We start from the raw sequence: 461,373 nt of genomic DNA on the forward strand, positions 1-461,373 counted from the left end.
AGCCGTGCCCGAGTGGCATCGGCCAGGCATTTGAACAGGGTGGGCGGGGAGAAAAGATCGGACATGGCCGAGGCCTTGAAATATATGGAAATACGAATATACGGATATCCAAATATGTAGGTCAAATCCTGAATTCGATTGATGTGGATCAAAACCCGGCAAATCAGCCACAAGTGACTGAAATTAAAATGAAACACGAATGTCCTAAAGTGCCTGCCCATTGCTGAAGAAGGAAGAACCCGCGTGACCCGTGCCACTCGCAACCTGCGCAAGACCCTCGATTCCGTCGCGGACAATAACGAAACCGCGGCGTTTGATTTGATGCGCGCGGTCGAAAAACTCAGCGATGAAGTGCTGCGTCAACGCCTGCTCAACACGATCCACCGGCTTAACCAGGATGCCTACGAGTTGCGCGAAGCGCGTGATGCGGTGGAGCAGGTGTCGGTCAAGCTGGCCTGAGCACGATCGTTCAAGACAAACTTCCCGTGACGCTGGCATGCTTGTCGACTGTCTGTCGATGAGCTGTCTCCATGCCTACTGCCGTCCCTTATCACGCCTTCGCTCGCGGCGCGATTGCCGTCATCCCTTTATCCCTGGCCTGTGCGCCGTGGGGGTTGCTCGCCGGCTCCATGGCCATTGATGCGCAGTTCAGCCCGCTGGAAGCCCAGGGGCTGTCCGCCATCGTATTTGCCGGTGCTGCGCAGTTAGTGGCCATCGGCATGGTCAAGAGCGGCGCCAGCCTGATATCCATTGTGCTGACCACATTGCTGCTGACGTCGCAGCACCTGCTGTACGGCATGCACATGCGCCCGACGCTGTCCTCGCTCAATACCCGCTGGCGCATGAGCCTGGGCTTTTTGCTGACCGATGAGTTCTTCGCCCTGGTCAACCACTACGACCGCGAAACCTTCAACCGCTGGTACGCCCTGGGCGTGGGCCTGACGTTTTATATCGCCTGGAACCTGTTCACACTGGCCGGCATTGTGCTCGGCAAAAGCATTCCCGGCCTTGACCAGTTGGGGCTGGAGTTTTCCATCGCGGCCACCTTTATTGCCTTGATCACGCCGGTGGTGCGCGACGTGCCCACGGTGGTGTGTGTCGCGGTGTCCTTGCTGTTTTCGGTGTGGCTGAGTTACCTGCACTGGGAATCGGCGGTGGTGGTGTCGGGTGTGTTGGGCATGAGCGCAGGCTATGCCTGCAAGCGGTTGGGGGTAGGCCAACAATGATTTACATCATGATTGTGACCATGGGTCTGGTGGTGTTTTTCAACCGCTACCTGTTTATCGAGCCACGTCTGCCGGTGCGCCTGAACCGTGGCGCGCGGGAGTTTCTCGGCTTTGCGGTGCCGGGCATGCTCACGGCGATTTGCGGGCCGATCATCTTTCTGGCTGATCACACACTGAACCTGAGCCCTGCCAACCCGTACTTGCTGGCGGGTATCAGCGCGGTGGCCTTGATGTTCTGGACGCGCAGCGTATTGATCACCGTTTTGCTGAGCATGGCGCTGTTCTATCTGTTTCGCTGGTGGCTTTGAAACGCAGGCGAAAAAAAGCCCGCGGGAGAGCGGGCAGAAGGGAGACTTCTTAAAAATGAGCCTGCCGACTATAGGCGCCGTGGCCTGGCGTCACAGTGAAAGAAAGTTCATGCATGCGCCAGCCGACGCCCCAGCGGTGGTAGAGTCGCGTTTTTTTCCAAGGAAGTAATGGCATGCGAAAGGTAGTCATTGGCGCGTTGGTCCTGGCAGCACTGACTGGTTGCGCGGGCTCGAAGATGAAAGAAGCACGCGCAGGCACGCCGTACAAAACCCTCGCCTCGGACAAGGCGCCGTTGGTGGTTGCGCAGTGCATCCAGTTCGGCTGGCAGGATGAAGCGGTGTTTGGCGTGGATGCCGGCGGCTTCAAGGAACCGCTCGAAGGCAGCGGTTTTACGGTGTACACCACCGGTGGTGACTACTTCGCCGACGTGCGCAGCGCGGGCGCTGGCTCAACCGTCAAGTACTACGCGGCCGAAGACACGATGCCGGCCAAGCGTCGCCAAGCGGCATTGGCGACCTGCCTGTAATCCTTTGCCTGGGTAAAATTCGGAAAAGCCCGGCGGGACAGCCGCCGGACATTGGCTTATCATTCTTTCGCTCGCTCGAGGTGATGGCTCTTTACCGGTACACGGACGTCGAGGCCGGATCGTCGGGCGAGCAACCCTCTCAACTCCCCACATTTTCCGTCGGCGCCAGGCGCCAGCCTTCAGCGTGCCAGTCCAACGTGTGGGTAGGCTTGATGGCCTGCAGGAATGCTTCGTCATGGGAAACCACAACGATTGCTCCGGTAAAGCCGCGCAACGCTTGCTCAAATGCCAGCACCGACTCCAGGTCCAGATGGTTGGTCGGCTCATCAAGCAACACCATCTGCGCCGGCACCTGGCGCCACAGCGCAACGGCCATCGCCGCCTTCAAGCGTTCACCACCACTCAATTGGCCCGCGGGCCGGGTTACGTGCAGTGCATCCAGTTGCAGCAAGGCCAGGCGCGTACGCAGTTCGGCTTCGGCCAGCGGTGTGCCCAGCAGGTTGAGCTGTTCGACGAGGGAGCGCCGGCCATCCAGTAAGGCCAGGCGTTGATCGAGATAGGCACTCGGCACCCGCACCGAGCACTCCCCGCTGATAGCGTGCCATTGCCCGGCGAGCAATTTGAGCAGTGTGGACTTGCCGCAACCGTTCGGGCCGCGCACGGCAATACGCACTGGCCCCATCACATTCAGCGTGACATAGCTCGACGGGGCCAAAGGATCCAGCCAGGGCAGTTGCGCTTTTTCCAGGTTTATGACCTGCCGCCCCCTGGGCACTGCCGAAGCGGGCAGGGCCAGCAGGGTCGGCGTTTCATCCATCACGTGTTCATAGGCTTGGCGCACCTGGGCGTCGAGGTGTTTTTTGTGCGCGTGGTGGGCGCTGCGCACCGTGCTGACGATTTGCGTGGCAGCGCCTTTCCAGCGCGCCTTGGTAAACCGGTCGACGTTCGCGGTTTCAGCGTGTTTGCGCGAGTGGGCAGCACTGCGTTGCAGGCTGTCGTGGTCGCTCTGCAGGCGCCGGCGTTCGCGGCTGCGCTCCAGGCGCGCGCGTTCCAACGCTGCGACGGCAGCGTGTTGCTCGGTGTCACGCTGATGGCGATAGGCTGTGTAGTTGCCGCCATACACACGGGCGCCGAGGGGCGACAGTTCAATGATGCGCTCCATCGTGTTCAGCAACTGCCGGTCATGGCTGACCACGACCAGCCCGCCGCGCCACCTCTTCAGTTGCCCCAGCAGCCAATCACGCCCGGCGTTGTCGAGGTGGTTGGTGGGTTCATCCAGAACCAGCAACTGCGGCGGTGCCAGCAGCGCGCCGATCACTGCGACCCGCGCCAGTTGGCCGCCGCTGAGTTGATTCGCCGTGGTGGCGGCCGTGAGTTCTTGCAAGCCTGCCGCATCCAGAGCGGTGCGCAGGTGCTTGGCCAAGTCCCAGCGATCGCCGATCCGTTCAAAATCATCGTCCTCAAGGCGATCAAGGGCAGCCAACACGGCGGCAGTGCCGGTGATGTCTGCCACGGTGTCTCCCGGTTGCAAGGCCAAATCCTGAGGGACGTAAGCCACGCTCGCCGAACACTTCAGCGTGCCGGAGGAGGGCGCCAGGCGCCCGGCAATCAATTGCGCCAGGACGCTTTTGCCGCACCCGTTGCGGCCGACAATGCCGGTGGGTGCGTGGTCAATCGAAAAAGTCAGGTCTTCAAGCAAGGTATCGCCATCGGCGAACTGGAAAGCCAGGTGTTGCAGGGAAACGAGTACGGGCAGCCGGTTGACGTCAGTCATCAGCACCTCCAAACAAATGTCGAACAGGCCAACAAGCGCGCCAGGCGGCTCGTTGCAGGTACATTTTGGAAGGCTTAGGTGTTCACGTCGGCGGTCATCCCGTGAGTCAGAAGGGAGGCAAAGGTTAACTCGCCCTGGCGTGCTTGGGCAAGTCGGCGGCCAGTTGCTCCAGAAACATCGCCAGCGCGACTTCTTCAGCTTTCAGACCTTTGCGAACGCGAGGCTTGGGCAGTTTGGACAACTCGCCAAGGCTGAAATGCTCCAACACTGCGGGGTGGATATAGCACTTGCGGCACACCGCCGGGGTGTTGCCCAGTTGTTTGGCCACATCCTTGACCATTGCCACCACATGGCGTTTGGCGTCCGATTCGGGTTGCCATTCCAGTTCGCGCAACACGGCCAATGCCATGGCGGTGCCGGCCCAGGTGCGGTAGTCCTTGGCGGTGAAGTCGGCGCCGGTGAGGCTGTGCAGGTAAGCGTTGACGTCGGAAGAACTCACTGTGTGCCGCTCGCCGTCTTCGTCCAGGTACTGGAACAGGTTCTGCCCCGGCAGTTCCAGGCAGCGTTTGACCACCGTGGCCAGGCGCCGGTCCTTGACGGTGATTTGATGCTCCACGCCACTCTTGCCGCGAAACTGGAACTTGATCGCGCTGCCTTTGACGTCGACATGCCGCGTGCGCAAGGTGGTCAACCCATAGGATTTGTTATCGCGGGCGTACTGCGTATTACCGACGCGGATCAGTGTGGCGTCGAGCAGCATCACCACCGTGGCCAGCACTTTGTCGCGGGTGAAACCGGGCTCGGCAATCTGCGCTTCCAGCTGTTTGCGCAGCGCGGGTAAAGCGTTACCGAACGCTTGCAGGCGCGCGTATTTATCGGTGTCGCGCACTTCGCGCCAGCGCGCGTGGTAGCGGTACTGCTTGCGGCCCCGTGCATCAAGGCCGGTGGCTTGCAAATGACCGTGCGCGTCAGCGCAGATCCACACATCGGTATAGGCCGGCGGCACCGCGAGGGCGTTCAGCCGCTGGACGGTGTCGGCATCGGTGATGCGCTTGCCCTCGGGGTCGAAGTACTGGAACTTGCCGCGCAGCCGTTTGCGGCTGATGCCGGGCTGGGTATCGTCAACGTAATGCAGGTCACGGGGCAGCGCAGAGTCAGGCATTTGGCGAATTCCTTGACAACAAATCAGGCCGGTCTATCTGATTGACCGCAGCCATTTGCGGTCGTGCCAAAAGGTTTCTACGCCAGCACGGCCACCGCCTTGATCTGCGCCCACAGCCTCTGGCCGGGGTGCAGTTGCAACTGGTCACGGGAGAACCGCGTGATGCGTGCCAGCAACGGCGTGCCGCCGGCGTCAAGGCGCACCAGTACATGGGCGTTGTTGTCCGCCGAAATCTCCTGAGTGACTGTCACCGGCAAGCGGTTGAGGATGCTGCTGTGTTCTTCACCCTGCAGGCTGAGGCTCACATCCCGCGCCTGAATCTTCACGCGCAATTGTTTGCCCAGCGCCAGCGGCGCATGGGCCACGCGGATCTGCAGCGGGCAGCCCGGCAGTTGCAGGGTCAGCAGTTGATAGTGCTCATCGTAGGCACTCACGCTGCCATTGATCACCACCCCGGCGTCGTCGCCCAAGGCCATCGGCAGGTCGAGCCGCGCCAGGGTTTCACCGATGGGGCCGCTGGCCAAGGCCTTGCCGTCGCTGAGCAGCACGATGTGGTCGGCCAACCGCGCGACTTCGTCCTGGGCATGGCTGACATAAAGCACCGGAATGTCCAGCTCGTCGTGCAGGCGTTCCAGGTACGGCAGGATCTCGCCTTTACGCTTGCTGTCCAGCGCCGCCAACGGCTCGTCCATCAGCAACAGTTTCGGGCTGGTCAGCAGTGCGCGGGCGATGCCGATGCGCTGGCGCTCGCCGCCGGACAAGTGCTGCGGATGGCGCTCAAGCAGGTGGCCGATGCCCAGCAGCTCGGTGGCTTGGGCCATGTCCACCCGGCGTTGCTGGCGCGGGATGCGTTTGAGGCCGAACTCCAGATTGGCACGCACCGACAGATGAGGAAACAGGCTTGCTTCCTGAAACACATAGCCCAGCGCGCGTTTATGCGGCGGCACAAACAGCCCATTGCGGCTGTCCTGCCAGACGTCATCGTTGATCTGGATAAACCCGTCTTCGGCTTGTTCCAGCCCTGCAATACAACGCAGGCAGGTGGTTTTGCCGGAGCCTGAATGCCCATAAAGCGCCGTCACACCTCGGCCGGGCAAATGCAGGTCCACGTCCAGCGCAAAGCCGGAATAGTTCAGCTGCAGGCGTACATCAATCATCGCAATCAGCTCCAGCCCATTTTGGTTTTACGGCTGGAGTAGAGCGCCAGCAATACAAGGAACGCGAACACCACCATGGAACCGGCCAGCCAGTGAGCCTGGGCATATTCCATGGCTTCGACGTGGTCGTAGATCTGCACCGAGACCACGCGGGTTTTGTCCGGGATGTTGCCGCCGATCATCAGCACCACGCCGAACTCACCGACGGTGTGGGCGAAGCCAAGGATTGACGCCGTGATAAAACCCGGGCGGGCCAGGGGCAGGATCACGGTAAAGAAGGTGTCCCACGGATTGGCGCGCAGGGTGGCGGCGACTTCCAGCGGGCGCGTGCCAATCGCAGAGAAGGCGTTTTGCAACGGCTGCACCACAAACGGCATGGAATAGATCACCGAGCCAATCACCAGCCCGGCGAAACTGAAGGTCAGGGTGCCCAGGCCCAGCCATTGGGTGAACTGGCCGAAGTAGCCATTAGGGCCCATGGTCAACAACAGGTAGAAGCCAATCACCGTGGGCGGTAGCACCAACGGCAATGCGACGATTGCGCCAATGGGGCCGCGCCACCACGAGCGGGTGCGCGACAGCCACAGGGCAATCGGAGTGCCGATGACCAGCAGGATCACAGTGGTCAGTGACGCCAGTTTGATGGTCAGCCAGATAGCGGAGAAATCGGCACTCGATAGCGGCATTTACAGCTCGTAACCGTAGGATTTGATGACGGCAGCGGCTTTTGGACCTTTCAGGTATTCAACCAGCGCTTTGGCAGCAGCGCTGTCTTTGCCCTTGTTGAGGATCACCGCGTCCTGCTTGATCGGGTCGTGCATGGAGGCTGGAACGATCCACGCCGAGCCGCTGGTGACTTTGCCGTCTTTGTAGATCTGCGACAAGGCCACAAAGCCCAGTTCGGCGTTGCCGGTGGAGACGAACTGATAGGCCTGGGTGATGTTCTGGCCTTCAACCAGTTTGTCCTTGACCTTCTCGGTCAAACCTTCTTTGGCCAGCACTTGCGTGGCGGCGAGGCCGTACGGCGCGGCTTTCGGGTTGGCGATGGAGAGGTGCTTGAAGTCGTTTTTCTTCAGCACGTCGCCTTTGGCATCCACGTAGCCTTCTTTGGCCGACCACAGGGCGAGGGTGCCCACGGCGTAGGTGAAGCGCGAGCCTTTGACGCTGTCGCCTTCGGCTTCAAGTTTTTGCGGGGTGGTGTCGTCGGCGCTCAGGAACACTTCGAACGGCGCGCCGTTTTTGATCTGGGTGTAGAACTGGCCAGTGGCGCCGTAAGCGGCGACCAGCTTGTGGCCGGTGTCTTTTTCGAAGTCGGCGGCAATCGCCTGGATCGGCGCGGTGAAGTTGGCGGCTACGGCGACCTGGACTTCGTCGGCGTGGACGGTTGCGCTGACTGCGAGCGCAATAACGGCGGCTAGGCTTGGAAAAGTCAGGCGTGGGACGCTGAACATCATGAACAACTCCAGTTGGGAAGGAGAGAGGAAGGCCTGTCGTTTTTGGGGTTGGGGCAGGCGGTGTATGTATAGGTATATAGCGAATAAATGGCAAGTGGAATCACTGTCGATGTTTCCGCGCCTCACAGGTCAGTGTGCTGACATTCGTAGCCCGGCCTTTCCTTGATAGTGGCGTCGTCAGGGCGTGCAGTTGCACGCAGCCAATTGGAAAGGAAAGAGCGTCTTGGACAAGGAATACGCCTACATTGTTACCGGCGCGAAAGACTTCAGAAGCAGTGAAGCCTCCGTAACGGCGTGGCTGGAAAAGGAGTTGAGCGCATCCGACCTGGACGCCGATGCAAAAGCAATGATCACAGGCCAGTCGTTGGTGCTGGTGGAGTTCAGGGTGCTGGAAAACGAAGAGCCAGCATTGATTATTGAGCGTGAACTGATGCCTCTGTGGCAAATCCTCGACAACCGCTTCAGTTGGAAGGCTGATGCAGGAAAGGGTCAGTCGAGCAGCAAGTTAACGGTCACGGTTCTGCACCCGAAGTTTTACCAACACGCTGCCCGTCGCCTGCTACCCCACCGGTATTTTCTGAATAGCCTGCGGGCCGCTGGGCAGGTGCGCGATACACCCTGGGTGAAATGCAATCTGGAGTTGCCGCAAAGAAGTTTGCTCAAGACCGAAGTGGTGTTGTTTTCCGTGTGGGGCGCCAGTTTGCGCGTGCTTGCGGAAATCTGGCTGGACGTGCCGTTGATTGCATTGGGGCCCCGTGATTGGCCCAAAGCCATTGCCAACGCCTGGCCGGGTATGCGCATAGGTGTTCGCTCGGGGGATCGCATCCGTTATTCCGACAGCCCCGGCAAGAACGAGCTGTGGGTCAAGGGTTTCGATGAGTCGATTATTGATGCCGATTTCAGTATCTATCCACGCTGGAAACTCAGCACTCTGGAACCGCCGGACGAGGCGCTGGATGCCGATCAGGTGATTGAAGTCAGCCTGCGCAATATTCCCGGCAACGCGACTGACGAACACTATGTCCTGGAGATTCCGCACCTGCGGCGGGAAACCCCGGCCGATTGGCACTTTTATGTCGGCGTCTACATGAGCTACCGCAGCCCATTCATCCATTACGGTGAATTGATGGAGGACGGCACCATAGCGCCGCAGGCCGGTAAAACGAACCAATGGTTTGTTCGATGTGATGCTTCACAGCTACAGATTGAACTGCACGTCAGCGCGCGTGAACTCACGCGCTGGCGCAGCGCATTGAGGGTTGACGCGCCGGCGCAGAAAGCGCCCGTCGCGTGGCGCAAATGGAGCAACCTGATGAGTAGCGCCAGCAAACTCGAGCTCAACAAGACCTACATCCAATCACTTGTCGAGCGTTGCCTGGTCAAATCAGGTTTGCCTGAGGCAACCCGCAATGAATTCAAAAATGAGCGCAGCTTCCGGTTCAAATACCTGATCGGTTTGCCTGTCTATTCGCCGAACGTCACGGCTTACGTGCCGCCGCGCTACAAATATTTTTCTTTCGAGCAGGTGTTGTTGGGTGAGCCGCAGCGGCGTGCGTATTTTCAGGAGGTTGTCAGTGCGGTACACGTGCGCGGTGAGGCCTTGTCTTCTGTGCAGGTCGAAGCGTTGACGGGGTTGAGAGATACGTTGCTGGCAGACTTCGTTGCGGATATCGACGCGTTGTCCAACGCCCCGGATTACGCAAAGCTCTTCGCGGATACCTGCCAGGCGCTCGCCCGCGTCAGAGTGGGGCGTTATCTGGCGGAAGGTGATGGCACCGATAATGATTTGTGCAGCTGTGCTTTTCGTTACTTGCGTGGCGAGTTGAAACCTCGGTTGTTATTGTTCAATAACGAAGTGGTTCCGAATGTGATCGTGCTCAAATTCGATTCGCAGAAGGCTTTGTTGGTATCGCTGAACGCAGCCGAGTTGAAGTGGGTGGCTTGGCAGCCCAGCAGCGCCAAGGGGCAACCTTCGGATTTGCTGATGCGGTTTATTGTCGAGCACATGGCCAATCGCCAAGGGAGCATGCTCGAGCGCGCTGATTTTCTCCCGCAAAAGAAGCGTTACGCTTACCACTACCGGCGATTTCCACCTGAGCCTATTTCGTTCCGTGAAACACGGGATGTCAACGATGAGCTGCGTCATGCTGCGTTTATGGAAATAAGACAACAGGTCAATTATGCGGTGTTCTCCTCTGATGAAGAACGGCGTAGAGCGCAGTTGGGCATGTTCAAGAGCGCGACGCGTGCCGTCGCAGCGCTGGTCGTGGCTGCCGTGGGGCCTGTGAGTGCAGTGGGGGGCTTGCTGCTGTCAGGTGCGGCGCGCTTTTTGGCCAATATCGCCGATGTCGGCCTTAACTATGCCTTGGCGCAGGAGGCGGATCGGCCAGAGGACTTTGCCGCTTATGCCCATGAATGCAAACTGGGTGTGCTCTTTGCAATGGTTGATCTGGGGGCGGATATCAGCAACGCAAACGCCAAGCTGCGCGTACTCCTTAAGCAATCCACACTGGCCGGCAAGGCGATTGTGCCAGTCCTCACGGCTCCCAGGTCCTACGATGTGCCGATCAAGCTGGAGCGTGTCAGTGAGTCGGACGCCTTTCTACCGGTGTCTTTTTGGCTGGCTGACCTGCGCAGACGTTTGGAGCAGGCCTATAACGCTGACCGCAAACAGGCTGAATACGCAGGGTACCTGAGCGCTTCGGTCAGTTGCGGTTACGCTGAATCCAAAAGCTGCTCGGACTTTCTGCGCAGCAAGTATTGGGAAACCCAAGCCATTGGTGTATTGATTTTTGCCGAACCCAGTGACCCTTTTCCCCAGAGCCACTTTGCGTTATCGGTGAGGAATCAGAGCGATGCTGCGGTCGTTGATTTCACCCTGGGCCACCTGGATTCGACGATGGTTGGACGTGCGTTTTTAGGCTCGGTTGACGAGTGGGTATCCTGTTTACGCAGCTTGCCCGCGCTGGAAGGCAAACTGGTGATCTACAAATGTTACATAACCTTCAGCCAGGCGAGCGTTGAGGTCGATACGTTGTTCCCGCTGGGCGTCAGTTGGGGAAGCTTTTTCGGCCGGGACGGTTACAGCGTCATAGCGTTGCCATCGCGGATGATCAACAGCCTGCGAGATCAGATTCAGCGCGTATGGAGCGCGGTTTTTTTGCAAATGCAGCCTGTGTCGGTGCTTTCTTCAAACGAACCGGGTGGTTTTGACCAGGCCGACCTGCTGACCCAGGTCAGTAACCTCGCCGGGCTAGTTGATGTGACTGAGGGCTTGTTGCGGCAAACCATCGGCGTACCGGCGATTGGTGAGTTGCGAGCGACAATGCTGAGCTTTCTGCGGGCCTGGCAACAGGAGTCGCTGGAGGGGTATCAAGAGTTGATGGACGGGGTGCTGACTGAAGAGGCGGAGATGGTGGCGCACACCCTGGCTCATCTGGAAGCCTTGCAGGAGGGCGTCATTAGCCCGTTAGCCAGCACCAACAGCGCCCAGGAAGACTGCATTGACTGGGTTGCCAGGCGCGCGGGCATTGAGGACGACGCATGGCCTCCACTGATGAAGGCACAACTGCAACACTATCTGTCAGGTGATCAAGCCACTGCTGAGCTCTGTGACATGCAGGTGTTGACGCGCCTTTATGAAACCCTGGCCCGGCACCAGGAGCGCAAAGCGCGCCACAAAGTGGCTTCCAAATACGAGCGGCTGACCCCAAGCACAGCTCGCGCGCTCTTCAGAGTCGGCCTGAAGTTGATTCGCTCCATGGATACTGTGCGACAACCTGAGTGTTTTTTTTCGTTGATCATGGCGTGCCGTCCGTATGAAGACAGCAATGAACTGTTCGCCAGGATCGTATACAGCATCACTGCCTTGCGCCGCCAGCGTTTTGCGGTGCTGGCGCCGGTTCAGGAACATCGGCTCAGCGGCCTTGCACTCACTGAGCCTGCACTGGGTTAACCTCGCTGCCTGCCAAGTTGCTCAAGTGTTTTCGCTGCCAGCCAGGAGGTTAATTCGGCGCTGGTAAAATTGTGCCGCAAACCCACGGCCTGGCCCGACCACAGGTTGCTGAAACCGGCTTCATCCTTGGCTTTGAGTGGCATCAAGGCGCCGCCGGAGGTTGGAAATGCCGGCGCCGCAGGGTTAATCGCGCCCAATTCACGCATCACCCGGTTGACGATGCCCCGGGCCGGGCGGCCGGTGAACAGGTTGGTCAGCGCGGTTTCGCTGGCCTGGGCAGTGCGCAGCGCATGGTGATGGGAGGCGGTGACGTTGGCTTCTGGTGTAAGCAGGTAAGCCGTACCAATCTGCACGGCCGAAGCCCCCAAGGCAAAGGCCGCGACGATGCCACGTGCGTCGCCGATACCCCCGGCCGCAATCACCGGCACACTCACGGCGTCGACGATTTGCGGTACCAGCGCCATCAGGCCGATCTGGGTGTTGAGGTCGTCAGTCAAGAACAGGCCCCGGTGCCCGCCTGCTTCAATACCCATGGCGATAATCGCATCGCAGCCATGCTGTTCCAGCCAGACGGCTTCTTCCACCGTGGTTGCCGAGGACAGTACCTTGGCTCCAGTGGCCTTGACCCGCTCCAGCAGGGATTTCTCCGGCAGGCCAAAGTGAAAGCTCACCACCTCGGGGCGGAATTCTTCAATCACCTTGCACGCATCATCGTTAAACGGCGCGCGGTTGGACACGGGCGTGGGCGCGTCAAAGTCGGCGCCCAGTTCCCGGTAGTAAGGTTCGAGCAAATCCTTCCAGCGACGCTCACGCGCTTCATCAACCGCCGGCGGTTGATGACAGAAGAAATTGACGTTGAGCGGCTTCGCGCCCGCCTCGCGCAGGGTGGTCAGGGCTTCGCGCAATTGTTCAAGGGTCAGCGCGGCCGCTGGCAATGAGCCGAGTGCGCCGGCCTTGCTGGCGGCGATGACCATTGCGGTGGTCGTGCCCACCGCCATGGGGGCCTGGATGATGGGCAGGTCAATGCCCAACAGGTCGAGAATTCGGGTGTCTGGCCAGGTGCTGCTCATGGGATCCGTCTCCAGCGTTAGTAAGGCGTTTCGCTGTTTTAACAGGGCCCTTGGCACCCGGCCAGTCTGTTTTATTCACTGGACGAAGGTCGCGTTTCGTGCGCTGCCGTTAGTCGATTTTCGAACCGAGTACGGCATGAATCCGTTCGGCGATATGAGCGGCGTGGGTTTCCAGTGCAAAGTGGCCAGTGTCCAGCAGTTCGACGACAGCATTTGCATTGTCGCCTTTATAGGCATGGGCGCCCGGTGGAATGAAGAAGGGATCGTTCTGACCCCAGATCACCAGCGTTGGCACTTGTGTGGTGTTGAAAAACGCCTGGAATGCCGGGTAGAGCGTGAGGTTGTTGCGGTAATCGAGGAACAGGTCCAGCTGAATTTCGTCATTGCCAGGGCGTTGCATCAGCAGTACATCGAGCATGTACGACTCGGGTGCGACCAACTCTGGCTGGTTTACACCGTGCAGGTATTGATAGCGCGTTCCTTCAAGGCTGATCACTGCGTTGCGGATGACCTCGCGATTGGCCTGGCTCGGTTCGGCCCAATAAGCCCGGATCGGCGCCCACGCATCGCCAAGCCCCTCCAGATAAGCATTGCCGTTTTGCGAGACCAGCGCGCTGACCCGCTCTGGATGAGCCACGGCCAGACGCAAGCCGACCGGCGCGCCGTAATCGAAGACGTACAAGGCATAGCGTGTGAGCTTCAACGCATCGACGAAGTGGCCGACGGTGATGGCCAGGTTGTCGAAACTGTAGTGGTAACCGCGTTCTGCAGGCACTTCGGTGAAGCCAAAACCCGGCAAGTCCGGGGCGATGACGCGAAAGCGCGTAGCGAGCAGCGGGATCAGGTCGCGGTACATGTGCGAGGAGCTGGGGAAGCCGTGCAGCAGCAATATGACAGGGGCGGCAGGGTCGCCGGCCTCGCGATAAAACAGGTTTACGCCATCGACATCGACGTGGTGGTAGCGAACAACCGGGGTTAGGAGAGACATGATTTGCGCACCTTTAGTAACTTGATAAGTGGGTATTACGGGTTACTGGTTTTAAAAGCTGCGCTGAATTATGTAACCTGTCAAATCAATTTATCAGGTTATAAAAAGTTGTCACGTAACTGGTCACATCCAGCAATAGCGGTTACCATTCGCTAGCGCTCAAGAGGACCCGCCATGACCACTACACTCTCCACAACCACGCCGCTGGACCCGTATGTCCTGGCCGATGATCCTGTACTGGACATGCTCAACACCCTGGCAAATATCGACGGTGTGCCGTGGGACTTCTGGAAGGTCGACGCGGATGTTGAGCGCTGGCTGGTGCGCCTGGAGTGGGTGAAGGAGGGCGACATTCCTCCATTCGAGGAGGGCGATTTGCTCAGCGCTGCGCGGACGTTACGTGAGGTGGTCCGTGAACTGGTGGCAGCACGCAAGGCCGGCCAGCCGGGTAACCCCGCAGCCCTGAACAGTTTTTTACGCAAGGCCGTCAGCCATCCGCAATTGGTGTGGCCGGCAGCCGGCGCGCCTCAGCTTGAGCGCCAGCGCAAGCAGCAGACGGCTGAACAATTTTTGTCGCCGATTGCCGAGGCAGCCGCTAATTTATTGGTGGCCGGGGATTTCAATTTGATTCGCCGCTGCGAACACCCGGAATGCATCCTGTGGTTTTATGACCGGACCAAGGCTCACAAGCGCCGCTGGTGCAGCATGGCGCTGTGTGGCAACCGGCATAAGGTCGCCGAATTTCGAAAACGCAAGCTGATGCTTTAAAAGGAGAGACGCTTTGCCAACCATCAAGGAACAGAAAGTCGCGGCGATCCGGGTGTCCGGGTTAAAAGTGCGCACGCGCAATGCCGACGAAATGCAGGTGTCGAGCGCGAAAATCGGCCCGATGTGGCAGCGTTTTTTTGGTGAAGGGGTTTACGAGAAGATCCCCGGCAAGCAGCCCGAGTCGCCGGTCTACGGGGTTTACAGCGGCTACGAATCCGATGCGCACGGCCTGTTCGATGTGACCGCCGGCGTATCGACCCACGCCCCGGCGCAAGGTTTTGAGAGCCTGGTGATCGAGCCGGGACGTTACCTGGTATTTGAAGCCCAAGGGCCGATGCCCGACGCCATCATCCAGGCCTGGCAGCGGGTCTGGGCGTATTTCGAACAGCCGGATGTTGAGGCGCGTGCGTTTGTCACCGACTTTGAGCTGTACCAGGCGGACAACCAGGCACAGGTTTACATCGGTATCCGTTAGGGCGTTGTTTCCCGCTCCAGCAGTTGCCGCTTGCGCTCCACGCCCCAGCGGTAGCCCGACAGCTCGCCGTCGCTGCGCACCACGCGATGGCAGGGAATCGCTACCGCCAGGCTGTTGGCGCCACAGGCCTGGGCCACCGCTCGAAAGGATGTGGGCGCGCCGATGCGTTGGGCAATTTGCGCGTAACTGGCGGTGCTGCCCACGGGGATTTCACGCAGCGCCTGCCACACCCGTTCCTGAAACGCCGTACCGCGCAGGTCCAGCGGCAGGTCCAGGCCCAGGGCTGGCGCTTCGATAAAGCCCACGACCTGGGCGATCAACTGTTCGAAATCCCGATCCGCCCCCACCAGTTCGGCTTTGGGAAATTGGTCCTGCAGGTCGCGCAACAAGGCGTCCGGGTTATCCCCGAGCAGAATCGCACACACACCTTTTTGGCTCTGCGCCACCAGAATCGCGCCCAATGAGCATTGCCCCACCGCAAAGCGAATCTCGTTATTGACACCGCCGGCCTTGTAATCGCGGGGCTTCATGCCGAGCAGTTGGCCGGCGGACTCGTAGAAGCGGCTGTTGGAGTTGAAGCCCGCGTCATACAGCGCATCCGTCACCGAATGCGCGCCTTTGAGGTTATCGCGCACCTTGCGTGAACGCAGGGCGCTGGCGTAGCCCTTGGGCGTCAGGCCGGTCACCGATTTAAATATGCGATGAAAATGGAAGGGGCTCAGCCCGGCTGTACGAGCGAGTTCTTCGAGAGGGGGAGGTGTTTCGGCGTGTTCTATTTGCCGACAAGCGTTGGCCACGATTTGCGCACGGTGTGCTGCCAATTGAGTCTGATCGCCCGCAGCGCGTTTACTGGGGCGATAACCCGCCGCTTCGGCCTGCGCAGGGCTGTCGAAAAACTCGATATTTTCCGGGCGTGGCAAGCGCGAGGCACTGCTGGGGCGGCAATAAACCCCAGTGGTTTTCACGCCATAAACAAATAACGCATCCGCTTTCACGTCACGGGCGACAATGGCGGCCCAGCGTGGATCTGTATCGTTGCACATGGCCTGCACTCTGTTGGATTCACCGGCAGATTATCTGCGCTGAGGGTTTGCGGCACTCTGAAGCTTGCGGTCAAATTAACCGGCAGTGCGAAACGTCAGGTTGATGCGTTGCGGCCCCATGACCGAGTGCACGCCTTCTTTGATCGGCATGACCCCATGAAAGCGCAGGCGATCGACGCCGCCCCAGACCACGACGTCGCCGTGAAACAGTGAAATCTTTTCGGTTTTGTCACTGCGTGCATGGCCGCCGAACAGAAAAATCGCCGGCAGGCCCAACGAGAGCGAGACCACCGGAGCACTGTAGATCCGTTCGTTTTTGTCTTGATGCAGCGACATCTTCGCGCCGGGCACATAACGATTGATGAGGCAGGCGTCGGGAGAAAAACCCGGGAAGCCGGCTTCCATTGCCGCCAGTGCCGCGAATTGGCGCAAGGTATCGGGCATTGCCGGCCAAGGCTGCTGGCTTCGTGGATCAAGAGGGGTGTAACGGTAACCGGCGCTGTCAGTCGTCCAGCCCAGCGCACCGCAACTGCTCAGGGCCGCCGACATCGTGAAGCCGCCGGGCGTGACCATCTGCCGAAAGGGTGATTGGGCCAGCACCCGCCGTAGTTCAGGCAGAATGCGCTCGATCCAGGGGAGGGCGTAGCCGCGAAGTACGCAGGCCTCTTCGCCAATGTGTTCGCGCCCTGCAGGTTGCTGCAAGGCAGCCTCGGCGAACAAATCGGCAGTCGGGCCGTGCATGGCTTACAGCGCCTTGCTCACATTGATATCGGTAATTTCGTCGCTGGCATCGTGAATTTTCGCCAGGGCTTGTTTGGCTTCTTCCACGCTGTTGCTCTGCAACTGGGCGAACTCAAAGCGGCGTTCGCCGTTGAGCTTGTACTTGATGACGTATTTGGTGGTAGTGGTCACAGCTTTTTTCCTGTCGGGTGTGCAGATCAGCTCAGTTTGGAGCTGGTGCGACGAACGATGCGGATTTTGTGGGACAGCGCCGGCTTGCGGGTAACGCTGATGGCGCGGCGCGTGACGACGTCGAGGGTAATGTTCCAGAAACCGGTACTGGGTGCGGTAATCTTGGCCGGGAACTGATCGAAAGCGCCGCCGTGGTAGGTGTGGCGCCCACCGTTCTTGAAGCTTCGAAAGTTGGCGTCGCTCATCAGGCGAATGTTGCAGGTCTGCGAGCATTCGATGACAACGATGTCGCCCTCGTTGAGGTGCTCGCGTTGGTGGATGAATTTCATGGGAGGTCTCCAGAAGGGCTTTTTTCTGAAAAATCAGAACAATACGTAGGATAAGATGGAGTTTATCAGCCCCAGCGCGTTTATTATCGCGCCGCCGTCGATGACATCGACAATTTAAAACAGTTATTTTCCAAGTTTTCAGAGATAAATCCTACAGAGGCGGGAGAAAAGTACTCTCTACGCTGTCGTAGGATCTTTATCGGAGGTTTAAGTATGAAGTGGAGTGTGTTGGTTCTGGCCCTGGCGATAGGTGGATGTGCTTCGGTTGCAGATATCAAGCAGACCCCGCCCACCTTGGTGGTCATCTCTGGGAAAAAACCACAGGAATACGCCGCCTGTGTGGTGCGCAAGCTCGCTGACACCCGCCGCCCGCCGCAGATTGAACCGCACAAGGATGGTATTCAGGTGATCGTGCCGCAGAAATTCTCGGCCGACCCTTCAGCGATTTTTGAAATCGAGGAACGCTCCAGCGGCAGTAGCATCAAGCTTTATGAAAGCATGTCCAATGTGCCGATCCGCCCAGGCGACATCAAGAAAGCCGGCGAGGATTGCATTTCCGGTTGAGCCCTCAGGCTTATCCCATGCACCTGAATCCGATAAAAAAGCCTGGTCCTGCGTTTGCAGCGCCAGGCTTTTTTTGCCTGCGCGGCATTTGTCTTTATCTGGAATGCGCTGATGAAACGTGAAGTTGTTAAAGCCCGCCATGCCGAAGGGCAGATCTCGGCCACCCATGTCATCCAGAACCCGGCTGACCTGGGCGAGTGGATCGTATTTTTCAAGAAGAGTGGAGGGCGCAGTTACTTTCTGGTGGATGAGCAGGATGAGGTCGAGTCTTTCCCGCGCCTGGACGACTTGATCGAAATCCTGCGCGGACTCGGCATCAAGTTCGCCGAAATCCACCTCTAGCCTGGCGGCCTACTTGCAAACCACCACGACGCTGCGGCTTTTGTAATTACCCACGTCTTTGCCCAGGGTTTTGTCATCTTCTTTCAAGGACGGCGTGCCCTCGGTGCCGACGATGCGGTAACCGGTGCCTGCGCAGGACGCGTCGGCTTTTTCATAGCAACTGGCCCATGAATTGGCTTCGCCCGAGCAATCGATGGTCAGGCCTTGCTCGCCATTTTTAAGGTAGGTGTCGGACGTGGTGGTACAGCCGGTCATCAGTACCAGTGCTGCGGTCAGTGCCAGAATCTTGTTCATGGTGAGGTCGTCGTCGAGGGTGTTGGAGGGGCGCTGACACTGTCGTGGGGCGGTTGCGCAAGATTATAGCCATCTGCCAGCGGCACAGTCTCGGAGAATAAACGCCTCGACTGCACCGCTTTATCCGGAACCTGGTTTACGGCACGCCCATGACCAGAACACCACTCCCGCTGACCGCCCCGGCGGCAGGCAGTGAGCCATTTCGCCGCACCAGAGAAAACGTCACGTCGTCCCCGCCGGTGCTGTTGGTGATTTGGGTCACGAATCTGCCGTTGACTGGAACCGCAGCCCCCGCACGGATCATCGCCGTGCCGACGTCCGCATTGGTCATGCTCAACAGACGCGAGTCAAATGAGGACGGTGTGCCTTTATAGGTGATGGTGATGGGGCTGGTTATTCCGCCGTCCGGGCACGAGTAAGTGAGCCTGCGGTTACTGCGAATCGGGCTGGTCAGCGGGTCAGTGCCTATCTGGCGTTGATGGACGTTGTTGAAGTCAACCACAATTGGGCTGTTGTTATTGATCGTGCAGGTCGATGGGGAAACGGTGAAGTTATTGTTTGCGGTATAGGTCACAGTAAGTTGCGCCGAACCACTGCCTGTGTTGTTTGTCTGGACCATACGCAATACTCCGAGGTTATCGCCTATCCGTATATCGATAGGACTACCCGGCGTGTTACGCATTAAAATATAAGGTGTTATATCGATCGGATAAGTCACCGCGTTGTCAGGCATGGTGGCTGCCCGGATTCCGATCGGAACTGGGGTGTTGCGGAACGTCCCGTTTATGCGCAAGCCGGTACCCTCTTGAGTGAATTTGGGCCCTGGCGTCCAGGGTGAACCGTTGCCCGTTGCCCAATAGTCCTCTGCCCAGGAGGGTGTTTGAGGGCCAATGGTATACCGGCATTCCAGCCTCGCCCCTTCGAGCAGGATTCGGTTTTGCGCCGTGTCCAGTCGCACGTTTACAGGCACCTGCAAATTGATTACTCCACCACCACCTACCGTTATCCATCCCCCGCCATTAACACGGCAATCAACTGCTTTTGCTGTTGTGGATATACTTGTCAGAACGAGAAGCGCAATCGCGCCATAGAGTTGTTTCATTTTGATCTCTCGTTACACCTCACCCAAGCGTTGCTCTAAAATATTCAGGAAATACTTTAAAGCCGCCCAGGCAGAGGCATGAAGTTTGTCTGGGACTGTTACGGGTAGTCCAGAGTAAAAGTGGAGGTCACCGTGTACCTGCCGTGCCCGATGGTTTGATCCCTGATCGCATCCGGCTCACCCTGCACGTAGGCCTTGAGCTCAATCACGTTGCTGCCGGTGCTCAACACCTGCTTGTCGCTGACGGTATTGACGGGTAACGGTTTGTTGTTCGGGGTTTCTATGCCGAGCCCGACACCTGTGGCGCCACTGCCACCATCCAGCGCGAACAAGCCAGGCAACTTTGTGTTTTCCGTGCCGCCGAGCATGATGGTGACCGAGTCTCCAATCGTGGTGTCACAGTTCTCCAGATGCACCTTGAACCCCTTACCCTGTGTGCGCGTATTGATGTAGAGGTGCTTGCTGGTCACGTCCCAGAGTTCCAGCGTGATCGCATCGTCACCGGGGCGAATCGTGCACGCCTCTTCAACCAGGTTGCCCTTGAAACTCAAGTTGTCTGCTGCATTGCCCTTGGGTGCCAACCCGACAGTCAGCAGTAACACCAGCCAGGCACATGCCCATCTTTTGTGATCCATTTCATGTCGCATAGACGTGGCTCCTACAGGTATTCAGCCAACAGCGTGGCCACCGCTGCAAACCGTGCGGGGGCCAGCGTTGCACCGGCTTGTTTGACGGGTACCACTTCCAGCGTCGGTGGTGACGACAAGACGATGTCCATTGGCGTATTGAGCGGGAACGGCACGTTATTCTGAAAAATCCGGATACCCAGCGCTGCCACGTTGGTCTGCACCGCTGCGCCATCAAACGCCGTGGGCGTCCCGTTGATGCTCAGCTTCAGCTCCCAGGGGAGGGTGGCCGCGCCACAGTTGATCGTGTAAGGCACCGCCTTGCGGTACTTCACGCCGTCCACGCGCTTTACGCCCACATCGCCAAAATCGACCTCAATCACGTTGCCTGCATCAATGGTGCAAGGCGGAGGTTCGTTCAGCGTTCCGCTGAACGTCAGGTTGGCCGACGCACCACTGCACAGGCCGATGGAACACAAGGCGAGCAATGCTCGCCGCTGCCAGCATCTCATTGGTCATTCCTCTTCATTGATAATCGACCACCAGCGTGGCGGTCGCATCAAATGCCCCTCCCGTCAGCGTGCTGCCCGCCCGTTTGACGGGCACCGCCTGTACGACCGGGAAGTTGGGATAGGTAAAATTCACCGCCCGGTTCAACGGCCAGTCAGCGCCATTGACGAACAGTTTTACGCCGAGGTCGGCCTTGCGCGTCATCAGCACCGTGCCGTCAAACGCAGCGCCTGTGCCCTTGAGCTCCAGCGTCAGTGCATTGCTGAAGGGGGAATCACAGGTGACGGTATAAGGCACACCGCGCCGGTAATTGACCCCATCTACCCGCGATGTCAGCAGATCATTGCCAAAAGGCACGTCCAGCGTACTGCCGCCGTTGATGACGCAGGGCGGAGGCGCAATGATGACCGCGCGAATGGTCAGGCTGGTCTCAGCCAGTACACCTTGGCTTGCGGCCCACAACAGGCCGCCTCCTATAAGAACGGCCCGCGGGCCGGTTGACTTCACCATCGTTGTGCCCTTACTCATAATTGAGCCTGAAATCCACCACGGCCCGAAATGCCCCGCTGGTCAATTGAGCGGAAGTGCGTGTGGGCTGGACCTTCCAGGTCTGGGTATTACTGCCCAGGGGAAGAAACAGGGGTTCACCCCTTGAGCCCAGCTGTACATCTCGCCCCAAGGCATCGGTAAGGTGCAGGCCCATACCGGTGATGCCCTGCACCTTGACCAGCCGTGTGTCATCGGCATCGGCGGGCGCGTAAAACGCCACTGAGACCACGGGTTGAAAGGCGCTCCACACCAGGTTCCCGGTACGTTCACTGCGGATGCCGCCTGCCTTGCGCTGGCAATCGGCAAAGCGCAGTTGAAAGGCCACCGGGCTGGCCTGATCACCAGGGCGTCGCAGTTGGCTGGTCGAAACGGCGCCGAGATCGATGGTTTGATGCAGCGATGTCATTTCCAGGCTGCACGGGGTTTCATGCATGGACCCGCTGATGTTCAGCATCCCGCTCATGCCCTCGACATCCTCTTCAGCGTGCGCAGCCCCCATCGTGGCCAGTAGCAGTGCGCCCAAAACCTTCAAATTGTGCGACTTCATGTCTTTCTCCAGCAGCAGGCACTACTTGTTGGGCGTCGAGGCTTGCGCGTTGACTTTGCAGGTGTCGCCACTGCAGGTGAAAGCCATCAGCGGGCGTCCGCCGTAATCGTTGACGTAAGCCAAGTGTGGGGTTGCGCCGAGTTCTTTCACCGTGAGCCCCAGGGGCAGCGAGCCTTTCGGTGGAACCATCAAGGGTTCAAAGCCGGGCACGGTTTTTCCGTCCTTGCTACTGCGCGCATCCACGAGGGTGACGTAGTAGGGCGTGGGGTTGTTCACCTGATAACGTTCGCCTTCGCGAACGAGCGTCAGCTTTTCCTGCCACGGGTTGGACAGGTCTTGCTGACTTGGCGCAATGGCTTGCGGCCGGTAGAACAATTTGATGCGCGTCTGCAGGGCAATTTGCAGGGTGTTGGGCTTGTCACTGCGCGGCGGAATTTCGCGCAAATTGAAGTAATAAACCGTCTCCCGATCCTGCGGTAACGACTTGGCGGCCGGTAACGCCTGCACTTTCAGCTGGCTTTGTTTGCCAGGTTCCAGGCGTTGTACCGGTGGTAGCACGATCAATGGCGAGGTGATTTTTTTGCCTGCTTCGTCCTCGATCCAGCCCTGAGCCAAATAGGGCAATTGGGTGTTGTTGTTGGTGATGTTCACGCTGGTAGCCTCTTTGCCACCATCAAAAATCACGCGAGTGCGGTCCAGGCCCACGGCGGCGTTGGCGTTCTGGCTCAAGCCCAGAACCAGCAAGGTGAGGGCCGTGAGGGTGAAACGTGTGTTCGGCATCATGAGGATGTTTTCTCCGTATCGGTACGCTTGCCGGTCAATGTGGCGGGCTCGGTCAAGGGTTGTTCAGTGGCTACCAGTTGGCAGCCCAGTTGCAGGGCGTCAGTCAAACCATCAGCCGGCAACACGTCGGGCAGAGTCAGGATGCAGCGTTCGGTGCCGCCCCAACTGACGACCATTCGTTCGCCGGCCTGAATGCCGCTCAGGTAGACGTTGCCGCCATCGTTCACAATGCCGGTGTCCTGCTGTTTCACGTTTTTCACCGTTGCGCCGAAAGGTGGTGAACTGCCATCGGGCAGGCGCAGAACGGCCATGGCTTTCTCGCCGGCAATCACCGCCAGCGACCGATAACCGATAGCGCCTTCGGTGAGCGTCAGTTGCGTAACGGATGAGGTGGCTTCGATATTGCTCGGCAACTTCTCCAGGTCGACACTGGCGGCCGTACGCAGGTAGCTGCCGACGTCGGCAATCACCGCTTTGCCGAACGCATTGCTGCGGGTTGGTGCGCCGTAACCGCGCACCGGCACATCCGGTACACCGCCGGTGTCGACCATCAGGCGGGTTCCGCCGGTACTGTTGGTACGATGCAGGGCCGCGCCATGAGGCGTGAGCGTGCCGCCGCCACGAGCCGATACGCTGAGCGTGGAATAACCGCCTTCCTGCTTGCTGGCGGCAAGGTCGATGTCAGCCTGGTCGCCGACATGGTTCAGGTAACCACTGGCGGCCTTGTCGCTGGCGCTGATCTGGTAACTGTTGCGCTCATCCAGGCGGTCGCTGTAACGCGTGCCGAAACCGTTCTTGCCTGAGGTTCGGTTGGCGTCCATCGACAGTGTGCCGGTGGGCCCAAACGGCAGGCTGACCGTCAGCGAGAGACCGTTATCGCGGTAGTTGTACTCCTGAGTGCGGTGCAGGTTCAGGGACAGGTTCATGTTTTTGACGCTGCCCATATTGAAGTAGCGTGACGCCGACAGGTTCCAGCGCTGAGTGGCGGGGCGCCCCCAATAGGTTTGTTTGTTGTAGCTGGCGTACACCGTGGCCCCCAGATCACGGAACTGCTTGTTCACAGTCGCGGTATAGAGCGCCTTGCTGTCGCCGATCGGTCGCCAATCCCTTGGAAGCTCACCGTTGGGGTCACGCCCGGCGAGTTCGCCGTTCATGCCGTAATGACGAGCATCCAGGTATTCACTCATGCTCAGGTAGTTCTTCTCGGAAAACCGGTAGCCGGCGAAAGTGACTTGGCTGTCGTACTCTTCGAAGTGCTTGGAATATTGAAGGCGGTACGATTTGCCCGAGAGCGTTTCGCCCCACAGCTCGGCACGGGATTGAGTAACATCCACCGAGAGCGCACCGAATGCCAGCAGGTCGCGGCCCACACCGGCCGACAGGGCGCCGTAGTTGTTGTCCGTGATGCCGCCGCCATACAGCGACCAGCCGTTGCTGACCCCCCACGAAAACTCCCCGGTTCCGAAAAAGTCTCCGTCGGCGCCGTATTGAAGATTGGACGGTCGCCCTGCGGACACCTTGTACCGAACGTGCCCGGGGCGCGTGAGGTAGGGCACGCCAGCGGTATCGAACTGGAAGGTGTGCACCGAGCCATCCTGTTCTTCCACCCGCACATCCAGCCGCCCGGTCACCGCATCGTTCAGGTCTTGAATGCGAAAAGGGCCTGCCGCAACCAGCGTTTCATAGAGCACGCGCCCTTGTTGGCTGACGATGACCTTGGCGTTGGTTTTGGCCACGCCAACCACTTCCGGGGCATAGCCGCGCAAGTTGGGTGGCAACTGGCTTTCGTCCGAGTTGAGCGCGGCACCGGTAAAACGGAAGCTGTCAAACAGGTCCGAGTACAGATAGTTTTCGCCCACGATCAGCCGTGCCTGCAGTTGCGGAATAGCGCGGTAGGCGTAATAGCGGCTCCACTCCAATTGCTGCCGGCGCCCGGACGAATCCGAGCGGTCCTGGTCAACACGGCCCTGCCAATCCGCCCTCAAGCGCCAGGCGCCGGCATTGGCCCCGACGGTGCCGTTGCCACTGAGGTTGTTGCGCGTGCGGTCATTTTTCTGGTGACTGGTTTGCGCCGTCATGTTGTAGTCAATCAGCAACCCTGGTACTCCGTCATCCCAGCGTGAGGGCGGGTCCCAATTGATGGCGCTGTATTCAAGGTAGGCTTGAGGCAAGTTAATGTTGAGGGTGGAAGTGGCCAGATCGCCACTGACTTCCATCCCTGGCAAACTTTGAGTCTCCAGACACTCGCCCTCTTTCCACCACACCAACTTGGCGGCACCGGACTTCTTTAAACCCAATTGCTCTACAAGGTTTCGGGATAAACAGGCCTGGCTGCCTTTGGGGTCACCGTCGGGCGGGTAAAACGCCACTGAGTGTTCTGAAATGGGCTGGTTATTAATCTGTATAACCATTGAATACGTGCCCGGCAGAATAAAGCCGCTGCGTGCAAACTGGGACAAATCAATATTAGAACGATCATTAAGATCAAGAACGTCGGTATTAAATTCGATATCTCCGGCAGCCAGCGCGGTGCCTGCCACAGACATTAAGCTGCCCACCAATAAACGAGGGCGCATTGTTTTTTTGATCTTCGACGCATTCAGCATGAAAGCAACCCATCAATGTTCAAAAGTATTCCAACTTGAACCGCACCGCAGCACTGTGAGCGCCTGGCAACATCTGCAGCCCGTTGCCGACCAGGCGAAGTGTGTAGTTCAGCGTCATGTCACCTTCATTCAACGGATGCGGAGTCATCCGCTCGCCCGGGACACTTTCCTCGCCCCTGGAGTCCCAAATATGCAAAGCCACCCCCTGGGACAGACCTGAAGCCGCAAAGGAACGGCCGTCCCTGTCGCGAGCGCCGTCAAACGTCACCCTCAGGTGTTCCCAGTCAGGCAACGTAGCGCCAGGGCGATTCGGGTCAGGGCGGGTCAATGAGCAATTGATCAACCGCAGTTGGAAGGGGTGGGGGGCGCCCAGCGCATTGCGCAAAAGCCGGCCGATGGGCTCGGCAGGCATCTCGATCGTTTGATCGACACTGGACAGTTCCAGCCCGCAGGCGGAATCAATGATTTGTCCGCCGAGTGTGACAACGCCATCGCCTTGATTTTGCGCAACCGCGCAGGGGCTGATGAGCGTCATCAGTGAAGTGGTAATAGCGAGGCTTATGAATGTTTTCACTGTGGTCTCCCGCCAGATTTCCCCCGCCACTTGAACAAGTGGCGGGGGAATCACTTACTGATAAGCCAGGGTGAAGTTGGTGACTGCAGTGAAATCACCCGGAACGACAGCACCGGTCGCAGCACCTTGCACGTAGGCACCGAACTCCAGAGTGTTATCACCGGCGACAATGGCTTGTGGGGTGGTCGGCACGCCGAGTTCAATCGGGCTGCCGCCATGGGTCATCATCACGCCGATGTTGCCCGCGCCCCCGACGGTGCCGATCGCACCCGGTACCACGGTCGACGGTGCAGCGGTGAAGGTGGTGGTGACGGTGTTGTCGGTAAGGCCAGTCAGATCACAGCCCTCAAGTTCGATTCGTACAGGCCGTGGGTTGGATTTGCCGCCATTTTGCAATTGGTGCTTTGCAATGGCCCCCAGGTGAACTGACTGATCCACGGATTCAGGCTTGATGGAACAAGCGCCCGAGTGAACCGACCCCAAAAACGTAACCGTTCCATCCGCTGCCTGGGCAGTGGAGATCGAACCCACGAGCAGACTGATAGCCAACAGCGCAGTTTTCATTTCAGTTTTCATTTGCAAAGACCCATCTATTAGTAAAAGTCATGAATAAATCCCGTCACAGTTGCGTGCAGGATTTTCCAGGCGTGCAAGAATGGCCAACGCCATTGCGAACCTGTTGTTATCGCTTCGAGTTTTCCAAAGTTGCAGTGTGACGCAGTTGGTTTTTCCAACTATTTGCATTGCAAAATCCGGTTTGTTCGAAGCCCGGCAATTGTCCGGTCTGTGCGAGAAAAAGTAAGTCGCCGGATTCGTTTAGTTGCGTAGTTTGGGTGTGTCGGAATGTGTAAGAGAGTTATGGCTATTTGCAAAAAATAGAAATGCGACTGTAGGAAGTTAACTACATGACGCTTAGTGAGAATGTTTTATACTTGGCGATATCTGTAAGACTAGGATTACAGCGCCACAAAAACAATGGTGGCTATTGTGGTTTCGACCAACTAACGCAAGGCGCAGGGCAATAAGTGTCCCGACTGAAAATATCAACGCGCACAAAAAAGCCCCGGTCAACGGGGCTTTTTTGGGGAGCAGTGCGCGGCTTACTTGCCTTTGGGTCGTTTGCTCGACGCGTGGCCTGCTTCATCCACAAACACTTCAGCCACTGCAATGGCTTCGCGTTCGGTTGCGAATGCGCCGGCAACGCTGTCGCCGTGGAAGTTGATCAAGTGCCAGCCGTCCGCTCGCTGTGTGATCAGGTAGCCGTTTACGCCTTTTGGTTCCGACATCTATCAATCTCGTGGTGTGGTTCAAGCGGGCCATGATAGCGCCAAATACCCTGCAGGCGGGCAAGTTGTTACAGGTCAGTGCCCAGCAGGAAAAACCGTGCTAAAACGGTAGAAGCCCTTTGAAACGGGGCGGGGCAGGGTGTGGGTTGTGGTGCCGCTGGTAAGGCCGTGTGCAGGATCAGCGGAACTTACGCCGACATTTTTTCTCTATGTTGACATCGCAACGCCAGCAGGACCCATTGTAAGGTGACTGCGGCCTGATTAGACTGCGCCGAATTCCGTACGCACAGCCCTTTGTAAGGACTCATATGATCAAGAAATGCTTGTTCCCAGCAGCCGGTTACGGCACTCGCTTCTTGCCAGCGACCAAAGCCATGCCCAAAGAGATGCTGCCGGTGGTGAACAAGCCACTGATTCAGTACGGCGTCGAAGAGGCACTGGATGCCGGCCTGAACGAAATCTCCATTGTGACCGGCCGTGGTAAGCGCGCGCTAGAAGATCACTTCGATATCAGCTACGAGCTGGAAAACCAGATCAAGGGCACCGACAAGGAAAAGTACCTGGTTGGTATCCGTAAATTGCTCGACGAGTGCTCGTTCTCCTACACCCGTCAGACCCAGATGAAAGGCCTCGGCCACGCAATCCTGACCGGCCGCCCGCTGATCGGTGACGAACCGTTCGCCGTGGTATTGGCGGACGACCTGTGCGTCAACCTGGAAGGCGACGGCGTACTGACCCAGATGGTCAAGCTGTACCAGAAGTACCGCTGCACCATCGTTGCGGTCATGGAAGTGAACCCGACTGAAACCAACAAGTACGGCGTGATTGCTGGCGACGACATTGGCGACGGTCTGATCCGCGTACGCGACATGGTTGAAAAACCGGCACCGGAAGACGCGCCTTCGAACCTGGCGATCATCGGCCGTTACATCCTGACCCCGGACATCTTCAAACTGATCGAAGAAACCGAGCCAGGCAAAGGCGGCGAAATTCAGATTACTGACGCCTTGTTGAAGCAAGCCAAAGACGGCTGCGTGATTGCCTACAAGTTCAAGGGCCAGCGTTTCGACTGCGGTGGCGCTGAAGGCTACATTGAGGCGACCAACTTCTGCTACGAGCACTTCTACAAAACCGGCAAGGCCTACTGATCCAAAGTAGCCCTGCTGTGAAAAAGCCACCTTCGGGTGGCTTTTTCGTTTTTCAGCCCCATGTAAGTCGGTATGCTGATGTTCTGCCGAGGAGAGTGAAATGGCCTACGATTTTGACCTGTATGTAATTGGCGCCGGTTCCGGCGGTGTTCGGGCGGCGCGCTTTGCCGCGGGCTTTGGTGCCAAAGTAGCAGTCGCGGAAAGCCGCTACCTGGGCGGCACCTGTGTAAACGTTGGCTGCGTGCCGAAAAAGCTGTTGGTGTATGGCGCGCATTTCGCTGAAGACTTCGAGCAAGCCAGCGGTTTTGGCTGGTCATTGGGCGAGGCGAGCTTTGACTGGGCGACGCTGATCGCCAACAAGGACCGCGAAATCAATCGCCTCAATGGCATCTACCGCAACCTGTTGGTCAACAGCGGCGTGACACTGCATGAGGGGCATGCACGTCTGGTGGGGCCCAATGAGGTGGAAATCAACGGCGAGCGCTTCACTGCCAAGCATATTCTGATCGCCACGGGCGGCTGGCCGCAAATTCCGGATATTCCGGGGCGTGAGCACGCGATTGGCTCCAATGAGGCGTTCTTCCTTAAGGAGTTGCCAAAACGTGTTCTGGTGGTGGGTGGTGGTTACATCGCTGTTGAGTTCGCCGGTATTTTCCACGGCCTGGGCGCGCAGACCTCACTGCTGTATCGCGGCGACCTGTTCCTGCGCGGTTTTGACGGATCGGTGCGCACCCATCTGAAAGAAGAGCTGACCAAGCGTGGCCTGGATCTGCAATTCAACGCCGACATCGAGCGCATCGACAAACAAGCCGATGGCAGCCTCAGGGCAACCTTGAAAGACGGCCGCGTGCTGGAAGCCGATTGCGTGTTCTATGCCACCGGCCGCCGCCCGATGCTGGATAACCTGGGGCTGGAAAACACCGGCGTCACACTGGACGAGCGCGGCTTTGTCAAAGTGGATGAGCAGTACCAGACTGCCGAATCCTCGATCCTGGCCATCGGCGACGTGATTGGCCGCGTGCAATTGACGCCGGTGGCCCTGGCCGAAGGCATGGCGGTTGCGCGTCGCCTGTTCAAGCCCGAGCAGTATCGTCCGGTCGATTACGCGATGATCCCGACGGCGGTGTTCAGCCTGCCGAACATCGGTACCGTGGGCCTGACGGAAGAAGAAGCGAAGAAGAGCGGGCACAAGGTGCAGATCTTCGAAAGCCGTTTCCGCCCGATGAAGCTGACCCTGACCGAGTGCCAGGAAAAAACCCTGATGAAGCTGGTGGTCGATGCCGACACCGACAAAGTCCTGGGCTGCCACATGGTCGGCCCGGACGCCGGCGAGATCGTGCAAGGTCTTGCAATCGCGCTCAAAGCGGGCGCAACCAAGCAACACTTCGACGAAACCATCGGCGTGCACCCTACGGCGGCGGAAGAATTCGTCACCATGCGCACGCCAAAGGCCGATTGATCAGGTTGCAGGCGTTGCCTCTGGCGCCGCTGCAATGGCGGCTGCCAGGCGCAATGCCTCGATACTGGAATGGGCCTTGATCAGGTCCAATTCCTGCGCCTTGTTGGCCTGCTGCTGAAGCTCCAGCGTTTCCAGGCGTGACTGGCTTTCCACTGTCGCAACGCGCAAGCGTTCCTGGAGCAGGGTGCGTTCGTTTTCAATTTGGCTGATGTGCTCGCTCAGCGTTGACTGCTGAGCCTGGTCTTTGCGGGCTTGCTCCAGCGCAGCAGCCAGCTCTTTTGCCGTAACGCGGTGCTCAATCAACAGACGCTCGTTGTCTCGATGCAGCTGGGTGATCTCATCCTGACGCACGATCGCACTTTGTTGGGCTTGGCGGATCTCTGCCTGCACCTGTTGCAACTGGCTTTCGTGGCGTCGCTGCTCTTGTTCGCGCTGTTCCTTGACCGCATTTCGGTAATGCTCCAGGGCATCCCGAGCGTGCAAGTGCTTGTCTTCCAGCGAGCGAATCTGCTCGTCCTTGTCGTTGATCCTCAGTTCGTAATCATTGCAAGCCTGGCTGAGTCCCGCATTTCGGGTTTGCTCGGTTTGCAGGCTGGTGCGGGTGGTTTGCAGCGCGGCGCTTTCTTCCGACAGAGCGGCAGTCTGGATCTCAAATTGTTGCTTGAGTTGGCCGTGTGCCTCTTCAAGTGCTTCGACTTGGGCGAGCAGGGCGGCTTTGTGTTGCTCGAACTGCTGCAGCGCCAAGTCAATGGGCTCCTGAGCCTTCTCCTTCAGGCGCTGGGCGAGTCGTGCCACCAGTTCGCCGAGCTCGTCGTCAATCGGCGCTTCAGTGATGGTGAGGCGGGTTTCGCTCTCGTCCAGTTCTTTCAAATAGCGGTGAATCGTGGTTTTCGAACCCGTGTTGCCCATTTCGATGCGGACTGCATCGATGCTGGGGTTCTCGCCTCGGGCAAGGATCGCCAGGCGTGCCGTCTGAACTACTGCTTTATTTATGCCGCCGCGAGCCATGGGGTCTCCGTCGATTTAGTACTGTGGTACGTGGTATGTAGATACATACTGTAACACGGATAAAAATGCGTTTAAATTCATGATTTAACAGATGGGATATTGGCGTATTATCCCGTATCAGTCGGTTTTAAGCGCCGGTATTCCCTTCAGCAGTATGAATGAGCGCCCTCATGAGCGATCTGGATCGTTATCTCAATGCAGCCACCCGCGATAACACGCGGCGCAGTTATCGCGCAGCCATCGAGCATTTCGAAGTGAATTGGGGCGGGTTTCTGCCCGCGAGCAGCGATAGCGTGGCGCGTTACCTGGTGGCCCATGCGGGCGTGCTGGCCGTGAACACCTTGAAGCTGCGGCTCTCGGCATTGGCGCAATGGCACACCAGCCAAGGGTTCCCGGACCCGACCAAGGCGCCGGTGGTGCGTAAAGTGCTCAAGGGCATCCGCGCCGTGCACCCGGCGCGGGAAAAACAGGCAGAGCCGTTGCAGCTCAAGCATTTGGAGCAGGTGGTTGCATCACTTGAAACCGAAGCGAAGGAAGCGGCAGAGGCTCAGGACCCACCGCGCTTGCTGCGTGCCAAGCGCGACACGGCATTGATCCTGCTCGGCTTCTGGCGCGGCTTTCGTAGCGATGAGCTGTGCCGTCTGGATGTTCAGCACGTCCAGGCTGTCCCTGGCGCCGGCATCAGTCTGTATCTGCCGCGCAGCAAAAGTGACCGCGATAACCTCGGCAAAACCTATCAGACCCCGGCATTGCTGCGCCTGTGCCCCGTGCAGGCCTACAGCGAATGGCTGAGTACCTCGGCTTTAGTGCGCGGCCCGGTGTTCAGAGGCATCGACCGCTGGGGCAACCTGAGCGAGGAGGGGTTGCACCCCAACAGTGTGATCCCTTTGTTGCGCCAGGCGTTGGAGCGTGCGGGCATCCCTGCCGAGCAATACACCAGCCATTCCCTGCGCCGTGGCTTCGCCACGTGGGCCCATCGCAGTGGCTGGGATTTGAAGTCGCTGATGAGTTACGTCGGCTGGAGCGACATGAAATCGGCCATGCGCTATGTTGAAGCGACGCCCTTTCTCGGCATGACATTGGCCAGCCCGCCGCTGATTTGAGATTTCTTCTATTAATACAGATACCTGATAGGGAAAACCAATCGTCAGCATCAGGTTTGCCAATGAGCCATCGCCGGAAAGAGTGGGTAGGATTCATCTCATCAACTTCTTAACCCTGACGGAGAGTCAACGATGCCTATCATCAACAGCCAAGTAAAACCGTTCAAAGCTACCGCGTACAAAAACGGCAACTTCGTAGACGTGTCGGACGCTGACCTGAAAGGCAAATGGTCCGTTGTGTTCTTCTACCCAGCTGACTTCACCTTCGTTTGCCCAACCGAGCTGGAAGACCTGGCCGACAACTACGCCGAATTCCAGAAGCTGGGCGTCGAAATCTACAGCGTTTCCACCGACACCCACTTTGCTCACGCTGCCTGGCACAACACCTCGCCAGCCATCGGCAAAATCCAGTACACCATGATCGGCGACCCAACTCTGACCATCTCCCGCAACTTCGACGTGCTGATCGAAGAAGCTGGCCTGGCAGACCGCGGTACTTTCGTGATCAACCCGGAAGGCCAGATCAAAATCGTTGAACTGAACGACGGAGGTGTTGGCCGTGACGCTTCCGAGCTGCTGCGCAAAATCAAGGCCGCTCAGTACGTTGCTGCTCACCCAGGCGAAGTGTGCCCAGCCAAGTGGAAAGAAGGCGAGGCCACCCTGGCTCCGTCCCTGGACCTGGTCGGCAAGATCTAAGTCTGTGAAGTCTCAAGGGCGGGTTTCCGCACCTAAGTAAGCTGCAACCGCCCCCAAAACGCCCGGGCGAGATTCGCTCGGGCGTTTTTTTGTCTGCAATAAACCGAATGAACAGGAAATCGCCCGTATGTTGGACGCCAATCTTAAAGCTCAGTTGAAGTCATACCTGGAACGGGTCACCCAGCCGATCGAGATCGTCGCCTCCCTCGACGACGGCGCGAAATCCCAGGAAATGCTTGCCCTTTTGCAAGACGTCGTCAGCCTCACCACGCTGATTACGTTGAAAACCGATGGCGATGATGCGCGCAAGCCTTCGTTCTCCATCAACCGCCCGGGTGCCGACATCAGCCTGCGTTTCGCCGGCATCCCCATGGGCCATGAATTCACTTCGCTGGTGTTGGCCCTGCTGCAAGTCGGTGGCCACCCGTCGAAGGCCAGTGTCGAAGTGATTGAACAGATCCGCGCCCTCAAAGGCGAGTTCAGCTTCGAGACGTACTTCTCGCTGTCGTGCCAGAACTGCCCGGACGTGGTCCAGGCGTTGAACCTGATGGCCGTACTTAACCCGAACATCCGCCACGTCGCCATTGACGGCGCGCTGTTTCAGGCAGAAGTCGATGAGCGCCAGATCATGGCGGTTCCGAGCGTTTACCTCAACGGCGTGAACTTCGGCCAAGGTCGTATGGGCCTGGAAGAAATCCTCGCCAAGCTCGACACCAGCGGCATCGAAAAAGCCGCCGAGAAAATCAGCGCCAAAGACGCCTTTGATGTGCTGGTGGTTGGTGGTGGTCCCGCCGGTTCCGCTGCTGCGATCTACGCTGCACGTAAAGGCATCCGCACCGGCGTGGCCGCTGAGCGTTTTGGCGGGCAAGTGCTGGACACCATGTCCATCGAGAACTTCATCTCGGTGCAGGAAACCGAAGGCCCGAAACTGGCCAGCGCCCTTGAAGCCCACGTGCGTCAGTACGACGTGGACATCATGAACCTGCAACGTGCCAGCAGTTTGATCCCTGCGAAAAACGCCGGTGAGTTGCATGAGATTCGCTTCGAAAGCGGTGCCACGCTCAAGTCCAAGACCGTGATTCTGGCTACCGGTGCCCGCTGGCGCGAAATGGGTGTGCCGGGCGAGCAAGAGTACAAAGCCAAGGGCGTCTGTTTCTGCCCGCACTGCGATGGTCCGTTGTTCAAGGGCAAGCGCGTGGCGGTGATCGGCGGCGGTAACTCCGGTGTTGAAGCGGCCATCGACCTGGCCGGTATCGTCAGCCACGTCACCTTGCTTGAGTTCGACAGCAAGCTGCGCGCCGACGCGGTGTTGCAGCGCAAGCTCTACAGCCTGCAGAACGTAGACGTGATCACCAGTGCGTTGACCAGTGAAGTGAAAGGTGATGGCCAGAAAGTCACCGGCCTGGCCTACAAGGATCGCGACAGTGGCGAGTTCAAGACCATCGACCTGGAAGGCATCTTTGTGCAGATCGGTTTGCTGCCTAACACCGACTGGCTCAAAGGCACTGTGGAACTGACACCGCGTGGTGAGATCATTGTCGATGCGCGTGGCGAAACTTCTTTGCCGGGTGTGTTTGCCGCCGGTGACGTGACTACCGTGCCGTACAAACAGATCGTGATTGCAGTAGGCGAGGGCGCCAAGGCTTCCCTGAGTGCTTTTGATCACCTGATCCGCACGTCATAACTTCAGCCGCCATAAAAAAACCCATGAGCGATCATGGGTTTTTTATTGGGCGATACGTTTACAGCGGCGCTGGTTGAATAATCTCAACCCAGTACGCATCCGGGTCCTTGATGAAGGCCAGGCTTTTCATGCGCCCATCACTCAGGCGCTTCTGGAAGTCGCAACCCAAGGCTTCGAAACGCTCGCACGCCGCCACGATATCCGGCACCGAAATGCAGATGTGGCCGAAGCCGCGCGGGTCGGTGTTGCCGTTGTGGTAGGCGAAATCGGCGTCGTTTTCGGTGCCGTGGTTGTGGGTCAGTTCCAGAATGCCTGGAATCGACTTCATCCACTGAGTGCGCGCGGCGGCGTCGGCCGGTATCTGGGCCTTGTCCACCAGGGCCAGGAAGTACAGGCTGAATTCGGCTTCGGGGAAATCGCGCTTTTCAACCAGGGAAAAACCGAGGACGCGGGTGTAAAAGTCCAGCGATTTGGTGATGTCCTTGACCCGCAGCATGGTGTGGTTAAACACAAAGTTCGCGGTAGCGGTGTCAGGTTGGGCAGTGACGCCCGCAAAAGTGTTCAGATCGTGCAGGCTCATGGGCCCTCCAGAAAAAAATGGGGCAAACGCGACTTGAAAAATGAGGCGCGGTCCGTTGGCTTGCGGCAAGCGTCCATGCAGCCAGGCCATGATACGCAAGGCCTGCCCGCTGCGCCAAATGAAAAAGGTCACGCGGGCCTTGCGACCAGCGGGTGCGGGGGCTCAAACTTTGCCGCTTGAACCTTGGGTGTTTTTCGCAATGATTGAATTTCGTAAACCGCTGTTGAGTGCCGTGTGTTTGCTGTTGGGAAGCCCATTCGCGTGGGCGGCTGACCCGGAAATTCACTGGCCCAGCGGCTGGCAGGTCGAAGAAGTCGTCCCCGACGGCGAGGCGCCGGTAAAACCTCAAGCTGTTTCCCGCCAGCGCGCGATCAAGAATGATGAAAATGGCAATACCTTGATGGTCATGGAGTTGACCGGCACACCGATTGAGGCCGGCCATAAAGTTAATCTTCAGGGGGTATTGCTGGAGATGCGCAAATCCATCCAGAAGGATTTTGCCGGTGGTGGTTATCAAAGCGTGTGCAGCAAGATGCACCCAACGACTTTAAGTAAGCTTGACGCGCTGGAAACTACTTGCGTGATTACGGAGAACGGACGCCACGTGTTGTCGCAAACATTGGTGGGCGCGGTTGACGCTGATAAAGCCTATGTTTTTTCGTACGCAGGCCAGGCCGATGCCTACGAAGCCAGCAAGGATGAAGTCAATTCGGTGCGCGATAGCCTGAAACTTTAAATCTGGCGAGCGGGTCGATTTTGAACAAAATGAAACGTTGGTTAAGTTCGTTTTGGAACCCTGAAAAAAAGCCCCGCATTCGCGGGGCTTTTTTTTAATCCAGTCGGATCACTTGCGCAACCAGGACTCTACGGTGTCCGCACCGTGCTCTTCTTTCCAGGCCTTGAGGCCGCGGTGGTTGCCGCCTTTAGTCTCGATCAGCTCGCCGGTGTGCGGGTTGTGGTAAACCTTGACTACACGTGCGCGGCGTTGTTTTGGTGCGGCAGAGGCCGCAACACCGGCCTTGCCAGCGTTGGGGTCAAGAATCGAGATGATGTCGCGCAGGCCCTTGCCGTAGCTCTTCATCAGCGCTTGAAGCTTTTCTTCGAATTCGATTTCTTTCTTCAGGCCGGCGTCGTTCTTCAAGGACTCCAGCTGGGCCAGCTGTTCTTGAAGGGCTTTTTCTGCTGCGCGAAATTCGGCGAGTCTGGACAAAATCTGTACTCCAATAGTGTAGTTTGCTGATATCAACTGCAGACAAAGCTATAAGCCAGGCGCTTATAAAACAACTCAAAGAAAGAGGCCTTTCTGCGAGTCTGCTCAGGCAGGAAAAATTGTAGTAGTTAATGCGCTACGAGTAAATCACGTCTTTTGTCTCAATAAGATATTTCATCCAGCACCGTAGCTGGCTATTCAATGGCTTGCCAAAGATTTAATAAACTCGGCACACGGCAATGGCCGACCAAACAGATACCCTTGCAGGAAATCTACCCCCTGCGCCGCCAGATATTCGCACTGTTCGGCGGTTTCGACGCCCTCGGCCACAATGCCCAGGTCCAGCTTGCCGGACAGTTCTATGATGCTGTCCAGAATATGCCGCGAGAGTGCGTCAGCCCCAATCATGGCAACGAAACTTTGATCAATCTTCAAGTAGTCCACATTAAAATTGCGCAAATAACCCAGACTGGAATGGCCGGTTCCAAAGTCATCGATTGCGATCATGACCCCCAGTTGATGCAAGGCGTCGAACAGGCTGCGGGTGATGTCGGTCGGTTCAATCAACTCGCGTTCGGTCAACTCCAGCACCAGCGTGACCTGGCCTGGCGCGAAGGCGGCGAGAAACTCCCGGCAGTCGTCCACCAGCGCCAAATCCTGGCAATGGCGCGCGGTAATGTTCACGCCAATGTGGAAGCCCGGCGAGAAACGCCCAGCATGAGGCGCAAGTTGCGCAGCTGTCTGGCGCAGCAGCGCCCGGGTCATGGGCACGATCAACCCTGAATGCTCGGCCAATGGAATGAACAGGTCCGGGCGCACCAGGCCTTCTTTCGGATGCTGCCAGCGCATCAATACTTCGCACCCGGCCCATTCTCGGGTATCGCCGCGCACCACCGGCTGGAAATACGGAATGAACTCATTGGCACCCAATGCACGCTGCAGCTCGTGGGTCGGGGCTGATGAGCGCTTTTGCAGCCAATGCGCCAGCGTGCCTGCCAGCACGCCAAAAAATACCAGCAAGCTGAACAGCGCCGGGTAGCGAGCTTCCATATAACGCCACACCTCACCGGAGGGCATGCCGGCATCGACGCTGTAGTGATAGCGCGCGGAAGCCAGGTGATGATGGGCCACCGGGAATTGCGGCACGGCCGCTTCATGGACTTTCCCGTCGGCATCCAGCCAGTTCGGCCCGACTTGCAGAACCAAGTGGGCGTAGCGGCTGATAAGGCGCAAAGCGTTGGTCAGATGGTAGCCGTCAATGGATGCAAACGCGGCCTTGTCGCCCTCGACCAAGCGGTAGACCAGCAGCGCCGTATCCGGCGTTACCGGGTTGCCATTCATCAACCACAGCGTGCCATCTACATAATCATCCGGGTTCACCGGTGACTGGTAATGGTCGCCGAACAGCGAACTGCAATAGATGTTCTTTTGCCAGGACAGTGTTGTCGCTCGGACAAAGGGCCGGCGCGTCACTTGTTCGCGTAGCGCCAGTTGGGCGCCGTTGTCGCATGGCTGGCCTGCCAGCGGCAGTAAGCTTTGAGCGGCGAGGGCCGTGTTGTTGAGCATCAGGTCAAACTGGCGCACTGCCTCCTGAGCGGTCTGCGCGGTGCTTTGCTCCAGGGTCCGCTCAGCTTGCCAGTGCAGGATGACCACCCCCAGCGCAATCGGCAGCAGGCCGCTGAGGCCGGTTATCAAATAGCGGGTGGCGCGTTTTCGCGGGCCGTTGACAGTCAGGGGCATGGGTATAACGGCCTGTTGCAAAGTGAGGAAAGCGCCGAAGGGCCAATCAGATGAATCGATGATAGATGGCCCGCAGGAAATAAGCTCGCCGCACCTGACCGTTTGGTGGGGGCGGTGACTAGAAATCCATGCCTTGTGCCAGCGTGATGAACGCCCGCGCTGCCGGCGTTGATTCACGCTGGTCCAGCACCGCCAGGCCGATTTCACGGTTCACGGGGGGGGAGAGTGGCCGCACCTGGTAGCGAGGGTCAGCTGCCTCGGGCAATGACGCCTGCGCCACCACGCTGACGCCATCGCCCCGGCTTACCGCCGCCACAGTGCTGAGCAACTGCGAATAGCGGTAACGCACGTTCGGTGTGAGCCGCGCTGTACTGAACAATCGTGAAACCAGCTCCAGCGAGCCCGCTTCAGTCAGGATAAAGGGGCCCTCACACAACGCCTTCAGCGTCACGTTGGGCTGTGCGCAAAGAGGGTGGTCAGCGGGCAGCAAGGCAACCATCTGGTCCTTGAACAGTGCAAACGTATCGAAACGCTCCTGCTCCAGCACCACAAACCCCACGTCAATGCGCCGTTCTTCCAGCCACTGGATCACTTGGCGGTCCGGGCCTTCGTCCACATGCACTTCGATGCCGGGGTGCTCGTGCCGAAACGCCTTGAGAATGCGCGGCAGCAAGCGGTTGGACGATGTCGGGCCGAACGAGCCGATGCGCAGCGTGCCACGCTTCATCCCGCGCGCATCGGAAGCTTCTTGTTGCAGGGTGCTGACCACACCGAGCAGGGTGCGTGCGCGCATCAGCAATTGCTGGCCGATGTCACTGAGTTCAACCTGGGTTTGATGCCGGCGAAACAACTCGACGCCCAGTTCCAGCTCAAGTGCTTTGATGGCATGGGACACCGCGGACTGGCTGATCCCCAAACGATGGGCAGCACTGGTAAAACCCTGCAACTCGGCCACGCGCGAAAAGATTTCCAGCTGGGTAAGTGTCATGAGTGTTTACTCATTTTACGATGATGGATCATTAGCTGGAGGATACGCCAATCCTGATCCCAAAAGAGCACGTTTTGATGACGCATTCCTCTGACCGCCTGACCTACATGAAGCTCGCCTCGGTCACCATGATCTGGGGCGCCACCTTTGTTGCCGGCCGCTACCTGGCATCCGGCGTGGATCCGCTGCTGGCGTCGACGTTGCGCTTTGCGCTGGCCAGTGCGGCGTTACTGGTATTCATGGCATTGGCCCGTATTCCTCTGGTTCGGCCCAGCGCAAGGCAACTGGTGCAACTGGCGATGCTGGGTTTCTTCGGCATTTACGTTTACAACCTGTGCTTTTTCTACGGGCTGCATTACATCAATGCATCCAGGGCTTCGCTGATCGTGGCGTTGAACCCGGCCGTGATCGGGCTGGCGTCTTGGTTGCTGTTCAAGGAACGCTTGGGGCAGGCCAAACTGATCGGCATCGCCTTGTGCCTGGGCGGTGCAGGGGCGGTCATTTTCAGCCGTAACCCCAAGCTTCTGGACGGTGCCGCGCATGCCTGGGTCGGCGATGTGCTGATTTTTGGCTGCGTGGTGGGGTGGGGCGCGTACTCGCTGTTTTCCCGTGGCCTTAACCAGTCGCTGGGTGCGTTGCAGACGGTGACCTGGTCAATCTTGCTCGGCACCTTGATGCTGACAATGACCAGCGCACTCAGTGGCCGGCTGACATCTGCCGCTGTACACGCGATCGAGCCGGCACAATGGCTGAGCCTGCTTTATCTCGGCGTGCTGGGCTCGGCAGTGGCTTACATCTTCTGGTACGACGGCATCCGCCACATCGGCGCAACCCGGGCAGGCGTCTTTATTGCCCTTAACCCGCTGACGGCCGTCGTCTGTGGCGCGGTGCTGCTGGGCGAGCAACTGACGCTGCCTATGGCCGTGGGCGGGGCGCTGATCCTGCTCGGCATCTACCTGTGCAACAAACCCCTTGCACAGCCGCAGGCAATGGGGATTTGATAAGAGTACGGACAAACGCTGTTACGCTGTGTAGAATCGATTTACGCATACAAGAATATGGACTTGCGCTCACGCAAGCCTCGGCCGTCAGAGACTGATGACACCATGAAGCTACTCGGCTCCCCCCTCATCTTTGGTGACTTCCTCGCCCGCAGCGTGCGAGGGCTCTCCTGTGCGCCACCCTGCCACCTCATCCTTGCTCGCAAATAACTCTTTATTGACTACAAGAATGAGGCGCCAACATGGCCGACCAATATGAAAACCCAATGGGCCTGATGGGTTTTGAATTTATCGAATTCGCATCGCCCACCCCGGGCACCCTGGAGCCGATCTTCGAGATCATGGGCTTCACCAAAGTCGCGACCCACCGCTCCAAGAACGTGCACCTGTATCGCCAGGGCGAGATCAACCTGATCCTCAACAACGAGCCCGACAGCCTCGCGTCCTACTTTGCGGCCGAGCACGGCCCATCGGTGTGCGGCATGGCGTTCCGCGTCAAAGACTCGCAGCAAGCCTACAACCGCGCGCTGGAACTCGGCGCCCAGCCCATCCATATCCAGACCGGCCCGATGGAGCTGAACCTGCCGGCCATCAAGGGCATCGGTGGCGCACCGCTGTACCTGATTGACCGTTTCGGCGAAGGCAGCTCGATCTACGACATCGACTTTGTCTACCTCGAAGGCGTCGAGCGCAACCCGGTGGGTGCGGGCCTCAAGGTCATCGACCATCTGACCCACAACGTCTATCGGGGGCGCATGGTCTATTGGGCCAACTTCTACGAGAAGCTGTTCAACTTCCGTGAAGCGCGCTACTTCGACATCAAGGGCGAATACACCGGCCTGACGTCCAAAGCCATGAGCGCCCCGGACGGCATGATCCGTATTCCGCTGAACGAGGAGTCGTCCAAGGGCGCGGGCCAGATCGAAGAGTTCCTGATGCAGTTCAATGGCGAGGGCATCCAGCACGTGGCGTTCCTCACCGACGACCTGATCAAGACGTGGGACGCCCTGAAGAAGATCGGCATGCGCTTCATGACCGCGCCGCCCGACACCTACTACGAAATGCTTGAAGGCCGCCTGCCAAACCACGGCGAGCCGGTGGACCAACTGCAGGCACGTGGCATTCTGCTCGATGGCTCCTCGATTGAAGGCGACAAGCGCCTGCTGCTGCAAATCTTCTCGGAAACCCTGATGGGCCCGGTGTTCTTCGAGTTCATCCAGCGCAAGGGCGACGATGGATTTGGCGAAGGCAACTTCAAGGCCCTGTTCGAGTCGATCGAGCGTGATCAAGTGCGTCGGGGTGTATTGACCGCCGACTGACCCAATAAAAAGCCCGGCTTCGGCCGGGCTTTTTATTGCCTGATATTCAGGCCTTGCGCTGACGTACCAGATGCTTGAAGCCTTCGTACACCAATACCATCACCGCCAGCCAGATCGGTATATAGGTCAACCATTGGCTGCCCTTGATGCCTTCGCCCAATATCAACGCCACCGCCAGCAACAGCACCGGTTCGACGTAACTGAGCAGCCCGAACAGGCTGAACGGCAGCAAACGGCTGGCGACGATATAGCTCACCAGCGCCGAGGCACTGATGACGCCCAGCATCGGAATCAGCGCATACAGCTTCGGATGAATGTCCATCACCGCAAAGCCTTGCTCGCCATGTTGCACAAACCACCACGCCACCGGCAGCATCAGCGCCATGTCCAGCCATAGGCCGCCCAGATGGTCGGTCGTCAGGCGTTTGCGTACGACAAAGTAAATCGGGTAACCGATGATGACCACAAGGGTCGCCCAGGAAAAGCCACCGGCCTGATACAGCTCATTCAGCACGCCGAGCGCGGCAAAAAACACCGCGATCTGCTGCAAACGCGACAAGCGTTCGCCGTACACCAGGCGCCCGGTCAGCACCATGGTCAAAGGCAGCAGGAAATACCCCACCGACACATCCAGGCTGCGCCCATTCAGCGGCGCCCACATGAACAGCCACAACTGCACGCCCAGCAATGCCGATGACACCAGTACGCCGCCGATCAAGCGCGGCTTGGCAGCCAGCATCCGCAGCAATTCCCAGACCCGCCGCCATTCGCCGCTGACCATCATGAACACGGTCATGCAAGGCACGGTCAGCAGCATGCGCCAGCCGAAAATTTCCAGGCCACTCAGCGGCGTCAACAATGATGTGAAGTAATACATCACGGCAAACAACACCGAGGCCAGGACCGATAACACAACACCTTTAGACACACTGTCCTCGCGAAAACGATTGATTCAGAAGAGTGTGGATTATGGTGCTTTTGGCGGGGGAAGGTTGCGCTGTTTTGTGGTGAGCGGGCAAGCCCTGCGCCGGAGTGCGCAGCGCTCCCGTTTTTGAGACCGCTGCACAGGCCGGCGCGGGGCAAGCCCGCTCAATACAAAGTTTCTCAATATCGGTAGCTTTTGGCCTGTCAGCGCGCCACGCGCCCGGACACAAAATGGCTGACATCATTGAACCCCGGCGTGGACGAATGCCCCGGCGTCACCAGCGAATCAATAAACGCCTCATCTTCGGCCGTCACCTTCACCTCCAGCGCGCCCGTGTAGGCATCCCACTGCGCCTCGGTGCGCGGCCCGACAATCGCCGAGCTGACGGCCGAGTTGTTCAGTACCCAGGCAATCGCGAACTCCACAATCCCCACGCCGCGCCCCTGGGTGTACTGCTGAATCTGCTGGGCGATGCGCAGCGATTCCACACGCCATTCGGTTTCCAGAATACGCTTGTCCTGGCGTGCCGCGCGGCTGCCGGCTTCGGGGGTGACATCCGGCGCATATTTGCCGCTGAGTACGCCACGGGCCAATGGGCTGTAAGGCACCACACCCAAGCCGTAAGCAGCGGCAGCGGTGATTTGCTCGACCTCGGCCTGACGGTTGACGATGTTGTACAACGGTTGGCTGATAACCGGACGGTCCACACCCAGACGTTCGGCCACTCGGATGATTTCGGCAATGCGCCAGCCCCGGTAGTTGGACAGTCCCCAATAACGAATTTTGCCCTGGCGGATCAGGTCGCCAATCGCCGACACCGTGACTTCCAGCGGTGTGTCGTGGTCTTCGCGGTGCAGGTAGTAGATGTCCAGGTAGTCGGTATCGAGGCGTGACAGGCTGGCTTCCAGCGCATTGAAAATACGCTTGCGGCTCAAACCGCTGCGGTTCGGCAGGCCGTCGGTTGGGCCGATGGCAACCTTGGAGGCCACCACCCAGTCTTCGCGATGACGGGCAATCGCCTCGCCGACGATTTCTTCGGAACGCCCGCCGGTGTAGACGTCGGCCGTGTCGATGAAATTGATGCCCTGGTCCCAGGCCTTGTCGATGATGCGCAACGAGTCTTCGGTAGTGGTTTGTTCGCCAAACATCATGGTGCCCAGGGTCAGCGCGCTGACCTTCAACCCGGACTGGCCCAATGTGCGGTAAATCATGGAAAGCTCCTCATGGCAGGGAAACGTGGGTATGCAATAGCAGACTCAACCGCTCTGGAACAACCCCTTGGCGTGTTTCTTCATTCACACAGCAAGGCCTGGCAGCGCGCCTGTAAAAATCGGTGCAGCACTTTCACCCGCTCCGACACTTGCAGGCGGTGAGGGCACATCAGGTTGAAAGGCGTGGGTTCGCCTTTCCAGTCCGGCAGCAAGGGCACCAGCCGCCCGGCCTTGATATCGCGGGCGACATCCAGGTTGGCTTTGTAGGCAATGCCATGCCCGGCCAAGGCCCAGCGCCGCACGATTTCACCGTCGTCACTCAGGTAATCGCCCGACACCTCGACCTCTTGCAGCAGCGTGCCCTGGCGAAAGTACCAGGTGTTATTGGCCTGCCCCCGGCGCAGGTAGCGCAGTGTGCTGTGGTGCGCCAGGTCAGCCGGTGCCTGCGGTGTACCGTGGCGCGCCAGGTAGTCGGGGCTGGCGCAGGGAATGCGGTGGTGGTCGGGCACCACCGGCAGCGCCACCAGGCTGGAGTCCCTCGGCACACCAAAGCGCAGGGCGATGTCGACAGTGTCGCGGAACAAGTCTGCATTGCTGTCGTTGAGCAACAATTGCAGGCGGATATCCGGGTGTTCGAGCTTGAACTCATCCAGCCAGCCCAGCAGCACATTGCGCCCGAAATCCGAGGGCGCAGCCAGTTGGAGCAAGCCGCTGAGGCTTTGGCCTTGCTGCTTGATGGCGTGCTCGCCTTCCGACAAGGCTTCCAGCGCAACGCGCACGCTGTCGAGGTAGCGTCGGCCTTCTTCGGTCAGGCGCATGCTGCGTGTGGAACGAGCGAGCAGGCGAATGCCAAGGCGGGTTTCCAGGCGTTTGAGGGCAATGCTCGCGGCAGCGGGCGTCAAGCCAAGCCCGCGCGCGGCGGCTGAAAGGCTTGCGGTGTCAGCGGTGCGCACAAACACTTCCAGATCAAGGATTGAGCTCATTTGTAAAAATCCTTTAAAGATCTTGTCGTTTTACCGGGATTTTTCGCCGATTGCCAAGCGTGGAAGATGAACGCTCACTTTCTGATTCAGGTTTTCTCTCATGACATCGTCCCTCAGTGGCAAAACCGTCATCGTGATCGGTGGCAGCAGCGGCATTGGTGCTGCCGTGGCAGAGGCAGCGGCGGCCCGTGGTGCCCACGTGGTGCTCGCCGGGCGCCGCCTGACCTCGGGTGTCGCAAACGGTGTGCGCAGCGAACCGGTCGATGCCACCGACAGCGCCTCGCTGCAGCGTTTGTTCGAGACGGTAGGGCGCTTTGACCACCTGGTGTACACCTCGGGCCCGACAGTGCGCGCCAAGCCCTTGGCCGAAACCGACCTGGCCGAGGCGCAGGACAATTTCAACGTGAAACTCTGGGGTTCGCTGCGAGCTATCCAGCTGGCGCTGCCGTTTCTGGCCGAGCACGGCAGCATCAGCCTGACCTCGGGTCAGTTGGGTCGTAAATGCGTGCCTGGCCAGTTCATCAAGACCGGCATCAATGCGGCCACCGAAGCCCTCGGCAAACAACTGGCCAAGGAGCTGGCACCGCGCCGCGTGAATGTGATCAGCCCGGGGGTGATTGATACGCCGGCGTATGCCGGGTTGGCTGAAGACCAGCGCCAGGCGATGTATGCCAAGGCCGGCGGGGCGTTGCCGGTAGGGCGTGTGGGGCAAGCAGAGGAGGTAGCGGCGGGGTATGTGTTGGCCATGGAGAATGGCTTTATGACCGGCGCGATCATCGACATCGACGGCGGCGGTTTGCTGTAAACACAGAGCAAAGTGTGGGAGCTGGCTTGCCTGCGATAGTGGTGGTGAATTCACCGCCGCTATCGCAGGCAAGCCAGCGCCCACATTGCTCGTGTTACACCTTCAAGGTACGGGTCATACGCAGCGCCAACACACTGCCGGCCACAATCACCGCGGCCAACAGATACAACGCCATATCCGTAGACCCGGTCGCATCCTTCACAAAGCCGACGATGTAGGGGCTGAGGAAACCCGCCATCTGCCCCATGGAGTTGATCAACGCCAAACCACCCGCCGCCGCACCTGCGCTGAGCAGGGCGGTGGGCACCGGCCAGAACATCGGCAGGCCGGTGAGGGCGCCCATGGTGGCGATGGTCAGGCCCAGAATCGCGATGGCCGGGGTGGTGGCGAAATTCACGGCGATCACCAGGCCAATGGCGCCCATCAGCATCGGCACGACCAAATGCCAGCGGCGCTCTTTGCGCAAGTCCGCCGAACGGCCCACCAGCAGCATGAACACCGCAGCCAGCAGGTAGGGGATCGCGCTGAGCCAGCCAATCACCAGGTTATCGCTGAACCCCAGGTTCTTGATGATCGACGGCAGCCAGAAGTTGATCGCGTACACGCCGCTCTGGATGCAGAAGTAGATCAGGCCGAACGCCCAGATGGCCGGGTTTTTGAACACTTCACCCAGCGAGTCGCTGGTGGTTTTCGGTTTGTTGGCCAGGTCTGTCGCTTGGTCGGCTTCCAGCACCGCCCGTTCGTGAGGCTTGAGCCATTTGGCGTGGGCAAAGCTGTCGCTGAGCAAGAAGTAGGCGAGGGCGCCGAGGATCACGGTCGGGATACCTTGCAGCAGGAACATCCACTGCCAGCCCGCAAGCCCGTGCTGGCCGGCGGCAAAGTGGTTGAGAATCCAGCCGGAAAACGGGCTGCCGAGCAAGCCGGATACTGGAATTGCCGACATGAACAGCGCCATGATCCGCCCACGGCGGAAGGTCGGAAACCACTGCGAGAGGTATAGCACCACGCCGGGGAAGAAGCCGGCTTCCGCCGCACCGGTGAACAGGCGCAACGTGTAGAAATGCGTGGGCGTGGTCACGAACAGCAGGCAGGTGGACAGCGTGCCCCACACGATCATCATCAAGGCAATCCAGCGCCGTGGGCCGAATTTGGTCAGTGCCAGGTTGCTTGGTACGCCACACAGCACATAGCCGATAAAGAAGATCCCGGCACCCAGGCCGTACACGGTTTCACTGAATTTCAAGGCATCGAGCATCTGCAACTTGGCGAAGCCAACGTTTACCCGGTCGAGGTAGTTGAACAGGTAGCAGATGAAAATGAAGGGGATCAGGCGCAGGGTGATGCGCTTGTAGATGGCGTTTTTATCGTCATCGGTGGCCAGTGTGGCAGCGGCGCTCTGTGACATGGCAGTCTCTCTTTATTATGATTTTTTGCGATGCGAGGGTAACGTCTATCGCCAGACGAGTCTCGGCCACCTTGCCCGGTGCTGTCTTTGTGCTCGCGCACAGTGAAGCATGATTTGCGCTGTGCCTATGAACAACCCCGCCTTTTAAGGAAGTTAGCTTCATGTTCGAGCTGGATCATGACCTGGCGCAGGATATTGTCGATCGCACCATGGCCATCCTGCCCTACAACGTCAACGTCATGGACAGCCAGGGGCTGATCCTCGGCAGCGGCGAGCCCGAACGCATCAACACCCGCCACGAGGGCGCGCAGTTGGTGCTGGCCAATGGTCGGGTGGTGGAGATCGACGGCCAGACCGCCAAGCACCTCAAGGGCGTGCAGCCCGGCATCAACCTGCCGCTGATGCACGACCAGCGCCTGATCGGCGTGCTGGGCATCACCGGCGAACCGGAGCTGCTGCGCACTTATGCGGAACTGGTGCGCATGACCGCTGAAATGCTGGTCAGCCACCGCCACCAGCAGGCCGAGCAGCAATGGCGGCGCCAGCGCTGCGACGACCTGCTGGCATTGCTGCTGGCCGACGGGGGTGATTCACCGCGCCTGATTGATGAAGCGCAGCAACTCGGGCTCAAGCCGCAACTGGCGCGCACGCCGTACCTGTTTGAACTGGGCGCCGGCCAGTCGGCGGACGCGCTGAGCGCCTGGCTCAGCAGCCGGTACCCGGACAGCTGGTGCGTGAGCTCCGCGCAATTTTCCCTGCTGTGGTGCCGACCGGCCGCCGTGCAAGTCGACAACACCAAGCTGCTGGAAAAAATCGCCGGTCTTGGCTGGAACATCTTGCGTGTGGCTGTCGGCGGGCAGGCGGAGGGTTTGATGGGGCTGCGGCGTTGTTACCGCAGGGTCGGTGATTTACTGGCTTACGGGCGCGACATTCTTCCCGGTTCCCGCTTGCTGACCCTCAATCGGTATCGCCTGCCGGTGATGCTCTGGCGCCACCGTAATGACGATGCCCTCGACGAATTGCTCAGCCCGTTGCGCAAGGTGCTGGCCAAAGACAGCAACGGCCAACTCCTTGCCACCTTGCGCAGCTGGTGTGAGCACGATGGCCAAAGCCAGGCCTGCGCCGACGCGTTGGGCATTCACCGCAACAGCTTGCGTTACCGCATGGAGCGCATCGCGGAGCTGAGCAGCGTCGACCCGCTGACCCTGGACGGCATGCTCGCGCTGTACCTCGGCGTACAGCTATTGCCCCAGGCTTTGTCGGAATGAACAACAAACCTGCACCGTACTTGTGCATCGGACCGGCGTCATTATCCCGGCCAACTGGCAGCATGGGCGTTATAAAAACCGGAGAAAGCCCATGAAAATCATCATCGCCCCCGACTCGTTCAAGGACAGCCTGAGTGCCGAAGGCGTCGCCCAGGCCATCGCCCAAGGCTTGGCCGAGGTATGGCCGGATGCGCAGCTTGTTCAGTGCCCGATGGCCGATGGTGGTGAAGGCACGGTGGATTCGGTACTCGCCGCGTGCAATGGCGAACTGCGCCGGCAAACCGTGCAAGGGCCATTGGCTGGCACGGTACAAGCACGCTGGGGCTGGCTGGCCGACAGCCACACCGCGATCATTGAAATGGCCGAAGCCAGCGGCTTGCAATTGGTGCCGCCGGGCAAGCGCGATGCCTGTATCAGCAGCACTTATGGCACCGGCGAGTTGATCCGGGCTGCGTTGGACCAGGGCGCCCAACGCATCATTCTTGCAATTGGCGGCAGTGCAACCAACGACGCGGGCGCGGGCGCCCTGCAGGCACTCGGCGTACGTTTGTTCGACGCCGACGACCAGCCATTGCCACCGGGCGGCCTGGCCCTTGGGCGTTTGGCGCGTGTCGACCTTGAGCAGCTCGACCCTCGTCTGGCACGCGTGCGTTTTGAAATTGCCGCCGACGTGAACAACCCCCTGTGTGGCCCTCACGGTGCATCCGCCATTTTCGGCCCGCAAAAAGGCGCCAACCCCGAGCAAGTCCGACAGCTGGACGCCGCCCTTGGCCACTTCGCCGACAGATGCGCCCAGGTGCTGCCCAAAGACGTACGTGACGAACCCGGCAGCGGCGCCGCTGGTGGCCTGGGTTTTGCCGCCAAGGCGTTCCTGGGCGCGCAGTTTCGCGCCGGAGTGGAGGTGGTCGCCGAACTGGTTGGCCTGGATGAGGCCGTTTGCGGCGCCGACCTGGTGATTACCGGCGAGGGCCGTTTCGATGCCCAGACCTTGCGTGGCAAAACTCCGTTCGGTGTGGCCCGCATTGCTCAACAGCACAACGTGCCCGTTATTGTGATCGCCGGGACCCTGGGTGACGGTTACGAGCAGATGTACGCCCACGGTGTGGACGCCGCGTTCGCCTTGCCCTCCGGGCCGACGACGCTGGAGCAGGCCTGCGCCGAAGCCCCGCGCCTGCTGCGTGAACGCGCAGCGGATATCGCGAGGGTCTGGCGCGTAGCCGTACGGCGTTAGCCTGTACCGCGTTCAAACACAGAGGGTTCAGTCTGAGGCGTAGCAAATCGACAGGCGCCCGGGTTTGAGCCCATACGCCAGATAATCGCCAACAGTGCGGTTCACGCAGGCGCTGAGATCCGAAAAAGAAACCCCATGTTGATAGGCTCCCTTGAGCAGGATCATGTGGGTATTCGGCACGCTGCGAAACGCTTTCAACGCCCCATCCGCCGGGGTTTGATCATCAAACTCGGCTTGAACCATCACGATGCTGCTCGCCTTTGCGAGGTTGCGAACGGGCACACCGGGCAAGGTCTTGCCGCTCCAGGCGGCGCAATGTCGTGCCTGGAAGTAGCCGCCGCCCACCGGGAGTCGGGTTGCATACTCGTCTTCCCGCTCGGTCCAGAATTTTTCGCCGCTGGCCGCCGTGTCGTTGCACAAAAGGGTGCTGCGTACGGATGTGGCCGGGTCCAGCTTCAGAGGGCCTGGCGCGATGCCGTTCCAGGGGGCGGGCTGCCGAGTCACCGAGAGCAAGTGCGCAAATGCACGTTTAGCCGATTGGTCAACCTCAGTGTCCGGGCTGAATCGGTAGTCTTGTGCTCTCGCCTCAAGCGCAGCATCTTCGAGCGTGGGCGAGTCGCGCAACCATTGGCTGAGTGCGCGCGCAGCCATCAGGTAGGCAATGGAGCTGTAGAGTTCGTTGTCAGAACGCAGGGCAACGCGAACCTGCGGCAACAGGTTCAGAAAAACCTCGCGCACGGCCATTGGATCATTGCCCATCTGATAGGCTTGTGGGTTGTCGGCCGCAGGCTGCGCAACGAAACGGGTGAAAATGCGTTCCTTCTCGGCGGCCTGGCTCAACGAGGCATTCTGAAACGTCGAGGTCCAGTCCGTATTGGAATCAAGCACCATACGACCGACGTTGCCCGGGAACAGGCCTGCGTACCAGGCTCCCAGCCAGGTGCCATAAGAGTTGCCGAAATAGTTGAGTGTTTTCTCATGCAGTTGAACACGCACGAATTCCATGTCGCGTGCGGTTTGCTCCGTGCTTATGTAGGGCGCCAAACGCTGGCTTGCACAACCACGGGCCAAAACGCCGACGTTATGCCGCAAGGCCTCCAGGTTGGCGGGGCTGCGGTCTTCGGTGAGGTCATTTTGCGCAACCATCATCTCATCGGATTGGCAAACCAATTGTGAATCAGGCGAACTGCCCATTCCCCTTGGCGTTATGCCAATCAGGTCATACGTATTGGTCAGGTGGCGATAAGCCTCGCCTCCCGGTTTATCCCCGTAGCCCTTCCAGATTGCCGCAAGCAGCACGGTGAAGCCGCTGCCATCGGCACCGGGGCCGCCCGGGTTGGTGAAGATCGAGCCTTCACGCTTGTGTGGCTGCAAGGCTGCAACCCGTGTGATGTCGAGGCTGAGGGTGCCTCGAGAGGGTGTTGAATGGTCCAGTGGCACGGTCACGATGCCACACCGGGTTCTGGCGACGACTTCAGGGTCCAGCCCGCTGATAGGGCGCCCCTCGCAGTCCGGCAACCAACGGATGCCCAATACCGGTGGCTGTTTGGTCGCGCATGCGCCGATGGCTAACAATCCCGCGACACAAATGCCGACAGCCAATGCCCGTTGCTTTATCACGTGTGGGTCCTTCATGTGTTTCAAGAGAATCCCGGATATTGCACGCACGGCTTCATCGGCAACGTAGGACACGTTTGATTTTCACGGCTGAAAACGCGCTTTCCATGGCACGCGCGTGGCCTCTACACTGGGCCGCCACGTGTTTTTCAAAGGATGAAACACAATGCACGCACCCGAACTCTCTATCGTGATCCAGCGCTTCACCGAGGCCCACCTGGAAGGCGTCGCCGCGCTCTACAACGAGCCGGCGGTGTGCCGTCAGGTGCTACAGATGCCTTTCCAGTCGGTGGAGGCATGGCGCAACAAGCTGGAGCTGGATAACGAGCGGCGGCTGCAGCTGGTGGCAGTACATGGCGGCGAGGTCATCGGCCAGCTCGGCCTGGAGCAGTTCTCCCGCGTGCGTCGCAGCCATGTTGGTTCGTTTGGCATGGGCGTGGCGACAGCCTGGCAGGGCAAGGGCGTGGGGTCGAAGCTGCTGTCGGCTGCGCTGGAGGTAGCCGACAACTGGATGAACCTGCACCGCGTCGAACTGACGGTGTACGCCGACAACGAAGCCGCGCAAAACCTGTACCGCAAGTTCGGCTTCGAGGTGGAAGGGCGGCTGCGCGATTACGCGGTGCGCGATGGCAGGTTTGTCGACACCGTGAGCATGGCGCGCCTGCGCAAATCGGGTTAACCCCCCAAAGCAAACGCCACCGCAGCCTGCGCATGCAGCTCGGTGGTGTCCAACAGTGGCAGGTCACTGTGTTCGGGCTTGATCAGCAAGCCGATTTCCGTGCACCCCAGAATGATCGCCTGGGCGCCGCGCGCCGCCAGGGTTTCGATCACGCGCTGATAGACCTGGCGCGAAGCCTCGCTGATCACACCGACACACAACTCCTCATAGATGATCCGGTGCACGGCCTGGCGCTCGTCAGCGTCGGGCACCAGCACGGTCAAACCCTGCGCGGTCAGGCGCGACTTGAGAAAGTCCTGCTCCATGGTGAACGCAGTGCCGAGCAAACCGACCGTCAGCGTGCCGGCTTCCACGGCGGCCGCCCCGGCCGCGTCAGCAATATGCAGAAACGGTATCGACACCGCTGCTTCAATACGCGGCGCCACCAAATGCATGGTGTTGGTACACAGCACCACGCAGTCGGCACCACCGGCTTGCAGGCGGTGCGCGGCGTCTTCGAGAATCAGCGCGGCGTCATCCCAGCGCCCGGCGTGCTGGGCCTGTTCCACCGGGCCAAAATCCACGCTGTACATCAGCAGTTGCGCCGAGCGCAGCGGGCCCAGCCTGTCGCGCACGTGTTGGTTGATGATGCGGTAATACTCGGCGCTGGACTCCCAGCTCATGCCGCCGATCAGGCCGATGGTGCGCATGTGATGCTCCGGACAAGGAATGTCGCCTCACCTTAACCACTGGCCGCAGATTCGTCAGATGCAGTTGCACGCCAAATCACCGGTGCAGTTGGCCTATCGGCGTTAATCCCACGGCGCACCGCCGCATCTGCCATGATCGGGCTTCGCAATCTGGCTCACCCAAGGAAATCCGCAATGGACGACGTACAACAACTGGGCGAGATGCTTCGTCACTACGCCGACAGTGAAGCGCACAAGAAACAGCAATTCGATGTTCAGTCCGCGCGCTGGGCGCAGAAGCTCGGGGAATTGTTCGGGCAGATTGAACAGTGGCTGGAGCCGGTCAAAAGCGTGGGGCTGCTGGAGGTTCACCGCGAGGCCTACGTTGCCAGCGGCCCCGGCGCTCCACTGGAGACGTCGACCTTCAAGACTGAAAAGCTCAACGTTCAGATCACTGGAAAGTCCGTGGAATTCGTACCGGAGGTGATGGGGCCGGGCGGCCTGATTTCGGTGTCCGTCATGGGCCTGACTGCCGCCCGCCACGGCAGTGTTTCACTGGTGTTGCCCGCCGATAAAAACGACTGGCTCTGGAAGAAAACCAACGGTCTGAAAGACCCGGACACCTTCGGTTTCGACGCCAATTTCCTGGCCGCGCAACTGCAAAGCCTGATCCCCCGCGAGCGTGCCTGAGCCGCCTATTTCAACGCGGGGTCACCGGGGTTGAGCCGCTTCCAACTCTGCATGACGGCCTGCGCCTTTGGTTCATGACCGTTTTCCAGGTAGTACTGGATCAGCGTCAGCCGCGCATTGCGGTGGTACGGTTGACGTTGCAACAGGCTTTCCAGCTGGTTGCAGGCTTCATCCACCTTGCCACTGTCATGCAGGGCCACCGCCAGCACAAACGAGAACTGGCCATTGGCAGGGTCAAGTCGTGCTGCGTTGCGCAGGTGGGGCATGGCGCCGGCCACATCACCCGCACGGATCAGCATCAGGCCCTGGGTGTGTTGCAGCAGCGGCGCATCGGGCTGGCGGGCGAGTTGTTCGGTGATCAGGTTGCGCGCTTGCGCGGCGCGGCCATTGGCCTCCAGCCACTGCGCCAGGGTGACCAGCGCCGGGTAGAAATCAGGGTCGCGCAGCAGGGCGGTGCGCAATTGCGCTTCGACCTTGTCGCCACGGCCACTGGCCTGGTAAAGCATCGCCAGGTTGAGATTGGCCTCGGCGCGCTCCAGCAGGCTCAGTTGTACCTGCTCATAGTCGGCGATGGCGCTTTCCCAGGCGGGGCCGAGCCCCTGGGCGCCCAGCAAGTCCCGCGCCGCCACAATGCGCACGGCACGCACCGGGTCTTTGAGCAGTGGACCGTAGAGCGCAAGCCGTTCTGCGGGCGGTAGCAGGGCACTGACTGCGCGCACGGCGCTTTCGCGCACTTGGGGCGCCGGGTGGGCGAGGTCTTTGGTTGCCAGTTTCAATGCCTGTTCGCTGGGATAATTAGGGAGTTCAACCAGCAAGGTGGCACGCTGGATGGCCGGCAGGTTACCCCGTGCCAACTGGTCATACAGGGCCTGGGCCGCACCTGGCTCACCGTTTCGAATCAGCGCCATGCTGTCACCGTAAGTCGGCGCCCGGAGCACAGACTGCGCGGCCGGCGGAATACTGAAGCTGTGGTCATGCCGAAAGTCGTTGCCCATATAAACTTTGCCGGGCATATGGCAATCGACACAGAACGAACCCGGCTGGCCGACGTCGAGCTTGGTGTGTTTGCGGGAGTTGTAGTCTTTGGCCTGCAACCCGCGCCCATCCACCGTGGCGATCGGGGTTTTGCCTGCCGGGTTATGGCATTGCACGCACACCGCATTGCCCGGCGCCTTGAGTCCAGCGCTGTGGGGGTTGTGGCAGTTACTGCAACGCACGCCTTTCTCGGCCATTTTGCTTTGGGCGAAGGAGCCGTGTTCGAACACTTCATCCTTGATCTTGCCGTCCAGGGTGTACAACTCGCGGGTCAGTACGCTTGGCAGGTAGTCGTCCATCAGGCGCTTGCCCACGGTAAACCCATCGCCCAGCGGGGCGCGGCGGGCGTGGCAACGGGCGCAGGTTTCCAGTTCGACGGTGGCGTTTTTGTCTTTCAAATCCACGGCGAAACCGGCGTGCAGCAAATCGCCTTTTTTTGCCGCCCACTGCACATGGTTTGATGCCGGGCCATGGCAGGCCTGGCAACCGACGCCGAGGCTGTTCCACTGGCTGTCGAAGCTGCTTTTTTCCGGGTTGAAGTTACGTGTGTAACCGGTGGTGTGGCATTCGACGCACATGAAGTTGGCGTTCTGGCTCGGTTTGCTCCAGTGCAGCGGGTTCTTGAAGTTGACGCCCTGGCCCGGGTAGAGGTGGAACCAGCGGTTTTTCTGGGTATCCCACGCCACGCCCAGTGCTTGCAGGCGGCCGTCACCGACCTCGACCAGGTATTGCTGCAACGGCGCGATGCCGAAGGTGTACGCCACCTTGAAATCGGCGTTTTGGCCATCCACGCCTGGCGCATTCACCCAGAATTCGTCGCCCCGGCGAAAGAACCGCGTGGTTTCGCCTTCGCCGGTAAAGGTCGCGTCATTGAAGTCGGCGGGCACTGTCTGTGGCGTGGCCCTCTGCATCGCAAGCTGGTGGTGGGAGCCTTGCCAATCCCTGGCCTGGGCCTGGTGGCAGCCCTGGCACTGTTGCTCATCGACCATGCTTGCTGGCGCGATAACGGCCGCCGGCTTGGTCGTCACCACCGGCGCCGGTACACGCAACTGAGGCGTGGAGGTTTGCAGGAACACCCAGAGCCCGGCCATGGCCGACAGCAACAGTGCGATCAATACAGGGTAGAGGTAACGACGAGGTGCAACTTTATGGCGCTCAGGCTCTGGCATTGCGACTTCCGTTGTCTTGATGCGTGGACGCTCTGCGGCGTGCTTTGGCTGTGTGCAGCTTTGACGCTGCCCCCGTGTCTGTCAAACCGATGGCCTGAAATAACGGCTATTTTCCCAGAGTTGGCTATACCTACAGCTCAGTGTTTCGACGATGATCGCCAGGGAGTTCAATGATGAAATCAAGGCTAATGATCAGCACGCTCTGTGTTGCCTCACTCGCAATGGCAGGCTGCGCCAGCAAGGTGACCCAACCGGACGAATACTCCGGTTTCCTCTCGGACTACAGCCAGCTCAAGGAGGCTAAGTCACCTTCGGGTGCCGAGGTGATGCGCTGGGTCGATCCCAACCTGAACCTCAACAACTACAACGCAGTGTTTATCGAACCGACCCAGTTTTACCCCAAGCCGCAAGCCACCACGAAAATCCCGGACAGCACCCTCAATGGCATCAACGCCTACTACAACCAGGCGCTCAAGCGTGAGCTGGTCAAGTCGTTACCGTTGGCCAGTGCGCCGGGCCCGGGGGTGATCGTGGTGCGCGCGGCGATTACGGCCGTGAGCAGCAAGACCGAAAGCCTCAAACCCTATGAATACATTCCTGTGGCGCTGGTCGCGGCGGCGGTGAGTACCGGCACCGGCATTCGTGATCAGGAAACCACACTGGGTACCGAAGCGCAGTTTCTCGACGGCGCCAGTGGCAAGGTACTCGCCCAGGTGGTGCGTAAAGGCACCGGCAAGCCGCTGTCGAATGACTCGCAGGTGATGAAGGCCGATGACGTCAAAGGCGTGATCGACGGCTGGGCATCGGACCTGCATCAATCGTATGTGAAACTCAAGGGCAAGTAAGGCCCGTTGCGACGAGGGTGGTTGCACCCTCGTCGTGCTTCACTGGCCACCAAACCAGCGGTAATACGGGTTGGCGGCATCCTCACGCAAGACCTCGCGAAGATCCCGCCCCCAGGCCTCCCGGTCACCGTCGTAGGCATGCAGGCTCGCACGGTAAAACTGCATCAGGCGCTGCTGTTCGGCGGCCTGGGTCCTGATGAAAGACGCGTGCGCGTTGACCAGCGGCGCGGGCACGCGCAGGCCCAGCAGGGCCGGCAACACCCGGGTGATTTCCTTGCTGCGCACCCAGGGCGCGTATTCGATGCGCGGCCTGTCGTCGGTGACCGCCAGCGCGTTGGCGGCAAAGCGCTCAAGCCCTTCACGATCCGTGACCCAGGTGGCGAGCAGTGTGGCGGCCGAATCAATGCCGACTTCGGCCAGGGCGCTGCGCACCGTCGGCTGTTCGAAGCGCTGGCGGATGCGTTCGACGTCCAGCGCCATGGGTTCGCGCGAACCTACCAGCAACATCTCGTGGAACTCGCTGGTCCACAGCGAGGCATACGGGAACACGTTGAGGAAGCTGCGCACCAGCGCGCGGGAGTCGTCGATGTTTTGCGTGGGTAATGGCAGCCATTGGGCCAGCACACCGTTTGTTTCCAGGCGCGCGGCGGCCAACCGGTAAAAGTCCTCGGAATACAGGTTGACCACACCGGCGGCGGAGGGCGGCGGCGGCTCCAGGGTGATCAAGTCGTAGGTGTCGGGGTTGCGCAGCAACTCTTGGCGGCCATCGCGCAGGCGCAGGTCGATGCCGGGATCGCTGGCCGCGTTGAAATTGCCTTTGAACAAGGGCGCGGCTTGCACCACCGAGGGCAGCAGCTCGGCGACTACCCGGCGCTCCAGGCCCGGGTAACGCAGCAAGGCGCCTGCCGTGATGCCGGTGCCGAAGCCAATCACCAGGGCCGATTTGGGCTCTGCGTTATGAATCAGCAAGGGTAACAACGCTTGAATACGCATGTAGCGCAGCGATGGCATGGCGTCGCCAGTGTTCGACACGCCCTGGATATACAAACGCTGAAACGCGCGCGCGCCCTGGCCTTGGGTGACCACTGCCACGGTTGCTCCACGACCTTCCTGGTAAAACGCCAGGCTGGCATTGCGTGCACCCGGCAGCAATTTGGCCAGGCGATCCACAGGGGTCAGCAGCGCCGCGGCCAGTGAGAGCAACCCCAGCGCCACCACCGCCTGACGCCGGCCTTGCTTCACCCCATGGCCACGGCGCACCGCCACATAGCCCACCCCACCGGCAATCACTGCCAGCAGGCCCAAGGTGCGCACCAGCCCCAGCCACGGAATCAGCACAAAGCCGCACAGCATCACACCGAGAATTCCGCCCAAGGTGTTGAACGCCACGACGGCGCCCACATCCCGGCCGACATGGCGGTCGCCGACACTCAATCGCAACGCCAATGGAAAGGCTGCGCCCAGCAACAGCGTCGGCACAAACACGATACACAGCGCCGCGACGGCAAAGCGCGCACTCATGCCGGGCAGTTCACTGCCGCCCAGGCTCAACACCAGGGCTTCGGCCTGGGTTTGCAGCAGGATCAACCAGCGGCCCAGCAGGGCAATTTCCAGCAACGCCACCAAACCTGCGCACGCGATCAGCAAACCAAACACACCCCAGGGATCGCGAATGCGTTCAACCCGGTGCGACATCCACTGGCTGCCGATAAACAATCCGGTCAAGTAGGTGGCCAGCACCACCGCAAACGCATAGGTGCGCGTGCTCATGAACTGCACGATGGACTGCGACCACACCACTTCATAACCCAGGGCGACGCCCCCGGCGATGGCGTACAGCACCAATGCCAGCCTTTTGGGTTGTGCCTTGCGTGCCTGTTCGATGGTCACCGGCAACTGATGGCGAACGTACAACAAGGCGCCCATGGCGGCGGCCAGGTTCAAGGCGGCGGCGACCAGCGCACTGCCGCGCACGCCAAACTGGGCGATCAGCACAAAGGCCGTGAGCAAGGTTCCGGCAATCGCGCCGGCGGTGTTGGCCGCGTACAAACGCCCACCGGCCTGGCTCAAGCCCTTGGCTTGAGGGTTCAGCGCGCGCACCAGCACCGGCAGCGTGCCGCCCATCAATAAGGCCGGCAAACCCACCAGCACAAACGGCAACACCCAGGCCAGCAACCCGGCTCGCTGCTCCAGCCAGGCAAAGGGTTCGGCCGCCACGCCCAGGGCCAGCGTTGCGCCGACTCCGAACACAGCCACCAGTAATTCCAGCCCCGCATACAACAACAGAGGCCGCGCAAAACGGTCTGCCAGGCGCCCGAACAGCAAGCCACCCAGCGCCAGCCCGGCAAAAAAAGCGCTGATGCCGGTGGTGATCGCATACACCTCCACGCCCACCACCAGCGACAGCTGCTTGATCCACAGCACTTGGTACACCAGGGCTGCGCCGCCGGAGATGAACAGGAGGAGGGCGGGGATCAGGGTTGAGGGGGTGGCGATTTCAAGCGGCTTACTGGCGGTACGTGAGGTCATTACCCGATTCCAAATAATGCGCAAAACCCTGTGGGAGCTGGCTTGCCTGCGATAGCGTCGCTGAATTCAGCACCGTCATCGCAGGCAAGCCAGCTCCCACATAGGCCTTGTGTCGAGTCAATCAGGAGGCAGGCGCCGCCTTCATCTTCGCTTCAATCTTCTTGTCCACCGCCTCGCGGATCTGATCGATGCTGAAGCTCGGCGGTTTCTGGCTGGGCGGGTACTCCACAAAGGTTTCGAGGAATTTTGCCGCCTTCGTTACCGCCACCGCGCCCAGGTAGACGTTTTTGGTGGTCCAGTCGTAATACTGGTCACTCACGACGTCGGCGCGCTCATACGGGTCCATCCTCAGGTTGAAGATTTTCGGCACCCGCAATTGCACGAAAGGCTCGCTCCACACGCGAAAGCCACCCGGCTGGCGTTGTTCGGCGAACACCACTTTCCAGTTATCGAAACGTATCGACACCAGCATGCCGTCATCGTTGAAGTAGAAGAACTCGTTGCGCGCGCCTTTGGGCTGCTGGCCGGTCAGGTACGGCAGCTGGTTGTAGCCATCCAGGTGCACTTTGAAGGTGGTGCCGCCTGAAGTCGGCGCCCAGCCTTTGAGCAGCTTGTCTTTTACGTCGGCATCCCCGGCGGCGGCGAGCAACGTGGGGAACCAGTCCATGCCCGAGACCATCTCGTTGGAGACTTCGCCCTGTTTGATCTTGCCCGGCCAACGGATGATTGCCGGCACCCGATAGGCGCCTTCCCAGTTGGAGTCTTTCTCGTTGCGAAACGGCGTGGTCGCCGCGTCCGGCCAGGAGAACTGGTTCGGCCCGTTGTCGGTGGTGTAGACCACGATGGTGTTGTCGGCGATTTTCAGGTCGTCGAGGGTTTGCAGGAGTTTGCCCACATCGCCGTCGTGTTCGAGCATGCCGTCGGCGTACTCGTTGCCGGGCATGCCGCTCTGGCCCTTCATCGAGTCACGCACGTGGGTGAACACGTGCATGCGCGTGGTGTTCATCCACACGAAGAACGGTTTGTTGGCTTCGGCCTGTTTCTTGATAAACGCCTGGGCCGCTGCGGTGGTTTCGTCGTCAATGGTTTCCATGCGCTTGGTGGTCAAGGCGCCGGTGTCTTCAATCTTGCCGTCGGCGAAGCTGTGGATCACGCCACGGGGGGTGTTGGCTTTGACGAACTCCGCGTCGTCCTTGGGCCAGTAAGGGCGTTCCGGTTCTTCTTCGGCATTGAGGTGATACAGGTTGCCGAAGAATTCGTCGAACCCGTGGTTGGTCGGCAGGTATTCGTCGCGGTCACCCAGGTGGTTTTTGCCGAATTGCCCGGTGGAATAGCCCAGGGACTTGAGCGCCTGGGCAATGGTGATATCACGCTTTTGCAGGCCGACCGGGGCGCCGGGAATGCCCACCTTCGACAGGCCGGTGCGCAACGGCGTCTGGCCGGTGATAAAGGATGAACGCCCAGCCGTGCAGCTGTTCTCCGCGTAGTAATCGGTGAACATCATGCCTTCTTTGGCGATTCGGTCGATATTCGGGGTCTTGTAGCCCACCACACCCATGGAATAGGCGCTGATATTGGTTTGCCCGATATCATCGCCGAATATCACCAGGATATTCGGCTTCTCGGCGGCCCAGGCGGATGCCGAGACCCCCATCACCGAAACAGCCACCAGGGCGAGCTTCGGCAGCCACTTACGCATGCGAGTCATAAGACTTGCTCCTTTCAGGGCTTGGGTCGCAGTGTCTGCGACCAACGTTTTTTTACAGTCCGTCGTGACGTTTTTCTTATTGCACCTTCGCTTGCACAGCCGGCTCGAAGGGGTAGATACGGTTCCACTCGGTCGCCATGTCCACCACGGTCCAGCCTTTTGTTCCGGCTTCATCCAGCGCCTTGTCCAGGCGGCCGATTTGAGAGTTACGGTCATAGGCCCACTCGCGCTTGGCGTCGGTGTGGTGCACCAGGCCCATCAAGCGTTGACCTTGACCTGCGGCGGTCCACTGCAGCATTTGCAGGTCGCCGTCGGAGTTGCCGAAGGCCAGGATGGGCCGCCGACCAATGATCGCGTCGATACTTTCCGGCTTGCCCGGGCCATCATCGTTGTGGGCCAGCTTGGCAGTGCGCAGCACTTGAGGCTGGCCGTCCTTGAGCTGGAATTGGGTGACAAAATTCGACCCGATGACCTGTTCCGGCGGCACGCCATAGACCTCCTCGGCAAAGGCGCGCATGAACGCGGTATCACCGCCGGACACGATGTAGGTCTTGAATTGCTGGCCGCGCAGGTAATCGAGCATTTCCAGCATCGGCTGGTAGATCATCTGGTTGTAGGGCTTGCCGGTTTTCGGGTGGCGGGCTTGTTTGAGCCAGCTTTTGGCATTGTCGATAAACGCCTGGGTACTGATGCCGGTATGGGTCGCGCCGATGATTTCCAGCAAGCCTTGCATCCCCGATGCCGCGAGTGCCTGGTGGTCACCTTCGAGCACGGCCTTAAACGGCTGCGTGGTGTTCCATTCCGGGTGTTGCGGGGCGAGGCGCTTGACTTCATCGAAGGCGAACAGCACTTCAAAATAGGCCGGTTGTTCGGTCCATAACGTGCCGTCGTTATCGAAGACGGCGATGCGCTCGGCAGGCTTGACGTAGTCTTGGGAGCCTTCGGTGGTGACGGCCTGGACGAACGCGATGATCTGTTTTTTGCTCGGGCCTTCGTTCCATGAGGGCAGTGGGTCGGCCGCAAGTGCCGGCAGGCAAAACAATAAAAGCAGGGGCAGGGCAGAACGCAGCGACGTCATGGGAAGTCCTTTTCTTGACGAGGGTTCAGTGGGAGCAAGCGTAGTTGACGACAGGCCCAGCGCAATGCTGGCCACACCTCTCGCCACAGTGCCACCATCCGCGGCCACAGTAGGCGAATGCAATAACCCGCCAGGATCAGCACGACCATGGCTGCCATCCAGGCAAACAGATGCGTGGATAACGGCCACCGAGTGCGTTGCCCGAGGGCCTTGAGGTCGGCGGCGATGGCGAACGCCGGCGTGTAGGCGCTGGCGGCTTGCGCTTCCACCGTGAGGGCCGGCAGTTGGGTGGTTTGCAGGCGATGGTTGCGGCTGTCCCACCATTTCACGCGGATGGCCGGCAAGGTGTAATGCCCGCCCTGTTCGATGCGATACACCAGCCGGTCGATGCGCTGGCCACCGGTGATATGGCCACGGCCGTCGTCCAGGTCGCTGATGGCGGGCGCTTGCGGATACAGACGCAAGCCCTTGATGACACCCGTGTTGGGGGGCGGCAGCGAAAGGCCCGGGGTGTCGTCGGCTTGCAACGTCAGGGTGCGTGTAAGGCTGTCACCCACTTTCAGGTCCGTGGCCACCAGGGTTTGGCTCAAGCGCAGCCCGCTGGCGACCACGACAGGCTCGTCGGGGGCAAACCCCACAGGCTGGGTCGCCTGGAATGACAACGGCGCACTCGTGGCACTCAGGGGCGCCTTGGCCTGGCCCGGTTGGGCGCTGACGGTCAACGCAGGCACCGTAAAGCGTTGCGCCGCAACGGGCGTGATGCGGTAGGCGTAGCGCATGCCGTAGAAGGTTTTGCCGTCGATCAATTGCGTGGTGTGCTCAGCCTCGCCACTGGGCGCTTGAACACGTGCACCGGGCAGCTTCAGCACGGGCAGTGTTGCACCGCCGGTAAACCAGGTGTCGGTCAGCACATCCACCTGGACCTGCAATTGTTCGCCCACCACCACTGCGGCGCCGGGCTGCAACTGCGCCTGCACCTTGAGCTGAGGCTCGGCAGCCCACAACGGCCCGGCCAGAAACAGCCATACGGCGCAAGAACGGTTCATCGCTGCGCCTCCTGATCCTGCAGGCTGAATTTGCGTTTCAGGAAGTTTGCCGGCGATGTCGTGAGGTTCTGCAACCACAGGGCGTCACTGCTGGCCTGCCGGATCTGGACCGCCTTGCTCTGGCCTTTGCCTGGCGCCTTATCGAACTTGATCTCGTCAGGCTTGACCTCGGGCGTGTTGTTCGCGGCGCTTTCGGTGTCTTTCTTCAAGGCAATGGCCAGGGCCAGGTTGGCGCTGGCTTCGGGGAAGACCGGTTGCAATTGCAGCGCGCGCTGGTAGTCGGTGATGGCGTCGTCGAATTTGAATTGGCGAACATGGATGTTGCCCAGATAGAAAGCCGCTTGCGCCGTATTGAGCGGCGTGAAGGTCGTCTCGGCCAAGGCGTAGTCGGCGGCGTTATAGGCGGCGATGCCTTTCCAATAAGGGTCGACAAACCGCGCGGCCGCTTCTGGGTAGTGATGATGCTCGAAAGCCCAGCGGCCTCTCTGGTCGGGCGTCATAAAAGGGTTGGCTTCGGCCTGCACCGGTTGCAGCAACACGCCGAGCAGCAGCACGGCCGTCCAGTTCAGGCTCCAGCCACGTCTGACGCTGAGCAGTGCGATCAACAGCAACGGCCAGCACAGCCAGTAACCGGCGTCTTTCCACTGCAACAGGCGCTGTTGTTCATCGGCGTTCTGGAAGTGCTGTTGGGCGTGGAGTTCGATCCAGTCCAGGTCATCCTCATTGAGCGTCAGGCTGCCCAGCGGGGCGTCTGTCGCTGAGGCCAGTTCCTTGAGCGTGGGGTTGCTGCCGAGTGCCAGCACCAGCACTTGTAAAGGGCTGTTTGCCAAGTGTTGTTTGAGGGCGGGCAATTGCGCGACATCCGCGCCGTCGGTGACCAGCAGCAAGGTGCCGGGCGTGCCCTCCAGAAGGCGTTTGGCCTGGTCGATCACACCCGCGACGTCCTTGCCCGGTTTGCTGATCAAGTCGGTCCCCAGCGCCTGAATAAAGGTGTCGAGCAAGGCCGGATCATCGGTCGGCGGCAACACCAGGTGGGCACTGCCGGCGTACACCAGCAGGGCGGTGCGTGCGCCTTTGCGACGCTGGATCAGGTCATGCAGTTTTTGCTTGGCGGCAGTCAGGCGCGTGGGCGGTACGTCGGCGGTGTCCATGGAGGGCGACAGGTCCACAGCGATGATCAGTGGCGCGCGGTTCTCCAGAAAATCCGGGCGGTCCTGCTCCCAGGTTGGTCCGGCGGCCGCCACCGCGCCGATCACCAGCAAGGCGCTGGCCAGATGCACCGGGCGCAGGCGGTGCGGGTCGATAGGTGTGAGCAGCAAATACGGCAACAGATGCGGGGCGATGTTGCCGCGCAACCGGCGTTGCAGCTCACGGTTGCGGTGCCAGGCCATTGGCAGCAGCGCACCGAAGAGGGCGAGGAGTAGCCAGGCGGGGCGCAGGAAGTGGAAATCATTGAAGTCCATCAGCCGGCTCCCGCTTGAATCGGTGGGACCACAGCGCTGCGATCAAGTGATACAGCGCCAGTAACGTCAACGCAGCCATCAGCGGCCACCAGAACAGGTCACGCTTGGGCTGATGGCTGAGGGTTTTCACCTGGTGCGGGGTGATGGTGTCGAGGGTGGTGTAGACCTGGCCCAGGCTGTCACGGTCTTCGGCACGGAAATAGCGGCCGCCTGTGGTAATGGCGATGTCCTGCAAGGTGCTGAGGTTGACCTTGGCTTCGCCGGTTGCCTGCGGGTCGCCGATACCGATGGTATGAATGACCACACCCTTGGCGGCGGCCATCTCGGCGGCGTGGTCCGGGGTGATCGCACTGCTGGTGTCGTTGCCGTCGGTGAGCAGGATCAGCACTTTCTCGGGTTCGTGGGCCTGATCCAACAGTTTGAGGCCCAGGCCGATGGCATCGCCAATGGCGGTGTTCGGCCCGGCCATGCCGATGCCACTGTCGTCCAGCAGCAGCGAGAGGCTGTTGTGGTCCAGGGTCAGGGGCGCCTGGGGATAGGCGCCGCTGCCGAACAGGATCAAGCCGATGCGGTCGTCCTTGCGGCGCTGGATAAAGTCATGGACCACTTGTTTGACGGCCGCGAGGCGGTCGATCTTCTGGCCGTTGGCGTCGGTGAAATCCGGGGTTTCCATGGATTGGGAAATATCAATGGCGAGCATCAGGTCGCGCACTGGCTGCTGACGCTCGATAGGTTTTTCTACCCACACCGGGCGGGCGATGGCCAGTACCAGCAGCGCCCAGACCAGCAGGTTGAGCAGCCGTTGGCTGCGGTTGTTACGCACGCCACTGACAGCGGGTGACGCGCCAACCGCCTGGCTCATGCCGCCGAAAAACGGTACGCGCACGGCGCTGCGGGCTTCCCTGTAAGGCGGCAGGTACCGGTAAGCCAGCCATGGCAGCGGCAGCAACACCAGCAGCCAGGGGTATTCAAGCTGCCACATGGTGGCTCTCCACCCAGGTTTTGCACTGGGCCCGTAATTGCGCACAGTGCGCGGCAGGCATCGGCGCGCCATACGCGAGTTGCGCCAGCCGTTGGCTCAGGTCTTCGGGCACGGGTGCACCGGCATGAGTTTGCAGAAAGGCTTGCCACTCGGCGCCGCTGAGGGTCGGCACGCGTTGGCGTTCCTCTTGCGCCAGTGGCATCGACAGCGCGACACGTTTGAGCAGCGCCGGCAGTTCGCGCATGTCTTCCAGCGCGTTCAACTGCGCCAAGGCTTCGCGCCGATATGCATCGCGCCGCCAACGCAGCCATTTGCGCGCGGCCACTATCAACAGGCCTAGCACCACTGCACCGAGCAACACCCCCCACCCCCACGTCTGCGGCCAATAGCTGACGGGCGCAGGCAAACCCAACTCCTGCAGTTGTTCGATGCTCGGCACCTGCGTGCTCACCGGCGTCTGCCTAACGCGTTGCGTAGTTGGTCGGCAGCGGGCAGGGCGGTACTGATCATCATCAGCGGCACCTGGCTGCGCTGCAACAAGCGGGTGACGTCCTTGAGGCGGCCGCCGAGAAAGTCCCCCAATGGCTGGCGCACCTGGCGTTTGCCTACCACCAGCTCGGCTTGCAACTGGCCCTGGGTGACCCGTAACCGGCCGCTGCCGGGCACGTTGAGCGCCAGGGGGTCATATACCTGCAGCGCGACCACATCGTTGTGCGCCGACAACTGCTGCAGCAGTTGCACCGTGCGCGGGCCTGCACCGGCAAAGTCACTGACCAGGCAGATCAAATGATCGTGACCCGCGAGGGCCACACACTGCTGCAACACTGTGTCCAACTGACTGTCGCCTTCGTGGTCCGGCTGGGTCGCGTTCAATTCAGCGTTTTGCCGGGCGATGCGGCTGCACAAGGCCTCGACGCGCTTGCGGCTGCGCAACGGCGCCACACGCTCGATTCGCTGGTCGTTGAACACCAGGCCGCCGACCCGGTCGCCGGCGTTGAATACCATCCACGCGGCCAGCGCGCCCAGCTCGGCGGCGATGGCTGATTTGAAGCTGCGCGCCGAGCCAAAAAACATCGACATGCGCTGGTCCACCACGATCAGCGCCGGGCGGTCGCGCTCCTCAGTGAAGGTGCGTACCACCGGCTTGCCCGTGCGTAAAGACGCGCGCCAATCCAGATGGCGCAAGTCATCGCCGGGCTGATAACGGCGCAGCTCGTCGAAATTCAGCCCGCGCCCGCGCAGCCGCGAAGCATGGTTGCCGGCGAGGAGGCTGCCCTGCGGTTGGCGCGCGACAAAACTCAGGTCACGGGCCTGAAACTGCAAGGCGATCAATTGCGCCAGGCTGACGTAGACAAACCCGTCGGCGTTCATGCAGGAATCGCCACGTTGCTCAGCAGGCGGTCGAGCACTTGATCGGCCGTGACGCCGTCCGCCACGGCGTCATAACTGAGTTGCAGCCGGTGGCGCAGCACCGGGTGGGCAACGGCGCGCACGTTGTCGGGGGTGACAAAGGTTTGGCCCTGTAACCACGCGTCGGCCCGTGCGCAACGGTCCAGGCCGATGCCGCCACGCGGGCTGGCGCCGAGGCTGATCCAGCGCGCAAGGTCAGGGTCGTAATCGGCGGGGTGGCGGGTGGCGTTGATCAGGTCGATCAGGTAGCGATCGATGGCGGGCGAGACTTGAATCGCGCTGACTTCCTTGCGCGCGGCGAAGATCACGTCCTGCGCCAGGCTAAAACCCTGCACGGCCTGGCGGGTGGCGGCGTGTTCCTCTTCACGCAGCAGGCGCAACACCTGGCTTTCATTCTCGGCGCTGGGGTAGTCCAGCAGCAGTTTCATCACAAACCGGTCCATCTGCGCTTCGGGCAGCGGGTAGGTGCCTTCCTGTTCGATAGGGTTTTGCGTGGCGACTACGACAAACAGTTCGGGCAGCGCATGGCTGGCGCCGGCGACGGTGATTTGCCGTTCTTCCATGGCCTCCAGCAAGGCCGCCTGGACCTTGGCCGGTGCGCGGTTGATTTCATCGGCGAGGATCAAATTGCCGAACAGGGGGCCGGGCTGGAAGCGAATCTGATTTTGGCCGTCAACTTGGTGCAGCACTTCGGCACCGGTGATGTCCGAGGGCAACAGGTCCGGGGTGAACTGGATGCGGCTCATCTTTGCCTCCAGATGCCGGGCCAGCGCCTTGACCGTACGGGTCTTGGCCAGCCCCGGCAGGCTTTCGAGCAACAGGTGGCCGTTGGCCAAAAGGCCTACGAGAATCTGGCGGATCACCTGATCCTGGCCCAGAACACTTTCGGCCATGCTGGCTTGCAAAGCTTTCAAATCGTTGAGCGCGGTCATGTCGATCGTCCTTGAGTCAGTGGAAACGGCTGCCAGGAGGCGTCAAAGCATGAAGGTTGGGATCACCGGAATAAACGACACACGGAAATTCCAGCGGCTGCTGATCAAGTCATCAGCATGGATCACCGAGTACTGCACTTCGCCGGATATGCGCACCGGCAGCTTGCCGAAGTTGACGATGCGCCCGGCGCCGAGGCCGATGGGGAAGTTGACCCGGTTGCCGCCCTCGGCCTTCCAGTTGACGGTGACGTTGGGCGTCATGCCCACCCGCCATTGGCCGGGGCCCGGGATGGAGCGCTGGATGAAGTATTGGATGTTGGTGAGGCTGACGTCCTTGCGCCTGGCGTCACCGCCTACCGACCACCAGTGTTGGGGGAACACGCCGAGGGTCCAGTCTTCGCCCAGGTAGGCGGCCACAAATGCCGGGCCGAGCGAATACTTGCCGGTGCCGAGCACATCTTTTTCAGCGGTGGGGAACATCGCGGTGGGGCCGAACCCCCAGACCAGCTTGCCGCCATTGGCAAAACGCACCGGCTGTTTGGGCGAGAACACGCCGACGTAGGCCAGGTCACCCAAGCCTGAGGTGCGATCGAACGGATCGTTGACCACGGAAGGGAAGTCGCGATCGGTCAGCACGCCATAGGGGCTCATACCTGCCAGGTCGCCCGCCTTCTGGTTGATCGGCGCGCTGACATAACTCAGCGGAATCCGGTTGATCAGGTTCCAGTCTTCTCCGAGGGAAATCGGGAAGGTCGGCATAAAGCTGTATTTGCCCAAATAGCGCGTGCCATTGCTGTGCGGGCCTTTGAGGGCGCTGTAGTCAAACTGGTTGAATAACAACACCAGGTTGCCCACCGGGTTGTCCATCAGCTTGGCGATTTGTTCAGTCGACGGCTCACAACCGGCCTTGACCACTTGCTTGAGGTCGATATCGAAGTTCTGTTGCAGGCGGTGGCAGGTTTCTGCGTCGGCCTCCGGCTCGGCGGTGTGGCTGCCCAGCTCCGGCAAACTGGTGGCCGATACACCGCAGCTGGCGAGCAAGCCCGCAGCGCAAAGCCCTTTTAATCGAGCAGATGAAATCATGGCGTCATCCATCCTTGTATCGGCCTGATATCAGGGGGTTACGTGCCCGGTCTAACCCTGTTGCGACCGGGCACGTGGTGTCATTTCAGCGGGGTCAACGGCGGCAACTTCCATTGGCCATTACCCACCTCAGGCTTGGGCAGGTAAATACGCAGCACGGCATAAAACGGACCGGGCGGTGCCGGCAACCAGTTGCTCTGTTCGGCTTTCGGCGGCTCGTGGTGCTGCAACGCCAGGGTCAGGCCGCCGTCGGCGTCCAGCTTGAGGTTGGGCAGCATCCGCGAATTGATCAGGTAGCGTTTTTTCAGGTTGGGCGCCAACAGCTTGGTCTTGGCGTCATACATGGTCAGCGACCAGAACGCTTCGGCAGGCGGCAGCTGGTCTTTGGCAAAGTGCACGGTGTAGCTGTGACGTGCACCGTTGGCAGGTTTACCTTCGCTGTCGACAAAATAGGTCAGGTAAATGGCTTCGTCGGTGGAGTTGCCGAAAATCCCCAGGTCGGCGCCGGCGTAGCGGTACAGGTAGTTGTTTTTCAGGCGGTCACGGCTGCCGAACAGGTCGCCGCTGGACACCTGGTGGGTGTCGATCTTGTCTTTCTTGAAGGCGGCAAACTCAGCCCGGGCGTCGGCGATGCCGTCTTCCAGGGCCTTGCGTTGCTCGGCGGTCAGCTCTTTGACTTTGAACGGCGCGCCGGGGGCGATGCCGATTTTGGCAAAGCGTGCCAGCACGTCCTTTTCACTGTCCTGGGGCGCGGCAAAGCTCAGCATGAAGTTCAGGTAGCGGAACAGCTGCGGGCCTTCGGTCATGGTGGCCATGGGCTTGGGCCACTCGATCTTCGGCACCTTGGCCGGCGCCGGTTGTTTCACGTAGCTGCTCAACGGCTGCACTTTGTAGCCGCTCTGGATCTGCTTGACTTTGCCCAGGTCTTTCTCATCAAACAACTGCGTGCGGTACAGGGCGTAGGCAATGTTGCTTTCGCTGTAGACCACACGGTCGATGTCCACTGGCTGCTGACCTTTCCAGTCAGGGCCTGCAATCATGTAGTGACCGCCGTTGTTACCCGTACTGCGGGTGCCCAGGTAAGCAATATTCTGCGTGTAGAGGTCGATCAACTGCACCGAGTAGTAACGGTTGTCTTCGATCTTCGGCAGCGTCAGCACCAGGGGTTCTTTGCGCAGGTCCATCCACACGAACGAGTAGGGTGTGTCCGAGTTGGGGGTGACGAAAGCGGTGTCCTTGGGGGTAAACACTTGCGCGGTGTTGCCGATGTGGTTGAACGGCGCCTTGAAGTTGGCACCGCCTTTATCAACGGCCTGGGTGTAGAGCGTCTTGTACATCGCCACCACCGGGTAGCCATACAGGTAGGCTTCCTTGGCAATGGCCCGGGCTTCGGCGGGGGTGGCTGTGAAGTCGGCCCAGGCGCCGGTGCTCATGAGTATCGAGAGGCTCGCCAACAGCAGGCGCGTCGGTTTTCCAATCATGTTGTTGCGTCCTTCCTGAGTTCGTATAAACGGGCGTGGGGATCAAAACGCCGAGTTTCCTGTTTTATTTGCCGAACGTCACGTTAATCCCTGCAAACAAGGTGAACTGAGGCAAACCATCGCCCTTGCGCGCCACTGTCCACTGCGGCTCAACATAGGCGTTGACGATATTGCTGCCGGCTTTCCACGCTTTGCCGGCGCCGAAACCGACAGGAATGTAGTGGGTGTCATTCTTCAAGTCGAAGGTCCAGGTGCCGGTGGAGCGCAGGTACCAGCCTTTGGGCAGGTTATGAATGATAAACGGTTGAAACGTTGCGCTCTCCACATGGGCACGGTCGCGGTCGCCGGCAAACGAGCTTTGGTATTGCACCAGCGCGCCGAGCAAGCCGCGTGGAGAGGCGTCGATGGCGATCGCGGCCAGCCCGGCCTGCCATTTGCCGGTGCCCAGCTCATCGTGTTCAGCGGTAGGCGCGGTAATTTGCGGGCCGATGCCCAGTTGTACGCCTTCGGTCTTGAGCAGGAAGATGTCGAACAGGTTCAGGTCACCGATACCGGTGCTGTAGCCGCTGTGGGGATCTGGGCGCGTGCTGAGGGGCAGGGTGGCGCGCAACAATTGCGGCACGCCGATAAAGTCTGAAGGCGCGATGGGCAACGTGCCCCGCAACAGCAGGTCATTGGTGTGGGCGTTGGTGTCGTAAAGCCTTGGCGTGTAATAGTCCTGCAGGTTGGCGCCCGGCGCCAGGTTGAGCGGGTTGTTGCTCTTGTTTGCGGTGTCGGCGTTATCCGCCCGGGCACAAATTGCGGGCAATACAACAACGGCCAGCACAAGTGCCGGGGTGAACAATGACCTGGACATTGAAGTGCTCCAATTCCCTGGAAACCGCCCGTTCAAGCAACTGTCGGGCTGTCCTTTTTCACAAAATTGTGTAGGACATGTCGATTGAAGCTAGCAGTTAAATCGAGACTCGCTAGCTCAGCGAAGGAATTAGTCTGTTCGTGCAAGCGCCGTCACGGTTTTTCAGGCGGGCGGGAGCATCAATTTGACCTTGTCGCGCAGCTGGTCGATGGAGAAGGGTTTACCGATAACCTGCATGCCTGCCGGCACGTCGATATTTTCGGCATAGCCGCTGGCAAACAGAATAGGCAGGGCGGGGCGCAGTTCACGCACTTTGGTCGCCAGTTGCTTGCCGTCCATGTCGGGCAGGCCGACGTCGGTCATCATCAGGTCGATGGCCTGGCTGGCGTTTTCGACGATTTTCAAGGCGTCTTCAGCGTCTGCCGCTTCGACTACCTCAAACTCCAGTTCTTCGAGTACGTCGACGATCAACATGCGCACGATGGCGTCGTCTTCGACTACAAGGATGGTGGAGGCGATAGCGGACATAGTGAAATTTCCCGAAAAGTAAAGGGGCAGGTCTTTAGCGGTTGAAAGACCATCCTCTAATGAGTCACGTCAATCCCGGCAAGTTCCGCTGGCGGGCGCATTGTGAAGGGAAAGGGGGCAAATGTCTCGTAGCATAGGGGGGCAGAGCTGCGCCAGAGACGGCCCTGGCGCTACACAAACGACAGTGCCCACTCAGGCAGGCACTGCGCTCATTGAGCAATCAAGTCAGATCGTCATAGTCGTCGAAGTCCACTTTGGCGTCTGCGATTTCGTTGTGGTTAATATCGACTTTATCTGCCGTATAGGATTGCCGAAGTGGTTTTGCCTCCAACAGTCGGCCCTCAGCGTCGAAGCGAACCGGGTTGTAGTCCGGGTGGTGCGTATACACACCTCTGTGTTCCGAATCCACGCCGGTGAGTTTGAATTTATCGATGGTTTTCTTTTGGCCATTCACGGTCTCATCAATAAACTCGCGTTGCTTGGCGCCACCATTTTTGAACATCCGCGCCGCGACATCCTCGACCTCGGTACTGGTATACATCACCCCCTTGAAGCCTTCAGTGGGTTTATGAGTGAGTTTTGCCAGTGTTGCAGCAAACGATTGTTCCGCGCCCGTTCCGGAGTTGCACATGGTCAATCGAATATCACTGTATTTACTCAGGTCAACACCGGATGTTTTCAGTTGGTCTACCAGTTCATACGCCGAGATGTGTTGCCCATCCACGGTCATCAACGCTGAGCTGCTCCCCTCGGGAATCACTCCGTGGGCATCCAGTGTCAGTCGAAGACCACGCTTGGTCGTGTCTTCGGACATGCCGAGGCCATTGTTGAGAATCCTGAAGTTTTGCATCTCACCGCCCATGGCGACGCTTTTGGCAGAAAACAGGGGCAATGGAGGGCCATAAGGGCGGGCGGTGACAGGGTCATAGGCATACCACTTACCCTCGTGCAGCATGGCACCGGCTTCGAAAGAGTTATCGCCCACTTTGTAGGTGCCCGTTGCCAGAACCCCATATTCTTTGCTGGCGGCCTTGAGCAGGTTGTAACTTCCGTCAGCGCCTTTGAGTTTATTGACCGCCTCAATCCCTTTGTCCAGCAGGTAGCGGGTGCCTTTTCGCAAAAGATCCGCACCGCCGGTTGCCAGGCTGTTCAGACCACTCAAAGGGTTGAACTCGCCAAGGGCCGCAGCGCCGATAATTTTTGTTGCTTTTAACGCCTTTGTGCCGCGGGAAAGAGCGGAGCTGCCTATCTTGAGCAACTTCCCTGCCGTTGCAGCACCGGCGGTTAGAAAGCCAAACACATCCAGTGTGAGATCAAATAAACCGTCGCCGATATTGCCGCTCTTGAAGTTGGCAATAGCTGACCTGAAGGGAATCAGGTTGAGCAAGAAGTCACCCAGTGGTTTGGGACCACCTTCCAGTTCGTCCAGAGTGGTTTGCCCACGTGCTTGTTGTTTTATCGCCGGATCGTCGAGGTTGAGATGCTCGACGAATGCGCGACCTATCTTCAGAGAGCGGGCACTGCTGAAGTTATCCAATAGCTCCCCATTCGGTGTGCGTTCTACCGCCAAATCGGCGTTGTCATCGCCCGGCTTCCCGGGGGTGAATGCTTTGGTTTGATAAATCCAGCGGCCTTGAGTTGAGTTCTTGACTTTTGCATTGTTCAAATGGGTGTGTTCGATGCTGCCTTTGTTGAAATCTATTTTGTACGCACAGGATTTGCCCTCGCGCTCAACGTTCACCAACAGCCCGGGTTTGTTGGGGTGTTGCGTCCCCCCCCACAGCCCAAGGCCTTGCTCGTAAGTACTTTCCTGAAAAAAGCTGATTTTTCCATATTCAAAGTTTTTTCGATCCTCCAGCGGGAGCTGAGAGATCAAATGTCTGATATTTGTGTTGATGGCCGCCTTTTTGTTCTCGATGGCCGTTTCAAATTGTTGGTCGAAAGCCTCTCGAACGCCGAATTTCAAGTTGTTATTCAGCGTCGCCAAGGGAATACGCGGGTCATCCGATTTGAAGGGGCGCACATCCGGCCAGTCCATCATGGCGACGTCCAGCAACGAATGTTTTCCTGCCAGCCCTGTTTGCGTGTGCGTTCCCAAATAGGGGTCGGTGCTCAATACTTTTGCTTCGAACAGTGCCCCCAGGTCACCAAACCGTTCTTTTAGAACGGCCAACGCGATCTCTTTGCGCGTGGGGATTTCTTTGTCCAGCGACCGGGAGGCGGTTTGCAAAAGATCGGCACGCTGGGTGAACGCAGTTCGCAATTGATTGATTTGGACGGAGGTGTACCTATCCTCACTGTTGTATTGCAACTTGCCGTTGGCCACGCCCCAATCCACGATTGCATCGTTTACCGCGAATTGAGGGGCAGGGGATGATGTCGTGACTCTCGACGAATAACTCATCACGTCGGCAAAGGTCATGTTCGCGACGGCCCCCGGCTGGTCGGCTTCGATTGCCGCAGCGGCAATCGTGAGGTTTACCCACGCCACGCTACCGATCGTCACCCTGTCAGGAATGTCTTTGATCAGGTACTGGGGGGCCTTGCTTGCTAACAGAAGATAGGCGGCGAGGGGGGCAGTGTCGTCTGTCGCCCGGTATTTCCCGACAAGGTGCCTTTTGAGACCTTCGACAACCGAGGAGGGCGACTTGCCCCAATTGTCAGGCTTTGCCAATTCAAAATCGGCGATGCAGTTGCGCTTGGGTCTTACGGTAGACTCCCGATCAATTCCCGTCTGCAAGGCTGTCAAGATGTAGTCGTAGACACTGGCGGGTGATGAGATTCCGTGCAAATGCGTTTGCAGCGCTTTTCCCAATGCCTGAGCCTTGGGGGTGTCGAGCAGTTTGTGCACTGCATTCAACGGATCTTTCAGGTCGTTTTTTGTGACTGAGCTACCGCTGAGCAGATAGTCCAGCGCCGTTTTGGTGAAGTCCGTCAAAGGCAGGCCGGGCAGGGGGATGCCTTGAAGCCGCACGAACAAACCGCTTGTGTGTTGGTCCTCTTGCGACATCGGAATCGGCCAGGAAAGTGCGCCACCCAAATTGCCCAGAGGTGGCACAGAGGCTCTTTGCTCGATTGTTTGCCTCAACTTCTCGAGTTCATCGGGAGTGCGCGGCACTTCAAAACCAAGATCAGTGATGGCGGTAGCCAGGGACGTGGGTGTGTCGCGCTTTTGCGCGATGGAGGAGCCGATAAAAGGCACCAAAATACCCTCGTTCAAACGGTAGGCAATTTGCGCCGGGTTCAGCGGTCTGCCATAAGACCGGGTATCAACGCCTCGAAGCTTACCGGCCAAGTCGTATAAATCTTGCTGGTCTGCCAGCAGTCGCTGCAGCGTACTGGTGGCGAGGGGCTGATCAGGGGCGGTTAGGTGTGCTGAAGAGCTTGAACCGCCTTGTGTGAGAGATTGGGTGTCCGGGTTAGTGGTGTCTTGAGCGGTGATCAACACGTTCTGTGCTGCGTTTGTACTAATCATTTGGCTTACCTTGACGTGGCAGAAAAGCACCTTCCAAAAGATCTTCCGTGTTCCTGAGGTGCAGCCCTGAGTGTGGAAGCCCTGAAGGTCCGTTCCGCCTTCGCCGTAGGAAGTTGTTTTGAGTTGTGTAAACAAGCAGATTCATCCCACATGAATAAGTGAGCGATTCGCGCGTAGCGCACAGGCTTTTGCAGCTAAAAAAACGCAGAAACATAGCCCTGGCCCCCGACATTCGGGCAAACTCCCCCTTTTTCCGCACTTGGCCAAGGCACGCCCATGACTCCCGCTTCGTCCGTCGATGAAAAGAGCTTCCGTAAACTCCTGAGCCGTAACGTGGCGTTGCCATTGGGTGTGGGTGTGCTCAGTGCGGTGTTTTTTGTCGTTCTGATCACCTACTTGCTGTCGGTGATCCAGTGGGTGGAACACACCGACCGGGTCATCAACAACCTGAATGAGTCGTCCAAGCTGACGGTCGATCTGGAAACCGGCATGCGCGGTTTCCTGATTACGGGCGACGAGCATTTTCTCGACCCCTATGAAGTGGCCAAGCCGCGGATCGTTGCGGATCTGCGCAATTTGCAGGAGCTGGTAGCAGACAACCCTCAGCAGGTTGACCGCCTCAAGCGCCTGGAAGCCTTGCAGATTGAGTGGAACAAGTACGCCCAGGCGATGATTGATATGCAACGCGAGGCGGGTGATTACCGCAGCGCAGTCAAGGCTGGCCGTGGCAAGCGCCTGACCGACGAGATTCGCAAGGAATATGGCGACGCGGTTGCGATGGAGCAGCAATTCCGCATCACCCGCAACGAAGAAGTGACCCGCACCACCGTATTGAGTGTCACGCTGTATCTGGCTTTCGTGCTGGGTTTGAGTGGTTTTCTGGCCTATGTGGGCAGGAAAAATCTTCTCGCGCTTTCAGAGAGTTACAGCGACAACCTCGCGTCACAACAGAAGATCGCCCGCCGCCTGGAGCAACAGGCTTGGTTGCGCAACGGCCAGACAGAGCTGGCCGAGCAGGTACTTGGGCAACTCACCTTGACCATGCTCGGTCGCAACATCCTGCAGTTCTTCGCCCAGTACATGGGCTCGGCCGTTGCCGCGCTGTATGTGCGTGAAGAGCACGGCGGCCTCAAGCGCGTGGCCACGTATGGCTTCTCCCGCGAGCAGGAACAACAGGAGCAGTCGATCTACAGCGACGAAGGGATCGTCGGGCAGGCCGCTCAGCTCGATCGCCTGATCCGCCTGGACGACGTGCCGGTGGACTATTTCAAAGTCAGCTCCGGCCTGGGTGAGGGCCCGACGCGCAGCGTGCTGGTGATGCCGACCAGCGACGACGACCGTGTCAATGGTGTAATCGAACTGGGCTTTTTGCGCCCGCTGCAAGAGCGCGACGTTGAGTTGCTGGAGCTGATCGCCGGCAACATCGGCACCTCCATCGAAGCCGCGCGCTATCGTCAGCGCCTGCAGGAAGTGCTGGCCGAAACCCAACAGCTCAACGAAGAGCTGCAAGTGCAGCAGGAAGAACTCAAGACCGCCAACGAAGAGCTGGAGGAGCAGTCACGCATCCTCAAGGAGTCCCAGGCCCACCTGGAAACCCAGCAGGCGGAGCTTGAGCAAACCAACGAGCAATTGGCCGAACAGACCCAGACCCTGGCTGAGCAACGCGACGCCATGGACCGCAAGAACGTCGAGCTCAACCAGGCCCAGTTGGAACTCGAAGACCGCGCCGACGAATTGCAGCGCTCCAGCAAATACAAGTCCGAGTTCCTCGCCAACATGTCCCACGAGCTGCGCACGCCGCTGAACAGCTCGCTGATTCTCGCCAAGTTGCTGGCCGAGAACCCCCAGGAAAACCTCAGCGCCGAGCAGGTCAAGTTTGCCGAGTCGATCTATTCGGCGGGCAATGACTTGCTCAACCTGATCAACGACATTCTGGATATTTCCAAAGTCGAGGCCGGCAAGCTGGAAATGCGCCCGGAGAACTCCAGCGTGGCGCGTTTGGTAGACGGCCTGCGCGGGATGTTCGAGCCGCTCGCGGCCGATCGCAAGCTGGGCTTCCAGGTTGAAGTGCACAAAGATGCGCCGGCGATGCTGTTTACCGATCGCCAGCGCCTGGAGCAGATCCTCAAAAACCTGTTGTCCAATGCGATCAAGTTCACCGAGCAGGGCGAAGTCAGCCTGTCGGTCGCCCGCGCGTCAGGGGAGGGCATTGCCTTCACCGTGCGCGACTCCGGCATCGGCATTGCACACGACCAGCAGGAAAGCATTTTCGAAGCGTTCCGCCAGGCCGATGGCACCACTAACCGCCGCTACGGCGGCACCGGCCTGGGCCTGTCGATTTCCCGTGACCTGGCCACCTTGCTCGGTGGCTATATCAGCGTGACCAGTGAGCCCGGCAAGGGCAGCACCTTCACCCTGGTACTGCCGGAGCACTATGTGGAGCGCGATGAAGACGCAGCACCCATTGAACAACCGCGTCAGGTCGTGGCTGCTCCGGCACCCAAACCGGTCGCGATTTCGCCCCTGCCGGTCGCCGACGCCAAGCAGATCCCGCGCTTTGCTGACGACCGTGACAAGGCGCCGTTCACCAACCGCTGCATTCTGGTGGTGGAAGACGAACCGAACTTTGCGCGCATCCTGTTCGACTTGGCCCACGAGCTGGGTTACCACTGCTTGGTCGCCCACGGTGCCGACGAGGGCTACAGCCTGGCCGAAGAGTTCATTCCTGACGCGATCCTGCTGGACATGCGCCTGCCGGACCATTCCGGGCTGACGGTACTGCAGCGCCTCAAGGAGCACGCGAACACCCGTCACATCCCCGTGCATGTGATTTCCGTGGAAGACCGCGTCGAAGCCGCCATGCACATGGGCGCGATCGGGTATGCGGTCAAACCCACCACCCGCGAAGAGCTCAAGGATGTGTTTGCACGCCTGGAAGCCAAGCTGACCCAGAAGGTCAAGCGTGTGCTGCTGGTGGAAGACGATGACCTGCAGCGCGACAGCATTGCCCGCCTGATCGGCGACGATGACATTGAAATCACCGACGTCGGCTACGCCCAGGCCGCACTCGACCTGCTGCGCACCAATGTCTATGACTGCATGATCATCGACCTCAAGTTGCCGGACATGCTGGGTAACGAGTTGCTCAAGCGCATGGCCACCGAGGACATCTGCTCGTTCCCGCCGGTGATTGTCTACACCGGGCGCAACCTGACCCGCGACGAAGAGGCTGAGCTGCGCAAGTATTCGCGCTCGATCATCATCAAGGGCGCGCGCTCGCCTGAACGCCTGCTGGACGAAGTGACACTCTTTCTGCACAAAGTCGAATCCCAGCTGTCCCATGACCGCCAGAAGATGCTCAAGACCGCACGCAGCCGCGACAAGGTCTTCGAGGGGCGCAAAATCCTGCTGGTGGACGACGATGTGCGCAACATCTTCGCCCTGACCAGCGCCCTGGAGCACAAAGGCGCCGTGGTGGTGATCGGGCGTAACGGCCGTGAAGCCATCGATAAACTCAATGAAGTCGACGATATCGACCTGGTGCTGATGGACGTGATGATGCCGGAAATGGACGGTTACGAGGCCACCGCCTTGATTCGTCAGGACCCGCGCTGGAAGAAGCTGCCGATTATTGCGGTGACGGCCAAGGCCATGAAGGACGATCAGGAGCGCTGCCTTGCGGCCGGCTCCAACGATTACCTGGCCAAGCCAATTGACCTGGATCGCCTGTTTTCACTGATTCGCGTCTGGCTGCCAAAGATGGAACGCATTTAAGTGGAGCGCAGTTTTTTGGACAAAAGCAGCGATATTGAGCTGCGCCTGTTGATCGAGGCGATTTACCTCAAGTACAGCTATGACTTTCGCGACTATTCCGGCGCGTCGGTGAAGCGTCGCGTGGCGCATGCCTTGCGTCAGTTCGACTGTGCAACCATTTCCGCATTGCAGGAGCGGGTATTGCACGATCCGGCAGCGTTCATGCAGTTGCTGCAGTTCCTGACGATTCCGGTCAGCGAGATGTTTCGCGACCCCTCGCACTTCCTGGCCATCCGCCAGGAAGTGGTACCGCTGCTCAAGACTTATCCGTCGATCAAAATCTGGATCGCCGGGTGCAGTACGGGGGAGGAGGTGTACTCCATGGCCATCCTGCTGCGCGAGGAGGGCTTGCTGGAGCGCACGATCATTTACGCCACCGACATCAACCCGGCGTCTCTGGATAAAGCCAAGCAGGGTATTTTCTCGCTGGAGAACGTGCGCGCCTACACCGCCAATTATCAGCAGGCCGGCGGCCAACGTTCATTTGCCGACTACTACACGGCGGCATACGATTACGCAATCTTCGACAAAACACTGCGCGAGAACGTGACCTTTGCCGATCACAGCCTTGCGACCGACAGCGTATTTTCAGAAACTCAATTAATTTCATGCCGTAACGTACTGATTTATTTCAATAAAAAGTTGCAAGATCGAGCGTTCGGATTGTTTCATGAGTCGCTGTGTCATCGCGGCTTTCTGGTATTGGGCAGCAAGGAAACCCTGGATTTTTCCGCCTACAGCAAGCAATTCGAGCCCCTGGTCAAGCAAGAACGGATCTACCGCAAATCATGAGCGACCTGCACGCCAACCCGGTTCGCGGGATTGAAGCCATCGTCGTCGGCGCCTCCGCCGGCGGTGTCGAGGCGTTGCTGAGTATTTTTGGCGACCTGCCCGAGGGGTTCGGGTTGCCAATCATTGCCGTGCTGCATCTACCTGATGAGCGTCGCAGCCAACTGGCGGAAGTCTTTGCGCGCCGCCTGCGCGTACCGGTGAAGGAAGCACGGGACAAGGAAGTGATCGAGGCGGGCACCCTGTATTTCGCCGGGCCGGGCTATCACTTGTCGGTGGAGCTTGACCGCAGCCTGTCGCTTAGCCAGGAAGACCGCGTACACCATTCCCGGCCCGCTATCGATTACCTCTTTGCCTCCGCTGCCGATGCCTATGGCACAGGCCTGCTGGCGATTCTACTGACCGGCGCCAATCAGGACGGCGCCCAAGGGCTGGCCCACGTCAAGCAGTCGGGCGGCACCACCGTGGTACAGGACCCCAGGGAAGCGCGGATTGCCGTGATGCCGCTGGCGGCCCTGGCCCTGCACACACCTGATCATATTCTCACCTTGGGCCAGATCGGCTCATGGTTGGCTTCCCTGGAAAACTCACCATGTTAAGTACTGTCCAGGCCAAACTGCTGATCGTCGACGATCTGCCGGAAAACCTGCTGGCCCTCGAAGCGCTGATCAAGCGCGAGGATCGCCAGGTCTTCAAGGCATTGAGTGCCGACGAGGCGTTGTCCCTGTTGTTGGAACATGAGTTCGCCATGGCGATTCTCGACGTGCAGATGCCCGGCATGAACGGGTTCGAATTGGCCGAGTTGATGCGCGGCACCGAAAAGACCAAAAATATCCCGATTGTGTTCGTCAGCGCCGCTGGCCGCGAACTCAACTATGCCTTCAAGGGCTATGAAAGCGGCGCGGTCGACTTCTTGCACAAGCCACTGGATATCCACGCGGTCAAGAGCAAGGTCAATGTGTTTGTCGACCTGTACCGCCAGAGCAAGGCCATGAAGCAGCAGGTCGAAGCTCTGGAGCGCAGCCGTCGCGAGCAGGAGTTGCTGTTGACGCGTTTGCAGGCCACCCAGGCCGAGTTGGAGCAAGCTGTGCGCATGCGTGACGACTTCATGTCGATTGTCGCCCATGAAGTGCGTACGCCGCTCAACGGGCTGATCCTGGAGACCCAGCTGCGCAAGATGCACCTGGCCCGCGATAACGCCGCTGCGTTCACCCTGGACAAGATGCACGCCATGGTCGATCGCGATGAGCGCCAGATCCAGAGCCTGATCCGTTTGATCGAGGATATGCTCGATGTGTCGCGCATTCGCACCGGCAAGTTGTCGATTCGCCCGGCGCGTTTCGACCTGACGCAATTGGTCCGCAACCTGGTGGAAAACTTCGCGCCACAGGTGGCCGCCGCCGGCTCGTCCATGCAGCTTGTCGCTGAGCAGCCAGTGGAAGGCAACTGGGATGAGTTTCGCATTGAGCAGGTGGTCACGAACCTGCTGACCAACGCTCTGCGCTACGGTGCCAAAAGCCCGGTGGATGTGCGGGTTTATACCGAACATGGCGAGGCGCGGGTCGAGGTACGTGATCGCGGTATCGGCATCAGTGAAGAGAACCAGAAACGTATTTTCCAGCAGTTCGAACGGGTTTCCGCCAGCCAGGTAGCTGCGGGCCTTGGGCTTGGGCTATTTATTTCCGAGCAGATCGTGGCAGCCCATGGCGGCACCATCGAAGTCGAGAGCCAGATAGGCGAGGGCGCCTTGTTCCGGGTGTGTCTGCCCCTTGAGGTGCCGGTGTGAATTCAATCGTCAGCTCGACGCAACCTCTGCGTGACCCCATGGTCGTAACTGCAGCAATTGACCGGACAAAGGCTTCCCATGAGTGAAGATGCGCAAGACGTTGTACTGATCGTCGAGGACGACGAATCGATTATGTTTGTGCTGGGTGAATACCTGGCTGGCCTGGGCTATCGGGTCTTGAAGGCGATTGACGGGGAGCAGGCCTTTGAAATCCTTGCGACCAAACCGCACCTGGACCTGATGGTCACCGATTACCGCTTGCCGGGCGGGATTTCCGGGGTGCAGATCGCCGAGCCTGCGATCAAGCTGCGCCCGGAACTGAAAGTGATCTTTATCAGCGGTTACCCGCAGGAAATTCTCGACTGCAACAGCCCGATCACGCGCAACGCGCCGATCCTGGCCAAGCCGTTCGACCTGGATACGCTGCAAGAGCATATCCAGCGCCTGCTGGCTTGATGTGAGGCGGCGCACTTTCAGGGCGCCGCGTGTTTCAATCGATCAAGGTTAGAGCTTCTCGACATTGGCTCTCAGTGTGCTGGCGGGCGTATAGGCAAATTGCCAACCTGGCTTGGCGTCGAGTCCGTCGAGGAAGTTTTGCAGACCTTTGTGTTTATCATTCCCGAGGGGGTAGACACTCATCCCTGCGCTGATCACAGGCGGGTTACCATTTCTGATCATGGCGAGGTCAAGATCGGGGCTATTGGTGTTGAACAGAAATAATTCGCCGTCGTTGCTTTTCTGGATATAGACAGTGTGAGCAAAATCGCCATCGGGAGTGGCGTGTTTGAAATTAAGCAACCCGGACTCGGTGATATCAGCGGGATTGAAGGTGGTTTTGAGACTGCCAGGCTCGATTCCCATGTACGCCAGGTAGCGAGGGGAGTAGTTGGTGCCTCCTTTACGATTAGTCGCCGCCACGACAGCGTCATATACATCGGCGGTTAAATTTTTTTCCGCCTGCCCTACACGCATCGAGGCCTCGTAACAGATCAAACCTTGATTGCCCGGCGCCTGATGCAAGGTTTCCCAGTTACGCTTCAGTTGGTCATGAGACAGGCTGGAGGATGCATGCTCATCCAATGGCAATTGATAGGTTTTTTTAAACTTCACTTCGTCAATGCTGTTCAGCGCTTTCCATTGATCGTCATGATCAAAAATTTTGAATTCCAGGCTTTTGGCGTTTGCGCTGTGCGTTCTATAGGGCGTGGGGAGATGCTTGTCATTAAATAACCGGGTCAATCCCGCCTCCATGGCTTCTGAAGTTTTGAAATAGGCAACGCCGACATTAGGGTCGTAGAAATAAAACTGCTTGTCTGTACCCTTCACAATAACCCCTGCCGCCATCGCATGGCCTGGGGAGTCGATCATGATGGATTTAGTGACGCCTGAATCAGACAGTTCCTGGACCATGCCCTGGCAGGAGACCTGCCGGGAAACTTTCTGCGCATAAAAGGCAGCTTTACCACCCACCTGGGTCTGAAGACCGCTGATTGACTGCATGAATTCTCTGGAAGCGGCCGTATCAGCACGTGCGGAAGCTTTGTACAGGTTGTTAATAAAAACGGTGTCTTTTCCTTCCTCTATGGCGGTGGCAAACGTACGCGCCAGAGCGGCACACTGGCCGTCGGAAAACTGCGCCGTTGAACTAAGATAGCTGGCTTGTGGCATGGGAAACACCACACCAAATTCAGGGTCAATGGTGTCGATGAACCTGGCGGCGCCTTTGTGACCCTGCTTGAACGCCAGGTTATCGTATTGCCTGACAAGCGCGCCCACCGTGCTGGCAGTGATATGTTGTTTTTGCGCTTGCTTCATCAGCTCCAGTGAGTTCATTTTCTTGATGTTTTTGCTGAGCCCTTCTGGCAGGGCCGTACCGTAGTAAGCGGCTTCAAATTCAGCTTTTTTATCTCCAAATTTATAGCGCTTGACGACCTTGTCCCAATTTTCTTTGATGGCTTTTGTCTTCGGATCAAGTACCCGGGTGCCAACGGCCCAGTCACCAAACGGGTTCTGTATAGACGGAACAAAGTCGCTGAGCGCTGAACCAAAGGGTTGGCGCAAGACGGGATCATAGGCGTGCCAGACCCCACCGGTAAGAACCGCCGGGCCTTGTATAAGGTTGCCTTCATGCTTGAACGTTCCCAGGGCGGATGCGTCAAACTTTTTAGCCGCTGCGATCAAGTCATAGCTTCTGACTGAGCCGGGTAGTTTCTCAATGAGTGTTTTACCTGCACTACCTATCTTGTATATCCCGCGCGCAGTGCCTTTGAGTAAACCTGTGATCAGATCAACAATACCGTCCAGCGGATTGAGCAAGCTAATGGCCGCTCGCCCGACAATTTTGGCCAGAGACAGTGCTTTGGAACCGACAGCCAAACCTTTCAGTGCTTTTCCTGCGATGCTGGCGCCTGCGGTTACAAAACCAAGAACATCAAGGGCCAGATCGCCTATGCCCTCTGCGAAGTTACCGTTCGAAAAACTTTTGATGGCGGAGTATAGAGGAACAAAGTTAAGAAGGAAGTTACGAAATTTTGCGTAGTCCGGCACTTCCGTATCAAAGGTTGTTGCCCCCTTGGAGAACACTCTTAATTTTTCCGTGACGCCAGCATACACATGGCGGGTCACCAAGTCGGCAATGGCACTGATACGTCCGCTGTTGTAAGTATCATGAATGCCCGATGTAGAGCCCACGTCGAGCTTGCCGAGTTCGTAGGTATATTTGAGTGTGTTCGGCAGTTTTGCATAGTCGGGTACTGCTATATCGTCAGTACCGTCTCCTGCAACAATTGTTTTGCTCTGGAGATGGCCGAATACAAATTTCTTCTCCAGGTCTACTCGCCTTGTTACATGACCTTTCTGTGGATTAAGTTCATAAAACCTGACGTTCGAGCCCATTTGGCTGCGTACGACGACAGGTTTGTTGTCGACCGGTTGAGCTCGGTAAAGGTGATTGCTCCCGGGGGTGGGGTCGTAAATAAGCTCTTCACAATAAAAAGTCAGCTGCCCGTTATTTATAAACTCAAGGTCTTCCGCCGGCAGGCGCGATATCAGATATTTAACAGCTGTTTTTGTGCTGGATTGCAGATTATCAATGTGACTTTCAATTTTTTCCTGGTACGCCTTGGCGACCTCGGGAAACCCAGAGGACTTGCCGAATATTTCAGCAAAGTCGATGGCGTGACGACGTGGCACCACCCATTTATTTTTGTACGTATGTTGCACTGTCGTCCCTTTTGTTACCGAAGGCGGGTTGAACAGACGATTCGATGTATGCAGGTCCAACAGTGAGTAAGGGCCAGGAAAATCTTTATGGAGGAGTTTGAGCACGATAAACCGGGTATTGATGAAGTCATAAAAAGCCGCTTTATCTCCATGCTCTTGACGGTATTGCTCTGTGCTGGCCCCGGGAATTCCTGCTTTGCTCATGAGCGCGTTCAAGTAGGGTTGATTCTGAATCTGGTTGAAACCGAGCGCCTCGTACAGTTGCTCGGCTGCGACGTTTTTTCGGAGGAGGAGCGGCGTATTGCCGGTTTCGACAACATGAAGGAGTTCCGTCATCTGTTTCTGAAACGCCGCCAATACCGACTTCATTTCATCCGCGCTGTAATCGTCCGAGGGGCTGAGGGTAATCAGCCTGTTGGCGACGCCCCAGTCCATGAGCGCATTCATCTTGGCGCTCTGCTCGAGCTGCTGTTGCTCGGGGTTGAGCGGCGCAATATCCCCCTGACGCAGGATGTCTATATACCTCATGGTGGCGGTGGCGCCCGGCGTTTGTGCTTCAATTTTTGCGACGGCGGTGCTGAACGTCAGCCAAGCCTGCGAGCCATACGTCACTGCTGCGGGAATATCACGGACCAAAAACTGCGGCGCACGTTTTGCCAGGAGCAAGTGAGCAGTGACGAGGGCCAACTCGTCAGTGGCATACGAACGGCCTTTTCCATGGCTTGACGCCACGAGATGGTCTGCCATCCGCTTTACCACGGCCGAGGCGGTGAGGCCCGAGTTACCCGGCTGGGCGAGTTCAAAACCGGCTACCTTGGTTCTGCTCAAGGGTTGAGATTCACGGGGTTCAAACGCTTCATGGATAGCGGCCAGCACGTGATCACTGGCGCTTGTGGCAGTCGCCACGCCACGCAGGCTTTCTTGCAACGCCTTACCCAAGCCTTGTGCCTTGGGTGACTCAAGCATCTGCTCGATCATTTGTCGCGGTTTGCGTGGCGGATTGCCGGGCTGTTTACCGAACAGGTAACCCACCAGAACGAAGGGGTTCGCTTCGCCTGTCTGGCGTGCGGTCACTCTATAGATCCAATTTATATCTGAATCTGACAGTGGAACCGGCCAGTTTGTGGCGCCGCTAAAATCCCCGTACGGCGGGGCCTCTGGTGTGGAGGTTTCCAGAGCGGTGACTAAAGCATCAAGCTCTTCACCCGTGGTGGGTAACGTCCAGTGTTGGCCCCTTAGATAGTCGCCAACGCTAATCCGCTCTGAGGCGCCTGTTGAGTCGGCGTCATCGGAAACAGCGGTTGAAGGCAGGCTGAAGGTTGTATTTTCCAAACGCTCGCTGAGTGATTGCGAGCCGTCTTTGGCAAGTACTTTCAAGCGCCAGATCAGTGCGTTTCTGTCATTGATTTCGTCCACCGCGCGGTGGTGCAGCAGCAGTTGCGCGTCGGTGTGTAACTGGCCAGGGTCGAAATGGCTGAAGGCGGTGCCATCCTCCAACTCGGCTGCGCTCGCCCGAATTCGATCTTCAAGCGTGCTTTGCGGTGCCTGGTCAGGTGTGTTCTTCCCGTAAAACTTTGCGATGTCCCGTGCATAGACAGTGTTGCGGTAATACTGGATATCAGCAGTTTGCCCGAACGCTTTTGCTGCCTTGATAAGAAGAGGAAAAGCCAGAAAGCCGGCATTAGGGAAGTGCACGGGCTTGCCGTTGACGACGGCTACAATGCAATTATCTTTGGGCGAAATCGTGATGCCGTGCGACAGGTCGATATCGTTGTGCGCTACCCAGTCTTTAAAGCTGCCACTCTCTACAATCCGAGTGGTCAAGGCCCGCCACAGTCCATAGTTCGAGTCTTCGGGGATGTCGGGAAGCCAAGTAATGCTCTGGTAATAAGGGGCGACAGGGTTTTCGCCATCCGCCGTTTTCAATAACAGCTGGCGGTACACGTGGGCCAGTTGCTTATCCGCCTCTTGCCTGGGCGAGGAGGGCCTGGCCAACGCTGACCCTTCTGTCGAACGCGCCGGATCAGAACGTTTCACGCGTTCATTGTGAACCGCCGCGTTGCGGGCCTGGTTTCGAAGGTTTAACGGGATGGAAAGCAGCGAAGGGGGGCTCGATATCATTATGCGTACTCTCGAAACATATAAGCGAACCGTCTGCATCAGACGTGGAACACTTATTCAGTGGCGAGAGGTTAAGTTTCGATCCCTGGGTTCTGAGGCGGCATGTTACTTCAAGTTTTAATGAGTGCTCAGACAGCGGTTCGTAACAGTGAGGTCGTGACCCGGTCATTTGAATTACGTCCGGATCATCTCCCGCACCTTTGCCGTGAGCAGATCAAACGTAAACGGCTTGGTGATCAACTGCATCCCCGGGTCCAGGAAACCACCCCGCACCGCCGCGTGTTCGGCGTAGCCGGTAATGAACAGTACTTTCAGGCCAGGCCGTATCTGCCGGCCAATTTCCGCCAGTTGACGGCCATTCATGCCGGGCAACCCCACATCACTGATCAGCAAATCAATCCGCTGCTCCGATTCAATGATCGGCACCGCCGTGTTGGCGTCGCCGGCTTCTACAAAGCCATAGCCCAACTCCTTCAACACCGCACTGACCAACACCCTGACGGCTGGGTCGTCCTCGACGATCAGCACGGTTTCCCCTGCATTGGCGAACGGCAACAACGCCGGGTTGACGGCTTCCTCCTCCTGCATTTCACCGATAAAGCGTGGCAGGAACAGACTGACCGTGGTGCCTTTGCCGACTTCACTGTGGATCGTTACATGGCCGTGAGACTGGCGGGCAAACCCGTAGATCATCGACAACCCCAGCCCCGTGCCCTGGCCAATCGGTTTGGTGGTGAAAAAGGGGTCGAAGACCCGTCCCATCACGCTTTCCGGTATCCCGCAGCCGTTGTCGCTGACGCTCAGCTCGACGTAGTCACCGGGTTTAAGGGTGCCGTAGGCAGCGGTGAACACACTGTCGAGATGGCGGTTGGTGGTTTCCACCACCAGTTGGCCCCCATTGGGCATGGCGTCCCTGGCATTGATGACCAGGTTGAGCAGGGCACTTTCCAGTTGGTTCGGGTCGGCCTCAGCGGTCCACAATGAATCGGCCAGGCGCATGTCCAGGCCGATGCTTTCATTAATGCTGCGTTTCAACAGCTCACCCATCGAGCTGACCAGGTGGTTAATCTCCACCGGTTTGGAGTCCAGTGACTGGCGGCGGGAAAACGCGAGCAGGCGATGGGTCAGGCCAGCCGCGCGGTTGGCCGAAGTAACGCCCAGATCGATCAGCCCATCGAGGTCATCCAGCTTGCCGCGGGCGATACGCCTGCGCAGCAATTCCAGGCTGCCTATGATGCCAGTGAGCATATTGTTGAAGTCATGGGCAATGCCGCCAGTCAATTGGCCGACCGCTTCCATTTTTTGCGACTGGCGCAAGGCATCTTCGTTGTTACGCAGTTGCGCGGTGCGCTCTTCGACTTGCTGCTCAAGGGTTTCCAGCGTGCGTTGCAGGCGCAATTCGCTCTGGCTCAAGTCAACCAGCCGTTCCCGAGCGTCATATTGGCGCCGCCGTCCGCGCAGCGCGGCGCTGACCAGGCTGATCAGCGTCACGGGGTGAAAGGGCCGTTCCAGAAACGTCACGTTACCCAAGAGCCCGCTCAAGTGGGTAGAACCGTTTTGCTCGCTGCCGCCATGATGGGTCAGCAACACAATGGGCAGGTCGGACCAGGCCGGCTGCTGATGCAAATGCTCCAGCAGAGGCTCAAGGTCGACGCCGCGCAATGCCTCGGCTGCAATAATCAACAAACCGGCGCCGTCTTCCAGTTCCTCACACAACGTCACCAGGCTATTGGCCACGATGCCGCTGTAACCGGCCTCATTGAGCATCATCAGCGCCAGGGTGCTGTCGCGGCCCAGTGGCGCGAGGATGATTGCGCGCTCGAAGGCGGGGGCAAGGTCAGTCACTAGCCCTCATCCTTGAGCAGAGGCGAGCCGGCGCCCATGTAGGTAGGAATGCCGCGCAATACACCCTGGAAGTTGTCCAGAGGCTCGCCGACGGTCATGCCGCGACTGCCGATGCGGTATTCGCGAATGGTCGATTCATGTGAGCCGGTTCTTTTCTTGATGATCGAGATTGCCCGACGCACTTGGCCGAGTGCTTCAAAGTAACGCAATAGAATCACGGTGTCGGCCAGGTAGGTGATATCGACCGGCGCTTGCATGTCACCAACCAGGCCATGCTGGGCGACCGTCATGAAGGTCGCCGCACCCCGGCGGTTGAGATAGAGCAACAGTTCGTGCATGTGCAGAATCAGTGCATTTTCTTCCGGCATCGCCGCCTGGTAGCCGTTGATGCTGTCGATGACCACGGTCTTGATGCCGCCTTCATCCACGGCGCGGCGCACACGGTGGGAGAACTCGCCCGGGGACAACTCGGCGGCGTCTACCTGCTCGATAAACAGGTTGCCGGTAGCCCGTAGGGCTTCCAGGTCGATGCCCATGTTTTTCATGCGCTCGAACAGCAAGCCCAGCTCTTCGTCGAAGATGAACAGCGCGGCTTTTTCTCCGCGCATTACTGCGGCAGCGGCGAAAATCATCGAGATCAGCGATTTGCCGGTACCGGCAGGGCCCAGGATCAGGCTGCTTGAGCCGGTTTCGATGCCACCGCCCAACAGCATGTCCAGCTCTTTAATGCCGCTGGTCAATGTCTGGCGGTCGTATCCACCTCGATGCTCGGCAGCCACCAAACGCGGGAACACATGCACACCGTCTTGCAAAATGGTGAAGTCATGGAAGCCGCCCCGGTATTTCTGCCCGCGATATTTGACGACGCGTACCCGGCGGCGCTCGGCGCCGTAGTTGGGCGTCAGTTCTTCCAGACGAATGACCCCGTGCGCCACGCTGTGCACGGTTTTGTCGAGGGATTCAGTGGTCAGGTCGTCGAGCAGCAACACCGTTGCGTCGTAACGCACGAAGTAATGTTTGATCGCGAGGATCTGCCGGCGATACCGCAGGGAGCTTTGCGCCAGCAGGCGAATCTCCGACAGGCTGTCAACCACTACACGTGTCGGTTTGACACGCTCGACCACTTCGAAGATCTGCCGCGTCGCTTCACCCAGCTCAAGGTCCGAGGAATACAGCAGGCTCTGCTGATGTTCGGCGTTGAGCAGGCTTTCCGGCGGGGTGAGTTCGAAAATATGGATATTGTCGTCCAGGTCCCAGCCATGGGACTTGGCGCCCTGGCGCAATTCGCGCTCGGTTTCCGACAGGGTGATATACAGTGATCGCTCGCCGTTTTTTGCGCCGGCCTGCAAGAAGTGCAGCGCCACGGTGGTCTTGCCGGTACCCGGTTCACCCTCCAGCAGGAACAGATGGCTGCGCGATAGCCCACCGGAAAGGATGTCATCAAGACCCTCAATGCCGATGGCTGCCTTTTCACTGAACAGCGTATTGGATGTAGACAAGGTGTGCCCTCAGGTCACGTACAAGTAGAGGTGCGCACCCGGCTTGGGTGCGCCATATTTACTTGACCGTTACAGCCTGTGGCGGTTCAACGTTTTGAAATATTTGTACAAAGCGGTGGTTTTTCGACAAGTTTTAACGCGCCATTACAGACCTTGCTGCAGTGCCGGATCATCCGGATTTTGCTGTTCAAGTTGCGCCAGCAGCACTTGGACGTTCTGTAACTGACCGCTTTCTTTCCAGTAATTGACCAGCAGCACGCGGGCTTTGCGGTTGGCCGGATGGCGCTGGATGATTTCTTCCAACTGGCGCTGGGCGGCTTCCAACTCTTCCTGCGCATGCAGTGTCGTGGCCAGGTCGTAGCGGTAATCCTGATCGTCCGGCTCCAGCTCCACCGCTCTGGACAAGCCGAGCAAGGCATAAGGCCGTTCGCCATGGTGCAGCAGCCACATGCCGAGGGCGTGCTGCAGGTAGGCCGATTCCGGATGCGCCGCCAGCTGACGCGCGAGCAACTGGCGGGATTCTTCTGACTTGCCTTGCTTGTCGAGCAACTCGATTTGCGCGACCACCGCTTGCAGATTGTCCGGCTGCAGGCGGATTGCCTGTTCCAGTGCGTTTTGCGCGTCCGCCAGCAAGGCGCTGTGGATGTACAGGCGCGCCAGTTGAATCCAGTTTTGCGCTGACTCGGGCTGCGCCTTGATGTTTTTGACGAATTCATCGAGCACTTGCTGCAAGGGGCCGAAATACAGGCCAAGGGTGTCCGGCGAAAGGCCGAGCAGCGCGTTGGCTGCGCTGAAGCGAACTTCCTGCTCCGGGTCGTCAAGGGCAGGGCCGAGCAACAGTGTGCGTTGGCCCGTGGGCACCAGGCCGACAATGCTGTGGATCGCCGCTTCACGCACCAATGGCGATTCATTGGCGAGGTCTTTATCGGCGAGTTTCAGCGCCTGCGGGCTTGGGTAATTCGGCAGTTCGGCATGCAGCGCGGCGCGACGTTCAGGGGACAGGTCCGGACGGCCCAGCTGCTGATACAGCACGCGCGCAGCGCCCGGTTCACCGTTATGGGCCTGTTTAAGGGCTTTGGCGTAGCCGTGGGCAATGGCTGGCGGCACAGCCACCGGGGTGGAACGGGAGAAAAACCACGTGACCGAAACAATCAACAGCAGGGCGCACAGGCCGGCGAGGGAGTAACGGCGTGACTTTGACATGCAGGCGTCCAAAAGCTTAGGCAGCTATCGCAAAGCCATCAGCTTCGGTCAGACCACCGCGAGTGTCAAACCCGCATCAGGTCAGCACGTACTCCACGGGCTCCAGCACCGGCGGCAAGTCGGTTTCGCCAAGGGCAGCGAGGATTTCACGTTCCAGGGTACGCAGCAGCGCGTTGCACGGCAGGTCGTTTTCGTCGAAGCCGAACGGGTCTTCCAGGTCGTCACCGATTTCATCCAGGCCAAAGAAGGTGTAGCTGACGATGGCGGTGAACACCGGCGTCAACCAACCCAGCGGCTCGGCCATGGCAAATGGCAACAGGATGCAAAACAGGTAAATGGTGCGGTGCAATAACAGCGTGTAGGGGAAGGGCAGCGGCGTGTGCTTGATCCGCTCGCAGGCGGCCTGCACCTGGCTGACGCTGACCAGGCGGGTTTCCAGCTGGGTGTAGCGCCACTCACTGATCACACCGCGTTCGGCCAGCCCGGAAAACCGCGCGCCCAGCTGTTGCAGCACGGTGTCCGGCAAGTTGGGGTGGCCGGTGTTCACGGCTATCCACGGTGTGATCGCCCGTGCTTCGTCTTCATGGCGCAGGCGCGCGATCAAACCATGGGCGAAACCACACAGCCCGCGCAACAGGCCGGCGCGCTCGGGTGAGTCGCCGAGCACCTGGGTCTCGCGAATCAGCGAACGCACCTCAATGATCATCTGCCCCAGCTGCTTGCGGCCCTCCCACCAGCGGTCGTAACAGGCGTTGTTGCGAAAGCTCATGAAGATCGACAACGACAAGCCGAGCAGGGTGAAGGGCGTGGCGTTGACCTTGGAGAAGTAGGCCGGGTGCCAGGTTTCCACCAGCACGATCACCGAAGCCAGCAACGTGACCAGCAGGCTGCGCAGGGCAATGCGCTTGGCAATCGAACCTTTGAGGGAAAACAGGATGCCCAGCAGGTTAGGTTTGGGGCGAACGATCATCGCGAGGGGGCTTCTTCTGTGGCGCAGGCCTCAAGGTTAGAAGCTGCGGCGCAGGGCGTCCAATCACTTGGGCCGACCGGTTGATCGGCGCAGTCAATGATTGGCCAAACCAGTCAGCGAGGTTGAAGGCTTTGACCATTGCCGCTGCGCCGCTCTAGAGCGACTATTTCCGTGGTTTGCGTCCTGAAAATAAAAAACACAGAAGGATTTGAAACGATGCGTGAGTATTTGGCTGCCACGACCGGGTTTGATTACCAGCACACTGTTGATGCCGCTTTGGCGGGAGACCTGCAGGCGCTCAACGCCTGTGTGGAGTGCTGCGACCGCCATGCGCTGCCGGGGCGCATCGCGTTGTTCTGGGAAGGCAAGGACGGGCGTAGCGCCACCTCGACCTTTACCGAGCTGCAGGACCAGGCCGCCCGTTTCGCCAATTTCCTGCTGGCCCAGGGCGTCAAACGGGGTGACAAAGTCGCCGGCCTGTTGCCTCGCACCGCCGAACTGCTGGTGGTGGTCTTCGCCACCTGGCGCATCGGCGCAGTTTACCAGCCTCTGTTTACCGCCTTCGGTCCCAAAGCCATTGAACATCGCTTGAACAGCTCCGGCGCGGCACTGGTGGTCACCGACGCGGTGAACCGGCCCAAGCTGGCCGACGTGGAGGGCTGCCCGACCATCGTCACAGTGGCAGGCGCCAAGGGCGAAGGCATTGTGCGCGGCGATTTCAGCTTTTGGGCCGAGCTGCCCAACCAGTCGAATGTTTGCGAGCCCGTCATGCTCGGCGCCGATGATCCGTTTTTGCTGATGTTCACCTCCGGCACCACCGGCCCGCCCAAAGCGCTGTCGGTACCGCTCAAAGCCATTGTCGCGTTCCAGAGTTATACCCGCGATGCAGTGGACCTGCGCCCTGAAGACGCGTTCTGGAACGTCGCCGACCCCGGCTGGGCCTACGGCATCTATTTCGGCGTGACGGGGCCGCTCTCCATGGGCCATCCGATCACCTTCTACGATGGCCCGTTTACCCTGGAAAGCACCTGCCGGGTCATCAACAAATACGGGATTACCAACCTCACCGGCTCGCCGACCGCGTACCGCCTGCTGATTGCCGGCGGCGAGCAGTTTGCCCAGTCGGTCAAGGGCAAGCTGCGCATCGTCAGCAGCGCCGGCGAGCCGTTGAACCCGGAAGTGATCCGCTGGTTTGCCGACAACCTCGGCGTGACCATCCACGATCACTACGGCCAGACCGAACTCGGCATGGTGCTGTGCAACCACCATGGGCTGGAGCATCCGGTGCGCGTGGGCTCGGCCGGGTTCGCCTCGCCGGGCCACCGCATTGTGGTGCTTGACGACAACCATCAGGAATTGCCCGCCGGCCAGCCCGGCATTCTTGCCATTGACCGCGAGCAATCGCCCATGTGCTGGTTTGCCGGCTACGACGGCGTGAAGACCAAGGCCTTTGTCGGCAAGTACTACCTGAGCGGCGACACCGTGGAGCTGAACCCCGACGGGAGCATCAGTTTTGTCGGGCGCAGCGACGATGTCATCACCACGTCCGGCTACCGTGTGGGCCCGTTTGACGTGGAGAGCGCGCTGGTAGAGCACCCGGCCGTGGTCGAGGCAGCCGTCGTCGGCAAGCCTTGCCCGGAGCGCACCGAACTGGTCAAGGCGTTTGTGGTGATCAACGCGCAATACCGCGCCACCCCGGAGCTGGCCGAGGAACTTCGCCTGCACGTGCGCAAGCGCCTGGCCGCGCATGCCTACCCACGGGAAATCGAATTTGTCAGTGACTTGCCCAAGACCCCAAGCGGCAAGCTGCAACGTTTTATTTTGCGTAACCAGGAAATCGCCAAGGCAGCGGTCGCCTGATCCACTTTTAAGGACACAACGATGCAGATTGAAAACAAGGTATTCCTGGTCAGCGGCGGTGCTTCGGGCCTCGGCGCGGCCACTGCTGAAATGCTGGTGGCGGCGGGCGCCAAGGTGATGCTGGTTGACCTGAACGCCGACGCGGTTGCCGCCAAAGCCAAACAGCTGGGTGACAACGCGCGCAGCGCCGTGGCGGATATCAGCCAGGAAGCCGCGGCCGGGGCTGCCGTAGAAGGCGCCGTCGCTGCGTTTGGCGGCTTGCACGGGTTGGTGAACTGCGCCGGTGTGGTACGCGGCGAGAAAATCCTCGGCAAGAATGGCCCCCACGCCTTGGCGAGTTTTGCTCAGGTGGTCAACGTCAACCTCATCGGCAGCTTCAACCTGCTGCGCCTGGCCGCAGCGGCCATCGCTGAAACCGAGGCGAATGCCGACGGTGAACGCGGTGTGATCATCAACACCGCCTCGGTGGCCGCATTCGACGGGCAGATCGGCCAGGCAGCCTACGCCGCGTCCAAAGGCGCGATTGCCAGCCTGACCTTGCCCGCCGCCCGTGAATTGGCGCGCTTCGGCATTCGCGTCATGACCATCGCCCCCGGCATTTTCGAAACCCCGATGATGGCCGGCATGACGCCTGAGGTCCGTGACTCGCTGGCCGCCGGTGTGCCATTCCCGCCACGCCTGGGCAAGCCGGCCGAATACGCCGCGCTGGTACGCCACATCATCGAAAACAGCATGCTCAATGGCGAGGTGATCCGTCTTGACGGCGCCTTGCGCATGGCTGCCAAGTAAGGAGAAATAACCATGAATGACCCCATCGTTATCGTCAGCGCCGCTCGTACGCCCATGGGCGGCTTCCAGGGTGACCTCAAGGGCCTGACCGCGCCGCAACTGGGCGCAGCGGCGATTCGCGCCGCCGTCGAGCGTGCCGGTATCGCCACTGACGCGGTGGACGAAGTGTTGTTTGGCTGTGTACTGCCAGCAGGCCTTGGCCAGGCGCCTGCACGCCAGGCCGCCTTGGGCGCCGGGCTGGATAAGGCCACGCGCTGCACCACGCTTAACAAAATGTGCGGCTCGGGCATGGAGGCAACGATACTGGCCCACGATTCGTTGTTGGCCGGCAGCGTCGACGTGGTGATTGCCGGCGGCATGGAAAGCATGTCCAACGCGCCGTACCTGCTGGACCGCGCGCGCAGCGGCTACCGCATGGGCCACGGCAAGGTGCTGGACCACATGTTCCTTGACGGTCTCGAAGACGCCTACGACAAAGGCCGCTTGATGGGCACCTTCGCCGAGGATTGCGCCGAGCACAACGGTTTCAGCCGTGAAGCTCAGGATGCTTTCGCCATCGCGTCGCTGACGCGGGCGCAGGAGGCGATCACCCACGGCAACTTCGCCGCCGAAATCGTCCCGGTGCAAGTCACCGTCGGCAAAGAACAAAAGACCATCCTGCATGATGAACAACCGCCAAAAGCCAAACTGGACAAGATCACCGGCCTGAAACCGGCGTTCCGCGAAGGCGGCACCGTGACGGCGGCCAACTCCAGCTCGATTTCCGACGGTGCAGCGGCACTGCTGCTGATGCGCCAGTCCGAGGCGCAAAAACGCGGGCTCAAACCCTTGGCCGTCATCCATGGCCACGCGGCCTTTGCCGATGAGCCGGGGCTGTTTCCGGTGGCGCCAGTGGGCGCTATTCGCAAGCTGATGAGCAAAACCGGCTGGAACCTGGGCGAGGTCGACCTATTCGAGATCAACGAAGCCTTTGCGGTGGTCAGCCTGGTCACCATGAGTAAGCTGGAAATCCCCCACGAGAAGGTCAACGTGCACGGTGGCGCCTGTGCCCTGGGGCATCCGATTGGCGCGTCCGGGGCGCGTATTCTGGTGACGTTGCTTTCGGCCTTGCGCCAGAAAGGCCTCAAACGCGGCGTTGCCGTCATCTGCATCGGCGGCGGCGAAGCCACGGCCATGGCCGTTGAATGCCTGTACTGAGGAGCCTCCATGCTGCCAGATGAAGAACAACTGCAAATCCGCGAGGCGGCCCGGCAATTTGCCCAGGAACGCCTGAAACCCTTTGCCGCCGAATGGGACCGTGAACACCGCTTTCCCAGGGAAGCCATCGGCGAAATGGCCGAACTGGGCTTTTTCGGCATGTTGGTGCCGGAACAGTGGGGCGGTTGCGACACCGGTTACCTGGCTTATGCCATGGCCCTTGAGGAAATCGCCGCCGGCGACGGCGCCTGCTCGACCATCATGAGCGTGCACAACTCGGTGGGGTGTGTGCCCATTCTGAAGTTCGGTAACGATGCGCAGAAAGAACAGTTCCTCAAGCCCCTGGCCAGCGGCGCCATGCTCGGTGCCTTTGCCCTGACCGAGCCACAAGCCGGTTCCGACGCCAGCAGCCTGAAAACCCGGGCGCGGCTGGAGGGCGACCATTACGTGCTCAACGGTTGCAAACAGTTCATCACGTCCGGGCAAAATGCCGGCATCGTGATTGTGTTTGCGGTCACTGACCCGGCCGCCGGCAAGCGCGGGATCAGCGCATTTATCGTGCCCACGGATTCGCCGGGCTATAAGGTGGCGCGGGTCGAAGACAAACTCGGCCAGCATGCCTCTGATACCTGCCAGATCCTTTTCGAGGATGTGAAGGTGCCAGTGGCCAATCGTCTGGGCGAGGAGGGCGAAGGCTACAAGATCGCCCTGGCGAACCTGGAAGGCGGCCGTGTCGGCATCGCCTCGCAATCGGTGGGCATGGCCCGCGCCGCCTTTGAAGCCGCCCGCGACTATGCCCGTGAGCGCGAGAGCTTCGGCAAGGCAATCATTGAGCACCAGGCCGTGGCCTTTCGCTTGGCCGACATGGCCACGCAAATCGCCGTGGCGCGGCAGATGGTGCATTACGCCGCCGCCCTGCGTGACAGCGGCAAGCCCGCGTTGGTGGAAGCGTCCATGGCCAAGCTGTTTGCCTCGGAAATGGCCGAGAAAGTCTGTTCAGCCGCCTTGCAAACCCTGGGCGGTTACGGTTACCTCAACGACTTTCCCCTGGAGCGGATCTACCGCGATGTGCGGGTCTGCCAGATTTACGAAGGCACCAGCGATATTCAGCGCATGGTCATCTCACGCAATCTTTAAGGAGCCAACCCATGAGTTACGAAACCATTTTGCTCGAAATCCAGGGCCGCGTCGGGCTGATCACGCTCAACCGCCCGCAAGCCCTGAACGCTTTGAACGCGCAGTTGGTCAGCGAATTGAACCAGGCGCTGGATGGCCTGGAGGCCAACCCGGAAATCGGCTGTATTGTGCTGACCGGCTCGAAAAAAGCCTTCGCCGCCGGCGCCGACATCAAGGAAATGGCCGAACTGACGTACCCGCAGATCTACCTCGACGACCTGTTCAGCGACAGCGACCGCGTGGCCAACCGCCGCAAGCCGATCATTGCCGCCGTCAACGGCTTCGCTTTGGGCGGCGGCTGTGAGCTGGCGTTGATGTGCGACTTCATCCTGGCCGGTGACGGTGCCAAGTTCGGCCAGCCGGAAATCAACCTCGGCGTACTGCCGGGCATGGGCGGCACCCAACGGCTGACCCGCGCCGTGGGCAAGGCCAAGGCCATGGAAATGTGCCTGACCGGGCGCTTTATCGACGCGGTGGAAGCCGAACGCTGCGGGATTGTGGCGCGTATCGTGCCCGCCGATGAATTGCTGGAAGAGGCGTTGAAAGTGGCGACGTTGATTGCCGGCAAGTCGGTGCCGATCAGCATGATGGTCAAGGAAAGCGTGAACCGCGCGTTTGAAGTCAGCCTGTCCGAAGGCGTGCGCTTTGAGCGCCGGGTGTTCCATGCGGCGTTTGCGACGCTGGATCAGAAGGAAGGCATGGCGGCGTTCGTGGCCAAGCGCGCGCCGGCGTTCAAGGATAAGTAAGTAATCCTCTAACGCTGAAGATCAAAAGGTGGGAGCTGGCTTGCCTGCGATGCTGACACCTCGGTTCACCTGCCTGACCGAGGTGATGCTATCGCAGGCAAGCCAGCTCCCACCTTCGACCGCATTCCAAAAGATGGACCCGGTTCCCTGTGGGAGCTGTCGAGCTTCAGCGAGGCTGCGATGGCGGTGGCTCTGACGGCGTCTATGTTGGCAGTGCCGACGTCTTCGCAGGCAAGCCAGCTTCCACCTTTGACCGCATTCCAAAGGATGGACCCGGTTCCCTGTGGGAGCTGTCGAGCTTTAGCGAGGCTGCGAAGGGATCGCCTCGGTTTCACTGACAAACCGAGGTGCCTGTATCGCAGGCAAGCCAGTTCCCACATGGGTTGTGCTGTGCTCGTTAGAGCGAGTAGTTCTTGAGTTCCCGCGCAATCACCATCCGCTGAATCTCGCTGGTGCCCTCGTAGATCTGCGTGATCCGTGCATCCCGGTAGTAACGCTCCACCGGGTAATCCTCCAGATACCCATAGCCGCCGTGAATCTGCATCGCGGATGAGCAGACTTTTTCAGCCATTTCCGAGGCAAACAGCTTGGCCTGTGAGGCCTCCGACAAGCACGGCTTGCCCGCACTGCGCAGTCGCGCGGCGTGCAGGATCAACAGGCGTGCGGCGTTCAGTTGCGTTTGCATGTCGGCCAGCAGGTTGGCCACGCTCTGGTGCTCGATGATCGCTTTGTTGAATTGCACACGGTCCCGCGCATAGACCAGCGCCGCCTCGAATGCCGCGCGGGCAATGCCCAAGGCCTGGGCGGCGATGCCGATGCGGCCGCCTTCGAGGTTGGACAGCGCGATGGCCAGGCCTTTGCCGCGCTCACCCAGCAGGTTGGCTTCGGCAATGGTGCACTGGTTCAGCGTGACGGCGCAGGTGTCCGAGGCGCGAATGCCCATCTTGTGCTCGGTGCGATCCACCACAAACCCCGGCGTATCGGTCGGCACGAGGAAGGCCGAAATGCCTTTCTTGCCCAGCTCCGGGTCAGTGACCGCGAACACAATGGCCAGTTTGGCGCGTTTGCCGTTGCTGACAAACTGCTTGGCACCATTGATCACCCATTGACCGTCTCGCAGTTCGGCACGGGTGCGCAGGTTATGCGCCTCGGAACCGGCTTGCGGCTCGGTCAGGCAGAAGCAACCAATCGCCTGGCCGCTGGCGAGGTCCGCCAGCCAGGTTTGTTTCTGTTCATCTGTGCCGTAGTTGAGAACAGGCCCGCAACCCACTGAATTATGGATACTCATCAGTGCGCCAGTGGCACCGTCACCGGCGGAAATCTCTTCAACCGCCAGTGCATACGCCACGTAATCGACATAGGTACCGCCCCATTCTTCCGGCACCACCATACCCAGCAAACCCAACTCGCCCATCTTTGCCACCAGCGCGTCATCGATCCAGCCGGCTTTTTCCCAGGCTTGGGCGTGGGGTGCGATTTCGCCACGGGCAAAGTTGCGTGCCATGTCGCGGATCATTACTTGTTCTTCTGTGTATTCAAGGTCTTGCATGGCTTATCTCGCAACTGGCTTGAAGCTATGGAAGAAGCTTTCGACGTGCGCCGTATCCAGTTCATGGACGGTGGCCGGGTTCCAGCGCGGGGTTTTGTCCTTGTCGATGATCAGCGCGCGGACGCCTTCAATCAGGTCGCCACGTTCGAACCATTGGCGATCCAGGTGCAGCTCCAGGGCAAAGCACTGTTCCAGCGACAGGCGACGGCCCCGGCGAAGCATCTGCAGGGTCACGGCCATCGCCAACGGCGAACGGGTTTGCATCAGGCTCGCAGTGGCCAGCGCCCATTCATGGCTGTCGGCGACGGTGACCTGCTGTAGCTGCTCGACGATGCTGGGCACATCCGGCAGGGCGAAGAAGTGGTCGATGGCGGGGCGCAGGGCGGCCAGTGGTGCGTCGGGTAATTGTTGCACGGCCAGCTTGGCGAGCACGCCTTGCAGGTCTTTGAGCGGCGAATCCTGCCACTGCAGGCGGTCGAGTTTCTGGTCGAGTTCGGCGAGTTTGGCGCTGTCGATAGACCAGTCCGCCAAACCGCAATACAGCGCATCGGCGGCGCGAATCTGCACGCCGGTGACGCCCAGGTAGATCCCCAATTCACCGGGAATGCGTGGCAGGAAGTAGCTGCCGCCGACATCCGGGAAATAACCAATTGCCACCTCTGGCATCGCCAGGCGGCTGCGTTCGGTGACCACACGCAGGTCGGCGCCTTGCACCAGGCCCATACCACCGCCCAAGACAAAACCGTCCATCAGGGCGAGCACGGGTTTGCGGTAATGGTGAATGGCGAGGTCCAGCGCGTATTCCTCGACGAAGAAATCCTCGTGCAGGGTGTCGCCGTTTTTGAAGCTGTCGTACAGCGAACGGATGTCGCCACCGGCGCAGAAGGCTTTTTCGCCCGCGCCGCGCAGGACCACAGCGTAAATCGCCGGGTCATCCGCCCAAGCTTGCAACTGCGTGGTAAGGCTGCGGACCATATCCAGCGTGATGGCGTTCAGGCCGGCGGGGCGATTGAGGGTGAGGTGGCCGATGTGGTTGCGAACCTCGGCCACGACTTCGTCCTGAAAGATATCGGCTTGGCTTGCTTCGGATGAAACCTGAGCAGTCATCTCTAACTCCCTGCTTTTATTGTTCTTTATCAAGATGTTCGCGGGCGAACCATCTCGCGATCGTACCAGTGCAAATTTGCCCAGTACAACCCGGAATCCTGCAGGTCGTTTTTGCATTTATGCAGCGCGGGTCAAGCCGCGCGGCTGGCCAGGACTTCACCGATGCTGCGGCGGCGCGCATGGCCTTCGGCGGCGTGGATCAGTTGTTCCAGTTCGTTCGGTTCCACATCGTAGAATTGCTCCATTTCAGCCAGTGCCAGCTTGAGGTCAGCGGCGGTGACCGTCGGGTCGGTAACCAGCGCAGTGCCGCCGATCACCCGCGCTGGCGACTCGGCCGCGCCCTTGGGGTAACGCGTACGAGTGGCATTGTTGTAGGCCAGCGCACACGCGAGCAACGCGCTTGCACCCAGCATGACCGGGGCCATTTCATGCCAGCCAAGGGCAATTGACGCGGGGTCGGCCAGAACCAGGGTCATGGCCAGGCCGCCGGCCGGTGGATGCAGGCAACGCAGCCAGCACATCAACACAACGCTCATGCCGGCCGCCAGGCACGCACTGCCCAAGGTGCGCCCCAGTACCCGGGCGACCAGCAGAGCAACCACGCCCGCACACAAATAGCTGCCAATGATTGACCACGGCTGCGCCAGTGCACCGGAAGACACCGCAAACAACAGCACGGCCGACGCACCCAGCGGGCCCAGCAAGTGCAGCGCGACGTCTATACCAAAGGCCTGGGCACACAGCCAGACGCTGAACAGTGTGCCCAAGGCCATGCCGATCGCAGCGCGGCTCCATTCGGCGGGGCGTGTGTTGATGGCGGCAGGGACAAGGCGAGCAAACATTATTGAAGGGGTCCTGAAACAGCGGGCGAAAAAAAAGGCCGGCCTGGTTTCCCGAAGCAGCCCTTTGAAAGTTCCAACATTTGGGGGAGGAACGCTGCGCAGTGTGCCGACCTTGAACGCGTGGCACAAATGCATATTAATGAAGGTTGAATGCAAAAATAATGCGCTTAATAGGTGGGCGGCCGTTTCACGATGCATGCACTGTCTTTTATCGGCTCCTCATCCATGAACAGGCGTCTAAGCAGGCTGTCGTAGAATGCAGGGTTGTCCGCCAGCGGGCCTTTCAATGCAACCAGTGCATTGCGCAGGTCCATCAATCGATACAGCGTCGGCCCCGGGATACCGGTTAAATCCTCTCGCACGGCAATGTCCTTATACGGCAATGGCGACGCGGTGGTAGATAGTTATTGTGCTTGGCAAACGAGTCTACATTTGGGTTCCGGGTACAGGAAGGCAAAGTGCGCCAGCCATTACGTATAGCGATGTAGGTAGTTTCTTGCAGCCAATAACGAAAAACGCCCACTCCTTGCGCAGTGGGCGTTGCTTCTTACATCGTTGCTCAAAGTGCTATCAAGGTGCGGCGGCTTTGGCCAGATGCAACAGCACATAGGGGTCTTTATCAAACGTGCCGGTGAGCGTCGGGCTGATCGAACGCAAGCGCGGGTCTTGCAGTTTTTCGAAGTCCTGCGCACTCATCACCAGCCAGGCGGGCGCTTGCAGCGGCGCCAGGTCAGCGGTCGACTGAGTAAACAGCGGCACTTTATCGCAGTTGAAATTGACCATGAACTTGATGGCCTTCGCATCCTTGCCCAAGCCGTGCAAGACCACCGGGGCTGGCTGCTCAAGTATTTGCGCTTTGACGGCGAGGGTGAAAGCACGGGTGTCGTAGAGCGCACGCTCCAGCGGCTCGACGACCACGATATAAGTCGACCAGAGTGCCAGCACCGCAGCGAACGCCGGTGCCAGTGGGCGCAGCCGGGCGTTCAGCAGGCCCAAAAGCGCGAGCACTTGAAGCACTGCAAGCACCGTAAAGATCAGCCCCAGGCTATTTAACTGCTCCGGATACCGTCGCTGTGCGACCACCAACCCGACCGCCAGTAGTGCCGGCAACAGCGTCCACAGGGCCAGCATCAAGCCACGCAGAAAACCGAACAACCGCCCTTGGCTCACCTGGAAGGGATAGGCTGCAATGATCGCCGCCATCGGCAACATCGGCAGTATGTAGCGCGCTTTCTTTGCCTGAGGTACAGAGAGACCCAGCATCACCAGCACACCGGCGGCTGCGCAATACAACACCAACTGCAGGGCCGGGCCCGGCACACGCCGCCCGCCAACCGCGACGGCCAACAACACCAGCAGCGCCAACGGATAGGCCAAGGCGTAGTTGCCCAGGGAACTAGTGAAGTAATACAACACGCCGCTGGAACCTTCGGTGCCATCCATGCGCCCCAGGAACTGCATGCGGATCACGTCCTGCATGAATTCCTCGCCACCGCTGAGCTTGGCCAGCAGCAGCAACAGGCCGACGCAGGCCGCCAGCAATGCCAGCGCCAGCAACCCGAAGGTGAACAACTGGCGCCACTGCCGGTTCAGCAAGTAGTAGCTGCACAACACACCCGTTGGAATCACCAGGCCGATCGGCCCACGGATGGCGAACCCGAGGATCAGCAACAAGAACAGCCAGTGCAGGCGCTTGGGGCTGGCAAAGTGATCATGGGCGTAACCCAGGTAGAACACCGCCAAGGCGACTGCCGCGAGCATCTGGTCGAGTGACACCGCGCGGGTTTCACTGATGAAGGTGCTGCTGAGCAGCAGCATCGCGATGCTCAACAGCCCCCAGCGCGTGGAGTAGGGCGCCGTGAGGCGATACACCAGTGTCACGATACAGGCCGATGCGATGGCCGTCGGCAACCACGCAGTAAAGCTGCTGACCTCACCCACAGGCAAGGAAAACAGCCAGGTCAGCAGGGTCGAGGTCGCCAGGTAGTCCGCGTAGGGCTGCCCATAGGTCGTGGGGAAAAAGCTCGGCCCGTGGCGCAGCATTTCCTGGGCGAACAGTACGAAACGCGAGTCAAAGCCGATAATTGCCTGGTGCCAATTACCGACGATGAACAGCACCAGCCCCAGGAGCCCAAGCGCCAGTGACTGGTGACGGATCGTTGCGGTGAGCAGGGGTGGATGCACTTTGTTCACGTATCAGGCTTCCTTCGCCTGCGAAACCCAGTTTTGCTGAGGAATCGGCAGTTCACAGGAGTCGCCACGGCCCATCGGGAAGTACTTGAAGCCTTTGCGCGCCAGGCGCTCGCCGTCGTACAGGTTGCGACCGTCGAAGATCACCGGGTTTTTCAGGCGATCGTGAATCAGGTCGAAATCCGGTGCCTTGAATTGCTGCCACTCGGTGCAGACGATCAGCGCGTCGGCGCCGCTCAGCGCAGACTCGGGCGTGCCCAGCAGGGTCAGGCGCGACTCGTCACCGTAGATGCGTTGGGTTTCCTGCATGGCTTCCGGGTCGAAGGCGCGCACATTGGCGCCTGCTGCCCACAAGGCTTCCATCAGCACACGGCTGGGGGCGTCGCGCATGTCGTCAGTGTTGGGTTTGAACGCCAGGCCCCACAGGGCGAACGTCTTGCCCTTGAGTTCGCCTTTGAAGTAGGCATTGATACGTTCAAACAGCTTGCTCTTCTGGCGCTGGTTGATGGCTTCCACCGCTTGCAGCAGGTCGCTGTTGCAGTTGGCTTCCTTGGCGCTGTGGATCAGGGCGCGCATGTCTTTGGGGAAGCACGAACCGCCGTAGCCGCAGCCCGGGTAGATAAAGTGGTAGCCGATGCGCGAGTCGGCGCCGATGCCCAGGCGTACGGCTTCGATGTCCGCGCCCAAGTGTTCGGCCAGCTCGGCGATCTGGTTGATAAAGCTGATCTTGGTGGCCAGCATGCAGTTGGCGGCGTACTTGGTCAGCTCGGCGCTGCGCAGGTCCATGAAGATGATACGGTCGTGGTTGCGGTTGAACGGCGCGTACAGGTCGCGCATCACTTCACGCACTTCTTCGCGCTCGCAGCCGATGATGATACGGTCCGGGCGGCGGCAGTCGGCAACGGCCGAGCCTTCCTTGAGAAATTCCGGGTTGGAGACGATATCGAACTCCAGATGGCGGCCGGCCACCCGCAGGTTTTTCTCGATATGCGCGCGCAGGGTGTCGCCAGTGCCGACCGGGACGGTGGATTTTTCCACCAGGATCACCGGCTCCACGCGATGGCGGGACACGGCATCGCCCACCGACAGCACGTATTTCAGGTCAGCCGAGCCGTCTTCGTCGGACGGCGTGCCCACGGCGATGAACAACACTTCGCCGTGTTCAACGGCGAGCTTTTCATCATGGGTGAAGTGCAGGCGGCCGCTTTCCAGGTTTTCCTTCACCATCGCAGCCAGCCCCGGCTCGAAGATGGTCACATGGCCTTTTTGCAGCGATTCGACCTTGTTCTTGTCGACATCCATGCAGATCACATCGTGACCGACTTCGGCCAATACGGTGGCCTGCACCAGACCGACGTAACCACTACCAAATACACTGATTTTCATGGGGCATTCCTGGGACTTGTGGTGCTAGCACGGCGAGAGTTAATAACCAGTACTCCGAGGATGACCAGTGCCACCCCCAGGGTTTTTGAAAGCGAGAAATGTTCGTTGAACGCCGGCAGGCTGGCAGCCAGCAGGTAGACCAAGGCGTAGCTGATGCTGAGCAGCGAGTAAGCACGGCCCAGCGGCAAATGTTTGAGTGCGCCAAGCCAGCAGAGCATCGACAGGGCATAGGCAATGATCGCCAGAATCACCACGCCCAAGGCGGCCAGGTCGATGGCGCTGCTGTTGAAAGCGTTGAGCCATTCGGTGGGCAACGGCAGGCGCGTCATGCTCCAGCGCATGCCCAACTGAGCCGCACTGACCAGGCCGACACTGCCAAGGGCCAGGGCGAAGCCTTGAACCCGGCTCATACGTGACGGCCCAACAAGACCACGCCGCCGATGACCAGCGCGACACCCAGCCAGTGACGGCCATCGATGTGCTCATGAAATACAAAGCGCGCCATCAGCGTGACCAGCACAAAATTCAGACTCAGCATGGGGTAGGCGATGCCCACCTCCAGGCGCTGCAGTACCAGCAGCCAGACCAGCAGGCCCAGGCCCAGGCATACCAGCGCCGACCACAACCACGGCGAGCGCAATTTCGGCGCCCAGCCATCGGGCTGGTCGCGCCAGCTTTCTACGGCAAACTTTTGTGAAACCTGGCCCATGCAGGTGAGCAGGCAGGCGCCGAGCAAAAGAAACAACGTGATCATTGCGCGGCCTGTGGAAAGATCAGGATCACCAGGTTGCCTTGCTCGTAACGCTTGCCGTCCTGGGGCAGCAGATTCAATTCGGCCACTTCATCGTCGCCCTTGACCCGCATGACCACGCCGACCGAGCCTTTCTTGCGGGCGTCGCTCATCCATTGCTGGACGGCGTTGGTGTCGATCCGGCGGTGGGCGGTGTCCGGGTAGGCGATGCCGTATTTCACTTCGCCAACGGTGTTGTAGAGCGCAACGTCCGGTCGCCCCACGCGCCATGACAGCGCCGAAGCGGCACCCAGGTCATTGCTGAGCAAGGAACCGGTCGCTTGTAATTCCTGCTGGTGGTCGATGATGAACTGATCCGGGATCTTGTTGTAAACCACCGAATGCGGCAGCGCGGCCGGCACCAGGGCCACCAGCAGCCAGCTGCCGATGACCGGCGCGGCCCACAGTTTCAACGGGCGCGCGGCTTGCAACAGGTTGGCGATAATCCAGCCGATCAGGAACACAAACACCAACACAAGGCTGAAGGTTTCCTCGCCGTGTTCAAACACCGGCTTTTTCAACTGGAACCAGCTTATTGCCAGCAATGCCAGCACGCCCGCTACCAGGTTCAACCAACCGTTGAGGCGCAGGGCGCGGCCATGCCCCTGGGCGAGCTTGTCGCTCAGGGTCGAGCCCATCAGCAACGCCAATGGCAGCAGACACGGCATGATGTAGGAGGGCAATTTGCCTTTGGCCAGGCTGAAAAACGCCAGGGGCATCAGCAGCCACAGCAGTATGAAAGCGGTTTTGGGCAAGCGCTTTTCCATCCACGCCTGTTTGACCGTGGACGGCAACAGCGCCATCCAGGGCAACGAAAACGCGACCAGCAGCGGCAAGTAAAACCAGAACGGCTCGGCATGCTGGGCATCTTCCCCGGCGAAGCGCTGGATATGCTCGTGCCAGAAGAAGAAGTTCCAGTAATCCGGCTCTTGCAGGTGCACCGCCAGCGCCCATGGCACGCTGACGACAATCGCCACGACGACCGCTACCACGCCATAACCGAGCAATTCACGAAAGCGTTTCTGCCAGATGGCGTAGGGCAGGGCGATCAGCACCGGCAACAGCCAGGCCAGGAAACCTTTGGTCATGAAGCCCATGCCACAGGCAAAGCCGAGCAGGGCCCATGACCACAGGCGCCCACCGCGCGTGGTGCTGTCGAAACAGAACCACAGCGCTACGCCGGTCAGGTTGACCCAGAAGGTGAACTGCGGGTCCAGGTTGGCATAGCCGCCGAGCAGGGCCACGCTGACAAAGCTCATGTACAGCACGGTGCTGACCAGGCTTTTTTGCGGGTCGTTCCACAAACGGCGCGACACCAGGTACACCAACACGATACTCAGCCCGGTGCTCAGCGCCGACGCAAAGCGCACGCCAAACAGGTTTTGCCCGAAGATCGCCTGGCCCAGCGCGATCATCCAGTAACCGGCCGCCGGTTTTTCGAAGTAGCGAATGCCCATGAAGTGCGGCGAGGCCCACTTGCCGGTCAGCAGCATTTCCTGGCTGATCTGCGCGTAACGGGTCTCATCGGGAATCCACAGGCCGTGACTGGCCAGCGGCAGCAGGTAAAACACGCCAAAAGCCAGCAGGAGCAGGGGTAATGCCAAACGCCGGATCATGCCTGCTGCACTCCGAGCCAACCCTCGCGGCCAGGCAAGGCGCCACGCACCAGCTGTTGCTGGGGCAGGGTGGTCACGTCCGCGGGCAATAGCTCGCCCAGGGGTTTGAAGTCGATACCGCGCTGCCCGGCCTGGGCCAGCAGTTGGCGAAAATCTTCAGCCATCAGAATCCCTTCTACTTCTGCGTGGATCGTGTAGACGTTCAGCTTCGACTCGGCGAACCGGTCAAGAATAAAGCTGTTGAAGTCTTTGGCAGCCACTACCGGCCCGACGACTTCGTCGAAGGTCGGCAGGTCTACCGGAATTTGTGGGGTGCCCGCGCTGCCATCGGCCAAGGTTGGACGAAACAGGCTGGTGCCCCGGCAATCGCTGTTGTAGCGAAAATTGAAACCTTGCTTGGCTTGCACCACCCGCTCGTCGGCACGCCAACCGGCGGCCGCTGAACAGTCGATGCGCTCACCGAGGATGTCGCTGAGGGTGTCGACGCCACGGCGGATCTGTTCGATCAGCTGTGCTTCGCTCCAGCGCCCGGTGTTGGCCTGCCAGCCGTGGTGGTCCCAGGCATGCAGGCCGACTTCATGGCCCGCGGCCTTGGCCTGGCGCATCAAGTGCCCCAGGTCACGGCCGATCGGCTTGCCTGGCCAGGCGGTGCCGGCCAGCAGGATGTCCAGGCCATACAGGCCTACTGCATTGGAACGCAGCATCTTCCACAGAAATTGCGGGCGGATGAGGCGCCACAAGTGGCGCCCCATGTTGTCCGGCCCGACGCTGAAGAAGAACGTCGCTTTTATCCCGGCTTCGTCCAGGGATTCGAGCAACCGCGGCACACCTTCACGGGTGCCACGGTAGGTGTCGACGTCGATGCGCAAGCCTGCCTTCATTACTTTTTATCCGCGATTTCGAGCATGGCTTCACGCAGGAAGAAATCCAGGGTGTTGCCGATGGTTTCGCTCATCTCAACGGTAGGCTCCCAGTTCAGCAGGCGCTTGGCGTTTTCGATGCTTGGTTTGCGGTGTGCCACGTCCTGGTAACCGGTGCCGTAGAACGCCTTGCTTTCCACGTCGCGGAAACCGGCGAACGGAGGGAAGTTGCCACGCAGCGGGTGAGCTTCGAACTGGCGCAGCAGCTCTTCGCCCAGTTGGCGGATGCTGGCCTCGTTTTCCGGGTTGCCGATGTTGACGATCTGGCCGTCGCACACACCGTTTTCGTTATCAATGATGCGGGCCAGAGCCTCGATACCATCAGCGATGTCGGTGAAGCAGCGTTTTTGCTCGCCGCCGTCGAACAGGCGGATCGGCGTGCCTTCCACCAGGTTCAGGATTAGCTGGGTGATGGCGCGGGAGCTGCCGATACGGGCCGAATCCAGGCGGTCCAGGCGCGGGCCCATCCAGTTGAACGGACGGAACAGGGTGAACTTCAGGCCTTTGTCGCCGTAAGCCCAGATCACACGGTCCAGCAGTTGCTTGGAAACCGAGTAGATCCAGCGTTGCTTGTTGACCGGGCCCACCACCAGGTTGGAGGTGTCTTCGTCGAAGTACTGGTCCTGGCACATGCCATAGACTTCGGAGGTCGACGGGAAGATCACGCGCTTGTTGTACTTGACGCAGTAGCGAACCAGTTTCAGGTTCTCTTCGAAGTCGAGTTCGAACACGCGCAGCGGGTTACGGGTGTATTCGATCGGGGTGGCGATGGCCACCAGCGGCAGGACCACGTCGCACTTTTTGATGTGGTACTCGATCCACTCGGTGTGAATGCTGATGTCGCCTTCCACATAGTGGAAGTTCGGGTGGCTGCGCAGGCGCTCGATGGCGTCGGAACCGATGTCCAGGCCGTAGATTTCGTAGCGGTCGTCACGCAGCAGGCGCTCGGACAGGTGGTTACCGATAAAGCCGTTCACACCCAGGATCAGTACGCGGGTACGGCGTGGCTTGCGGCCGGACTCGGCGCCACGCAGCACGGAGCCGTCTACCAGGCCCAGTACATCCGCCAGGGCAGGGCCGGCCAGGAACAGGCCGTCGGCGTTGCGCTGGCCGAACTTGACCACCAGGGAGTCTTCGCCGCACGCAATGCGCAGCGGGTTGACGCTGATCACACGGCCTGGCGCCAGGCCTTCGTTGCCCTTGACCACATCGGCTTGCCAAACGATGAGTTTGTGCTCGCCCACGGCGCAGAAGGCGCCCGGGTAAGGTTGGGTCACGGCGCGAACCAGGTTGAACAGCTCTTCAGCCGGTTTTTTCCAGTCCAGCTTGCCGTCAGCCGCAGTGCGGCGACCGAAGTAAGTGGCTTGGCTTTCGTCCTGGGCGGTTTCGCTCAGCTTGCCGGCAGCCAGTTGCGGCAGTGCGTCGCGCAGCAGGTTGGCGGCGGCTTCACGCAGTTTGGCGTGCAGGGTCAGGCCAGTGTCGGTGCGGTCGATAATGACTTTCTGTTGAGCCAGGATCGCGCCGGCGTCAGCACGTTTGACCATGCGGTGCAGGGTCACGCCGGTTTCGGTTTCGCCGTTGACCAGGACCCAGTTGGCCGGTGCACGGCCACGGTACTTGGGCAGCAGGGAACCGTGCAGGTTGAACGCGCCTTTGCTGGCGGTGGCCAGCAACGGCTCGCTCAGCAGGTTGCGGTAGTAGAAGGAGAAGATGTAATCCGGGTTCAGCTTGGCGATGCGCTCGATCCACAGCGGGTGGTTGGCGTCTTCCGGTGCGTGTACCGCAATGCCGTTGCGTGCGCACAGTTGGGCGACGGAACCGTAGAAATTGTTTTCCTTGGGGTCGTCGGCATGGGTGAACACGGCAGCAATGTCGTAGCCGGCAGTCAGCAGGGCTTCAATGCCTGCACAGCCAATATCGTGATAAGCGAAGACAACAGCTTTTGAATTCATGACGAAACCTGATCGGAAGGAGAAGTAGAGGTATGGGATGACACCAGGCCGTCAACAACGACGACTGGAGCCGGTGCTGCCGGTTGGTTGCGCAGCACTTTTTCAATAAAGAAGCGTGGGCGGGCCCGCACATCACTGTACATGCGGCCCAGGTATTCACCCAGGAGGCCCATGCCGATGAACTGGCCACCGGTGAACACGAACAGCACCGCGAACAACACGAACATGCCGTCACCGGCCCATTGCGCGCCAAAGGCCAGACGCAGGATGACCAGCGCAAGGGCGAACAGCACGCCCAGGGCGGCCAGGCTGAAACCCACGATGCTCAGCAGGCGCAGGGGCGTGGTGGTCATGCAGGTCAGCAGGTCGAACATCAGGCTGATCAAACGCATCGGGCTGTATTTTGACTCGCCATGTTCACGCTCGGCGTGATGCACCAGGATCTCGGTGGTGTGGCGGGCAAAGCCGTTGGCCAGGATCGGGATGAAGGTGCTGCGCTCGCGGCAGGCGAGCATGGCGTCGACGATGGTGCGGCGGTAGGCGCGCAGCATGCAGCCGTAGTCGGTCATGGCTACGCCGGTAGAACGCTGCACGGCCAGGTTGATCAGGCGCGAAGGCCAGCGGCGAAAGGCCGAGTCCTGGCGGTTGTTACGCACGGTGGCAACCACGTCGTAGCCCAGGGCGGCTTGCTCGACCAGGCGCGGAATTTCTTCGGGCGGGTTTTGCAGGTCGGCGTCGAGGGTAATCACCACTTCGCCCCGGCACTGCTCGAAACCGGCCATGATCGCCGCATGCTGGCCGTAGTTGCGGTTGAGGATCACCGCCACCACGTTGCTGCCGTCTTCGGCGGCGGCGTCTTCAAGCAATTGGGCCGAATTGTCGCGGCTACCGTCATCCACCAGGATGATTTCGTATTCGTAGGCCAGTTGCTTGCAAGCTGCCGTCGTGCGACGCAGCAATTCAGGCAGGCTCTCTTGTTCGTTGTAGACCGGGATGACGATCGACACGCAATGAATAGGGTAGGGTTTCAAAGATTCATGACCTCGGGGCTAGAGCAGGTTGGAGCGTGAAAACAGCAGTCATCAGTGGCTGAGCGTTCAGTAACACTGATTACACATAGCGTGGGGTTGCGGTATTCATTCGACTTTCCTGGGACGGGCAATGGTTTCTTCCATGGTTGATCGTAGTAAAGACGATAAGTGTGAAAGGTAAAGCGTAATCAACAGGTTAGTCGCAGAACGCGCGGTTCGTTCTCAGGTCCTGCGGCCAAGATTAAGCGGAAAAATGTTGAACGAATATGAAAGGCTGATGAAAAACTCGTTTATTTGACAGGTAGACAGCTAGGGTTCAGCTAAGTAACTGACCTGCCAAGAGATACCGATTGCGAGCAAAAAATTACCGTTTTTTTCGAGAGTGCCACCAGACACCGATTTAATTCAACAAACTTCTCTGCATTGGCCCTCAAGTGCCGGTAAAGTAAGCCATCTCTTGCCAGGGTGATCGGATGAATAGTGTGCAGCTGTTGCGCGGCCAGATACGGCCCGCGTTGATGGGATTGTTGATGGCCGTGGCCTGTGTCACCACCGTACGCGCCGATGACGGCGTCGCGCTCACCAGCATCGATCAGGTGCCGGAAGGCGTTGAAATACGCGGCAAACAAGTCGCGGCCTACACCTGGGACGATCACCAAGGTAAAAACCTGCTGGTACTCGCCGAGCAAGTCAGCGAGCGCGACGACGACGGCACCCAATCGGCCTTTGTCTACGCGGCGCAATACCTGTTGGGTGGTGATCACCCCAAGCGTGTGTGGATGCTGTATGACGACGTGCAGCACTGCCAATTCGACGCCTCGCTGCGTTTTGACATGGCGGCCACCAAGGTCACCGACCTGACTGGCGACGGCATTACCCAGGCAACCGTGGGGTACTCGCGCACCTGCACCAGCGATGTAAGCCCCAATGAATTCAAGCTGATCATGCACGTCGGCAAATCCCGCAAATTCCGCCTGCGCGGTGTAGACCGTGTCGGTGCGAGCTGGTGGGACGAGGAAGCCGGGGCCTTGCGTGGCATGCCATTGCCCAAGGATTGCAGCGTTGCTGCGCAACAGGCGCTGGTCAGCCAGTACAAGGAACAGGGCACCGAATTGCCGTTGCCGGGCTGCTATGGCGATGAGGATGACTTTGCCAAGGCGCCCGACAGCTACCTGGCGTTCATGCGCCAGCACTGGTTTGCCTTGATGCAGAAGCAGGACAGCGATTGGAGCCAGTCCCAGGTTCAGCCGCAAGACCCGGTCGATGACGAAGAGTGAATAGCCGGTGATTTTGTGCAAGGGCCGAACGTGGGTTAGACTCGGCGCTTGCCAAATTCACTAAATACCTAGATTAATCAATTAGTTGCTCTAGGTATTTAATCTAAAGGCTGATCTACCTTGACTGAGTCTATCCGCAACCCGCTGACCCTCTATTTGACCCGCCTGGCGCCCTCCAGCCAACTGACCATGCGTTATGTGCTGCAAGACGCCGCCGACCGCCTGGGCTTTGAAGACACCAACCTCGAAGAGATCGACTGGCACCTGCTGCAGCCCGAACAGGTGATTGCCCTGGTCGCCGCGCTGCGCGAAGACGGCTATGCGCCGAACACCTCGTCGCTGTATGTGAATGCGGTGCGCGGGGTGATCAACGAAGCCTGGCGCCTGAGCCTGATCAGCCAGGATCATTTGCTGAAAATGCGCTCGGTCAAGGCGGCCCCGGGCACACGCCTGGGCAACGGGCGTAACCTGCGCCGCACGCTGATCCGCGAAATGATGGAAGTGTGCGCCGCCGACCCTCGACCTCAAGGCCTGCGTGACGCTGCGGTGATCGGCATTCTGTATGGTTCGGGCATGCGCAAGTCAGAGTCGGTCAACCTCGACCTGGCGCAGGTCAACTTCGCCGAGCGCAGCTTGCGGGTGACCGGCAAGGGCGACAAGGAACTGCTCAAATACGCGCCGGCGTGGGCATTCGCCAAGTTGCAGGCCTGGCTGGAATTTCGTCGCGAGCAGCTCAAGGAAGGCGAGCCGGACGATACGTTTCTGTTCAACCGCATTCGCCGGGGCAGCCATATCACCCGAGAACGCATCACCAAACATGCCATTTATTACATCGCCCGCCAGCGCGGCGAACAGGTGGGTGTGAAGATCATGCCCCATGACTTTCGCCGGTCCTTTATCACCCGGGTGATTGAAGAACACGACTTGTCGATTGCACAGAAACTGGCGCACCACACCAATATCCAGACCACCGCCAGTTACGATGTGCGCGACGACAATGAGCGGCGCAGGGCCGTGGATCGCTTTGATTTGTAGGAAACGTCAGCTGTGCGAGCAGGGGTCGCCGACTCGTACGTAATCCAGCTCGTGGCGTACGCCCTGGCTGTCAACGTAGACCACATGGCCCTTGACCGGCCCGCAGGCGGTCGTCGCAGCCTGGTTATTGCGCACGGCCTTGGCAATGTCGAGGTCTTCGGTGTAATCATCGGCCTGGCGGGCAGGGGTATTAGCCCCAGGGTCGGGGGCGCCCTGAGCGGCAGCGAAGGTGCTGAACAGGCTCAGCACCGCAATAAGCAAGTAACGCATGGCAACCTCCAGCACCTTTGAGCAATGGCGTGACTGTGGTTGCCATTCTATTGAGCCCGGCATCGGGCCAGAACGGATTCCTGCCGATAACGGACATCAGCCAAAACAATAATTGGGCAGTGCTCAGTAGGAGGGCGGTGCACTTGCGGGATGAGTCGACAGCCGATGCAGGGTCCACAGACTGACGAGCATTGCGGCCACTGCGCACAACGCAATGCCGACCAGCATCGGCGCGGGAGTGTGGTCGGCAAACACACCGACAAGGCTCATGGACAACGCGGCCGTGATCATCTGAATGGCGCCCAACAGGGCCGATGCGGAACCTGCCACGGCGCCATGGTCCTCCAGGGACAGCACACCCACCGCGGGCAACAACAAACCGAGACAACCGAAGCCGATAAACAGCAGCGTCATCATCACGATCAAGTTGTTGCCCCAGAACGTGGTCGCGCCCAGCACCGCCATGACCGTTGCCGTGGCGATCACGGACCAGCGAATGACAGGAGCCAGGCCAAACCGCCGGCTCAGGCGCGCAGTCAGTTGGTTCATGGTGAAAAACGACGCGGCGTTCAAGGCAAAACACAGGCTGAATTGGGTGGGTGTCAGGCCGAAATATTCGATGTACACGAACGGTGCGCTGCCAATAAACACGAAGAATGTCGCCAGGCCAAACCCGCTGACCACCGCTAAGCCGATGAATACCGGGTCGCGCAATAACCCGCCATAGCTGAGGATCGCCGAGCCGATCGTTTTGCCCAGACGGCGCTCGGCAGGATGGGTTTCCGGCAGTTGCACGGCGGTCATCACCAGGCACAACACCGACACAATCGCCAGTGCAGCGAACACTTCGCGCCAGCTCCAGATAGAGATCAGCACACTGCCGGCCAGAGGCGCCAGGATGGGCGACACACTCATCACCAGCATCAGCAATGCCATCAGGCGGGCGGCTTCATGGCCGGTGTACAGATCGCGCACAATCGCCCGGGGAATCACCATTCCGGCACATGCACCAAATGCTTGCAGGGCACGAAAGCCGATCAACACCTCGATGGTCGGTGCCAGCGCACAGCCAATGCTGGCCACGGCAAAAATCACCAGGCCCGCATATATCGGCGGTTTGCGCCCGAAGACATCACTGATCGGGCCGTAGAACAGCTGGCACACGCCGATGATCATGAAGAACACCGTCAGGCTCATCTGAACGGCGGCAGGCGAGGCCTGCAGGCTGGCGCCGAGGGTCGGCAAGGCGGGCAGGTAGCTGTCGATGGCGAACGGGCCGATGGCGGTGATCAACCCCAGCAGCAAGGCGAGGTGGGCGATACTTCGAGACATGGATATTCCGGGGTACGGCGAAAGAGCGGCCAGCTTAGAGAGTGGCTTGCGGGTGTACAAGGTGGCCGTTACACAGCCCCTACATTTTCAGCCTGCGTTTCAACACAGACACCCGGATGTAACGGGGTAACAAAAGAAAAAACCGGCCTCAAGAGCCGGCTCTGATACCGGTCAAGCAAGGCGCACGTTGAGATGGTTCGACTGTGAGCCCAGCGTACTCGCGTCGTCTTTTGGCACGACATAGCCCTGACCGTCGCCCACCGCTGAGCGGTAGTAGCTGACCACCGAATCGTTGATCACTTCGGCGTTCGTGGTTTTCTTCAGGCCGTAGACGTTACCGTGTTCATCCCGCGCCTTGATGCTGTCCGGGGCGCCGCTCACGATGTCTTTCAGCGTGCCGGACACCGGGCCACCCGCGCTCGGCTCGATGGTCATGCGGGCGTTGTTACCTTCGATATAGCTGACGTCGTAGAACGTCTGCTTACCGTCCGCGCCACCATTGAAAGCGACTTCACCGAGCGTGGCGTTGGCGCCATCTCCCGTGGTCGAACGGAAGTTGCCGGACCAGCCTTCGGGGAAGGCTTGCGCCAGCGATTCGCCGGGCTTGAGTGTGATGGAAGGAATAGCCGCCTGGTTGGCATTGGCGGTGAACACGATCGTCATCGGCGTATCGCGTTCGTTGGTGAAGTTCAACGTGTTGCCTGCAGGCGCATCCTTGGGGCGCTCTGCGGAACCGGGGGAGGAGGCCGCAGGCAAGGTGTCAGGAGTGGGGGAGGCGTCCGTCACCGAGCTTTTCGCCGGCGGCGATTCGCTGGCACGCACCGGGGTTGGCATTGCACCGCTCGGCACGCCCTCAGGCATCATCAGTTTCAGCACGTCCAGTTCGTTCTGAAAGTGTTGCGCCAGAGCCTCATTGCCCGACGCCGTGGCCTGGTCGCGAGCTTCCTCGCGGCGCGTCCATTCGTTTTTCCAGGCGCTGTTGAGTGCCGCATCGAATACCGAGCCGCTACCGCCTTGTTGCGGCACCGCATTTTGCCCCACGCTTGCAACTGACATGGCTCGCTCCTTCAACAACGTTAAAGACTGCCGGGATGATACTCACAGGCAGGTCCTGGACGGTTGTGAAAAGCTGTTAAACAGGCGAGGGGCGCCAGGGTGCTGCCTTCGATCCAGCTCAAGGTTTGAGACCACCATATATAACTAAACTAAATGATTGTTTAGTTTAGTTATAATATATTTGCATATTAATCGATTCAGTTCGGGGCGAGGGTGGGTGTACGCCGGTCGCGGATTCGCTCGACTGTCTGCCGATGTTCGGTGCCCCAAGAACAAAGCGCGCCCAGTGCCATGGCCAGGGAACGGCCGAAAGGTGTCAGCGAATATTCAACCTTCGGCGGTATCTCCTGAAAGTCATTGCGCGAAATGATTTCATCGCGTTCCAGCTCTTTGAGCTGCTGAATCAGCACCTTATCGGTCACGCTGCCAATTGCACGCCGGAGCTCACCATACCGGTGAACATCTTGTGCCAAATGGAAAAGGACCAGCGGCTTCCACTTGCCGCCAATGACTGCCAGGGCGGCTTCGAGCCCGCAATTGAAACTGTTATTGGCCATGGTTTACTCGTCAGATCAGGTACTTACTAAAAGGTGCATACTATTCAAATAGAAACCGCAGATCTACAGTCGGGCCTCAACTTTTACGAGGCAACCCTCATGAGCAGGCTAAACGCAAAGATTGCAGTAATCACAGGCGGCAACAGCGGTATCGGCCTGGCCGCCGCCATACGTTTTGCGGCGGAAGGCGCACAGGTGGTTATCGTTGGGCGCCGGCAAGAGGAACTGGACAAGGCACTGTTACTGATCGGCGCTGGAGCCATCGCCATTCAGGGTGACATTTCCAGCCTGGACGACCTTGATCGTATCTACGCACGCGTTGCAGCCGACAAGGGCCGGATCGACATCCTGTTCGCTAACGCAGGGCTTGGCGACTTCCAGCCGATCGGTTCAATTACCGAAGCATCGTTTGATCGCACCTTTGGCATCAACGTGAAAGGCACACTGTTTACCGTGCAAAAAGCGCTGCCACTGATGCACAGCGGCGGCTCGGTGATCCTCACGGGCTCGACGACCGCCACCATGGGCACGCCAGCGTTCAGCGTGTACAGCGCCACCAAGGCGGCATTGCGTAATTTCGCCAGAAGCTGGGCGCTAGATCTGAAAGGCACCGGCATTCGTATCAACGTACTGTCGCCCGGACCGATCGCAACACCAGGCCTGGATTTGGCGCTTTCAGGTACCGGCCAGAAAGATGCAATCATCACCGAGATGGCTGGGCAGGTTCCACTGGGGCGCATCGGCCAGCCGGAAGAAGTTGCTGCTGCAGCGTTGTTTCTCGCATCGGATGAGAGCAGCTTCATAAACGGCAGCGAAATGTTTGTTGATGGCGGGTTTGCTCAGGTCTGACATTGAAGGGGTTTTGCCTGTTGAAATCTGACGGGGACTGCCCCTGATTATGTAACGCAATATTACGCATAATGTATATTATGTTAAATTATGTGTCAGGCGGTATTTTACTAACGCTGTCCAATGCCACTCACCCAAGGTCTCATTTGCACAAAACCCGTTTCTCGTATCGGCATCGGGTGACGGGCACTGTTTGCCCGTCACCCAACGGGCATGGACCTCGCGTGCAGCGTATTAATCCACCACGGGCGTGCCCAGTGATCGCCCGGCGACAAACCAGTCCGTGGGAGGCACGTCCTGGAACAGCACGATCACCTCATCCGGCCTGGACGCCAGTTGCTCAACGAACTGCTGGGTAATCGCCTTGGCCAACCGGGCTTTTTGTTCGTCGCTACGCCCGGCAAACAACTCGATTTTTACGATAGGCATACGCCCTCCTCACAGCACCAGGCCGCGTGGCCAGGTATCGGAAAGCTGATAACCCTCGGGGTAAGGGTCGCTTGGGTCCAGCATCAGTTGAGCGGTACCGGTAATCCACGCGCGGCCGGAAATGATCGGCACGATGGCTGGGCGGCCTGCCAGGTCGGTGGTGCTGTCGATGCGACAGTGGAATTCCGATCCAATGATGGAGCGGCCAATAAACGCTTCGCCCACCGCCAGTTGGCCTTTGGCATGCAGCACCGCCATGCGCGCCGAGCAGCCGGTGCCGCAAGGTGAGCGGTCGATTTTGCCCGGGCGGATGACCACCGCGTTTGCCGCACTGGCCACGCCGCTTTCACGCGAGAGCGGCGCGGCGATCTGGCAGAACGAAATGTGGTTCCAATCTTTGTTCAGCGGGTGGGTGAAACCCAACTGCTCGTTGGCCGCCTTGGTGATCTTGAGGCCTGTGGCAACAAGGTCCGCCGCCTCGTCGCTGGTGAGTGCAAAACCCAGCTGGGTGGCGTCGCAAATGGCAAAGCTGTCACCGCCGTAGGCCGTGTCGACCTGGATCGAGCCCAACCCTTCCACTTCGATCCACGCGTTTAGTTTGTCGGCGAACGAGGGATGGTTTTTCACTTCCACCCGTTGCACTTTGCCGTCGCGGCAATGCGCGGTGGCTTCAATGACACCGCCCGGTGCTTCAAGCACTAAACGGGTGATGGGCTCCACCATCGGCACAATGCCGCTGTCCAGCAGCACGGTGGCCACGCACAGCGAGTTGGAACCGGACATGGGCGGCACGTCGGCCGGTTCCATGATGATGAAGCCCATTTGCGCGCGCGGGTCTTTGGCTGGCACCAGCAAGTTGACGTGGCGGAATACGCCGCCGCGCGGTTCGTTAAGCACGAAATTGCGCAGCACATTGTCGCGCTCGATAAACCGCGACTGTTCCCACAGGGTATCGCCCGGCGGCGGCATGACACCGCCGACGATCACATCGCCCACTTCGCCTTCGGCGTGGCAGCCTACAACGTGCACAATTTTTGTCGATCTCACGGGATGTTTCCCTCTCGATTCAGCTGGCTGGGTAAAGGGTGCGTTGGGGCGGCGCCGATGCACCGCCCTGCCCGCTTTAGGCGCTGGCCCACTGCGCGTACCACGCGCGGAACAAGGCGAACTGGGTTTCGGCGTAACGGCGCTGCGAGTCGCTCAGCACGTCGGTGTCGTAGAAGTGCAAGGTGTATTCCAGATCGCCGTTGAGCACCATCAGGTACTTGTAATACAGCACAAGATCGGTGCCCTCATCGAACGAAGACAATACCGCCAACGCCGCTTCCAGCTCTTTGGCCTGCTGGCGTGCCTTGGCATCGCCTTTGGCCGCAGCCTTGCTCAGTTGCACCAGGTGCAGCACTTCACGCGGCAAGGCATTGCCGATGCCGGTGATGGCGCCGGTGGCGTTGCAGTTGACGAAACCGTGCACCACTTGGGTATCCACGCCCACCATCAGAGTGACCGCGTCATCTTTGGAGGTGATGAATTCCGCCGCGTAGCGCAGGTCTGCCGCGCCGCCGAACTCCTTGAAGCCGATGAGGTTCGGGAACTCGCGACGCAATTCGAAGAACAAGTCGGCACGCGTGGCAAAGCCGTAGTACGGGCTGTTGTAAATCACGGCCGGCAACTGTGGCGCTGCATTCAAAATAGCCGCGAAATGGGCTTTCTGCGCGGAGGCCGAGGCACCGCGCGACAATACGCGTGGAATGACCATCAACCCGCTCGCGCCCACTTTCGCCGCATGCGCCGCGTGCGCAACCGCTTCACGCGAGTTCACCGCCCCGGTGCCGACAATGGTCGGGATGCCTGCCGCCACCAGGCGCGCAACGCCTTCCTGACGCTGGGCTTCGGTGAGCAGCGGCCAGTCGCCCATGGAACCGCAGTAAACGACGGCACTCATGCCGATTTCGATCAGCTCGCGGGCTTTGGCCACCAGTGCGTCAAAATCCGGCTGACGGTCCGCGGTGCAAGGGGTCATCAGGGCTGGCATGCAGCCAGAAAAAATGTTGTTGCTCATGTGCGCTCCTACAGGATGCAGTGCTGGGTTAAAGGGATTATTGGATATGGTATACGGTTGATTTCAGGCGTAATCCCGCGTCAAACAGGCCGGCTAACCGGCCCGTTGCATGGGCTTACACCACAGACTTGAGGAACTCGATCGTCTCGGGCTTTTGCGGGTTGCCGATCACCTGCTCCGGCGTACCGATCTCATGCACGATGCCGTTGCGAAAGAACGCCACGCGGTCGGAAACATCCCGCGCAAAGCGAATCTCGTGGGTCACCAGCACCATGGTCATGCCGTCTTCGGCCAGCATGCGCATGGTGTCCAGCACCTCGCCCACGAGCTGTGGGTCCAGGGCCGAAGTGGCTTCGTCAAACAACATGTAGTCGGGCGACATGGCCAGGGCGCGGGCAATGGCCATGCGTTGTTGCTGGCCGCCCGACAGCTTGCCGGGGAACACCTTGAGCTTCTCGCCCAGGCCCACATGGCGCAACTGCTGCACCGCAATCGCCTCGGCTTCGGCCTTGCCGAGGCCCAGCACCTTGCGCGGCGCCAGCATCACGTTTTCCAGCACAGTCAGGTGCGGGAAGGCGTTCCACTGCTGGAATACGATGCCCACCTTTTGCCGCAGCTTGTTCAGGTCGGTGCGCTTGTCGTGCACCTCGATGCCGTCCACGCGGATGCTGCCTTTGTGGATGGGCTCCAGGCCGTTGATGCACATCAGCAAGGTGGATTTGCCCGAGCCTGAGCCACCGATAATGGACACCACCTCACCCTTCTGCACCGTCAAGCTGACGCCTTTGACCACTTCAAGGTCGCCAAAGGATTTATGAACGTTGCTGATCTCAATCATTTTCCTGCCACCTTTTTTCCAGCTGTGCGCCCATACGGGAAATCACCCAGCTCATGACGTAGTAAATGAGGCCCACGATGCAGAGCACCAGCAGTGGCTCCTGAATGCGGGTCACGATGCTTTGGGAGGCGCGAAGCAATTCGACGATGCCGATCCACATGACCAGCGAGGTGTCTTTCATCAAACTCAGCAGCAAGTTCAACCACCCCGGAAACGCCACGCGGCTGGCCAGCGGCATCACGATGTAGCGCAAATCCTGCCAGTAGCTCATGCCCAGCGAGCGGCTGGCGCGGCGCACGTTTGGCGGCACGGCCAGGATGCCGGCGCGGACGATCTCGGTGCAGTACGCGGCCGCGTAGATGCCCAGCACCAGGCAGCCGATGGTGAACACGCTCCAGTTGAGGCCGACCATGCTTTTCATCGAGTTGAACAGCACGAACTGAATCAGCAGCGGCACGCTTTTGAACACATCCAGGATCAGCGCCAGCGGCAAGGTGGTGCGCGGCGCCATGGCGCGCAGCCAACCGAAGATCACCCCCACCAGCGTGCCCACGGCAATGGCCGCAAAGGTCAGCTCGAGGGTGGTCCAGGCACCTTGCAGCAGGTACAACAGGTCGTTTTGCGTCAAGCTTGTGTTGAACATGTGTGCACCCTTAATAACGGAACAAGCGCCAGCCGACGATGCGGGCACCGACCACGATGGCTTTGGCGATGAGGTAATAGAGCGCTGCCGCCATGGCGAAGAACTCGAACGTTCTGAACGTGCGCACGTTCAGTTCCTGGGTGACGCCCGTGAGGTCGTTGTTGAGGCCCACCACCACGCCGGCCGAGGTCATCAACACCGACCAGACCATCTGGTTACTCAAGGGGTGAAACACCACACGTAACAGTTGCGGTACCACAATCAGGCGATAGGCCTGGAAGGCACTCATGCCCAGCGAGCGCGCAGCGCGCACCTGGGTGTGCGGGATGGCTTTAAGGCCGCCGCGAAAGATTTCGGCCAGGTACCCCGCGTTGTTGAACGTGATACCAAACACCAACGCGGCCCATGAGCTGACCTGAATGTTGAAAGAGCCCAGGCCGAAATACAGGATGTAGATCTGAAACAGCGACGGCGTATTGCGTGCGACAGACACCCACCCTTGCGCAAAACCACGCAGCATCGGGTTCTTCATAGTGCGCATGGCCGTCAGCAAAAACGCCAGCAGCATGCCCAGCACCATCGCCAGCACGGCCGTCTGCATCGTGACCCAGGCCCCCGCTAACATGTCGGGCAGCGCGTTAAAGGCGCTCCTCCAGTGGAAGGTGTAATCGAGCATCAAGGGCACCTCATCAGACTGAATCAGGCTTATCAGATTTCGTATACGTTATACAAAGCAATAGCAGTGCCACTTATTGTGTCGCGCCGCCAAAATAGAGCCAGGCCCCGCCCTGCAAGGGGTCACGCGCAAATGCAGTCCGGTGGGCTCGCCAAACATCGATCTGCACGCTGCTACATTCGGGAACATTTTTTTGATGCGCTCCCCAAAATGCAGCGTTACGTGCCTGTGCAGTAACCATGCCCCCCAACAAAAACGCCCGCATCAGCGGGCGTTCAGGTTCACGTGTGCACGCAAAGCTTAGTAGTACACACCCGGTACGGTGAGGGATTGCGGTTCGCCACCCAGCCACTTCTTGTACAGCTCGGCATAACGGCCGCTGCGCACTTGCTGGTTGATGAACAGGTTCAGGTAATCGCGCAGGCCAAGCTCGCTGCGCTTGACCGCCAGCGACACATAGTCGGGGGTGTACGGCGCATTACCGGCCAGCTTCAAGCCTTTATATTTGCCAGACTTGATCGCCGAGGCGCCCACGGCACTGGTCACAATGGTTGCGTCGACGTGGCCCTGGGAAACGGCCAACAGGGTGTCGTTCTGCGACTGGTAGGTTTGCACCGTTCCGGTGCCCCACTCCTTGAGGGTTTTGCCCAGGGCGTTGGCTTCATAGGAACCGGTGGTAGCCGCCAGTGTGTGGCCCTTGAGGTCTTCGAATTTAGTGATGTTGGTGCCTTCGTGGGTCATCACCTGCACGGAGAACACGAAGTACGGAATAGTCATTGCCACTGTTTTTGCGCGCTCCAGAGTGTCGGAGGTGGACGCCACAATGATGTCCGCGCGGTTGGACACCAGTGCCGGAATACGGTCGGGGAACGGCGTTTCGACGATCTCTGCGGTTACACCCAGTACTTTTGCCAGGTCATTGCAGTAGTCAACGTCAAAGCCCACCGGATTATTGGACTCGTCACGCATGCCCATCGGTGGGAAGTCGAGGGTGACGGCGCAACGCAGTTTGCCGGAATCAATAATGTCATCGAGCTTGTCAGCCTGGGCGGCACTCATGAAACCAGCGGTAAGGCAGCCCAGCAAAGCGATCGTTAAGGCGGATTTATTCACGGAAAACCTCGGAACGTTACGTGGTTGGGATTTCGTATACGGTATAAGCATTAAGCATGCCGTGATTTCAAATCACTGGCACACCGCTCTGGATCGGGTTTCCTGCACGATCAAACATTTCCGGGTTGCGCCAGGGTGTTACGAAATGGAGCGCAAAAGCCGTGAACGACCCAAATTCGGGCGGTTTCGTGTAATTGCAGGTAAGCACACAAAACCGTCGACAGAAAAATAAGGCGTGCTATATGGTATACGAAATACTTTGAATCACTTTCCGTCACTGCGCCCGGAGCTCCAGCCATGAACATCCTCGGTCACAACTTTATTGCCGGTCAGCGCAGTGCGCTGGGAAGCACTTCTTTGCTGAGCTATAACGCAAGCACCGGGGAAGCCCTGCCCTACACGTTCTTCCAGGCCACCGAGGCTGAAGTGCACGCAGCCTGCGTGGCGGCGCAAAACGCTGCGCAGGCGTTTCGCGACACCTCCAGTACCCTGCGGGCTGACTTCCTCGACGCCATTGCGCAGGAAATCGATGCCCTGGGCCCAGCCTTCATTGAATTGGTGTGCAGCGAAACCGCCCTGCCCTCCGCTCGTATTCAGGGCGAACGCGGGCGGGTGACGCATCAACTGAGGCTGTTTGCGACCGTGCTTCGCCGTGGCGACTTTTATGGCGCGCGCATCGACACCGCCTTGCCGCAGCGCCAGCCCGCGCCACGCCCCGATCTGCGTCAACTCAAAATCGGCCTGGGCCCGGTAGCGGTGTTTGGTGCGAGCAACTTCCCGCTCGCGTTCTCCACCGCTGGCGGCGACACCGCTTCGGCACTGGCCGCCGGTTGCCCGGTGGTGTTCAAGGCACACAGCGGCCATATGGGCACCAGCGAGGTGATCGCCGCAGCCATCAGCCGCGCCGTCGAAAAACTCGCCCTGCCTGCCGGTGTGTTCAGCATGATTTATGGCGGTGGCGTCGGCGCGCAGTTGGTCAAACACCCGGCGATCAAGGCGGTTGGTTTTACCGGCTCGCTCAAAGGGGGCCGCGCGCTGTGTGACATGGCTGCGGCGCGGCCCGAACCGATCCCGGTGTTCGCCGAGATGTCGAGCATCAACCCGGTCATCATCTTGCCGCGCGCAGCCCGGTTGCGTGGCCAGAAGATTGCCGAAGAGTTGGCCAACTCGGTGGTGCTGGGCTGCGGGCAGTTCTGCACCAACCCGGGCTTGATCATCGGCCTGGCCAGCCCGGCGTTCTCCGAACTGACGGCGGCGCTCACGTTGCACATGGCGCAAAAACCGGCGCAGGCGATGCTCAACGCAGGCACCTTCGCCAGCTATCGCGCGGGTGTGGAGCGTCTGCACAAAAGCTTTGGCGTAACGCATCTGTGCGGACGCGCCCAAACCGCCCTTGCCGAGCCGCAATTGTTCAGTGCCGATGAAGAGTTGTTGATCGGCGGGGAAGAAGCCTTGCAAGAGGAAGTCTTTGGGCCTGCGAGCATTGTGGTAACCGCCTCCAGCACCGAACGTCTATTTGAAGCACTGGACAACCTGCAAGGCCAATTGACTGTCACGCTGCTGGCCGAACCCGAAGACATTCAGGACTTTTTGCCCCTGGTCACGCTGCTGCAAACCAAGGCTGGCCGCCTGCTCGTCAACGGCTACCCCACGGGTGTGGAAGTCACCGACACCATGGTCCATGGCGGCCCCTACCCCGCCACCTCCGATGCACGCGGGACCTCGGTGGGCACACTGGCAATCGAGCGGTTCCTGCGCCCGGTCTGCTTTCAGAACTTCCCGGACTTCGCCCTGCCGGATGCACTCAAGAACGCCAACCCGTTGAACATTCAGCGGCTGGTTAACGGTCACTTCACCGATGGCGCTGTGCAGGAGCAATAGCGGCGCCTGCAAACATTCGTATAACATATACGTCGTCGCCTGCTCAGGAGAGCCACCGTGTCACTATCCCTGTCCAACGCCCCTAACCTCGGTGTAGCCCCCTCGACTTCGGAAGTCATCGCAAAATACCTGCGAAACGCGATCATCTCGGGCGAAATTGCCGAGGACGATCCGATTCGTCAGGACGACATTGCCAAGTCCTTCAACGTCAGCAAGATCCCGGTGCGCGAGGCCCTCAAACGCCTGGAGGCAGAAGGTCTGGTCGAGTTCCAGCGCAATCGCGGCGCGATGGTCACACGCATCAGTGAAGCGAAACTTGCGCAGATTTTTGAGGTGCGGGTGCTGCTGGAGGTGGAAATCACCCGCTACGCCGTTCCCAATCTCACCGAAGAACATTTCACCCGCGCTTATGCCATCCTCGATGACTTCCTGACGGGCGAAGATGCGGGCCGTTGGGCGGAGATGAATTGGGCGTTTCACGCGTGCATTTATGAAGCGGCGCAGCGGCCGTTCATGTTCAACCTGATCCGCTCGATCCACGACAAGATCGAGCGTTATCTGCGCATGCAAATCGTGCTGTCCGACGGCAAGGCGACCGCCGATGCCGAGCATCGCGCCATCGTCAAAGCCTGCCAGGCGAGGGATGTGGAATTGGCGGTCAAGCTGATTGAAGAACACATCCATGGTGTGTGCTCCACGCTGTTCGAGCACCTGCCCAAGTCGCGGTAACGGCTCAAGGCGCAACTCCTTATACATTGAGCCGTGGAGATTCTCCCTTGGACTACTTCACCGCCCTCACCGCTTTCGTCGAAGCTGCCGAAGGCAATAATTTCTCCCGCGCCGCCGAGCGGCTCGGTATCAAGGCGTCCACGGTTTCGCGCTACGTGAAGGACCTTGAGCAGGATCTGGGTATCGCGCTGTTCAATCGTTCGACCCGTACGCTGCATTTGACCGAAGGCGGCCAAACCTTTCTGATGCATGCCCGTCGCGTGCTGGACGAACTTGAGCAAGCCAAGGCCGCCACGTCTGCGTTGAACCTGCATCCCCGTGGCTTATTGAAACTCAACCTGCCGCCAGCGTTTGCCCGCCACCATATTCTCCCGGCCTTGAACGACTTCCTGCTGCGCTACCCAGAGATCACGGTTGAACTGGTCCTGGATAACACCCAGGTGAACCTGATCCATGCCGGTGTCGATCTGGCGATCCGGATTGGCGCGTTGGCTGACTCGACGTTGAAAGCGCGCAAACTGTGCGACGGCCAATACCACGTGGTCGTCAGCCCGGCGTTTTGTGAGCTCCACCCGCCTGCGGCCACCCCGGCAGATTTGGCGGCGTTGCCGGCGATAGTGGGTACGCACGCCATGGGCGACATGACGTTTACGCGCGCCAACCAGGTTGCACCGCTGGCATATGGCGGTTGCATCCGCATCAATGACCTGGACGCGCAGTTGCTTGCCGTACGCCAGGGCTTGGGCTTCGCCTTGCTGCCGGACTGGTTGGTGGCCCGCAGTATTGACGCGGGCGACCTGGTGGTCTGGCTGCCTGAGTGGCGTATCCAAAGCACTGAACGGGCGTTTTCCGTGTGGTTTGTCTACCCGCCCAAGCGCATCGTGTCGTCAAAAGTGCGGTGCTTTATCGACTTTATCGTTGAGCGCCTGGGTGAGACACCGGATTGGAAATGACTCAGCTGAACCGGATATCCAGCGCTCGCAGGTAAGTTTGCAGCCCCGCATCCTGGATCGGAATCAGGAACGCCTCGGTGTCTGATTCATTGAAATGTGCGTGCCAATACCCCGGCGGCGTCACAAATGCCAGGCCGGGCGCCCAGTCCACCCGCACCGGGTTGCGGATTTGCCCATCCGCCTCCAGCTCGGTACCAACCAGCGAGTAACAGCCCACCGGGCAATCAATGATGAAATCCAGCGCAATCGACTGATGCCGGTGGGGTTTCTGCACAGAGCCTGCGGGCAGGATTCCATACATGGCCCACAACACATGGGTCACCGTGCGCGTCTGGGGAAAGTTGCGGTTGCCCAGCAGGATACTGATGCGGCTGCGGTCCTGTGCACGGGGATCGTCGGCCGCTTCACGCAGTTTCGCGTTGGCCAACGCTGCGGGGTATAGGGTTGGCGCAAAGCGATCGGTGACGGGCTTCACCCCCAGATAACGCAGCAGCGGCTCGTCGTGCACGTAGTAAAGGCGCGCATCCTGCAGGGCGCGCCAATGCGCCGCCTCCAGACCCGGCAGCGCGATAAAGCAGCCTGTGGACCAGTGAACCTCATGCTCGCCCTGCACCACTGCGCCCTCCCCGGAGATCACGTAAAACACCTGTGACGTCGCGTTGGGTTGCAAAGTGAGGGCGTCACCCGCGTTCAGGCGGATGAAATTCGCGCAAAGCCCGGGCCCTGTCGCCGGCCCCTCACAGCCAAGGGCGTCGCTGAGGTCCAGCGGTACGACCCGCGAGGGCCCACGGTCGTACAGCGAGGCGGGAAAGCTGTGATAGGGAATGCGCGTCGTCAGGTTCGCACTGATGGGGTTGGCCGCCTTGCTGTATTCGAAGTACTCGGCGTCCAGTTGATTTGCATCAGTCGGTTCTGGCTTGAATTCACGGTTCATCGGGTTCACCTCAGGCTTCGTCTGTGGCTGAACTATAGGCATTGAACTTCAGTGGATTAAGCCCTGCCCCCGCACAGCAGTTGTGCCGAACGGGGATCTGTACTTTTACCCAAAGCGCGGAATATCCAGCCCCAGGCTCTCACGCAACGTGGTGCCTTCATAGCGCGTGCGGTATACGCCACGCTCCTGCAATAGCGGAATGACTTCCTGGGTAAACCGCTTGAACTGCCCCGGATGCCCGATATAGATGTTGAACCCGTCCACCGCCCGCGCCTCGAACCAGTCCGCCATCTTCTGTGCAACCGTGTCCGCCGTGCCGACAAACGCCCCCGGCCTTAATTGCCGTCCAAACTCAACCGCCTGGCGCAAGGTAAAGCCTTTTTCCAGCGCCTGATCGGCAATGCGTTTGGCATTGGTGAAAAAGCTGCTGCGTGCAGCCTCCAGGCTCTCCTGTGGAAACGGCGCATCGAGGTCGTACTGGCTGAAATCATGCCAGCCGAAATTCCGCCCGAACTCCTTCAGCGCCAGCTCAAAACTATGGTCGGCGTGATGGTAGTGCTGCTCGATTTCACGGGCATGGGCGTCGGTGTCGCCCACGTAGATTTCCGCGCCCGGCATCACCAGCAATTGCTCTGGATCACGGCCATGTTGCACGGCCCGGCCCTTTATATCCCGGTAGAACGCCTGGCCCTGCTCTTGGCTGGCGGCGTGGGTAAAGATGACGTCAGCGGTGGCGGCACCGAGGTCGCGCCCCTGCTCCGAGTCGCCGGCCTGGAATATCACCGGCTGGCCCTGTGGCGAGCGCTGGATATTCAGCGGGCCGACCACGGAAAAATGCTCGCCCTTGTGGTTCAGGCTGTGCAGCTTGTCAGGGTCAAGAAACTGGCCGGTGGTTCGGTCGCGTACGAAGGCGCCCTCCTCGTACGAGTTCCATAGCCCTTGCACCACCTGAACGTGCTCTGCCGCACGGCCGTAACGGGTGTCGTAGTCGTAATGCTCGTCGCGGCTGTAATTGCCGGCGGTACCGGCATCACCGCTGGTGACCACGTTCCAGCCCGCGCGGCCCTTGCTGATCAGGTCGAGTGAGGCTAGGCGCCGCGCGACGTTATAAGGCGAGTTGTAAGACGTCGTCAGCGTGCCGACCAGGCCCAAATGCCGTGTGCTCACGGCGAGCGCCGACAGCAGCGTCAAGGGTTCCAGGCGGTTCAGATAGTGGGAGGGCGAACCCGGTGTGATGAACTGGCTGTCGACGATGAAGATGAGATCGAACAACGCCGCCTCGGCCTGGCGGGCAATGTCGATGTACCAGTCCACGTTGACGCTGGCATCGGCCGGCAACTCGGGGTCAAGCCACAGGTTGTGGCGGCCCGGACCGCCGCAGCCCATCGTCAGGGCGCCGAGTTTAAGCTGTCTTTTAGTCATTTCGAGCGTATTCCTTGGTGCGTTCAGGGCTGGGTTTTGGCGACGGCAGGCTGCAGGGACGCCGCGAATGAAGCGTCAAACAGCGATGCTGCGGGGTAAGACTTGACCAGCCCCTGGCTCGCGAAAAAGTCCACCGTCTGCTGCGCTTGTACCGGTGACTGATCCGTCACCGGCTCCACCGACGTGCGCGCACGGGCAAACCAGGCCCGCGCGATGTCGGCATCGGCCCGGGTACGTTTGGCCCATGCATCGGCATACGCATCGGTATTGGCCGGGTTCTGGCGCGTCCAGTCACGGGCCTTTTTCAGGCGTTGGAGAAAATCACTGATCTGCGCGCGCTTGGTCTCGACCGCCTTGTTGCTGGCGGCGACGAAGCTCTGGGCCGGGATCAGGCCTTCAGCCGTCGCCAGCACTCGCGCGCCCTGGCGTTCCTGCTGGGTCACGTAGGGCTCCCATGTGGCGATGATATCAACGGACCCGCCTTCCAGCGCATGGGAGGCATCCAGTGCGCTGAGGTAACGCAACTCCAGCGAGTCCTTGGGCACCCCGGCCTTGTCCAGCGCGGTCAACAGCAGTTGCTGGCTCCAGGAACCTTTCCAGATGGCTGCGCGCTTGCCTTTGAGGTCCGCGAGGCTGCGGATCGGGGAGTCCTTGCTCACCAGAATGGCCACGCCTTCAAGGTTTTGCCGGCTGATGGCAATCACCTTGATCGGTGCGCCCAATGCCCCCAGGAACAGCACCGGCGCATCACCGAGCAAACCCAGGTCCAGGCTGTTGCTGTTGAGCGCTTCGGCCACTGGCGAACCGGCGGTGAACTGCTTCCATTCCAGCGTATAGGGCAAATCATCCAGCACCCCCGCCGCTTCCATCACGGCCTGGGCGTTGTAACTCTGGTCACCGACCACCAGTGTTTGCGCACTCACGGTCAGGCTCAGCAAGGCGGCAGCCAACCCGGCCGCCAGTTTTGTCAGGTAACGCACGTTCGTCTCCAGATGCCTTCGCAGGCATTTCAAGTCGATCCGCGCGCGCGGTCTCGGCATTTAGGTAGGTGGCGCACAATGAGCGCCCGACGCTCACAAGTAAAATACTGATAACGCATAACGTAATTCTATAATAATGCAAACCACGCATCACAAAGGCGTCACCACCTGTGTTGAACAGCGCGGCTGACATTGCGCAGTTCCAAGCACCACCTACACTGATTTGAACCTCGCCGTTGTTGCGGTCCGGCCCTCGGCATGCGCACGTATTGCTCCACGATAAAGTCTGTCAACCCGCTGATTAATCAGAGTAAATATGAAAGAGCAGTCTCGCCAGCGTGCTTCAGGATCGCATCGGGTGACGCACACCCGTACCCTTGTGCGAGAACTCCAACTGCTGGGTGCGCTGTGTCTGGCCCTCACCGGCTGCACCGTCGGGCCTGATTTCGTTCGCCCCGATGTGCCGGCGAATGCCGATTATTCAAAGGAAAAACTCACCACCACCGCCAGCGCTGATATCACCACGGGTGGCGCTGCGCAGCAGTTGATCGCCGGGATGGATATTCCCGGGCAATGGTGGACGCTGTTTCGTTCGCCGTCACTGAACGCGCTGGTCGATGAAGCCCTGCGTGCCAACCCGGACGTGGCGGCCGCTCAAGCGGCATTGCGCCAGGCCAATGAATTGGTTTACGCCGACCAGGCGTCGCTGTTTCCTTCGGTAAACGCCAACGCGTCGAAAACCCGCGAGAAAGTCTCCGGGGCGCAAACCGGCTTGCCGACGTCGCCCATTCTTACGGTCAGCTCCGCATCGCTGAGCGTTTCCTATGCGCCAGACGTGTTCGGTGGCACGCGCCGGCAGATCGAAGCCTCCACGCAGCAAGCCGAGTACGAGCGCTTTCAGTTGGAGGCCACTTACCTCACCCTGACCGCGAATGTGGTCAACACCGCGATCAGCCTGGCCTCCCTGCGCGATCAGGTGGCGGCCACCGAGGAAATCATCCGGCTTCAAAGCGGCCAGCTTGATCTGCTGCAAGCTCAGCGGCGGCTGGGTGCCATCGCCGACACCGACGTGCTGACGCAACAGACCGCACTGGCGCAAACCCGCGCCACGCTGCCGCCGCTGCAAAAGCAGCTGGCGCAGACCCGCAACCAATTGATGGCCTACCTCGGCCGGTTTCCCAACCAGGACCGTGGCGAGGCGTTTAGCCTGGCGTCCCTGCAACTGCCGCAAACGTTGCCGGTCAGCCTGCCTTCAGCCATCGTCGGCCAACGGCCGGACGTGCGTTCCGCGCAAGCGCAGCTGCATGAAGCCAGCGCCAATATTGGCGTGGCCGTGGCCAATCAATTGCCCCAGTTCAGTATCACCGGCTCCCTGGGTTCCACAGCGCTCAGCGGCACCCGACTGTTTTCCTCGGGCACCGGTGTCTGGAGCCTCGCCGGGTCGATCGCACAGCCGATATTTGACGCCGGCGCACTCGAGCATCGCAAACGCGCAGCCGTGGCCGCCTACGATCAATCGGCGGCGCTGTATCGCGGCACCGTGATCGCCGCGTTTCAGGATGTCGCCAATGCGCTGAGGGCGCTGCAAGCCGATGCCGACGCGCTCAACCAGCAAGTCGTGGCGGAACGCTCCGCGCAAGCCAGCCTGGATCTGGTGCAGGCCCAGTTCAAGCTCGGTGCCGTGGCGTACATCAACTTGCTGACGGCCCAGCAAACCTACCAGAACACCGTGGTCACACGGGTCAAGGCGCAGGCCGCGCGCTACAGCGACACCACGGCCCTCTTCCAGGCGCTGGGTGGCGGCTGGTGGAACCGCACCGACGTGGCCCCCGCCACCCAGGGCAAACCGGACCGCTTCGGCTTGCCGTCGTGGCAAGAAATCATGCCGGCCAAACAGGCGGCGCGACTGAACTGACCCATTGAAACAGCGAGAACAGCATGGCTGACGTCAAGACTGAACAGAGTGCTCCGCGCAAGCGCCGGCTGTGGCGGCCCATGCTCATCATGATCGTGGTCGTGCTGGTGATTGTCGCCATCATCGCCGGGGTGAAGTTCGTGCAGATTTCAGCGCTGATCGCTCAATCGAAAGTGCCCTTGCCCGCCGCCGTGGTGACGGCCCTGAAGGTCCCGTTTGAAGCGTGGCAGCCCAACGTCTCCGCCGTGGGTTCAATCAAGGCAGTCAGGGGCGTGGATGTCACCACCGAAGTGGGCGGCATCGTGCGCACCATCGGTTTCAAGCCCGGACAAGAAGTGACGGCGCAGGCGTTGCTCGTGCAACTGAATGCCGACTCGGACATCGCGCAACTGCACTCACTGGAAGCGACGGCTGACCTGGCGGCCCTTGTGCTCAAGCGTGACAAGGCTCAATTGGCGGTGAATGCCGTGTCCCAGGCTCAGGTCGACACCGACACCGCTGACCTCAAAGCCAAACTCGCCGCCGCCGAGCAGCAACGCGCGCTGGTCGAGAAAAAGTCGATTCGTGCCCCCTTCGCCGGGCGCATCGGTATAACCGGCGTCAACCCCGGCCAGTACCTTAACCCGGGTGACAAAATCGCCACGTTGCAGACGTTCGATCCGATCTACATCGACTTCAGCGTGCCGCAAACCCAGCTGGAAGCCATCGCCATCGGCCAAACCGTTGCAGTGACCGCTGACGGCCTGTCCAATCAAACCTTCAAGGGCCGCATCAGCACGGTCGATACCCAGTTCGATGCCACCACGCGCAACGTTACCGTCGAAGCCACCGTCGAAAACCCCAAACAAAGCCTGGTGCCCGGCATGTTCGCCCGCGCCGTGGTGAGCGCCGGCAGCCCGCAACGCTACCTCACGGTTCCGCAAACGGCGGTCACCTACAACCCCTACGGCACCACCGTGTTTATCGCGACATCGAGCAAGAACGACAAGGGCGAGGAAGTCCTCACGGCGCAACAGACCTTCATCAAAACCGGGCCCACCCGTGGCGACCAGGTGGCGATTGTTGACGGCGTGAAAGAAGGCGACCTGTTGATCACCAGCGGCCAGATGAAGCTCAAGAACGGCTCACCGGTGAAGATCGATAACAGCGCCGCGCCGCTGAACGACCCCGCTCCGACTCCCCAAGAACACTAAGGGTGTCCCATGAAGCTTACCGATACCTTTATTCAGCGACCGGTCTGGGCGATTGTCGTCTCGTTGTTCATCCTGATTCTGGGGTTGCGCTCGATCTTCGAACTGCCGGTCAACCAGTGGCCACGCACCGAAAACACCGTGGTCACCATCACCACCGCCTACTACGGCGCGGATGCGTCCACCGTGGCGGGCTTTATCACCCAGCCGCTTGAGTCGGCGATTGCCCAGGCCCAGGGCATCGATTACCTGTCTTCGACCAGCATCACCGGGGTGTCGACCATCACCGCCACGCTGCGCCTCAATTACGATGCGAGCAAGGCGCTCACCGAGATCAATACTCAGGTCAACTCGGTCAAAAACCAATTGCCGGCCCAGTCCCAGGAACCGGTGCTGACCATCGCCGTAGGCCAGACCACCGACGCCATGTACCTGGGCTTTTACAGCGACACGCTGCCCACCAACAACATCACCGATTATCTGGTGCGCGTGGTCAAGCCCAAGCTGGATTCACTGCAGGGCGTGCAAACCGCCGAAATCCTCGGCGGCCGCCAATTTGCCCTGCGCGCCTGGATGGACCCGGACAAACTGGCGGCGCACAACGTCAGCGCACAAGACGTGTCCACCGCTCTGGCGAACAACAATTACCTGTCCGCCGTTGGCTCGACCCGTGGCCAGACCGTCACCGTGGACCTGACCGCCGGAACCGACCTGCACACGGTGGATGAATTCAAGCGGCTGGTGATCAAGCAGAAAGGCGATGCGCTGGTGTACCTGGAGGATGTGGCGAACGTCACCCTCGGCGCCGAAAGCTACGACAGCAGCGTGGCATTTTCCGGCAAGCGCTCGGTGTTCATCGGCATCAAGGTTGCGCCCACAGCGAACATCCTCACCGTCGCCGACAGCGTGCGCGCGGCCTTCCCCGAGCTGCAATCGCAACTGCCCAGCGGGGTGCGCGGCGACATCGTGTATGACTCCACCGAGTTCATTAATACCTCGATCTACGAGGTGGTGAAGACCCTGGTGGAGGCGATGATCATTGTGTCTGTGGTCATCTACCTGTTCCTCGGCTCGTTCCGCGCGGTGATTGTGCCGCTGGTGGCGATTCCGCTGTCGTTGGTGGGCACCTTTTTCATCATGTATCTACTGGGATACTCCATCAACCTGCTGACCTTGCTCGCGCTGGTACTGGCGATCGGCCTGGTGGTGGACGACGCGATCATCGTGGTGGAAAACGTCGACCGGCATATCAAGGAAGAAGGCAAAGGCGTGCTGGAAGCTGCGTTGGTGGCAGCCCGCGAATTGGGCGGACCGATCCTGGCGATGACCGTGGTGCTGATCGCCGCCTATGTGCCCATCGGTTTGCGCAGTGGTCTCACGGGCGCGCTGTTCAAAGAGTTCTGCTTCTCACTGGCGGGCGCGGTGACGGTGTCGGCTGTGATTGCCTTGACCCTCTCACCCATGATGACCTCCCGGCTGTTCAAGCCCGGGCAGGAAGAAGGCCGTTTCGCCCGCAAGCTGGACCAGTACTTCGACTGGCTGCGCAAACGCTACCACCGCGTGTTGTCCGGCGGGCTGGACATCTGGCCGGTGCTGGTGACGTTTGGTTTCGTGCTGTTCCTGCTGGTGGCTGCCAGCGGCATGACCGCCAAGAGCGAGCTGTCGCCCACCGAGGACCAGGGCCTGGTGTTCATGCAGATCAAAGGCCCGCCCACCGCTTCGCCCCAACAGATGGAGCGGATTGCCGACCAGGCCTTTCAGATCGCCAACAAGGAAGCCGAATACGCGCAAATGTTCCAGCTGACCGGGCTGCCGATCCTCAACCAGGGCCTGGGCGGCGTGCTACTGAAAACCTGGGGTGACCGCACACGCTCCCAGGCCCAGTTGATTCTGGACCTGCAGCAAAAATGGAACCAGGTGCCTGGCGCCACCATCGCAGCGTTTCCGTTGCCCTCGTTACCAGGCGCACAAGGCTTGCCGGTGCAGTTTGTGATCACCACCACCGACTCGGTGGAAAACCTCAATGAGGTCGCGCAAGCCGTGATGGCCGAGGCACAAAAACAGCAACTGTTCTGGTTCGCCGACATGGACCTGAAACTGGACAAACCCCAGGCGCGCCTGGTGGTGGACCGGGAAAAAATCGCCGCCCTGGGCATGACCCAGGCTGACGTCGGCGCTGCGTTGTCTGCGGCATTGGGTGGCAATTATGTGAACTACTTTTCCACCGCCGGGCGGTCCTACAAAGTCATTCCCCAAGTGCTGCAGGTGGACCGGCTGAACCCGGAACAAATCCTCGATTACTACATTCGCACGCCCTCCGGGACGATGATCCCGGCGCGCACCGTGGCGCATATCGAGACCTCGACGCAGCCCGAATCGATCAACCACTTCCAGCAACTCAACTCGGCGACCCTCTCCGGCGTTAGCGGCGTGGCCCAGGGTGAACTGCTGGCCAAGCTGAACACCATCCTCGCCAATGTAGCCCCCTCGGGTTACACCTCGGACTTTGCCGGGGAATCACGCCAATTCATTCAGGAATCCGGCGGGTTTGTCGGGCTGTTGCTGTTCTCGATCCTGATTGTCTATCTGGCGCTGGCCTTCCAGTTTGAAAGCTTCCGCGACCCGGTGGTGATCCTGTTCTCGGTGCCACCGGCGCTCTTCGGCGCGCTGGCGTTTATCACCATGGGTTACGCCTCCATCAACGTGTACACGCAAGTCGGGTTGGTGACGTTGCTCGGGTTGATCACCAAACACGGGATTCTCATCGTTCAGTTTGCCAACGAGCTGCAACGCGCAGGGCACAGCAAACGTGAGGCCATTGAAGAAGCGGCGGCCGTTCGCTTGCGCCCGATCTTGATGACCACCGCCGCCATGGTGCTGGGCGTGGTGCCGCTGGTGTGGGCGTCAGGGGCTGGCGCTGCAGGGCGGCATGACATGGGGTTGGTGATCTTCGCGGGGCTGTCGATTGGTACGCTGCTGACGCTGTTCATGGTGCCGGCGATGTATATGTTTATCGGGCAAACCCATCACCGGGAAGCCGAACAGCCGTTGCCGGAATATCAGGTGTGAAGGCATCGTTGCCCTCGAACCCTGACAGGTTCGAGGGCAACCGTCCCCGCGCCTATTTTTTGGGCGGTGGTACTGCCAGCGGCACGGTATCAGAGCCGTCTTTCGCGGGCTCCAGACTGGGAATGGAGAACCGAATACCCTTGTAGCCGATGGCAACCGGTGTGCTGAACGCCTGTCGCAGGGTTACGCTGGTCGCCGATGACCTCACCACAGACCCGGTCACGCCCGGCACATTCGGGGCGACCTGGCTGGCCTTCGCGCTCATCTGCGCATTCACCTGCGCCAACTCGGCCTGAAGTTGCGCCACTGTCCTTTTATCGGCGTCACTAAGCGGGCCTGGCTGCTGCGGTGCGGCGGGCGTGCCGTCACCCGCCAATGCCGCGGCCTGGGGGGCCGGGGTTTGTTTTTTACTCAGCGCCAACAGTTTTTCTTCGATTGCAGCCTTCTTCTCGCTCAGTTCCACCATCGACAAGGTCAACGCGGAGAACTGCGCGCTACTCGCGTCTGACGCGGAGATGACCACATCCAACGCTCGGGCAAGGTACAGCTCGGTGATCAGTACCAGCACGGTATCTGTTCCCGTTGCCCTTGCCGAGGGTGGCAACGCCAATGAGGCGGCCGCTTTACTTAGCACCTCCAAATCAGCGGTTGAGTAGCCTGCAAACGCGTGTTTGGCGGCCAGATAGGGCACGCCGTAGGTTTCTGCCGCCGGCACCGAGTAGGCCACGGTATAGGCCGACTTGCGTGCCCCGCCAAATAGCGCGCCAAACGCACTGCTGGCAACGTTGACGCCCAGTTCGCTTTCAGCCAGGGACGCAAACGTAAAACCCGGAAATGCCACAAGGCTATTGATTTTGACCTTGTCATTGCCTTGCGTCAGTTCCAGGTCGGGCGTTTGCCAGGCGCTGGTTTCCTTGCCCGAACTGTCGGTGACTTTCAGGGTGGGGGTGAAGTGAATGGGTGACGCCTTGCTCACGAGCAAGTCATTCAGGTTGATCCGGTCAAACCAGATCGAACTGTGCACGTAGTCTTCGGTTTTCAGATCGGTGCCGCTCTTGGCGGAGCGCACGATGTAAAGGTCACCCACGACCATGTTGGCCCTGGGCGGATAGATCGCCTTGATTCCCAACTGCTCGGTATTCTCCGACCAGTTTTTCGCCACAATGCCGGGTTTGGGGTGGGTGGCGCCGCAAGCGGCCAGCCCCAGGCAAAACGTCCCCACCACACATTTCTGGATAGTATCCATTGGTCCATCTCCTTTCATAGCGCTCAGCTCAACCCGCGACGCCCATGCGCCCCGGGCCCTTGGCCTAAACGATCACCGGGCATTGAACCCGCAGGGTTGGAAATGAATGCCGCAGATGGACGCTGGAACAGCGCTGCCAGCCTTGCCTATTTCTTCTTCCATGGAACGTAATGGCAGTTTGACTATAGCTGCTTGCGGTGACGGAGGTCGGGCAACTGATGGGGAGCTGCACGCAATGGCTAACGGCAGTAGCGCTGTCATCGGCCCGCAACAAATGCCTGCCTAAAATCCTGGCCGGAGACCCGCCACGCAGGTCTGCACTGACGCCAACACAAGAACACCGCCCCACCGATTTTCAGCATCGGCCTTTGAGGTTTATCTTCGGGCCGTTTTTCAAGGACTGGAATCTACGCGCGTAGATAGCTGTGGAACACAGGGACCCGGTGGTGCTCGGCACATCCTCAGATCGGGAGTTTTTTTGATGTCCACGCTTGAAAGTACCCCCCACCCCGCCGCTTTCGCGGGCCGTGGCGCGGCGGATGAAAGTTTGGCGACGCCCCGCGGGCGCCGTGAGATGTACCGCGCCACCCTCGCCTGTTGGCTGGGCACGGCAATGGAATATGCCGACTTTGCCCTGTATGGCCTGGCCGCCGGGCTGATTTTCGGCGACGTGTTTTTCCCCAATGTCACACCGGCGATGGCCCTGCTGTCGACATTCGCCACTTGGTCGGTCGGTTTTATCGCGCGGCCCATCGGTGCGTTGTTCTTCGGCTGGCTGGGCGACCGCAAGGGTCGCAAAGTGGTGATGGTGTCCACGGTAATACTGATGGGCGCATCCACTACGTTGATCGGCTTGATCCCCAGCTATGCCTCCATCGGCATCTGGGCGCCGGTGTGTCTGGTATTGCTGCGCTTCACCCAGGGTTTTGGTGCGGGTGCCGAGTTGGCGGCGGGCACCGTGATGCTTGGCGAGTTTGCACCGGCCAAACGTCGCGGGCTGGTGTCTTCGGTGATCGCGCTGGGCTCCAACAGCGGCACGTTATTGGCCTCGCTGGTGTGGCTGGCTGTTATACAAATGGATCAACAACACCTGCAGGATTGGGGCTGGCGTATTCCGTTCCTGTGCAGCTCGCTGATTGCGCTGGCCGCGTTGTGGCTGCGGCGCAACCTGCGTGAAACGCCGGTGTTCGAGCAGCGCAAGGCCGAGTTGCAGGCCCGACGTGACAGCAGCAGAGCCGCTCTGCCCCACACACCGTCAACCGGTTTCTGGAAAGGCAGCCGCGCATTCCTGACCATGGTCGGTCTGCGTATCGGCGAAAACGGCCCGTCCTACCTGGCCCAGGGTTTTATCGTCGGCTACGTGGTGAAAGTACTGACGGTCAACAAGTCGGTCGCCACCCAGGCGGTGTTGATCGCTTCCCTCCTCGGTTTCCTGATCATTCCGCTCGCCGGCTGGTTGTCCGACCGCTTCGGCCGCCGCGTGGTGTACCGCTGGTTTTGCCTGCTGCTGATGCTCTACGCATTTCCCGCATTCATGCTGCTGGATTCACGCGACCCGCTCATCGTGACCGCCACCATGGTGGTCGGCATGGGCCTGGCATCCCTCGGCATCTTCGGTGTGCAAGCCGCCTGGGGCGTGGAGATGTTCGGCGTGAAAAACCGCTACACCAAGTTGGCGATGGCCAAGGAAATCGGCTCAATCCTTTCCGGCGGTACCGCCCCATTGATTGCGGCGGCGCTGTTGTCGTGGAGCGGCCATTGGTGGCCCATCGCAACCTACTTCGCCGCCATGGCCGGCGTCGGTTTCTTCACCACGTTCATCGCGCCGGAAACCCGTGGTCGCGACCTCAACGCCGTGGAAGACGCCCTCTAACGCAACCCCCTCGCTTAAAAACCAGCACTGCCAACGCCTCATAGAAGGCGCCAACCCGCACGACTGTGACGCCACAGCCGGGCAAAGCCATGCCTGAAAAACGGCCATTTGATAGGAGCGTCGCCATGAAAAGATCCACCTTCGCACTCGCTGTAACGGCAACTGCGCTGACCCAGCAGGTGCTGGCCGCAGGTTTTATCGATGACAGCAGCGCGGCCATCAGCGCGCGCACGTTTTACCTGCGCAGCGATAACCCGAACACACCCGGTGTCGATCAGAACGAACTGACCCAGGGCTTCAAGCTCGACTACCTGTCGGGGTTCACCCAGGGCACCGTGGGGTTTGGCCTTGACCTGCAGGCGATGCAAGCATTCAACCTGTCGGGCGGTACCCAACACCCGAATGCCACGACACAGAACTCCCTCGCCCCGGTCAGCTCCGACGGCAGCCCGGTGGACAACTGGAGCCGCCTGGCGGGCAATGCCAAGGTGCGGCTGTCCAAGACCGAATTTCATGCCGGTGGCGCGCTTTCCCCCAACCTGCCCATCCTCGTTGCCAACGATGGCCGGCTGCTGCCGCAAACCTTTGAAGGCGTGACCCTGACGTCCAGGGAAATCGACAACCTGACGATCAACGCCGGGCAACTGGACCGCTCCACCGGGCGCGCTTCGTCCAACGCCACGCAACTGGCCGTTGCCGGCGGCACCGAAGGCAGCAAGTTCACTTACGCCGGTGCTGACTGGAAGCTCAATAAAGACACCACGGTGCAGCTGTACCGCGCCAACCTCAGCGACTACTACAACCAGACCTTTCTGGGCCTGTTGAACACCACGCAACTGGACGGCAACTCGCGCTTCAAAACCGACTTGCGTTACTTCAACAGCACCTCGCAAGGCAAAAACGGCCAGCCCGGCTACGTGTTCAACAACAACGGCGGTTACGCCAGCAAGCCCGGCGAAGTCGACAACACCACCTGGAGCGCCGCCTTCACCTATTCCCTGGGCGGCCACGCGTTCATGCTCGGGCGCCAACAAGTATCGGACTCGGGCGGCGTGGTGTACCTGAACCAGGGCAGCGTGCTCGGTGGCGCCGGCAACAACGAGGGCAATGGCGGCGCGAGTGTGTATTTGATCACCGACGTCATGGACAACTCCTTCATTCGTGCCGGCGAAAACACCAACTTTGGCCAGTACTCCTATGACTTTGCGGCGCTGGGCATCCCCGGCCTGACGACCTCGGTGCTGTACCTGCATGGGGACAATATTCGCTCTGCGGGCGGCGAGCGCTACTCGGAATGGGAGCGCGATGCGCGCATCGACTACGTGGTGCAGAGCGGTGCGCTCAAAGGCCTGGGTGCGTCCCTGCGCGAGGGCAGTTTCCGCAGCGGCATCCCGAACGTGGGTGCGGTCGATCAAGCGCGGGTGATCTTCAGCTACACCTACGCCCTCTTCTGAACAAGGGTGCGGGTGATGGTGTGCGCCAGCCGCCGTTCATCAAACTGCAATAAAACCGAAGGGATAATGTCGTTTACGAAAAGCCGGTTACGCCCCTCGCCTGCCCACCCTTTTCTATTTTTTTAACGCCGGGGTCTACGCGGGTAGACCTTTGGCCTTGCCCCTCTGAATCGGAAGCTTGCCTTGAGCAGACAACACACAAGCCGCGCCACGCGTGATGATGTCGCCCGTGAAGCCGGGACATCGGTGGCGGTCGTCAGCTATGTGATCAACAACGGCCCCCGGCCCGTCGCCAAAGCCACCCGCCAGCGTGTACTGGACGCGATAAAAGCCACCGGCTACCGCCCCAACGGCGTGGCCCAGGCGCTGGCATCGGGCAAGACCAAAACCTACGGGCTGATTGTGCCGAATATCTCCAACACCTTCATCGCCTCGTTTGCCCATGCCCTGCAACAAGAAGCGTTGGACAACGGCCTGGTGATCCTGCTGGGCGACTCCGGCGATTGCCGCACCCGCGAACTCAGCCTGATCAACAGCCTGCTCAGCCAGCGCGTCGACGGCCTGTTCTACACCAGTGTCGACCGTCACCCGCATATCGACCTGATCCAGGCCAGCGGCACCCCGTTTGTGATGCTCGACCGCGTCGACCCCGAGTTGCGCGTCAACATGCTGCGGGTGGACGAGCGCGCCGCAGCCAGGCAAGTCACCACGCACCTGCTCAGCCATGGCTACCGCGACGTCGGCATCATCAGCGGCCAACCGCAAATGCTCAACGCCCAGGACCGCCTCAACGGTTGGCGCGACGCGTTGGCCGAAGCCGCGATTGCCGAACGCCCCGAATGGATCTTCCCTGCCAGCTACACCCGCCAGGGAGGGTATGACGCGGCCCAACAGATGTTGGCCAACGGCCGCCCGCCCCGCGCGGTGTTCTGCTCCAACGAAGCGCAAGCCATCGGCTGCGTGCGGGCGTTGTCGGAACACCGCCTCAAGGTGCCTGACGACATCGCCGTGGTGTGCTTCAACGGCACCGAAGCCTCAGCGTTTTGCACCCCTTCATTGACCACGGTGTGCCAGCCCGTCAAGGAGATGGCCAAGGCGGCCATTTCAATGCTGCTGGCCTGGGATGGCAATGTGAAGTTGCAGGAGTTCTCCCATCGCCTGGTCCTCGGTGAATCCTGCGGATGCACGCCTGTAAAAACCGTATAAGCCTGAAAACAAGAAGGTGAAATGAAGCGTTTAATCATTGATTGCGACCCCGGCAACGGGGTTGCAGGGGCCAATGTTGACGATGGCCTGGCACTGGCGCTGGCATTGGCAGCGCCCGAACTGTCGCTTGAGTTGGTCACCACCGTGGCCGGCAACACGCCGAGCGCCGTGGGCTACAACGTCGCCCGAGACTTGATGGCCCGGGTTGGCCGCGCGATACCTGTCGTACAAGGCAGCACCCAGCCACTGGCAGAACCCGACGCCCCGTGGCGCGAAGCACTGGACAACGGCGTGCACAGGCGCCAGCTCGCACATTTGTGGCAAGACGTGCGCAAGCCCCAAGCGTTTCAGGCACCTGCGCTGCAAGCCGCTGACGCCATCGGCCAGTTGATCTGCGCCAACCCCGGCGAAATAACCCTCGTGGCCATCGGGCCCTTGACCAACGTCGCCCTGGCGCTGCAACGCTACCCGGGCATGGCCGCTGCAGTCCACCAGATCGTGATCATGGGCGGCGTGTTTGCCCTGGACGACTACATCAAGGACACCAACTTCGGTTTCGACCCCGAAGCCGCCCATCAGGTGCTCACCAGCGGGGCAAACATCACCCTGGTGCCGCTGGATGTCACCACCCAAACCCTGCTGACCCACGCCGACCTCAGCCGCATCGCTTCGCCGGGAACACCGCTCGCTGCATTTATCCGCGAAACCTTCCGGCCGTGGATCGATTACTCGATGGCCACCCGCGGCCTGGCGGGCTGCTGGATTCATGATGCGTTGGTGATCGCCTGGCTGCTTGACACTGGCGTCGCCAGTGCAACTGAGTATTTTGTGGAAGTGGAGCTGCGTGAGGGCCGCACGCGGGGTAAAACCTGGCGTTACAAGCAGCCGTTGCGGCTGGACGTGGGAATTGCCGCGGCGGTGGGCAAGCCGGTTAACGTGTTGCAAACCGTCGATAACCGCCGACTGCTGGGGTTGATAGAGCGGTATCTGCGTGGGGTCCAATAAAGAAGTGTGCAAGCACAATCACAATGCCCTGCGCATTGACGTCCAGAGCGTTTGTTTCCTCACACACTCTTCGCCGCGATCCTTTGCCACTATTGCGAGCTTTCCAGAATCAGAAATTTCGATGTAGGGCCCACCAAACGAATCAGATCTGCTCATGCTTATACTGAGCTTTTAATTACAAATCAACCAAACATATTCTGCACAACTTTAAACCCGCCTTCATCGTTCAATACATATACACCTTCATACTGGAAAGACAGCACAAACTTAAAGTCGAGGTCATTGGCAAGCGCAGCTACAAAAGCCTTAATATCTTCCCAGCTTTCCTCCATTGCACTATTAGGCGAGTTAAATGAGCCTCGAACACCAACTTTCCATTCTACAGCCACATGCTCAGCGAGCACTTCAAAGTGTGGGGAGGCGCGCTCAAACACAAAGAAGCAATTTGAACGAAAAAGATTACCAAACAATTTACCTTCTTCCTCGGCATAACGTGCTTTCACCTTGTAGAGCACAGAAGCTATATCGCCATATGAGACACCCTCTTCAATCTCTAAATTCATCGTTATGCTCATTTTGAAACCTCAATCACTCTAAATTCGTTATTCTTCATTATGTAAAGCTTCTTCAAGCCGGTTATAGGGTTTGCGGCCAAAGCCTGTGACAGCTCATCAAAGGATATTGAGGAATCCGCCAGGTAAACAACGATATTGGGAGCTTGTTTAATCACTTTACCTGCTATCGTTTTCAACACTGAAATAGGACTGTTGGTTATCGGAGAATAAATATCAGCCAACTCACCATTGATCTTGAGGTCAGGATTTGCCCCGCTACGTTGAGTTTCGGGTAATTGCTCCACATCATACCCTGCCTGCGCCAATTTTCTAGCCGCCTCATTCTGTCGCTCGATGGAACGAACATAATCTTGCGATCCATTTTTCTTGGGGACCTCAGGCTCGCCTGTCAATGATCCGATTGGCGGGAGATCACTAACGCCTGCTTGTGAATCTGTGACGTGGCTTGTCGAATTTGGATTGTTTGGAGTCTCGGTTTGCGACAGTTCCTGAAGTTTATCAATCCGCCCCTGAATCCCGGCTGGGGTGGCCTCTGCTGCAATAGCTTCATAACTGCTGGCAGAAACATCAACCCCCGCTTTGGACAGTAGCGAAGCACCTTTGGCGAGACTGGCTTCACTCCCCGCTACAGCACTGACGAATACCCCAAATACACCACCGAGTTGCCTTCCCAACTGCTCCGATTGCGTATCACCGCCTTTTTCAAGCGCATCTGAAACCAGGTCTAGCTGTTGCTTGAACTGATCAAGCTTATCCCCAAATATTTTTTGCGCGTCGGCAGTTAAAATGAATGCATTCATTACCGCGATGCTGTCCATCGGATGCGCCATGAATCCTGCGGCACCGTCGAGCGTAGCGATACCTGTTGATGCCATTTCCTCGGTGAAGCCTTTGCCAAAACCTGTCAGCGACTCATAGCCTTGCTTGGCACTGATACGGTCCCATTTGCCCAGAATAGAGAGCCACTCACCAATAGAGGTAGCGGCACTCAGCTCTTTGTTTCTCTGAGCCTTTTGCGCATCCGCAAGCCAATTGTTATCAACATTCGCAGTCGCCGTATCGTTGGCGGTAGCGGCCGCATTCGGATCTGTAATTGCGGCAATTCCGGTGACCAGGCTGGTAATAATGTTGCGCTTGGCTTCTCGCTCTTCGTTGGTTTCATCTGGGCGTGGCGTAGCGAATAATCCAGCCAGTACGCTGCTCGCAGAGCCCGCCAACGCGCCCGCAGAACAACTCTGATTGCTTGCCGCTGCCCCTGCGCAGCCTAAAATGGCATGCAGCGCGGTGTGTTCAGGGCTCCCCTCCGGTAGACCTTCAGCGACCAGTTTGCCGATGTAACCGGAGCCCTGTTGCTGGACATAGTTGACCAGCATGTTTTGCGCAAACTGCGCGGTACTTCCGCCGACATTTGCGCTGACACCCGCTACCAGAGCGGTAGCTATTTGACGGTAAGTGCCTCCCGCGCCCCAATCGTTCTCGATGTCCCTGGCTTGCTGATCAAGGCTCAGGTATTTGTTTTTGTGAGCCTGAGGGTCACTTTCATTAGGGTTGTCCGCCAAGGCTTTTTCTTTGTCCGCCTCTGATCGCAAAGTGTCGGCTTCACGGGATTTCGATTCAATGTAAACCCCCACGTTCTGTACAAACTTCGCCGTAATATCAAACCCGGCCTGAAGTTCCTGAGGGTTAAAAATCGTCTTGAGTTTGTTGCTGCCGTCCCTGTCGCTGGAGACGTCGGTGTTGATCGCGGCAACCGCCTCAGCGGCTGTTTGCCCTGTAAGCGTCTGCTGCTTGGCGTCATCAATGATCTTGACCGTCGCGCCACTGATGCCGCTTTGAGTGACGCTGCTCGCGTCGCCACTGGCTGACAACGCAATGGGCGCGTTGGCGCTGACCTTGCCGTTATTGGGCACGGGTGTGCCCGGTGCACCAGCCTGTTGATTGCCTTTGGCGTCACGCCCAATGTGCTCGCCAATACCACCACTCAAGCCGATGCTACTGGCGTCATACGCGGCTTTGTTGTTGATATCGGAGCTGGTGAGTGTGCCGGTGGTGAGGGTGTTTTTACCGTCCTTCACTGCCTGGTCCGAACTGGCAATGATGGCGCCATTAAGGCCCGTATTGCCCTTTACATCGACCTGGAAGCCCCCATCGCCTGCCTTGATACCCGTTTGCTCACTGACGCTTGCATAGTCGCTGTTCATCTTCTGCTGGTTGAACGACGCAGTGCCACTGACGCCGTAGCAGAACGGCGGAATACAGATGCTCACGCCGACGCTGGCATCGACTTGTTTGGAAGTAAACTTGCTGGTGTCTTGCAGGCTCGACAGGTTCAGATCACCGCCGACATTCGCCTGCACCTGATTGGCGTTGACCACCGCGCCCTTGAGGTTGGTGTCGTTACCGCTATCGAGGCTGGCTTTGTTGCCCGCTTTGACCTGGGTATTGGTTTGGGTAACGTCATGCCCGTCGGACATGCCCATGCCTTTGTTCGCAGCCAAGTCCAGCGAGAGGCCGTTCTGCGCGCCACCGACGGTAAAACCAATGCCGACACTGCCGCCGCTGTTACCGTTGGTACTTTTTTGCACGGCGGTGTTTTGGGCGGACAACAGATTGATGTCGCCGTCTGCTTTCAGGTTGACGTCGTGCCCGGCATCAATGCGGCTGCCCACAACATTGAGTGTGCTGTCTTTGCCTGCTCCGGTGGCAGTGACATTAATGTCACCCCCGGCCGCCAAACTGCTGGACACCACGTTCTGACCGGATTGGCTGCTGTCGCTATGGCTTTCGCTGTTGCTCAGGCTGACGCTGACCTTGAATCCGACGCCATTTTTGAGCACGTCCTGCGCGGCGTCGTAGGTTTGCTTGCCACTCATTGCAGCGTTGGCGGCGGCCAGACCCTGCATCCGAGGGTCGGACGTTTTCCCCGAAGATTCAACGGCTTGTTGAACCCCGCGTGCCGCATCAAGCAACGGGATATCAATGCTGCCACCAATGGCGGTACGGCTGGCACTCGCCGTGTGATTGGCATTCAACACATCAAAGCCGGCCTGGATATCCACATCCTTGGCGGTAATCGAAATGTCACCTTTGGGGGCGATCACCTGGCTGGCAACCTGATTGTAATGCTCGCCCGCCTTCAGGTTGACGTCACCGCCCAGGGATGCAACCTGGCTTCCAGCTTGGCGAGTGCTGTCGTTCTGATCACCGTCCTTGAGTTTGGCGACCCCCATTGCGTCCTGCCACCAGGAGCCGATTTCACCCGCCTTCTTGCTGCTGGACTTGCTGCTGGAGGTGCTTTGATCCTCGGCACTGACGATGTCGAGATTGCGCCCGGCGTTAATCTGCAACCCGTTGTCGGTTACCAACGTGCTGCCACGAACAGTGGTGTCGCGGCCGCTCTCGATGTCCAGACTGTCAGCGCTGATGCTGGTGCCAATGCTTTGGCTGCTGCTCTGCTGCCCTGCCTGAGCTTTTTGGGTCAGCGAGGGCGCGGCGACGATGTTGAGCCCAAACTTGCTCGACTGACTGGATTGACTCGCTGTTTGCTGCTGCTCAGCCGTGCTGATATCAATATCTCGGCCAGCACTCAACTTCACCGCCTGCTGCGCATTCAACGCAGCGGCATTCAGGGTGATGTCATTGTCCGCCTGCACGTTGATGCTATCGCCACGCAACTCGGTACTGGTTACCGTCGATTGACTGGATGACGAACTGCTGCTTTTGCTGGAGAACCAACCCTTTTTGGACGAAGCATCGGCTTGGCTGGTGTAGTTATCCGCCGTGTCCAGATTAACGTCATGCCCCGCACTGACCAGCAATGCCCCGCCACTGCTGACATCAGCACCCTTGGCATTGAAATCCTGGCCGGCAGACAGTGCGACTTTTTTCCCGGCATCGACAGATGAGCCAACTGCCACATCATTTTCACTCTCGCTCATCGTCGAGCTTTTTTTGCCCCACGAGCCCTTCTTCGTTTTCGAGTAATACGAATAATCGCTGTTTTCGGCTGCTGCCAGGTTCAGGTCTTTGCCGGCATACAAATACGCCTCGTCCCCCGCCGTCACCCGGCTCGCCGTCAACGCCAGGTCCTGCCCGGCGCTCAGCGCTACGTCGCCACCGGCCTTGACCGTGGTAGCCACCTGGCTGACGTGGTCGTCCTCGCTCTTGACCTTCTTCGAGGTAAACGAGGCATGGGATTCGTCCGCTGCCGATGACAGCGACAAATCGCCGACCGCCGACATCGTCACATCGCGCTTGGCATCGATTTCACTCGCCACCGCGCTGATGTCGCGCCCGGCCTGGATTTTGAGATCACCACCGGCGTCCACGCGGCTGCCGTACTGGGTCATGCTGCTGTCCTTGAACAGCCCGCTGACCGTGTTGCCGTTCTCGCCCTGGGCCGCGATCAGGTTGACGTCACGCCCGGCCTTGATCGTGATGTCGGCGCCGCTGCTGGCGACTCCACCCACGCTGTCGACGTCGCGGCCGGCTTGCAGGCTCAGGTTGTTCGCGGCTTCGATACGCGCGGCGCTGTCCACGGAGTCGGTGTGTTCGGTACGGTAGCCGCTGCTGCTGTCGTGGCGGGTGACGCTGCGCTCGTTGAGGATGTCGCCGTTGGTGGCGGTCAGGCTCACGTCGCGACCGGCGATGATGCCGCCGGCGGTGTTGACGATAGTGTTGCCCGCCAGCAGGTCGAGGCGGTTGCCGGCCTGGATCAGGCCGCTGTTGGTGAGGTCGTTGCCGGCCTGTGCCGAAAGGTTGTTGGTGGCGCGCAAGGTGCCGACGTTGTCGAGGTTCTGGCCCGCGATCAGGTTGACGTCGTTACCGGCAATCAACGCACCATCCGGGGCCAGGCGGTTGTTGGCCTGGGCCAGGTACACCACGGGCACCAATACGGTTTCGCCGTTCACTTGCTCGTTTTCGAGCCACACGATGTCGTGGGTCAGCGCCGCAACCTGGGCCGACGTCAGGCTCACGCCGACGCTGAGGCCGAGCTGTTCTTTGCTGCTGATGGCGTTGTCCATCAGGTACTTGAGCATGCCCGAATCGGTATTCTGCCCGTCGATGAAGCGTTGCCCGGTACGGGCGACCACGGCCTGGTCGACCAGGCGTTGCTCGTACAGCCCGTCGCCGAGGCGCTTGGCGCTGTCGTCGGGGTTGTAGCCGAGACCGGCGAGCAGGTAGTCCGAACTCATGAACTGCTTGAGGTCGGTGAGAGCCGGGTTGGTTTCGATCAGGTACTTCTGCGGCTGCGACACCGCCTTTGCGTCAGGCAGGCCTTGCACGCGGGCGATGCTTTGGCTGGCCGTGTTGACCGGTTGGGCAGGCTGCAACACCGGCAGGACAGGCGGCGGCGCACTGGCATTACCAGCCGCCACTTGGGTGGCATCGGTTGCGCTGCTGCGGCTCGGGGTTTGAAGGCTGACGGCGCCGCCATCGGCGAGGGTGCCCACTGCGCTGCCACTGGCAACAATGCCGCTGGCTTCGCGGGTGGCCAGGTTCAGTGGGAGGTTGTCCGCAGCGGTTTGGGCCACCGCGCTCACCTGTATCACCCGGCCTGTGTTGGCGGGCGCGCTGATCTGGTGCGCGTCAAGTTGCAGGCTGGCGCCACTCACCGACCAACCCGGCGCCTGGTTGCCCTGCGTCGCAACACTGCCGGCCTGCCCGCTCAGGCGAAACAGGCCGTTTTGCCCGGTGGGCAGGCTGAAGCCCGGCAACGTCAGGGGGTTGATCTGCTGTTGAGCGAGGTTGGGCGGCAGTTGCCCGTTGACGGTAATGCGTGTGGAGAAGGTGCCCGCACCACTGGCACCCGCCGCCCCCGTACCGGTCTTGGCGCCCGCGCCTACGTAGGTAAAGCCCGGGCGGACCACGCTGTTATCGATGTTGGCCTGGGCCTTGATGTTGACCGCGCCGCCCGCCTGGATCACCCCGGCGTAGGTCTGGTCGCCGGTGCTGATCTGGGTGACACGGCGCAACACGGTGCGCTCTTGCTCGGTCGTGCCGATAAACCCGGCCATGGCGCCGGCCAGGCCGCTCAAGTCACTGGCGTTGTAGGCAGCGCCGCCTTCGGAGTAACGGTTGTTGAACGCCGCCGCAGCGTCGTACCACATCTCGGGGTGCCGGGTACGCTCGGACACGAACAGGCGCCAGGTCTCGGTTTCACCGGTTTCCACGCCGCTGTTGACCAAGTTGTTGGCGGTGACGCTGAGGTTGCCGCCCGCGCCCAGGGTGCTGCTGGCATTCGTCACGTCACCGCCGGCAATGCTCAGGTTTTGCCCTGCGGTGATGCTGGAAGCGGCGCTGGAAGCGGTCACCTCAAGCTTTTCGCGCTGGTCGATTTGCCACAGGTGGTTCTGCTTGCCGCTGCAATCGCCCGCGTAATTAGGGCCTTCAATACACGGAAACTCAGTGATGGACGCGGTGTAGATACCACCCGCGCTGGTGGTCAGCACTGCACGCACGTTCTGGAGGGTGCTGGCGGCCAGGCTCATGTTGCCGTCGCTTTGCAGGCTCGACGAACTGTTGAGGATGCCCGTGGCGCGGCCGCCCAGGCCGTCGCGGTCGATGCTCAGGTTGCCCAGGCTGTAGACGTCCGCGTAGCTGTTGGTCAGCGTGTCGACGCGCAGGCTCATGTCGCCGCCGCTGAAGATCAAGCCATGGTCATTGAGCAGTGCGCCGGTGGTGGCGGTAAGTTTCTGGCCGCTGCCCAGGGTGGCCGTGTTGTTGATCGTGGCGGCGTTGATGATCAGGTCGTTGGCCGAGGTCAAGCGCCCGGCGTTGTTCAGCGCGCCGGTGATGTTGGCGGTGGTCAGGCCGCCGCCGGCCACGCTTGCACCGCTGCTCAGGTTCAGTTGCGCGGCGCCAAGGCTCAGGTCGCCCTGGCTGGTGATGCGCCCTGCGCCGTTGAGCGTGCCGCCCAAGTGCACATCAAGGCTGCCATCACTGGCGATCAGGCCGCTGGTGGTCCAGTTGCCACCGGTGCCGGTCAACACGCTGCTGGCCAATAACTGGCCGTCGGCGGTCTGGTTGAGGCTGTTGACGTTGACGGTCAGGCGCCCGGCCTGGATCACGCTGCTGTTGGTCCAGGTGTCCTGGGCGATGGTCAGGCCACCGCGTGTGACCAGGCTGCCGCCCACACTGTTGAGGTTGCTCGGCGCAATGCTGAAGCTGCCGTTGCCGACGTGCAGCACGCTGCCACCGACGTTTTGCAGGCTGCCGGCGCCCAGAATCAGGTTGCTGTTGGCGGTTTCGAGCACACCGTTAGTGTTGTCCAGCAAGCCGCCGATGGCGAACTCGGTGGTGCCCGTATTGCCCAGCGCGCGCAAGCGGCCGCTACCGTTGTCGACACGGGTGGCGCGGACATTGAGCGTGGTTTGGCTTTCGACAATGCCCAGGCGATTGTTCAGCGCGCCGCGCAGGCTCAGGTCGATCTGCTGGCCGGCGATTTGCCCGTCGTTGTCGCCGCTGTTGTCAAAATCGTTGGCACTGACGCTCACCAAGCCCTTGGCGTAGAGCCCGCCATTACGGTTGTCGAAATTGCCGGTGGTGACCTGCGCATCACCGCTTTGCGCAGAGACGCGCCCCCCGTAGTTATCGATCATCGCCGCCAGCAGGTTGACGCGCTGGCCTTGCAGGATACCGCCCTGGCGATTGTTGTTGAGGTCGTAGCCGTTGCGCAGCACGCCCATCACCTGGGCCTGCAACGCGCCGTTGAGGCTGGCGAGTGTGCCGCCACGGTTGTCGGCGTTGTTGGCGTTGAGCGCCAGGTCGCCGGTTTGCGCGATGAGTTTGCCGCTGCTGTTGTCCACGTCACCGCCGATGTTCAGGGCCAGGCCGTTCTGGCCCTGCACCACACCGTGGCTGTTGGCCAACGTCGCGGCCTGTAACTGCACGTCAGCGCCCTGGCTGTAGATCAAACCGTCAGCGTTGTTTTGCACGCTGCCGGTGGCGTTGATCGCTACGCTACCCGTGCCCGCAAGGGTGCCATGGCTGCTGTTGTCGATCGCGCCGGCAAACAGGCTCAGCAGGTTCTGGCTGACAATCTGCCCGCCCTGGTTGCTGACCTGATCAGCGCGCTGCAACAGCAACGGGCCTGCGCTGGCCAGTTTGCCGTTGGTATTGATCAGGTCGCCCAACAGGTTCAGGGTCACCGCGCCGTTACCGGCCAGGGTGCCCGCTGCGTTGCTCAGGTCGCTGGCATTCACCGCCAGTGCCTGTTGCGCGTTGACTGTGCCGGCGTCGTTGCTCAGGGTGGTTGCCTGCACGTCCAGCGCCGCGCCGCTGTCGATCAAACCACCACTGCTGTTATTGAGCAGGCCGTTAACCGTGAGGCCCTGCCCTGCGGCGCTGGACAGGATCCCGCCGCTGCTGTTGTCCAGGCTGGCGGCATGAATATCCAGGCGCCCCTGGCTGACCAACGCACCCGCGCCGCTGTTGAGCAGCGCGCCGCTGAGGTCTACCGCAATCGCGCCGCTGCGGCTGGAAAACGTACCGTTGTTGCGGTTGTCGAGGTTGGCGCCGCTCAGGCTGAGGTTCTGCCAGCCGGACACCAGGCCCTTGGCGTTGATCAGGTTCGCCGCGCCCAGCGTGAGTGCCTGGCTGCTGATCAGTTTGCCGGCGCTGTTGTCCAGCGCGCGTGCAGCCAGCGTCAGGTTCTGCTGGCTGGAGATTTCACCGCTCTGGTTGTTGAGGTCGCGCAGGTGGTTGATGGCCAGCGGGCCTTTACCAAGGATCAGGCCGCTGTGGTTATCCAGGTCGCCGTTGTTCAGGTCCAGGGTCACGCGTTGCTCACCGGTCACCCGGCCGTTGGCCGAGGTCAGCGCACCGGTACTCAGGTCCAGCGTGCCCAGCGCCGACACTTCACCGCCGCTGCCGGTATTCAGGCTGCCGGCCGTGAGGTTCAGGTTGCCCTGGCTGTGGATCAGGCCAAGGCCTGTGTTGTTGAGCAGGCCGTCGCTGCTCAGTTGCAGGTCGCCCCGGCTGTTGAAGGTGCCGTCGCGGTTGTCCGCCGAAGCGGCGTGGGCATCGAGGCCGGCAGCGCCGATCAAGCCTTTGATGTTTGTCAGGGCTTGGCTGACGCGCAAGACCAGCCCTTGGTTACTCAGCAGCTTGCCGTTGCTGTTGTCCAGGTTGCGCGCCGCCAGCGTGAACGCCTGGCCGCTGGAGATTTCACCGTTCTGATCAGTGACGTCGGTGAGGTGGTTCAGTTGCAGATTACCGGCCGCATTGATCAGGCCACTGCTGTTGTCCAAAAGGCCATTGTTGACGTCGAGCGTCAGCGCGCCATTGCTAAATAGCTTGCCGCCTTGCTGGCTCAGGCCGGTCACGCTTGCGCTCAGCGCGTTGTTACTGCCAATGCTGCCGCCGTTGTTCAACTGGCCTGCGATGAGGCTCAACGTGTCGCCGCCGCTGATGCTGCCGTGCTGGTTTGTCAGATCGCCCGTGGCCAACGCCACCGCGCCTTTGCCGCTGATACTGCCGTGCCCGTTATCCAGCCCGGCGCTGTGCAGGGTCAGGGCGCCGTCGGTCACCAGTTCGCCGCCGAGGTTATTGACCTGGCCACCGAGCCCCAGCGTGAGGTCTTTTGCGCTGGAAATACTGCCCTGTGCATTGACGAGGTTGGCGGCGTCGAGGGTCAACTGGCTTTCGCTGCTCAACAGGCCCTGGGTGTTGTTCACATCTCCGGTGAGGTTCAGCACCAGCGGTTGCTGGCTGAACACCTGGCCGCCGCTGTTATCCAGCGTTGAGCCAGTGAGCGTCACGCGCTGGCCGTTGAGCTGTCCGAGGGTGCGGTTCAGTAACTGGTCGACGGCAAGGTTCAAGGCATTGGCGGCGAACAGCTTGCCGCCGTCGCTGTTGTCCAGTTGTTGGCCGTTGACGTTGACATCGGCGCTGCCGGTCAACTCGCCCGCACGGTTGTCGGTGCTGCCCACGGCAAGGTTCAGCGCGTTTGTCGCGCCGACCAGACCCGTGCGGTTATCCAGGCTCGTACCGCGCAGGCGCAAGGTATCGGTGCTGACCAACTGGCCTTTCTGGTTGTTGATCACTCCGGCATTGAGTGTGGTGTCGGCTTTGCCGGCGACCTGCCCCGCGCGGTTGTCCAGGTTGGCAGTGGTGAGCAGCAGCGAGCCATCACCGACCAGGCTGCCGCGCTGGTTTGTCAGCCCGTCCCCGGCAGTAATGTCCACGGCACCATGGCTGCTGATGATGCCGTCGGTGTTATCCAGCTGCACGCTGCGTGTGGTCAAACCCACGGCGCTGATATGGCCATTGACGTTGCCCAGTTGCTGGTCCGCCGTCAGGCTCAGGGCCCCATTGCTGATGAGTTTGCCGTTGTTGTTGTCCAGGGTGCGCGCCGCCAGCGCAAACGCATTCTGGCTGGAGATTTCACCGCCGTTGTTGCTGAGGTTGCCCAGGCCGCTGAGCAACAGGATCGGCGCGTTGATCAAGCCGATGTTGCTCAGGTCACCGCCATTGAGGTTCAGGTTGAGCCGGGTGTTGCTGAACAGTTGGCCGTTTTGTTGGTCGAGCCCGGTGACGCTGGCGCTCAGCATATCGGCGCTGGCGATACGCCCGCCGTTGGTGACCTGGGCTGCGCTCAGGTCGAGCTTGCCGGTGCTGGTGAGCTGCCCGCCCGTGGCATTATTGAACTGGCCGGTGGCGATGCTCGCTGCGCCGTCACTTTTGATCAGGCCTTGCCCGCTGTTGTCGAGGTTGGCGCTGGTGAGCGTCAAGCCTTGCGCCGAGTCGAAGGTGCCGCCCAGGTTGAGCAGGCTGCCGGCGCTGGTCACGCTGAGCATGCCCGCGCTGGACACCTTGCCGCCGGTGTTGTCGATGCGTTGGCCGAGTAACGTCAGGTCGCCTTCGCTGCTGAGCGTGCCGCCGATGTCAGTCAGGCTGCCCGCCAGTTGCATCGCCAGTGTGTGTTGGGCCGCGACGCTGCCCTGGGTGTTGTCCAGGCTCGTGCCGACCAGGTGTGTGTCTTGCGCAAACACCAGCCCTTTGGCCTGGTTGATCACCTGGTCTACCGCCAGTTCCAGTGCAGTCGCGGCAAGCAGCTTGCCGCCGCTGTTATCCAGATGCTGCCCGGTGAGGGAAACGCTCTGCTGGCTGGAAATTTCCCCGGCACGGTTATCGGCGCTGGCGACATTCAGTTTCAGCGCTTTTGTAGCCGCCACGAGCCCGCCGTTGCTGTTGTCGAGCGTGCTGGCATTCAGCGTCAGGTTGCCCTGCGCCACCAGCTCACCGCCCTGCTGAGTCAGCGCGCCCGACGTTGCATCGAGGTCGCCCTGGCTGGCAATACGGCCCTTGTCATTGCTGATGCTATCGAAAGCCAGATGCAACGGGCCGGTGGCGCTGGCCAAGCCGTTGCCGTTGTCCAGCGACTGGCCGACAAATGCCATTGCCTGCTTGCTGTTGATCACGCCCTGACGGTTGTCGACCTGGCCTGTGTGCAGGCTCAGGTTCTGGTTGGCGCGTATCGCTGCGGCACGGTTGTCCAGGCTGGCGGACTGAATGTCCAGCGCGCCATTGGCCTGCACGCTGCCTTGCCCATGGTTGTCGAACAGGCCACCAACGGTGGCACTCAAGCTGCCATCGCTGACCAGGCTGCCAGACAGGCTGTTATCAAGGCTGGCGGATTTGACCTGCAAGCGTTGGCCGGCGCCCAAGGTACCGCCCTGATTGCCGAGTGCCCCGCTTATATTCAGATCAAGGCTGCTGTCGCCCAGCACCCGGCCGCCGCGGTTGCTCAGTATCGCCGCACTGACCACATCGGCACCGGCGCTGGACACCTCGCCGTTGTCGTTGGTCAGGTTGCCGGCCACGGCCAGCCCGAGGTCCGTCGAGCTGCTCAGCAAACCGTGGGTGTTGTCCAGCGTCCCCAGTTGCGCCTTGAGCCCGGCCGCGGAAATTTCGCCATTGAGGTTGCTCAGCAACTGCGCAACCGTGAGGGTCAGTGCTTGCTCGCTGATCAGCTTGCCGCCGCTGTTGTCCAGGTTCTGCGCCACGAAGGTGAAGGCCTGCGCGCTGGAGATTTCGCCGCCGCTGTTGCTTACCGTGGCGAGATTGTTGAGCAACAGTGCGCCCGGTGTGTTGATCAGGCCACCGGCGTTGTTCAATTGCGCGTGGTTCAAGTCCAGCGTCAGGCCGGTGGCGCTGTACAACTGGCCGCCCAGGTTGCTGACCGTGCTCTGGCTGGCGAGCGCCCAAGGGCCGGCACTGCTGATGCGCCCGCCGTCGTTTATCAGGCTGCCCGTTTGCGCGTTGAAGCTGGCGTCGCTGCGCACCACACCCTGTGCGTTATTGAGCTGATCGTGCAGCCGCAAGGCCAGGCTGCTTTTGGCGTAGACACTGCCCTGGCCGCTGTTGTCCAGGCTGCCCGCACTCAGATCCAGGGCTTGGCCGGCGGCCAAGGCACCTTGGCGGTTATCCAGCGCACCCGCACCCACCAGGCTCAGGTTTGTGTCGCCCTGTACCCGGCCGAGGCGGTTATCCAGGGCCCCCACGGTGACCGACACGGTGTGCGCCAGAACCTTCCCGTTGCGGTTATCCAACCCACCGTCAACCTGTACAGCCAGCCCGTCCGTGGCGCTGAGGGTGCCGCCGGCATTGCCAAGGCTGGCAGCGCCAACCTGTAGACCATTGGCTGAAATCAACCCGGCGCCGTTGTTCAGCACCTGGGCAATCTGCAGCGCCAGCGCCTGATCGCTGAGCAACTTGCCGGCGCTGTTGTCCAGGCTGTTGGCGGCGAGCGAAAAGCCGTGCGCGCTGGACATTTCGCCCTGTTGGTTGTTGACCGTATTGAGGCCACTGAAGGCCAACTGGCCGCTCGCATTGATGAGCCCGCCACGGTTGTCCAGCGAACCCTGATTGAGGTTCAGGCTGATGTCACCCGCGCTGATGATCCGGCCTTGAGTCTGGTTTATCAGTTGGTTGGCATTCACCTGCGCCTGACGCTGGGCACTCAATGTACCTTGGCTGTTGACCAGCGCAGCCGCATTCACCGTCAGGTCACGGCTGGCGATAACACTGTGGCCAGCGTTGTCGAGGGTTTGCGCGCTCAGGCGCACATCCCCCGTGGCATTGCGGCTGTTATCCGCATTCACGCCCGCTTCGATGATGGCGCTGTTGCTCAGGCGAGCGCCGCTGTCCAGGGTAATGCTGTCGCGGGCCGCCAGGTTACCGGTGGTGTTGAGGTCAGCCTGGGCCTTGATCGCCAGGTCCGTGCCGGCGTACACGGCGCCCCCGGTTTGCGCGCTCTGGGCCGTTACGGTCAACGCACTGCCGGCCGAGGTTTGGCCAAGGTTCACATGGCCGTTGGCATCGATCCGGATATCGCCCCCGGCAACCATGTTGCCCGCAAGCTTGACCCCCACGCCGGCTTCGGTGCCTACCAGCCGGATCGTGCCGGCGTACATCCCGCCCAGGGCGGAAGAGTCGATGGCCAGTTCCGGTGCAACACTGGCGTCTGCTGCCCGCGCGGTGGCGTTCAGGGTGCTGGCATCGACGTCGTTGCGCCCGGCCACGATGCTGAGCTTTTGCGCCTGGATCTGCGCGTTGATGTGCGCGGCGCGGGTAATGATTTCAAACTCGCCAACGTTGCTGGCGTTCAAGCCGTCGCCATCAACCGAGACACTGCCCTGGTCCACCTGATAGCGGCTGACCTTGCCGTTTTCAATCACCGCTTGCCCTGTGGTCAGCGTGGCCTGGGGCGTGTTGATAAAGCCGCAACCGTTGCAGCTCACGCCATAGGGGTTGGCCACAATCACATGGGCGGCCTGCCCGGCCACTTCGGTGTAGCCGCGCAACTGGCTCGGGCTGCCACCGTTGACTTCGTTGAGGATGGTGCTGGCGGCCTGCCCGTTGAAATTCGGGTTGCCGACAATGATCCCGCCCAATTGTGTGCTCTGGGTGCGGTCGGTGACGTTGTTGAGGATCAGCCCCGGCGCACCGACGTTGTAATCATGGAACTGGTTATGGGACAGGCCCGCCGCATTCGGCGCGGCGATGTTGACGATGGGCACACCGTTGCCCGCTTGCGCCAGGGAGGTGCCGGGGGCATTCACCACAATGCCGTCCGCCTGGGCCAGCAACGGCTGCCAGAACAGTGCGTTGGCCAGAATCAGCGCCAGCCCGCGCTTGGGCAGCCCGAGGAACGTCCGGCGGTTTTTCAGCGCTGCAGAAGGTTGACGCGCAAGAAAGGCGAACTGGCGGACGTCCATGTGAGGTCTCGATGCACGAAGGCGAAAAAGTTAGAGGAAGAAATCCAGGCGCAAGTAAATCGGCGCCTCACGCTCGGTGATGGCGTCCGGTCGTTCCAGGGAGTGGGCAAAGGTCACGGTGGCGGCGACGTGTTGGCCACGGGCAAACACCTCCAACGCGTCACTGGACATGCGCCCGTGCTGGTCCGGGTTGTAGCGCCCGTGGCTGATCACACCCCTGTCGTAACCGAGGCTGCTGCCGTACTCGGCGAAAACGCTGTGCATCCAGTTCCAGGTGACAGGGCGGGTCCAGCGCAAGTCATTGCGCCAGTATCCGCCGCTGTCACCGGTGAGGGTCTGGTCCTGGTAGCCGCGAATCGACGATTGCCCGCCAAGGCTGGTGCGCTGCGGGCTGAACAGCACGTCTTCACTGTGCTGACCGGTCATCAGGCTGCTGAAGCTGAATGACTCGTCCCACAGCTTGAACGGCTGCAGATAGCTGAGCGTTGCGGTGTATTTGCGGTAACGCGCGTCGGGCTGGCCAGCTTTAACGTCGCGATTGCTTTGGGCATCGAAAGCGCCGATGCCGTCCTGCATGCCCAGGTCGATGTTGAGAAACGCCCCGCCGATGCGTCGGCCGTGGTTGATGCCGAACTGGGCTTCGCTGATGCGGTTGCTGCTCAAGGCCAGCTTGCTGTCTTCGATGTAGTTGTGGGTGCTGAGGTAGGACACACCGCTGCTGAGCGAGGTTTTGCTCAACGCGTCGCGGTAGATCACACGCTCAAGGCGCAACTGATGGTTTTGGCTGTCGCCGCTTTGCTTGAAGCTGAAACCGTTGGCCTGGGCCTGAGAGCGGTACTCGCTTTCGCTGTAGCTATAAGTGAGGTTCCACCAGCCGAACGGCAGGTTGTAGTTGAGCATCGCGTTGCGCGAATGCTTGGTGGTATCGCTGACCACATCGTGCCCGGCGCGCAGGGAAAGTTGGTCGGCCAGACCCAGCGGGTTGTCCCAGTCAAAGCTAGTGCCCGCTTGTTGCCGGCCCGTGCTGCGCTGGCCGTCATTGCCGTAGGACAAACCGGCACGCCAGGGCTTTTGCGGGGTGTTCTTGACCAACACTTCACTGCCGCCCACCGCCGTGCCGGGCGCCAGTTCCATTTGTGCCTGGTTTGATGGCAAGCGATTGAGCTGGTCAACCATCTGCTCTATTTCCCGCAGGTTGAGCAACTCACCCGGTTTGCCGGGAAATACCTGCGCCAGTTGGCGCTCGGAAAAGCCACTGCCCTCGGCGCCCTTCAAGCCTTCAAGCCGGCCTTCCACCACTTGAATCTTCAAGGTGCCGCTGGACAGGTCTTGTTGCGGCAAATAGGCGCGGCTGGTGACCAAACCTTTTTCGATGTAACGCTCGGTGATGACTTTGAGCAGCGCATTGAGCTGCGCCACACCCAGACATTGCCCGGTATAAGGCGCCAGCATCTGCGCGCGCTCATTGGCGCCAAGTGCTTGCGCGCCATTGAGTTCGAGGGTCTTGATCGGGAAACAACGGTTATCTGCGCCAGTGCTCGGGGCTTGCGACGGTGCGGCGTTGCCGGGCAGGTCCTTGAGGTCGTCCAGGCGTTTGCGTTGTTCTTGAAGGAGGCGGTCCTGGCGGTCGCGAATCAGGTCGGTATCACCCGGGCTGGGAGCCGCCTGAGCGGTGAAGGCAGCCGCGAGGCTTGCCAGTACCAGCGCACGGCAACTCACGGTCAAGATTGAAACGCGCATGGCCACTCCATTGACTAAATGGCTTAGTGCCATCATTGGGCGGCGATACTATTGATACAATTTTTTGGCGTCAATTTGTCAAACATGAAACATTTACAAGATGTTTCATGTTTGAAATCTAGTTAAAAGATTCGGATTGGTTTATTCGCGCGAACGGGACTGACGCTTTACCTTCACGCACTGTGAACCCAGGGTCCATGTGCCTGACGCATGCCTAATGCTCAAACGTCATAATCCCCGGCCCATCTGCGTGGTAATCTCGCGCCACCACGAATAGACATTGATCGTCACAAGACGATGACCAGAGCCAGGAAAGAACATGCCGAAAATCTCTCACTCAGCGTTGCGCCGCAACTTCCGTGAACTGCTTGCAAAGCCCATCTGCGTAGAAACCGCCTCCGTTTTCGACCCCATGTCCGCGCGCATCGCCGCCGACCTGGGCTTTGAAGTCGGCATCCTCGGTGGTTCCGTCGCCTCCTTGCAGGTACTCGCGGCCCCCGACTTTGCGCTGATTACCTTGAGTGAGTTTGTCGAGCAGGCCACCCGCATCGGCCGCGTCGCCCAGTTGCCCTTCATTGCCGATGCCGACCATGGTTACGGCAACGCACTCAACGTGATGCGGACCGTCGAAGAACTTGAACGCGCCGGCGTCGCCGCGCTGACGATTGAAGACACGCTGCTGCCCGCTCAATTTGGGCGTAAATCCACCGACCTGATCTCCATCGAGGAAGGCATCGGCAAGGTCAAGGCGGCCCTCGAAGCGCGGGTGGATCCAGAGCTGTCGATCATTGCCCGCACCAATGCCGGCGTGCTGCCCACCGAAGAAGTGATCGAACGCACAAAGGCCTACGAAAAAGCCGGTGCCGACGGTATCTGCATGGTCGGCGTCAAGGACTTCGACCACCTCGAGCAGATCGCCCAGAACCTCACCGTGCCATTGATGCTGGTGACGTACGGCAACCCGAAACTCAACGACAGCGAGCGCCTGGCCAAACTCGGCGTGCGCATTGTGGTGGCCGGCCATGGCGCCTACTTTGCGTCGATCAAGGCCACTTACGACAGCCTGCGCGCCCAACGCAAACTGACCCACAGCACCTCCAACCTCGGTGCTACGGAACTGACGCACACCTACACGCGGCCTGAAAACTACGTGGCCTGGGCTGAAGAGTTCATGGACGTCAAAGAGTAAGCAGCCCTCGCTGCATGCCCCCTGCAACTCTGCGAGTTGCAGGGTTGGGTTACCCCGGCCCGCCCCGTCGCACATCCCTCGATCTATCGATATTCCCCAAAGATATTTAAATAATATTTCTTATAGCTATAGAGTCTTCCTCACGCTTAGGAAAGCCTCGCGCGCCTGACTCCAGCCGCCGTGACATCTCGCTGTCGCCAGCACGGACCCTCCCCATTTCCCCGTCGAGTTCACCATGAAAGGCATCCACCTTCGCTCGTTGTCCGTCACCTTGGGTTGCGCCGCGCTGCTCAGCGCTTTATCTACCTCATCGGCCATGGCCGGTTTGCTGGAGAAAGGCCGCAGTAACGGGCTGGTGGCGGGCATCGCCAATGAACAGCCTTATGCGTACATCGGCACCGACGGCAAGGTTACCGGGGCTAACGTCGAAGTGCTGCAAGCCATTCTGAAGCCCCTGGGCATCACCAAAATCGAAACCCCGATCACCGACTTCGGCTCCCTGGTGCCGGGCCTTGCCGCCGGCCGGTTCGACCTGATCGGCGCAGGCCTGTTCATCAACCCCAGCCGCTGCAAAGTGATCGGCTATTCCAACCCCGTCACCCACTCCGGCGGTGCATTTATCGTCAAAGCCGGCAACCCGCTGAAGCTGCACAGCCTCAAGGACGTGGCCGCCAATGCCAAGGTGCGCCTGGCGACGCAAACCGGGACCAATCAGGTTCAGGAAGCCAAGGACAGCGGCATCGCCGCAGGCAATGTGATCCTGTTCGACAAAGACACCGAAGCCCTCGCGGCCCTCGAAGCCAACCGCGTTGACGTGGTGTATTTCCCGGACGCCGAGATCATCAGCCTGGTGAAAAAAGCCAACAGCACCGACATCGAACGGGCCCTGCCCTTTGAGCAAATCCCCGACGCTCAAGGCAAGCCGACCTGGAATTACCACGCCTACGGCCTGCCGAAAAACGACCCCGAATTCACCCAGGCCTTCAACGAACAACTCGCCAAGCTGCGCGCCTCCGGTGAGCTGCTGAAGATCCTGCAGAAATACGGCTACACCGAAAATGAACTGCCGCAAGCAGGTGTGACCGCCGCCCAACGCTGCGCACTCTGAGGGCCAGCCCTTTCAAGGTCTTTGAAAAACCGATCCTATCTGAATGGCTGATCGGCCTCGCACCGTTGCCTGCCGGCACGCCTTGACCCCGCGCCCGGCAAGCGGCCTAAACCCACACGAGTAAGGCCATGTTTGTCGACCCCGCAACGCTGGATAGCGCAGCGTTCATCGCGCTCCAGTTGGCCCATGGTGCGCTGACCACCTTGCACATCACCGTTCTCGCCGAGCTGGTGGTGCTGGTGCTGTCGTTCGTGATCGCGCTGATGCGCCTGTCGCCTTCACGCACGCTGCGCTGGATCGCCACGCTGTATGTCGAAGTGCTGCGCGGCATCTCGGCGCTGGTGCTGCTGTTCTACCTATTTTTCATCCTGCCGCTGTTTGGCATCAGCCTGTCGCCGATGACCACCGGGGTGCTCGGCTTGGGCCTGACGTTTTCGGCGTATGGCTCGGAGATCGTGCGCTCAGCGCTGGTCAACGTCAGCCGTGGCCAGCGGGACGCGGTTCGCGCCCTCGACTTTGGCCCTGTCACTGCCTTTCGGCGCATCCTGCTGCCGCAAGCGTTGCCGTTCATGCTGCCGCCGTTGGGCAACCAACTGGTGGAGTTGATGAAAACCACCTCGCTGGTGTCGCTGATTACCTTAAGCGACCTGACATTTGCCGGCGGCCAACTGGTCACCACGTTGGGCCAGCAGACCCTGATCTGGAGCATCGTGCTGGTGTGCTATTTCGTGATGGCCTGGCCGTTGAGCTGGCTGGTCAAACGCTACGAGCGGCACGTCACCGCCTGGCGTCAGGAGCCAGGCACATGAATTTTGATTACGCCTTCGCCTGGTCCATCCTGCCCGACCTGTTTCACGGTTTGCTGGTCACCTTCCAAGTGGTGGTGCTGGGCTTTTTGCTCGCCGTGCTGCTGGGCCTGGTGCTGGCCATCGCACAACGCTCGCGCGTCGGCCTCGTGCACGCGGCCAGCAGCGCCTACCTGAGCTTCTTTCGAAATACACCGCTGATGGTGCAGTTGTATGTGCTGTTTTTTGCCTTTCCGTTGCTGGGCATCACGCTCCCGGCGATCTCCACCGGCGTGATCGGGCTGGGCCTGTATTACGGCGCCTACATTGCCGAGGCCTATCGCGGCGCCATCGACGGCGTGCCTGCGGGCCAGTGGGAAGCCGCCAGGGCCCTGGACTTCGACACGGCTACCACCTGGCGCCGCATCGTGCTGCCCCAGGCGTTGAAGCCGATGCTGCCGATTCTCGGCAATTACTTGATCGGCATGTTCAAGGAAACCCCGTTGCTCGCCGTGATCACCATTCCGGAGCTGTTCCAGGCCGCCAAGCAGATTGCGGGCATGACCTACCGCTACAACGAGCCCTACACCGTCATGGCCTTGATGTTCCTGGCGATCAGCGTGCCCACTTCACTGTTTTTCAACTACCTCGAAAGGCGCCGCCATGACTGATCTCTCCCACCCCTTCAGCCTGGCGCCGGCACAGATCCAGCTCACGCAAGTGGTCAAGGATTTTGGCCGCACGCGGGTGATCGACCACCTTGACCTGAGTATCCCTCAAGGCCAGAAAGTCGCGTTGATCGGGCCAAGCGGCTCCGGCAAATCCACCGTGTTGCGCTTGATCAAGGGGCTCGAAACCTACCAGCACGGCACGATTGAAGTCGCAGGTGCCGCCGTGCCCGACACGCAACGACGCTGGCATTGGCCGGGCGCACACAGAAGGCCGGTGGTGCATCGCGTCGGCATGGTGTTCCAGCAGTTCAACCTGTTCCCGCACCTGACGGTGCGTGAAAACATCACCGAGGCGCCGCTCAGGGTAGTCAAGCTCTCGCGTGACGAGGCCAACGCCCGCGCCGACCAATACCTGAGCCTGGTGGGCTTGAGCCACAAGGCCGATGCCTATCCCGGCCAGCTTTCCGGTGGCCAGCAACAGCGCGTGGCGATTGCCCGCGCCCTGGCCATGCGGCCGCAGGTGATGCTATTCGATGAAGTCACCTCGGCCCTGGACCCGGAGTTGGTCGGCGAGGTGTTGGCGGTGATTCGCGCCATTGCCCACGAGCAGCAAATGACCATGCTGCTGGTGACCCACGAAATGCAGTTCGCCCAAGACATCGCCGACCGCGTGTTATTCATGGAAGCCGGAAAGATCGTCGCCGACGGCTCGCCGCAGCAGATTCTGGTGAACCCCGACAACGATCGCACCCGGCGCTTTCTCAACCGGGTGGAGCAACGCTAGCGGAAAAACCGGTTGGCAGGCCGTGGCAGCCCGAGGTTTTCGCGCAACGTGCTGCCCTCATACTCACGGCGGAAAATCCCGCGCCGTTGCAGCTCGGGCACCACTTTATCCGCGAAGTCATCCAGCCCGCCCGGCAGCCAGGGGAACATGATATTGAAGCCGTCACTGCCCTCGGTGTCCAGCCACTGTTGCATCTCATCGGCGATGCTTTGCGCTGTACCGACAAACGACAGGCCGGCATAGCCACCCAAGCGCTGGGCCAGTTGGCGCACGGTCAGTTGCTCGCGGTCGGCCAGGGCCAGCACGCGCTCACGGGAACTCTGGCTGTCGTTGGTTTCAGGGATCGCCGGTAGAAACTTGTCGGGGTCGAATTTCGACGCATCCGTGCCCAGGGCCACCGACAGCGAAGCGATTGCGCTTTGCTCATGCACCAGGCTGTCGAGGTGCGCGCGGATACGCTTGGCGTCTTCCCGCGTGTCCCCCACCACCACAAACGCACCGGGCAAAATCTTCAAGTGCCCGGGGTTGCGCCCGATCAGGCGCATACGGCGTTTGATGTCGGCGTAGAAGGCTCTGCCCTCCTCCAGCGTGCCCGGTGCGACAAAGATGACTTCAGCGGTTTCGGCAGCCAGTTGCCGCCCGGGCTCGGAAGCCCCGGCCTGCACGATCACCGGCCAGCCCTGCACCGGGCGTGCGATGTGCAGCGGGCCGCGCACATTCAGGTAGCGGCCCTGATGGTCCAGGGTATGCAGCTTGTCGGGATCAAAGTACACGCCACTGTCGGCATCGCGAATAAATGCGTCGTCCGCCCAGCTGTCCCACAGCCCCGTGACCACCTCGTAAAACTCGCGGGCGCGGGCATAACGCTCGTCATGGGCGTACGCCTGCTTGAGGCCAAAGTTCAACGCGGCATCCGGGTTGGCGGTGGTGACGACGTTCCAGCCGGCGCGGCCGTTGCTCAAGTGATCCAGCGAGGCGAAGCGGCGGGCGATATGAAACGGCTCGTCGTAAGTGGTCGAGGCCGTGGCGATCAGCCCGATGTGCTCGGTGGCCTGGCTGAGTGCGGACAACAGCGTGAACGGCTCGAACGACGTCGCCGTATGGCTGCGTTTCAGCGCCTCGACGGGCATGTTCAACAATGCCAGGTGGTCCGCCATGAAAAACGCGTCGAAGCGCGCCCGTTCAAGCGTTTGCGCAAACCGCTTGAGGTGAGTGAAGTTAAAATTGGCGTCGCGAAATGCGCCTGGATACCGCCAGGCACCGGTATGGATGCTGGCTGGACGCATAAAGGCGCCGAGCTTGAGTTGACGTTGAGCGGTCATGGGGCACTCCCGGAAGATGACTGCCGAGCATCGACCGGGCGCCCATGGCCTGTCCAATAATCAAACGTGCTGGCTTATACCCGTCAGCTTGTTGATGTCCTGACGGGGCGGCAGGCCGAACATCCGCGCGTAGTCGCGGCTGAACTGCGAGGCGCTGGCGTAACCGACGGCGTAGGCCGTGGCTTCGGCTGATACCCGCTCGGTGATCATCAGCCGCCGTGCTTCCATCAAGCGCACTTTTTTCTGATAGTCCAGCGGCGTCATGCCAGTCAGTGCCTTGAAGCTGCGATGGAAGGCCGAAATACTCATGCCGGCCATGTCCGCCAGCGCCTCCAGGGATTGGCTCTGAGCATAACGCACACGCAGCGCCTGCAAGACCTGCATCAACTTCTGATTGCGCTGCGTCGAGACGATCTGGCCGGCCAATACGTCGCCCCTCGGGCCACTGAGCAACAGGTAACACAGCTCGCGCATCAGCCCTGGAAACAGGATATCGGCGGCCAGCGGCTGGTCGAGCAAATCGACGATACGCCTGGCGCAATCGAGCAATTGCGCATTCAGGTCAATGGCAAATGCGGGCACGGGCGCACCGGTGCACGGCGTGATCACACCGGCCAGCTTTTCGTACACCTCACTCAGGATGGCTTGGTCGAACACCACGACCAGGCTCAGGTACGGCGCATGATTATCGCCCTCCACCACCTGGCTCGACCCCGGCACCGTCACGTTGACTATTCTTGCCTGGCCCGCCCGGTATTCCTGGCGCTGCTCGCCGAATGCGGTCCACTTCGCGCCTTGCAGCACCATGCAGATGGCAGGCTGATGCACCAGGTGCGTCGGGTGCCGTTCCGCCTGGGCACGCATGAGGACCACGCCGTCGATGCCGGTGAGGCAGGGGCCGGAATCCGGGCTGCGTGATAAATGACGGCTGACGGCATCGCGTAACGCGTCGAGGGCGTGCATGGTGTTCTCCCGATGCCCTGACAAGATCAGGCAAGAAATGGCCGGATCCAGGCATGTCGATTGCCGCAGGTTAGCCGTATCGTTTTCAACCAGCAACACTCCTTTAAAGAGGCTGGAACCATGTCTGATACCCCCATCACTATCCGTCCATTGGCCCTCGTCACCGGCGCCTCTTCTGGCATCGGCCGCGCCTTTGCCGTGCAGCTCGCAGCACTGGGCTATGACCTGATTGTGGTCGCGCGCCGTCGTGAACGGCTCGAAGCACTGGCCAGCGCCCTGCCCCAGGTCAGCGTTCGCCCGCTGGTTGCCGACCTCGCCACCCGCGCCGGTATCGATACAGTGGCTGCCGCATGTGCGAACGAACCCCTTACCTTGCTGGTCAACAACGCGGGCGTCGCCCATTACATGCCATTCGCTGATTTGCCCACGGACAAGGCCAGCGAACTGCTGCACGTTAAAGTCCTCGCCCCGACCCTGCTGGCCCACGCCGCCGTGCCCGGCATGCTGGCACGCGGCGGCGGAACCGTGATCAACGTGGCCGGCATGCTCGCCTACAGCGGCCCGGCGCCCCTGGAGCAACTGCCCGTGCGGCGCGCGGTGTATACCGGGACGCTGGCGCATTTAGTGGCGTTTTCGCAGACGCTGCACGAGGAACTCAAGGGTCAGGGCCTGAAGGTGCAGGTGCTGTGCCCGGGCGTAGTGGCTACCGAATTCCATGAACGCCAGGGTATGGACTTGAGCGCCGTGCCACGCATGGCCGCCGATGATGTGGTCACCGCCAGCCTGCGCGGGTTGGCGCTCGGGGAAGTGGTCTGCGCACCCGGTGTGGAGCATGCCGAACTGCTCGGCATCGCAGCGAGTGCCAGCCTTGGCGCTTTCGCAGGGCAATCACCGCAACTGGCCCGGCGTTATTCTGAATAGTCCGGTACGGCAAACCCCTCCACGCGGGAGGTGTTTACCGTTCAGGTGGGTTGTTACTGCGTAAACAATTGGGCGACGCTGGTGATATTCGCCTGGCCCAGGCCTTCGATCATGCCGTGCTGAAACACCCCGTGCGCCGCCGCAATGGTCGGCGCAGCGTCAGCGGAGCCTGCTGCGTCGAGGGCATACCCGAAGTCTTTTTCCATCAATTCCACCGGGAATCTCGGTGCGTTATCGCCCGCAAGCATCAAGCCGACCATCTGCCGCGCCGCCGCACTCGACACGGGCGTGCCGCCGATCACCTCGAACACCCGCGCCGCATCCGCGCCGGCGCGCTGCAGAATGCCCATCAACTCCGCCAGCACGGCCACTTGCACGCCGAGCAACGCATTGGTGCCCAATTTGGTCAGTGCGCCTGCGCCCAACGGGCCGACAAGGTGCAGGGAAGAACCGAGTACATTCAACAAGGGCCGTGCGCGCTCAAAGGTCTGGGCATCACCGCCCAACAAATACACCAGCTGAGCAGTTTCAGCCTGTGGGCGGGAGCCCGACACGGGTGCTTCGAGCAACGACACGCCATGCGCGGCGGCTTCGCCACCCAACTCACGCACCCAATGTGGCGACAGGGTCGAGCTTTCAATTGCCACCGCGCCTTTGGCCATCCCCGCCAACGCGCCCTTCAGCGGGTCGAGCCACACCTGGCGCGATGCACCGTCATCACGCACCATCGAGAACACAAACTCGGCGCCTTTGGCCGCGTCTTTCGGGCTGCTGGCGTGCTGTGCGCCCTTGGCCACCAGTTCATCGGCCGCCTCAGGCGCACGATTCCATACGGTTACCCGGTGGCCGGCATTGAGCAAATTCAACGCCATGCGCGACCCCATGGCCCCGATACCTAAAAATGCTACGTTCGACATGGCTAAAACCTCGTGGAAGGGTTGGGGGTTCAGTCAGATGCCCTGGCCGCCGGACACTTCAATGCGCTGGGCATTGACCCAGCGGTTGTCCTCGGCCAACAGGCTGGCAATCATCGGGCCGATATCGTCCGGCACACCGGCGCGGCCCAGGGCTGTCATGTCGGCAAAGATCTTGTTCACGTCGGGGTTATCGCGCACCGCGCCGCCGCCAAAATCAGTCTCGATGGCGCCCGGTGCCACGGTATTCACCGCAATGCCACGGCTGCCGAACTCCTTGGCCATGTAGATCGACAGCACTTCAACGGCGGCCTTGACCGCCGCATAGGCAGCGTAGCCCGGGAAGGACACACGGGTGAGCCCGCTGGACAGGTTGACGATACGGCCACCATCGGCGATCAGCGGCAGCAAGGTCTGGGTCAGGAAATACACGCCCTTGAAATGCACATTCACCAAACCGTCGAACTGCGCTTCGCTGGTCTGGTCGATCAGGGCGTAGTCGCCATGACCGGCGTTGTTCACCAGGTGGTCAAAGCTTTCGCGCTGCCAGGTATCGCGCAGTACGGCGCGCAAGGCGGTGGCGAACGAGGCAAAGCCTGTCACATCGCCGGTGTCCAGTTGCAAGGCCACCGCTTTGCGGCCCAGGGCTTGGATTTCGGCGACCACGGCCAGTGCGTCTTCGGCACGGCGCTGGTAGGTAACGATCACATCCCCGCCACGGCGGGCAATGCTCAAGGCGGTGTTGCGGCCGAGGCCGCGGCTGGCGCCGGTAACGATAGCGATCTGGGTCATGGCAAAACTCCTCAGTGGGTGTGAGGCCATGATAGGAAGGGGTGCGCCGCAGAGCGTTGCCGGAAACTGGGTGTTGTTTGCCCAATCCTCCCAACTGTGGCGAAAGGGCTTGTTGTGGCAGCAAGCCCGGCTGATGCGTCAGGCAGACGCTTTGGCCCAACCTTTGAACGCTTCAACGTCCTTGATCGGTGGCAAACCGAACATGCGTGCGTATTCGCGGTTGAATTGCGAGACGCTTTCATAGCCGACATTGAATGCGGCGCTGCTGGCCGAGGCGCCTTCGGCCAACAGCATTCGGCGCGCCTCGATCAACCGCAGGTTCTTCTGGAATTGCAGGGGCGACAATGACGTGACTGCGCGAAAATGCCGGTGGAAGGATGACGGGCTCATGCCGGCGGTAGCCGCCAGTTGGTCAACCGGCAATGGCCGCTTGTAGTCGGCCCGCAACACCGCCACCGCCCGCGCCACACGCTGGGCCTGACCTTCAACACAGCCCAACTGACGAATCGCCGCGCCATGGCGACCCACCAGCAACCAGTAGTGAAGTTCACGCACCAACTGGGCGTGCAGGACCGGGCCGGACGCCGGGAAATCCAGGATACGCATCAGGCGCAGTGCCGCGTCCACCACCTGGGCGTCGGTGCGCTCGGCAGCCTTTAGCGCCAGGCCGGGCAACGCCTGTTGAGGTTTGATCTGCAGCGACAACTCGGCAATCACCGTCGGGTCCAGGTCCAGCACGATAGACAGGTAAGGTGCCTGGGGGCTGGCCTGGGTGATCTGGCTGACCGTCGGCACATCGGCGGTAATCAGCAACGAATCCCCGGCGTGGAAGGTGAACGTCTGGGTGCCCATGGTCACTTCCTTGGTGCCTTGCAGGATCAGGCAGATCAAAGGGTTGGGCATCGAATGGAGCAAGCCGCTGGGGGTGTTCGAACGAATCGTGGTCAAACCGGGCACCGGCGTCTGGGCCACGCCGTTGGCATCGGCGTTGGCCTCAACGTAGGCGCGAACCGCGTCGAGCAATGTGGGGGTCATGGAGGGCGGTCCGAGGTCGGTCAGTCAATTGCGGGTGAATTTCATCCTACTTCAGTAACACCCAGGGAATAAAGATGTTGTCCGTACGTCACACCCAAAACGGTATGTAAACATTATTTAAATTGAACGTTCTTATACAAAGTAACGAATAGTTTAAGTTGGCCGGCAGGTCGGTTATCTAGACGACCCTTATCACTAAACCGTTAACAGTCTGAATATAAACTGAATGCCCCCTGCTTCAAAAAAGATGTACTTGACGGCAATTAAAGCGACACCCTATTGTCAGAAAAAAGCGTTACACAGTTTCACTTGTTTTCAGGAAATACGGGGCCTTCAGCCCTCCCATCAAGGAAAACGAATAACTATTCAACCGAACCACGGTCTGCAAATTATTCGTGTCGATATGCCTTAAAAGTGTCCCGGCTTACAGCGCCCGCGTCCCGGCCGGAATGCTCACTCACTCTATGCCAGCGAGATTAAACACTGAAGGTACCCCCATGTCCCCAGCAACTGTTTCCCGAACGGCTGATGTACTCCTGATCGGCGCCGGCATCATGAGCGCCACCGTCGGCACCCTGCTCAAGGAGCTGGAGCCCGGCCTTGAAATCGCGATGTACGAGGCGCTGCACGACTGCGCCCAGGAAAGCTCCGACGGCTGGAATAACGCCGGCACGGGCCATGCGGCCAATTGCGAGCTCAATTACACACCGCTCAAACCCGACGGCACGGTAGACATCGCCAACGCGCTGGAAGTGAACGTGGAATTCGACATTTCCCGCCAGCTCTGGACCTACCTGGTGCGCAAAGGCGCGATTGCCGACCCTGGCGCGTTCATTCATGCCTGCCCGCACATGAGCTTTGTGACCGGCGAGGAAAACCGCGACTTCCTGCGCAAACGCTTCCAGGCCATGTCGGCCCACCACTGTTACCACGGCATGGAGTACAGCGAAGACCCGCACGTCATCGCCGGCTGGGCGCCTTTGGTGATGGAAGGGCGTGACCCCAAGGAAATCGTCGCCGCCACGCACATGATCAGCGGTTCCGATGTGGACTACGGTGCCCTCACCCACTTGCTGGTCGCCCAACTGGCCAAACAGCCGGGTTTTACCGTGCAGTACGGGCATCAAGTGGTAGGCCTCGGCCGCAGTGACGACGGTCAATGGTTGGTCAAGGTCAAAGACCTGGCGAGCGGCGCCACGCAAACCACCCAGGCCAAATTCGTGTTTATCGGTGCAGGCGGTGCGTCCATCGAACTGTTGCAGAAATCCGGCATTCCCGAGGGTCACGGTTATGCGGGCTTCCCCGTCAGCGGCATCTGGCTGCGGTGTGATGTAGCCGAAGTGGCCGCGTGTCACCAGGCCAAGGTCTATGGCAAAGCCCCCCATGGTTCGCCGCCGATGTCGGTGCCGCACCTGGACACACGCATCATCGGCGGTAAACGTTCGATGCTGTTCGGGCCGTATGCCGGGTTCTCCAGCAAGTTTCTCAAGTCTGGTTCCTACCTGGACCTGTTCAAGTCGATCCGCCCTGCCAACCTTGCGCCGATGCTCGACGTGGCCGTGCACAGCTGGGACCTGGAAAAGTACCTGATCAGCCAGGTCACCCAGACCGCCGACGAGCGCTTCGCCTCGCTCAAGGAGTTTTTCCCCAACGCCACCCAGGCCGACTGGAAAGAAGCCGTGGCCGGCCAGCGCGTGCAGATCATCAAGCCCACCGGCCATGGCGGCGGCCAACTGGTCTTCGGCACCGAGCTGATTGCCGCGCAGGACAAGTCCATCGTGGCTTTGCTAGGCGCGTCCCCGGGCGCCTCCACTGCCGCGCATATCTCGCTGCAAGTGCTGCAAAAATGCTTCGCCGACAAGCTCACGCCAGACGCCTGGCTGCCGCGCTTGCAGGCCATCATTCCCACCTATGGCGTGGATTTGAAAACCGACGGCGATGCTTGCCACGCATCCCGCGCCGACACGGCACAGGTGCTGGGCTTGCAGAATGTCTGAGGTGCCACTCGAGCGCGTGGCCCATCTGTGCGCGCGCATCGGGCGGATGCTGCTGACCCACGGCGCCGACACCCGGCACACGCAACGCATTGTGTACGAGGTGGCCCGCGCCCTGGGCCACCCGGTGCAGGTCCTGGTCACGGCCGAGGCACTGTTGGTCACGGTGGGCGACGAGGCGCAGTTCCAGACCAAAGTCGGCCATGCCCTGAGCGCGATGACCGTGGACATGGGCACGCTGATGGCCTTGCAGCGCGTGGTTGACGGCATTTGCCTGGGCACGCTCAAAGCGCAAGCGATTGATACCCGGCTCGATGCTGTGGAACGCGCACCACGCGAGCACTCGGCGCCGGTGATGACGCTGGGCATTGCCATGACGGCGGCATCCTTGGCCCGCCTGTTTGGCGCGCAGTGGTCAGTGGTGGCGGCGGCGTTTGTCGCCGGGTTGCTCAGCGTAGTGCTGCGCCGGCTGCTGGGCCGTTACTCACTCAATGGCGTGGCGACGGTGTTTGTCACCGCGTTACTCAGTGGCGTGGCCAGCATCCTGGTGTTGCGCGCATTTCCAGGGGTTTCTCCCGTGCTGTGCCTCACCGCTGCCGGGATGATCCTGGTGCCCGGCGTGCCGCTGATCAACGGCGTGCGCGACCTGGTCAGCGGCCATCCCGACAGCGGCCTGGCGCGGATTGCCAGCGGGGCGATTACGGTGCTGGTGATCAGCTTTGCACTGTTCATCGCCGCTGCCCTGGCCGGCGACAGCGTGCCGGTCGGTAGCGGGCCGGGCTCATTGCCGTTGGGCCAGGACGTCGTGTTTGCAGCCACCGCTGCGGCCGGTTACGCGCTGTTTTTCAATGTGCCCTGGCGCGCGCTGTGGGTGTGCGTGCTGTGTGGCATGGCGGCCCATGGCCTGCGCACGCTGGCGCAGCACCACGGGCTGGACCTGGCCTGTGCATCACTGCTCGGCGCGTTCGCTGCCGGCCTGGTCGCACTGATCGCCGGGGCCCGCCTGCGGGTACCGCCGGTGGCGTTTGCATTTCCCGGCATCGTTGCGCTGGTCCCGGGCTCCTATGGTTTTCGCGCCGGTATGGGCGGTTTGCAATTGATGTCGCTCGGCGCCGATTCCCCCGTGGTTTTGATCGCTGACACCACTTCGCTGGCCATCACCACGGTGATTGTCAGTGCTGCCATCGCCGTGGGCTTGTTGCTCGCGCTGGCAGTTCAACCTGAACGCCATTTATCTGATGAGGGTTAAGAGATGACAGACATTCCAATCGGCCTGGAGGCCACCGGCAACCGCAGTGAATTCGACAGCATGGGCAGCGTTGAGGTGCCCGCCGACAAATACTGGGGCGCGCAGACCCAGCGTTCCCTGCAGCATTTTTCCATCGGCAATGACCGCATGCCCAAAGCGGTGTATCACGCCTACGGCGTGGTGAAAAAAGCCTGTGCGCTGGTCAACGCCGCCGCCGGGCGCCTGCCGCAACACAAGCGTGACGCCATCGTGCAGGCCGCCGACGAAGCCATCGCCGGCAAGCTCGACGAGCACTTCCCGCTGTACGTGTGGCAAACCGGCTCGGGCACCCAGTCAAACATGAACGTCAATGAAGTGCTGTCCAACCGCGCGATTCAGTTGCTCGGCGGCACCCTCGGCAGCCAGCAGCCCGTGGGGCCGAACGATGACGTAAACATGGGCCAGTCCTCCAACGACAGCTTTCCCACCGCCATGCACATCGCCGCCGTGACCCTGATCGATGACCGCCTGGTGCCGGAACTGAACCACCTGGCCGCAACCATCGAGGCCAAAGCCAAGGGCTGGATGGACGTGATCAAGGTCGGCCGCACCCACCTGCAAGACGCCACGCCGCTGTCGGTCGGCCAGGAATGGAGCGGCTGGGCCGCACAGATTCGCCGTTGCACCGCCGAGATCGAACACAGCCGTGAAGGCCTCTACGAACTGGCGCTGGGCGGCACTGCCGTCGGCACCGGCTTGAACGCGCCGGCTGGTTTTTCGGCAACTATCGCCGCAAAAATTGCCGAACTCACCGGCAAGCCCTTCGTCACCGCGCCGAACAAATTCATGGCCCAAGGCTCGCTCGACGCCATGGTCAGGGCCAGTGCAGCGTTGCGCGGTGCTGCGGTGGCGCTGATGAAAATCGCCAACGACATGCGCTGGCTCGCCTCAGGCCCGCGCTGCGGCTTTGGCGAACTGCAACTGCCGGCCAACGAGCCCGGTTCCTCGATCATGCCCGGCAAGGTCAACCCGACCCAGTGCGAAGCCATGGTGATGATCGCGATTCAGGTGATCGGCGACGACACCGCCATTGCCTTCGCCGGCAGCCAGGGCAACTTCGAACTGAACGCGATGCGCCCGATCATCATCAACAACTTCCTGCACTCGGCGACCCTCCTCGCCGACGGCTGCGAGAAATTCCGTACCTATTCGGTGGAAGGCACGGACCTCAACCGCGAAAAAATCCAGGGCTACCTGGACAACAACCTGATGCTGGTGACGGCGCTGTCGCCGGTGATCGGCTACCAGAACGCGGCGCACATTGCCGAAGATGCCCAGGCCACGGGCTCGACACTCAAGGCCGCCGCCTTGAAATCCGGCAAAATCAGCGAGCAGGATTACGACCGGATCATCGTTCCCGGGGACATGGTCGGCAAAGGTGTAGCAGGCGCCTGACAGCCAGAAACCTGTGCCGGGTTCCGGCACAGGTGTCTATCACTCAGTAGTTGGCACTCGGATTACCCACATCCACGTAGCCATTTTTCGGTGCGGTAATCACATCCAGCGGCGGCGGCGTGACGCCAAACCCCTTGAATTGATCCGTGAGCCCCTTGTACCAGTCTTCTTGCTGTTTCTTGCGCGCGTTGTCGGCCTTGATGTCGGCAATGATCGCGTAGATCAGCCCGCCCACCGCCGCCACACCACCCACCGCACCGGCCAGCGCGCCCGCCGCCCCGCCGATGACGCCTGCGGCTTCGGCAACGCCTGCGGCCACGGTGGTGATGCGCGGCACCACATAGGTGGCGACTTCCACGGCCCCGGCCACGGCAGACAAACCATTGAGGCCGGCAAACGTTCCCTGAAAGCCCGCAGCGACTTTATCGCCACTCTGCGCCGAGTTCTTCGCCGAAATCGCCCCGGTGACCAAACCCAACACGTTACCGGTGACGCCCCCCAGGCTCTTGCCGACGTTCTCCACATCCTTGACGAATTTGGGCGCATCAAACTTGTACGTGCCCTGCTTGGTGCGGTCGAACTGGTCCTGGACGAACTTGGCCCCGCCCTCCATCAACAGCCCCGCCGCCTGAAACGACTGGCCGACCGTCTGCGCCGTGCTGCCACCCTTGCCGCTGGCGATCCGCGTACCGATGGCGCCGGCCAGCAACACGCCGGACACGCCGTGCATCACCCCGGCCTTGTAGGCTGCGCTCACCCCGGCGGGCAGCTTGCCACCCCAGCTGCTTTGGACTTTCTTGATCGCGTCATCAAACTTGGCGCCGCCACGCATGGCGTCTTCCACCGCGCGAATGCCGCTGATGATGTCGGCGGTTTTCGGTGGCGCTTCGCCGGGCACGGTGAACGCGGCAATGTTGTCGTTGATGACCTGCTCAAGGCGCGGGTCATTGGCGCCAGTGACGCCCAGGCCCCGGTAGAAGTCGTCGATGGTCTGGCCCTTGAGCAAGTCCTCGCGACCCAGCTTGGCGGCGGCATCGTTGAAGGTCGCACTGCCCGCCTGCACGGTTTTATCGTCGAGCACGGCGTCGAAAACAGCCTTGTTCACACCGGACTGAATCACCGCCTTGTCGGCTGGCACGCCGCTGGCGATCAGGTCGTCGATTTCCTTGCCGGAGGTGATGTGCGCGTATTCGGCCTTGACCTTGTCCTTGATTTCTTGCGGGGCATTTTCCAGGGCTTTTTTGTAGTCCGGCTGCTTGCCGAGGGCCTGGGCGTAGAAGTCCGGGTATTTGATAAAACTCGACAGCGCGTCCGTGGTACTGGCGCCCTTGGTAGCAAACGCACTTTCCAGCGCATCGGTGCTGGATGAGGCTTCGAGGCGCCGCTCCATCTCGGCTTTCAGGGCCGGGTCGGCGGCGACGGTTTTCTGCAGCTGCTCGATGCCCTGGGTGTTGAGGAACTGTTGGACGTCCGGGTCCTTGCTGAGCGTGTCGATACGGCTTTGTACATCGTTGATGAAGTCTTCGCGCTGCTGGCCCGGCGACTTGCCGTCACCGGCCCACTGATTGGCGCCGTCCGGGCCCTGGTGCGCGAAGGCGTCGGCGCCGGCCTTGTAGTTGGCCAGGCCCGTGGACAATTGAATGATGGCTGCGGTCTTGTCCGCGCCACTGGCACTGCTGTTGCCGCTGACAAAGTAGTCGGCGCCAACCTTGGAGGCATCCCCACCGGCGGCTTTCACCGCGTCTTCGGTGGCCTTGGCGTTGAGGTCCTTGATCTGGTCGTCGGCGCTGTTGCCGTCCAGGCCCTTGAGGTTGTCGTAGCCGTATTTGCCGAAGTCCTGCAGGCGCCCGGCCTCGGTGCCGTGGCGCGCTTCGCCATCCTTGGTAAACCCGTCGATGCGGCCATTGCCCACCTCACCGCCTTCGATGTGTTTGCCGGTCTCGTCATAGTTCTCGACGTAGTTGAGCACCTGGGCCGCGCGCCAGGCGGCGTCCGGGTCATGCTCAAAGTCACCGACGCGTTCACGCAGCTTGTCTTTCACGCCGCTCTGGTTGCCGAGGTTCTTGAGCAGCGGGTTGTCGTCGATGATTTGCTGCGCGCTGCGCGTGTCGCCCACCGGGCGCCCTTCACCGGGCAATGGCAAGTGGTTGGAGGGTGCATCACCCTTTGGCGGGGCCTTGGGTTTGCTCACCGGCAGCGTGCCTTTGAGGGTGTCCCAGCCGTACTTGCCGAAGTCCTGCAGGCGCCCGGCTTCGGTGCCATGGCGTGCGTCACCGCCCTTGGTGAACCCGTCGATCTTGCCGTTGCCGGCGTCGTTGAGTTCTGCGCGTTTAACCGTGGGTTTGCCGTTTTCGTCGAGTTTTTCGACGTGCTCCAGCACGCGGCTGGCACGGTAGGCGGCGTCCGGGTCGTGCTCGAAATCCCCCACGCGCTCACGCAGCTTGTCTTTCACGCCGCTCTGGTTTCCGAGGTTTTTCAACAGGGGGTTGTCATCGATGATCTGTTGCGCGGTACGAAAGTCACCGGGCGGCCGCTTGGTATCCGGCCCGAGGCTGTTGTCGCCAGACGGGTTGTCCACTGCCCTGGAAACCGCCTTGTTCCAGTTGGGGTTATCGCCCGCCTTGGGGGTGCTGTCGACCGGGTTCACCTGCATGACCTTCTCCTGTTACGGCATGGGAGCCGGATTATTGGACGGCAAGTGCAACAGTCTTGTTACATGCGGACAATTGGTTGCGGCGACAGAAATAATGAACTTTAAGCTCGCAACTCGATGAGTTTTACGTGGATTATCGGAGGTAATTCTTCACCGTAACCTGTGCCCATAGCGCAAGCACACCGCCTTGCGCCGCACACGAACGGAGCTTCCCATGACCTCATCCACTGCCCGCCAACTCGAAGGCAAAGTCGCGCTGATTACCGGCGCCAGTTCCGGCATCGGCCGTGCCACCGCCCTTGTGCTCGCCCGGCGCGGCGCCAAAATTGTCGCGGCGGCGCGCCGTCAAAGTGAACTGGACGACGTGGTGGCCCAGATCACCGCTGAAGGCGGGATTGCCGTCTCCATCGTGGTCGATGTCACCTGCGAAGCCGACATCATCGCCATGGTCCAATTTGCCGTGAGCACCTACGGCAAGCTCGACATTGCCTTCAACAACGCCGGCACCGAGGGCGTATTCGCGCCACTGATCGAGCAGGACAACGCGCGCTTCGACCTGGTGTTCGAACCCAATGTGCGCGGGGTATTCAACTGCATGAAATACGAGGCCAAAGTCATGCTCGAACAGGGTTTTGGCAGCATCATCAACAATGCATCCATGGGCGGCGTGATCGGTTTCGACACGGCGGCGCTGTACATCGGTACCAAGCATGCGGTGGTCGGCATGACAAAAACCGCGTCCATCGAATGGTTCAAGCAGGGCGTGCGGGTCAACGCGCTGTGCCCGGGGCTGATTGAAACCCCGTTCCACCATCGCGGGATCTGGCCTTCGGTGGAGGCCCAGCAGGCGTTTGCCGCCAACACGCCAGCCAGCCGTTTTGGCACGGCTGAAGAGATGGCCACCGTGGTGGCCTTCCTCGGCTCGGAAGATTCGAGCTACGTGTCGGGCCACGCCCTGTTGGCCGATGGTGGTTACTCGGTGGCCTGACGGTTGGAGGCTTGAAAGAAGTCGATAAATGCCCGGAGCTTTCCGGGCATTTGCGCACGGTTGGCGTAATACAGATGGAAGGTTTCAGCGGGCGCTGCGTACTTTTCCAGCAGCGCAACCAACTGGCCGCTGGCGATTTGTTTTTCGGCAAACGGCCGGAACACCATGGCCAGGCCACAGCCCAATTGCGCCGCCGACAAGGTGGTGCGCATTTCATCCAGCACCAGGCGCCCTTTCACCTCGATCTCGACATTGGCCTTGCCGATGCGAAACGTCCAGTCCATGAACGGCCCGCGGCTGCTCAGGCGCTGGCGGATGCAGTCGTGTTCCAGCAAGTCTTCGGGCGTATTCAAGGGTGCTGATTGCGCCAGATACTGCGGTGTGCCGACCACCACCATCGGCTGTGACGCGCCCAGCGGTACCGCAATCATGTCGCGCTGCAAGGCCTGGCCCAGGCGAACACCGGCGTCAAAGCCCTCGCCGATGATGTCGTTCAGGCCATTGTCGAGTGAGATATCCAGCGTGATGTCCGGGTAGTGCGCGAGAAAGGCCGGCACATGCGGCTCGATCAGCGAGGCATAGGCGACGTAAGAACTGTTGATTTTCAGCGCGCCGTAGGGCCGCGTGGCGGTGTCGTGGACCTGCTGCACCGAGAAGCGGATCTGCTCCAGCGCCGGCGCCAGGGTGTCGAGTAACTGGCTGCCGGACTCGGTCAAGGCCACGCTGCGGGTGGTGCGGTTGAACAGGCGCACGCCCAGTTGCGCCTCCAGTTGCTTGATGGTTTTGGACATGGCGGTGGGCGTGACTTCAAGCTCGGCTGCCGCCCGTGCAAAATTCATGTGCCGCGCCACACATTCAAAGGCGATCAGCGCGGGCAGGTGCACCGGGCGAGCGCCGGGAATGGCCTCGGGCAGCGTGGTTTTCATGCTCATGGGGCGTCTCGACTAAAGTGTTCACACCGATACACAAGCATAAATTAGTTCAACTAACCCGCGCATTAAAAATACCGCCCACGAAAAAATCCGCCGCAGAGCCTGCGGCGGCAAACCAAAGGTTTTTGTCGAAGCAGAGCGGCTAAGACAGGAACAACGCTACGCCTGCCGGCGATTAAACAATGTGAAGTTTAATTAATCGAGTTTAATCAGTTTCATCGCTGCAGCCCGCGCGAACTGTGCTTAGAATCAGCTTCGGCAAACACGCCGAACACAATAAAAACGGCAACGCCTCACTTCAAACCCTGCCCATAAAACCTAATGCATTGTCCAAATAAAGTGCGGTGTTTCTGTGCGCGCGTTAATTATTCCGGGGAAGTAAAAACATGAACAAACAGTTGAGCCTGTTAACACTGGCACTGTGCGCCGGTATCAGCCAGGTCGCCCTCGCCGAGTCGGTGTCCGACCAAGCCGATTCCAAGGGGTTCATCGAAGGCAGCAGCATCACCGGCCTGCTGCGCAATTATTACTTCGACCGCGACCGCCAAAGCGGCAAGGCCGACAACCGCGACTGGACCCAGGGCGCGATGCTCAACTACGCCTCGGGCTTCACCCAGGGCACCATCGGGTTTGGCGTGGACGCCTACGCTTACGGCGCCATGAAGCTCGACGCGACCCACGAAGACAACAACACCGGCAACCTGCCGACCGACCGCAATGGCGACCCCAAAGACGGCTACGGCTCGGTGGGCGCTGCGGTGAAAATCAAGATTTCCAAGACCCAGCTGAAATTCGGTGACATGCAGCCCACCGCGCCGGTCTTCGCCACCGGCGGCACGCGCATACTGCCGCAGACCGCGACGGGCTTTGACCTGACCAGCAGCGAAATCGCCGGGCTGGACCTGGAAGCCGGGCACTTCACCAGTACCAACAGTGGCATGACCAGCAACCACGACCACGATATCTACGCGACCTACGCCAACGTGGCCGCCAACAGCGCCAGTTTCATCGGCGGCAAATACACCTTCACCCCGTCCCTGAGTGCAACGGTGTATGCGGGCGAGCTGGAAGACATCTGGCGTCAGTACTACACCAACCTTAACTACGTGTTGCCGCTGGGTCATGACCAGTCGCTGGCGCTGGACGGCAACCTGTACCGCACGCTCGACACCGGCAGCGCCAAGGCCGGTGCGATCAACAACACCACGTACTCGTTGGCGGCGGCCTATTCGTTCCTGCAGGCCCATACGCTGACGCTGTCGTTCCAGAAAGTGCACGGCGACACGCCGTTCGACTACATCGGCACCGGGAGCAACGGCGCGGGTGAAGGTGGCGACTCGGTGTTCCTGGCCAACTCGATCCAGTGGGGTGACTTCAACGGCCCGGGCGAGCAGTCCTGGGGCATTCGGTATGACCTGAACATGGCCAGCTTCGGCGTGCCGGGCCTGAGCTTCATGACCCGCTACGTCAACGGCTCGGGCATCGATGGCACGCACACCCCGGCCAACAGCGCGTATGTGGGTGATTACGGTGCCAACGGCGACCACCACGAGACCGATGTGGAAGCCAAGTACGTGCTGCAAAGCGGCCCGGCGAAAAACCTGTCGTTTCGCGTGCGCGACGCCATGGTGTCATCAAACGCCGACCAGCGTGACGGCAAGCTCAATGAGCTGCGGTTGATCGTCGACTATCCGTTCACTCTGCTGTAACTGACCCCAGCCGCTGGCGCATTCCCGCGCTGGCGGCTGGACCGGCCTGCAACCTGCAGCGGTCCAGCGTCACCACCTCGCCCTCAGCGTTGGCCAGCATCGGCTGCACCGTGCAGCCAGTCTCGTGATCGACCAGCTCGACGCTGGTGCCCTCCTCGGCAAAATGCCGATTGCCAAACGCAACCATCGCCATCAGCACCATACGAAAATCCTCGCCTCTGGCCGTCGGCACATATTCGTAGCGCGGCGGCCGCTCGCTGTACGGCCTGCGCTCGAGCATGCCCGCCTCCACCAGCGCGTTCAGGCGCCGTGTCAACATGTTCGGCGCGATGCCCAGGCTGCGGGAAAACTCATCGAAGCGGCGCAAGCCCTGCAACGCGTCGCGCATGATCAACATGCTCCACCATTCGCCGACGCGTTCGAGGCTGCGGGCGATGGGGCATTCGTCGCTGGTAAGGGATTTGCGCTGCATGGGGATTCCCGTGGGTGATTACACAGTTGTGTGACGCCATGTTACTTTCATGATGATAGTGACGTCCACAGGTGTGTATCCCTCAACGCAACAGGAGTCGATTGATCATGAGTAAACGTATTGTCGTGACAGGCATGGGCGCGTTGACGCCACTCGGAGCGAACGTCGAAGCCACCTGGCAACGCCTGTTGAACGGGCAATCAGGCATCCGGCGCCTGCCAGAAGACTTGATCGGCGATCTGGCCGTGAGCATCGGCGGCCAGGTGCAGAGCGTGGAGCAGGACCCTGAAGCCGGTTTCGACCCGGACCGTCTGTTGGCCGCCAAGGAGCAGCGCAAGATGGACCGTTTCATTCTGTTCGCCCTGGCGGCGGCGGATGAAGCGTTGAAGCAAGCCGGCTGGGCGCCGAAAACTCTTGAAGAACAGGAACGCACCGCGACGATCATCGCGTCGGGCGTCGGCGGGTTCCCGGCCATCGCCGAAGCCGTGCGCACCACCGACAGCAAAGGCCCGCGGCGTCTTTCTCCGTTCACCATCCCGTCATTTCTGAGCAACATGGCGGCCGGGCATGTGTCGATCAACTACGGTTTGAAAGGCCCGTTGGGCGCGCCGGTCACTGCCTGTGCGGCCGGCGTGCAGGCGATTGGTGACGCGGCGCGGATGATTCGCGCCGGGGAAGTCGACGTGGCCGTGTGCGGCGGTGCCGAAGCGGCGATTCATCGGGTCAGCCTCGCCGGGTTTGCGGCGGCGCGGGCGCTGTCCAGTGACTTCAACGAAACGCCGGAGCTCGCTTCACGGCCTTTCGATCAGGCCCGCGACGGGTTCGTGATGGGTGAAGGCGCAGGGATTCTGGTGATTGAAGAGCTGGAACACGCCCTGGCCCGTGGCGCGCAGCCGATTGCCGAGTTGGTCGGTTATGGCACGAGCGCCGATGCCTATCACATGACCGCCGGCCCTGAAGACGGCGACGGTGCACGCAGGGCCATGGTTCAGGCGTTGCGTCAGGCGGGGATCAAAGCATCGCAGGTGCAGCACCTGAACGCTCATGCCACCTCTACGCCCGTGGGTGACAAGGGCGAACTGGCGGCGATCAGGACAGTCTTTGGAACCGGTGGCACTCCGGCGATCAGCTCGACCAAATCCGCGACAGGCCATCTGCTCGGTGCAGCGGGCGGCATTGAAGCGATCTTCACCGTGCTTGCCCTGCGTGATCAGGTTGCGCCCGCCACGCTGAATCTGGAAAACCCGGACGCCCTGGCCGAGGGTTTGGACATGGTGCGCGGTGAAGCGCGGCATTTGCCGATTGAATACGCATTGTCCAATGGCTTCGGCTTTGGCGGGGTGAATGCCAGCGTGCTGTTCAAGCGCTGGCCATAACCGGCGGTTTGCCCCTGCGGGCATTTTCGGGGACCATGGGCGCCTTTCTGTTCCTGCCAACAAGAGGCGCCCATGGCCAACCACGACCTGTCCTTCACTCCCGATCCCGACGCAGACTCCATTTCTTCCGACGTCATCGGCTTCAACGGCATCCTGGTTTCCACCCAAGTCCCGACCCGCGCCGACGGCAGCCTGGAACTGGGCGATATCACCCTGCAAAGCGAATGCACCCTGCAAGCGCTGAAAGTCGCGCTGGAAAAAGCCGGCAGCTCCATGGACCGGGTCATGCACCTGACCATCTACCTGACCGACATGGCTGACCGTGCGGCGTTCAACGAAGTCTACAAGCGCTTCTTCGCCAAACCATGGCCGGTTCGCGCCGCCGTAGGCGTGGCCGCACTGGCCGTCGAAGGCATGCGCGTGGAAGTCACCGCAATGGCCGCCAAAGCCTGAGTTCGCCCCTGCAACACCGTTCAAATGTGGGAGCTGGTTTGCGATACAGGCACCTCGGTTTGTCAGTGAAACCGAGGCGATCCCTTCGCAGCCTCGCTAAAGCTCGACAGCTCCCACAGTAAACCGAGTCCATCCTTTGGAATGCGGTCAAATGTGGGAGCTGGCTTGCCTGCGAAGGCGGCAGCACTGCCAACAGATATGCCGCCTGCCCCACCGCCATCGCAGCCTCGCTAAAGCTCGACAGCTCCCACAGGGAACCGGGTCCGTCCTTTGGAATGCGGTCAAAGGTGGGAGCTGGCTTGCCTGCGAAGACGGCGGCACTGTCAACAGAGAGGTCGCCTGCCCCACCGCCATCGCAGCCTCGCTAAAGCTCGACAGCTCCCACAGGGAACCGGGTCCGTCCTTTGGAATGCGCTCAAATGTGGGAGCTGGCTTGCCTGCGAAGACGGCGGCACTGCCAACATAGACGCCGTCAGAGCCACCGCCATCGCAGCCTCGCTGAAGCTCGACAGCTCCCACAGGGAACCGGGTCCGTCCTTTGGAATGCGCTCAAAGGTGGGAGCTGGCTTGCCTGCGAAGGCGGCGGCACTGCCAACACAGATGCCGCCTGACCCACCGCCTTCGCAGCCTCGCTGAAGCTCGACAGCTCCCACAGGGAACCGGGTCCAGCCTTTGGAATACGGTCAAATGTGGGAGCTGGCTTGCCTGCGAAGACGGCGGCACTGCCAACACAGATGTCGCCTGACCCACCGCCTTCGCAGCCTCGCTGAAGCTCGACAGCTCCCACAGGGAACCGGGTCCAGCCTTTGGAATACGGTCAAATGTGGGAGCTGGCTTGCCTGCGAAGACGGCGGCACTGCCAACACAGATGTCGCCTGACCCACCGCCTTCGCAGCCTCGCTGAAGCTCGACAGCTCCCACAGGGAACCGGGTCAAGCCTTTGAAATGCGGTCAAATGTGGGAGCTGGCTTGCCTGCGATGAAGGCGGCGCGGTGGTTCAGGAAGACCGCAGTGACGCCATCGCAGGCACGCCAGCTCCCCCATTGAATCGGCTTCGCTCTCTCGCATTACGCCCGACAGCCCTGCGGTAGATGCCGCTCAGGCATTTCACGGCTACAATGCGCGCCTCAACCGTGACAAGCCTGACTAAAAAAACTATGTCCTTGCCCAAGCATCACCTTGAATTGCTCAGCCCTGCCCGCGATGTTGCCATCGCGCGCGAGGCCATCCTGCATGGCGCCGACGCCATCTACATCGGCGGCCCAAGCTTCGGCGCCCGCCATAACGCTTGCAATGAAGTCAGCGATATCGCGCAACTGGTGGAATTCGCGCGCCGTTACCACGCCCGTGTCTTCACCACCATCAACACCATCTTGCATGACAACGAGCTGGAACCCGCGCGCAAGCTGATCCATCAGCTGTACGACGCCGGCGTCGATGCATTGATCGTGCAAGACCTGGGCGTGATGGAGCTGGATATTCCGCCCATCGAGCTGCACGCCAGTACCCAGACCGACATTCGCACCCTGGCCCGCGCCAAGTTTCTCGACCAGGCCGGTTTCTCGCAGTTGGTGTTGGCCCGTGAGCTGAACCTGCAGGAAATCCGCGCCATCGCCGATGAAACCGACGCCGCCGTCGAGTTCTTCATCCACGGCGCCCTGTGCGTGGCGTTTTCCGGGCAATGCAACATTTCCCACGCGCAAAATGGCCGCAGCGCCAACCGTGGCGATTGCTCCCAGGCGTGCCGCCTGCCGTACACCTTGAAAGACGACCAGGGCCGCGTCGTGGCCTTTGAAAAACACCTGCTGTCGATGAAAGACAACAACCAGAGCGCCAACATCCGCGCCCTGGTCGAAGCCGGTGTGCGTTCGTTCAAGATCGAAGGCCGTTACAAGGACATGGGCTATGTGAAGAACATCACGGCCTACTACCGCCAGCGCCTCGACGACGTGCTCGAAGACCGCCCGGACCTGGCCCGCGCGTCCAGCGGCCGTACCGCGCATTTCTTCCTGCCGGACCCGGAAAAAACCTTCCACCGTGGCAGCACCGACTATTTCGTCACCGACCGCAAGGTCGACATCGGCGCCTTCGACACTCCGACCTTTACCGGTTTGCCGGTGGGTGTGGTGGAAAAAGCCGGCAAGCGTGACTTGCAGGTGGTCACCCATGAGCCGCTGTCCAACGGTGATGGCCTCAACGTGCTGGTCAAGCGTGAAGTCGTCGGGTTCCGCGCCAATATCGCCGAGCCAAAGGGCGAATTCGAAGAAGACGGCGAGAAACGCTACCGCTACCGTGTCGAGCCGAATGAAATGCCGGCCGGCCTGTACCAGTTGCGCCCGAACCATCCGCTGAACCGCAACCTGGACCATAACTGGCAACAGGCGCTGCTCAAGACCTCGTCCGAGCGTCGTATCGGCTTGTCCTGGGCCGCACGTTTGCGTGAAGACGAGCTGCACGTCACCGCCACCAGCGAAGAAGGCATCAGCGCCAGCGTCACCCTGCCCGGCCCATTCGGCGTGGCCAACAAGCCGGAACAGGCACTCGATACCCTGCGCGACCTGCTCGGCCAGCTCGGTACCACCGAGTACCACGCCACCGATATCAAGCTCGACGCGCCGCAAGCATTCTTCGTTCCCAACTCGCAGCTCAAGGCTTTGCGCCGCGAAGTGATCGAGGCGCTGACCGCCGCCCGCGTCGCGGCTCACCCGCGTGGCGGGCGTAAGGCCGAGACCACACCGCCGCCGGTGTACCCGGAGGCGCACCTGTCGTTCCTGGCCAACGTTTACAACCAGAAAGCGCGCGACTTCTACCACCGTCACGGCGTGAAGCTGATCGATGCGGCCTTCGAAGCCCACGAAGAAACCGGCGAAGTGCCGGTGATGATCACCAAGCACTGCCTGCGTTTCTCATTCAACCTGTGCCCGAAACAGGCCAAGGGTGTGACGGGCGTGAAGACCAAAGTGGCGCCGATGCAGTTGATCCACGGCGACGAAGTGCTGACCCTGAAGTTCGACTGCAAACCCTGCGAAATGCACGTGGTCGGCAAGATCAAGGGGCATATCCTTGGCTTGCCGCAACCGGGCAGCGTGGTCGGTTACATCAGCCCGGATGACCTGCTCAAGACCATTCCGCGCGCACCGCACTGACCCCCTGCCGTTTGCGCACCGAGAGGCACCACAGCGGAAACGGCAAGGTCACCAGCAGCAGCAACCAGAGCAAGGCGTAGACACTGTCTACGCCTTCGTTTTGCAGGTTGACGAACAGCTTTACCGGTATGCCCTGCGGAAAGTAGGCAAACACCATCACTATTCCGAACTCGCCGATAACCCGCACCCAGACAATCGCCAACGCGTTGGCCAGGGCGCGCCGGGTGACCGGCAAGGTCACGCGCCGAAACACCTCAGCGGGCTTACAACCCAGGCTTCGCGCGGCGTCTTCGACCGAACGCGGCACCGATTCGAAGGCGGTGCGTGCACACAGGATGTAATACGCCAAGCCGCCATAAAGCTGCGCGAGGATAAACGCCGGCAGGTTGTTGTTCAGGGTGACGCCCAAATAGCCGAGCGCTTCGCCCAAGGTGGCGTAGGGCCCGTAGGCGGTGACCAGCAGAATGCCCATCGCCAGCGGCGGCGTCAGCAAAGAGACCAGCAGCAGCGCCTGCAAAGCGCCGCACCAGGCTGATTGGCTGCGCGCGAGCCACAGGGCCAGCGGCGTGCCGAGCAGCACGATCAACAGCGTCGACACACTGCTCAACCCCAACGACACCGCCACCGCCGTGCCATCGCCATAAGCCAGGTGCAGATGCGCCCATGAAGTGGCGCCCACCAGCGCCACGAAGGGAACCGCCAACAGGATCGTCGCCGGCACGGCCAGCCACAGCGCTCGGCTCAAAGCACCCCGCCTTTCGGCTGACCATACCCATTGGCTTGGAACAGCTTCTGGCCTTCCGCCGATTGCAGGAACTTCACAAAGTCCTCAGCCTGTTGTGGGTGCGTGGCGTTTTTCAGCACCACGGCGTAGAACACCAACGGTTGTGGTTTGAGGGTTTGCGGCTGGCCGTTTTTGTCCGGCAGTTGCAGATCAACCGTGTCATACCAGTCTTTTGCGAAGGCCGGATTGCTCAGGTTGATTTCATCCGGCAGCGCCACATAGGGCAGCTTGGCGGAAATCGTTGCGCTCTCGTAGCCGGAAGCGGCATCGATTTGCCCGGCTTGCAGGCGGGTCAGCAAACCACCTTCGCCGAAGACCTGCTGCGGGTTTTGCACGTCACCGAGGATGTGTTGAGCCAGGCCCGGTTGCCCGTAGTATTTTTCCGCCAGTTTCATCGTGAACACGATGTTCTGCCCTTGGGGATCGGTGCCCGCATCCGTGCGCCCAAACCGCAGGCCGGGTTTTTGCAGCACCTGCCACCAGATACCGCTGGCCAGTTGCGGCGCAAAGCGGCTTTTGGGGTTATAGGCAATGACCATCCGCGTGCTGGCGACCGGGATCGCGTGATCGGCCAGGCCGGCCTTTTGCAGAATCTCGATCGGCCCCGGCGTGATGGAAACGAACACATCCGCCTGCAACTTCTTCGACGCCAGCAGGCGCGCCAGCCCGTAGGCGCCCTCGCCCTGCCCCTGATACGTGAGCTTTTCTCGTTCGGCAAACGCCGGGCCCAGCGCCTTGTCCATCACCACGCCCATGGAGCCGGCGTAGGTCACATGAATTTGCCCCTCGGCCTGTGCCGACAACGCGCTGCTTAACAGCAGGCTACCGAGTAGCCATCCCCTGGTTTTGCTCAGCATCAGCTCGCTCGCTATAACAATTTATATATAGCGTCGAATAGTAGCGAAGCTGTCGCGGGTGCTTCATGAAACCTGTTGCAGCGCGGCTTTGGAGCGCCACCACCAACCGCGCTGCAACCCGGCCGCCGCCAGCAAGATGGCCGCCACGCCCAGCCATTGCAGCCAGCCCAGGCGGTGGCCGAAGGCAAACCAGTCGACGAAAATGGCGGCGATGGGGTAGATAAATGACAACGCGCCAGTGATGGCCGTCGGCAGTTTCTGGATCGCGCCGTACAGCAATACATACATCAAACCGGTGTGCACCACGCCGAGGGCAACCAGTGCCGCCCAGGCATCTGTCGAGGCTGGGAGACTGCCCCAGGGCACCAGCGGCGCCAGCAATACTGCGCCGGTCGCCACTTGAATCAATGCCATCAAATGCGGTGGCACCTCTTTTAAACGCTTGATGATCAGCGCGGCGATCGCGTACAAAAAGGCTGCGCCCAACGCCAGCGCGATCCCCGCCAGGTAATCGTTGCCACCGCTTTGCTCTTCGCCGTGCGCCGTCACAATGGCCAACATGCCCAGGAACGCCACGCTCAGCCAGGCGATTTTCTGCACGGTGATCTTCTCGCCAAGAAACACCGCCGCCAGCAACACCAACATGAACGGCTGCACGTTATACACCGCCGTGCTGATGGCAATCGACGCGTGGGAATAGGATTCAAACAGCAACAACCAATTGCCGACGATGGCCACGCCGCTGAGCATCGCCAGGCCGAATGTGGCCCAGGTGAGAGAGTCCAGCCGCAGGTAACCGAGCAAGGCGCACACCAACAGCAGCGTCAGCCCACCGATCACGCAGCGCCAGAACACCACTTCGATCACGGACACACCTGACACCAGCACAAACCAGCCGATGGTGCCCGAGATCAGCATGGCAGCGACCATTTCCCACGACCCGCGACGGATAGATGTGTCCACGTTTAATGCTCCTCAAGTGAGGCCCAATTATGGCAACCTGCCCGGCAGCGGTTCCAGCCGCTAAAAAAGGCAAAACCCGGCATTCACCTTTTCTAATTAGGTGCACAGCATGATTGACACTATCGACCAGCAACTGATTGCCGCCTTGATGGACGACTCGCGGCTGTCCCTCAAGGCCTTGGCCGGCATCACCGGGCTGTCCTCGCCCAGTGTCGGCGAACGCCTGCGCCGTCTTGAAGAACGGGGGGTGCTGACCCACTACACCGTGGACATCGACGCCAAACACTTCGGCTATCTGCTGCAAGCCATCGTGCGCATCCGCCCGTTGCCCGGCAAATTGCAGGAAGTGGAGCGGCAGATCCAGGCGATCCCGCAGTTCACCGAGTGCGACAAAGTCACCGGTGATGACTGCTTCATCGCGCGCTTGCACGTGCGCACCATGGAACAGCTGGACACCCTGCTCGACCGTCTGAATGTCTATGCCGAAACCAACACCGCCATCGTCAAGAAAACCCCGGTAAAACGGCGTTTGCCGCCGTTGGCGGATGAGTGATCGGCAAGGCTAGTTACGCCCGGCCGTCACGCCACCGTCTACAGGCAACACCGTGCCGGTGATCCACGATGCCTCCGTCGAGGCCAGGAATAGAATCGCCTGGGCGATATCCGCTGGCTGGCCATTGCGCCCCAGTGGGTGGAAGGCATTGAACGTGGGCAGCACTTCCCTGACTTGGCTCGGCTCCATGAACGTCCCGTACACCGGCGTCTCGACCACCGCAGGCGCCACGGTATTGATACGGATATTCGAGGCGGCCAGTTCGATGGCGAGGTTGCGCGTCAGGGCGTGCACACCGGCGTTGGCTGCCGAATAAGCGGCTGACGGCGTCGCACCGATGGCCTGGATCGCCCACAGCGAGCCGGTCTGGACAATGGCACCGCCGCCGCGCTGGAGCATGGCTTTGGCGGCCGCCTGGGCCATGAAGAATTTGCCCTTAAGGATGGTGTCGAGGAACCAGTCGTATTCTTCGGCACCCACGTCCAAAAAGGGTTTAGGACGGAACACGCCGGCGTTGTTCACCAGAATGTCGACACCGCCGAATGTTTTGACCGCTTCGTCCACCAAGGCCTGAGCGGTCGCCGGCTTGGCGATGTCGCCCGCCAGTGCACGGATGTGCGTGCCGCTCGGGTCGATTGCTTGGGCGACTTCGCGCAGTTTTGCCGCGTCACGGCCGCCGATGACGACGCGCGCGCCCTCTTCCACGAAGCGGCGCGCCACTTCTTTGCCGATCCCTGAACTGCCGCCGGTAACGATCACAACCTTTGAAGAAAATCTTTGCATGGCATCTACGCTCCGAGTGGTTTTTACCAGTCACAGTGGCTGGAATGCTTGCTATTCTTCGCGTCAGCTGCGCTGGCGACAAACCAGATCTTGTTTCCCACCCTTAAAGATTTTCTTTAAATGAATTCACTTGGTTACCTGAACGCGCTGCGCGCCTTCGAGGCCGCTGCCCGGCATCACAGTTTCTCCGCCGCCGCCGAGGAGCTGAATGTCACCTCGGCGGCGGTTGGCCAGCAAGTGCGCGCCCTGGAATCCTGGCTGGGAGTACCGCTGTTCACACGGGCCAGCAGCGGCAATACGCGCCTGCTGATGACAGACATCGCCCGCAGCGCGTTGCCGGATATTCGGGAAGGGTTTGATCGACTGCGCGTAGGCCTGGCGCGAATGAAAGCTGCGTCGCTGAGTTGCGACCTGACGGTGACGGTCAGCCCGGCGTTTGCCGGCAAATGGTTGCTGCCACGCCTTGAGCGCTTCCAGCAGGCTCACCCGCAGCTCGATGTACTGCTCAACACCAACCTCAAGCCCCTAGACTTTCTCGCCGAGCACATCGATATCGGTGTGCGTTACGGCGCGGGGCATTGGCCGGGGCTGACCGCTGTAAAACTGATGGATGAGGACGTGTTTCCGGTGTGTTCACCGCACCTGGCCGGGCTGCACCAAGGCGAGCTTGCCCTGGAACAGTTGGCCGGTTGCACGTTGATTCATGATCTGTCGATGGCCACAGACCCGGGCTTCCCCTCGTGGCGCACCTGGCTGGACGCCGTAGGGCAACCGGATACGGACGCCAGCCATGGGCTGCGGATCAATAATTCGGCGGCTGTCGTACAGGCGGCGATTGAGGGCCAGGGCATTGCGTTAGGGCGCAGCGTGATGGTGCGCGACGACTTGGCTTCAGGGCGCTTGATCCGCCCGTTTGGCCCGCTCAAAAGCGCATTGGCGCTCGCGTACTACGCGGTGTACCGCCCGGAGTGCGAAGGGTTGGCCAAAGTCCAGGCCTTTCGAGACTGGCTTTTGGAGCAAGCGCGCCAGTAGTGTCAGTCATGCAGTGCCTTGGCCGCTGCGAGCAAACCCTGGAATTTGCGATACCGCGCTTGCAGCCCCGGCTGTTGCGTGGCATCCGGCAAGTAGCGCGCTTTGACCGGCATGCCCGCCGCCAGTAAGCCCGCGCCCTGCCCGATCGACAGGAACCCCAGCTTTGCGGCGCCAATGCACGCGCTCAACTCACTGCCGTGCAGCGTGAAAATCTCGCGCTGCAGGATGTTCGCCAGCAACTGCGCCCAGTAGTCGCTGCGCGCGCCACCGCCCACCAACGCGCAAGCCCCCACGCTCGCACCGGCTGACTGCACCGCGCGCAAGGCATCCAGCAACCCAAAACCGACCCCCTCCATCACCGCATAACCGAGCATCGCCGGCGTGCAGTCATGGCCCAGGCTCATGAACCCGCCACGCAGCAAGGGGTCGTTGTGGGGTGTGCGCTCCCCGGCGAGGTAAGGCAGAAACAACGGCGTGTCCAACGGCACAGGCCGGTCTATCGGCAGTTGCGCCTGTACCTGGTTCAACAACGTTTGTTCGTCCGGTGTGCCGGTCAAGCCTGTGACCCAACGCAAGCAACTCGCGCCGGCGAGCATGGCGCCCATGGTGTACCAGCGGTCTGGCAGCGCATGGCAAAAACTGTGCACGGCGCTGGCCGGGTTGCCGGCGGCGTGGTCGGTGATCGCGACAATCGCGGCGCTGGTGCCGAGGGTGATAAAACCGTCGCCCGCGTTGATCGCGCCGATGCCGACGGCGGCGACCGGGTTATCGCCCCCGCCGCCGGCGATGACGACTTCGGGCGACAAACCCAAACCGGTCGCGGTTAAACGAGCACTTGCCGCGCCGCCCTCCACCAGCGTCGGCATTTGCGCCGGCGCCAGGCCCGTGGCCCGCACCATCGGCGTAAACCATTCACGCCGCGCCACATCCAGCCACAACGTGCCGGCGGCGTCCGACATCTCGCTGATGCGCTCGCCACTCAAGCGCAAGCGCAGGTAATCCTTGGGCGACAGCACGCAATCAATCGCCTTGAACACCTCGGGTTCATGCTGTTGCAGCCACAGCAGTTTCGGCGCGGTCAGCCCGGCCATGGGCAGACTGCCGGTGACGTCGGCAAAACCGGGCCCGAGTTGCTCGGCTTCGGCAACAGCGCGGGAGTCGTCCCACAGGATCGCCGGGTACAACACGCGGTTGTCATCGCCGAGCAATACCGCGCCGTGCATCTGCCCCGACAGGCCGATGCACGCCACACGGCTGAAAGCGTCGTGGGCACGCAGCACGTGCAGCGCCTGCAAACAGGCTTGCCACCAGTCTTGGGGGGCTTGCTCGGACCAGCCGCTGTGGCGCCGCGAAACGCTCAAGCGTACGCCCGTGTGGGCCAGTACGGCGCCGTCGGCGTCCATCAGGATCGCCTTGAGTTCAGAGGTGCCGAGGTCAATGCCAAGGGAAACAGGACGGCTCATACGCGTGTCATTCCAGTCAGATACAGCCACATGAATTACGCACTTGCAGGGCCGGCGCGAGCCGCACGCTTTGCGTCGGCGCGCCCGGCGTGGCCATGCGTTGCAACAACAGGTGCACGGCGCGCGCGCCCAGCGCCTTGACCGGCTGGGCGATCAGGGTCAGGCGCGGCACAAAAAAATCGGCCCAGTCAAAGTCGTCAAAACCCACCAGGGCCATCTGCCCCGGCACCTCGATTTGCGCATCGCGCAGGGCGTGCATGGCGCCCAGTGTCATCAGGTTATTACCGGCCATGATTGCCGTCGGAGGCACCGTCAGGGCCAGCAGTTGCGCGGTTGCAGCGCGCGCCGGCTCACTGTTGGAGCCGCCGTTGACCAGCAACTGCGGATCAAACGCCACACCCGCCGCCTGCAACGCAGCGCGATAACCGGCGATGCGCTCATCGCTGGTGCCCAGCCCCGCACGCCCGGCGATAAAGCCGATACGCCGGTGCCCGTGTTCAATCAAATGCGTGACCAGCGCCTGGGTGGACTGGGTGTTCTCCACCCCGACCTGATCAAACCGTTCACTCATCATGCGGTCCACCAGCACCGTCGGCATTTCATTGGCCTGCAAATACTCCAGCGCCAACGAGCCGGTGGACGGCGCCAGCAAAATCCCATCAACGCGCCGGTGATGCAGCGCCGTGACCACCCGCAGCTCCTGCTCCGGGTCGTCGTGGGTGTCGACAAACAGCATCATGTAACCGTGCTTGGCGCACTCGGTTTCAATCGCGTGCACCGTCTCGCTGAAGTAATGGTTGGACAGCGCCGAAATCGCCACGCCAATGGTGTTGGTGCTGGAACGGGCCAGCGAGCGTGCCAGGGTATTGGGGATGTAACCCAGTGCCTGAATTGCTTGCTGCACCGCCTGCACAGTGGCCGGGCTGACTTTGCGGGTGCCGTTCAACACATGGGACACCGTCGACGTCGATACTCCCGCCCGGCTTGCCACGTCATCCATGGTGACCACAGCGCTGCTCTCCTTTCAGTGGATCAATGTTTGCTCGACCAGCCGCTGTACGACCCGACGTTGTCACGGGTGATCAGTTTTGGCGTGAGCAGGGTTACCGCGTCGGCCGGGGCCTTGTCATTGAGAATGTCATTGCCCACGTTTACCGCGGTCTGGGCCATGGCCCACGGGTCCTGGCTGGCGGACGCATGGATCTGGGTGTCGGTTTTCAGTGCGTTCTCGATGTCCGGCGCGCCGTCCACGGAAGTGATCAGGATGCCGCTGCGTTTAAGCTGCTTGGCCGCCAGGTCGCTGCCGATGGCTTGCGGGTCGTTGATCGCGAACAGGCCGTCGATTTTCGGGAAGCGCGTGAGGTAACCCTGCATCACGTTCAAACCGCCTTCGCGCGAGCCTTTGCCGTCCTGGTCATCGGACAGCACCTTGATGTCCGGCGCAGCGGCCAATGCCGCCTTGCAGCCTTTGACACGGTCGGTCACGGCCGTCACTTGCGGGCCGTTCTGGATGATCACATTGCCCTTGCCCGAGAGCTTGTCCACCAGGAACTGGCAGGCCAGCTTGCCAGCTTCGACGTTGTCGGTTTGCACCGTGGCGTTCACGCCTTTGGCGTCCACATCCACCGCCACCACGACGATACCGGCGTCGCGGGCTTTCTTGATCGCCGAGGCCATGGCGGACGGGTCAACCGCGTTGAGCAGGATCAGGTCGACCTTGGACGAGATGAAGTTGTCGATCTGCGAAAACTGCTTGCTCAGGTCATAGTCCGCCGACACCGACGTCACCTTGACGTTGGGGTTCAGCGCCTTGGCCCGCGCCGTGGCGCCGTCGGCCAGGGTCACAAAATACGGGTTGCCCAGCGAGCCCATGCTGATGCCGAGGGCTTTGAGTTCACGGGCTTGGACGGCTTGGGACATCAGGGCAGCCAAGGCAATAACGGGAAACAGGCGTTTGACGTTCATGCAGGTCTCTCTTGTGATTGTTGTGTGAGTGAATTCAGGTCCGTGCGCCGGACTGGCGATAGCGATCCAGCGCCACCGCGCCAATGATCACGATGCCCTTGATGATGTACTGCCAGATGTCCGACACCCCCAGCAGCACCAGGCCGTTGGTGAGGACCGCGATAATCAGTGCGCCGATCAGCGTGCCGCCGATGGTGCCGACGCCGCCGGTAAAACTGGTGCCGCCGAGGATCACCGCCGCAATCGCGTCCAGCTCGTAGGACTGCCCGAGTTGCAGGCCGTTGGCGGCGAACAGGCGTGACGCGCTCATGACCGCGCCGAGCCCGGCCAGTGCGCCGGACATGGCGTAGACGAACAGCAGCACTTTCCACACCTTGATCCCCGACAGCCGCGCCGCTTCCGGGTTACCGCCCACCGAATAGATCTGCACGCCCATCACGGTGCGGCGCAGGATGAACCACGACAACACCACCACGGCCACGGCGATGATCACCAGCCAGGGCACGCCGAGCACTGAGTCATTGCCGATAAACGCAAACGGCAGGTCCGGGTTGAACACGGTTTTGTCATCGGCCAGCAAACGCGCCAAACCGCGCATGGCGGTGAGTGCGCCAAGGGTGACGATAAACGGCGGCAGGCGCATGAAGGCGATCAGGCCGCCGTTGACCAGGCCGAGCAGCAGGCCAAAACCGATACCGGCGGCAATCCCGAACATGCCGAACTGCGGCGACATCGAGGCTTGCAGGGCCACCACCGCCGACGCGGCCAGAATCGCCCCCACCGACAGGTCGATGCCCGCCGTGAGAATCACAAAGGTCATGCCCGCCGCCAGCACCACGTTGACCGAGGCTTGCTGGGTGATGATCGACAGGTTCTGCACCGTCAGGAAATTCTCGCTGGCCAGCGCAAAGCCCACCAGCAGCAAGACCAGCACCGGCAGCATGCCGACCGTGCGCATCAGCTCGCGAACCCGCTGTGCCTTACCCGTTGTTGCCACATTCAACTCAGCCATTGGCAGCCACCTGATCGCCACCGGTGGCGAGGTCAATAATACGTTCCTGGGAAATGGCGTGGCCGGAAGCCCCGCCGACTTCGGCCACCAACTGGCCCTCGCGCATGATCAACACGCGGTCGCATGTGCCGATGATTTCCGGCAGTTCGCTGGAGATCACCACAATGCCGACACCGGCCAGCGCGAGTTGATTGATGATGCGGTAAATCTCGGATTTTGAGCCGATGTCCACGCCGCGCGTGGGTTCGTCGAGGATCAGCACGTGGGGCTTGACCTCCAGCAGGCGGGCCAGCAGCACTTTCTGTTGGTTGCCGCCGGACAAGGCACCGACATTGACCTTGCCCGACGCCACGCGAATCGACAGCGACTTGATCGCATCGTTGGAGCGCTGCGCGGCATGGCCACGGTCCAGCACACCGCCCGCATGGGCATCGGGCACACAGGCGCAGACGTTGATGTTGTCGGCCACGCTCATGTCGAGGAACAGGCCCTGGGCCTTGCGGTCCTCGGTGAGGTACACCACGCCGGCGCGAATCGCATCGGCCGGGGTGCGCAGTTGGGTGACGGTCTTGCCGACCACCTCGAGGGTGCCGCTGGTGCGCGGGTCGGCGGCAAAAATCAGCCGCGCAAGCTCGGTGCGCCCGGCCCCGACCAGCCCGGCAATGCCCAGCACTTCACCGGCATGCAGGTCGAAACTGCAATTGTGCACACGCTTGCCATCGGCCATGTCGCGCACACGCATCACCACGTTGCCGGGGTTGTAGGCGGCGTGTTCTTTCTTGTAGAAACCGGAGAGGTCGCGGCCGACCATCATCTTCACCAGCACCTCGGCCGACAGCGCATCGCGGGTCAGTTCGCCGATGTACTGGCCGTCGCGCAGCACCGACACGCGGTCCGACAGCTCATAGATTTCCGCCATGCGATGGCTGATATAGATGATCGCCAGGCCCTGGCCGCGCAGTTGTTTGATCAGCGCGAACAGGCGGTCCGTCTCGCGCGATGACAGCGGCGTGGTGGGCTCGTCCATCACCAGGATTTTCGCGTGGCCATGCAGGGCACGGGCGATTTCGACCAGTTGGCGCTCGGCAATCGACAGGCTGCTGACAAGTGTCGACGGTTTGAATTCGGCGCCCAGGCGCTGCAACACTTCCACGCAACCGGCTTGCATGCCTTTGCGGTCGATGGTCCAGCCGCGCCGCAGTTCACGGCCCAGGTAGATATTCTCGGCCACGCTCAGGTTCGGGCACAGGCTCAGTTCCTGATAGATCACGGCGATGCCGAGGGCTTTGGCGGTGGCAGGGTCAAACGTGGTGACGGCTTGGCCGCTGATGCGGATTTCACCGCCGGGGTCGGCCTGGTACGCGCCGGAGAGGATTTTCATCAAGGTCGATTTGCCGGCGCCGTTCTCCCCCATCAAGGCGTGGATTTCACCGGGGTAGACCTTCAGGCCGACATTCTTGAGCACGCGCAAACCATTGAAGGTTTTGCTGATGCCCTGCATCTCAAGCAAGGGTTCAAGGCTCATGGATGAGCTCCTGGAATTATTATTTTTGTAATCGAGTGCTGCCGACTCTAAGCCAGATGCATTTTGCTGCGCAAGCGCTTGCGTCTACCGTTTATCGATGGGTTAAACGTTTCACCAAGCGCAAATCTCTGAAACCTGCCGATTGTGCCCGCAGATGAAATGAATTTTAAAAGTCAGCGGAATAAAACGGTCCGCCAGGCCGTTTCTCCTGCATTCACTGGAAGCCATCAGGATGCGTCATGACCTCACCCTCAAGCGTTGTCGTTTACATCTGGTATCCCCATGGCGCGGATGTCGGCCATGCCGCCATGTACATCGGCGACCCCGTGATCGGCAAAATGATCGAAGTGCGCTATGACCGTTATCGCAACGAAGGCGAACGTGATCGCGACCGGGCTTTTATCGAGCAGTACAACACCGCGTATGTGAGCTGGTGGCCGGAGGGCCGAGCCGCCATGACCGGCAAGCAGCCGCAGGAGCGCAACTTGTTCCTGGAGTCGGACATCCGTGCAGAAGGCTGCAAACCCCATGTGGTCTACACGATTACCGGGCTGAACATGCAGGCGATGCAAGCCGAGTGGTACAACATCCGCAGCAAGCCCAACGCCAATTACCAGATGCTGCGCAAGAGCTGCTCGACCATCGTGCTGCGCGTGCTCAAGGCCGGTGGCGCGATGGAAGAACTGCCGTTGATCAAGCGTGCCTGGTTCTCCAACAACCTGTATGTCACCCCGAAAAACATCGCGCAGGTCTGCAACGAACTGCGTGACAGGGGCCTGGCAACCAAAGCCAAAAGCGCGCTGTGCCCGGAAAAAGGCGCCTTCATGTTCGGCCTTCGATAGAGGCGCAAAGCGCTATAACCAAATCAAATAGTGTGAATAAACAGATACGCCTTCCACGTTGGCAGGCGCTGGTGAATGATCCGCTGAAAATTCCTCCCACCACCCTGCAGGTCGCACCATGAGTACACAGCAAAACTTCACCTTGCTCCTTGGCCGTGCTTTGCTGGTCGCGCTGTTTTTATTCAGCGGGATCGGCAAGCTGATGGCGCCCGACGCCACCATCAGTTACATCGCGGCGTCCGGTGCACCCTTCCCCTCCCTCGCCTATGGCATTGCGCTGATCGTCGAATTGGGGTTGGCCACCGCGTTGCTGCTGGGCTATCGCGTGCGCCCGGTGGCGCTGTTGATGGCGGCATTTACCTTGCTGACTGCGTTGCTGTTCCACAACCACTTCGGTGACAAGGGCCAGTTGATCAACTTCCTGAAGAACCTGGCGATCACCGGCGGTTTTCTGCAAATTGCCGTGTTCGGCGCGGGAACGTTCAGCCTGGACCAACTGCGTGCGCAGCGTACAGCCCTGAACTGACGCATTCGATTGAGGGCTGAGCGCTTCCGGGGGGACGCGCTCAACCCTCAAAACGCCATAATCTCTGCTATTGTCCAATCACCTCATCTCCTCCTCGTCGCCTCTGCGCGATCTTCTGTGAGCATGCTCTGCGCCTTTGTCTGTTGACGACGGCGGGCCTGAAGTTCACGGATGTCTTGCGATGGATACACGCTCAACCGACCAACCGCCCGAGGCGCAATCGCGGGCTGAAAAAATCGTCGAATTCAAACGCCAGAAAACCCTGCTCAAGACCGGCGCCCTGCAAGACGCGATTTTCAACAGCGCCTACTTCTCCAGCATCGCCACGGATGAAAAAGGCGTGATCCAGATCTTCAATGTCGGCGCCGAACGCATGCTCGGCTACTCCGCCGCCGATGTAGTGAACCGCATCACACCCGCCGACATTTCAGACCCCGTAGAGCTGATCACTCGCGCCGCAGCCCTTAGCGCGGAGCTGGACACGCCCATCACGCCGGGCTTCGAAGCGCTGGTGTTCAAGGCCTCGCGCGGCATCGAAGACATCTACGAACTGACCTATATCCGCAAGGACGGCAGCCGGCTGTCGGCGATGGTGTCGGTGACAGCCTTGCGCAACCGCCATGACATGATCATCGGCTACTTGCTGATCGGCACCGATAACACCGCGCGCAAACAGGAGGAAGCCGAGCGCAAAGGCTTCGAGCGCGCGCTGGAAGAAAAGAACCTGGAGCTGGAACACGCCAGCCACATGAAGTCGGAATTCCTCGCCACCATGTCCCATGAGCTGCGCACGCCGCTGAACGCGGTGATCGGGTTTTCCGAGGCGCTCAAAGACGGCCTGGTCGGCGACATGAGCGACACCCAACGCGAATACATCGGCGACATCTTCACCAGCGGTCAACACCTGTTGTCGTTGATCAACGACATTCTCGACTTGTCCAAGGTCGAAGCCGGCATGATGGAACTGGAACTGGAGCCCGCCGAGCTTGCCGGGCTGTTGGCCAACAGCTTGTTGATCGTGCGCGAAAAAGCCGCCCTGCAACGCATTCAGCTCAAGCTCGACTACGAAGACGACGTTGGCCGCCTGGAACTGGACCTGCGCAAGACCAAGCAAATCGTCTACAACTTGCTGGCCAACGCGGTGAAGTTCAGCGCACACGGCAGCCGCGTCACGCTGGCCGTGCGCGAAGTGGACCGTGAGCAGGTCGGGCGGATCAGCGGTGATTGGCCCACCCACAGTTTTGCCTTGCAACCCGGCACGCACCTGCGCTTTCTGGAATTAAGCGTGAGCGACACCGGCATCGGTATCGCCGCCAGCGACATGGGCAAGCTGTTCAAGGCGTTCAGCCAGATCGACAGCAGCCTGGCACGCAAATTCGAAGGCACGGGCCTCGGGCTGGCGATGGTCAAGCAACTCACTGATCTGCATGGCGGCAGCGTTGCGGTGGCCAGTCGCGAAGGCCAGGGCACGCGGTTTGTCGTGTGGTTGCCGTTGCGCCGTGCAGCGGAGGCCCCATGGCCGAAATCCTGATCGTCGAAGACAACGAAGCCAACATGCGCCTGGCGCGCTTGTTGCTGCTCAACGCGGGACATAGCGTGTTGTGGGCCGCCGATGCCGAGGCCGGCCTGACCCTTGCGCGCGACAAACAGCCGGCGCTGATCCTGATGGACATTCAACTGCCTGACATGGACGGCCTGGCGGCTACCCGGTTGCTCAAGCAAGACCCCGTGACCGCGCATATCCCGGTGATCGCGCTCACCGCGATGGCCATGAAGGAAGACCGCGAAAAAACCCGGCTGGCGGGCTGTGATGCCTACATCATCAAGCCGCTGCGCTACCAAGAGCTGTACCAGGTCATCGACACCTTGTTGAACACACACGTCAGCCCTCTCGCATGAGTCCTCTCCATGGCCAGCCAACCCGCAATGCTGTTGATCGTTGATGACGAACCCCAGGTTCGCAAACTGCTGGAAACCTTGCTGCAGCACGAGGGCTACCAGACCCTGTGTGCGAGCAGCGGCGAAGAAGCCCTGCAACTGGTGGCGCAACAGCCACCGGACTTGATTCTGCTGGATATCATGATGCCGGGCATGGACGGCTACGAAGTCGCCAGCCGACTGAAAAACGATGAAAACACGGCGAACATTCCGATCATCATGCTCTCGGCGCTCAGCGAGCCCGGCGCGCGCGTCAACGGGCTGGAAACCGGCGCCGAGGAATTCATCAGCAAACCGGTGGAGCGTGTGGAGTTGTGGCTGCGCGTGCGCAACCTGCTCAGGCTGAAGGCGCGCGGCGACCAGTTGAAAAAACACAGCCTGATGCTGGAGCAACAACTGCAACGGCAGACCGGCGCAGTGGCCGGCATGAACGTGCATGACCTGGCCCGCCAGGACCTGGAAACGGCCCTGCGCCTGGCCGTGCAACAGGGTGACTTCACCGTGCATTACCAGCCCAAGATTGAACTCGCGAACGGCCAGATCTGTGCCCTTGAGGCCTTGCTGCGCTGGGAACGCCCGGGCTACGGCGCAGTGTCTCCCGCCGTGTTCGTGCCGGTGCTGGAGAGCCTGGGGCTGATTGTCGAGGTGGGCCGCTGGGTCATCGACACCGTGTGCCAACAGATCGCCGAGTGGCAGCGCGGTGCAATCGGTGCCGTTGAAGTCTCGGTGAACGTTTCCGGCCATCAATTGATTGAGGGCGACCTGATCTCGGATATTTCGCGCATCCTCGCGCAGACCGGGGTGGACCCCCATTGGCTGGAGGTTGAACTGACCGAAAGTTCGCTGATGGAAAACACCCAACACACCATCGCCAGCTTGCAGCGGCTGCACGCCATGGGCGTGAAAATCTCCATCGACGACTTCGGCACCGGCTATTCGAGCCTGGCCTACCTGCGGCGTTTTCCCATCGACACGCTGAAAATCGATATCGCGTTTATCCGCGAAGTCACCAGCAACCCCCAGGACGCGGCGATCACCCGCACCATCATCGAGCTGGCCCACAGCCTCAAGCTGCGCGCGGTGGCCGAAGGCGTCGAAACCCAGGCGCAGCTGGCGTTTTTGAAGGACGCCGGCTGCGATCAGATCCAGGGCTATCTGTTCAGCCGCCCCTTGCCCGTGGACACCCTGGAACGTTTGTTACTGGAGCGTTTGCAAGGGCCGTGAGATGTCCTCGCGCAGGCACTCGATCAACCCATGATGGGTCGCGTTCAACCGGTTTGTGCCGCTGACCAGCGCCAACTCCGAGGGCGGCACCGGCGGCAACTCCATGCAGATACGGTGGCTTGGCAGCACAGCACTTTTGGGCAGGATACTGATGCCCAGGCCGGAGGTGACCGCCGCCTGAATGCCCGTGAGGCTATGGCTGCCAAACGCCACGCGCCAACTGCGCCGGGCCTTGTCCAGCGTACGAATGGCGCGCTGACGGTAGATGCAGCCCTGGGGGAACAACGCCAATGGCAGGGTTTCCACGCGTAGATCCTGGTGTTCACCACACACCCACACCAACGGCTCCGGCCAGCTGGCATGGCATTCGCCGCTGCCGGCTTCGCGCTTGATCAGGGCGATGTCGATCTCGCCGCTTTCCAGCTGCCGCCGCAGGTCGGTGCTCATGCCACTGACCGTTTCCAGCCGCGCTTCAGGCCGGGCGCGCACGAACCCGGACAGCATGGAGGCCATGCGGGTTGCGTCGAAATCCTCCGGCACGCCCAGGCGCACAGGTACCACGCTGGCCTCATTGTTCAAGGCATCGCGCGCTTCCCGGGACAGGTTCAGCAGGCGGCGCGCGTAGTGGGTCAGCAGTTCGCCGTGTTCGGTGGGGCTGACCTGTTGGCCGGAGCGATCACGTACCAGCAACACCTGGCCCACGCTCTCTTCGAGCTTGCGAATCTGTTGGCTCACGGTGGATTGGGTGCGGTGCACACGCTCGGCAGCGCGGGTGAAGCTGCCTTCGTCCACCACGCAGACCAGGGTTTGCAGCAGTTCAAGATCAAACATGGTGGCGGCCTTCTTATCGATAATTCAACTGTGCAAAAGAGATTAATTTAATTTCCAACTAACAGCCAGGCTTCCTATGCTCTCTGTGTCGCTCACTATCGCCTGCAGGTGCCCCATGTCGCTTGATAACTCCCCTCGCCCGCTGTGGCTGACCTTCGATTGCTACGGCACGCTGATCCAATGGGACGAAGGCCTGCGCGCGGCGGTGGACCGCATTCTTGGAGAAAAAGGCGAGCATCAGGTGGACCGCGAAACCCTGATCAGCGTCTACGACCACCACGAACACGCGCTGGAACAAACCCCGCCCCATCGCAGCTTTCGCACCCTGGCCGGTTTAGGCTTGCAACAGGCGCTGAAAGAACTCGGCCTGCCGGCCGACGAACACGACGCTGCGATCCTGACGGACAGCATCAGCGCCATGCCACCGTTCCCTGAAGTGGTCGGCACGCTCAAGCAGCTAAAGGAAATGGGTTACAACCTGTGCATTGTCTCCAACACCGACGATGACGTGATCGCCGGCAATGTCGCGCAACTGGGCGGCCATATCGATCGAGTGATCACCGCGCAACAGGCCGGGGCCTACAAACCCGACCGGCGCTTGTTCGATCATGCCCATGAGCAGTTGGGCGTGAGCCTGGACCAGGTGGTGCATATTTGCGCCAGCCCGCACCTGGATCATGCCGCCGCGCGGGATATCGGCTTTCGCTGCGTCTGGATCGACCGGGGTACCGGGCGCCCGTTGCTGGCGGATTACACGCCGGATGCGATTGTGCCGACGCTGGACAAGGTGCCGGGTTTGTTCAAGTCACTGGGTTGGTAGTCGTACACATAAAAAATGTGGGAGCGGGCTTGCCCGCGATTGCGGTGAATCAGTCAACACTTCAGTGGCTGACATTCCGTCATCGCGGGCAAGCCCGCTCCCACATTTTGAGCAGAGTCCATTCAGTTACGGCGTATTGGCCTTGGCCGCGTCGTTGATGATCGCCACGACCCGAGCCGGGTTGGACACCATCACCACGTGGGACGCGCCTTTAACGTCCACGGTTTCCTTGGACCCTGCCCGGTCGGCCATGAATTTAAGCGCGGCCTCGGGAATATTTTTGTCCGCTGAACCGTATATGAAGTAGGACGGTACGGTTTTCCACGCCGGGTCGCCGGACGGCTCCTTCAGGGCGGCTTCGGTAATCGGGCGTTGACCCACGGCCATCAGTTGCGCCTCCTTGGCGGGCACGTCGGCGGCGAACTGGCTGTTGAACTTGTCTTGCTGGATATACAGGTCGGTCACGCCGTCTTTGGAAATCACAGGCTTGTCCAGGGTCGGCCCCAGAGTGCCGCCCGGATAGCGGCCGGAGAGTTCAAACGCGGTCTCGCCTTGTTCCGGGGCAAACGCGGCAACATAGACCAGCGCCTTGACCTTGTCTCTGCCATGCACAGCGTTGGTGATCACCGAACCACCGTAGGAGTGGCCGACCAAAACCACCGGGCCCTGGGTGTGTTCAACGATGTCAGCGACGTAATCCGAGTCGGTCTTCACACTGCGCAGCGGGTTGGCCACGGCGATGACCGGGTAGCCTTCGGCTTTGAGGCCCGCGATCACGCCGTTCCAGCTGGAGGCGTCGGCAAATGCGCCGTGCACCAGCACCACGGTGGCTTTTTGTGTGTCGGCGGCGGCTGAGGTGATTGCACCCAGGGCCAATGCACCGGTCATGAGGGCGGCGGCAATGCGGGAAAACGTGAAAGCTTTCATGGAAGTGGCTCCGTCAGGTTAGCGCTCAAGGCGTTGAACGTGGAGCCATGATGCCGAAGTGGATTTTACAAATGGAGGCTAATAGTCGAGGATATGGCGCAGATCGTCTAAACAGAGCGTATTTAATCAGCAGGTGATTCATGGATCGTTTGTCCACGTTGCTCGTGCACTTCGGCATTGGCGCCGATACCTTTCACAGCGGCCCGCTGCAGGGCGCCCTCGACACGCGCGACCTGCAGCAACGCGGGCGGGTGTATGTGCTCAAGGAAGGTCAAGCCAGCCTGGAGATGCCCGGCGGTGTGCTGGCGATTCCCGAGCCCAGCCTGATCCTCGTGCCCCGCCCCCTGCCCCATCGGCTGGTTGCGAAAAAGGCCGATGGCGCACAGGTGGTCGCGGCCTCGCTGTGCTTTGATGGCGGCCTGGATAATCCGTTGTCGGTGGCGCTCACTGATTCCATTGTCATGCCGCTAGAGCAAGTCCCGATGATCGCCGGCACGCTGGAATGGCTGTTCAGTGAAGCCTTCGCCGAACACTGCGGGCGCGAGGCGGTGATGAACCGGTTGTTCGAGTTGATCGTGATCCAGTTTCTGCGGCACATGATGGCCTATCACAGCATGACCACGGGCATGATGTCGGGGCTGGCGGATTTGCGCCTGGCGCGCGCCATGACCCTGCTGCACAACAGGCCCGAGCGCCCGTGGACGGTGCAGGAAATGGCCATGGAATCGAACATGTCCCGCGCCAGTTTTGCCGCACATTTTCACAAGGTGGTCGGCCAGACGCCCGCCGACTACGTGCTCAGCTGGCGCGTGAGCCTGGCGCAAAAGCGTTTGCGCGAAGGCCGGCCCATCGCCTTGATTGCCGACGAAGTGGGTTATGAAAGCCCCTCGGCGCTGGCCCGTGCATTCCGGCGCAAGATCGGCACCAGCCCGCGCGAGTGGCTGCAGCTGCAGGCGCCGCTACGGGTCCAGCACACCGCCGCTGTAGCTGTCGGATAGCCGTGTGCCGGTGAATTTGGCCACCACGGCGCCCTGGGCCACCAGCCGTTCGCGGTGGCCGGTGACCAGGCGGCCGGTTTGGGCGGCGTGCAGGATGACTTCCGAAGCGGCGTCGCCGGGGCGTCCGATAATCCGCGCGAAACGCTGCCCTTGCTCGACGTGATCCCCCAGGCCTTTTTCGAACACCAGCACACCGGCGCACGGTGCGAGGATGGTTTCCATGCAGCCCATGTCCACCACGTCGCCCTGCCACGCCTCGATCACGGCCACTTCATCGATCACGCCATTGACGCACAGCCACGCCCACAGGCCATCGGCGTCCTGCCGGGCCAGCGCATCGCTCACGTCGGCCTGCCCACGCAGTTCAATCGTTGCAGCCAGTTGCGGTGCGGCGTGATTGATGATGGTTTCTTCAAAGGAACCATCGCCGCCCTCGTCCCACACAATCACCACCTCGGCCTTCAACGCGGCTGCCAGCGCCAGGCCTTGCCCGGGCCAGAAACTGCGGTGGATATAGAGGTAGGGCAAGGCTTCGTCGTCGGTGTGCAGGTCCAGCACCAGGTCGGCATCGGCCGCCAACTGCACCAGGCTTTTTTGCCATTGCGCGAGGTTGCTGGCCGGGCGCTCCATGGCCAGGGAATGGTCGAAGGCGCGGTTGAAATTCTGCCCGGTGGCTTCGTGGAAACGCCCGAGCAGTTTGCCTTGGCGAAACTGGCCGATGCCGAACGGGTTGGCTTGCGGCACGACGGTCACGCTGCCACGCAGCCGGCCCTGATCCTGGCAGGCCTGCAGGCGCGGCAGCAGTTGGTGCAGCACCAGCATGCCGGCGATTTCATCCGCGTGCACACCGGCTTGCAGGTGCACCGAGGGCCCGCTGCCATTGCCTTCAAAGCGCCACGCGCCGATGTGCAACGGGTTGCCGGCGTCGCCGGGCACCTGCCACGAAAGGTCTTTTGCCATGCCTTGCCCTCCTCTCATCATTTAATCGCTAGAGATTGAACACACGTTCAATTAACCTGACCGTCCCGGTTTTCCATCAAAGGCATTCCCGTGAGCACCGACCTTCCCAAACTGCGCCGCGCCGGCCTCGACGAGCGCCGCGACCTGCTGATTGCCGCCACCCTCACCTGCCTCGCCCGTGACGGGCATGCGGGGATTTCCGTGCGGCGCATCGCGGCCGAGGCCGGGGTGTCCGTGGGGCTGCTCAACCATCACTTCGGCACCATCGATGCCTTGATTGCCGAGACCTATCACAAGCTGGCGGACGAGTTGACCACAGCGCTGTGGCAGCAGGTCGAAAGGGCCGAAGGCGCCGCCGCGCGCCTGGATGCCTTTCTCAGCGCGTCGTTTTCGCCAAGGGTCATGGACCCCGACCTGCTGGGCGTATGGGTGGTGTTCTGGAGCCTGATCCGCCATTCGCCCCACGTAAACAGGTCCCACGAGAACAGCTACCGCGCCTACCTGGCTTTGATCCAGCAACTGCTCGACGACCTGGCCCGCAGCGAAAACCTCGTTATTCACGACAGCCACCTGGCCGCCATCGGCCTATCGGCGATGCTCGACGGGCTCTGGCTCGAGGGGTGCCTCAACCCCGGTACGTTCAGCCCCGCCAACGGGTTGCACATCTGCCGCTGCTGGGTACAAGGGCTGCGTCACGGAGCATTCGGCGCCGACCACGTCTTGTGATTCGGGGTGGCGCGCGCTGAGCATCGCCAGCGTGCCGCTCACGGCAATCAGCACCGCGCCAATGATCAGGGAGGTGTCCATCCGCGTGCCCCAGATCAGGCTCGACAAGATGAACGCCCAGATCAACCCGGTGTATTCGAACGGCGCCAGCAACGTGGCGGTGGCGCGGCGGAAACTGGCGAACAACAGGAACTGACCGATGCCGCCGACCAAGCCGGCCGCCAACATGCCCAGCCACGCCGGGGTTGGCGCCGGGGTGTGGGTCCAGGGCAAGGTCACCGCCATGCAAATCACAAACACCACATTGGTGATCAGCATCTGCTCCAGTACCGAGGTGGTCGGGTCGACCTGGCGCAGCTGGATATAGGTAAACGCCCAGCACAGCGCGGCGGCCAGCGTCAGCGCGATGGGCAACGGATCGACCATGTTGCTGGGGCGACAGGCGATCACCACGCCGACAAAGCCGATGATCAAGGACACCCACTGGCCACGGCTGGCGCGCTCCTTGAGGATCAGTGCCGCGAGCAAGGTCACCATGATCGGCGCGGAGAAATACAAGGTGGTCATTTCCGCCAGGGTCAGGTCTTTGGCGGCGGTGTAATACAACAGCCACGCGAGCAACGACAACAGCCCGCGAATGATCAGCAGCTTGCGGCTGACCGACGTCCAGGCGCGGCGCAACAGGCCCATGCGCCCGGCGATCACACAGGCACCGACCACCACCAGGCTGCGCCAGAACAGGATGGTGAACACCGAGTAATCGGCCACCAGCCATTTGATCACCGCGTCCTGCAACGCCAGAAATGCGTAGGCCAGTGAGCACAGGGCAATCCCTTGCAGCGCGCGCTCCTGCTTCATCCCGCGGACCTGCGCAGCGGCGTGCCGCGCCGTTCGGCAATGGCGTAGACGCCTTCAATCAGGAACGTCAGGCACAGGTACACACCGGCCACCAACAGCAACGGCTGATAGATCTGCAAGGTTTGCGCACGCACCACGTTGGCCGCGCCGAGCAGGTCGACCACGGCGATGGTCGAGGCCAGTGCGGTGGACTTGAGCAGCATCACCGTCTCCCCCGCCAGGGTTGGCAGCAACAGGCGCATCGCCCGCGGCAAACGCACGCGCAACAAGGCCTGGCGCGGCGTCATGCCAAAGGCCGACGCGGCCTCCATCTCGCCCTTGGGCACCGCAAGCAAGCCGCCGCGAATCACTTCACCGACATACGCGCCCACCGACAGCACCAAGGCAAACACGATGTACCAGTAACCGTCGCGTAAAAACGGCCATACAACGCTGCCGCGAATCATCGGGAACTGCGCGAACAAACTGCCCAGGCCGTAATAGAAAATGTAGATCTGGATCAGCAGCGGCGTGCCGCGCAACACGCTGGTATACGCCAGCGCGCCTCGGGCCAGCCACTTGCGCCGTGACAGGCGCGCCAACGCCACCAGCACCGCCAGGGCAAAGCCCAGCACCGCCGAAATGGCCAGCAGCGACAAGGTGGTCTGCAGCCCTTTGGCGATCAGCCCGGCGTAGTAACTTATCCAATCAGGCATGCGCCCCTCACTCGACAACCGGCATCCAGCGACGAATACGTCGCTCCAGGCGCCCGGACAGGTAGTTGGAAGCCAGCGTCACCAAGTAATACAAGGCGGCGGCCGTGAGGTAGAACAGCAGATATTGCCGGGTCGAGCCCGCCGCCTGCTTGGCGGTGTACAGCAACTCGTTGGTGCCGACCACGCTTATCAGCGCGCTGTCCTTGATCAGGTTGATCCACAGGTTCGACATACCCGCCAGCGCGTACGGCGCCATGATCGGCAACGTCACGCGGCGGAACAGGCCGAACCCGCTCAAGCCAAACGCGCGTGCGGCTTCAATCTGGCCGTGGGGTATCGCGAGGATCGCCGCGCGGAAAATCTCCGAGGCATACGCGCCCTGCACCAGCCCCAATACCAGGATCGCCACCAGCGGCCCGCTGATATTCACCTGCTCGAACCCCAGCCACAGCATCAACGCATTGAGGCCCATGGAGCCGGCGTAATACAGCAACAGGATCAGCAGCAATTCCGGCACTGCGCGAAACACCGTGGTGTAGCCGCGCATCAGCATCGCAATGGGCCGTGGCGCACTCAGTTTGGCGCAGGCCACCACCAGGCCGATCAGCAAGCCCACCGCGAAAGAACCGGCGGAAATTTGCAGGGTCATCCATAACCCTTTGAGCAGCGCGTTGCCCCACCCTTGTTCGTCGAAGCTTAAGAGCTCGAGCATTATTCGCTCTTCTGGGCGATTTGCTGGTAAGGGCTGTCACAGGTCTTGCTGACGAACGCCGGGGTGTCGCCGCGTTTGCAGGGGCTGACCGACAGGCCAAAGTAGTGTTGGGACAGGTCGTCGTAATCTTTGCTCACCAGCAACTCACCGATGGCTTTGTCCAGGCGGGCCTTGAGCGCAGTGTCTTCCTTGCGCAGCCCGGCGCCGACGCCACGGCCGATGATCGGGTCATACGGCACGCTGGCAATGTGGGCCAGGCCGCTGGCTTCCGGGGTCTTGACCATCATCGCAATGGCGGTGTCGTCAGCCATCATGTAGTCGATACGCCCGGCAATCAGGTCGGCGTTGGCCGATTCCTGAGTGTCGTAGTATTTAAGATCGGCGATGTTTTCGTAGTACTTCTTCAGGTAGTTGGCGCTGACGGTGGAGATCTGCACGCCGATCAACTTGCCCTTCAGGCCTTCGGGCGTAATGTCCACGGTGGCGCCCCTGGGGCCCGCCACACCCAGCAACGAGTCGTAATAAGCGCGGCTGAAGGCGATCTGTTTTTCACGCTCGTCGGTGACCGACATCGAGGAGAAAATCACATCGATCTTCTTGGCCAGCAACGACGGGATAATCCCGTCCCACGCCACTTCCTTGATCTGGCATTCGGCTTTCATGCCCTCGCAGAGCTTGTGGATCAGGTCCACTTCAAAACCGGACCACTGGCCGTTGCCGCCTTTTACGGTGAACGGTGGGTAAGGTTCCGCTGCCACCGCAAACACGATGGGCTTTTCCGCCGCCTGGGTAAAACCTGCCACCACCATCAACACTGCACTGCTCAACCACGTTGCCATGCGTTTGGATTTCATGATGTGCCCCGTCTTTTTTGGAATTAGCGAGTTTGATGCGCGTTGACGAATTGCCGGCAACGCTCACTGCGTGGGTCGATGAACACCGAGTCCGGCGTGCCGCTTTCCTCGATCATGCCTTGGTGCAAAAACGCCACTTTGGACGACACATCCCGCGCAAATGCCATTTCATGGGTCACCAGGATCATGGTGCGGCCTTCCTCGGCCAACGAGCGGATCACCCGCAGTACTTCGCCCACCAGCTCAGGGTCGAGCGCCGAGGTGGGTTCGTCGAACAGCATGACTTTGGGGCGCATGGCCAGCGCGCGGGCAATCGCCACGCGCTGTTGCTGGCCACCGGAAAGGAACGCCGGGTATTCGTCGCGCTTGGCCGCAAGGCCCACGCGGTCGAGCAAGGCTTCGGCGCGCTCGATGGCTTCGGCGCGGCTTTCACGCAGTACCTGCGTGGGGGCTTCGATGAGGTTCTCCAGCACGGTGCGGTGGGGCCACAGGTTGAAGTTCTGGAACACCATGCCCAGGGTCGAGCGGATGCGTACCAGTTGCTTGGCGTCCGCCACCAGTGGCGCGCCGGGGCGGCCGTAGTTGAGCTTGATGCTTTCACCGTCGACCTGAATGCTGCCCTGGTCGGGCACTTCTAGCATGTTGATGCAGCGCAACAAGGTACTTTTGCCCGAGCCGCTGGCGCCGATCAGTGAAATGACATCGCCTTCGTGGGCCGTCAGGGAAATGCCCTTGAGCACTTCGATATTGCCGAAGCGTTTGTGCAGGTCGATGACTTCGATCATCTTCCTGGCTTGCACCGGTTGCACGGTTTCGAGTGTGGCCGCAGCCACGACACGGGGCTCGCCGGCCAGCTTGGCGACGAATGCAGCGATGCGTCGGCAGGCCTCGGCCAAGCGCTCTTCGCCCAAGGTAAAGGACAACCGCACAAACCCCTGGGCGGGCTCACCGAAGGCGGCCGCATCCAGCACGGATACCCCGGCCTCGCGAAACAACCGCCAAGCGAAATCCAGCGAGCCCAAACCGGTGCCACGCACGTCCACCAGCACAAACATTCCCGCCTGCGGCGCCTGTACTTTAATGCCTTGACAGGCGCCGAGCCCCGCCACCACCAGGTCACGTCGGCGGCGATAGATTTCACGCATGCCCACCGTCACTTCGTCATGGGCCAGCACCGCGGCCGTGGCGGCTTCCATCACGAAACCGGGCAAGCCATAGAGCATGCTCAGCACCAGGGTTTCGGCGTGCACGATCATTTCGGGCGCGGCAACAATCCAGCCGATCCGCCAGCCGGTCATCGCATGGGATTTGGACAAGCTGCCAATGACGATGCAACGCTCGGCCATACCGGGCAATGCCGCCAGGCTGTGATAGTCACCGTCGAACACCAGGCTTTCGTAAACCTCATCCACCACCACCCACAGGTTATGCGCGATGGCCAGGTCGGCGATGGCTTGCAGCTCTTGCCGGTTGAGTACCACACCGGTCGGGTTGTTCGGGTTGGAAAAGAAAATCGCCCGGGTGCGCGGGGTGATGGCTGCGGCGAGTAACTCGGCGTCGAGGCGAAAACCTGATTCCGGCGAACACGGCACGCGCACCAGCGTCGCGCCACTGGCCTTGAGCGTGGCTTCATAGGTGACGTACATCGGGTCGAGCACCAACACTTCATCACCGGCTTGCAACAGGCACAGCGAGCTGATGAACAAGGCGTTCTGCGCGCCGGGCACGATGATGACGTTGTCGGGGGCCAGTGGCCGTGCCAGGGTTTTGCGGTAGCGCGCGGCAACGGCATCGCGCAGGGAGGGGCGGCCGGGAATTTCCGTGTAGTGCGTGTCACCGGCGTGCAAGGCACTGACGGCGGCGTCGGTGATGAAGGCTGGCGTGGCGAAGTCAGGATCGCCAACGCTGAGGATGATGATGTCTTCGCCCTGGCTTGCGGCATGGTGGATGTCCCAGGCGGCGACGCCCTGCCCTGCAATTCGTTCGACGAAGGGGGAAAACCGCATGCCAGAGCCTCTCGTTCAAGAAGAAAAAGCGCGAGCCCGCTCTCGTGAAAGCGGGTGGATGCGGTCAACATAGTTCAAACTGAACAGTCGTTCAATGGATAAGTTTGAGGGGGTGTCGTTTATCGTCCAAACAGGTCGTGAATGAAATTTCTCAGCCGTATCACATCCCAATGTGGGAGCGGGCTTGCTCGCGAATGCGGTGGGTCAGCCGATGAATCTGTCGACTGACACTCCGTATTCGCGAGCAAGCCCGCTCCCACACGTTGCTCTGGGTTCGACCTGGAAATTAACGAGCTTTCAGGCCGATCGTGCCAGCCGCCTGGTCATACAGCACTGCGTTATCGAAGTAGGTGAGCAAGCCCGCATTGATGCCGTGGAAGTTGCGCGGGCCCTGGGCGGTGATGTAGCGCACGTAGCGCCCGCCGCCATTATCAACCTTGAAGTGCTGCCCCAACTGGCTGCCGTCGGCCATCGTCAGGCTGAAATGCGCTGGCGTGCCCACCGGCCAATTGGGCTGCAAGGCATCGGCGTAGATATGAAAACCCGCCGCGCCGGTGTCCAGAATGCTGTCGCCGCACACCTGTTGGTGTGTGTCCAGACGCTGCAGGCACCCTCTCACGCCATGGTCCTTCCAGTACGCGCTGGCATCCCCGGGTTTCACCGGAAACTGCTGCAGGCTGATGGTGCGAAAGCCCTGTGTTTCGGCCGCCGTAGGGTTAAGGATCAATTGCCCCGTGCTCTGCCCGGGCCGTGGCAGCACCACCAGCCAGCGTGCGCCCATGGCCGCTAACGGGTTGGGCGCGTCATTGCGCAACATGCCCACGCCCATGATCGCCTTGAAGCCTTCGCCCCGTTCGGGGTTGCCGCCCATGAGGAAGTCCTTCGGGCCGACCTTTGAAGCCGGGCATTTGGGCCGCGCGTCACTGCAACTGATGCTGTCCACCAATTGCAGCGGCACTTGCGCCATGGCATTGCCCAGGCTGACGCTGGCCAGCGCCAGCTTGCCGTTCAAACGCACGCCACTGCCGTACTGCACCCCGGCGGAGGTGTTTTGCGCCACGGCATCCTGAGGTTTCAAAACCCCAGGCAATACGCGCAATCCTACGGAGCCGGTATCGAACTGGGTTTCCACCGAGGTGCTGCCGATTTTCAAGGTGACGCTGTAGCGCAGGTCACCATTGGCCATGGTGGCGCTGTGGATGGGGATGACTTCACGGGCCGCCGCATGGGCGACACCGGCACACAGGAACAGGGAGGCCAACACAGTCAAGCGCATGGAGAAAGTCCGGATCAGGTTGAGGGAAACTTATAGCTGGTTCATCAAGTCGCAGCGGTAGTCCTGCAGTTCACCCGCAGAACCCAGGTTCAGGCCGGTCAATGACAAGTGCGTGGTCAGCAGCACCAGGCTGCCGTCGGCACGCGGCGTCATCAGCAAGCCGTAATTGCTCATAACGTCGGCTTGGGCATCGACGTACTCACGCAACACTTCCAGGGGGTCGAGCGCATCGGCGTCGGCTGCCGACAGGATGCGGGCCGCGTACAGGTGCCCTTTCAAACGGGTCGGCAGCAGGCGCCACTGATCATCAAGGGTATTGGCTTGCTGATTGAGGGCCGTGAAGACGTCCGGGCGCAGGCAAGCGATGTGCACATGCAGTTGGTTCTCGGAGCGGCCATAACGGGAATTGATCGCCACCGAGACGAACTGATCCGGAATCGGCCTTTTCAAGCCTTCGGACAGGATGCTGCGGTGCCGCCAGGCTTGGGCAAAGTAGTGCGGCAGCAAATGCCGGCCGAGGGCCGGGTCTTCAATGCCGCTGACCTTGTCCACCGGAATCAGCAGGTCATGCAGCGGGCCGTTCTGGTCCTTGAACAAGGTGTAGCCGCGGTCCAGGTCCACCGTCAGGCACGGGCTGGGGTTTTGCCGTTGTTGCTGGTCGGGCACGCATTGCTGGCTGACGATATGCCACAGCGCGTCGGGGTTGCCGCGCCATTTCCAGGCTGCGGCCAACAACAGCCCACAGAGCAAAACACCACTGATTGTGAATACGGCACCGCGCTTCATGCAAAAACCTCAACGTACAGAAATGTCAGTTATTTTTATCGCTGACATCCCTGTCGCTAGGGTTAACGTTTTGCGGGCGCCATAAATTCCGGCCCGATCGGATCTTTTATCGTGCTGGCCAAAATACGGTCGATATGGGACAGGTCATCGGCGCTCAGGTGCCAGCCAAATGCCTCTTCATAGCCTTTCAATTGCTCCGGCCGGCGCGCGCCCCACAGGGCAATGGTCGGGCCCTGGTCCAGCACCCAGCGCAGGGCCAGCGCCAGCACCGACTTGCCGTGGCACTCGCGGGCATACATGTCCAGCGCTGCCACGGCGGCCAGGTATTGCTCGAAACGTGGCGCCCTGAACTTGGGGTCGAGCTTGCGCACGTCATCCCCGGCAAAGCTGGTGGCCGAATGCATGCTGCCGGTCAACAACCCACGGCACAGTGGGCCATAGGCCAACACCACCAGGGAGTGCTGCCGGGCATACGGCAGAATGTCGCTGTCGATGGCCCGCTCGAACAGGTTGTAAGGCGGTTGCACCGTGGCCAATGCCGTATGGGCGCTGAATTCGTCCATCTGGGTACTGGAGTAATTGCTCACCCCCACGGCAAGGATCTTGCCCTCACGGCGCAGGCGCTCAAGGGTTTCGGCGGTTTCTTCCTGGGCCACCAGCGGGTCGGGCCAGTGGATCTGGTAAAGATCGATGTAATCGGTCTCCAGGCGCACCAGGGAGTCTTCAACTTCCTTGCGGATACGCTGGGCCGTAGCATTGCGCCGCGTGGTGCCGTCGTCCCATTGCAGGCCGGCCTTGGTCGCGATCACCGCACTGTGGCGAACCCCGCGCAGGGCCTTGCCGATCAGTTCTTCGGACAAGCCCAGGCCATAGACCGGCGCGGTGTCGATCAAGTTGATACCGCAGTTCAACGCATGGCGAATAGTCTTGATCGACTGTTCGCTGTCCGCGCCGCCCCACAGGTGACCGCCCATGGACCAGGTACCGAGGGCAATCCGCGAAACCGCTTTTTGGATACCGGCAATCCGGATCGTCTCGATACTCATAAAAAAAACCCTCTGCCGACACTATTGCTTAGAAAAGCAATTACTCTAGATCATCCGAGGTTGAATAGGGCTCAACGCCCCGTGCAGCCGAACCCCTACAAAAGAGGCTTGATATGGCGGCGTTCAACCGTTCTGAATTGGCAGATTTGAATGTGTTCATGGCGATCATCCGCCGGCGCAGCTTCCGTCATGCGGCGCATGAACTGGGGGTGACGACGTCGGCGCTGAGCCACACCATGCGCAACCTGGAAACCCGTTTGGGCGTGAAACTGCTCTACCGCACCAGCCGCGCCGTGGAGCCCACTGATGCCGGCAGCCTGCTGGCCGAAAAATTGACCCAAGGGTTCGCCACGATCCAGGACGGGCTCGACACCCTGGAGCTGCACCGCGAAGCGCCGATCGGCCGCCTGCGCCTGAATGTGCCCAGGGATGCGGCCGTTCTGCTGGTCTCGCCGATTCTGGGGGAGTTCACCCGCGCCTACCCGCAATTGCGCCTGGATGTGATGGTCGAAGACCGCATGATCGATATCGTCGCTGAAGGCTACGACGCCGGTATCCGCTATGGCGCCACCGTGCCCCAGGACATGGTGGCCGTGCCACTGACGGGTGAGTTGCGCTGGATCATGGTCGCCTCCCCGTCCTATCTGGACAGTGCCGGCACGCCGAAAGTACCTGCAGACCTGCTGCAGCACGCCTGTGTACGCATGTACCTGGGCGATAAAACCACTTACAAATGGGAATTGGGTAACGGCGCCCGCCAACAACGTATTGATGTGCCCGGCCATTTCAGCGCGGCGGACACCCAGACCATCGTCGACGCGGCGCTGCAAGGCGTGGGCATCGCCTACTGCCTGCAGAACCGCGTGCAACAAGAGCTTGCGGACGGACGCCTGATTGAGGTGTTGCCCGATTGGGCCTGTGTGGGTGCCCCGCTGTGCATGTACTACCCCAGCCGCCGCCAGTCACAACCGGGGCTGCGTCAGCTGGTGGAGTTGATTCGCCTGCGTGCAGCTCAGGCTCAGGCGTAAAGCAAGGCGCCAGGTCAGTCCTGACGCTCGGTGTTGCCCACATCCGCCGCCTCATCCAGATCATTGAGCGGCACCTCGGCATCATCCATCAGCGAGCCGGGGTCTTCATTGCCCGGGTCGTTGAGTTCCTCGTCCAGCGTTTCCTCACGTTCGTCTGACATGACCGTCTCCTCTAACCGCCTTGGGTATCGATATCGGCATCGGTTTCAGGCTTGGGCTCGCGCTCAGGCTTGAAGTCAGGACTGTAGTCGTTTTCCCGTGCCTTCGGGTCCTTGACGGGTTGGGGATCTTTAGGCGCGTCGGCTCCGGTGGCGGGTTGATTGCTTTTGCTCATGGTTTACCTCCTCGCAGCGTCAGAAAAATACAGCTGCCTGAAGTTAAGGTCGCGCTCAGCGCCCGGAAGTTCCAACTGTTCAAGAACCGGGGTTATCCACCTGGATATAAAACGCATACGCCCCCAGCAACAGCCAAAACACCATGAACAGCCACGGCGCGCGCATGGAAAACAGCAGCGACTTGCGATAGCCCTTGTGGGATGACTCGGTTTCACAGAACAGCGGGGAATCGTCGTACGCCAAGCCCATCACCGGCTCGCTGCGCAGCAGTTCGCTCTGTTTGTAGTGCCAGTGGTCGATGATTTCATAAGCCGCGCGGATGCCCGGCCACGCATTCAACGAACTGAGGATGCCGAGCATGACCAGGAACACCGGCACCACCAGGGTAAACAGCTTGCCCCACTCGGGGTTGAGGTTGCCCATGCCAGAGACAAACGCGATCACCAGAAAGGACTGTGCGGTGAGGTAGGCGTCGGTGCGGTTCGCCAGAATGCTGGTCTCGTACTGGATCTCACGGCGATAGAAGTCGAGGCGGTCCTTGGGCGAGCCGAAGATCTTGGCGTTGTGTTCGCTGTGGTCGGTCAGCGCCGCTTCGGGGGTGTTGGGTGAAATGATTCTGGGCACGGCAATGCTCCACACAGGTTCGAATTCCGTTAGAAGAACATGGCCTGAATGAAGTTCAAGTTTGTTCATGCACCAATCTGGAACACTGCCTGCACTTGTGGGGAGCGGGCATGCTCGCCACGGTGAGCCCTCCGTTGCCCTTGCAAGCCCCCTCGCCACAGGGAATTGCGCAGCCACAAGCATTCCGGCACAACCATTGCTTTATCCATTCATCTGCCCGCAAACAGGAGCATTCGTTACCCCCCGACCCAGAGCCGACCCCATAAGAAAGTAAGGACCAGCCCCAGTGGCACCCTGCGCCACGGGCTCATAAAAAAATGCGTTTTTTGCGGCAGTGCCACCCAAGCAAGCTGCCAACCAAGCAATGCAGGCACTGACAAGGTACTGGAATGGCTCGATCTTTCTTTGATGAAATGAATGACGCAGACGGCGCATGCCGTGCGCATTATCAGGATTTCTCCCGCTGGCTGGCCAACACGCCGCCGGAACTGCTGGCGCAACGGCGCCGCGAAGCCGATTTGCTGTTCCACCGCGCCGGGATCACCTTCACCCTCTATGGCGACGAACAGGACACCGAGCGCCTGATCCCCTTCGACATCATCCCGCGCAGCATCCCCGCCAGTGAGTGGGCCGTGATCGAACGCGGCTGCATCCAGCGCGTGAATGCACTGAACATGTTTCTCGCCGACATCTACCACGACCAGCGCATCATCAAGGCCGGGATCATTCCCGCCGACCAAGTGCTGGGCAACGAGGGTTACCAGAAGGCGATGGTCGGCCTGGACCTGCACCGCGATATTTACTCGCATATCTCGGGTGTGGACCTGGTGCGCGACGGCGACGGCACCTATTACGTGCTCGAAGACAACCTGCGCACCCCCAGCGGCGTGAGCTACATGCTCGAAGACCGCAAAATGATGATGCGCCTGTTCCCCGAAGTGTTCGCCAAACAGCGCATCGCGCCGGTGGACCACTACGCCAACCTGCTGCTCAAGACCCTGAAAAGCTCAAGCCGCCTCGACAACCCGAATGTGGTGGTGCTGACCCCGGGCCGCTTCAACAGTGCATTCTTCGAACACGCGTTCCTCGCCCGGGAGATGGGCGTGGAACTGGTGGAAGGCGCGGACCTGTTTGTGCACGACCTCAAAGTGTTCATGCGTACCACTGACGGCCCCAAGCCGGTGGACGTGATTTACCGGCGTATCGACGACGCCTTCCTCGACCCCAAAGCCTTCAACCCCGACTCCATGCTCGGCGTGCCTGGCCTGGTTGCCGCGTACTGCGCCGGCAATGTGGTACTGGCCAATGCCATCGGCACCGGCGTGGCGGATGACAAATCCATCTACCCTTACGTACCGGAAATGATCCGCTTCTACCTCGACGAAGAACCGGTGCTGCAAAACGTGCCGACCTTCCAGTGCCGCAAGCCTGACGAACTGTCCCACGTGCTGGCGCACCTGCCGGAACTGGTGGTCAAGGAAACCCAGGGCTCCGGCGGCTACGGCATGCTGGTCGGCCCGGCTTCGACCGCTGCTGAAATCGAGGACTTCCGCCAACGCATCAAGGCGCGGCCTCACGCCTACATCGCCCAACCGACCCTGAGCCTGTCCACCTGCCCCACCTTTGTCGAAAACGGCATCGCGCCACGGCATATCGACCTGCGGCCTTTCGTGCTTTCCGGCAAGGAAACCCGCCTGGTGCCCGGCGGCCTGACCCGCGTGGCATTGAAGGAAGGCTCGTTGATCGTCAACTCGTCGCAAGGCGGCGGAACCAAGGACACCTGGGTGGTGGAGGGCTGAGTATGTTGAGTAGAACCGCCGCAGATCTGTACTGGATGTCCCGTTACCTGGAGCGTGCCGAGAACCTGGCGCGCATGCTGGAAGTCAGTTATTCGCTGTCGTTGATGCCCCAGGCCGGGCGCAGCGATGGGCTGGACGAACTGGCCATGTCGTTGCTCAGCAGCGGCACCCTGGACAGTTACCTCGAACGCCACAAGCAACTGGACGCCGAGCGCATGCTGCACTTCTTCGCCCTCGACGAAGAAAACCCGGCCAGCATCTACAACTGCCTGCGCGCCGCCCGTGGCAATGCCCACGCGGTACGCGGGCGCATCACCGCCGACATGTGGGAAAACCTCAACGCCACCTGGCTGGAAATGCGCAGCATCGCCGCCGGCGGCCTGGCGCGGCATGGCATCAGCCACTTCTGTGACTGGGTCAAGCAGCGTTCGCACCTGTTCCGGGGCGCGACCTCGGGCACCATCATGCGCAATGACGCCTACCGGTTCATTCGCCTGGGCACCTTTGTCGAGCGCGCGGATAACACGTTGCGCCTGCTGGATGCGCGCTACGAGATGTTCGGCGAAGAGTCCGAAGAAGTCAGCGACTTGTCCGCCCGTGGTTACTACCAGTGGAGCGCCCTGCTGCGTGCGCTGTCATCGTTCGAGGCGTATACCGAGCTGTACCCGAATGCGCTGAATGCCCGTTCCGTGTCCGAACTGCTGCTGTTGCGCAGTGACGTACCGCGTTCGCTGCACGCGTGCATTGAGGAACTGAGCCATATCCTCGCGGACTTGCCCGGCAGTTATGGCCGCACGGCGCAGCGCCTGGCGGCCGAGTTCGAAGCGCGGTTGCGCTACACGGGCATCGACGAAATCCTCGAAGACGGTTTACACAGCCGCCTCACGGACTTCATCGACACCGTGCGTGAGCTGGCGCGGGCGATTCACAGCTCGTACCTGGAAATGGTGTGAGTGCATTGCAGTCACTTATCTGTCATTTCGGGTGATTGACCCCTCTTCTGTACCGCTCTTATGTTGGGCAGGTGAAATGCCTTCCCCTCATAAGAACAGGTACAGAGCATGTCCGAGTTAACCTTGGCCCCGGCCGCCGCCCATACCCTGCAACGTTGGCACGCGATGTTGGCCAACCGCGATCTCAAAGCCCTGCCCGAACTGCTGGCACCCGACGCCGTATTCCGCTCGCCCATGGCCCACACGCCCTACCCTGGCGCGCCCGTGGTGTCGATGATCCTCAATACCGTGATCACTGTGTTTGAAGACTTTGCCTATCACCGTGAACTGGCGACGGGCGATGGCCTGAGCGTGGTGCTGGAGTTCAGCGCACGGGTGGGCGACAAGCAGCTTAAGGGCATCGACCTGATTCGTTTCAACGAACAAGGGCAAATCATCGAATTTGAAGTGATGGTCCGCCCGTTGAGCGGGTTACAGGCTTTGGGGGAGGAAATGGGCCGACGCCTGGCGCCGTACCTGGCCAAGGCCAAATCCCAAGCCTGACACAGGACCACTGTGGGAGCGGGCTTGCTCGCGAAAGCGGTGGGTCAGTCAATTCATATGTATCTGACCCACCGCTTTCGCGAGCAAGCCCGCTCCCACACAGTGGTTTTGGGGTGGTTATTGGTTTTTCACCAGCACCGGCTCGGCACGGTATTGGTCCGGGAACAGCTTTTTAAGCTGCGCCACTTTCGGCAGGTCGTTGATCACGATGTAGGGGTAAGACGGGTTCTCGGTCAGGAAGTCCTGGTGGTAGGACTCCGCCGGGTAGAACGCCTTGCCCATTTCGACCTTGGTCACGATCGGCTTGTCGAACGCCTTGGCCGCATCCAGCTGCGCGATGTACGCCTGGGCGACTTTCTGCTGCTCGGCATTCTGCGCAAAGATTTCCGAGCGGTACTGGGTGCCGCTGTCCGGGCCTTGACGGTTCAGCTCGGTGGGGTTGTGCGCCACCGAGAAGTAAATCTGCAACAGCTTGCCGTAGCTGACCTTGCTCGGGTCGTAGGTCACCGACACCGACTCGGCGTGGCCGGTATCGCCTTCGCTGACGGACTCATACTGCGCGGTGCCTGCTGCACCGCCGTCGTAGCCGGACACGGCGTTTTTCACGCCTTGGACGTGTTGAAAAACGCCCTGCACGCCCCAGAAGCAACCGCCGGCAAAGACCGCCGTTTGCAGGTTACCGGCCTCGGCCGGCAGGTCGAATGCCGGCGGCGCGATCATCACCGCGTCTTCAGCACCACCGAAGGAGAACGCCGAGCTTTGGCCGACAAAAGCGGCAAAGGCGAGCACAGGTACAAACTTGAGTAATTTCATCACAGTCACTCCAGAACCTCTGAGTAAACAGGGTCAGAAATGTGGGAGCGGGCTTGCTCGCGAAAGCGGTCTGACAGTCACAGATGTATTGGCTGATCTGCCGCATTCGCGAGCAAGCCCGCTCCCACAGGGGATTGGGGTTTACTTTAAATTTGGTTAGCCGAAAGTGAAGGCATACGCCGATACGTTCGGGTCCAGAAATTCAATGCTGAAGGTCCGGTCCTGCACGGCACCTGGCTGACGAACCAGCTGATACAAACGCTGCTCGGTCACCGTGCCGCTGCCATCCGGCGCCACGTCGGTACCGTGGGCGTCGCCTGGGGCCTGGCCGTCGATGCTGACTTTGAAGCGCACCGGCTTGCCATCGGCGCCCGGGCCCAGCACCAGGTGCAGGTCACGGGCATGGAAGCGGTAGACGATGCGCCCGCCCGCCTGGTCGAGGGTGGCTTGCTGGCCACCGACGTTCCATTGGCCTTCCAGGGTCCAGTTGTTCAGGGCCAGCTTGCCCGCCACCGGGTAGTTCACCACCTTGTCGGTAGCCAGGGTGCCGGTGGTCACGAAGTTCTCGGCGCGCTGGAAGCCCAGGTAGGTTTCCGGCGATTGCACTTCATTGCTGTCCGGCGCCTGCTGCACGCCCTTGGCATCGGCTTCGATCAGGCCGCCTGCGACGTTTTTCGCGCCGGCTTCGCGCAACAGCTGCTGGATCACCCGCTCCGACTCGGCGTAGTCGCCCTCGCCAAAGTGGTGGTAACGAATCTGGCCCTTGGCATCGGCAAAGTAATGCGCCGGCCAATACTGGTTGTTGAAGGCGCGCCAGATTTTGTAGTTGTTGTCGATGGCCACCGGATAGGTGATGCCCAAATCCTTCATGGCCTTGGTGACGTTGTTCACATCGCGTTCAAACGCGAATTCCGGGGCGTGCACGCCAATCACCACCAGGCCCTGGTCGTGGTACTTCTCGGCCCAGGCTTTCACATAGGGCAAGGTGCGCAGGCAGTTGATGCAGGAGTAGGTCCAGAAATCCACCAGCACCACTTTGCCTTTCAAGCCCTCGGCCGTCAGTGGCGGGCTGTTGAGCCATTGCACCGCGCCATCCAGCGGCGGCAACGCGCCTTCGATCGGCAGCGAATTGCCGTGGTCCGCCGCCGCCATCATCGCGCCGCCGGCCATCATTGCACTGCCCTTCTGTTCAGGCTTGGCGTTCAGGTGATCGACCAGGCTTTGCTCCAGGCCGCCCGTGGATGCGGTGGACAAGCGCGACAACACACCGGTGTCCAGACCCAACGCGATGGCGGCTACACCGGCCAGCATCAACGCGCCCAAGCCACGGCGCAGCCATTCACCGGCACCGAGGGATTTTTTCATGAAACCAAAGACTTTACCGCCGACCAGCAGCGCCAAGGCCAGGGAGGTCGCAGCACCGGCGGCGTAGGCCAGCAACAGCAAGGTAGTGCCGATACTGGCGCCCTGCAGCGCGGCCCCGGTCAACACCAAACCGAGAATCGGCCCGGCGCATGGCGCCCACAGCAAACCGGTGGCCACGCCGATCAGGAACGAAGCGCCCGGACGGGGTTTGGCATCGGCCCCGGCGGCTTCCGACAGACGACTGCCGGCGGCCACCAGCGGCCGCGTCAGGCGTTCCGAGAGTTGCGGCAGCAACAGCGTGAGTCCGAACAGGGCAACGCACAGCAACGCGAGCCAACGCCCGTACTGATTGACTTGCACCACCCAACCGCCGCCCACCGCCGCCAGTGAGGCCACCAGGGCGAATGTCACCGCCATCCCCGCTAACAGCGGCAAGCCACTGCGCATAAACGGCTGCCCGGTGCGAGCGAAGACAAAAGGCAGAACAGGCAGGATGCACGGGCTGACAATTGTCAGCACGCCGCCCAGATACGCGAGAACCAGGAGCCACATGGGATCGTCCCTTATAAGAATTGATAAACATCGGCTTAAGCCGCCGTAAACGTCATGGCCGTGCCATTCATGCAGTAGCGCAGACCGGTCGGCGCCGGGCCGTCGTCAAACACGTGGCCTTGGTGGCCACCGCAACGGCGGCAGTGGATTTCCTTGCGCACCACGCCATAGGAGGTGTCGGTGTGGCTGGCCACGGCGTTGTCCAGCGGCTGCCAGAAACTTGGCCAGCCGGTGTGGCTGTCAAATTTGGTGGCCGAGGAAAACAGCGGCAAGGCGCAACCTGCGCAAGCGAAAGTGCCGGTGCGGTGTTCGTCATTCAGCTTGTTGCTGTAAGGGCGTTCGGTGCCCTCCTCGCGCAGCACGTCGAATTGTTCGGCGGTGAGCAGGCTGCGCCATTCGGCTTCGGTGTGGTTGACCTCAAAGGTCTCGGCAGCCTCGGCCTCGGTGATCATGTTGAGCTGTTTCAGCAGGCCACCGGCCAGAACGGCGACGCCCAGGCCACCACCGGCCAGCAGCATTTGTCGACGTGAGTACATGGCGTTTTCCTCAATGAGCGATAACGCCATCCTGCGCGCCGGGCGGTCGCGAAATCCTCACGCAGAGTTAAACAATTCGTGATAACTACACTGTGTCAAAACCCGCACAATGCGCGCACCACAAGCAAAGGTTTTCTGCATGGAACAGCCCAAACGTGTCCTGGTGGTCGAGGACGATGCGCATATTGCCGACTTGATCTGCCTGCACCTGCGTGACGAACAGTTCGAGGTGGTGCACAGCGCCGACGGCAACGAAGGGTTGCGCCTGTTGGAGCAAGGCGGCTGGGATGCCTTGATCCTCGACCTGATGCTGCCCGGCGTCGATGGCCTGGAGATCTGCCGCCGCGCCCGGGCCATGACGCGCTACACGCCGATCATCATCACCAGTGCGCGCTCCAGCGAGCTGCACCGCATTCTCGGCCTGGAACTGGGCGCCGACGATTACCTGGCCAAGCCGTTCTCGATGCCGGAGCTGGTGGCAAGGGTCAAGGCCCTGCTGCGCCGGGTCGATGCCATGGCACGCAACCTGAAAATGGACGCCGGCAGCCTCGACCTCAACCACTTGTTCATCAACCCGCTGACCCGCGAAGCCACCCTGCAAGGCCAGCGCCTGGACCTCACGCCGCGTGAGTTCGACTTGCTGTACTTTTTCGCACGCCAGCCGGGCAAGGTGTTTTCGCGCATGGACCTGCTCAATGCCGTGTGGGGTTACAGCCACGAAGGCTATGAACACACGGTCAACACCCATATCAACCGCCTGCGCGCCAAGGTCGAAGCCGACCCGGCCAACCCGGCGCGCATCCTCACGGTGTGGGGCCGTGGCTACAAGTTTGCCGAGGGCCCGCCATGAAGCTGACCCTGACCCAACGCCTGTCGGTGGTGTTCGCCGTCTTGCTGGTGATCTGCAGCGGCACCTCGGCGTGGCTGCAAGTACGCTCCAACCACATGCATGAGCTGGAAGTGGTGCAAGGCCTGTCCCGCGACCTGGCGGCGCACATTGCCCGTGACACCCAATTGATGGACGCCGACGGCCTCAAGCCCGACGCGGTGCGCAATTTGTTCAGCCAGTTGATGCTGGTCAACCCAAGCGTGGAAGTGTACTTGCTCGATATCGACGGCCGCGTGGTGGGCAATGCCGCGCCCAGCGGGCATTTGTTGCGCGATCACGTGGACCTGGCGCCGGTGCGGCGTTTCTTGAGCGGCGCCATGCTGCCGATCCTCGGCGATGACCCGCGCAGCGTCGACGGGCGCAAGGTGTTCAGCGCCGCACCGCTCAAGGCCAACGGCCAGCAAACCGGTTTCCTGTATGTGGTGCTGCTCGGCGAGGCCCATGACGTGTACGACGCCAAGGACGCTACCGGTATGGCGTTGAAAATCGCGTTGTGGTCCATCGGCCTGGTGGCGTTGCTGTGCCTGATGGCCGGCCTGATCGCCTTTGCCTGGATCACCCGCCCCTTGCGCCAGTTGACGGACAAGGTCGGCCGGTTCGACATCAATGGAGCGCCAAAACCCGTACAAGTCCCTACGCCGGAACTGGACAGCAGCGACGAAATCGCCGTGCTCGACCATGCCTTCGTACAAATGGAAAACCGCCTGGGTGAACAGTGGCGGGCCATCACCCACCAGGACCAGGAACGCCGGGAGATGGTCGCAAATATTTCCCATGACCTGCGCACACCCCTGGCCTCGCTGCATGGCTACCTGGAAACCCTGTCCCTCAAGGACGCCAGCCTCAGCCCCGAAGAGCGCCGCCGTTACCTGGGCATTGCGCTAGACCAGAGCCGCAAGGTCGGCGGCCTGGCCCAGTCATTACTGGAACTGGTGCGCCTGGAACACGGTTTTGTACAGCCGGTGATCGAAGGATTCTCGCTGCCGGACCTGGTGCAGGACATCTTCCAGAAATTCGAACTGACCGCCGAAGCCCGCGGCATCACCCTCACCGCTACCCTGCCGCCGCAGGTGCCGACGGTGCTGGCGGATTTGGGTTTGATCGAGCGGGTACTGACCAACCTGCTGGACAACGCCTTGCGCCATACGCCGGTCAACGGTGAGGTCGAAGTGATCCTGGCACCGACGCCCCATGCCGTGGGCGTGACCGTCAGCGACAGTGGCCCCGGCATCGACACCGAACTGCGCGAAGGCCTGTTCCTGCGCGCCTTCACCATTGGCGGCGCACGCCGTGATGGCGGCCTGGGCCTGCGTATCGTGCACCGCATCCTGCAATTGCACGGGCGCAGTATCCAACTGGTAGACCGCCCCGGCCATGGTGCAACCTTTACCTTTTCCCTAGAAACCCGAGCATCAGCGCGTTGACCTGCGCCCCTTGCTCGTTCTGGATCCAGTGACCGCAGTTGGCCAACACATGCTGTTCCAGGCGCGGCACTGTATCGGGCATGCGCTTGAGGGTGTGAGCCTCGAACACGCCCACCGGGTCGCGGTCGCCAATCAGGAAGAGTGTGGGCTGCAGCACTTGCCGGCCCGCCAGGAACTCGGTGCGCTGCCAGTTGCGTTCGAAGTTGCGGTACCAGTTCAACGGGCCGCGAAAGCCGTGTTGGGTAAAGGTCTGCACGTACACCTCCAGGTCCGCTTGGCTGCACCAGCCCGGCAAGGCTTTCGGCGCAGCAACGCCCTCAAGCAACGTGGCGCTGGGCGGTTTCTTTTGCAAAAACACGTCCTGATCCTGCATGAACAGTCGCAGCGTGCGTTCGATATCGGCATTCAACTCCCGCTCGGCCACGCCGGGTTCCTGGAAATACAGGATGTAATTGAATCGGTCGGCATACAGCTCGCGCAGAATCTCGATCACCGGCCGGCGGGCGCGCCCGGCAAAAGGGACGGACATGGTGATCAAGTGCGTCACGCGCTCGGGTTCCAACAACGCCAAGTGCCAGGCCACCACGGCGCCCCAGTCATGGCCGACCATCACCACCTGCTTTTGCCCGAAGTGATCCATGGCCTGCTGGATATCGGCGCATAAGGTCAGCACGTCGTAATCGGCAACGCCCTCGGGTGAACCGGATTGACCGTAGCCGCGCATTTCGGGGGCGTACACCCGATAACCTGCGGCCACCAGGGCAGGCATCTGCTCGCGCCAGGAATGCCAGCACTCAGGAAAACCGTGCAGAAGCCAGATGGGCTGGCCGTGTTCGGGGCCGGCAATGTGGACACATAACGCGATACCGTTGACGGTGATGGTCTGCTCGGTCATGGGCGTGGCCTTCCTCAAGGTTTTGCCCAGCGTGCAGGATTGCGCAGGTTGCAGCCAGCATCATTGATGGCCGGAATGACTCAGGCCAGCGCCCACCAACGGGGCAATAACTGCCGCACCCGCGCCTCGCCAAAGCGGTCGTCAATCAGCATCACCACGCCTTCGTCCTGTTGGCTGCGGATCACCCTCCCCGCCGCCTGCACCACTTTCTGTATGCCGGGGTACAGGTAGGTGTAGTCGTAACCGGAACCGAAAATCGCGGCCATGCGCGCTTTCATCTGTTCGTTCACCGGGTTCAGCTGCGGCAACCCCAAGGTGGCAATAAACGCCCCGATCAGCCGCGCCCCCGGCAGGTCGATACCCTCGCCAAACGCGCCGCCCAACACGGCAAAGCCGATACCCCGGCTGTGCTGGGTGAATTGATCGAGAAAAGCCTGGCGCTCGGCCTCGGCCATGCCGCGTGATTGCAACCACAGCGCGACCTGCGGATGCCGCTCGGCCATCAACTGTGCCACCTGTTGCAGGTAATCGAAGCTGCTGAAGAACGCCAGGTAGTTGCCCGGCCTCTGCGCAAACTGCTGGGCGAGCAATTCGACAATCGGTTCCAGCGAAGCCTGGCGATGCACAAAGCGCGTGGATATCTCACTGACGATGCGCACCTGCAATTGCTCGGCCTTGAACGGTGACTCCACATCCACCCACGCGGTGTCTGCCGGCAAGCCCAACAGGTCAGCGTAGTAATGACGCGGGCTCAGGGTCGCGGAAAACAGCACACTGCTGCGCGCGGCGGTCAACCTGGGCCGGATGAATTCGGCCGGCACCACGTTGCGCAGGCACAGGGTCGAAGCACTGCGCTTGCCACCGAATTCGCGCTTGCTGATATCGAAGATGAAGTGCTCGTCGAACAGCTCGGCCACCTTGGCAAATTGCAGGGCCTCGAAATAGAAGGCTTGCAGGTCGCCGCTGAGGGCTTCGGGGTGATCGTTGAAGTAATCGCCCATGGCGCTGGCACACAGGCTCAAGGCCTGAAGTAACTTGTCGGGTTTGCTGGCGTAGGCCTGGTACGGCGAGACCTGTTCCTTGTGCAGGGCATTCCATTCGCGGTTCAGGCGTTGCAGGGGTTTCTTCAGCGGCTCGGGCGCGCTGTCGCGCAAGGTCTTGAGGCTGTACTGATCGAGGCTCGCGCTGTACATCGAGCGTGCGCGCTCCACCAGGTTGTGCGCTTCGTCCACCAGCACGGCGGCGCGCCACTGATTGAGCTGGGCGAGGCCGAACAGCATGGCGCCGAAGTCGAAATAGTAGTTGTAGTCAGCGACGACGAGGTCGGCCCAGCGCGCCATTTCCTGGCTCAGGTAATAGGGGCAGACGTTATGGGCCAGTGCGACTTCACGCAGGTTGCGCTGGTCCAGCAGGCGCACATTGGCGGCAGCCATGCGTGCGGCGGGCAGGCGGTCGTAAAAACCCTTGGCCAGCGGGCAGGAATCACCGTGGCAGGCTTTATCCAGGTGTTCGCAGGCTTTGTCCCGTGCCACCAGTTCCAGCACGCGCAAGGGCAAGTCGGGGCAGCTGTCGTACAAAACCTGGGCGGCATCCAGTGCCAGCTTGCGGCCCGGGGTCTTGGCGGTGAGGAAAAACACTTTGTCCAGTTGCTGGGGCGCCAGGGCCTTGAGCATCGGGAAGATCGTGCCGACGGTCTTGCCGATGCCGGTGGGCGCCTGAGCCATCAGGCAGCGCCCGGTGCTGACCGCCTTATAGACCGTTTCGGCCAACGAGCGCTGGCCGGGGCGAAAGGCCGCATGGGGAAACGCCAGGCCTTGCGCAGCGCGGTTGCGCGCGTCGCGGTGCTGCATTTCGCGTGTGGCCCAGCCGAGGAACAGCGCGCATTGCGCGTGGAAAAACAACTCCAGCTCGGCCGCCTGAAAACGCTGGTTCAACAGCGTTTCACCCTCGCCGACGATATCGAAATACACCAGCGCCAAGTCGATTTCACTGAGCCCCAGCTTCTGGCACATCAGCCAGCCATAGACCTTGACTTGCGCCCAATGCAATTGGCGGTGGTTGGCGGGCTGGGCGTCGAGGTCGCCGCGGTAGGTTTTCACCTCTTCCAGGCGATTGCTGTCGGGGTCGTAGCCGTCCGCCCTGCCCCGCACGGTGAGCTGCCGGTATACGCCTTCCAGCGCGACTTCAGGTTGATAGTGCGCGCTGCGCCGCGAGGCCACCGTGCGATGGCCGACAATACCTTCCTGGGCGCTGGGTGACGGCGTAAAGCGCAGATCAAGGTCACCGACCTTGGCCGTGAACTCACACAGTGCCCGCACGGCCACGCTGTAGCTCAAGCGGACTCTGCCCAGCGCACATAGCAGACGGTGACCGGCATCTGGTACTCGGCGCAGAATTCCAGCCAGCGCAGTTGGTTGTCTTGCAGGCGGTCACCGGGGCCTTTGACCTCAATCATGCGGTAGGTTTTCTGCGCGGGCCAGAACTGGATCAGGTCCGGCATGCCGGCGCGGTTGGCGCGAATGTCCAGCAGCAAGCGTTCAAACCAGTAACGCAGGTGGTCGGCGGGCAGGCACTCCAGGGCTTGTTCCAGCAGCTCTTCACTGAGCAGGTTCCAGAACACGAACGGCGACTGGATGCCCCATTTGTCCACATAGCGCTGGCGAATGGTGGCTTTGTAATGCTCGCCTTGCAGTTGCTCGAAGCACGCGGTGAACAAGGTGGCGCGGCGCTGGTGAAAGTCTTCGCTGTGCAGGTCCACCGGCCCGCGCTGGAACGGGTGGAAAAACGCGCCGGGCAAGGGCGCGAAGATCGCATCCCAGCACAGCAGGCCGAACAACGAGTTGATCAGGCCGTTTTCGACGTAATGCACCGGCCCTTGCGGCTCGCTCAAATGGGCCTGCACGCAATACTCAACCGACACCAGCGGCTCAGGCAAAGCCAACGCCAGATCCAGGCGCGGGACTTCCCGGGGCTTGACCTTGGGCAGCGCCGGCTCGCCCAACTTACGCCGCAGGCGTGGCAGCACGCGTAATAAATGCTGGGCTTCGGCGGCGCTTTCCGGAGCCTGTTGGGCGGTGCACGCCAGCGCCATCGCCTGGGCGTAGTCTTCCTGGCGCTCCAGCACGCGGATCAGCCGTGAGCGTGCGCCAGGGTAGGCACACTGGCGGTAAATCTGCGCTGCCAGCCCCAATTCAGCACTGCGCTCGCAATACTGGCCGACCTGAAACAACAGCTTGGCGCGACGTTTTTCCAACCAGGGGTTGTCGGTGTGCAACGTGGCAATCTGCGCCAGCACGCCTTCCAGCGCTTCACCCGCCTCGTACGCTTGCTGACACTGGTGCAGGAACAGAAACCCCTGCACGTCCTCGCGATTGCGCAGGCCACGGGACTCGGCGCAGAACGCGACTTTTTCGTAGGTGTAGATGCCCAGGTCGGCCAGCACGAACTCCGACCAGTCCTGGTACAGGTTGCCGAAAAACATCAGGCGCAGGCGGTCGCACAGGTCCATCACCGTGAGGCTGTAGAGCGCATCGTTCAGTTGCGGGCACCAGTGGGCAAAGCTGCGGCGCTCGGGGAACTGCGCCGCCAATGTCTCCAGCCAGTCGGCCTTTTTGCCTTTGGGTTGCTCGATCCATGGCTTGAAAGCCCCAAGGATTTCGCCTTTTTGCAGCAAGGCGAACAGTTCTTCAAACGCGAGCAACCCCTGAGTATCGACCCACCCCTGCTCCACCAACGCCAACGCGGCCGTGTGGGTGCAACCGATCTCGAGATAATTGAGCTTGCTCGCCCGAAAATGCACACCCTTGCGCATCACCATGCGCACCAAAAGGGCCTGGGAGGCCTGCGGCAACCTGTCGAATTGCTGAATAAACTGCAATTCGTCGGGGTCGAGCAAATCGGCATAGCGTTGCCCCAGCCACAGCAGCACTTGGCGGAAGTTATGCAGGTAATACAAGGGGTCGTCGAGGGGGTTGGCCATGTCGCGCGCCGATCAAATACTGGTTATGCATACAGAGTGCCGTCGCAAATGCCTTGTTGCAATCGGTAATAGATAAATGGCGCACGCAACTTTCCGTATAAAAGTGATCAGATGAGGGTGTCGATCGCGTAACATTTGCTGCCCGCAGCCCATTGCGCGGGACTTTCCAGGGTTAAAGGTAAGGGTTATGAACATGAAGAATTTGGGTCTGCCACTGGTTGCACTCACTTTTCTGGTATTGGCCGGTTGCTCGACGCAAACGGTGGTGACGTTGCAAAACGGCACACAGTATTTGACCAAGGATTCGCCGAAGACCAAAACAGCGGACGGGTTCTACGAATTCACCGACATCGCCGGCAAGCACATCCGTGTCAAAGCCGATGACGTGGCGACGGTACGCAGCGAAAAATGACAACAAAAAAGCCCCGCAAATGCGGGGCTTTTTTTGGCGGTTCATCACCGGTAGTACGGGTGGTAGTAATACGGATGATAGTAGGGATGGTAATAGTACGAATGGTAGTACGGGCGGTAGCAGCACGGGCCCGGATAGGCCGGGTACACCGCACACCCGCCGAGCCCCAGCAGCACCAGGGCACACAGCAGCAAACGAATTCGGAACATGCTCGGCTCCTCACACATGACGCGCGAAACATCTCGCAGGTAGTCATTGAACGTTTGAGCCGGTGCAATCCGTCGTCGTGTTCAGTGAAGATTAATTTACCGAAGGATTTGCCTCGCTATGGCGTTTAACCGGTAAGTCGCTTTCATCTCTGAAGGCGCAGCACGGAGAACGACAGCCATGGCACGCATGCCCCGAGCACTACGCGCGCTTTTCCTGATCCCCCTGACACTGGCAGCGCTGGCTAGCGCGCCAGCCTTTGCCGACACCATCATCATTCGCCAGCCGCCACGGGTGGTCGTGGTGCAAGCCCCGCCGCCGCCGGTGTATTACGGGCATTGGGGCTATGCGCCACGACCTTACTACTATCCGCATCATTATTACGGCTACGGGTATGGCTACCCTCGGCCGTACTGGCACCGCGGCTGGTAAAGGCAGCGCGTGGCGTCAGCTGATGGAAACACCATCGGCCCACAGGCCGCCATGGCCGACGCCCACCAGCGTCACCGAGTCGGCGCCAAAGGTGAGCACCGTATCGGCGCCGACCACCTTCACGTGGTCACGCAGGTCGGTGCTGCCTTGCACGTCCTTGAACACCAGTTTGTCGCTGGTCTGGTAGCCAATCACGCGGTCATTGCCGAAGTGGCCACTGAACAGAAAGGTGTTATGCCCACTGTTGTCGCGGATCGTGTCGTTGCCCTTGCCGCCTTCGATAAAATCCGCGCCCTTGCCGCCCTGGATCAGGTCGTTGCCGTCGCTGCCGATAATGAAGGTGTTGCCTTTGTGGGGCTCGGCATTGCGGTTCAGGTCCTGTACCCAGGTGTTGGCCCGGGCCGGGTCGGACAGGTTGGCGACGATCACCGTGGAGTCGCGGGTCATCTGGTCGTAGAAGCCGGATTCAAGAATGCGCGTCATGCCGTCGCCATAACCGGTGGGCAGGTGCGACACCCAGGTCGGCAGGTTGACGATGGAAAACGGCAGCACATTCCACAGCGACGAGGCGTAGTGGTCGTTGAAGCTGACGATATTGTCGGTGGTCGACTCGTGGGGTTTGTCATGCACGCCCAGGGACGACAGGTTGAAGGATGAACCGTCGAGCGCGCGGAACACCGGGTCGTTCTCGTAGCCGATATTCAGCACCTTGTCGCTGGCGCTCTGGGTGGGCGAAGCGTAGGCCACATAGTTGGAGTCCTTGTAGAACCCCGACCATTTGTTGGTACTCAGGTCCGCCATGCTGTTGACCGCCAGCCCGCCGAGGCTATGGCCGCTGACCACCACGTCCTTGCCGGTCAGACCATGGGCGCTGGCATAGTCAGCGACGTTTTTGAGCAAGCCGCCAAAGGCTTCGCCGGAGTAATTTTTTGCATAGTCCTTGGGGCCGAGTGCGGCGAGCAAATCACTGATGATGTCGCCGATGGAGTCGCTGATCAGGGTTTCCCGTGGCCCGGACGTGCCGCGAAAACCGATGCCGATTTCGAGCAACTTGCCCGCATCATCGTATTTGCCCAGCACCTCGACCTGCGCCGTGGTGTAGCCGGCTTTTTCACCGAAAAACGTGCCCCGTGCATCCACCTTGCCGCTGTAGCCCAACGTACTGGCGCTGATCGGCGTCCACCCGGCCTTTTGCACCGCTTCAAGGGCGGCTTTTTCCGAATCAGGGTTCCACGGAATGCCGGGAATCACACCCTGTGAGTCCGTGCTGCCCAGCAGCGCACTCACCAGCGTGGCCGGCAAGCCAAGCCCCAGGCCGTTGTGCTGGTAGCCCACGGCAAAGCCGTTATCCAGGTTGTGGTAGGAATACAGCGTGATCGCCATGGCATCGGCAAACAACGCTTTGGAGCCCTCGGTGCCGAGGTTTTTATAGTCAAAGATACCCATGGTAGTGCCTCTCTGTTGTTGGATTTGTAGAGAAAGCCGAAATACTCATTAGCCTGTTTAAGCGCCGAGCTTGTGTGGGAGCTGGCTTGCCTGCGATGCGGGCGCCTCGGTGAGTCAGTCAGACCGAGGTGATGCCATCGCAGGCAAGCCAGCTCCCACAGAAGCCAGCGCCCACACAAACCCTGTCCCATTCAAGGGGTGCGTAAATCTTTAGAACGCCCAGTCGAGGCTCAACCCCACCCCGTGAACCTTGTCTTTACTGGCCAGCAAGCCGTTGTAGTCAAAATTCACCCGTGCATCCTTGCTTAACGCCAGGCTGACCCGCGCGCCCACCAGCGCCGCGTCACGCACCATCGGCGCACTTTCCACGGCAAACGAAGGACCGCCCGAAGCAAACGCCAAGTGCCGCTCGGAATCGGTGCTGCTCAGGTTGTGCTGCCAGCCCAGGGTGCCGGACACCTCGAGTTGCTGATGGTCATTCACGTTGAAGGTTTTCAGGGCACGCACGCCCAAGGTACTCAGCACCACGTCGCGGGTGTCGTCGTGGCCCTTGAGCGCGGCAGCATCGCCCTTCTCGGTGAACCCATCACTGTCCAGGTGCACATAGGCCAGGTTGGCGAAGGGTTCCAACGCCAGGGGTTGCAGGTTGACGCGGTACGCGGCTTCGCCGAACACCTGAGTGCTGGTGGCATCCACTTTGACTTTTTGCTTGCCGGCCACATTGCCGTATTGCAGGTCACGCTTCACATCTGCACGGTGCCAGCTGTAAGTCGCGCCGCCGCTCAAACGCAAGGCGCCGATTTCATGCCCGGCGTACGCGCCGAAATGGTAGCTGTCCACCGAAGCACGGCTGTGGGTGTCATTGCCCATGTTCAGCGAAGTATCGCTGTAGCCGGCGACCAGGCCGATGCGGGTGGACTCATCGAGCGCACCGTCCACACCCGCCAACATGCCGCCGAGGGAGGTGGTGTAGCCCGCCGTGTCACTGCGGCTGTCAGTCTTGCCCCACGCGCCCAATGCCTTGACCCACACGTTGCCACGGCTGTCGACGGTCTGGCTGGATGCGCCCATCTCACCGTTGCGCAAACGCTCGCCTACGGCCTCACGCACGTAGCGGCTGTCGTTGATCAGTGCGGTTTCCACGGCCGGGTAGATTTCGCCGGACAGTTGCTGGAACGCGCCCTGTGCCGAGGCCGCCGTTGGCGCCAGCAGCAGGCTTTCATACACCGCGTTGCCCGCGCCCAACCTGTCGGCTGCGGCCGCCACGGCACGCTGGTTCGGCGTGGTGGCCACACTGGCAAAGCTGTTGGTGCGCACCACATCCAACTGCACACCGGTCGGTGCATAGTTCAACGTGCCGCCGACAAACAGGTAGTTGGGCACCACCGCGCCAAAGCTGCCGGTGATGCCGCCCGCCGCTTGCAGGATGTTGTACTGGCGGCCGATCAGGCTTTGGGCTTGGGCGTTGGTCAGCAGCGTCGGGCTGTTTTCCAGGGCCAGGGTCACGGTGCCGCCGTTGAGCGCGGCAGTGCCGCCAGCGACGATGCGGTCGCTACTGGTTTGCGACAATTCAACCGCATAGGTCGAACCGGCATCGAAGGTCACGTTACCGGCCACATTCAGCGTGCCGATGGAATTGCCCGGCGCCACGGTGCCGCCACTTTTCGCCGTCAACGAGCCGATACGCCCCGAGCCGCCCACCACGCCGCTCTGGCTGACGGTGACGTCAGAGGTGACCGAGCCATTGACCGCCAGCAGGCCTTGATTGACCAGGGTCGGGCCGCTGTAGGTGTTCGCGCCGGTCAGCACCAATGTGCCGATGCCCTGCTTGGTCAGGCCGCCATGCCCGGCGATGTCGTTGCTCCATACATCGCGCCCGCAATGGATATCATTGCATAGGCGCTGGGTCGGTTTACCGGCGTCCACCACCGCGCCCACGCCTGGCAAGTCCGCCACAAACTGCCCGCTGCCGTAGGCGCCGTCGATGCGGAATTCAGCCGGAATATCTTCAGCCGTAATGAACATCCCCGGCCCATTGACCGCCTTGCCCAGGTTGATCATGCCCCAGCCATAAAGGGAGTCGATGCCCGGCGCACCGAGGTCGGTGGCCGTGGTTTTGAGCAGCGTGGAGATCTGGTCACCGCTCATGTAGGGGAAGCGTTCCATCAGCACGGCTGCCGCACCGGCTACATGGGGCGCGGCCATGGACGTGCCGTTTTTGTTGGCCCAGTCGGTGGTGAGGTTGCTCAGGTCGGTGCCGTTGATGATCGAACTGAAGATCTTGGTACCCGGTGCCGACACGCAAAAACTCGCCGCATAACCGCAGCGCGACGAGAAGGTGCTGATCACATAGGGATCGGGGCTCGCGGTGTTCGGGTTTTGCTGCAATGCGGCGACCGACAGCCAGTTCGGTGCAATCTCCGGCACAAAGTACGCCAGGCCCGACATGGCGTCCGGGTTGTTGCGGTTGTAGTCGTTGCCCGCCGCAAAAATCGTCAGCACGCCACTGCGCGCTGCATCGATTGCGCCTTGATAAGCGCCTCCGGCAAGGGTGCCGAGGATCGGCCGGATGGTATTGAACTGCGCCTGGGCTTCATTGACAGTGAAGTTGGGGAACGCCGGATCGCGGCCGCCCTTGGCGTACTGATCACCGATGCCGATGCCCCAGCTGTTGTTGATGATGCGTGCGCCGCTGGCGACCAGCCCGTCCCAACCGGCTTTGTACACCGCGCCGTCGTTGCCGAGGATGATCCCGTCTTCGGGCCCTGGGTCGCCGTTTTCCGCCGTGATGATTTGCGCGTTGAACGCCACGCCATGCATAGGCCCGCCGTCTCGGTTGCCCGCGGCAATCCCGCCGACGTGGGTGCCGTGGTTGCCCAGCTTGCCGTTGGAATCCTTGGACGGCGTACCGTCATAGCGGAACGCGTCGCCCGCCTTTACCGGGATATACGGGTCGGTGTATTGGCGAATGCCCTCGGTGACGATCGTCACCACCTTGTTGGGGCTGGCGAATTCCGGGTGCTGGGCGTACACCGGCTGGTCAAAAATCCCCAGCTTCACGCCTTTGCCGGTATAGCCGGCAGCGTAGGCCGTGTCGGCCTGGATGGCGCCCAGGCCCCAATCGGCCTTGAACTCGTTGCTGCGCCAACTGGCGGCGTCGCCCACTTTGCCGGTTTCCACGTAGGGTGCGGCCTGGGCGGTCCCCAGGCTTGCCAGGCAGCACAGCAGCGCGCCGTATGGCACGCAGCTCAAGGCCTTGAGCGGGTAGCCCGGGCCTGTGTGAGTGGCGGTAAATAACCCTGACTTGCGTTTTTTCACGGTGACCTTCCTTAGTTTTCTTATTGCACTTATTTGAAAATCATCTCCACCCAACACCCTCGATCACCTGTGGGAGCTGGCTTGCCTGCGATAGCGGTGTACCAGCCAGCACCTTCGCCACTGACCGACCGCTATCGCAGGCAAGCCAGCTCCCACACTTTTTTGATCGATGGTGTTCTTTAGAACTGCCAGTTCAGGCTCAGCCCCACGCCCTGGGTTTTCTCGCGGCCACCCAACTGGCCGTTGTAGTCGAGGTTGACCCGCGTGGTCGGGCTCAGTGCCAGGCTGGCCTGCACGCCCACCAGCGCCGCGTCACGCAGCAATGGCGTGCTGCGCACCGCAAACTGCGGTCCACCGGCGACAAACCCCAGGCGCTCTTCGGACTCAACGGCGGTGAGGCTGTGCTGCCAACCCAGCGAGCCGGAAAGCTCGAGCTGTTGGTGGTCATTCAGCGGCAGGGTTTTCAGGGCGCGCAGGCCCAATGTGCTGAGCACCGCGTCGCGTCGGTCACTGCCGCGCTCCAGTGCTGCGGCGTCGCCTTTTTCGTGGAAGGAATCACTGTCCAGGTGCACGTAGGCCAGGTTGGCGAACGGCTCCAGGGTCAGGGGTTGCAGCCGGATGCGATAGGCAGCCTCGGTAAACAGCTGGGCGGTACGCGCATCCAGCTTGGCTTTTTGCTTGCCGCTGACTTCACCGTATTGCAGGTCGCGCTTCACATCGCCGCGATGCCAGCTGTAGGCACCGCCGACGCTGACACGCCAGTCGCCCAGTTCACGCCCGGCGTAAGCGCCGAAGTGGTAGCTGTCGACGGAGGCCGATGAGTGCGTGCCGCTGCCCATGTTCAACGAACTGGCGCTGTAGCCGGCGACCACACCCACACGGGTCTGCTCGTCCAGTGCGCCGTCCACACCGGCCAGCAGGCCGCCGATGGAGCTGGTGGTGCCGGCCGTTTCGCTGCGGCCGTCGGCCTTGCCCCAGGCACCGAGGGCCTTGAGCCACAGGTTGCTTTCACCGGCCACCGGCACATGGCGCAGGCGCTCACCCACGGCGTCACGCAGTTGCAGGCTGTCGTTAATCAGCATGGCGCCGATTGCCGGGTAGATTTCGCCGGACAGCTGTTGAAAGCCTTGCCGCGCAGCCGCTACCGACTCCGCCTGCAGCACACTTTCATACACCGGGTTGCCCGCGCCCAATTGTTCGGCGGCCGCAGCAACATTGCGCTGGTTACGGTTGGCAGCAACGCTGGCGAAGCTGTTGTTGTTCCGACCCACGTCCAACTGCACGCCATTGGCGGCATAGTCGAGGGTGCCGCCGAGGAACAGGTAGTTGGGCAACACTTGCCCGAACTGGCCCTGAACCCCACCCGCCGCCTGCAGGATGGAATACTGCCGGCCGATCAGGCTTTGTACCTGGCTCTGGCTGAGCAAAGTGGGGCTGTTTTCCAGCGCCAGGGTCAGGGTGCCGCCGCCGAGGATGGCTTTGCCGCCGGCCACAATGCGGTCGCTGCTGGTGGGCGTGAGTTCCACCGCGTAGGTGGAGCCCGCGCCCAGGTTCACATCGCCCGCCACCTGCAAGGTGCCCACGGAATTGCCCGGGGCCACGGTGCCGCCGTTGTTCACCGCCAACGCGCCAATCCGCCCGGAACCGCCGAGGGTGCCGCTGTTGTTGACGGTCACCGCCGAGGTCAGTGAACCATTCACCGCCAACAGGCCGCCGTTGACGGTCGTTGCACCGCGATAGGTGCTGTCACCGCTGAGCACCAGGCTGCCGGCGCCGGACTTGATCAGGCTGCCTTCATACACCCGGTTTGCCGCAGCGGCGTCACGCGCGCTGCCGACCGCGTAATCGGTCTTGTCTTGCTGGCTGGCACCCGCCGCCACGCCGTTTTGCCAGCCCTTGTCGATCAGGGTTTGTTGCCACGCCGTGTGCTCGGCACGGTCTTCGGCCTGGCGCTGAATCAAGGCCTGGTCGGAGATGCCGTTGCTCCACACATCGCCCTGCCCGGCGGCCAGGCTCACATTCATCGCGCCGAGCAATTGCCCAGGCCCGTGCATCGCACGGCCCAGGTCCGGCACGCCCCAGCCGACAATGGCATTGGGCGCCTGGGTGATCGAACCGTCGAGTTGAGTGGCGGTGGTCAACAGCACCTGCAACGCCTGCTCGTTGGTCATATACGGGTAGCGCTCCATCACCAGCGCCAGCGCGCCGGTGGCATGGGGTGCCGACATCGAGGTGCCGGATTTCACCCCATAACCGCCACCGGGCACCGTGCTGTTGATCAGCGCGCCCGGGGTGGAAATGCACCAATATTTGGCGATGCCGCACTTGTTGTACTTCTGGTTATTGGCTTTATCCAGCCCCGACACGGCGAGCCAGTGCCCCTCCAGTTCCGGCTGAAAATACGGCAGCGCCGAACGCACGCTGGCGTTCGCGTAGCCACTGTTGCCCGCACTGAACACGTTGATCACGCCGGCCTTGGCCACGTCGGCCGCCGCGTCCAGCCAGGTGCCTTGGTTGTAGTGCTGGGCATAGGCGGCGTGCAGGCCGCCGAGGGTCTGGTAACTGACATCCGGCGGCTGGCTGCCCCAGCTGTTGTTGATGGCGCGCACGCCGGAATCCACCAGCGCCGTGTACACCGCTTTGAAGTACTTGGGATCTGGCGTTGGGCCGAACAGAAAGCTGTCGTTGGCGTTGGTGTTGCCCACGTAGAGTTGCGCGTTATACGCCACGCCATGCATGCCCACGCCGTCACGCGCGGCGCCCATGGTGCCGGTGACGTGTGTGCCGTGGGAGTCGTTGTTGGGGTTCAGTGCACCGGTGGTGCTGAACGGGCTGCCGTTGACATAGCTGCCGGTGGCGGTGACCGCGTGGTAGCGGTCTTTGGACGCTTCGGGGTGCTCGGTGTCGAAACCCGAGTCCAGCGCGCCGATTTTTACCCCGCTGCCGGTGATGCCGGCGGCGTAGGCTTCATCCGCCTTCATGCGGCCAAGGCCCCAGTCGCTCTGGAACTCGGCGGAACGCCAACTGGCGGGGTTACCTGCTTGGCCGGTCTCGGTGTAAGCCGCCTGCGCCGCAACGGACAACAGCAGCAAGGAACCTGCGGTAAAGGGTTTGAAGCGGGATGAGTCGGTGATCATTTAAACCATCCTTATTGTTTTTATCGGTGCTCATTTCGTCGGGCCAAAGGCCTCGTCCACCTTGGCCAGGTCGGTGTCGCGCAAGTTGCCCGCGTAGTAGTGCAATTTGGTCCAGGCCATTAAATAGTCGTAACGCGCCTGGGCCAGGTCGCGACGGGTGCTGTACAGCTGCTGCTCGGCGTTCAGCGCGTCGAGGTTGACCCGCTCGCCGCCGAGGATGCTTTGCTGGGTCGACACCACCAGCGCTTCGGCGGAGGTCAGGGCCTTTTGGTAAGCGCGCAGCTTGCTCACGCCCGACAGGCAGGCGCTGAACTGGCGGCGCAGCTCGATCAGGGTTTCGCGGGTCTTGCCTTCCAGCTCGTACTCGGCCTGCTCCATGCCGCGGCTGGCCTGGCGCGTGGACGCCGAGATGCCGCCACCGGCATACAGCGGCAAGCTGACTTCAATGCCGATGGTGTTGGTGTCGTAGCGCTGGTTGTAGGTGTTGCCACTGTCCGACTCCTGCTTGCGCGAGCTGGCATAGGCAGTGACTTTTGGCAGGTGCCCGGAACGGTTGCGCTCCACTTCATAACGCGCCACTTCCACGGCCTGGCGTTGGGACGCGAGCGTGGGGTTATTGCTGATCGCCAGTTCGTGCCAGGTGTCGTAGTTGGCGGGCGTGAGGGAGAACGCCGCAAAGTTCTGATTCAGCGGCGCCAGGTCATTGATGTTGACGCTCTGCACGCCAATCAACGCACCCAGCTCGCGCAGTGACGCATCCTGCTCATCCAGCGCCTGAATCTCTTCGGCGGTGGCCAGCTCATAGCGTGACTCGGCTTCCAGAATATCGGTGCGCGTGCCCTCGCCTCGCTGGAACAGGTGCTGGTTTTGCTGGAACTGCTGCTCGTAGGCTTTCTTTTTGGCGCGGGCGATGTCGATCTGGTCTTGGGCAAACAGCGCCTGGGTGTAATAGCTCAGCACGCGCACCAGCAAGGCCTGGCTCTTGTCACGGAAACTTTCATCGGCAAACAGCGCCTGGGCCACGCCCTTGCGGTAGTTGGCGTAGGCTTCGTAGTCGAACAACGGTTGTTGCAGGCTGAAGGTCGAGCCGTAGCTGTTGTAGTTGCGGTCGTCGCGGTAGCTGCCGCCGCGTCCGTCGGGCAAATGCGCCTCGGAGTTGTTGCGGCCCTTGTTGTAGTTGTAGGACAGCTTGGGCAACAGGCCGGCGCGGCCAATGGCGCGGTTTTCCAGGCCGGCGTCGCGCTCCTTGATGGCCCCCAGAAACACCGGATCGTTACGCAGGGCCTGCTCGTACACATCGAACGGCCCCATAGCCGCCTCGGCCCCGCCACACACCACCATCAACGCAATGAACACTGACTTCATGCTCATTCCTCAGTCAACGCAGAGCCGGCGCGATCGAGCAGCGGCTTGAACAGGTAATTGAGCAACGAGCGCTCGCCGGTGCGCACGAACATCTCGGCAGGCATGCCCGGCTTGATCACCAGACCGTGAAGTTTGGCCAGCGCCTCTTCGCTGACACTGGTGCGCAGCACGTAATACGGCTGGCCGGTCTTTTCATCGAGCATCTGGTCGGCGGAGATCAGGCTGACTTCCCCCGGCACGCGCGGGGTGCGGCTCTGGTTGAAGGCGGTAAACAGAATGTCCACCGGCAAATGCGTGCCCACCTTGTCCACCAAGTGCACGGGCAAGTGCCCTTCCACCTCAAGGCGCGTGCCTTGGGGCACGATTTCCAGCAGGGTTTCCCCGGCGCGCACCACGGCACCTTCGGTGTGCACGCCCAGGTTGACCGCGATGCCGTCAGCCGGTGCGTTGATCTCGCTGTGTTGCAGGTCGAACCCGGCCGACGTCAGTTGTTGTTCCAGGGTCAGGCTGCGCAGTTGCGCGTCAGCCAATTGGCTGCGCACTTCCTTTTGATATTCCTCACTGTGCTGCTGCAGCTTCAGACGCGATTCAAGAATGCCCTGCTCCACACGGCCACTTTCGCCTGCGTTCTGTGCCAGATCCTGTTGCACCTGAGACAGTTGACGCTGGTAGTCGAGCAAGCGGTTACGCGGGATATAGCCGTTGTCGGCCAAGGGTTGCAGGTTGGCCAGTTGGTCGCGCAGGGATTGGGCCTGAGCGGTCAGGTCGGTGCGGGCACGCCGCATACCGCCCAGTTGCGAGGTGGCCCCTTCGATATTCGCGCGAATCCCGGCCTGCTCACGGGCAAACGCTTCGCGGCGGCTGCTGAACAGTTGACGTTGCCCTTCAAGCACCAACGCCAGCGCCGGATCAGGATTGGCGCTCAGTTCTGCGGGAAAGGTCACCGCCGATTGGTTGTCACGTTCACTCTGCCAGCGCGCCACGCTGGCCCAGGCCATGCGGTACTGGGCTTGCAGGGATTGCACGTCGGCCTGGTTCCGGGTCTGGTCGAGGCGGAACAGCGGCTGGCCTTGCTTTACCAGCTCGCCCTCCTTCACCAGAATCCGGCTGACCACGCCGGGGCTGAGGGTTTGCACGGCCTTGCGCTTGCCCGACACCACCACCGTGCCTTGCACCGGGATGCCTTGGTCCAGCGGGGCCAGGCTGGCCCAGAGGAAGAAACCGCCAGCGCCAACTACTGTCAGCAACCAGCCCATTTTCACGAAAAAACCGGCGTCACGTTCTTTAACACGAGGTTCAACAGTAAGGCTGCTCATGCGCCTGGGTTCCTTCCGGCTTGGTACTGACGACTGAAACTCACCCCGGTTTTTTCCTTGGGTGCTTCCTGCTGGCCCGACAAGGCGCGCAGCACTTCCTGGCTCGGGCCGAATGCCTGCAGGCGCCCTTCATTGAGCACCGCCAACTTGTCGGCCTGGGCCAACGCCGAGGAACGGTGGGTGACCAGCACCACACTGCTGCCCTGGGCTTTCATCTGCACAATGGCACTGGCCAATGCGGCTTCGCCGACCGTGTCGAGGTTGGAATTGGGTTCATCGAGCACAATCAAACGCGGCGCGCCGTAGAGGGCGCGGGCCAGAGCAACGCGCTGTTTCTGGCCTCCGGACAGGCCGCCGCCGTTGTCGCCCAGCACGGTGTCGTAGCCTTGGGGCAAGCGCAGGATCAGTTCGTGCACGCCGGCTTGTTGTGCGGCCTGCACCACCCGTGCCGGGTCAGCGTCGCGAAAACGCGCGATGTTGTCGGCGATGCTGCCGCTGAACAGTTCGATGTCTTGTGGCAAGTAGCCGATGTGCGGGCCAAGGTCGTCGCGGTCCCAGCGATGGATGTCAGCACCATCCAGCCGTACGGTGCCGGCCAGGGTTGGCCACACACCGACCAGCACGCGGGCCAGGGTGGATTTGCCGGAGCCGGACGCGCCCAGCACGCCGAGTACTTCGCCTGCGCCAAGATGGAAGCTGACCTGATGCAACGTCGCCATCCGCCGCCCCGGCGGGCCCGCGCTGACTTGCTCGAAGCTCACCTGGCCTTTGGGCGCCGGCAAGGCCATCTGCTCGGCCTGGGGCGGGAACTCGCGCAGCAACTCATCGAGGCGCTGGTAGGCCAGCTTGGCCGAACTCCACTGCTTCCACACCGCAATCAACTGGTCGATGGGGCTGAGCACGCGGCCCATCAGGATGGAGCCGGCGATCATCATCCCGGCGGTCATGTCGCCTTTGATCACCAGCAAAGCGCCCAGGCCCAACACCAACGATTGCAGGCACAGGCGCAGGCTTTTGCTCAGCGAAGTGATGACCGAGCCGGTGTCGCTGGCCTTGTTCTGCAAGCCGAGGAATTGCGAATGCACAGCGAACCAGCGTTTGCGCAGCGCACCCAGCATGCCCATGGCCTGGATCGTCTCGGCATTGTGCAAATGGCTGGTGGCCAACTGGGTCGACTGCTGGGAAAACCCGCTGGCCTCGCCCAAGGGCTTTTTGGTCAGGTATTCATTGAGGCACGCCAGCGCGATCAATAGCACCGCGCCCGCCGTGGCCAGTACGCCCAGCCACACGTTGAACAGGAAAATCACGAACAGATAGATGGGAAACCACGGCGCGTCGAAAAACGCGAACAGCGCGGGCCCGGTGATGAACTGGCGGATATGGGTCAGGTCGCCCAGGGATTGCCCGGCGTGGCCTTGCCCACTTTTCAAGTTGCGTTCAAAGGCGGCCTTGTACACGCGCAAGTTGAAGCGTCGCTCCAACTGGCTGCCGATACGGATCACGATAAAACTGCGCACCACTTCCAGCGTGCCGATAAACGCGAAGAAGCCCACGACCATCAGCGTCAACATCACCAGGGTGGTTTCATTCTGGGAGGACAGCACGCGGTCATACACTTGCAGCATGTAAATCGACGGCACCAGCATCAACACGTTAATCAAGGCGGTAAAACAACCGACGCTGATCAAAATACTCTTGTATTCACCCAACGCCCTGAATAAGGGCGCAACCGCATGGGACTTCGCCATAGTGTTAGATCTTCCCTGGAGCGAATAATGCGCAATAGTTGCCCTGCCCCCTGAATCGGGGACGGCCAACTAATCAATCAAGCTATATGCCTATAACTTTTTATTAGTGAGTGCGTTGCAATGTCACTTCCGTGCCCGACGGTGTGCGCCCGGTGTATTCACCTTCTTTCTGGCGGTTCAAATGGGTAATGCCAGTGCCTTCGGCATTCATCAGCCAGATGCCATCCGGGGTAGGTGACCAACTCAGGGGTTTGTCGCCCAGCCATTGTTCGGCGCATGCCACATCACCGGCCAAAGCATTGGCCTGTTCCAGCAGGTCCAGCGCGCAAACCTGATCCTGTTGCTTCAACTCCCAGTGCCCGGCCAATTGGGCGGTGCTGGGTAACACGAGACTGCTCGCCATTGCTTGGGCTCCTGCCGACACGAACAACACCTGCGACACACAGGCGATCAAATGGGAAAAACGCGGCATTTCAGGCTCCGTCCTGGAACGCGGCGCCGAAGCGCCGCGCGTTTTACATCACGCCACGATGTCGCTGGCGACGGCCTGGCCGACGGTGGTGACGAGGAAATCCGCCACGCCGTGACCCGAGAAGTCGACAGCCAAGGTGCCCAGGTTGGTCCCCGAGGCGTAGCTCAGCACAGCATCGCCGGCATGCCCGGTGAACGCATTGACGAAGCTCAAGCCTGCACCTTTGGTGATACCGGACAGGTCGATCTTGTCCGAACCTGAGGTGAAGTCAAAGATCTTGTCGGCCGCGCCCGGACGCGAGTCGGAACTGGCACCGTACACGAAGGTGTCGTTGCCCGCGCCGCCCCACAGCTGGTCCGCCCCGCCACCGCCGTAGATGATGTCGTTGCCGGCACCGCCTTTGATGATGTTGACGGCGTTGTTGCCGATGATCAGGTCATTGCCCGAACCACCGAACGCATTCTCCACGGTCACGCCCTTGGCGATGGACACGTTGCCCACCAGGCCGCCAACGTCGGAGAACGAGCCTTCAGTGAGGTTGATCTTCTGGTTCTGGGTAAAGCCGGAGAAGTCCAGGGTGTCGTTGCCGCCACCGTCCCATACCGAGAACACCAGCTTGTCGGCATTGGATGTGGCGCTGTAGAAATCACGCCCGGTGTTGGAGTTGAACCCGTAGGTGGTGTCGCCGGCGCGGGTGTTGTAGTTGGCGCCGTAGAGCTTCTGGATCGCGGCAATGTCGTCGATCAGCGGGCCCGACGCGTAAGCCTCGACGCCGCCTTTGCTGAAGTTCTGGTTGGTGTTGCTTTCGCTCCAGTAACTCATGACGCTGTAGCCACGCGTGTCCTGTCCATAGTCCGCGTCTTTGTAGGTCGGGTTGCCGGTCCCGGCGTTGTAGTCGCCAGGGTGCGCCAGGCCCAGGGTGTGGCCGATTTCGTGGGTCAGGGTCTGACGGCCGTAGTTGTTCACGTCCGGCGTCTTGTTGACCGTGTAGCTGCTGTTGGTCAGGTACCACGAGGTGCCGTCGTAGCCTGCGCCGGTGCCGGGCAGGTAGGCGAAGGCCGCTGCACCGGCCTGGCCGCCGCTGTAGTTGGCGAAGGTCATGTGCGTATCGCCGCCCGACGCGCTTTCGGTAAAGCTCACGTTGGCGACATCCGACCAGGATTGCATGGCCAGTACGGCCTGTGCTTTCTGCTGGGCGTTGAACTGGCTGAACCCGGAGATGCCATGTTTGTTCATGGTTGCCGTGGTAGCCGAGGTGAGGAAGGTGTAAGTCAGATCGATCTTGCCGTTGTGGTTCACATCTTTGTACGAGGCGCCATCACGCAGCAGGTGGTCCGCTGCCTGGTCCACCGTCCAGGACGGTTTACCATTGACCGTGAGGTTACCGCCACGGTCGTAGAGATGGCTAAAGCTATCGATTTGCGAGTAAGCAGTGCTGGCTTGCGCGGCAGATACAATAGCTTTGTCTTTTACTTTTGACATAAACGTACTTCCTTGTTTGCAAGTGCATCAGTCTTTGTTCGACAGGAACCTCGCGGGCGAGATAGTCCTATCACTCGCCTCTTTTGAAGGCGTATCGAAACTGACACAACTTGAAATCTTTCGTCTACAAATATTTCCGCACTGAAAATGTGACGTAGATTCAACTTGAGGAAGTGCTGCACAGCGTTTATTGGGGGCGATTGCCTTTGCCCGGTAAAATTCCCCACGGTGATATTTAAATATTAAATAGCAGTAAAGCCGCCCAACTCTGGCGGCACTGTTAAATAATGGATCCAATATATTGTCACGGTGTCATTGGCAACATTAAAGAGCCACTACTTAAACTATTAATTAGAGTTGCCCCCTATTACCGGGACACGCGCCAGCCTGATGTGTGCAGTGCGTCCAATAATGTTTCGCCGGCCAAACCTGGCACCTTGATGCCCTCGTCCGTGGTCATATCCTCCCCGGCCAGCAGCGCATTGATGATCGCCTCCTCCACGGCCTCTGCTGCGGCACTGAACAAGGGTGAAATGTGGTCGTTGTTGACCATCTGCACTGCGCTGTTCAGCGGCAGGTTCTTGCGCCCGTAATCGGCGGGCGGCAAGTCTCGATTGCCGGTGGCGAATACCAGGAACAGGTCACCGCTGGAGTCCTCGGTACCGCCGCCTGTGCGTGCGATGCCAATGGATGCGCGCTGCGCCAGGCGCCGGCACTGGTGCGGCAACAACGGTGCGTCGGTCGCGATGATCACCACAATCGAGCCCATGCCTGGCGTGCCCCGCGCAGCGAAAGGCGATGCAATGCCCGCCAACTGGCGGCCGACCGGGTAACCGTCCACGCGCAGTTCCTGACGCTTGCCATGGTTGGCCTGCACCAGCGCGCCGACAGTCCAGCCGCCCTGCTCCGCCGGCAGCCGGCGTGATGAAGTGCCGATGCCGCCCTTGAACTCGTGGCAGATCATGCCGGTGCCGCCGCCCACCGCACCTTCCTCGACCGGGCCGGCTTTGGCGTCATCCAGCGCCTGGCGCACATGCTCGGGTTTTACGTGCTGGCCCCAGATGTCGTTGAGCGTACCGTCGTAGGTTTCCATGACCACCGGCATGCACCAATACACCGCCGGGTCCGCCAGGCGCTCGCGCTCCAGGGCCACCAGGGTATCGCGCACGATGCCGATGCTGTGGGTGTTGGTGATCGCAATGGGCGTCGTCAGTAGCCCGGCCTCGCCTATCCACTCAAGGCCGGTGGCATCGCCGTTGCCATTGAGCACGTGATACCCGGCGAAGCACGGTTGCTGCCGCGCCTCGCCCTCGCGCGGCTGAATCAAGGTAACCCCGGTACGCACCTGCTTGCCGTCGACGCACGCCTTGAGCGTGCTGTGGCCGACCCGGACACCCGGAACGTCGGTGATGGCATTCAATTCACCGGGCGTCCCCAGCCCCAACGTGATACCCCATTGCCTGGCGCGCATAACCACTCCTCGAAGGTCGCTCAAATGAGGCGACGTTACTGCCCGGGCGCTGAACAGCCAATGCCCCTATTGGCGTACTCCCCTTGACGATAGCGGGTAAAAGCCGAACCCTTGGCCGGTCTTTTGAAGGTAGGAGCCTGTTACATGAGCCTGTTCAAAGAGGTCGGCATGCACGCAGGCCTGGGCCGCACTGTTGCGCATATCGGCACTGAGCGGTTCTGGAAGCAACTGGTGCTGTTGCTGAACCAATGCCTGCCTTTCGATAATGCCCTGGCGATTTTCTATCCCCTGGACGGCCAACCTCTGCCCCTTGAGGAGTATGACGCGCAGCCCGGCAGTAAACCGGCGTCGATGCCGGTGTACCTCGATGGCCTGTATGTGCTCGACCCCTTTTACCAGGCCTGCCGCGAGGGGTACGCCAGCGGCCTGTACCGCCTGGAGGAAGTCGCCCCGGACCATTTCCGGCACAGTGATTACTTCCTCAGCTACTTCCACGACAACGTGCTGGAAGACGAGGTGCAATTCATTCTGCAATTGCCGGGTGCGGGAACCTTGTCATTGTCACTGGGCATGCAACGCCGGTTCAGCGTTGAAGAAACCGGCTTGATGACCCTGCTGGCGGCGTGGGTGCTGCCGTTGATGCAACTGCATTGGCAGCAGCGTACCCAACAGGTTCCGGCCATGAGCAGCCAGATACGCGACGCGCTGAGCCAATTCGGCTGCGGCGTGCTCTCGGAGCGCGAACTGGAAGTCGCCCGCCTGGTGCTGCGCGGGTTCTCCTCCAAGGCCATGGCCGAGCGCTTGAAGATCTCGCCGGACACCGTGAAGGTGCACCGGCGACATCTGTACGCCAAGCTGGATATTTCGTCACAGCCGGAGCTGTTTTCGCTGTTTATCCAGTCGTTGGGGCATGATCTGCAAAACCCGTGATTCGTGGGTTGATGCTGTCCCCTGTGGGAGCGGGCTCGCCCGCGATAGCGGTGTATCAGCCACCACACAGGCCAGCTGGCATACCGCTATCGCCGGCAAGCCAGCTCCCACATTTTTTTCAGCGCCCGGTCCGAATGGTGTTCCACACCCGCGTACGAATCCGGTCGATGTTCAGCGGCATGGCTTCCAGCGCGAACAGCTTGCCCATCATCTCCGGGCTCGGATACACCTTGGTGTCCGCCTTGATCGCCGGGTCTACCAGGCTGTCTGCGGCGCTGTTGCCATTGGCGTAGTGCACGTAGTTGGTGATGCTCGCCATCACTTCCGGGCGCAGCAGGTAGTTCATGAACGCGTAGCCGGCTTTTTCATCCGGGGCATCGGCGGGCATGGCCACCATGTCGAACCAGATCGCGGCACCTTCCTTGGGAATGTTGTAGCCGATGTTCACACCATTCTTGGCTTCCTTGGCACGGCTTTCGGCCTGCAGGATATCGCCGGAGAAACCGACGGCCACGCAGATGTCGCCATTGGCCAGGTCAGCGGTGTATTTGGAGGAGTGAAAGTAGGCCACATACGGCCGCACTTTCATCAGCAGGTCTTCGGCTTTCTTGTAGTCCTCAGCCTTTTTGCTGTGGTGCGGCAGGCCCAGGTAGTTGAGCGCGGCGGGCAGCAGCTCCGGGCCGTTATCGAGGATCGCCACGCCGCATTTCTGCAACTTGGCCATGTTCTCGGGCTTGAAGATCAGGTCCCAGGAATCCACCGGCGCGTTGTCGCCCAATACGGCCTTGACCTTGTCAATGTTGTAGCCGATGCCGGTACTGCCCCACAGGTAAGGGAAACCGTGTGCATTGCCCGGGTCGTTGTTTTCCAGGGCCTTGAGCAGCACCGGGTTGAGGTTCTTCCAGTTGGGCAACTGGCTCTTGTCGAGCTTCTTCAAGGCGCCGCCCTGAATCTGCCGGGCCATGAAGTGGTTGGACGGAAACACCACGTCGTAACCGGATTTGCCGGTCATCAACTTGCCGTCCAGGGTTTCGTTGCTGTCGTACACGTCGTAAGTGAAACCGATGCCGGTTTCTTTCTGGAAGTTCTTGGTGGTGTCCGGCGCGATGTAGTCCGACCAGTTGTAGATCTTCACCGTCTCGGCGGCCTGGCTGATAGAGGCCACCAACATCAAGGGCAACAGGGCAATGGCTTTCATGGTTCGATTTCCTGGCGGTTTTAGGGCTGTTTTTATGGCAGGCGATCAAGGATCAAAGCGTTACAGAATCAGTACGTAGGTTTTGCGCACGGTTTCCTGGATATCCCAGATACCGGTGCTGTTGGCCGGCAACATCAGTGCATCGCCGGCTTCTATGTGAACCACTTCACCGGTGTCGGGGGTGAAGGTGCAGCGGCCCTGGATAAAGTGGCAGAACTCCTGGGATTTGATTTGCCGGCGCCAGCGGCCCGGGGTGCATTCCCAGATACCGGTTTCAACACCGTCAGTGCGCTCGACACTCAAGGTCGATGCAACGGCGACCGGCTCACCGAGGGGCACGGCCACGGGTGACGAGTCCGGCAGGTGGGCGTTCAGCGTGTCTTTGAATTGAGTGATGCTCATGGGTTTTCCCGTGTGAGTGAAACAAGTCAATGCATGAAACCTTCCATGAACCCGGCCACGCCGGTCGCCAGCTTGCGGCGCCAAGGGGCGGTGTTGGGGTCTGCCAACACCTGGTCTTCATGGACAAAGCTGCGAATGATCGCGTTATAGCCCAGCCAGCGGCACGGCTCGGGTTCCCAGGCCTTGAGCGCGTCCAGGCCGCGTTCACGGATGACCCAGGGTTGGGTGGTCAACGGAGTGTCGAGGCCGAGGATCAAGTCGGCCAGGGTGCGGCCGCCCAGGTTGGTGGCACCCACGCCCTCCCCGCCATAGCCACCGGACAACGCGATGCCGGTCTTGTGGTCACACAGCATGTGCGGCCGGAAATTGCGCGACATGCCGAGATTGCCGCCCCAGGAATGGGTAATCCTGACCTTCTTGAGTTGTGGGAAGAGTTCGCCGAACAGGTAGCGGCGCAGTTCTACTTCGCTGGCGGTCAGATCAAAGTCATGGCGCAATCGGCCAGCGAACTGATACCCGCCGCGAGCGCCGAACACCAGGCGGTTGTCTGCCGAACGCTGGCCGTAGGTGACCTGCCGGCTGCTTTCACCAAAAGCCTGGCCATGGCTCAGGCCGATTTCATCCCAGGTGCTTGCGGGCAGCGGTTCAGTGGCGACGATCAGACTTTGTACCGGCAACTGATAACGGCCCAACGGCGGCAGCGTAGTGGCGTAGCCTTCGACGGCAGGCACCACCCAGGCGGCGCGAACGCTGGCTTTGGCCGTGCGCAGGCTGCCGGATTGCCAACGGGTGACCGGGCTGTTTTCGTAGATCGCGACACCCATGCTCTCCACCACCCGCGCCAGCCCCCGCACCAACTTGGCCGGGTTGATGGTTGCGACATGGGGTGCATAGATACCGCCATAAGGCCTGGCGATGCGGATCTGCTCAGCCAACTGTTGCGGGCTCAGCCAGCGATAATCGTCTTCGGTGAGGCCCTGGGCGTGAAGTTTGTCCAGGTAGCGGCGCAGGCTGCCTTCCTGCTCGGGGTAACGCGCGGCGCAATACAGGGCACCGCCTTTGCGGTAGTCGCATTCGATGCCTTCACGGGCCAGCACTTGGGCGACTTCATCGGGAATGCCATGTAACAGGTCATATGAGGCCCGGCGCTGCTCGGGGTTGAGCCCGGCCAGCAAACGGTCTTCGCCCAGCAGGTTGCCCATCAGCCAGCCGCCGTTACGCCCGGAGGCACCGAAGCCGGCAGTCTGTGCCTCGATGATCGCGATTTTCAGCTCGGGTGCCTGGCGCTTCAGGTAATACGCCGTCCACAAACCGGTGTAACCCGCACCGACAATGGCCACGTTGACGTCCACGTCATGTTCCAAGGCCGGCCGCGCCAGCAGCGGGTCGTCCAACTGGTCCATCCATAAACTGATGTTGCGCCATGCCGGCATGCCAAGCTCCCAACCCGATTTCGATAGGCTGGATCCTAGTGCGCGCCGTCAGCGGCTGTCTTGCGCGCGTGCACGCAGGGAAATTTGTTTGACGTAGGCCTTGGGCGACTGGCCCGTGTGCTGGCGGAACGCGCTATAGAATGCAGACAGGGAATTGAAGCCGGCGGCGAAGGCCAGGTCGTCGACTTTGATCGGCGGCAACGCCTTGTCCAGTGCGGCGAGCAAATGCTGGAGCCGGGCCTGGTTGACGTAGCGATAGAAGCTCTGCCCCAACACCTGGTTCAACAGATAGGAAATCTGGTTGCGGCTGTAGCCACACTCCTTGGCCACCCGCTGCAGGTCCAGCTCCGGGTCGAGGTAAGGTTGCTTGAGCTGGAAATACTGCTGCAGATCATTGGCCATATGCCCCAATTGCTGGGGCGACAGGCCCAGGCGGCTGACCGTAGGGCGCGTCGCCTGGGCCGGCTGCTCATGCACCAGCGAGGCATATTCGTTGACACGCCAGATCAGCCCGTCGCGCACAGTGATGGCTTCGCTGGTGCGAAACGACACCAGCCCCTGGCCGCCGCGCAAGGTGATGCGGTACTGGATAAAGGCGGTATCACCGTCGGCGCGAATGCGGTCTGTGTGTTCGATCGCCTCGTCGGCGCCCCGGGGCATGCTGGCTTGCAGGTACTCGCGCAGCTCGGCGTAACCCACCACACGGTTCTGGAAGAAATCGTGATACTGGATATCGGGGTGGTAATAGGACATCACGCCGTCCAGGTCGCGATGGCGCCAGCACAGGTGATGACGCAAGACCAGCTCGCCGGTGGCTTGGGAGTGTTGGCAATCATCGGCCGGGGCGATGTCTGGCATGTAAGACTCTGAGACGGATAAACGGCTGAGATTGCCGAATTTTACCGGCACCTTCAATGGCCAATCGGGACTTCTGACTAATGGCCTTTTGCCTAACTTTTAACAGGGCATGACTCACATCAAGTTATCGGAAAAGAACTGCCGAACGGAATGAAAAAACTCACCTTGGGCTTGCGAACGGATGCTATTTTGACTTTCTTCGATGCCAAGACCAGTGAAGGTCATGGCCCTGCCGCGAGCTAAAGGAAGCGCTCAATGAAACAGGTGGGCAACATGAACAAAGTGACGTTCCCCAACGCTTGCCAGCTGATGCGCTGGCATTTTCATCCGATGGGCTTCGAGGGGAGCATGGATGCCCCCGGCAGCATGATCGCCCGTCTGTTTGACCGTGCCAGCGGGGAGACGTTGATCGCCATCGCCGGTATCCCCTGCGCGACGGTGATGAACGCCGCCGATGTGGAGCGGATCATCGAGGCGGTTGAGGATGAATTGGAAAGCTTTGTGCCGCCGCTGTCGTTGCGGGCCTGAGCGCCCCGCAACTCCCAGGGAAACACCGCTTTTTGTGGGAGCTGGCTTGCCTGCGATACAGGCACCTCGGTGTATCCGCTTCACCTCAGTGATGCCATCGCAGGCAAGCCAGCTCCCACAAAAGCCTGTGCCCACACAGGCAAAGCGTTTGGGTTCTAGCGGCGCTGATCATCAAAAAACGCTTTTTTCCCGTCAACCCGCTCCGACGCCCGGGGCACATTCACGCCCTGACCCTCCGGCTTTTCCACATACCAATAGCAGTGGCTTACGGCCCGGGTAATACCGACATAGGCGAGACGCAGCACCTCGTCTTTTTGCGCGGTGTCATACGGCTCGCTGTCGCCGTCATTGCCCAGGCCGGCCATACGATAGACCTGGTTCTTGTAAGGCGAGCTGGTGACGTGTTGGCAATCCCCAAGCAGAAAAACCGCGTCCGCTTGCAAGCCCTTGGCGCTGTGATACGTCAGTTGCTTCAGCCGGCGAGACGCTGGCGGCAAGCTAGAATCTGCATTAACTACGGATTGAATATGCTCCTGAATCAATAACTTATCGCTACTTTTTCGATAAAGCATTAACACCGTCTGGCCTTTCTGATAATGCTCAAGCAGCCTACGACCCAGCGCCGACTCATCACGCTCGAGCACCGCCACTGGCACCAATGCCTTGGGTTCACCACTGGCCTTGGCTTTTTTGCCGGGGATCGCAGGCGCAGCACGCACGATATGCTCGGCAGCGTCGATGATGTGCTGATGGCTGCGGTAATTCTCAGCCAGCATCACGCGGGTGGTGCTCGGCGACACAAACTCCTTGTTGAACGCCATAAAGTACTTGGGCGAACTGCCGCGCCAGCCATAGATGGACTGCCAATCATCCCCCACACAGAGCAAGGATGAGCGCTGTGCACCGCGGCCCACATGCATGGCCGGGCCACGGCTGCGGATTTCGCGAAGGCTGGCGCGAATCCACGAGACAATCTGCGGCGACACGTCCTGGAATTCGTCGATCATCAGGTGCGACATCGGCCGCAGCAAAGGGTCGCTGAGCAACTTGAGGTTTTCCGGGGTGTTTTCGCCGAACAACGAGAACATACGGTTGTAAGTCATGACCGGTGGCGACTGGTCGAGCAGGTGGTCTTCCAGGGCTTTCCAGAAAATGCTCAGGGCTTCAAAGAAGAAGCGGTCCGGGTCATCCTTGGCGAACGTCATCTGGCCCACGGCGGTGGGCACATCCAGCCCGAGGTTTTCGATAAAGCCCGCAGCCGTGACGAAACTGTCCAGCAACGGCGCCGACGCGAGCTCGCCCTTGACCTTGTAATCAAAGCCGGGCCCGGCTGCTGCATCGCCAGCCAGGCTGCTCAAAAGGCGCTTTGATGATTCGTAACTATCTATCCATATCAATGGTTTACGACAGAAAGCTTGAAACAAGGTGCGCTTTACCGCCCACTCTGCACGTACCGACAGCTTTGAATTGGGACGGCTGATTTGCGCGTTTTCCCGCGGATCGAAACCCAGCACCACCCAGGCGTCCAGCTCCGGGATATAGCCGTGGCAATGGAACTGCGCGCCATTGATCTCGAAGGTCTGGCGGCTCGGCTCAATGCCCTTGATCGGCCAGGCGCCGGCGCGAAACCACAGGTCCTCGATCACATCGCAGAGTTCTTCGTCGCGCTTGGCCGCCAGTTCAGTCACCGCAATGCGTTTTTGCACATCCGGATGGTCGCGCTCCAGCTCCTTGAGCTGCAGGCCATGGCGCGCCAACGGCACGATCAATTCACGGAACCGCTCATGGCGGGCATGCAAGCGGTGATAGCAGGCGTTCATCTGCTGGCGCTGGGCATCACTGATGCGCAGGTCAAACGGGTTGCTGTCGGCGTCTTCGAACCCGCTGCTGAGGTTTTCAAAGGCCTGCAATCGTTCAAAGCCTGGCAGGCTGCGGACCATCGGCAGAATGCGCGAGTGAAAGGTGCGCACCACGGCCTGGGCTTCTTTGATTCCAAGGGGTTGGCCCCACAGGCCGAGAATCTCCATGAGCTTGTTGATGAAATCCTTGCGCGACTCACGGGTGAAGGTCACCACCGTCATCGAGCTGAGTTCGAAACCCAGGTAATGGGTCAGCAGCAGGATTCGTAGCACCAGCGAGGTGGACTTGCCCGCGCCGGCACCGGCAATCACTGAGGTCGAGGGGGTGTCGCTGAAGATCATCTTCCATTGCGCGGCGCTCGGCTGTGCCTGTGCCGGCAGCAAACGCGCCACGTCAGCCTTCATGCGTTTTTTCATGTCGCTGGTCAGCGGCAGGCGCCAGTCGTCGAACAGGCTGTCATCCACGCCCGGCGCGCGGTGCTCGTCGGGGCGGAAGTCGCGAATCAGCAACACTTGTCGGCCTTCCTCGATACCGTCCGCCTTGCCCTCACGATAGCCATACTCCACGCCCGCTTCGTGGCCACTGCGAAAACCGTCGGCCTGCCCGTGCAACCAGGAAAACCTGTGCTGCGCACGCAAACGGGTCAAGCCGTGACCAAACAAACGGGCAGCCAAGCGTTTCAACAGCGGCATTTCTGCCAGGGGAAGCAGTTCGGGGGGCAGATCAGGCTTTTGTTGCGGCACGCGGACTCCAGCGATGAGGATGGTTTTGGCGAATGCGCCATGGTCGCCGGAATCGGCGCTGAGTTCCAGCCAATTACTTTCACATCATACAGTTAGGCGATGAAGTGAAAGTCAAAGCGCCACTTATCAATCGAAATAATGGATAAGAATACGGCAGGTTTTGCGCTTTTTATCGATCATCCACTGCTGGATCATGGCTCCATCCACAGGAGACGATCATGCTTGAACTTCGACCTTTCAACACCCTGGGCGGCGCCCACCACGGCTGGCTTGACGCCCATCATCATTTTTCCTTCGCCGAGTACCACGACCCCAAGCGCCTGCACTGGGGCAACCTGCGGGTATGGAATGACGACATCATCGCCCCCGGCACCGGCTTTCCACAGCACCCGCACCGCGATATGGAAATCATCACCTACGTGCGCGAAGGAGCTATCAGCCATGCCGATAACCTGGGCAACAAAGGCCGTACCGAGGCTGGTGATGTACAGGTGATGAGCGCGGGCACCGGAATTGCCCACAGCGAATACAACCTGGAAGCCACGCCGACCAAGATCTTCCAGATCTGGATTATCCCGAATGAAGCCGGTTTGCCGCCTTCCTGGGGTGCCAAGCCGTTCCCGAAAGGTGAGCGAGAGGGCTTTGTGACGCTGGCCAGCGGCAAGGCCGGCGACAGCGAAAGCCTGCGCATTCGAGCCGATGCGCGCCTGGTGGCGGCCAACCTGAAAGCCGGGGAAAGTGCCGAGTATCGGCTGGACAGCGGGCGCCGCGCGTATCTGGTACCCGCGACGGGGGTGATCGAGGTCAATGGCTTGCGTGCGCAAGCTCGAGACGGTGTGGCAGTTGAGGATGAGCAGGTGTTGCGGGTGACGGCGATTGAGGACAGCGAAATTGTCTTGGTCGACCTGGCCTGACGCTATCCCAATGTGGGAGCGGGCTTGCTCGCGAATGCGTACTGCCAGTCACTGAATAGGCTGACTGAACCACTGCATTCGCGAGCAAGCCCGCTCCCACACTTTGTTTTGCGGCGTTATTGAGAGATGGCGCCGTCGACCAGCACCTGCGCCTCTTCCACCAATTGCTTGAGGTGATCTTCGCCAATAAAGCTCTCGGCGTAGATCTTGTAGATGTCTTCGGTGCCCGATGGCCGTGCCGCGAACCAGCCGTTTTCAGTCATCACCTTCAAGCCGCCAATCGCCTGGTTGTTGCCCGGCGCATGGCTGAGGATCTGCTGAATGCTTTCGCCGGCCAGTTGGGTGTTGGTGACTTGCTCCGGAGACAGCTTGCCCAGCAGCGCTTTCTGCGCAGGCGTGGCTTTGGCGTCGACACGAATCGCGAACGGTTCGCCCAAAGCGTCGGTCAGGCCACGGTAAATCTGGCTTGGGTCCTGGCCCTTGCGCGAGGTCATTTCGGCGGCGAGCAAGGCCGGGATCAGGCCGTCCTTGTCAGTGCTCCACACGCTGCCGTCTTTGCGCAGGAACGAAGCCCCGGCGCTTTCTTCACCGCCAAAGCCCAGCGAACCTTCAAACAGGCCATCGGCGAACCACTTGAAGCCTACTGGCACTTCGTACAGACGACGCCCGATACGCGCGGCGACGCGGTCGATCAGCCCACTGCTGACCACGGTTTTGCCCACGGCCGCATCGGCGCGCCAGTCAGGACGGTTCTGGAACAGGTAATCGATGGACACCGCCAGGTAGTTGTTCGGCGCCAGCAGGCCGCCGGACGGGGTGACGATGCCGTGGCGATCGTGGTCCGGGTCGCAGGCGAAGGCGACGTCGAAACGCTCCTTGAGGCCGATGAGGCCCTGCATGGCGTAGCTGGAAGACGGGTCCATGCGGATCTGGCCGTCCCAGTCCACGCTCATGAAGCGGAAGGTTGAATCGACCTCGGTATTCACCACGTCCAGGTTCAAGCGGTAATGCTCGGCGATCGCCGACCAGTAGCGCACCCCTGCTCCGCCCAGCGGGTCGACGCCCAGGCGCAAGCCAGCGCTGCGGATGGCGTCCATGTCGATCACGTTGACCAGGTCGGCCACGTAGCTGTTGAGGTAATCATGGCGGTGGGTCGTGTCAGCCTTGAGCGCCTGGGCGTGGGTCACGCGCTTGACGCCGGCCAGCTTGTTGGCCAGCAGTTCGTTGGCTTTGGCTTCGATCCACTTGGTCACGTGGGTGTCGGCCGGGCCGCCGTTTGGCGGGTTGTATTTGTAGCCACCGCTTTGAGGCGGGTTGTGGGACGGCGTGATCACGATGCCGTCCGCCAGGCCGCTGGTGCGACCACGGTTGTAGCAAATGATGGCGTGGGAAATCGCCGGGGTCGGCGTGTACTCGTCGCCTTCGGCCAGCATGACGTGTACACCATTGGCCGCCAGCACTTCCAGGGCGCTGGCACCGGCCGGCGTCGACAACGCATGGGTGTCCAGGCCAACGAATAATGGGCCGTTGATGCCTTGGGCTTCACGGTACAGGCAAATCGCTTGGCTGATGGCAAGCACATGCCATTCGTTGAAGCTCAGCTCGAACGAGCTGCCACGGTGCCCGGAAGTCCCAAAGGCCACGCGCTGGGTGGAGATTGCTGCATCAGGCTGGCCGGTGTAATAGGCCGTGACCAGTCGCGGGATATCCACCAGCAACTGGGCTGGCGCTGGCTTGCCCGCAAAAGGACTGATTGTCATGCATAAACCTCGAAAAGAAGGGTTTGGAAAAAACGACAGTTTACTGAGAGTTGGACTGTTGCGCGACGGTATCGATCCCACATTGCATGGAGAAATTTCATACACTCAGACTATCTGCGCCTGGTGCAGCGCTTCGCTCAAGGTCGCCAGGGCAATCTCCAGATCAGGCTGACCCAGGAATGGATCGCCAATACGCAAGTGCTGGCCGTGCAGGCCGCTGACACTGAACAACTCACCCGGTGCCACGACGATCTGGCGTGCCAGCAAATACTGGAACACCTCGTGCATATCCACCTCATGAACAGCGCCCAGCCAGAAAGTCGCACCACCGGCAGGCATTCGGTAAGTGACCTGCGCGCCCACGTAGCGCTCCAGGCACTGGCTCATTTGCGTTGCCTGTTCCTGGAGCAACTGGCGCAAGGCGCGCAGGTGCCGGTCGATACGCCCGCTGTGATACAGGCGCGCTATCGCCCGCTGGCGAATGGCTGACAAACGGAATGAACGCAGCAGAAACTGACGCTGCAATTCGTTGTTCAAGTGCCGGGACACTACATAACCATAGGGCGCTTCCGGGCCGAGCACTTTCTCGAACGACGAAAATACAACTACGCGCTCAGGGTTCATCAGGTCACGTAACAAGGTATGGGGCGACATGAAACTCAGCTCGCCACAGGTATCGTTTTCCAGCAACCAGCAGCCGTGCAGGTTAAGTAAATGCGTCACTTCCATACGGTCACGCGCCGACATGGCAACACCTGACGGCTGACTCACCGCGGATGACAGCAACACCAGACGCACCGGCATCTCGCGCAGCGTCCTTTCGAGCGCCGACAAGTCCACACTGCCATCCGGCGCCCACCCCCACTCAATGATGTGCACACCGGCATCCTGCAACAACCGCAGTATCAGCCAATCGCAGGGCGACTCGACCACCACCGTAGTCCCCTTGAGGCCCAGCACGTCAATGAGAATATCCAGGACGCCATGCAGGTCGGCGCCGATATAGACGTCATCGGCATGCCAGCAGTGCGTCGGCGACGAGGTATAGCGCGCCGCCAGCGCTGCCCGCAGCTCCCAGACGCCGCAGGGCTGAGACCCTGGCTGCGTTTGACGCGGATACTGGCGTACCAATTCACGCTCCAATCGCAACAGCGTACCGTCCAGTGATGCCAGCAACGTCGGCTCGTCCCCGCTCAGCACCACCATGCCCGGGCGCCGGGACGCCACATAAAGGCGTTCGAGCAAATCCCCACCCGGGCATGCCGAGGCGTTCAGGGCAAGCGGCCACGCGTAATAACCTGACTTCGCTACCGAATACACCCGCCCCTCTTTCTCAAGGAGCGAGTACGCATACTGGATCGTGGAAATGGACACATTCAGGCGCAGGGATAGCTGGCGCAAGGACGGCAGCTTGACTCGGCTGTCAGTACCCACTTCGTTAATCAGGTTGATCATGTAGCGATAGACCGTCTGGTAGGCAAAGCCTGCCTGGCGCGCACCCCGCGGCATCATCGCCCAGACGGCTGGCAGACCATTTCAACAGCGGCCATGGGCCGCCCGCCAGGACGATTACGCCGGCTATTGAAGGGGGCGTGGGCAAGCGGGCGTTTGTGATACAGGTGTTGCAGCAGGGGCAGTGGCAAGCCGCTGGCGTCGTTGAGCCACTGCTGCAGCATCTCGGCGGCAGGCTTGCCCTGCAACACTTTATGCAGTTCAGGCAGAGCGACCAGCATGCCCGGGTGGCACTGGCGCAGGTAGCCTTCAAGCCGTTGACCGTGATGGATGAAAGGTGAAAACAAGAGGCAAATGAGCTGCCCCTCATCCAGCCCGAAGAACTGCTGGGCATAATTGGCTGACAATGCGCGCCCTTCACGACTGACTGCCTGGGTCAACAACGTTGGCGGAGCCTGAAGATGACGCAGGTACGTTTGCGCCTGCATGAAGAGCTCTTCAACGCCCGCTTCATACTCCAGATCCCGCAGGCATTCGGCCTGCAGGCCTCGCAGGTGCGCCGTCAGCGGCACAATGGCGAAGTCGGGTTGGCTCAAATGAAAACCCAGCGGGTCGGGGGCATGCACCATGAATTCGGTGAGTAATGACGCACGTGCGCGGTCATCCCCCTCCAGCAGGTCGGCGATTCCGATATAGGCCAGGTGGCGGTGTGAGCCCGGGCTGACGTCGGTCTTGGGCGCAAAATGCTCGCCGTACAGGTCCTGCTTGATTTCGTCGCTCCAATGGCACATGCGTGCGAACAACCCGTTAAGCGATGAAAGCTTGGCTGTCGGCAGTTCCACGCCTGTCGCTTGAGCAGTCCTTTTCAGCCAGGCGAGAAGCTGGCTTTGCTTACGCACAGAATCGCCACTGACCACCGCGTGCACCCCGCCGTTCCAGGCGGTGACACGCTGGAAGAAATCACCCAGGCTCAGGTAAGTGTCATTGCACAGTGTTGCGCGAATATCCCCCGATGCCAGATGGCCCACCATCAACATGTTGCGCTGGCTGGTCTCGCGCCCGGCGGCGGATGCCGGGCGCTGGTGATTGAAGGGCAGCACTTCATTGTTTTCCACCATCAGTAATTCAACCCGGGGATCGTCGTGAAAGAAGAGCCGGCCGTAACCACGATGGAGCATGTCGAGGGTAGCCTGGGTCATACCGGTGTGGCGCAACGTAGCGACCCGCAACTGGAACGTCCTGGGCGCCCGCCCTGCGATGGTCAATTGGGCTGCACGCAACATCGCCAGCGTGTAGCTGCTGACTTCTCCGCCGCCATGTGCCACCAGTATTTTGTAATCGCCCACCTGCTCCATGCCGCCGGCAGCCACGACAATACGCTGGATCAATAATTGAAGGGCCGTGCGCTCTGCACGGTTGAAATAACCAACCAAGCGTTGCAGAACTTGCTGGTAAACATAATTCATCGCTTGTTCGTGAATAGCGCTCATCATTCGACTACCTGAGTTGTAATATCAGTTTCAAGCAACTGCTGACAGTATTTGCTCGTTATATTGCGCCGGTAAGAATGTCGCTGCGCCACAGTGCGCCAATAATTTAGACACTAGCACTTCGCAACAATCCGACACGGGCTACGGACTGCGCCGCCCCTGATGCGGCGTGCTCCGCTCCAGGCGCAAGGCTATTGCAGCGCCAGCGCCTAGGAAGGTTCCGACAACTTCCTACGGTGCTTTAACTCTAATCTCAAAGATCGCTCCGACAAACAAAATCGCCAAGCTTTGGCATTTGCCTTTTTATTGTTTGAAACTTCTTCTGAACGTATCTGCTTTCTCGTGCGCATACGAATGCAGCATTAAAAGCGCCTGAAGAAACCGGCAACGGTGTTAGAGAGTCAATCATTGCTCAATCCTTGAGATGAAAGTGAAGTCACAATTATCGGGACAGAAATCCTGATTAACAGACACAGAAGTTGGCCAAAAACCAGTTCAGATAAACGTCAGGCGGTCTATGGATGATGCACACACGAAAACGCCGCACTGAAATTCAGGGCGGCGCCAAGGGGAAAGGTACTTTTTACTGGCCGAAACAGCGCCGGCGAACGCCAAGCAGCCTGCAGCTTAAGCCCTGTCAAATGGCGCATTCGCCCCATTTGCCCAGGGTTTGGAATACTCGTTTACGAATATTCCTACACGTCAAACAGCTTCAACCTGCAACGCAACACGCTCACGACACGGGCATTCATCCATATACCGGTGCGCTTCCACGAATTGATTGAACGGAAACACCGTGGTTTTCAGCGGTATGAGCACACGGTCGGCCGTCAGTTGATTGATATCACGCAAGGCGCGCTGCAATGCAACCTGATCCTGGATGATGCCCAGTTCCGGTTTACCGGTAAAGTTACCGATGCAGTGCACAAAGAACTGAATGTTCTTCTGGAACGCTGCACAGGCCGGGAACGGCGTCTGGTTGCCGCCCTGCAAACCGTAGAGCACCAGGCTGCCACGGGGCGCCAATACATCACCGAGCAGCGACATCTGCGGGCCGCCCAAGCCATCGAATACCACGTCAACCCCACGGTTATCGGTGAACTTGTTGATCTGCATCAGCAAGTCCTGCTCTTCCGTGACAATGACTTTTTCCGCCCCCAGCGACAGCAGGTATTCACGTTCGGCGCTGTCTTTGGTTGCAGCAATCACCCGCGCGCCAAGGGCTTTGCCCAATTGCACAAAGGATGGCCCTGCGCAGTGGCTGGCGTCGGTAACCAGTGCAAACTGGCCGGGTTTGACCCTGGCCAGGTCAACGTAGGCAAAGTAAGCAATCAGCAACGGTGTGTAGTGCACACTGGCTTCAATCGGGCTCAAGACATCCGGATACCGGGTCAGGGCCGAACGGGGCAGGACGATCTGCTCGCCATACACCGGATAATCATTGGGGCTCTCGGCCGGAAAACTGGCCACTTTATCGCCCACGGCCAAATCATCCACGCCGTCGCCAAGGGCGACAACCACCCCCGCCATCTCATGGCCAAGGCCGGACGGCAAGCGTGCATGGGAAGACGCCAGGTTCTGGCGCCACAAAATGTCGTACCAGCTGATGCCAATCGCATCGACACGCACCTGCACTTCGCCCGGTGCAGGCTGCGCGGCTGCATGCTCTTCGCACTTGAGCACCTCGGCCGGACCAAACTTGTGAAAACGAATCGTGCGGGACATCGCAAACCTCGTCAAAGTAACCTCTAATGCCATGAACTCTATCTGGGCTTTCCGGGTAAGACCACCGGTCGCCGTTAATAGTCGACATGCCTGTCATTGATTCCGCAACTGAGGAACAGACCTCAAGTGTCGTAGGAAAACTCAATTATCTTGTGCAGAGTACCAGCCTTTCCCCGTAAGATTCATGCTGGTCATCGATTCTACGTGGCCGCTCTCGTCAAGTTTGCTGACTCTTCCAGGACACAAGATGAACCGTAACGACCTGCGTCGTGTCGACCTTAACCTCTTGATCGTATTCGAAACCTTGATGCATGAGCGCAGTGTGACCCGCGCCGCCGAGAAGCTATTCCTCGGCCAGCCGGCCATCAGCGCGGCCCTGTCACGCCTGCGCGGGCTGTTTGATGACCCGCTGTTCGTCCGCACCGGGCGCAGCATGGAGCCGTCTGCGCGTGCGGTGGAAATCTTCGCCCTGCTCTCCCCGGCCCTGGACTCGATTTCCACCGCCGTCAGCCGCGCCGCCGAGTTCGACCCGGCAACCAGCACCGCGGTGTTCCGTATCGGCCTGTCCGACGACGTCGAATTCGCCCTGCTGCCGCAACTGCTCAAACGCCTGCGCGCTGAAGCGCCCGGCATCGTGCTGGTGGTACGCCGCGTCAACTACATCCTGATGCCGGGCTTGCTGGCTTCTGGAGAAATCTCCATCGGCGTCAGCTACACCGCCGACCTGCCGGCCAACGCCAAACGCAAGGTACTGCGCCGCAGCCTGCCGAAACTGTTGCGTGCCGACAGTGTGCCGGGCTCCTTGAGCCTGGATGATTTCTGCGCACGCCCACATGCCCTGGTGTCCTTCGCGGGTGACCTGAGCGGGTTTATTGATGAGGAGCTGGAAAAGCTCGACCGCAAACGCCATGTCGTACTGGCTGTGCCGCAGTTCAACGGCCTCGGCACATTGCTCGCCGGCACCGACATTCTGGCCACCGTGCCGGACTATGCGGCGGACGCACTGACATCTGCAGGTGGTTTGCGTGCTGAAGACCCGCCGTTGCCGGTGCGCTCGTTTGAACTGCACATGGCCTGGCGCGGTTCGCAGGACAATGATCCGGGGGAGCGTTGGTTGCGGTCGCGGATTCAGATGTTTTTTGGCGACCCCGATAGCCTCTGAATAAACCTGCGCGCTCCCCATCAAACCAATGGCCAACCCCCTCGACCCGTATAAATGAGCGAATCGGCAGGCTATTTGATCGGCTGGGTCAAAACGCGAACAGGCCGCCTGCCTAGAATGAGCCCTCACTTATCACGCCGGGCTCGACCATGAAACTGAGCAGCACTGCCTTCGCCGACAACAGCCCCATCCCTGGCGAATACGCCTTCGCCGTCCCCGATGCGGCCAATCACTACGCGCTCTCCAGCAACCGCAACCCCCATCTGGCCTGGGCCGATGTGCCGGCGGGTACGCAGTCATTTGTAGTGGTGTGCCACGACCCGGATGTGCCCAGTGTGGGTGATGACGTGAATCAGGAAGGCAAGCGCGTGGCCTTCGACCTGCCCCGTGTGGACTTTTACCACTGGTTGCTGCTCGATATTCCCGCCGGTGCCCGTGAAATCAGCGCCGGCAGCCACAGCGCGAGCATCACCGCCCATGGCAAAAGCGGCCCGCACACGGTCGGCGGCCTGCGCCATGGCCTGAATGACTACAGCGCCTGGTTCGCGGGCGACCCACAGATGGCCGGCGACTACTTTGGCTACGACGGTCCTTGCCCACCGTGGAACGATGAGCGCCTGCACCACTATATTTTCACACTGTATGCACTGGACGTTGCGCGCCTGGAGGTACAAGGTGCGCTCAATGGCGCCGCCGTGCTGGCCGCGCTGCAAGGCCATGTTCTTGCCCAGGCCAGCCTGGTCGGCACGTATACCCTGGCCCCCGAAGAGCTGCTCAACGTTGACTAAACCGCTCACCGAACTGCCCGCCCAATGGTTGCTGCCATCGGGCGCGCGGCTGCAACCTCAAGGCATGTGCAGCCTTGCCCGGCCGCAGTTGACGCGCGGGCATCAGGCGCGGGACTTTCGATTCTTCGACGCCACGTTGCTGCTGGTGACCTGCGGCACGCTGTTGGTGGAAAATGCTGCCGGGCGCTGGGCGTTGGCGGACGCCTGCAGCCTCATGGCCGTGGCAAAAAACACACAGGTCAACGTGCACAAGGCGCCCGCCCTTGACGGTGCGCCCTACACTGCGTTGTTCCTGACGTTTTCTTCGGCGCTGGTCACTGAGTTCCATCAGCGCTACGGCCACCTGCCAACCTCTTCATCTGCCGTCGAAACCTGCAAGCAAGCTGCGCTGGATGACGAGCTCAATGACTCCTTGCAATTCTGTATTCGCGGTATCGAGTCACCTGACGTCTCGGCGTTGCAGCAGACCCACCGCGCGCTGGGCTTGCTCCTGGCCTTGCACGAACGCGGCGTTGTCTACCCGCGCCCCTCTCCGGCAGGCCTGGCAGAGCGCTTGACCCAACTATTGGCCAAGACGCCCGAGCACCCCTGGACGGCCGCACTTGCGGGTCGCGAGTTGGCGGTCAGTGAAGCCACGCTGCGTCGCCGGCTGGCGGGTGAAGGGGTCAGTTTCAGCACATTGCTGACGGAGATCCGTATGCACCACGCGATGATGTTGTTGCAGACGACCCACCTTGGGGTCTCGCAGATTGCGGATGCCTGCGGGTATCGGGCGTTGTCGAGGTTTTCGATGCGGTTCAGGCGCCGGTTCGGGCTGTCGGTGCAGGATATGCGGTGAGCATAGAGGCGGTCCTTGAAAAGGGCGCGGGCCAGCCCTCTTGTCCCCCATGTCTTGAGCCCCCGCTAACCCTCGCGGGAGACCTGGCTTACCCAGTCCTCTCTAAGCCCCACCAAAATATTCAACACATTGGAGTAAGCCAGAAACGGCACAGACAGCGGCACATTGGATGATTCAAACCTCACCTCCAAAGGCAGGTAAAAATCCAGCTTGCCTGAGCGACCCGCCTGCGAAAACAACGGCGCATTCAAGTGGCTGGTGACACTGAAAACATCAACAAAGAGAATCCTGGACAGTGGTTCTCTTCCTCCAACGGCAAACCCGTCGATATAGATGTCCAACTGTCCATCTTCCAGGTCGGTGGAAAATACGACCTGCCCTTCTTCCGCATCAGGATGAAAGCGCCCACGGCCCGCCGCTTCCATGAGATTCATCCTTCTTACAAGAGACCGCCGAATCTTCATTTTCCAGTTCCCTTTAACACGCGCTTAAGCCATGTTGGACAGCACAGCGGCCCTTATCAACCCTAACAGGTCAACCCCAAACAGGCGGGCAGCCCGCCCATGCCTCGCAGAGCGGGCAACGTTCTTTGCCGTGCGCGCAACAGTCTATTGTCATCACGCCCATTGATAGCCCCCTAACGAAACCCCCATGCTAGAGGGCTAATCTCGCGCTTATATCATTCCGAATGATAGTTACCTTTGTTTCATTCGATTCGTGACATAGCACATCGCCGCGCATGATCCGCCCATCTCAAATACATTGGCGGATGCACCTCATGGAACAGTCACTCAAACATTTGCGCTTCCCCCTGGCGATATTGGCCGTGGTGGTGATGAGCGCATGCGGCAAAGCCCCGGAGCAAGCGGCCGCCATGCCCCCTGCGAAAGTCAGCGTGGCCAAGGTGCTTGAACAACCGGTCAACGAGTGGGACGAATTCACCGGTCGCCTGGAAGCTCCGGAAACCGTGCAGATTCGTCCGCGCGTGTCGGGCCAGATCGATCAGGTGGCCTTCACCGAAGGTGCCCTGGTGAAGAAAGGCGACCTGTTGTTCCAGATCGACCCGCGCCCGTTCCAAGCTGAAGTGCGCCGCCTCGAAGCCCAGCTCTCCCAGACCAAAGCCGCCGCCAGCCGCAGCGATAATGAAGCGCAACGTGGCGAGCGCCTGCGTCAGAGCAACGCGATCTCCGCCGAACTGGCCGATTCGCGTACCACCGCCGCCCAGGAAGCCCGCGCGGCTGTCGCCGGGATCCAGGCGCAACTGGACCTGGCCAAGTTGAACCTGAGCTTCACCCGCGTAACGTCGCCGATCAGCGGCCGTGTCAGCCGTGCCGAAATCACCGCCGGCAACCTGGTGACCGCCGACACAACCCCGCTGACCAGTGTGGTCTCAACCGACAAGGTCTACGCCTACTTCGACGCCGATGAGCGCGTGTACCTCAAGTACACCGAGCTGGCGCGTGAAGGCCGCCGTGGCGCAACCACCCCGGTGTACCTGGGCCTGTCCAACGAAACCGGCAACCCGCACCTGGGCCAGATGAACTTTGTCGACAACCAGGTCAACCCGGCCACCGGCACCATCCGTGGTCGCGCCGTGTTCGATAACAGCAAGGGCGAGTACACCCCGGGCCTGTATGCACGCCTCAAACTGGTCGGCAGCGGCACCTACTCCGCCGTGCTGATCAACGACGAAGCGGTCGGCACCGACCTGGGCAAGAAGTTCGTGCTGGTGATGGACGGCGACAAGCCGGCTTATCGCGCGGTGGAACTGGGGCCGAAGATCGAAGGCCTGCGCATCGTGCGCAGCGGCTTGAACAAGGACGACACCATCGTCGTGAAGGGCTTGCAGCGCATTCGCCCGGGGTCGCCGGTTGCACCGGAAACCATCCCGATGGCCAGCAAGGAAACCCTCGCCGCCTTGGCACAACAACGACAAGCGCTTGAAGCCAGCAACCTGGAGCAAGTGGCGCCGGAAAAAACCGCGCCCAAGCTCGCAGCCGTTGCGACTCCACGCGGTTAAGGGATACGACTCAAGATGAATTTTTCCAAGTTCTTCATTTCGCGGCCGATCTTCGCAGCGGTGCTCTCGCTGCTGATCCTGATCGCCGGTGCGATCTCGCTGTTCAAGCTGCCGATCAGCGAATACCCGGAAGTGGTGCCGCCGACCGTGGTGGTGCGTGCCAACTTCCCGGGCGCCAACCCCAAAGTCATCGGTGAAACCGTGGCTGCCCCTTTGGAGCAGGCCATCACCGGCGTCGAAAACATGCTGTACATGTCTTCGCAGTCGACCGCCGATGGCAAGCTGACCCTCACTATTACCTTCGCCCTGGGGACTGACCTGGACAACGCGCAGGTGCAGGTGCAGAACCGTGTGACACGGACTCAGCCGAAACTGCCTGAGGAAGTGACGCGCATCGGTATTACCGTGGACAAGGCCTCCCCCGACCTGACCATGGTGGTGCACTTGACCTCCCCGGACAAGCGTTACGACATGCTCTACCTGTCCAACTATGCCTTGCTCAACGTCAAAGACGAGCTGGCGCGTTTGGGCGGCGTGGGTGATGTACAGCTGTTCGGCATGGGCGATTACTCCCTGCGTGTATGGCTGGACCCGAACAAGACCGCTTCACGCAACCTGACCGCCACCGATGTGGTGAACGCGATCCGCGAGCAGAACCGCCAAGTGGCGGCCGGTGCCTTGGGTGCACAACCTGCACCGAATGCCACCAGCTTCCAATTGTCGATCAACACCCAGGGCCGTCTGGTCACTGAGGAAGAGTTCGAGAACATCATCATTCGCTCCGGCGACAACGGTGAAATCACGCGCCTCAAAGACATCGCACGGGTGGAACTGGGCTCCAGCCAGTACGCCTTGCGCTCGTTGCTCAACAACCAGCCGGCCGTAGCGATCCCGATCTTCCAGCGCCCGGGTTCCAACGCCATCGAGATCTCCAACGAAGTACGCGACAAGATGGCGGAGCTGAAAAAGAGCTTCCCGGAAGGCATGGACTTCAGCATCGTCTATGACCCAACCATCTTCGTGCGCGGCTCCATCGAAGCGGTTGTTCACACCCTGTTCGAAGCGTTGATCCTCGTAGTACTGGTAGTAATCCTGTTCCTGCAAACCTGGCGCGCCTCGATCATTCCATTGGTGGCGGTACCGGTATCCTTGATCGGTACGTTTGCGGTGATGCACCTGTTTGGCTTCTCGCTCAACGCGCTGTCGCTGTTCGGCCTGGTACTGGCGATCGGTATCGTGGTGGACGACGCCATCGTGGTGGTGGAAAACGTCGAGCGGAATATCGAACTGGGTCTGGAACCGTTCCCGGCCACTGAAAAGGCCATGAGCGAAGTGACCGGCCCGATCATTGCCACGGCCCTGGTGCTGTGTGCGGTGTTCATCCCGGCTGCGTTCATCAGCGGCTTGACCGGGCAGTTCTACAAACAGTTCGCCTTGACCATTGCGATCTCGACGGTGATTTCGGCCTTCAACTCGCTGACCTTGTCCCCTGCTCTGGCGGCGGTATTGCTCAAGGGCCACGATGCACCGAAGGATGGCTTCTCGCGCTTCCTCGACAAGTTGCTGGGTGGCTGGTTGTTCCGCCCGTTCAACCGCTTCTTCGTCAAAGCCAGCCACGGTTACGTCGGCACCGTTCGCCGAGTGATTCGCGGCAGTGGTATCGCGCTGTTCCTGTACGCCGGCCTGATGGTCCTGACCTGGCTGGGCTTTGCCCAAACGCCAACCGGTTTCGTACCGGCCCAGGACAAGCAATACCTGGTGGCCTTCGCCCAATTGCCGGACGCCGCGAGCCTGGACCGCACCGAAGACGTGATCAAGCGCATGTCCGACATCGCGCTGAAGCAACCGGGCGTAGAAAGCGCCGTCGCATTCCCGGGCCTGTCGATCAACGGTTTCACCAACAGCCCGAACAGCGGCATCGTGTTCGTGACCTTGAAGCCATTCGACGAGCGTAAAGACCCGAGCATGTCCGCCGGTGCGATTGCCGGTGCACTCAACGGCAAATACAGCAGCATCCAGGAAGCCTACATGGCGATCTTCCCACCGCCGCCGGTACAGGGCCTGGGTACGATCGGTGGTTTCCGCCTGCAGATCGAAGACCGTGGCAACCTGGGTTACGACGAGCTGTACAAAGAAACCCAGAACATCATCACCAAGAGCCGTACCACACCTGAGTTGTTTGGCCTGTTCACCAGCTACACGGTCAACGTGCCGCAGGTCGATGCTGCCATCGACCGCGAAAAGGCCAAGACCCACGGCGTGGCGATCAGCGACATCTTCGACACCCTGCAGATCTACCTGGGTTCGCTGTATGCCAACGACTTCAACCGCTTTGGCCGCACCTACCAGGTCAACGTTCAAGCTGAACAGCAGTTCCGCCTCGATGAAGACCAGATCGGCCAGCTGAAAGTGCGCAACAACAAAGGCGAGATGATCCCGTTGGCGACCTTCATCAAGGTCAGCGACACCTCAGGGCCAGACCGCGTAATGCACTACAACGGCTTTATCACCGCAGAAATCAACGGCAACGCCGCACCGGGCTACAGCTCGGGCCAGGCTCAGGCCGCGATTGAAAAACTGCTGAAAGACGAACTGCCCAACGGCATGACCTACGAGTGGACTGACCTGACGTATCAGCAAATCCTCTCGGGCAACACTGCGCTGTTCGTGTTCCCGCTCTGCGTACTGCTGGCGTTCCTGGTACTGGCCGCCCAATACGAAAGCTGGAGCCTGCCACTGGCGGTGATCCTGATCGTACCGATGACGCTGCTGTCGGCCATCACCGGGGTGATCATCTCGGGCGGCGACAACAACATCTTCACCCAGATCGGCTTGATCGTACTGGTGGGCCTGGCCTGTAAGAACGCGATTCTGATCGTCGAGTTCGCCAAGGATAAACAGCAGGAAGGCCTCGACCCGCTCGCTGCGGTACTGGAAGCCTGCCGTCTGCGTCTGCGGCCGATCCTGATGACCTCGTTCGCCTTCATCATGGGTGTGGTGCCACTGGTGTTGTCCAGCGGTGCCGGTGCCGAGATGCGTCATGCCATGGGTGTGGCGGTGTTCTCCGGGATGATCGGTGTGACCTTCTTCGGCCTGTTGCTGACGCCAGTGTTCTACGTACTGATCCGTCGCTATGTCGAGCGCAGCGAAGCGCGCAAAGCGGCCAAGGCCTTGAAGCTGGAGACACAGCAATGAGCGTAAAAGTATTCCTGCCGAGCTTGCTGGTACTGGCGTTGAGCGCCTGTGCCGTGGGCCCGGACTACAAAACCGAAAAACTGGAGGCGGCCAACATCACGGCCGCCGCCGACACCAAAAGCTACGACCATGCCAAGTACGAAGGCATCTGGTGGCAGCAGTTTGACGACCCGACCCTTAACCAGCTGGTCACCCAGTCGCTGCAAGGTAACCGTGATTTGCGTGTCGCTTTTGCCCGCTTGCGGGCAGCCCGCGCCATCCGTGACGACGTGGCCACCGACATCATGCCAGTGGTCACCACTCGCGCCAGCAGCGACGTGGGCAAGGGCCAGATCCCGGGCCAGACCACTAAACGTGTGAACAGCGAACGCTACGACCTGGGCCTGGACATGGCCTGGGAAGTCGACTTGTTCGGCCGTATCCGCCGCAACCTGGAAGCCAGCGACGCTGACCAACAAGTCGCCGAAGCCGATCTGTACCAACTGCAAGTCACCATGATTGCCGAACTGGTGGACGCCTACGGCCAACTGCGCGGCGCTCAACTGCGTGAACGCATCGCCCTGGACAACCTGAAGAACCAGCAGGAATCGCGCACTATCACCGTCAGCCTGCGGGATGCCGGCGTGGGTGATCAGCTTGACGTTGAACGCGCCGATGCACGCTTGGCCGCCGTTGAAGCCAGCGTGCCGCAACTGCAAGCCGAACAAGTGCGCGAGCGTAACCGCATCGCCACCCTCCTCGGCCAGCGCCCTGACAAACTGACCGTGGACCTGAGCCCCAAAGACCTGCCGGCGATTGCCAAGGCGTTGCCGATTGGCGACCCGGGGCAACTGCTGCAACGGCGCCCGGACATCCTCAGCGCCGAGCGCAAACTCGCCGCCGCCACCGCGCGGATCGGCGTGGCCAAGGCCGACCTGTTCCCACGGGTCAGCCTCAGCGGGTTCCTCGGCTTTACCGCCGGGCGTGGTTCTCAGATTGGTTCTGCAGCGGCGAATGCCTGGTCTTTGGGCCCGAGCATTACCTGGGCAGCGTTTGACCTGGGCAGCGTGCGTGCGCGGTTGCGTGGCGCCAACGCAGAAGCTGACGGCGCTTTAGCGACTTATGAGCAGCAAGTGCTGCTGGCGCTGGAAGAATCGGAAAATGCTTTCAGTGATTACGGTAAACGCCAGCAGCGTCTGGTTTCGCTGATCCGTCAGAGTGAGTCCAGCCGTGCGGCGGCTGATCTGGCGGCGATTCGTTATCGCGAAGGGACGGTGGATTTCCTGGTGCTGCTTGACGCGCAGCGTGAGCGCCTGGCCGCCGAAGATTCGCAGGCCCAGGCCGAAGTGGATTTGTATCGTGGCATCGTCGCGATCTACAAGGCGCTGGGCGGTGGCTGGCAGCCGGACACCGTGGTGGCCAGCGCCAAGTGATGTAAAGAGCTCCTTTGGTTGGTCGCATCCAGCCAATTTTTAGCCCTGCGGTCCATTCGGTCGCGGGGCTTTTTTTCGCCCGCTCAAATCATTCGAACACCCACCGCTTGACTGGCTGCTGATGCTTGCCATTCATCGCCACTGTCAATTCTGACAGTAGATCCAACCCCTGCCCCAAGCGTTTGATTCACCTTACCCGACGCGCGGTGTCCGCGCGCTCACTCAGCAAGGTGATGATGATGACAACGCCAACCAGCCCCGGAGCTGACGTAAGCCTGGATTCGCCCGAAGCGAGCTTTGAAACCCAACTGGGAAGCACCCCTCCAACCCCTGAAGTGGCTGACAAGGGGGAGGGCATACGCGGGTTGGAGCCTGACGCCTGGTTCTGGCTCGAAGCGTGGTTTCGTATCGCGATCGGCGATGAATATTCTATGTTCGTCAATGGCAGAGAAGTTGCCAAAAATAAAGTTGGGAGCCTGACAAATCGTTATTCCCTAAGGGTTGCCTCAAGCGACATGCCGAACGGTGTGGTGACTACCTACGCGATGGTCAAGCGCATCGGTAGTGGGCAGCTCAGCTTCTCGCCCCTCGTAACGTATCTGAACAAGAGAGACACACCGGGTGGTATTGACCGCATCGTTGATGACCGGGGCCACAGCGGTTTGACTGTGGTGGCTGAAAATCTGCCGCAATTCTCGTCGATTGGTCGCGATGTGTTAACAAACGGGCTATGGGCCCTGATTTCCGCCTATGCGAATCGAAGGGTAAACGACAGGATTACAACGTTCTTCGCAGGGGTGCCCACCTACAAGACATTGACGCCTGCAGACATCGCCGGGCCCTGGCCGCTTCGCATGTTCATCCCCCCATCGGTGATCGCGCAGGCCGCGGACGTCGAAGAACCCGTGCTTATTACCACAGTAATTGATGTCGTCAACAACACCCCCGCCGGGCCGGATAAGTTCTCCGCACCTTACATCTTGTACAACAGCCTGATTCCAGGGCTGTTTTTACCTCCACTGTTGCTGATCAACAATCTGGACGTAGATCGAGTGAATTGGGCGATCCACGGCACTCTGCTCTTTAGCATCGAGGCGGTACCTGATCGCGCAATACGGCCCGGCCAAGGCAACCAAATTGTGGTAACGGCTATCCTCACCGACTTGAACAATAAGAAGCAGACGGTGCGCTTGCCGGCAAAGGCTCATCAGAACGTGCGCGGCGAGATTATAGATGCGACTGCGCTCAAGAGCTCGCTCCTTCAACTGGCTCAGAACGGTGGGGGGTTTCTTGCCATCTCGTTCGAGTTACTCGACTCCACTGGAAGACAGATTGGAAGATCGGGACGCAATTCGTATCCGATATTGGCCGTGCAGTTGCCGACGACCTATCCGGCGCCAGAATTCAACAATGTGGCAGGGCCTCAAACAGTCAACACGCAGAACTATCCGAATGGGGCCAACGTGAGAGTGGCGTTCGCCAATATGAATGCTGCGCAAACGATCAGGCTCAGTGCGGTCCTTGCAAATGGCAGCTCAGTCGTTTTGGGCACGGTGACTGGGTCGAGCACCGGCGCTGTGTCTTTGCTCTTCAGCGCGCAGCTTCTCACCCAAGCCGCCGGCCAACTGGTCAAGCTGATTTATGAGGTGACGGAGGGAGGCATTACAACACCATCGCTTGCTCAGGAGCTGACCGTTCAAGCACAGAGCGGTGGAGTGAGCCCGACGGTTGCCGTGGGCTTGGGGCCGCACGCCATCAGCGTCACTCGAGATGGGCAAAAGGCCTTTGTACCTTGCCGGGACAGCAATTCGATTTCAGTGCTTGATACCCTCACGAGGCGGGTCATCACGACCATTTTCGGGGTGTCGTCACCTTTTGGATCGGTATTGAGCCCGGATGATAGCCGCTTGTATGTCGGCAGTTTTCTTGGCGGGTGTTACTACGTTATCAGTACAACGACCTACCAGATACTCAAGACCGTTCCGCTCACGGGCGGCGGCAATGTATCGGCGCTCGCACTCACCGAAGATGGTGCGCGATTGTTTGTGGCCTGCACCAACACTGGCGTCGTGCATGTCTATGAAACGGCAATGAATACCAACATTAACCGTATTCCCACGGCCAGTGCGCCCTTTGGTTTGACGGTCAACCCGGAGCAGACCCAGGTCTGGATCGCCTTTCAATCGGCGGTGGGGATTATCAATGCCAATGGCTATGGCGGCCTGTTGGCAAAAATCCCGGGGGTCGGTAGAACGGTGCATATCGCGTTTAATCCGGGTAACCTGCCTGTCGCTCGCGCCTATGTTGCTGACGAGAGTGGTATTTCCGTGGTCAACCCTCTGACAAACGCCATTGTCGGCAACAAGATAATGGTCCCTAACGCTTGGGGCCTTGCGCTAAATACGAATGCTCCAGAACTCTGGGTGTCAGGCAGTGACCCGGGAGCAGTAGGCGCATCGGCCTATCGCAGTTCGGTTTACGTTATCGACACCAATACGCTGCAAGTCACCAAACGCCACACGGGCTTCGGCAACGCGGCAAATATGGCCTTTGTGCCCAATTCACGGGTGGCGCTTGTCGCCAACCAAGCGACAGGGCAAGTGAGCTTTGTTCCAACATAAGGGCCAAACCTGAAAGGTTGACGGGACAGCACCATTAACCCTGGGCTGTCCCTTTTTTTGCCCGAATGTTCACCCGGCCTCGTTGAGAATCAAACTGCGGTAATGCCCCGGATTCGACCCCGACCACTTACGAAACGCCTTGTAAAACGAACTGGCATCGGCAAACCCCAAGCGCGCCGCGATCTCGGCAAAGCTAATGTGCGGTTCCGCCAGCCACACAATCGCCAACTCCTTGCGCACGCTGTCCTTGAGCCCCTGATAGGTCTGCCCTTCCTCGGCCAACCGGCGACGCAACGTCGACGCGGAAATGCATAAGGAGGCCGCGAGCCCCTCGGTTTCCGGCCAGGTCTCGGCCGGCAGTTGGCGCAAATCGTGTTTGATCCGCGTTGCCAGGCTTTGCGGGTCGCGGTACTTCACCAGAATATTGGCCGGTGCCTGCGCCAGAAACCGCTTGAGTTCATTGGCACTGCGCTTGATCGGCACGTCCAGGCAATCGGCAGAAAAGATCATTCGCGTACGCGCACGATCAAAGCGCAGGTTGTCGGAAAACATCACCCGGTAGTCATCACAGAAATCCGGCTGCGGGCAGCGCAGCTCAATGGCGAGAATCGGAATGCGCCGCCCTGCCAGCCAGCACGCCACGCCGTGAACAATCATCCAGTAGGCAAAGTAGGTGAATGCGCGCCGGGGCGGCACCTCGGGCTCCAGCAGCACGATTTCCGCCAGGCTCTGCTGGCGTACCAGTTGTGCAGGCAGCTGGTCGAGCATTAATGACATAAACTGCAGGCCCGTTTGAAGGCTGGCGCCCAGATTCGGCTGGGCCATGGCGCTATGACACAGAAACTCGAAGCTACCGGACTTGAGCTTGCGCGGGTCCATGCCGAAAAACTCATCGTCCAGGCGCCGGGCGAGCAGACGCCACAAACGCGCATACGCCGTGGCCGGTACGCGGCCATGGGGCTGCGCCAGCAACGCCGGATCGATGCCGGCCTTGCTCAGGGCTTCAAGTGTCGGAGCGCCGGGCGCGCAGCTCTGCAACAGGGCTTCGCGCACCAAGTGGATGGAAATGGTGTCTTTTTCCGCCATGGGAAGTCGGCTATTGAGCTCTACATAAACATGGCATGCATCATAAGGGCGGTTGCGATTCGCCACCACCGTTCAGCAGCAGTTCAGCAAAGGTCAACATTCACTGTTTAGTAATGAGTATCATTATGTTACAAATTAGCATCCTATCCAGTCTTGATGCGGTGCTGAATGCTTGTTCCCTTTTTAATCATGCTGCGCGAAGGCATTGAAGCGGCATTGATCGTTGGCATCATCGCCAGTTACCTGCAACAGACCGGCCGCGGCCAGTGGATGCCCGCCGTGTGGATCGGCGTATTCCTTGCCGCCGCCCTGGCCCTGCTGGTCGGTGGTGGCCTGGAACTGGTCAGCGCCGAATTCCCGCAAAAACAACAGGAACTCTTCGAAGGTGTGGTCGGCCTGGTGGCCGTGGGCATCCTCAGTTCCATGGTGTTCTGGATGCGCAAGGTGGCGCGGTCCATCAAGCATGCCCTGCACGAATCCCTCGACCACGCGTTGGCCGGCTCCAAACATCAGGTGTTCGCATTGATTGCCATGGTGTTTTTCGCCGTGGCCCGTGAAGGCCTGGAAACTGTGTTTTTCCTGCTCGCCGTGTTCCAGCAAAGCGAAGGCCCCGGCGCGCCGATTGGCGCCCTGCTCGGCCTGATCCTGGCCATTGTGGTCGGTTTCCTGATCTATTCCGGCAGCATGCGCCTGAACCTCGGCGCGTTCTTCCGCTGGACCGGCCTGTTCATCCTGGTGGTGGCTGCCGGCATTCTCGCCAACTCGGTGCAGGCCTTGCACGAAGCTGGCGTGTGGAACCACCTGCAAACCGTGCTGTTCGATTTCAGCGCCGTGTTGCCGATGGACAGCCCGCTGGGCTCGGTACTGGCCGGGATGTTCGGCTACCAGGAAGCGCCGACCGTAAGCACCCTGGGTGCCTATCTGATTTACCTGGTAGTGGCCCTGGTGATGTTCTTCCTGCCCTCGGCCCCCGCCAAGCCTGTCGCCAAACCTTCCTCCGCTTCCAGCCAGTAAGGACCGTCTCTTGTCCAACCCAACCCCTCAACCCGCTCCGCCATCGCGCGCCTTGCGCTGGGCGGTGGCCGGGTCGGTGGTCGTGATGATCGCCGCCGGTGCACTGTTCTATTACGCCTCGCAGTTGGCTGCCGCCAAGCGCCAGACCAACCACAATGAAATCGCCGTGACCATTCATGCTCACGCCTGCGAGCCCAACGAACTGACCGTGCCCGCCGGGCGCGCCAGCTTTCGCATCATCAACCGTTCCGACCGCGCGGTGGAATGGGAAATCCTCGACGGCGTGCTGGTGATTGAAGAGCGCGAAAACATCGCCCCGGGCTTGAGCCAGGTGATCAACGCCAACCTGTCGCCCGGCGACTACGCAATCACCTGCGGGCTGCTGAGTAACCCGCGTGGCACCCTGCATGTGACGCCGACTGCGGAGTCCGACGCCCAAGCCAAGGCCAAACCGTCGATGGTGGCGTTTATCGGCCCGCTGTCGGAATTTCGCGTGTACCTGAGCGGCCAGGGCAGCGCCCTGGTCAAGGCTGCGACGGCGCTGCAAAACGCTATCGACGCCGGTGACCTGGCCCAGGCCCAGGCGCTTTACGTGCCGGCCCGCGAGGCCTACCAGCGGCTGGCGCCGGCATCGCAACGCCTGGCCGAGCTGGACAACGCCATTAATGCCCGCGCGGATTATTTTGAAAAACGCGAACAGGACCCGGCCTTCAGCGGCTTCCACCGCATCGAATACAGCCTGTTCCAACAGCGCAGCCTTGATGGCCTGAGCCCGGTCGCCCAGCGCCTGGTCAGCGACGTCACCACCCTCAAGCAACAGTTGCTGTCGCAGTCGCTGCCACCGGAACAACTGGTGGGCATTGTGGTGCGTAACCTCAACAGCCTCGCCGACGTGCGCGCGGCCAGCGGTGAAGAAGAGCGCTACAGCCATATCGACCTGAACGGCTTTGCCGCCAACCTGGAAGTCGCGCACAAAGTGGTCGAGCTGATGCGTCCTTTGCTGACCAAGTCCGCCGCCGACCTGCTGCCGAAAATCGACAGCGCCCTCAGTGCTTTCGATGCTGAACTCAATGGTTTGAAGGTCAATAACGGCTACAGCACGTACGACAGCGTTACCGCCGATCAGCGCAAGCAGATCGCCGACAAGGCCAAGGCTCTGGCCGTTGCACTCGATGGAATCGACCCCGCCCTTGGCCTTTCCGGCCTGCAGTGAAGACGACCGCACAGATGAGTGATTCAGAACAGCTTAACCTTCAGCGCCGCCGTGTCCTGCTGGGCATGGCCGCCACCGGCGCAGCCATTGCCGGCAGCACCCTGACCTGCCCGGCCATGGCGGCCGCCGCCGAACAGGTCACCACCGCACCGCGCAGTGACAAGACCCAGGACCACCACGACTTTTTCGGCAAGCACCAGACCGGCATCGTCACACCGCGCCCCGCCTGCGGCATGCTCGTGGCGTTCGATGTGCTGGCCAGTGACCGTGAAGACCTGGAGCGCCTGTTCCGCACCTTGAACGAGCGCATCAGCTTTCTGATGACCGGCGGCACCGTGCCGCAAGTCGACCCAAAGCTGCCGCCCACCGACTCCGGCATCCTCGGCCCGGTCGTCACGCCCGACAACCTGACCATCACCGTGTCGGTCGGCGAGTCGCTGTTCGACGAGCGCTTCGGCCTCACCGCCGCCAAACCCAAGCGTTTGAGCCGCATGGTCGGCTTTCCCAACGACGCACTGGAACCGGCGCAGTGCCACGGCGACCTGAGCCTGCAATTTTCGTCCAACACCCCGGACACCAATATTCACGCCCTGCGCGACATCGTGAAGAACCTGCCGGACCTGCTGCTGGTGCGCTGGAAGCAAGAAGGCAGTGTGCCGCCCCAGGCCCCGGCCAAGCCGGGCGAGCCGGCGCAAAGTGCACGCAATTTCCTCGGTTTCCGTGACGGTTCGGCCAACCCGAACTCCAACGACGACAAGGCCATGGACCAAATCGTCTGGGTGCAACCGGGCAGCGACGAGCCCGCCTGGGCTGCAAACGGCAGCTACCAGGCCGTGCGCATCATCCGCAACTTCGTCGAGCGCTGGGACCGTACCCCGCTGCAAGAGCAGGAAAGCATCATCGGCCGCGTCAAACCGACCGGCGCGCCCATGGATGGTGAAAAGGAAACCCAGGTTCCCGACTACAGCAAGGACCCGGAAGGCAAGTTGACCAAGCTCGATGCCCACATCCGCCTGGCCAACCCGCGCACCCCGCAGACCCAGGCCAACCTGATTCTGCGCCGGCCGTTCAACTACTCCAACGGCGTCAACAAAAACGGTCAGCTGGACATGGGGCTGTTGTTCATCTGCTACCAGGCTGACCTGGAGAAAGGTTTTATCAGCGTGCAAACCCGGCTCAACGGCGAGCCTCTGGAGGAATACCTCAAGCCGGTCGGCGGCGGGTATTTCTTCACCTTGCCGGGGGTCATCGGGCCCAAGGATTTCCTGGGGCGCACGCTACTCGCTGCAACGCACTCCCAAACCACTGCCAAAGCTTAAATAAAACACACCTCAGAGCGGATACCGTCCCATGAAGAAGTCGACTATTGCGTTGTCGTTGTTAATGACCCTTTCGCCGCTGGCAGCCTTCGCCGCTACCGCGCCGCTGGACCTGGTAGGCCCGGTTTCGGACTACAAGATCTACGTAACCGAAGAAATCGGCGAACTGGTCACCCAGACCAAAGCGTTCACCGACGCCATCAACAAAGGCGACCTGGCCACCGCGCAGAAGCTCTACGCACCGACCCGTGTTCACTATGAGTCCATCGAGCCGATCGCCGAGCTGTTCAGCGACCTCGACGCCTCTATCGATTCGCGCGTCGACGACCACGAAAAAGGCGTGACCGCCGAAGACTTCACCGGCTTCCACCGCATCGAATACGTGCTGTTCTCCGAGAAGACCACCAAAGGTCTGGAAACACTGACCGCCAAGCTCAACAGCGACGTCAACGATCTGAAAACCCGTGTTGACGGCCTGACCTTCCCGCCGGAAAAAGTCGTCGGCGGCGCCGCAGCCCTGCTCGAAGAAGTGGCTGCGACCAAGATCTCGGGTGAAGAAGACCGTTACAGCCACACCGATCTGTATGACTTCCAGGGCAACATCGACGGCGCGAAGAAAATTGTCGACCTGTTCCGTGGCCAGATCGAAAAACAAGACAAAGCCTTCCTGGCCAAGGTCGACAAGAACTTTGCCACCGTGGACAAGATTCTGGCCAAGTACAAAACCAAGGATGGCGGCTATGAGACCTATGACAAGGTCAAGGAAAACGACCGCAAGGCCCTGGTCGGTCCGGTCAACACCCTGGCTGAAGACCTGTCGACCCTGCGTGGCAAGCTGGGCTTGAACTGATAAAAAAGCCCCGGCCATGCGCTCATGCATGGCCGGGGCTTTTAAGGGCTTACCGGCTGCTTGCAGCTGCCCCATCAGGGTCTGCAGGCGCAACCGTTTCGCTCAGCGGCTCAAAACCGTCCAGTGGTGTTCCCGTCGGCAAACCGGTTTTCGGGTGGGCCGCGTACCAGTTTTGCCCCACTGCTATCGCTTGAACCGGCACCGAGTGGTTATGCCCGTTGGCAGCAGCCTGCTTGCTGCCGCCCTGGGTAGCAAAAAACTGGCTACTGCCGGCTTCAACACCAAGGAATGCACGCAGCTTCTCCTCCACGCTCACTACATTGGTCAAGTGCGATAATTTCGGCGCCCCGCTCAGTACTTTGGGAAACGCGATGAGACGCTTCGCGGCACCGGCGAGCAAATCTGCAGAGCTATCCAGCGGATTTAAAAAGGCACTGACGACCCTGACGCCCGATTGCAGCACACTAAAGGCCTTGGTTCCGAAAGGAGCGACGACCTTTGTAGATTTGGCAAAAGCCTTCAGGGACTGGCCGGCGCCTCCCAGCAAGGCCCCACTCAGGTCAATAATCAACCCCCGTGTACCGTCGACGATATTGCCTTCGGTCAGATCCTTGATTGCACCTACAAAAGGGATCATGCCCAGCAAAATGCGTTTATTGTTTTGCAAAAGTTCACGCTGCTGCTCCAGCGGCAACTTGCCACGGGCGTTATCCAGTACGGTGTCGCGGTGATGAACAAAGTTGCCTTGCATTATGCGGTCGACAATCGCCTGGGTTTGAGTCGAAGAAAAACTGTTCGGGACAACGTCATCGGTTGCCCTGCTCGCCGCGTCTGCGTCAGGAACGAGGGTATCCCCGAGTTTTTCAATAATGACGCCGGTCGACTTTGCGTCCGGCCTGGGCATTGCATCGCTGGTGTAAGCATTGAAATCAAAGGGCTCAACCCGCCCGTTTTGCAATTGCGTGTTACTGGGCGCCCAAGGTCCATACGTCTTTGGATGGGTTTGCATCACACCGTCAAGGCTCAGTTGAGCCGCCAGGTCTTCGCGCTTGACCATCAGCATTTTGTCGGGGAACACCTCGAAATAGCGGATCACGCCCTTGTATTCACTGCGTATCAAGGTGCCTTTGCGCCCGCGCCGTTCCTCCACGCCTTGGGCAGTCTGTTCCACCGTTGGCACGTCAGTTTGACCACGCAAGGCAAACAGCTCCACGTTGCCAAACTCGAGTGACTGGCGATCAGCCAATGGCAAGTCCGCAATCATTCGTTTCGTGACGCTGCCCAAACCCTGCTTGAGATTGCCCAAATAAGTGTCGACCGCATCGACCAAGTTCTCATCCAGCGTCGACGGGACCGTGATCCGGGCATCCAGGGCCTTAACGTTTGCGTCAATTTCCTGTTGTTGCTTGGCACTGAAAAACCGGTGAACGTCATAAGGTGTCTTGTGTTCAGCGGGTACAGGCAGCGGCTGCCCAGGTTCCAACAACATCCAGCGGCCCTTGATCAGATCGCCGGTCATGTAGGTCTCAAGCAACGAACGTGTACGCGGTTCCGAAGGCAGCATTTTGCGGCCTACATCCGGGTCTGCGATGTGCACCCTTAATGCTTTGATTTGTTCAATGCTGCGCTCCGGAAACATTTTATGCAGGTGCGCAATCGCTATATTTTCTCGGGTAGGAAGCGGCGCAATAAACGTTTTGGCGGCCGTGGTCATCTCTTCCCGTTCGGCTTCAAAGGCTTTGACCGTCTTCTGGTAGATCTGTGGTGTATACCGACCGTCAGCCGGCTCTGTGTAGACCCCGCGCATCAGCCCCCAATCGAGCAATGCATTCATCCCGTAATTTTCAAACAGAGCAGCCTCGTCCGGCGTACGCGGGTGCAGTCGGGAAAGCCCCATGATTTGGGAATCACTCATGGCACGGGAAGCGCCTGGCCCTCCCAAATGCTCAGCAATGGCAACCCCCAAGCGCAAGTCTGTCCATTGCGCAGAGCCCATGCGTATTTGCGAGACACCCTTGACCAGGAACTCAGGCGCCACACTCGCCAGAAACAAGTGGGCAATCAAAGGCGCGGCTCGGGGATCGAGTAACTTGTTCTGCTTGAGATGGGTTTCAATATCTGCACGCACCTCACCCACGGTACGCCCACTGTTGGCAGACTGATAAATATCGTAGCCGGCAAGGGACCCGGCACGCCCCGGAGAGTCAGAATCAATCTGCAGTTTGATGGCCGCGAGCAGCCACTGGCCGCGCTCATGATCCGACATGTCCTTGGTGCCTGACGCCCCGTGGTATCCCTGCTCCTGGGCAAAGACTTCCCCCCAGTACAAGGACGATGAGTCACTGAGCAACTGGCCCAGAAAACGATCGGCTTCAGCACGCAGAACCTTATCGGAATACCGATCAAGAATATTCCCGTTATTCAGCATCGCCAGGAGGTTGTACGCGCTCGATTTGCTGGGAACGTCATGGTTGTTTAACTGGATCAGATAAAGCTTGTCGGTGATAGACAGGCTTCCCGGGGCCCATTTCGTCGATAGCAAATGGGAGGTGTAATTCCCGTTGGGTACAGGCGGTGGCAACGCTGTAGTGAGCCAGCGTACGGCGTTTCGAACATCGCCCACCGTCTTTGGCAACGGTACGCCATAGTCGTGCAACACGTCACCGATAAAGACCTTGCCGCTGCCGTTGCGCACCAACGTCGAACGGCTGCTGACCTCAACGTCCAGGTCGGCCAACGACACTGTTTTGTCATCGTCCTGGCCTGCAATAAGCGCTGTCAGCGTTTTTGCCAGGCTGGCACGCTGATCCAGAGCATCAATGCTGTTCCTGACGGTGTTTATCTGCGCCTCAAGCACAGCCTTTCGTTGAGGGGACAGCGCAACCACGCCAGCAACCGACGCAGCATTGCCTTCACTGGCCGGGGCTTGGCTTGCATGCCAGCGCAACGCTGCATTGTAGTCAAAGGTATCGGCGTTCTGTTGAACATAGGGCAAGCCTTTGCCTTCGGGATCAAGCGCCTGCACGGCGGAGCGCAGCCTTGCACTGATCTGCCACCAGCCGGACCCGTCGTGGGTATTGAATGTTTGCAGGCTCGTCACACCCTCACGGCTTACGATGCCACTGACCGAGTCCGGCTTGACCACCACGGTTGACATCGCAATGCCATGTTTCTGGAACCACGCCCGCAGCTCCGGCGTATTAAACGCAGCTCGATAGGCCTCGAAGAGTGGAAAAATTGTCGTGGCAGGGTCAATGACGATTCGTGTGCGTACGCCAGGCTGAATGGACGACGCGTCCAGCGACCTGATTAACGCACTGTCAGCGGCAGAGGACGCTTCGGCGCTGGGGGGAGATAAGGGTTCAAGTGTCCATGAAGACTTCTGCCTGGAAGACGTTGAGTGTTCCGGGCTGCGCCTGGCGCGAACTTCAGTATCAAGTGAGGGGTTGGCTGCGACAGCAGGGATAACCGAAGGTCCCCTCGCAGAGCCGGCCTGAAACGCATTATGGGACGAAACGTTCGACATTTCTGGTTCCTCTGTACCAGTGGAGGGCAAGAGTTCTCTTCCCTAAGAACTGTCGAACGCAAATGTACGAAGCAGGGCCAGCTTCAGAAGTAAGTATTTTCTCAAGAGGGTGCGAAAAGTCAGAAGCTTAACTCAGAAAGTTCTGTGTTCTACAAAATCCGGTAAAGCAACCGCTCAATACGCACCCGGCTGACCCGCCGCAGGAACTTGCTGACCGCTGGCGGATAATCCACCAGCGTCTGCAGCTGTTGGTAGCCTTCGATGCGCGTGGTGTGCTGGAAAATCTGCGCCAGCTCGGTGCGCCGCGGCCCCAGCCATTGCCCCTGCGGGTCATCGATCAGCAGGCCGTTTTCCAGGTCCAGGCGGAACGCGCGCGGGTTGAGGTTGTTGCCTGTGAGCAAGGTGTAGCGCTGGTCAACCCACATGCCTTTGAGGTGATAGGTGTTGTCGCCGTCGCGCCACAGGTGCAGGTTCAATTGGCCGCTGTCGATCACGGGCTGATGGCGCTTGGCAAAACGGCGCAGGCTGATTTCATACAGGTAGGGCAACGCCGAGATCACCTTGAACGGCTCGCTCGGCGGGATGTAGAAATCGTTGGCGGTTTTGTCGCCGACGATGATGTCCACTTTCACACCACGCGCGAGCGCCCGGTTGACTTCCCGGGTGACCGGCAACGGCAGGTTGAAGTACGGCGTACAGATGGTCAGTTGATGCTGAGCACTGGCGATCAGTTCCAGAACAACCCGGTTCAGCGGATTGTTCTTGCCCACACCGAGCAACGGGCTGACGGCCAGGTGGCCATTGGGCAACTGCCCCGCCGTGGTGTCGTAAGCCGCGTGCTTCAGGCGGCTGCGCAGGTCGCCGATATCGTTACGCAGGCTGCGGGTGGTGGGCGGGTTCGGCAGGTCCAGGCGGTGGACGGCCTTGGAGGCGATGAGACCATGTTCAACCAGATGCTGCATCGAGTCCGCCAGCGGCTGGCTGTGGATCAGGTGATAACGGTCAAACCGGTATTTGTCGAACTTGTGCAGGTACACATTGTTCAAGCTTGCGCCGCTGTACAGCACGCTGTCATCGATCACAAACCCCTTGAGGTGCAGCACGCCAAACAGTTCGCGGGTTTGTACCGGCACGCCGTACACTGGCACTTCGCTGCTGTGGGACTGGGTCATGGCCTGGTACCAGGCACTGTTACCGGGTTGCTTGCCGGCGCCGATCAGACCGCGCTGGGCACGCAACCAGTCGACCACCACCACGATATCCAACGCTGGCCGCGCGGCCTTGGCCGCATGCAAAGCGTCGTAAATCTCCTGCCCCGCCTCGTCCTGCTGCAAATACAGCGCAACAATGTAGATACGCCGCGTGGCCTGGGGGATTTTCTCCAGCAGGCAACGCCGGAACGCATCGGCGCCGGACAGCACGTCAATGGCGTCGCTGGAAAGTGGGAAACCGCGCAGTTTTGGCAACAGAGAGCGTTTGAAGAACGACGGCATAAGGCTCGCAATGGGTCGAATCCGAAGAGGCCCAGAGCTTACACCATGGGGGTCCCAAGGTCTCGCTGTTACAGATGGAAAAATTTTAATTGACCATGGAGAACGGTCGTTCTACTGTGCAATACATGAACGACATGATCAGTAATGAAACCCGCGACATCATCCTCGACGTCACCGAAAAGTTGATCTATCGCCATGGCATCGCCGCCACCGGCATGGACTTTCTGGTGAAAACCGCCGGTGTTTCGCGCAAAAGTATTTACCGCTATTTCGCCAATAAAGACGAACTGGTGATAGCCGCCCTGCAACGCCGTGATGAACGCTGGATGCAGTGGCTGCGCACCGAAGTAGAACGCAGCGAGGGCAGCGGTGAACGTCTGCTGGCGTTATTCAGCGCACTGAAAAACTGGTTCGGCTCGGCGGATTTTCGTGGCTGCGCCTTTATCAACACCAGTGGTGAAACCGGCGATGCGCAAGACCCGGTGCGCCTGCTGGCCAAGGCGCATAAACAGAAACTGTTCGAGTACGCGCTCGAGCTGTGTGAAGCACATGGCACCCCCGACCCGCAGCAGCAGGCCGCGCAACTGCTGATTCTGATCGATGGCGCCATTACGGTTGCGTTGGTAATGGGTGATTCAACGGCTGCCGATAATGCGCAATGCATGGCGCGAACGTTATTGGGACTTTGAACGCATTCAACTTGCAACTTTCGATTAAACCTCATTGTGTTAAGGAGCTGCCGAATGACCTCGACAACAGAAACTCGCCCGCCACTGCCGCCGTTTACCCGCGAAACGGCCATTGAAAAAGTGCGCTTGGCCGAAGATGGCTGGAACTCACGTGACCCGCAACGCGTTTCTCTGGCCTATACCCTGGACACGCAATGGCGTAACCGCGCCGAGTTCGTGCACAACCGCGAAGAAGCCAAGGGTTTTCTCACCCGCAAATGGGCAAAGGAGCTGGATTACCGGCTGATCAAGGAACTGTGGGCATTCACCGACAACCGCATTGCAGTACGTTATGCCTACGAATGGCACGACGACTCGGGCAACTGGTTCCGTTCCTACGGCAATGAGAATTGGGAGTTTGACGAGAATGGCCTGATGGCGAACCGCTTTGCCTGCATCAACGACCTGCCGATCAAGGAAAGCGAGCGCAAGTTCCACTGGCCGCTGGGGCGACGCCCGGATGATCATCCGGGGTTGTCGGACCTGGGTCTCTAAGCACTGCACGAACAAAATGTGGGAGCTGGCAAGCCAGCGCCCACACTTTCGGTGCTCTTCAGTCCTGATTCAGACCCACGCGGTACAACGTTCCCTTGTCTTCATCCGTCAGCACATACAGGTAGCCATCCGGCCCCTGACGCACATCGCGGATCCGCGCCTTCAAGTCGCCAAGCAGACGTTCTTCATGGATCACCTTGTCGCCGTCGAACTGCAGGCGAATCAACTCCTGGCTGGCCAAGGCACCGATAAACAGGTTGTGCTGCCACGGCTTGAAGCGGTCAGCGTCATAAAACGCCATGCCACTGATGCCCGGGGACTTTTCCCAAACGTGATGCGGCGCCACCGTGCCTTCCACCACCTTGCCCTTGGCCTCTGGAATGGGCGTCAGGGAATAGTTGATGCCGTGGGTGGCGAGCGGCCAACCGTAGTTTTTGCCGCGCTCGATGATATTGATTTCATCGCCGCCACGCGGGCCGTGTTCATGTTCCCAGATCGTGCCGCTCCAGGGGTTCAGCGCCAGCCCTTGCGGGTTGCGCTGGCCGTAGGACCAGATTTCGGGACGCACGCCTGGCTGGCCCACAAAGGGGTTGTCATCGGGCACGCGGCCGTCCGGGAAGATCCGCACCACCTTGCCTTGCAGTTTGTCCAGATCCTGGGCGGTCGGGCGGTCGTTGTTTTCGCCCAGGGTCACAAACAGGTAGCCGTCACGGTCGAACGCCAGGCGTGAACCGAAATGGTTACCGGTGGAGAGCTTGGGCTCCTGACGCAGGATGACCTTGAAGTCCTTCAAACCGCTCAAGTCATCGGCCAATCGCCCACGGCCCACGGCGGTCCCTGCGGTGCCGCCCTTGCCGCCGCCTTCAGCGTACGACAGGTAGACCATACGGTCCTGTTTGAAGTCGGGCGACAGCACCACATCGAGCAAGCCGCCCTGCCCTTTGGCCCACACGTCGGGCACGCCCGTCAGCGGCGTCGACAGCTTGCCGTCCGGGCTGACAAAGCGCAGGTGGCCCGGGCGCTCGGTCACCAGAAAACCTTGTTTATCCGGCAGAAATGCCACCGCCCAAGGGTGATCCAGGCCTTTGGCAATTGGCGTGGCAGAGATGCTGCCTTGCTCACTGGGGAACTGCTGGGCATCGGCGGCATACGCTGCCGACAAGGGAAACATGACAGAGGCGCAAATGGCAGCTAACAGGGTTTTGCGTGCAAACATAAGGCAGAGTCCTTACCGGCGATTGCCGTTGGCATCATAGGTGGGCGCTTTGGTTTCGGTCGCTGGGCGGCTGGGGGCGGCATCGCGTTTTGGATAGCGGTTACCGATGCCGCCGTTTTCTACTGTCGGCGCCGGGCTGGTCGGCCCGGTCTGGATCCCGCGAGTAGCCGGCGCATTGGGCTGGGTGCCCTGCATGCTGTTGGGGTTCGCCCGATGGATAGGGCTGTTGTTGGAGTCGCTACGGCCAGGCAGGCTTTGCGCCTGGGCCAATGGCATGAGTACCAGGCCCAACGCCAGCACTGCAAGGTGACGCACACAGCTGTTCATGACATAGCCTCTCGAGGACAAGGAGTACGTGCTTTCGATAACACGCTACGCCTTGGGTTCGGCCTGCGACACTAAATAGTTTCTCATCAGGTGTAACACGATCTGTCCGCGCATCTGCCGGCCGAAACTTTTGCCTGCGCCTGCGAGTCACCAGAACACAGGCTCCTCTCAAGGAAACGAACCTATGCCACGGGCAATCTGGAAAGGCGCGATCAGCTTCGGTTTGGTCCATATCCCGGTTTCACTGGTGTCGGCGACATCGTCCCAAGGCGTCGATTTTGACTGGCTGGACAAGCGCAGCATGGACCCGGTGGGCTACAAACGGGTCAACAAAAAGACCGGCAAGGAAGTCACCAAAGACAATATCGTCAAGGGTGTGGCTTTTGAGAAAGGCCGTTACGTGGTGCTCAGCGAAGAGGAAATCCGCTCGGCGCACCCCAAGTCGACCCAGACCATCGAAATCATCGCATTTGTCGACAGCGAGCAGATCCCCCTGCAAAACATCGACACGCCCTACTTCCTCGCCCCGGACAGACGCGGCGGCAAGGTCTACGCCCTGCTGCGCGAAACTTTGAAAAAAACCCGCAAGGTCGCCCTGGCCAATGTGGTGCTGCACACCAAGCAGCACCTCGCGGCGCTGATGCCACTGGAGTCCGCCCTGGTACTGGTGATGCTGCGCTGGCCCGCCGAGGTGCGCAGCCTGGAAGAGCTGGAGTTGGGTGCCGACGTCATCAAGCCTTCCCTGGCCAAGGGGGAATTGGAAATGGCCAAGCGGCTCGTCGATGACATGAGTGCCGACTGGCAGCCCGAGGATTACCGCGACAGTTTCCAGGAAAAAATCATGGCGCTGGTGAAGAAGAAAGCCAAGGCCGGCAAGATTAAGGACGTGGAAACCAACCAGGGCAGCGAAACGCGCAAATCGGCGGACGTGATCGACCTGACGGAGCTGCTCAAGCGCAGCCTGGCCGGCAAGCCCGCCAGAAAACCTGCCGCGAAGAAATCCACCAAGGCCTCCTGAGCCGGGGAAACCTCCATGCCCAAGCCCTTGAGCGAATACAACCGAAAACGCGATTTCAAGATCACCGCAGAACCTGCGGGCAAAGCACCCGGCGCCAGGCGCAAGGCTTCGGCCTTGACGTTTGTGATCCAGAAACACGACGCACGCAACCTGCACTATGACTTTCGCCTGGAACTGGACGGCGTCCTCAAAAGCTGGGCGGTGCCCAAAGGCCCCAGCCTGGACCCGGCCCAGAAACGCCTGGCGGTGCACGTCGAGGACCACCCTTTGAGCTATGGCAATTTCGAAGGCACTATCGCGCCCGGCCAATATGGCGCCGGTGACGTGATCGTGTGGGACCGTGGCGTGTGGCAGCCTCATGAGGAGCCGCACAAGGCGTACGCTGCCGGCAAACTCAAGTTCACCCTGATTGGCGAAAAACTCTCTGGCGACTGGGCGTTGGTCCGCACGCGCCTCAAGGGCAGCGGCGACAAGGAGCAATGGCTGCTGATCAAGGAAAAAGATCAGCAAGCCCGGCCTGCTGCCGACTACGACATCGTCACGGCAGAGCCGAAAAGCGTGTTAAGCGACGCAACTGTCGGCAAACCCAAGGCGCGTGCAAAACCGGGCAAAGCCTTCACGCCCCTCCCCGAGCAGCTCACGCCACAACTGGCGACGCTGGTCGACCAGGCACCGGACGGTGATTGGCAATACGAGATCAAGTTTGACGGCTATCGCATGCTCGCGCGCATCAAAGCCGGTGAAGTGCGCCTGTTCACGCGCAACGGCCATGACTGGACCGAGCGCCTGCCGCGTCAGGTCAAGGCCCTGCAAGCGCTCAAGCTCAAGGACAGTTGGCTGGACGGCGAAGTGGTCAGCCTGAACGGTGACGGTTTGCCGGACTTTCAGGCGCTGCAAAATGCATTCGATATCGGACGCAGCCTGGACATCGTGTACTACCTGTTTGATGCGCCCTTCCTCGACGGGCAAGACCAGCGCAAAGCCCCCGTGCAAGAGCGCCGCGCGGCGCTTAAATCGGCACTGTCCGGCAGTCGGAGCAGACTGCTGCGGTTTTCCGAAGCCTTCGTCGCCAACCCGCGCGACATCGTTGAAAGCGCCTGCGACCTGGCCCTCGAAGGCGTGATTGGCAAACGTGTGGGCAGCCCTTATGCCTCCACCCGCAACGCCGACTGGATCAAGCTCAAGTGCCGTTTGCGCCAGGAATTCGTCATCGTCGGCTACACACGCCCCAAGGGCTCACGCAGCGGATTTGGCGCCTTGTTGCTCGCGGTGAATGACGATACCGGGCTTGTGTATGCCGGGCGCGTGGGCACCGGGTTTGATCAGACCTCGCTTGAAACCCTCCATGCCCGGCTGCAGCCGCTGGCGCGCAAAACCTCACCCCTGGAAAAACCGCTGACCCGTGGCCAGGCTCGGGAGGTGCACTGGGTCGAGCCGCGCCTGGTCGGCGAAGCGCATTTTGCCGAATGGACCCGCGAGGGTGTGGTGCGCCAGGCGTCGTTTATCGCGTTACGCACCGACAAGCCGATATCGCAGATCATTCATGAACAACCGCGCACGGCCAAGTCGCTCAAGCCCGCGAAAACCAACAGTAGTGTGAACATCACCCACCCTGATCGTGTTATCGACCCGCAGAGCGGTACGCAAAAACAGCAACTGGCTGCGTTCTATGCGGGTATCAGCGAGTGGATCCTGCCGTTTCTGCGCCATCGCCCGGTGGCCCTGCTGCGCGCACCGGAAGGTATTGAGGGGGAGCAATTCTTCCAGAAGCATTCCGAGCGACTGGCGATCCCCCACATCAAACAGCTGGAACAGGCGCTGGACCCCGGGCACGCACGGTTGATGGAAATAGACACAACAGCCGCGCTGGTCGGCGCCGTGCAAATGGGTACGGTGGAATTGCACACTTGGGGCGCGACCTCGGACAAGATCGAAACGCCCGACCTGTTCGTGCTCGACCTCGACCCGGACCCCGCGCTGCCCTGGAAAACCATGCTGGAGGCCGCGCAACTGACCTTGTCAGTGCTTGATGAACTGGGCCTGGATGCGTTCGTCAAAACCAGCGGCGGCAAGGGCCTGCACATCGTCGTTCCATTGGCACGCCGCGATGGCTGGGAGACGGTGAAAGCCTTCGCCAAAGCCATCGCGCAGTTTATGAGTGAACAACTGCCCGAACGCTTTACGGCCACCTCAGGCCCGAAAAACCGTGTGGGCAAGATTTTCGTCGACTACCTGCGCAACGCGCGTGGCGCGAGCACAGTGGCGGCGTATTCGGTGCGGGCACGCCCAGGCTTGCCGGTGTCGGTGCCGGTCAGTCGCGAGGAATTGAGTGGATTGCGTGACGCCCAACAGTGGACGGTTGCCAACCTGCAGCAGCGCTTGCAGGCTTTGAAGGCCGACCCGTGGGCCGGATATGCCAACAGGCAGAAGATCAGCAAAAAAATGTGGGACCGGCTGGGCGCGAAACCACCGGAGTGATTCGCGCCAGGGATTGGCGTCAGATCAGGATAAAAATCAGCGCCAGACCCGCAAAAATCGCCCACTTTTCCAGGTAGTAACGCGCACGATTGCGCTTTTTCAGCTCTTTGCCGCGCAGACGAATCTTGTACAGGCGGGTAAAGGCACGGTTCAGGCCACCGGTCTTGTCGCCATCATCATTGGGTGAACCTGCTGCGGCCATCACGTTGCGGCTGAACCAGCGGTTGAACGCCGCCGCCCAGCGATACTTCATCGGCCGTTCGATATCGCAGAACAGAATGATGCGGTTCTGCTGCGTGGTGTTTTCTGCGTAGTGGATGTAGGTCTCGTCAAACATCACCGGCTCACCGTCACGCCAGTAATAGCTTTCGCCGTCCACGTTGATATAGCAGCCAGGATCGTTGGGAGTATCCAGGCCCAAGTGGTAACGATAGGAACCGGCGTACGGATCGCGGTGGCGCACCAGCTTGGAGCCCGGTGGCAACTCGGCGAACATCGCCGCCTTGATCGAGCCAATGCTCTGCACCAACTCAGTGGTGCGCGGGCACAGCTTCATCGCCGAAGGGTGGCTGTCGCCGTACCACTTGAGGTAAAAGCGCTTCCAGCCCGACTTGAAGAAAGAGTTGAAACCCACGTCGTTGTATTGGTCCGAACGCTTGATCTCCCCTGCCCGCATCAGGTTCTGGCCTTCCTGGCGGATTTCCTCCCAATGCTCCTGCAAGGGGCTCAGGTCTGGAAAATCGCCGGGCGACAAAAACGGCCGGCTAGGCTGCCGGGAGAACAGGTAAAGAAAACAGTTGATCGGCGCCAGGAACGTCGAGTGATCGCTAAGCTGGCGGCCCAGCTTGTGTCGCACCCGACCACGCAGGTGTACATACGCAATGGAGGCAACGTAGAGAGCAACAATGATGAGTTTCAAGGGATTCGTCACAAGTCAGTAGAGAACAGGCTGCTCCTGCATGCCCACAACGGCCGAGGATTTATAAGCAGCACCTGAAATCACAGTTACACATTGGCGCCCGGGCGGTTCGGAAACAAACCGGCCCAGGGTCATTGGCAGTTATTTAGCCACAGTTTGTAACTAAAGGTTAACTAAGAATTGTGAAAAGCTGTCCACCGAAGGGATTGGCAGCCTGGAGGGGGCGGCATTCAACACATGCGCTCCCCCTGCCCTTCGCTACTGCAGCGGCATGTCATCCTTGCGCTCTCGCCGGCCGAAAGAGCTGTGCTCCAACGACGAGAACGCGATGGCAGCACGCGGCTTCAACACAAAGTAACGAACCAGTGCAATCAGCAGCCCCAGAAACAGGCCAGCCATCAGGCTGAGCGCAATAACGAATATTTTCTTCGGTTTGACAGGGCTCAGCGGCTCTTGGGCGCGACGATCAACCGTCACCAACTTGAGGTTGCTCATATCGATATTCAGCGCGTGCAACCTTGCGACTTCTGCGCGCAACGGCTCTACGTCCTGCAGGAAAATGTCTTCATTGCCGCGCTTGCGCAATACTTCAACCTCACGGTTGGTTTCCAGCATCTGGAGTTCTTTGCCGATCTGGGCAATTCGAGGGTTGGTGAAGTCATCATTGGTACGCTGTTGCAAAGCGGTGCGCTCAGCTTCCAGAGCCTCGGTCCCCAGGAAATACAGGGGGATTTTCTGATTATTGACCTCGGTACGCATGACTTGACTGGATCCACCGCGAGTGGCGTCCGCCATGGATGAGGGTGTTGTCGGCGTCTTGATGCCCATGGACTTGGCAATGGAAATGGCTTCGGCAAGTTCTGCCAGGCGATCGGTACGCTCAATCTTCATCTGCAAACGCAGGGCGCCCAGCTCATCCTGCAACTGAGCTCGCTTGAGCCTGTCCGCTTCCAGCAGTTTGGCGATCTTCGACTCTTTTTCGGTTTCGTAGTTGGAACGGGCCGCGTCAATCTTCCCCTTAAGCTCGTTCAAACGGTTATTGACAATCACTTTAAGGTCCGCGCCCACCTGATCACGTTCGGCAGCAATCGCGTAATCGACAAACCCGTTGAGGATGGTCACGCCATCAACGTCCTCGGGGTATTGCAGTTCCAGGCGAATATAATTGCTCAGCGAGTCGGACTTCTTGGGATCAGGCAACGTCAGGCTGACGGAATTACGGTTGAACGCCTCAAAACTCTGCTCAAGGGTCTGGCCCGGTTTCTGGAAGGCCTTGAACAGTTGTTCATGGGATTTGAAAAAGCCCAGTCGCGCCTCATAGGAATCCAGTTGCGCCCCCACTTTCGACAATGCGTCAGCAGGCGGCAACTTGTAGACCTCGGATCGGTTCAGCGCATCCAGTTCGTTGATGGCGGCCGGGCGCACAACACTGCTGACCTCATAGACCTTCGGCGCCAGGAAGGCATAACCCGTTCCGAGAATCCCCGCAAATATCGTACAGCCCACTACGATTCTTTTTTGTCTCCAAACGGAGTGAAACAATTCAAACAAGTCGATTTCATCGGACGCTGCAGAAACAGTATGCGGAGCGGATTGGTTCAAAATTAAAACACCTAGAAGTTAATACTAAATAGCCATCACCCATCGGACCTGAATGACAGGGACAACGCCCTGAGTCCGGCTCACCAATGGCCATCTGACCATCCGAGCGCGGGAAAAGTCCGGCAGCCTATTGAGATTGTTTCTATTTCATTTCTGCAGGTATCGCTACTGACAATGACTTATAGGTCGAATACTGGCACAAGAGTAGTCAAAAGTTTATTAAATAGCCGTCGGATAAAGTAAAAACCCACGCTCGATGCCGAGCCAAACCCACTGTGGAAACCACTCAATACAATTGGCAAAACATTATTTTGGATCCAAACTTCCTTCTTCAGCAAAAAGGAGGTTGGCATGCACTTGGTTTCAGATCCGGACTATCAGAACCTGCAGGGCATTTGGGAGCAGACTTCCCTTGAAGATAATGGCGTGCTCAACCCCGCTGACGCGCATACCGCGCCGGGTGCTCTGACCACTATCCGCCGGGACCGCTTTGAGGTAACAACCGTCGAGGGCGATGTATTGCTGGCAGGCCGATTTTTTCTGGACAGCACCACCACCCCCAAAAGCATCACCTGGGTAGATGCCACGGGCGATGACGCCGGCAAGTTGCTGCCCGCGAGTTATCGCCTTGAAGGGGATGAGTTTGTGTTTATTGCAGCGGACGAGGGCATGCCCAGGCCAAGCGCGTTCAATACGGGGCCAGGGCAGACCATGCGCACATTTGTGCGCAGGGCCTGACAGACGCCCGCTCCGAACTTGCGACAGCGTTTTCACATAGCCTTCACTTTCAGGTCTGTAGCGTCTGCCCTACCTACTCCAGTGAATCACTTGCCCGCCTCTCCTCGCGGGCTTTTTTTTGCGCCGCCAAAACCCTTCACGCCTTGCGCTGGGTGGCCGTCAGGGTGAAGCACAGCGGCAGTTGTGCCGATTGGTGCTCGTACTGGTCGTAGAGCTCCTCACGATTGGAATGCGGGTATTCCTGCAGGTGGGTAACCTGCAAGCCCGCGACAATCGTTGCGGTCACCACACTGCCCAAGGTATGCACATACCAATAGGAGGTGGGGCCAGCCGTGTCCGCCCGCCCTTCGTAAACGATAGATTCCTGCAATACGAAAGGGTCGCGTTGAAAGTAGGAACTGGCGGGCAGCAGCGGGTTTGCAGCCTTGGGGTCGAACATTTCCAGGAACGGATGAGTCTCGTAGATCACCAGCGTGCCCCCGGGCTTCAGCGTACTGGCGGCATGCCGCATAAACAGTGCGACATCAGGCATCCAGTTCAGTACACCAATCGTCACGAGGGCGACATCAAACCGACTGAGCAAACGCTCGGGCAACTGATGGATGTCGGCTTCAATAAATTCAGGGCTGTGGGGTGAAACGTCAGCCAACTCCCGCGCTTGCTGCAAAAAAGCGCCGGACTGATCGACGCCCACCACGGAGCGGGCGCCCAGGCCAAACAAAGACAGGCTTTCCCGGCCATTGTTACAACACAGTTGCACGACATCCTTCCCGGCAACGCCGACACCTTGCAACAGCGCGGTGATCGTCGGGTCGAGGCAGGAAAAACCCGCGTCGCCTACCGACTCAAACAGCGTTTTCCAGGTGGCCGTGTCTTTGTGCAGCCGGGCTGATGCGTCCCAGGCGTCCTTGTTGCTGGCAATTGCCTGTCGGGCTGAGGGCATATCCATTGCGGCTCCAGAGAATCAATTCCGTGAGCCTCGGAAAATATGCCAATTGGCCGTCAGATAAAACCCTCTGCGCGGCGAAACTTAACTCCAAGCCTACAGGTCACTAGGCCATTGAGTGTTCAGTCCTTGAACTCCATTCTTGAAGATCTCGCCGTGGCCTCTCACTCCGACCTGCGTACCACCTTGTCCCTGGACAGCCTGAATTTTTTCCTGGCAGATGTACGTGACGGCCTCGGACCGTATCTGGCGATCTACCTGCTCGCTGTGCATCAATGGGACCCCGCCAGTATCGGCGTAGTCATGACCCTGGCCGGCATCGCGGCCCTGGTCACCCAAGGCCCGGCGGGCGCATTGATCGATCGGACCCGGCGCAAGCGCGCGGTGATTGCGACGGCGGCTGTGCTGGTGACCGCCAGTTGCCTGCTGCTGCCCTTTGTCAGTTCCTTTACGTGGGTTGCGCTGACTCAGGCGGCCAGCGCCGTTGCCGCATCGGTGTTCGCTCCGGCGATTTCGGCGATCTCGCTGGGCATCACCGGCCCGCGCGCGTTCACCCGAAGAACCGGGCGCAATGAAACCTTCAATCACGCCGGCAATGCTGTGGCAGCGCTGTTGGCCGGGGGGCTAGCGTATCTCTTCGGGCCGGTGGTGGTGTTTTACCTGATGGCTTTTATGGCGGTGGCCAGCATTGTGGCGGTCAGTTGTGTATCGGCAGCGGCGATCGACCACGAAGTCGCACGGGGTTTTGACCCGGCGCACCGCGGCGATCACGATCAACCGTCCGGCATGAAAGTCTTGCTGGCCAACCGGCCGCTGCTGTTGTTCGCCATTTGCTGCGCGCTGTTTCACCTGGCGAATGCCGCGATGCTGCCGCTGGTCAGTCAGAAACTGGCACAGATCAACCTGCAAATGGCCACGCCCTTGACCTCGGCGTGCATCGTTGCTGCGCAGTTGGTGATGGTGCCGATGGCTTGGCTGGTAGGGTTGAAGGCGGATATCTGGGGGCGAAAGCCTTTATTGCTGGCGGGTTTTCTGATTCTGCCTTTGCGCGGTGTGCTTTATACCTTGTCCAGCGACCCCTATTGGCTTGTGGCTGTACAAATGCTCGATGGCATCGGCGCGGGGATTTTCGGCGCGCTGTTTCCGGTGATCGTCAAGGACCTGACCCAGGGAACCGGGCGTTTCAACGTCAGCCTGGGCGCGCTGTCCACGGTCTTCGGCCTGGGTGCGGCACTCAGTAGCAGCCTGGCCGGGTTTGTGGTGCAACAGGCCGGCTACAACGCGGCGTTCCTGACCCTGGCGGGCGTAGCGGGCGTGGCCCTGGCCTTGCTCTGGCTGGCGATGCCCGAGACGCTGGAGAAAGCATCTTTCACCTGCCATACAACTGTCGCCTGACATATGCGACAATGCGCGCCAAATTCCAACACACATCCAAAATTTTCTGCTCAGCGACCGGGTTTCGCGCCTTGATGTCGCTGTTGACGCATGCCTGAAGGCTCCTGCCGCCACGCTCGCAACCCATTGATAGGTAAAGTAATTGATCTCCACAGCTAACATCACCATGCAGTTCGGCGCCAAGCCGCTCTTCGAGAACGTCTCGGTCAAGTTCGGCGCAGGCAACCGTTATGGTTTGATCGGTGCCAACGGTTGCGGCAAGTCGACCTTCATGAAAATCCTCGGCGGCGACCTCGACCCGTCCGGTGGCCAGGTCATGCTGGAGCCGAATGTTCGCCTGGGTAAACTGCGCCAGGACCAGTTCGCCTACGAAGAATTCACCGTACTCGACACCGTGATCATGGGCCACGAGGAACTGTGGCGGGTCAAGGCCGAGCGTGACCGCATCTATTCGCTGCCGGAAATGAGCGAAGAAGACGGCATGGCCGTGGCCGAGCTGGAAACCGAGTTCGCCGAAATGGACGGCTACACCGCCGAATCCCGTGCCGGCGAGCTGTTGCTGGGCCTGGGTATTGGCATCGAGCAACACTTCGGCCCGATGAGCGAAGTGTCGCCGGGCTGGAAACTGCGTGTATTGCTCGCGCAGGCGCTGTTCTCCGACCCTGAAGTGCTGTTGCTCGACGAACCGACCAACCACCTGGACATCAACACCATCCGCTGGCTGGAAAACATCCTGACCCAGCGCTCCAGCCTGATGATCATCATCTCTCACGACCGTCACTTCCTGAACAGCGTGTGCACCCACATGGCTGACCTGGACTACGGCGAGCTGCGCCTGTTCCCGGGCAACTACGACGAGTACATGACCGTGGCGACCCAGTCCCGCGAGCAACTGCTGTCGGACAACGCCAAGAAGAAGGCACAGATCTCCGAGCTGCAATCCTTCGTCAGCCGCTTCTCGGCCAACGCCTCGAAAGCCAAGCAGGCGACTTCCCGTGCCAAGGCAATCGACAAGATCCAGCTGGCCGAGGTCAAGCCTTCGAGCCGTGTGAGCCCGTTCATCCGTTTCGACCAGAACAAGAAGCTGCACCGCCAGGCCGTCATGGTCGAAAAAATGGCCAAGGGTTTCGACGGCAAGCCGCTGTTCAAGGACTTCAGCTTCCAGGTTGAAGCCGGCGAGCGTGTAGCGATCATTGGACCGAACGGTATCGGCAAGACCACCCTGCTGCGCACACTGGTCAACGAACTGACCCCGGACGCCGGCAGCATCAAGTGGACCGACGCCGCCGAACTGGGCTACTACGCCCAGGACCATGCGCATGATTTCGAAGACGACGTCACCCTGTTCGACTGGATGGGCCAGTGGACCCAGGGCGAGCAAATGATCCGAGGCACCCTGGGGCGCATGCTGTTCTCCAACGACGAGATCCAGAAGTCGGTGAAGGTGATTTCCGGTGGTGAGCAAGGCCGCATGCTGTTCGGCAAGCTGATCCTGCAAAAGCCGAACGTGCTGATCATGGACGAACCGACCAACCACTTGGACATGGAATCCATCGAAGCGCTGAACCTGGCGCTGGAGAACTATCCGGGCACGCTGATCTTCGTCAGCCACGACCGTGAGTTCGTATCGTCCCTGGCTACCCGCATCATCGAGTTGAGCGCCACCGGCGTGATCGACTTCAGCGGCACCTACGATGACTACCTGCGCAGCCAAGGCGTGGTGTTCTAAATAACGCCACTGCTGTGGTTGTGGTGAGCGGGGCAAGCCCGCTCACCACAACCACATCCGGCCTGCTCACCACCACAACCCGGCGCTCCAGGACAGCCCTGTTAATCGCGCAAAGTAGTTAGCCTGCTTTCCTTTCCCCCACGCCCTTGCGATCATGCGCTCACCGCCCGCCCGCGAACGAGTCTCCATGCCTGCCGCCACCCCCAGCTCAATGTCGATCACCCTGCAGATCGTCTCCATTGTCTTCTACACCTTCATCGCGTTTATCTGCATCGGCCTGCCGATTGCTGTGATCCCGGGTTATGTCCACGAGCAACTGGGCTTCAGCGCCGTGGTGGCCGGAGTGACCATCGGCTCGCAATACCTGGCCACCCTGCTCAGCCGCCCCATGGCCGGGCGCATGTCGGATAACGTAGGCACCAAGCGCGCTATTGTGCTGGGGCTGTCGGGCATCCTGGTCAGCGGTGTGTTGACGTTTTTCGCCACCCTGGTGCAAAGCGCACCGACCTTGAGCCTGAGCATTCTGATCGTCGGTCGGTTATTGCTCGGTGTGGCACAAGGGTTGATCGGCGTGGGCACCATCAGTTGGTGCATGGGCGCGGTGGGCGCAGAGCACACGGCGCGTTCAATTTCCTGGAATGGCATCGCGTCTTACGGTGCCATTGCTATCGGTGCGCCGCTGGGTGTGGTGATGGTCGCGCAATACGGCTACACCAGCCTCGGCATTACGCTGTCGGTGCTGGCAGCGTTGGGGTTGCTGCTGATCCGCAATAAACCCTCGGTACCGGTGGTGCGTGGCGAGCGTTTGCCGTTTTGGGCGGTGTTCGGGCGCATCGCGCCGTTTGGCGCCAGCCTGTGCCTTGCGTCCATCGGCTACGGCACGTTGACCACCTTTATCACCCTGTATTACCTGAACCGCGGCTGGGCCGGTGCGGCGTACTGCCTTACGGTGTTTGGCCTGTGCTTTATCCTCTCGCGGCTGGTGTTTATCTCGGCGATCAGCCGTTTCGGCGGGTTCCGCGCGGCGATTGCCTGCATGACCATCGAAACCCTGGGCCTGACGTTGCTGTGGCTGGCGCCTTCCACCGGCGTTGCGCTGATCGGCGCCGGGCTGACCGGTTTTGGTTTATCGCTGGTGTACCCGGCGCTGGGCGTGGAAGCCATCAAACAGGTGCCCAACAGCAGCCGAGGCGCGGGCTTGAGTGCTTACGCGGTATTTTTTGACCTGGCCCTGGCGATTGCCGGGCCGGTGATGGGCGCCGTGGCGCTGAACCTCGGCTACGGCTGGATCTTCTTCTGCGCCGCACTGCTGTCGGTCGCAGCGTTGACCCTGACCGTGATGCTCAAACGCCGCGCCTATTGATCGGCCGTCTGCAGGCCGGCGCGGGTCGATTGGCCTAGGGTGTGGACGAAGAAACGTCCCGCCTCTGAAATCAGGTCGCGGTGGATGCCCTCGCGGTCGACGCCGTCGGCATCCGTGCAGACCGCCGGCATGGCCGCCAGTTGGTCGCTGTCACAGGGCGCCATGAACACGAAGTGCCCTGCCCCGGCCAGCAATTTGAAGTCCGGTGGCTCTGGCAGCTTGCGTGCCAGGGCAGCCGCGTTCTTGTCCACGGCCACCAGCTTGTCGCCATCGCCGCTGTAGAGCAGCACCGGTACGTGCACGTCGGCCAGGGTGTGGCGACCGAACATCAGGCTCAGCGGGGCCATTAACATCAATGCGTGTATACGTGGGTCGGCCTGGGGTTGCAGGTCATCACGGTCGACCACCAACTCGCCCTTGGTAGTGCAGGCATCACGGTCTTCCGGCCGCTCCTGGCAATAACGGCGCAGGCGATCGAAATCAGGCTTGGCGCCTGCCAGGATCAGTGCGGTTTCACCCCCGGCCGAATAACCGATCACGCCCACCTGATCCACGTTGACGAAGGGCGACAGCATCGGGTCGCCCAAGGTGGCGGTGATCGCTTCGGAAATCTGGATCGGCCGGCCATACAAGTTGCTCACCGTGCCGAGGCGGCTGTGGTCCTTGTAGTTGTCGCCGGGGTGCAGCACGGCCACGACCACAAAGCCTTTACGCGCGAGCGAAGTGGCCAGGTCGTGCAGCGCCAGCGGTGTGCCGGTGTTGCCGTGGGACAGCATCAGCATCGGGAAACGCCCGATGGCGACCTTGGCGTCTTCGGTGGCCGCGACGTTGTACGGGCCCAGTTGCGTGGAGTGTGCGTCGTCGGTGGACGGGTAGAACGCAATGGCTTTCATCGGCTGCAAATCCAGCGGATCAAGAAAACTCATCCGGTGAAAGCCAACGCTCCAATGCGGGTGCGGCGCAGGGGCGGCGTGCACTGAAATCAGGCCGCCGAGCAGGGAAAGAACCAAAACAGCACAAAGACGCATCATGGGGATGTCCACCTTTGCTGCGCAGCCACGTTCAACATCCGCCGCATGTCTAGTTGAAAAGTCCATGGTTCAAGGCACTCGCACCGGGTGATAAACCCATGTGTGCATAACCTGGGCCAAAGTAAAGACAGCGGGCAAACGAAAAAACTCCGTATTCCGGTCGTTTTCAGGCGATCAGAATACAGAGTTTAGGCGCCCGGTTTCAGATTGATACCGGGAAGAGGCGAAATTTACACAAGCCTTACGCGGCGGCGAACAATTGTTCGTTGATCACCGCGTTGGCGTCGCTCAGGGCTTTGGTGCGCACTTCTTCGCCGTAGCCCAGGCCGTGAGCCCGTACGATCTCGATATCGGTGATGCCAAGGAAGCCCAGCAGCACTTTCAGGTAGTCCTCATGAGCCACGCCGGTAGGCTGGCCGACATGCAGGCCGCCGGAGGTGGAAACGATGATGACCTTTTTGCCGCCACACAGGCCTTCAGGGCCGTTTTCAGTGTAACGGAAGGTCTGGCCGGCGACGGCAATACGGTCGATCCAGGCCTTCAATTGGGTTGGAATGGTGAAGTTGTACATCGGCGCCGCCAATACGATTGCGTCGGCAGCCTGGAATTCGGCCAGGGTCTGTGCGCTCAAGTCGGCTTCGTGCTTCTGCACGGCATCACGCAATTCAGCGGCGGTGCCCAGAGCCCCCAGGGTCAGCCCGGAAAAGTGGCTGATGCCTTCGCTCGCCAGATCACGGTAAGTCACCTCTAAGCCCGGCTCGGCGGCTTGCCAGGCCTTCACCACACCTGCGCTCAGTGCACGGGAAGCCGAGTTGTCGCCGAGGATGCTGGAATCGATATGCAACAGTTTCATGCGGGATCTCCAAGTGAGGATCGCCACTGGGCGATCAATTGAGGTTGATCCTACAGGTGACCCCAATAAACGATTAGAGGGCTAAAATGCGATTGATCGTTCCACTGACAGAACAATTCAAATCCCCCCAAAATCCAATCCGACGAGGTTCTTGCCCAATCCTCTGCAACGCTGGATTTCAGCCACGCTTCACTTCATTCTCGCCGCAGTTCCGACAGCCACTGGGCACACCATGCACGCACCTACACCGACCCTGACCAAAGGCCTGACCCTGCTGCTCGCCATCTGCTGCGGGTTTTCGGTCGCCACGATCTATTACAACCAGGCCATGCTGCCGCTGATTGCCAACACCTTCGAGGTGTCTACGGCCCACGTCGGGCAGATCGCGATGCTCACCCAGCTCGGCTACGCCAGTGGTTTGCTGCTGTTTGTGCCACTGGGCGACCGCATCAGCCGGCGCACGCTGATCCTGGCCGTGTTGTGCATCAACTTCGTCGCGCTGCTGGCGTCGGCCACCGCGCCGTCTTATTCCTTGTTGCTGGTGGCGAGCGTATTGCTGGGGCTATCGGGCATCAGCGCCCAGATAATCATCCCGGCGGCGTCTGATCTCAGCGAACCGGCGCACAAAGGCGCGGTGCTGGGGTTGATGGTCAGCGGGTTGTCGGCCGGCGGGTTGCTGGCCCGCACCGTCAGCGGCGTGGTCAGCGGCTGGCTGGGTTGGCGCGGCATGTTCGCGCTGGCCGCGGCACTGGATGTGGTGCTGTTCATGGCGATTCTGACGCGCATGCCGGTGTCGGTCTCCACCAGCAAACTGGCTTATGGCGCCTTGCTCAAATCCTTGTGGGGCCTGGCGACGCAATACCCGACCCTGCGCCAGTCGGCGATCAAGGCGGCGCTGGTGTTTGGCGCCTTGAACGTGTTCTGGGGCTCCATGGCCGCCTTGCTCGCTTCACCACCTTATGGTTTCTCCAGCGCCCAGGCCGGTCTGCTTGGGCTGTCGGCGATTGTCGGCATTCTGTGTGCAGCCAGGATCGGCCAACTCACCCAGCGCCATAGAAGCCTGCTGGAACGGGTCGGCATCGGCATCGTGTTGAGCGCTTTCGTACTGATCTATGCCTTTGGCCCGCGCGGCTGGTGGGCGCCGATCCTGGTGGCGGCGACCTTCCTCGACCTGGGCAACCGCATCAACCAATTGGCCAACCAGACTCGCGTACTGGCACTGGAACCCTCCGCCACCAGCCGCCTGAATACCGTGTTCATGGTCGTCTATTTCATCGGCGGCGCCCTGGGCTCGGCGGCCGGGGCCTTTGCTTCCGACCATTACGGCTGGCAAGGCCAGGCGCTGACCGGCGCAGGGTTTGCCGGGCTGGCCCTGTTGATCACCCTGCTCAGTGGGACGACACGTAAATCGACGCCGACGTAGGCGCCGGCAACGCGTAGGTGCGTTTCATCCACTGGATTTCCTCCTGGGGTGTACGCCCGAAGAAGCGCTTGAACTCACGGCTGAACTGCGAGGCACTTTCATAGCCGACCTTAGTGCAAGCCGTAGCCGCCGTGATATCGCTGCGCAACATCAACAAGCGCGCCTGGTGCAGGCGCGTGGACTTGAGGTACTGCATCGGTGAGGTATCGGTCACCGTGCGAAAATGCGCATGAAAACTCGGCACACTCATCATCGCCTCCCCGGCCAGCGCCTCCACATCCAGGTGCTGGTGATAACACGCGTGAATCTTGCGGATCGCCCGCGCCACCTTGCCGAATTGCCCCTGCCGCGTCAGCGCTGCGCGCATTGAGCCGCCCTGCTCGCCCGTGAGGATCCGGTAGTAAATTTCGCGCACCAGCGCCGGGCCGAGCAACTGCGCGTCCATCGGCGTGCTCATCACCTCCAGAAAACGCAGCAGTGAATCACTGAGCTTGTCGTCCATGGGCGACGAATACATACCGCGCGGTGCGGCCTCGATCAGCGCCGGGAAGTCATCCAACGCCACCATCAACTCCGCCGCCAGGGTGAAATCCAGGCGCAGGTACACCGCCAGCATCGGCTCTTGCTCCGTGGCGTCGGTGTCCATGGTGAACGGCACCGGTACCGACACCACCAGGTAATGCTGGGCGTCGTACAGGTAAATCTCTTCGCCCAGAAACCCGCGCTTGCGCCCCTGGCACACAATCACGATACCCGGGTCGTAGAGCACCGGCACGCGCTGCAAGGGCCGGTTCGAGCGCAGGAAGCGCACGTCATCCAGTGTGGTCAGGTTATAGCCTTCGACAGGCGCCAGGCGGCCCATCAACTCGACGATTCTTTGGGTTCGGCCCATGTTCAAAGGCTCCTGCACGAAAACCGCACGATACTGCGCACACAGCACTCTGGCTACGCATTCATAGGAATAGGCAATCAGCACATTGGAATGCATATTCGCCCGGGTCACCCTTTTCCGTAGCCTGAAACAGCACTTTCAGCCCTCGGAGATCCACCATGCTTATCGTCTACAACCCCGCTAACGGTGAAGAAATCGGCCGCGTTGCCAAGAGTTCGGCAGCCGACGTCAAAGCCGCCGTCGACAGAACCTGCGCCGCCTTTCCCGAATGGTCGGCCAAACTTGCCAGTGAACGCAGCACGATCCTGCGTCGCTGGCACGACAGCGTCAAAGCCGACAAGGAGGCCTTCGCCGAACTGCTGTGCCGCGAAAACGGCAAATGCCTGACCGAAGCCCGCGGCGAAATCGACTACGGCCTGGGCTTTATCGAGTGGTACGCCGAAGAAGCCAAGCGCGTTTACGGTGACACCATTCCCACCCACGACCGCCATGCCAACGTGATGGTGACCAAGGAAGCCATCGGCCCGGTCGCCGCGATCACCCCGTGGAACTTCCCGTTCATGATGATCACCCGCAAAGTCGCCACGGCCCTGGCCGCTGGTTGCACCATGGTGATCAAGCCCGCCGAAGACACCCCGCTGACCGCCTTCAAGCTGCTTGAATACGCACGCAAGGCCGGCATTGGCGAAGGCGTGCTGGAAGTAGTGGTCGGTGACCCCAAGGAAATCGGGCTGATCCTGACCGGTGACCCGCGCATCCGTAAAATCACGTTTACCGGCTCCACTGGCGTCGGCAAATTGCTCGCGACGCAATGCGCGGCCACCGTGAAGAAGATGACCCTGGAACTGGGCGGCAACGCGCCGTTTATTGTGTTTCAGGACGCCAACCTGGATGAAGCCGTGAAGGGGCTGGTGAGCGCCAAGCTGCGAAACTCCGGCCAGGTGTGCATCTCGCCGAACCGGATCTTTGTGCAGCACAGCATTCTTGAAGACTTCATCAAGCGGGTGAAGGTCGCTGTGGCCGCCATTGAAGTGGACCAAGGCCTGCGTGAAGGCTTTGTGGTCGGGCCACTGGTCAATCAGGTGGGCTTCGACAAAGTCGTGGGCCTGGTGGAGGACGCCAAAGCGGCGGGCGCCAAGGTGTTGATGGGCGGCAAACCTCACGCCAAAGGCGGCCTGTTCTACGAGCCCACCGTATTGACCGGTTTGCAGGACGATTCGCCACTGGCGACGCACGAGATTTTCGGCCCGGTGTTCGCGATCTATTCATTCAAGGACGAAGCAGAAGTCATCGCGCGGGCCAACCAGACTGAGTTCGGCCTGGTGGCCTACGCCTACACCAGTGCGCTGGGCCGTTCGCTACGCCTGTCGCGCCAACTGGAGGCCGGCATGGTGATTTTGAACTCGGGTTCAGTCGGCACTGCATCGGTTCCGTTTGGCGGCATCAAACAGTCCGGTTATGGCCGTGAAGGCAGTTATTACGGGATCGAGGAGTACGTGCATGTGAAGTATGTGTTGATGGCAGGCGCACAGTTCTAAGCTGTAAAACCCAAAAAATGCGAATACCCAGAAGGCATTCGCGTTTTTTTGTAGTGGATTTGCGCTTGTCAGACGCGGATGATTCGTCCCACTGACAGGACAACAGGCTGACCATGCAAGACCTCAACGACCTCTACTATTTTGCCAAAGTCGTGGAAGCCGGCGGTTTTGCCGCGGCGGGCCGGCTGCTGGGGATTCCCAAATCACGCTTGTCGCGGCGCATCGCCGAGCTGGAAGAACGCCTCGGCGCCCGCTTGCTGCAACGCACCACGCGCCAATTAACCCTCACCGCCGTCGGCGAGCGTTACCTGCGCCACTGCCAGGCGATGCTGCTGGAAGCGGAAATGGCCGATGAGGCTGTGGCCAGCATGTCCAGCGAACCCCGTGGGCGGCTGCGCGTCAGCTGCCCGGTGGGCATGGCCCAGCACATGCTGCCGGGAATGGTCGCCGGCTTTCTCGCCGCCCACCCCTTGGTGCAGCTTGAAATGACACTGGTGAACCGTCGTGTCGACCTGGTCGCAGAAGGCATTGACGTGGCCTTGCGCGTGCGCGAACAAGGCGATGAAGACCCGCTGCTGGTGACCAAACGCTTGCGCCAGGCGCAGACCCTCCTGGTGGCCAGCCCCGAATTCCTGCAAGGCCGGCAGATCAACACCCTGGAAGACCTCAAGCAATTGCCGGTCCTCGGCGCGCTGGAACCTGACCGCCTGGTGCACCTGCGCCTGCTCGACCCCGAAGGCAATGCCCAGGACGTGTCGATGGAAGCGCGCCTGGGCATCGACGATTTCATCGTGCGCAAAGCCTGCGCCCTTAAAGGCCTGGGTTTTACGGTATTGCCGATGATGTATTGCGAAGAGGAACTGGCCAGCGGCCAATTGGTGCAACTGTTGCCCGAATGGTCCTCGCCGGGCGGCTGGTTGCAGGCCGTCTACCCGCACCGCCGTGGCGTGCTGCCGGCCATCCGGGCGTGGATCGACTACCTCGAAGAGGCCTTCAAGGGCTGCGGAGATCGTTTGTTATGAGAATGACCGAACCCCAGGTCGCCACGTTTTGCCTGAGCCTGCCCGGTGCACGGGAAGACTACAAATGGGGCGGCGTGCGCGTGTTCTCGATTGCCGGCAACAAAATGTTCGCGCTGCAAAACCTGCGCGGCGAGTCGTTGGCGTTCAAGGTCGACAAGGAACTGTTCCTGGGCCACGTGGACCGCCCCGGCATCCATCCGGCGCCTTACCTTGCGCGGGCGCAGTGGATCATCATGAACACGCCCTACCCGCTGGGCGCCGAAGAACTGCGTGGCCTGCTGCAGCGCTCCCACCAGTTGGTGGTGAGCAAACTGCCCAAGCGCACGCAGATCGGGTTGTTGCTAGAGGATTGAAAACAGCGTGCCGCCGAGGAACAACTGGTCGAGCCAGAACACCTGGTGCAACAGCACGATCACCCAGAACAGCACCTGATAAGACACCTTGCGCGTCTTGTGGCGAAACACTTGCTGAGCGATCAATGCACCCGGCCAACCACCGGCCAGCTCGACGGCGTGCAGGATGTTTTCCGGAATGCGCCGGCCTTCGGTCTGCGCCTTGCGCTTGTCGCTCCAATACAACAGAAACGCCACCACGCTGACCACGCCATAGGCCGCCAGCGGCAACACGGTTTCGCCGCGATGCCACAGCAACACCGAACCCAGCAGCGGCGCGACGCACAGCAGCGCCAGGGCCAGCGCCTTCAGGCGCGGGTGCTGAATGCTCATGGCTTGACCGCAGACCAGTCGATCCAGCCGAACTGCCAGGTGGCCAGAATCACCAGGCCGAACGCGATCCGGTACCAGGCAAACGCCGCGTAGCTGTGGCTGGCGATGAACTTGAGCAAGGCCTTGACCGCGATCATCGCGAAGATGAACGAGGTGACGAAACCAATGGCAAATACCGGCAGGTCATCCGGCTGGAACAAGTGCCGGTACTTGTAGCCCGAATACACCGCGGCCCCGACCATGGTCGGCATGGCCAGGAAGAACGAGAACTCGGTGGCGGTCTTGCGCGACAGGCCAAACAGCAGGCCGCCGATAATCGTGGCGCCCGAACGCGAAGTCCCCGGAATCATCGCCAGGCACTGGGCAAAGCCCACCTTGAGCGCGTCCTTCCAGGTGATGTCATCCACGGTTTCTGCATGCACGGCGTGCTGGCGGCGCTCAGCCCACAACATGATCACGCCGCCGACCACCAAGGCTGCGGCTACGGTGATCGGGTTGAACAGGTAGTGTTTGATCAGGTCGGCGAAAATCACCCCCAGCACAATCGCCGGCAGCACGGCGATGATCAGGTTGACGGTAAAGCGCTGGGCCTTGCGCTGGGTCGGCAAGCCGATGACCACATCGAAAATCTTGCGCCGAAACTCCCAGACCACGGCCAGGATCGCGCCCAACTGAATGATGATGTTGAACGCTTCAAAACGTTCACCGCCGAAGCCGATCAGGTCAGCGACGATAATCTGGTGGCCCGTGCTGGAGATCGGCAGGAACTCCGTCAACCCCTCCACCACGCCAAGAATCAATGCCTGTATGGCGGTCCAAAAATCCATGCTTTCTCCAAAGGTCATGCGCGTGGCATGCCTCGTTAGTCTTTTTTAAAGTTCACTGACGACCAGTGCGCGGGGTTGATTCTCAACGCCGGCCTGCAAAAATTCCGTGAAAAATCAGGCAGTACTCAGGTTTTCCGTTTGCAGGCCGAAAGCCTATCAGACAAGCCGGAAATGTCGATGCAGCACCCACAATTATAAAAAGCAGGGAGTGACAGGACGATGAACAGTTTGCGCAGCATGTCGATCAGCCGCCGTTTGTGGCTGATCCTGATAGTCGCCGTGTTGATGCTTTTGACCCTGGGGCTGCTGATGCTCAAGCAAATCCATGGTGACCTCTACCAGGCCAAGCGCCAGCAAACCCAGCACGTGGTGCAGACCGCCAGCGGCGTGCTCGCCTATTACCAGAACCTTGAGAAAACCGGCGTGCTGACCCGCGAAGCCGCGCAACAGCAAGCCTTGAGCGCCGTGCGCGGCCTGCGTTACGACCACGACGACTACTTCTGGATCAACGACCTGACGCCCGTGATGATCATGCACGCGGCCAACCCCAAGCTCGACGGCCAAAACCTCTCGGCCATCCGCGACCCGGACGGCTTTGCGGTGTTCAATGAGTTTGTGATCCTGGCCAAAGCCAAGGGCGCCGGCATCGTCAACTATCGCTGGCCCAAACCGGGGGCCGAAGCGCCGGTGGAGAAGACCTCGTATATCCAGCTGTTCGAGCCTTGGGGCTGGATCATCGGCTCCGGCGTGTATGTGGACGATGTACAGGCCGAGTTCAAAGGCCAAGTGTGGAAGGCCTCGCTGATCGGCCTGGGCATTGCCGTGGTCATGGCCCTGCTGGTGATGCTGATCGCGCGCAGCATCGTGCAGCCATTGCAGGCGGCGGTGAATGCCATGGCGAACATCGCCAGCGGCGAAAGCGACCTGACCCGCAGCCTCGACACCCAGGGCAACGATGAGGTCACCCAACTGTCGCGACACTTCAACAGTTTCACCACCAAGCTGCGGCAAGTGGTCAGCCAGTTGCAGGTGTGCGCCAATGCGCTGGGCCAGTCTTCGACAGAGCTGGGCAACAATGCCAGCCAGGCGCACGACCGCAGCCAGCAGCAGTCGCAGCAAATGCAGTTGGTCGCCACGGCCATCAATGAAGTGACCTACGGCGTGCAGGATGTGGCAAAAAACGCCGAACACGCCGCCAGCGAGATGCGCGACGCCCAGGCCCAGGCACAACAAGGCCAGGTGAATATCGACAGCAGCTTGCAGCAGATCGACCAACTCTCCGGCACCATCAGCCAAGCCGTATACGTGATCCGCACCCTGTCCAGCGAAAGCACACAAATTGGCGGCGTGCTGGAAGTGATCCGCTCCATCGCCGACCAGACCAACCTGCTGGCCCTCAACGCGGCCATTGAAGCGGCCCGCGCCGGCGAGCAGGGCCGAGGGTTTGCCGTGGTGGCGGACGAGGTCCGGCTGCTGGCCCAGCGCACGCAAAAGTCCACGGCTGAAATCCAGGTGATGATCGAACGCCTGCAAGGCCACTCGGAAGCGGCAGTCAAGGTGATCGGCGACAGCCACAGCGCCTCGCAATTGACCATCGAACAAGCGGGCCAGGCGGGTGAAAGCCTCAACGCTATTGGCCAGGCCTTGCGCAACCTGAATGGGTTGAATGCTTCGATTGCCAGCGCCACCCTGCAACAGGCGAACGTGGTGGAAGACATCAACCAGAACGTGACCCAGGCGGCGGGGTTGTCCCACAGCACGGCACTGGCGGCCGAGCAGTCGAGTGTGGCCAGCATCCACCTGCGCGGGCTCAGCGAGCAACTCGACGGCTTGCTGCGCCAGTTCCGGATCTAGCACCAAGCCACATGTGGGAGCGGGCTTGCCTGCGATGGCGGTTTGTCGGTTGGTGTACATATCCGTTGCTGCGGTAACGGCCGCCTATGGTTCCGCCCTTACGGCGGGTCACTTTGCAAAAGCGGCAAAGTAACCAAAGCGCTCTTGCCCCACCACTCGGCACCTCGCTTAGGCTCGGTGTGCCCGCACTCCGGCTTGAATCCGTGGGCCGCCGCCATGGGCCATCCTTGGCCCATCGCGGCTAACCCGGCGTCCTGCCGGGTTGCCCACGGATTCAAGCCTGCGTGCGGCCAGCGTGGTTTAACGGGGCGCCTCAGATCAAGATCAAGATCTAAAGCACGGCGGCCTGACAGCCGGCCTGAGTGGTTGGATCAAAAGCACAGCAGCACACCGTTTACCTGATGCATGGAGATCCAAATGTGGGAGCGGCGGTGCGACGATTCGACTTGCTCGCTCCCACACTTTTTTGACCGAGTGAGCCTCTTATCTCTTCACAAACCTGCTTTTCTGTGGGAGCTGGCTTGCCTGCGATGCAGGCACCTCAGTGTGCGGTGATCCGACAAGCCCGCTCCCACAAAAGCCAGCTTCTATACCGAACCGCTTTTGCTCCACACCACTCAGGCCGGCTGTCAGGCCGCCGTGCTTTTGATCTTGATCTTGGGCGCCCCGTTAAACCACGCTGGCCGAACGCAGGTATTACGGAGCGGGCAAACCGGCAGGACGCCGGTTTAGCCGCGACGGGGCAGGGACGCCCCGTCGCGGCGGCCCGCGTAGTAATGCCGGAGTGAGGGCACACCGAGCCTAAGCGAGGTGCCGAGTGGTGGGGCAAGAGCGTTTTGCTTACTTTTGCGCTTTTCAAAAGTGAGCCGCCGTAAGGGCGGAACCCATTTCAGCCGTTACCCAAACAACGGATATGTACTCGCCCCCGTATCCACCCACAAAGGTGTGAAGATCCCCCGCCTCTGGTTACAATCACCGCCCTCTCCCACGCCTCCAAGGAACCACCATGTCCGGGCTTGAACTGTTCGCCGCCGCCCTTGGGGTGATCGCTGTCTGGCTGACGGTCAAACAGAACCCCTGGTGCTGGCCCATCGGCCTGGTGATGGTGTTGCTCTACACCTGGGTATTTTTCGACGTAAAACTCTACTCCGACATGCTCCTGCAAGTGGTCTACGCCGCGCTGCAACTCTACGGCTGGTGGCAATGGACCCGTGCCGGCGACGTCAAGCAAGGTCGCCAGGTGACCAGCCTCGGCGTCCCGGCGATCATGGCCAGCCTCGCCGTGGGCGCAGTGTTCAGCCTGCTGCTCGGCGCCGCCATGGCCCACTGGACCGACGCCGCCCAGCCGTGGCTGGACGCCGCCCTCACCGGCTTCAGCCTCGTGGCGCAAATGTGGATGGCGCAAAAGCGGGTGCAGTGCTGGCCGCTGTGGATTGCCGTGGACGTGATTTTCGTCGGGCTGTTCCTCTACAAGGGCCTGTACCTCACCGCTGCGCTGTATGCCCTGTTCACCGTGATCGCCGTGCAAGGCTGGCGTGAATGGCGCGCCGACCCGGCGTTGCACGCATGAAAGTGGTGGTGCTGGCCGGGCCGGAATCCAGCGGCAAAAGCTGGTTGGCAGCAGAGCTGCATGCGCGCTTCGGCGGGGTGATGGTGGGTGAATATGTGCGCTATTTCATCGACCAGCATCAGCGCGACACCACGCTGGCCGATATCCCGGCCATCGCCCGTGGCCAACTCGCGTGGGAAGATGCGGCCCGCGCCGAGCGCCCTGCGCTACTGATCCTGGACACGCATTTGCTGACCAACACGCTGTGGAGCCAGACCCTGTTCGGCGACTGCCCGGCCTGGCTCGACAGTGAATTGCTCGCACGCCACTACGACCTGCACCTGCTGCTGTCGCCGGAAGACGTGGAATGGACCGCCGACGGCCAGCGCTGCCAGCCGGACCTGGCGGACCGCCGCGCGTTTTTCCAGGCCAGCCTGGACTGGATCGAAACCCATCATCAACCTGCCCTGGTGATACGCGGCAACTGGGCAGAACGCCGCGCCATTGCCTTCAACGCCGTTGAACAACTCCTCGTCGAGGCCACCTGATGACCACTGCACTGCGTATCGCCATCGTTGGCGCAGGCCCCGGCGGCCTGACCCTGGCGCGAATCCTTCACCGTCACGGCGTGGCCGTCAGCGTGTTTGAGCGCGAACGCGGGCCACTGGAACGCCCGCAAGGCGGCACCCTGGATTTGCACGTGGAATCCGGCCAGCTCGCCTTGCAACAGGCAGGTCTGGAGGATGCCTTCAAACGCATTGCCCGCTATGAAGATCAGGGTTCACGGCTGATGGATCACCACGGCCGATTGCTGTTTGAAGACCCGAACCCGGAAGCAGGAGACCGCCCCGAAGTCGACCGCACGCAACTGCGCCAGATCCTGCTGGATTCGTTGCCCGAAGGTTGCGTGAAGTGGGGCGTGAGCATCAATCACGTCAGCCAGGCCGACGCCACACACTGGACACTGCATCAAGGCGATCTCAGCCACGGCCCTTTTGACCTGGTGGTGGGCGCCGACGGCGCCTGGTCGAAAATCCGCCCGCTGCTTTCGCCTTATCAGCCGCAGTACAGCGGGTTGACCTTCATCGAATTCAACATCGACGATGCCGACCGCCTGCACCCACAGGTTGCCACTCTCGTCGGGCGCGGCACGCTGCAAGTGGCCGGCGAAGCCAAATCGATCATCGTGCAACGCAACGCCAATGCGCACCTGCGCGGCTATGCGATCTTCCGCGTGCCTACGGACTGGGCGGCAAACACGATTGATCTGGCCCATGCGCCCTCGCTGAAAACGCAGTTTCAAGGCTGGCATCCAGACGTGCTGGCGCTGTTTGACGCCGCCAGCCCCACCCTGCTCGTCCGGCACATCCACGCCTTGCCCGTCGGCCATCGGTGGGCTCACCGGTCTGGGTTGACGCTGATCGGGGATGCGGCGCATCTGATGTCGCCGTTTGGTGGCGAAGGGGTGAATGCTGCGATGCTCGATGCGGCCGAACTGGCGCAGCATCTGCTGGGGACACCTGACGGCTCGAAAGCCGTACAGGCGTATGAAAACCACATGTTCGAACGGGTGATACCGGCGGCCCAGGGCAGTGCTGAAGGCGCTGCCACCCAGTTATCCCATGACAGCCTGGCGCTGTCCCTGGCCCACCTGCATCACCACCTTACGCCTCAATAACCCAGGGACAGGCCCGTGTTGCGACGCGGGTCGTTGGCCCCGTAGAAACGGTTATTGCCCACCGGCTTGCCACCCAGGGACGGGGCGCCCACCAGGATCGCCGCCAAGTGGTTGGCGTCCTGTGGCCCGGCAAACTTGTGGCCCCAGCTTTCCAGAATTTTCTGGGTATCGGGGCTGACCGCAAAGCGTTCAAGGTTGGTGGTTTCAGGCATCCACTGCTGGTGGAAACGTGGCGCGTCCACGGCTTCCTGAATGTTCATCTTGTAGTCGATGACATTGAGGATGGTCAGCAAAGTCGCGGTGATGATGCGGCTGCCACCCGGCGTGCCTACGACCATTACGGCCTTGCCATCCTTGGTCACGATGGTCGGGCTCATCGACGACAACGGCGCCTTGCCCGGGGCGATTGCGTTGGCTTCACCCTGCACCAGCCCGTACATGTTCGGCACGCCGACCTTGACGGTGAAGTCATCCATTTCGTCGTTAAGGATCACACCGGTCTTGCTCGCCATCACACCCGCGCCGAACCAGTCGTTGAGGGTGTAGGTGACCGAGACGGCGTTGCCCCATTTATCGACAATCGAATAGTGGGTCGTGTTGTTGCCTTCATGGGGCGACACGCCCGGTTTGATCGCCTGGGAATCCCCGGCTTTCTGCGGCTCGATGGCGGCGCGCAGCTTGGCGGCGTAGTCCTTGTCCAGCAGGTGGGCAATCGGGTTCTTCACGAAATCCGGGTCGCCGAGGTAGCTGTTGCGGTCCACATAGGCGTGGCGCATGGCTTCGATCTGGTAGTGCAGGCCCTGGGCCGAGTGATAGCCCAAATCGGCCATCGGGTAGCCTTCAAGGATGTTCATGATCTGGCAGATCACCACGCCACCGGAGCTCGGAGGCGGTGCGGAGACCACATGGTAGCCACGGTAATCACACTCGATGGGCGCCAGTTCGCGGGTCTTGTACTTGTCCAGGTCCGCCTGGGTGATGATGCCCTTGCCGGCCTGGCTGGAATCCACCAGCGCCTTCGCTACCCAGCCTTTATAGAAGCCGTCGGTGCCCTTGGCGGAGATTTCCTTGAGCGTCTTGGCCAGGTCTTTCTGCACCAATTTCTGGCCGACCTGCATCGGCTGGCCGTTGTGCAGGAAGATCCCGCGCAGGTCCTTGTCTTTTTCGAATTCGCCGGTGGCGGTGTGCAGCAGGTCGATATCGCCCTGCTCCAGTTCAAAACCGTTTTCCGCCAGCTTGATCGCCGGGGCAATCACCTGGGCGCGCTTAAGCGTGCCGTATTTGCTCAGGGCCAGTTCCATGCCGGACACGGTGCCGGGCACGCCCACGGCCAGGTGGCCCTTGGCGCTCAGGCCGTCGATGACCTTGCCGTCTTTGTCCAGGTACATGTCGGCGGTCGCGGCCAGCGGGGCTTTTTCGCGGAAGTCGAGGAAGGTCTTGCGCCCGTCGGCCAGTTGCACGGTCATGAAACCGCCGCCGCCCAGGTTACCGGCCGCCGGGTACACCACCGCCAGCGCGTAGCCCACGGCGACGGCCGCATCCACCGCGTTGCCGCCGGCCTTGAGCACATCCACACCCACATGAGTGGCCAAATGCTGGGCCGTCACCACCATGCCATTTTCACCGGCCACCGGGGCCTGGGACGCGGCTTGCACGCCGCTGACCGTCAGGACCAGCGCAGTGGCAATTAATGTGCGATTGAACGGTTGGTATTTCATCCATGGCTACTCTAGTTATTGAGACGCACCAAAATAGCCCTTCCTGGATCCAAGCCCCAGCGCAATGGCGTTTTTATTACAGAACTTGTCGGTCACAGAACGGACGCGAAAAACCCCATGCTATATTTCGCGCCCTGACTGTCGTGCAAGGCGCTTTCACATGGTGATCAAGAAGACCGGCATTCGTGCCCAACAGGCGGACCAGACGCGTGCGCGCATCTTGCAGGCGGCGGTCAAGGTGTTCACCCGCGACGGCTATTCCGGCGGGCGCGTCGACACCATCTCCAAGGAAGCCGACTCCAACGACCGCATGCTTTATTACTATTTCGGCAGCAAGGAGCATTTGTTCGTCTGCGTGCTGGAACAGATCTACGAGCAATTCAACAAAGCTGAAAGCAAGCTCAAGCTCGACCTCACGGCACCCGCGCAGGCCTTGCGCGACCTGGTGGCGTTTATCTGGAACTACTACGTCAAACACCCGGAATTCGTGGCCATTTTGAGTATCGAGAACCTGCATCAAGGCAAGCATGCCCAGCAGTCGGGTGAAATGCGCAGGTTGTCAGGCGAAGCAGTCGGCGTGCTGCGGCCGATCATCGAAGCCGGGCAGGCGCAAGGCGTGTTCCGCCAGGACGTGGACATCAAGCACGTGTATTTGATGATTGCCTCGCTGTGCTACTTCTATAACTCCAACCGCCATACCCTCAGTTCGTTTTTGGGTGAAGACCTGGCGGACAAGGGGCAGCAGCGGGATTGGCTGGCCTTTATCACCGACCTGGTGCTGCGCGGCGTCACCCCGCTCCCACTGTAGAAACCCAATCCAAATGTGGGAGCTGGCTTGTCGGGTCGCCGCATCGCTGCGATAGCGGTGTCCCAGTCAAAATCTCCAGTGACTGACACACCGCTATCGCAGGCAAGCCAGCTCCCACAGGTTTAACCGAGGCGTGTCAGTGGGTACCGGGGTTGGCCCGCAGGTGCGCCACCTTCTGCTCCAGGCCCTGCCACTGCGGCGCATTCGGCGCGAATTTGCCGCGCAGATACGCCACCAAATCCGCCACCTGGCCATTCGACAGACTGTCCTTGAACCCCGGCATATACCCCAGATCCCGGGTCGCCGGGTTGCTGATGCCTTGCAAAATCACCTTGATCAAATTGTCCGGCTGGTCACTGTGCACATTGGTGTTGGTGGCCAGTGACGGGCTGACCCCAAACAACTTCGGCCCCAGGCCATCGGCATGGCAGGCCTTGCACGAGCCTTCAAAGACGCGCCGGCCATTCGGATTCGGTACCGTCACCGCCACCGGTTGCGCCTCGGCAGCCGCTTCACTGTTGAGCGAAGCCAAATACACCGCCATCGCGCGAATATCGGTCTTGGGCAGTTTCGACAACTCACTCACCACCGGCCCCATCGGCCCTGCCGCCACGCCGTGGGCATCCGAATACCCCGTACTCAAATAGGTGAACAACTGGTCTTCAGTCCAGGGCGTCGGCGCCTTGGACAACCCGTTTAACGCCGGCGCCTCCCAACCATCGACCATGCCGCCTGCAAGGAACGCCTTGCCACCCTTCTCCGCGCCCATCAGGTCTCGCGGCGAATGGCACGCCGCGCAGTGCCCCAGGCCATTGACCAGATAATTGCCGCGGTTCCACTGTTCGCTGCGCTCAGGCTGCGCGGTGATTTCGCCACGCCTGAGATTCAGCGCATTCCAGCCCGCCATCAAGGGCCGGATATTGAACGGAAAGCGCATGGCATTCGGCGTCGGCGCCTGGCTGACCGGCGCCTGACTCATCAGGTACGCGTACAGCGCCTGCATATCCGCATCGTTGATATTGCGAAACGCCGTATAGGGAAACGCCGGGTACAAATTACGCCCGTCACGGCCAATACCGTCACGCATCGCCCGCTCGAACGCCGGGTACGACCAGGCGCCGATGCCGGTCTTCACGTCCGGGGTGATGTTGCTGCTGAACAGCGTGCCGAAGGGCGTTTCCATCGCCAGCCCGCCCGCGTTGGTTGCACCGCCCGGCGCCGTGTGGCACACCGCGCAATCGCCCACGGCTGCCAATAAGCGCCCGCGCTCCAGAGTCGCTTTGGACCAGGTACCGGCAGCGGGCGGAGCAATCGGCGCGATTTCATTGTGGAACGGCCAAGCCGTTGCCATCAGCGCACCCAAGGTGGCGAACAAGGCGCCAAACCACCACTTCTTGCGCTTCTCCGGGGATTTGGCCGGCTCGCCCAAGGTGCCTGCATTCAGCGCGGCCAGCACCCGCTCCGGGGTGATGGGCAGTTCGCGAAAACGAATGCCGGTGGCGTCGTAAATCGCATTGGCAATCGCCGCTGCACTGGGCACCGACGCCGACTCACCCGCGCCCATGGGCGGCTGGTCCTGGCGCGGCATCATCAGCACATCGATTTTTGGCACTTCGGGAAAGGTCAGGATCGGGTAGCCGCCCCACTCCTTGCTCGCCACCGTCGACTCTTCAAAGGTCACCCGCTCCTTCAGCACGCGGCTGGTGGACTGGATCACATTGCCGTGAATCTGATGCTGTACGCCCGCAGGATTAATCATCATCCCCGAGTCATGGCCGATCACCACCCGCGTCACCGACACATCGCCGGTGTGTTTGTCGATCGCCACATCCGCCACCCAGGCCGCCCACGCCGCACCAAAGCCGGGGAACTTGCTGTGGATGTAGCGCGCGTAGGCAAAGCCGCGGCCACGCAGCAGATGGTCTTCGTTGGCGGTCTGCATCGGCGCGGTACGGGGCACCCAGTTGGCGCGCTCTGCGGTGGACTTCACCAGGTCGATGGCGCGCTCGTCCTTGAGGTAGCGCAGGCGGTATTCCACCGGGTCGACGCCGGCGGCAAAGGCCAGTTCGTCAATATAGGATTCATGGGCAAAGGTGTTGGGCAACGCCGACACGCCGCGCATCCACGAAGCGCGCACGATGGGCGCCATGTCGTTGATGGTCACGCGCATAGTGTCGATGGCGTACGGCGGGATCGAAGTGCGGTCGCCCATTTCGAACATCGCCGCCACCGGTTCCACGCGGCCAGTCAACAGCAGCGCCAGGGTCGGCGCGCCATTGGACGGGTAGCTGGTTTCAAAGTCGTAGGCGGCGATGCTGCCGTCGGCATTCAGCCCGCCATCCACGTCCATCAACTGGGCGGTACCCTTGGGTTCCCACAGGTGCTCCTGTTCGCGGGTCAACTGCACGCGCACCGGTTTGCCCACGGCGCGGGATAACAACAAGGCATCGGCGCAGACGTCATCCGCGCAGTTACGCCCGTAACAGCCCGCCGCCTCCATGCGGATCACGTCGATCAGCGCTTCATCGCATTCCAGCAACCACGCCAGATCGGCGCGCAACAGATGCGGGTTCTGGCTGCCGGACCAGACCCGGCTGCCCGCCGGGGAATAATCAGCCACGCCGCAAGAGGGGCCAATCGAGCCATGCATCTGATACGGCCACAGGTAACTGCGCGGCATGCGCTGGCTGGCATTCGCCAACGCCTCATCGACATTGCCCTGGTCCAGCACCGTGCGGCGCACCCGGGGGTTGTCGCGGATCGCCTGTTCGACGTCACGCATGTCCGGCAAGGCGTTATTCCAGGGTTTCCAGTGCACCTGCAATTCACAGGCGGCCTTGATCGCCTGTTCCTCGCGCAATGCCACCACGCCGACAAAATCGCGGATCACCACCACGGCGACGATGCCGGGGATATGCGCGATAGATGATTCATCCACGCTGAGCAGGCTATTGCCGACAAAATCTCCACAATCCAGCCCCGCATACGGCGGGCGCACCACGCGGCCGTGGAGCATGCCCGGCACACGCATATCGTGGATGTACGTCAACTCGCCGGTGGCCTTGCCGGGGATGTCAACCCGCGCGGCCCCCTTGCCCACCAAACGGTAATCCTCGATGGCCTTCAACGGTGCATCACCGCTGATGCGCAACTGATCATGCTGGCCACTGACCAGTTCGCCATAGGTTGTGGTGCGCCCGTCTACAGCATGGACCACCCCGGCTTCGACCTTCAGGCTCGGCACGCTCACGCCCCAGCGCCCCGCCGCGCGCGCCAGCAAGAAACGCCGGGCTTCTGCGGCAGCGTTACGCAAAGGAATCGCGGAAATCTGCAAGGTCGCACTGGCGATGGTCGCGCCCTGGTTGGGCGCGCGCTCGGTGTCGCCGAGCACCATCTTGACCTGGTCCAGGTTCAGGTCGAGCTCTTCGGCGACGATCTGTGCCAGCGACGTGCGGATGCCGGTGCCCAGATCGACATGGCCGTTGAACGCATACACCAGGCCATCGTCGTTCACCGCAATAAACAGCCCCAGCTCCTTGGGCTTCACGGTGGGCGTACCGCCCTTCGCCACCGGGCCCGAGGGCGGCAGCACGTCGTCGACGATCAACAGCACGCCAGCCTTGGCCAGCCATTGGTCACGGGAAAGGGTCGTCTCGGTCATGGTCGTGGGTCCACAGTCATCAGGCGGGCGGCACGCAATACGGCGCGCAGGATTTCGATATGGGTGCCGCAGCGGCAGAGGTTGCCCGAGAGCTCATTGCGGATCTGGGCTTCGCTGGGGTCGGGGTTGCGGTCGAGCAAGGCCTTGGTCGTCATGATCATGCCGTTGAGGCAATAGCCACATTGCGCGGCTTGCTCATCGATAAAGGCTTGTTGCACCGGGTGCGGCGCCTGGCGCGTGCCGAGGCCTTCAAGGGTGACGATCTGGCGCCCCGCTGCGCCCGCCAGCGGGAATACACAGGAACGCGCCGCCAGCCCGTCGATGATCACGGTGCAGGCGCCGCACTCCCCCAGGCCGCAGCCGTACTTGGGGCCGTTGAGTTGCAGGTCATTGCGCAACACCAGTAACAGCGGGGTGTCCGCCATGGCGCTGACGTCTGTTTTCTGGCCGTTAACCTCGAGGGTTACCGTGATGTGGGGGCTGATCATTCGCTTCGCCTGTGCCAATTGGTGAAGTAGCCACTACACGAAACAATCAAAAAAAAGCGCCGCGGACCTGGGGCCTCGCGACACACTTGATACGTGAAGTGCCTGCTACATCAACTCAGAGCAAAAACGGTGCCAGCCTTGATTACTCCTGTGGGTCGTCGATCATCTTGCGCAGCAGAAACAGCACCGCCACCCGTTCAGCCGGGTTGAGGTTGCTCATCGTCAACTCACTGATCTGCGCGGCACGCGGCGCGGTTTGGGCGACCAGTTCGGCGCCGGCGGCAGACAGGTCCACCACCACCTTGCGCTTGTCTTGCGGGTCCGGTTCCAGGCTAATCAGCTCCTTGGCCTTGAGCCGCTCGACGATACCGCGAATGGTCGCCTGGTCAACGGCGGTGGCCTTGACCAGTTCAGTCAACGAACTTGCACCGTGATCGCGCAGGGCACAGAGGGTGACGAATTGCACAGCGGTGAGCTGGGAGTCGCCGACATTCTGCTGAAAAATGGCCAGATGGCGCTGGTAAGCCTTGCGCAGCAGGTGGCCGACTTGCTCGGAAAAGACGTAGGAATCAGGCACGGCGGGCTCGGTGGATGACTGGCGATGGGGAGGCATGATGGCGGGGATACTGAAAGGACTCAAGGTCCTCACTGCAGGAACACAATCAAAATGTGGGAGCTGGCTTGCCTGCGATAGCGGTGCATCAGCCAATCGTGTATCAACTGACAAGCCCTCATCGCAGGCAAGCCCGCTCCCACATTTGGATGTTTAGCGAGCCAGGGAGGCTGCGGGTGCCACCACGTCACCGCCGATCACCACCGCCTCGTCATCCAGGTACACATCGCAATTGCGCAACGGAATATCCATATGGCACGGCGTCTTGCGCGTGCCGCCCACCTCGGTATTCGGCCCGGTGGAGAACAGGAAGTTGCCATAGAACGCCCGCGCATCCATGCACATACCGTCGTTCTTGTCGTGCAGGCCCATCGCCGTCCATTGCGCCCGTGGTTGCAGGCCCCAGCCTATATGGGAGATGCCGTACACCTCGGGGTCGTTGAAGTACTTCATGTAGTCGCGCAGGTATTCGGCCTCGAACCCGCCGTGGATTTTGGTAATAAAGCCCTTCTCGATCTCCAGCGTGATCTTTTCGCGGGTGTAGGTCTTGAACGGCAGCAGGATGTCGCCGATATCCAGCACCAGCACGCCTTCGGCGGTTTCTTCGTTGGGCCAGGAGAACAAAAAGCCACTGGGCCAGTGATCCCAGCGCCCCGGCTCATCGGCAAAGCCATATTCGGTCACTGAAGGGTATTGCCCCAACGCGGCACGGAAATCACTGCCGGCGCGGGATTTCACGTGGATCGAACGCGCCTTTTTCAGCAACTGTTCGGCCGCCAGTACACGCACCTTGTCTTCTTCGGTCGGCAGCATGCGCGCCAGCACTTCCGGCGGCTCTACGGCCAACAGAATGCGCGTGCCGGTCTTGAGGATCTGCTCCTGCTCCGGTGAGTGCAGCAGCATCATCGTATCGACGATCAGGTCGGCCGCTTCAAGCGCGCGCTGCGCGGCAATGTTGCCGGTGAGCGCGGTGTCGCCGCAGTAGGCGGTCATGTCATTGCCCATGGCCTTGGGGTGGTTGAACGACGGCAGCTCCACCGCGTACACCTTGGCGCCCAGGCGCTGGGCGGCATCCATGGCGGCACGCACGGTACGCGGGTCGGAGTAATGGCTCTTGAGCACGGCGACGCTCTGGGTCGGATCGACCTTCGACAGCTTCAGCACGTGTTCAAACATCTGGGTCAGTTCGCAATCGCTTACCGGCATTTTCCTGTCTCCTGTGGGGCTGCACCAAGTTCAAGCACCGCGCTTCACTCTAGTGCATTTTTATAGCGTATACGCCAATTACTGACGATAAGACCTGAATTGCAGGCGGACTGCAAGCGCCGAGCCAAAACGTTACCAATCCACACAAAGCCAATATTTAAAGGCTACTCAGCGTTACACAGGACAAATGCAGCCAAAAATAAATTTTATAAACACGGGCTTCCCATTTCAAAAAATGAGCGTATACACTTTAAAAACCTTGCGGACAGACGCCGCCGAAAATCACAAAGACAGAGGATTACGCCCCATGGGAAGCACGCAGAAAATCGCCATTGTCGGCGCCGGCCTTGGCGGCGCCGCCGCCGCCACCTTGCTGCAACAAGCCGGCTTCGACGTCGACGTCTATGAGCAGGCGCCGGAGTTCTCGCGGCTGGGTGCGGGGATCCACATGGGCCCCAACATCATGAAAATCTTCCGCCGCATGGGCATCGAAAAGCAGCTGGATCTGATGGGCTCGCACCCCGAGCACTGGTTCAGCCGTTGCGGCGAAAGCGGCGATTACCTCTCCCGCATCCCTCTCACCGGCTACGGCGCGTCCTACATCACCGTGCACCGTGGCGACCTGCATGCCCTGCAGATGTCGACCCTCAAGCCGGGCACCCTGCATTTCAACAAGCGCCTGGAAACCCTTGAAGAAACCGACACCCAGGTGCGCCTGACCTTTGCCGACGGCGAGGTGACCTACGCCGATATTGTGATCGGCGCCGACGGCATCAACTCCAAGATCCGCGAGGAACTGCTGGGGGTGGAAAAACCGCTGTACAGCGGTTGGGTCGCGCACCGCGCGCTGATCCGTGGCGACCAGTTGGCCAAGTACGACCTCAAGTTCGAAGACTGCATCAAGTGGTGGACCGAAGACCGCCACATGATGGTCTACTACACCACCGGCAAGCGCGACGAGTACTACTACGTCACCGGCGTACCCCATGCCGAATGGGACTTCCAGGGCGCCTTCGTCGACAGCAGCCGCGAAGAGATGTTCGACGCCTTCAAGGGTTACCACCCCACCGTGCAGGCCCTGATCGAATCCACCGAAAGCGTGACCAAATGGCCGTTGCGCAACCGCAACCCGTTGCCGCTGTGGAGCCGTGGCCGCCTGGTGTTGCTGGGCGATGCCTGCCACCCGATGAAACCGCACATGGCCCAGGGCGCCGGCATGGCCATCGAAGACGCCGCCATGCTGACCCGCTGCCTGCAGGAAACCGGCATCAGCGACTACCGCACCGCGTTCGAGCTTTACGAAGCCAACCGCAAGGAGCGCGCCTCCCGCGTGCAGGCGGTCTCAAACGCCAACACCTGGCTGCGTACCCAGGAAGACCCTGACTGGGTTTATGGCTACGACCTCTACGCCCAACAACTGAAATCGGGGGTGGCCGCGTGAGCACCTTTCTTTACGGCGGCAACGTGCAAGCCAATGGCATCCGTCAGCATTACTTGCGCTACGGCGGCCAGGGCCCGGCGCTGATCCTGATTCCGGGCATCACCAGCCCAGCGATTACCTGGGGCTTTGTCGCCGAACGCCTGGGCGCGCAGTTCGATACCTATGTGCTGGATGTGCGCGGTCGCGGCTTGTCGTCCACCGGCCCCGAGCTGGATTACAGCGCGGACACCTGTGCCGATGACATCGGCGCTTTTGCCGAGGCGCTCAACCTCGACCGTTACCACCTGATGGGCCATTCCATGGGCGCACGGTTCGCCGCGCGCAGCGCCGCCAAACACCCCCGGGGCGTCAATCGCGTGGTGCTGATCGACCCACCGGTGTCCGGCCCGGGCCGCCGTGAATACCCGAGCAAATTGCCGTGGTACGTCGATTCGATCCGCCAGTCGCTCATCGGCATGGACGCAGAGGCGATGCGTGCCTTCTGCGCCACCTGGACCGAAGAACAACTGCAACTACGCGCCGAATGGCTGCACACCTGTTATGAGCCCGCCATCGTGCGCGCCTTCAATGACTTCCACAGCGTCGACTTCCACCAAGACCTGCCCCACCTCAAGGCCCCTGCCCTGTTGATGATCGCCGGGCGTGGCGGGGTGATCCTCGATGAAGACGTGGCCGAGATCCAGAACCTGCAACCAAACATTCAGGTCGCACGCGTTGCGAACGCCGGGCACATGATTCCCTGGGATGACCTCGATGGTTTCTTCCACGCCCTCGGCGACTTCCTCACACAAGAATAAGGACACCACCATGCAGAAGCTTTACCGCATCGGCCAAATTGTGCCGAGCTCCAACACCACCATGGAAACCGAGATCCCGGCGATGCTCACCGCGCGCCAGGCGATTCGCCCCGAACGTTTCACCTTTCACTCCAGCCGCATGCGCATGAAGCAGGTGCGCAAGGAAGAACTCGCGGCGATGGACGGCGAGTCCGACCGCTGCGCCGTCGAGTTGTCCGACGCCAAGGTGGATGTGTTGGGGTACGCCTGCCTGGTAGCGATCATGGCCATGGGGCTGGGTTACCACCGCAATTCCGAGCAGCGCTTGCGCAAAGCCACCGCCGACAATGATGCAAATGCGCCGGTGATCACCAGCGCCGGCGCGCTGATCGAAGGTTTGAAAGTGATGGGTGCCAAGCGCATCGCCATTGTTGCGCCGTACATGAAGCCGCTGACCGAGTTGGTGGTCAATTACATCCGCGAAGAAGGCTTTGAAGTGGTGGACTGGCGCGCGCTGGAAATCCCCGACAACCTCGAAGTCGCCCGCCACGACCCCGCCAACCTGCCCGCCATCGTCGCCGGGATGAACCTGGAAGGCGTCGATGTGATTGTGCTCTCGGCCTGCGTGCAGATGCAGTCGCTGCCGGTGGTGGCCAAGGTCGAAGCGCAAACCGGCAAGCCGGTGCTCACCGCCGCCATCGCCACTACTTACGCGATGCTCAAGGCGTTGGACCTGGAGCCTATCGTGCCCGGTGCCGGCGCCCTGCTTTCCGGCGCTTACTGAAGTGAATCTGGAGGAACACCCTGCCTGTGGCGAGCGGGCTTGCCACAAGGTACCTGCATTATTCAAAATTGAGGGGTTGAAATGATGACCGAACAATCCGCCGACGCCAACTACCAGGGCGTATGGGGCAACCGCATCGGCTTCGGCAAAAAGGCGGCGCTGCTGATGATCGATTTCATGCAGGGCTATACCACCGAAGGCGCGCCATTGTTTGCGCCGGGGGTGGTCAGCGCCGTGGCCGAAAGCGTCGAGCTGCTGGCCTGCGCCCGCCAGCACAGGATTGCGGTGGTGCACACCAATATCCGCTACCATCCCGGCCATTTCGCCGACGGTGGTATCTGGGTCAAAAAGGCCCCGGTGATGAAGGACATGGTCGAAGGCAACCCGCTCGCGGCATTCTGCACAGAAGTCTTGCCGCAAGCCGATGAAGTGGTGATCACCAAGCAGTACGCCAGCGCGTTTTTCGGCAGCAGTCTGGCCCCGATGCTGCACGCTCAGGGCATCGACACCGTGGTGCTGGCCGGCTGCTCCACCAGTGGCTGCATCCGCGCCACCGCCGTGGATGCGGTGCAACACGGGTTTCGCACCATCGTCGTGCGCGAGTGCGTCGGCGACCGGCACCCGGCGCCCCATGAAGCCAACTTGTTCGATATCGACAGCAAGTATGGCGACGTGGTGAGCAAGCAGGAGGCGATGAGTTCGTTCAGGGAGCAATAAGGATTCACCAGGAATCACGACAAAGAGCGTGGTCCTGCCCAAAACTGTGAGCCGCCCCCGGTTAAAGGTGGGAGCTGGCTTGCCTGCGATAGCGGTGGGTCAGCAACATCCTTGTTGCCTGACATGCCCTCATCGCAGGCAAGCCAGCTCCCACAATAAAAAACCGGCGCAGCTCCCAGTCTTCTGACACTGCCTTTGGAAGTCGCTTTGACAGCACTCCGAAGTGCTGGAACAAAAGCGGCTGTATAAAAACCATAAGTCACCGCCAGGAGACACCCGATGCCCATTGCGAATGCAGCGCCCGCGACTTCGGTCGCCGACCCCGTCAACACGCTCTACCACAAGATCACCTGGAAGCTGATTCCGTTCCTGTGTTTCTGCTACCTGGCCGCCTACCTGGACCGCATCAACATCGGCTTCGCCAAGCTGCAGATGCTCGACCAGTTGCACTTCAGCGAAACCGCGTTCGGCCTTGGCGCCGGGCTGTTTTTTGTCGGCTACATCCTCTTTGAAGTGCCAAGCAACCTGGTGCTGGAGCGGGTCGGCGCGAAGATCTGGATCGCGCGCATCATGATCACCTGGGGCCTGCTCTCGGCCTGCACCATGCTGGTCACGTCCACCACCCAGTTCTACATCCTGCGCTTTTTGCTGGGCGCCGCCGAAGCGGGCTTTTTGCCGGGGGTTCTGTATTACCTGACCACCTGGTTCCCCACCCACCGTCGCGGGCGGATCATCGCGCTGTTCATGATCGGCCTGCCGCTCTCCAGCGTGATCGGCGGCCCGCTGTCCGGTTGGGTCATGGCCCACTTTGACAGCGTCGGCGGCCTGCGCGGCTGGCAGTGGCTGTTCCTGATCGAAGCGGTGCCCAGCGTGTTGCTTGGCGTACTGACCTTCTGGGCGCTGCCCAACAGCTTCCAGCAAGCCAAATGGCTGTCTGACGAAGAAAAATCCCTGCTGGAAAGCGAGCTGCGCAAGGACGAGGCCGACGCCACCGGCAGCAAGCACAGCTTCCGCGACGGCTTCTTCAACCTCAAAGTGTGGATGCTCGGCGGTATCGACTTCTCGATCCTGCTCAGCGCCTACGCCATGGGCTTCTGGATGCCGACCTTCATCCGCAACGCCGGGGTGACCGACACCTTCCATATCGGCATTCTTACCGCCTTGCCAAGCGTCGCAGCACTGCTGGGCATGCTGCTGATCGGCGCCAGCTCCGACAAACACCGCGAGCGCCGCTGGCACATCATCGTGCCGTTTTTCATCGGCGCGGCGGCGATGGCCACCAGTACCTTCTTTACCCACAACGTTGCGGCCACCGTGGCATTGTTCGCGATTGCCTCGGCGGCGATCATCGGCGCGGTGCCGGTATTTTTCAGCCTGCCGGCGACCTTTCTCAAAGGCACCGCCGCCGCCACGGGCTTTGCCCTGGCCTGTTCGGTGGCGAATATTGCCGGCTTGGTCAGCAACTCGTTGATGGGGGTTGCGATCGACGTCACAGGCAGCAGCGCCGGTGCCTTGTGGTTTTTCGCCGGCTGCCTGATCCTCAGCAGCTTCCTGGTCATCGCCTTGCCGGCGAAACTGGTGAACCGTTAACAACAATAATTTTTCGGATGAATCACCATGCAAGGTTTCCTGAAAAGCTGCGCGCTGCTTGTCGCCGTCGGCCTGTGTGCAGGCACGGCGCAAGCGGCTGAGAAAGTCATTTTCGACACCGACTTCAACGTGCTCAACGATGACGGCCAGGCCTTCATCATGCTGGCCCAGCTGCATGCGCAAAAACGCATCGAGCTGCTCGGCATGACGCTGGTCAGCGGCAATGCCTGGGTTGACCAGGAACAGGTCGACGCTCTCAAGGCCGTGGAACGCATGGGCGTGGAGAAAGAGGTGGGCGTCTACTCGGGCGCCGCCTACCCGCTGCTGCATGACTACGCCACCTATGAGGCGGAAAAATCGTTGTTCGGCTCAGGCTGGCCGGGGGCGTTCAAAAACCCTCGCCCGACCTCGCCGTCGCAGTTGATCGCGCCCCCGGATGGTCTGGCGACTCACACCCAATTGCGCAGCGAAACTGCCGCGCAGTTCATCGTGCAAAGCGTGCGTGCCAACCCGCATCAGGTGACGATTCTGGCGGTCGGCCCACTGACCAACATCGCCCTGGCCATTCGCTCGGCGCCGGACATCGTGCCGCTGATCAAGCGCATCGTGTACATGGGCGGCGCGCTGGAGATTCCGGGCAACACCACGCCGGCGGCGGAATTCAACTGGTGGTTCGACCCGGAGGCCGCGAAGATCGTGTTGCGCTCGCCGATAGAACACGTGATTTTCCCCAACGACGTGTGCGAGAAAGTCACTTTCGACAAGTCGGTGTACCAGCGTGTAATCGCCAAGCCAGGCGCGATTGCCGACTTGTACAAGCATGAGTTCGGGCCGCTGTTCGACAAGGACCCGGGCTACCACAGCTTCACGTGGGACAGCTTGCCGGCGCTGTTCCTCGTCAGCCCGGAGATCGTCACCGAATCCCGCGATTTGTGGGTCGATGTGGATGCCACCTTCGGCGCCGACTACGGCCGCGCGCTGGGCTACAAGAAAGGCGCACCGGTGGGCACGCAGAAAGCCAAAGTGGTGTTCGGCGTGGACCAGAAGAAATTCTGGGACGGCTACGTCAACCTCGTGACGCTGCCAACCCCGGTCAAACACTGACCGGTTGATCGCTCCCACAGGACGTGGGAGCGACCCTCACTCAGTCAGCCAAGGCAAACCCGCGCTGCAAATCTTCAATCAGCGCCGCCACATCCTCCAGACCAATATGCAGGCGTACCACCGGATTGAGCGAGCGATCCGCCGCGCTGTCACGGTCCTGCGTATCCGCCACAGTCACCAGGCTTTCATAGCCACCCCACGAAGCGCCCAAGCCGAATAACTGCAAACCATCGATAAAACGCTCGAGGTAAGCGGGGTCGAGGCTGCTCAACTCAAACGACAACAAGCCATTGCTGCCGGAGAAATCCCGACGCCACAACGCATGTCCCGGATGCCCGGGCAAGGCCGGGTGGAACACGCGTTTGACCTGCGGCTGCGCCTGCAACCATTGAGCGATTTCGAGCGCCTGACGCTCGTGCACATCCAGCCGGGACGCCAGGGTGCGGGCGCCGCGCAGGATCAGGTAGGCGTCGTCGGCACTCACGGCGTTGCCGAAGGTGTCGCTCATCCGACCCAGCGCCGGCCAGGCCGCTTCGGTGGTGGACACGCTGCCCATCATCACATCGCTGTGACCGCCCAGGTACTTGGTCAGCGCCATGATGGAAATGTCGGCGCCCAGCCCCAGCGGGCGGTACAGGTAGCCCGAGCCCCAGGTGTTGTCGACGGCCAGCAGGATATTGCGCGGTTTGCACAGCGCCGCAATCGCCGGTAAATCACACAGTTCATACAGCAGCGAGCCCGGTACTTCTGCGTAAACAAGTCTAGTGTTGGGTTGCAACTGCGCTTCCAGCCCTTGGCCATCCGGTGCGAAATAGCTGACTTCGATACCAAACGGTTGCAGGAATTCGCGAGCCAGTTTGCGCACTGGCGAATACACCGCGTCGGTGATCAGCACATGGTCGCCGGGGCGCAGATACGCCAGGAATACCTGGGCTGCCGCCGCGAGGCCGGTGCCGTAAAGGCGCGTGCGATAGCCACCTTCCAGCTCGGTCACCAGGTCTTCCAGCGCGTGGGACGTCGGGTTGCCCCGCGCGCCGTAGCTGAGCACGCGCTCACTGTCACGACGGGCACGGGTGTCACGCATTTGCGCCAGGTTATCGAACAGCACGGTGCTCAAACGGGTCACCGGCACATTCACCGCGCGGCCGCCCTGGCCTTTTCCAGTGCGCGCAGCATGGATCAATCGGGTGCGTACGCGCGACGGCGCCGTCAGCGGCTTGAGGCTGGCGATTTCCGCCGCGCTCATCTGCGCCAGCAGGCCGATTTCCCAGGCCAGATACTGGCGTGCGGCGTCCTTGTTGCCGCTGTGGCGGTCGTGGGTGAAGAACAGGAAGTCGATGCACTGTGAATCCGGCGGGATTTGCGGGTCTTCGATGACGGGCAGGCCAGCCGCTGCCCAGGCGGCGAAACCGTCGTCCAGCAGCCTCGCTCCCAGCCCTTGGGCAGCAAAAGCGGCCAACGCCGGATCATCCGCCACCACCACCAACGGGCGATGATCGGTGTTGAGCCGCGACCGAATCGACCATTGCGAGCCCGGAATATGCCCCTTGCGAAACACCATGCTCGGGCGCAGGTCGATCAGGTTGACATCGTTCAACTCCAGCGCCAAAGCCTGGGCACTGATCAGCGGCAACGGCGCATACGCCACCGGCTGCAACACTGGCAGCGCGAGACCGCTGGCAATGCCGCCGCTCAATACATAGGCTTCATGCCCCAACTGGCGCAACCAACTGGCCACAATCGGTGCGCGCACGCCGTCGCTGTCCACCAGCACCACCCGTGCCTGGCGCACGCCGATATACAGATCGGTGGACTGAATCAACTGCCCGCCCGGCGTGTGTTGCGCGCCGGGCAATGTGCCCAGGGCGAATTCCTCGGCGGTGCGCACGTCGCACAAAAACAGGCTGCGTTGCGCGTCATCGGCCCACTGGCGCACCTGGTCCGCCGAGACATTCACCACCCCTGCCCGCTCGGCCAGTTGCCGGGCGGCCTGCCGCTGCTGCGCCAGGTCAGTGCTGACCTGCTCGGCATAACGCCGGGTACTGCCGTGTTCCAGTTTGAAGTCTTCCAGGTACCAGCCCTGAGTGCCGTTTTCCAACGCGTAGATCGGGTTCTTCAAGCCCAGGTTGATCAGGGTCTGCGCGCCGATGATGCTGCGAGTACGCCCGGCGCAGTTGATCACGATGGGCGTGCTGTCATCCGGCACCAGGTCATGCACGCGGTAGCCCAGCTCGCCATTCGGGCAGCAGATGGAGCCGGGAATGGTCATCTTGCGGTACTCGTCGAACGGCCGACCGTCCAGCAACACCAGCGGCTCGCCGTTTGCCTGCCATTCGGCCAACTGCCTGGCGGTGATGTGAGGCGTGTGGCTGGCTTCTTCCACCAACTCGCCAAAGGCCTTGGACGGCACATGCACCCCGGCAAACAACTGCAAGCCAGCGGCCTGCCAGCCATCCGCTCCGCCTTCGAGCACGTGCACACGGCTGTAACCCAGGGCGTGCAAACGCTCAGTTGTGCGCACCGCCACTTCACCGCCGTCCTGATCGTAAATCACCAGCCGTACCTGCGGGTTGGGCGCCAGGCGGCGTACTTCCAGCTCCAGGCGGCTATAGGGCAGGTTCACCCCGTGGAACAGGTGGGCTTCACCGTATTGCCCGTGCTCGCGCACGTCGAATACGGCGATTTCCTGCCCGTCGAACAGCCATTGCTGCAGTTGACTTGGGGTGATGGTCTGGCTCATGGAAGTCCCAACAAAGTAAGAGAAGAGTTACTGCAACGCCAACGAACGCTCGCCCGGCGCCACTTCGCGACCCTTGGCATAGGCACGCTGCACGGCCGGCCGTGCTTTGATTCGCTCACGCCAGGCGCGGATATGCGGGTAATCCGCCAGGTCCTGGCCCTGACGTTGCGGCTGAATCCACGGAAAAATCGCGATATCCGCCACCGAGTATTCGCCTGCCACGTACGGCACTTCGGCCAGGCGCTGCTCCAGCACGCGATACAGGCGCGTGGCTTCGGCGTTCAGCAGGTCGAGGGCGAACGGGATCGGCTCGGGCGCCTTCTCCTTGAACACCTGCAACTGGCTGAGGTACGGGGTGATATGCCCGACTTGCCAGAACAGCCATTCCTGCACCTTTTGCCGCTCGGCACTGCCCGCTGGCGGCAGGAATTGCCCGGCGCTGTCGGCGAGGTAATTGAGGATTGCGCCGGACTCGAACAGGCTCAGGGGCGCGGCTGTACGGTGGTCAACAATCGCCGGGATACGCCCGTTGGCGCTGATGCGCTGGAAGTCGGCCTGTTTCTGTTCACCTTCGCGGATGTTCACCGGCAGCAGGCGGTATTCAAGGCCAAGCTCTTCCAGCAGGATGCCGACTTTCAAGCCATTGCCCGTAGGCCAGTAATACAGATCAATCATAAAAACCCCTCTGGACGAATACCGCTCATGCTGTGGAAACTGGCTTTTGTGGCGAGGGAGCTTGCTCCCGCTGGGCTGCGCAGCAGCCCCAACACAGGCACCGCGTTTTTCCAGTTGGAATTAAGTCGCAGGGGTTAGGGCCGCTACGCGCCCCAGCGGGAGCAAGCTCCCTCGCCACAAAAAAGCGCTCCCACATTTGAAATGTGGAGTGTCAGGCGTAGGCCTTGATCGACGGCGCCATCTGCGAGGCGTTGTAGTTGAGGATGCGGCCGTCCGCTTCCACGCCGTACCGGCCGTTCAGCGACTCCAACGGCAAGCCATAGAGGTGGAAATGCAAGGTCGCCTGCTCGCCTTCCACCTTGATGCCATGCAGGTCTTCGCCCAGGAACGAGATCGACGTGCCCGGCTGCACAATCACTTCCTTTTCCAGGCTCAAGGTCGTGAAACCCGGCTCGCGCCCTTCATCATTGCGCGCGTAGACGTAGTTGATTTCCTGGCCCTCGATGGCGCTGATGATTGCCCAGGTCTCGTGGTTGTGCGCGATAGTGCTTTTGCCCGGCAGCAATGAGTTCAGGTACAGCGTCGGGGTATCGCCATCGTCGTTCAGCCGATAGCGAAACGCGGTGCTGCCCTGCCCCGGCACCGGTGCGGGGAATTCGTCAAAGTTGAACAGATCACGGCGCTCGGCCAGGGTTTCCAGCAGGCTGACGATTTCCACCAGCGCCGCACGGTCTACGCCACGCTGATTGATGACGCGGATCTGCTGCAGGAACGCCTCGATCACGTCGGCACGGTTTTCAGTACTCATCACGCATTTCCTCTTATCAGACAGACAGGCTGTAACGGCTCAAATTGGTCAACAGGTATGGGTCGTGCTGGATCGGGCCACGGCGCCCGGTATCGCCCAACGCATGGCGCAGGAACGTCTGGGTGCGTTCGCTGGCCGGGTTCTGGAAAATCTGCGCGGCGCTGCCATGCTCGACAATCACGCCGTTTTCGGTGAAGTACACGACGTCGCTGATCTCTTCGGCGAAGCGCATTTCATGGGTGACCAGCACACAGGTCATGCCCTCTTCGGTCAGCTCGCGGATCACCGTCAGCACTTCGCCGACGGTTTCCGGGTCCAGCGCCGAGGTCACTTCGTCAAACAGGATCAACTCCGGGCGCATCGCTAGGGCGCGGGCAATCGCCACGCGCTGTTGCTGGCCGCCGGAGAGTTGGCCGGGGTAAGCGTCGGCCTTGTGTTCCATGCGCACTTTGGCCAGCAGCGCCCGCGCGTCTTTCTCGGCGTCAGCGCGGTTGCGCCCCAGCACCTTGCGCGGGGCGATCACCAGGTTTTCCAGCACCGACAAATGCGGGAACAGGTTGTACTGCTGGAACACAAACCCCACCCGCTTGCGCAACTCGATGCGCTGGGCTTCCTGGGCCAGGGTCTCGACCCGGGTTTGCCCTACGCGAATGCTGCCGCGCTGGGGCTGCAACAGCCCGGTAATGCAGCGCAAAATGGTCGATTTGCCCGAGCCGGACGGGCCAATGATCGACACCGCCTGGCCCTTCAGCACGTCGAGGTCGATGCCCTTGAGCACCGGGTTGGTGCCGAACGACAGGTGCACATCGCGCAGGCTCACCAGGGGTTCAATAGAAGGCATAACGGCGCTCCATGTGTTGGGTCAGGCGGGAAATCGGGTAGCAATAGGCGAAGAACAGCACCAGCAGGCTCAGGTAAATCACCACGGTGAAACCGGTCATGTTCACGGTGTTGCTGGCGATCTGCGCGGTGTCGATCACGTCGTGCACGCCCACCAGCGAGGCCAGCGCGGTGCCCATGGTCACCACCGCGTAGAGGTTCATCCACGGCGGCAACATGCGTTTGAAACACTGCGGCAGGATGATCGAACGGAACAGCTGGCCACGGGTGAAGGCCAACGAACGTGCGGCTTCCCACTGCGTACTCGGGATCGAACCGATGGCGCCCCGGAAGATCTCCGCCACGTTGGCGCTGGCCGGCAAGGCCAAACCGATAGTGACTTTCACCCAATCCGGAAACGACACGTAGCTGCTGCCGATATGAATTTCGAACGGGAACACGTAAGTCGTGAAGTAGATCAACACCAGCCACGGCGCATTGCGAAACACCTGCACCCATACGCGCGCGACAATCCCGACCGGCGACAGTGCCAGCGCGCCAATCAACAGGCCCAACACCGAGCCGATGGCAATCGCCACCACGCTGATCAAAATGTTCTGGCCAAAGCCGGCCACCAGCGCCGGCGACCATTGCAGCAACGCCGACAGCACCGGGAATGAATCAATGGCCATAGCCGGGCATCCTCAGGCGCGCTTCCAGCCAGCGCCCCACGCAATTGACGGTAAAACTCAGCAGGCCGAAAAAGCTCAGGATCAAAATCATCAGCTCCAGCACATTGTCGCTCTGGGTCCAGATCATGATCGCGGCGTAGGTGATATCACCCACGGCAATGGCGGACGCCACGGCAGTCATCTTCACCAGATCGATCAGGTTGTTGATCAGCGACGGCAGCGCAAAGCGCAGCGCCAGCGGCAACTGCACATTCCACAATAATTGACGGCTGCTGAAGGCCAGGGAACTGGCGGCTTCCAGGGTGACGGCGGGCACCGCTTCGATGCCGGCGCGCAGGGCTTCGGCGTGGAACGCGCCCTTGTGCAGGGAAATCACGATCACCACCCACGCAAACGGCGTCAGCGGGTTGGCCGCGCCGACCGCCTGGGTCAAGAGCATGTTCAGCACCAGAAACGCGCAGTACAGCTGCACCAGCGTCGGCGTATTGCGCGTGACCTCGATAAACACCCGTGCCGGCTTGGCCAGCCACGGGTTGCCGGAAGTGAGCATCGCCGCCAGGGAAATACCCGCGACGAGGCTGCCGATAATCGTGAACAGGCACAGCAAGCCGGTGGTCAACGCGCCCTGCACCAGCGTGCCGCGCTGGTAGGCATCGAGCAGGAAGTTGTAGTTCAGGCCGATGCCCGCGGCCCAATGGACAAACCGTTCCATCATTGCAAGTTTCCGCAAGCTGTCGCGATGCGCCGCCCGGCTTCGGCCACACTCTCGGTCGCGGTGGCGATGGACAGCCGGAACCACGGCGACAGGCCATAGGCGCTGCCCGCCACGCCGGCCACGCCCTCTTCCAGCAGCCAGGCAACCAGGTCTTCGTCGTTGTTGATGCGCAGCCCATCCGGGCGATGACGCCCCAGCAGCCCGGCGCAACGCACAAAGACGAAAAAGCCGCCTTGGGGTGTGAGGACTTCCAGGCCTTCGACGGTTTCCAGGGTCTTGACCAGAATGTCACGACGCAGCTGATAGGCCGCCACCTGCTCCGCGAGGAAACCCAGGCCGCCGTTATAGGCCGCCAATGCCGCCGCCTGCCCCACCGAGGAAGCACCGGACGTCGATTGGGATTGCACCACGGCCATGGCCTCGGTGAGGTTTTTCGGCCCGGCGCCAAAGCCGATGCGCCAGCCGGTCATGGCGTAGGTCTTGGACACGCCGCCCACCAGCAGGCTGCGGTCCAGCAAGTCGGGGGCGACATTCAACAGGCTTTGCGGCGGGCGCCCGTCGAAGCGGATGTGTTCGTACAGCTCGTCCAGCAGGACCAACACGTGTGGGTGACGGCGCAGCACGTCAGCCAGCTCACGCAACTCGGCATCGCTGTACACCGCGCCGCTCGGGTTACCCGGGCCATTGAGGATCAGCCAGCGCGTGCGCTCGGTGATGTGTTGCTCCAACTGGGCCGGCAGCAACTTGCAGCCCTGCTCCAGCCCGCATTCGATGAATACAGGCGTACCACCATTGAAGCGCACGCTGTCGGGAAACGACGGCCAATACGGCGTCGGCACCAGCACCTCATCGCCGTCATCCAGCGTGGCGGCAAACGCGTTGAAGATGATTTGTTTGGCGCCGTTGGCAATCACAATGGACGACAGTGGATAGTCCAGGCGATTTTCCTCGACCAGTTTGCGTTGCACCGCCAGGCGCAGCGCCTTGACGCCCGGCGTGGGCGTGTACTTGGTCGCACCCGCCGCAATAGCGGCATAGGCGGCTTGTTTGATGTGCTGCGGCGTGTCGAAATCCGGCTCGCCGGTGGTGAGGTCGAGGATGTCGCGGCCGGCGTCACGCAGTTCAGTGGCACGGGATTTGGCCGCGGCATTGGCTGACAGCGACACCCGTTGCACGCGTTGGGACAGGCGTACGGTCATGGCTGCACCTCAAGGACTTTGCCGGGGTTGAGCAAGTTGTGGGGGTCGAGGGCCTGCTTGATGCGGCGCATCAGGTCCAGCTCTACCGGGCTTTTGTAGCGGCTGAGCATGCCGACCTTGCGCTGGCCGATGCCGTGCTCGGCGCTGATGGAGCCGCCGTGGGCGTGGGCGCTGTCGTGCACCAGGGCACTCAGTTCGGCGTAATGGGCCATGTGCGCCTCCACTGTCGAATCCAGCGGATGGGCCACGTTGTAGTGCAGGTTACCGTCGCCCAGATGGCCAAAGGTGAAGTTGCGCACGCCGGGAAAATGTTGCTGCAACAGCGCATCGGTATGCGCAACGAAGGCCACGACCTGGGAAATCGGCACCGAGATATCGTGCTTCATGTTGCGCCCGGCGCGCTTCTGCGCCTCGCTCATGTTCTCGCGCAGCAGCCACAGGGCCTCGCTCTGCGCCAGGCTTTCGGCGATCAACGCGTCACTGATCAGCTGTTTTTCGAAGGCATCGCCCAGCACCTGTTCGAAGGCTTCGCGCGCATGATTTTCGCTGCTGTTGTCAGAGAGTTCGATCAAGGCAAACCACGGCTGGCTGGCGGTTTTAAACGGCTGTGGGCCTTGCGGGAATTGGTCGCGCAGCAACGCCAGGCAGTCGGCGGTGAGCAGCTCAAACGCGGTGAGGCTGGCGCCGAAACCGGCGCGGGCGTGTGACAGGAACGCCACGGCCTGGGCCAATTCATCAAAGGCCAGCAGCGCGGTGGCCTGGGCCTTGGGCAGCGGAAACAGCTTCAAGGTCGCCGCCGTGATGATGCCCAGCGTGCCTTCGCTACCGATGTATAAATCGCGCAGGTCGTAGCCGGTGTTGTCCTTGCGCAAGCCACGCAAGCCGTGCCAGATCTCGCCTTCGGCGGTCACCACTTCGAGCCCCAATGTCAGTTCGCGGGTGTTGCCGTAACGCAGCACGCCGGTGCCGCCGGCATTGGTACCGAGGTTACCGCCAAGGGTGCAACTGCCTTCGGCGCCGAGACTCAGGGGAAACAGGCGGTCGGCGTTGCGGGCCACTTCCTGAACGGTTTGCAGGATGCAACCGGCTTCCACCGTCAGTGTGTCGTTGTCGGTATCGACATGGCGCACGCGGTTCATGCGGTCGAGCAGCAGCAACACGGAACGCCCGCTGGCGTCCGGCGTCGCCCCCGCCATCAGCCCGGTGTTGCCGCCCTGCACCACGATCGGCGCCTTCAAGGCCACACAAGCGCGCACCACCGCCGCCACTTCTTCGGTAGTGGCCGGGTGCACCGCCGCGATCACCTGGCCGGTATAGCGGCCCTGTTTGTCGGTCAGGTAGTGCGCCGCCTCTTCACTCGTTTGCACATGGCCCGCGCCGAGCAGTTGTTGCAGGGTGGCGAAAAGCGCTTCACTCATGGCTGTACTGCTCGTGCAGGTCACGCAGGGCCTGGGACGGCGCCATGCCGGTGCGCTCGCCGAGGGCGATCAGGAAGCCGCTTTTGTGCCACTCGCGCACGATGGCGTCGAGTTTGGCCTGGGTGTCGTGCTCGCCCTTGCGAATCCAGATCACCGATTTGGACGGGATCAGGTCGCCCGGCAGCGGGATTTCATAGCCTTGCCATTCGGCGTCGCCGAGCAGCGCGTGCATGGTCGGGCTGACGTGCACGGCGGCCACGCAGCCATTGCCACGCAGCGACAGCAGCGATTCAGACTGGCTGCGGAACGCCTTGATCTGCGCGCCATAGGTTTCTTGCAGCGGCTTGATGAAGTTACTGCCCTGGGACACGCACACCGGTTTGTCTTTCAAGTCGGCCCATTGCTTGATGCCTGCACCCTTGCGAATCAACGCGGCGCCGCCGACTTCTTCATACGGCGTGGGCACGTAATCGAGGATCTCGGCACGCTCTTCGGTGAACTGCATATTGGCGATCAGGATGTCGACCTTGCCCTGTTGCAGGAACTGCACGCGGTTGGGCGCCAGTACCGAGACGGTCTTGGTCTCCACCCCCAACGCCTGGCCGATGCCTTTGGCCAGCTCGACGTTGTAGCCCAGGTGTTCGCCGGTCTTGGGGTCGAGGGTGCCGAACGGCGGGCCGCTGAGGATCACACCGACGCTGATGGCGTGGCGTTGCTGGATCTTGTCGAGGGTGGCGTCGGCGTTGGCGAAGCCCGCGCACAAGGCCAGGCCGAGCGCGGTGAAGGTTTTCAGGTTCATGCTCAGGCGCCTTTGAACTGTTGCTGCAATTCCACCAACGCAGGTGACGCCGGGCTGATGCGGTTGCGGGTCTGGGCCTCGATCAGCCAGCCACTGCGGTGCAGTTCCTTGACGATCGGGTCGAGTTTGGCCTGGGTGTCGCTTTCGCCGCGACGGGTCCAGATCACCGATGGCGCCGGGTTGAGTTCCGGGCTGATCGCGCGGTAATCCTTCCATTCGGTGCTGTCGTTGATCAGCGGGTTGATCAGGGTGGAGTCATGCACGGCGGCGACGCAGTTGTTGCCGCGCAAGGCCAGCAGCGATTCGGAGGAGCTTTTGAACGCCTTGATTTCGGCGCCGAACTCGGTCAGTGGCTTCACGTAGCTGCTGCCTTGGGAGGTGCACACCGGCTGGCCCTTGAGGTCTTCCCAGCGGGTGATCTTGCTGTCTTTGAGCACGGCTGCGGTGCCGCCGATACGGTAGAACGGCGTCGGTACAAAGCCCAGGATTTCACCGCGCTCGGCCGTCCATTCCATGTTGGCGATCAACAGGTCGACTTTGCCCTGTTGCAGGAACTGCACGCGGTTGGCCGGCAGCACGGGAACAAGCTGCACCTGGGCCTTGAGCTGACGCCCGAGTTCGTTGGCCAGGTCGACGTTCAAACCTTTGGGTTGCTGGGTTGCCGGGTCAATGCTGCCGAAGGGGCCGCCGGACAACAGCACGCCCACCACCAGCACATGGCGCTGCTCGATCTTGTCCAGCGTCGCGTCGGCTTGCACCGCCGCACTGGCGCCCAATGCAATCATCGACCCCAGGGCCACCGGCAACCATTTCTTGAACATCATTGGACTTCCCCCTGGCGAATGATCGGCGTACCCCGACCTGATGGAGGGGCATGCTAGGGAGAGTGCGGGGGCAACGGAAATGCAAATATCTCATATCGTTATAACTTGCTGCATAAGGGCGACCTCAGCTTTTGGAATAACCCAATATTTACGGGCCTCGACAAAAAATTATTTCACCAACACATCAGGATCTGTAATGTTTAACTTTACGCCTTTGATATAAAACGCCTCTGGAAATGGCCATGTCGACCCTTGATCTGGAACTCCTGCGCACCTTTATCGCCGTGGTCGACCACCACAGCTTCGCCGGCGCCGGCACCCACTTGGCGCGCACACAGTCGTCCGTCACGCAGCACATGCAGCGGCTGGAACAGCAAGTGGGTGTGAGCCTGTTTGAAAAACGTGGCCGCCAGAAACAACTGACCGAGCCCGGCTTGCAGCTGTTGCGGCATGCGCGGCAGATGCTGTCGCTGAATGACGATGCGTTGAATTCCCTGCGCGAAAGCAGCCTGAGCGGGGTGCTGCGCATCGGTTCGCCGCACGATATTGCCGACACGATCCTGCCGCCGATCCTCAGCCACATCGCCCGCTCGGCGCCGCGCTTGCGGCTGGAGATCGATGTGGGGCGCAGCCCGTTTTTGATGGATGACTTGCACCGGGGCAAGGTGGACATGGTGATTTCCACGCGCGCCGACCCGAACCTTGAGGGGTTTGCGTTGCGCACTTCGCCGGTGTGGTGGATCTGTTCGGCGCAGTACATTCACCAGCCGAGTGAGCCGTTGCCGTTGATCCTGGTGGATGAGCCGAGTATTTACCGGCGCTATGCGCTGGAGGCGCTGGAGCGGGCGAATATTCCCTGGCGGCAGGCCTATCTGGCGTCAAACCTGATCGGGATCAAGGCGGCGACCCGGGCGGGGTTGGGGGTGACGCCGCGCAGTATGGAGATGCTTGGGCCGGATATGCGGGTGTTGGGGGAAACGGATGGGCTGCCCCGGCTGCCTGAGGTGACGTATTACTTGTGGATTCGGCCGAATACGGCGAACCCGATTGCCAGGAAGGCTTATGACTTGATTCGGGGAAGTCAGGGGTTGTGAAGGGGTGGCGAGGTTGGTTATGGCAAAGCGGTCCCGTGTGGGAGCTGGCTTGCCCGCGATGAGGGTGTGCCAGCCATTACATTTGGCACTGATATACCGCTATCGCAGGCAAGCCAGCTTGTATGCTAGGACTTGAAGGGAGGAGGAGGGACAAAGCCAGATTCTGACTGTTGGCGCAGTACAGACCGTGGGAGATTTCGCCCCTCCTCCTTTCACCCAAGCGCCGATAAAGAATGCATCTGGCTATGACCGACGATAGGAACAAGCCTGCGCCTCTGGGTGAGCCCTTCAAGTGCTCAAAACCTTAGCCCGGAGGAAGTCACTATGGCAATGCCAGTTCCCGTCTCCAAGCCGATTGTTGGTATTGATGTCGCAAAAAATGAATTGGTGATTTATCACGCCGATCTCGATCTTTTGGAAGCAATCCCGAATACCAAAGCCGCTATCAAAAAGTGGCTGAGGGCTTTACCAGGCAGCGTTGCTATCGCCATTGAGGCCACCAACACCTACCACTTGGAGTTTGCTGATCTGGCCTATGAAGCTGGCTGCGTTATCTACATGGTCGGTGGTTATGAACTCAGTCATTACCGCAAAAGTGTGAAGGTTCGTGCCAAAACTGATGCCCTGGATGCCCAATTACTAGCACGGTATTTGCGAAAAGAAGCCGACGAGCTTCACCCCTGGACACCGCCGTCCCCTCTTTATCGCCAACTGTTAAGCCTTTTCCGCCGCCGTGCCGCCCTGGTTCAAGCTCGCGTTAGCCTGACGCAAAGCTGGGCGAATGAACCGCTGTTGAAGGCCTCTTTTGCCGAGCAAATGAAGTCGATGCAAAGACTTGAAGGATTGATCGAAAAAATGATCAGCGATCGACTGAAAGAGGCTGGGTTACTGGGCCAACTCAAACGTTGCATGAGCGTTGAAGGTATCGGTTTTTTGACCGGGGCTCGCTTGATTACCAGCTTCCAGCGAGGGGACTTTAGAAACGCGGACGCATTTATCGCTTTCTTGGGTATGGACTTGCGCGTCTCCAAGTCCGGGCAGAAAGATAATCGGCGCAGTTTAAGCAAGCGCGGCGACTCAGAAGCGCGGCGCCTTCTGCATAACGCAGCAATGGCGGCTAGCCGGACTGCAGCATGGAAGGAGTTTTACCAGGCGCAGCGGGCACGGGGATATAGCACCACTCAGGTACTGGTAATGTTGGCTCGCAAGCTTGCTCGGGTGGTATTTGCCTTGCTGAAAGGGCAAAACGAATACCAACCGAAGGTTGGTTGAGGGTTGCCCCCAACCATAGAATCTCCCACAGTTGGATCTTTATCTGTCTGAAGAAACGCAATCTGCCTTGGCAAAAACAGCGCTTTTGATTCAACCACTCAGGTCAATGGCTATGTACTCCGAAAAGCCCCCCGCAAAACCATGACACCGCCCATGCCCCAACCCGCTTGTCCAATCATGGCCCTGTTGACAGCCGCACCCGTCGCCGAAAATAACGCATCCCTTAACATCCACAAGGATGCCCCATGAATGACCACGTCGAATTTGTGCATCTCGAAACCGCAGCCGATTACATCGACAGCTTTACGGTGATGCAGCAACTGCGCCCGCACCTGACCGACGCGCTGAGTTTTGCCGAGCAAATGCTGCGCCAACGCCAGAACGGCTACCGCCTGCTGGCGGCCCGCGAACACGGCAAGGTCATCGGTCTGGCAGGTTACCGGCTGACCGAAAACACCCTCTACGGCCGCTTCATCTATGTGGATGACCTGGTGGTGGACGCCTCCTTGCAACGTCGGCGCCTGGGCGAGCAATTGCTTGACCGGGTGCGTGAGGAAACCCGTGCCCTGGGTTATCGCTGGCTGGTGCTCGATACCGGCATGCACATGGCCCTGGCGCAGCGGTTCTATTTCCGCCAGGGGCTGCTGCCGTTGGGCATGCACTTCTCCCAGGACCTGGGCCAATGACCCGCGCCCTGCTGTTAAGCTTCAGCCCCCACGGCAAGGCCGCACAGACATTCAAACTGGCCCGCGCACTGCTTAAGGACCTGGTGCCGCAGGCCGAGGTCACCGAACGTGACTACGGCGGCCAGGCGCTGCCACCGTTGACCCGCGAATACGCCAATGCCCTGACCACGCCCGGCGGCCTCAGCGGCGGCGCAACGCAGCTGTCCGAACAGCTGATCGTGGAGTTGGAGGCCTGCGACCTGCTGATCATTTGCACCCCGGTGCACAATTTCACCCTACCCGCTGCGCTGAAAAGCTGGATCGACCATGTGGTGCGCATTCAACGCAGCTTCACCGTCACGCCCCAATTCGAAAAAGTCGGCCTGCTCGACGACCGGCGCACCTTTGTTCTGGTGAGTTCCGGCAACTCGCGCAAGGGCCATGAGCCAGACTTTTTGACGCCTTACCTGACCACAATCCTGTCTACCGTGGGCATCCACACGGTGGATTTTGTCTACCTGGGCGCCATGGTGCGCGGTGAGGAAGCGGTCCATCGCTCACTGGAGCAGGCTCATCGGCAACTGTCGGCAGCAATCAGCGCTGGCCTATAAAATTAATGGCGCTAGAATCGGCGCCATTCTTTGCCTGCCTCCCTGATACGAGCCCCCCATGAGCTTTGATTTCGACACGATCCACCCACGCCTCGGCACCGGCAGCACCAAGTGGAACCGTTACCCGCAAGACGTTTTGCCGATGTGGATCGCCGACATGGATATCGCCGCGCCACCCGCCGTTCTGGCCGCCCTGCACGCCCGGCTCGACCAGCAGATTCTGGGCTACAGCGTGGCGGGCCCGGATGTACGCGAGGCCATCGTGGCCGACCTGTGGGCCAAGTACGCCTGGCGCGTACAGCCTGAAGAGCTGTTGTTTCTGCCCGGCGTCGAGCCGGGTTTCAATATGGCCCTGCATGGGTTCGTACAACCCGGCCAGCCGGTGGTGCTGCAAACCCCCAATTACCGCCCGATCCGCCTGGCGCCCGGCCACTGGAACCTGCCGCGCATCGAAGTGCCATTCGAGCTGATCGACGGTGAGTTCGTCACGCCCATGCCCGCCCTGCGCGAAGCCTTGAAAGGTGCCGGCGCACTGCTGCTGAGCAACCCGCACAACCCGATGGGCAAAGTGTTCCCGCGTGAAGAGCTGCTGGCCGTGGCCAACGCCTGCCTGGAAAACGGCGCGTTGATCATCAGCGACGAGATCCACGCCGAGCTGTGCTTCGACGGCCGCCGCCACATTCCCACCGCCAGCCTCAGCCCCGAGATCGCCCAGCGCACCATCACCCTGATGTCGGCGAGCAAGGCTTACAACGTGGCCGGTTTGAAAACCTGTTTTGCCGTGGTGCAAAACGCCGAGGTTCGCGAGCGCTTCAACAACGCCCGCTGCGGCATGGTCGACAGCGTCAGCCCGCTGGGCCTGGAAGCCACCCGCGCCGCCTACAGCCAATGCAGCGATTGGCTCGACGCATTGGTGCAGTACCTGCAAGCCAACCGCGATTACCTGCGCAACGCGGTACAAACCCGTTTGCCCGGCGTGGTGATGCACGTTCCCCAAGGCACTTATCTGGCCTGGCTGGACTGCAGCGCCCTGGGCCTGGCTGATCCGCAACAGTTTTTCCTGGAACAGGCCAAGGTCGGCTTGAGCGCCGGGATCGAGTTCGGGGACGACAGCCAGCAATGCGTGCGCCTGAACTTCGGCTGCCCACGGGCGATGCTGGAAGAGGGTTTGCAACGTATGGAGCGCAGTTTGCATAACCGCTGAAGCGAACTGGCACCCTTGCGGTGCCAGCTTGCGGGTGCATCAGCTTTTTGGGTTGACGGTATCCATTTTCAAGCTCTTCACTTGCGGCAGGCGTGTCAGTGATCCCGTCAATTGCGGGGCACTGACGGTCATCAACACACCGTCGTTGGTGATGAACTGTGGCCGTGCGTTATCGTCCTGCGAGCCGTTGGGAAAAGCGTTTTTGATGACCAGCTTGCGCGCCTCCTCAGGTTTTTCATCCTTGAGGTCGACACTCAAATCTCCCGAAGACGAAACGCTCCAGCCCCGGACTTGCGCCGCGCTGTAGTCCAGCCTGATAGCACTGTTGTTCGGGTCATTGATGGTCACCTCCTGGCTGCTCTTGTTGATGATGTAGGTATTGAAACCGCCCTGCCCCACGACACTGGCACCGCCATTGATAACAATGACGTTCGAGCCCTTACCGGTTAACACCACATCTTTATGGCCGTTGAGGGTGAACAGATTGCTTTGATCATTGCCCACGATATAGCTCTCTCCACCTTTAACCGTGGAGGCATTCGAAAATGAATCAAATCTCGCCAGAAGCTCTGCGCCTTGCGCCTTCGAATCTTTCTTGGTGACCCCAATGGTTCCATTTCGAAAGTCAATGCGGTGCCCGGAATAGGTGTAGTCCCGTGTCGTATGCCCCTCGGTGCGGGAAGTGCTCAGCTCGCCGTTGAACATCAATGTATTGCGACCCTCTCCCCCCCACAGTTCGATTGGCACTTTAGTGATGCCCCGCGCCATATCATTGTGAAACTGTTCAAGCTGCTGCACGGTCTGGCGCGCGTCAGCATTGAACACAACGGTATCGTCAGCATCCCCGCCACTCATCAACTTCTTGCCACCGCCCAACAAGAAATAGTTGGGCTTGGCAAGGCTCCCGGCGACATTATCATCCCCATCACCCAGGTCCCAGAGCGTGGCCTTGCCTTCCCCCGCGTTACCTTCCACAGGCGGTACTGACATGCCGTTCCATGAATCGGAAGGCGCATTGATACGATCGTTTCCCCCTCTGATAGCGACGGACGGAACGTCGCCCTCCACTTTGATCAGGCTCAGCAACAAACTGGGAATGTTCCACCAGAGTGCGGGGGTCAGCCCGACTTCCCCCTTCACCTGTGTGACCTCCACCTCGCCCTTGCCAAACACCACACGCTCAAATTGGTCCTTTCCAGGACCGTTCAGAAATGCCTGATGACGCGCCCTTTGTTGAGTGTCGTACTCGTCGGAGTATTTCGCCTCCAGGTAGGGTTTGATCACATCAAAGCCCGGCTCAAACCCGAGAAATGACTTCAACCCCATGCTGAACTTCTGCCCGCTGCTCAACGGCGTGTATTCATTAATATCTTCCACGGTACGCACAGCGGAGTAGATCGCCTGCGCAGCCATCAACACACCAGCCACAACGAGACCGGCCGGGCCGGCAGAACCCGCGCCCATCAGGAACGCTGCCGTTAACCCGAGTGAAGTAGCGGCGCTTGCCACGCTGAAACCTGCGCTGACGTAATGATCCTGGGCCTCTTTACCCTTGCTGTTTTGGGCTTTTTTAAACGAGTCGGCAGCGCTGTAAATATCAAAAGGCACGCTGACTACCGCCCCGAGAGTGCCGGACGCTTTCCCGAGCAGCTTGCCGACGGAGCTCGCCTTGAAGCTCAAGATCGGTGAGGCCATTTCACTCATCGCTTTTTTCGCCAAATGGTTCAGGCCACCCTCCACGCCCATGCCGGCGTAATCAGCCGCCACCGCCCCCAGGCCTATGGCACCGGCCGTTGTCTCTCCCCGGCTCAAAGCGTCAATAGACGCGCGCAGCCCCTGGAAAGTACTGAAAGCCTGAAACCCGAGACCGCCGGCGTTTGTGCCGCCGGCCGGCTTGCGGGGCGTTGGCGGGGAGAATAAGTCTGCGGGCAACGGCTTGCCGCTGTGCTCCAAAATACGTAGCGCAGCAGCTTGTCGCGATGTTTCATCTATGGAGATCTGGAGAGACTCAGGAACGGGTCCGCCATCGCGGCGGGTGATCAAAGGCGACGTGGCATAACTACGCTTGGCCGCGATTTCACTGACAATACCGGTCGTGCGCGCACCGACCTTAGTTGGCGTCGACTTCAAATACGCCAGAAGACGGTCGTAGTCGATCTCTACTTCAGTGGTTATAAGGCCTCTCGCGTCAGTGGCCAGCGCACTTACGATCGGTTTGCCGTTAACGTGCAACCCCATCCTGTAAAGTTCGACACGCGTGACGTCCACCTCGCCGATTCGGATACGTGGACCGGCATCATCAAGTCCTTGCAGGCGCTGGACTTCGGCCTCGTCAATCGGTGCCAACGTTGGAGCCGGTGGCGTCGCAGCTACCGGCGGCGGCTGTTTGCTGGGGGCCTGTGCCACAGGCGGCGAGGGGTCTGCTGCGGGAGCGAAAAGCCTGCCGAGTGAGGCACTGGTAGCAGCGTCAAGTTTCCCGTCGTACAGTCGTGCGGTGTAAGCCTCCTCCATAAAGTCCGATACACTACGGGTCGCACGCGAACCCAGCTCTTTGCCAGCGCCTTGGTACGGCAGCCTGTTACTGGCTACTTCCAGGAACCCGGTGGAATCGGCTTTGTAGTAGGCCAGCATCCCGAACTTGCCACCAAGCATCGCGGCCTGCTTGACAGCAAGGGGATTGTCACCATTGCTTTGAGCCTCGCGCCCCAATCGATCAGCGACCGTGCCACCACTGGCAGGAGGCGGCGTGAAAAAATCATCACCAATAATCAAGGTGGGTGGGCGCCCCAAAAGCAAGTGCGTTTCGGGTTGATCTCCCGGCCTGGCGATAATCACATTGGTCATCTTGCCAACTGAACCCGCTGCTTTCGGATCATTTTGTTGAAGGTTGAGCAGTGCCTGGCTAATGGCATCATATACACTATTTACCGTACGGCCCCTGGTCTTGGCAGGGTGAAATATTAAAAAACCCTCTCCTTGGATTTTTTTGCCGTATTCCACTCTCTTTGGTCCGAGCTTCCCCTCGGCAATATACGCACGCTGTTGCTCTATCCGCTCAAAAGCAAAGGGATAGTCAACCGGAGGACGCGCCTCATTGATGGCAGCTATCAATTTCAACTCAAGTGCAAGCATGCGAAAAAAAGCCGCTGAATCTGGATGACTGTCCATAAAATGCCGCGTAGCCCTCAAGGCGTCTACGGCCTTATGGAACTGCGACATGCCTTTGGCTTCGTGAAACTTTCCAAGTTCATTCAAGACACTGTCATACTTGGCCAACTCCACGTCGGAAGGTGCGGGCCCCTGCACTCTAAAACGCTCTGGCGTCGGCACACGCGTGGCATCGACCACTTTAATATCATCCATGCCTGCAAGAGACGCGCTGTACATATATTTTATTATATTTAACCTACCGGACACGGCCGATATATATTCAGGATCAAATACACTCATCTTGAACATAGGGTTTTTAGGGTCGAGATTATTTGGTTTGATCAAGGAAGACAGGTCAGAATGTGTGAATATTCTTTTCAGGCCGTTTTGAAATAATTCCGGGCTAGAAAAAGTCACAAATCCGAGGTTTGGGTCATTGTAGTAGTAGGTTCGCTTTCCGGCGGGATCAACAACCACGCCGGCTGAAAGGCGGTGTTTATAAGCACTGATCAATAATGTCTTGGTCGTAGATGAACCGATCAAGTCTGGCGCAATTGAGGTATAGGGTGCCATCTTCACGGTCGCCGGATCATGCGCTATAGCTGGATCGGAGGTTTGTCGTTGCACTTGAGCCAGTCGGTTAAAAAATAGTCGCGATTCAACGGCATCGGGATTAGCAAGCGCCTGAAAAACATTGCCAAGAAAAATATGCTCTTTACCCTCCGCAATAGCCAGCGACATCAAGTGCGTAATCCCTGAACACTGCCCTGCGGTCAATTGGTTGATCACTTCAAGATAGAAACCTTGAGGCATAGGTGTTACTTTTACACCGTTCTCCGTTATGACCTTGGTGAAAGCTCTTATGGTTTCGAGGCTCGGTTTAATAAGCCGACTTTCTACCACAAACTTCAAAGCCCCTGCTTGCTCCGGGCTCAACTTTTGGTCCACAGCAAGTCGCATGAGCGCAGTATCGCTCATGGTTTTAAAATAACCAGGCAACGTGACCGCCGAGGGATTTTTATAGCCTCTCATAAAGGCGTCATTATCACCTCCGGTTTTGGCACTGCTTATTTCTTGCACAAAGCGCATAGGCACTTCGTCATCCGGCACAACGGCTGGCGGCGCAGCGGTGGTCGGAGCGGCGAGATCTAAATCTTCCCGGGGAGTAGGAGGATGGCGGGTGTCAATTGAATATTCATTGACAGGACCATAGACAGAATGTGCTGAGCCTGCGACAGACGTAAGTGACTGCATATAATGTTCCAGAGTTAAATAGTGTTACCGCCCCTCCTTGCCACGACTGATCTCCATAAGCCTGAACAGTACAAATTTACCTTGCGTGCCTGTATCAGACTTATCCGATGGATCATCCCGCGGCTCTTACTTAATCAGTTCCATGTCTATCTTGTTTTATGCCTATTCCTGTATTCATAAACGCTGCTCACATTGAAAGGAAAAGCCCGGCCACGTTAATTCACAACTTTTCGCAACGTGCACAGCCGCCCTGCTGATAGTGTTTTCGTCGAATAGCCTCACCGAAAACAGCAGGAGTTCCACGGCATGTCGACCCAGCCGCTTGATCGCTCGTCCGAGCCTAAAAGCCTTCCCCGCACGCCGACCACGTCGGGTGCGGAATTTCATGTGCTGCTCAAGAACAGCGCCAATAAAAAGGTCGAGACGCAGGACAAAAAGCCCTCCGGGCTGGATGCCAGCAAAAAGGACGGTTATGAACTCGCCGGCAAGGACGCCACGCCTCCCCCTGCATTGTCTGATTACAAAGCCATCGGCCCGCCCGATGAAGTCGGCCCGGGGCTGATTCGTTATGAAACCCAAGACGGCAAGAAGGTCATCGTCAGCGAACACGACAGCCCGGACCTGTTCAAGCAAGTCAGCCAGGATTTCAAGTCGCTCTCCGGCGTGGTTGCCAGTGAAAACGCCGGCTACCAGAGCCTCGGCGCTGACGGCAAGGCACCGGACACCCTCGCCGACTACAAAGCCCTGGGCCCACCGGATGAAACCGGCCCGGGCGTGATCCGCTATGAAACCCAGGACGGCACCAAAGTCGTCATCAGCCAGCGCGACAACCCCGAGGCCTTCGAGAAAGCCAAAGAAGCCTATGAAAGCTTCACCGGCCTCTCCAACAGCGAAGCCGCCGGCTATCGCCGCGCCACCGATAACGAAGTGTGGCCACCCTACGGCGGTACTGCGGTTGGCCCGGTAGACGAAGTTGGCCCAGGGCTGATTCGTTATGAAAGCAACGGCGAAAAAGTCGTGGTGGCCCGCGACGACAACCCCAAGCTGTTCGACTACCTGGCGGGCCTCAACGCGGTGTACTCCGACCCGGCCAAAAAAGCCGTGATTGAGGGCGAACTGAACAACGGCGCAAGCCTGGCCGACGCCAACACCCCTGTGCCGGGCCTGAATGACTACAAGAACTTCAGCTGGAACAACGACCAGAAAGACAACATCCTCACTTACGAGCTTCAGGACGGCACCAAGGTCGTGGTGTCTTCCGATGTCAGCCCCGAGCTGTTCAAGAGCGTCGCCACCGCCAATGACACCTGGGCCAAAATCCACACCAGTGAAGACGCCGGCTACAAGCTCGCAGGCCCCAATGACTTTCTGAAAAACACCGACATCACCTTCGGTTCTCCCGACGAGCTGGGTGATGGCCTGATCCGCTATGAAACCAGCGAAGGCAAAGTGATCGTCTCCAAGGAGCTTAGCCCGCAGCTTTACGATGACGTCAAAGCCAAGTGGGACGCTGCCAGCGCTGCGGGCGTGGATGACACGCGGGCCAAGCACAACCTGCCACCGGCTGCCGACCTTGACGTGTTGAACATGGACACCGGCGTGCACGCTGACGAGAAGGACGACAAATCGCCGACCTTGACCGTGAGCCAGCTGGCCACCACCGAGTTGATTGACACCTACCGCGCCGGGGTCAAAGACGGCTCGATTGCCAAGGACGACCCTCGGGCCAAGCTGGTCCGTGCCCTGGAAGCCCAGGCCGCCTACCAGAACGGTCATGGCATCACGGGCTACGAAGAAGACCGCCGCCCGTTCAACACCACCTGGCGCAGTTCCGATGACAAGCAGACCGAGCTGACGTCAGCCGACATGCACGACATCATCGACGGCAAGGCGGTGCAGCAGCAGATCGGCGAACTGTTCAATGATCCGACCGTGCAGGCCGACTACAAGTCGAAGATGGACGACGCCATCAGCAAGCTGCCGAACAAAGATGAGATCAAACAAAAACTGCTCGACCTCACCTCCAGCCCCGACTACGTGCTGTACCTCAAGGACCTGCAAGACCAGGGCAAAACCTCCGAGGCGCAAAAAGACCTGAGCGACACCCTGACCTCGCTGTCACTGTTTGACCCGGCCGCCGCCAGCAAAGCCGCGCAGAACATTCAGGCCGATGGCTTGACCACTGACCTCAATACGATCCTGTCTGACCCGAGCAAGGTCTCCGACGACAACAAGGAACTGGCGACCAAGGACCTGTTCGGCCTGCTCAAAGGCGTGCTCAAAGGCACCCTGCTCGACCTGCCACGCCGGTCTCAGGAAACCCTGGAGAAATTCCTCAACGAGGGCCTGCAAGGCAAGGAAAAATCCGCCGCCGTGACCAAGGCCCTGGAAGAACTGGGCGATGTGTACAAGAGCAACGGCGTGATCACCGAAGCCGACCTCAAGACAGCCCTGAGCAAGCCTTACATCCCGGTGGCCGATCGCGGCATGCTCGGCGAGGTGTTCCACACGCTCAACAGCAAAGGCATCCTCGGCTCCCTCGGTGCCGGCGTAACGATGTTCTCGGCGATTTACCAGTTGGTGGGTAAAGGCGGCAAGCTGGGGGAAACACCGGCACAGCGCATGTCTATCGCCAAGGACTTCCTGAGCTTTGCCGGCGGCTCCAGCCACTTTGTGCGCCTGGGCGACAAGATTGGCGAGACATTGGGCAAAGGCGGCCTGGTGGACTTCCTCGGCCTGGACAAAACCCTGCCGGAAATCTGGGGCAAGACTGGTTTACAAGAGCCGAACTTCGAATTTCGCGTCAGTGACATGCCCGCAGACGTCAAGACCAAGATGGCCGCCGCGCTGGACTCGGTGCCGAACAGCCAATATGACGGCATTGCCAACCTGTTCGATGGCGACAAGGCGGTTACCGAGGCCACCGATGGCCTGGCGACTCACTTGGACGACGGCCTTGCAGCCGCAGGCGCGGCCAAACTGGGCGCGTCCAAATCCGCAAAAATTGCCGGCTCCGTAATCAAGGTACTGGGCCCGGCCACGGACATTGCCGGCGGTTTCGCCGACATCGTGCTGGGAGCGTTGGCGATCAAGAGTGGCATCGCCAGCAAGGACCCGCTGGCTCAGGCAGCCGGTGGTTTGCAGGTGGCCGGTGGCGCCTTTGGTGCCTCGGCCGGTGTGCTCGGCGCTGCAGCCCTGTTCGGCGCAGGCACGGCGGCGGCGTTGACCGGGCCGCTGTTTTTGGTCGGGGTTGTCTTGGCGGTGGTGGGCGGCATCATCGGCTTCTTTGTCGACCACAACAAAAAACAGAAAGCCACCAACGCGGAAAACGATTGGTACCGAGACCTGGCAGGCGACGGCTTGTTGCAGGGGGACTGGGCAGAAAAGGTCGAATACGCCCACTACGAAATCCACCACTACCACGGCCGTGATACCCCCACCGATGACAGCCTGTTCCGCTTCCAGCAATCGGAATGGGAGCACTTCGAGCAGACGCCGGGTAAAGGCGGATCGTCGAGCAACCGCCTGGATGGCGACTTGCACAAAACCTACAAGGACCCGGACGCGCCACCGCCGAACCTGCCGAGCGATGCGCCCCCGGACAAACCGCAGCCCCATCAGCCGGGCGGTGGCGGCGCGAGGATCAACTGACGGCCTTACAGCTTCACACACATCAATGTGGGAGCTGGCTTGCCTGCGATAGCGGAGTTTCATTCACCACCGCCATCGCAGGCAAGCCAGCTCCCACACGAAAGTGTGTCGACCCTAAAGGTAGCGCCCGACGTTGGGTTTCGTGTTTACAGCTTGGCGATAGACACTTCGGTCGACTTCACAAAGGCAATCACTTCACTGCCCACTTTCAATTCCAGGTCACGTACCGAACGGGTGGTGATCACTGACGTCACGATGCCGGACGCGGTTTGCACGTCGATTTCGGACACCACTTCCCCCAGCAGAATTTCCTTGATCACGCCTTTGAACTGGTTGCGCACGTTGATCGCTTTGATGGTCATGTCGGCTTTCCTTTTGGCTGTTGGGTCAATCCGCACGAATGCGCAGGCAGTCAAAATGCGCTATCCACTAGAACATTAAAAGGAATATATAACTCTTTATTTATTCTTTATAAATATATAGCAACTGTCTGCCAGCCAACAGCTGATCAACAATCTGCCCTTTCCCACAGCAGCGACTGAAGCTCAAACCCCCGTCAATACGCCTCCTGACTAGATGGCACAGAGACTGCATATTCCTCTAAAGCATGATGGAACATGCCATTTCAATTTTCTGAATATAAGAAAAGCCTTCTCTTGCCATCTTGCCCGGAGCTGTTCCATGAAACCCTTTACCCAACGCTTTTTGGGCGCCTGCGCGCTCGCCCTGTGCCTGCAACCACAGGCCTTTGCCGCCGACACCGATCCTGCGCAAGTGAATCTGGATTACGCCTACTATTCGCCCGTCAGCCTGGTGCTCAAGCATTTCGGCTGGCTGGAACAGGCGCTGCCGAACACCAAAATCGGTTGGGTGTTGAGCCAAGGCAGCAACCGCTCCCTGGAATATCTCAACAGCGGCGGCGTGGACTTCGCGTCGTCCGCCAGCCTCTCCGCCGTGTTGAGCCGCGCCAATGGCAGCCCGATCAAATCGGTGTACGTCTACAGCCGTGCCGAGTGGACCGCGTTGGTGGTGCGCAAGGACTCACCGTTCAACAGCGTCACGGATTTGAAAGGCAAGAAAATCGCCGCCACCAAAGGCACCGACCCTTACCTGTTCACCCTGCGCAGCCTGCAAAAAGCCGGGCTGAAAAAGGACGACGTCGAGTTGGTGCACCTACAACACCCGGATGGCCGCACCGCGTTGGAAAAAGGTGACGTGGACGCCTGGGCCGGTCTCGACCCGCACATGGCCGCCAGCGAAATCCAGGCCGGTTCGCGCCTGCTGTACCGCAACAAGGACTTCAACAGCTACGGCGTGGTCAGCGTGACCGAGCAATACGCCAAGGAACATCCACAGACCATCACCAAGGTGCTCGGCGCCTACGAAAAAGCCCGCAACTGGGCCGTGAAGCACCCGGATGAATTCGCCAAGTTGCTCGCCGATGAGTCTGGCTTGCCGCTGGAAGTGGCAGAGCTGCAACTGTCGCGTACCGACCTGAGCAGCCCGTTGCTGACCGCCAAGGATGTCGAATCGTCCAAGGCAGCCGCGCCGATCCTGATCTCTGAAGAGCTGGTACGCAAAGGCGTGAATGTCGACCAGGTGATTGATCAGTTGATCGACACCTCGTTTGGCCAGACCCTGCCAAAGCCGTAAGGGGCGCGTGATGACAAGCAAACTGCAGACATTGCCCCTTCCTGCACCCGTGGTCATCCAGCGTAGTGCCTGGCCGAGAAGGCTCAAAGGCCTGGCCCTGCCGGTGCTGATCCTGTTGATTCTGGAAGGGGTGGTGCGCATCGGCTGGTTACCCTCTTACCAGATGCCGGCGCCCAGCGAGATCGCCATGACCCTCGCGGACCTCGCCGAAGGCGCCCTGTGGAAGCACATCAGCGCCAGCCTGTTACGGGTGCTGCTGGGCTTTGCGATCGGGGCCAGCCTGGCGCTGGTGTTTGCCGCCTGGGTCGGCCTGAGCCGCGAAGCCGAGGCCTACCTGGAACCGACCTTCGCCGGGCTGCGCTCGATTCCGAGCCTGGCCTGGGTGCCGTTGTTGCTGTTGTGGCTGGGCATTGATGAAACCTCGAAGATCGTGCTGATTGCGATTGGCGCGTTCTTTCCGGTGTACCTCAACGGTGTGGCGGCGATACGGGATATCGACCGCAAGCTGGTGGAGGTGGGGCAAATGTATGGTTTCAGCCGCAGGCGCCTGGTCCGGCGCATCTTGTTGCCTGCCGCCCTGCCCGGCCTGTTTACCGGCTTGCGCAGCGGCTTGAGCCTGGCGTGGATGTTTCTGGTGGCCGCCGAGCTGATCGCGGCCACCAAGGGCCTGGGCTACTTGCTCAGCGACGGTCGCGAAACCTCGCGGCCGGATATCGTGCTGGCGGCAATCATTGTGTTGGCGCTGCTGGGCAAGGTCAGCGATGGCGTGCTGGCTGCGCTGGAAACGCGCTGCCTGGCCTGGCGTGACACGTTCACTGGCCAAGGTGCGGAAAAATGAGTGAGCAGCCTTTGTTGGAGATTAAGGTCAAGCGTAAAAGCTTTGCCGACACCACCGTGCTGACAGACGTGCACCTGGCCTTGCAGCCGCGTGAAGCCGTCAGCCTGCTCGGCCCCAGCGGCTGCGGCAAAAGCACGTTGCTGAGGATCGTCGCCGGCCTGGAAACCGACTTCCAGGGCGAGCTGCGCAGCCCCGAAGGCGAAGTCGCCTTTGTGTTCCAGGAGCCGCGGCTGATGCCTTGGCTGACGGTTGAACAAAACATCGGTTTGAGTGATGACAACCGCTACGACAAGGCCTGGGTCACGCAATTGATCGAGGAAGTCGGTCTCAAGGGTTTTGCACAGGCGCTGCCCAAGGCGTTGTCCGGCGGCATGGCACAACGGGTGGCTATTGCGCGCGGCTTGTATTCAAGGCCGCAGGTTTTATTGCTGGACGAACCGTTCAGTGCCGTCGATGCGTTCACACGCATGAAGCTGCAAGACCTGCTGCTGCAACTGGCAGCCCACCATGCCATCGCACTGTTGCTGGTGACCCATGACGTGGATGAAGCGCTGTACCTGAGCGACCGCGTGCTGGTGATGGGCAACCGGCCGAGCAGCATTCGCCAGGAGGTGACGGTGGATTTGCCGCACCCGAGGGACCGGCGCGACCCGCTGCTGGCCAAGCTCAAGGCGCTGTCCTTGACCGAGCTGCAGCGGGCGCATGTGATCTGAGTGGCCAGCGCGCTTACCTGTGGTGAGCGGGCTTATCGGATCACACCGGTTTTTCTGACAATGTCACCCAATAGCGCGTTCGCGCGTGCACTTCCAAGCCCAGGGTGGACGCCAGCAGGCTGAGGATCCGGTCGGTATCATCCAGGCGGAAACTGCCGGTCACCCGCAGGGCTTCCAGGCTTGGGTCCCACCGCAGAACGCCCGGACGATAACGCTCCAGCTCGCGCAAAAAATCCCCCAGCGTCTGGTTCTGCGCCGTCAACACGCCGTCGCGCCAGTCCAGTTGCAGCACATCAAACGACGCCCAATCACCCAGCCCGCCGACGTTCAACGCGGCTTGCCGGCCGCTCGGCAACGTCGCCAGGTGCCCGTTCAAATCCCGCACCTGCACCGAGCCCTTGAGCACTTTTACCAGGCACCCGGAGGTCAGTTGCCGCACGCACACCTGCGCGTGACCGACGTCCACCTGCCCGAAACGGGTTTGCACGGTCATCGCAGCGGCACCCGGCACATTCAGCGCCAACTCACCGTCAACCAGGGTGACGCGCCGCTGCGCCAGGTCGATATCCACCGCCGTGGCCGTGTTGAGTTGCAAGCTGCTGCCATCGGCCAGAGGCAGGCGTTTGCGTTCACCCGTAGCGGTGTGCAAGTCGGCGCGCCAGACCTCGATGGGCAACTGGCGGCTGATCAGCCAGGCGGTCGGCACCAGCGCCGCGACACCCAGGGCCCGCTTGAGCAGTGCCCGCCGCGCAGGTTGCGGGCGGTCGGGCTGGCCATCGCCAGCGCCTGCGGCAAGTCACTGAAACGCTGGCGCAGGGACTGGGCTTTTTGCCAGGTCTGTTCATGTTGCGGATGGCTGTCGCGCCATTGCTGCAAGTCGGCGTAATCACGTTCGGTGGCCCCGCCGGATTCCAGCAGCGCCAACCACTGCGCAGCGGCACGTGCGACCTCGCGGCTCACACCTGCACCCACAAACAATGCTCATAAGCCTGAGCCATGTAGCGCTTCACCGTGCGCTCGGACACCTCAAGGCGCTCGGCAATCTCGCGATAACCCAAGCCTTCCAGTTGGCTCCAAAGAAATGCGCGACGCACCCGCACCGGTAAACCGTCAAGCAACTCATCCAGGGCTTGCAGGGTTTCCAGCACCAGCCAACGCTGTTCGGGCGACGGCACGCACGCTTGCGGCAAGCTGGCCAGGGCATTCAGATAGGCCTGTTCAAGGCTGCGCCGCTGATGAAAGTTGACCAGCAAACGCTTGCCGACCGTCACCAGATACGCGCGCGGCTCCTGCACATGCGCAATGGGCTGGGCACTGGCCAGCACACGCAGAAACGTATCCTGGCTCAGGTCCGCTGCATCCCAGGCATTGCCCATACGCCGCCGTAGCCAGGTCTCCAGCCAACTGCGGTGGTCGCGGTACAAACTCGACAACGTCAACTCGGGGGCGTGGGTCGGGACGACAGCATCATTCATGGCAAGCAACCTGCGCGGCGCGAGTGAGTCTCAAATGAGATTCATTCTATTTAATATCGCAGCCGTGCACCACGCTCTTTTCAACATTGCGTTTAGAGCATCGCCGCCCTCTGCCGCAGCAGGTCGATAAACAACCCCAGATAGATTGAGCTGCACTCGATGATGTTCGCTGGGCTGGGCATGTGGGAGCGGGCTTGCCCGCGATGCAGGCACTTCGGTGTGTCAGTCACACCGCGGTGATGCTATCGCAGGCAAGCCAGCTCCCACAGGGGGCCTCTGTGTACCTGAAATGACTGATGCTGCGCCCTGACCTGCAGTACGTGAAATACCCCGGTGGGCTCACGCAAACCACCGGCGCAGTGGTCGGCGGCGTGCAGTTTATTGCCGACTTCTAGTCTTTCTCGCCATCAAACACCTGCCCGCGCCCCACCACGCTGGCAGGCTTGAGGACCGCCCCCGGCGCCAGCACTGCATTGGCGCCGATCCGGCATTGATCACCCAGCAACGCGCCAAACTTGTCGCAGCCGGTGCGCTGCAAGTGCCCGTCAATCCGCACCTGCACTTCCTTGTCGTCGCGCTCATTGCGGTAGTTGGCGACGATGCTCCCCGCCTCCAGGTTGATGCCATGGCCCAGCACCGAGTCGCCGACAAAATTGAAGTGCGCCAGCTTGCTGCCGCTGAATACAAAAGAGGTTTTCAGCTCGGCACCGGGGCCGATGATGCAGTGCGCATCCAGCCAGCAACCACCACGCAACAGCGAACCACTGGCGATAAAGCAGTGTGCGCCGATGATCAATGGCCCCTTGAGCAACGCGCCCGCCTCGACGGTGGCCGTGCGGTGCACGGCAATGTCACCCTCGATGACGTATTCGTCGGCCGGCAATTGGGCGAGTAATTGCCGCACGATAACCGGCGCCTGCGCTGCCAGCGCCCAGGGCGCCAGCTCAGCCCACGGCGCGAGGCTGGATTGGGAAAAACCGGCAATGTAATCGGTGAGTCGGATCAACGTCGAACCCTCGGGCGTTTGGACAGGGTCGGAAAATTAGCACGCCGCTGAAGACAAACGTATCTTTACTATTTGTCTTGTTGTGGATATTTTATCTACAAACGCACACGAGGCCCGCCCCATGCAATCGCCCAGCTACTCAGACGTCATCGATGCCGCTCAGCGCCTGGAGGGCTTCGCCCATCAGACGCCCGTGTTCACCTCGCGCACGCTGGATGCCGAAACCGGCGCCCAGGTGTTTATCAAGTGCGAGAACCTGCAACGCACCGGTTCTTTCAAATTTCGCGGGGCGTTCAACGCCCTGTCGCGGTTTGACGAGCAACAGCGCAAGGCCGGGGTGGTAGCGTTTTCCTCGGGCAACCACGCGCAAGGCATCGCCCTGGCAGCCAACCTGCTGGGCATGCCAGCCACCATCGTGATGCCCACCGATGCGCCTGCGGCCAAGGTTGCGGCCACCCGTGGCTACGGCGCCAGCGTGGTGCTGTATGACCGTTTCACCGAGGACCGTGAACAGATCGGCCGCACCCTGGCGGTTGAGCGCGGCATGACGCTGATCCCGCCTTACGATCACCCGCACATCCTCGCCGGCCAAGGCACGGCCGCCAAGGAATTGCTGGAGTTCACCGGTCCGCTGGACGCCCTGTTCGTCGGCCTGGGCGGGGGTGGCATGCTCTCGGGTACTGCGTTGTCGACCCGGGCACTGTCGCCGGATTGCCACCTGTTCGGCGTCGAACCCGAAGCCGGCAATGACGGCCAGCGTTCGTTCCAGAGCGGCAGCATCGTGCACATCGATACCCCGGCGACCATTGCCGACGGCGCGCAGACCCAGCACCTGGGCAACCATACGTTCCCGATCATTCGTGACCAGGTGAACGACATCCTCACGGTGTCGGATGCCGAGTTGGTGGCTTCAATGAAGTTCTTTATGCAACGCATGAAAATGGTGGTTGAGCCCACCGGCTGCCTGGGCCTGGCGGCATTGCGCCAAATGGGCGAGCGGTTCAAGGGGCAGCGCGTGGGCATTATCGTCACCGGCGGCAACGTGGATATCCTGAAATACGCCGCCCTGCTCAGCGAGGCGTCATGAACATCATCCACACGCCCGCTGCCGCACAACCCGCCGGGCATTACGCCCAGGCCGTACGCCACGGCGATACCCTGTACATCTCCGGGCAGTTGCCGGTCAGCCCGGACGGGCGCCATAACCTCACCGCTTGCTTTGCCGAGCAGACACAAGTGGCGCTGGAGAATCTGCTGGCCATTCTGAAGGCTGCGGGCGGCTCGCCTGCGGATCTGGTGAAAGTCACGGTGTATGTGGCCGGGGTCAGGCACTGGCCGGAGTTCGACCGCGTGTACGCCGCCGCGCTGGGCGAACACCGCCCTGCCCGCGCGGTGGTGCCGGTGCCGGAATTGCATCACGGGTATCTGGTGGAGATCGAAGCCGTGGCGCGTTATTTGGCGTAGGTGTAGACCGCCGCGCGCGACACACCGAGGTGCGAGGCCACGGTCTCCATGGCCCGGCGAATGTCCAGGCAGCCCGACTCTTTGAGCTCTTGCATCAACACGCGACGGTCCGCCGTCTTCAACGCACGCGGCGTGGTGGCCAGGCGAGCGGCGAACTTGTCGATACGCGCGCGAATTGCGTCGGCGCCGGAGGGGTCGAGGGAGTCGTTGGGGTTGTCGCCGCTGAGCGAACCGAACTGCTCCAGCATGCCTTGCAAGCCACGGAACAATGACAGGTCGACGTTCATGCACAAGGCTGCGATGTATTCACCGCTGTGCCCCTTGATGCCGATCGAGGTGCTCTTGACCTGGCGCCCGTCGCTGAACTGGTTCTGGTAATTGGCGATGACCTGGGCGTATTCCGGATCCGCAATGCGCGCCAGGCCCAGCGCAGTGGCCGGCTCACCGGGTTGGCGCCCGGAGAGGTTGTTATGGATCGCCAGGATCGCGTGCTGCGGGTCGCGCAAATCGTGCAGCACCACTTCGCAGAACGGGCTGAAGGTTTTGCTCAAGCCTTCAGCAATCTGTTCGAGCTGGCCTATCAGATGAGTGTCTTCGGTCGAGGTCTTTTTCATGCAAGACAACATATCCAGTCATGGACAGGGCGTCAATTTCGGCACTGTCCCTCATTGTGGAGCTTTAACCATGGACACCCCTGCCGCACTGCTTGATGTGGTGAAAATGCAGCGCAATATCGCGCGCATGCAACAACGCGCCGACCACCTGGGCGTGACACTGCGCCCCCATGTCAAAACCCATAAATGTGCTGAAGTGGTGGCTGCGCAAATCGCCGCAGGCGCCCAGGGCATCACGGTGTCGACGCTGAAAGAAGCCGAGTATTTTTTCGCCCAAGGCATTACCGATATTCTCTATGCCGTGGCGATGGCCCCGCACAAATTGCCCCAGGCCCTGGCATTGCGCCGCAGCGGATGCGGGTTGACGCTGATCACCGACAGCCTCGCAGGTGCCCGGGCCATCGTCGATTTCGGCCATGAACATGGCGAAACCTTTGCGGTGCTGATCGAGATCGATTGCGACGGCCACCGTTCCGGGGTCAAGCCGCAGGATCCGGTGTTGCTCGAGATCGCACGTTTGCTCGGCGACAGCCTCGCGGGCGTGTTGACCCATGCTGGTGAAAGCTACGGCCTGGATAGTCCCGAAGCCTTGCAAGCCATTGCCGAGCAGGAACGCGCACGCTGTGTCGAGGCCGCCGAACACATTCGTGCAGCCGGTATGCCCTGCGCCCGGGTCAGCGTCGGCTCCACGCCCACCGCGTTGTCGGCACGCAGCCTTGAGGGCGTCACCGAACTGCGCGCTGGCGTCTATGCATTTTTCGATTTGGTGATGCACAACATCGGCGTATGCGGCATTGATGAACTGGCCTTGAGCGTGCTGACCACGGTAATCGGCCATCAACCGGAAAAAGGCTGGATCATCACCGATGCCGGCTGGATGGCGATGAGCCGGGACCGGGGCACGCAGGCTCAGAAGCAGGATTTTGGGTATGGCCAGGTGTGTGATGAACACGGCCTGCCGATTGAAGGGCTGTTATTGAGCAGCGCCAACCAGGAGCATGGCGTGGCACAGTTCCAATCCCGCCAAATCGATGTGGTTGCACAGTTTCCGCTGGGTACACGCCTGCGCGTGCTGCCTAACCATGCCTGTGCGACGGGGGCGCAGTTCGGCAGTTACAAAGCGCTGCTGGAAGGTGGCCCAATTCAAGACTGGCCACGGCTGCGAGGCTGGTAGGGAATCGTTTGTGGCGAGGGAGCTTGTCCCCCGTTGGAGTGCGCAGCGCTCCCACTTTTCTTGGGGCCGCTGCGCAGCCCAACGGGGGGCAAGCCCCCTCGCCACAGGTTTCACTCCTGCGACTTAACCGGCATCCTGCAGGATCAGGTCGGCGCCCTTCTCCGCTACCATCAATACCGCCGCATGGGTATTGCCCGAGGTCACGTTGGGGAAGATCGACGCGTCAACAATGCGCAACCCTTGCAGCCCGTGCACCTTCAAGCGCTTGTCCACCACCGACACTTGCGGGTCCGAGCCCATGGCGCAGGAACCGCACAGGTGGTAGATCGAGCCGCTGTTTTCGCGAAAATATTGCAGCATCTGCTCGTCGGTCTGCACCGCTGTGCCGGGCAGGATCTCGGCCACTGTGATGCCCTTGAGCGCCGGCGCCTGCATGATCTTGCGCATCAACCGGCTGCCCTGGATCACCTCGTCGATGTCCTTCTGGGTGCTCAGGTAGTTAGGGTCGATCAGCGCCGCGTCGCGCGGGTTTTTCGAGGCGATGCGGATGGTGCCGCGGCTGGTCGGGCGGCACGGGTTGAAGCACAGCAGGAAGCCGGAATAGGGTTCGGGCTTGAGGCTGGCCTTGTTGTTTTTCGGGATCTGGTACGACAGCGGGTTGAAGTACAGCTGCAGGTTCGGGTCCGTCTGCTCATCATTGCCGCGAAAGAAGCCGCCGGCCTGGTTGACGCTCATCGCCAGCGCGCCCTTGCGGGTGAACAGGTATTTGAGGCCGAGTTTGAGCTGGCCGAACAGTGAGCTGAGCTCATCATTCAAGGTCGGGATGTTGGCCTTGTAGTAGTAGCTGGCACACAGGTGGTCTTGCAGGTTTTCACCCACCGCCGGCAGGTGCTTGACCAACGGAATATTGTGCTCGGCCAGCAGCTTCTGGTCGGCCACGCCGGACAGTTGCAGGATCTTCGGCGTGTCCACAGCACCCGCGCAAAGGATCACTTCCTTGCGCGCAGTGAAGGTGCGGCTCACGCCATGCTGGGTCACGGCAATGCCGGTGGCGCGTTGCTGATCGTCGAACAGCACACGGTCCACCAAGGCATGCAGCTCCACCTTCAGGTTGGAACGCTTCAACGCCGGGTGCAGGTGCGCAAAGCTGCTGGAACTGCGCTCGCCATTGCGAGTGTTGACGTCATACAGGCCCGCGCCTTCGAAGTTCGGGCCGTTGAAGTCGTCGCTGTGGGCATACCCCAGTTGCTCGCAACCCTTGAGGAACACGTCGCAGATCGGGTGGGTCTGGCCCTTCATCGGCGTGATGCTGATGGGGCCGCTGCCGCCGTGGTACTCGGTGTCGCCCAGCGGGTGGTTTTCCAGCTTGCGAAAGTACGGCAGCACGTCCGCAAAACCCCAGCCGTCGTTGCCGTTGGCCGCCCAGTCGTTGAAGTCATGGGCCTGGCCACGCACGTAGATCATCGCGTTGATGGAACCCGAGCCGCCCTGCACCTTGCCGCGCGGCGCGTAGATTTCACGGCCCGCCAACTGCTTTTGCGGCTGGCTGTAGTACATCCAGTTGAAGGTCGGGTTGTAATACATCTTGGCGAAACCGACCGGGATCTTGAACCACAGGGAACTGTCCTTGCCGCCGGCTTCCAGCAGCAACACGGAGTATTCGCCCGAGGCCGACAACCGGTTGGCGAGCACGCAGCCCGCCGCGCCGGCGCCGGCGATGATGTAGTCATAGGTCATTGCAGTTACCGCATCCGTCGTTTTATTAGCCCTTGGCGGGCGAAGTGTCTTTCACGTCAGCCGGTGTCGGCGCCATTTGCAGGTGCAGGCGTTCGCCAGTGTACGGCGTGTGCTTGCGCACCACGTCCATGTTCAGCTCCACCCCCAGGCCCGGCTCGGTGGACGGGATGATGTAGCCGTCCTCCCACTGCAGCGGCTTGGTCAGCACTTCCGCATGGAAACCGCCCCAGGTCATGATGCTTTCCTGGATCAGGAAGTTCGGCGTGCAGGTGGCCAACTGGAAGCTCGCCGCGGCGCCAATCGGCCCGTTGTACAGGTGCGGCGCGATCTGCGCGTAGTAGGCCTCGGCCATGCTCGCGATCTTCTTGGCTTCCAGCAGCCCGCCGCAACGCGCCACGTTCATCTGCAGGATCGACGCGCCACCGGCTTGCAGCAGCTTGAAGAATTCGTACTTGGTGGTCAGGCGCTCGCCGGTCGCAATCGGGATCGTGGTCTTGGCCGCGACTTGAGCCATGGCGTCTTCCTGGCCCGGTGGCACGGGCTCTTCAAACCACAGCGGGTCATATTTTTCCAGGCGTTTGGCCAGGCGGATCGCCGACGACGGCACCATCTGCCCATGGGTGCCGAACAGCAGGTCGCACTTGTCGCCCACCGCTTCGCGGATCTTGCGGCAGAAGGTCTCGCAGCGTTCCAGCACTTCCAGCGAGATCTGATGGCCGGAGTACGCGGTGTACGGGCCGGCAGGGTCGAACTTCACGGCAGTGAAGCCCTTGTTCATGTTCTCGATGGCGCACTCGGCGGCCAGGTCCGGGTCGTCATAGTCGTACTCGCCCTTGCTGTTGACCGGGTACAAGTAGGTGTAGGAACGCAGGCGCTCGTTGACCTTGCCACCGAGCAACTCGTAGACCGGCTTGTTCGCCGCCTTGCCGATGATGTCCCAACAGGCCATTTCCAGGCCGCTGACCACGCCCATCATGGTCAGGTCCGGGCGCTGGGTGAAGCCGCTGGAGTACGCCTGGCGGAAGAAGCGCTCGATGTGATGCGGGTCATGGTTGAGCAGGTAGCGCTCGAACACATCCTCGATGATCGGCAGCATGGCCTTGGGGCCGAAGGTGGCGGCGTAGATCTCGCCGACGCCTTCGATGCCGCAGTCGGTCTTGAGCTTGACGAACAGCCAGTACATGCCGCCGATGTGCGGTGGCGGGACAGCAACGATATGGGTTTCAAGGGCGACGATTTTCATCTCAGGCACCTGTCTGGTTGAATTTTTTACGGTTGATTCGGGCGCGCAGGGTCAAGGCCGCAAGGGTGCCGAGCACGCCGATGAAGGCGATGTAGCCGAAATACAGGTTGTAACCGGCCTTGCCCGGGTAGGTGTCGGTCAGGTAGCCGTTGATCAGCGGGATGAACGTGTCGGGCAGGTAACCCACGACCGAAACGATGCCGATGGCCAGGCCGGTAATGCGCAGCGGGATGTCACAGCTGTCGAGGATTGCCCAGTACAGGCCACGGATCGCGTAGGTCATCAAACCGATGAAAATCACCGTGCCGATCAGCAGGCCCAGGCTGTTGAACGCCGGGAACACGATCAGCCCGACCATCGCCAGGGTCACCAGCACCAGGGCGACGATCAGCACCGAGATGTTCGAAAACTTGTCCCCCAGCCAGCCGCCGCCGATGCCGCCGATCGGGCGCATCCACAGTTTGATGGTGGTGATGGTGCCGGCCATCACGGCAGTCATGCCGCTGCCTTGCAGGTAGTCGGAGAAGCTGTAGGTGGCCCAGAACATGTGGTAACCGCAGAACACGATAGCCGTCACCAGCCACAGCTCGGGAATTTTCACCAGGGTGGTCAGGTCGGCGAGCAGGTTGAACTTGCCCTTCTGTACCGCCACCGTTTCTTCCAGCGATTTTGGATCCTTGAGCAACACCAGGCCGCAACCGATGGCGATGCAGATGAACGAATACAGATACACCACGTGCTTGAAGCCTTCAGCCGCCGTCTGGCTGCGGGTTTCAGTGGCGTAGGCAAACAAGCCGAGGGCCACGGTGGCGAGCAGCGCTTCAACCAGGCCGCGACCGCCGTCGAGGATGCCAAAGAAACGGCCCTGCTCGCTTTGGTGGGCAATCATCTTCACGCGCTTGAGCACCGAGGCCCAGAACGTCAGGCCGGTGGTCAGGCCCCAGCAACCGAAGATGATCATCAGGCCGGTCATCGACGGCACCGTCGAGTACCAAATGCCCAGCGCGCCGGTGGCGACGAGTGAGAAGAAGATCAGAAAGCGCGGCGGCAAACGGTCGGCCAGCCAGCCGCTGGGCAGGTAGCTGAGCAGAAAGATCGTGCCGAGCATCGAATACAGGTAGCCCAGCTCGCTGTGGTTGATGTGGAACACTTCGAGCATGGTGGTCTGGTAGACCTGGCGCAGGTAGAGGATCGGGTAGATCGCCCCTGCGGCCAGTACCAGCAACAGCAATTGGAAATAGCGACTGGCTTTGTCGCTGTTTGCCGCGGGCACGGCAACGGAAACCTGGGCAACGGGTGCAGGCTTGGACATCGTGTAGACCTCAGGCACCCGATGCGCGGGTGCCCTGATAATTGTTTTTATTAAAGGTGCAGCGGGTATTCGTGGATCAGTACTTCATGACCACCAGGCGGGTCTGGGTGAATTCAAGCATCCCGTGCTTACCGTCATCACCGCCCAGCCCTGAGCGCTTCCAGCCGGCGTGGAAACCCTGATAAGGGTCCGCCGGAGTGCGATTGACGTACAACTCGCCGGCTTCGATGGCATTCGCCACTTTCATCGCCGTGCGGTAGTTCTCGGTGTAGAGCACCGACGACAGGCCGAACTGATGGTCGTTGGCCATGGCCAGGGCTTCATCGATGTCGCGATACTTGAGCACCGGCAGCACCGGCCCGAAGATCTCTTCCTGGATGATTTCCATGTCCTGGCGGCAGCCGCTGAGCAGGGTCGGCGGGTAGAAATGCCCCGGTCCTTCAGGCAGCACACCGCCTGCTTCCAGTACAGCACCGGCGGCGACCGCGCGCTCGACCATGGCGTGGATATTTTTTTGCGAACTGGCGTTGACCAGCGGGCCCATCAGGCTGGCGTCGGTGGCGCGGTCACCGAACTTCACGGCGCTGATTTTGCTTTTCAGCAAGGCCAGGAACCGGTCATAGACAGCCTCGTGCACGTAGACGCGCTCCACTGCCGTGCACAGTTGGCCGCAGTGGGTGGTCTTGGACGCGACAATAGCGCTGGCGGCTTGCTCCAGGTCGGCATCAGCCTCAATGATCGCCGGGGTCTTGCCGCCCAGTTCAAGGGACGGTTTGGCGATATTGGCCTTGCAGTAATCCAGCACGATGCGCCCGGCATTGACGCTGCCAGTGAGGGTAATCAAGCCGACGGCCTTGTGCGTGCAGACGCTGGCGGCGGTGGCGTGGTCCATGGTCAGGATGTTGATCACACCGGCCGGAATCCCGGCGGCGGCCACGGCCTTGGCGATCTCGAACGCCGACAAGGGCGTGTTGTTGCTGGGGCGCACCACCACGGTGTTGCCGGCGATCAGCGCCGGGGCGATCTTGCGCAGCAGCGTGTAGACCGGGTAGTTGAACGGGATCAGGCAAGCCACAACGCCGATGGGCTCGCGTTGCAAAAAGAGGTTTTCGTTCGGGGTGTCGCTGGGGATGATTTCGCCTTCGATGCGCCGCGCCCATTCGGCGTGGTAGCGGGTGATTTGGGCGGCGTAGCGGGCTTCGTTACTGGCGTCGCTGACGCTTTTGCCCGACTCACGGGCCAAGGCGGTGCCGATGGCTTCGGCGTGGGTGTCCAGCGCGTCGGCGAAGGCACGCAAGTGTTCGGCGCGCTCGATGCTGGTGAGTTTGCCCCAGGTTTTCTGGGCTGCGGCGGCAGCGTCGACGGCGGCGATGGCTTCGTCGGGGGTAGCGGCGCTGACGTGGCCGATCAGGGTTTCGGTGGCCGGGTTGTAGACGGCGATCAGGGCGTCGCTGGCGGGTTCGGCGAACTGGCCGTTGTAGAAATTGCGCTCGGGTTGCATGTGGTTTGCCCAACGTTGTTGTTTTGCGAGTGACATGCAGTTTTGTCGTTGTTAGGGGGCTGGGCAAACGACTTATTGGGTGGGGTAACGTGCTAAAAATGAAGGTTAGTGAGGGTTGGGGGCATATCCGTTGTTTGGGTGATGGCTGAGATTGGTTCCGCCCTTACGGCGGGTCACTTTGCAAAAGCGCAAAGTAACCAAAACGCTCTTGCCCCAACACTCGGCACCTCGCTCACGCTCGGTGTGCCCGTAATCCGACAGGGATTTGGGAGGCGCCCAGGATCAAAAGCAAGATCGAAAGCAAAAGCACGGCGGCCTGACAGCCGGCCTAAGTGGTGTGAAGCAAACGCGGTCTGTGTGGGAGCTGGCTTGCCTGCGATACAGGCACCTCGGTCTTTCAGTTACAACCAGTTGATGCCATCGCAGGCAAGCCAGCTCCCACAGAGAAGCGGATTTGTGCAGAGATTAGAGGCTCACTCGGTCAAAAAATGTGGGAGCGGGCTTGCTCGCGAATGCGGTGTGTCAGCCAATCAATTTATCAACTGACACACCGCATTCGCGAGCAAGCCCGCTCCCACAATTGGATCTCCATTTCGTCTGGGAGAACGCAATCTGCTCTAGAAAAAAACAGCGCTTTTGATTCAACCACTCAGGCCGGCTGTCAGGCCGCCGTGCTTTAGATTTTGATCTTGGGCGCCCCGGCAGGACGCCGGGTTACCCACGGATTCAAGCCTTCGTTCGGGCACACCGAGCCTAGGCGAGGTGCCGAGTGTAGGGGCAAGAGCGTTGGGTTACTTTGCGCTTTTCAAAGTGACCCGCCGTAAGGGCGGAACCAATATCCGCCATCACCCAAATAACGGATATCCCCCCGATCAACCCGCCGCCGTAGAAGGCTCCAACTGCCGCTGAGCCAACCAGATCTCCTCCTGCAACCACCGCCCAAACACCTGCAACTGCGGCGAATCCGTCTGCTCCGGTCGGGTCACCAGCCAATACGACTGATGCCCCTCCACATGCACATTCAACACCTGCGTCAACTGCCCACTCGCCAGTTCCGCCGCGACCATATGCCAATCCGCAATCGTGATCCCCAACCCATCCGTCGCCGCCCGAATCGCCAAGTCCAGCAGGTCAAACTCATACCCGCCCTGGGTATCGACGCCATGAATCCGCGCCGCGTCCAGCCAGTGCTTCCAGGTCAGATACCGCTGGTCCTCACTGGCCAGCACATGCAGCAACGTCATGCGATTCAAGTCCACCCCGTCACTGCACTCACGGGCATACAACGACGGCGCACACACCGCAATGTGCCGCTCCTGAATCAGCAGCGAACTGTCCAGCCCATCCCATTCCCCATTGCCGAACCGAATCGCACAATCCAGCGTGCTGGTTTGCGCCAGGCTGTCCTGTAGACAGGTGGTGATGCTCAACTCCAGCTCCGGGTGGGCCTCGCGCAGGCGCCCCAAACGCGGCATCAGCCAGCGGCTGGTGAAGGTCGGCGGTGCGTTGACGTGCAACCGGTTGGAGTGGGTTTTCTGCTGAATGCTGCGCACCGTCAGCTCGATCTTGTCGAACGACTGATGCAACGCCCGCAGCAACACCCGCCCGGCACTGGTCAGTTCGAGGTGGTGGTGGCGCCGCTCCAGCAGGTTTTCCCCCAGTTGTTCTTCCAACTGCCGTACCTGGCGGCTGACCGCGCTTTGGGTCACGTTCAACAGCTCTGCAGCCCGGGTAAAGCTGCCGGTACTGCCGGCGACTTCGAAGGCTTTCAGGGCATTGAGACCGGGCATTTTGCGTTTCATGGAGGGCACTCGACAGCGGTTGGCAGGGATACGGCATCCCACAACAAAGCAGGATATTTCGTACACAACATACCTTTTTGTATCGAGCCAGCGGTAGCGCCCTCTGCGCAGGCATAAAAGTCCGCCCTGGAGCGAAAGTGTCGTTTTCCATCGAATGACGTCGCTCACGAATAAATAGCACGCGTATTACGCATGCACACTAAGACAATTAAGCATTGGCCGCTAAAACCGCTTAAAAGTTAGTCTGCTCGACAACTAACCCTCATGAATCATTTGGAACTTCGCCATGTCGAACACTGCTATTTCATCGCGGCGAAGTATTGGCCTGTTGGCACTTGTATTTACTGCCTGTAATGCCACCACCCACGGTTTCAGTATTTTTTTGTATTCGGCGTTATTGCCGCAGATTCGCCAGGTGTTTGAGCTGAGCTACAGCCAGGCCGCGCTGATTGCTGCGCTGTTGCAGCTGTTCTACATGGGCGCTTCGATTGCCAGCGGCATCGCGGCGGCCTGGGTCAGCCCGCGCAATATGGTGCGGTTGACCATGGTATTGAGCCCCCTTTTGCTCGGGCTGGCCGTCGCCACGCCGTGGGCGCTGCCATTTGCACTGTGCCTGGCGCTGGTGTCGGCCTGTGCGGTATCGAACTGGAACGCCATTGCAGCGTTGGCACGAGACGTCATCCCGGCCACCCACCGCAGCCGGGTGTTGGGGCTGGCGTCTTCCGGGGCCGCCTTTGCGATTTGCCTGAATGGGCTGCTGATCGCACTGTTGCAGGGTTTGTCATTGCGCCAGTTCTGGTTGATCTGCGCCGGGCTGACACTGCTGGTGACGCTCCTGACCCTGTGGGCGCTGGCCCCCAAGACTGAACAGGCGCCCCGCGCCTCCCAGCCACCCGCGTTCAATCAAGTACTCAAACAGTGGCTGCGCCTTTGCCTGGAACAACCGGTGGCATTGCAGATTGTGCTGCTCAGCGGTTTTATCGGCGCCATCAGTGGGCCGTTTCTGAATTTCCTGTCGGCCTTTGTCAGCGATCGCCTGCAGGCCAGCGCGACGGTCACCGGCTCGATGTGGACGCTGATCGGCATCGGCGGCGTCATTGGCGGGCTGCTGCTGGGCACGCTGGCGGATCGCTGGGGCGCGCTACGGGTCATGGCGTTGAGCATCGGCGCGTTTGGTCTGGCCATGCTCGGCCTGCTCGTCCACCCCAACCTGCTATTGAGCTGGTGCGCCGCCGGCGTGTTCGCGCTGTTCTATTTCCCCTCATGGGGCTTGATGGCGGCTTACCTGAGTGCGCGCCTGAACCCGGTGCACAGCCTGCAAGTGGTGAGCCTGAGCATGGTCAGTTATGGCCTGGCCAGCGCCACGGCCAACGGGTTGTGCGGCTGGCTGCTGCAAGCGAGCGGCGAGTTTGCCGGGGTGCACGCCTGGATTGCCGGCTGGGTGCTCGCCTGTCTGTTATTGCTCAAGCGCATGGCTCAGCGAACGACTGACGCGGCGCTGCCCGTGCAGATACCCTGAAGGCCCCAGCTGACGCTGCAAAATCTCCACCAACGCCGCAACCTCCGGCACCTGGCAGCCGGCCGAACGCCAGAACATCAGGCGTGCCGGGGCAATCGGCGGAAAGCCCTGGCGTTCATCCAGCACTTGCCAGCCTTCGGGCACCAGGCGCCGCGCCATCACCCCCACCGACAAGCCTTGCTCAATGGCAATCGCAATACCCCGCGGGCTCTGGCTGGTGTACACCACCTGCCACGAGCGCCCGGCCTGGGCCAGTGCCTGCACGGCATTCGCGCGAAAGGCGCAGCCTTCGGCGTACACCGCCAGCGGTACGGATTGGCGCCCCACACAGCTCCAGCTCGGCGCCGCAACCCACACAAGAGGCTCCTCGCACAGAAATTCTCCCGCCTGCAAACCGGCATGCTCGACGCCCAGAACCAGATCCAGTTCGCCACGGTTCAAACGGCCAACGAGCGCGGTGGACATTTCGCAGCAGATATCCGGGCGGACCTGGGCGAACTGCGCCTGGAAGTCCTTAAGCATGCCGCCCAGCAGATACTCAGCGTAGTCCTCCGGCATCCCCAGGTGAATGCACACCTGCTCATTCGGCAATTGCGCGGCGCTGACGGCATCAAGGTGCAACTTGAGGATCTGCCGCGCGTAAATCAGGAAGGTTTCGCCGCTGGCGGTCAGGCCGACGGAGCGGCTGTTACGGCGAATCAACGGCGTGCCGACTATCTCTTCCAGGCGCTGCAAACTCTGGCTGACGGTGGACTGGGTTTTGTGCAAGCGCTCGGCCGCCGCCGAAAAACCCTGGCACTCGATAATCGCCACAAACACTTTAAGTAAGCCGCCATCCAGTTCGCCTGACATCACTATCGCCTCTGCCGATGGATTCGATCACAACGTGTAATTTCCACTTTAAAGCGCTTTACGCAACTATCGACTCAACACAACAACCGACTTCAGGAGCCGTGTATGAGTCTTAAACTTGCCGATGCCGAAACCGGTGATATCAGCGATATCATTAATACCGAGTTGTACCCCATACATGATTCGGGCCATGTTCAACTACGCACACTGATCGAACATGCCCGCGCGGAATTGGCCGAAGACGGTTGCTGCCTGCTGAAGAACTTTCTGCGCCCCGCCGCGCTGGAACAGGCACGCCTGGAAGGCCTGGCGTTGTCGGGCAAGACGTTTTTCTCGGTGCGCAAGGTCAACGCCTACTTCACCGAAGACGACGCCAGCCTGCCCCAGGATGACCCGCGCCGCACATTCATGGAGCGCACCAGCGGCTTTGTGACCCGCGACATGATCGCCCCCGACGCGATCATCCACCGCCTGTACGTGTCGCCGATGATGAAGCGCTTTATCGGCGCCTGCCTTGATGAACCGGAGATTTTCGAATACGCCGACCCTTTCGCCGGGCTGGTGATCAACGTGATGCCCGAAGGCACCGAGCAGCCCTGGCACTTCGACACCAACGAATTCATCGTCAGCATGATGACCCAGAAGCCAGAGGCCGGCGGCCTGTTCGAATACGCACCGATGATCCGCTCGCGCAGCCAGGAAAACCTCGGCGCAGTGGGCCAGGTGGTACGCGGTGAAGACCGCTCGCGGGTGCAGGAACTGGAGCTGAACCCCGGTGACTTGCAGATCTTCAAGGGCCGCTTTTCGGTGCACCGCGTCACCCGTGTAGAGGGCGCCACCGAACGCAACACGGCGATCTTCGCCTACTCGGAAAAGCCCGGAATCATTGGCCGCGCCCAGCGGACCAAGCAGCTTTACGGACGCCTGTCCGAAGCCCATCTGCAAGCCGAACGCAACCTGGTGCGCAGCGACCAGTTGCTCGACTGATTCACGCCTCTAAAAACCAAAAAACCGTCTTTGCCCTGTGAGGAACACCCCATGAGTCTGTCCGGCCCGAACCGCAACCCCGCTGACTGCGAACCCACTTATGACGAGATCCAGCAAATCCAGCTGGACCGCCTGCAACGGGTGCGCAACGAACTGAAGAAACGCGACTACGCCGCCTGCGTGCTGTTCGACCCCACCCACATGCGCTACGCCACCGGCTCGCGCAACATGCAGGTGTACTCGGCGCGCAACCCGGCCCGCTACGCCTTTATCCCGGCAGAAGGCCCGGTGGTGATCTTCGAATTCGGCGGCTGCCTGCACCTGGCCGAAACCCTGAACACCGTGGATGAAGTCCGCCCGGCCAAGGCCATCTCCTATTACTTCTGCGAGAGCTTCCTGGGCAACGTCACCGCCGACTGGGCCGCCGAAATCGACGAGCTGGTGCGCAAATGCGGCGGCGGCAAACGCATCGCCATCGAAAGCGCCACCTCGGCCGCCGCCTTTGAGCTGCAACGCCTCGGCTATCAGGTGTTCGATGCCCAGGAACCGCTGGAGCGCGCCCGCTGCATCAAGGTGCCCAATGAATTGAAGATGATCCGCGCCAGCCTGCGCGCCACCGAGGCCGGGGTGCGCCTGATGGAAAGCAAGCTGACCCCCGGCATCACCGAGAACCAGTTGTGGTCACACCTGCACCAGCACGTGATCGCCACCGACGGCGACTATGTGGAAACCCGCCTGCTCTCCTCCGGCCCGCGCACCAACCCGTGGTTTCAGGAATGCAGCACGCGCGCCATCGAAGCCGGTGATTTGGTGGCGCTCGACACCGACGTGGTCGGCCGTTTCGGCTACTACGCGGACTTCTCGCGCACCTTTTTGTGTGGCGATCAGCCCGCCACCGCCAAGCAGCAAGAACTCTACAAACTGGCCTACGAACAAGTGCAGACCAACGTGGAAATGCTCAAGGCCGGGCGTAGCTTCAAGGAATACGCCGAAATGGCCTGGAAGATTCCGGAGCATTACAAAAACAACCGCTACTTCGCGCTGGTGCACGGGGTTGGCATGACCGGTGAATACCCTTACGTGGTTCACCGCGAAGACATCGACGCGCTGGGCTACGACGGGGTTTTCGAGGCGGGCATGACCATCTGCGTGGAGAGCTACATCGGCCACGACGACGGCGGCGAAGGCGTGAAGCTCGAAGAACAGATCTACATCCACGAACACGGCATCGAGTTGCTCTCCGATTACCCGTTCGATGCGCGCCTGCTGCCGCGCTGAACCGGTCTAGCACCACCGGCGGCCTCTGGAAGGACCTGTAACATGCATTTATAGAAGGTTACTGCGCAGAATTTGTCGTTTGTCCATCGTTGCGCAAATGACAAAACTGCGGGCATCTCTAATAAAAACAACATGAGAGCTGCCCTATGTCCTATCCCATTGCCCGCCTCCTGACTTCGTTTTGCCTTGTTCTTCTGCCGGTTTCACAGCGGTCTCGGCGGCGCGCGCATCGCGCCTGCCACTGACCCTTGCGGTTCAACAAAAACGCATATTCGCAAGTACCGGAGAGGCTTATGAAAGACTTGACGACCCTGGACGGCAGCCTGCCGCATCCAGCCGTAAACGACCTGTGTGCCCAAGTGCAAAGCGGCGAGATCAACCGCCGCCAATTCCTGCGTACCGCCGCCCTGCTGGGCGTTACCGTGGCCAGTGCCTCGACCTTTATCGGCTCGGCGCTGTTGGGCAGTGATGCTCAGGCCGCCGATGGCACACCCGCCCGCCAAGGCGGCAGCCTGCGCTTTGCCTGTGCGATCCAGGAAATCCAGGACCCGATGCTGATCACCTGGATCGAAGCCTCGAACCTGTTGCGCAACTCCCTCGAATACTTGACCTGGGTCGACGCCGACAACATCACCCACCCGTACCTGGCCGAAAGCTGGAGCCCGTCCGAGGACCTCACCACCTGGACCTTCAACCTGCGTCAGGACGTGAAGTGGAGCAACGGTGACAGCTTCAACGTCGACGACGTGCAGCACAACATCGAGCGCTGGATCGCAGTCGACTCCAAGTCGGTCAACCGCACGGCGTTCCAGGACATCAAGGCCTTCGAAAAAGTCAGCGATTACCAGTTCCGCCTGCAACTCAAGCGGCCGATCCTGGCGATTCCGGAAATGCTCAACGCCTTCACCTGCGCCCTGGTGCACCGCAGCTTCAAGGCCGGTGACGACTGGGCGAAAAACCCGCTGGCCACCGGGCCGTTCAAGCTGATGTCGTTTGCGGTGAACAAGCAGGCGACGTTCGCCAAGCGCGCCGATTATTGGGGCAAACCCGCCAACCTCGACGAGCTGCGCTACATCGACATGGGCACCGACGTGTCCACCCACCTCGCCGCATTGCAAGCCGGGCAAGTTGACGTGCTGTACCGCGTCACCGTGGCCGAGCTGGACCTGGCCAAGCGACTGCCGGGCGCGCAACTGCTCAGCTGCAAATCGGCGCAGACCGTTGTAATGCGCATGGCCTGCGACCAGAAACCCTTCACCGATTTGCGCATCCGCAAGGCCGTGGTGCTGTGCGCCGATAACGCACAGATGCTCAAGGTCGCCTATCGCGGCATGGGCACCCTCGGCGAAGACCACCATGTGGCGCCGTCGCACCCTGAGTACTTCCCTCTGCCCAAACGCGAGCGCGATGTGGCGGCGGCGAAAAAATTGCTGGCCGAAGCAGGCTTCCCCAACGGTCTGGACATCGACCTGATCGTCGGCAACACCCAGGGCCGCTATGAACAGGACTGCGCGCAGATCCTGCAACAGAACTGCCTGGAAGCCGGTATCCGCATCAACCTCAAGGTGGTGCCCGCCGCGCAGTACTGGCCGATCTGGGACAAGGCCGCGTTCAGCCTGACCTATTGGGCCCATCGCCCGCTCGGTGTGATGTCGCTGGAACTGGCTTATCGCGGTGGCGGCGCCTGGAATGAAAGCCACTACAGCGACCCGGCCTTCGATGCCGCGCTGGACAAGGCCATGGGCATCATCGATCCCAAGCAGCGTGCGGTCGCCATGCAAAGCGTCGAGCAGATCCTGCAGGACGCCTGCGTGATCGTGCAGCCGTTCTGGGGCGACAAATTCACCGCCGTGAGCAAAAAGGTCCAGGGCTTCCAGGTCCACCCTTCCGACTTCTACCCCATGGGTAATGTCTGGCTGAGCGTTTGAGTCGACGCTGCCCGCACCTGCGGGCAGGTTTCCCATCATCCGTCGGAGCATGTACCTGATGGCTCATTTTCTACTGCGCAAATTGCTGATGCTGCTGGCGACCCTGCTGTCGGTATCGCTGATTGTGTTCCTGGCCCTGGAACTCAATATCGAGGACGTTGCAATCAACGTCCTCGGCCCCTACTCCGCCGCTGACCAGCGCGCCGCGTGGCTGCTGGAACACGGCTACAACCAGCCGTTCGTGTGGCGCTATTTCGTATGGCTCAAAGACTTTGTGACCGGCGACTGGGGCACCTCGGTGTACTTTCGCGAACCGGTGCTCAAGCTGTTGCTGCCCAACCTGTGGCAAACCTTGACCCTGGCCGGGCTGGCCCTGCTGGTGATGGTGCCCGTGGCATTGACCCTGGGCATTCTCGCCGGAGTCCGCCAGGGCTCGCTGATCGACCGGCTGGTGTCGTTCCTGTCGATCGTCACCACCTCGATTCCGGACTTCGCCAGCGCCGTGTTCGTCTCGGCAATCTTTGTGTTCTGGCTCAACTGGCTGCCGGGCGTGAGCAGCATGAGCGACGGTTTCAGCGCCGTGCAATTGGTGCTGCCACTGATGGTGTTGTGCCTGTTCGGTATCGGCTACCTGGCACGCATCACGCGGGCGTCGATGGTCGAGGTCATGCAAGCGCCGTATATCCGTACCGCACGCCTCAAGGGGGCGTCCACCACCCGCATCGTATTGCGCCATGCTCTGCGCAACGTACTGATCGCGCCGGTCACGGTGATCATGTTGTACATCCCGTGGCTGCTGTCGAACGTGATCGTGGTGGAGGTGTTTTTCGCCTACAAGGGCTTCGGCTCGATGCTCTACACCGCGTCGCTAAACCATGACGTCTACCTGATCGAAGCCTGCGCGATGATCAGCGGCGTGGTGGTGGGCATCAGCAAGATTTTCTCGGACCTGGCCTACACCTGGCTCAACCCGCGCATCACCCTGCGCAGTCTCGGCGGAGGTAGCCAATGAACCTGCTCAAATCCTTCAAACACCCCTTGGCATTGCTCGGTTTGCTGTTGGTGGGCGGCTGGGTCGCGGTGGCGCTGTTCGCACCGTGGCTGGCGCCCCATAGCCCGCTGGAAAGCTTCACGCCCTTGCTCACGCCCATGACGGCCGGGGATGACGGCGCAAGCTTCCTGCTGGGCACGGACATGATCGGCCGCGACATTCTCTCGCGCTTGATCTGGGGCACGCGCACCGTGTTGTTCTGGTCGATCCTCGCCACGCTGACCGCGTTTGCGGTGGGCATTGCGATGGGTTTATGCGCCGGCTACTTCAACGGCTGGGTCGATGCGGTGCTGTCGTATGTGGCCGATACCGTGCTGTCGTTCCCGGTGCTGGTGCTGTACATCGTGATCATCATCGCCCTCGGCGCCTCGGCGCTGAATATCCTGATTGCCGTGACCTTCACCAGCGCCCCGGCGATCTTTCGCATCATGCGCGCGCTGACCATCGACATTCGCTCGCGCGACTACGTGCTCAGCGCCATCACCCAGGGCGAAGGCTCGTTGCGCATCATGCTGGTGGAGATCCTGCCCAACTGCGGCGGGCCCTTGATCGTCGATTTCTGCCTGCGCATCGGCTACACCGCGATCATGATCGGCGCCCTGGGCTTTCTCGGCCTCGGCCTGCCACCCCCCACCCCGGACTGGGGCGGCATGATCAACGACGGCCGCGCCATGGCCATTTCCTTTCCGCACCTGGTGATCTTCCCCTGCATCGCCATCTCCACCCTGATGCTCGGCCTGAGCTTGCTCGCCGACGGGCTGGATGAACACGCGCAGCAAGGCGCAAGGAGTTGAGCATGACTAGCCAGCAAACCGTTTTGCGGGTCGACAACCTCAGCGTCGAACTGCCCAAGGGCGCCGACCGCAGCCACGCCGTGCAGGGCATCAGCCTGGACGTGCGCAAGGGTGAAATTCTGTGTGTGATCGGCGAGTCGGGCTCGGGAAAATCCGTGCTGTCGGCGGCGATCATGGGCGACTATGCCAAGGGCTTGCGGCATGCCGGTGGCGTGATCGATTTTCTCGGTGACGACATCTGCACGCTGGACGAATCGCGCTTGCGCGCCCTGCGTGGCAACCGCATCGCGATGATTTTCCAGGAGCCGATGGCGGCGTTGAACCCGGCGATTCGCATTGGCAAGCAAGTCGAGGAGATCTTCGATATCCACGCGCCGCAAATGCCCGCGGCTGAACGCCGTGAGCGCATGCTCGCGCTGCTGGAATCGACCCAACTGCCCGACCCACCGCGCATCGCCAACAGCTTCCCGCACCAGCTTTCCGGTGGCCAATGCCAGCGGGTGGTGATTGCCATGGCACTGGCGATGAACCCGGATTTATTGATCGCCGACGAGCCAACCACCGCACTGGATGTCACCACGCAGGCTCAGGTGCTGAAACTGGTGCGTGACCTGCGCGGGCGCGGCCAGCACGGCATTTTGTTTATCACCCACGACTTCGGCGTGGTGGCGCAGATTGCCGACCGTATTGCCGTGATGGAAGGCGGCCGTCTGGTGGAAATCGGCGAGCGAGACCAGGTGCTCAATGCACCGGCCCACGCTTACACGCGCAAGCTGATCGCGGCGGTGCCGGCGCTGCACCCGGAACTGCATGTACCCAGTGCCGACGGCGAAATGGCCTTGCGCATCGAACACCTGACCAAGACCTACACCGTCGGCGGCAGCTCGGTGGCGGCGCTGCGTGATGTGTCGCTGAACCTGCCACGGGGCAAGACGCTGGCGATTGTCGGCGAGTCCGGCTCGGGCAAAAGCACGCTGGTCAAAGCCGCCATCCGGTTGGTCGACAGCGACAGCGGGCATGTGTGGGTGGGTGATACGGATTTCCTCGCCCTGAGCGGTTCCGCATTGGCGGCGAACCGTCGGCGTATCCAGATGATTTTCCAGGACCCTTACGGCTCGTTGAACCCGCGCCATCGCGTCGGCGACATCATCGCCCGCGCCGCGCAATTGCGCGGGTTGTCGGCCAAGGACGCGTGGGCCGAGGCCGGTGATTTGCTCGAGCAGGTCGGCCTCAAGCGCGACGCCTTGCAGCGTAAGCCCCGGCAGTTCTCCGGTGGCCAGCGTCAGCGCATCGGCATCGCCCGCGCGTTGGCCATGCGCCCGGAAGTGCTGATCGCCGATGAAAGCGTGTCGGCGCTGGACGTATCGGTGCAAAAACAGGTGCTGGAATTGCTCGCCGACCTGCAGAAGAAACTCAACCTGAGCATCCTGTTTATCACCCACGACCTGCGCGTGGCGGCGCAGATCAGCGACCACATCGCGGTGATGCGCCAGGGCGAGGTCGTCGAGTACGGCACCGCCGAGCAAGTGCTGCTCAGGCCACAAAACAGCTACACCCAGGCGCTGCTCGCGGCCGCGCCAGGGGCTTCGCAACTACCGGCTGCCGGGCCGCCACTGAGGCTGATCCGCCCCGCTGCTCACTGAGTCAACCCCTTTCCCCGCGTCGCAGCGTTCGCTGCGGCAACGGGCTGCTGTTGCCGAAAAATAACTAATAACGAGAGTAAAACCATGCGACCAACCCTACGTTACATCGCTCTGGTCCCCGTGCTCGGCGCCATCGCGGCACCGGCCATGGCCTACCAGGTCACCGACAACCTCGACCTCGGCGGCGCCGTGCGGGCGCGCTGGGATTACGACCCGGACCGCGACATCCAGAAGTTCGGCCTCGACACCGCCTTCCTCAGTGCCAAGTACAACTCCGACACCTGGATCGGCGAGGCGCAGTACCGTTTCTACGGGCGCTCTTATCCGTACCAGTACACCAAGAACTACGGCGACATCCAGTTCGCCAAGTTCGCGTGGGTCGGCTACAAGTTCAACCCGGACCAGCAGATTCAGGTGGGCCTGAACACCGTGCCGTTCGGCCTGCAGCCGTACTTCGGCAGCACCTTCTACGAAACCCTGGGCAACGTGATCGGTCTGGAAGACGTGCAGCAGATCGGCACCAAATACATCCAGCAAAGCGGCGACTGGAACATCCAGGCCGGTTACTACCTGCGCCCGGCGTGGCAGGGCCGTGGCACCAGCAAGGGCGTGACCTATTCCAGCGTGATCTCCGAGGCCGACAGCTACGTGGCCGACGGCAGCAATAACCAGGAACGCAACACCGTGGTGGTGCGCGTGGCCAAGGCCATGCAACTGGGCGACTGGAAATCCGAAGTCGGCCTTTCCGGGCTGACCTCGACCCTGGAAAACAAAGACACCGGCAACGACGGCCGCCGTAACGCCGTGGCCATTCACTACCTGGGCAAAAACGGCCCGTGGGGCGTGCAATTGCAGGCGGCGCGCCAGCAGATGTCGCCGCGCAACGAAGGCACCGACGGCGTGGTCACGCTGGGCGGCTATGACGGCACCTTCAACGTCGCCAGCCGGGGCAACCTGTACGTGGCGGATTTGAGCTACGACGTGGGCGGCAAATACCTGTTCGACCAGATCAGCGGCGTGAAGCTGTATGCCAACTACAGCGCGTTCGACAAGTCCGACGATGCGTTCAAAACCTCGCAGCGAGTGATCCTCGGCACGTCGTTTTCGTTCAGCAAATTGTGGATCGCCACGGAATGGTTGATCGGCAAGAACGATCCGTACATCGGCGGCAGCAGCTATACCCAGAGTTTGGGGGCTGGGGGTAGTAATCAGTGGGAGAATCAGCTGTACATGAACATCGGGTATTACTTCTAATAGGCCACTGACGCCATCGCAGGCAAGCCAGCTCCCACCCCCATTTGTCACAAAGCATTGACACGTTGTCATGATGACCTGTCAGAATGGGCTCGGAATATAGCGTTTTTTAAACAAGGCCTCGCGTGCGATATTGAAGGTGGCTGATAATTCAGCCATCTTCAATGACCATCAGAAATGAGAGCAATACCTTTAGAATTGAGAGTACCTAGCCCGCATCAAACTATTCCGGCCGAATCCCGCGCACTGATTACGCGGCGCTAGCAAGGGCTTGCACTTATACGTCGCTATACAATTGTCAATTGCGTCTCAATGGAAACGATCCCTCCTCAACGTATTGCTCCGGGCAGCTCATGTGATACCTGAGATGCGGGCCCGCCACCGTCGAAACCAAAACGGAAAAATATTCCGACTCTAATCTCCGTCTTACCTAACACCCTAAAATCTCTGCTTTTCTTAAAGTCGGGGCACGATTAACAAGCGTGATCGTTAGGATTGGTAAAGGAGTGGTTACGAACCTGGTGCATTGCCGCCGAGTGCCTTGCTGTCCATTTGCTATACATCGCTAGTTTTCTCTAGTCCTTCCCATATTTCTTTGACCAGCTTGGCCACCAGCATCTGCGCACCGACGACCTATGGCTGCTCTCATAGTCGGTAATCAAACTACGCCTCCAGAGTCCAAAGCACGGAGTGCCCGGCGGACTTGCCGAGCACCAATTTCAGTCTCGCACAGCATAATTGGTAAGCTACCGCCGATGGCTTTATTTGGTCTTGCCATCCATTGAACCGCGGCATTTCTATTCTCAAAGACTTTTTCGGCCAGGTGTGAAACGGTAGCGATGCGATCCAGCCGCTCGGACGCGGCGGTACCAAGGGTTCGCTGCTCTCGTACGCTCCGTTCAAACGTTGCCATTGATATATTGAGCAGAACGGCCAAGGCGTGTTCTTGAAGGTTAAAAGTCCGGAGCATGGCTTGAAAAAGATGGGCGGGAAATCCGTTCTTGATTTGGAGCAATCGCTCTGAGTCCCTAAGTGCATAGCGAACGGAACTGAAGGCCCAAAACTCCTCGGCGCCTAAGATACGCAACCTTTCACTCCTTTTATTTCGGTGCTGTTCAGTTGAAAAGCTCAACGGTCTACTCCTCCAAGCCGGAATAGCAAGATTTTGATGATCCTATCATCAGGTTACGTCGACCTTTTTGTTAAAATACCCCCTTGCAAATGTCGAGAGTCTCCCTACCTACTGCCTGGAGTCGCCAAAAAAGTCACCCCTGACAACCAAGCCAAGTTTTTCAGAGTTAGCTTGGTCACTTTCATCGAAAACATTCTGTATTCGCCGCTCTTGCTTTATGTAAGCAATCGTTCCGAAGAAGCAGTTCTCACAGAGATGAAGCTCATACCGTTCGCCATCATGTTTTGCGCCAAAACCCCAGTGTGCTTGGAGAGTTGCGAACTGAAGTCCATCGATCTCCGATCGGGTTGAGCACCTACACACGTCGCACTTTACGTCGGTTACAGCCTCTATCTCGACTCGCTCAATAATCTTCATCGCTCGCCTCAAGACTTACCGCCATTCGGTCGGTTTGATTTAACGTTTATAGGGCATCGTCAACTTAAATTGCTGGAGCGTTTGCTGGGGAAGGATCATTGACGGCTAGTAGTAGGAGAGGCAGTACCTTCGCTGCCGGGCCTACCAGCATCAACTCGTTTGGGTTACCAAGAGCCACATCTGAAAGGTTCACATGGATGACCGTTGCACCCGCTGCCATAGCGATTTCGGGAATATCAGCCGCAGGGCGGACAACGCCCGAGGTGCCGACAGATATCAGAACGTTGCAGCTTTTTACTTCGGCCATCGCTGTTTTCCACGCTCCGTAAGGGAGATCTTCCCCAAACCAAACTACCCCGGGCCGTAGCCGACCGTTGCAGCGCAGACAACGAGGTGGTTGGATTAACTCGAACTCATCTAAGATCGCCGCTTGCTCGTTTGTCAGATCCGCAGGACGCTTGCATGCGAAACAGATTGGCGTGGCCAAGCTTCCATGGAGGTGCAATACATTTCGAGAGCCGGCACGCTCATGCAAGTCGTCAATATTCTGAGTTACCACAATGACACTTCGGCCTGAGTCAGCCAGGCGCGTAACCACTTGGTGTGCGGCGTTAGGTTTTGCTTGCTTCGCCTGATTGCGGCGCCATAGGTACCAACCCCAAACCAAAGCAGGATTCTCTCGAAACGCGGCCGCCGTTTCGAGGCGCTGGGGATCATGCTTCGCCCAAAGCCCCGTGAGCTTATCCCTGAAAGTGGGAATACCGCTCTCTGCTGAAATACCTGCACCCGTGAAAAATACAACCTTTCGAGCCGCACGAAGAGCTTGTATAGCCCTGCTCATGTCGTCCATCTGATCAGCCTCTGTTCACGTATTCACGATTCATCGCGCATTTACGCTAATTCACAATTTCGGTGCCGACAAATGCAGGACGCCGAGAAGGGACTCGAGAACCTTATGGCATCGCCATCACTGCCCTCTTCGTCTATCCGACCCCGGCCTTACGAGCGTTTTTGTTTTAGCAGTCGACACCTAATGTTGCATACTTTACGCACTGACCAAAGGCAGTCCGGCGCGCTCCACCACTTCAATTACCTGAGAAAAATTTGCCGCGGTTTTGAAATGATTATATTGGCCTTAAGCTTGGTGTTTTTTTTGCGGTGTGTAAGTCGGGGAATAGCCTCGTTAGCCATAGGCATTTCTTTATAGAAGGGGCTGACTTAGACATTGGAGGTTTTACGCATGTCTATGCTATTACCCTAAAATCGAAGGCCGCGACCTGAGTTTTCCGGCTGCCGAGAGGCTATTGTGCCCTATAGTGTTCATTTTTCAAGTCCCGACGTGCGATTGGTGTGCGCAGATGAAAGCGATCTTAGCTCGACACACGAGCGGGTAAGCCGTTTGGAGCCGCTGATTTCTGTTCGTTTGGCCCAAAATCAAGACTCGATTTCTTTGATGACTTGCTTAAAGAGCGAGGCGAGATCCGCTTCTGGCTCAAGAACTAAGAACATCTCCACTATGAGGGTTAAAGGGTGGACCCCGGCACGTCTGGCAAGCTCGACTGCTTTTTCTAAGGTGACGTTCTTAAGTCCCCTCTCCAGGGTGCTCAGGTAGGTCCGGCTGCTGATCCCGTGGAAATCTTCCTGAGTCAGTCCTCGCCGAGCGCGCGCGTTACGCATCGCAACCCCAAAGGCTTCTTTGACTTCCATTATCGTTCCTCGCAAAAGGAACGATGAAGCCTTTTTGAATACTATAGGACTACAATCTATAGTGTTCATTTGGTTAGAATTAACGTGTACGTTTGATTCTCTGCCGAAATCCTCCCCGTACGCCATCCTTACGTCGGGCCAGTCCTTGCTGCTCACTTGAGCAGCCACAGTTCACTTATCACGGTGCCTTGAGTGATTTTTGTTTTTGACCCAGCCGATCAAGAGGTTCGCACCTGGACTCACGGCGAAATTGAAGGTCCATGCTTCATCGCTACCATCACGTCTATTCGCACGGGTGAAAAAAACCGCGCTGCAGTGATCGAATGCGCGTATGAATTGCAGCACTACCTTTCCGCGGTGAAAGACGTTGTGGTCGAGCATGTCCACATGATGTGTCCTCCGACGGTCAGCGGTCGAAGTGAATGGGCTCTTGAGAAGCTTGAGAGCATCGTTGTCTTTCAGGGGGTCGCAACTAACGCAAACGCGGTAGTTTACCGAACCGCCATCGCGAGCTATAAGCTCGGCGACCTAGATTTGCGGAAAAAAAAGAGTTCACGGGTTTTGTACTCGCCTCAGCATCTCCAAAACCACACACCATCGCCTGGGCCGGAAAGGCTCCATGGCGATAGCGGCGACCTCTACGGCCCTCTATGGCGGAAGTAGCCGATTTTAGGGCCCGCACTGGCAGGAAACGTTCAACAGCTGGTTATCAAATTCAAAACTGGCAGAGGTGTCCGGTGTGGATTCGCTCAATGCCTGCTGAAATAAACCGGCATGATCGAAGCGCTCCCTTGGATCATTTTGAAATGCTTGCACGAGGATGTTTGCAGGCCACTCTTCGGAAGACTCGAATAGGCAGGCCGACCTGACGCACGCCCTCGTCGCCCAGGTGTTTTACACCTCCAAAGACGGCACGCAGGTTCCGATGTTCCTGATTCGACGCAAGGATGTGACCAAGCCTGCCCCCACCCTGCTTTATGGCTACGGCGGCTACGGGATCAGATTGATGCCGAGCTACGTACCCTTCGTGCTCGCCTGGGTTGAACAGGGCGGCATCGTCGCTATCCCCAACATTCGTGGCGGTGCCGAATATGGCGCGGCATGGCACCAGGCGGGAATGCGGCTGAAAAAGCAGAATGTGTTCGACGACTTCATTGCGGCTGCCGAGTTTTTGAAGGTCAACCGAATTGCCCCGGCCGACGGCATCGCGGTGCATGGTGAGTCGAACGCGGGCTGCTCGTCTGCGCCGTAGTCAATCAACGCCCTGACCTGTTCGCGGCAGCGCTTCCCGCCCTGGGGGGTGAAGGATATGTTGCGCTTCAACACCTTCACTGGTGGGCAGCTGTGGGTTGGCGAATTTGGAGATCCGGCGCGGCAAGCAGACTCTCAAACCCTCTTCGCCTATTCGCCCTATCACAAACTTCATTCGGGCAAGAACTACACAGCGATCCTCGCCACCACGGCCGACGCAGATGATCGGGTAGTCCCGGGCCATTCCTTCAAATACGTCGCGGCGCTCCAGGCCGCGGCCATCGGAAACAAGCCGCACCTGGTGCGTATCGATACGCGTGCCGGCCACGGTGCAGGCAAGCCGACCGACAAGGTCATCGCAGACACCGCAGATATGTGGGCCTTCGCCGCTTACTGGACTGGATTGAACTTCGCGCCGAACTAAAAATTCTTAACCGCCGTAGAGGAAATTACCCATATGCAGACTCATAAAACCACCATACCTGTTCGGGCTATACACGCATTTCGCACGTTCAGCACTGCACTCATGCTTGCCGGCGTTGCCTTGACGGGCTGCGCCTCAAATAACAGCACCTCCGACAACGCCAAAACCTGCGCCCGCCTTGGCGTCACCGGTCCGCACCTTGGCGTGTGTACGTCGCTGCTGCCACGGGTGCTCAACGATCGCCAGAACAGCGGTGACACCGTTAATGACACTCGGGCAAACGCCAAAACCTGCGCGCGTTTGGGCGTTACCGGTGCTGAGCTGAGTTCGTGCGTCGGGCTTATGCCCAATATCCTCAAGGAGCGCCAGAGCAACGGCTACTCAGTGGCCATGCACGTCGAAAACTCTTCGACTTGCACGCGACCAACAAGAGCCAAATCGCCGAAAAAGCGCTGTACTACATCGCGGCCTTGTACGAAGTGGAGAGAGAAATCCGCGAACTGGAGCCAGGTGACCGCCAGCGAATACGGCGAGAGAAAGCAGCGCCAATCATCGACGCACTTCATACTTGGCTGATCGCCCAGTGGCAGCTTGTGCCGGAAGGATCGGCCATCGCCAAAGCCTTGGACTACAGCCTCAAACGTTGGATAGCGCTAACGCGCTATCTAGATGACGGCGTTGTGCCCATCGATAATAACTGGTGTGAGAATCAAATTCGGCCCTGGGCTCTTGGCCGCTCGAATTGGTTGTTCGCAGGCTCGCTACGCAGTGGCAAACGTGCGGCTGCAATCATGAGTTTGATCCAGTCGGCACGGCTCAATGGGCATGATCCGTATGCTTACTTGAAGGATGTGCTTACACGCCTGCCTACGCAGCGGGCGAGCGAGATTACTGAGCTTCTGCCGCATAAGTGGACGTCCATCTAATCGCTAAACGTATTACCGAACACCTTCCTCTTTTGCCAAATAGAGTAATGCAATGGAACGCGAAAAAATCGATGCAGCATTAAAGGAACATGTCATCCCGATCCTTCGTAGCATGGGGTTCAAGGGATCACCTCCCCATTTTCGCTGCAATACAGGACAACAAATTGATCTGATCACGTTTCAATTTGATAACCGAGACTGCTTATCGACGGGTCGGGGAGATCGTGAAGCCCACCCGATGACTCCGAAATTTGGAAGAGTTGCGGAAACCGCCCGAAATGATGCGGAAACGATCAGGCGCTTAACTGAAAGCATCGCCAGAGGCCAGAAACACAAAAGCCCCGCAATCGCGGGGCTTTCGTTTGAATCTTGGCGGGAAACCAGGCCGCCAAAGGCTTTTCATTTGAACATCCTATGCTGACTCAGGCTGCGTCAGGAAGGCTCAACGGCCTGACATAGATAAGGCTGAAGACAATATTCGGTTGCGAACACGGTTTCATATTCAGTCATGGCGTCCGAGCAAATTGCGTCAGAAACGGGGTACAGACTGGGGTATACAGCAGTATTTATCTCTTGGCAGAGGCGAATTCGAACCTGTCACATTGTCGAAGGTGGCACCTAGCCTTCACGCAATAACTAAACACTCGTCAAAGCCTGGTGCTGCAGTTCCCTGCTCTGCCCTCTGACACCCCTGCAACCAGCGCTGGCTACTTTGGCCCTATTGCTACCCAATAAATTGATGGCAAACGAATCACGCACCTGATGCGTGACACATGGCGGAATGCTTGCTGCCTGCGTTACTCTGACAAAAAAAGGGACCTTTTGCATCTATGATTTCAGCGGTAACCGATAGCTGCAATTAAAGTTGAGAAGACCATTCCCGCGCTTTTATTTACGCCACTGCTTTGCCGCATCGACGGGGCCGATAGGTGCCTGCCGGAAGATATTGGCGAAGTACCTGAGCATGAAGACTTTATGGCGGCTCTGGCTGAGTAGCGCAGCGCGTCGGGCTCTTCGGATCAACCTTGTCAAAATGACTATGCACAAACTCGGGAAAACCGTGGGCCCTTAAAAGGAATTGAGATGTTCAAAAGGATCAAAGCGTTTTTCATCAACGAAAAAGTATCTGTCGACGTGCCGCCGCCCGAGCCCGCCACTCCGGGACATCAATACGCCTCTGATCAACCGATTGCCACCCGCGCCGACGACCGTTTCAATCGCGCCCCTTTTGCCACGCGCATGGCCGATACGATTGCAACGCGAGTAGATCCTGCGAGCATCGTCATCGGACTCTATGGACCGTGGGGAGACGGCAAAACATCCGTACTGGAAATGATGGAGGAGGCGCTGAAAGCCTACCCAGATGTTATCTGCGTGAAATTTAATCCCTGGCACTTTCAGTCTGAAGACCAACTACTCCGTGGCTTTTTCGCAACACTCGCGGGGGCTCTAAATCAGTCGCTTCCCAATTTTAAAGAGCGTGCAGGTGATGCACTGCAGCAATACGGCTCTTTGCTGTCGCTCGGATCACTAACAGTTGCCGGAGTGCTTCAAATCAACCCCGGAGATGCTGCAAAGGGGCTAGGGGAATCGTTATCAGCGGTCAAATTAGAAGAGCTAAAGCAGAGGATAGAATCGATTCTTGAGAAATGTGGCAAACGCGTGGTCACATTTATTGATGACATAGACCGTTTAGATCGCAACGAAACCCATGCAATATTCAAGCTGGTGAAATTGTCAGCAAGCTTTCGTCATACCTCTTACGTACTGGCCTTCGATGATGCCGTCGTATCCGCAGCATTGGGCGAACGATATGGCCAAGGCGGCGAGCGCGCGGGCCGTGCATTTCTTGAGAAAATCATTCAAGTTCCGCTCCACCTTCCCCCTGCTGATGAGAAAAGCTTGCGCAACCTGACGTTTGAAGGGGTACAGGCAGCTTTGGATCAGGCTGAAATACCACTCACCCAAGCAATGGCCGATACGTTTGGACGGCATTTTGTTGATGGCCTCGAACCGCGCCTCACTACACCGCGCCTCGGGAAATTGTATGCCAACGCGTTGACCTTTGCGCTTCCATTGCTCAAGGGTGAAGTCGACATTGTTGATCTCATGTTAATTGAGGGTATACGTATCTTTTACCCTAACTTGTATGCCGAAATCCGCGGCAATCCTGATTTGTTCTTAAAGCAAGCTCAAGCTCAGAACCAAAACGTATTCGCGCAAGCACCTCAAGAAAGCCCCCTCGACACCTTACTTATCCGTAGCTTGCCTGAGGCCACTCAGCAAGAACGCCTGAGAGTCAGAAAAGGACTGCTTGAGCCGCTCTTCCCCCGCATAGGCCGCATGGGTTATGGCGGCGAATGGGATCAATCATGGGCGCGAAAGCAAAAAGCCTGCTCAAGCGAATATTTCGCTCGCTACTTCACATACGGTATTCCTCATGGGGACGTGGGGGATGCTGCGATTCATTCGCTGCTGGAAAGTCTCACGCGAGCTAATGAATCTGAACGAATTGAAATCCTCACGGACTTTTCGTCGCGCGGAGCGTTTCCAAAACTTATTCAAAAGCTTCGTGCCCACGCTGAAGAAATCCCAGAAGAGCAGGCATACGCACTGATGGTCACGCTCTCTGCCAATGCGACACTGATGCCCCGAGAGCGCGGGCCGATGGTGATAGGCGGCACCATCATGCAGGGGGGCATGCTGGTCTCTGAATTACTGAGGCGTATACCTGATCCTAACGCCCGACAACGTGCGGCTGAAGAAGTAATCGACGCAGCTAATCCGCTGGGATTCGGAATGGAATGTTGTCGATGGATTCATCACCATGAAGGACGCCACGAAGACGAGCGCGTTTTTTCTGATGCCATTGAAGAGATTTTAAACCAACGTCTGGCTCACAAAATTTGCAGTGCTGACAACGAACGCCCACTCTTTGCTTCGGACCCAAAGGACATGCCGAGTCTGTACTGGCTTTGGAATAAGCATCTTGGAAATACCTCTGTACGAGAAGCGCTCAGTGCTCACTTCGAAACGGACCCAACTGGTGTCGACACTTTTCTGGAGTGCTTCGTTGGTGAGGGTTGGTTTGTAGAGTCAGGGCTGCCTGTCAGGTCTGAGTTTGAAAGACGCAGCTACGATTCTGTCGCGGACCTAATAATGCCAGAAATGATCGCAGAGAACCTGCGAACCCGTTACGGAAACGCATTACGCGATCCGATGTATCACCCGGAAGAGCATTTACCGCCCGCTTTGAAAACAGCCCATCAATTTATGTACATCCACCAGCAGGTACTGAATGGCCCAGAGCAACACGATCCCACCCCCTCATCCGGCGCAAATTAAGCGCCGAATCTTGACGCGCTAACTTAGGCAACTGGAGGCCGAAGGGATCTATGGACTGGATGTTAGAAAAGTGCACGCGATATCTCTACGTGCTTGAACTAGCGAACGATAAATTCTATGTGGGACAATCCAAAGATCCAGACAAACGCATCCGCAAACATTTCAATGGGAGCGGTTCAGCGTGGACGCGCCTACATCCGCCAGTGAAAGAACTGACGCGAAGTCGCCTTGAGTACGTGGATTACCGAATGGGTGAATTGGCAGAAAACAAATTAGTACTGCAGTTGATGCACCAGCATGGATATCAAAATGTGCGCGGGGGATTCTTTTCCAACACCAACGTTGAGCACGTTGAAAAAGGGCTCATCAGCCATGGCTACGGTTTAATACTTTCGGCTGCTACATCTTCAGAATGCCTCGCAAACGCGGACTGTAACCTCGCCCCCAGACTGCCACGCAACCCAAGTGTGATTGAAACCGTGACTGAAACATCGAGTCCGACAAAGCTAAACACCGAGTATTTTCTGTTTGTTCTGACGCTGGAGGATGACTGCTACTACGTTGGCTACAGCAGCAAGCCCGATGTGAGAATCAAACGCTATTTTTCCGGCAAAGGTGCAACCTGGACAGCGCTTCACAAGCCCATCGGAGTGTTGACCACTCGTTCACTAGGCCTCCTGTGCGAGTCTGGTGCCGCTACCAAGGCTGCCGATGCCACGCTATCCATGATGAAGCTGTTCGGTTGGCGCAACGTGCGTGGTGCGGCCTGGAAGTCGGTGGATCCTGACATAACTTTTAAACAGCTTAGAACCTATGGTTACGTGCCTTCGGACTAGGCAGGCAGGCAGGCAGGATAATAAACGCCAAAATCTGGCACTCCGTAGCTAGAGACGAGAATGTCAGCAGCTTCGAGCAGAGCGGCAACTTCGACGAGGTCAACCACGGAGAAATTGGCAGGACGTTGCCCGATCGTGAACTGCGCGCCACCCTTATATTTATTCATGCTCAAGGTGTTTGCCAGTTCTGAACGTAGCCAAGAAATTCGCCATGTGACCTACGCCTGGTACGCCAACTATCGATGTCAGCTAGCTTATTCCTAGTCTGAGCGGTCGTGACCACCAGGCGCCTCTTAGCACGCGAGATCCCCACGAAGAACGTACAGCGGACTTCATGGGTGTCCTTGCCCCAATAGGCCTCCTCCTCCACACCGAGCAAAATCACCGAATCAAACTCCAGGCCCTTGCTCTTGTGGACGGTCAGAATCCGGATCGACTGATCATCAGACAGTTGGGCAAGTGCCTTGAGCAAGTCAGGCTCTTGGCCGAGTGCTGCATCGATGTGCTTCTTGATATCGCGGATGATCTCCTTCAAACGATCACGCGACTCGTAATCATGGGAAAGGCTCGTCAGTAGGCTCACGCCCACCATGGACAGAAACTCTTTGAGCAACGTCCACCTCTGAGCATAGTTTTTTGCGGCAAGGTCCTCGGCAGCAGTCTTGCGTGCCTCCTTGATGAACCTGTTCCAATCGTTTCGAACGGAACCGCCATGTTCGTCATCATCTGCGGGAATGATTCGCCTCAATAACCTCGTCCAGGCTTTCGGTTCGCGCGAACCATAGAGGCACAGCAGAAAGTCCACGACGACCAAGGCAATGGGCTCGGTGGTGACGTCCTGCATCTGATTTTCGTTACGGTAGGCGATCCCAAGCCCATCAAGCGCAGAGGTCAAACGGACGGTATAAGCCTCAGGATAACTTCTGACCAACACCGCAATTTCGGAGGGTGCCACGCCTTCGATGTTGATCCAGGTGTTGATCTGATCGGCAAGGCTGAAGGCCTCGCCGGTACAGTTATTGAAAGACTGAAGCAAGATCTCGCCGCCCTCGCCGCCCAATAGCTCTACGGGCATCTCGGAGCCGGTATCGAGGACTTTTATTAGATCGTTTTGCAGCCTGAGAAGCTGAGGTTGTGAGCGAAAATTGCGGTAGATGTTGAGATGAGTGGCCGAAAAATCTGCCTCAAACTTTCCAAACACCCCGTCGAGCGCGCCTGCCCAGCCCATGATTTTCTGTTTAACGTCGCCGACCGCAGTGACCCGGCGCGCCGTACCAACAAAAATCTTGCTGACCAGCGAGTACTGCTCGTACGTGCAGTCCTGAAACTCATCGAGAAACACGTCACTGTAAGTTTGCCTGATGGCGTTAACCGCCATCGGATAGGCGTCGAGAATCTTTAGGGCCAGCGGGATCAAAAGCCCGAATTCGGTCTGGACAGGGTGTGCCTTCCCTTTGGGGACCACTCGAAAACCCGCGTCTAACGCATCGCCGCCGGTGAGCACAGGGCGAAATCGCTCGATAATTCGCTTCGCAAAACCATGGAACGTGTAGCTGTCGAATCGGCTGGCGTAGTCGGCCCCGCATCGCCGCCACACCCGCTCCTTAAGGTTATTGCTCGCATCAACTTTGAACGCTATGGCCAAAATTCTCTTGGGGTAACGACAAGCTCCCGTGGTCAGCAGGAAGTCAGCGCGCTGGGCGAGCAGTTCAGATTTGCCAGCGCCTGGGCCAGCAGTCAGTGCCACGCACCGTTTGACCTCCCTGACGGCTGCCTCCGCATTTGGCTCCAAAACAATGCCTTCGGATGGCGTCCAATCCTCGGAGGAAATCATTCCGATAGCCCATCGATCTTGGCGATAACGAAATCCGCAAGGCGATTTAGGGACGCAGGCATGGCCGCGCGCAGTTCGTCATCTGTCAGCTTGGATAGAGCCTCGATGTGCGACTTGGGCTTGCTGTCGAGCTTGAAAAGCTTGTGGTAAGCGATGAAGTGCTTACGTTCCTTAAGGGTGTATTGAAGACGATCATGGTGGCTATCTCCGAGCACAGATTTGACCTGAGCCATTTTCGGGACAACTAGGGCTTCAGGGGCCAAGCCATAGGCGTGCGGATAAGCCTTGAGCATCGAAAAATCTAGATCCATTGGCGCTGAGAAAAACACCCCCAGAGGCTCCAGATCGGCGATGTAGGATACATATCCTGGATTCTTTTCGATTTCCAGAATCTTGATGTTGAAATCATTCCAATTTGGCAGGTCTTTGAGTTCATCATCTGACAAATATAGATCACCTGGGCGATGCTTTTTCAGCTCCTTCGCAACGTATTTTATACGTCCCCATCCCCCCCCGAAACGCGCCACATCCAGATCCAACAGCGTGACGTAAGGGATCTTGAGGCCACTAAGCAGCCTCCAGAAGTGGTTGATATGACGACCACCTAGCGGGGCGATGGTAATGGCGGCTTCATCGACTTCAAGCTTCTTCGCTGCGAGCAGCCGAGGCAGGACTATCTCCTCACTGTCGCCCTCCCCTAAGATGACCAGGCGGGAAAAATATACCTCTGGATAGGCCTGTACGGCCTCTCGCACGAACTTGTATGCCTCTCCCTTCTCATTGGGCGGCATTTGAATCTTCGTCACTACGGTGCAGCGCGATTCGTCTAGCCTCAGGTACCTGATGGCCGAAGGCTCTACGCGCCGGAGCATCGAAGGCGCATGAGTCGCGATGAGTGCCTGGGAGTCGGCAAATTTGGAGTCGCCAACCAACCCTTTGAGGGATGAAACGATTCGCCCCAAGTAATGCGGTGACAGGCTGTTCTCTGGTTCTTCCAAAGCGACGATGGTGAACACCGCAGGCCGTAGCTTTTCAGCGTCAAAGGAATTGTCATTACCATGCAGCACCGCTCGCCCGACGGCCTGAGAAGACAAAACCAGCGAGAGGTAGAGCATCGATTTTTGGCCATCACTCAGTCGTGAGAAATCGACTAGTTGCTCCCCATGACCCGGGGAGAAGGACACCGAAAGATGGCGCAGCAGCGACTCGATTTCATTGGCCATGAATGTCACGCTCGGCTGCGTGAAAAACTGGCCCTTGTGAAGTTCTTTCCAAGTCTTGGTCAGGCCGGCGCTGAGACTGAGCACGGATTCATTCTGGGTCAGGCTTTGGGAAATATCCGAGGTGAGCTGCTGGATCGTATCGCGCTGCTCGGTCCAGTTCACGGCTCGCAGCAGACGCCCTAGCAAGGCGTTCGCACCATAGGCGATATGGTCAGCCGGATCCCGGCGAGCTGGAAGGTAGTGAACCTGGATGAAGTTTCGCTCGTCTCTGGGCACCGGGGCGGTGTCGACCGGAGCATCGTCTTCATCCACGTCCAGGACGTACACGAGGCCCTGCTCGATTTCGTCGTCAATTCCGATGGTCGCATCCAGACGATACCTCACTCGGGGCACACCATCAGGAGTATCTAGGCGCATGTGACCAAAGTGAGCGGGAATCGTCGGGTGTTCGTTCTCGACGTCACTGAGTTCGGGAAAGGTGAACTCAGCCTCGATCCACAGCGCTCGCTGATCGGGAGCCTGAGTCTCATCGTGCGGGACAAAGAAATCCGATTTACGGAGTCGCCGCTGATTCGGGTCAAACGAAAAGAGGCGGCAAAGCGCCTGTAGAGTCGCGGTCTTCCCTGAGCCATTCGGCCCGATCAGGAATGTAAGGTCAGACAAATCAACAATTTCTGGTTCTGCACCAAACGATTGAAAACCAAAGATGCGAACGAACTGAAGCTTCAAAGTAGAATCCTTTCCAAGTGAGGTCAGCGGTGCTTGAGGTTATAAGATTCAATGGCAACCAGACGCTCAGTTAATCCAACCACGAGCGTTGCGATCCCTTCGGCTAATACGTCGGACTCTGGCTAAGAGGCAGTCACGACGCGCCAGAGGACGGGGCCTCATGGGGCACATGTTTGGTCTGCACGAGGAAGAGTCGTAAACCACTATGCGTACGCGAGCATTTCACGGATCTTACGCCCCCAGGCTTTATCGTGGATCAGACGTTTATGGTTGTGATCGCTGTTGATGATCTCGTCCTTGGTCAGGGTCGAAAGGACTTCCCAATCCTCGCCAAACTTATAGGTGGCGTTATCCAAATGTGAGCTCTCAAGAAGATAAATCCCACGTTTGACAAAGCCAAAGACGAAGTAGCCTTGGTAGCCACCTCGGCCCGTGGCAAAGAAATCAGGCTCGAATCGAGTAATCTCCCTGATACGGTGCTCGATCACTCCCTGCTCTGAAGGTCGCAGACCGGCCAGATATGGTTTGACGATGGCCTCTGCGCTCTTCCAAGGGTACTTCCCAGAAGGAAGCAAATCCCACTGCAGCTGGCGTGCCTGCACCTTTGCAATGCGCTTGCGCTCAACGTCGAAGATCTCAAACTCCTGGAAGAACTCGAGCATGAGGTTCGCCACGTGAATAAGCGTGGTGGACGGTTCATCGATTTTCACCCGGCGCGTCACGATGTACTCCTTCCCATCAATGACACTCAGAGAAAGGTGCTCCATGGACGGACGAACAAAATCGATGGGGTACACATCCATGGTTCGGATTTGCACACCGCTGTGATCGTTGCCATGCCAGTCTTTCCAGCTCCGGTACTGAGGGACTGATTTTTTGATGAGCGGGAGATCTCGCCGTTTGATCTCCTTGCCGCGCGCATTGAATTCGCTGACTTTGCCGATCGCCGCAGGAAGGATCGAGTCACCGTCTTTTTCAAGGTGAGCGATCGCGAGCCGCGCCTGAAGGTTTTGATCGACCTTTTCTCGCTCAATCACGAACAGCATTTCGCTGGCGCCATGCGAGTGCGCGATGATTCGATTAACGCTGTTGATTGCCTTACCTGTGACCATCACTGTCGTCCCTGCTTTCCGTGAGAGGAGTCCAAGGTAGCACACTGCCAGCAGATCTGAAGCGACTGGTCGCTTGACCGGCATTTGTCTATCGAATCCGCAGCCGTTAGTTGCTAAGGCGGGAGGTTGCTCAGGCGGTGAACGCTCAATGGACGGTAGTCAGGTGTGATGCACTTGGCGCCTAGTCGAGCGATCATCCTTGAGCTGGATCAGGTCCCAATCTGCCCCTGAAGTTCTTTATAGGCTCGTTTGATATCCCAGCGAGACAGAGTTCCCATCGCTCGACGGGCAGTTTCATAGTGCCTACAAGCTGCGAATCGACGACCACACCCACATGGGCACGGGAGTTTATTAGCCCTTCTGCGCTTCATTGAAAGCAGATCAAGCAAGCCCATGAGGACGCCCGCATCCTCGACCCCGAATATCATCCTGTAGTCGTCAATTAGCCCTTGGAAACCATGTGCAAGCTCTCCGAAAGGAAAATGAGCAACGCCCCTCTCCCTTAGCGACTGCGCATACAGAAATGGCACCAAACACAGCTCGACAAACCGTGTAAGCGTCGGTGTAACACCTAATTGCAGCCGCTGGCTCAGCAGTGAACCGAGGCACAGTGAGCGGTCCCCGTTCACGTGATTATCTCTGGAAGATGAAATTCGTCCTCCGATCTCGTAGATAACCCGGCACTGCGCCTGACCTTCGTCGACATTCTAAAACCTTCACTTTAAAGCGCTTTAAGCTCTCCAGTCGCCTTACGCATAGAGGCTCACGCATAATTCGAGCCTGATCCGGTTGAAAAAGCTCAACTCAGCGGCGCAGTGATAACGCGTCTCGGTTCGGCGTTACGCCGAAAACCTTCTTGTATTCTCGACTGAACTGAGAGGGGCTGGCGTATCCGGTCTCAAATGCGACACCTGTAACATTGGATGCTCCGGATGCGAGCAGCCGTCGGGCAGTTAGTAGCCTCAGTTGTCGCTGGTAAGCGAGCGGACTATGTGCAGTAACCGCCTTGAAATGTCGGTGGAACGAGGTGACGCTCATACCGACCTGAGCGGCAAGCCAATGCACACTCATTGGCTTATCGGCGTTCGCGCTGATCCAGTCTGCCGCGATTTTGATTTGTCCAAACCGGGTGTTGTGCGTTCCAATTTGGCGGAGCCTGGAGCCTAGCGGGCTTAACAATAGACGGTAGTAAAACTCGCGCTCGAACTGGGAGCCAAGCACTTTAAGCTCTGCTGGCGTATCAAGCAGACCGATGAAACGAACCAACGGCTCGACAAAACTGCTATCGGCTTGGGCTAACGAGATAGCGCCCGCCTGCGGAGCTGGTTGGGTCGACTCGCTCATATCGAGAAGCAAGCCAGCGACGATCCCTGCGTCGAGCATCAATTCGACACTGATATAGGGTTGTTCCGGGCTCGCCTCTACCACTTCACTCACGAACGGTAACCCGACCGCTGCCACTGCACAGGTGCCCGGATGGCAATCGAACGTACTATCGGCAATGTTCATCCGCTTGGCGCCTTGCAGTAGCAGATAAAACTTCGGCGCGAACAGAGCCGGGGTCGGAGGAACCGGAGCGTCTGTGGATCTGATTGTCAGTTGGGGAAGAGCGTTTGATAGATCGGCGCAGCCGCGATGTCGGCTCGCGATTGCGAGGAGATGTTCCAACATGAGGGATGTCGATCCTAGTCGTGCTCGCTATAAGCCAGCGGTTTCTCAAGCTAAAGCAGTTGGTAGGATCAGGCAAGGCTTTAGCACTATGTAGGATGTGGTCAGGCCGGTTTTTTGTGAAAGTGGCGGCATCCAACGTAACTTGATTTAGAGGAACGACGATGTCAGACCAACACTCACGCTTGCAGCAATTTATGGACGAGGCGTCCATCCGAAACACCATTGCACGTTTCGCCGACAGCGCGACACGCGCAGACCCCGCAATGTTTCACTCGGTTTGGGCTGATGATGGCGAATTCATCATTGGTCAAACACCTCACGGCCAGTACTCTAAAGGCGCAGACAACAATGTGGCGCTGCTTCACAAACTGCGCTCAGGCAAGGAGTTCTTCGTTCAGTTCGCACTGCCGGGGGTGATTGTTATCGACGGTGATCAGGCAACTACTCGCACATTCGTGCATGAGTCTGCACGCGGCCCAGGCGAGAAGTACTACCGCAATCACTGCATTGCGTTCGATGTGCTACAACGCTCGGGAGACGATTGGGTTTTCAAAAGCAGATCCTTTCAGTACCTCTGGCTCGACACCGGAGCGTTCGGCGGAAACGGATTCCCGCTGTTCCCGGCGGCATAGTGCCTGGCCTGACTACCTGCCCCCCGTGACAGGGCTATTCATAGGTCGATACGCGGCTGGTTGGGGCCACAAAGGGCGAGATGTAGTCGCCCGCTTACCAACGATTTGGTCTAGGCAGAACAGCTCACATACGGGCTCTGAAACCGCTTGCGAGCTTCGCAAAAGCGTCAGAGGCAACGCTTTGATACCCGTTTTTTCGACGTAACAATGCCGCTGTGCGACTAGGCAATAAGTGGGTTGTCTGAAGCTCACGCAATCCAGCTTGCTCACGCACTATCGCGTCGGGAAGGATGGTTGCCATGCGACCTTGCTTGGCGACCTTGAGCAAGATGGCAATTGAGTTCGCTTCCAGCACGATGTTCGGCGTGAAACGTTGCTTCTGGCACCAGGCATCCACTGCCGTCCGGGTCGCAAACCCAGGTGCCAGCAATGCGAAACGGAGGGTTTTCAGGTCTGCGAGTGTGAGAGGCGCCTGCCCATCAAAGAGTGAGTCGGCCGTGACCAGACAGAGTTTTTCATCGAACAAAGCTTGACTATCAATCTCGGCGCCGTGATCACCCGTAAATCCTATCGCCAGGTCAAGGGCATCGTTGATCAGAGCGTCGATTATCTGTTCGAGAGACATCTCGGTCAGGGTGATTCCCACCCCCGGATGCAACTCATTAAAGCCATCAAGCAGCGGTGCTACCAGATATTCAGTGAAGGTTGGCGTTACCCCGAGGCGTAACTGGCCGCGTGAAAGGTCGCTGACATCCATGACTGCGCGCCTGCCGGCGTCCAGCTCCCGCAGGGAGCGGCGCGCGTACTCCAGGTACACGCGCCCGGCATCCGTGGGCACGATGCGGCGACCACTGCGGTCGAAAAGCAGTACCCCCATATTACTTTCCAACTGCTTTATCTGTTGCGACAGCGCTGGCTGGGACACATGCAGTGCCTCAGCGGCACGAGTGAAATTGCCATGATCGGCGACGGCCAGCAGGTAACGGATATGACGTAACAGCACGGCCTCACCATAATCTCAGGTTATCGAAGTGATCAGTAATAGGTCTTGGATATTATGGCCTATTTTGGCGATCCTGTGCCTCAAGCAATTCCATCTGGAGGATTGATTATGCCGCACGGCAATGTTTCCAAAACACCCCGCCAAACCTTAACCGAGCGCATCTTGCAGGCCAAGACAGCAAAGAACCTTACCTGGGAGGCGCTATCCGATGGCACCGGGTTGAGCGTGGTCTATGTGACCGCTGCCTTGCTCGGTCAGCATCCGTTACCTGAAGCTGTCGCTGAGGTAGTCGCCGAGCGCCTGGGTTTGGACGCAGAGGCGATCAAGCAACTGCAAATTATCCCGCTGCGCGGCAATGCCGAAGACGTTTCCAGCGACCCGACTATCTATCGATTCCACGAGATGGTGCAGGTCTATGGCACCACACTCAAGGCGCTGGTGCATGAGCAGTTCGGCGACGGCATCATCAGCGCGATCAATTTCAAGCTGGACATTAAAAAAGTCGAAGATCCAGAAGGGGGATCACGTGCCGTGATTACCCTGGACGGCAAATTTCTGCCTTATAAACCGTTCTGAGGACGCCCAAATGAGTGAAGAAAAACGTTTACCATTACCGCCATTCACCCTCGACACCGCTATCCAGAAAGTTCGCGGGGCTGAGGATGGCTGGAATTCCCGAGACGCCGCTAAAGTCGCCCTGGCTTACACCCAAGACACTTATTGGCGTAACCGTGGTGAATTCATCGAAGGTCGCGCCCAGGCCCAGGCGTTCCTTGAACGAAAGTGGCGCAAGGAACTGGACTACCGATTGATCAAAGAGCTGTGGGCTTTTACCGATAACCGCATTGCCGTGCGCTACGCCTATGAATGGCACGACGATTCGGGCAACTGGTTCCGCTCGTACGGCAATGAGAACTGGGAGTTTGCCGCAAACGGGCTTATGCAACGGCGCTTTGCCTGCATCAATGACCTGCCGATTGCTGAATCCGACCGCAAGTACCACTGGCCTTTGGGGCGGCGTCCGGACGACCACCCTGGTTTGAGTGAACTTGGGCTCTAATACGCGATTACCTTCTCTGATGCATACGAATAGCAGTTTGGGCGCCCTTAATAAGACCATGACAGGTCAAAAACGGGCGACCCACACTGTCACAGTTCGAGCTTACTAGTCTGTTGGAGCGGCTGGGACTTGAGCGCGTCCTCAAATAGTCAGCCTCGGACCGGCAGCGTTAAGCTGAATTTCTCGGGACCAAGTCCGCATGCAGCCAAAAGCGCGTAGACGCTCAATAGCTGAGATAGAAAATTTCTTTTACTACTTTGAATCAGATAATGCCTGCCTCCTTGCCCCCGCTGCACACAGTTCGAAAAGTCCTCTCAAAAATACTGTTCCATTTGAGGTCATTATGGCCTCCTCCATCCGTCATTAATGCGAAAGAGAAGTGGCGAGCATCCTTGGGAGCGGCTTTGGGCATTCTGGTCGTAGCAACTGCCTCAGCGCTATGGCTGTATGGCATACCAGCGGCAGAACATAGCGCTCTTGCCCTCGCCATCGTCGCGCCCATAGGGGCGAGTGCTGTGCTTGTGTTTGCAGTGCCATCCAGCCCACTGGCGCAACCTTGGTCAGTCGTCGCCGGGAATACCCTATCGGCCGTGATTGGCATTGCCTGCGTCAAATGGATACCAGATGCCACCCTCGCCGCAGCTTTCGCAGTGAGCCTGGCAATTGCGGCCATGCTGGCTGCCCGATGCCTACACCCCCCTGGTGGGGCAGCAGCCTTGTTAATGGTTATCACGGGCTGCGACCAGTTCCAATATGTATTAAGCCCAGTGCTGCTCAATTCTTTGCTGCTGGTTGCTGCCGGTCTAGTTTACAACACATTCACCCGGAGCCCCTGGCTGCCTATACATTCTTCAAAAGTACAGCCGCCAACGAGCAGGTTCAGCAACGCGGACCTGGACGCAGCGCTTGTTCTTCGTAACCAGATTCTGGACATTCGCAGGGATGATCTTCAGGACCTTCTGGAGCAAGCAGAGGCATTTGCCTATCAGCGGAAAATCGGCGACCTGCGTTGTAAAGACATAATGAGCACAGAACCGATTGTCGCCCGCCAGGAAATGCCCCTACGCGAAGCCTGGACCTTAATCCGCAAACACAAGATCAAGGCGCTCCCTGTTATAGACAAGCAACGCCATCTACTAGGCATCGTGACGGTCGCCGACTTCATGCAGCAGGTGGATTTCGACGCTCATGAAGGTGTGGGATGGCATCTTAGAGCCTTGCTTCGTCAAACTCGCAACGGGCATAGAGCAGCAGTCGTTGGCGAAATCATGAGCCGGACAGTCCGCGTTTCCAGTGCAGACCGGCTGCTCATTGATCTAGTCCCAGTGTTCTCGGAAAATGGCCACCGCCACATCCCGATCATTGATGCCAAACGACATCTGATAGGCATCATCACCCAGTCCGACCTGGTCAAAGCGCTTTACCAAGCGGTGCGGGTGTAGGCAGCGTTTGGGCTTGGGATATGCGTACGTGCCTGAAGCGCAGTCGATGTTGTGACATTCAGCGACTGAGCCGCTACCCAGAGCATGCCTGGTGAAAAAGCCCTTAGTTGACGCCAACGACAGCTAAAGCCTCTGACGATTGGCAATTATTCAGCCAATTTCTGCCTGTCGCGACCGTCCGCTATGGGTCGATTGCTGCCTGTCGTGACGGGCAGCAGGCGGCCACAAGCGGCCTATGAAAATCTCTACGAGACTCGGGACTATTCAGCTTAATCGGCACCCACTCAAAGCGCTTATACCCCATATGCTGAATTTGGATTTCAACGTCCAGCGCAAGCGCGATAGCATCCTCAGGCATCCGAAGTCACCTTCTTCCCGCCAGAGAACACCACCATGCTTAAACCCTTGGCTTTTGCCGTGTTGTCAGCCATCACTTGCTCAGTGGCCTTCGCGCAAACAGACCCAGCAGACGGCCCCGCCGCCCATAGTTTCACTTTCGGCTCACTGACGATCACCGCACTACGTGACAAAGTGCACAGCATGCCTAACGACGGCAAGGTGTTCGGCAGCACCCAGGGCACCCAAGCGGTTGCCGGAGTATTGGCGGCAGCGGGCGCCCCTACCGATCAGATCACCCTGGGCATCGATGCGCTGCTGGTCAAGGACGGCCAGCACACGGTGCTGCTCGACACCGGCCTGGGCCCAAGCGCTCAAGGCGTTTTGATCCCGAGCCTGGCCAAGGCCGGCTATACGCCCGAACAGATCACCGATGTGCTGATCACCCACGTGCACAGCGACCATATCGGCGGCCTGGCGACAGCCGAGGGCAAACAAGCCTTTCCAAAGGCGGTGGTACGGATTTCCAGCCCGGACTGGAAATGGGTCCAGACTCAGCCGGAACTGGCGGACTTGATCAGGATCATCACCCCTCAGGTGAAGACTTTCACGCCGGGCGACAGCGTGGCCCCGGGCATTCGCTCCGTGCCGCTCAAGGGCCATACGCCGGGGCATGTGGGGTATCAGATCGAATCCGGCAAAAACCGTGTACTGGACGTGGGTGACCTGGTGCACAGCTCAATCATTTCACTGGCCAAGCCTGACTGGGCGATCACCTTTGACAATGATGAAGACGAGGGCGTGAAGATTCGTCGTGCAGAACTGACGAAACTGGCCGCCAGCCATGAGATCATTTTCGCCCCGCACTTTCCGTTCCCCGGCATCGGCACAATCGCAGCCGAGGGTGATCACTTCATCTGGCAACCGGCCAAGTAAACAACTCCGTTGGAGCGCCGCGGCTCAGGGCCGGGCCGCGGCCTCCAGCATGGTGCGCAGCCAGCAGTGGCCTGCGTCCTTGTCGAACCGTGAATGCCACGCTGCATACAAGCTGTAGCGCCGCACCCCCACCGGCAACGGGAAAGACTCTAGGGTTTCGGCATACCGCGCCAGGAACTGAGCCGGCAACGTACACACCAGATCCGTCGCCTGCAGCATCACCGGCACCAGGCTGTAGTACTGCACCGAAACGCCCACTCGCCGGCTGCACCCCAGCTTCGCCAACGCCTCATCCACAAACCCGTAAAAGCCCCCGCCATCACCCGATACAATCACGTGCTCAAGCTGCGTGTACTGCTCCAGCGACAATGGCCCCGCACCGCGCGGGTGGCCGATGCGCTGGGCCATCCTGAATTCCTCTTCAAGCAACGGCTGCTGAGAGGCTTTGGCCACCGAGTCTTTGCCGGTCAGAGCCACATCGACTTCGCCGTTCTCCAGCTGTTCGGCGAGCCTAGCCTTATCAAGGCTACGAAAGGCAAAGCGAATGCCCTGGCAGCCGGCTTCACGCGTCAGCTGGATCAAACGCGGCCCGATGATGGCGCCGCCGTTGTCGTTGGAGGCAATGCAAAACGTGCGGTCGGCGGTCAGCGGGTCGAACTCGGGCGTGTGGTTGATCACGTCTTCCAGCGCCTGCAAGGCCAGGCGCAACGGCTCCTGCAACCGCGCGCCGTGCGGGGTCAGGATCATGCCCTTGCCCGACAGCGCCGGGGTGAGCAACGGGTCGCCAAACAAGTCACGCAACCTCGATAGTTGCGCAGACAGCGCCGGCTGGCTGATGGCCAAGCGTGCGGCCGCGCGGGTCACGTTGCGCTCATCGAGCAAGGTGCTTAGGGAGGCCAGCAACGCCAGATTATGGCCGGTGATATTCATGACGGTTATGCCCCGTATCCCAAGAGTCGATTTCACGGTGGAGGGGAAGCTGTATAGCATTTTCACCCATCAACCGGTTACAACCAGGAGGTCAAACCCCATGCACACTTACCATTTCGGCAACGTTTCAGTGATGCGAGTGACCGAACAACGCGGTCCCGGATTTGCCCCCGAAGCGCTGTACCCCGACTGGGATCCCCTGGCGCTGGAACAGCATCACCGCCTCATGGTGCCGGACTGCTTCGACCCGCAATTGAATCGTTTTATCGCCAGCATCCATACCTGGGTGGTCAAGACACCCCATCACACCATCCTGGTCGACAGCTGCGCCGGCAACCACAAGGAACGCCCGGGCATGCCGCGCTTTCATCAACAGCAACTGCCGTTTCTTGAGCGCCTGCTCGAAGCGGGCGTGACGCCCGAGTCGGTGGACTACGTAATGTGCACGCACCTGCACGCCGACCACTGCGGCTGGAACACGCGCCTGATCGATGGGCGCTGGGTGCCGACGTTTCCAAACGCCAAGTACGTTTTTTCCCGCGCGGAACATGAGTACTGGCTCGACCAGATAGGTCAGGACAGCTTCAACGCCAACGTGTTTGAAGACAGCGTGCTGCCGGTGATTGAGCAGGGCCAGGCGCAAATCGTCGATAACGAGGGCCTGATCGGCGACGCCTTGCTGATTCATCCCACGCCGGGCCACAGCGTCGGACATCTGGCCATCGAACTGGTGCACCGCGCCCAAGGGGCCATTTTCAGCGGCGACATCATGCACCAACCCCTGCAGGTGTTCCGCCCCGAGTGGAACAGCTGTTTTTGCAGCCACCCACAACAGGCGCGAGCCTCACGTCACTGGTTGCTGGAACAGGCCGCCGGGCGCGGCCTGACCGTGTTCACCAGCCACTTCGCCAAAACTTCGGCAGGCCTTGTGACCGAAGCGAACGGCCAGTTCGACTGGCGTTTTATCTGACTTGATCGGGAGCAACTCAATGACAGCACTTACCTGTACCGAATTCATGATCCCCAGTGGTACGCCAGGCATCGAACTGTACGTACGCAACAAACGGCGCTCGGACATGGCCGACTGGTCGGGCGAAAAAACCGTGCTGTTCGTCGCAGGTTCTACCTATCCAGCGTCGAGCACGTTTGACCTGCCACTTGATGGCCAGTCCTGGATGGACCAACTGGCGCAACAGGGTTATGACACCTACCTGGTGGACGTGCGCGGGTATGGCCGCTCCAGCAAACCCGCAGAGCTTGCACAACCCGCTGCAGACAACCCACCGGTGGTACGCACACCGGTTGCAACCGACGATGTCGCCACGGCCGCGGCTTTTGTGCGCAAACGCAACGGAGTCAGCCGTATCAACTTGATTGGCTGGTCGTGGGGCACCTCGTTGATGGCGAACTATACTGCCGAGCACAACGACAAGGTGGTCAAGTTGGTGCTGGTGGCGCCGCAATGGATTCGCGATACCCCGAGCCTGGCCGACAGCGGCGGCGCACTGGGGGCCTACCGAATCGTCAACCGCAGCGAGGCCAAGGCGCGCTGGCTCAATGGCGTACCCGCCGAACGCCACGAAGCCGTACTGCCCGAAGCCTGGTTTGAAGCCTGGGCCGTCGCTACTTTCGGCCCCTGCGAAACACAGATCAAGGCCCCTAACGGTACTGTACAAGACAGTCGCGAATTCTGGGCCGCCGGACGTTCACTATACGATCCGGCCATGATCAGGGTGCCGGTGCTGATCGTGCATGCCGACGGTGACCGTGACTGTCCGCTGGAGATGTCCCGTACGGTGTTTTCAAAACTGATCAATGCCGTCTACCGGCGCTGGGTGGAAATCGGCGAAGGCACACACAGCGTGTTTATGGAGCGCAATCGCTGGCAGGTAATTGGAGCAGTGCGCCAGTTCTTAGATGAGTGAATCTCCCCGGTTTTCCTGGATATGCCGAAGTCTCGAAAAGGTGCAGGCTAAGAAGGTTCAATCAGTCCGTTCATGTCCGAAAACTGCCCCCTGTGAGGGGCAGTTTTGGGTCGGTAGCGGTCGTTTGTGAGCGTCCGCTATTGGCCGTTTTCTGCCTGTTACAAGAGGCAGCAATCGGCCAAGAGAAGCCATCCGATCAAGGACGGTTTGCGGTCAAATCTTCGGATAGCGCGGTCTGTGTCCCAGCTTGATGAGCGGCAAACTCCTCAGCTCCAAACCTCGGTACCTCCATGCCGATATTACTCAGTCTCTCCAAGCGGGCGCTCTCTCCTAATACATAAGGCTCCTGGTCTTGACGCGGAAGAAAACCCTGATGCATCCGCACCTCAAAAATTGTCCGTGAAACTCCGTTGATACTTTCTACAAAGGATGTCGAAACCGGTGAGCGTTGAACGCTTGCTTGATGTACCACGGCCCCCGCTTCCGTTTCCGTTCCTCGAATCCTGAGCAATGCCCATTCTTTCCCAGGTGAGCCAGACATGACCAGTTCAACGGTGACGCCTCCATTCCCTTCGTAACCTCGTACGATTGGCCTTTCCAAGCTGGAGGCGCCATAACAATAATTGCCCTCCCAAAGCCCTACTACTTGAGCAATGAACACCAATGGCGAAATGAGCGCTTTCAAACACGACATGCTGCGATCTCAATGAACAAGGCAGCGCAGCATAGAAAACCCGGAGCTGTTGACCTATAGCACTACTTATCCATAAGCTGTGCATATGACGTACAGCCCAGACGATATATTTCCTCCCTTCGAAGCCCTACAGGCTGCCCTTGCCGCCGCCAGAACCGGCTCCTTCACTGCTGCGGCAGCGGAACTGGACGTTACACACGCGACCATCAGCCGACGTGTGGAAATGGCTGAAAAATGGTTTCAATGCTCCTTGTTCGACCGACATGCGCGCGGTGTCACCGTGACGGCCACGGGGCAAATTGCACTGGCCAAAGTCGCCCACGCCTTCGACCAACTGAAACAAGCGCGACAGCCTCGGCCCGTCGGCCAATCCTTACCCATCGTCAAATTGGCCACTACGTCATCCTTCGCGCGTTTCTGGTTGATCCCGCGCCTGACCGAACTGGAAGGTACGAATCAGGATTTACGTATCGAACTGATCACCTCTGCGCTGAATGCCAGCCTTTCCTCAGGTGAGGTCGATCTGGCCATCAGATACGGGCGTGGACAATGGAATGACGGAGACGAGGAGCCACTATTCGAGGAATCGCTTTGCCCCGTGGTGTCACCCGAAGTCCTCGCCATGAACGAACAGCCGCTGTCCTTGATACAGGACACTGCGCTGCTTCACACCGGCGACACGACACTGTGGCGAGCGTGGATGAGCCATCACGGCAAACGCCTGACTTCGAAGCCCATCGACAGGGTGATGGGTGACTACGCCCAGTCAATCGAAGCCGCCCGCTCAGGATTGGGCATCGCACTCTGGAATCCGGCGATTCACGCTCTTGATGCATTCAATGGACAATTGATTGCGTTGAATGAATTGAGCTGCCCAAGCCCGCTGAGATTCTTCCTGCTGTCGAAGCCCGGCCCGGCTCATACACCGCCAATGAGGGTTCGGTCGAGGCTTCGCCGGTTATTGAGTAAAGGCTTCACCGTTTGAAACCAAGGGGCGAAAACGTCCCTTTCGTACTGATTCAGGTGCTTCAATGAAGGGCAGCAATGGGTCGATAGCACCCGCTCACGACTGACCGCTATCGGCCAAAGCAGTCGCTCCCTTCCTATTCGAAACAGTGGCAATTAAGTAGATACCGCTCTGGAAAAAAGTGATCTTTCCTCGTAGTCGTTCCAGGAGTCGGCATTAAGCTGTTTTCTCAGGACCGGTAACGCCGCCGCTTCAGCAAGCGAACTTTATGACGGCAATTCAACAGCAGCTGTCGGTTAGGGGAAACTAGGGGTCAGACACTATTATTAAACGTCGTCTGACCCGCAGAGGGCGCTTTCCAACCGGAAAATAAATCCGTCCCTTTTTCTACAGTGATGGCCCTCTCATTCCCCGTCACATTGGATCTTTCTTTATCAAACTGCCGCTCTAGACTGGCTTCATCCCCCTAGGCCACTCGGAAAGAACCCCATGTCCGCCCACGACTTCGACTGCCAACCCTATCTGCGCGGCAGCACCCTGAGGCTTCAACCTCTGGCATACAGAGATCTGGACGCTATGTTTCACGCAGCAGCTGATCCACACATCTGGGGAAGCCATCCCGCCAGGGATCGCTATAAACGCGATGTGTTCGAGGCGTACTTTTCCTCTCTACTCGCCACGAAGAAGGCGCTCGCGGTCATTGATATCGCCTCAGGGGATATCGTTGGCACATCAAGCTACTACACGCCGCCGGATCTACCGAATAGCATTGCCATCGGCTTTACCTTTCTGGTGCGTGTGAAATGGGGTGGCGATGCCAACCGCGAGCTTAAGCAGTTGATGCTGGAGCATGCATTCCGGGCTTACGACATCGTCTATTTCCACATAGCGCCTACGAACATTCGTTCGCAAACGGCCACGCTGAAGTTGGGCGCGGTGCATTTGTATGACGCAGAACTAAAAATATCCTCCGCGCCGGCCTTGGCGAAGTGTTACGGACTGACGCGCGTTCACTGGGAGGCATCGCTGGGGTTAAAGGACGGTCACTCATCTACGGATGTTCCAACCCAAAACCCGCGTTGAGCAAATCCGGCTAAGCCACATACCCTTATCTTCAGGATTTCCACGCGGTAAAGGACCGCTTATTCCAATCCCCATAAGCCCAAGTCGCTCAGGAGTGCCTGCAACCAAGCGTATCAATTGCGCATTTAAGCAGCGCGGCGGCTCAGTGTGTTTTCGTCAGCTCACTCGTCTGGTCCAGGCAGACCTGCATATACCCGCGCCACAGGATCCCTGCAAAAGCCTTAAGTGGAAGTGCGGCTAGCGCATTTTTTGCATAGAACGTGTAGGTCCAGCGAACCTTGGTTCCACCGGTCCCGACGTCAGTGAACCACCACTGGCCTTGAGCATGGGTGGCCAAATACTTCACCGCAAATGTGAACTCATTTATACGGTAGGCAAAATAGTCCCCCTGCTTAAACTCGGTGACTTCTTCGCGCGCCGTATTGCCGTCGGCCAGCACCACGTGCCGCCAAGACCCCGGCTGGTCCCATGGACCGCTTACATCACGGGTGGTAACGACTGCTGGTAACGGACCGTATCCGGTTAGGATTTTGGGCAGTACATCTTCGGCGACGATGAATTCAAAAATTTGTTGCCGAGGTACAGTGAAGGTTTCTTCCAATGTGACTGAGATGGGGTGCATATCAACGCTCTCTTGGATGGTAGTTTGGGGAGGCACGCAACCGTTCAGCGCCAGCGCTGCGGTAGCAAAAGAAAAAATAAGGGGTAGTGACACAGTGCGTAAACGGCGCATGTTTTGGAACCCATCGATACTGAGCCGCCATTATCTGGCAACCAGGTTCACTCGAACATTCGCGTTTCTCGGAAGTAAAGGAATGGCCTATCTGCGGCACTTCAGGCCAATTCGCCGTCCTACAAAGGGTATTTTTTCAGATTTCCAATTTCCCCCAGGCATGCAGACGCGCTCACTAGGGGAAGGATTGTAAATAGCCGCTCGCGAGGTTCACTAGTTGCTCGCGTACCAAGTTGACGGCGGCATCATCGTAATCCTGTTCGAGCAGTTCTCTCACCGGTCCGGCCACTGCCCCCAATAGCACTAAAGCGACCGTCTCAACTTTTGCAATCTGTCTATCGCTGGCGCTGCTGAGTACGCCGCAGACCGCGCACAACATACGCTCACGGGCGATGGCGACCAAGGCAGCCCCACCATGGCTTTCGCTTATGGCGTAGAGAGCACGGCACGCATCTGCGCGTAACAGTTTTGCATCTAGAAACGCATTAGCTATCGCGGCGCCCATCTCGCCGGTGGTCGCCCCTTGGCTCGCAACACAAGCTTGTTCGATTGCCTGCGCTACCGACTCGAGATGCCGTTTCAACACCCCCGCCAGCAGAGCCCGACGATTGGAGTAGTACTGGTATACAGTGCCTACCGAGACGCCTGCGCGCTCGGCCACACGGGTAGTGTTGCAGCCAGTAAGTCCTTCCTTGACCAACACTTGTAGGGTGGCCTCGTAAATGGTCTCGAGCGTCGCCACGGAACGCGCTTGGGCCGGACGTTTACGCGGTAGATCGGGTGTACTGATCAAATTCATATCTCGATTCACCTCTATTCCACCTAAGCAAGAATGTTCGGAAGTGTAGGCGATATCATCTAGGCAGCGACGCTGATTAAAAGACGGTGCCCGTCCAAGCGGAAGCCGTCTCTGGCTATATGGACAGCAAACTTACTCATATGTCAGGCGCATGGCTTGCCAACGCGTCTGTTCGAACTGTTCAGAGTCCCGCGCTGGATACTACCGGCCATGACGTAGAATATAACTTCCTGCCCGTCAGGCCTGGCATGCGCATGCATACCCTAAGATCTCAATACGATTACCCTGACGCTGACGGTCATTTCTTAGCGGCTTACGCACCGGCAACCGGAGGTTGAATCCTGGTACGCCCGGACGGCTACATCGGCCCCAGGGGATAGTCAACAACATCGAAGCGCTGGAAAGGCGCCTAGGATGCAATAAGATCGATTTCGACAACGGCACGAAGAGGTAGCGAGGCGACGCCGATACAGCTGCGAGCAGGGTACGGTGCTGTAAAATATCGTGCGTAGACCGCATTCATAGCTGCGAAATCGGACATATTCGTCAGATAAACGCCCACACGGACGACATCCGATAATGTTTTGCCGGCAGCGTGCAATACAGCCGTAAGATTCGCAAAAATTTGCTCGGTTTGGGCTGTCACATCGCCCGCTATCAAATCACCGCTCTGAGGATCCTGCGCCGTTTGACCGCTCAGAAAGAGTAAATCACCGCTTTTAATCGCGGCTGAAAAAGGACCGGCCGACGTGGCAATCTTGTCGGTGACAATAGCTTCGCGTTGCATAATATCGCTCCAGGTTTAGACAGTTAGGATGGTAGCGCCGGTAGTGCACCGGCTTTCTAGATCGTGATGCGCTTGCGCGGCCTCGGACAACGGATATCGCTGATTAATCGATATCTTGAGTTTTTTTGTGGCGATGGCGTCAAACAGATCAGCCGCAGCTGCGTCCAATCCGGCTCGCGTTGTGGTGTAGTTGAATACAACGGCACGAGTAAGAAAGAGCGATCCGTTATGAGCAAGCGCCGCAGGGTCGACTAGAGGTGCGGGACCGGAAGCTGAACCACTGATTACCATCAAGCCTCGTGGCTGCAGGCAATCCAGCGACTGGGCAAAAGTATCCTTTCCGACGGAGTCATATACGACAGGCAGCATCGCGCCATTCGTGATTTCGCAAACACGCTCCACGAAGTTTTCACGAGAGTAATTGATAGTGTGGTGGCATCCGTGAGCTCGTGCTATTTCAGCTTTTTCTTCGTTCGACACTGTGCCGATAACAGTAACGCCGAGTGATGCGGCCCACTGGCACATCATGAGACCTAGGCCGCCGGCAGCGGCGTGCACTAATATCGTGTCTCCAGGCGTGACTTTGTAAACTTGACGTAGGAGTACTTGAGCGGTTATCCCTCTGAGCATCAAGGTAGCGCCCACCTCGTCCGAGATGCTGTCCGGCAAATGCACTAGACGGCTGGCACAGACTAAACGAGCCTCGCTGTAACTTCCGATGAGGCCAGCATAGGCCACGCGATCTCCCGGTTTGAAGTCAATTACGTCTGTGCCAACAGCATCAACAACGCCCACGGCCTCCATACCAGGAGTGAAGGGAAGAGACGCCCTCTTGCGTCATCAGCGCCCTTTTTGATTTTGCCGAGGAAGCACTATGCCAGTCGACGGGCCTTTACCTGGGACGGGTGATCAACACGACATCAATGCCGATGCAACACGTTGTCTGATGGCTCGTCATCCCAAGGATTGGCGGTTGCAAAGCCTGGAAGGGACTGACGACTACTCCACTCTCTTAACATGTGTTGCATATTCAAAATTTGCTGCTATTCAACATTCAATTGCCCCATGATTTCGATATTTCCTTCCGGCAATATCTTTACAAAGAGCAGGCTTCCATATTGAGGTTTACCCGCTTTGCGATAACCCGCCGATTGGATCAGGTCGTTGATGCATGTACTGTGAGTCACCAACAACAGACTCCTTTCGCTGTTCTTGTGCTGGGCCAATCGCCGAATGATGTCTTGCCCGCAAATGGTGTGTCGGCTGGATAGCAGCTTTGCGTCACCCAACATGGATTGTGCGGTCTGAACGGCTCGCAGCAGTGGGCTGGTAAGAATATCCACATTTTCGAGGCCCATATTCGCCCTGATTTGTTCGCCGGTCTTTTTTGCGCGCTGACTGCCGAATACGGTGATTCCATCGGCGGGCCCCAAGCACGGGTTACTTGAGCGATCGCAGCGTTCTTCATGCCTGATCAACACCGCCAGGTCGCCATTTTTCCAGTCATGGATCAGCATTAAATCTGCTAGCCCATTATTTTTATTGAGGTCCTGGATGTTTTCTTTTGCGAAACTGGTATACGAAAAAAACAACACGGCGAGCAGACCAACGGCAGCGACAACTTTGTGAACTGTATGATCCAACATATCCAACCCACCCTTCAGACTTGCTGATAACGATAAGAACACCAAGTCTGGGGATCGCTGGATAAACTGAAAATCGGACTGCTCCGATAATATAAAAAGTACTGTTCGCCTCGAAATTTATTTTCAGATCATTCTTAAATACGGCGAATACGTTCACCGGTAGGCTCGACGACGACTCAGTCTTGACGCAGCGCTGCGGGGCAAACAGCAATGACAAATAAGTATTTACGTGTGTTAATTTTAGATAACGTTCATGCGCAATCCCTACAATTGGAAAAAATGCTCAACCGAATGGGCTATTACTGCATTGCCATAAGCTCCTCACTCGACGAATGCGTTAAGTTGAGTTTTGCTGGACCTAAAAGATTTGATTTACTACTGGCCGCTGAGCCGATGTTAAGGCAGGACCAATGCGCGTCGGCAACATTCGAAAAACTTGGAATCAACAACCTTTTCGCCTACAGCTGCCCGGCCCTCACTCCTGATGTGAAGTGGGCGGTAAGAGGAGAAGGTTGTTATCGAAACGGCATGCCCGAGTACGAGGTGCTTGAACAGTTCATGGCCCGCTTGATCCCCGCCTCTGGAGGCTTTCGTCGCACCACGTGTGACTGGCGACTTGTCTGCAGCGATGAATATTGAGCTGTCCGGTTCCTTGCCGGAACCTCAATCAAATTCTGAGGGGCGTCCTGTGTAGGGCTGGCAATCGTGTTGCGAGTACCGCAGCAAGAAACACGCTTCCTGACATCAAGAGTAAGCCCGCCGCAGCGTAGCCCATCGCGGCCTCTGCCACCTGGCATAGACTATTGGAAAAAAAATTAGGCGTGATCAGGCTGGCGAAAAATAAGCCCATGACGGGAGCTCGCTGGGCAGCCACAACAGAATCAATCATCGCTGAAAGCAGCGAAACCGTAGCAATACCTCCCAGGAAAACGCCGAGTAAAATGGAAAACATTACGTGGGCGAACGCGTATTCCCATTTAATGGTGAAAATCAAAAGCGACAGCGTCCCCGTCAGCGCAAACGAGGTGATCAGTACCCGACGAGCGCCATATCTTCTAAATACTGATGCACCATAGAAGGCGAACAGATTTCCAAAGGCGTACGCGCTGACTGCCAACTGACCGAATTGCCAAGTAAAGCCACTCTCTTCACGGATGTGGTAAAGATAGTTATCACGAAAGCTGGAAATGCACAGACTCAACAATACGGTCATCGCCAACAACAACATCACGCGGCGAGACACTATCGAACTGGCTGGTGGTTGTTGTGCTGGGTAGATGTCCAGCCGCTGAGGCGCCGTTGCCTCAGTGAGCCAGGGTTTTGCGAAAGCAAAAATCGCTATCGCCATCGGCAGGCCTGCCAAACCGAACGCGATAAGGGGCTCATGCCAATCCGTGGCGCCGCCGATGATAGGGCCCAGATTCACCGCAATTAACGCCCCTGCCCCCATGAAAAAGAATACCGTCGCAATCACGTTGGATCGTTGGCGCGGAAAGTAATGGATGCCCATCGTCAAAATGGCCAGCAAATTTAACGCGCTCCCGGCCCCCACAACCAGCCGCGTAGCGAACATGCCCTGGAAATCCTGGGCGTACGCTGTCCACACCGTCGCCAATGAGGCTATCAACAGCCCGGCTATGGCCAGCCCTTTGCGGTTGACGACTCGAACCAGATAACCGGCACCTAAACTGGCGGCCCCCAAGCCGAACTGGATGGCCTCCGATGCCATTTGCACTTGCTGCTGCTTGAGGCCGAGGTCGTGTCGAATACTGCTGGCGAATACCCAAAAAATACGCCTGTCCATGGACACCAACAGACACGACAAGCCGAGTAACGCGAACATCCAAAATGCTGTCGAGTGCTTATCTTTCATAATCGGATGCCGTGAGTTCCTGATCAAGTTGACGCCACTGCTGCATGATCTCGCGCACGTGCGCACGGGAATGTGATTCGTCTATCGGTGTTTTGGCGCGCAGCAGGCGTTCAAGCCTTTGTGCGGCCAGCGCAATGTCGACCCACCGCATTGAAAGTGCTGCACCGTGCAGACGATGGGCTCTGTGTAACGCAAGTTCCGATTCACCTTGAATCATCGCCTCCAGTAGATGAAGCAAGTCTTCGAGCATCGATTCCCGGATCTGGCTCAGGCCAAGGCTGGTCGGCTCTGGCTGCTCTTGTGCAACGGCAACGTCACACCACAACTCAATGGTCGCCTTTAACTTAGCCAACTGAATGGGCTTACTCAGCATGCCATCCATATCTGCTTCAAAACAGCGCTCGGCATGGTCATGCCCGGTGGACGCAGAGATAGCGATAATCGGGCAACGTAGGCGCCGCTGACCAGCCTCAAGGGCCCGTAATTCAGTGGCCACGGTGTAGCCATCCTTGTCGGGTAAGTCACAGTCCAGCAATACCAGGTCGAATACCTGCTCTTCAAATTGCAACACAGCCTGGGCCGCGTCAGGCGCGAGTGCCGCGTCGAACCCAAACTGATGCAACTGTGCCAGCAACACTTCCTGGTTGGCACGGGCATCCTCCACCACCAGAATGCGCAGAATGGCAGGTAACTTGCATGTCCGCGGTTCGTTAACCTCTGCTTGAGTAAAGACCGCGGGTACGAGCGGTTCGCCTGGGGCAGGCGCTTTAGCCGGTGCCGTCGTTAATTGCGCGTGTATTGAAAACGCCATCACCGTGCCCTCGCCTACTTCACTGGTGAGCGACAGGGTGCCGCCCATCAGCTCAACCAGCTCCCGGCATATCATCAGGCCAAGCCCGGTGCCTCCGGATCGTTTATACGAGTGCTCGGCTTGCGAATACGGCATGAACAGCCGTTCCTGGATGTGCGCAGAAATACCGATACCCGTATCGACCACTGTAATATCGAGCGCTTTCAGGTCAAAAACGTCGGTACTGCTTACAACAACCTTCACCTTCACCGAACCGTATTCAGTGAATTTAATCGCATTGGAAATCAGGTTGTGCAGGATCTGAGTCACCCTCCCCTGATCCAGCATCAAGTACTCAGTGGTGTCAGGCGCTTCCAGGCTTAGGCCGACACCCTTGCTCTGGGCACGCAGTCCGTAGAGCGCGACAGCCTCTCTCGCCAGTACTGCGGGATCTACAGCCTCAAGTTCCAGAAGCAATTGCTCTGCATCGAGCCGTGACAAATCCAGTACATCATCTAAGAGCGTCAGCAGCGTGTTGGCACCGCTGCTGGCCAGCGAAGAGAGATGCCGCTGTTCATGATCGAGGCGGGTCAGGGACAACAACTCCACAGCCGCCAGCACCGCGTTCATGGGTGATCGAATTTCGTGGCTCATCACCGCGAGGAACTTTGCCTTCTCACGCTCACTGTGCACTGCCCGACGACGTTGCCGGTGGGTTTGATGCACCAGCCCGAGCAATATCGCCAGCATCAGACCTGCGAGAATGACTTCGTGCAAATAGTCTTCAAGGATCGACTTGGAAACGGTTGTTGCGCCATATCCCGAGGCGAGTAGCCAATGCTGGTGCAGATGGTAGGCGCTCTCTACCGATATCGATCCCAATGTCTTTTGCAGTATTGAAAGCAATATAGTCTGGTCGTCACGCACGGCCATGCTGACCTCGGAATTCATCGAGGCGATCACTCCGGATAGCTGCAACACACCCTCGAATTTCGAGCCGAAGTACGGGATCAGATAAGTCTCGGTATCGAGTACTGCGTCAGCATCACCCTCTTCAACCAATCTCAAGGCTTCCATCGCCGAATTGGTTTTTATGATGCTGACGTTCTTGAGGCTACCCTCCAATATGGACTCGAAAGGTCCCCTGGCTGCGATCGCTACCCGCTTGCCTTCCAGTTGGGCCAGATCAAATATCAATGGTGTTTTAGCCTGCGAGATCACCACGGCAGCACTGGAATGGTATGGATCAGTCAATGCGAGGCCAGGAATCTGCAACGTCGGGCCGATGCTTCGCATCGTGGAGATCAGGTCCACTTTGCCCTGTTGCAAAAGGGTGATTCGCGCACTGCCGCCCTCTGTCAGTACGTAATTGAAGGTGATGCCTAGCTTGCTTGAGATCGCATTGAGGTATTCGGCCGACAGTCCCGATAGCTTGGTGCCCTCCATGTACTCCAACGCACCGAACCCTTCCAAGACCGCAACGCGCAGCACTGGATGCTCGGTAATCCAAGCCCGCTCGGCGTCGGTCAGCCGGAGCGCCGCGTCCAACTCATCTGCCTGCGCGCCGGAGTGAAACAAGGTAGAAACCAGTAAAAATAGGGCAAGCCAAACACGATTCATGGCGCGCCAAGGGTGTCTTTGAGTTTGAACAGGCCGTTATTCGAGGTCACACCCAGCTTGCGAAATGCGGCGGTTTTTTGGGTGCTGATCGTCTTGATACTGCGGTTGAATTTTTCGGCAATTTCCGAGACTGTCATCCCCGCCAGGTAACAGCGAATAACCTCCTGTTCTCGCGCAGATAGCGATGCCGCTTGTAACGCATCATTCGGCTCATCGGCAATTTTGTCACTACTTTGGGTGGTCGCTTCGGCGACGCTGTACGACATCTCGGCGTTTAAATAGACCGCGCCGGATGCAACGGCGTGGATGGCGCGAACAAGAGCTGGCAGGTCTTCCCCCTTGCCGACAAAGCCGCGTGCTCCCACGCGCAACGCAAGAGCAACGGTGGAGGGATCGTGGTGAGCAGACAAAACCAGGATGCGGCAGTCAGGGAATTTTGTGCGGATAGCTCGAATCAATGACACGCCGTCAAGCTCGTCCGGACCCAAGGCATAATCAAGCAACAACAGATCCGGCGGGGCTTTTGGCATGCCAGCCATCAGCTCGCGAGTAGTGCCGTAATTGCCGACCAATTCAAATAGCGGATCTTTACTGAGGTGGGCAGAAAGACCATGACGGATAATCGCGTGATCGTCCAGGAGCGCAATGCGAAGGCGTTTCATAGATTTACCAGACTCGCAAGACAGCATAGGCGCGGGATACGACTGGAGGAAGATTAGTCATTTTTTCGGCTGCGTGCGTGGTTTTTCGCGCGGCTCGAACCAAACATAAATGCGGTTGCATCAGATATCTCTCACCACGTCTGGTGCGGAGCTAAAAGGCATCGGTGGCACGCTCGATTGCCTCTGCGCCGTCAGCTTGCTCAAAAAGTCTGATACTTCCATTGGTCTTGAAAGTACGAAGCCCTGGCCGTTCGTACAGCCCAGCCTGCGCAAAAGTATTCGGCACGACTCCGTTTCGATGCCTTCTGCAACCACTGTCATGTTAAGGCGCCGCGCCAACGCGAGTGTGGTCGCAATAACACGACGCGCCGTAGGTTTGGTGTCCAGGTCGCGAATCAACGCGCCGTCTATCTTTACTTCGTCGAAGGGCATCCGGGCAATTTGGCGCAGCGTTGCCGAGCCGGAACCAAAATCGTCAAGTGACACCCCGAAACCTCGAATCTTGAGCGCGTTAAGCGCCGCCGACAAGCACAGTTCGTCCATCACCGGGATGTCCTCGGTGAGTTCAATCTTCAGCAAGTGATTCGGCAAACCCGCGCGCATCATCCGATCGCCCAAGCGTGCGGAAAACCCTACGGTGCACAGGGTATCCACTGATGCATTGACAGAGATCGGAATCTCCATTTGCATGCTTTGCAAAGAACACAACACCTCTAGCACCCTGGCCTTTACAAAACTGAACAGCAACAGATGCAGGCCCAGTTTATTCACCAGAGGGATAAGTACCACGGGCGAAATATCACCATACTCAGGATGACGCCAGCGCACCAACGCTTCGGCGGCAATGATCTCTCCAGTGCGCAAATCATGCTGCGGCTGGAACACCACGCGTAGTCCCTCCCCCGTAGCGAGCGCAATGATCACGTCGTCCTCACTCGGCACATCATTCCTGGCATGCAGCGGTCGATTGGCTATCTTCGGCATCGCAAAAAGCGCGTGCATAGCATCACATACGGCCTGTGCATTGAAGGAATACAGGGTGGTCGCGATAAAGCCGGCGGCGCACGCCAGCTGAGCATGGGCATCAAGCGCCTTGACGGAAATACCTTCACCCCGGGTGGGTGGCGAGGTACGACGGGGTCTTGGAGCCGTATGCTGCTCCACCAGCTCAGTGAATGGCAGTAACGGTTCTGCCAGCCAGAGAATTCGGGGAGATTGCAAACTACACGCCGACCCGTAGTGCATCTTCAACGCGCTGGGCAACATCAGTCCGTCGTTACTGGCAGGACGAATCTCGGTCACCAGCACATCTACCTGTGTTTGGCTGAGCTGCAGGCTGAGATCCTGCAGCCCGGACACAACACTCAGTTGATGGATGCCCAAAGAGCGCAATATTGATAATAAACGCGCCGCCCGAGGAATATCAGATTCCAATACCGTAACGTGCAGGCGATCAAGTTCACAGGGCCCGCAGGCAACGATTGAATTCACGACAATTTTCCAGGGGTTAGCGACTTGACTACTTTAAGGAATGCAGAAAGCCCTTGACATAGGACTGGGACTAAAAGCGAGCGCCCCCGGACCTTTCAGCGACTGTCACAGCGACTACTGCCTGGGATTGGAATTATCGCGATCCGTTACACTTAAGCTGGTGCGATACTAAATGCTTTATTGATAAATAAGCGTGTAGTTCGCCACTGCACTGGCGCTACCGGCAGTTACCGTATTGTCTGTTTGCAAGTACCGAGCGGAGAGATTGACAGAGAACGCGTTGGTGCCCGCGGCAGGTGAAAGATCGAGCACCCGGGTCTGTGATAGAGGCTGTACGGCTCCCGATATGCTGAATAACTGCACACCGACACCCGTCGCCACTCCCGTGCCTGGCGTCAAACTCAAGACGCCGTTGGCAGCGTTAATCGCTGAGTAGACAGGGTCTACTCGGAAGCTGACGGTATTGGGGACCCGCGTCCCGACATTGGTCACCGCCGATTGGGACGCTGCCGGTATTGCGCCGGCACTGGAATTACCGTAATAACCGGGGAAGCCCGGACAATTCGTGACGTCAAGCTTGAAGTTCACCTGCGGCGTGGCTGAGCCTACGCCTGTGAACGCAGACGTTTTATGGCTCCCCAGAGGTACCGTGACGTTGGGTGTGTTACAGGTCATGGCGACCACATTGATGTTGCCAGTAACGCCTATTTCAGAGATCGCGGCCGCCGCACTGGTTTCAACGACCGTGGAGTACACCAACCTGCCGAAATCACTTCCCCGGATAGTACCTGTGCCTACAGGGCCGGTCTTGATCAAGACCAGTGCGCCTCTAGGGCCGAGTTTCAACGATCCGGTCTGGCAGCTATTACCGGCACCCGTACAACCATTTGGGACGATCCCCAATGTATTGCTTCCGGCTCCTACTGCCCCAGGGGTACTTTGCCCAGACCACCATGAAACTCCGATGCCTGGTACGCCGGTGGCGTAGACCTTTCCTGCGTAGATTCCAATATTGAAATCAACTTTGCTGCCCAAACCATTAACGCTGAATACGTTATACCTGAGCACAGGCGCCGGGCGGTCGGTCGTACACGAAAAGGTGACGCCCTCACCCGCTTGGTGGAACTCCTGCATATAAAGCCGTGTACCGATGGCTGCATCTCTGGGGACTGACAAGCTGCCGATGTTCAAGGCCATAGTGCCATTGAACGGACGGACTGCAGTGGCGTACCCACAGCTGGTTGCCGCGCTGACGGTTTGATTACAGCTCCATAGGAGCAACCCCGCTACTAATAAACCCGATGGAGTTGCCATGTTCATAACGTTGCCTCAGTGATAACTCTAAACAGAAAGTAAATAGACTCTTTAACCACGCGATTCATCGCACGGCACTTTTGTTGGCACTGCTCTGGTCCACATCGGTCAGTCTCGTGTTGTCGAGGCACATCGCATTGGCCTTATGCAACTGCCCCTGGGCTTTAACCGCTGGCACTTTCAACGTGCAGGCCTGATCGTCCTGGCTGCCCCAACTGACGTACAGACGTTGAGTGCCTTCCTTGACCCGAGCATACAACTGCCCGCCCTGCCCCACGGTTCCCGCGGAGTTGCCGGCGTCATCGACCACCTTGGCACCAAACGGTAACGGACTCTGATCCTTCAGCCGCACATTCAATAACAGGGCGTCGCCCCTGACCGTGGCAAAATCCACTGACACTACGGCACCGGCACGTGGTGCTATCTGTTTGCTGGTCTCGCTTAGTTCAATCCCTTCATCAATGCCTTCAGGGTCGATAGCGATTTCATTACGTTGATAAGGCTGTAAATAACTGACGACCGCCGTACCTTTGCCATCGAGCCGCAACCCTGGATACCCCACTACTTTTGCACCGGCAGCTCCGGGCGCGTTGATCACCGCCATGGTTTCACCGCTATAAGGCGTCAGGGTCACCCCGTTGGGGTGAGCGACAAGTGTGCCGCTGCCGCCCACCGAGGCACTGTTGTAGCCGTCACCCTGGCTGAGGCTACCGTTGATTAGCATTTTCGAACCCTGGTATTGGCCGTTAATCGAGGTGCTGGTGGAGCGACTCATTCCTTCGCGGCCTGCGGTCAGGCTGTAACCGTACTCACGGTCTTCGCCTGCGCTGCCACTCACGGTTGCCTGTTGGTTGTAGTAACCCTTGCTGTCACGCCCCATACGCGCCGACAGTTGCGGCACGTTGTCGGATGAACCAAACTCCAGCGGCATGCTCACGGTGAACAACAGTGTGTTTTCCATATCGCCAAGACCTGCGCGGCTACGGCTGATGTTGACGCCATAATTGATACGCCCGACGTGTTTGCTGTAGCCCATCTGGTATTGCACATCCCGACCCGACTGGTTCCAGTAGTTCTGAGTAAAGCCGCTCAGGGACAGATGGCCCCAACCGTCCAGGGTCTGGTCGACGGTCAACGTCAGACGACTGCGCGGACGACCAAAAGTTATCGTGTCGATACCCGTCTTGTCGGCATCCCGAAAGAGCATCGCGTTGTTGAAGTCGAGGTAACCGCTGGTTGAGAAGCGATAGGCTGCCAGTGAGAAGTTACTGCCAGTACTTTGAATGTTTTTGCTGTAGGACAAGCGTACGCTTTGCCCCTGCTCGGCACCTGCCGCAAGTTCCGTGCGGGCCTGGGTCACGTCGACTGCCACAGCGCCGATCGGCGTGCCGAACGCCATGCCTCCGAGCAGGGCCGTGTACCCTTCACTCACCTGAGCGCCCGTGAAACCTGTGAGGGAATTGGCCAGGCCCCGCTGATAAGTGCCCTGCACTAGCCTGACCTGCTCGTCGACGTAATTACTGCGGGTTTCCCCCGCCGTCAGGCTGAAACGCGAGGTACCTGGACGCAGCAATTGATTCACTGAGGCGTAGGGCACGATAAACCTCTGCTCGGTGCCGTCAGCCTCCTGCACCGTCACTTGCAAATCGCCGCCATACCCGGTGGCGTACAAGTCGTCGATGGCAAACGCGCCCGGCGACACAGTGGTTTGCAGCAACAAATTGCCGCCCTGGCTGATGGAAACCCGTGCGTTAGTGCGAGCAATGCCACGCACCACCGGCGCATAGCCGCGCTGTGCATCGGGCAGCATGCGATCGTCGCTGGCGACCTCAACCCCGCGATAAGCCAGGGTGTCGAAGATTTCACCGCTGGTATTGGATTCGCCCACGGTCAATTGGCTTTTCAAGCCCGTCAGGTCACGCTGAGCGAAGGTGTTAATCTGCTGATATTGGCCACCATCCAGGGTCTGCCAACTGAACGAGCCGTTATGCCGTAGCCGCCAATCACCCACGTTTAACCCGGCATTCAGCCCCATGTAAGCGGAATCGTAGTTCCCTGATTGGGTTTTACTGCGGTTGGCGTTGAAATCGTAGCCGAGCATTGCCGAACTGACACCGCGATCCCACAACTCAGGGCTGACATACCCACGAGCGTTACGCCGCATGGAGACCTGCGGAATGCTGAAATCCAACTGCTGGGTGTCGGTGGAGAAAAACGCCGTGGCGCCTTCGATCGCTTCACTGATAACCGGACATTGGCCTTCCTCCGCCAGCGCTGCGAGCGCGGTTGAAGACAAGGTTTCGACGTTCACACCAATCAGTTCCAGCAAACGCATGTTCACACACACTCTGGGCTTCTTGCCCTGCTTGTCGGAAACGATGCGGATATCCTGACGGCCGCTGAGATTCGAATTCACCAGAATGTCAGCACGGTATTCACCCGACATCACCGGGTTACCATTCTGGTATAACTCCAAGTCAATCCCGCTTGAGCCAACAGGTAGAAAGGCATTGTTGAACTGCACCTCCTCCGCCACCGCGTGGGACATTAACAATGCACCACAAATCAAGGTAACTCGTCTCCCCCAAATTTTGGACAGACGTGTATACGCGCAGGGGGCGACCCTGCGGCAAATGCGCAGATCAAAAAGCGGGTTCATAAATTACCTGAACAACTGAATGAGAAAGTAGCTGAGGCGTTAGCTAGGGTGTGACTGGCTTACGGACAGGAACTAAGGCACCGTAATCATTGATACCGCTATATTCAACTTCAGCTCCGGCAGCGGGGATTGATTTCAAATCAGGCAACGCAAACAGGTGCGTTTCCCCCGGTGCTATCATCCCGGCCTCACTGAAAATATTCTGACTGCCAACAATCAGCTTCAAGTCCCCTAGAGATACATAAAACGCTGTCGGGTTGAACGCTTGCAGCGCGTAGGTTCCGCCGGAGTGTGGAACAACTTTCCATTGCACTGCCGCAATTGCTTCTGCAGGCGTGCCTGGTAGTTTCACGGGCCGATAAAAAATTTTAATCCGCGAGCGAAAGGCCATTTCCAGAACATTTTGGTCTTCGCCAGTTGACACTTTGGCGGGAATCTCCAATACGTTAAGCCAGAACACTGACTCTTTGTCACCCGCCAATGGCGCCCCGGTAAACATCAGGCGCAAACTTTGGCCCTTACCCGGATCGACCCGCGAGACCGGCGGAGAGATTACGAACGGTGCAGACGAATTACTTGGCGTCGAGGTAGGGTCACCGTGATCTACCCAGGATTGAACCAGTACCGGGCTGCTACCTTCGTTATTTATCTTTATCGTAACTTCCCGTTTATTCTCTGGGTACACCACTCTTGTACCCGTAATAACCACGGAAGACATCGCCTGGGAGCAACTGAACATAGCCACCATCAGGATTGCATAGCGAAACCAGGCTTTTTGACCACACATACACTTTTCTCCCGATACTGCCGGCGCACCTGATAAGTTTTCGGGTGCGCCGACACCCCAGCATTTACTGATAGTTGATCGAGTAAGTAACCGAGCCCACGATCGTACCGGCAGTAGAAGCGCCGGTAGCGAAGTATTGAACGGAGTAAGGCAGTACAGCGGCGCTGGTGGCACCGGTGCCGGTGAACGCAGTGCGTGCAGTGCTGGCAGTCTGGGAGCTTTCACCGGCCCGGATTACCTTGCCCGCAGAGTCAAGCAACTGCAATTGTACGTTTCGGGCGGTGCCGGTGCTGTTGAGAACATTACGAGTTACCGGGTCGACGCCTGCGCCAGCTTCAAAATATGCAGCGGCGGTGGTCATGGTGCCAGTGCAGCGACTCAATTCGATAGTAAAGCCGGTGGCTCCTGAGGATTGACCGGCGGTCGCCAGCGTGGCAGTGCTGAGTCTAGGCAAGGCAACAGCGGTTGCAGTGGCAGCGCCGTTAACAGTGGAAGTGCACGTTTGAGCAGTGAGCTCGCCAGTGAAGTTGATGGTGCCATCGTTAGCCTGTGCAGTCGACATGGCAAGCGTGGAAGTAAGCGCTGCAAAAGCGAGTAGAGTGCGGTTCATAAGTTGCCTTTTAAGAATCAAATCATCAGTTGGAAAAAATGCCCGAAGGGGCCATTTTTTATTACGCTGCGTTGCCAAACGTCTCTTTTGCCACGGCTCGCCAAACAGCAACTAACCCGTTACAAACGGTTCGCCCAGTCGTCGACCTAGCAACCCTCATGCTATGAAAGCTCCGGCTGCCGATCGAGCAGCAATTATGTGGGTATGCACAATTGGCGTCTTTAGGAGTGGTCCGAAAATAGGCACCAAGGGGTTGTATAATGGGGCGGCAATCTCATCGAACCGTGCCCCTGCTGATGAATTAACTTTTGTCTCGCGGCCCGTCAACTCGCTAAAGTGGTAAACTTATATACATCCGAATGTGAAAACACCGCTGAGGTGGCAGACATTATGAACTGTGTACATTGGCGCTCCAAGACTTACGCGCCGCTGCCCGTAAACGCCAAGGACCAACGAAAAGGCACTGTTGATATTTAGTGGACGGACCCAGTGCGTTCGCCTGGCGATCGTCGATGTGGACCTGCAAGAAAGTTAGAAGAGCTGATATACACACTCTGTTAGGAGCCTACGGATGCCCTCTCAGTGCGAAGACAAATCTATCGAAGGCAACGCCGGAGCAGTCAGCGAATAAGCTGCTTTCATCCATTCGACTTCGGCGTGGGGGGTGTGGCCGAAATAGCGCTTGAACTCCCGACTGAACTGCGAAGCACGCTCATAACCCACATCACAGGCCGCAGATCAGGTAAGCATATCGTCAAGAAGCATCAACAATCGTGCCTGATGTACGCGGGTCGATTTCAGGTACTGCACCGGCGTGGAGTCGGTGTGGATCCAGCCGTATTACCCACAGCTCGACCGACTCACATATCAGCCCAGGCCGTCAGGGGTACCTGCCACAGTGTTTTTTTCAACAACTCGTTATAGCTCGGTATCTGAAGGCTTTAGACGATCCCAGCTTCACGCTACAGGTAATCATCACTGCGAAGCTGCCTAATTCGCGCCTGCCGCAGCGACTTTTGCGACTGCATATCACAGTCAACCGCCTCGAACTCATAACCTCGCACTCCAGGCACTGCCATCACCCCACGCTTTTCGCCTACCAACGCGATCCACGCATCGCTGGTCCAGCCAGGAATTCCACAATCGCGCGGGTGCAGATGAAAAGATGAAAAAATTAACGTTTCCTGCAAGACCTCATTCGTATGCCGCAGCACGTATTCCATAAAGCTCATTGCGATACTCACCGTCGTGATCGCACCAGTGAACACCACCATTAGCATCACAGACCGCCGATGTTCAAGAATGCCAGGGACGTGCTTTCTCCAGGCAAGTACTTTCACAGGGTCCCGTTTGATAACGCCCACAAACGTTGGCGACCTAGCCGAAATCACGAGAGAAAATGCGAACACCAGACAGGAAATGAGCACCACGCCGGCAAAGAGCCATAGCGAGATCATTAATAGCGTTGTAAGTGCTTTCTGGGCCAGAGGGAACTGTGCAGCTTCCACCCTAGTTAACTGGAGAATGTAAGCATCTGCATAGGCATTGGCAAAAATTCCCACGCCGAGGGTTGGCAATGCAACGGTCACGGTAAGCCACCAAGCGTGGGCTTTGAAGTGTTTAACCAGACAGAAGTGCCTGATCGCTAGAACGGTCGATCCCAGAGCGATGGGTATAAATAACGCCTGCCCAGCATCTCGATAGAACGCCCCACCCATTGCGTGCCAAAACCCCAGAAAAAATAAGCTGCAGATAGCTACCATTGTTAGAGCGGCCCAGTATTCTTGTGGCCCCCACCAGCGAAAACTGTAATTCAACTTCCATGGCAGGTGTTTGAGATGGGTTCTGATGAATAAAGGGCGGGCAGTGAACCGGTCGACTACCGCAAGAAGGGCAGTAAACAAAAGGTAGGTTGCGATAAATGGAAACATGGATTTTATAAGCCCTTCTACATTTTACGTTTAGACAGTCCAATAGACATTTGCCTTGCGGACGACATGATGTTTCGAACCGGTGCTAAAGCCGTTGGAAAACGCCTGCACCGCTCGATAATCGGGAATGCCCAATAGCGCTCTCACCTGATGTTCATCCGATCCCCGCGCGTAGAGCAAGACAATCACGGTTTTACGCGTCAACTGTGGATTCATAGCCTCTTCGTCACGCAAAAAACGACTGCGACAGTACTTTTCCTGGCTCACTCACGCTTTGGAAACGTTCTACGGAGATGAAGCCATCCAACTCTGCTAGGAAACGCAACATTGTCCACGGAGCGGCGATATGAATCATAAGATGTCGCGATGGTGGCAAAAAATTGGCAAGCACCGAAGGGGAAACATATTCACCGAGCGGTTGTCACACAAAAGAGCAAATTTGACGTAACGAATAGACGCAACGACGATGCTGGCTGGCCGCACCGCATTTAACTCCCCTGAATGAGTCGCCCGTGATCAACGTAACCAATCACCAAACGGGGCATTCGCATCAATGTACCGCAGGGCGGATTGCACATCGCGCCAGCCCACATACTCCATCAGGGCTTTCGTCCCCCATTCATTTTCGCTGGCCCACGTGGCGAAGCCACGGCGCAAGGAGTGCCCACTGTACCCTTGGCCTTCCAGGCCGTTGCGCACAAACGCCAATCGCAACAGGCGCGATACGCTGTTCGGGTTGAGCCTGTCGGGCCCGATATGGCCCCAGCGATCGATCGCGCGGAACACCGGACCCTGCTGCAAACCACTGGCCGCCAGCCAACGTTCATACGCCTCTACCGGGCACAGGCGCTTCAGAGCGGGCACGCTGACCGTCTTGCCCACGTGGTGACGGTCGGTTTTTCCAGTCGCCAGAAACACTTCCAGGCTTTGCCCTGGCCGCAGCTGAATGTGCTCAATCCGTAAGCGGCACAGGTCGTCACTGCGCAGAGCGCGCCAGAACCCCAAGAGAATCAGCGCCTGATCCCGGTACGCGCGCAGACGCTCAGCGCTATCGCTTGAGGCTGCCTGAACCTGGAGCCCGGCGATACAGCCTTCGAGCGCCTGCAGTGGCAGCACTTCGGCTTGTTTGATCGGTCTTGGGTGTTCCGCGCGAATCCCGCGCAGCACATCGCGCACCTGCGGCTGTTTGGTGGGGTCCGCAAACCCATGCTGTGTGTGCCACTGCGCCAACGCCGCGAGGTGCGTGCGCAGGGTCGCGCTGGACAGCTGTTCGGCATGCGCTGCCAGGTAGCGCACGACACTCTCGCTCGATGCGGGCAACAAACCGCCCCATTTGTCGGCGAAATGCTCCAGCGCTTGGCGATAACGCCGCTGTGTGCTGTCCCGGCGTGCCGCCTGGCGGTACCGCTCAGCCGGGGAAGTCATGCTGCGCCCTCCTCGTTCATCGTCGACGGCCCCGCTGCCCCGGCCAAGCCCTATGACGTTTGAGAAATCAGGTTTCTCAAACGTCAGTTCATCTGAAATAACGCTCAGGTTTCAATGCCGGTACACCTGTAATTCCATACTGTGTAATCGGTACGAAATCGTCGGAGTAACAACATGGCGCGCAGCGGCATCACCAAAGCTCGGGTCCAGCAGGCGCGTGACAGCCTGCTGGCGCGCGGCGAACCGCCGAGCATCGAGGCGGTGCGCGTGCAGCTCGGCCACACCGGCTCAAAAACCACCATCCAGCGCTACCTCAAGGAACTGGCGGCGCAGCCGGCACAGATTGCGCTGAGCCTGGACCAGGAACTGCACGGCTTTATCCAGAGTGTAGCCGAGCGCTTGCGCGCCGATGCCCAGGCTGCGGTGGCGCTTGATCGCGCGCGGCTCGAACGTCAGCAGGCGGCAGCCACCCAGCAACGCGCCATGGAACAGGCGCGTCTGGAGGAATTGCAGCACGCGCATGCCGCGCTGACAGTCGAGCGCCGCGAGGGGTTGAACCGGGAACAGGGGCTGAACGAGCGTCTGCACGCCGCCGAAGGCGATCGTCAGCGCCTGGCCGAAGCGCAACGCCAACAGCAGCAATTGCTGGAGGACCGCGCCGCCCAACTGCAGGGATTGACGGGGCAACTGCGCCACGCTCAAGAGGCGCTGGCGCATTACCGCCAGGCGCACCTGACACAGCGTGAGCAGGAACACGCGCGCCACGACGCGCAGGTGCAGCAGTGGCAACAGGAAACCCGCTTGGCGCATACCCAGTTACTCGCCAAGCAGGAGGAGCTCAGCCTGGTGTACCGCGACCTGGAGCGCTTGAACGGCGAACTCGGTCGTCATCAGCACGAACACCACCGCCTGAACCAACTGCTGCGCGCCACCGAGGGGCGTGAACAGGTCGCTCGCGAGGCCCTGCAGGGCGAACACTCCCAGACCCAGGTGCTAAGGCAAGAATTAGCTGCCCAGCGCGAAAAAACCAAGTGTCACCTGCTCAAGCAGCGTCATGACCAGCACGCCCTGCGCCGTTTGCGCCAGCAATTGGAGTCGCTCCCCCCGCCCTCGCCAGCCGGCGCGTAACCCGCGTGTACGCGGGCGAGGCGTGGTTCTGGCGAGGACACTCGGACTCGCGAAGCGGCAGGGCCGGGGCCCCACCCCTGCCCTGCCGCCCTCCAGCCCTAGCCCGAACGCCGAGGCACCCCGGGCGCCCGCTCAAGAGACAGCCCATCGGAACTAACCGCCGTCGCGCGCCCAGGGGCTGCCGGGGCCGCGATCGGCGTCGCCAGGTCACGCGCCTGCAGCCTCTCCCAGCCCTGATATACCTTGGGATCCAGCGGCATTCGGGCAAAGCGGTAGACCCCGTCGCGGGCGCGGCGCTGTTGGCGGCGGCAACGGCGAAACAGGGGTTGCAGCGCCACGCTGGTAAAATCGACGGTGCTGTCGGACAGGTTCAGATCGAGGTCGCCCACGCAGGGCCGTCGCCCATCGAGGTCATTAAACACACGCCGCAGCCAATCGTCCGCCTTCGCCCGGGGCAGTCGCCGTTGACGTTGCAACTGCTGGCTTAAACGCCGCAATGCCGTCAGCCGCTGCTCGAATGCGGCGAGGTTGGGCGGCCAGTCGTGAACCGGCCACAGCACACCGGCGCGCATCAGATCATCGATCAATGGGTACAACAACGAGGTGGCGCCACGCAGCTCCGGCGCCAGGCACATCAGCAGAAACGTCAGCGCAAAGCGTTGGCGCAGCCAGCGCCGCGGTACCGCATAGCAGCTTGCGCGGCTGACCAGGATGGCCAACAACAGCGCCAGGCACGTCCAGGAGCCATGAAAGGTGATGAGCTGCTGCAGCCATTCAAGCGAATGTGCCCCAAGGGATTGCTCATCCAATCGTAACTGCTTGGCCAGAGCATCCCACTGACGCCGCCGACGCCTTCGTGTCCGGCGGCGGATCGGCTCCGATGCCAGCGATGAAGGGGCTCCCGGTGATGCAGGCGATGCGAGCATCCCACCTGCGTGCGGCGCCCGCGCCAACGCCTGCAAATCACGCAGCACCGCCCACAAGGGATTCGCCAGGACCATCAACAGCGCCGGATACTTCCGACACAGCGCGGCGCGCAAGGCGCCGGACACCAGCACCCCGTGCGGGTAAGTCCACCACTTGAGATTCAACTCTAGCTCGTCGCCGCCGGCATCCTGCACCGGCGATGGCCACAGCGCTTCACCCGACGCCCTCAACGCCGCCCCCGAGCAGGGAATCCCGGCCGCTTGACTCCAACAGTTGGTGAAGATCATCGCGCGCACCCGACCGGCGGCGCCACGCGGCGGTTGCAGAGTGAGCGGTGAGTCAGCGGGTCGGACGGGCTGCATGTTGCAAAAGTACCGGACTGTTTTGTTTATTAAACACCCGGCCACACGCAAGTTAACAAGAAATCACGAAAAAAAACGACGAATGTCCAGCGCCGTTCATCGGTTGACTAACCAGCGACGTATCGACAGAAATGATGCCGTCTAATCCGCCGGTTCTAGGCGAAGTTTTCGCATTGATGATCGATATCTGCATTTTGCCCAGCACGTTTGCCGCAGCGGATAATGGACCCATCGGTACGCCACCACGAACGGGACCAAGGTCCCAAGGAGTACAGCGATGAAAACGCCACGGCAGTACACACAGCAACCGGGCCACCCTCGGAAAAAGGTCCTGTTTCAGCGCGTCCACAACTCCGCCGATGGTGTGGGGGGCGTCCGCACGTGCCTCTACACCCTCTACCCTGCACACAGACCGCTAGTGCCGGGGTCAAGCCGATGGCCAAGCGCGCCATCAGACCGGCCACACGCGCCACCTCGTGCGATATCCCCTCTTGAGTACGTGATCGACAGATACTGGGAAAACACCCAGCTGCAGGTTGAGATCCTCACGAACGACGGGCATCGCGTGTCATGGGTAACGCTAATCACCTGCCAGGACTGGCGTGCGGGTGCAATTCTCGGCTGGCGTCTTACCCTCGGCCGGGCGGCCGGCAAGCCTGGATCGGCCGCAGTTGGCATAACCTGGCGATCGGTGTCGAAGCTGAACACACTGCTGAATCACCTATCCACAGGGTGTTGGATTAGGCGTGAGATGCGCGGATCTGCGGGATCAGCGTCCCGTTTCCGAGATCGCGATGAGCGCCTCATTACCCGCTCTGGCAGGGCGAAGTGAATGTCAACTCCACCACTGATCGCCGAGGCATTTCTTGCCATCCGCCCACAGACGACATTCAACGCCCTCGCATGCGGGTGCCATGAGGGCGGGTGAAGCTTGATGTACTTAAAAGGACGCTGCGCTGAGCTATTTCCGGCGTAGCCCAGAAAGCGCGCGGAGGGACCCGCCTCTCTACGCGAGTTACCAAATTGAGTTTCAGCGCCCGACGCCCGGCTTCCCCAATGCAACCTCAACATGCGCTGTCGACGCTCGACTCACCCCCCTCTGAGAGGAGAGATGTCATGTCTGCATTACCCAATCGTCCCATGGAATACCTTGCCCGTGCGCCGTTGACCAAAGGGCGCCCAGGCAGTCGAGTCACGTTTTTCCCATCACGAAAGAATGGCGGCCCATTGGCTTGCGGCAATCTGCTGCAGGCTGATTACTGCGTCCATCTGGAATATCGCCAGGACGTCGTCACCTACCAATGTCGGCCTCCCACCGTGTGCTGCGACGCTCTTCGTTACAAAGCCGATTTCCTCGTTGTGCTAAACAACGGTTCAGAGGTTTATCTCAAGTTTCTACCACCCGACGCTCAACCAAGAGGGTTTATCCGACACCCACAACAGGCGATGGAGGCGATGCTTCAGGATCGCAATCTATTGTTTGCTTGGCTGGTTCCCCAAGACCTTCCTCATGCTCTCGTCAGCTACAACCTTCGGTACCTCTATCACAACGGTTTTTGCAGCTCTCAGGGCGCGGCACGACAGGCGCGCAATCGAGTTGATGCGATGCCAGACCACCGGGCGACTGTCGAAGCAATGGTTGCCAGTGGCGTCGCAATCGCCGATCTCAGTCACGCCATCTTTCTTGACGAACTGCGGATCAACCTTGAACAACCTCTCACTTCACAGACGATGATAAATGGAGGTCGGGATGGGCAGCTTTGAATTCAAAATCGGTGAACACTATCGCTATCGAGGCCAACGGTTTCAGATCGTCGATCTACATGGTGAGTGCGTACAAATGCGCGCTCTCGAAGGTTGCAAGATCGTGCTGCGCCAGACCCACGAAATGCTGCTTCGGGCGATCAAGCGTGGGGACCTCGTTAAAGATCAGGAAGCGCCCATTGAGAAAGATCCACAAAAAATCCTCTCGGGCCTGCCTGAAGCCTATTCGAAAGCGTTCAACCGAATCGCGTACTACACGCAGGGACTGATGGAGGGTTTGCACGGAAAAATGCCAAACAAACGCGCTCTGGTACTGATCAACAAACTGGCGAAGGCAAACAATGACATCAGTCCGCCCAGCCTGAGTACCGCGCGTAGTTGGGTCCGGAAGTTTTGCAAGTCCGGTTATAGCTATCTGTCACTCATTCCGAGCAGAAAACAAAAGGCGAAACATCGGCTGGAGCTTCAGCCTTGGGAGACTCAGGAGATCATCAAACGGCAGATCAAGGAGTTTTACCTGACGGCAGAGCCCGCCTGTAAAACCGAAGTGATCGACGCCATCGTTCTGGAACTTGAAGCGTTCAATGAGGGCAGACCCAAGCCCGACCAGTTAAAAATACCTTCGCCGTCGACCCTCAATCGGATCCTGCGCGAGTTGGATGCTTACGAAACGGCCAGTGCTCAACATGGCAGCAACTATGCCCAGAAAAAGCAAGGCTGGACGCTCAAGCGGCGGCGCTCGGGGCGACTATTCGAATTGGTGGAAGCCGACACTCAGCAGATGCACGTAATGGTCGTTAATAACCGCGGCGAAGTGATCGGTCGCCCCTACCTGACCGTATTCCTAGAGGTCTGTACACGGATGCCCTACGCCTGGAGCATCGGATTTAATCCACCCTCCCTGGATACCACCTTACAGACACTCAAGTTGTCGTTATCCAGCGATAACATGTATGGCGGTGTCGCAGTGCGCTACGTGTTCGACAGCGGACCCGAGTTCATAGCAGATAACCTCCGGCGCATCATCGCGCTGTTGGGCGGTGAAGTGTGCTATTGCGAGCCGGCCACTGGCAACCAAAAACCTCACATTGAAGCCTTTTTTGGCGTTTGGTCGAAAGAGATTGCCCACGTGATGCCCGGCACCACCTTTTCTAACATCGCCGCACGTGGCGATTACGACTCTGAAAAAAATGCGCGGTTGACCATTGAGGAATTAAGGGATTTGTTCGGACGCTGGGTAAAAGAGGTGTATTGCGAGCGCGTGCATAGCAGCCTGAACACCTCCCCCCGACTGGCATGGGAGGCGGAATACTCGACAATGTTTGCGCCACGGCGCTATTCGCCCTCGGAACTTCGCCAGTACTTCCTAGGCGCGTTCACAGCATCGCCTCAGCAGGGGCGGCTACGGTACAGGTCGCTGTTTTGGACAGGTCCCGCCGTGTCGTACCTTGCCAATCGTCAACCCAAAGTGGAAAAACTCCAAGTCTATTACGACCCAAGTGATTTGGGTCATGCCTGGGCCTGCCACCCCAGCTTTCCCGAAGATCTACTTGAACTGCAAGCGGTCGATCCTGATTACCAGGAAGGGCTCACCATGCACCTGCATGAATTGACGCTTAAACGCCTGAAAACCGAACGCGAAGCCTTTAACCCGCGCAATGCACGGCGGGCCCGAGTGGCGCTGCTGCGTGAATTGGCAAAGGTGAAAACTCGCGCACAACGGAGCCAACACCAACGCGCTGTAGAAACAGGCTCATTGGAAAAATCACGCAAAAAGCCGGCGATGATATCGCCCAAAAACGCTGATCCGGGATCGTCATACCCTAACCACGGAGACACACCTGACGACTATTCGTCTGTGGAAATCTGACGCCATGCTTATCCGTTCAGGCACCACTTTGTCCCCGGACACACCTGTGAATTGCTGCGGTAAGACGTGCAGCCGTTAACGAACATCACCGAGTCACAGCGCAGCAAGTGGCAGTCAGTAAAAGAGCGCTCAAGGGAGGGCTCCCATAGTTATTCGGTGAAAGCGAAGAGCCCAGCCATTCAGGGTGCCGCCGAACGACGCGCTTGGTCTGGCTCTATCAACCGCATTCGTTTCATCTCTCAGCCTAGCAGGCTGAAAAAATTGAGGTGCATCGCAATGGAATCCGACGTCCAAACCATCGTTAAAGCCTTCAAAGCCAAAATTGTCTTCCACCCCCGCTATAGGCAAGCGTGCTCGCAAATACAAAATGCGATCGAAAACACAGAGGCGCTGGGTGAACCGGTATGTGCATTGCTTCGCGGCCCAAGTGGTACTGGAAAATCCACACTGTGCTATTACTTTCGAAAGCTTCACAGCGGTGACTCGGTGATTCGTCGTGATGATGGAACCTACGTGAATTTACCCGTTTTCTATTGCGAGGTCCCATCACCTGCAACGGTCAAGGGGTTGATTACAAATATGCTCCGCTTGCTCATTAATGACACTCCCAATGGTACCATCGAGAAACTTACCCACCAACTCGTCACTTGTTTAAAAACGAGCCAAGTGAAAATCATTTTTCTCGACGAGGTACAACGTATCTGTTTTACCAGTGTTGCCGAAAAAATTCGTCTCGACTCTTTACAATGGATCGTCTCGCTTCTGAATATCTCTGGAATACCCGTAATCCTTTCGGGCACGAACCTCTGCAAAGACATCCGGCTTGCAGATGAGGCATTTGAAAACCGATATCCATATTCCGCTGAATTATCAAACTTCACCTACGCCGAGGACGGCGGGTCCGATTATTTCGCAACATTAAAACATTTAGATATCGCAATGTACGAAATAGCAGGACTTGCCAAGGGTGTACATCTTAACGATCCAACTATAGCGGCACCACTCTTCGTCGGCACACGCGGCAACTTGAAGAGGATGCGATTGATCATTAATGACGCGTTAAAGACCTGCCTGCGTAGAGGTACACCGCGCGAACTTAAGTTAGATGATTTTTTCACCGCATGCCAGTACGTAGATTTGTCAAAAAATTTGTCTGTTGGTAACCCTTTCGCCCTATCCTACGACGACTCGCTAAAGCTCGCATTGGGCTGTGAGGAAATCGATGATGACTAGGCTATTATTCATTCCTAAACCACTATTTGAGGAAAGTCCAACAAGCATTCTTAAACGAATGGCTGTTCGGCATGGTTGCCGATCCCACGCGGACTTAAAGAGTCTTTTAGGGCCTACCTGCTACAGCGGATCGCTCATATCATGCACACACTCCATCATTCAGAATATAGCAAATCGTGCTGGCGAAATGAGAGAAGATTTTTTGAGCGGTTTCTACGAGCCCCTTGGGCCGTTAAATGCTGCTCCACCACTAAAGATTTCTGGGATCGTAGTCAACGCTGAAATGATCCGAAAAAATGGTGCGGCCTTTTGTTCTGAGTGTTGGTATTCGGGGCATGAGCATTACATCAAAGACATAAAACTATGCCGCCACTGCCCTCTGCACTTCAGAAAGTACTTAACACACTGCCCTAACTGCCATACCAAACTTTACTGGCACGCACCACTTTATAGACTTTGCAGTTGTAAACATGAGTTAATTTCACCAACTTGCTTACCAGAAGAAGCGAAAATCGAACAAAAACTGCTGGATATATTTAGAAAAGAAGATAGTACAAACTTTACGCAACTCGTAAAATACCTAAAACAACTTGGACACCGACTCGATCTTGATAATTCGTGTCCGCTCGACAGATGTTTGCTCTCCATGGCGTTTGCACTACTGGAAGATGACATGACGGCTGTGCTTGTTGAGCTCGAAAGGCTGCATGCTTTTTACCCCGGAATTCCAAAAAGAATTATTTGCGCAAAAACAGCACTTATATCGCACCCCAAACTCCGAAATTGCGTTAAAGCCTTCCTACGCAAGAAGTCTGACAATTCCGCCCTAGAAACCAATCTGCTATCGCAGTCGGTCCCACCCTTTACGCTATCGCAGGCTCAGATCTGCGCATGGCTCAAATTGTTACAAAATCATCGGAAAATCATATGGGAATCCTACGATATTAAAGCGAAAAAAGGCCGATATAGCTGGAGTAAAGCCATAACCATTTCAGAACATGCACTGAGAATGAAGCTCTGTAGCGGCTTCAAAAAAACAAAACCTATGACACAGGGCATCGTGACAAAAGAACTGCAAAAAAAACTAATGCTCAGTGCCGAAGCAATAAATTACGCGACGAAAGAAGGTCTATTGACCCGCCTGCTGGGCCCAGATAGAAAAATGTATTTCGCACTTGAAGACACAAACAATTTCTCTAAAAAATTTATATCAGTTCAGCTACTATCCAAGCAATCAAACATTTCAACCTCACAAATACGCGACGCTGCCAAGCGTTTAAAAATACCTCCACTTGAATTCAAAAGCAGCATTCTTCGTCTGCATTTGCTGAGTACACAAACCAGCCTCGCAATTATAGAATGCCATAGAACAACAAGCCACTCCAAAAAAAACAAATTTGTTATACCACTTTCAACCTCCCTACTTCGACATATTCCAACCGCATCAGAAACATGGCTAACCACCAAAGAATCGGGAAAAATACTCGGAATTTGCGCGACCCTCGTATGCCGCCTAATCAAAGCAGGTTTACTTAACGGAGCAAAGCAAAAACAAATAGGCAAGGGGTATTTAATCAATGCAACCACCATCTATAACTTCAAAGCTAAATATGTCAGCACAGTCGAAGCCGCGACACTATTAGACTGTAAACTCCAAGACACCTACAAACTACTAACATCCCTTGGAATATCTTCGGTGACCGGACCTGAAGTTGATAAAAATATCGTCAACTATTATTACAGAGACAAAGTACTAGCCCATGCCTGCACGGCTAAACGACTGCAGAGAGAAAGGAAACTTGGATATACGATTCCAGAAGTAAAAAAGACACTCCGCATTACGACACCAAGTATTTTAACCATGATAAAAACTGGCCGACTTAAACTAGTCGATCGAAAACTACCAAGAACCCGCCTAATAAAAAGAAGTTGTGTTGATAACTTTTATGACAACTACGCAAGATCATCAACTCTCTCCACCTGGCTAAATTTGCCTTTTGCTAGAGGCAGCTTGTCCAAAGTACTTAATAGGTTAGGGATACATCCAATAAGTGGGCCAAACATCGACGGATCCAAAACACCTATTTATGCAATCATAGACGTTGCAAAAATTTTCCCTGTAACATCTTACATTAAAGCAAATGAGACGCCATGCAACAGGAATATGCCGTTAATTCACGTATCCACGCTATTGAAAAAATATGATATATATAGGGTTTCCTTTGGATGGCTATTTCTAACCTCTGGCTTTGCCGTTCCGATTCAAGTGGGGAGGATTACTTATATAAGCCAAGAAGACGCCTCAAAAATTGAAGCAATTCTGGATAAGTATTGTACACATGCTCAAGCAGATCGCTATCTTGGACACCCACAAATCGGCTCGAACTTAGTAAAAAACAAAAAGCTTGATACGTTCTACCCTTTAATAGGCTATAGAGATCATCCGATGATTCTTAAATCTCAACTAAAAGGGTACGCAGAAAAATACTGTAGCACATAACTTCCATAAAACTCTCTGCACGTCGGCGCCCGCCAATAATCTCGCACGCCAAAACAACTGCTTGACATATCTAAAAAATATAGCAACTCTTCCAAAAAGCCTAGACCAAAATAAAAACCAGCCTATTTTGCTCCACTCCCCACAAATTACGGCTCATTTTGGCATTTACTATACAAGTCATTTTGACAAACCCTGCTAAATCAACGTCACTTTTCGATGGTTACCATGATAAATGGGGCCCACATTTGGAATGCATTCCCATGTGGGAGCTGGCTTGCCTGCGATGAGGCCAGCACCAACACCATAAAAATAAAGTGTGGAACCCGAACCATGCGCCACCTGCCCTCCCTCAACATGCTCCGCGTCTTCGAAGAAGTCGCCCGCCACCGCAGCTTCAGCCAGGCCGCCGTGGGCCTCAACGTCACCCAAGGCGCAGTCAGCCGCCAGATCAAGCAACTGGAAGACTACCTTGGCGTCGCCCTCTTCATCCGCACGCCCCAGGGCCTGTCCCTGACCGAGGCCGGTTTCGCCCTCTCCCCACACCTGAGCGACGCCTTCGACCATATCGAACGCGCCCTGCAAGCCGTGCGCGTGCCCAACCTGCGCCAGCGCCTGCGCATCGTGGCGCCGCCGACCTGGGCCACGCGCTGGCTGTCGGCGCACTTGCGACGCTTTTGCGAGCGCTACCCGGATATCAACCTCAGCGTCACCCACCAGAACAGCCACGCCAGCCTGGCCGAAATCGACTGCCAGATCCGTTTCGGCCTGGAGGCGAACGCCCATTGCAGCAGTGAACTGTTGGTCATGGAGCGCCACATCGCCGTGGCCAGCCCGGAGCTGTTTACCGATGGCCAACCGCCGGACCTGCGCCGCTCACCGCTGCTGCATATCCTGCACGACGGCAAGCGCTTGAAGGTCTGGGAAAACTGGCTGGCAGCCATGGGCCGGGAGGATATCGATGCGGACCAGGGCCTGGAATTCAGCACCCTGGACCAGGTGATTCACACCGCCCTGGCAGGCGGCGGTTTGGCGGTGATCGACCGGCAGATGATCGAGCGTGAACTGGCCAACGGCAGCCTCGTGCCGATCACCCCCGTGGAAGTGATCGGCCCGTATGGCTATTGGCTGGACGTGGCGACGGACAAACAGGGTTTATCCAAGGTTCGCCTGTTTACGCAGTGGCTGGGCCAGGTCAGCAACCCCTGACACCGGCGGTGCCTCGGCCTTGCACGCTTGGTTCAGGGTCAGGGACTTGGTCTCCGGTGCCCAGGCCCAGGAAATCATTGCGCCGAACACCAGAATCGCCGCGAGAATGCCCATGGTCGGGCTCAAGCCAATGCCCGCCACACTCACCGGCAACAGGAACGTGCTGACCGCCGAGCCCAGCCGGCTCACCGCCGTGGCCAGGCCGATGCCGCTGGCGCGCACTTCGGTGGGAAAGCTTTCTGCCGGGAACACGCCCACCAGGTTGCTCACCGCCGACAACACCAGCGTGAACACACCAAAGGTCATGACCATCAACCACGCCAGGCTGCCCGGCAACACCGCCAGCAGGAACAATGCCGCCGCGAGGATGATGAACGAGTTGATCAAAAAGCCCCGGCGCGAGAACTTCACCGTGCACCAGATACCAATCAACGCGCCGACAATCAGCAGCATATTCAGCAGCAGCTCGGTGCCAAAGCCCTGGGACAAGCCCATCTTCTGCAGGATCGACGGCAGGAAGGTGTAGATGGCGAAGTACGGCATCACAATGCACACAAAGAACAGGCAGTTGAACGCCGTGCGCTTGCGGTATTCACGGCTGAACAGCACGCCGTAGCCCGAACGGGTTTGCGTGGTGGGTTCTTCATCCAGCACCACGTGTTCGCCCAGGTGCTTCTTGACGATGGCACGGGCTTCGGCAATGCGCCCCCGGTTGACCAGCCAGCGCGGCGATTCCGGGGTGCCGATACGGGCGATCAGGATCAGACCGGCCGGGATGGCCGAAGACGCCAACATCCAGCGCCAGGCGTCATCACCGAGGCTGAGCATAGCGGTGCCGACAAAGGTCGCGGCCACGTAGCCGAAGGTCCAGATCACACTGAACGAACCGAGCAGCACGCCGCGATGCTTCTTCGGCGAAAACTCCGCGAGCATGGCGTGGCCGACACTGAAGTCACCGCCCAGGCCAATGCCGATCAGGATGCGGCACAGCAACAGGCCCATGGCAGTTTCGGCGTAGAACTGCATCACCGAGGCCACGGTGATCAGCACAAAGCTGACCAGGAAAATTTTCTGCCGACCAAGGGTGTCGGAGATCCAGCCGAAAAACAGGCTGCCCAGAAACAGGCCGATCAGGGCCGAAGCGCCGATCAAGCCTTGCCAGAAGGCATCAAGGTGCATCTGGGGGCTGAGCAGGGTGAAGGCGATACCGATCAGGCCAAGGATATAGCCGTCGGTGAAATGCGCGCCGAAGGTGAGGCCGGCGATTTTCAGGTGGAAACGGCCGATGGGCAGGTCGTCGATATTGACGGGTTGAGCGGTCATGGGTGTTCTCCATATTGTTTTTCTTGACGGAGTAACAGCGGGCTTGCGCCTTGTGGTGCTCTTTGTGGGAGCTGGCTTGCCTGCGATAGCGGTGGGTCAGGTAACACAAGGCAGCTGGCAGACCGCTATCGCAGGCAAGCCAGCTCCCACAGGGGTCGAGGGTGTTTTAAAGGCCGCCCATCAACAGGTATTTGATCTCCAGGTAATCCTCCAGCCCGTATTTGGAACCCTCTCGGCCCAGGCCCGATTCCTTGATGCCGCCAAACGGCGCGACTTCGGTGGAGATGATCCCTTCATTGATCCCGACCATGCCGGCTTCCAGGCCCTCGGCCATGCGCCATACACGGCCGATATCGCGGCTGTAGAAGTAAGCGGACAACCCAAACGGCGTGTCATTGGCGCGTTCCAGCACCTCGGCTTCATCCTTGAAGCGGAAGCACGCGGCCACCGGGCCGAAGGTTTCTTCCTGAGCGATCAGCATGTCGCCGCTGGCTTCGGTGAGGATGGTCGGCTCGAAGAAGGTACCCCCCAGCGCATGGCGACGGCCGCCGCACAACAGCTTGGCGCCCTTCTCCAGCGCGTCGCCCACGTGGGCTTCGACCTTGGCCAGCGCGGCGGCGTTGATCAGTGGGCCCTGTTCGGTTTCACCCTCCAGCGCACTGCCGACCCGCATGGCGCTGACGGCTTCGGCCAGTTTGCGGGTAAAGGCGTCGTACACACCGTCCTGGATAAAGAAACGGTTGACGCACACACAGGTTTGCCCGGTGTTGCGGAACTTGGAAGCCATGGCGCCTTTGACGGCGGCGTCCAGGTCGGCGTCGTCGAACACAATGAACGGCGCGTTGCCGCCCAGTTCCAGCGAGACTTTTTTCAGGGTGTCCGCCGCCTGGCGCATCAGCAGTTTGCCGGTGCGCGTGGAGCCGGTGAACGACAGCTTGCGCACCACACTGGAGGCTTGCAGCGCGCCGCCGATGGCCACGGCATCGCCGGAGACGATGTTAAACACGCCGGCCGGAATCCCGGCCTGTTCGGCCAGCACCGCCAGCGCAAACGCCGACAACGGCGTTTCTTCCGACGGTTTGAGGATCATGGTGCAACCCGCCGCCAGCGCCGGGCCGACCTTGCGGGTGACCATCGCCAGCGGGAAGTTCCACGGCGTGATCGCCGCGACCACACCGATGGCTTCCTTGACCACGATGATGCGCGCATCAGCCTTGTGGCTCGGAATCACGTCGCCATAGGCACGCTTGGCTTCCTCGCCAAACCACTCCAGAAAGCTCGCGGCGTAGACCACTTCGCCCATGGCTTCGGCCAACGGCTTGCCCTGCTCCAGGCTGAGCAGCTGCGCGAGGTCTTTCTGGTTGCTGAGCATCAACTCGCTCCAGCGCTTGAGGCGCTGGCTGCGTTCCTTGGCGGTGAGCTTGCGCCAGGCCGGCAAGGCGCGGTTGGCGGCGTCGATAGCCAGATCTGTTTCTTCGGCGGCGGCGCGCTGAACGTCAACAATCAGCGCGCCATTGGCCGGGTTGGCCACCGGGTATGTCGGCCCACCGCTGGACCATTGGCCATCGATGTAGTTGCCAGTACGGATCAGCGGGTTCATGCCACGGCCTCGATCAGGTTGAAACGGTCCAGGCCCGGGCGGGCCTCACGCAGGATGCGCTTGCCGGCGGTGTAATCGTTGATCACATCGCACGGGGTGTAGTTGCGTTCCAGCTCGTGGAGTTCTTCGGCATCCAGCTGGGTGTCCAGTGCGGCCAGCGCGCTGTCGAACTGCGCGGTGGTGTCGGCGCCCACCAGCATCACATCGACGCCCGGGTGGTTGGCGACCCAGGCCTGGGCGATTTGTGCGTTGGAGACGCCACGGGCGCGGGCCACGCGTTGTACCGAGTGAGCGATGTCGAACGACGCCTGGTCGCTGTACATCTGCTGGGTAAAGAAGTCGGTCTGGTTGCGCGTTGACTGCACCTCGCCGGTGAGCAAACCACGGGCCAGCGGGCTGAACACCGAGACGCCGAGGCCCTGGTCGCGGCAGAACGGGATCATCTCGCGCTCTTCTTCGCGGTAGGCGCAGTTCAGTTGCAACTGCATGTTGATCGGCTTGACCCAACCGTTGCGCTCGCAAGCCATGAGGATCTTGGCCAGTTGGCCGGTGAGCATGGTCGACACGCCGATGTAGCGGGCCTTGCCGGAACGCACGATGTCGTTCAGCGCGCCCATGGTTTCCTCGACCGGGGTGTTCACGTCGAAGTAATGCAGCATGAACACATCGACGTAATCCATGCCCAGGCGGCTCAAGGACAAGTCGATGCTGTCCATGATGTGTTTGCGCGAATGGCCGCTGGCGTTGATGCCGCTGCGGGTGCCGTAGCCGACTTTGGTGGTGACCACGATGTCATCGCGGCGCGCCACGCGCTTGAGGATGCGCCCCACCACTTCTTCGCCGACGCCGGCGGAATAGAAGTCAGCCAGGTCGATGAAGTTGACGCCGTTGGCCAGGGCGTGGGCGACGATCGGCTCACTTTGCTTTTCGTCGAAGATCCACGGTTTCCAGTCCGGGGTACCCATGTTCATGGTGCCCAGGCACAGGCGCGAGACTTGCAGGCCGGAGTTGCCCAGTCGAGTGTATTGCATGGGATTCTCCTCAGGCCTTTGGCGTGTAGAAAGGGTTGCTGATGTGGTTGACCACGTCCGCCAGTTGCGCGGTGTAGGGCGTGCCGGTCAGGGCGGCGCGGATCGCGGTGCGGCAGGCGTTGTAGTTGTTCAGGTAGACGGCATCGAGGTCATCGCAGCTTGGGTTGACCCAGTTGGCGGTGACGATGGCCCACTCGTCTTCAGCTTCCGGTGGCAAGGTGCCGTCGAGCAAGGCTTCCAGCACGGCCTTGGCGATACCGGCCTGGGAGGCGCCCCAGGTGGCGTTGCCGTGCAGGTCGCTGTTGATTTCGGCTTTGTTGACGTAAAGGGTCATGGGTTTGACCGGGATGTTCGGCTGGGCGATCACCATGAACGGGCAGTGACCCTGGCTTGGCGACGCCAGGCTATTGGCAAACGCCTGGCCGGCCGGGCCGTTGCGCGGGCCGATGAGGATGTTGATGTGGGCAGCATTGACGCCTGGGCCTTCGAAGCCTTCGCCGATGTACAGATCAAGTGCTTTCATTTCGCAAACGCTCGTTGTTGTTATGGGGAGCTTGTCTGCGAATTTTTTAGCACTGGGCTACGGGGTGGCCGTAACCATTAAAAGTCATGGGGCTGTGAGTTTTTCTCATGCCCCCTGCGGCGATCGGGGCTGTCTTGTTCGTTGACCAACCTTGTTACACCCCATATAGTGTGCCCACAAACAGAACAGACCACTACATAGTGTGCAGTATCGGTATTTACCGACCACACTCAGCGCACTTTTTCAATGCCTAAGTAGCCTGCAAAACACCTATTTTTCGAGTACCAGGAAGGAGAATTTCAATGCTGAGTTGGGATGAAGTCGACAACGAAGACACCGGTGCAGCGGTGATCAAGGGCGCCAACGCCGGCCACGCCACCGAAGCCAACATGGACCGCCTCGACGGAGCCGGCGCCGCCGCCGCCATCGAAGCCCGCGCCGTCACCGCCAATGACTCCGCCGCCATCGTGCGCGCCAAGGCTGCGCTGGACAGCCTCGACGTCGCCGAAGGCCTCGCCGAACTGGAAGGCGCCTCCGCCCGCGTCGCCGTTGACGAAAAACGCATGATCAACTGCCGCGCCGACCTCAACCAACTCGTACCCTTCAAGTACGACTGGGCCTGGCAAAAATACCTCGACGGCTGCGCCAACCACTGGATGCCGCAAGAGGTCAACATGACCGCCGACATCGCCCTGTGGAAAAACCCCGAAGGCCTGACCGACGACGAACGCCGCATCGTCATGCGCAACCTGGGCTTCTTCTCCACCGCCGACTCGTTGGTTGCGAACAACCTGGTGTTGGCCGTGTACCGCCTGATCACCAACCCGGAGTGCCGCCAGTACATCCTGCGCCAGGCCTTCGAAGAAGCGATCCACACCCACGCGTATCAGTACTGCATCGAATCGTTGGCGATGGATGAAGGCGAGATCTTCAACATGTACCACGAGATTCCATCGGTCGCGAAAAAGGCCGCTTGGGGTTTGAAATACACCCGCTCGATCTCCGATCCGAAGTTCGAAACCGGCACTGTTGAGACTGATAAAGAGCTGCTGCGCAACCTCGTTGCCTACTACTGCGTTCTTGAAGGCATCTTCTTCTATTGCGGCTTCACCCAGATTCTGTCGATGGGCCGTCGCAACAAAATGACCGGCGTGGCCGAGCAGTTCCAGTACATCCTGCGGGATGAGTCGATGCACCTGAACTTCGGTATCGATGTGATCAACCAGATCAAAATCGAAAACCCGCATTTGTGGGATGCCGAGATGAAGGAAGAAGCGACCCAGATGATTTTGCAGGGGACGCAGCTGGAGATTGAATATGCGCGGGATACCATGCCTCGCGGCGTGCTCGGCATGAATGCGGCGATGATGGAAGACTACTTGAAGTTCATCGCCAACCGTCGTCTGTCGCAGATTGGTCTCAAAGAAGAGTATCCGGGAACAACCAACCCGTTCCCGTGGATGAGCGAGATCATGGACTTGAAGAAAGAGAAAAACTTCTTCGAGACCCGTGTGATTGAGTACCAGACCGGCGGCGCGCTGAGCTGGGACTAATCAACCACACAGATCCAAACTGTGGGAGCGGGCTTGCTCGCGAATGCAATATGTCAGCTACCTATCCGGTGACTGATGCACCGCTTTCGCGAGCAAGCCCGCTCCCACAGTTTTAGATTTGCGGTGTTTCACAGACTTTGCAAAATGCCCTCTATGCCCAATCAAACCATCAAGACCCCCTGCGTCGGCCTGTGCTCCACCGTCTATGGGGACCTCGTGTGCCGGGGCTGCAAACGCTATCACCATGAAGTGATCCAGTGGAACGGCTACAACGCCGAGGAAAAACAGGCGGTGTGGCGGCGCCTGGAGCAATTGCTGGTGCAGGTGATGGCCAGCAAGCTCGAGGTGTTTGATCCGCACTTGCTGCGCCAGCAACTGGAAGCCCGCAAGATCCGTTTTGTGCCGCATCAATCACCGTATTGCTGGGCTTATCAGTTGATTGCCCGGGGGGCGCGGGTGATTTCCAGGCTGGATGCCTACGGCTTGGCGTTGTTGCCGGAGTTCCGCGAGCGCCATCTGGCGGACTTGCGCGATGCGATTGACCGGGAGTTCTTTCTGTTGTCCGAGGCGCATTACGAGCGGTATATCGCACCGGGCTTTCTGAATGAAGCATTCGGGCCGGCCCTGATCGCCACGCTCTAACCCACACCACAAAACAGTGTGGGAGCTGGCTTGCCTGCGATAGCGGTGTATCAGCCAAACATTGGCTGACTGACACTCCGCTATCGCAGGCAAGCCAGCTCCCACACTTGACCTCTGTTGGTCAGGAGACCCAGGACGCGTCACGCTCCGCCTGCAAGCCATACTTCTCAATCGCCTGTTGGCACACCTCCCGCGCCAGACTCCCCTGCTCCACCAACGCCGTCAGCGCCGCCAGCACAATGTGATGCCGGTCCACCTCAAAGAAATCCCGCAACGCCGCCCGCGTATCACTGCGCCCAAACCCGTCCGTACCCAGTACCGTGTAACCCGAGTCCAGATACGCGCCGATCATCTGCGGCACCGCCCGCACGTAGTCGGACACGGCAACAACCGGCGCGCCTTTGGGCAAACAAGCCTTCACATGGCTGACCCGCGCCGCTTCCTGCGGGTGCAGGCGGTTCCAGCGTTCCACCTCCCGCGCGTCCCGTGCCAGTTCACTGAAACTGGTGACGCTGAACACCTCGCTCGCCACTTGCCAATCCTCGGCCAGCAACTGCGCCGCCGCTTGCGCCTCGCGCACCAGCGTGCCGGAACCGAGCAGGCGCACCTTGGCATCAGCCGCGCCTTCCAGGCGATACATGCCCTTGATAATCGCGGCCTCGACGCCCTCGGGCAGGCTTGGCTGGGGGTAGTTTTCGTTCATCAGGGTCACGTAGTAGAACTCGTCGACATCGTGTTCCAGCATCTGGCGCATGCCGTGGTCGAGGATCACTGCAAATTCACCGGCGAATGCCGGGTCGTAGGCACGGCAATTCGGCACCGTGGCGGCCGTGAGGTGGCTGCTGCCGTCCTGATGCTGCAAGCCTTCGCCGCCCAAAGTGGTACGGCCCGCCGTGGCACCGAGCAGGAACCCTCGGGCGCGCTGGTCGGCGGCGGCCCAGATCAAGTCGCCGACGCGCTGGAAGCCGAACATCGAGTAATAAATGTAGAAAGGCAACATGCGCAGGCCGTGCACCGAATAACTGGTGGCCGCCGCCACCCAGGAACTGATGGCGCTGGCCTCGCTGATGCCCTCCTCCAGGATCTGCCCGTCGGTGGCTTCGCGGTAGCTGAGGATCGAGCCGATGTCTTCCGGCTCATAACGCTGGCCGACGCTGGAATAGATGCCGATCTGCTTGAACAGGTTGGCCATGCCGAAGGTGCGCGCCTCGTCCGCGACGATGGGCACGATGCGCGGGCCGAGGGCCTTGTCCTTGAGCAGGTTGGTGAGCATGCGCACGAAGGCCATGGTCGTGGACATTTCCTTGCCCGCCGCCAAAGTGGCGAATCCGGCGTACCCCTCAACCGGCGGCACGCTCACAGGCGCCGCAACACGGCTTCGGCTCGGCACATAACCGCCCAGCGCGTTGCGTCGCTGGTGCAGGTAACGCAACTCAAGGCTGTCATCCGCCGGTTTGAAGAAACTCAGCGACTCGGTTTGCTCGTCCGTCAGTGGCAACTGGAATCGATTGCGGAAGGCGATCAATGCCTCGCGATCCAGCTTCTTCTGCTGGTGGGTGGTCATCTTGCCCTGCCCGGCCTCACCCATGCCGAAACCCTTCTTGGTCTGGGCGAGGATCACCGTGGGTTTGCCCTTGACCCGCCGCGCAGCGTGGTAAGCCGCGTGGATCTTGACCATGTCGTGGCCGCCGCGCTTGAGACGGTCGATCTGCTCGTCGCTCATGCCCTCGACCAATTTGGCCAGGGACGGGTTTTGACCGAAAAAGTGTTCGCGGTTGTAGGTACCGTCCTTGGCGGCAAAGGTCTGGAATTGCCCATCCACGGTGTTCGACAAGGTATCCACCAGCGAACCGTCGGTGTCTTTGGCCAGCAACGCATCCCAGTCCGAGCCCCACACCAGTTTGATCACGTTCCAGCCGGCCCCGGCGAACAACGCTTCCAGTTCGTCGATGATCCGCCCGTTGCCACGCACCGGGCCGTCAAGGCGCTGCAGGTTGCAGTTGACCACCCAGGTCAGGTTGTCCAGGCCTTCGCGAGCGGCCAGGGTCAGGGCCGACATGCTTTCCGGCTCGTCCATTTCACCGTCGCCGAACACGCCCCAGACGTGACGGTCGGTGGTGTCCTGCAGGTTGCGGTGTTGCAGGTAGCGCATGAAGCGCGCCTGAAAAATCGAGCTGATCGGGCCGATGCCCATGGAGCCGGTGGGGAACTGCCAGAAGTCCGGCATCAACCACGGGTGCGGGTAGCTGGAGAGCCCACGCGCGCCAGCCAGAGGCCCGCCGATTTCCTGGCGATAGTGGGAAAGGTCCTGTTCGCTCAGGCGCCCTTCGAGGAATGCCCGCGCGTAGATGCCCGGTGCGGAATGCGGCTGATAAAACACCAGGTCGCCGCCGAAACGGTCATTGCGCGCGCGGAAAAAATGGTTGAAACCGACTTCAAACAAATCCGCCGCGCTGGCGTAGCTGGCGATATGCCCGCCAAGCTCGCCGTAGGCCTGATTGGCGCGCACCACCATGGCCAGGGCATTCCAGCGTACAAGCGAAGCCAGGCGCTCTTCGGTGGCGAGGTCGCCGGGAAACGCGGGTTGCTGTTCGACGTTGATGCTATTGATGTACGGCGTACCGTGGCGGGGTTTCCAGTCGATGTGCGGCGCACTGCCTTCGCGGGCCAGCACGTCAAGGATTTGCCGCGCCCTGGCCGGCCCGGCGTTGGCCACCAGCGAGGCCAGGGCGTCACGCCACTCGTCCAGCTCTTGCTGATCCATTGCTGTTTGATTCACTGCACTCGCGAAACCGTTCATGGGCACCTCCGGGCTTTTTTTCCAGTTTATGGCGGTGCCAAAGGATTTTTTGCCTGATATCAGGCGCAGTTTTCATGAATTTGAGCATGAAACACTGCAAAACCTCTTCTCACCAGCACGTTGTGCTTCTGCGCCCACAAAGCGCGCAACTGTGTTTAAAATGCCGCCCGCTCAATGACTGACGTTTAACGATGAACCCAGACGCACTCGCCACCCTGCACGCCCACCTGCTCACCGCCCTGGCCAGCCCGCCGGCCGAAACCCGCCGCCTGTTCCATGGCCGCGGCCGCTGCTGGCCGGGCCTGGAGCAACTGACGGTGGACTGGTTGCAGGGCGTGATCCTGGTTTCGCTGTTCAAGGATCCCGAGCCAACGCAGCTCGACGCCTTGAAACACCTGTTGCAAGCCGGGTTCAACGCTTACACCGTCGCCCTGCAACACCGCTACCTGCCACAAAGCACCACCGAATGGCTTTGCGGCGCAGCCGTGGAAGAGCTGACCATCACCGAAGGCGGCCTGCGTTACCTGATCGACCTGGGTAAAAAACAGAATAGCGGGCTGTTCCTCGACATGCGCTACGGCCGCAACTGGGTGCGTGAACAGGCCAAGGGGCAGCGCGTGCTTAACCTGTTCGCCTATACGTGCGGGTTCTCGGTGGCTGCAATTGAAGGCGGCGCCGACCACGTGGTGAACCTCGACATGGCCCGTGGCGCCCTGAGCCGGGGCCGCGACAACCATCGCTTGAACGGTCACGACCTGAGCAAGGTCAGCTTTCTGGGCCATGACCTGTTCAAGTCCTGGGCCAAGGTCACCCACAGCGGCCCTTACGATCTGGTGATCATCGACCCGCCCTCCTTCCAGAAAGGCAGTTTCCTGCTGACCAAGGACTACCAGCGCGTACTGCGCCGCCTGCCGGATTTGCTCACCCCACAAGGCACGGTGCTGGCGTGCATGAACGACCCGGCCTTCGGCGAAGACTTCCTGATCGACGGCGTAACCCGCGAAGCACCGGGCCTGTGCTTTGTGGAACGGTTGGAAAACCCGCCGGAATTTCCGGATATTGACCCGCAAAGCGGGTTGAAGGCGCTGGTGTTCCGTCAGGGCTGATGCCGAAACGCCTGACGCTTGCTACGCTAAGTGATACACCGGGGCGGTGAACCTTATGACCCCCTTCCCGGTCGATACCTGCATTCCCCGGCCAGACTCGACGGCGTCACGTTGTCGGCTGCCCCGTTTCACCCTTTGGAGAACCGCCCGTGATATCGACCCTGCATGTAGCCAGACTCAAAGCCTGGGGCGCCCACGGCTTTACCGCCACCGGTGTGGTGTTGGCCTTTTTGGCCACGCTGGCGCTGCTGGAAAACTCGCCCAAGGCCTGCCTGCTGTGGCTGGGCCTGGCGCTGGTGGTCGATGGCGTCGACGGCTCCCTGGCGCGACGGGTCAATGTCAGCACGGTATTGCCCAGCTTCGACGGCTCGGTGCTGGACCTGGTGATCGATTACCTGACCTACGTGTTTATCCCGGCGCTGTTTATCTACCGCTACATCGACCTGCCGGACTTCACCCACCTGTTTACCGTGTCGGTGATCCTGGTGTCGTCGTTGTTTTGCTTCTGCAATGTGAACATGAAGAGCAAGGACAACTATTTCGTCGGCTTCCCGGCAGCCTGGAACGTGGTGGCGCTGTGCGTGTACATCATCCAGCCAGAGGCCTGGGTGACGTTGGCAACCGTGATCGGGTTGGCACTGCTGACCGTGACGCCGATGAAGTTTTTGCACCCGTTTCGGGTCAAGCGCTTCATGCCGATCAACATCGCGGTCACCACGATCTGGTTGTTGTGCAGCTTTTTGATGGTGGTGGATTACCCGAATACCAACCCGTGGACGTTTGGGTTGTGGTCGCTGATGTCGGCGTATTTCCTGGGGATTTGCGTGTGGCGTACGGCGCTGGAGTGGCTGGACAAACGTCACGGTTGATTGCAATTCAAAATGTGGGAGCGGGCTTGCTCGCGAAAGCGGTGGATCAGTTATAGACGTGTTAACTGACACTCCGCTTTCGCGAGCAAGCCCGCTCCCACATTTGGATCGCGTAGACCCGCTAGATCCAAGTAAGATACCGGCCTTTGGCGCAGCCCTTTTTTGCGCCCTGCCAATAATAAGCCTTGCCCATGCCCTTCGAACTCAGCGTTGACCTCACCACCCTGGCTATCCTCGCCGTCGTTGCCTTCATCGCCGGCTTCATCGACGCCATCGCTGGCGGCGGCGGGCTGCTCACTACCCCGGCCCTGCTCACCGCCGGCATGCCACCGCATCTGGTGCTGGGCACCAACAAACTGAGTTCCACCTTCGGCTCGGCCACCGCCAGCTTCACCTTCTACCGGCGCAAGCTGTTCCACCCGCGCCAATGGGTGCACGCCATCGTCGGCACGCTGATTGGTGCACTGAGTGGTGCAATCGTCGCCCATTACCTGCCCGCCGAAACCCTCAACAAAATGCTCCCGGTGATCGTCTTCGCCTGCGGCGTCTATCTGCTGTTCGGCGGCACGCCCAAGGCGCCGCTGGACGCCGACGCGCCGATCAAGAAGAAATGGCAATCCACCCAAGGCTTTGGTCTGGGTTTCTACGACGGCGTGGCCGGGCCTGGCACCGGCGCATTCTGGACGGTGAGCACCATGCTGCTGCACCCCATCGACCTGGTCAAAGCCAGCGGCGTGGCACGCAGCATGAACTTCGTCAGCAACGCAGCGGCGCTGACGGTGTTCATCATCAATGGTTCGGTGGACTGGATCGTCGGCCTGGCGATGGGCGTGTCGGTGATGTGTGGCGCGTTCTTTGGCGCACGCAGTGCCATCAGCGGCGGCGCCAAATTCATTCGCCCGGTGTTTATCACCGTGGTCCTCGGCCTGACCGTGCGCCTAGCCTGGCAGCACTGGTTCAGCGTGGCCTAAACGGCGCGCCAGGTAGAGGTCGATCAGGTAACGCGCAATCGAACGTGACGCCGGCAACGGCGGCAGGTCGTGGATATTGAACCACTGCGCGTCCTCGATCTCGTCAGCCTGGGGCACGATGTCGCCACCGGCGTACTCGGCGTGGAAACCGAGCATCATTGAGTGCGGGAACGGCCAGCACTGGCTGCCCATGTACTGGATGTTCTTGACCTCCACCTGCACCTCCTCGCGCACCTCGCGGATCAGGCAGTCTTCGGCCGACTCACCCGGCTCGGCAAACCCGGCCAGGGTGCTGTAGACGCCGGTGACAAACCGCGGTGAACGCGCCAGCAGGATTTCGTCGCCGCGGGTCACCAGCACGATCATGCTTGGCGAAATACGCGGGTAGCTGCGCAGGTCGCAGGCCGGGCAATGCATCGCGCGCTCGCGTGGCACCTGGACCATGGCCTGGCCGCAACTGCCGCAGAACCGGTGTTCCCGCGCCCAAGTGCCAATCTGCGCCGCGTAACCCAGCACTTTGTACAGGGTGTGATCGCCTTGCAGCATGAAGGCCCGCAGGCCCTGCCAGCTGCAACCTGGCACTTCAACTGCCGAATTGAGTTCCAGCAGGTACACCGGCTCGCCATCAAGATGGCCAATGCCATGCTCGGCAAACACTGACAAATCCTGACGCTTGAGCCATTCCCGGGGGAACAGCGGGCCATTGGTGTCATGCAAAAAGCCCTCGCGGCTGCGGGCGACGGCCCAGCCGCCAGGGGCCTCGTTGTCCAGCAGCGTTGTGGTAATCCAGCCTGGGGTCATGTCAGTCAATCCACGAATTCGGGTTTCTGCTTGCTCATATGGGCCGCGATGGCCACGCGCAGGTCGTTGGATTGCAACATAGCCGAGTTCCAGGTGGCAACGTATTCCAGACCATCTTTGACCGTGTGGTCACGCATGTAGCTGATCATCGCCTTGGTGCCGGTGACGGCAATCGGTGACTTGGCGGCGATTTCACGGGCGATCTCCATCACCCCGGCCAGCAAGCTGTCCTGATCGGCGTACACGCGGTTGACCAGCCCGATGCTGCGCGCCTCTTCGGCACCAAACTGGCGGCCGGTGTAGGCCAGCTCGCGCAGCATGCCGTCGCCGATAATGCGCGGCAGGCGTTGCAGGGTGCCGACGTCGGCGGCCATGCCGATGTCGATTTCCTTGATCGAGAACTGCGCACCTTCGGCGGCGTAGCGCATGTCGCAGGCACTGATCAGGTCGATGGCGCCGCCGATGCAATAGCCTTGAATCGCCGCCAGCACCGGCTTGCGGCAGTTGTCCACGGCATTGAACGAAGCTTGCAGTTCGAGGATCTTGCGGCGCAGCAGGCGCGCGTTGCGGCCCACGTCCTTGCCGAAGTCATTGGCTACCGAGGCCAGCATCATCAGGTCGATGCCGGAGGAAAAATGCTTGCCGGCGCCGCTGAGCACCACGGCACGCACGGCGTCGGTGTCTTCGACCCATTGAAAGATATCGATGATTTCGGTCCAGAACGCCGCGTTCATCGCATTGATCTTTTCCGGGCGGTTGATCTGCACATGGGCAACGTTGCCGGTGAGTTCGACGACGAAAGCTTGGTATTCGGACATGGCAGTGTTCCCTGACTGGCGAGTGATAAGGCCCGAACTATAACAAGGGTGTGTGACGGCGCATCGGCCAAAAACGGGACTGGCAAAGGTAATGAAATGTTGTGGGCGAAGGCTTCATGCAACGCCGATACATTTCACGCCAAAGGCTCGACTTATCGGCTATACAATCAGGGCCATTGCCTGGAGCCGCCTATGCCGTCCACGTTTCGCTCATCATTGATTCTGGCCCTGGTGGTCGTGCTGACCGGCGTCGGCGCAGGCCTGGGCGGGATGCTGCTGGCGTTGCTGCTGCATGGCATTCAACACCTCGCTTACGGCTACAGCCTCGATAGCCTGGTCAGCCATGAAACCTTCCTGCTGGGCGTGACGGCGGCGGCGCCCGAACGGCGCGTGCTGGTGTTGGTGGTGTGCGGGCTGGTCGCCGGGCTGGGCTGGTGGACGATTTATCGCTACGGCCGCCCGCTGGTGAGCATCAAGCAGGCGGTGTCGGAAAAAATGCCGATCATGCCGCCCAAGACCACCCTCGCCCATGCCGTGCTGCAAATCGTCACCGTGGCCCTGGGCTCACCGCTGGGGCGTGAAGTGGCGCCACGGGAAGTCGGCGCGCTGGCCGCTACGTGGCTGTCGCAACGCGCACGGCTGACACCGCCGATGCATCGCCTGATCGTCGCCTGCGGCGCCGGTGCCGGCTTGGCGGCCGTGTACAACGTGCCCTTGGGCGGCGCGGTGTTTGTGCTGGAAGTGTTGGTGGGCGCATTCAGTTGGCCCGCGGCGGTCATTGCCCTGGCCACTTCAGCGATTGGCGCATCGGTGGCGTGGATCGGGCTGGGCGCGGAATCGCAGTACGTGGTGCCGCATTTCGACTTGAGCCCGGCGCTGATCGCCTGGGCGGTGGTGTGCGGGCCGATATTCGGCTTGGCGGCGTACGGGTTTACCCGCCTGACCGGAACAGCACGGGCAAATGCCGCGCGCGGTTGGCGCCTGCCGGTGCTTTCGCTGATCAACTTCACGATCATCGGCGGGCTGGCCATGCTGCTGCCGCAGATCCTCGGCAATGGCAAAGGCCCGGCGCAACTCGGCTTCGACAGTGAACTGACCATCGGCCTGGCTGCGTTGCTGCTGGTGGTGAAGGTGCTGATCACCGCCAGCAGCCTGCGCGCCGGGGCCGAAGGTGGCCTGCTGACACCGGGCCTGGCAAATGGCGCGCTGCTGGCAATCATCCTTGGCGGCGCCTGGAGCCTGGTGTGGCCCGGCGTGCCGCTGGGCGCCTTTGCCATTATCGGCGCAGCCGCCTTCCTCGCGTCCAGCATGAGCATGCCGCTGACGGCAATTGTGCTGGTGGCCGAATTCACGCGTATCGACCATGACTTTCTGGTGCCGATCATCCTCGCGGTGGTGGGCTCGATGTGCGTGAGCAAGGGGTGCCAAAGCTGGGAAAGTCGTGAAAAAAAACCTCGCTAACCCCCCTGACAAACACCGCCTCTGTGGCGAGCGGGCTTGCCCCGCGTTGGGCTGCGCAGCGGCCCCAAACCCAGACGCCGCGTTCTTTCAGAAAGACCGCGGCGTTTTTATGGGGCTGCTTCGCAGCCCAACGCGGGGCAAGCCCGCTCGCCACAGGATGTTGGTTGCCTGCTTCTTAACACAAAGACCTTGAAAGGCATCGCCTCAGGTACCATCCTTCGCGCTTTAAGCCGCCCCATCAGCGGCGCTCGACGCTCAAAGGAACCGCCATGCACGCCCAACCCCTCGCCCCCGCCGATTTCGAATTCATCGAAGACACCCTGCTCAAATACGGCGACGACCATTCGGTGCTGAACCTGGCCGAGCTCGACGGCTACTTCACCGCACTGGTCTCAAGCCCCGCGCAAGTGGACGTCGGCGAGTGGTTCCCGGCCATCTTCGGCGGGCAGAACCCGAACTGGGAAACTGTCGACGAAGCCCAGCGCTTCCTGGCATTGTGCGTGCGCCACATGAACACCCTGGCCGCACAACTGGCCACCGACGCGCAAGGCTTCAAGGCACGCTTCGATGACACCGAGCATCAGGGCCAGGTCGTCACACTCGCCGAAGAATGGTGTTTCGGCTACATCCGTGGCGCCGCCATCGGCAATTGGCCGGAAATGCCCGCCGAACAAACCGCGCAGCTGGAGAAAATCTCCTGGTGCGCCGAACAGGACAACTTCGAACTGCCCGCAGACCTGGATGTGCAGGCGCACCAGCAACGCGTCAGCGAAATCGAACCGGCAGCGCGAGCGCTGCATGATTACTGGTTGGCAAAACGATAATCTGGCTTCTGCTCTGGCTCTGGCTCTGGCTTTTGATCTTGATCTCAGGCGCCCCGTCAAAACACGCTGGCCGGAATTCGACAGGGATTTGGGGGGGCAAACCGGCAGGACGCCGGTTTAGCCGCGACGCGCCATGGATGGCGCGTGGCGGCGGCCCCCCAAATCCCTGTCGGATTACGGGCACACCGAGCGTGAGCGAGGTGCCGAGTGTTGGGGCAAGAGCGTTTTGCTTACTTTTGCGCTTTTCAAAAGTGAGCCGCCGTAAGGGCGGAACCAATATCAGCCATCACCAAAAAAACGGATATGTACACCGACAGACCGCCATCGCAGGCAAGCCAGCTCCCACAGTTGGATCGACATACACCCGTTAACCATCAGCAGCCATCCCCCATACTCGACAAGCACCCGTCTATAAACGATTATTCGGGTCCGCCCGCCGATCGTGCCTTGAATCAGGAGCCCTGTACCTTGAGTTCGCAGAAAACCGTGACCGTTACACCGCCCAACTTCCCCCTCAATGGCAAGGTCGCGCCCCCCGGCTCCAAATCCATTACCAACCGCGCCCTGTTGCTGGCCGCCCTGGCCAAGGGCACCAGCCGCTTGAGCGGCGCGCTGAAAAGCGATGACACCCGCCACATGTCGGTAGCCCTGCGCCAGATGGGCGTGACCATCGACGAGCCGGACGACACCACCTTCGTCGTCACCGGCTCCGGCAAGCTGCAATTGCCCGCACAGCCGCTGTTCCTCGGCAACGCCGGCACCGCCATGCGCTTTCTCACCGCGGCCGTGGCCACCGTGCAGGGCACCGTGGTGCTGACCGGCGACGACTACATGCAAAAACGCCCGATCGGCCCGCTGCTGGCCACCCTCGGCCAGAACGGCATCCAGGTCGACAGCCCGACCGGCTGCCCGCCCGTGACCGTGCATGGCGTGGGCAAGGTGCAGGCCAAGCGTTTTGAGATTGATGGCGGTTTGTCCAGCCAATACGTATCGGCCCTGCTGATGCTCGCGGCCTGCGGCGAGGCGCCGATTGAAGTGGCGCTGACCGGCAAGGACATCGGCGCCCGTGGCTACGTGGACCTGACCCTGGACTGCATGCGCGCCTTCGGTGCGCAGGTCGACGCCGTTGACGACACCACCTGGCGCGTCGCCGCCACCGGCTACACCGCCCATGACTACCTGATCGAACCCGACGCCTCGGCCGCCACCTACTTGTGGGCCGCTGAAGTGCTGACCGAGGGCCGCATTGATATCGGCGTCGCCGCGCAAGACTTCACCCAGCCGGACGCCAAGGCCCAGGCCGTGATCGCGCAGTTCCCGAACATGCAAGCCACGGTAGTGGGCTCGCAGATGCAGGACGCCATCCCGACCCTGGCGGTACTTGCCGCGTTCAACAACACGCCGGTGCGGTTCACCGAGCTGGCTAACCTGCGTGTGAAGGAATGCGACCGCGTGCAGGCATTGCACGACGGCCTCAATGAAATCCGCCCGGGCCTTGCGACCATCGAAGGCGACGACCTGCTGGTGGCCAGTGACCCCGCGCTGGCCGGCACTTCGTGCAACGCGCTGATCGACACCCACGCCGACCACCGCATCGCCATGTGCTTTGCCCTCGCCGGGCTGAAAGTCTCGGGCATCCGCATTCAGGACCCGGACTGCGTGGCCAAGACGTACCCCGAGTACTGGAACGCCCTGGGCAGCCTCGGGGTTGCACTGAGCTACTGAGCCGCCGGCGCCGCGATGGGGAGGGAAAGCACATGACACTTCGCCAACCCTGCCCGCCCGGCGCTTGCGTCTGCGACCGCGAACAGCTGCTGGAAGCGCCTGGTGCTGATGTGCGCATCCTCAACCTGACGCGTCAGGAAGAAAAGCGCCTGCTCGACCGCCTCGAAGACCTCAAAAGCCTGCAAGACCTGGAGCACATGCAACAGCGGATGTATGAGCAATTGGGCATCCGCGTGCATGTCGCGCCGGGCCACACCGAAGTCAAAAGCATGCGCGGCATCCAGATCACTATCGATGAGCTGCCCGGCATGTGCCGCAAGACCCGGCAATCCATCCCGGCGGCGATTCGCCGCGGCATGGAGAAACGCCCGGAAATCGCCTACCGCCTGCTGGATGCCCACGACCTGTTTCGCGAAGGTTGAGTCACCCCGGCACGGCCTCCTTCTGAAACATTCCCCGCCCCAAGGCTTTCGCTGTGTGCAGATGCGTCTGCGCAGTGTTGCTTTCCGATTCCAGCAGCAACTCGGACGTCACCACCTGAGCCCCGCAGTAATCAAAGATCCCGTAGTCTATCTGCGTGCGCATGGCCTTGGCGTAACCGTGGCGGTCAAACGCGCTTTCATCCGCCGCGCCGAGCGCCAGCAAATGCACCTGCAAATGCCGCAGTTTTTTCACCACCGGCCTGTCCGGGCCATAGTCGATGGCCCAGCCGTTGACGAATACGCGGTCGACCCAGCCTTTGAGCAGGGCCGGCAGGGACCACCAATAGATCGGGAAGGCCAGCACCAAGGCGTCGGCGCGGTCGATGCGTGCCTGTTCGGCAAGCACGTCGGCCGGCGGCGTGGCGCGTTCGCGATGCACACAGTGGTCGGCGGCGGTGTAGCGCGGGTCGAAACCTTCGGCAGCGAGGTCGGCGATTTCAAAGGTATGGCCGGCTGCCGTGAGGCCGGCGGCGACCTGTGCGGCCACGCTGTGGGTCAGGGATTTCGGGTCGTGATGGGCAACGACGATCAAAGCATGCATGACATGGACTCCCTTTCAGTTTACGCTTGGGTTTAAGTTACCTTTGGTAACCTACCCATAGTAAGTTACTTTTGGTATATAAGCATGTCAAGCAGTGAATCTCCCGCCCCGCGTCGCCGTTTGTCCCGTGAAGATCGTTTGCGCCAGCTACTCGATGTGGCCTGGCAACTGGTGCGCGAAGAAGGCACTGAGGCGCTGGCTCTGGGCCGCCTGGCGGAACTGGCCGGTGTGACCAAGCCGGTGGTCTACGACCACTTCGTCACGCGCGCGGGCTTGCTGGCCGCACTCTACGAAGATTTCGACGGGCGCCAGGACCAGGTGTTTACCGAGGCCATCGCCGCCAGCGCTGCCACCCTGGACGACCGCGCCTGGGTGATTGCCTCGTCCTACGTCGACTGTGTGCTGCTGCAGGGCCGGGAAATTCCGGGGGTGATCGCAGCGCTGAGCGGTTCGCCGGAGCTGGAAACCCTCAAGCGTCGCTATGAAGCGGTGTTTCTCGACAAATGCCGCGATGCGCTGTCGCCCTTTGCGCCGGATGGCATGGTCTCCCAGGCCGGCCTGCGCGCCATGCTGGGCGCCGCCGAGGCCTTGTCCCACGCGGCGGCCAGCGGGGAGCTCAGCCGTAAAGAGGCGCAACAGGAATTACTGGCGACCGTCCTGGCGATGGTCAATCGCGGCGCGCGTGTAAAAGAATTTTCATCGCCCAAGGAATAAAGGCGCACGACGGGTGTTTACCTGAGTACACCTTGTGACTCTCGCACAAGGCACTCAAAACCAAGAAAACCCCAGGAGCTCGTCATGCTGAAAAAACTCTCCCTCGCCGCTGCCGTGATGTTTGCCTCGTCCATGGCCTTCGCCGCCCCTGCCAGCGTGGCCGACAGCGCCAAAGGCAAAGTGCTGGTCGACAGCAAAGGGATGACCCTCTACACCTTCGCCAAAGACAGCGCCGGCAAGTCGGCGTGCAGCGGCCAGTGCCTGGCCAACTGGCCGGCGTTCACCGCGAAAGACGGTGCCAAGGATGCCGACGGTTACACCGTGATCAGCCGCGACGATGGCAGCAAACAATGGGCCTACAAGGGCCAGGCGCTGTACACCTGGGTCAAGGACAGCAAGCCGGGCGACATCACCGGTGACGGCGTTGGCGGCAACTGGAACCTGGCCAAGCCATAACGCTCAAGCAAGCTTGTTGTGGTGAGGGAGCAAGCTCCCTCACCACAGGTATCGGCCTTTAACTGCTCTGGCGCTCGCTCACAAACCGCTGCGCCTTGCGCGTCAGCTGATCAAGGTGCCGGTCGCGCTGCTTCTCGGCATCGACCATCGCGCGTTTACCGTGTTTTTGCAGCAGGTAGGTGTGAATCTGCCGCACTTCCAGCGAGCGGTAGATCGCCGCCACGTCCAGCACGCCCATCAAGCCGTCGGTGCCGTAGTCACGGGTGTTCATCAGCACTTGGGGGCCTCGCGCGGCGCGCACTTGAAAACCCATGGCCTCGAACGCGGGCACTTTTTCGACCGCACACGCCAGCTCGGCGTGGGGATAGCGCACCAGCACCTCCTGCACCATCGCGCGCGCGACACCCTGGCGCCGGCGCCCGGCCTGCACGGCCATGAAGGCGATGCCACAGGCCTGTGGATCGTCTTTTACCGGCAGGTACAGGCAAAACCCGATGAGCTGCTCCTCATCCATCGCCACCACCAGTTCCACGGCGATGCCCTTCGCGCCATCCAGCGCGTCCAGGTACAGGTGCACTTCAAAGCCGATGGCATATTGATAAATGTTGTACAGCAGGTTGCTCGGCGCCAGCGCCACGCTGCTGATGTCGGTGAGGTTGTCCACCACCATTTGCAGGATCTGCCCATTGATGGGCTCGGGGCACGGCGTGGTGTAACGGGTAAGGCTGAACATGCACATTCCTGGGGTTTCGCGTCAAGGCAGCGGCGATTGTACCTGTTGCGCGCAGACCTCGCGCAGACAGCTGCGCAACCAGCGATGGGCCAGGTCGGCATCCTGGCGTGGGTGCCAGAGCATGGCCACGGTAAACGTGGGTATCGATACGGGCAGTACGAAGCTGTAGAGCCCTTCACGCTGATGGGCGGTGTAGCGTTCGGGCACGCTGGCGATCAGGTCGGTGTCGCGCGCCAGGGCGATGGCGGTGGCAAACCCGGCGACGATGGTGCTGATGTCACGCGTGAGCCCCTGCGCCTCCAGCGCTTCATCGATCTGGCCGCGATCAAGCCCGCGCCTTGAAACATAGACGTGCCGGCCCTGGGCAAACCGCTGCGCCGTGACGGCGCCCCGGCTCAGCGGGTGGCCAGCGCGCACGACGCCGACCAACCGGTCGCGAAACAGCGCCTGCATCACGATCTCCGGGCTGGCGTCCGGGTCGACTACGCCGATGACGAGGTCAACGCCGCCCTCGCGCAGCAGCGTGTAATCCTTGTCGGTCTTGTTGACGAAGCGCAGGCGTACGCCGGGTGCCTCCCGGGCAATGCGCGCCAGCAACGCCGGGCCCAGATTCTCAACAAACTCCTCGCTGGCGCGCAGCGTGAAGGTGCGCACCACCTGCCCCATCTCCAGCGCTTGCACGGGCCGCAGCACTGCCTGTGCCTCCTGCACCAGGCGGCCGACCTGTTCGCGCAGCGCCAGCGCACGGGGCGTGGGCACCAGGCCGCGACCGGCGCGCACCAGCAAGGGGTCGCCGGTGGTTTCACGCAGGCGGGCCAGCGCGCGGCTCATGGCCGACGGGCTCAAGCGCAAGCGTTGAGCAGCGCGGGCAACGCTGCCTTCGGTGAGCAGCACATCCAGAGTGATCAGAAGATTCAGATCGGGCATCTGCCCTCCTTACAAGGCGTTATACGCAGGTATTACCTGCAACCCATGCGTCTTCCGCCATGTTAGTCGGCGCCGTAGATTTGTGACAGCTACGTTCATACAAGGAATCTCCCATGAAGACGTCTTCACGCGGCGCGCTGTTGAGCCTCTCACTGTCCATGTTGCTGGCCTCACTGGGCACCAGCATCGCCAATGTGGGCCTGCCGGCGCTGGCGCAGGTTTTTGAAGCTTCATTTCACAGGGTGCAATGGGTGGTGCTCGCCTACTTGCTGGCGATTACCGCGGTGATCGTCAGTGCCGGCCGCCTGGGCGACCGGTGGGGCCGCCGGCGGTTGCTGCTCGCCGGGTTGCTGCTGTTCACCCTGGCCTGCGCGCTGTGCGGCGCCACACCTTCGCTGCCATGGCTGGTGGCATTCAGAACCCTGCAAGGCCTGGGCGCGGCAATCATGATGGCGATGACGCTGGGGCTGGTCGGCGACACGGTGACCAAGGAACGCACCGGCCGTGTGATGGGCCTGCTCGGCACGATGTCTGCGGTCGGCACCGCCATGGGCCCGAGTGTCGGCGGGCTGCTGCTCAGCCTGTGGGGCTGGCGCGCGTTGTTTCTGGCGGGGGTGCCGCTGGGCTTGTTGGCCGCCGCCCTCGCCTGGCGGTATTTGCCGGTTGATCATCTGGCTGGCATCGGGCCTTCCGGCGATTCACTCTGGCAGCCCTTGAAAGACCCGGCACTGCGCGCCGGGCTGGCGATGAGCGCCTTGGTGTCGGCGGTGATCATGACGACCTTTGTTGTCGGGCCGTTTTACCTGTCCCGAGGCCTGGGGCTGGCCCCGGCCGGGATGGGCCTGGCCATGGCGGTCGGGCCCTGTGTCGCGGCACTCACCGGGGTACCGGCCGGGCGCCTGACCGACCGCCTCGGCAGCCCGCGCATGACCCTCACCGGCCTGGGCATCATGGCGGCTGGCGCCCTGCTGCTGTCGCTGGCCTCGGGCCTGCTCGCCTACCTCGCCTCGCTGGTCATCCTCACCACGGGTTACAGCCTGTTCCAGGCCGCCAACAACACGGCGGTGATGAGCGATGTGCAGCCCGCGCGGCGCGGAACAATCTCCGGCCTGCTCAACCTCTCGCGCAACCTGGGCCTGATTTTCGGCGCCTCGGCCCTCGGTGCGGTGTTTGCCTGGGCCTGCCCCGATGTGACCCACGCAGCGGCGCAAAGCGTGGCGAATGGCCTTCACGTGACCTTCGGCGCGGCACTGGCCCTGATCATCGTTGCCGCGACCTTCGCCTGGGGCCGTCATGGCGCCGCGAGCTGCCCGCAAAACACCCGTTGAGGCAAAAAAACAAAAAAGGCGTTGCGCCAGACCGGGTTACATCGCGCATCATGGGCACTTTCAAGCACAAGGGTAATGTCCATGCGCGTGCTGTCATTGATGATGGGTCTTACGACGCTGGCCGCCAGTATGGCGTTCTGCGCCAGCGCGATGGCGAATGAAGAAAGTCAGTTGGTACAACAGATCAACGCCTACCGCAGCCAGCTTCAGCGCTGCGGTGACCAGGGATCCCAGGAACTGCCACCGCTGACCAGCGACACACGTCTGGTGTTGCCGGCGACCAACGTCGGCGATTTGCAACAGGCATTGGCGCGGGCTGCGTATCCGATGGTCAACGTGCAGGCCATCAGCCTGTCGGGGCCCAAGGATGCGCAGGCGGCGATGAAGGCGGTGCGTGAAAGCTTTTGCCGCGTGGTGCTCGACCCGCAATTTGTCGACATTGGGGTCAGCAACAGTGGCCAGGATTGGCGCATCGTGCTGGCCCGCCCACTGCTGACCAGTGGCCTGGGCGATTGGCAGACCGAAGGCAAGCAATTGCTGACGCTGATCAACGCCGCCCGTGAACAGCCGCGCCAATGCGGCACCCAGGCGTTTACCGCGACCACCCCGTTGTC

General features: G+C 60.0%; 381 protein-coding genes and 7 pseudogenes (2 of these 388 cut by a window edge). 170 read left to right on the forward strand and 218 right to left on the reverse strand.

Annotation, left to right across the window (positions count from 1 at the left end):
• A protein-coding gene (locus AB4P94_RS21475) for a metalloregulator ArsR/SmtB family transcription factor (protein ID WP_395611372.1) crosses the window boundary here: on the reverse strand, positions 1–65 show its 5' portion. The gene continues 292 nt to the left of window position 1, outside the view; only the first 65 of its 357 coding nucleotides appear in the window; the start codon lies at positions 63–65; its stop codon lies off the left edge, out of view.
• A gap of 178 nt (positions 66–243) precedes the next feature.
• On the opposite strand from AB4P94_RS21475, the gene AB4P94_RS21480 reads away from it, so the two are divergent.
• The 4 genes from AB4P94_RS21480 to AB4P94_RS21495 all read left to right on the forward strand — a co-directional run bounded on the left by AB4P94_RS21480 (position 244) and on the right by AB4P94_RS21495 (position 2,061).
• Positions 244–459 (forward strand): hypothetical protein, encoded by a 216-nt coding sequence (locus tag AB4P94_RS21480; protein ID WP_395607336.1) that lies wholly within the window; start codon positions 244–246, stop codon positions 457–459.
• Positions 460–530: 71 nt separating this feature from the next.
• The gene (locus AB4P94_RS21485) at positions 531–1,226 is read left to right on the forward strand and encodes an AzlC family ABC transporter permease (protein ID WP_395607337.1); all 696 of its coding nucleotides are present in this window, start codon (positions 531–533) and stop codon (positions 1,224–1,226) included.
• Positions 1,223–1,534, forward strand: coding sequence for an AzlD domain-containing protein (locus tag AB4P94_RS21490; RefSeq protein WP_395607338.1), 312 nt, complete (start codon positions 1,223–1,225; stop codon positions 1,532–1,534). The genes AB4P94_RS21485 and AB4P94_RS21490 overlap by 4 nt, the downstream gene beginning before the upstream one ends.
• 173 nt (positions 1,535–1,707) lie before the next feature.
• Positions 1,708–2,061 (forward strand): hypothetical protein, encoded by a 354-nt coding sequence (locus tag AB4P94_RS21495; RefSeq protein WP_395607339.1) that lies wholly within the window; start codon positions 1,708–1,710, stop codon positions 2,059–2,061.
• A 139-nt stretch (positions 2,062–2,200) separates the two neighbouring features.
• On the opposite strand, the gene AB4P94_RS21500 is transcribed toward AB4P94_RS21495, so the two are convergent.
• The 5 genes from AB4P94_RS21500 to modA all read right to left on the reverse strand — a co-directional run bounded on the left by AB4P94_RS21500 (position 2,201) and on the right by modA (position 7,608).
• Positions 2,201–3,835: an ABC-F family ATP-binding cassette domain-containing protein gene (locus AB4P94_RS21500; RefSeq protein ID WP_395607340.1), complete on the reverse strand. Its 1,635-nt coding sequence runs from the start codon at positions 3,833–3,835 to the stop codon at positions 2,201–2,203.
• Between the two features lie 124 nt (positions 3,836–3,959).
• The gene (locus AB4P94_RS21505) at positions 3,960–4,997 is read right to left on the reverse strand and encodes a DNA topoisomerase IB (protein WP_395607341.1); all 1,038 of its coding nucleotides are present in this window, start codon (positions 4,995–4,997) and stop codon (positions 3,960–3,962) included.
• Positions 4,998–5,074: 77 nt separating this feature from the next.
• Positions 5,075–6,154 (reverse strand): molybdenum ABC transporter ATP-binding protein, encoded by a 1,080-nt coding sequence (gene modC, locus AB4P94_RS21510; protein ID WP_395607342.1) that lies wholly within the window; start codon positions 6,152–6,154, stop codon positions 5,075–5,077.
• A gap of 5 nt (positions 6,155–6,159) precedes the next feature.
• The gene (gene modB, locus AB4P94_RS21515) at positions 6,160–6,840 is read right to left on the reverse strand and encodes a molybdate ABC transporter permease subunit (protein ID WP_033902954.1); all 681 of its coding nucleotides are present in this window, start codon (positions 6,838–6,840) and stop codon (positions 6,160–6,162) included.
• On the reverse strand, positions 6,841–7,608 hold the full coding sequence (gene modA, locus AB4P94_RS21520; protein ID WP_395607343.1) for a molybdate ABC transporter substrate-binding protein: 768 nt from the start codon (positions 7,606–7,608) through the stop codon (positions 6,841–6,843).
• 223 nt (positions 7,609–7,831) lie between these two features.
• Between modA and AB4P94_RS21525 the strand changes: the two genes are divergently transcribed.
• Positions 7,832–11,563 (forward strand): hypothetical protein, encoded by a 3,732-nt coding sequence (locus AB4P94_RS21525; RefSeq protein WP_395607344.1) that lies wholly within the window; start codon positions 7,832–7,834, stop codon positions 11,561–11,563.
• Here the strand turns inward: AB4P94_RS21525 and AB4P94_RS21530 are convergent.
• Positions 11,560–12,633 carry an NAD(P)H-dependent flavin oxidoreductase gene (locus AB4P94_RS21530; RefSeq protein ID WP_395607345.1) on the reverse strand — a complete coding sequence of 358 codons (1,074 nt, stop codon included), beginning with the start codon at positions 12,631–12,633 and terminating at the stop codon, positions 11,560–11,562. The genes AB4P94_RS21525 and AB4P94_RS21530 overlap by 4 nt on opposite strands.
• Positions 12,634–12,742: 109 nt before the next feature.
• A complete protein-coding gene (locus tag AB4P94_RS21535) occupies positions 12,743–13,621 on the reverse strand; it encodes an alpha/beta fold hydrolase (RefSeq protein ID WP_395607346.1) in 879 nt (292 codons plus the stop codon).
• Positions 13,622–13,795: 174 nt separating this feature from the next.
• On the opposite strand from AB4P94_RS21535, the gene AB4P94_RS21540 reads away from it, so the two are divergent.
• Both AB4P94_RS21540 and AB4P94_RS21545 read left to right on the forward strand, forming a co-directional pair.
• A complete protein-coding gene (locus AB4P94_RS21540; RefSeq protein ID WP_395607347.1) occupies positions 13,796–14,389 on the forward strand; it encodes a CGNR zinc finger domain-containing protein in 594 nt (197 codons plus the stop codon).
• Positions 14,390–14,402: 13 nt separating this feature from the next.
• The gene (locus tag AB4P94_RS21545) at positions 14,403–14,864 is read left to right on the forward strand and encodes a GyrI-like domain-containing protein (RefSeq protein WP_395607348.1); all 462 of its coding nucleotides are present in this window, start codon (positions 14,403–14,405) and stop codon (positions 14,862–14,864) included.
• Here AB4P94_RS21545 and ada read toward each other — a convergent pair.
• The 4 genes from ada to AB4P94_RS21565 form a co-directional block, all read right to left on the reverse strand.
• Complete coding sequence (gene ada / locus AB4P94_RS21550) at positions 14,861–15,907, reverse strand: bifunctional DNA-binding transcriptional regulator/O6-methylguanine-DNA methyltransferase Ada (protein WP_395607349.1); 1,047 nt, start codon at positions 15,905–15,907, stop codon at positions 14,861–14,863. The two genes, AB4P94_RS21545 and ada, sit on opposite strands and share 4 nt — an antisense overlap.
• Positions 15,908–15,982: 75 nt before the next feature.
• Positions 15,983–16,648: a DNA oxidative demethylase AlkB gene (gene alkB, locus AB4P94_RS21555; RefSeq protein WP_395607350.1), complete on the reverse strand. Its 666-nt coding sequence runs from the start codon at positions 16,646–16,648 to the stop codon at positions 15,983–15,985.
• A gap of 3 nt (positions 16,649–16,651) precedes the next feature.
• A complete protein-coding gene (locus AB4P94_RS21560) occupies positions 16,652–16,819 on the reverse strand; it encodes a hypothetical protein (protein ID WP_167496692.1) in 168 nt (55 codons plus the stop codon).
• A 26-nt stretch (positions 16,820–16,845) separates the two neighbouring features.
• Positions 16,846–17,148: a DUF1883 domain-containing protein gene (locus tag AB4P94_RS21565; protein ID WP_003230751.1), complete on the reverse strand. Its 303-nt coding sequence runs from the start codon at positions 17,146–17,148 to the stop codon at positions 16,846–16,848.
• A 213-nt stretch (positions 17,149–17,361) separates the two neighbouring features.
• Between AB4P94_RS21565 and AB4P94_RS21570 the strand changes: the two genes are divergently transcribed.
• Positions 17,362–17,712 (forward strand): hypothetical protein, encoded by a 351-nt coding sequence (locus AB4P94_RS21570; RefSeq protein ID WP_395607351.1) that lies wholly within the window; start codon positions 17,362–17,364, stop codon positions 17,710–17,712.
• Positions 17,713–17,823: 111 nt separating this feature from the next.
• Positions 17,824–18,054 carry a hypothetical protein gene (locus tag AB4P94_RS21575; protein ID WP_078742598.1) on the forward strand — a complete coding sequence of 77 codons (231 nt, stop codon included), beginning with the start codon at positions 17,824–17,826 and terminating at the stop codon, positions 18,052–18,054.
• A 9-nt stretch (positions 18,055–18,063) separates the two neighbouring features.
• On the opposite strand, the gene AB4P94_RS21580 is transcribed toward AB4P94_RS21575, so the two are convergent.
• The 11 genes from AB4P94_RS21580 to AB4P94_RS21630 form a co-directional block, all read right to left on the reverse strand.
• Positions 18,064–18,348, reverse strand: coding sequence for a hypothetical protein (locus tag AB4P94_RS21580; protein WP_395607352.1), 285 nt, complete (start codon positions 18,346–18,348; stop codon positions 18,064–18,066).
• A 136-nt stretch (positions 18,349–18,484) separates the two neighbouring features.
• The gene (locus AB4P94_RS21585; protein ID WP_395607353.1) at positions 18,485–19,450 is read right to left on the reverse strand and encodes a fimbrial protein; all 966 of its coding nucleotides are present in this window, start codon (positions 19,448–19,450) and stop codon (positions 18,485–18,487) included.
• Between the two features lie 98 nt (positions 19,451–19,548).
• The gene (locus AB4P94_RS21590) at positions 19,549–20,097 is read right to left on the reverse strand and encodes a fimbrial protein (protein ID WP_395607354.1); all 549 of its coding nucleotides are present in this window, start codon (positions 20,095–20,097) and stop codon (positions 19,549–19,551) included.
• 11 nt (positions 20,098–20,108) lie between these two features.
• Entirely contained in the window at positions 20,109–20,588 is a 480-nt protein-coding gene (locus AB4P94_RS21595; protein WP_395607355.1) for a fimbrial protein, read from the reverse strand.
• 13 nt (positions 20,589–20,601) lie between these two features.
• Positions 20,602–21,096, reverse strand: a complete 495-nt coding sequence (locus AB4P94_RS21600) for a fimbrial protein (RefSeq protein ID WP_395607356.1) — start codon at positions 21,094–21,096, stop codon at positions 20,602–20,604.
• A gap of 10 nt (positions 21,097–21,106) precedes the next feature.
• The gene (locus AB4P94_RS21605; protein ID WP_395607357.1) at positions 21,107–21,682 is read right to left on the reverse strand and encodes a fimbrial protein; all 576 of its coding nucleotides are present in this window, start codon (positions 21,680–21,682) and stop codon (positions 21,107–21,109) included.
• Positions 21,683–21,703: 21 nt separating this feature from the next.
• Positions 21,704–22,465 (reverse strand): fimbria/pilus periplasmic chaperone, encoded by a 762-nt coding sequence (locus AB4P94_RS21610; RefSeq protein WP_395607358.1) that lies wholly within the window; start codon positions 22,463–22,465, stop codon positions 21,704–21,706.
• Positions 22,462–25,071 carry an outer membrane usher protein gene (locus AB4P94_RS21615; protein ID WP_395607359.1) on the reverse strand — a complete coding sequence of 870 codons (2,610 nt, stop codon included), beginning with the start codon at positions 25,069–25,071 and terminating at the stop codon, positions 22,462–22,464. The genes AB4P94_RS21610 and AB4P94_RS21615 overlap by 4 nt, the downstream gene beginning before the upstream one ends.
• A gap of 19 nt (positions 25,072–25,090) precedes the next feature.
• Positions 25,091–25,645, reverse strand: coding sequence for a fimbrial protein (locus tag AB4P94_RS21620; RefSeq protein WP_395607360.1), 555 nt, complete (start codon positions 25,643–25,645; stop codon positions 25,091–25,093).
• A 54-nt stretch (positions 25,646–25,699) separates the two neighbouring features.
• Complete coding sequence (locus tag AB4P94_RS21625) at positions 25,700–26,209, reverse strand: fimbrial protein (protein ID WP_395607361.1); 510 nt, start codon at positions 26,207–26,209, stop codon at positions 25,700–25,702.
• 536 nt (positions 26,210–26,745) lie between these two features.
• Positions 26,746–26,931 carry a hypothetical protein gene (locus AB4P94_RS21630; RefSeq protein WP_071484118.1) on the reverse strand — a complete coding sequence of 62 codons (186 nt, stop codon included), beginning with the start codon at positions 26,929–26,931 and terminating at the stop codon, positions 26,746–26,748.
• Positions 26,932–27,239: 308 nt separating this feature from the next.
• Here AB4P94_RS21630 and galU point away from each other — a divergent pair, with 308 nt between their 5' ends.
• Together galU and gorA are read left to right on the forward strand one after the other, a co-directional pair.
• The gene (gene galU, locus AB4P94_RS21635; RefSeq protein ID WP_003173830.1) at positions 27,240–28,079 is read left to right on the forward strand and encodes a UTP--glucose-1-phosphate uridylyltransferase GalU; all 840 of its coding nucleotides are present in this window, start codon (positions 27,240–27,242) and stop codon (positions 28,077–28,079) included.
• Between the two features lie 100 nt (positions 28,080–28,179).
• Entirely contained in the window at positions 28,180–29,538 is a 1,359-nt protein-coding gene (gorA, locus tag AB4P94_RS21640) for a glutathione-disulfide reductase (RefSeq protein ID WP_395607362.1), read from the forward strand.
• Here gorA and AB4P94_RS21645 read toward each other — a convergent pair whose 3' ends face one another.
• Positions 29,539–30,546: a DNA-binding protein gene (locus AB4P94_RS21645; RefSeq protein ID WP_395607363.1), complete on the reverse strand. Its 1,008-nt coding sequence runs from the start codon at positions 30,544–30,546 to the stop codon at positions 29,539–29,541. It abuts the gene before it with no gap.
• Positions 30,547–30,716: 170 nt separating this feature from the next.
• Between AB4P94_RS21645 and AB4P94_RS21650 the strand changes: the two genes are divergently transcribed.
• From AB4P94_RS21650 to ahpF, 3 genes are all read left to right on the forward strand, one after another.
• On the forward strand, positions 30,717–31,649 hold the full coding sequence (locus AB4P94_RS21650) for a site-specific integrase (protein WP_395607364.1): 933 nt from the start codon (positions 30,717–30,719) through the stop codon (positions 31,647–31,649).
• Positions 31,650–31,781: 132 nt separating this feature from the next.
• Positions 31,782–32,345: an alkyl hydroperoxide reductase subunit C gene (ahpC, locus tag AB4P94_RS21655; protein WP_010210361.1), complete on the forward strand. Its 564-nt coding sequence runs from the start codon at positions 31,782–31,784 to the stop codon at positions 32,343–32,345.
• Positions 32,346–32,472: 127 nt separating this feature from the next.
• A complete protein-coding gene (gene ahpF, locus AB4P94_RS21660; RefSeq protein WP_395607365.1) occupies positions 32,473–34,029 on the forward strand; it encodes an alkyl hydroperoxide reductase subunit F in 1,557 nt (518 codons plus the stop codon).
• Between the two features lie 58 nt (positions 34,030–34,087).
• On the opposite strand, the gene gloA is transcribed toward ahpF, so the two are convergent.
• Positions 34,088–34,609, reverse strand: coding sequence for a lactoylglutathione lyase (gene gloA, locus AB4P94_RS21665; RefSeq protein WP_395607366.1), 522 nt, complete (start codon positions 34,607–34,609; stop codon positions 34,088–34,090).
• Positions 34,610–34,808: 199 nt separating this feature from the next.
• On the opposite strand from gloA, the gene AB4P94_RS21670 reads away from it, so the two are divergent.
• Positions 34,809–35,345: a DUF4946 domain-containing protein gene (locus tag AB4P94_RS21670; RefSeq protein WP_395611373.1), complete on the forward strand. Its 537-nt coding sequence runs from the start codon at positions 34,809–34,811 to the stop codon at positions 35,343–35,345.
• 108 nt (positions 35,346–35,453) lie between these two features.
• Here the strand turns inward: AB4P94_RS21670 and AB4P94_RS21675 are convergent, their stop codons facing one another.
• The 3 genes from AB4P94_RS21675 to AB4P94_RS21685 form a co-directional block, all read right to left on the reverse strand.
• Positions 35,454–35,819, reverse strand: coding sequence for a histone-like nucleoid-structuring protein, MvaT/MvaU family (locus AB4P94_RS21675; RefSeq protein WP_395607367.1), 366 nt, complete (start codon positions 35,817–35,819; stop codon positions 35,454–35,456).
• Between the two features lie 198 nt (positions 35,820–36,017).
• Positions 36,018–37,559: an EAL domain-containing protein gene (locus AB4P94_RS21680; protein WP_395607368.1), complete on the reverse strand. Its 1,542-nt coding sequence runs from the start codon at positions 37,557–37,559 to the stop codon at positions 36,018–36,020.
• Positions 37,560–37,677: 118 nt separating this feature from the next.
• The gene (locus AB4P94_RS21685) at positions 37,678–38,547 is read right to left on the reverse strand and encodes a LysR family transcriptional regulator (protein ID WP_395607369.1); all 870 of its coding nucleotides are present in this window, start codon (positions 38,545–38,547) and stop codon (positions 37,678–37,680) included.
• Positions 38,548–38,624: 77 nt separating this feature from the next.
• Here AB4P94_RS21685 and AB4P94_RS21690 point away from each other — a divergent pair, with 77 nt between their 5' ends.
• Together AB4P94_RS21690 and hppD are read left to right on the forward strand one after the other, a co-directional pair.
• Positions 38,625–39,548 (forward strand): DMT family transporter, encoded by a 924-nt coding sequence (locus AB4P94_RS21690; RefSeq protein ID WP_395607370.1) that lies wholly within the window; start codon positions 38,625–38,627, stop codon positions 39,546–39,548.
• Positions 39,549–39,790: 242 nt separating this feature from the next.
• The gene (gene hppD / locus AB4P94_RS21695) at positions 39,791–40,867 is read left to right on the forward strand and encodes a 4-hydroxyphenylpyruvate dioxygenase (protein ID WP_395607371.1); all 1,077 of its coding nucleotides are present in this window, start codon (positions 39,791–39,793) and stop codon (positions 40,865–40,867) included.
• 46 nt (positions 40,868–40,913) lie between these two features.
• On the opposite strand, the gene rarD is transcribed toward hppD, so the two are convergent.
• The 3 genes from rarD to AB4P94_RS21710 all read right to left on the reverse strand — a co-directional run bounded on the left by rarD (position 40,914) and on the right by AB4P94_RS21710 (position 43,986).
• Entirely contained in the window at positions 40,914–41,795 is an 882-nt protein-coding gene (rarD, locus tag AB4P94_RS21700) for an EamA family transporter RarD (RefSeq protein WP_395607372.1), read from the reverse strand.
• A gap of 200 nt (positions 41,796–41,995) precedes the next feature.
• Positions 41,996–43,003: an aldo/keto reductase gene (locus tag AB4P94_RS21705; protein ID WP_395607373.1), complete on the reverse strand. Its 1,008-nt coding sequence runs from the start codon at positions 43,001–43,003 to the stop codon at positions 41,996–41,998.
• Between the two features lie 80 nt (positions 43,004–43,083).
• Positions 43,084–43,986: a LysR family transcriptional regulator gene (locus AB4P94_RS21710; protein WP_395607374.1), complete on the reverse strand. Its 903-nt coding sequence runs from the start codon at positions 43,984–43,986 to the stop codon at positions 43,084–43,086.
• A gap of 100 nt (positions 43,987–44,086) precedes the next feature.
• Here AB4P94_RS21710 and AB4P94_RS21715 point away from each other — a divergent pair, with 100 nt between their 5' ends.
• Positions 44,087–44,791: an SDR family oxidoreductase gene (locus AB4P94_RS21715; RefSeq protein ID WP_395607375.1), complete on the forward strand. Its 705-nt coding sequence runs from the start codon at positions 44,087–44,089 to the stop codon at positions 44,789–44,791.
• A gap of 94 nt (positions 44,792–44,885) precedes the next feature.
• On the opposite strand, the gene AB4P94_RS21720 is transcribed toward AB4P94_RS21715, so the two are convergent.
• Positions 44,886–46,196, reverse strand: coding sequence for an MFS transporter (locus AB4P94_RS21720; protein WP_395607376.1), 1,311 nt, complete (start codon positions 46,194–46,196; stop codon positions 44,886–44,888).
• 161 nt (positions 46,197–46,357) lie between these two features.
• Between AB4P94_RS21720 and AB4P94_RS21725 the strand changes: the two genes are divergently transcribed.
• Both AB4P94_RS21725 and AB4P94_RS21730 read left to right on the forward strand, forming a co-directional pair.
• Positions 46,358–47,464, forward strand: a complete 1,107-nt coding sequence (locus tag AB4P94_RS21725) for a sugar diacid recognition domain-containing protein (protein ID WP_395607377.1) — start codon at positions 46,358–46,360, stop codon at positions 47,462–47,464.
• Between the two features lie 91 nt (positions 47,465–47,555).
• Positions 47,556–48,695, forward strand: a complete 1,140-nt coding sequence (locus AB4P94_RS21730) for a glycerate kinase (protein WP_395607378.1) — start codon at positions 47,556–47,558, stop codon at positions 48,693–48,695.
• Between the two features lie 27 nt (positions 48,696–48,722).
• Here the strand turns inward: AB4P94_RS21730 and AB4P94_RS21735 are convergent, their stop codons facing one another.
• Complete coding sequence (locus AB4P94_RS21735; protein ID WP_395607379.1) at positions 48,723–50,387, reverse strand: alpha/beta fold hydrolase; 1,665 nt, start codon at positions 50,385–50,387, stop codon at positions 48,723–48,725.
• A 91-nt stretch (positions 50,388–50,478) separates the two neighbouring features.
• Between AB4P94_RS21735 and AB4P94_RS21740 the strand changes: the two genes are divergently transcribed.
• Positions 50,479–50,991 carry a GNAT family N-acetyltransferase gene (locus AB4P94_RS21740; RefSeq protein ID WP_395607380.1) on the forward strand — a complete coding sequence of 171 codons (513 nt, stop codon included), beginning with the start codon at positions 50,479–50,481 and terminating at the stop codon, positions 50,989–50,991.
• Here AB4P94_RS21740 and AB4P94_RS21745 read toward each other — a convergent pair.
• Positions 50,988–51,680, reverse strand: coding sequence for an aspartate/glutamate racemase family protein (locus AB4P94_RS21745; protein ID WP_395607381.1), 693 nt, complete (start codon positions 51,678–51,680; stop codon positions 50,988–50,990). The genes AB4P94_RS21740 and AB4P94_RS21745 overlap by 4 nt on opposite strands.
• Positions 51,681–51,854: 174 nt before the next feature.
• Here AB4P94_RS21745 and AB4P94_RS21750 point away from each other — a divergent pair, with 174 nt between their 5' ends.
• A complete protein-coding gene (locus AB4P94_RS21750) occupies positions 51,855–52,349 on the forward strand; it encodes a hypothetical protein (RefSeq protein ID WP_395607382.1) in 495 nt (164 codons plus the stop codon).
• A gap of 5 nt (positions 52,350–52,354) precedes the next feature.
• On the opposite strand, the gene AB4P94_RS21755 is transcribed toward AB4P94_RS21750, so the two are convergent.
• On the reverse strand, positions 52,355–54,553 hold the full coding sequence (locus AB4P94_RS21755; protein WP_395607383.1) for a tetratricopeptide repeat protein: 2,199 nt from the start codon (positions 54,551–54,553) through the stop codon (positions 52,355–52,357).
• 173 nt (positions 54,554–54,726) lie between these two features.
• Here AB4P94_RS21755 and AB4P94_RS21760 point away from each other — a divergent pair, with 173 nt between their 5' ends.
• Positions 54,727–55,398 (forward strand): DUF3313 domain-containing protein, encoded by a 672-nt coding sequence (locus AB4P94_RS21760; protein ID WP_395607384.1) that lies wholly within the window; start codon positions 54,727–54,729, stop codon positions 55,396–55,398.
• Between the two features lie 39 nt (positions 55,399–55,437).
• Here AB4P94_RS21760 and AB4P94_RS21765 read toward each other — a convergent pair whose 3' ends face one another.
• From AB4P94_RS21765 to AB4P94_RS21830, 14 genes are all read right to left on the reverse strand, one after another.
• Positions 55,438–57,927, reverse strand: a complete 2,490-nt coding sequence (locus tag AB4P94_RS21765) for a fused MFS/spermidine synthase (RefSeq protein ID WP_395607385.1) — start codon at positions 57,925–57,927, stop codon at positions 55,438–55,440.
• Between the two features lie 121 nt (positions 57,928–58,048).
• Positions 58,049–59,635: an arylsulfatase gene (locus tag AB4P94_RS21770; RefSeq protein ID WP_395607386.1), complete on the reverse strand. Its 1,587-nt coding sequence runs from the start codon at positions 59,633–59,635 to the stop codon at positions 58,049–58,051.
• Between the two features lie 76 nt (positions 59,636–59,711).
• A complete protein-coding gene (locus AB4P94_RS21775) occupies positions 59,712–60,713 on the reverse strand; it encodes an HAD family hydrolase (protein WP_395607387.1) in 1,002 nt (333 codons plus the stop codon).
• Positions 60,710–61,759 carry a hypothetical protein gene (locus tag AB4P94_RS21780; RefSeq protein ID WP_395607388.1) on the reverse strand — a complete coding sequence of 350 codons (1,050 nt, stop codon included), beginning with the start codon at positions 61,757–61,759 and terminating at the stop codon, positions 60,710–60,712. Before AB4P94_RS21780 ends, AB4P94_RS21775 begins: the two co-directional genes overlap by 4 nt.
• The gene (locus AB4P94_RS21785; protein WP_395607389.1) at positions 61,756–63,222 is read right to left on the reverse strand and encodes a VWA domain-containing protein; all 1,467 of its coding nucleotides are present in this window, start codon (positions 63,220–63,222) and stop codon (positions 61,756–61,758) included. The genes AB4P94_RS21780 and AB4P94_RS21785 overlap by 4 nt, the downstream gene beginning before the upstream one ends.
• The gene (locus AB4P94_RS21790; RefSeq protein WP_395607390.1) at positions 63,209–64,204 is read right to left on the reverse strand and encodes a vWA domain-containing protein; all 996 of its coding nucleotides are present in this window, start codon (positions 64,202–64,204) and stop codon (positions 63,209–63,211) included. The genes AB4P94_RS21785 and AB4P94_RS21790 overlap by 14 nt, the downstream gene beginning before the upstream one ends.
• On the reverse strand, positions 64,191–64,655 hold the full coding sequence (locus tag AB4P94_RS21795) for a DUF4381 domain-containing protein (protein WP_395607391.1): 465 nt from the start codon (positions 64,653–64,655) through the stop codon (positions 64,191–64,193). Before AB4P94_RS21795 ends, AB4P94_RS21790 begins: the two co-directional genes overlap by 14 nt.
• The gene (locus AB4P94_RS21800; protein WP_395607392.1) at positions 64,652–65,575 is read right to left on the reverse strand and encodes a DUF58 domain-containing protein; all 924 of its coding nucleotides are present in this window, start codon (positions 65,573–65,575) and stop codon (positions 64,652–64,654) included. The genes AB4P94_RS21795 and AB4P94_RS21800 overlap by 4 nt, the downstream gene beginning before the upstream one ends.
• Positions 65,572–66,546, reverse strand: a complete 975-nt coding sequence (locus AB4P94_RS21805; RefSeq protein WP_395607393.1) for an AAA family ATPase — start codon at positions 66,544–66,546, stop codon at positions 65,572–65,574. The genes AB4P94_RS21800 and AB4P94_RS21805 overlap by 4 nt, the downstream gene beginning before the upstream one ends.
• A 42-nt stretch (positions 66,547–66,588) precedes the next feature.
• Positions 66,589–67,629, reverse strand: a complete 1,041-nt coding sequence (locus AB4P94_RS21810) for a hypothetical protein (protein WP_395607394.1) — start codon at positions 67,627–67,629, stop codon at positions 66,589–66,591.
• 80 nt (positions 67,630–67,709) lie between these two features.
• Positions 67,710–69,110 (reverse strand): DUF1254 domain-containing protein, encoded by a 1,401-nt coding sequence (locus tag AB4P94_RS21815; RefSeq protein WP_395607395.1) that lies wholly within the window; start codon positions 69,108–69,110, stop codon positions 67,710–67,712.
• A gap of 64 nt (positions 69,111–69,174) precedes the next feature.
• Positions 69,175–69,966: a hypothetical protein gene (locus tag AB4P94_RS21820; protein WP_395607396.1), complete on the reverse strand. Its 792-nt coding sequence runs from the start codon at positions 69,964–69,966 to the stop codon at positions 69,175–69,177.
• 162 nt (positions 69,967–70,128) lie between these two features.
• Positions 70,129–70,494, reverse strand: coding sequence for a response regulator (locus tag AB4P94_RS21825; RefSeq protein WP_395607397.1), 366 nt, complete (start codon positions 70,492–70,494; stop codon positions 70,129–70,131).
• Positions 70,495–70,714: 220 nt separating this feature from the next.
• Positions 70,715–73,969, reverse strand: a complete 3,255-nt coding sequence (locus AB4P94_RS21830) for a hypothetical protein (protein ID WP_395607398.1) — start codon at positions 73,967–73,969, stop codon at positions 70,715–70,717.
• Between the two features lie 276 nt (positions 73,970–74,245).
• On the opposite strand from AB4P94_RS21830, the gene AB4P94_RS21835 reads away from it, so the two are divergent.
• The 5 genes from AB4P94_RS21835 to AB4P94_RS21855 all read left to right on the forward strand — a co-directional run bounded on the left by AB4P94_RS21835 (position 74,246) and on the right by AB4P94_RS21855 (position 80,813).
• A complete protein-coding gene (locus AB4P94_RS21835; protein ID WP_395607399.1) occupies positions 74,246–77,743 on the forward strand; it encodes a response regulator in 3,498 nt (1,165 codons plus the stop codon).
• Entirely contained in the window at positions 77,744–78,574 is an 831-nt protein-coding gene (locus AB4P94_RS21840; protein WP_016974439.1) for a protein-glutamate O-methyltransferase CheR, read from the forward strand.
• Positions 78,571–79,170, forward strand: a complete 600-nt coding sequence (locus AB4P94_RS21845) for a chemotaxis protein CheB (RefSeq protein WP_395607400.1) — start codon at positions 78,571–78,573, stop codon at positions 79,168–79,170. Before AB4P94_RS21840 ends, AB4P94_RS21845 begins: the two co-directional genes overlap by 4 nt.
• Complete coding sequence (locus AB4P94_RS21850) at positions 79,164–80,357, forward strand: ATP-binding protein (RefSeq protein ID WP_395607401.1); 1,194 nt, start codon at positions 79,164–79,166, stop codon at positions 80,355–80,357. Before AB4P94_RS21845 ends, AB4P94_RS21850 begins: the two co-directional genes overlap by 7 nt.
• 78 nt (positions 80,358–80,435) lie before the next feature.
• Positions 80,436–80,813, forward strand: coding sequence for a response regulator (locus AB4P94_RS21855; RefSeq protein WP_003217591.1), 378 nt, complete (start codon positions 80,436–80,438; stop codon positions 80,811–80,813).
• Positions 80,814–80,861: 48 nt separating this feature from the next.
• On the opposite strand, the gene AB4P94_RS21860 is transcribed toward AB4P94_RS21855, so the two are convergent.
• The 5 genes from AB4P94_RS21860 to AB4P94_RS21880 all read right to left on the reverse strand — a co-directional run bounded on the left by AB4P94_RS21860 (position 80,862) and on the right by AB4P94_RS21880 (position 91,217).
• Positions 80,862–85,523 (reverse strand): hypothetical protein, encoded by a 4,662-nt coding sequence (locus AB4P94_RS21860; RefSeq protein WP_395607402.1) that lies wholly within the window; start codon positions 85,521–85,523, stop codon positions 80,862–80,864.
• 351 nt (positions 85,524–85,874) lie between these two features.
• Positions 85,875–87,545 carry an ATP-binding protein gene (locus AB4P94_RS21865; RefSeq protein ID WP_395607403.1) on the reverse strand — a complete coding sequence of 557 codons (1,671 nt, stop codon included), beginning with the start codon at positions 87,543–87,545 and terminating at the stop codon, positions 85,875–85,877.
• A complete protein-coding gene (locus AB4P94_RS21870) occupies positions 87,545–89,044 on the reverse strand; it encodes an ATPase domain-containing protein (protein WP_395607404.1) in 1,500 nt (499 codons plus the stop codon). Before AB4P94_RS21870 ends, AB4P94_RS21865 begins: the two co-directional genes overlap by 1 nt.
• Before the next feature lie 144 nt (positions 89,045–89,188).
• Positions 89,189–90,247, reverse strand: coding sequence for a tetratricopeptide repeat protein (locus tag AB4P94_RS21875; RefSeq protein ID WP_395607405.1), 1,059 nt, complete (start codon positions 90,245–90,247; stop codon positions 89,189–89,191).
• Positions 90,248–90,323: 76 nt separating this feature from the next.
• Positions 90,324–91,217 (reverse strand): bestrophin family protein, encoded by an 894-nt coding sequence (locus AB4P94_RS21880; protein WP_395607406.1) that lies wholly within the window; start codon positions 91,215–91,217, stop codon positions 90,324–90,326.
• A gap of 216 nt (positions 91,218–91,433) precedes the next feature.
• Between AB4P94_RS21880 and AB4P94_RS21885 the strand changes: the two genes are divergently transcribed.
• From AB4P94_RS21885 to AB4P94_RS21905, 5 genes are read left to right on the forward strand one after another with little or no spacing between them, the layout of a single operon-like run.
• The gene (locus AB4P94_RS21885; RefSeq protein ID WP_395607407.1) at positions 91,434–93,077 is read left to right on the forward strand and encodes an AMP-binding protein; all 1,644 of its coding nucleotides are present in this window, start codon (positions 91,434–91,436) and stop codon (positions 93,075–93,077) included.
• Between the two features lie 21 nt (positions 93,078–93,098).
• Complete coding sequence (locus tag AB4P94_RS21890; protein ID WP_395607408.1) at positions 93,099–93,866, forward strand: SDR family NAD(P)-dependent oxidoreductase; 768 nt, start codon at positions 93,099–93,101, stop codon at positions 93,864–93,866.
• 12 nt (positions 93,867–93,878) lie between these two features.
• Complete coding sequence (locus AB4P94_RS21895) at positions 93,879–95,063, forward strand: acetyl-CoA C-acyltransferase (protein WP_395607409.1); 1,185 nt, start codon at positions 93,879–93,881, stop codon at positions 95,061–95,063.
• Between the two features lie 9 nt (positions 95,064–95,072).
• Positions 95,073–96,200, forward strand: coding sequence for an acyl-CoA dehydrogenase (locus tag AB4P94_RS21900; protein WP_395607410.1), 1,128 nt, complete (start codon positions 95,073–95,075; stop codon positions 96,198–96,200).
• A gap of 11 nt (positions 96,201–96,211) precedes the next feature.
• The gene (locus AB4P94_RS21905) at positions 96,212–96,985 is read left to right on the forward strand and encodes an enoyl-CoA hydratase (RefSeq protein WP_395607411.1); all 774 of its coding nucleotides are present in this window, start codon (positions 96,212–96,214) and stop codon (positions 96,983–96,985) included.
• Positions 96,986–97,382: 397 nt separating this feature from the next.
• On the opposite strand, the gene AB4P94_RS21910 is transcribed toward AB4P94_RS21905, so the two are convergent.
• From AB4P94_RS21910 to arnC, 12 genes are all read right to left on the reverse strand, one after another.
• Positions 97,383–98,534 (reverse strand): acyl-CoA dehydrogenase family protein, encoded by a 1,152-nt coding sequence (locus AB4P94_RS21910; RefSeq protein ID WP_395607412.1) that lies wholly within the window; start codon positions 98,532–98,534, stop codon positions 97,383–97,385.
• Positions 98,535–98,537: 3 nt separating this feature from the next.
• A complete protein-coding gene (locus AB4P94_RS21915; protein ID WP_395607413.1) occupies positions 98,538–99,641 on the reverse strand; it encodes an enoyl-CoA hydratase/isomerase family protein in 1,104 nt (367 codons plus the stop codon).
• 131 nt (positions 99,642–99,772) lie between these two features.
• Positions 99,773–100,483: an HPP family protein gene (locus AB4P94_RS21920; protein ID WP_395607414.1), complete on the reverse strand. Its 711-nt coding sequence runs from the start codon at positions 100,481–100,483 to the stop codon at positions 99,773–99,775.
• Positions 100,484–100,650: 167 nt separating this feature from the next.
• Positions 100,651–100,845, reverse strand: coding sequence for a hypothetical protein (locus AB4P94_RS21925; protein WP_395607415.1), 195 nt, complete (start codon positions 100,843–100,845; stop codon positions 100,651–100,653).
• Positions 100,846–101,053: 208 nt separating this feature from the next.
• The gene (locus AB4P94_RS21930) at positions 101,054–102,676 is read right to left on the reverse strand and encodes an ArnT family glycosyltransferase (protein ID WP_395607416.1); all 1,623 of its coding nucleotides are present in this window, start codon (positions 102,674–102,676) and stop codon (positions 101,054–101,056) included.
• A 3-nt stretch (positions 102,677–102,679) separates the two neighbouring features.
• Positions 102,680–104,059, reverse strand: coding sequence for a UDP-glucose dehydrogenase family protein (locus AB4P94_RS21935; protein ID WP_395607417.1), 1,380 nt, complete (start codon positions 104,057–104,059; stop codon positions 102,680–102,682).
• Complete coding sequence (gene arnF / locus AB4P94_RS21940; protein ID WP_395607418.1) at positions 104,056–104,469, reverse strand: 4-amino-4-deoxy-L-arabinose-phosphoundecaprenol flippase subunit ArnF; 414 nt, start codon at positions 104,467–104,469, stop codon at positions 104,056–104,058. The genes AB4P94_RS21935 and arnF overlap by 4 nt, the downstream gene beginning before the upstream one ends.
• Positions 104,466–104,813, reverse strand: a complete 348-nt coding sequence (gene arnE / locus AB4P94_RS21945; RefSeq protein ID WP_395607419.1) for a 4-amino-4-deoxy-L-arabinose-phosphoundecaprenol flippase subunit ArnE — start codon at positions 104,811–104,813, stop codon at positions 104,466–104,468. Before arnE ends, arnF begins: the two co-directional genes overlap by 4 nt.
• Positions 104,810–106,465 carry a lipid IV(A) 4-amino-4-deoxy-L-arabinosyltransferase gene (arnT, locus tag AB4P94_RS21950; protein ID WP_395607420.1) on the reverse strand — a complete coding sequence of 552 codons (1,656 nt, stop codon included), beginning with the start codon at positions 106,463–106,465 and terminating at the stop codon, positions 104,810–104,812. Before arnT ends, arnE begins: the two co-directional genes overlap by 4 nt.
• Positions 106,462–107,346 (reverse strand): 4-deoxy-4-formamido-L-arabinose-phosphoundecaprenol deformylase, encoded by an 885-nt coding sequence (arnD, locus tag AB4P94_RS21955; RefSeq protein ID WP_395607421.1) that lies wholly within the window; start codon positions 107,344–107,346, stop codon positions 106,462–106,464. The genes arnT and arnD overlap by 4 nt, the downstream gene beginning before the upstream one ends.
• A complete protein-coding gene (arnA, locus tag AB4P94_RS21960; RefSeq protein ID WP_395607422.1) occupies positions 107,346–109,337 on the reverse strand; it encodes a bifunctional UDP-4-amino-4-deoxy-L-arabinose formyltransferase/UDP-glucuronic acid oxidase ArnA in 1,992 nt (663 codons plus the stop codon). Before arnA ends, arnD begins: the two co-directional genes overlap by 1 nt.
• Positions 109,334–110,368: an undecaprenyl-phosphate 4-deoxy-4-formamido-L-arabinose transferase gene (gene arnC / locus AB4P94_RS21965; protein WP_395607423.1), complete on the reverse strand. Its 1,035-nt coding sequence runs from the start codon at positions 110,366–110,368 to the stop codon at positions 109,334–109,336. Before arnC ends, arnA begins: the two co-directional genes overlap by 4 nt.
• A gap of 473 nt (positions 110,369–110,841) precedes the next feature.
• On the opposite strand from arnC, the gene AB4P94_RS21970 reads away from it, so the two are divergent.
• Positions 110,842–111,645, forward strand: a complete 804-nt coding sequence (locus tag AB4P94_RS21970) for a M949_RS01915 family surface polysaccharide biosynthesis protein (RefSeq protein WP_395607424.1) — start codon at positions 110,842–110,844, stop codon at positions 111,643–111,645.
• A gap of 120 nt (positions 111,646–111,765) precedes the next feature.
• Positions 111,766–112,680 carry a tyrosine recombinase XerC gene (gene xerC / locus AB4P94_RS21975; protein ID WP_395607425.1) on the forward strand — a complete coding sequence of 305 codons (915 nt, stop codon included), beginning with the start codon at positions 111,766–111,768 and terminating at the stop codon, positions 112,678–112,680.
• Positions 112,681–112,686: 6 nt separating this feature from the next.
• On the opposite strand, the gene AB4P94_RS21980 is transcribed toward xerC, so the two are convergent.
• The 4 genes from AB4P94_RS21980 to AB4P94_RS21995 all read right to left on the reverse strand — a co-directional run bounded on the left by AB4P94_RS21980 (position 112,687) and on the right by AB4P94_RS21995 (position 115,895).
• On the reverse strand, positions 112,687–112,950 hold the full coding sequence (locus AB4P94_RS21980; protein WP_395607426.1) for a DUF2790 domain-containing protein: 264 nt from the start codon (positions 112,948–112,950) through the stop codon (positions 112,687–112,689).
• A gap of 123 nt (positions 112,951–113,073) precedes the next feature.
• On the reverse strand, positions 113,074–114,282 hold the full coding sequence (locus AB4P94_RS21985; protein WP_395607427.1) for a multidrug effflux MFS transporter: 1,209 nt from the start codon (positions 114,280–114,282) through the stop codon (positions 113,074–113,076).
• 171 nt (positions 114,283–114,453) lie between these two features.
• Positions 114,454–115,338: a hypothetical protein gene (locus tag AB4P94_RS21990; protein ID WP_395607428.1), complete on the reverse strand. Its 885-nt coding sequence runs from the start codon at positions 115,336–115,338 to the stop codon at positions 114,454–114,456.
• Positions 115,339–115,535: 197 nt separating this feature from the next.
• Entirely contained in the window at positions 115,536–115,895 is a 360-nt protein-coding gene (locus AB4P94_RS21995; protein ID WP_395607429.1) for a winged helix-turn-helix transcriptional regulator, read from the reverse strand.
• A 99-nt stretch (positions 115,896–115,994) separates the two neighbouring features.
• On the opposite strand from AB4P94_RS21995, the gene AB4P94_RS22000 reads away from it, so the two are divergent.
• Positions 115,995–116,744 carry an SDR family oxidoreductase gene (locus tag AB4P94_RS22000; protein WP_395611374.1) on the forward strand — a complete coding sequence of 250 codons (750 nt, stop codon included), beginning with the start codon at positions 115,995–115,997 and terminating at the stop codon, positions 116,742–116,744.
• 234 nt (positions 116,745–116,978) lie between these two features.
• On the opposite strand, the gene AB4P94_RS22005 is transcribed toward AB4P94_RS22000, so the two are convergent.
• The 7 genes from AB4P94_RS22005 to AB4P94_RS22035 all read right to left on the reverse strand — a co-directional run bounded on the left by AB4P94_RS22005 (position 116,979) and on the right by AB4P94_RS22035 (position 122,502).
• Positions 116,979–117,173: a 4-oxalocrotonate tautomerase family protein gene (locus AB4P94_RS22005; RefSeq protein ID WP_395607430.1), complete on the reverse strand. Its 195-nt coding sequence runs from the start codon at positions 117,171–117,173 to the stop codon at positions 116,979–116,981.
• 9 nt (positions 117,174–117,182) lie between these two features.
• On the reverse strand, positions 117,183–118,220 hold the full coding sequence (locus AB4P94_RS22010) for a proline racemase family protein (protein WP_395607431.1): 1,038 nt from the start codon (positions 118,218–118,220) through the stop codon (positions 117,183–117,185).
• A 76-nt stretch (positions 118,221–118,296) separates the two neighbouring features.
• Positions 118,297–119,232, reverse strand: coding sequence for a dihydrodipicolinate synthase family protein (locus AB4P94_RS22015; RefSeq protein ID WP_395607432.1), 936 nt, complete (start codon positions 119,230–119,232; stop codon positions 118,297–118,299).
• Between the two features lie 115 nt (positions 119,233–119,347).
• Positions 119,348–120,070, reverse strand: a complete 723-nt coding sequence (locus tag AB4P94_RS22020) for an amino acid ABC transporter ATP-binding protein (protein WP_395607433.1) — start codon at positions 120,068–120,070, stop codon at positions 119,348–119,350.
• Entirely contained in the window at positions 120,063–120,713 is a 651-nt protein-coding gene (locus AB4P94_RS22025; RefSeq protein WP_395607434.1) for an amino acid ABC transporter permease, read from the reverse strand. The genes AB4P94_RS22020 and AB4P94_RS22025 overlap by 8 nt, the downstream gene beginning before the upstream one ends.
• Before the next feature lie 10 nt (positions 120,714–120,723).
• Positions 120,724–121,389 (reverse strand): amino acid ABC transporter permease, encoded by a 666-nt coding sequence (locus AB4P94_RS22030; protein WP_395607435.1) that lies wholly within the window; start codon positions 121,387–121,389, stop codon positions 120,724–120,726.
• Positions 121,390–121,689: 300 nt separating this feature from the next.
• Positions 121,690–122,502 carry a transporter substrate-binding domain-containing protein gene (locus AB4P94_RS22035; RefSeq protein ID WP_395607436.1) on the reverse strand — a complete coding sequence of 271 codons (813 nt, stop codon included), beginning with the start codon at positions 122,500–122,502 and terminating at the stop codon, positions 121,690–121,692.
• A gap of 297 nt (positions 122,503–122,799) precedes the next feature.
• Here AB4P94_RS22035 and AB4P94_RS22040 point away from each other — a divergent pair, with 297 nt between their 5' ends.
• The 3 genes from AB4P94_RS22040 to AB4P94_RS22050 are packed head-to-tail and all read left to right on the forward strand — an operon-like array spanning position 122,800 to position 126,065.
• Positions 122,800–124,383, forward strand: coding sequence for an aldehyde dehydrogenase (NADP(+)) (locus AB4P94_RS22040; RefSeq protein ID WP_395607437.1), 1,584 nt, complete (start codon positions 122,800–122,802; stop codon positions 124,381–124,383).
• 57 nt (positions 124,384–124,440) lie between these two features.
• Positions 124,441–125,112 (forward strand): GntR family transcriptional regulator, encoded by a 672-nt coding sequence (locus tag AB4P94_RS22045; protein ID WP_395607438.1) that lies wholly within the window; start codon positions 124,441–124,443, stop codon positions 125,110–125,112.
• 47 nt (positions 125,113–125,159) lie between these two features.
• Positions 125,160–126,065, forward strand: a complete 906-nt coding sequence (locus AB4P94_RS22050) for a LysR family transcriptional regulator (RefSeq protein ID WP_395607439.1) — start codon at positions 125,160–125,162, stop codon at positions 126,063–126,065.
• A gap of 1 nt (position 126,066) precedes the next feature.
• Here AB4P94_RS22050 and AB4P94_RS22055 read toward each other — a convergent pair whose 3' ends face one another.
• The 3 genes from AB4P94_RS22055 to AB4P94_RS22065 all read right to left on the reverse strand — a co-directional run bounded on the left by AB4P94_RS22055 (position 126,067) and on the right by AB4P94_RS22065 (position 129,401).
• Positions 126,067–126,999 carry a cupin gene (locus AB4P94_RS22055; RefSeq protein ID WP_395607440.1) on the reverse strand — a complete coding sequence of 311 codons (933 nt, stop codon included), beginning with the start codon at positions 126,997–126,999 and terminating at the stop codon, positions 126,067–126,069.
• 105 nt (positions 127,000–127,104) lie between these two features.
• Complete coding sequence (locus tag AB4P94_RS22060) at positions 127,105–128,421, reverse strand: LLM class flavin-dependent oxidoreductase (RefSeq protein ID WP_395607441.1); 1,317 nt, start codon at positions 128,419–128,421, stop codon at positions 127,105–127,107.
• Between the two features lie 23 nt (positions 128,422–128,444).
• Positions 128,445–129,401: an ABC transporter substrate-binding protein gene (locus AB4P94_RS22065; RefSeq protein ID WP_395607442.1), complete on the reverse strand. Its 957-nt coding sequence runs from the start codon at positions 129,399–129,401 to the stop codon at positions 128,445–128,447.
• 358 nt (positions 129,402–129,759) lie between these two features.
• Between AB4P94_RS22065 and AB4P94_RS22070 the strand changes: the two genes are divergently transcribed.
• From AB4P94_RS22070 to AB4P94_RS22080, 3 genes are read left to right on the forward strand one after another with little or no spacing between them, the layout of a single operon-like run.
• On the forward strand, positions 129,760–131,316 hold the full coding sequence (locus tag AB4P94_RS22070) for an efflux transporter outer membrane subunit (RefSeq protein WP_395607443.1): 1,557 nt from the start codon (positions 129,760–129,762) through the stop codon (positions 131,314–131,316).
• Positions 131,317–131,339: 23 nt separating this feature from the next.
• A complete protein-coding gene (locus tag AB4P94_RS22075; RefSeq protein WP_395607444.1) occupies positions 131,340–132,509 on the forward strand; it encodes an efflux RND transporter periplasmic adaptor subunit in 1,170 nt (389 codons plus the stop codon).
• 9 nt (positions 132,510–132,518) lie between these two features.
• Entirely contained in the window at positions 132,519–135,575 is a 3,057-nt protein-coding gene (locus AB4P94_RS22080) for an efflux RND transporter permease subunit (protein ID WP_395607445.1), read from the forward strand.
• A 52-nt stretch (positions 135,576–135,627) separates the two neighbouring features.
• Here the strand turns inward: AB4P94_RS22080 and AB4P94_RS22085 are convergent, their stop codons facing one another.
• Complete coding sequence (locus AB4P94_RS22085; RefSeq protein ID WP_395607446.1) at positions 135,628–136,821, reverse strand: hypothetical protein; 1,194 nt, start codon at positions 136,819–136,821, stop codon at positions 135,628–135,630.
• Positions 136,822–137,302: 481 nt separating this feature from the next.
• On the opposite strand from AB4P94_RS22085, the gene AB4P94_RS22090 reads away from it, so the two are divergent.
• The 4 genes from AB4P94_RS22090 to AB4P94_RS22105 all read left to right on the forward strand — a co-directional run bounded on the left by AB4P94_RS22090 (position 137,303) and on the right by AB4P94_RS22105 (position 142,359).
• Positions 137,303–138,694 carry an MFS transporter gene (locus AB4P94_RS22090; protein WP_395607447.1) on the forward strand — a complete coding sequence of 464 codons (1,392 nt, stop codon included), beginning with the start codon at positions 137,303–137,305 and terminating at the stop codon, positions 138,692–138,694.
• Positions 138,695–138,819: 125 nt separating this feature from the next.
• A complete protein-coding gene (locus tag AB4P94_RS22095; protein WP_395607448.1) occupies positions 138,820–140,148 on the forward strand; it encodes an OprD family outer membrane porin in 1,329 nt (442 codons plus the stop codon).
• Positions 140,149–140,331: 183 nt separating this feature from the next.
• Entirely contained in the window at positions 140,332–141,354 is a 1,023-nt protein-coding gene (locus AB4P94_RS22100; protein ID WP_395607449.1) for a LacI family DNA-binding transcriptional regulator, read from the forward strand.
• Positions 141,355–141,375: 21 nt separating this feature from the next.
• Positions 141,376–142,359, forward strand: a complete 984-nt coding sequence (locus AB4P94_RS22105) for a nucleoside hydrolase (RefSeq protein WP_395607450.1) — start codon at positions 141,376–141,378, stop codon at positions 142,357–142,359.
• A gap of 182 nt (positions 142,360–142,541) precedes the next feature.
• Here the strand turns inward: AB4P94_RS22105 and AB4P94_RS22110 are convergent, their stop codons facing one another.
• From AB4P94_RS22110 to AB4P94_RS22120, 3 genes are read right to left on the reverse strand one after another with little or no spacing between them, the layout of a single operon-like run.
• Positions 142,542–142,922, reverse strand: a complete 381-nt coding sequence (locus tag AB4P94_RS22110) for a hypothetical protein (RefSeq protein ID WP_395607451.1) — start codon at positions 142,920–142,922, stop codon at positions 142,542–142,544.
• An 8-nt stretch (positions 142,923–142,930) separates the two neighbouring features.
• The gene (locus AB4P94_RS22115) at positions 142,931–157,156 is read right to left on the reverse strand and encodes a hemagglutinin repeat-containing protein (RefSeq protein WP_395607452.1); all 14,226 of its coding nucleotides are present in this window, start codon (positions 157,154–157,156) and stop codon (positions 142,931–142,933) included.
• Positions 157,157–157,186: 30 nt separating this feature from the next.
• On the reverse strand, positions 157,187–158,896 hold the full coding sequence (locus tag AB4P94_RS22120) for a ShlB/FhaC/HecB family hemolysin secretion/activation protein (RefSeq protein ID WP_395607453.1): 1,710 nt from the start codon (positions 158,894–158,896) through the stop codon (positions 157,187–157,189).
• A gap of 319 nt (positions 158,897–159,215) precedes the next feature.
• Between AB4P94_RS22120 and AB4P94_RS22125 the strand changes: the two genes are divergently transcribed.
• The 5 genes from AB4P94_RS22125 (at position 159,216) to AB4P94_RS22145 (ending at position 163,433) form a co-directional block, all read left to right on the forward strand.
• Complete coding sequence (locus AB4P94_RS22125; RefSeq protein ID WP_395607454.1) at positions 159,216–160,085, forward strand: oxaloacetate decarboxylase; 870 nt, start codon at positions 159,216–159,218, stop codon at positions 160,083–160,085.
• A 235-nt stretch (positions 160,086–160,320) separates the two neighbouring features.
• On the forward strand, positions 160,321–161,193 hold the full coding sequence (gene ehuB, locus AB4P94_RS22130) for an ectoine/hydroxyectoine ABC transporter substrate-binding protein EhuB (RefSeq protein ID WP_395607455.1): 873 nt from the start codon (positions 160,321–160,323) through the stop codon (positions 161,191–161,193).
• Between the two features lie 128 nt (positions 161,194–161,321).
• Entirely contained in the window at positions 161,322–162,002 is a 681-nt protein-coding gene (gene ehuC / locus AB4P94_RS22135) for an ectoine/hydroxyectoine ABC transporter permease subunit EhuC (protein WP_395607456.1), read from the forward strand.
• The gene (gene ehuD / locus AB4P94_RS22140) at positions 161,999–162,649 is read left to right on the forward strand and encodes an ectoine/hydroxyectoine ABC transporter permease subunit EhuD (RefSeq protein WP_395607457.1); all 651 of its coding nucleotides are present in this window, start codon (positions 161,999–162,001) and stop codon (positions 162,647–162,649) included. Before ehuC ends, ehuD begins: the two co-directional genes overlap by 4 nt.
• Positions 162,642–163,433 carry an amino acid ABC transporter ATP-binding protein gene (locus tag AB4P94_RS22145; protein ID WP_395607458.1) on the forward strand — a complete coding sequence of 264 codons (792 nt, stop codon included), beginning with the start codon at positions 162,642–162,644 and terminating at the stop codon, positions 163,431–163,433. The genes ehuD and AB4P94_RS22145 overlap by 8 nt, the downstream gene beginning before the upstream one ends.
• Here the strand turns inward: AB4P94_RS22145 and AB4P94_RS22150 are convergent.
• Positions 163,430–164,755 carry an LLM class flavin-dependent oxidoreductase gene (locus tag AB4P94_RS22150; protein WP_395607459.1) on the reverse strand — a complete coding sequence of 442 codons (1,326 nt, stop codon included), beginning with the start codon at positions 164,753–164,755 and terminating at the stop codon, positions 163,430–163,432. The genes AB4P94_RS22145 and AB4P94_RS22150 overlap by 4 nt on opposite strands.
• Positions 164,756–164,815: 60 nt before the next feature.
• Positions 164,816–165,718, reverse strand: a complete 903-nt coding sequence (locus tag AB4P94_RS22155; RefSeq protein ID WP_395607460.1) for an AraC family transcriptional regulator N-terminal domain-containing protein — start codon at positions 165,716–165,718, stop codon at positions 164,816–164,818.
• A 120-nt stretch (positions 165,719–165,838) separates the two neighbouring features.
• On the opposite strand from AB4P94_RS22155, the gene AB4P94_RS22160 reads away from it, so the two are divergent.
• Positions 165,839–166,639: an SDR family NAD(P)-dependent oxidoreductase gene (locus tag AB4P94_RS22160; protein ID WP_395607461.1), complete on the forward strand. Its 801-nt coding sequence runs from the start codon at positions 165,839–165,841 to the stop codon at positions 166,637–166,639.
• A 53-nt stretch (positions 166,640–166,692) separates the two neighbouring features.
• Here the strand turns inward: AB4P94_RS22160 and AB4P94_RS22165 are convergent, their stop codons facing one another.
• From AB4P94_RS22165 to AB4P94_RS22175, 3 genes are all read right to left on the reverse strand, one after another.
• Positions 166,693–167,556: an NAD(P)-dependent oxidoreductase gene (locus tag AB4P94_RS22165; protein WP_395607462.1), complete on the reverse strand. Its 864-nt coding sequence runs from the start codon at positions 167,554–167,556 to the stop codon at positions 166,693–166,695.
• Positions 167,557–167,589: 33 nt separating this feature from the next.
• Positions 167,590–168,345 (reverse strand): SDR family NAD(P)-dependent oxidoreductase, encoded by a 756-nt coding sequence (locus tag AB4P94_RS22170; protein WP_395607463.1) that lies wholly within the window; start codon positions 168,343–168,345, stop codon positions 167,590–167,592.
• A 138-nt stretch (positions 168,346–168,483) separates the two neighbouring features.
• Positions 168,484–169,380 carry an AraC family transcriptional regulator N-terminal domain-containing protein gene (locus tag AB4P94_RS22175; protein WP_395607464.1) on the reverse strand — a complete coding sequence of 299 codons (897 nt, stop codon included), beginning with the start codon at positions 169,378–169,380 and terminating at the stop codon, positions 168,484–168,486.
• A 497-nt stretch (positions 169,381–169,877) separates the two neighbouring features.
• Here AB4P94_RS22175 and mqo point away from each other — a divergent pair, with 497 nt between their 5' ends.
• The 3 genes from mqo to fumC are packed head-to-tail and all read left to right on the forward strand — an operon-like array spanning position 169,878 to position 174,057.
• Positions 169,878–171,377 carry a malate dehydrogenase (quinone) gene (gene mqo, locus AB4P94_RS22180; RefSeq protein ID WP_395607465.1) on the forward strand — a complete coding sequence of 500 codons (1,500 nt, stop codon included), beginning with the start codon at positions 169,878–169,880 and terminating at the stop codon, positions 171,375–171,377.
• Positions 171,370–172,623 carry a threonine/serine exporter ThrE family protein gene (locus tag AB4P94_RS22185; RefSeq protein ID WP_395607466.1) on the forward strand — a complete coding sequence of 418 codons (1,254 nt, stop codon included), beginning with the start codon at positions 171,370–171,372 and terminating at the stop codon, positions 172,621–172,623. The genes mqo and AB4P94_RS22185 overlap by 8 nt, the downstream gene beginning before the upstream one ends.
• Before the next feature lie 3 nt (positions 172,624–172,626).
• Positions 172,627–174,057, forward strand: coding sequence for a class II fumarate hydratase (gene fumC, locus AB4P94_RS22190; RefSeq protein WP_395607467.1), 1,431 nt, complete (start codon positions 172,627–172,629; stop codon positions 174,055–174,057).
• 43 nt (positions 174,058–174,100) lie between these two features.
• Here the strand turns inward: fumC and AB4P94_RS22195 are convergent, their stop codons facing one another.
• Complete coding sequence (locus AB4P94_RS22195; protein WP_395607468.1) at positions 174,101–176,710, reverse strand: hypothetical protein; 2,610 nt, start codon at positions 176,708–176,710, stop codon at positions 174,101–174,103.
• A 214-nt stretch (positions 176,711–176,924) separates the two neighbouring features.
• On the opposite strand from AB4P94_RS22195, the gene AB4P94_RS22200 reads away from it, so the two are divergent.
• Positions 176,925–177,698: an SDR family NAD(P)-dependent oxidoreductase gene (locus AB4P94_RS22200; protein ID WP_395607469.1), complete on the forward strand. Its 774-nt coding sequence runs from the start codon at positions 176,925–176,927 to the stop codon at positions 177,696–177,698.
• Here AB4P94_RS22200 and AB4P94_RS22205 read toward each other — a convergent pair.
• Entirely contained in the window at positions 177,683–178,630 is a 948-nt protein-coding gene (locus tag AB4P94_RS22205; RefSeq protein ID WP_395607470.1) for a LysR family transcriptional regulator, read from the reverse strand. The two genes, AB4P94_RS22200 and AB4P94_RS22205, sit on opposite strands and share 16 nt — an antisense overlap.
• Positions 178,631–179,016: 386 nt before the next feature.
• Between AB4P94_RS22205 and AB4P94_RS22210 the strand changes: the two genes are divergently transcribed.
• Entirely contained in the window at positions 179,017–180,339 is a 1,323-nt protein-coding gene (locus AB4P94_RS22210; RefSeq protein ID WP_395607471.1) for an OprD family porin, read from the forward strand.
• Here AB4P94_RS22210 and AB4P94_RS22215 read toward each other — a convergent pair.
• Positions 180,326–180,811, reverse strand: coding sequence for a winged helix-turn-helix transcriptional regulator (locus tag AB4P94_RS22215; RefSeq protein ID WP_395607472.1), 486 nt, complete (start codon positions 180,809–180,811; stop codon positions 180,326–180,328). The genes AB4P94_RS22210 and AB4P94_RS22215 overlap by 14 nt on opposite strands.
• 107 nt (positions 180,812–180,918) lie before the next feature.
• On the opposite strand from AB4P94_RS22215, the gene fabF reads away from it, so the two are divergent.
• The 3 genes from fabF (at position 180,919) to AB4P94_RS22230 (ending at position 185,786) form a co-directional block, all read left to right on the forward strand.
• On the forward strand, positions 180,919–182,187 hold the full coding sequence (gene fabF / locus AB4P94_RS22220) for a beta-ketoacyl-ACP synthase II (protein WP_395607473.1): 1,269 nt from the start codon (positions 180,919–180,921) through the stop codon (positions 182,185–182,187).
• Positions 182,188–182,259: 72 nt separating this feature from the next.
• Positions 182,260–182,640 (forward strand): RidA family protein, encoded by a 381-nt coding sequence (locus tag AB4P94_RS22225; protein WP_016973982.1) that lies wholly within the window; start codon positions 182,260–182,262, stop codon positions 182,638–182,640.
• A gap of 1,157 nt (positions 182,641–183,797) precedes the next feature.
• Positions 183,798–185,786, forward strand: a complete 1,989-nt coding sequence (locus tag AB4P94_RS22230; RefSeq protein ID WP_395607474.1) for a U32 family peptidase — start codon at positions 183,798–183,800, stop codon at positions 185,784–185,786.
• On the opposite strand, the gene AB4P94_RS22235 is transcribed toward AB4P94_RS22230, so the two are convergent.
• The 3 genes from AB4P94_RS22235 to AB4P94_RS22245 all read right to left on the reverse strand — a co-directional run bounded on the left by AB4P94_RS22235 (position 185,758) and on the right by AB4P94_RS22245 (position 188,390).
• Positions 185,758–186,531, reverse strand: a complete 774-nt coding sequence (locus tag AB4P94_RS22235; RefSeq protein ID WP_395607475.1) for an ABC transporter permease subunit — start codon at positions 186,529–186,531, stop codon at positions 185,758–185,760. The two genes, AB4P94_RS22230 and AB4P94_RS22235, sit on opposite strands and share 29 nt — an antisense overlap.
• On the reverse strand, positions 186,528–187,427 hold the full coding sequence (locus AB4P94_RS22240) for an extracellular solute-binding protein (RefSeq protein WP_395607476.1): 900 nt from the start codon (positions 187,425–187,427) through the stop codon (positions 186,528–186,530). The genes AB4P94_RS22235 and AB4P94_RS22240 overlap by 4 nt, the downstream gene beginning before the upstream one ends.
• A 63-nt stretch (positions 187,428–187,490) precedes the next feature.
• Positions 187,491–188,390: a DMT family transporter gene (locus AB4P94_RS22245; protein ID WP_395607477.1), complete on the reverse strand. Its 900-nt coding sequence runs from the start codon at positions 188,388–188,390 to the stop codon at positions 187,491–187,493.
• 109 nt (positions 188,391–188,499) lie between these two features.
• Here AB4P94_RS22245 and AB4P94_RS22250 point away from each other — a divergent pair, with 109 nt between their 5' ends.
• A complete protein-coding gene (locus AB4P94_RS22250) occupies positions 188,500–188,943 on the forward strand; it encodes an Lrp/AsnC family transcriptional regulator (RefSeq protein WP_395607478.1) in 444 nt (147 codons plus the stop codon).
• A 9-nt stretch (positions 188,944–188,952) separates the two neighbouring features.
• Here the strand turns inward: AB4P94_RS22250 and AB4P94_RS22255 are convergent, their stop codons facing one another.
• Complete coding sequence (locus tag AB4P94_RS22255; protein WP_395607479.1) at positions 188,953–189,726, reverse strand: SDR family NAD(P)-dependent oxidoreductase; 774 nt, start codon at positions 189,724–189,726, stop codon at positions 188,953–188,955.
• A gap of 120 nt (positions 189,727–189,846) precedes the next feature.
• On the opposite strand from AB4P94_RS22255, the gene gcvA reads away from it, so the two are divergent.
• Entirely contained in the window at positions 189,847–190,758 is a 912-nt protein-coding gene (gene gcvA / locus AB4P94_RS22260; protein WP_395607480.1) for a transcriptional regulator GcvA, read from the forward strand.
• Between the two features lie 2 nt (positions 190,759–190,760).
• On the opposite strand, the gene xylB is transcribed toward gcvA, so the two are convergent.
• From xylB to AB4P94_RS22285, 5 genes are read right to left on the reverse strand one after another with little or no spacing between them, the layout of a single operon-like run.
• Positions 190,761–192,221, reverse strand: a complete 1,461-nt coding sequence (gene xylB, locus AB4P94_RS22265) for a xylulokinase (protein ID WP_395607481.1) — start codon at positions 192,219–192,221, stop codon at positions 190,761–190,763.
• Between the two features lie 16 nt (positions 192,222–192,237).
• Positions 192,238–193,230 carry a LacI family DNA-binding transcriptional regulator gene (locus AB4P94_RS22270; RefSeq protein WP_395607482.1) on the reverse strand — a complete coding sequence of 331 codons (993 nt, stop codon included), beginning with the start codon at positions 193,228–193,230 and terminating at the stop codon, positions 192,238–192,240.
• A 23-nt stretch (positions 193,231–193,253) separates the two neighbouring features.
• Positions 193,254–194,186, reverse strand: a complete 933-nt coding sequence (locus tag AB4P94_RS22275) for an ABC transporter substrate-binding protein (RefSeq protein WP_395607483.1) — start codon at positions 194,184–194,186, stop codon at positions 193,254–193,256.
• Between the two features lie 34 nt (positions 194,187–194,220).
• Positions 194,221–195,198, reverse strand: a complete 978-nt coding sequence (locus AB4P94_RS22280) for a ribose ABC transporter permease (RefSeq protein ID WP_395607484.1) — start codon at positions 195,196–195,198, stop codon at positions 194,221–194,223.
• The gene (locus AB4P94_RS22285) at positions 195,191–196,723 is read right to left on the reverse strand and encodes a sugar ABC transporter ATP-binding protein (RefSeq protein WP_395607485.1); all 1,533 of its coding nucleotides are present in this window, start codon (positions 196,721–196,723) and stop codon (positions 195,191–195,193) included. The genes AB4P94_RS22280 and AB4P94_RS22285 overlap by 8 nt, the downstream gene beginning before the upstream one ends.
• 239 nt (positions 196,724–196,962) lie before the next feature.
• On the opposite strand from AB4P94_RS22285, the gene AB4P94_RS22290 reads away from it, so the two are divergent.
• From AB4P94_RS22290 to AB4P94_RS22310, 5 genes are all read left to right on the forward strand, one after another.
• On the forward strand, positions 196,963–197,565 hold the full coding sequence (locus AB4P94_RS22290; protein ID WP_254865944.1) for a hypothetical protein: 603 nt from the start codon (positions 196,963–196,965) through the stop codon (positions 197,563–197,565).
• A gap of 118 nt (positions 197,566–197,683) precedes the next feature.
• Entirely contained in the window at positions 197,684–198,091 is a 408-nt protein-coding gene (locus tag AB4P94_RS22295; RefSeq protein ID WP_395607486.1) for a DoxX family protein, read from the forward strand.
• A gap of 181 nt (positions 198,092–198,272) precedes the next feature.
• Positions 198,273–199,622 carry a sensor histidine kinase gene (locus AB4P94_RS22300; RefSeq protein WP_395607487.1) on the forward strand — a complete coding sequence of 450 codons (1,350 nt, stop codon included), beginning with the start codon at positions 198,273–198,275 and terminating at the stop codon, positions 199,620–199,622.
• Positions 199,607–199,990, forward strand: a complete 384-nt coding sequence (locus AB4P94_RS22305) for a response regulator (RefSeq protein ID WP_395607488.1) — start codon at positions 199,607–199,609, stop codon at positions 199,988–199,990. The genes AB4P94_RS22300 and AB4P94_RS22305 overlap by 16 nt, the downstream gene beginning before the upstream one ends.
• Positions 199,991–199,999: 9 nt before the next feature.
• Positions 200,000–201,253 (forward strand): EAL domain-containing protein, encoded by a 1,254-nt coding sequence (locus AB4P94_RS22310; protein ID WP_395607489.1) that lies wholly within the window; start codon positions 200,000–200,002, stop codon positions 201,251–201,253.
• On the opposite strand, the gene AB4P94_RS22315 is transcribed toward AB4P94_RS22310, so the two are convergent.
• Positions 201,227–202,084, reverse strand: coding sequence for a LysR family transcriptional regulator (locus AB4P94_RS22315; RefSeq protein ID WP_395607490.1), 858 nt, complete (start codon positions 202,082–202,084; stop codon positions 201,227–201,229). The genes AB4P94_RS22310 and AB4P94_RS22315 overlap by 27 nt on opposite strands.
• Before the next feature lie 115 nt (positions 202,085–202,199).
• Between AB4P94_RS22315 and AB4P94_RS22320 the strand changes: the two genes are divergently transcribed.
• Positions 202,200–202,904, forward strand: a complete 705-nt coding sequence (locus AB4P94_RS22320; RefSeq protein ID WP_395607491.1) for a haloacid dehalogenase type II — start codon at positions 202,200–202,202, stop codon at positions 202,902–202,904.
• A gap of 126 nt (positions 202,905–203,030) precedes the next feature.
• Here the strand turns inward: AB4P94_RS22320 and AB4P94_RS22325 are convergent, their stop codons facing one another.
• Positions 203,031–203,831: an alpha/beta fold hydrolase gene (locus AB4P94_RS22325; RefSeq protein ID WP_395607492.1), complete on the reverse strand. Its 801-nt coding sequence runs from the start codon at positions 203,829–203,831 to the stop codon at positions 203,031–203,033.
• Between the two features lie 140 nt (positions 203,832–203,971).
• Between AB4P94_RS22325 and AB4P94_RS22330 the strand changes: the two genes are divergently transcribed.
• Positions 203,972–204,829, forward strand: coding sequence for a cupin domain-containing protein (locus AB4P94_RS22330; RefSeq protein WP_395607493.1), 858 nt, complete (start codon positions 203,972–203,974; stop codon positions 204,827–204,829).
• Here the strand turns inward: AB4P94_RS22330 and AB4P94_RS22335 are convergent.
• Positions 204,791–205,789: a succinylglutamate desuccinylase/aspartoacylase family protein gene (locus tag AB4P94_RS22335; RefSeq protein ID WP_395607494.1), complete on the reverse strand. Its 999-nt coding sequence runs from the start codon at positions 205,787–205,789 to the stop codon at positions 204,791–204,793. The two genes, AB4P94_RS22330 and AB4P94_RS22335, sit on opposite strands and share 39 nt — an antisense overlap.
• 201 nt (positions 205,790–205,990) lie before the next feature.
• Here AB4P94_RS22335 and AB4P94_RS22340 point away from each other — a divergent pair.
• Positions 205,991–206,419, forward strand: a pseudogene (locus tag AB4P94_RS22340) (TetR family transcriptional regulator C-terminal domain-containing protein); the annotation flags it as partial.
• On the opposite strand, the gene AB4P94_RS22345 reads toward AB4P94_RS22340, so the two are convergent.
• From AB4P94_RS22345 to AB4P94_RS22380, 8 genes are all read right to left on the reverse strand, one after another.
• Positions 206,375–207,373, reverse strand: a complete 999-nt coding sequence (locus tag AB4P94_RS22345) for a DMT family transporter (RefSeq protein ID WP_395607495.1) — start codon at positions 207,371–207,373, stop codon at positions 206,375–206,377. The pseudogene AB4P94_RS22340 and the gene AB4P94_RS22345 overlap by 45 nt on opposite strands.
• Complete coding sequence (locus tag AB4P94_RS22350) at positions 207,370–208,068, reverse strand: ABC transporter permease (protein WP_395607496.1); 699 nt, start codon at positions 208,066–208,068, stop codon at positions 207,370–207,372. The genes AB4P94_RS22345 and AB4P94_RS22350 overlap by 4 nt, the downstream gene beginning before the upstream one ends.
• A gap of 7 nt (positions 208,069–208,075) precedes the next feature.
• Entirely contained in the window at positions 208,076–208,780 is a 705-nt protein-coding gene (locus AB4P94_RS22355; RefSeq protein ID WP_395607497.1) for an ABC transporter permease, read from the reverse strand.
• Positions 208,780–209,634, reverse strand: coding sequence for a transporter substrate-binding domain-containing protein (locus AB4P94_RS22360; RefSeq protein ID WP_395607498.1), 855 nt, complete (start codon positions 209,632–209,634; stop codon positions 208,780–208,782). The genes AB4P94_RS22355 and AB4P94_RS22360 overlap by 1 nt, the downstream gene beginning before the upstream one ends.
• Positions 209,635–209,657: 23 nt before the next feature.
• Positions 209,658–211,640: an aminotransferase class I/II-fold pyridoxal phosphate-dependent enzyme gene (locus tag AB4P94_RS22365; RefSeq protein ID WP_395607499.1), complete on the reverse strand. Its 1,983-nt coding sequence runs from the start codon at positions 211,638–211,640 to the stop codon at positions 209,658–209,660.
• A gap of 286 nt (positions 211,641–211,926) precedes the next feature.
• A complete protein-coding gene (locus tag AB4P94_RS22370) occupies positions 211,927–212,916 on the reverse strand; it encodes a DUF3443 family protein (protein WP_395607500.1) in 990 nt (329 codons plus the stop codon).
• Positions 212,917–212,946: 30 nt separating this feature from the next.
• A complete protein-coding gene (locus tag AB4P94_RS22375; RefSeq protein WP_395607501.1) occupies positions 212,947–213,702 on the reverse strand; it encodes a CDP-diacylglycerol diphosphatase in 756 nt (251 codons plus the stop codon).
• 62 nt (positions 213,703–213,764) lie between these two features.
• Positions 213,765–214,748 (reverse strand): aldo/keto reductase, encoded by a 984-nt coding sequence (locus AB4P94_RS22380; RefSeq protein ID WP_395607502.1) that lies wholly within the window; start codon positions 214,746–214,748, stop codon positions 213,765–213,767.
• Between the two features lie 113 nt (positions 214,749–214,861).
• Between AB4P94_RS22380 and AB4P94_RS22385 the strand changes: the two genes are divergently transcribed.
• On the forward strand, positions 214,862–215,776 hold the full coding sequence (locus AB4P94_RS22385) for a LysR family transcriptional regulator (protein ID WP_395607503.1): 915 nt from the start codon (positions 214,862–214,864) through the stop codon (positions 215,774–215,776).
• Positions 215,777–215,790: 14 nt separating this feature from the next.
• On the opposite strand, the gene AB4P94_RS22390 is transcribed toward AB4P94_RS22385, so the two are convergent.
• The 3 genes from AB4P94_RS22390 to AB4P94_RS22400 all read right to left on the reverse strand — a co-directional run bounded on the left by AB4P94_RS22390 (position 215,791) and on the right by AB4P94_RS22400 (position 216,735).
• The gene (locus AB4P94_RS22390) at positions 215,791–215,937 is read right to left on the reverse strand and encodes a hypothetical protein (RefSeq protein WP_395607504.1); all 147 of its coding nucleotides are present in this window, start codon (positions 215,935–215,937) and stop codon (positions 215,791–215,793) included.
• Between the two features lie 11 nt (positions 215,938–215,948).
• A complete protein-coding gene (locus AB4P94_RS22395; protein ID WP_395611415.1) occupies positions 215,949–216,110 on the reverse strand; it encodes a hypothetical protein in 162 nt (53 codons plus the stop codon).
• A 79-nt stretch (positions 216,111–216,189) separates the two neighbouring features.
• A complete protein-coding gene (locus tag AB4P94_RS22400; RefSeq protein WP_395607505.1) occupies positions 216,190–216,735 on the reverse strand; it encodes a hypothetical protein in 546 nt (181 codons plus the stop codon).
• A gap of 389 nt (positions 216,736–217,124) precedes the next feature.
• Between AB4P94_RS22400 and AB4P94_RS22405 the strand changes: the two genes are divergently transcribed.
• The 3 genes from AB4P94_RS22405 (at position 217,125) to AB4P94_RS22415 (ending at position 220,030) form a co-directional block, all read left to right on the forward strand.
• A complete protein-coding gene (locus AB4P94_RS22405) occupies positions 217,125–218,534 on the forward strand; it encodes a circularly permuted type 2 ATP-grasp protein (protein ID WP_395607506.1) in 1,410 nt (469 codons plus the stop codon).
• Between the two features lie 2 nt (positions 218,535–218,536).
• Positions 218,537–219,487, forward strand: coding sequence for an alpha-E domain-containing protein (locus AB4P94_RS22410; protein WP_395607507.1), 951 nt, complete (start codon positions 218,537–218,539; stop codon positions 219,485–219,487).
• Between the two features lie 108 nt (positions 219,488–219,595).
• Positions 219,596–220,030 carry a nuclear transport factor 2 family protein gene (locus AB4P94_RS22415; RefSeq protein ID WP_395607508.1) on the forward strand — a complete coding sequence of 145 codons (435 nt, stop codon included), beginning with the start codon at positions 219,596–219,598 and terminating at the stop codon, positions 220,028–220,030.
• Between the two features lie 117 nt (positions 220,031–220,147).
• Here the strand turns inward: AB4P94_RS22415 and msrA are convergent, their stop codons facing one another.
• From msrA to msrB, 3 genes are all read right to left on the reverse strand, one after another.
• Positions 220,148–220,843 (reverse strand): peptide-methionine (S)-S-oxide reductase MsrA, encoded by a 696-nt coding sequence (gene msrA, locus AB4P94_RS22420; protein WP_395607509.1) that lies wholly within the window; start codon positions 220,841–220,843, stop codon positions 220,148–220,150.
• A gap of 156 nt (positions 220,844–220,999) precedes the next feature.
• Positions 221,000–222,760, reverse strand: a complete 1,761-nt coding sequence (locus AB4P94_RS22425) for a cytochrome c biogenesis protein DipZ (RefSeq protein WP_395607510.1) — start codon at positions 222,758–222,760, stop codon at positions 221,000–221,002.
• Between the two features lie 35 nt (positions 222,761–222,795).
• A complete protein-coding gene (msrB, locus tag AB4P94_RS22430; RefSeq protein ID WP_395607511.1) occupies positions 222,796–223,296 on the reverse strand; it encodes a peptide-methionine (R)-S-oxide reductase MsrB in 501 nt (166 codons plus the stop codon).
• A 139-nt stretch (positions 223,297–223,435) separates the two neighbouring features.
• On the opposite strand from msrB, the gene AB4P94_RS22435 reads away from it, so the two are divergent.
• Together AB4P94_RS22435 and AB4P94_RS22440 are read left to right on the forward strand one after the other, a co-directional pair.
• Complete coding sequence (locus tag AB4P94_RS22435; RefSeq protein ID WP_395607512.1) at positions 223,436–224,146, forward strand: response regulator transcription factor; 711 nt, start codon at positions 223,436–223,438, stop codon at positions 224,144–224,146.
• On the forward strand, positions 224,143–225,609 hold the full coding sequence (locus AB4P94_RS22440) for an ATP-binding protein (protein WP_395607513.1): 1,467 nt from the start codon (positions 224,143–224,145) through the stop codon (positions 225,607–225,609). The genes AB4P94_RS22435 and AB4P94_RS22440 overlap by 4 nt, the downstream gene beginning before the upstream one ends.
• Here AB4P94_RS22440 and AB4P94_RS22445 read toward each other — a convergent pair.
• The 3 genes from AB4P94_RS22445 to AB4P94_RS22455 form a co-directional block, all read right to left on the reverse strand.
• Positions 225,572–226,504 (reverse strand): alpha/beta fold hydrolase, encoded by a 933-nt coding sequence (locus AB4P94_RS22445; protein ID WP_395607514.1) that lies wholly within the window; start codon positions 226,502–226,504, stop codon positions 225,572–225,574. The two genes, AB4P94_RS22440 and AB4P94_RS22445, sit on opposite strands and share 38 nt — an antisense overlap.
• Before the next feature lie 80 nt (positions 226,505–226,584).
• The gene (locus AB4P94_RS22450; protein WP_395607515.1) at positions 226,585–228,840 is read right to left on the reverse strand and encodes an ATP-dependent DNA helicase; all 2,256 of its coding nucleotides are present in this window, start codon (positions 228,838–228,840) and stop codon (positions 226,585–226,587) included.
• Positions 228,837–230,483, reverse strand: coding sequence for a VRR-NUC domain-containing protein (locus tag AB4P94_RS22455; protein ID WP_395607516.1), 1,647 nt, complete (start codon positions 230,481–230,483; stop codon positions 228,837–228,839). The genes AB4P94_RS22450 and AB4P94_RS22455 overlap by 4 nt, the downstream gene beginning before the upstream one ends.
• 187 nt (positions 230,484–230,670) lie before the next feature.
• Between AB4P94_RS22455 and AB4P94_RS22460 the strand changes: the two genes are divergently transcribed.
• Positions 230,671–230,895: a YgdI/YgdR family lipoprotein gene (locus AB4P94_RS22460; protein ID WP_395607517.1), complete on the forward strand. Its 225-nt coding sequence runs from the start codon at positions 230,671–230,673 to the stop codon at positions 230,893–230,895.
• A 44-nt stretch (positions 230,896–230,939) separates the two neighbouring features.
• Here AB4P94_RS22460 and AB4P94_RS22465 read toward each other — a convergent pair whose 3' ends face one another.
• Complete coding sequence (locus AB4P94_RS22465; protein ID WP_395607518.1) at positions 230,940–231,104, reverse strand: hypothetical protein; 165 nt, start codon at positions 231,102–231,104, stop codon at positions 230,940–230,942.
• A 178-nt stretch (positions 231,105–231,282) separates the two neighbouring features.
• Here AB4P94_RS22465 and AB4P94_RS22470 point away from each other — a divergent pair, with 178 nt between their 5' ends.
• The gene (locus tag AB4P94_RS22470) at positions 231,283–231,534 is read left to right on the forward strand and encodes a hypothetical protein (protein WP_395607519.1); all 252 of its coding nucleotides are present in this window, start codon (positions 231,283–231,285) and stop codon (positions 231,532–231,534) included.
• A gap of 15 nt (positions 231,535–231,549) precedes the next feature.
• On the opposite strand, the gene AB4P94_RS22475 is transcribed toward AB4P94_RS22470, so the two are convergent.
• The 9 genes from AB4P94_RS22475 to AB4P94_RS22515 form a co-directional block, all read right to left on the reverse strand.
• Entirely contained in the window at positions 231,550–232,980 is a 1,431-nt protein-coding gene (locus tag AB4P94_RS22475) for a lipase (RefSeq protein WP_395607520.1), read from the reverse strand.
• A gap of 210 nt (positions 232,981–233,190) precedes the next feature.
• Positions 233,191–236,298, reverse strand: a complete 3,108-nt coding sequence (locus tag AB4P94_RS22480; protein ID WP_395607521.1) for an autotransporter domain-containing protein — start codon at positions 236,296–236,298, stop codon at positions 233,191–233,193.
• Between the two features lie 179 nt (positions 236,299–236,477).
• The gene (locus tag AB4P94_RS22485) at positions 236,478–239,435 is read right to left on the reverse strand and encodes an autotransporter domain-containing protein (RefSeq protein ID WP_395607522.1); all 2,958 of its coding nucleotides are present in this window, start codon (positions 239,433–239,435) and stop codon (positions 236,478–236,480) included.
• 30 nt (positions 239,436–239,465) lie between these two features.
• Positions 239,466–240,800, reverse strand: coding sequence for a TolC family outer membrane protein (locus AB4P94_RS22490; RefSeq protein ID WP_395607523.1), 1,335 nt, complete (start codon positions 240,798–240,800; stop codon positions 239,466–239,468).
• Positions 240,801–240,802: 2 nt separating this feature from the next.
• Entirely contained in the window at positions 240,803–242,116 is a 1,314-nt protein-coding gene (locus AB4P94_RS22495) for an HlyD family type I secretion periplasmic adaptor subunit (protein ID WP_395607524.1), read from the reverse strand.
• Positions 242,113–243,864, reverse strand: coding sequence for a type I secretion system permease/ATPase (locus AB4P94_RS22500; RefSeq protein ID WP_395607525.1), 1,752 nt, complete (start codon positions 243,862–243,864; stop codon positions 242,113–242,115). Before AB4P94_RS22500 ends, AB4P94_RS22495 begins: the two co-directional genes overlap by 4 nt.
• 103 nt (positions 243,865–243,967) lie before the next feature.
• The gene (locus tag AB4P94_RS22505; RefSeq protein WP_395607526.1) at positions 243,968–244,336 is read right to left on the reverse strand and encodes a protease inhibitor Inh/omp19 family protein; all 369 of its coding nucleotides are present in this window, start codon (positions 244,334–244,336) and stop codon (positions 243,968–243,970) included.
• Between the two features lie 48 nt (positions 244,337–244,384).
• Positions 244,385–245,818 carry a serralysin family metalloprotease gene (locus AB4P94_RS22510; RefSeq protein WP_395607527.1) on the reverse strand — a complete coding sequence of 478 codons (1,434 nt, stop codon included), beginning with the start codon at positions 245,816–245,818 and terminating at the stop codon, positions 244,385–244,387.
• A 367-nt stretch (positions 245,819–246,185) separates the two neighbouring features.
• Complete coding sequence (locus AB4P94_RS22515) at positions 246,186–247,289, reverse strand: P1 family peptidase (protein WP_395607528.1); 1,104 nt, start codon at positions 247,287–247,289, stop codon at positions 246,186–246,188.
• 144 nt (positions 247,290–247,433) lie between these two features.
• On the opposite strand from AB4P94_RS22515, the gene AB4P94_RS22520 reads away from it, so the two are divergent.
• Entirely contained in the window at positions 247,434–248,219 is a 786-nt protein-coding gene (locus AB4P94_RS22520) for a response regulator transcription factor (protein ID WP_395607529.1), read from the forward strand.
• A 118-nt stretch (positions 248,220–248,337) separates the two neighbouring features.
• On the opposite strand, the gene AB4P94_RS22525 is transcribed toward AB4P94_RS22520, so the two are convergent.
• The 4 genes from AB4P94_RS22525 to AB4P94_RS22540 are packed head-to-tail and all read right to left on the reverse strand — an operon-like array spanning position 248,338 to position 252,110.
• Positions 248,338–249,417: a polyamine ABC transporter substrate-binding protein gene (locus AB4P94_RS22525; protein WP_177018638.1), complete on the reverse strand. Its 1,080-nt coding sequence runs from the start codon at positions 249,415–249,417 to the stop codon at positions 248,338–248,340.
• A gap of 60 nt (positions 249,418–249,477) precedes the next feature.
• Positions 249,478–249,819 (reverse strand): cupin domain-containing protein, encoded by a 342-nt coding sequence (locus AB4P94_RS22530; protein WP_395607530.1) that lies wholly within the window; start codon positions 249,817–249,819, stop codon positions 249,478–249,480.
• A 26-nt stretch (positions 249,820–249,845) separates the two neighbouring features.
• Positions 249,846–251,252, reverse strand: a complete 1,407-nt coding sequence (locus AB4P94_RS22535) for an NAD(P)/FAD-dependent oxidoreductase (RefSeq protein WP_395607531.1) — start codon at positions 251,250–251,252, stop codon at positions 249,846–249,848.
• A gap of 48 nt (positions 251,253–251,300) precedes the next feature.
• Complete coding sequence (locus AB4P94_RS22540) at positions 251,301–252,110, reverse strand: helix-turn-helix domain-containing protein (RefSeq protein WP_395607532.1); 810 nt, start codon at positions 252,108–252,110, stop codon at positions 251,301–251,303.
• Positions 252,111–252,365: 255 nt separating this feature from the next.
• Here AB4P94_RS22540 and AB4P94_RS22545 point away from each other — a divergent pair, with 255 nt between their 5' ends.
• Positions 252,366–252,638 carry a DUF1652 domain-containing protein gene (locus AB4P94_RS22545; protein ID WP_395607533.1) on the forward strand — a complete coding sequence of 91 codons (273 nt, stop codon included), beginning with the start codon at positions 252,366–252,368 and terminating at the stop codon, positions 252,636–252,638.
• 155 nt (positions 252,639–252,793) lie between these two features.
• Here AB4P94_RS22545 and AB4P94_RS22550 read toward each other — a convergent pair whose 3' ends face one another.
• Positions 252,794–255,241: a UvrD-helicase domain-containing protein gene (locus AB4P94_RS22550; protein WP_395607534.1), complete on the reverse strand. Its 2,448-nt coding sequence runs from the start codon at positions 255,239–255,241 to the stop codon at positions 252,794–252,796.
• 218 nt (positions 255,242–255,459) lie between these two features.
• Between AB4P94_RS22550 and AB4P94_RS22555 the strand changes: the two genes are divergently transcribed.
• Positions 255,460–256,155 (forward strand): pirin family protein, encoded by a 696-nt coding sequence (locus AB4P94_RS22555; RefSeq protein ID WP_395607535.1) that lies wholly within the window; start codon positions 255,460–255,462, stop codon positions 256,153–256,155.
• A gap of 116 nt (positions 256,156–256,271) precedes the next feature.
• Here the strand turns inward: AB4P94_RS22555 and pgm are convergent, their stop codons facing one another.
• The 4 genes from pgm to AB4P94_RS22575 form a co-directional block, all read right to left on the reverse strand.
• Positions 256,272–257,915 (reverse strand): phosphoglucomutase (alpha-D-glucose-1,6-bisphosphate-dependent), encoded by a 1,644-nt coding sequence (gene pgm / locus AB4P94_RS22560; RefSeq protein ID WP_395607536.1) that lies wholly within the window; start codon positions 257,913–257,915, stop codon positions 256,272–256,274.
• Between the two features lie 105 nt (positions 257,916–258,020).
• A complete protein-coding gene (locus tag AB4P94_RS22565; RefSeq protein ID WP_395607537.1) occupies positions 258,021–259,427 on the reverse strand; it encodes a PLP-dependent aminotransferase family protein in 1,407 nt (468 codons plus the stop codon).
• Complete coding sequence (locus tag AB4P94_RS22570; protein WP_395607538.1) at positions 259,424–260,857, reverse strand: hypothetical protein; 1,434 nt, start codon at positions 260,855–260,857, stop codon at positions 259,424–259,426. The genes AB4P94_RS22565 and AB4P94_RS22570 overlap by 4 nt, the downstream gene beginning before the upstream one ends.
• A 702-nt stretch (positions 260,858–261,559) precedes the next feature.
• Complete coding sequence (locus AB4P94_RS22575; RefSeq protein ID WP_395607539.1) at positions 261,560–262,582, reverse strand: zinc-dependent alcohol dehydrogenase family protein; 1,023 nt, start codon at positions 262,580–262,582, stop codon at positions 261,560–261,562.
• 247 nt (positions 262,583–262,829) lie between these two features.
• On the opposite strand from AB4P94_RS22575, the gene AB4P94_RS22580 reads away from it, so the two are divergent.
• The 3 genes from AB4P94_RS22580 (at position 262,830) to AB4P94_RS22590 (ending at position 265,370) form a co-directional block, all read left to right on the forward strand.
• Positions 262,830–263,744, forward strand: coding sequence for a LysR substrate-binding domain-containing protein (locus tag AB4P94_RS22580; protein WP_078742330.1), 915 nt, complete (start codon positions 262,830–262,832; stop codon positions 263,742–263,744).
• A 149-nt stretch (positions 263,745–263,893) separates the two neighbouring features.
• Positions 263,894–264,532 carry a YbhB/YbcL family Raf kinase inhibitor-like protein gene (locus AB4P94_RS22585; protein WP_395607540.1) on the forward strand — a complete coding sequence of 213 codons (639 nt, stop codon included), beginning with the start codon at positions 263,894–263,896 and terminating at the stop codon, positions 264,530–264,532.
• Positions 264,525–265,370, forward strand: coding sequence for a helix-turn-helix domain-containing protein (locus tag AB4P94_RS22590; RefSeq protein ID WP_395607541.1), 846 nt, complete (start codon positions 264,525–264,527; stop codon positions 265,368–265,370). The genes AB4P94_RS22585 and AB4P94_RS22590 overlap by 8 nt, the downstream gene beginning before the upstream one ends.
• A gap of 65 nt (positions 265,371–265,435) precedes the next feature.
• On the opposite strand, the gene AB4P94_RS22595 is transcribed toward AB4P94_RS22590, so the two are convergent.
• Positions 265,436–265,795 (reverse strand): hypothetical protein, encoded by a 360-nt coding sequence (locus AB4P94_RS22595; protein ID WP_395607542.1) that lies wholly within the window; start codon positions 265,793–265,795, stop codon positions 265,436–265,438.
• Positions 265,796–266,148: 353 nt separating this feature from the next.
• Here AB4P94_RS22595 and mexE point away from each other — a divergent pair, with 353 nt between their 5' ends.
• The 4 genes from mexE to AB4P94_RS22615 all read left to right on the forward strand — a co-directional run bounded on the left by mexE (position 266,149) and on the right by AB4P94_RS22615 (position 274,618).
• Complete coding sequence (mexE, locus tag AB4P94_RS22600; protein WP_395607543.1) at positions 266,149–267,390, forward strand: multidrug efflux RND transporter periplasmic adaptor subunit MexE; 1,242 nt, start codon at positions 266,149–266,151, stop codon at positions 267,388–267,390.
• A 15-nt stretch (positions 267,391–267,405) separates the two neighbouring features.
• Positions 267,406–270,585, forward strand: a complete 3,180-nt coding sequence (locus tag AB4P94_RS22605) for an efflux RND transporter permease subunit (protein WP_395607544.1) — start codon at positions 267,406–267,408, stop codon at positions 270,583–270,585.
• Positions 270,582–271,997 carry an efflux transporter outer membrane subunit gene (locus tag AB4P94_RS22610; protein WP_395607545.1) on the forward strand — a complete coding sequence of 472 codons (1,416 nt, stop codon included), beginning with the start codon at positions 270,582–270,584 and terminating at the stop codon, positions 271,995–271,997. The genes AB4P94_RS22605 and AB4P94_RS22610 overlap by 4 nt, the downstream gene beginning before the upstream one ends.
• Before the next feature lie 239 nt (positions 271,998–272,236).
• Positions 272,237–274,618: a hypothetical protein gene (locus AB4P94_RS22615; protein ID WP_395607546.1), complete on the forward strand. Its 2,382-nt coding sequence runs from the start codon at positions 272,237–272,239 to the stop codon at positions 274,616–274,618.
• 69 nt (positions 274,619–274,687) lie between these two features.
• On the opposite strand, the gene AB4P94_RS22620 is transcribed toward AB4P94_RS22615, so the two are convergent.
• Positions 274,688–275,704, reverse strand: coding sequence for an AraC family transcriptional regulator (locus AB4P94_RS22620; RefSeq protein ID WP_395607547.1), 1,017 nt, complete (start codon positions 275,702–275,704; stop codon positions 274,688–274,690).
• A gap of 168 nt (positions 275,705–275,872) precedes the next feature.
• Between AB4P94_RS22620 and efeU the strand changes: the two genes are divergently transcribed.
• Genes efeU through efeO (AB4P94_RS22640) form a run of 4 tightly spaced genes read left to right on the forward strand, consistent with a single transcriptional unit; the run spans position 275,873 to position 280,100 of the window.
• Positions 275,873–276,718, forward strand: coding sequence for an iron uptake transporter permease EfeU (efeU, locus tag AB4P94_RS22625; protein ID WP_395607548.1), 846 nt, complete (start codon positions 275,873–275,875; stop codon positions 276,716–276,718).
• A 10-nt stretch (positions 276,719–276,728) separates the two neighbouring features.
• Positions 276,729–277,931 carry an iron uptake system protein EfeO gene (gene efeO / locus AB4P94_RS22630; RefSeq protein WP_395607549.1) on the forward strand — a complete coding sequence of 401 codons (1,203 nt, stop codon included), beginning with the start codon at positions 276,729–276,731 and terminating at the stop codon, positions 277,929–277,931.
• 14 nt (positions 277,932–277,945) lie between these two features.
• Entirely contained in the window at positions 277,946–279,250 is a 1,305-nt protein-coding gene (gene efeB, locus AB4P94_RS22635; protein WP_395607550.1) for an iron uptake transporter deferrochelatase/peroxidase subunit, read from the forward strand.
• Positions 279,251–279,281: 31 nt separating this feature from the next.
• Complete coding sequence (efeO, locus tag AB4P94_RS22640; protein WP_395607551.1) at positions 279,282–280,100, forward strand: iron uptake system protein EfeO; 819 nt, start codon at positions 279,282–279,284, stop codon at positions 280,098–280,100.
• Positions 280,101–280,149: 49 nt separating this feature from the next.
• On the opposite strand, the gene AB4P94_RS22645 is transcribed toward efeO (AB4P94_RS22640), so the two are convergent.
• A complete protein-coding gene (locus AB4P94_RS22645; RefSeq protein WP_395607552.1) occupies positions 280,150–283,257 on the reverse strand; it encodes a hypothetical protein in 3,108 nt (1,035 codons plus the stop codon).
• A gap of 518 nt (positions 283,258–283,775) precedes the next feature.
• Positions 283,776–285,119, reverse strand: coding sequence for a CDP-diacylglycerol--serine O-phosphatidyltransferase (gene pssA, locus AB4P94_RS22650; protein WP_395607553.1), 1,344 nt, complete (start codon positions 285,117–285,119; stop codon positions 283,776–283,778).
• Positions 285,120–285,244: 125 nt separating this feature from the next.
• On the opposite strand from pssA, the gene AB4P94_RS22655 reads away from it, so the two are divergent.
• Both AB4P94_RS22655 and AB4P94_RS22660 read left to right on the forward strand, forming a co-directional pair.
• Entirely contained in the window at positions 285,245–285,808 is a 564-nt protein-coding gene (locus AB4P94_RS22655) for a TetR/AcrR family transcriptional regulator (RefSeq protein ID WP_395607554.1), read from the forward strand.
• Between the two features lie 54 nt (positions 285,809–285,862).
• On the forward strand, positions 285,863–286,342 hold the full coding sequence (locus AB4P94_RS22660; protein WP_395607555.1) for a DUF1348 family protein: 480 nt from the start codon (positions 285,863–285,865) through the stop codon (positions 286,340–286,342).
• Positions 286,343–286,400: 58 nt separating this feature from the next.
• On the opposite strand, the gene AB4P94_RS22665 is transcribed toward AB4P94_RS22660, so the two are convergent.
• Both AB4P94_RS22665 and AB4P94_RS22670 read right to left on the reverse strand, forming a co-directional pair.
• Positions 286,401–287,558: a PQQ-dependent sugar dehydrogenase gene (locus tag AB4P94_RS22665; protein ID WP_395607556.1), complete on the reverse strand. Its 1,158-nt coding sequence runs from the start codon at positions 287,556–287,558 to the stop codon at positions 286,401–286,403.
• A gap of 12 nt (positions 287,559–287,570) precedes the next feature.
• A complete protein-coding gene (locus tag AB4P94_RS22670; RefSeq protein WP_395607557.1) occupies positions 287,571–287,885 on the reverse strand; it encodes a hypothetical protein in 315 nt (104 codons plus the stop codon).
• Positions 287,886–288,069: 184 nt separating this feature from the next.
• Between AB4P94_RS22670 and AB4P94_RS22675 the strand changes: the two genes are divergently transcribed.
• Both AB4P94_RS22675 and ligD read left to right on the forward strand, forming a co-directional pair.
• Entirely contained in the window at positions 288,070–288,903 is an 834-nt protein-coding gene (locus AB4P94_RS22675; protein WP_395607558.1) for a Ku protein, read from the forward strand.
• Between the two features lie 15 nt (positions 288,904–288,918).
• Positions 288,919–291,381 carry a DNA ligase D gene (gene ligD / locus AB4P94_RS22680; RefSeq protein WP_395607559.1) on the forward strand — a complete coding sequence of 821 codons (2,463 nt, stop codon included), beginning with the start codon at positions 288,919–288,921 and terminating at the stop codon, positions 291,379–291,381.
• Positions 291,382–291,400: 19 nt separating this feature from the next.
• Here the strand turns inward: ligD and lpxO are convergent, their stop codons facing one another.
• Both lpxO and AB4P94_RS22690 read right to left on the reverse strand, forming a co-directional pair.
• Positions 291,401–292,300 (reverse strand): lipid A hydroxylase LpxO, encoded by a 900-nt coding sequence (gene lpxO / locus AB4P94_RS22685; RefSeq protein WP_395607560.1) that lies wholly within the window; start codon positions 292,298–292,300, stop codon positions 291,401–291,403.
• A 258-nt stretch (positions 292,301–292,558) separates the two neighbouring features.
• Positions 292,559–293,842, reverse strand: a complete 1,284-nt coding sequence (locus AB4P94_RS22690) for a GNVR domain-containing protein (protein ID WP_395611375.1) — start codon at positions 293,840–293,842, stop codon at positions 292,559–292,561.
• Positions 293,843–294,253: 411 nt separating this feature from the next.
• On the opposite strand from AB4P94_RS22690, the gene AB4P94_RS22695 reads away from it, so the two are divergent.
• Positions 294,254–294,640, forward strand: a complete 387-nt coding sequence (locus tag AB4P94_RS22695) for a TIGR03067 domain-containing protein (protein ID WP_395607561.1) — start codon at positions 294,254–294,256, stop codon at positions 294,638–294,640.
• A 136-nt stretch (positions 294,641–294,776) separates the two neighbouring features.
• Here the strand turns inward: AB4P94_RS22695 and AB4P94_RS22700 are convergent, their stop codons facing one another.
• Positions 294,777–295,589: a class I SAM-dependent methyltransferase gene (locus tag AB4P94_RS22700; protein ID WP_395607562.1), complete on the reverse strand. Its 813-nt coding sequence runs from the start codon at positions 295,587–295,589 to the stop codon at positions 294,777–294,779.
• A gap of 153 nt (positions 295,590–295,742) precedes the next feature.
• Between AB4P94_RS22700 and AB4P94_RS22705 the strand changes: the two genes are divergently transcribed.
• The 3 genes from AB4P94_RS22705 to AB4P94_RS22715 all read left to right on the forward strand — a co-directional run bounded on the left by AB4P94_RS22705 (position 295,743) and on the right by AB4P94_RS22715 (position 300,073).
• A complete protein-coding gene (locus AB4P94_RS22705) occupies positions 295,743–296,981 on the forward strand; it encodes an MFS transporter (RefSeq protein ID WP_395611376.1) in 1,239 nt (412 codons plus the stop codon).
• 142 nt (positions 296,982–297,123) lie between these two features.
• A complete protein-coding gene (locus AB4P94_RS22710; protein ID WP_395607563.1) occupies positions 297,124–298,710 on the forward strand; it encodes an ABC-F family ATPase in 1,587 nt (528 codons plus the stop codon).
• A 187-nt stretch (positions 298,711–298,897) separates the two neighbouring features.
• A complete protein-coding gene (locus tag AB4P94_RS22715) occupies positions 298,898–300,073 on the forward strand; it encodes an MFS transporter (RefSeq protein ID WP_395607564.1) in 1,176 nt (391 codons plus the stop codon).
• Here the strand turns inward: AB4P94_RS22715 and AB4P94_RS22720 are convergent.
• Together AB4P94_RS22720 and AB4P94_RS22725 are read right to left on the reverse strand one after the other, a co-directional pair.
• Positions 300,067–301,104: an alpha/beta hydrolase family protein gene (locus AB4P94_RS22720; protein ID WP_395607565.1), complete on the reverse strand. Its 1,038-nt coding sequence runs from the start codon at positions 301,102–301,104 to the stop codon at positions 300,067–300,069. The genes AB4P94_RS22715 and AB4P94_RS22720 overlap by 7 nt on opposite strands.
• A 241-nt stretch (positions 301,105–301,345) precedes the next feature.
• On the reverse strand, positions 301,346–301,957 hold the full coding sequence (locus AB4P94_RS22725; protein ID WP_395607566.1) for an FMN-dependent NADH-azoreductase: 612 nt from the start codon (positions 301,955–301,957) through the stop codon (positions 301,346–301,348).
• A 232-nt stretch (positions 301,958–302,189) separates the two neighbouring features.
• Between AB4P94_RS22725 and AB4P94_RS22730 the strand changes: the two genes are divergently transcribed.
• On the forward strand, positions 302,190–303,380 hold the full coding sequence (locus AB4P94_RS22730; RefSeq protein ID WP_395607567.1) for an MFS transporter: 1,191 nt from the start codon (positions 302,190–302,192) through the stop codon (positions 303,378–303,380).
• On the opposite strand, the gene AB4P94_RS22735 is transcribed toward AB4P94_RS22730, so the two are convergent.
• A complete protein-coding gene (locus AB4P94_RS22735) occupies positions 303,346–304,272 on the reverse strand; it encodes an AraC family transcriptional regulator N-terminal domain-containing protein (RefSeq protein WP_395607568.1) in 927 nt (308 codons plus the stop codon). The two genes, AB4P94_RS22730 and AB4P94_RS22735, sit on opposite strands and share 35 nt — an antisense overlap.
• A 158-nt stretch (positions 304,273–304,430) precedes the next feature.
• Between AB4P94_RS22735 and AB4P94_RS22740 the strand changes: the two genes are divergently transcribed.
• The 3 genes from AB4P94_RS22740 (at position 304,431) to AB4P94_RS22750 (ending at position 307,185) form a co-directional block, all read left to right on the forward strand.
• Positions 304,431–305,810, forward strand: a complete 1,380-nt coding sequence (locus AB4P94_RS22740) for an NAD-dependent succinate-semialdehyde dehydrogenase (RefSeq protein WP_395607569.1) — start codon at positions 304,431–304,433, stop codon at positions 305,808–305,810.
• A 113-nt stretch (positions 305,811–305,923) separates the two neighbouring features.
• Positions 305,924–306,832 (forward strand): LysR substrate-binding domain-containing protein, encoded by a 909-nt coding sequence (locus tag AB4P94_RS22745; protein WP_395607570.1) that lies wholly within the window; start codon positions 305,924–305,926, stop codon positions 306,830–306,832.
• Positions 306,829–307,185: an MmcQ/YjbR family DNA-binding protein gene (locus AB4P94_RS22750; RefSeq protein ID WP_395607571.1), complete on the forward strand. Its 357-nt coding sequence runs from the start codon at positions 306,829–306,831 to the stop codon at positions 307,183–307,185. The genes AB4P94_RS22745 and AB4P94_RS22750 overlap by 4 nt, the downstream gene beginning before the upstream one ends.
• Here AB4P94_RS22750 and AB4P94_RS22755 read toward each other — a convergent pair.
• Entirely contained in the window at positions 307,174–307,557 is a 384-nt protein-coding gene (locus AB4P94_RS22755; protein WP_395607572.1) for a DUF1294 domain-containing protein, read from the reverse strand. The genes AB4P94_RS22750 and AB4P94_RS22755 overlap by 12 nt on opposite strands.
• Positions 307,554–308,384 (reverse strand): undecaprenyl-diphosphate phosphatase, encoded by an 831-nt coding sequence (locus AB4P94_RS22760; RefSeq protein ID WP_395607573.1) that lies wholly within the window; start codon positions 308,382–308,384, stop codon positions 307,554–307,556. Before AB4P94_RS22760 ends, AB4P94_RS22755 begins: the two co-directional genes overlap by 4 nt.
• Positions 308,385–308,693: 309 nt before the next feature.
• Here AB4P94_RS22760 and AB4P94_RS22765 point away from each other — a divergent pair.
• The 5 genes and pseudogenes from AB4P94_RS22765 to AB4P94_RS22785 form a co-directional block, all read left to right on the forward strand.
• Positions 308,694–309,335 (forward strand): annotated as a pseudogene (locus tag AB4P94_RS22765) (cache domain-containing protein); the annotation flags it as partial.
• A gap of 315 nt (positions 309,336–309,650) precedes the next feature.
• Positions 309,651–310,238, forward strand: a pseudogene (locus AB4P94_RS22770) (methyl-accepting chemotaxis protein); the annotation flags it as partial.
• A gap of 1,006 nt (positions 310,239–311,244) precedes the next feature.
• Entirely contained in the window at positions 311,245–311,808 is a 564-nt protein-coding gene (pnuC, locus tag AB4P94_RS22775; RefSeq protein WP_395607574.1) for a nicotinamide riboside transporter PnuC, read from the forward strand.
• Entirely contained in the window at positions 311,805–312,335 is a 531-nt protein-coding gene (locus AB4P94_RS22780) for an AAA family ATPase (protein ID WP_395611377.1), read from the forward strand. The genes pnuC and AB4P94_RS22780 overlap by 4 nt, the downstream gene beginning before the upstream one ends.
• Positions 312,335–313,465: an FAD-dependent oxidoreductase gene (locus tag AB4P94_RS22785; RefSeq protein WP_395607575.1), complete on the forward strand. Its 1,131-nt coding sequence runs from the start codon at positions 312,335–312,337 to the stop codon at positions 313,463–313,465. Before AB4P94_RS22780 ends, AB4P94_RS22785 begins: the two co-directional genes overlap by 1 nt.
• On the opposite strand, the gene ggt is transcribed toward AB4P94_RS22785, so the two are convergent.
• Positions 313,459–315,183 carry a gamma-glutamyltransferase gene (gene ggt / locus AB4P94_RS22790; protein ID WP_395607576.1) on the reverse strand — a complete coding sequence of 575 codons (1,725 nt, stop codon included), beginning with the start codon at positions 315,181–315,183 and terminating at the stop codon, positions 313,459–313,461. The two genes, AB4P94_RS22785 and ggt, sit on opposite strands and share 7 nt — an antisense overlap.
• A 160-nt stretch (positions 315,184–315,343) precedes the next feature.
• Between ggt and AB4P94_RS22795 the strand changes: the two genes are divergently transcribed.
• Entirely contained in the window at positions 315,344–315,991 is a 648-nt protein-coding gene (locus AB4P94_RS22795) for a TetR/AcrR family transcriptional regulator (protein WP_395607577.1), read from the forward strand.
• 136 nt (positions 315,992–316,127) lie between these two features.
• On the opposite strand, the gene AB4P94_RS22800 is transcribed toward AB4P94_RS22795, so the two are convergent.
• The 4 genes from AB4P94_RS22800 to AB4P94_RS22815 form a co-directional block, all read right to left on the reverse strand.
• Complete coding sequence (locus AB4P94_RS22800) at positions 316,128–319,652, reverse strand: molybdopterin cofactor-binding domain-containing protein (protein ID WP_395607578.1); 3,525 nt, start codon at positions 319,650–319,652, stop codon at positions 316,128–316,130.
• Positions 319,649–320,140, reverse strand: a complete 492-nt coding sequence (locus AB4P94_RS22805; protein ID WP_395607579.1) for a (2Fe-2S)-binding protein — start codon at positions 320,138–320,140, stop codon at positions 319,649–319,651. Before AB4P94_RS22805 ends, AB4P94_RS22800 begins: the two co-directional genes overlap by 4 nt.
• A 142-nt stretch (positions 320,141–320,282) precedes the next feature.
• Positions 320,283–320,717 carry a MarR family winged helix-turn-helix transcriptional regulator gene (locus tag AB4P94_RS22810; protein ID WP_150760157.1) on the reverse strand — a complete coding sequence of 145 codons (435 nt, stop codon included), beginning with the start codon at positions 320,715–320,717 and terminating at the stop codon, positions 320,283–320,285.
• A 189-nt stretch (positions 320,718–320,906) separates the two neighbouring features.
• Positions 320,907–321,959, reverse strand: coding sequence for a 2,5-dihydroxypyridine 5,6-dioxygenase (locus AB4P94_RS22815; RefSeq protein ID WP_395607580.1), 1,053 nt, complete (start codon positions 321,957–321,959; stop codon positions 320,907–320,909).
• Between the two features lie 307 nt (positions 321,960–322,266).
• Here AB4P94_RS22815 and AB4P94_RS22820 point away from each other — a divergent pair, with 307 nt between their 5' ends.
• From AB4P94_RS22820 to AB4P94_RS22845, 6 genes are all read left to right on the forward strand, one after another.
• Positions 322,267–323,400, forward strand: coding sequence for an FAD-dependent monooxygenase (locus tag AB4P94_RS22820; protein ID WP_395607581.1), 1,134 nt, complete (start codon positions 322,267–322,269; stop codon positions 323,398–323,400).
• The gene (locus tag AB4P94_RS22825; protein WP_395607582.1) at positions 323,397–324,197 is read left to right on the forward strand and encodes an alpha/beta fold hydrolase; all 801 of its coding nucleotides are present in this window, start codon (positions 323,397–323,399) and stop codon (positions 324,195–324,197) included. Before AB4P94_RS22820 ends, AB4P94_RS22825 begins: the two co-directional genes overlap by 4 nt.
• 10 nt (positions 324,198–324,207) lie before the next feature.
• Positions 324,208–324,960: an Asp/Glu racemase gene (locus AB4P94_RS22830; RefSeq protein WP_078742271.1), complete on the forward strand. Its 753-nt coding sequence runs from the start codon at positions 324,208–324,210 to the stop codon at positions 324,958–324,960.
• 84 nt (positions 324,961–325,044) lie between these two features.
• On the forward strand, positions 325,045–325,677 hold the full coding sequence (locus AB4P94_RS22835) for an N-carbamoylsarcosine amidohydrolase (protein ID WP_395607583.1): 633 nt from the start codon (positions 325,045–325,047) through the stop codon (positions 325,675–325,677).
• Positions 325,678–325,956: 279 nt separating this feature from the next.
• Positions 325,957–327,267, forward strand: coding sequence for an MFS transporter (locus AB4P94_RS22840; RefSeq protein ID WP_395607584.1), 1,311 nt, complete (start codon positions 325,957–325,959; stop codon positions 327,265–327,267).
• A 27-nt stretch (positions 327,268–327,294) separates the two neighbouring features.
• Positions 327,295–328,371, forward strand: coding sequence for a nucleoside hydrolase (locus AB4P94_RS22845; RefSeq protein WP_395607585.1), 1,077 nt, complete (start codon positions 327,295–327,297; stop codon positions 328,369–328,371).
• 40 nt (positions 328,372–328,411) lie between these two features.
• On the opposite strand, the gene metC is transcribed toward AB4P94_RS22845, so the two are convergent.
• From metC to AB4P94_RS22895, 10 genes are all read right to left on the reverse strand, one after another.
• Positions 328,412–331,111 carry a cystathionine beta-lyase gene (gene metC, locus AB4P94_RS22850; protein ID WP_395607586.1) on the reverse strand — a complete coding sequence of 900 codons (2,700 nt, stop codon included), beginning with the start codon at positions 331,109–331,111 and terminating at the stop codon, positions 328,412–328,414.
• Between the two features lie 27 nt (positions 331,112–331,138).
• Positions 331,139–331,786, reverse strand: a complete 648-nt coding sequence (locus tag AB4P94_RS22855) for a glutathione S-transferase family protein (protein WP_395607587.1) — start codon at positions 331,784–331,786, stop codon at positions 331,139–331,141.
• Between the two features lie 211 nt (positions 331,787–331,997).
• Positions 331,998–332,594 carry a cysteine dioxygenase gene (locus tag AB4P94_RS22860; protein WP_395607588.1) on the reverse strand — a complete coding sequence of 199 codons (597 nt, stop codon included), beginning with the start codon at positions 332,592–332,594 and terminating at the stop codon, positions 331,998–332,000.
• Positions 332,595–332,610: 16 nt separating this feature from the next.
• A complete protein-coding gene (locus AB4P94_RS22865) occupies positions 332,611–333,435 on the reverse strand; it encodes an amino acid ABC transporter ATP-binding protein (RefSeq protein WP_395607589.1) in 825 nt (274 codons plus the stop codon).
• On the reverse strand, positions 333,422–334,105 hold the full coding sequence (locus tag AB4P94_RS22870) for an amino acid ABC transporter permease (RefSeq protein WP_395607590.1): 684 nt from the start codon (positions 334,103–334,105) through the stop codon (positions 333,422–333,424). Before AB4P94_RS22870 ends, AB4P94_RS22865 begins: the two co-directional genes overlap by 14 nt.
• Entirely contained in the window at positions 334,095–334,820 is a 726-nt protein-coding gene (locus tag AB4P94_RS22875; protein WP_395607591.1) for an amino acid ABC transporter permease, read from the reverse strand. The genes AB4P94_RS22870 and AB4P94_RS22875 overlap by 11 nt, the downstream gene beginning before the upstream one ends.
• Positions 334,817–336,019 (reverse strand): aminotransferase class I/II-fold pyridoxal phosphate-dependent enzyme, encoded by a 1,203-nt coding sequence (locus AB4P94_RS22880; RefSeq protein ID WP_395607592.1) that lies wholly within the window; start codon positions 336,017–336,019, stop codon positions 334,817–334,819. Before AB4P94_RS22880 ends, AB4P94_RS22875 begins: the two co-directional genes overlap by 4 nt.
• Complete coding sequence (locus AB4P94_RS22885) at positions 336,016–337,437, reverse strand: FAD-binding oxidoreductase (protein WP_395607593.1); 1,422 nt, start codon at positions 337,435–337,437, stop codon at positions 336,016–336,018. Before AB4P94_RS22885 ends, AB4P94_RS22880 begins: the two co-directional genes overlap by 4 nt.
• Positions 337,430–338,236, reverse strand: a complete 807-nt coding sequence (locus AB4P94_RS22890; RefSeq protein ID WP_395607594.1) for a transporter substrate-binding domain-containing protein — start codon at positions 338,234–338,236, stop codon at positions 337,430–337,432. The genes AB4P94_RS22885 and AB4P94_RS22890 overlap by 8 nt, the downstream gene beginning before the upstream one ends.
• Before the next feature lie 2 nt (positions 338,237–338,238).
• Positions 338,239–339,060: a transporter substrate-binding domain-containing protein gene (locus tag AB4P94_RS22895; RefSeq protein ID WP_395607595.1), complete on the reverse strand. Its 822-nt coding sequence runs from the start codon at positions 339,058–339,060 to the stop codon at positions 338,239–338,241.
• 242 nt (positions 339,061–339,302) lie between these two features.
• Between AB4P94_RS22895 and AB4P94_RS22900 the strand changes: the two genes are divergently transcribed.
• The 5 genes from AB4P94_RS22900 to AB4P94_RS22920 all read left to right on the forward strand — a co-directional run bounded on the left by AB4P94_RS22900 (position 339,303) and on the right by AB4P94_RS22920 (position 343,906).
• Entirely contained in the window at positions 339,303–340,154 is an 852-nt protein-coding gene (locus AB4P94_RS22900) for a LysR substrate-binding domain-containing protein (RefSeq protein WP_395607596.1), read from the forward strand.
• 324 nt (positions 340,155–340,478) lie between these two features.
• On the forward strand, positions 340,479–341,426 hold the full coding sequence (locus AB4P94_RS22905; protein ID WP_395607597.1) for an IS110 family transposase: 948 nt from the start codon (positions 340,479–340,481) through the stop codon (positions 341,424–341,426).
• Positions 341,427–341,671: 245 nt separating this feature from the next.
• Complete coding sequence (locus AB4P94_RS22910; RefSeq protein ID WP_395607598.1) at positions 341,672–342,112, forward strand: GNAT family N-acetyltransferase; 441 nt, start codon at positions 341,672–341,674, stop codon at positions 342,110–342,112.
• Positions 342,109–342,702, forward strand: a complete 594-nt coding sequence (locus tag AB4P94_RS22915; RefSeq protein ID WP_395607599.1) for an FMN-dependent NADH-azoreductase — start codon at positions 342,109–342,111, stop codon at positions 342,700–342,702. Before AB4P94_RS22910 ends, AB4P94_RS22915 begins: the two co-directional genes overlap by 4 nt.
• A 58-nt stretch (positions 342,703–342,760) precedes the next feature.
• The gene (locus AB4P94_RS22920; RefSeq protein WP_395607600.1) at positions 342,761–343,906 is read left to right on the forward strand and encodes a MalY/PatB family protein; all 1,146 of its coding nucleotides are present in this window, start codon (positions 342,761–342,763) and stop codon (positions 343,904–343,906) included.
• Between the two features lie 39 nt (positions 343,907–343,945).
• Here the strand turns inward: AB4P94_RS22920 and AB4P94_RS22925 are convergent, their stop codons facing one another.
• The gene (locus AB4P94_RS22925) at positions 343,946–348,310 is read right to left on the reverse strand and encodes a hypothetical protein (protein WP_395607601.1); all 4,365 of its coding nucleotides are present in this window, start codon (positions 348,308–348,310) and stop codon (positions 343,946–343,948) included.
• A gap of 306 nt (positions 348,311–348,616) precedes the next feature.
• Here AB4P94_RS22925 and AB4P94_RS22930 point away from each other — a divergent pair, with 306 nt between their 5' ends.
• The gene (locus tag AB4P94_RS22930) at positions 348,617–351,961 is read left to right on the forward strand and encodes a hypothetical protein (protein WP_395607602.1); all 3,345 of its coding nucleotides are present in this window, start codon (positions 348,617–348,619) and stop codon (positions 351,959–351,961) included.
• 146 nt (positions 351,962–352,107) lie between these two features.
• Here AB4P94_RS22930 and AB4P94_RS22935 read toward each other — a convergent pair whose 3' ends face one another.
• On the reverse strand, positions 352,108–352,323 hold the full coding sequence (locus tag AB4P94_RS22935) for a molybdopterin-binding protein (protein WP_003173733.1): 216 nt from the start codon (positions 352,321–352,323) through the stop codon (positions 352,108–352,110).
• Positions 352,324–352,642: 319 nt separating this feature from the next.
• Here AB4P94_RS22935 and AB4P94_RS22940 point away from each other — a divergent pair, with 319 nt between their 5' ends.
• From AB4P94_RS22940 to AB4P94_RS22950, 3 genes are read left to right on the forward strand one after another with little or no spacing between them, the layout of a single operon-like run.
• The gene (locus tag AB4P94_RS22940) at positions 352,643–353,614 is read left to right on the forward strand and encodes an aliphatic sulfonate ABC transporter substrate-binding protein (RefSeq protein WP_395607603.1); all 972 of its coding nucleotides are present in this window, start codon (positions 352,643–352,645) and stop codon (positions 353,612–353,614) included.
• A gap of 10 nt (positions 353,615–353,624) precedes the next feature.
• The gene (locus AB4P94_RS22945) at positions 353,625–354,452 is read left to right on the forward strand and encodes an ABC transporter permease (RefSeq protein ID WP_395607604.1); all 828 of its coding nucleotides are present in this window, start codon (positions 353,625–353,627) and stop codon (positions 354,450–354,452) included.
• Positions 354,449–355,165: an ABC transporter ATP-binding protein gene (locus tag AB4P94_RS22950; RefSeq protein WP_395607605.1), complete on the forward strand. Its 717-nt coding sequence runs from the start codon at positions 354,449–354,451 to the stop codon at positions 355,163–355,165. The genes AB4P94_RS22945 and AB4P94_RS22950 overlap by 4 nt, the downstream gene beginning before the upstream one ends.
• A 40-nt stretch (positions 355,166–355,205) precedes the next feature.
• Here the strand turns inward: AB4P94_RS22950 and AB4P94_RS22955 are convergent.
• From AB4P94_RS22955 to AB4P94_RS22965, 3 genes and pseudogenes are all read right to left on the reverse strand, one after another.
• Positions 355,206–356,125, reverse strand: a pseudogene (locus tag AB4P94_RS22955) (FecR domain-containing protein).
• A complete protein-coding gene (locus tag AB4P94_RS22960; RefSeq protein WP_395607606.1) occupies positions 356,122–356,640 on the reverse strand; it encodes a sigma-70 family RNA polymerase sigma factor in 519 nt (172 codons plus the stop codon). Before AB4P94_RS22960 ends, AB4P94_RS22955 begins: the two are co-directional and overlap by 4 nt.
• A gap of 391 nt (positions 356,641–357,031) precedes the next feature.
• Positions 357,032–357,646 carry an LpxA family transferase gene (locus AB4P94_RS22965; RefSeq protein WP_395607607.1) on the reverse strand — a complete coding sequence of 205 codons (615 nt, stop codon included), beginning with the start codon at positions 357,644–357,646 and terminating at the stop codon, positions 357,032–357,034.
• A gap of 121 nt (positions 357,647–357,767) precedes the next feature.
• Between AB4P94_RS22965 and AB4P94_RS22970 the strand changes: the two genes are divergently transcribed.
• Both AB4P94_RS22970 and AB4P94_RS22975 read left to right on the forward strand, forming a co-directional pair.
• The gene (locus tag AB4P94_RS22970) at positions 357,768–358,733 is read left to right on the forward strand and encodes a threo-3-hydroxy-L-aspartate ammonia-lyase (RefSeq protein WP_395607608.1); all 966 of its coding nucleotides are present in this window, start codon (positions 357,768–357,770) and stop codon (positions 358,731–358,733) included.
• Positions 358,730–359,110: a RidA family protein gene (locus AB4P94_RS22975; protein WP_395607609.1), complete on the forward strand. Its 381-nt coding sequence runs from the start codon at positions 358,730–358,732 to the stop codon at positions 359,108–359,110. The genes AB4P94_RS22970 and AB4P94_RS22975 overlap by 4 nt, the downstream gene beginning before the upstream one ends.
• Here the strand turns inward: AB4P94_RS22975 and AB4P94_RS22980 are convergent.
• Positions 359,098–359,724, reverse strand: a complete 627-nt coding sequence (locus tag AB4P94_RS22980) for a transcriptional regulator (protein ID WP_395607610.1) — start codon at positions 359,722–359,724, stop codon at positions 359,098–359,100. The genes AB4P94_RS22975 and AB4P94_RS22980 overlap by 13 nt on opposite strands.
• Before the next feature lie 70 nt (positions 359,725–359,794).
• On the opposite strand from AB4P94_RS22980, the gene AB4P94_RS22985 reads away from it, so the two are divergent.
• Positions 359,795–360,898 (forward strand): DSD1 family PLP-dependent enzyme, encoded by a 1,104-nt coding sequence (locus AB4P94_RS22985; protein WP_395607611.1) that lies wholly within the window; start codon positions 359,795–359,797, stop codon positions 360,896–360,898.
• A gap of 123 nt (positions 360,899–361,021) precedes the next feature.
• Here the strand turns inward: AB4P94_RS22985 and AB4P94_RS22990 are convergent, their stop codons facing one another.
• The 5 genes from AB4P94_RS22990 to AB4P94_RS23010 all read right to left on the reverse strand — a co-directional run bounded on the left by AB4P94_RS22990 (position 361,022) and on the right by AB4P94_RS23010 (position 368,493).
• Positions 361,022–362,635, reverse strand: a complete 1,614-nt coding sequence (locus AB4P94_RS22990; RefSeq protein WP_395607612.1) for a GMC family oxidoreductase — start codon at positions 362,633–362,635, stop codon at positions 361,022–361,024.
• Positions 362,636–362,660: 25 nt separating this feature from the next.
• Complete coding sequence (locus AB4P94_RS22995) at positions 362,661–363,878, reverse strand: mandelate racemase/muconate lactonizing enzyme family protein (RefSeq protein WP_177046347.1); 1,218 nt, start codon at positions 363,876–363,878, stop codon at positions 362,661–362,663.
• 1 nt (position 363,879) lies between these two features.
• Complete coding sequence (locus AB4P94_RS23000) at positions 363,880–365,190, reverse strand: nitrate/nitrite transporter (RefSeq protein ID WP_395607613.1); 1,311 nt, start codon at positions 365,188–365,190, stop codon at positions 363,880–363,882.
• Between the two features lie 76 nt (positions 365,191–365,266).
• A complete protein-coding gene (gene aldA / locus AB4P94_RS23005; RefSeq protein WP_395611378.1) occupies positions 365,267–366,691 on the reverse strand; it encodes an aldehyde dehydrogenase in 1,425 nt (474 codons plus the stop codon).
• Positions 366,692–367,563: 872 nt separating this feature from the next.
• A complete protein-coding gene (locus AB4P94_RS23010) occupies positions 367,564–368,493 on the reverse strand; it encodes a LysR substrate-binding domain-containing protein (protein WP_031320499.1) in 930 nt (309 codons plus the stop codon).
• A gap of 286 nt (positions 368,494–368,779) precedes the next feature.
• On the opposite strand from AB4P94_RS23010, the gene AB4P94_RS23015 reads away from it, so the two are divergent.
• Positions 368,780–370,012, forward strand: coding sequence for an MFS transporter (locus AB4P94_RS23015; RefSeq protein ID WP_395607614.1), 1,233 nt, complete (start codon positions 368,780–368,782; stop codon positions 370,010–370,012).
• Here the strand turns inward: AB4P94_RS23015 and AB4P94_RS23020 are convergent.
• Positions 369,950–370,864 carry a LysR family transcriptional regulator gene (locus tag AB4P94_RS23020; protein WP_395607615.1) on the reverse strand — a complete coding sequence of 305 codons (915 nt, stop codon included), beginning with the start codon at positions 370,862–370,864 and terminating at the stop codon, positions 369,950–369,952. The two genes, AB4P94_RS23015 and AB4P94_RS23020, sit on opposite strands and share 63 nt — an antisense overlap.
• A gap of 105 nt (positions 370,865–370,969) precedes the next feature.
• Here AB4P94_RS23020 and AB4P94_RS23025 point away from each other — a divergent pair, with 105 nt between their 5' ends.
• From AB4P94_RS23025 to AB4P94_RS23055, 7 genes are all read left to right on the forward strand, one after another.
• Entirely contained in the window at positions 370,970–371,851 is an 882-nt protein-coding gene (locus AB4P94_RS23025) for a hypothetical protein (protein WP_395607616.1), read from the forward strand.
• A 51-nt stretch (positions 371,852–371,902) separates the two neighbouring features.
• Entirely contained in the window at positions 371,903–373,129 is a 1,227-nt protein-coding gene (locus tag AB4P94_RS23030) for a M24 family metallopeptidase (RefSeq protein WP_395607617.1), read from the forward strand.
• 293 nt (positions 373,130–373,422) lie between these two features.
• Positions 373,423–375,057, forward strand: coding sequence for an ABC transporter substrate-binding protein (locus AB4P94_RS23035; RefSeq protein ID WP_395607618.1), 1,635 nt, complete (start codon positions 373,423–373,425; stop codon positions 375,055–375,057).
• A gap of 58 nt (positions 375,058–375,115) precedes the next feature.
• Positions 375,116–376,069: an ABC transporter permease gene (locus AB4P94_RS23040; RefSeq protein ID WP_395607619.1), complete on the forward strand. Its 954-nt coding sequence runs from the start codon at positions 375,116–375,118 to the stop codon at positions 376,067–376,069.
• The gene (locus AB4P94_RS23045) at positions 376,066–376,902 is read left to right on the forward strand and encodes an ABC transporter permease (RefSeq protein ID WP_395607620.1); all 837 of its coding nucleotides are present in this window, start codon (positions 376,066–376,068) and stop codon (positions 376,900–376,902) included. The genes AB4P94_RS23040 and AB4P94_RS23045 overlap by 4 nt, the downstream gene beginning before the upstream one ends.
• A 2-nt stretch (positions 376,903–376,904) precedes the next feature.
• Positions 376,905–378,545, forward strand: coding sequence for a dipeptide ABC transporter ATP-binding protein (locus AB4P94_RS23050; protein ID WP_395607621.1), 1,641 nt, complete (start codon positions 376,905–376,907; stop codon positions 378,543–378,545).
• A gap of 84 nt (positions 378,546–378,629) precedes the next feature.
• A complete protein-coding gene (locus tag AB4P94_RS23055) occupies positions 378,630–379,799 on the forward strand; it encodes a hypothetical protein (RefSeq protein ID WP_395607622.1) in 1,170 nt (389 codons plus the stop codon).
• 658 nt (positions 379,800–380,457) lie between these two features.
• Here AB4P94_RS23055 and AB4P94_RS23060 read toward each other — a convergent pair.
• The 3 genes from AB4P94_RS23060 to AB4P94_RS23070 all read right to left on the reverse strand — a co-directional run bounded on the left by AB4P94_RS23060 (position 380,458) and on the right by AB4P94_RS23070 (position 383,055).
• A complete protein-coding gene (locus AB4P94_RS23060) occupies positions 380,458–380,931 on the reverse strand; it encodes an antitoxin Xre/MbcA/ParS toxin-binding domain-containing protein (protein ID WP_395607623.1) in 474 nt (157 codons plus the stop codon).
• 481 nt (positions 380,932–381,412) lie between these two features.
• Positions 381,413–382,198, reverse strand: coding sequence for an SIR2 family NAD-dependent protein deacylase (locus AB4P94_RS23065; RefSeq protein WP_395607624.1), 786 nt, complete (start codon positions 382,196–382,198; stop codon positions 381,413–381,415).
• Between the two features lie 584 nt (positions 382,199–382,782).
• Positions 382,783–383,055 carry a helix-turn-helix domain-containing protein gene (locus tag AB4P94_RS23070; protein ID WP_395607625.1) on the reverse strand — a complete coding sequence of 91 codons (273 nt, stop codon included), beginning with the start codon at positions 383,053–383,055 and terminating at the stop codon, positions 382,783–382,785.
• A gap of 1,006 nt (positions 383,056–384,061) precedes the next feature.
• Between AB4P94_RS23070 and AB4P94_RS23075 the strand changes: the two are divergent.
• From AB4P94_RS23075 to AB4P94_RS23095, 5 genes and pseudogenes are all read left to right on the forward strand, one after another.
• Positions 384,062–384,730: pseudogene (locus AB4P94_RS23075) on the forward strand (prolyl oligopeptidase family serine peptidase).
• 389 nt (positions 384,731–385,119) lie between these two features.
• A pseudogene (gene tnpC, locus AB4P94_RS23080) lies at positions 385,120–385,656 on the forward strand (IS66 family transposase); the annotation flags it as partial.
• Positions 385,657–385,708: 52 nt separating this feature from the next.
• The gene (locus AB4P94_RS23085; protein ID WP_395607626.1) at positions 385,709–386,077 is read left to right on the forward strand and encodes a DUF4304 domain-containing protein; all 369 of its coding nucleotides are present in this window, start codon (positions 385,709–385,711) and stop codon (positions 386,075–386,077) included.
• Positions 386,078–386,739: 662 nt separating this feature from the next.
• Positions 386,740–389,001 (forward strand): P-loop NTPase fold protein, encoded by a 2,262-nt coding sequence (locus tag AB4P94_RS23090; protein ID WP_395607627.1) that lies wholly within the window; start codon positions 386,740–386,742, stop codon positions 388,999–389,001.
• A 50-nt stretch (positions 389,002–389,051) separates the two neighbouring features.
• Positions 389,052–389,837, forward strand: a complete 786-nt coding sequence (locus AB4P94_RS23095; RefSeq protein ID WP_395607628.1) for a GIY-YIG nuclease family protein — start codon at positions 389,052–389,054, stop codon at positions 389,835–389,837.
• A 169-nt stretch (positions 389,838–390,006) separates the two neighbouring features.
• On the opposite strand, the gene AB4P94_RS23100 is transcribed toward AB4P94_RS23095, so the two are convergent.
• The 4 genes from AB4P94_RS23100 to AB4P94_RS23115 all read right to left on the reverse strand — a co-directional run bounded on the left by AB4P94_RS23100 (position 390,007) and on the right by AB4P94_RS23115 (position 396,406).
• Positions 390,007–391,671 (reverse strand): UvrD-helicase domain-containing protein, encoded by a 1,665-nt coding sequence (locus AB4P94_RS23100; RefSeq protein WP_395607629.1) that lies wholly within the window; start codon positions 391,669–391,671, stop codon positions 390,007–390,009.
• A complete protein-coding gene (locus tag AB4P94_RS23105; RefSeq protein ID WP_395607630.1) occupies positions 391,668–393,623 on the reverse strand; it encodes an ATP-dependent nuclease in 1,956 nt (651 codons plus the stop codon). Before AB4P94_RS23105 ends, AB4P94_RS23100 begins: the two co-directional genes overlap by 4 nt.
• A 203-nt stretch (positions 393,624–393,826) precedes the next feature.
• Positions 393,827–394,735: a hypothetical protein gene (locus AB4P94_RS23110; protein ID WP_395607631.1), complete on the reverse strand. Its 909-nt coding sequence runs from the start codon at positions 394,733–394,735 to the stop codon at positions 393,827–393,829.
• A gap of 804 nt (positions 394,736–395,539) precedes the next feature.
• On the reverse strand, positions 395,540–396,406 hold the full coding sequence (locus tag AB4P94_RS23115) for an AraC family transcriptional regulator (protein ID WP_219268422.1): 867 nt from the start codon (positions 396,404–396,406) through the stop codon (positions 395,540–395,542).
• A 161-nt stretch (positions 396,407–396,567) separates the two neighbouring features.
• Here AB4P94_RS23115 and AB4P94_RS23120 point away from each other — a divergent pair, with 161 nt between their 5' ends.
• Positions 396,568–397,038, forward strand: coding sequence for a nuclear transport factor 2 family protein (locus tag AB4P94_RS23120; RefSeq protein WP_219268423.1), 471 nt, complete (start codon positions 396,568–396,570; stop codon positions 397,036–397,038).
• Between the two features lie 124 nt (positions 397,039–397,162).
• Here AB4P94_RS23120 and cynR read toward each other — a convergent pair whose 3' ends face one another.
• Positions 397,163–398,041, reverse strand: coding sequence for a transcriptional regulator CynR (gene cynR, locus AB4P94_RS23125; protein ID WP_395607632.1), 879 nt, complete (start codon positions 398,039–398,041; stop codon positions 397,163–397,165).
• Between the two features lie 108 nt (positions 398,042–398,149).
• Here cynR and cynS point away from each other — a divergent pair, with 108 nt between their 5' ends.
• From cynS to AB4P94_RS23145, 4 genes are all read left to right on the forward strand, one after another.
• Positions 398,150–398,617 carry a cyanase gene (gene cynS / locus AB4P94_RS23130; RefSeq protein ID WP_395611379.1) on the forward strand — a complete coding sequence of 156 codons (468 nt, stop codon included), beginning with the start codon at positions 398,150–398,152 and terminating at the stop codon, positions 398,615–398,617.
• A gap of 10 nt (positions 398,618–398,627) precedes the next feature.
• A complete protein-coding gene (locus tag AB4P94_RS23135; protein ID WP_395607633.1) occupies positions 398,628–399,101 on the forward strand; it encodes a DUF1348 family protein in 474 nt (157 codons plus the stop codon).
• 404 nt (positions 399,102–399,505) lie between these two features.
• On the forward strand, positions 399,506–400,543 hold the full coding sequence (locus tag AB4P94_RS23140) for an HPP family protein (RefSeq protein ID WP_395607634.1): 1,038 nt from the start codon (positions 399,506–399,508) through the stop codon (positions 400,541–400,543).
• Between the two features lie 393 nt (positions 400,544–400,936).
• Positions 400,937–401,815 (forward strand): MBL fold metallo-hydrolase, encoded by an 879-nt coding sequence (locus tag AB4P94_RS23145; RefSeq protein ID WP_395607635.1) that lies wholly within the window; start codon positions 400,937–400,939, stop codon positions 401,813–401,815.
• A gap of 24 nt (positions 401,816–401,839) precedes the next feature.
• Here AB4P94_RS23145 and AB4P94_RS23150 read toward each other — a convergent pair whose 3' ends face one another.
• Complete coding sequence (locus AB4P94_RS23150; protein WP_395607636.1) at positions 401,840–402,745, reverse strand: LysR family transcriptional regulator; 906 nt, start codon at positions 402,743–402,745, stop codon at positions 401,840–401,842.
• A 100-nt stretch (positions 402,746–402,845) separates the two neighbouring features.
• On the opposite strand from AB4P94_RS23150, the gene AB4P94_RS23155 reads away from it, so the two are divergent.
• Both AB4P94_RS23155 and AB4P94_RS23160 read left to right on the forward strand, forming a co-directional pair.
• Positions 402,846–403,715 (forward strand): MBL fold metallo-hydrolase, encoded by an 870-nt coding sequence (locus AB4P94_RS23155; protein WP_395607637.1) that lies wholly within the window; start codon positions 402,846–402,848, stop codon positions 403,713–403,715.
• A 19-nt stretch (positions 403,716–403,734) separates the two neighbouring features.
• Positions 403,735–404,670, forward strand: a complete 936-nt coding sequence (locus AB4P94_RS23160; RefSeq protein WP_395607638.1) for an alpha/beta hydrolase — start codon at positions 403,735–403,737, stop codon at positions 404,668–404,670.
• Positions 404,671–404,866: 196 nt separating this feature from the next.
• Here AB4P94_RS23160 and AB4P94_RS23165 read toward each other — a convergent pair whose 3' ends face one another.
• Positions 404,867–405,364 (reverse strand): hypothetical protein, encoded by a 498-nt coding sequence (locus AB4P94_RS23165; protein WP_395607639.1) that lies wholly within the window; start codon positions 405,362–405,364, stop codon positions 404,867–404,869.
• Between the two features lie 85 nt (positions 405,365–405,449).
• On the opposite strand from AB4P94_RS23165, the gene AB4P94_RS23170 reads away from it, so the two are divergent.
• Together AB4P94_RS23170 and AB4P94_RS23175 are read left to right on the forward strand one after the other, a co-directional pair.
• Entirely contained in the window at positions 405,450–406,349 is a 900-nt protein-coding gene (locus AB4P94_RS23170; protein ID WP_395607640.1) for a LysR substrate-binding domain-containing protein, read from the forward strand.
• Between the two features lie 471 nt (positions 406,350–406,820).
• Positions 406,821–407,414, forward strand: a complete 594-nt coding sequence (locus AB4P94_RS23175) for a GNAT family N-acetyltransferase (RefSeq protein ID WP_395607641.1) — start codon at positions 406,821–406,823, stop codon at positions 407,412–407,414.
• A gap of 142 nt (positions 407,415–407,556) precedes the next feature.
• On the opposite strand, the gene AB4P94_RS23180 is transcribed toward AB4P94_RS23175, so the two are convergent.
• The 5 genes from AB4P94_RS23180 to AB4P94_RS23200 all read right to left on the reverse strand — a co-directional run bounded on the left by AB4P94_RS23180 (position 407,557) and on the right by AB4P94_RS23200 (position 411,379).
• Complete coding sequence (locus AB4P94_RS23180; protein WP_395607642.1) at positions 407,557–408,147, reverse strand: SRPBCC family protein; 591 nt, start codon at positions 408,145–408,147, stop codon at positions 407,557–407,559.
• Positions 408,148–408,322: 175 nt separating this feature from the next.
• Complete coding sequence (locus AB4P94_RS23185) at positions 408,323–408,946, reverse strand: TetR/AcrR family transcriptional regulator (RefSeq protein ID WP_395607643.1); 624 nt, start codon at positions 408,944–408,946, stop codon at positions 408,323–408,325.
• Positions 408,947–409,355: 409 nt separating this feature from the next.
• A complete protein-coding gene (locus tag AB4P94_RS23190; RefSeq protein ID WP_395607644.1) occupies positions 409,356–409,733 on the reverse strand; it encodes a Rid family detoxifying hydrolase in 378 nt (125 codons plus the stop codon).
• 15 nt (positions 409,734–409,748) lie between these two features.
• On the reverse strand, positions 409,749–410,528 hold the full coding sequence (locus AB4P94_RS23195; protein WP_395607645.1) for a quinone oxidoreductase family protein: 780 nt from the start codon (positions 410,526–410,528) through the stop codon (positions 409,749–409,751).
• Between the two features lie 248 nt (positions 410,529–410,776).
• On the reverse strand, positions 410,777–411,379 hold the full coding sequence (locus AB4P94_RS23200) for a histidine phosphatase family protein (RefSeq protein WP_395607646.1): 603 nt from the start codon (positions 411,377–411,379) through the stop codon (positions 410,777–410,779).
• Between the two features lie 210 nt (positions 411,380–411,589).
• Between AB4P94_RS23200 and AB4P94_RS23205 the strand changes: the two genes are divergently transcribed.
• Positions 411,590–412,018 (forward strand): hypothetical protein, encoded by a 429-nt coding sequence (locus tag AB4P94_RS23205; RefSeq protein ID WP_395607647.1) that lies wholly within the window; start codon positions 411,590–411,592, stop codon positions 412,016–412,018.
• A 28-nt stretch (positions 412,019–412,046) separates the two neighbouring features.
• Here the strand turns inward: AB4P94_RS23205 and AB4P94_RS23210 are convergent, their stop codons facing one another.
• From AB4P94_RS23210 to AB4P94_RS23260, 11 genes and pseudogenes are all read right to left on the reverse strand, one after another.
• Positions 412,047–413,252, reverse strand: a complete 1,206-nt coding sequence (locus AB4P94_RS23210; protein ID WP_395607648.1) for an MFS transporter — start codon at positions 413,250–413,252, stop codon at positions 412,047–412,049.
• Entirely contained in the window at positions 413,242–415,662 is a 2,421-nt protein-coding gene (locus AB4P94_RS23215) for an ATP-binding protein (protein ID WP_395607649.1), read from the reverse strand. Before AB4P94_RS23215 ends, AB4P94_RS23210 begins: the two co-directional genes overlap by 11 nt.
• Entirely contained in the window at positions 415,659–416,324 is a 666-nt protein-coding gene (locus tag AB4P94_RS23220; protein ID WP_395607650.1) for a response regulator, read from the reverse strand. The genes AB4P94_RS23215 and AB4P94_RS23220 overlap by 4 nt, the downstream gene beginning before the upstream one ends.
• Before the next feature lie 120 nt (positions 416,325–416,444).
• Positions 416,445–417,815 (reverse strand): EAL domain-containing protein, encoded by a 1,371-nt coding sequence (locus AB4P94_RS23225; RefSeq protein ID WP_395607651.1) that lies wholly within the window; start codon positions 417,813–417,815, stop codon positions 416,445–416,447.
• A gap of 177 nt (positions 417,816–417,992) precedes the next feature.
• Positions 417,993–419,012, reverse strand: coding sequence for a fimbrial protein (locus AB4P94_RS23230; protein ID WP_395611380.1), 1,020 nt, complete (start codon positions 419,010–419,012; stop codon positions 417,993–417,995).
• Positions 419,013–419,193: 181 nt separating this feature from the next.
• Positions 419,194–421,677, reverse strand: a complete 2,484-nt coding sequence (locus AB4P94_RS23235; protein ID WP_395607652.1) for a fimbria/pilus outer membrane usher protein — start codon at positions 421,675–421,677, stop codon at positions 419,194–419,196.
• Positions 421,678–421,831: 154 nt separating this feature from the next.
• The gene (locus AB4P94_RS23240; protein WP_395607653.1) at positions 421,832–422,575 is read right to left on the reverse strand and encodes a molecular chaperone; all 744 of its coding nucleotides are present in this window, start codon (positions 422,573–422,575) and stop codon (positions 421,832–421,834) included.
• A gap of 64 nt (positions 422,576–422,639) precedes the next feature.
• The gene (locus tag AB4P94_RS23245) at positions 422,640–423,263 is read right to left on the reverse strand and encodes a fimbrial protein (protein WP_395607654.1); all 624 of its coding nucleotides are present in this window, start codon (positions 423,261–423,263) and stop codon (positions 422,640–422,642) included.
• A gap of 501 nt (positions 423,264–423,764) precedes the next feature.
• Positions 423,765–424,010 (reverse strand): annotated as a pseudogene (locus tag AB4P94_RS23250) (helix-turn-helix domain-containing protein); the annotation flags it as partial.
• A 137-nt stretch (positions 424,011–424,147) separates the two neighbouring features.
• The gene (locus AB4P94_RS23255) at positions 424,148–425,116 is read right to left on the reverse strand and encodes a hypothetical protein (RefSeq protein WP_395607655.1); all 969 of its coding nucleotides are present in this window, start codon (positions 425,114–425,116) and stop codon (positions 424,148–424,150) included.
• Between the two features lie 516 nt (positions 425,117–425,632).
• Positions 425,633–426,541: a site-specific integrase gene (locus tag AB4P94_RS23260; protein ID WP_395607656.1), complete on the reverse strand. Its 909-nt coding sequence runs from the start codon at positions 426,539–426,541 to the stop codon at positions 425,633–425,635.
• Positions 426,542–426,715: 174 nt separating this feature from the next.
• Here AB4P94_RS23260 and AB4P94_RS23265 point away from each other — a divergent pair, with 174 nt between their 5' ends.
• Positions 426,716–427,669: a DNA-binding protein gene (locus AB4P94_RS23265; protein WP_395607657.1), complete on the forward strand. Its 954-nt coding sequence runs from the start codon at positions 426,716–426,718 to the stop codon at positions 427,667–427,669.
• A gap of 98 nt (positions 427,670–427,767) precedes the next feature.
• Here AB4P94_RS23265 and AB4P94_RS23270 read toward each other — a convergent pair whose 3' ends face one another.
• Positions 427,768–428,883, reverse strand: a complete 1,116-nt coding sequence (locus AB4P94_RS23270) for a hypothetical protein (RefSeq protein ID WP_395607658.1) — start codon at positions 428,881–428,883, stop codon at positions 427,768–427,770.
• A gap of 1,191 nt (positions 428,884–430,074) precedes the next feature.
• On the opposite strand from AB4P94_RS23270, the gene AB4P94_RS23275 reads away from it, so the two are divergent.
• From AB4P94_RS23275 to AB4P94_RS23295, 5 genes are all read left to right on the forward strand, one after another.
• Positions 430,075–430,722 carry a hypothetical protein gene (locus AB4P94_RS23275; RefSeq protein WP_395607659.1) on the forward strand — a complete coding sequence of 216 codons (648 nt, stop codon included), beginning with the start codon at positions 430,075–430,077 and terminating at the stop codon, positions 430,720–430,722.
• Positions 430,709–432,592, forward strand: coding sequence for a transposase family protein (locus tag AB4P94_RS23280; protein WP_395607660.1), 1,884 nt, complete (start codon positions 430,709–430,711; stop codon positions 432,590–432,592). Before AB4P94_RS23275 ends, AB4P94_RS23280 begins: the two co-directional genes overlap by 14 nt.
• A gap of 276 nt (positions 432,593–432,868) precedes the next feature.
• Positions 432,869–433,825, forward strand: a complete 957-nt coding sequence (locus AB4P94_RS23285; protein ID WP_395607661.1) for a TniB family NTP-binding protein — start codon at positions 432,869–432,871, stop codon at positions 433,823–433,825.
• 187 nt (positions 433,826–434,012) lie between these two features.
• The gene (locus AB4P94_RS23290; protein WP_395607662.1) at positions 434,013–436,325 is read left to right on the forward strand and encodes a hypothetical protein; all 2,313 of its coding nucleotides are present in this window, start codon (positions 434,013–434,015) and stop codon (positions 436,323–436,325) included.
• Positions 436,326–436,655: 330 nt separating this feature from the next.
• Positions 436,656–437,531 (forward strand): LysR substrate-binding domain-containing protein, encoded by an 876-nt coding sequence (locus AB4P94_RS23295; RefSeq protein WP_395607663.1) that lies wholly within the window; start codon positions 436,656–436,658, stop codon positions 437,529–437,531.
• Here the strand turns inward: AB4P94_RS23295 and AB4P94_RS23300 are convergent.
• The 4 genes from AB4P94_RS23300 to fae all read right to left on the reverse strand — a co-directional run bounded on the left by AB4P94_RS23300 (position 437,478) and on the right by fae (position 442,008).
• Positions 437,478–438,854 (reverse strand): MFS transporter, encoded by a 1,377-nt coding sequence (locus tag AB4P94_RS23300; RefSeq protein ID WP_395607664.1) that lies wholly within the window; start codon positions 438,852–438,854, stop codon positions 437,478–437,480. The genes AB4P94_RS23295 and AB4P94_RS23300 overlap by 54 nt on opposite strands.
• Positions 438,855–439,020: 166 nt before the next feature.
• Positions 439,021–440,454: an NAD-dependent succinate-semialdehyde dehydrogenase gene (locus AB4P94_RS23305; protein ID WP_395607665.1), complete on the reverse strand. Its 1,434-nt coding sequence runs from the start codon at positions 440,452–440,454 to the stop codon at positions 439,021–439,023.
• Positions 440,451–441,485 (reverse strand): aldo/keto reductase, encoded by a 1,035-nt coding sequence (locus AB4P94_RS23310; RefSeq protein ID WP_395607666.1) that lies wholly within the window; start codon positions 441,483–441,485, stop codon positions 440,451–440,453. The genes AB4P94_RS23305 and AB4P94_RS23310 overlap by 4 nt, the downstream gene beginning before the upstream one ends.
• Before the next feature lie 10 nt (positions 441,486–441,495).
• Positions 441,496–442,008, reverse strand: a complete 513-nt coding sequence (fae, locus tag AB4P94_RS23315; RefSeq protein ID WP_395607667.1) for a formaldehyde-activating enzyme — start codon at positions 442,006–442,008, stop codon at positions 441,496–441,498.
• Positions 442,009–442,310: 302 nt separating this feature from the next.
• Between fae and AB4P94_RS23320 the strand changes: the two genes are divergently transcribed.
• Positions 442,311–443,561, forward strand: a complete 1,251-nt coding sequence (locus AB4P94_RS23320; protein ID WP_395607668.1) for a ribonucleotide-diphosphate reductase subunit beta — start codon at positions 442,311–442,313, stop codon at positions 443,559–443,561.
• Positions 443,562–443,714: 153 nt separating this feature from the next.
• Positions 443,715–444,203: a DUF1289 domain-containing protein gene (locus AB4P94_RS23325; RefSeq protein WP_395607669.1), complete on the forward strand. Its 489-nt coding sequence runs from the start codon at positions 443,715–443,717 to the stop codon at positions 444,201–444,203.
• A gap of 121 nt (positions 444,204–444,324) precedes the next feature.
• Here the strand turns inward: AB4P94_RS23325 and mdeB are convergent, their stop codons facing one another.
• Positions 444,325–447,003, reverse strand: a complete 2,679-nt coding sequence (gene mdeB / locus AB4P94_RS23330) for an alpha-ketoglutarate dehydrogenase (RefSeq protein WP_395607670.1) — start codon at positions 447,001–447,003, stop codon at positions 444,325–444,327.
• A gap of 191 nt (positions 447,004–447,194) precedes the next feature.
• On the opposite strand from mdeB, the gene AB4P94_RS23335 reads away from it, so the two are divergent.
• The 3 genes from AB4P94_RS23335 (at position 447,195) to AB4P94_RS23345 (ending at position 449,949) form a co-directional block, all read left to right on the forward strand.
• Complete coding sequence (locus AB4P94_RS23335) at positions 447,195–448,109, forward strand: class I SAM-dependent methyltransferase (protein ID WP_395607671.1); 915 nt, start codon at positions 447,195–447,197, stop codon at positions 448,107–448,109.
• A gap of 149 nt (positions 448,110–448,258) precedes the next feature.
• Complete coding sequence (pcsA, locus tag AB4P94_RS23340; protein WP_395607672.1) at positions 448,259–448,978, forward strand: phosphatidylcholine synthase; 720 nt, start codon at positions 448,259–448,261, stop codon at positions 448,976–448,978.
• 191 nt (positions 448,979–449,169) lie between these two features.
• Positions 449,170–449,949 (forward strand): TSUP family transporter, encoded by a 780-nt coding sequence (locus AB4P94_RS23345; protein WP_395607673.1) that lies wholly within the window; start codon positions 449,170–449,172, stop codon positions 449,947–449,949.
• Here AB4P94_RS23345 and nudC read toward each other — a convergent pair.
• Together nudC and AB4P94_RS23355 are read right to left on the reverse strand one after the other, a co-directional pair.
• The gene (gene nudC / locus AB4P94_RS23350; protein WP_395607674.1) at positions 449,917–450,750 is read right to left on the reverse strand and encodes an NAD(+) diphosphatase; all 834 of its coding nucleotides are present in this window, start codon (positions 450,748–450,750) and stop codon (positions 449,917–449,919) included. The two genes, AB4P94_RS23345 and nudC, sit on opposite strands and share 33 nt — an antisense overlap.
• A gap of 5 nt (positions 450,751–450,755) precedes the next feature.
• On the reverse strand, positions 450,756–451,568 hold the full coding sequence (locus tag AB4P94_RS23355; RefSeq protein ID WP_078742178.1) for a crotonase/enoyl-CoA hydratase family protein: 813 nt from the start codon (positions 451,566–451,568) through the stop codon (positions 450,756–450,758).
• A 192-nt stretch (positions 451,569–451,760) separates the two neighbouring features.
• Between AB4P94_RS23355 and AB4P94_RS23360 the strand changes: the two genes are divergently transcribed.
• From AB4P94_RS23360 to AB4P94_RS23375, 4 genes are all read left to right on the forward strand, one after another.
• Positions 451,761–453,029 (forward strand): chloride channel protein, encoded by a 1,269-nt coding sequence (locus tag AB4P94_RS23360; protein ID WP_395607675.1) that lies wholly within the window; start codon positions 451,761–451,763, stop codon positions 453,027–453,029.
• A 269-nt stretch (positions 453,030–453,298) separates the two neighbouring features.
• Positions 453,299–453,853 (forward strand): UPF0149 family protein, encoded by a 555-nt coding sequence (locus AB4P94_RS23365; RefSeq protein ID WP_395607676.1) that lies wholly within the window; start codon positions 453,299–453,301, stop codon positions 453,851–453,853.
• Between the two features lie 468 nt (positions 453,854–454,321).
• Positions 454,322–455,578, forward strand: a complete 1,257-nt coding sequence (locus AB4P94_RS23370) for a 3-phosphoshikimate 1-carboxyvinyltransferase (RefSeq protein WP_395607677.1) — start codon at positions 454,322–454,324, stop codon at positions 455,576–455,578.
• A gap of 32 nt (positions 455,579–455,610) precedes the next feature.
• Positions 455,611–456,000 (forward strand): hypothetical protein, encoded by a 390-nt coding sequence (locus AB4P94_RS23375; protein ID WP_395607678.1) that lies wholly within the window; start codon positions 455,611–455,613, stop codon positions 455,998–456,000.
• A 1-nt stretch (position 456,001) separates the two neighbouring features.
• On the opposite strand, the gene AB4P94_RS23380 is transcribed toward AB4P94_RS23375, so the two are convergent.
• Entirely contained in the window at positions 456,002–456,601 is a 600-nt protein-coding gene (locus AB4P94_RS23380) for an NAD(P)H-dependent oxidoreductase (RefSeq protein ID WP_395607679.1), read from the reverse strand.
• 84 nt (positions 456,602–456,685) lie between these two features.
• Between AB4P94_RS23380 and AB4P94_RS23385 the strand changes: the two genes are divergently transcribed.
• Positions 456,686–457,315 (forward strand): TetR/AcrR family transcriptional regulator, encoded by a 630-nt coding sequence (locus tag AB4P94_RS23385; RefSeq protein WP_395607680.1) that lies wholly within the window; start codon positions 456,686–456,688, stop codon positions 457,313–457,315.
• A gap of 84 nt (positions 457,316–457,399) precedes the next feature.
• Entirely contained in the window at positions 457,400–457,771 is a 372-nt protein-coding gene (locus AB4P94_RS23390) for a hypothetical protein (protein WP_395607681.1), read from the forward strand.
• Positions 457,772–457,829: 58 nt separating this feature from the next.
• Here the strand turns inward: AB4P94_RS23390 and AB4P94_RS23395 are convergent, their stop codons facing one another.
• Together AB4P94_RS23395 and AB4P94_RS23400 are read right to left on the reverse strand one after the other, a co-directional pair.
• Positions 457,830–458,504, reverse strand: coding sequence for a GNAT family N-acetyltransferase (locus AB4P94_RS23395; protein WP_395607682.1), 675 nt, complete (start codon positions 458,502–458,504; stop codon positions 457,830–457,832).
• 21 nt (positions 458,505–458,525) lie between these two features.
• Positions 458,526–459,431, reverse strand: coding sequence for a LysR family transcriptional regulator (locus AB4P94_RS23400; protein WP_395607683.1), 906 nt, complete (start codon positions 459,429–459,431; stop codon positions 458,526–458,528).
• A gap of 113 nt (positions 459,432–459,544) precedes the next feature.
• On the opposite strand from AB4P94_RS23400, the gene AB4P94_RS23405 reads away from it, so the two are divergent.
• Both AB4P94_RS23405 and AB4P94_RS23410 read left to right on the forward strand, forming a co-directional pair.
• Complete coding sequence (locus tag AB4P94_RS23405) at positions 459,545–460,759, forward strand: MFS transporter (RefSeq protein WP_395607684.1); 1,215 nt, start codon at positions 459,545–459,547, stop codon at positions 460,757–460,759.
• A gap of 81 nt (positions 460,760–460,840) precedes the next feature.
• On the forward strand, positions 460,841–461,373 hold the 5' portion of the coding sequence (locus AB4P94_RS23410) for a CAP domain-containing protein (protein WP_395607685.1). The gene runs 319 nt beyond the window's last position; only the first 533 of its 852 coding nucleotides appear in the window; it begins with the start codon at positions 460,841–460,843; its stop codon lies beyond the right edge, outside the window.

The sequence above is a fragment of the Pseudomonas sp. B22129 genome (genome assembly GCF_044218875.1).
In the GTDB taxonomy this organism is placed as follows: domain Bacteria; phylum Pseudomonadota; class Gammaproteobacteria; order Pseudomonadales; family Pseudomonadaceae; genus Aquipseudomonas.

What these genes read in the sequence shown, in the direction of transcription:
- AB4P94_RS21485 (WP_395607337.1), top strand. Translation starts at nt 531, where the DNA reads ATGCCTACTGCCGTCCCTTATCACGCCTTCGCTCGCGGCGCGATTGCC.
- AB4P94_RS21490 (WP_395607338.1), top strand. Translation starts at nt 1,223, where the DNA reads ATGATTTACATCATGATTGTGACCATGGGTCTGGTGGTGTTTTTCAAC.
- AB4P94_RS21495 (WP_395607339.1), top strand. Translation starts at nt 1,708, where the DNA reads ATGCGAAAGGTAGTCATTGGCGCGTTGGTCCTGGCAGCACTGACTGGT.
- AB4P94_RS21500 (WP_395607340.1), bottom strand. Translation starts at nt 3,835, where the DNA reads ATGACTGACGTCAACCGGCTGCCCGTACTCGTTTCCCTGCAACACCTG.
- AB4P94_RS21505 (WP_395607341.1), bottom strand. Translation starts at nt 4,997, where the DNA reads ATGCCTGACTCTGCGCTGCCCCGTGACCTGCATTACGTTGACGATACC.
- modC (WP_395607342.1), bottom strand. Translation starts at nt 6,154, where the DNA reads ATGATTGATGTACGCCTGCAGCTGAACTATTCCGGCTTTGCGCTGGAC.
- modB (WP_033902954.1), bottom strand. Translation starts at nt 6,840, where the DNA reads ATGCCGCTATCGAGTGCCGATTTCTCCGCTATCTGGCTGACCATCAAA.
- modA (WP_395607343.1), bottom strand. Translation starts at nt 7,608, where the DNA reads ATGATGTTCAGCGTCCCACGCCTGACTTTTCCAAGCCTAGCCGCCGTT.
- AB4P94_RS21530 (WP_395607345.1), bottom strand. Translation starts at nt 12,633, where the DNA reads ATGAGCAGCACCTGGCCAGACACCCGAATTCTCGACCTGTTGGGCATT.
- AB4P94_RS21535 (WP_395607346.1), bottom strand. Translation starts at nt 13,621, where the DNA reads ATGTCTCTCCTAACCCCGGTTGTTCGCTACCACCACGTCGATGTCGAT.
- AB4P94_RS21540 (WP_395607347.1), top strand. Translation starts at nt 13,796, where the DNA reads ATGACCACTACACTCTCCACAACCACGCCGCTGGACCCGTATGTCCTG.
- ada (WP_395607349.1), bottom strand. Translation starts at nt 15,907, where the DNA reads ATGTGCAACGATACAGATCCACGCTGGGCCGCCATTGTCGCCCGTGAC.
- alkB (WP_395607350.1), bottom strand. Translation starts at nt 16,648, where the DNA reads ATGCACGGCCCGACTGCCGATTTGTTCGCCGAGGCTGCCTTGCAGCAA.
- AB4P94_RS21565 (WP_003230751.1), bottom strand. Translation starts at nt 17,148, where the DNA reads ATGAAATTCATCCACCAACGCGAGCACCTCAACGAGGGCGACATCGTT.
- AB4P94_RS21570 (WP_395607351.1), top strand. Translation starts at nt 17,362, where the DNA reads ATGAAGTGGAGTGTGTTGGTTCTGGCCCTGGCGATAGGTGGATGTGCT.
- AB4P94_RS21575 (WP_078742598.1), top strand. Translation starts at nt 17,824, where the DNA reads ATGAAACGTGAAGTTGTTAAAGCCCGCCATGCCGAAGGGCAGATCTCG.
- AB4P94_RS21580 (WP_395607352.1), bottom strand. Translation starts at nt 18,348, where the DNA reads ATGAACAAGATTCTGGCACTGACCGCAGCACTGGTACTGATGACCGGC.
- AB4P94_RS21585 (WP_395607353.1), bottom strand. Translation starts at nt 19,450, where the DNA reads ATGAAACAACTCTATGGCGCGATTGCGCTTCTCGTTCTGACAAGTATA.
- AB4P94_RS21590 (WP_395607354.1), bottom strand. Translation starts at nt 20,097, where the DNA reads ATGCGACATGAAATGGATCACAAAAGATGGGCATGTGCCTGGCTGGTG.
- AB4P94_RS21595 (WP_395607355.1), bottom strand. Translation starts at nt 20,588, where the DNA reads ATGAGATGCTGGCAGCGGCGAGCATTGCTCGCCTTGTGTTCCATCGGC.
- AB4P94_RS21600 (WP_395607356.1), bottom strand. Translation starts at nt 21,096, where the DNA reads ATGGTGAAGTCAACCGGCCCGCGGGCCGTTCTTATAGGAGGCGGCCTG.
- AB4P94_RS21605 (WP_395607357.1), bottom strand. Translation starts at nt 21,682, where the DNA reads ATGAAGTCGCACAATTTGAAGGTTTTGGGCGCACTGCTACTGGCCACG.
- AB4P94_RS21610 (WP_395607358.1), bottom strand. Translation starts at nt 22,465, where the DNA reads ATGATGCCGAACACACGTTTCACCCTCACGGCCCTCACCTTGCTGGTT.
- AB4P94_RS21615 (WP_395607359.1), bottom strand. Translation starts at nt 25,071, where the DNA reads ATGCTGAATGCGTCGAAGATCAAAAAAACAATGCGCCCTCGTTTATTG.
- AB4P94_RS21625 (WP_395607361.1), bottom strand. Translation starts at nt 26,209, where the DNA reads ATGAAAACTGCGCTGTTGGCTATCAGTCTGCTCGTGGGTTCGATCTCC.
- AB4P94_RS21630 (WP_071484118.1), bottom strand. Translation starts at nt 26,931, where the DNA reads ATGTCGGAACCAAAAGGCGTAAACGGCTACCTGATCACACAGCGAGCG.
- galU (WP_003173830.1), top strand. Translation starts at nt 27,240, where the DNA reads ATGATCAAGAAATGCTTGTTCCCAGCAGCCGGTTACGGCACTCGCTTC.
- gorA (WP_395607362.1), top strand. Translation starts at nt 28,180, where the DNA reads ATGGCCTACGATTTTGACCTGTATGTAATTGGCGCCGGTTCCGGCGGT.
- AB4P94_RS21645 (WP_395607363.1), bottom strand. Translation starts at nt 30,546, where the DNA reads ATGGCTCGCGGCGGCATAAATAAAGCAGTAGTTCAGACGGCACGCCTG.
- AB4P94_RS21650 (WP_395607364.1), top strand. Translation starts at nt 30,717, where the DNA reads ATGAGCGATCTGGATCGTTATCTCAATGCAGCCACCCGCGATAACACG.
- ahpC (WP_010210361.1), top strand. Translation starts at nt 31,782, where the DNA reads ATGCCTATCATCAACAGCCAAGTAAAACCGTTCAAAGCTACCGCGTAC.
- ahpF (WP_395607365.1), top strand. Translation starts at nt 32,473, where the DNA reads ATGTTGGACGCCAATCTTAAAGCTCAGTTGAAGTCATACCTGGAACGG.
- gloA (WP_395607366.1), bottom strand. Translation starts at nt 34,609, where the DNA reads ATGAGCCTGCACGATCTGAACACTTTTGCGGGCGTCACTGCCCAACCT.
- AB4P94_RS21670 (WP_395611373.1), top strand. Translation starts at nt 34,809, where the DNA reads ATGATTGAATTTCGTAAACCGCTGTTGAGTGCCGTGTGTTTGCTGTTG.
- AB4P94_RS21680 (WP_395607368.1), bottom strand. Translation starts at nt 37,559, where the DNA reads ATGCCCCTGACTGTCAACGGCCCGCGAAAACGCGCCACCCGCTATTTG.
- AB4P94_RS21685 (WP_395607369.1), bottom strand. Translation starts at nt 38,547, where the DNA reads ATGACACTTACCCAGCTGGAAATCTTTTCGCGCGTGGCCGAGTTGCAG.
- AB4P94_RS21690 (WP_395607370.1), top strand. Translation starts at nt 38,625, where the DNA reads ATGACGCATTCCTCTGACCGCCTGACCTACATGAAGCTCGCCTCGGTC.
- hppD (WP_395607371.1), top strand. Translation starts at nt 39,791, where the DNA reads ATGGCCGACCAATATGAAAACCCAATGGGCCTGATGGGTTTTGAATTT.
- AB4P94_RS21705 (WP_395607373.1), bottom strand. Translation starts at nt 43,003, where the DNA reads ATGATTTACCGCACATTGGGCCAGTCCGGGTTGAAGGTCAGCGCGCTG.
- AB4P94_RS21710 (WP_395607374.1), bottom strand. Translation starts at nt 43,986, where the DNA reads ATGAGCTCAATCCTTGATCTGGAAGTGTTTGTGCGCACCGCTGACACC.
- AB4P94_RS21715 (WP_395607375.1), top strand. Translation starts at nt 44,087, where the DNA reads ATGACATCGTCCCTCAGTGGCAAAACCGTCATCGTGATCGGTGGCAGC.
- AB4P94_RS21720 (WP_395607376.1), bottom strand. Translation starts at nt 46,196, where the DNA reads ATGTCACAGAGCGCCGCTGCCACACTGGCCACCGATGACGATAAAAAC.
- AB4P94_RS21725 (WP_395607377.1), top strand. Translation starts at nt 46,358, where the DNA reads ATGTTCGAGCTGGATCATGACCTGGCGCAGGATATTGTCGATCGCACC.
- AB4P94_RS21730 (WP_395607378.1), top strand. Translation starts at nt 47,556, where the DNA reads ATGAAAATCATCATCGCCCCCGACTCGTTCAAGGACAGCCTGAGTGCC.
- AB4P94_RS21740 (WP_395607380.1), top strand. Translation starts at nt 50,479, where the DNA reads ATGCACGCACCCGAACTCTCTATCGTGATCCAGCGCTTCACCGAGGCC.
- AB4P94_RS21745 (WP_395607381.1), bottom strand. Translation starts at nt 51,680, where the DNA reads ATGCGCACCATCGGCCTGATCGGCGGCATGAGCTGGGAGTCCAGCGCC.
- AB4P94_RS21750 (WP_395607382.1), top strand. Translation starts at nt 51,855, where the DNA reads ATGGACGACGTACAACAACTGGGCGAGATGCTTCGTCACTACGCCGAC.
- AB4P94_RS21755 (WP_395607383.1), bottom strand. Translation starts at nt 54,553, where the DNA reads ATGCCAGAGCCTGAGCGCCATAAAGTTGCACCTCGTCGTTACCTCTAC.
- AB4P94_RS21760 (WP_395607384.1), top strand. Translation starts at nt 54,727, where the DNA reads ATGAAATCAAGGCTAATGATCAGCACGCTCTGTGTTGCCTCACTCGCA.
- AB4P94_RS21765 (WP_395607385.1), bottom strand. Translation starts at nt 57,927, where the DNA reads ATGACCTCACGTACCGCCAGTAAGCCGCTTGAAATCGCCACCCCCTCA.
- AB4P94_RS21770 (WP_395607386.1), bottom strand. Translation starts at nt 59,635, where the DNA reads ATGACTCGCATGCGTAAGTGGCTGCCGAAGCTCGCCCTGGTGGCTGTT.
- AB4P94_RS21775 (WP_395607387.1), bottom strand. Translation starts at nt 60,713, where the DNA reads ATGACGTCGCTGCGTTCTGCCCTGCCCCTGCTTTTATTGTTTTGCCTG.
- AB4P94_RS21780 (WP_395607388.1), bottom strand. Translation starts at nt 61,759, where the DNA reads ATGAACCGTTCTTGCGCCGTATGGCTGTTTCTGGCCGGGCCGTTGTGG.
- AB4P94_RS21785 (WP_395607389.1), bottom strand. Translation starts at nt 63,222, where the DNA reads ATGGACTTCAATGATTTCCACTTCCTGCGCCCCGCCTGGCTACTCCTC.
- AB4P94_RS21790 (WP_395607390.1), bottom strand. Translation starts at nt 64,204, where the DNA reads ATGTGGCAGCTTGAATACCCCTGGCTGCTGGTGTTGCTGCCGCTGCCA.
- AB4P94_RS21800 (WP_395607392.1), bottom strand. Translation starts at nt 65,575, where the DNA reads ATGAACGCCGACGGGTTTGTCTACGTCAGCCTGGCGCAATTGATCGCC.
- AB4P94_RS21805 (WP_395607393.1), bottom strand. Translation starts at nt 66,546, where the DNA reads ATGACCGCGCTCAACGATTTGAAAGCTTTGCAAGCCAGCATGGCCGAA.
- AB4P94_RS21810 (WP_395607394.1), bottom strand. Translation starts at nt 67,629, where the DNA reads ATGATTTCATCTGCTCGATTAAAAGGGCTTTGCGCTGCGGGCTTGCTC.
- AB4P94_RS21815 (WP_395607395.1), bottom strand. Translation starts at nt 69,110, where the DNA reads ATGATTGGAAAACCGACGCGCCTGCTGTTGGCGAGCCTCTCGATACTC.
- AB4P94_RS21820 (WP_395607396.1), bottom strand. Translation starts at nt 69,966, where the DNA reads ATGTCCAGGTCATTGTTCACCCCGGCACTTGTGCTGGCCGTTGTTGTA.
- AB4P94_RS21825 (WP_395607397.1), bottom strand. Translation starts at nt 70,494, where the DNA reads ATGTCCGCTATCGCCTCCACCATCCTTGTAGTCGAAGACGACGCCATC.
- AB4P94_RS21830 (WP_395607398.1), bottom strand. Translation starts at nt 73,969, where the DNA reads ATGATTAGTACAAACGCAGCACAGAACGTGTTGATCACCGCTCAAGAC.
- AB4P94_RS21835 (WP_395607399.1), top strand. Translation starts at nt 74,246, where the DNA reads ATGACTCCCGCTTCGTCCGTCGATGAAAAGAGCTTCCGTAAACTCCTG.
- AB4P94_RS21845 (WP_395607400.1), top strand. Translation starts at nt 78,571, where the DNA reads ATGAGCGACCTGCACGCCAACCCGGTTCGCGGGATTGAAGCCATCGTC.
- AB4P94_RS21850 (WP_395607401.1), top strand. Translation starts at nt 79,164, where the DNA reads ATGTTAAGTACTGTCCAGGCCAAACTGCTGATCGTCGACGATCTGCCG.
- AB4P94_RS21855 (WP_003217591.1), top strand. Translation starts at nt 80,436, where the DNA reads ATGAGTGAAGATGCGCAAGACGTTGTACTGATCGTCGAGGACGACGAA.
- AB4P94_RS21875 (WP_395607405.1), bottom strand. Translation starts at nt 90,247, where the DNA reads ATGTCAAAGTCACGCCGTTACTCCCTCGCCGGCCTGTGCGCCCTGCTG.
- AB4P94_RS21880 (WP_395607406.1), bottom strand. Translation starts at nt 91,217, where the DNA reads ATGATCGTTCGCCCCAAACCTAACCTGCTGGGCATCCTGTTTTCCCTC.
- AB4P94_RS21885 (WP_395607407.1), top strand. Translation starts at nt 91,434, where the DNA reads ATGCGTGAGTATTTGGCTGCCACGACCGGGTTTGATTACCAGCACACT.
- AB4P94_RS21890 (WP_395607408.1), top strand. Translation starts at nt 93,099, where the DNA reads ATGCAGATTGAAAACAAGGTATTCCTGGTCAGCGGCGGTGCTTCGGGC.
- AB4P94_RS21895 (WP_395607409.1), top strand. Translation starts at nt 93,879, where the DNA reads ATGAATGACCCCATCGTTATCGTCAGCGCCGCTCGTACGCCCATGGGC.
- AB4P94_RS21900 (WP_395607410.1), top strand. Translation starts at nt 95,073, where the DNA reads ATGCTGCCAGATGAAGAACAACTGCAAATCCGCGAGGCGGCCCGGCAA.
- AB4P94_RS21905 (WP_395607411.1), top strand. Translation starts at nt 96,212, where the DNA reads ATGAGTTACGAAACCATTTTGCTCGAAATCCAGGGCCGCGTCGGGCTG.
- AB4P94_RS21910 (WP_395607412.1), bottom strand. Translation starts at nt 98,534, where the DNA reads ATGCAAGACCTTGAATACACAGAAGAACAAGTAATGATCCGCGACATG.
- AB4P94_RS21915 (WP_395607413.1), bottom strand. Translation starts at nt 99,641, where the DNA reads ATGACTGCTCAGGTTTCATCCGAAGCAAGCCAAGCCGATATCTTTCAG.
- AB4P94_RS21920 (WP_395607414.1), bottom strand. Translation starts at nt 100,483, where the DNA reads ATGTTTGCTCGCCTTGTCCCTGCCGCCATCAACACACGCCCCGCCGAA.
- AB4P94_RS21935 (WP_395607417.1), bottom strand. Translation starts at nt 104,059, where the DNA reads ATGAAAATCAGTGTATTTGGTAGTGGTTACGTCGGTCTGGTGCAGGCC.
- arnF (WP_395607418.1), bottom strand. Translation starts at nt 104,469, where the DNA reads ATGAGCCGGGTTCAAGGCTTCGCCCTGGCCCTTGGCAGTGTCGGCCTG.
- arnE (WP_395607419.1), bottom strand. Translation starts at nt 104,813, where the DNA reads ATGATCACGTTGTTTCTTTTGCTCGGCGCCTGCCTGCTCACCTGCATG.
- arnT (WP_395607420.1), bottom strand. Translation starts at nt 106,465, where the DNA reads ATGATCCGGCGTTTGGCATTACCCCTGCTCCTGCTGGCTTTTGGCGTG.
- arnD (WP_395607421.1), bottom strand. Translation starts at nt 107,346, where the DNA reads ATGAAGGCAGGCTTGCGCATCGACGTCGACACCTACCGTGGCACCCGT.
- arnA (WP_395607422.1), bottom strand. Translation starts at nt 109,337, where the DNA reads ATGAATTCAAAAGCTGTTGTCTTCGCTTATCACGATATTGGCTGTGCA.
- AB4P94_RS21970 (WP_395607424.1), top strand. Translation starts at nt 110,842, where the DNA reads ATGAATAGTGTGCAGCTGTTGCGCGGCCAGATACGGCCCGCGTTGATG.
- AB4P94_RS21980 (WP_395607426.1), bottom strand. Translation starts at nt 112,950, where the DNA reads ATGCGTTACTTGCTTATTGCGGTGCTGAGCCTGTTCAGCACCTTCGCT.
- AB4P94_RS21985 (WP_395607427.1), bottom strand. Translation starts at nt 114,282, where the DNA reads ATGTCTCGAAGTATCGCCCACCTCGCCTTGCTGCTGGGGTTGATCACC.
- AB4P94_RS21990 (WP_395607428.1), bottom strand. Translation starts at nt 115,338, where the DNA reads ATGTCAGTTGCAAGCGTGGGGCAAAATGCGGTGCCGCAACAAGGCGGT.
- AB4P94_RS21995 (WP_395607429.1), bottom strand. Translation starts at nt 115,895, where the DNA reads ATGGCCAATAACAGTTTCAATTGCGGGCTCGAAGCCGCCCTGGCAGTC.
- AB4P94_RS22000 (WP_395611374.1), top strand. Translation starts at nt 115,995, where the DNA reads ATGAGCAGGCTAAACGCAAAGATTGCAGTAATCACAGGCGGCAACAGC.
- AB4P94_RS22005 (WP_395607430.1), bottom strand. Translation starts at nt 117,173, where the DNA reads ATGCCTATCGTAAAAATCGAGTTGTTTGCCGGGCGTAGCGACGAACAA.
- AB4P94_RS22015 (WP_395607432.1), bottom strand. Translation starts at nt 119,232, where the DNA reads ATGAGCAACAACATTTTTTCTGGCTGCATGCCAGCCCTGATGACCCCT.
- AB4P94_RS22020 (WP_395607433.1), bottom strand. Translation starts at nt 120,070, where the DNA reads ATGATTGAGATCAGCAACGTTCATAAATCCTTTGGCGACCTTGAAGTG.
- AB4P94_RS22025 (WP_395607434.1), bottom strand. Translation starts at nt 120,713, where the DNA reads ATGTTCAACACAAGCTTGACGCAAAACGACCTGTTGTACCTGCTGCAA.
- AB4P94_RS22030 (WP_395607435.1), bottom strand. Translation starts at nt 121,389, where the DNA reads ATGCTCGATTACACCTTCCACTGGAGGAGCGCCTTTAACGCGCTGCCC.
- AB4P94_RS22040 (WP_395607437.1), top strand. Translation starts at nt 122,800, where the DNA reads ATGAACATCCTCGGTCACAACTTTATTGCCGGTCAGCGCAGTGCGCTG.
- AB4P94_RS22055 (WP_395607440.1), bottom strand. Translation starts at nt 126,999, where the DNA reads ATGAACCGTGAATTCAAGCCAGAACCGACTGATGCAAATCAACTGGAC.
- AB4P94_RS22060 (WP_395607441.1), bottom strand. Translation starts at nt 128,421, where the DNA reads ATGACTAAAAGACAGCTTAAACTCGGCGCCCTGACGATGGGCTGCGGC.
- AB4P94_RS22075 (WP_395607444.1), top strand. Translation starts at nt 131,340, where the DNA reads ATGGCTGACGTCAAGACTGAACAGAGTGCTCCGCGCAAGCGCCGGCTG.
- AB4P94_RS22080 (WP_395607445.1), top strand. Translation starts at nt 132,519, where the DNA reads ATGAAGCTTACCGATACCTTTATTCAGCGACCGGTCTGGGCGATTGTC.
- AB4P94_RS22085 (WP_395607446.1), bottom strand. Translation starts at nt 136,821, where the DNA reads ATGGATACTATCCAGAAATGTGTGGTGGGGACGTTTTGCCTGGGGCTG.
- AB4P94_RS22090 (WP_395607447.1), top strand. Translation starts at nt 137,303, where the DNA reads ATGTCCACGCTTGAAAGTACCCCCCACCCCGCCGCTTTCGCGGGCCGT.
- AB4P94_RS22095 (WP_395607448.1), top strand. Translation starts at nt 138,820, where the DNA reads ATGAAAAGATCCACCTTCGCACTCGCTGTAACGGCAACTGCGCTGACC.
- AB4P94_RS22105 (WP_395607450.1), top strand. Translation starts at nt 141,376, where the DNA reads ATGAAGCGTTTAATCATTGATTGCGACCCCGGCAACGGGGTTGCAGGG.
- AB4P94_RS22110 (WP_395607451.1), bottom strand. Translation starts at nt 142,922, where the DNA reads ATGAATTTAGAGATTGAAGAGGGTGTCTCATATGGCGATATAGCTTCT.
- AB4P94_RS22115 (WP_395607452.1), bottom strand. Translation starts at nt 157,156, where the DNA reads ATGGACGTCCGCCAGTTCGCCTTTCTTGCGCGTCAACCTTCTGCAGCG.
- AB4P94_RS22120 (WP_395607453.1), bottom strand. Translation starts at nt 158,896, where the DNA reads ATGCGCGTTTCAATCTTGACCGTGAGTTGCCGTGCGCTGGTACTGGCA.
- AB4P94_RS22125 (WP_395607454.1), top strand. Translation starts at nt 159,216, where the DNA reads ATGCCGAAAATCTCTCACTCAGCGTTGCGCCGCAACTTCCGTGAACTG.
- ehuB (WP_395607455.1), top strand. Translation starts at nt 160,321, where the DNA reads ATGAAAGGCATCCACCTTCGCTCGTTGTCCGTCACCTTGGGTTGCGCC.
- ehuC (WP_395607456.1), top strand. Translation starts at nt 161,322, where the DNA reads ATGTTTGTCGACCCCGCAACGCTGGATAGCGCAGCGTTCATCGCGCTC.
- ehuD (WP_395607457.1), top strand. Translation starts at nt 161,999, where the DNA reads ATGAATTTTGATTACGCCTTCGCCTGGTCCATCCTGCCCGACCTGTTT.
- AB4P94_RS22145 (WP_395607458.1), top strand. Translation starts at nt 162,642, where the DNA reads ATGACTGATCTCTCCCACCCCTTCAGCCTGGCGCCGGCACAGATCCAG.
- AB4P94_RS22150 (WP_395607459.1), bottom strand. Translation starts at nt 164,755, where the DNA reads ATGACCGCTCAACGTCAACTCAAGCTCGGCGCCTTTATGCGTCCAGCC.
- AB4P94_RS22155 (WP_395607460.1), bottom strand. Translation starts at nt 165,718, where the DNA reads ATGCACGCCCTCGACGCGTTACGCGATGCCGTCAGCCGTCATTTATCA.
- AB4P94_RS22160 (WP_395607461.1), top strand. Translation starts at nt 165,839, where the DNA reads ATGTCTGATACCCCCATCACTATCCGTCCATTGGCCCTCGTCACCGGC.
- AB4P94_RS22165 (WP_395607462.1), bottom strand. Translation starts at nt 167,556, where the DNA reads ATGTCGAACGTAGCATTTTTAGGTATCGGGGCCATGGGGTCGCGCATG.
- AB4P94_RS22170 (WP_395607463.1), bottom strand. Translation starts at nt 168,345, where the DNA reads ATGACCCAGATCGCTATCGTTACCGGCGCCAGCCGCGGCCTCGGCCGC.
- AB4P94_RS22175 (WP_395607464.1), bottom strand. Translation starts at nt 169,380, where the DNA reads ATGACCCCCACATTGCTCGACGCGGTTCGCGCCTACGTTGAGGCCAAC.
- mqo (WP_395607465.1), top strand. Translation starts at nt 169,878, where the DNA reads ATGTCCCCAGCAACTGTTTCCCGAACGGCTGATGTACTCCTGATCGGC.
- AB4P94_RS22185 (WP_395607466.1), top strand. Translation starts at nt 171,370, where the DNA reads ATGTCTGAGGTGCCACTCGAGCGCGTGGCCCATCTGTGCGCGCGCATC.
- fumC (WP_395607467.1), top strand. Translation starts at nt 172,627, where the DNA reads ATGACAGACATTCCAATCGGCCTGGAGGCCACCGGCAACCGCAGTGAA.
- AB4P94_RS22195 (WP_395607468.1), bottom strand. Translation starts at nt 176,710, where the DNA reads ATGCAGGTGAACCCGGTCGACAGCACCCCCAAGGCGGGCGATAACCCC.
- AB4P94_RS22200 (WP_395607469.1), top strand. Translation starts at nt 176,925, where the DNA reads ATGACCTCATCCACTGCCCGCCAACTCGAAGGCAAAGTCGCGCTGATT.
- AB4P94_RS22205 (WP_395607470.1), bottom strand. Translation starts at nt 178,630, where the DNA reads ATGAGCATGAAAACCACGCTGCCCGAGGCCATTCCCGGCGCTCGCCCG.
- AB4P94_RS22210 (WP_395607471.1), top strand. Translation starts at nt 179,017, where the DNA reads ATGAACAAACAGTTGAGCCTGTTAACACTGGCACTGTGCGCCGGTATC.
- AB4P94_RS22215 (WP_395607472.1), bottom strand. Translation starts at nt 180,811, where the DNA reads ATGCAGCGCAAATCCCTTACCAGCGACGAATGCCCCATCGCCCGCAGC.
- fabF (WP_395607473.1), top strand. Translation starts at nt 180,919, where the DNA reads ATGAGTAAACGTATTGTCGTGACAGGCATGGGCGCGTTGACGCCACTC.
- AB4P94_RS22225 (WP_016973982.1), top strand. Translation starts at nt 182,260, where the DNA reads ATGGCCAACCACGACCTGTCCTTCACTCCCGATCCCGACGCAGACTCC.
- AB4P94_RS22230 (WP_395607474.1), top strand. Translation starts at nt 183,798, where the DNA reads ATGTCCTTGCCCAAGCATCACCTTGAATTGCTCAGCCCTGCCCGCGAT.
- AB4P94_RS22240 (WP_395607476.1), bottom strand. Translation starts at nt 187,427, where the DNA reads ATGCTGAGCAAAACCAGGGGATGGCTACTCGGTAGCCTGCTGTTAAGC.
- AB4P94_RS22250 (WP_395607478.1), top strand. Translation starts at nt 188,500, where the DNA reads ATGATTGACACTATCGACCAGCAACTGATTGCCGCCTTGATGGACGAC.
- AB4P94_RS22255 (WP_395607479.1), bottom strand. Translation starts at nt 189,726, where the DNA reads ATGCAAAGATTTTCTTCAAAGGTTGTGATCGTTACCGGCGGCAGTTCA.
- gcvA (WP_395607480.1), top strand. Translation starts at nt 189,847, where the DNA reads ATGAATTCACTTGGTTACCTGAACGCGCTGCGCGCCTTCGAGGCCGCT.
- xylB (WP_395607481.1), bottom strand. Translation starts at nt 192,221, where the DNA reads ATGAGCCGTCCTGTTTCCCTTGGCATTGACCTCGGCACCTCTGAACTC.
- AB4P94_RS22275 (WP_395607483.1), bottom strand. Translation starts at nt 194,186, where the DNA reads ATGAACGTCAAACGCCTGTTTCCCGTTATTGCCTTGGCTGCCCTGATG.
- AB4P94_RS22280 (WP_395607484.1), bottom strand. Translation starts at nt 195,198, where the DNA reads ATGGCTGAGTTGAATGTGGCAACAACGGGTAAGGCACAGCGGGTTCGC.
- AB4P94_RS22285 (WP_395607485.1), bottom strand. Translation starts at nt 196,723, where the DNA reads ATGAGCCTTGAACCCTTGCTTGAGATGCAGGGCATCAGCAAAACCTTC.
- AB4P94_RS22290 (WP_254865944.1), top strand. Translation starts at nt 196,963, where the DNA reads ATGACCTCACCCTCAAGCGTTGTCGTTTACATCTGGTATCCCCATGGC.
- AB4P94_RS22295 (WP_395607486.1), top strand. Translation starts at nt 197,684, where the DNA reads ATGAGTACACAGCAAAACTTCACCTTGCTCCTTGGCCGTGCTTTGCTG.
- AB4P94_RS22300 (WP_395607487.1), top strand. Translation starts at nt 198,273, where the DNA reads ATGGATACACGCTCAACCGACCAACCGCCCGAGGCGCAATCGCGGGCT.
- AB4P94_RS22305 (WP_395607488.1), top strand. Translation starts at nt 199,607, where the DNA reads ATGGCCGAAATCCTGATCGTCGAAGACAACGAAGCCAACATGCGCCTG.
- AB4P94_RS22310 (WP_395607489.1), top strand. Translation starts at nt 200,000, where the DNA reads ATGGCCAGCCAACCCGCAATGCTGTTGATCGTTGATGACGAACCCCAG.
- AB4P94_RS22315 (WP_395607490.1), bottom strand. Translation starts at nt 202,084, where the DNA reads ATGTTTGATCTTGAACTGCTGCAAACCCTGGTCTGCGTGGTGGACGAA.
- AB4P94_RS22320 (WP_395607491.1), top strand. Translation starts at nt 202,200, where the DNA reads ATGTCGCTTGATAACTCCCCTCGCCCGCTGTGGCTGACCTTCGATTGC.
- AB4P94_RS22325 (WP_395607492.1), bottom strand. Translation starts at nt 203,831, where the DNA reads ATGAAAGCTTTCACGTTTTCCCGCATTGCCGCCGCCCTCATGACCGGT.
- AB4P94_RS22330 (WP_395607493.1), top strand. Translation starts at nt 203,972, where the DNA reads ATGGATCGTTTGTCCACGTTGCTCGTGCACTTCGGCATTGGCGCCGAT.
- AB4P94_RS22335 (WP_395607494.1), bottom strand. Translation starts at nt 205,789, where the DNA reads ATGGCAAAAGACCTTTCGTGGCAGGTGCCCGGCGACGCCGGCAACCCG.
- AB4P94_RS22345 (WP_395607495.1), bottom strand. Translation starts at nt 207,373, where the DNA reads ATGAAGCAGGAGCGCGCGCTGCAAGGGATTGCCCTGTGCTCACTGGCC.
- AB4P94_RS22350 (WP_395607496.1), bottom strand. Translation starts at nt 208,068, where the DNA reads ATGCCTGATTGGATAAGTTACTACGCCGGGCTGATCGCCAAAGGGCTG.
- AB4P94_RS22355 (WP_395607497.1), bottom strand. Translation starts at nt 208,780, where the DNA reads ATGCTCGAGCTCTTAAGCTTCGACGAACAAGGGTGGGGCAACGCGCTG.
- AB4P94_RS22360 (WP_395607498.1), bottom strand. Translation starts at nt 209,634, where the DNA reads ATGAAATCCAAACGCATGGCAACGTGGTTGAGCAGTGCAGTGTTGATG.
- AB4P94_RS22365 (WP_395607499.1), bottom strand. Translation starts at nt 211,640, where the DNA reads ATGCGGTTTTCCCCCTTCGTCGAACGAATTGCAGGGCAGGGCGTCGCC.
- AB4P94_RS22370 (WP_395607500.1), bottom strand. Translation starts at nt 212,916, where the DNA reads ATGCGCTTGACTGTGTTGGCCTCCCTGTTCCTGTGTGCCGGTGTCGCC.
- AB4P94_RS22375 (WP_395607501.1), bottom strand. Translation starts at nt 213,702, where the DNA reads ATGAAGCGCGGTGCCGTATTCACAATCAGTGGTGTTTTGCTCTGTGGG.
- AB4P94_RS22380 (WP_395607502.1), bottom strand. Translation starts at nt 214,748, where the DNA reads ATGAGTATCGAGACGATCCGGATTGCCGGTATCCAAAAAGCGGTTTCG.
- AB4P94_RS22385 (WP_395607503.1), top strand. Translation starts at nt 214,862, where the DNA reads ATGGCGGCGTTCAACCGTTCTGAATTGGCAGATTTGAATGTGTTCATG.
- AB4P94_RS22390 (WP_395607504.1), bottom strand. Translation starts at nt 215,937, where the DNA reads ATGTCAGACGAACGTGAGGAAACGCTGGACGAGGAACTCAACGACCCG.
- AB4P94_RS22395 (WP_395611415.1), bottom strand. Translation starts at nt 216,110, where the DNA reads ATGAGCAAAAGCAATCAACCCGCCACCGGAGCCGACGCGCCTAAAGAT.
- AB4P94_RS22405 (WP_395607506.1), top strand. Translation starts at nt 217,125, where the DNA reads ATGGCTCGATCTTTCTTTGATGAAATGAATGACGCAGACGGCGCATGC.
- AB4P94_RS22410 (WP_395607507.1), top strand. Translation starts at nt 218,537, where the DNA reads ATGTTGAGTAGAACCGCCGCAGATCTGTACTGGATGTCCCGTTACCTG.
- AB4P94_RS22415 (WP_395607508.1), top strand. Translation starts at nt 219,596, where the DNA reads ATGTCCGAGTTAACCTTGGCCCCGGCCGCCGCCCATACCCTGCAACGT.
- msrA (WP_395607509.1), bottom strand. Translation starts at nt 220,843, where the DNA reads ATGAAATTACTCAAGTTTGTACCTGTGCTCGCCTTTGCCGCTTTTGTC.
- AB4P94_RS22425 (WP_395607510.1), bottom strand. Translation starts at nt 222,760, where the DNA reads ATGTGGCTCCTGGTTCTCGCGTATCTGGGCGGCGTGCTGACAATTGTC.
- msrB (WP_395607511.1), bottom strand. Translation starts at nt 223,296, where the DNA reads ATGTACTCACGTCGACAAATGCTGCTGGCCGGTGGTGGCCTGGGCGTC.
- AB4P94_RS22435 (WP_395607512.1), top strand. Translation starts at nt 223,436, where the DNA reads ATGGAACAGCCCAAACGTGTCCTGGTGGTCGAGGACGATGCGCATATT.
- AB4P94_RS22440 (WP_395607513.1), top strand. Translation starts at nt 224,143, where the DNA reads ATGAAGCTGACCCTGACCCAACGCCTGTCGGTGGTGTTCGCCGTCTTG.
- AB4P94_RS22445 (WP_395607514.1), bottom strand. Translation starts at nt 226,504, where the DNA reads ATGACCGAGCAGACCATCACCGTCAACGGTATCGCGTTATGTGTCCAC.
- AB4P94_RS22455 (WP_395607516.1), bottom strand. Translation starts at nt 230,483, where the DNA reads ATGGCCAACCCCCTCGACGACCCCTTGTATTACCTGCATAACTTCCGC.
- AB4P94_RS22460 (WP_395607517.1), top strand. Translation starts at nt 230,671, where the DNA reads ATGAACATGAAGAATTTGGGTCTGCCACTGGTTGCACTCACTTTTCTG.
- AB4P94_RS22465 (WP_395607518.1), bottom strand. Translation starts at nt 231,104, where the DNA reads ATGTTCCGAATTCGTTTGCTGCTGTGTGCCCTGGTGCTGCTGGGGCTC.
- AB4P94_RS22470 (WP_395607519.1), top strand. Translation starts at nt 231,283, where the DNA reads ATGGCACGCATGCCCCGAGCACTACGCGCGCTTTTCCTGATCCCCCTG.
- AB4P94_RS22475 (WP_395607520.1), bottom strand. Translation starts at nt 232,980, where the DNA reads ATGGGTATCTTTGACTATAAAAACCTCGGCACCGAGGGCTCCAAAGCG.
- AB4P94_RS22485 (WP_395607522.1), bottom strand. Translation starts at nt 239,435, where the DNA reads ATGATCACCGACTCATCCCGCTTCAAACCCTTTACCGCAGGTTCCTTG.
- AB4P94_RS22490 (WP_395607523.1), bottom strand. Translation starts at nt 240,800, where the DNA reads ATGAAGTCAGTGTTCATTGCGTTGATGGTGGTGTGTGGCGGGGCCGAG.
- AB4P94_RS22495 (WP_395607524.1), bottom strand. Translation starts at nt 242,116, where the DNA reads ATGAGCAGCCTTACTGTTGAACCTCGTGTTAAAGAACGTGACGCCGGT.
- AB4P94_RS22500 (WP_395607525.1), bottom strand. Translation starts at nt 243,864, where the DNA reads ATGGCGAAGTCCCATGCGGTTGCGCCCTTATTCAGGGCGTTGGGTGAA.
- AB4P94_RS22505 (WP_395607526.1), bottom strand. Translation starts at nt 244,336, where the DNA reads ATGCCGCGTTTTTCCCATTTGATCGCCTGTGTGTCGCAGGTGTTGTTC.
- AB4P94_RS22510 (WP_395607527.1), bottom strand. Translation starts at nt 245,818, where the DNA reads ATGTCAAAAGTAAAAGACAAAGCTATTGTATCTGCCGCGCAAGCCAGC.
- AB4P94_RS22515 (WP_395607528.1), bottom strand. Translation starts at nt 247,289, where the DNA reads ATGCGCGCCAGGCAATGGGGTATCACGTTGGGGCTGGGGACGCCCGGT.
- AB4P94_RS22520 (WP_395607529.1), top strand. Translation starts at nt 247,434, where the DNA reads ATGAGCCTGTTCAAAGAGGTCGGCATGCACGCAGGCCTGGGCCGCACT.
- AB4P94_RS22525 (WP_177018638.1), bottom strand. Translation starts at nt 249,417, where the DNA reads ATGAAAGCCATTGCCCTGTTGCCCTTGATGTTGGTGGCCTCTATCAGC.
- AB4P94_RS22530 (WP_395607530.1), bottom strand. Translation starts at nt 249,819, where the DNA reads ATGAGCATCACTCAATTCAAAGACACGCTGAACGCCCACCTGCCGGAC.
- AB4P94_RS22535 (WP_395607531.1), bottom strand. Translation starts at nt 251,252, where the DNA reads ATGCCGGCATGGCGCAACATCAGTTTATGGATGGACCAGTTGGACGAC.
- AB4P94_RS22540 (WP_395607532.1), bottom strand. Translation starts at nt 252,110, where the DNA reads ATGCCAGACATCGCCCCGGCCGATGATTGCCAACACTCCCAAGCCACC.
- AB4P94_RS22545 (WP_395607533.1), top strand. Translation starts at nt 252,366, where the DNA reads ATGAAACAGGTGGGCAACATGAACAAAGTGACGTTCCCCAACGCTTGC.
- AB4P94_RS22555 (WP_395607535.1), top strand. Translation starts at nt 255,460, where the DNA reads ATGCTTGAACTTCGACCTTTCAACACCCTGGGCGGCGCCCACCACGGC.
- pgm (WP_395607536.1), bottom strand. Translation starts at nt 257,915, where the DNA reads ATGACAATCAGTCCTTTTGCGGGCAAGCCAGCGCCAGCCCAGTTGCTG.
- AB4P94_RS22565 (WP_395607537.1), bottom strand. Translation starts at nt 259,427, where the DNA reads ATGATGCCGCGGGGTGCGCGCCAGGCAGGCTTTGCCTACCAGACGGTC.
- AB4P94_RS22570 (WP_395607538.1), bottom strand. Translation starts at nt 260,857, where the DNA reads ATGAGCGCTATTCACGAACAAGCGATGAATTATGTTTACCAGCAAGTT.
- AB4P94_RS22575 (WP_395607539.1), bottom strand. Translation starts at nt 262,582, where the DNA reads ATGTCCCGCACGATTCGTTTTCACAAGTTTGGTCCGGCCGAGGTGCTC.
- AB4P94_RS22580 (WP_078742330.1), top strand. Translation starts at nt 262,830, where the DNA reads ATGAACCGTAACGACCTGCGTCGTGTCGACCTTAACCTCTTGATCGTA.
- AB4P94_RS22585 (WP_395607540.1), top strand. Translation starts at nt 263,894, where the DNA reads ATGAAACTGAGCAGCACTGCCTTCGCCGACAACAGCCCCATCCCTGGC.
- AB4P94_RS22595 (WP_395607542.1), bottom strand. Translation starts at nt 265,795, where the DNA reads ATGGAAGCGGCGGGCCGTGGGCGCTTTCATCCTGATGCGGAAGAAGGG.
- mexE (WP_395607543.1), top strand. Translation starts at nt 266,149, where the DNA reads ATGGAACAGTCACTCAAACATTTGCGCTTCCCCCTGGCGATATTGGCC.
- AB4P94_RS22605 (WP_395607544.1), top strand. Translation starts at nt 267,406, where the DNA reads ATGAATTTTTCCAAGTTCTTCATTTCGCGGCCGATCTTCGCAGCGGTG.
- AB4P94_RS22610 (WP_395607545.1), top strand. Translation starts at nt 270,582, where the DNA reads ATGAGCGTAAAAGTATTCCTGCCGAGCTTGCTGGTACTGGCGTTGAGC.
- AB4P94_RS22615 (WP_395607546.1), top strand. Translation starts at nt 272,237, where the DNA reads ATGACAACGCCAACCAGCCCCGGAGCTGACGTAAGCCTGGATTCGCCC.
- AB4P94_RS22620 (WP_395607547.1), bottom strand. Translation starts at nt 275,704, where the DNA reads ATGGCGGAAAAAGACACCATTTCCATCCACTTGGTGCGCGAAGCCCTG.
- efeU (WP_395607548.1), top strand. Translation starts at nt 275,873, where the DNA reads ATGCTTGTTCCCTTTTTAATCATGCTGCGCGAAGGCATTGAAGCGGCA.
- efeB (WP_395607550.1), top strand. Translation starts at nt 277,946, where the DNA reads ATGAGTGATTCAGAACAGCTTAACCTTCAGCGCCGCCGTGTCCTGCTG.
- efeO (WP_395607551.1), top strand. Translation starts at nt 279,282, where the DNA reads ATGAAGAAGTCGACTATTGCGTTGTCGTTGTTAATGACCCTTTCGCCG.
- AB4P94_RS22645 (WP_395607552.1), bottom strand. Translation starts at nt 283,257, where the DNA reads ATGTCAACCGTGGTGGTCAAGCCGGACTCGGTCAGTGGCATCGTAAGC.
- pssA (WP_395607553.1), bottom strand. Translation starts at nt 285,119, where the DNA reads ATGCCGTCGTTCTTCAAACGCTCTCTGTTGCCAAAACTGCGCGGTTTC.
- AB4P94_RS22655 (WP_395607554.1), top strand. Translation starts at nt 285,245, where the DNA reads ATGAACGACATGATCAGTAATGAAACCCGCGACATCATCCTCGACGTC.
- AB4P94_RS22660 (WP_395607555.1), top strand. Translation starts at nt 285,863, where the DNA reads ATGACCTCGACAACAGAAACTCGCCCGCCACTGCCGCCGTTTACCCGC.
- AB4P94_RS22665 (WP_395607556.1), bottom strand. Translation starts at nt 287,558, where the DNA reads ATGTTTGCACGCAAAACCCTGTTAGCTGCCATTTGCGCCTCTGTCATG.
- AB4P94_RS22670 (WP_395607557.1), bottom strand. Translation starts at nt 287,885, where the DNA reads ATGAACAGCTGTGTGCGTCACCTTGCAGTGCTGGCGTTGGGCCTGGTA.
- AB4P94_RS22675 (WP_395607558.1), top strand. Translation starts at nt 288,070, where the DNA reads ATGCCACGGGCAATCTGGAAAGGCGCGATCAGCTTCGGTTTGGTCCAT.
- ligD (WP_395607559.1), top strand. Translation starts at nt 288,919, where the DNA reads ATGCCCAAGCCCTTGAGCGAATACAACCGAAAACGCGATTTCAAGATC.
- AB4P94_RS22695 (WP_395607561.1), top strand. Translation starts at nt 294,254, where the DNA reads ATGCACTTGGTTTCAGATCCGGACTATCAGAACCTGCAGGGCATTTGG.
- AB4P94_RS22700 (WP_395607562.1), bottom strand. Translation starts at nt 295,589, where the DNA reads ATGGATATGCCCTCAGCCCGACAGGCAATTGCCAGCAACAAGGACGCC.
- AB4P94_RS22715 (WP_395607564.1), top strand. Translation starts at nt 298,898, where the DNA reads ATGCCTGCCGCCACCCCCAGCTCAATGTCGATCACCCTGCAGATCGTC.
- AB4P94_RS22720 (WP_395607565.1), bottom strand. Translation starts at nt 301,104, where the DNA reads ATGATGCGTCTTTGTGCTGTTTTGGTTCTTTCCCTGCTCGGCGGCCTG.
- AB4P94_RS22725 (WP_395607566.1), bottom strand. Translation starts at nt 301,957, where the DNA reads ATGAAACTGTTGCATATCGATTCCAGCATCCTCGGCGACAACTCGGCT.
- AB4P94_RS22730 (WP_395607567.1), top strand. Translation starts at nt 302,190, where the DNA reads ATGCACGCACCTACACCGACCCTGACCAAAGGCCTGACCCTGCTGCTC.
- AB4P94_RS22735 (WP_395607568.1), bottom strand. Translation starts at nt 304,272, where the DNA reads ATGGGCCGAACCCAAAGAATCGTCGAGTTGATGGGCCGCCTGGCGCCT.
- AB4P94_RS22740 (WP_395607569.1), top strand. Translation starts at nt 304,431, where the DNA reads ATGCTTATCGTCTACAACCCCGCTAACGGTGAAGAAATCGGCCGCGTT.
- AB4P94_RS22745 (WP_395607570.1), top strand. Translation starts at nt 305,924, where the DNA reads ATGCAAGACCTCAACGACCTCTACTATTTTGCCAAAGTCGTGGAAGCC.
- AB4P94_RS22750 (WP_395607571.1), top strand. Translation starts at nt 306,829, where the DNA reads ATGAGAATGACCGAACCCCAGGTCGCCACGTTTTGCCTGAGCCTGCCC.
- AB4P94_RS22755 (WP_395607572.1), bottom strand. Translation starts at nt 307,557, where the DNA reads ATGAGCATTCAGCACCCGCGCCTGAAGGCGCTGGCCCTGGCGCTGCTG.
- AB4P94_RS22760 (WP_395607573.1), bottom strand. Translation starts at nt 308,384, where the DNA reads ATGGATTTTTGGACCGCCATACAGGCATTGATTCTTGGCGTGGTGGAG.
- pnuC (WP_395607574.1), top strand. Translation starts at nt 311,245, where the DNA reads ATGTCCGGGCTTGAACTGTTCGCCGCCGCCCTTGGGGTGATCGCTGTC.
- AB4P94_RS22780 (WP_395611377.1), top strand. Translation starts at nt 311,805, where the DNA reads ATGAAAGTGGTGGTGCTGGCCGGGCCGGAATCCAGCGGCAAAAGCTGG.
- AB4P94_RS22785 (WP_395607575.1), top strand. Translation starts at nt 312,335, where the DNA reads ATGACCACTGCACTGCGTATCGCCATCGTTGGCGCAGGCCCCGGCGGC.
- ggt (WP_395607576.1), bottom strand. Translation starts at nt 315,183, where the DNA reads ATGAAATACCAACCGTTCAATCGCACATTAATTGCCACTGCGCTGGTC.
- AB4P94_RS22795 (WP_395607577.1), top strand. Translation starts at nt 315,344, where the DNA reads ATGGTGATCAAGAAGACCGGCATTCGTGCCCAACAGGCGGACCAGACG.
- AB4P94_RS22800 (WP_395607578.1), bottom strand. Translation starts at nt 319,652, where the DNA reads ATGACCGAGACGACCCTTTCCCGTGACCAATGGCTGGCCAAGGCTGGC.
- AB4P94_RS22805 (WP_395607579.1), bottom strand. Translation starts at nt 320,140, where the DNA reads ATGATCAGCCCCCACATCACGGTAACCCTCGAGGTTAACGGCCAGAAA.
- AB4P94_RS22815 (WP_395607580.1), bottom strand. Translation starts at nt 321,959, where the DNA reads ATGCCGGTAAGCGATTGCGAACTGACCCAGATGTTTGAACACGTGCTG.
- AB4P94_RS22820 (WP_395607581.1), top strand. Translation starts at nt 322,267, where the DNA reads ATGGGAAGCACGCAGAAAATCGCCATTGTCGGCGCCGGCCTTGGCGGC.
- AB4P94_RS22830 (WP_078742271.1), top strand. Translation starts at nt 324,208, where the DNA reads ATGCAGAAGCTTTACCGCATCGGCCAAATTGTGCCGAGCTCCAACACC.
- AB4P94_RS22835 (WP_395607583.1), top strand. Translation starts at nt 325,045, where the DNA reads ATGACCGAACAATCCGCCGACGCCAACTACCAGGGCGTATGGGGCAAC.
- AB4P94_RS22840 (WP_395607584.1), top strand. Translation starts at nt 325,957, where the DNA reads ATGCCCATTGCGAATGCAGCGCCCGCGACTTCGGTCGCCGACCCCGTC.
- AB4P94_RS22845 (WP_395607585.1), top strand. Translation starts at nt 327,295, where the DNA reads ATGCAAGGTTTCCTGAAAAGCTGCGCGCTGCTTGTCGCCGTCGGCCTG.
- metC (WP_395607586.1), bottom strand. Translation starts at nt 331,111, where the DNA reads ATGAGCCAGACCATCACCCCAAGTCAACTGCAGCAATGGCTGTTCGAC.
- AB4P94_RS22855 (WP_395607587.1), bottom strand. Translation starts at nt 331,786, where the DNA reads ATGATTGATCTGTATTACTGGCCTACGGGCAATGGCTTGAAAGTCGGC.
- AB4P94_RS22860 (WP_395607588.1), bottom strand. Translation starts at nt 332,594, where the DNA reads ATGAGTACTGAAAACCGTGCCGACGTGATCGAGGCGTTCCTGCAGCAG.
- AB4P94_RS22865 (WP_395607589.1), bottom strand. Translation starts at nt 333,435, where the DNA reads ATGCCTTCTATTGAACCCCTGGTGAGCCTGCGCGATGTGCACCTGTCG.
- AB4P94_RS22870 (WP_395607590.1), bottom strand. Translation starts at nt 334,105, where the DNA reads ATGGCCATTGATTCATTCCCGGTGCTGTCGGCGTTGCTGCAATGGTCG.
- AB4P94_RS22875 (WP_395607591.1), bottom strand. Translation starts at nt 334,820, where the DNA reads ATGATGGAACGGTTTGTCCATTGGGCCGCGGGCATCGGCCTGAACTAC.
- AB4P94_RS22880 (WP_395607592.1), bottom strand. Translation starts at nt 336,019, where the DNA reads ATGACCGTACGCCTGTCCCAACGCGTGCAACGGGTGTCGCTGTCAGCC.
- AB4P94_RS22885 (WP_395607593.1), bottom strand. Translation starts at nt 337,437, where the DNA reads ATGAGTGAAGCGCTTTTCGCCACCCTGCAACAACTGCTCGGCGCGGGC.
- AB4P94_RS22890 (WP_395607594.1), bottom strand. Translation starts at nt 338,236, where the DNA reads ATGAACCTGAAAACCTTCACCGCGCTCGGCCTGGCCTTGTGCGCGGGC.
- AB4P94_RS22895 (WP_395607595.1), bottom strand. Translation starts at nt 339,060, where the DNA reads ATGATGTTCAAGAAATGGTTGCCGGTGGCCCTGGGGTCGATGATTGCA.
- AB4P94_RS22900 (WP_395607596.1), top strand. Translation starts at nt 339,303, where the DNA reads ATGTCGACCCTTGATCTGGAACTCCTGCGCACCTTTATCGCCGTGGTC.
- AB4P94_RS22905 (WP_395607597.1), top strand. Translation starts at nt 340,479, where the DNA reads ATGGCAATGCCAGTTCCCGTCTCCAAGCCGATTGTTGGTATTGATGTC.
- AB4P94_RS22910 (WP_395607598.1), top strand. Translation starts at nt 341,672, where the DNA reads ATGAATGACCACGTCGAATTTGTGCATCTCGAAACCGCAGCCGATTAC.
- AB4P94_RS22915 (WP_395607599.1), top strand. Translation starts at nt 342,109, where the DNA reads ATGACCCGCGCCCTGCTGTTAAGCTTCAGCCCCCACGGCAAGGCCGCA.
- AB4P94_RS22920 (WP_395607600.1), top strand. Translation starts at nt 342,761, where the DNA reads ATGAGCTTTGATTTCGACACGATCCACCCACGCCTCGGCACCGGCAGC.
- AB4P94_RS22925 (WP_395607601.1), bottom strand. Translation starts at nt 348,310, where the DNA reads ATGCAGTCACTTACGTCTGTCGCAGGCTCAGCACATTCTGTCTATGGT.
- AB4P94_RS22930 (WP_395607602.1), top strand. Translation starts at nt 348,617, where the DNA reads ATGTCGACCCAGCCGCTTGATCGCTCGTCCGAGCCTAAAAGCCTTCCC.
- AB4P94_RS22935 (WP_003173733.1), bottom strand. Translation starts at nt 352,323, where the DNA reads ATGACCATCAAAGCGATCAACGTGCGCAACCAGTTCAAAGGCGTGATC.
- AB4P94_RS22940 (WP_395607603.1), top strand. Translation starts at nt 352,643, where the DNA reads ATGAAACCCTTTACCCAACGCTTTTTGGGCGCCTGCGCGCTCGCCCTG.
- AB4P94_RS22945 (WP_395607604.1), top strand. Translation starts at nt 353,625, where the DNA reads ATGACAAGCAAACTGCAGACATTGCCCCTTCCTGCACCCGTGGTCATC.
- AB4P94_RS22950 (WP_395607605.1), top strand. Translation starts at nt 354,449, where the DNA reads ATGAGTGAGCAGCCTTTGTTGGAGATTAAGGTCAAGCGTAAAAGCTTT.
- AB4P94_RS22960 (WP_395607606.1), bottom strand. Translation starts at nt 356,640, where the DNA reads ATGAATGATGCTGTCGTCCCGACCCACGCCCCCGAGTTGACGTTGTCG.
- AB4P94_RS22970 (WP_395607608.1), top strand. Translation starts at nt 357,768, where the DNA reads ATGCAATCGCCCAGCTACTCAGACGTCATCGATGCCGCTCAGCGCCTG.
- AB4P94_RS22975 (WP_395607609.1), top strand. Translation starts at nt 358,730, where the DNA reads ATGAACATCATCCACACGCCCGCTGCCGCACAACCCGCCGGGCATTAC.
- AB4P94_RS22980 (WP_395607610.1), bottom strand. Translation starts at nt 359,724, where the DNA reads ATGAAAAAGACCTCGACCGAAGACACTCATCTGATAGGCCAGCTCGAA.
- AB4P94_RS22985 (WP_395607611.1), top strand. Translation starts at nt 359,795, where the DNA reads ATGGACACCCCTGCCGCACTGCTTGATGTGGTGAAAATGCAGCGCAAT.
- AB4P94_RS22990 (WP_395607612.1), bottom strand. Translation starts at nt 362,635, where the DNA reads ATGACCTATGACTACATCATCGCCGGCGCCGGCGCGGCGGGCTGCGTG.
- AB4P94_RS22995 (WP_177046347.1), bottom strand. Translation starts at nt 363,878, where the DNA reads ATGAAAATCGTCGCCCTTGAAACCCATATCGTTGCTGTCCCGCCACCG.
- AB4P94_RS23000 (WP_395607613.1), bottom strand. Translation starts at nt 365,190, where the DNA reads ATGTCCAAGCCTGCACCCGTTGCCCAGGTTTCCGTTGCCGTGCCCGCG.
- aldA (WP_395611378.1), bottom strand. Translation starts at nt 366,691, where the DNA reads ATGCAACCCGAGCGCAATTTCTACAACGGCCAGTTCGCCGAACCCGCC.
- AB4P94_RS23010 (WP_031320499.1), bottom strand. Translation starts at nt 368,493, where the DNA reads ATGAAACGCAAAATGCCCGGTCTCAATGCCCTGAAAGCCTTCGAAGTC.
- AB4P94_RS23015 (WP_395607614.1), top strand. Translation starts at nt 368,780, where the DNA reads ATGTCGAACACTGCTATTTCATCGCGGCGAAGTATTGGCCTGTTGGCA.
- AB4P94_RS23020 (WP_395607615.1), bottom strand. Translation starts at nt 370,864, where the DNA reads ATGTCAGGCGAACTGGATGGCGGCTTACTTAAAGTGTTTGTGGCGATT.
- AB4P94_RS23025 (WP_395607616.1), top strand. Translation starts at nt 370,970, where the DNA reads ATGAGTCTTAAACTTGCCGATGCCGAAACCGGTGATATCAGCGATATC.
- AB4P94_RS23030 (WP_395607617.1), top strand. Translation starts at nt 371,903, where the DNA reads ATGAGTCTGTCCGGCCCGAACCGCAACCCCGCTGACTGCGAACCCACT.
- AB4P94_RS23035 (WP_395607618.1), top strand. Translation starts at nt 373,423, where the DNA reads ATGAAAGACTTGACGACCCTGGACGGCAGCCTGCCGCATCCAGCCGTA.
- AB4P94_RS23040 (WP_395607619.1), top strand. Translation starts at nt 375,116, where the DNA reads ATGGCTCATTTTCTACTGCGCAAATTGCTGATGCTGCTGGCGACCCTG.
- AB4P94_RS23045 (WP_395607620.1), top strand. Translation starts at nt 376,066, where the DNA reads ATGAACCTGCTCAAATCCTTCAAACACCCCTTGGCATTGCTCGGTTTG.
- AB4P94_RS23050 (WP_395607621.1), top strand. Translation starts at nt 376,905, where the DNA reads ATGACTAGCCAGCAAACCGTTTTGCGGGTCGACAACCTCAGCGTCGAA.
- AB4P94_RS23055 (WP_395607622.1), top strand. Translation starts at nt 378,630, where the DNA reads ATGCGACCAACCCTACGTTACATCGCTCTGGTCCCCGTGCTCGGCGCC.
- AB4P94_RS23065 (WP_395607624.1), bottom strand. Translation starts at nt 382,198, where the DNA reads ATGGACGACATGAGCAGGGCTATACAAGCTCTTCGTGCGGCTCGAAAG.
- AB4P94_RS23070 (WP_395607625.1), bottom strand. Translation starts at nt 383,055, where the DNA reads ATGGAAGTCAAAGAAGCCTTTGGGGTTGCGATGCGTAACGCGCGCGCT.
- AB4P94_RS23085 (WP_395607626.1), top strand. Translation starts at nt 385,709, where the DNA reads ATGGAACGCGAAAAAATCGATGCAGCATTAAAGGAACATGTCATCCCG.
- AB4P94_RS23090 (WP_395607627.1), top strand. Translation starts at nt 386,740, where the DNA reads ATGTTCAAAAGGATCAAAGCGTTTTTCATCAACGAAAAAGTATCTGTC.
- AB4P94_RS23095 (WP_395607628.1), top strand. Translation starts at nt 389,052, where the DNA reads ATGGACTGGATGTTAGAAAAGTGCACGCGATATCTCTACGTGCTTGAA.
- AB4P94_RS23100 (WP_395607629.1), bottom strand. Translation starts at nt 391,671, where the DNA reads ATGATTTCCTCCGAGGATTGGACGCCATCCGAAGGCATTGTTTTGGAG.
- AB4P94_RS23110 (WP_395607631.1), bottom strand. Translation starts at nt 394,735, where the DNA reads ATGGTCACAGGTAAGGCAATCAACAGCGTTAATCGAATCATCGCGCAC.
- AB4P94_RS23115 (WP_219268422.1), bottom strand. Translation starts at nt 396,406, where the DNA reads ATGTTGGAACATCTCCTCGCAATCGCGAGCCGACATCGCGGCTGCGCC.
- AB4P94_RS23120 (WP_219268423.1), top strand. Translation starts at nt 396,568, where the DNA reads ATGTCAGACCAACACTCACGCTTGCAGCAATTTATGGACGAGGCGTCC.
- cynS (WP_395611379.1), top strand. Translation starts at nt 398,150, where the DNA reads ATGCCGCACGGCAATGTTTCCAAAACACCCCGCCAAACCTTAACCGAG.
- AB4P94_RS23135 (WP_395607633.1), top strand. Translation starts at nt 398,628, where the DNA reads ATGAGTGAAGAAAAACGTTTACCATTACCGCCATTCACCCTCGACACC.
- AB4P94_RS23145 (WP_395607635.1), top strand. Translation starts at nt 400,937, where the DNA reads ATGCTTAAACCCTTGGCTTTTGCCGTGTTGTCAGCCATCACTTGCTCA.
- AB4P94_RS23150 (WP_395607636.1), bottom strand. Translation starts at nt 402,745, where the DNA reads ATGAATATCACCGGCCATAATCTGGCGTTGCTGGCCTCCCTAAGCACC.
- AB4P94_RS23155 (WP_395607637.1), top strand. Translation starts at nt 402,846, where the DNA reads ATGCACACTTACCATTTCGGCAACGTTTCAGTGATGCGAGTGACCGAA.
- AB4P94_RS23160 (WP_395607638.1), top strand. Translation starts at nt 403,735, where the DNA reads ATGACAGCACTTACCTGTACCGAATTCATGATCCCCAGTGGTACGCCA.
- AB4P94_RS23165 (WP_395607639.1), bottom strand. Translation starts at nt 405,364, where the DNA reads ATGTCGTGTTTGAAAGCGCTCATTTCGCCATTGGTGTTCATTGCTCAA.
- AB4P94_RS23170 (WP_395607640.1), top strand. Translation starts at nt 405,450, where the DNA reads ATGACGTACAGCCCAGACGATATATTTCCTCCCTTCGAAGCCCTACAG.
- AB4P94_RS23175 (WP_395607641.1), top strand. Translation starts at nt 406,821, where the DNA reads ATGTCCGCCCACGACTTCGACTGCCAACCCTATCTGCGCGGCAGCACC.
- AB4P94_RS23180 (WP_395607642.1), bottom strand. Translation starts at nt 408,147, where the DNA reads ATGCGCCGTTTACGCACTGTGTCACTACCCCTTATTTTTTCTTTTGCT.
- AB4P94_RS23185 (WP_395607643.1), bottom strand. Translation starts at nt 408,946, where the DNA reads ATGAATTTGATCAGTACACCCGATCTACCGCGTAAACGTCCGGCCCAA.
- AB4P94_RS23190 (WP_395607644.1), bottom strand. Translation starts at nt 409,733, where the DNA reads ATGCAACGCGAAGCTATTGTCACCGACAAGATTGCCACGTCGGCCGGT.
- AB4P94_RS23200 (WP_395607646.1), bottom strand. Translation starts at nt 411,379, where the DNA reads ATGTTGGATCATACAGTTCACAAAGTTGTCGCTGCCGTTGGTCTGCTC.
- AB4P94_RS23205 (WP_395607647.1), top strand. Translation starts at nt 411,590, where the DNA reads ATGACAAATAAGTATTTACGTGTGTTAATTTTAGATAACGTTCATGCG.
- AB4P94_RS23210 (WP_395607648.1), bottom strand. Translation starts at nt 413,252, where the DNA reads ATGAAAGATAAGCACTCGACAGCATTTTGGATGTTCGCGTTACTCGGC.
- AB4P94_RS23215 (WP_395607649.1), bottom strand. Translation starts at nt 415,662, where the DNA reads ATGAATCGTGTTTGGCTTGCCCTATTTTTACTGGTTTCTACCTTGTTT.
- AB4P94_RS23220 (WP_395607650.1), bottom strand. Translation starts at nt 416,324, where the DNA reads ATGAAACGCCTTCGCATTGCGCTCCTGGACGATCACGCGATTATCCGT.
- AB4P94_RS23230 (WP_395611380.1), bottom strand. Translation starts at nt 419,012, where the DNA reads ATGGCCTTGAACATCGGCAGCTTGTCAGTCCCCAGAGATGCAGCCATC.
- AB4P94_RS23235 (WP_395607652.1), bottom strand. Translation starts at nt 421,677, where the DNA reads ATGTCCCACGCGGTGGCGGAGGAGGTGCAGTTCAACAATGCCTTTCTA.
- AB4P94_RS23240 (WP_395607653.1), bottom strand. Translation starts at nt 422,575, where the DNA reads ATGTGTGGTCAAAAAGCCTGGTTTCGCTATGCAATCCTGATGGTGGCT.
- AB4P94_RS23255 (WP_395607655.1), bottom strand. Translation starts at nt 425,116, where the DNA reads ATGTTTCCATTTATCGCAACCTACCTTTTGTTTACTGCCCTTCTTGCG.
- AB4P94_RS23260 (WP_395607656.1), bottom strand. Translation starts at nt 426,541, where the DNA reads ATGACTTCCCCGGCTGAGCGGTACCGCCAGGCGGCACGCCGGGACAGC.
- AB4P94_RS23265 (WP_395607657.1), top strand. Translation starts at nt 426,716, where the DNA reads ATGGCGCGCAGCGGCATCACCAAAGCTCGGGTCCAGCAGGCGCGTGAC.
- AB4P94_RS23270 (WP_395607658.1), bottom strand. Translation starts at nt 428,883, where the DNA reads ATGATCTTCACCAACTGTTGGAGTCAAGCGGCCGGGATTCCCTGCTCG.
- AB4P94_RS23275 (WP_395607659.1), top strand. Translation starts at nt 430,075, where the DNA reads ATGTCTGCATTACCCAATCGTCCCATGGAATACCTTGCCCGTGCGCCG.
- AB4P94_RS23280 (WP_395607660.1), top strand. Translation starts at nt 430,709, where the DNA reads ATGGGCAGCTTTGAATTCAAAATCGGTGAACACTATCGCTATCGAGGC.
- AB4P94_RS23285 (WP_395607661.1), top strand. Translation starts at nt 432,869, where the DNA reads ATGGAATCCGACGTCCAAACCATCGTTAAAGCCTTCAAAGCCAAAATT.
- AB4P94_RS23290 (WP_395607662.1), top strand. Translation starts at nt 434,013, where the DNA reads ATGAGAGAAGATTTTTTGAGCGGTTTCTACGAGCCCCTTGGGCCGTTA.
- AB4P94_RS23295 (WP_395607663.1), top strand. Translation starts at nt 436,656, where the DNA reads ATGCGCCACCTGCCCTCCCTCAACATGCTCCGCGTCTTCGAAGAAGTC.
- AB4P94_RS23300 (WP_395607664.1), bottom strand. Translation starts at nt 438,854, where the DNA reads ATGACCGCTCAACCCGTCAATATCGACGACCTGCCCATCGGCCGTTTC.
- AB4P94_RS23305 (WP_395607665.1), bottom strand. Translation starts at nt 440,454, where the DNA reads ATGAACCCGCTGATCCGTACTGGCAACTACATCGATGGCCAATGGTCC.
- AB4P94_RS23310 (WP_395607666.1), bottom strand. Translation starts at nt 441,485, where the DNA reads ATGCAATACACTCGACTGGGCAACTCCGGCCTGCAAGTCTCGCGCCTG.
- fae (WP_395607667.1), bottom strand. Translation starts at nt 442,008, where the DNA reads ATGAAAGCACTTGATCTGTACATCGGCGAAGGCTTCGAAGGCCCAGGC.
- AB4P94_RS23320 (WP_395607668.1), top strand. Translation starts at nt 442,311, where the DNA reads ATGCTGAGTTGGGATGAAGTCGACAACGAAGACACCGGTGCAGCGGTG.
- AB4P94_RS23325 (WP_395607669.1), top strand. Translation starts at nt 443,715, where the DNA reads ATGCCCAATCAAACCATCAAGACCCCCTGCGTCGGCCTGTGCTCCACC.
- mdeB (WP_395607670.1), bottom strand. Translation starts at nt 447,003, where the DNA reads ATGAACGGTTTCGCGAGTGCAGTGAATCAAACAGCAATGGATCAGCAA.
- AB4P94_RS23335 (WP_395607671.1), top strand. Translation starts at nt 447,195, where the DNA reads ATGAACCCAGACGCACTCGCCACCCTGCACGCCCACCTGCTCACCGCC.
- AB4P94_RS23345 (WP_395607673.1), top strand. Translation starts at nt 449,170, where the DNA reads ATGCCCTTCGAACTCAGCGTTGACCTCACCACCCTGGCTATCCTCGCC.
- nudC (WP_395607674.1), bottom strand. Translation starts at nt 450,750, where the DNA reads ATGACCCCAGGCTGGATTACCACAACGCTGCTGGACAACGAGGCCCCT.
- AB4P94_RS23355 (WP_078742178.1), bottom strand. Translation starts at nt 451,568, where the DNA reads ATGTCCGAATACCAAGCTTTCGTCGTCGAACTCACCGGCAACGTTGCC.
- AB4P94_RS23360 (WP_395607675.1), top strand. Translation starts at nt 451,761, where the DNA reads ATGCCGTCCACGTTTCGCTCATCATTGATTCTGGCCCTGGTGGTCGTG.
- AB4P94_RS23365 (WP_395607676.1), top strand. Translation starts at nt 453,299, where the DNA reads ATGCACGCCCAACCCCTCGCCCCCGCCGATTTCGAATTCATCGAAGAC.
- AB4P94_RS23375 (WP_395607678.1), top strand. Translation starts at nt 455,611, where the DNA reads ATGACACTTCGCCAACCCTGCCCGCCCGGCGCTTGCGTCTGCGACCGC.
- AB4P94_RS23380 (WP_395607679.1), bottom strand. Translation starts at nt 456,601, where the DNA reads ATGCATGCTTTGATCGTCGTTGCCCATCACGACCCGAAATCCCTGACC.
- AB4P94_RS23385 (WP_395607680.1), top strand. Translation starts at nt 456,686, where the DNA reads ATGTCAAGCAGTGAATCTCCCGCCCCGCGTCGCCGTTTGTCCCGTGAA.
- AB4P94_RS23390 (WP_395607681.1), top strand. Translation starts at nt 457,400, where the DNA reads ATGCTGAAAAAACTCTCCCTCGCCGCTGCCGTGATGTTTGCCTCGTCC.
- AB4P94_RS23395 (WP_395607682.1), bottom strand. Translation starts at nt 458,504, where the DNA reads ATGTTCAGCCTTACCCGTTACACCACGCCGTGCCCCGAGCCCATCAAT.
- AB4P94_RS23400 (WP_395607683.1), bottom strand. Translation starts at nt 459,431, where the DNA reads ATGCCCGATCTGAATCTTCTGATCACTCTGGATGTGCTGCTCACCGAA.
- AB4P94_RS23405 (WP_395607684.1), top strand. Translation starts at nt 459,545, where the DNA reads ATGAAGACGTCTTCACGCGGCGCGCTGTTGAGCCTCTCACTGTCCATG.